General features: G+C 65.3%; 445 protein-coding genes, 16 tRNA genes, 2 pseudogenes and 2 riboswitches (1 of these 465 cut by a window edge). Of the genes and pseudogenes, 191 read left to right on the top strand and 272 right to left on the bottom strand.

Annotated features, from left to right (window positions below; translation table 11 throughout):
* From ACZ5TO_RS08425 to ACZ5TO_RS08405, 5 genes are all read left to right on the top strand, one after another.
* Positions 1-182, top strand: partial view of a cysteine desulfurase gene (locus ACZ5TO_RS08425; RefSeq protein ID WP_464800185.1) — the final stretch only. The gene continues 1057 nt to the left of window position 1, outside the view; the window shows 182 of its 1239 coding nt (coding positions 1058-1239); the start codon falls outside the window, past its left edge; the stop codon is at positions 180-182.
* Between the two features lie 12 nt (positions 183-194).
* The gene (locus ACZ5TO_RS08420) at positions 195-575 is read left to right on the top strand and encodes an SUF system Fe-S cluster assembly protein (RefSeq protein ID WP_184141477.1); all 381 of its coding nucleotides are present in this window, start codon (positions 195-197) and stop codon (positions 573-575) included.
* Between the two features lie 270 nt (positions 576-845).
* Complete coding sequence (gene sufA / locus ACZ5TO_RS08415; protein WP_464800184.1) at positions 846-1235, top strand: Fe-S cluster assembly scaffold SufA; 390 nt, start codon at positions 846-848, stop codon at positions 1233-1235.
* A gap of 105 nt (positions 1236-1340) precedes the next feature.
* Positions 1341-3221, top strand: a complete 1881-nt coding sequence (locus tag ACZ5TO_RS08410) for a sensor histidine kinase (protein WP_464800183.1) — start codon at positions 1341-1343, stop codon at positions 3219-3221.
* Positions 3222-3223: 2 nt separating this feature from the next.
* Entirely contained in the window at positions 3224-3604 is a 381-nt protein-coding gene (locus ACZ5TO_RS08405) for a response regulator (RefSeq protein WP_184141483.1), read from the top strand.
* A 202-nt stretch (positions 3605-3806) separates the two neighbouring features.
* Here ACZ5TO_RS08405 and gcvP read toward each other — a convergent pair whose 3' ends face one another.
* The 4 genes from gcvP to ACZ5TO_RS08385 form a co-directional block, all read right to left on the bottom strand.
* A complete protein-coding gene (gene gcvP, locus ACZ5TO_RS08400; protein ID WP_464800182.1) occupies positions 3807-6668 on the bottom strand; it encodes an aminomethyl-transferring glycine dehydrogenase in 2862 nt (953 codons plus the stop codon).
* On the bottom strand, positions 6668-7030 hold the full coding sequence (gcvH, locus tag ACZ5TO_RS08395; protein ID WP_464800181.1) for a glycine cleavage system protein GcvH: 363 nt from the start codon (positions 7028-7030) through the stop codon (positions 6668-6670). The genes gcvP and gcvH overlap by 1 nt, the downstream gene beginning before the upstream one ends.
* A 174-nt stretch (positions 7031-7204) precedes the next feature.
* Positions 7205-8344, bottom strand: a complete 1140-nt coding sequence (gcvT, locus tag ACZ5TO_RS08390) for a glycine cleavage system aminomethyltransferase GcvT (RefSeq protein WP_464800180.1) — start codon at positions 8342-8344, stop codon at positions 7205-7207.
* A gap of 155 nt (positions 8345-8499) precedes the next feature.
* Positions 8500-8587: riboswitch (glycine riboswitch) on the bottom strand.
* A gap of 141 nt (positions 8588-8728) precedes the next feature.
* On the bottom strand, positions 8729-9016 hold the full coding sequence (locus tag ACZ5TO_RS08385; RefSeq protein WP_184141490.1) for a hypothetical protein: 288 nt from the start codon (positions 9014-9016) through the stop codon (positions 8729-8731).
* A gap of 210 nt (positions 9017-9226) precedes the next feature.
* Between ACZ5TO_RS08385 and ACZ5TO_RS08380 the strand changes: the two genes are divergently transcribed.
* The 6 genes from ACZ5TO_RS08380 (at position 9227) to ACZ5TO_RS08355 (ending at position 13967) form a co-directional block, all read left to right on the top strand.
* Positions 9227-9463 carry an Lrp/AsnC ligand binding domain-containing protein gene (locus tag ACZ5TO_RS08380; protein ID WP_024271053.1) on the top strand — a complete coding sequence of 79 codons (237 nt, stop codon included), beginning with the start codon at positions 9227-9229 and terminating at the stop codon, positions 9461-9463.
* 46 nt (positions 9464-9509) lie between these two features.
* A complete protein-coding gene (locus tag ACZ5TO_RS08375) occupies positions 9510-10496 on the top strand; it encodes an RluA family pseudouridine synthase (RefSeq protein ID WP_464800179.1) in 987 nt (328 codons plus the stop codon).
* Positions 10496-11161: an HAD-IA family hydrolase gene (locus ACZ5TO_RS08370; RefSeq protein ID WP_464800178.1), complete on the top strand. Its 666-nt coding sequence runs from the start codon at positions 10496-10498 to the stop codon at positions 11159-11161. The genes ACZ5TO_RS08375 and ACZ5TO_RS08370 overlap by 1 nt, the downstream gene beginning before the upstream one ends.
* Positions 11154-11942, top strand: coding sequence for an ATP12 family chaperone protein (locus ACZ5TO_RS08365; protein ID WP_464800177.1), 789 nt, complete (start codon positions 11154-11156; stop codon positions 11940-11942). Before ACZ5TO_RS08370 ends, ACZ5TO_RS08365 begins: the two co-directional genes overlap by 8 nt.
* Before the next feature lie 82 nt (positions 11943-12024).
* Positions 12025-13557 carry an acyl-CoA carboxylase subunit beta gene (locus ACZ5TO_RS08360; RefSeq protein WP_184141498.1) on the top strand — a complete coding sequence of 511 codons (1533 nt, stop codon included), beginning with the start codon at positions 12025-12027 and terminating at the stop codon, positions 13555-13557.
* 20 nt (positions 13558-13577) lie between these two features.
* Positions 13578-13967: a DoxX family protein gene (locus ACZ5TO_RS08355; protein WP_464800176.1), complete on the top strand. Its 390-nt coding sequence runs from the start codon at positions 13578-13580 to the stop codon at positions 13965-13967.
* On the opposite strand, the gene sugE is transcribed toward ACZ5TO_RS08355, so the two are convergent.
* The 8 genes from sugE to ACZ5TO_RS08315 all read right to left on the bottom strand — a co-directional run bounded on the left by sugE (position 13964) and on the right by ACZ5TO_RS08315 (position 19072).
* Positions 13964-14278, bottom strand: coding sequence for a quaternary ammonium compound efflux SMR transporter SugE (gene sugE, locus ACZ5TO_RS08350; RefSeq protein WP_184141502.1), 315 nt, complete (start codon positions 14276-14278; stop codon positions 13964-13966). The two genes, ACZ5TO_RS08355 and sugE, sit on opposite strands and share 4 nt — an antisense overlap.
* A gap of 156 nt (positions 14279-14434) precedes the next feature.
* Positions 14435-15268, bottom strand: coding sequence for an S-formylglutathione hydrolase (fghA, locus tag ACZ5TO_RS08345; RefSeq protein ID WP_184141504.1), 834 nt, complete (start codon positions 15266-15268; stop codon positions 14435-14437).
* Between the two features lie 16 nt (positions 15269-15284).
* A complete protein-coding gene (locus tag ACZ5TO_RS08340; protein ID WP_184141506.1) occupies positions 15285-15941 on the bottom strand; it encodes a DUF1345 domain-containing protein in 657 nt (218 codons plus the stop codon).
* Positions 15938-16417: a YaiI/YqxD family protein gene (locus ACZ5TO_RS08335; protein ID WP_464800175.1), complete on the bottom strand. Its 480-nt coding sequence runs from the start codon at positions 16415-16417 to the stop codon at positions 15938-15940. Before ACZ5TO_RS08335 ends, ACZ5TO_RS08340 begins: the two co-directional genes overlap by 4 nt.
* A 28-nt stretch (positions 16418-16445) precedes the next feature.
* Positions 16446-16910 (bottom strand): hypothetical protein, encoded by a 465-nt coding sequence (locus ACZ5TO_RS08330; protein WP_464800174.1) that lies wholly within the window; start codon positions 16908-16910, stop codon positions 16446-16448.
* A 75-nt stretch (positions 16911-16985) separates the two neighbouring features.
* Positions 16986-17423: a GNAT family N-acetyltransferase gene (locus ACZ5TO_RS08325; protein ID WP_464800356.1), complete on the bottom strand. Its 438-nt coding sequence runs from the start codon at positions 17421-17423 to the stop codon at positions 16986-16988.
* 35 nt (positions 17424-17458) lie between these two features.
* A complete protein-coding gene (locus tag ACZ5TO_RS08320) occupies positions 17459-18586 on the bottom strand; it encodes an S-(hydroxymethyl)glutathione dehydrogenase/class III alcohol dehydrogenase (RefSeq protein WP_464800173.1) in 1128 nt (375 codons plus the stop codon).
* An 81-nt stretch (positions 18587-18667) separates the two neighbouring features.
* Positions 18668-19072 (bottom strand): helix-turn-helix domain-containing protein, encoded by a 405-nt coding sequence (locus ACZ5TO_RS08315; RefSeq protein WP_184141514.1) that lies wholly within the window; start codon positions 19070-19072, stop codon positions 18668-18670.
* A gap of 155 nt (positions 19073-19227) precedes the next feature.
* Between ACZ5TO_RS08315 and ACZ5TO_RS08310 the strand changes: the two genes are divergently transcribed.
* The gene (locus ACZ5TO_RS08310; protein ID WP_464800172.1) at positions 19228-20175 is read left to right on the top strand and encodes a DMT family transporter; all 948 of its coding nucleotides are present in this window, start codon (positions 19228-19230) and stop codon (positions 20173-20175) included.
* Between the two features lie 72 nt (positions 20176-20247).
* Positions 20248-22200 carry an acetyl-CoA carboxylase biotin carboxylase subunit gene (locus ACZ5TO_RS08305; RefSeq protein ID WP_464800171.1) on the top strand — a complete coding sequence of 651 codons (1953 nt, stop codon included), beginning with the start codon at positions 20248-20250 and terminating at the stop codon, positions 22198-22200.
* 6 nt (positions 22201-22206) lie between these two features.
* Here the strand turns inward: ACZ5TO_RS08305 and lipB are convergent, their stop codons facing one another.
* On the bottom strand, positions 22207-22941 hold the full coding sequence (gene lipB, locus ACZ5TO_RS08300) for a lipoyl(octanoyl) transferase LipB (protein ID WP_184141518.1): 735 nt from the start codon (positions 22939-22941) through the stop codon (positions 22207-22209).
* A 196-nt stretch (positions 22942-23137) separates the two neighbouring features.
* On the opposite strand from lipB, the gene ACZ5TO_RS08295 reads away from it, so the two are divergent.
* A tRNA-Leu gene (locus ACZ5TO_RS08295) sits at positions 23138-23222 on the top strand.
* Between the two features lie 41 nt (positions 23223-23263).
* Here the strand turns inward: ACZ5TO_RS08295 and ACZ5TO_RS08290 are convergent.
* Positions 23264-23752, bottom strand: coding sequence for a peptide deformylase (locus tag ACZ5TO_RS08290; protein ID WP_464800170.1), 489 nt, complete (start codon positions 23750-23752; stop codon positions 23264-23266).
* Positions 23753-24035: 283 nt separating this feature from the next.
* Between ACZ5TO_RS08290 and mgtE the strand changes: the two genes are divergently transcribed.
* Together mgtE and ACZ5TO_RS08280 are read left to right on the top strand one after the other, a co-directional pair.
* Positions 24036-25466: a magnesium transporter gene (gene mgtE, locus ACZ5TO_RS08285; RefSeq protein ID WP_184141522.1), complete on the top strand. Its 1431-nt coding sequence runs from the start codon at positions 24036-24038 to the stop codon at positions 25464-25466.
* A gap of 64 nt (positions 25467-25530) precedes the next feature.
* A complete protein-coding gene (locus ACZ5TO_RS08280) occupies positions 25531-25917 on the top strand; it encodes a MerR family transcriptional regulator (RefSeq protein WP_464800169.1) in 387 nt (128 codons plus the stop codon).
* Position 25918: 1 nt separating this feature from the next.
* Here the strand turns inward: ACZ5TO_RS08280 and ACZ5TO_RS08275 are convergent, their stop codons facing one another.
* From ACZ5TO_RS08275 to ACZ5TO_RS08265, 3 genes are all read right to left on the bottom strand, one after another.
* Entirely contained in the window at positions 25919-26392 is a 474-nt protein-coding gene (locus tag ACZ5TO_RS08275; RefSeq protein ID WP_464800168.1) for a methyltransferase family protein, read from the bottom strand.
* Positions 26393-26396: 4 nt separating this feature from the next.
* On the bottom strand, positions 26397-27416 hold the full coding sequence (locus ACZ5TO_RS08270) for an acetyltransferase domain-containing protein (protein WP_464800167.1): 1020 nt from the start codon (positions 27414-27416) through the stop codon (positions 26397-26399).
* A 99-nt stretch (positions 27417-27515) separates the two neighbouring features.
* Positions 27516-28205 carry a DUF599 domain-containing protein gene (locus ACZ5TO_RS08265; RefSeq protein ID WP_184141530.1) on the bottom strand — a complete coding sequence of 230 codons (690 nt, stop codon included), beginning with the start codon at positions 28203-28205 and terminating at the stop codon, positions 27516-27518.
* A 562-nt stretch (positions 28206-28767) separates the two neighbouring features.
* Between ACZ5TO_RS08265 and ACZ5TO_RS08260 the strand changes: the two genes are divergently transcribed.
* Both ACZ5TO_RS08260 and ACZ5TO_RS08255 read left to right on the top strand, forming a co-directional pair.
* Positions 28768-30168 (top strand): L-serine ammonia-lyase, encoded by a 1401-nt coding sequence (locus tag ACZ5TO_RS08260; RefSeq protein WP_184141532.1) that lies wholly within the window; start codon positions 28768-28770, stop codon positions 30166-30168.
* A gap of 74 nt (positions 30169-30242) precedes the next feature.
* Positions 30243-30680 carry a DUF1489 family protein gene (locus ACZ5TO_RS08255; RefSeq protein ID WP_184141534.1) on the top strand — a complete coding sequence of 146 codons (438 nt, stop codon included), beginning with the start codon at positions 30243-30245 and terminating at the stop codon, positions 30678-30680.
* An 11-nt stretch (positions 30681-30691) separates the two neighbouring features.
* On the opposite strand, the gene ACZ5TO_RS08250 is transcribed toward ACZ5TO_RS08255, so the two are convergent.
* The 6 genes from ACZ5TO_RS08250 to ACZ5TO_RS08225 all read right to left on the bottom strand — a co-directional run bounded on the left by ACZ5TO_RS08250 (position 30692) and on the right by ACZ5TO_RS08225 (position 36126).
* A complete protein-coding gene (locus ACZ5TO_RS08250) occupies positions 30692-30964 on the bottom strand; it encodes a hypothetical protein (RefSeq protein WP_184141536.1) in 273 nt (90 codons plus the stop codon).
* Between the two features lie 156 nt (positions 30965-31120).
* Positions 31121-32557: an SPOR domain-containing protein gene (locus ACZ5TO_RS08245; RefSeq protein ID WP_464800166.1), complete on the bottom strand. Its 1437-nt coding sequence runs from the start codon at positions 32555-32557 to the stop codon at positions 31121-31123.
* Between the two features lie 105 nt (positions 32558-32662).
* Positions 32663-33424 (bottom strand): hypothetical protein, encoded by a 762-nt coding sequence (locus ACZ5TO_RS08240; RefSeq protein WP_464800165.1) that lies wholly within the window; start codon positions 33422-33424, stop codon positions 32663-32665.
* Positions 33425-33661: 237 nt separating this feature from the next.
* On the bottom strand, positions 33662-34261 hold the full coding sequence (locus ACZ5TO_RS08235) for a transglutaminase-like cysteine peptidase (RefSeq protein ID WP_464800164.1): 600 nt from the start codon (positions 34259-34261) through the stop codon (positions 33662-33664).
* A gap of 475 nt (positions 34262-34736) precedes the next feature.
* On the bottom strand, positions 34737-35348 hold the full coding sequence (locus tag ACZ5TO_RS08230; protein WP_184141544.1) for a PilZ domain-containing protein: 612 nt from the start codon (positions 35346-35348) through the stop codon (positions 34737-34739).
* Between the two features lie 133 nt (positions 35349-35481).
* A complete protein-coding gene (locus ACZ5TO_RS08225; protein ID WP_464800163.1) occupies positions 35482-36126 on the bottom strand; it encodes a PAS domain-containing protein in 645 nt (214 codons plus the stop codon).
* A 293-nt stretch (positions 36127-36419) separates the two neighbouring features.
* On the opposite strand from ACZ5TO_RS08225, the gene ACZ5TO_RS08220 reads away from it, so the two are divergent.
* On the top strand, positions 36420-37160 hold the full coding sequence (locus ACZ5TO_RS08220) for a rhomboid family intramembrane serine protease (RefSeq protein ID WP_464800162.1): 741 nt from the start codon (positions 36420-36422) through the stop codon (positions 37158-37160).
* Between the two features lie 186 nt (positions 37161-37346).
* Complete coding sequence (locus ACZ5TO_RS08215) at positions 37347-37775, top strand: CBS domain-containing protein (RefSeq protein ID WP_184141550.1); 429 nt, start codon at positions 37347-37349, stop codon at positions 37773-37775.
* Between the two features lie 85 nt (positions 37776-37860).
* Here ACZ5TO_RS08215 and ACZ5TO_RS08210 read toward each other — a convergent pair whose 3' ends face one another.
* From ACZ5TO_RS08210 to folE, 3 genes are all read right to left on the bottom strand, one after another.
* Positions 37861-38823: a patatin-like phospholipase family protein gene (locus ACZ5TO_RS08210; RefSeq protein ID WP_184141552.1), complete on the bottom strand. Its 963-nt coding sequence runs from the start codon at positions 38821-38823 to the stop codon at positions 37861-37863.
* 364 nt (positions 38824-39187) lie between these two features.
* Positions 39188-39640 carry a phosphoribosyl-AMP cyclohydrolase gene (gene hisI / locus ACZ5TO_RS08205; protein ID WP_464800161.1) on the bottom strand — a complete coding sequence of 151 codons (453 nt, stop codon included), beginning with the start codon at positions 39638-39640 and terminating at the stop codon, positions 39188-39190.
* A 34-nt stretch (positions 39641-39674) separates the two neighbouring features.
* Positions 39675-40286 carry a GTP cyclohydrolase I FolE gene (gene folE / locus ACZ5TO_RS08200; protein ID WP_184141556.1) on the bottom strand — a complete coding sequence of 204 codons (612 nt, stop codon included), beginning with the start codon at positions 40284-40286 and terminating at the stop codon, positions 39675-39677.
* 332 nt (positions 40287-40618) lie between these two features.
* Between folE and ACZ5TO_RS08195 the strand changes: the two genes are divergently transcribed.
* From ACZ5TO_RS08195 to thrS, 4 genes are all read left to right on the top strand, one after another.
* Positions 40619-41065, top strand: coding sequence for an iron-sulfur cluster assembly scaffold protein (locus tag ACZ5TO_RS08195; protein WP_184141557.1), 447 nt, complete (start codon positions 40619-40621; stop codon positions 41063-41065).
* Positions 41066-41269: 204 nt separating this feature from the next.
* Positions 41270-41641: a membrane protein insertion efficiency factor YidD gene (yidD, locus tag ACZ5TO_RS08190; protein ID WP_464800160.1), complete on the top strand. Its 372-nt coding sequence runs from the start codon at positions 41270-41272 to the stop codon at positions 41639-41641.
* Positions 41642-41727: 86 nt separating this feature from the next.
* Positions 41728-42261 (top strand): GNAT family N-acetyltransferase, encoded by a 534-nt coding sequence (locus ACZ5TO_RS08185; protein ID WP_464800159.1) that lies wholly within the window; start codon positions 41728-41730, stop codon positions 42259-42261.
* A 120-nt stretch (positions 42262-42381) separates the two neighbouring features.
* Positions 42382-44352 (top strand): threonine--tRNA ligase, encoded by a 1971-nt coding sequence (gene thrS, locus ACZ5TO_RS08180; RefSeq protein WP_464800158.1) that lies wholly within the window; start codon positions 42382-42384, stop codon positions 44350-44352.
* Between the two features lie 105 nt (positions 44353-44457).
* Here the strand turns inward: thrS and ACZ5TO_RS08175 are convergent, their stop codons facing one another.
* The gene (locus ACZ5TO_RS08175; protein ID WP_184141567.1) at positions 44458-45450 is read right to left on the bottom strand and encodes a hypothetical protein; all 993 of its coding nucleotides are present in this window, start codon (positions 45448-45450) and stop codon (positions 44458-44460) included.
* A gap of 101 nt (positions 45451-45551) precedes the next feature.
* On the opposite strand from ACZ5TO_RS08175, the gene ACZ5TO_RS08170 reads away from it, so the two are divergent.
* From ACZ5TO_RS08170 to ACZ5TO_RS08160, 3 genes are all read left to right on the top strand, one after another.
* The gene (locus ACZ5TO_RS08170; protein WP_464800157.1) at positions 45552-46136 is read left to right on the top strand and encodes a nitroreductase family protein; all 585 of its coding nucleotides are present in this window, start codon (positions 45552-45554) and stop codon (positions 46134-46136) included.
* 4 nt (positions 46137-46140) lie between these two features.
* Entirely contained in the window at positions 46141-46749 is a 609-nt protein-coding gene (locus ACZ5TO_RS08165; RefSeq protein WP_464800355.1) for a flavin reductase family protein, read from the top strand.
* 109 nt (positions 46750-46858) lie between these two features.
* Positions 46859-47986 carry a DUF2336 domain-containing protein gene (locus tag ACZ5TO_RS08160; protein ID WP_184141571.1) on the top strand — a complete coding sequence of 376 codons (1128 nt, stop codon included), beginning with the start codon at positions 46859-46861 and terminating at the stop codon, positions 47984-47986.
* A gap of 218 nt (positions 47987-48204) precedes the next feature.
* On the opposite strand, the gene ACZ5TO_RS08155 is transcribed toward ACZ5TO_RS08160, so the two are convergent.
* On the bottom strand, positions 48205-48624 hold the full coding sequence (locus ACZ5TO_RS08155) for a hypothetical protein (RefSeq protein WP_464800156.1): 420 nt from the start codon (positions 48622-48624) through the stop codon (positions 48205-48207).
* 70 nt (positions 48625-48694) lie between these two features.
* Positions 48695-50749 carry a DNA topoisomerase IV subunit B gene (gene parE, locus ACZ5TO_RS08150; protein ID WP_184141575.1) on the bottom strand — a complete coding sequence of 685 codons (2055 nt, stop codon included), beginning with the start codon at positions 50747-50749 and terminating at the stop codon, positions 48695-48697.
* 208 nt (positions 50750-50957) lie between these two features.
* On the opposite strand from parE, the gene ACZ5TO_RS08145 reads away from it, so the two are divergent.
* A complete protein-coding gene (locus ACZ5TO_RS08145) occupies positions 50958-51848 on the top strand; it encodes an alpha/beta hydrolase (protein WP_464800155.1) in 891 nt (296 codons plus the stop codon).
* Here ACZ5TO_RS08145 and ACZ5TO_RS08140 read toward each other — a convergent pair whose 3' ends face one another.
* Together ACZ5TO_RS08140 and ACZ5TO_RS08135 are read right to left on the bottom strand one after the other, a co-directional pair.
* Positions 51849-52511, bottom strand: coding sequence for a hypothetical protein (locus tag ACZ5TO_RS08140; protein ID WP_464800154.1), 663 nt, complete (start codon positions 52509-52511; stop codon positions 51849-51851).
* A gap of 20 nt (positions 52512-52531) precedes the next feature.
* Complete coding sequence (locus ACZ5TO_RS08135; protein WP_464800153.1) at positions 52532-54088, bottom strand: caspase family protein; 1557 nt, start codon at positions 54086-54088, stop codon at positions 52532-52534.
* Between the two features lie 157 nt (positions 54089-54245).
* Here ACZ5TO_RS08135 and tpiA point away from each other — a divergent pair, with 157 nt between their 5' ends.
* The 3 genes from tpiA (at position 54246) to ACZ5TO_RS08120 (ending at position 57410) form a co-directional block, all read left to right on the top strand.
* Positions 54246-55016: a triose-phosphate isomerase gene (tpiA, locus tag ACZ5TO_RS08130; protein WP_464800152.1), complete on the top strand. Its 771-nt coding sequence runs from the start codon at positions 54246-54248 to the stop codon at positions 55014-55016.
* 122 nt (positions 55017-55138) lie between these two features.
* Positions 55139-55636, top strand: a complete 498-nt coding sequence (secG, locus tag ACZ5TO_RS08125; protein WP_464800151.1) for a preprotein translocase subunit SecG — start codon at positions 55139-55141, stop codon at positions 55634-55636.
* 145 nt (positions 55637-55781) lie between these two features.
* Positions 55782-57410: a CTP synthase gene (locus ACZ5TO_RS08120; protein ID WP_184141582.1), complete on the top strand. Its 1629-nt coding sequence runs from the start codon at positions 55782-55784 to the stop codon at positions 57408-57410.
* 54 nt (positions 57411-57464) lie between these two features.
* On the opposite strand, the gene ACZ5TO_RS08115 is transcribed toward ACZ5TO_RS08120, so the two are convergent.
* Complete coding sequence (locus ACZ5TO_RS08115; RefSeq protein ID WP_464800354.1) at positions 57465-58082, bottom strand: GntR family transcriptional regulator; 618 nt, start codon at positions 58080-58082, stop codon at positions 57465-57467.
* Between the two features lie 364 nt (positions 58083-58446).
* Between ACZ5TO_RS08115 and ACZ5TO_RS08110 the strand changes: the two genes are divergently transcribed.
* The 8 genes from ACZ5TO_RS08110 to ACZ5TO_RS08075 all read left to right on the top strand — a co-directional run bounded on the left by ACZ5TO_RS08110 (position 58447) and on the right by ACZ5TO_RS08075 (position 69260).
* Entirely contained in the window at positions 58447-59706 is a 1260-nt protein-coding gene (locus tag ACZ5TO_RS08110) for a ferredoxin reductase family protein (protein WP_464800150.1), read from the top strand.
* 94 nt (positions 59707-59800) lie between these two features.
* Positions 59801-63097, top strand: coding sequence for a c-type cytochrome (locus ACZ5TO_RS08105; RefSeq protein ID WP_464800149.1), 3297 nt, complete (start codon positions 59801-59803; stop codon positions 63095-63097).
* A gap of 64 nt (positions 63098-63161) precedes the next feature.
* A complete protein-coding gene (locus ACZ5TO_RS08100; RefSeq protein WP_464800148.1) occupies positions 63162-64058 on the top strand; it encodes an OmpA family protein in 897 nt (298 codons plus the stop codon).
* Positions 64055-65611 (top strand): caspase family protein, encoded by a 1557-nt coding sequence (locus tag ACZ5TO_RS08095; RefSeq protein ID WP_464800147.1) that lies wholly within the window; start codon positions 64055-64057, stop codon positions 65609-65611. The genes ACZ5TO_RS08100 and ACZ5TO_RS08095 overlap by 4 nt, the downstream gene beginning before the upstream one ends.
* Positions 65611-67146, top strand: coding sequence for a caspase family protein (locus tag ACZ5TO_RS08090; protein ID WP_464800146.1), 1536 nt, complete (start codon positions 65611-65613; stop codon positions 67144-67146). The genes ACZ5TO_RS08095 and ACZ5TO_RS08090 overlap by 1 nt, the downstream gene beginning before the upstream one ends.
* A 147-nt stretch (positions 67147-67293) precedes the next feature.
* A tRNA-Lys gene (locus tag ACZ5TO_RS08085) sits at positions 67294-67369 on the top strand.
* Between the two features lie 136 nt (positions 67370-67505).
* Entirely contained in the window at positions 67506-68255 is a 750-nt protein-coding gene (locus tag ACZ5TO_RS08080) for a cytochrome c biogenesis CcdA family protein (RefSeq protein ID WP_464800145.1), read from the top strand.
* Positions 68256-68297: 42 nt separating this feature from the next.
* Entirely contained in the window at positions 68298-69260 is a 963-nt protein-coding gene (locus tag ACZ5TO_RS08075) for an AEC family transporter (RefSeq protein WP_464800144.1), read from the top strand.
* On the opposite strand, the gene ACZ5TO_RS08070 is transcribed toward ACZ5TO_RS08075, so the two are convergent.
* On the bottom strand, positions 69228-70433 hold the full coding sequence (locus ACZ5TO_RS08070) for a UbiH/UbiF family hydroxylase (RefSeq protein WP_464800143.1): 1206 nt from the start codon (positions 70431-70433) through the stop codon (positions 69228-69230). The two genes, ACZ5TO_RS08075 and ACZ5TO_RS08070, sit on opposite strands and share 33 nt — an antisense overlap.
* 246 nt (positions 70434-70679) lie before the next feature.
* Between ACZ5TO_RS08070 and pcsA the strand changes: the two genes are divergently transcribed.
* The 7 genes from pcsA (at position 70680) to ACZ5TO_RS08035 (ending at position 78054) form a co-directional block, all read left to right on the top strand.
* Positions 70680-71408, top strand: a complete 729-nt coding sequence (gene pcsA / locus ACZ5TO_RS08065) for a phosphatidylcholine synthase (protein WP_184141601.1) — start codon at positions 70680-70682, stop codon at positions 71406-71408.
* A gap of 18 nt (positions 71409-71426) precedes the next feature.
* Positions 71427-72398: a quinone oxidoreductase family protein gene (locus tag ACZ5TO_RS08060; RefSeq protein ID WP_464800142.1), complete on the top strand. Its 972-nt coding sequence runs from the start codon at positions 71427-71429 to the stop codon at positions 72396-72398.
* A gap of 52 nt (positions 72399-72450) precedes the next feature.
* Complete coding sequence (locus tag ACZ5TO_RS08055) at positions 72451-74025, top strand: ABC transporter ATP-binding protein (protein ID WP_464800141.1); 1575 nt, start codon at positions 72451-72453, stop codon at positions 74023-74025.
* Positions 74015-75109 carry an ABC transporter permease gene (locus ACZ5TO_RS08050; RefSeq protein ID WP_464800140.1) on the top strand — a complete coding sequence of 365 codons (1095 nt, stop codon included), beginning with the start codon at positions 74015-74017 and terminating at the stop codon, positions 75107-75109. Before ACZ5TO_RS08055 ends, ACZ5TO_RS08050 begins: the two co-directional genes overlap by 11 nt.
* Positions 75109-76029, top strand: coding sequence for an ABC transporter permease (locus ACZ5TO_RS08045; RefSeq protein WP_184141609.1), 921 nt, complete (start codon positions 75109-75111; stop codon positions 76027-76029). Before ACZ5TO_RS08050 ends, ACZ5TO_RS08045 begins: the two co-directional genes overlap by 1 nt.
* A gap of 47 nt (positions 76030-76076) precedes the next feature.
* Complete coding sequence (locus ACZ5TO_RS08040; RefSeq protein ID WP_464800139.1) at positions 76077-77147, top strand: BMP family ABC transporter substrate-binding protein; 1071 nt, start codon at positions 76077-76079, stop codon at positions 77145-77147.
* Between the two features lie 199 nt (positions 77148-77346).
* Complete coding sequence (locus ACZ5TO_RS08035) at positions 77347-78054, top strand: FadR/GntR family transcriptional regulator (RefSeq protein ID WP_184141613.1); 708 nt, start codon at positions 77347-77349, stop codon at positions 78052-78054.
* Positions 78055-78066: 12 nt separating this feature from the next.
* Here ACZ5TO_RS08035 and ACZ5TO_RS08030 read toward each other — a convergent pair whose 3' ends face one another.
* The 4 genes from ACZ5TO_RS08030 to ACZ5TO_RS08015 all read right to left on the bottom strand — a co-directional run bounded on the left by ACZ5TO_RS08030 (position 78067) and on the right by ACZ5TO_RS08015 (position 79671).
* Positions 78067-78414, bottom strand: coding sequence for a hypothetical protein (locus ACZ5TO_RS08030; RefSeq protein WP_464800138.1), 348 nt, complete (start codon positions 78412-78414; stop codon positions 78067-78069).
* A gap of 20 nt (positions 78415-78434) precedes the next feature.
* The gene (locus ACZ5TO_RS08025) at positions 78435-78704 is read right to left on the bottom strand and encodes a hypothetical protein (RefSeq protein WP_184141617.1); all 270 of its coding nucleotides are present in this window, start codon (positions 78702-78704) and stop codon (positions 78435-78437) included.
* Positions 78705-78784: 80 nt separating this feature from the next.
* The gene (locus ACZ5TO_RS08020; protein ID WP_184141619.1) at positions 78785-79309 is read right to left on the bottom strand and encodes a DUF992 domain-containing protein; all 525 of its coding nucleotides are present in this window, start codon (positions 79307-79309) and stop codon (positions 78785-78787) included.
* Between the two features lie 149 nt (positions 79310-79458).
* The gene (locus ACZ5TO_RS08015) at positions 79459-79671 is read right to left on the bottom strand and encodes a hypothetical protein (protein WP_184141620.1); all 213 of its coding nucleotides are present in this window, start codon (positions 79669-79671) and stop codon (positions 79459-79461) included.
* 368 nt (positions 79672-80039) lie between these two features.
* Here ACZ5TO_RS08015 and ACZ5TO_RS08010 point away from each other — a divergent pair.
* Positions 80040-80129, top strand: a tRNA-Ser gene (locus ACZ5TO_RS08010).
* Positions 80130-80173: 44 nt separating this feature from the next.
* Here the strand turns inward: ACZ5TO_RS08010 and ACZ5TO_RS08005 are convergent.
* Positions 80174-80752, bottom strand: coding sequence for a hypothetical protein (locus tag ACZ5TO_RS08005; protein ID WP_464800137.1), 579 nt, complete (start codon positions 80750-80752; stop codon positions 80174-80176).
* Positions 80753-80902: 150 nt separating this feature from the next.
* Between ACZ5TO_RS08005 and ACZ5TO_RS08000 the strand changes: the two genes are divergently transcribed.
* The 10 genes from ACZ5TO_RS08000 to ACZ5TO_RS07955 all read left to right on the top strand — a co-directional run bounded on the left by ACZ5TO_RS08000 (position 80903) and on the right by ACZ5TO_RS07955 (position 89912).
* Positions 80903-81574 carry a permease gene (locus tag ACZ5TO_RS08000; protein ID WP_464800353.1) on the top strand — a complete coding sequence of 224 codons (672 nt, stop codon included), beginning with the start codon at positions 80903-80905 and terminating at the stop codon, positions 81572-81574.
* Positions 81575-81657: 83 nt separating this feature from the next.
* Positions 81658-82047 (top strand): DUF3224 domain-containing protein, encoded by a 390-nt coding sequence (locus ACZ5TO_RS07995; RefSeq protein ID WP_464800136.1) that lies wholly within the window; start codon positions 81658-81660, stop codon positions 82045-82047.
* 108 nt (positions 82048-82155) lie between these two features.
* Positions 82156-82371, top strand: coding sequence for a hypothetical protein (locus ACZ5TO_RS07990; protein WP_184141624.1), 216 nt, complete (start codon positions 82156-82158; stop codon positions 82369-82371).
* Positions 82372-82590: 219 nt separating this feature from the next.
* Complete coding sequence (locus tag ACZ5TO_RS07985) at positions 82591-83601, top strand: septal ring lytic transglycosylase RlpA family protein (RefSeq protein WP_464800135.1); 1011 nt, start codon at positions 82591-82593, stop codon at positions 83599-83601.
* A gap of 70 nt (positions 83602-83671) precedes the next feature.
* Complete coding sequence (locus ACZ5TO_RS07980) at positions 83672-84838, top strand: D-alanyl-D-alanine carboxypeptidase family protein (protein WP_464800134.1); 1167 nt, start codon at positions 83672-83674, stop codon at positions 84836-84838.
* 119 nt (positions 84839-84957) lie between these two features.
* Entirely contained in the window at positions 84958-85641 is a 684-nt protein-coding gene (gene tmk / locus ACZ5TO_RS07975) for a dTMP kinase (RefSeq protein WP_464800133.1), read from the top strand.
* A complete protein-coding gene (locus ACZ5TO_RS07970) occupies positions 85638-86669 on the top strand; it encodes a DNA polymerase III subunit delta' (protein WP_464800132.1) in 1032 nt (343 codons plus the stop codon). The genes tmk and ACZ5TO_RS07970 overlap by 4 nt, the downstream gene beginning before the upstream one ends.
* A gap of 78 nt (positions 86670-86747) precedes the next feature.
* The gene (gene metG, locus ACZ5TO_RS07965) at positions 86748-88298 is read left to right on the top strand and encodes a methionine--tRNA ligase (RefSeq protein WP_464800131.1); all 1551 of its coding nucleotides are present in this window, start codon (positions 86748-86750) and stop codon (positions 88296-88298) included.
* Positions 88299-88302: 4 nt separating this feature from the next.
* The gene (locus tag ACZ5TO_RS07960; protein WP_464800130.1) at positions 88303-89082 is read left to right on the top strand and encodes a TatD family hydrolase; all 780 of its coding nucleotides are present in this window, start codon (positions 88303-88305) and stop codon (positions 89080-89082) included.
* A gap of 2 nt (positions 89083-89084) precedes the next feature.
* Positions 89085-89912 carry an MBL fold metallo-hydrolase gene (locus ACZ5TO_RS07955; protein ID WP_464800129.1) on the top strand — a complete coding sequence of 276 codons (828 nt, stop codon included), beginning with the start codon at positions 89085-89087 and terminating at the stop codon, positions 89910-89912.
* Here the strand turns inward: ACZ5TO_RS07955 and ACZ5TO_RS07950 are convergent.
* A complete protein-coding gene (locus ACZ5TO_RS07950) occupies positions 89900-90844 on the bottom strand; it encodes a phosphoribosylaminoimidazolesuccinocarboxamide synthase (protein WP_464800352.1) in 945 nt (314 codons plus the stop codon). The two genes, ACZ5TO_RS07955 and ACZ5TO_RS07950, sit on opposite strands and share 13 nt — an antisense overlap.
* A 281-nt stretch (positions 90845-91125) precedes the next feature.
* On the opposite strand from ACZ5TO_RS07950, the gene ACZ5TO_RS07945 reads away from it, so the two are divergent.
* Together ACZ5TO_RS07945 and ACZ5TO_RS07940 are read left to right on the top strand one after the other, a co-directional pair.
* On the top strand, positions 91126-91653 hold the full coding sequence (locus ACZ5TO_RS07945; protein ID WP_184141640.1) for a GNAT family N-acetyltransferase: 528 nt from the start codon (positions 91126-91128) through the stop codon (positions 91651-91653).
* Positions 91654-91770: 117 nt separating this feature from the next.
* Positions 91771-92184 carry a DUF4864 domain-containing protein gene (locus tag ACZ5TO_RS07940; protein ID WP_464800128.1) on the top strand — a complete coding sequence of 138 codons (414 nt, stop codon included), beginning with the start codon at positions 91771-91773 and terminating at the stop codon, positions 92182-92184.
* A gap of 9 nt (positions 92185-92193) precedes the next feature.
* On the opposite strand, the gene tgt is transcribed toward ACZ5TO_RS07940, so the two are convergent.
* The 6 genes from tgt to coaD all read right to left on the bottom strand — a co-directional run bounded on the left by tgt (position 92194) and on the right by coaD (position 96608).
* Positions 92194-93324, bottom strand: a complete 1131-nt coding sequence (tgt, locus tag ACZ5TO_RS07935) for a tRNA guanosine(34) transglycosylase Tgt (protein WP_464800127.1) — start codon at positions 93322-93324, stop codon at positions 92194-92196.
* Positions 93321-94382 (bottom strand): tRNA preQ1(34) S-adenosylmethionine ribosyltransferase-isomerase QueA, encoded by a 1062-nt coding sequence (gene queA, locus ACZ5TO_RS07930; RefSeq protein ID WP_464800126.1) that lies wholly within the window; start codon positions 94380-94382, stop codon positions 93321-93323. The genes tgt and queA overlap by 4 nt, the downstream gene beginning before the upstream one ends.
* A 7-nt stretch (positions 94383-94389) precedes the next feature.
* Positions 94390-94839, bottom strand: coding sequence for a DMT family transporter (locus ACZ5TO_RS07925; protein WP_184141648.1), 450 nt, complete (start codon positions 94837-94839; stop codon positions 94390-94392).
* 78 nt (positions 94840-94917) lie between these two features.
* On the bottom strand, positions 94918-95433 hold the full coding sequence (locus ACZ5TO_RS07920; RefSeq protein WP_184141650.1) for a peptidylprolyl isomerase: 516 nt from the start codon (positions 95431-95433) through the stop codon (positions 94918-94920).
* A gap of 80 nt (positions 95434-95513) precedes the next feature.
* Complete coding sequence (locus ACZ5TO_RS07915) at positions 95514-96080, bottom strand: peptidylprolyl isomerase (RefSeq protein ID WP_464800125.1); 567 nt, start codon at positions 96078-96080, stop codon at positions 95514-95516.
* Between the two features lie 33 nt (positions 96081-96113).
* Positions 96114-96608: a pantetheine-phosphate adenylyltransferase gene (gene coaD, locus ACZ5TO_RS07910; RefSeq protein ID WP_184141654.1), complete on the bottom strand. Its 495-nt coding sequence runs from the start codon at positions 96606-96608 to the stop codon at positions 96114-96116.
* 249 nt (positions 96609-96857) lie between these two features.
* On the opposite strand from coaD, the gene ACZ5TO_RS07905 reads away from it, so the two are divergent.
* Positions 96858-96983, top strand: coding sequence for a hypothetical protein (locus ACZ5TO_RS07905; protein WP_281396974.1), 126 nt, complete (start codon positions 96858-96860; stop codon positions 96981-96983).
* Between the two features lie 9 nt (positions 96984-96992).
* Complete coding sequence (locus ACZ5TO_RS07900) at positions 96993-97139, top strand: hypothetical protein (protein ID WP_184141656.1); 147 nt, start codon at positions 96993-96995, stop codon at positions 97137-97139.
* A gap of 118 nt (positions 97140-97257) precedes the next feature.
* Here the strand turns inward: ACZ5TO_RS07900 and gyrA are convergent, their stop codons facing one another.
* On the bottom strand, positions 97258-100047 hold the full coding sequence (gyrA, locus tag ACZ5TO_RS07895) for a DNA gyrase subunit A (RefSeq protein ID WP_464800124.1): 2790 nt from the start codon (positions 100045-100047) through the stop codon (positions 97258-97260).
* A gap of 238 nt (positions 100048-100285) precedes the next feature.
* On the opposite strand from gyrA, the gene ACZ5TO_RS07890 reads away from it, so the two are divergent.
* Positions 100286-100915, top strand: a complete 630-nt coding sequence (locus ACZ5TO_RS07890) for a MarC family protein (protein WP_464800123.1) — start codon at positions 100286-100288, stop codon at positions 100913-100915.
* 16 nt (positions 100916-100931) lie between these two features.
* Here ACZ5TO_RS07890 and ACZ5TO_RS07885 read toward each other — a convergent pair whose 3' ends face one another.
* Both ACZ5TO_RS07885 and ACZ5TO_RS07880 read right to left on the bottom strand, forming a co-directional pair.
* A complete protein-coding gene (locus ACZ5TO_RS07885; protein ID WP_464800122.1) occupies positions 100932-101810 on the bottom strand; it encodes a restriction endonuclease in 879 nt (292 codons plus the stop codon).
* Between the two features lie 87 nt (positions 101811-101897).
* On the bottom strand, positions 101898-102425 hold the full coding sequence (locus ACZ5TO_RS07880) for a single-stranded DNA-binding protein (RefSeq protein ID WP_464800121.1): 528 nt from the start codon (positions 102423-102425) through the stop codon (positions 101898-101900).
* Between the two features lie 287 nt (positions 102426-102712).
* Between ACZ5TO_RS07880 and uvrA the strand changes: the two genes are divergently transcribed.
* Both uvrA and ACZ5TO_RS07870 read left to right on the top strand, forming a co-directional pair.
* Complete coding sequence (gene uvrA, locus ACZ5TO_RS07875; RefSeq protein WP_464800120.1) at positions 102713-105631, top strand: excinuclease ABC subunit UvrA; 2919 nt, start codon at positions 102713-102715, stop codon at positions 105629-105631.
* A gap of 22 nt (positions 105632-105653) precedes the next feature.
* Positions 105654-106463: a DUF72 domain-containing protein gene (locus ACZ5TO_RS07870; protein WP_464800351.1), complete on the top strand. Its 810-nt coding sequence runs from the start codon at positions 105654-105656 to the stop codon at positions 106461-106463.
* 25 nt (positions 106464-106488) lie between these two features.
* Here the strand turns inward: ACZ5TO_RS07870 and ACZ5TO_RS07865 are convergent, their stop codons facing one another.
* Entirely contained in the window at positions 106489-107979 is a 1491-nt protein-coding gene (locus ACZ5TO_RS07865) for an NAD(P)H-hydrate dehydratase (RefSeq protein ID WP_464800119.1), read from the bottom strand.
* A 346-nt stretch (positions 107980-108325) separates the two neighbouring features.
* Here ACZ5TO_RS07865 and ACZ5TO_RS07860 point away from each other — a divergent pair, with 346 nt between their 5' ends.
* Both ACZ5TO_RS07860 and glnA read left to right on the top strand, forming a co-directional pair.
* Positions 108326-108664, top strand: coding sequence for a P-II family nitrogen regulator (locus tag ACZ5TO_RS07860; protein WP_003515720.1), 339 nt, complete (start codon positions 108326-108328; stop codon positions 108662-108664).
* Positions 108665-108720: 56 nt separating this feature from the next.
* Positions 108721-110130 carry a type I glutamate--ammonia ligase gene (glnA, locus tag ACZ5TO_RS07855; RefSeq protein WP_184141670.1) on the top strand — a complete coding sequence of 470 codons (1410 nt, stop codon included), beginning with the start codon at positions 108721-108723 and terminating at the stop codon, positions 110128-110130.
* 246 nt (positions 110131-110376) lie between these two features.
* Here the strand turns inward: glnA and ACZ5TO_RS07850 are convergent, their stop codons facing one another.
* Both ACZ5TO_RS07850 and ACZ5TO_RS07845 read right to left on the bottom strand, forming a co-directional pair.
* The gene (locus ACZ5TO_RS07850; protein ID WP_464800118.1) at positions 110377-111411 is read right to left on the bottom strand and encodes a TAXI family TRAP transporter solute-binding subunit; all 1035 of its coding nucleotides are present in this window, start codon (positions 111409-111411) and stop codon (positions 110377-110379) included.
* A 49-nt stretch (positions 111412-111460) separates the two neighbouring features.
* On the bottom strand, positions 111461-112489 hold the full coding sequence (locus ACZ5TO_RS07845) for a hypothetical protein (protein ID WP_464800117.1): 1029 nt from the start codon (positions 112487-112489) through the stop codon (positions 111461-111463).
* A gap of 154 nt (positions 112490-112643) precedes the next feature.
* Here ACZ5TO_RS07845 and hspQ point away from each other — a divergent pair, with 154 nt between their 5' ends.
* Positions 112644-112976 (top strand): heat shock protein HspQ, encoded by a 333-nt coding sequence (gene hspQ, locus ACZ5TO_RS07840; protein ID WP_184141674.1) that lies wholly within the window; start codon positions 112644-112646, stop codon positions 112974-112976.
* 82 nt (positions 112977-113058) lie between these two features.
* Here hspQ and ACZ5TO_RS07835 read toward each other — a convergent pair whose 3' ends face one another.
* Positions 113059-113685 carry an invasion associated locus B family protein gene (locus ACZ5TO_RS07835; protein ID WP_464800116.1) on the bottom strand — a complete coding sequence of 209 codons (627 nt, stop codon included), beginning with the start codon at positions 113683-113685 and terminating at the stop codon, positions 113059-113061.
* A gap of 289 nt (positions 113686-113974) precedes the next feature.
* Here ACZ5TO_RS07835 and ACZ5TO_RS07830 point away from each other — a divergent pair, with 289 nt between their 5' ends.
* Positions 113975-115774: an extracellular solute-binding protein gene (locus tag ACZ5TO_RS07830; protein ID WP_464800350.1), complete on the top strand. Its 1800-nt coding sequence runs from the start codon at positions 113975-113977 to the stop codon at positions 115772-115774.
* A 104-nt stretch (positions 115775-115878) separates the two neighbouring features.
* Positions 115879-116550 carry a DsbA family oxidoreductase gene (locus tag ACZ5TO_RS07825; RefSeq protein ID WP_464800115.1) on the top strand — a complete coding sequence of 224 codons (672 nt, stop codon included), beginning with the start codon at positions 115879-115881 and terminating at the stop codon, positions 116548-116550.
* A 192-nt stretch (positions 116551-116742) separates the two neighbouring features.
* On the opposite strand, the gene mfd is transcribed toward ACZ5TO_RS07825, so the two are convergent.
* Together mfd and ACZ5TO_RS07815 are read right to left on the bottom strand one after the other, a co-directional pair.
* Positions 116743-120255: a transcription-repair coupling factor gene (gene mfd / locus ACZ5TO_RS07820; RefSeq protein ID WP_464800114.1), complete on the bottom strand. Its 3513-nt coding sequence runs from the start codon at positions 120253-120255 to the stop codon at positions 116743-116745.
* On the bottom strand, positions 120252-120560 hold the full coding sequence (locus ACZ5TO_RS07815; protein WP_464800113.1) for an FAD assembly factor SdhE: 309 nt from the start codon (positions 120558-120560) through the stop codon (positions 120252-120254). Before ACZ5TO_RS07815 ends, mfd begins: the two co-directional genes overlap by 4 nt.
* Before the next feature lie 107 nt (positions 120561-120667).
* Between ACZ5TO_RS07815 and recG the strand changes: the two genes are divergently transcribed.
* Positions 120668-122773, top strand: coding sequence for an ATP-dependent DNA helicase RecG (recG, locus tag ACZ5TO_RS07810; RefSeq protein WP_464800112.1), 2106 nt, complete (start codon positions 120668-120670; stop codon positions 122771-122773).
* Between the two features lie 76 nt (positions 122774-122849).
* Positions 122850-123059, top strand: coding sequence for a hypothetical protein (locus ACZ5TO_RS07805; protein ID WP_464800111.1), 210 nt, complete (start codon positions 122850-122852; stop codon positions 123057-123059).
* Between the two features lie 98 nt (positions 123060-123157).
* On the opposite strand, the gene ACZ5TO_RS07800 is transcribed toward ACZ5TO_RS07805, so the two are convergent.
* The 5 genes from ACZ5TO_RS07800 to ACZ5TO_RS07780 form a co-directional block, all read right to left on the bottom strand.
* Positions 123158-123862 (bottom strand): DUF502 domain-containing protein, encoded by a 705-nt coding sequence (locus ACZ5TO_RS07800; protein WP_464800110.1) that lies wholly within the window; start codon positions 123860-123862, stop codon positions 123158-123160.
* 35 nt (positions 123863-123897) lie between these two features.
* Positions 123898-124392 carry a GNAT family N-acetyltransferase gene (locus ACZ5TO_RS07795; RefSeq protein ID WP_464800109.1) on the bottom strand — a complete coding sequence of 165 codons (495 nt, stop codon included), beginning with the start codon at positions 124390-124392 and terminating at the stop codon, positions 123898-123900.
* Positions 124389-126215 (bottom strand): glutamine--fructose-6-phosphate transaminase (isomerizing), encoded by a 1827-nt coding sequence (gene glmS, locus ACZ5TO_RS07790; protein ID WP_464800108.1) that lies wholly within the window; start codon positions 126213-126215, stop codon positions 124389-124391. The genes ACZ5TO_RS07795 and glmS overlap by 4 nt, the downstream gene beginning before the upstream one ends.
* 125 nt (positions 126216-126340) lie before the next feature.
* Complete coding sequence (gene glmU, locus ACZ5TO_RS07785) at positions 126341-127720, bottom strand: bifunctional UDP-N-acetylglucosamine diphosphorylase/glucosamine-1-phosphate N-acetyltransferase GlmU (protein ID WP_464800107.1); 1380 nt, start codon at positions 127718-127720, stop codon at positions 126341-126343.
* A 78-nt stretch (positions 127721-127798) separates the two neighbouring features.
* The gene (locus ACZ5TO_RS07780) at positions 127799-129448 is read right to left on the bottom strand and encodes a Na/Pi cotransporter family protein (RefSeq protein ID WP_464800106.1); all 1650 of its coding nucleotides are present in this window, start codon (positions 129446-129448) and stop codon (positions 127799-127801) included.
* 281 nt (positions 129449-129729) lie between these two features.
* Here ACZ5TO_RS07780 and ACZ5TO_RS07775 point away from each other — a divergent pair, with 281 nt between their 5' ends.
* The 6 genes from ACZ5TO_RS07775 to lexA all read left to right on the top strand — a co-directional run bounded on the left by ACZ5TO_RS07775 (position 129730) and on the right by lexA (position 136017).
* On the top strand, positions 129730-131616 hold the full coding sequence (locus tag ACZ5TO_RS07775; RefSeq protein ID WP_464800105.1) for a peptidylprolyl isomerase: 1887 nt from the start codon (positions 129730-129732) through the stop codon (positions 131614-131616).
* Positions 131617-131632: 16 nt separating this feature from the next.
* Positions 131633-132655: an anthranilate phosphoribosyltransferase gene (trpD, locus tag ACZ5TO_RS07770; RefSeq protein WP_464800104.1), complete on the top strand. Its 1023-nt coding sequence runs from the start codon at positions 131633-131635 to the stop codon at positions 132653-132655.
* A gap of 8 nt (positions 132656-132663) precedes the next feature.
* Entirely contained in the window at positions 132664-133479 is an 816-nt protein-coding gene (trpC, locus tag ACZ5TO_RS07765; protein WP_184141700.1) for an indole-3-glycerol phosphate synthase TrpC, read from the top strand.
* Positions 133479-133976: a cyclic pyranopterin monophosphate synthase MoaC gene (gene moaC, locus ACZ5TO_RS07760; protein ID WP_464800103.1), complete on the top strand. Its 498-nt coding sequence runs from the start codon at positions 133479-133481 to the stop codon at positions 133974-133976. The genes trpC and moaC overlap by 1 nt, the downstream gene beginning before the upstream one ends.
* Positions 133976-135199, top strand: coding sequence for a molybdopterin molybdotransferase MoeA (locus ACZ5TO_RS07755; protein WP_464800102.1), 1224 nt, complete (start codon positions 133976-133978; stop codon positions 135197-135199). Before moaC ends, ACZ5TO_RS07755 begins: the two co-directional genes overlap by 1 nt.
* A 95-nt stretch (positions 135200-135294) precedes the next feature.
* Positions 135295-136017, top strand: coding sequence for a transcriptional repressor LexA (gene lexA, locus ACZ5TO_RS07750; RefSeq protein WP_464800101.1), 723 nt, complete (start codon positions 135295-135297; stop codon positions 136015-136017).
* On the opposite strand, the gene ACZ5TO_RS07745 is transcribed toward lexA, so the two are convergent.
* Positions 136008-138461 carry a ComEC/Rec2 family competence protein gene (locus tag ACZ5TO_RS07745; protein WP_464800100.1) on the bottom strand — a complete coding sequence of 818 codons (2454 nt, stop codon included), beginning with the start codon at positions 138459-138461 and terminating at the stop codon, positions 136008-136010. The two genes, lexA and ACZ5TO_RS07745, sit on opposite strands and share 10 nt — an antisense overlap.
* A gap of 308 nt (positions 138462-138769) precedes the next feature.
* On the opposite strand from ACZ5TO_RS07745, the gene gltA reads away from it, so the two are divergent.
* A complete protein-coding gene (gltA, locus tag ACZ5TO_RS07740) occupies positions 138770-140059 on the top strand; it encodes a citrate synthase (RefSeq protein ID WP_464800099.1) in 1290 nt (429 codons plus the stop codon).
* Between the two features lie 75 nt (positions 140060-140134).
* Here the strand turns inward: gltA and lipA are convergent, their stop codons facing one another.
* From lipA to ACZ5TO_RS07690, 10 genes are all read right to left on the bottom strand, one after another.
* Complete coding sequence (gene lipA, locus ACZ5TO_RS07735; protein ID WP_464800098.1) at positions 140135-141112, bottom strand: lipoyl synthase; 978 nt, start codon at positions 141110-141112, stop codon at positions 140135-140137.
* 133 nt (positions 141113-141245) lie between these two features.
* On the bottom strand, positions 141246-142691 hold the full coding sequence (gene lpdA, locus ACZ5TO_RS07730) for a dihydrolipoyl dehydrogenase (RefSeq protein WP_464800097.1): 1446 nt from the start codon (positions 142689-142691) through the stop codon (positions 141246-141248).
* A 55-nt stretch (positions 142692-142746) separates the two neighbouring features.
* Positions 142747-143388, bottom strand: coding sequence for an SGNH/GDSL hydrolase family protein (locus tag ACZ5TO_RS07725; RefSeq protein WP_464800096.1), 642 nt, complete (start codon positions 143386-143388; stop codon positions 142747-142749).
* Positions 143389-143403: 15 nt separating this feature from the next.
* Positions 143404-144750: a pyruvate dehydrogenase complex dihydrolipoamide acetyltransferase gene (locus ACZ5TO_RS07720; RefSeq protein ID WP_464800095.1), complete on the bottom strand. Its 1347-nt coding sequence runs from the start codon at positions 144748-144750 to the stop codon at positions 143404-143406.
* A 15-nt stretch (positions 144751-144765) separates the two neighbouring features.
* On the bottom strand, positions 144766-146157 hold the full coding sequence (locus ACZ5TO_RS07715; protein ID WP_464800094.1) for a pyruvate dehydrogenase complex E1 component subunit beta: 1392 nt from the start codon (positions 146155-146157) through the stop codon (positions 144766-144768).
* Between the two features lie 17 nt (positions 146158-146174).
* Positions 146175-147221 (bottom strand): pyruvate dehydrogenase (acetyl-transferring) E1 component subunit alpha, encoded by a 1047-nt coding sequence (pdhA, locus tag ACZ5TO_RS07710; RefSeq protein ID WP_184141721.1) that lies wholly within the window; start codon positions 147219-147221, stop codon positions 146175-146177.
* Between the two features lie 148 nt (positions 147222-147369).
* Positions 147370-147678 carry an FtsB family cell division protein gene (locus ACZ5TO_RS07705; RefSeq protein WP_184141723.1) on the bottom strand — a complete coding sequence of 103 codons (309 nt, stop codon included), beginning with the start codon at positions 147676-147678 and terminating at the stop codon, positions 147370-147372.
* 415 nt (positions 147679-148093) lie between these two features.
* Entirely contained in the window at positions 148094-149368 is a 1275-nt protein-coding gene (eno, locus tag ACZ5TO_RS07700; protein ID WP_464800093.1) for a phosphopyruvate hydratase, read from the bottom strand.
* A 93-nt stretch (positions 149369-149461) separates the two neighbouring features.
* A complete protein-coding gene (kdsA, locus tag ACZ5TO_RS07695) occupies positions 149462-150301 on the bottom strand; it encodes a 3-deoxy-8-phosphooctulonate synthase (RefSeq protein ID WP_464800092.1) in 840 nt (279 codons plus the stop codon).
* Between the two features lie 4 nt (positions 150302-150305).
* The gene (locus ACZ5TO_RS07690; protein ID WP_464800091.1) at positions 150306-151199 is read right to left on the bottom strand and encodes a VOC family protein; all 894 of its coding nucleotides are present in this window, start codon (positions 151197-151199) and stop codon (positions 150306-150308) included.
* A gap of 130 nt (positions 151200-151329) precedes the next feature.
* Between ACZ5TO_RS07690 and ACZ5TO_RS07685 the strand changes: the two genes are divergently transcribed.
* The 3 genes from ACZ5TO_RS07685 (at position 151330) to ACZ5TO_RS07675 (ending at position 154826) form a co-directional block, all read left to right on the top strand.
* On the top strand, positions 151330-152583 hold the full coding sequence (locus ACZ5TO_RS07685; protein WP_464800090.1) for an NAD(P)/FAD-dependent oxidoreductase: 1254 nt from the start codon (positions 151330-151332) through the stop codon (positions 152581-152583).
* Between the two features lie 99 nt (positions 152584-152682).
* Positions 152683-153423 (top strand): metallophosphoesterase family protein, encoded by a 741-nt coding sequence (locus ACZ5TO_RS07680; RefSeq protein ID WP_464800089.1) that lies wholly within the window; start codon positions 152683-152685, stop codon positions 153421-153423.
* The gene (locus tag ACZ5TO_RS07675) at positions 153423-154826 is read left to right on the top strand and encodes a serine/threonine protein kinase (RefSeq protein WP_464800088.1); all 1404 of its coding nucleotides are present in this window, start codon (positions 153423-153425) and stop codon (positions 154824-154826) included. The genes ACZ5TO_RS07680 and ACZ5TO_RS07675 overlap by 1 nt, the downstream gene beginning before the upstream one ends.
* Positions 154827-154829: 3 nt before the next feature.
* On the opposite strand, the gene ACZ5TO_RS07670 is transcribed toward ACZ5TO_RS07675, so the two are convergent.
* Entirely contained in the window at positions 154830-155774 is a 945-nt protein-coding gene (locus ACZ5TO_RS07670; RefSeq protein ID WP_464800087.1) for a GlxA family transcriptional regulator, read from the bottom strand.
* Between the two features lie 101 nt (positions 155775-155875).
* Here ACZ5TO_RS07670 and ACZ5TO_RS07665 point away from each other — a divergent pair, with 101 nt between their 5' ends.
* Together ACZ5TO_RS07665 and ACZ5TO_RS07660 are read left to right on the top strand one after the other, a co-directional pair.
* A complete protein-coding gene (locus ACZ5TO_RS07665) occupies positions 155876-156421 on the top strand; it encodes a cysteine hydrolase family protein (protein ID WP_464800086.1) in 546 nt (181 codons plus the stop codon).
* Positions 156422-156573: 152 nt separating this feature from the next.
* Positions 156574-157725 (top strand): ceramide glucosyltransferase, encoded by a 1152-nt coding sequence (locus ACZ5TO_RS07660; protein WP_464800085.1) that lies wholly within the window; start codon positions 156574-156576, stop codon positions 157723-157725.
* A gap of 60 nt (positions 157726-157785) precedes the next feature.
* Here the strand turns inward: ACZ5TO_RS07660 and ACZ5TO_RS07655 are convergent, their stop codons facing one another.
* The 5 genes from ACZ5TO_RS07655 to cysG form a co-directional block, all read right to left on the bottom strand.
* The gene (locus ACZ5TO_RS07655) at positions 157786-158598 is read right to left on the bottom strand and encodes a ferredoxin--NADP reductase (RefSeq protein WP_184141744.1); all 813 of its coding nucleotides are present in this window, start codon (positions 158596-158598) and stop codon (positions 157786-157788) included.
* A 209-nt stretch (positions 158599-158807) separates the two neighbouring features.
* Complete coding sequence (locus ACZ5TO_RS07650) at positions 158808-159308, bottom strand: DUF934 domain-containing protein (protein WP_464800084.1); 501 nt, start codon at positions 159306-159308, stop codon at positions 158808-158810.
* Positions 159309-159319: 11 nt separating this feature from the next.
* Complete coding sequence (locus tag ACZ5TO_RS07645; RefSeq protein ID WP_464800083.1) at positions 159320-160993, bottom strand: nitrite/sulfite reductase; 1674 nt, start codon at positions 160991-160993, stop codon at positions 159320-159322.
* Between the two features lie 9 nt (positions 160994-161002).
* Positions 161003-161311 carry a DUF2849 domain-containing protein gene (locus ACZ5TO_RS07640; RefSeq protein ID WP_184141750.1) on the bottom strand — a complete coding sequence of 103 codons (309 nt, stop codon included), beginning with the start codon at positions 161309-161311 and terminating at the stop codon, positions 161003-161005.
* 1 nt (position 161312) lies between these two features.
* Positions 161313-162752, bottom strand: a complete 1440-nt coding sequence (cysG, locus tag ACZ5TO_RS07635; RefSeq protein WP_464800082.1) for a siroheme synthase CysG — start codon at positions 162750-162752, stop codon at positions 161313-161315.
* A gap of 232 nt (positions 162753-162984) precedes the next feature.
* Between cysG and mazG the strand changes: the two genes are divergently transcribed.
* Positions 162985-163821, top strand: coding sequence for a nucleoside triphosphate pyrophosphohydrolase (gene mazG, locus ACZ5TO_RS07630; RefSeq protein WP_464800081.1), 837 nt, complete (start codon positions 162985-162987; stop codon positions 163819-163821).
* 27 nt (positions 163822-163848) lie between these two features.
* Here the strand turns inward: mazG and hflX are convergent, their stop codons facing one another.
* The 9 genes from hflX to dusB form a co-directional block, all read right to left on the bottom strand.
* Positions 163849-165177, bottom strand: coding sequence for a GTPase HflX (gene hflX, locus ACZ5TO_RS07625; protein WP_464800080.1), 1329 nt, complete (start codon positions 165175-165177; stop codon positions 163849-163851).
* 77 nt (positions 165178-165254) lie between these two features.
* Complete coding sequence (gene hfq, locus ACZ5TO_RS07620) at positions 165255-165497, bottom strand: RNA chaperone Hfq (protein WP_023514954.1); 243 nt, start codon at positions 165495-165497, stop codon at positions 165255-165257.
* A gap of 97 nt (positions 165498-165594) precedes the next feature.
* Positions 165595-166458: a D-amino-acid transaminase gene (locus tag ACZ5TO_RS07615; protein ID WP_464800079.1), complete on the bottom strand. Its 864-nt coding sequence runs from the start codon at positions 166456-166458 to the stop codon at positions 165595-165597.
* An 8-nt stretch (positions 166459-166466) separates the two neighbouring features.
* Positions 166467-167843: a Trk system potassium transporter TrkA gene (gene trkA, locus ACZ5TO_RS07610; protein WP_184141760.1), complete on the bottom strand. Its 1377-nt coding sequence runs from the start codon at positions 167841-167843 to the stop codon at positions 166467-166469.
* 30 nt (positions 167844-167873) lie between these two features.
* The gene (gene ntrX, locus ACZ5TO_RS07605; RefSeq protein ID WP_464800078.1) at positions 167874-169238 is read right to left on the bottom strand and encodes a nitrogen assimilation response regulator NtrX; all 1365 of its coding nucleotides are present in this window, start codon (positions 169236-169238) and stop codon (positions 167874-167876) included.
* Entirely contained in the window at positions 169228-171507 is a 2280-nt protein-coding gene (locus tag ACZ5TO_RS07600) for a sensor histidine kinase NtrY-like (RefSeq protein WP_184141764.1), read from the bottom strand. Before ACZ5TO_RS07600 ends, ntrX begins: the two co-directional genes overlap by 11 nt.
* Positions 171508-171717: 210 nt before the next feature.
* Positions 171718-173172 (bottom strand): nitrogen regulation protein NR(I), encoded by a 1455-nt coding sequence (gene ntrC / locus ACZ5TO_RS07595; protein WP_464800077.1) that lies wholly within the window; start codon positions 173170-173172, stop codon positions 171718-171720.
* Positions 173172-174311, bottom strand: a complete 1140-nt coding sequence (locus ACZ5TO_RS07590) for a two-component system sensor histidine kinase NtrB (protein WP_464800076.1) — start codon at positions 174309-174311, stop codon at positions 173172-173174. The genes ntrC and ACZ5TO_RS07590 overlap by 1 nt, the downstream gene beginning before the upstream one ends.
* Entirely contained in the window at positions 174308-175333 is a 1026-nt protein-coding gene (dusB, locus tag ACZ5TO_RS07585; RefSeq protein ID WP_464800075.1) for a tRNA dihydrouridine synthase DusB, read from the bottom strand. The genes ACZ5TO_RS07590 and dusB overlap by 4 nt, the downstream gene beginning before the upstream one ends.
* A 145-nt stretch (positions 175334-175478) precedes the next feature.
* On the opposite strand from dusB, the gene ACZ5TO_RS07580 reads away from it, so the two are divergent.
* Both ACZ5TO_RS07580 and ACZ5TO_RS07575 read left to right on the top strand, forming a co-directional pair.
* On the top strand, positions 175479-176690 hold the full coding sequence (locus ACZ5TO_RS07580; protein WP_464800074.1) for a bifunctional 2-C-methyl-D-erythritol 4-phosphate cytidylyltransferase/2-C-methyl-D-erythritol 2,4-cyclodiphosphate synthase: 1212 nt from the start codon (positions 175479-175481) through the stop codon (positions 176688-176690).
* A complete protein-coding gene (locus ACZ5TO_RS07575) occupies positions 176687-177187 on the top strand; it encodes a CinA family protein (protein ID WP_464800073.1) in 501 nt (166 codons plus the stop codon). The genes ACZ5TO_RS07580 and ACZ5TO_RS07575 overlap by 4 nt, the downstream gene beginning before the upstream one ends.
* A 6-nt stretch (positions 177188-177193) precedes the next feature.
* Here ACZ5TO_RS07575 and ACZ5TO_RS07570 read toward each other — a convergent pair whose 3' ends face one another.
* From ACZ5TO_RS07570 to ACZ5TO_RS07500, 15 genes are all read right to left on the bottom strand, one after another.
* Entirely contained in the window at positions 177194-177646 is a 453-nt protein-coding gene (locus ACZ5TO_RS07570) for a type II toxin-antitoxin system RatA family toxin (RefSeq protein ID WP_464800072.1), read from the bottom strand.
* Positions 177647-177752: 106 nt separating this feature from the next.
* Positions 177753-178913 (bottom strand): lipid-A-disaccharide synthase, encoded by a 1161-nt coding sequence (gene lpxB, locus ACZ5TO_RS07565; protein WP_464800071.1) that lies wholly within the window; start codon positions 178911-178913, stop codon positions 177753-177755.
* On the bottom strand, positions 178910-179788 hold the full coding sequence (locus ACZ5TO_RS07560; RefSeq protein WP_464800070.1) for an LpxI family protein: 879 nt from the start codon (positions 179786-179788) through the stop codon (positions 178910-178912). Before ACZ5TO_RS07560 ends, lpxB begins: the two co-directional genes overlap by 4 nt.
* Positions 179789-179793: 5 nt before the next feature.
* Complete coding sequence (gene lpxA / locus ACZ5TO_RS07555) at positions 179794-180612, bottom strand: acyl-ACP--UDP-N-acetylglucosamine O-acyltransferase (RefSeq protein WP_464800349.1); 819 nt, start codon at positions 180610-180612, stop codon at positions 179794-179796.
* Complete coding sequence (gene fabZ / locus ACZ5TO_RS07550) at positions 180609-181076, bottom strand: 3-hydroxyacyl-ACP dehydratase FabZ (RefSeq protein ID WP_184141781.1); 468 nt, start codon at positions 181074-181076, stop codon at positions 180609-180611. The genes lpxA and fabZ overlap by 4 nt, the downstream gene beginning before the upstream one ends.
* Positions 181069-182133: a UDP-3-O-(3-hydroxymyristoyl)glucosamine N-acyltransferase gene (gene lpxD / locus ACZ5TO_RS07545; protein WP_464800069.1), complete on the bottom strand. Its 1065-nt coding sequence runs from the start codon at positions 182131-182133 to the stop codon at positions 181069-181071. The genes fabZ and lpxD overlap by 8 nt, the downstream gene beginning before the upstream one ends.
* Positions 182134-182182: 49 nt before the next feature.
* A complete protein-coding gene (gene bamA / locus ACZ5TO_RS07540) occupies positions 182183-184516 on the bottom strand; it encodes an outer membrane protein assembly factor BamA (protein ID WP_464800068.1) in 2334 nt (777 codons plus the stop codon).
* Between the two features lie 238 nt (positions 184517-184754).
* Positions 184755-185888: an RIP metalloprotease RseP gene (rseP, locus tag ACZ5TO_RS07535; RefSeq protein ID WP_464800067.1), complete on the bottom strand. Its 1134-nt coding sequence runs from the start codon at positions 185886-185888 to the stop codon at positions 184755-184757.
* Between the two features lie 25 nt (positions 185889-185913).
* Positions 185914-186747, bottom strand: coding sequence for a phosphatidate cytidylyltransferase (locus ACZ5TO_RS07530; protein WP_184141789.1), 834 nt, complete (start codon positions 186745-186747; stop codon positions 185914-185916).
* On the bottom strand, positions 186747-187493 hold the full coding sequence (locus ACZ5TO_RS07525) for an isoprenyl transferase (protein WP_464800066.1): 747 nt from the start codon (positions 187491-187493) through the stop codon (positions 186747-186749). The genes ACZ5TO_RS07530 and ACZ5TO_RS07525 overlap by 1 nt, the downstream gene beginning before the upstream one ends.
* Before the next feature lie 42 nt (positions 187494-187535).
* On the bottom strand, positions 187536-188096 hold the full coding sequence (frr, locus tag ACZ5TO_RS07520; protein ID WP_184141793.1) for a ribosome recycling factor: 561 nt from the start codon (positions 188094-188096) through the stop codon (positions 187536-187538).
* Between the two features lie 58 nt (positions 188097-188154).
* Positions 188155-188877 carry a UMP kinase gene (gene pyrH, locus ACZ5TO_RS07515; protein WP_464800065.1) on the bottom strand — a complete coding sequence of 241 codons (723 nt, stop codon included), beginning with the start codon at positions 188875-188877 and terminating at the stop codon, positions 188155-188157.
* Positions 188878-189063: 186 nt separating this feature from the next.
* Positions 189064-189990 carry a translation elongation factor Ts gene (gene tsf, locus ACZ5TO_RS07510; protein ID WP_464800064.1) on the bottom strand — a complete coding sequence of 309 codons (927 nt, stop codon included), beginning with the start codon at positions 189988-189990 and terminating at the stop codon, positions 189064-189066.
* Between the two features lie 142 nt (positions 189991-190132).
* Positions 190133-190894 (bottom strand): 30S ribosomal protein S2, encoded by a 762-nt coding sequence (rpsB, locus tag ACZ5TO_RS07505; protein WP_119259227.1) that lies wholly within the window; start codon positions 190892-190894, stop codon positions 190133-190135.
* Between the two features lie 387 nt (positions 190895-191281).
* Entirely contained in the window at positions 191282-192109 is an 828-nt protein-coding gene (locus ACZ5TO_RS07500; RefSeq protein ID WP_464800063.1) for a cell envelope integrity EipB family protein, read from the bottom strand.
* 144 nt (positions 192110-192253) lie between these two features.
* Between ACZ5TO_RS07500 and ACZ5TO_RS07495 the strand changes: the two genes are divergently transcribed.
* The 4 genes from ACZ5TO_RS07495 to ACZ5TO_RS07480 are packed head-to-tail and all read left to right on the top strand — an operon-like array spanning position 192254 to position 195084.
* Positions 192254-192718, top strand: coding sequence for a RidA family protein (locus ACZ5TO_RS07495; protein WP_464800062.1), 465 nt, complete (start codon positions 192254-192256; stop codon positions 192716-192718).
* A complete protein-coding gene (locus ACZ5TO_RS07490) occupies positions 192718-193443 on the top strand; it encodes a glycerophosphodiester phosphodiesterase (RefSeq protein WP_464800061.1) in 726 nt (241 codons plus the stop codon). Before ACZ5TO_RS07495 ends, ACZ5TO_RS07490 begins: the two co-directional genes overlap by 1 nt.
* Before the next feature lie 2 nt (positions 193444-193445).
* On the top strand, positions 193446-194642 hold the full coding sequence (locus tag ACZ5TO_RS07485) for a GNAT family N-acetyltransferase (protein ID WP_464800348.1): 1197 nt from the start codon (positions 193446-193448) through the stop codon (positions 194640-194642).
* Between the two features lie 19 nt (positions 194643-194661).
* Positions 194662-195084, top strand: coding sequence for an HIT family protein (locus tag ACZ5TO_RS07480; protein ID WP_464800060.1), 423 nt, complete (start codon positions 194662-194664; stop codon positions 195082-195084).
* A 5-nt stretch (positions 195085-195089) separates the two neighbouring features.
* Here the strand turns inward: ACZ5TO_RS07480 and ACZ5TO_RS07475 are convergent, their stop codons facing one another.
* The 15 genes from ACZ5TO_RS07475 to ACZ5TO_RS07405 form a co-directional block, all read right to left on the bottom strand.
* Positions 195090-195434 (bottom strand): AzlD domain-containing protein, encoded by a 345-nt coding sequence (locus ACZ5TO_RS07475; RefSeq protein WP_184141807.1) that lies wholly within the window; start codon positions 195432-195434, stop codon positions 195090-195092.
* On the bottom strand, positions 195431-196165 hold the full coding sequence (locus ACZ5TO_RS07470; RefSeq protein ID WP_464800059.1) for an AzlC family ABC transporter permease: 735 nt from the start codon (positions 196163-196165) through the stop codon (positions 195431-195433). Before ACZ5TO_RS07470 ends, ACZ5TO_RS07475 begins: the two co-directional genes overlap by 4 nt.
* Before the next feature lie 234 nt (positions 196166-196399).
* Positions 196400-198904 carry an ATP-dependent Clp protease ATP-binding subunit ClpA gene (gene clpA / locus ACZ5TO_RS07465; RefSeq protein ID WP_184141811.1) on the bottom strand — a complete coding sequence of 835 codons (2505 nt, stop codon included), beginning with the start codon at positions 198902-198904 and terminating at the stop codon, positions 196400-196402.
* Between the two features lie 9 nt (positions 198905-198913).
* Entirely contained in the window at positions 198914-199264 is a 351-nt protein-coding gene (clpS, locus tag ACZ5TO_RS07460; RefSeq protein WP_306034890.1) for an ATP-dependent Clp protease adapter ClpS, read from the bottom strand.
* Between the two features lie 261 nt (positions 199265-199525).
* Entirely contained in the window at positions 199526-199879 is a 354-nt protein-coding gene (locus ACZ5TO_RS07455; protein WP_184141814.1) for a phasin family protein, read from the bottom strand.
* Positions 199880-200023: 144 nt separating this feature from the next.
* Positions 200024-200845 (bottom strand): inositol monophosphatase family protein, encoded by an 822-nt coding sequence (locus tag ACZ5TO_RS07450; RefSeq protein WP_464800058.1) that lies wholly within the window; start codon positions 200843-200845, stop codon positions 200024-200026.
* On the bottom strand, positions 200842-201702 hold the full coding sequence (gene ttcA / locus ACZ5TO_RS07445; protein WP_184141818.1) for a tRNA 2-thiocytidine(32) synthetase TtcA: 861 nt from the start codon (positions 201700-201702) through the stop codon (positions 200842-200844). The genes ACZ5TO_RS07450 and ttcA overlap by 4 nt, the downstream gene beginning before the upstream one ends.
* A 31-nt stretch (positions 201703-201733) precedes the next feature.
* A complete protein-coding gene (locus ACZ5TO_RS07440) occupies positions 201734-202663 on the bottom strand; it encodes a glutaminase (protein ID WP_464800057.1) in 930 nt (309 codons plus the stop codon).
* Positions 202664-202736: 73 nt separating this feature from the next.
* On the bottom strand, positions 202737-203354 hold the full coding sequence (rpsD, locus tag ACZ5TO_RS07435) for a 30S ribosomal protein S4 (protein ID WP_119258341.1): 618 nt from the start codon (positions 203352-203354) through the stop codon (positions 202737-202739).
* 222 nt (positions 203355-203576) lie between these two features.
* Complete coding sequence (locus tag ACZ5TO_RS07430) at positions 203577-205088, bottom strand: helicase HerA domain-containing protein (RefSeq protein WP_464800056.1); 1512 nt, start codon at positions 205086-205088, stop codon at positions 203577-203579.
* 119 nt (positions 205089-205207) lie between these two features.
* On the bottom strand, positions 205208-205495 hold the full coding sequence (locus ACZ5TO_RS07425; RefSeq protein WP_464800055.1) for a HigA family addiction module antitoxin: 288 nt from the start codon (positions 205493-205495) through the stop codon (positions 205208-205210).
* A gap of 12 nt (positions 205496-205507) precedes the next feature.
* The gene (locus ACZ5TO_RS07420; RefSeq protein WP_464800054.1) at positions 205508-205786 is read right to left on the bottom strand and encodes a type II toxin-antitoxin system RelE/ParE family toxin; all 279 of its coding nucleotides are present in this window, start codon (positions 205784-205786) and stop codon (positions 205508-205510) included.
* A 38-nt stretch (positions 205787-205824) separates the two neighbouring features.
* Positions 205825-206616 (bottom strand): glutamate racemase, encoded by a 792-nt coding sequence (gene murI, locus ACZ5TO_RS07415; RefSeq protein WP_464800053.1) that lies wholly within the window; start codon positions 206614-206616, stop codon positions 205825-205827.
* On the bottom strand, positions 206603-207436 hold the full coding sequence (locus ACZ5TO_RS07410) for an RNA methyltransferase (RefSeq protein ID WP_184141826.1): 834 nt from the start codon (positions 207434-207436) through the stop codon (positions 206603-206605). Before ACZ5TO_RS07410 ends, murI begins: the two co-directional genes overlap by 14 nt.
* Before the next feature lie 66 nt (positions 207437-207502).
* Complete coding sequence (locus ACZ5TO_RS07405; RefSeq protein WP_184141828.1) at positions 207503-208090, bottom strand: hypothetical protein; 588 nt, start codon at positions 208088-208090, stop codon at positions 207503-207505.
* A 216-nt stretch (positions 208091-208306) separates the two neighbouring features.
* On the opposite strand from ACZ5TO_RS07405, the gene ACZ5TO_RS07400 reads away from it, so the two are divergent.
* Positions 208307-209521, top strand: coding sequence for an NADP-dependent isocitrate dehydrogenase (locus ACZ5TO_RS07400; RefSeq protein WP_464800052.1), 1215 nt, complete (start codon positions 208307-208309; stop codon positions 209519-209521).
* A 101-nt stretch (positions 209522-209622) separates the two neighbouring features.
* Here the strand turns inward: ACZ5TO_RS07400 and ACZ5TO_RS07395 are convergent, their stop codons facing one another.
* The 3 genes from ACZ5TO_RS07395 to ACZ5TO_RS07385 form a co-directional block, all read right to left on the bottom strand.
* Positions 209623-209826 carry a DUF3126 family protein gene (locus tag ACZ5TO_RS07395; RefSeq protein ID WP_184141832.1) on the bottom strand — a complete coding sequence of 68 codons (204 nt, stop codon included), beginning with the start codon at positions 209824-209826 and terminating at the stop codon, positions 209623-209625.
* A gap of 94 nt (positions 209827-209920) precedes the next feature.
* Positions 209921-210754 (bottom strand): serine O-acetyltransferase, encoded by an 834-nt coding sequence (cysE, locus tag ACZ5TO_RS07390; RefSeq protein WP_184141834.1) that lies wholly within the window; start codon positions 210752-210754, stop codon positions 209921-209923.
* Positions 210755-210831: 77 nt separating this feature from the next.
* Positions 210832-211617: an alpha/beta fold hydrolase gene (locus ACZ5TO_RS07385; RefSeq protein WP_184141836.1), complete on the bottom strand. Its 786-nt coding sequence runs from the start codon at positions 211615-211617 to the stop codon at positions 210832-210834.
* Between the two features lie 169 nt (positions 211618-211786).
* Here ACZ5TO_RS07385 and ACZ5TO_RS07380 point away from each other — a divergent pair, with 169 nt between their 5' ends.
* Together ACZ5TO_RS07380 and ACZ5TO_RS07375 are read left to right on the top strand one after the other, a co-directional pair.
* Complete coding sequence (locus ACZ5TO_RS07380; RefSeq protein ID WP_184141838.1) at positions 211787-212035, top strand: zinc-finger domain-containing protein; 249 nt, start codon at positions 211787-211789, stop codon at positions 212033-212035.
* A 21-nt stretch (positions 212036-212056) separates the two neighbouring features.
* Positions 212057-213217 (top strand): FAD-dependent monooxygenase, encoded by a 1161-nt coding sequence (locus tag ACZ5TO_RS07375; RefSeq protein WP_464800051.1) that lies wholly within the window; start codon positions 212057-212059, stop codon positions 213215-213217.
* Between the two features lie 164 nt (positions 213218-213381).
* Here ACZ5TO_RS07375 and ACZ5TO_RS07370 read toward each other — a convergent pair whose 3' ends face one another.
* A complete protein-coding gene (locus tag ACZ5TO_RS07370; protein WP_464800050.1) occupies positions 213382-214572 on the bottom strand; it encodes a cystathionine beta-lyase in 1191 nt (396 codons plus the stop codon).
* 368 nt (positions 214573-214940) lie between these two features.
* On the opposite strand from ACZ5TO_RS07370, the gene ACZ5TO_RS07365 reads away from it, so the two are divergent.
* From ACZ5TO_RS07365 to ACZ5TO_RS07350, 4 genes are all read left to right on the top strand, one after another.
* On the top strand, positions 214941-215969 hold the full coding sequence (locus ACZ5TO_RS07365) for an amino acid ABC transporter substrate-binding protein (protein WP_464800049.1): 1029 nt from the start codon (positions 214941-214943) through the stop codon (positions 215967-215969).
* Between the two features lie 94 nt (positions 215970-216063).
* Positions 216064-217272, top strand: a complete 1209-nt coding sequence (locus tag ACZ5TO_RS07360) for an amino acid ABC transporter permease (protein WP_464800048.1) — start codon at positions 216064-216066, stop codon at positions 217270-217272.
* A gap of 1 nt (position 217273) precedes the next feature.
* The gene (locus ACZ5TO_RS07355; protein ID WP_464800047.1) at positions 217274-218425 is read left to right on the top strand and encodes an amino acid ABC transporter permease; all 1152 of its coding nucleotides are present in this window, start codon (positions 217274-217276) and stop codon (positions 218423-218425) included.
* A gap of 16 nt (positions 218426-218441) precedes the next feature.
* Positions 218442-219218 carry an amino acid ABC transporter ATP-binding protein gene (locus tag ACZ5TO_RS07350; RefSeq protein WP_464800046.1) on the top strand — a complete coding sequence of 259 codons (777 nt, stop codon included), beginning with the start codon at positions 218442-218444 and terminating at the stop codon, positions 219216-219218.
* A 47-nt stretch (positions 219219-219265) separates the two neighbouring features.
* Here the strand turns inward: ACZ5TO_RS07350 and ACZ5TO_RS07345 are convergent, their stop codons facing one another.
* Positions 219266-220240 carry a GlxA family transcriptional regulator gene (locus ACZ5TO_RS07345; protein ID WP_184141851.1) on the bottom strand — a complete coding sequence of 325 codons (975 nt, stop codon included), beginning with the start codon at positions 220238-220240 and terminating at the stop codon, positions 219266-219268.
* Positions 220241-220613: 373 nt separating this feature from the next.
* Between ACZ5TO_RS07345 and ACZ5TO_RS07340 the strand changes: the two genes are divergently transcribed.
* Positions 220614-220928 (top strand): BA14K family protein, encoded by a 315-nt coding sequence (locus ACZ5TO_RS07340; RefSeq protein WP_464800347.1) that lies wholly within the window; start codon positions 220614-220616, stop codon positions 220926-220928.
* Positions 220929-220995: 67 nt separating this feature from the next.
* A complete protein-coding gene (locus ACZ5TO_RS07335) occupies positions 220996-221295 on the top strand; it encodes a hypothetical protein (protein WP_464800045.1) in 300 nt (99 codons plus the stop codon).
* 9 nt (positions 221296-221304) lie between these two features.
* On the opposite strand, the gene ACZ5TO_RS07330 is transcribed toward ACZ5TO_RS07335, so the two are convergent.
* From ACZ5TO_RS07330 to ACZ5TO_RS07310, 5 genes are all read right to left on the bottom strand, one after another.
* Positions 221305-221381 (bottom strand) — tRNA-Arg (locus ACZ5TO_RS07330).
* Between the two features lie 9 nt (positions 221382-221390).
* Positions 221391-221696 carry an ETC complex I subunit gene (locus ACZ5TO_RS07325; protein WP_184141857.1) on the bottom strand — a complete coding sequence of 102 codons (306 nt, stop codon included), beginning with the start codon at positions 221694-221696 and terminating at the stop codon, positions 221391-221393.
* A 107-nt stretch (positions 221697-221803) separates the two neighbouring features.
* Positions 221804-221880: transfer RNA gene (locus ACZ5TO_RS07320), tRNA-Pro, on the bottom strand.
* A gap of 87 nt (positions 221881-221967) precedes the next feature.
* Positions 221968-222456, bottom strand: a complete 489-nt coding sequence (locus ACZ5TO_RS07315; RefSeq protein WP_184142247.1) for a DUF192 domain-containing protein — start codon at positions 222454-222456, stop codon at positions 221968-221970.
* 8 nt (positions 222457-222464) lie between these two features.
* A complete protein-coding gene (locus ACZ5TO_RS07310) occupies positions 222465-223043 on the bottom strand; it encodes a cold-shock protein (RefSeq protein WP_464800044.1) in 579 nt (192 codons plus the stop codon).
* 192 nt (positions 223044-223235) lie between these two features.
* Here ACZ5TO_RS07310 and ACZ5TO_RS07305 point away from each other — a divergent pair, with 192 nt between their 5' ends.
* The 5 genes from ACZ5TO_RS07305 (at position 223236) to ACZ5TO_RS07285 (ending at position 225879) form a co-directional block, all read left to right on the top strand.
* A complete protein-coding gene (locus ACZ5TO_RS07305; RefSeq protein WP_464800043.1) occupies positions 223236-223676 on the top strand; it encodes a VOC family protein in 441 nt (146 codons plus the stop codon).
* Positions 223677-224022: 346 nt separating this feature from the next.
* Complete coding sequence (locus tag ACZ5TO_RS07300; RefSeq protein WP_464800042.1) at positions 224023-225252, top strand: YcbK family protein; 1230 nt, start codon at positions 224023-224025, stop codon at positions 225250-225252.
* A gap of 138 nt (positions 225253-225390) precedes the next feature.
* Positions 225391-225465 (top strand) — tRNA-Glu (locus ACZ5TO_RS07295).
* Positions 225466-225598: 133 nt separating this feature from the next.
* A tRNA-Glu gene (locus ACZ5TO_RS07290) sits at positions 225599-225673 on the top strand.
* A 131-nt stretch (positions 225674-225804) separates the two neighbouring features.
* Positions 225805-225879 (top strand) — tRNA-Glu (locus ACZ5TO_RS07285).
* Positions 225880-225912: 33 nt separating this feature from the next.
* On the opposite strand, the gene recJ is transcribed toward ACZ5TO_RS07285, so the two are convergent.
* From recJ to ACZ5TO_RS07260, 5 genes are all read right to left on the bottom strand, one after another.
* Positions 225913-227715, bottom strand: a complete 1803-nt coding sequence (gene recJ, locus ACZ5TO_RS07280; protein WP_464800346.1) for a single-stranded-DNA-specific exonuclease RecJ — start codon at positions 227713-227715, stop codon at positions 225913-225915.
* Positions 227716-227824: 109 nt separating this feature from the next.
* A complete protein-coding gene (locus ACZ5TO_RS07275; protein ID WP_464797952.1) occupies positions 227825-228751 on the bottom strand; it encodes an IS110 family RNA-guided transposase in 927 nt (308 codons plus the stop codon).
* Positions 228752-229025: 274 nt separating this feature from the next.
* Positions 229026-230348, bottom strand: a complete 1323-nt coding sequence (locus ACZ5TO_RS07270; RefSeq protein ID WP_464800041.1) for a homoserine dehydrogenase — start codon at positions 230346-230348, stop codon at positions 229026-229028.
* Between the two features lie 56 nt (positions 230349-230404).
* Positions 230405-231622 (bottom strand): LL-diaminopimelate aminotransferase, encoded by a 1218-nt coding sequence (locus ACZ5TO_RS07265; protein WP_184141869.1) that lies wholly within the window; start codon positions 231620-231622, stop codon positions 230405-230407.
* Between the two features lie 175 nt (positions 231623-231797).
* Positions 231798-232136 carry an SHOCT domain-containing protein gene (locus ACZ5TO_RS07260; RefSeq protein ID WP_464800040.1) on the bottom strand — a complete coding sequence of 113 codons (339 nt, stop codon included), beginning with the start codon at positions 232134-232136 and terminating at the stop codon, positions 231798-231800.
* 125 nt (positions 232137-232261) lie between these two features.
* Here ACZ5TO_RS07260 and ACZ5TO_RS07255 point away from each other — a divergent pair, with 125 nt between their 5' ends.
* The 5 genes from ACZ5TO_RS07255 (at position 232262) to sthA (ending at position 238255) form a co-directional block, all read left to right on the top strand.
* Positions 232262-234118 (top strand): PHA/PHB synthase family protein, encoded by a 1857-nt coding sequence (locus ACZ5TO_RS07255; protein ID WP_464800039.1) that lies wholly within the window; start codon positions 232262-232264, stop codon positions 234116-234118.
* A 194-nt stretch (positions 234119-234312) separates the two neighbouring features.
* Positions 234313-235032 carry a DNA/RNA nuclease SfsA gene (gene sfsA, locus ACZ5TO_RS07250; RefSeq protein ID WP_464800038.1) on the top strand — a complete coding sequence of 240 codons (720 nt, stop codon included), beginning with the start codon at positions 234313-234315 and terminating at the stop codon, positions 235030-235032.
* A gap of 31 nt (positions 235033-235063) precedes the next feature.
* Positions 235064-235891, top strand: a complete 828-nt coding sequence (map, locus tag ACZ5TO_RS07245; RefSeq protein ID WP_464800037.1) for a type I methionyl aminopeptidase — start codon at positions 235064-235066, stop codon at positions 235889-235891.
* Positions 235892-235898: 7 nt separating this feature from the next.
* Entirely contained in the window at positions 235899-236711 is an 813-nt protein-coding gene (gene radC / locus ACZ5TO_RS07240; protein WP_184141879.1) for a RadC family protein, read from the top strand.
* Between the two features lie 137 nt (positions 236712-236848).
* A complete protein-coding gene (sthA, locus tag ACZ5TO_RS07235) occupies positions 236849-238255 on the top strand; it encodes a Si-specific NAD(P)(+) transhydrogenase (protein WP_184141881.1) in 1407 nt (468 codons plus the stop codon).
* A 255-nt stretch (positions 238256-238510) separates the two neighbouring features.
* On the opposite strand, the gene tig is transcribed toward sthA, so the two are convergent.
* The 4 genes from tig to ACZ5TO_RS07215 all read right to left on the bottom strand — a co-directional run bounded on the left by tig (position 238511) and on the right by ACZ5TO_RS07215 (position 242084).
* The gene (gene tig / locus ACZ5TO_RS07230) at positions 238511-239986 is read right to left on the bottom strand and encodes a trigger factor (RefSeq protein ID WP_464800036.1); all 1476 of its coding nucleotides are present in this window, start codon (positions 239984-239986) and stop codon (positions 238511-238513) included.
* Positions 239987-240165: 179 nt separating this feature from the next.
* Positions 240166-240250: transfer RNA gene (locus ACZ5TO_RS07225), tRNA-Leu, on the bottom strand.
* 136 nt (positions 240251-240386) lie between these two features.
* Positions 240387-240977, bottom strand: a complete 591-nt coding sequence (locus tag ACZ5TO_RS07220; protein WP_184141885.1) for a GDYXXLXY domain-containing protein — start codon at positions 240975-240977, stop codon at positions 240387-240389.
* Positions 240978-240980: 3 nt separating this feature from the next.
* Complete coding sequence (locus ACZ5TO_RS07215; protein WP_464800035.1) at positions 240981-242084, bottom strand: DUF2157 domain-containing protein; 1104 nt, start codon at positions 242082-242084, stop codon at positions 240981-240983.
* A 1028-nt stretch (positions 242085-243112) separates the two neighbouring features.
* On the opposite strand from ACZ5TO_RS07215, the gene ACZ5TO_RS07210 reads away from it, so the two are divergent.
* From ACZ5TO_RS07210 to trmFO, 3 genes are all read left to right on the top strand, one after another.
* Entirely contained in the window at positions 243113-243256 is a 144-nt protein-coding gene (locus ACZ5TO_RS07210; protein ID WP_184141889.1) for a DUF1127 domain-containing protein, read from the top strand.
* A gap of 333 nt (positions 243257-243589) precedes the next feature.
* The gene (locus tag ACZ5TO_RS07205; protein ID WP_119258352.1) at positions 243590-243733 is read left to right on the top strand and encodes a DUF1127 domain-containing protein; all 144 of its coding nucleotides are present in this window, start codon (positions 243590-243592) and stop codon (positions 243731-243733) included.
* A 155-nt stretch (positions 243734-243888) separates the two neighbouring features.
* Positions 243889-245298, top strand: coding sequence for a methylenetetrahydrofolate--tRNA-(uracil(54)-C(5))-methyltransferase (FADH(2)-oxidizing) TrmFO (trmFO, locus tag ACZ5TO_RS07200; RefSeq protein ID WP_464800034.1), 1410 nt, complete (start codon positions 243889-243891; stop codon positions 245296-245298).
* A 3-nt stretch (positions 245299-245301) separates the two neighbouring features.
* On the opposite strand, the gene ACZ5TO_RS07195 is transcribed toward trmFO, so the two are convergent.
* The 5 genes from ACZ5TO_RS07195 to yajC all read right to left on the bottom strand — a co-directional run bounded on the left by ACZ5TO_RS07195 (position 245302) and on the right by yajC (position 250078).
* Positions 245302-245754 (bottom strand): hypothetical protein, encoded by a 453-nt coding sequence (locus ACZ5TO_RS07195; protein WP_464800033.1) that lies wholly within the window; start codon positions 245752-245754, stop codon positions 245302-245304.
* Between the two features lie 113 nt (positions 245755-245867).
* A complete protein-coding gene (locus tag ACZ5TO_RS07190; RefSeq protein WP_464800032.1) occupies positions 245868-246722 on the bottom strand; it encodes a phytoene/squalene synthase family protein in 855 nt (284 codons plus the stop codon).
* A 41-nt stretch (positions 246723-246763) separates the two neighbouring features.
* Positions 246764-247150, bottom strand: a complete 387-nt coding sequence (locus ACZ5TO_RS07185) for an Mth938-like domain-containing protein (protein ID WP_464800031.1) — start codon at positions 247148-247150, stop codon at positions 246764-246766.
* Positions 247143-249647, bottom strand: a complete 2505-nt coding sequence (gene secD, locus ACZ5TO_RS07180; protein WP_464800030.1) for a protein translocase subunit SecD — start codon at positions 249645-249647, stop codon at positions 247143-247145. The genes ACZ5TO_RS07185 and secD overlap by 8 nt, the downstream gene beginning before the upstream one ends.
* Positions 249648-249739: 92 nt before the next feature.
* Positions 249740-250078, bottom strand: a complete 339-nt coding sequence (gene yajC, locus ACZ5TO_RS07175; RefSeq protein ID WP_184141900.1) for a preprotein translocase subunit YajC — start codon at positions 250076-250078, stop codon at positions 249740-249742.
* A 168-nt stretch (positions 250079-250246) separates the two neighbouring features.
* Between yajC and ACZ5TO_RS07170 the strand changes: the two genes are divergently transcribed.
* Positions 250247-251131 (top strand): ATP-binding protein, encoded by an 885-nt coding sequence (locus tag ACZ5TO_RS07170; RefSeq protein WP_380778809.1) that lies wholly within the window; start codon positions 250247-250249, stop codon positions 251129-251131.
* 300 nt (positions 251132-251431) lie between these two features.
* Here the strand turns inward: ACZ5TO_RS07170 and ACZ5TO_RS07165 are convergent, their stop codons facing one another.
* The 14 genes from ACZ5TO_RS07165 to ACZ5TO_RS07100 form a co-directional block, all read right to left on the bottom strand.
* A complete protein-coding gene (locus ACZ5TO_RS07165; RefSeq protein WP_464800029.1) occupies positions 251432-252988 on the bottom strand; it encodes a peptidoglycan DD-metalloendopeptidase family protein in 1557 nt (518 codons plus the stop codon).
* Between the two features lie 152 nt (positions 252989-253140).
* A complete protein-coding gene (locus tag ACZ5TO_RS07160) occupies positions 253141-253797 on the bottom strand; it encodes a hypothetical protein (protein ID WP_464800028.1) in 657 nt (218 codons plus the stop codon).
* A gap of 231 nt (positions 253798-254028) precedes the next feature.
* Positions 254029-254685 carry a protein-L-isoaspartate(D-aspartate) O-methyltransferase gene (locus ACZ5TO_RS07155; RefSeq protein ID WP_184141907.1) on the bottom strand — a complete coding sequence of 219 codons (657 nt, stop codon included), beginning with the start codon at positions 254683-254685 and terminating at the stop codon, positions 254029-254031.
* The gene (surE, locus tag ACZ5TO_RS07150; RefSeq protein WP_464800027.1) at positions 254682-255452 is read right to left on the bottom strand and encodes a 5'/3'-nucleotidase SurE; all 771 of its coding nucleotides are present in this window, start codon (positions 255450-255452) and stop codon (positions 254682-254684) included. Before surE ends, ACZ5TO_RS07155 begins: the two co-directional genes overlap by 4 nt.
* Before the next feature lie 13 nt (positions 255453-255465).
* Positions 255466-256749 (bottom strand): serine--tRNA ligase, encoded by a 1284-nt coding sequence (gene serS / locus ACZ5TO_RS07145; RefSeq protein WP_464800026.1) that lies wholly within the window; start codon positions 256747-256749, stop codon positions 255466-255468.
* Positions 256750-256813: 64 nt separating this feature from the next.
* Positions 256814-257644: a twin-arginine translocase subunit TatC gene (tatC, locus tag ACZ5TO_RS07140; protein WP_464800025.1), complete on the bottom strand. Its 831-nt coding sequence runs from the start codon at positions 257642-257644 to the stop codon at positions 256814-256816.
* Positions 257641-258246 (bottom strand): Sec-independent protein translocase protein TatB, encoded by a 606-nt coding sequence (gene tatB, locus ACZ5TO_RS07135; RefSeq protein WP_464800024.1) that lies wholly within the window; start codon positions 258244-258246, stop codon positions 257641-257643. Before tatB ends, tatC begins: the two co-directional genes overlap by 4 nt.
* Before the next feature lie 87 nt (positions 258247-258333).
* Positions 258334-258528 (bottom strand): twin-arginine translocase TatA/TatE family subunit, encoded by a 195-nt coding sequence (locus tag ACZ5TO_RS07130; RefSeq protein WP_184141917.1) that lies wholly within the window; start codon positions 258526-258528, stop codon positions 258334-258336.
* A gap of 136 nt (positions 258529-258664) precedes the next feature.
* Entirely contained in the window at positions 258665-259378 is a 714-nt protein-coding gene (scpB, locus tag ACZ5TO_RS07125) for an SMC-Scp complex subunit ScpB (RefSeq protein ID WP_464800023.1), read from the bottom strand.
* Positions 259371-260186, bottom strand: coding sequence for a segregation and condensation protein A (locus ACZ5TO_RS07120; protein ID WP_464800345.1), 816 nt, complete (start codon positions 260184-260186; stop codon positions 259371-259373). Before ACZ5TO_RS07120 ends, scpB begins: the two co-directional genes overlap by 8 nt.
* Before the next feature lie 75 nt (positions 260187-260261).
* The gene (gene nagZ, locus ACZ5TO_RS07115; RefSeq protein WP_464800022.1) at positions 260262-261281 is read right to left on the bottom strand and encodes a beta-N-acetylhexosaminidase; all 1020 of its coding nucleotides are present in this window, start codon (positions 261279-261281) and stop codon (positions 260262-260264) included.
* A 99-nt stretch (positions 261282-261380) separates the two neighbouring features.
* Positions 261381-264377 carry an SPOR domain-containing protein gene (locus ACZ5TO_RS07110; protein ID WP_464800021.1) on the bottom strand — a complete coding sequence of 999 codons (2997 nt, stop codon included), beginning with the start codon at positions 264375-264377 and terminating at the stop codon, positions 261381-261383.
* Positions 264378-264506: 129 nt separating this feature from the next.
* Positions 264507-266267, bottom strand: coding sequence for an arginine--tRNA ligase (argS, locus tag ACZ5TO_RS07105; protein WP_184141925.1), 1761 nt, complete (start codon positions 266265-266267; stop codon positions 264507-264509).
* A gap of 65 nt (positions 266268-266332) precedes the next feature.
* Entirely contained in the window at positions 266333-267550 is a 1218-nt protein-coding gene (locus tag ACZ5TO_RS07100; protein ID WP_464800020.1) for a deoxyguanosinetriphosphate triphosphohydrolase, read from the bottom strand.
* Positions 267551-267770: 220 nt separating this feature from the next.
* On the opposite strand from ACZ5TO_RS07100, the gene erpA reads away from it, so the two are divergent.
* Together erpA and xth are read left to right on the top strand one after the other, a co-directional pair.
* Entirely contained in the window at positions 267771-268103 is a 333-nt protein-coding gene (erpA, locus tag ACZ5TO_RS07095) for an iron-sulfur cluster insertion protein ErpA (RefSeq protein ID WP_184141929.1), read from the top strand.
* Between the two features lie 33 nt (positions 268104-268136).
* The gene (gene xth / locus ACZ5TO_RS07090; RefSeq protein ID WP_464800344.1) at positions 268137-268931 is read left to right on the top strand and encodes an exodeoxyribonuclease III; all 795 of its coding nucleotides are present in this window, start codon (positions 268137-268139) and stop codon (positions 268929-268931) included.
* Positions 268932-268961: 30 nt separating this feature from the next.
* Here xth and exoR read toward each other — a convergent pair whose 3' ends face one another.
* The 5 genes from exoR to ACZ5TO_RS07065 form a co-directional block, all read right to left on the bottom strand.
* The gene (exoR, locus tag ACZ5TO_RS07085; protein ID WP_184141931.1) at positions 268962-269765 is read right to left on the bottom strand and encodes an exopolysaccharide production regulator ExoR; all 804 of its coding nucleotides are present in this window, start codon (positions 269763-269765) and stop codon (positions 268962-268964) included.
* A 363-nt stretch (positions 269766-270128) separates the two neighbouring features.
* Positions 270129-271301 carry an OmpP1/FadL family transporter gene (locus tag ACZ5TO_RS07080; RefSeq protein WP_464800019.1) on the bottom strand — a complete coding sequence of 391 codons (1173 nt, stop codon included), beginning with the start codon at positions 271299-271301 and terminating at the stop codon, positions 270129-270131.
* Between the two features lie 345 nt (positions 271302-271646).
* On the bottom strand, positions 271647-274574 hold the full coding sequence (locus tag ACZ5TO_RS07075; protein WP_464800018.1) for a valine--tRNA ligase: 2928 nt from the start codon (positions 274572-274574) through the stop codon (positions 271647-271649).
* 140 nt (positions 274575-274714) lie between these two features.
* Positions 274715-275440, bottom strand: coding sequence for a PopZ family protein (locus ACZ5TO_RS07070; protein ID WP_464800017.1), 726 nt, complete (start codon positions 275438-275440; stop codon positions 274715-274717).
* A gap of 223 nt (positions 275441-275663) precedes the next feature.
* Complete coding sequence (locus ACZ5TO_RS07065) at positions 275664-276314, bottom strand: methyltransferase domain-containing protein (protein WP_184142253.1); 651 nt, start codon at positions 276312-276314, stop codon at positions 275664-275666.
* A 257-nt stretch (positions 276315-276571) separates the two neighbouring features.
* Between ACZ5TO_RS07065 and exbB the strand changes: the two genes are divergently transcribed.
* A complete protein-coding gene (gene exbB, locus ACZ5TO_RS07060) occupies positions 276572-277552 on the top strand; it encodes a tonB-system energizer ExbB (protein WP_464800016.1) in 981 nt (326 codons plus the stop codon).
* A 4-nt stretch (positions 277553-277556) separates the two neighbouring features.
* Positions 277557-277988 carry a TonB system transport protein ExbD gene (exbD, locus tag ACZ5TO_RS07055; protein WP_184141947.1) on the top strand — a complete coding sequence of 144 codons (432 nt, stop codon included), beginning with the start codon at positions 277557-277559 and terminating at the stop codon, positions 277986-277988.
* A gap of 192 nt (positions 277989-278180) precedes the next feature.
* On the opposite strand, the gene ACZ5TO_RS07050 is transcribed toward exbD, so the two are convergent.
* Both ACZ5TO_RS07050 and ACZ5TO_RS07045 read right to left on the bottom strand, forming a co-directional pair.
* Entirely contained in the window at positions 278181-279353 is a 1173-nt protein-coding gene (locus tag ACZ5TO_RS07050) for a tyrosine-type recombinase/integrase (protein WP_184141949.1), read from the bottom strand.
* A complete protein-coding gene (locus tag ACZ5TO_RS07045) occupies positions 279353-279955 on the bottom strand; it encodes an Arc family DNA-binding protein (protein WP_184141950.1) in 603 nt (200 codons plus the stop codon). The genes ACZ5TO_RS07050 and ACZ5TO_RS07045 overlap by 1 nt, the downstream gene beginning before the upstream one ends.
* A 102-nt stretch (positions 279956-280057) precedes the next feature.
* On the opposite strand from ACZ5TO_RS07045, the gene ACZ5TO_RS07040 reads away from it, so the two are divergent.
* Genes ACZ5TO_RS07040 through ACZ5TO_RS07005 form a run of 8 tightly spaced genes read left to right on the top strand, consistent with a single transcriptional unit; the run spans position 280058 to position 282402 of the window.
* Positions 280058-280246 carry a DNA-binding protein gene (locus ACZ5TO_RS07040; protein ID WP_464800015.1) on the top strand — a complete coding sequence of 63 codons (189 nt, stop codon included), beginning with the start codon at positions 280058-280060 and terminating at the stop codon, positions 280244-280246.
* Positions 280243-280650, top strand: a complete 408-nt coding sequence (locus tag ACZ5TO_RS07035) for a hypothetical protein (protein WP_464800014.1) — start codon at positions 280243-280245, stop codon at positions 280648-280650. Before ACZ5TO_RS07040 ends, ACZ5TO_RS07035 begins: the two co-directional genes overlap by 4 nt.
* Positions 280647-280850 (top strand): hypothetical protein, encoded by a 204-nt coding sequence (locus tag ACZ5TO_RS07030; protein WP_184141956.1) that lies wholly within the window; start codon positions 280647-280649, stop codon positions 280848-280850. The genes ACZ5TO_RS07035 and ACZ5TO_RS07030 overlap by 4 nt, the downstream gene beginning before the upstream one ends.
* Complete coding sequence (locus ACZ5TO_RS07025; protein ID WP_184141958.1) at positions 280847-281137, top strand: hypothetical protein; 291 nt, start codon at positions 280847-280849, stop codon at positions 281135-281137. The genes ACZ5TO_RS07030 and ACZ5TO_RS07025 overlap by 4 nt, the downstream gene beginning before the upstream one ends.
* A complete protein-coding gene (locus tag ACZ5TO_RS07020) occupies positions 281134-281421 on the top strand; it encodes a hypothetical protein (RefSeq protein WP_184141960.1) in 288 nt (95 codons plus the stop codon). Before ACZ5TO_RS07025 ends, ACZ5TO_RS07020 begins: the two co-directional genes overlap by 4 nt.
* Positions 281418-281615, top strand: coding sequence for a hypothetical protein (locus tag ACZ5TO_RS07015; protein WP_464800013.1), 198 nt, complete (start codon positions 281418-281420; stop codon positions 281613-281615). Before ACZ5TO_RS07020 ends, ACZ5TO_RS07015 begins: the two co-directional genes overlap by 4 nt.
* Entirely contained in the window at positions 281612-282250 is a 639-nt protein-coding gene (locus ACZ5TO_RS07010; protein WP_464800012.1) for a DUF1376 domain-containing protein, read from the top strand. Before ACZ5TO_RS07015 ends, ACZ5TO_RS07010 begins: the two co-directional genes overlap by 4 nt.
* Positions 282247-282402, top strand: coding sequence for a hypothetical protein (locus ACZ5TO_RS07005; RefSeq protein ID WP_464800011.1), 156 nt, complete (start codon positions 282247-282249; stop codon positions 282400-282402). Before ACZ5TO_RS07010 ends, ACZ5TO_RS07005 begins: the two co-directional genes overlap by 4 nt.
* Positions 282403-283018: 616 nt before the next feature.
* Here the strand turns inward: ACZ5TO_RS07005 and ACZ5TO_RS07000 are convergent.
* Both ACZ5TO_RS07000 and ACZ5TO_RS06995 read right to left on the bottom strand, forming a co-directional pair.
* Complete coding sequence (locus ACZ5TO_RS07000; protein ID WP_464800010.1) at positions 283019-283531, bottom strand: hypothetical protein; 513 nt, start codon at positions 283529-283531, stop codon at positions 283019-283021.
* Positions 283532-283586: 55 nt separating this feature from the next.
* Positions 283587-284717, bottom strand: a complete 1131-nt coding sequence (locus ACZ5TO_RS06995) for a hypothetical protein (RefSeq protein ID WP_464800009.1) — start codon at positions 284715-284717, stop codon at positions 283587-283589.
* Between the two features lie 190 nt (positions 284718-284907).
* Here ACZ5TO_RS06995 and ACZ5TO_RS06990 point away from each other — a divergent pair, with 190 nt between their 5' ends.
* The 18 genes from ACZ5TO_RS06990 (at position 284908) to ACZ5TO_RS06905 (ending at position 296783) form a co-directional block, all read left to right on the top strand.
* Positions 284908-285588 (top strand): recombinase family protein, encoded by a 681-nt coding sequence (locus ACZ5TO_RS06990; protein WP_184141972.1) that lies wholly within the window; start codon positions 284908-284910, stop codon positions 285586-285588.
* Between the two features lie 126 nt (positions 285589-285714).
* Positions 285715-286071, top strand: a complete 357-nt coding sequence (locus tag ACZ5TO_RS06985) for a hypothetical protein (protein WP_184141974.1) — start codon at positions 285715-285717, stop codon at positions 286069-286071.
* Positions 286071-287471 (top strand): hypothetical protein, encoded by a 1401-nt coding sequence (locus tag ACZ5TO_RS06980; protein WP_464800008.1) that lies wholly within the window; start codon positions 286071-286073, stop codon positions 287469-287471. Before ACZ5TO_RS06985 ends, ACZ5TO_RS06980 begins: the two co-directional genes overlap by 1 nt.
* Positions 287468-287851: a hypothetical protein gene (locus ACZ5TO_RS06975; RefSeq protein WP_464800007.1), complete on the top strand. Its 384-nt coding sequence runs from the start codon at positions 287468-287470 to the stop codon at positions 287849-287851. Before ACZ5TO_RS06980 ends, ACZ5TO_RS06975 begins: the two co-directional genes overlap by 4 nt.
* Before the next feature lie 75 nt (positions 287852-287926).
* Positions 287927-288367 carry a Panacea domain-containing protein gene (locus tag ACZ5TO_RS06970; protein WP_464800006.1) on the top strand — a complete coding sequence of 147 codons (441 nt, stop codon included), beginning with the start codon at positions 287927-287929 and terminating at the stop codon, positions 288365-288367.
* On the top strand, positions 288364-288720 hold the full coding sequence (locus ACZ5TO_RS06965) for a hypothetical protein (protein WP_464800005.1): 357 nt from the start codon (positions 288364-288366) through the stop codon (positions 288718-288720). The genes ACZ5TO_RS06970 and ACZ5TO_RS06965 overlap by 4 nt, the downstream gene beginning before the upstream one ends.
* 94 nt (positions 288721-288814) lie before the next feature.
* On the top strand, positions 288815-289477 hold the full coding sequence (locus ACZ5TO_RS06960; protein WP_464800004.1) for a hypothetical protein: 663 nt from the start codon (positions 288815-288817) through the stop codon (positions 289475-289477).
* 14 nt (positions 289478-289491) lie between these two features.
* Complete coding sequence (locus tag ACZ5TO_RS06955) at positions 289492-290157, top strand: hypothetical protein (protein ID WP_464800003.1); 666 nt, start codon at positions 289492-289494, stop codon at positions 290155-290157.
* Between the two features lie 93 nt (positions 290158-290250).
* Positions 290251-291057: a DUF2213 domain-containing protein gene (locus tag ACZ5TO_RS06950; RefSeq protein ID WP_464800002.1), complete on the top strand. Its 807-nt coding sequence runs from the start codon at positions 290251-290253 to the stop codon at positions 291055-291057.
* On the top strand, positions 291054-291530 hold the full coding sequence (locus ACZ5TO_RS06945; protein ID WP_464800001.1) for a hypothetical protein: 477 nt from the start codon (positions 291054-291056) through the stop codon (positions 291528-291530). Before ACZ5TO_RS06950 ends, ACZ5TO_RS06945 begins: the two co-directional genes overlap by 4 nt.
* 30 nt (positions 291531-291560) lie before the next feature.
* Positions 291561-291992, top strand: a complete 432-nt coding sequence (locus tag ACZ5TO_RS06940; protein ID WP_464800000.1) for a phage tail assembly chaperone — start codon at positions 291561-291563, stop codon at positions 291990-291992.
* A gap of 47 nt (positions 291993-292039) precedes the next feature.
* Positions 292040-292201: a hypothetical protein gene (locus tag ACZ5TO_RS06935; RefSeq protein WP_464799999.1), complete on the top strand. Its 162-nt coding sequence runs from the start codon at positions 292040-292042 to the stop codon at positions 292199-292201.
* Entirely contained in the window at positions 292201-293919 is a 1719-nt protein-coding gene (locus ACZ5TO_RS06930; protein WP_464799998.1) for a tape measure protein, read from the top strand. The genes ACZ5TO_RS06935 and ACZ5TO_RS06930 overlap by 1 nt, the downstream gene beginning before the upstream one ends.
* On the top strand, positions 293919-294575 hold the full coding sequence (locus tag ACZ5TO_RS06925) for a Gp138 family membrane-puncturing spike protein (RefSeq protein ID WP_464799997.1): 657 nt from the start codon (positions 293919-293921) through the stop codon (positions 294573-294575). Before ACZ5TO_RS06930 ends, ACZ5TO_RS06925 begins: the two co-directional genes overlap by 1 nt.
* 15 nt (positions 294576-294590) lie before the next feature.
* On the top strand, positions 294591-295169 hold the full coding sequence (locus ACZ5TO_RS06920) for a phage baseplate protein (RefSeq protein WP_464799996.1): 579 nt from the start codon (positions 294591-294593) through the stop codon (positions 295167-295169).
* Positions 295166-295660: a hypothetical protein gene (locus ACZ5TO_RS06915; RefSeq protein WP_464799995.1), complete on the top strand. Its 495-nt coding sequence runs from the start codon at positions 295166-295168 to the stop codon at positions 295658-295660. Before ACZ5TO_RS06920 ends, ACZ5TO_RS06915 begins: the two co-directional genes overlap by 4 nt.
* 75 nt (positions 295661-295735) lie before the next feature.
* Positions 295736-296326, top strand: a complete 591-nt coding sequence (locus tag ACZ5TO_RS06910) for a hypothetical protein (RefSeq protein ID WP_464799994.1) — start codon at positions 295736-295738, stop codon at positions 296324-296326.
* A gap of 22 nt (positions 296327-296348) precedes the next feature.
* Complete coding sequence (locus ACZ5TO_RS06905; RefSeq protein WP_464799993.1) at positions 296349-296783, top strand: hypothetical protein; 435 nt, start codon at positions 296349-296351, stop codon at positions 296781-296783.
* A gap of 340 nt (positions 296784-297123) precedes the next feature.
* On the opposite strand, the gene ACZ5TO_RS06900 is transcribed toward ACZ5TO_RS06905, so the two are convergent.
* Positions 297124-297432, bottom strand: coding sequence for a hypothetical protein (locus tag ACZ5TO_RS06900; RefSeq protein ID WP_464799992.1), 309 nt, complete (start codon positions 297430-297432; stop codon positions 297124-297126).
* Positions 297433-297625: 193 nt separating this feature from the next.
* Positions 297626-297699: transfer RNA gene (locus tag ACZ5TO_RS06895), tRNA-Cys, on the bottom strand.
* A 289-nt stretch (positions 297700-297988) separates the two neighbouring features.
* Here ACZ5TO_RS06895 and ACZ5TO_RS06890 point away from each other — a divergent pair.
* Complete coding sequence (locus ACZ5TO_RS06890; protein ID WP_184141999.1) at positions 297989-298309, top strand: RcnB family protein; 321 nt, start codon at positions 297989-297991, stop codon at positions 298307-298309.
* A 44-nt stretch (positions 298310-298353) separates the two neighbouring features.
* Here the strand turns inward: ACZ5TO_RS06890 and ACZ5TO_RS06885 are convergent, their stop codons facing one another.
* Positions 298354-298830: a DUF2938 domain-containing protein gene (locus tag ACZ5TO_RS06885; protein WP_184142001.1), complete on the bottom strand. Its 477-nt coding sequence runs from the start codon at positions 298828-298830 to the stop codon at positions 298354-298356.
* Between the two features lie 69 nt (positions 298831-298899).
* The gene (locus tag ACZ5TO_RS06880) at positions 298900-299178 is read right to left on the bottom strand and encodes a hypothetical protein (RefSeq protein ID WP_184142003.1); all 279 of its coding nucleotides are present in this window, start codon (positions 299176-299178) and stop codon (positions 298900-298902) included.
* 163 nt (positions 299179-299341) lie between these two features.
* On the opposite strand from ACZ5TO_RS06880, the gene ACZ5TO_RS06875 reads away from it, so the two are divergent.
* A tRNA-Asn gene (locus ACZ5TO_RS06875) sits at positions 299342-299416 on the top strand.
* Between the two features lie 262 nt (positions 299417-299678).
* Positions 299679-300053 carry a hypothetical protein gene (locus tag ACZ5TO_RS06870; RefSeq protein ID WP_464799991.1) on the top strand — a complete coding sequence of 125 codons (375 nt, stop codon included), beginning with the start codon at positions 299679-299681 and terminating at the stop codon, positions 300051-300053.
* Positions 300054-300057: 4 nt separating this feature from the next.
* On the opposite strand, the gene ACZ5TO_RS06865 is transcribed toward ACZ5TO_RS06870, so the two are convergent.
* The 4 genes from ACZ5TO_RS06865 to ACZ5TO_RS06850 form a co-directional block, all read right to left on the bottom strand.
* The gene (locus ACZ5TO_RS06865; protein WP_464799990.1) at positions 300058-300234 is read right to left on the bottom strand and encodes a DUF2934 domain-containing protein; all 177 of its coding nucleotides are present in this window, start codon (positions 300232-300234) and stop codon (positions 300058-300060) included.
* Positions 300235-300243: 9 nt separating this feature from the next.
* Entirely contained in the window at positions 300244-300510 is a 267-nt protein-coding gene (locus ACZ5TO_RS06860) for a PepSY domain-containing protein (protein ID WP_184142099.1), read from the bottom strand.
* A 125-nt stretch (positions 300511-300635) separates the two neighbouring features.
* Positions 300636-300830: a hypothetical protein gene (locus ACZ5TO_RS06855; protein WP_464799989.1), complete on the bottom strand. Its 195-nt coding sequence runs from the start codon at positions 300828-300830 to the stop codon at positions 300636-300638.
* A gap of 68 nt (positions 300831-300898) precedes the next feature.
* Positions 300899-301108 carry a hypothetical protein gene (locus tag ACZ5TO_RS06850; RefSeq protein WP_184142103.1) on the bottom strand — a complete coding sequence of 70 codons (210 nt, stop codon included), beginning with the start codon at positions 301106-301108 and terminating at the stop codon, positions 300899-300901.
* Between the two features lie 272 nt (positions 301109-301380).
* Here ACZ5TO_RS06850 and ACZ5TO_RS06845 point away from each other — a divergent pair, with 272 nt between their 5' ends.
* The 5 genes from ACZ5TO_RS06845 (at position 301381) to ACZ5TO_RS06825 (ending at position 305288) form a co-directional block, all read left to right on the top strand.
* A complete protein-coding gene (locus tag ACZ5TO_RS06845; protein WP_184142105.1) occupies positions 301381-302421 on the top strand; it encodes a cysteine synthase A in 1041 nt (346 codons plus the stop codon).
* Positions 302422-302426: 5 nt separating this feature from the next.
* Positions 302427-303170, top strand: a complete 744-nt coding sequence (locus ACZ5TO_RS06840) for an alanyl-tRNA editing protein (protein ID WP_464799988.1) — start codon at positions 302427-302429, stop codon at positions 303168-303170.
* Positions 303171-303182: 12 nt separating this feature from the next.
* On the top strand, positions 303183-304037 hold the full coding sequence (sseA, locus tag ACZ5TO_RS06835) for a 3-mercaptopyruvate sulfurtransferase (protein WP_464799987.1): 855 nt from the start codon (positions 303183-303185) through the stop codon (positions 304035-304037).
* 5 nt (positions 304038-304042) lie between these two features.
* Positions 304043-304633, top strand: a complete 591-nt coding sequence (locus tag ACZ5TO_RS06830) for a GNAT family N-acetyltransferase (protein ID WP_464799986.1) — start codon at positions 304043-304045, stop codon at positions 304631-304633.
* Between the two features lie 91 nt (positions 304634-304724).
* Complete coding sequence (locus ACZ5TO_RS06825) at positions 304725-305288, top strand: OmpA family protein (protein ID WP_464799985.1); 564 nt, start codon at positions 304725-304727, stop codon at positions 305286-305288.
* A 156-nt stretch (positions 305289-305444) separates the two neighbouring features.
* Here ACZ5TO_RS06825 and ACZ5TO_RS06820 read toward each other — a convergent pair whose 3' ends face one another.
* From ACZ5TO_RS06820 to cobT, 3 genes are all read right to left on the bottom strand, one after another.
* Positions 305445-306374 (bottom strand): IS110 family RNA-guided transposase, encoded by a 930-nt coding sequence (locus ACZ5TO_RS06820; RefSeq protein ID WP_464799984.1) that lies wholly within the window; start codon positions 306372-306374, stop codon positions 305445-305447.
* 307 nt (positions 306375-306681) lie between these two features.
* Positions 306682-307059: a diacylglycerol kinase gene (locus ACZ5TO_RS06815; protein ID WP_464799983.1), complete on the bottom strand. Its 378-nt coding sequence runs from the start codon at positions 307057-307059 to the stop codon at positions 306682-306684.
* Between the two features lie 84 nt (positions 307060-307143).
* Positions 307144-308160 carry a nicotinate-nucleotide--dimethylbenzimidazole phosphoribosyltransferase gene (cobT, locus tag ACZ5TO_RS06810; RefSeq protein WP_464799982.1) on the bottom strand — a complete coding sequence of 339 codons (1017 nt, stop codon included), beginning with the start codon at positions 308158-308160 and terminating at the stop codon, positions 307144-307146.
* A gap of 340 nt (positions 308161-308500) precedes the next feature.
* Between cobT and ACZ5TO_RS06805 the strand changes: the two genes are divergently transcribed.
* Genes ACZ5TO_RS06805 through ACZ5TO_RS06795 form a run of 3 tightly spaced genes read left to right on the top strand, consistent with a single transcriptional unit; the run spans position 308501 to position 310236 of the window.
* The gene (locus ACZ5TO_RS06805) at positions 308501-309283 is read left to right on the top strand and encodes an adenosylcobinamide-GDP ribazoletransferase (RefSeq protein WP_464799981.1); all 783 of its coding nucleotides are present in this window, start codon (positions 308501-308503) and stop codon (positions 309281-309283) included.
* Between the two features lie 36 nt (positions 309284-309319).
* The gene (locus ACZ5TO_RS06800; protein ID WP_464799980.1) at positions 309320-309541 is read left to right on the top strand and encodes a DUF1289 domain-containing protein; all 222 of its coding nucleotides are present in this window, start codon (positions 309320-309322) and stop codon (positions 309539-309541) included.
* A complete protein-coding gene (locus tag ACZ5TO_RS06795) occupies positions 309538-310236 on the top strand; it encodes a retropepsin-like aspartic protease family protein (RefSeq protein ID WP_464799979.1) in 699 nt (232 codons plus the stop codon). The genes ACZ5TO_RS06800 and ACZ5TO_RS06795 overlap by 4 nt, the downstream gene beginning before the upstream one ends.
* A gap of 4 nt (positions 310237-310240) precedes the next feature.
* Here the strand turns inward: ACZ5TO_RS06795 and ACZ5TO_RS06790 are convergent, their stop codons facing one another.
* From ACZ5TO_RS06790 to ACZ5TO_RS06775, 4 genes are all read right to left on the bottom strand, one after another.
* Positions 310241-311002, bottom strand: a complete 762-nt coding sequence (locus ACZ5TO_RS06790) for an ABC transporter permease (RefSeq protein ID WP_184139667.1) — start codon at positions 311000-311002, stop codon at positions 310241-310243.
* Positions 310999-311925, bottom strand: a complete 927-nt coding sequence (locus ACZ5TO_RS06785) for an ABC transporter ATP-binding protein (protein ID WP_464799978.1) — start codon at positions 311923-311925, stop codon at positions 310999-311001. The genes ACZ5TO_RS06790 and ACZ5TO_RS06785 overlap by 4 nt, the downstream gene beginning before the upstream one ends.
* A gap of 98 nt (positions 311926-312023) precedes the next feature.
* Complete coding sequence (locus ACZ5TO_RS06780) at positions 312024-313208, bottom strand: extensin-like domain-containing protein (protein ID WP_464800343.1); 1185 nt, start codon at positions 313206-313208, stop codon at positions 312024-312026.
* A gap of 250 nt (positions 313209-313458) precedes the next feature.
* Positions 313459-315279, bottom strand: a complete 1821-nt coding sequence (locus ACZ5TO_RS06775; RefSeq protein WP_184139671.1) for a methyl-accepting chemotaxis protein — start codon at positions 315277-315279, stop codon at positions 313459-313461.
* A gap of 197 nt (positions 315280-315476) precedes the next feature.
* Between ACZ5TO_RS06775 and ACZ5TO_RS06770 the strand changes: the two genes are divergently transcribed.
* On the top strand, positions 315477-315863 hold the full coding sequence (locus ACZ5TO_RS06770) for an acyl-CoA thioesterase (protein ID WP_184139673.1): 387 nt from the start codon (positions 315477-315479) through the stop codon (positions 315861-315863).
* Positions 315864-315871: 8 nt separating this feature from the next.
* Here ACZ5TO_RS06770 and ACZ5TO_RS06765 read toward each other — a convergent pair whose 3' ends face one another.
* Positions 315872-316225, bottom strand: a complete 354-nt coding sequence (locus ACZ5TO_RS06765; RefSeq protein WP_184139675.1) for a DMT family protein — start codon at positions 316223-316225, stop codon at positions 315872-315874.
* A 172-nt stretch (positions 316226-316397) separates the two neighbouring features.
* Between ACZ5TO_RS06765 and ACZ5TO_RS06760 the strand changes: the two genes are divergently transcribed.
* A complete protein-coding gene (locus tag ACZ5TO_RS06760) occupies positions 316398-318395 on the top strand; it encodes a putative bifunctional diguanylate cyclase/phosphodiesterase (RefSeq protein ID WP_464799977.1) in 1998 nt (665 codons plus the stop codon).
* A gap of 3 nt (positions 318396-318398) precedes the next feature.
* On the opposite strand, the pseudogene ACZ5TO_RS06755 reads toward ACZ5TO_RS06760, so the two are convergent.
* A pseudogene (locus ACZ5TO_RS06755) lies at positions 318399-318986 on the bottom strand (NAD(P)H-dependent oxidoreductase).
* An 88-nt stretch (positions 318987-319074) separates the two neighbouring features.
* Here ACZ5TO_RS06755 and ACZ5TO_RS06750 point away from each other — a divergent pair.
* Both ACZ5TO_RS06750 and uvrB read left to right on the top strand, forming a co-directional pair.
* Positions 319075-319980, top strand: a complete 906-nt coding sequence (locus ACZ5TO_RS06750; protein ID WP_464799976.1) for a LysR family transcriptional regulator — start codon at positions 319075-319077, stop codon at positions 319978-319980.
* 80 nt (positions 319981-320060) lie between these two features.
* Positions 320061-323072, top strand: a complete 3012-nt coding sequence (gene uvrB, locus ACZ5TO_RS06745) for an excinuclease ABC subunit UvrB (protein ID WP_464799975.1) — start codon at positions 320061-320063, stop codon at positions 323070-323072.
* Between the two features lie 22 nt (positions 323073-323094).
* On the opposite strand, the gene ACZ5TO_RS06740 is transcribed toward uvrB, so the two are convergent.
* Entirely contained in the window at positions 323095-323715 is a 621-nt protein-coding gene (locus ACZ5TO_RS06740; RefSeq protein WP_464799974.1) for a J domain-containing protein, read from the bottom strand.
* A 78-nt stretch (positions 323716-323793) separates the two neighbouring features.
* Complete coding sequence (gene dusA / locus ACZ5TO_RS06735) at positions 323794-324870, bottom strand: tRNA dihydrouridine(20/20a) synthase DusA (protein WP_464799973.1); 1077 nt, start codon at positions 324868-324870, stop codon at positions 323794-323796.
* A 106-nt stretch (positions 324871-324976) separates the two neighbouring features.
* On the opposite strand from dusA, the gene ACZ5TO_RS06730 reads away from it, so the two are divergent.
* Complete coding sequence (locus ACZ5TO_RS06730) at positions 324977-325507, top strand: gamma carbonic anhydrase family protein (RefSeq protein ID WP_464799972.1); 531 nt, start codon at positions 324977-324979, stop codon at positions 325505-325507.
* Between the two features lie 2 nt (positions 325508-325509).
* Here ACZ5TO_RS06730 and ACZ5TO_RS06725 read toward each other — a convergent pair whose 3' ends face one another.
* From ACZ5TO_RS06725 to ACZ5TO_RS06715, 3 genes and pseudogenes are all read right to left on the bottom strand, one after another.
* A complete protein-coding gene (locus tag ACZ5TO_RS06725) occupies positions 325510-325905 on the bottom strand; it encodes a Fur family transcriptional regulator (RefSeq protein WP_464799971.1) in 396 nt (131 codons plus the stop codon).
* Positions 325902-326732 (bottom strand): metal ABC transporter permease, encoded by an 831-nt coding sequence (locus tag ACZ5TO_RS06720; protein ID WP_464800342.1) that lies wholly within the window; start codon positions 326730-326732, stop codon positions 325902-325904. Before ACZ5TO_RS06720 ends, ACZ5TO_RS06725 begins: the two co-directional genes overlap by 4 nt.
* A gap of 33 nt (positions 326733-326765) precedes the next feature.
* A pseudogene (locus ACZ5TO_RS06715) lies at positions 326766-327659 on the bottom strand (ATP-binding cassette domain-containing protein); the annotation flags it as partial.
* A 100-nt stretch (positions 327660-327759) separates the two neighbouring features.
* Here ACZ5TO_RS06715 and znuA point away from each other — a divergent pair.
* Both znuA and zigA read left to right on the top strand, forming a co-directional pair.
* Positions 327760-328770, top strand: coding sequence for a zinc ABC transporter substrate-binding protein ZnuA (gene znuA, locus ACZ5TO_RS06710; protein ID WP_464799970.1), 1011 nt, complete (start codon positions 327760-327762; stop codon positions 328768-328770).
* Between the two features lie 398 nt (positions 328771-329168).
* Positions 329169-330374, top strand: coding sequence for a zinc metallochaperone GTPase ZigA (gene zigA, locus ACZ5TO_RS06705; RefSeq protein WP_464799969.1), 1206 nt, complete (start codon positions 329169-329171; stop codon positions 330372-330374).
* Here zigA and ACZ5TO_RS06700 read toward each other — a convergent pair whose 3' ends face one another.
* The 9 genes from ACZ5TO_RS06700 to ACZ5TO_RS06660 all read right to left on the bottom strand — a co-directional run bounded on the left by ACZ5TO_RS06700 (position 330375) and on the right by ACZ5TO_RS06660 (position 342113).
* Positions 330375-331985: a glycoside hydrolase family 43 protein gene (locus ACZ5TO_RS06700; RefSeq protein ID WP_464799968.1), complete on the bottom strand. Its 1611-nt coding sequence runs from the start codon at positions 331983-331985 to the stop codon at positions 330375-330377.
* Positions 331986-332068: 83 nt separating this feature from the next.
* Entirely contained in the window at positions 332069-333100 is a 1032-nt protein-coding gene (gene mgrA / locus ACZ5TO_RS06695; RefSeq protein WP_184139739.1) for an L-glyceraldehyde 3-phosphate reductase, read from the bottom strand.
* Between the two features lie 219 nt (positions 333101-333319).
* Complete coding sequence (locus tag ACZ5TO_RS06690; protein ID WP_464799967.1) at positions 333320-334453, bottom strand: Gfo/Idh/MocA family protein; 1134 nt, start codon at positions 334451-334453, stop codon at positions 333320-333322.
* Positions 334454-334465: 12 nt separating this feature from the next.
* Complete coding sequence (locus tag ACZ5TO_RS06685; RefSeq protein WP_464799966.1) at positions 334466-335227, bottom strand: sugar phosphate isomerase/epimerase family protein; 762 nt, start codon at positions 335225-335227, stop codon at positions 334466-334468.
* 15 nt (positions 335228-335242) lie between these two features.
* On the bottom strand, positions 335243-337702 hold the full coding sequence (locus ACZ5TO_RS06680) for a beta-mannosidase (protein ID WP_464799965.1): 2460 nt from the start codon (positions 337700-337702) through the stop codon (positions 335243-335245).
* Positions 337703-337911: 209 nt separating this feature from the next.
* Positions 337912-338997 (bottom strand): ABC transporter ATP-binding protein, encoded by a 1086-nt coding sequence (locus tag ACZ5TO_RS06675; protein WP_464799964.1) that lies wholly within the window; start codon positions 338995-338997, stop codon positions 337912-337914.
* Between the two features lie 3 nt (positions 338998-339000).
* Positions 339001-339909: a carbohydrate ABC transporter permease gene (locus tag ACZ5TO_RS06670; RefSeq protein WP_464799963.1), complete on the bottom strand. Its 909-nt coding sequence runs from the start codon at positions 339907-339909 to the stop codon at positions 339001-339003.
* Positions 339902-340804: a carbohydrate ABC transporter permease gene (locus tag ACZ5TO_RS06665; protein ID WP_184139751.1), complete on the bottom strand. Its 903-nt coding sequence runs from the start codon at positions 340802-340804 to the stop codon at positions 339902-339904. The genes ACZ5TO_RS06670 and ACZ5TO_RS06665 overlap by 8 nt, the downstream gene beginning before the upstream one ends.
* A gap of 73 nt (positions 340805-340877) precedes the next feature.
* On the bottom strand, positions 340878-342113 hold the full coding sequence (locus ACZ5TO_RS06660) for an ABC transporter substrate-binding protein (protein ID WP_184139753.1): 1236 nt from the start codon (positions 342111-342113) through the stop codon (positions 340878-340880).
* A 392-nt stretch (positions 342114-342505) separates the two neighbouring features.
* On the opposite strand from ACZ5TO_RS06660, the gene ACZ5TO_RS06655 reads away from it, so the two are divergent.
* Positions 342506-343546: a LacI family transcriptional regulator gene (locus tag ACZ5TO_RS06655; RefSeq protein ID WP_464799962.1), complete on the top strand. Its 1041-nt coding sequence runs from the start codon at positions 342506-342508 to the stop codon at positions 343544-343546.
* 227 nt (positions 343547-343773) lie between these two features.
* On the opposite strand, the gene gndA is transcribed toward ACZ5TO_RS06655, so the two are convergent.
* The 5 genes from gndA to ccoG form a co-directional block, all read right to left on the bottom strand.
* Positions 343774-345204 carry an NADP-dependent phosphogluconate dehydrogenase gene (gndA, locus tag ACZ5TO_RS06650; RefSeq protein WP_464799961.1) on the bottom strand — a complete coding sequence of 477 codons (1431 nt, stop codon included), beginning with the start codon at positions 345202-345204 and terminating at the stop codon, positions 343774-343776.
* 204 nt (positions 345205-345408) lie between these two features.
* Positions 345409-345564 carry a cbb3-type cytochrome oxidase assembly protein CcoS gene (gene ccoS / locus ACZ5TO_RS06645; protein WP_184139759.1) on the bottom strand — a complete coding sequence of 52 codons (156 nt, stop codon included), beginning with the start codon at positions 345562-345564 and terminating at the stop codon, positions 345409-345411.
* Entirely contained in the window at positions 345561-347855 is a 2295-nt protein-coding gene (locus ACZ5TO_RS06640) for a heavy metal translocating P-type ATPase (RefSeq protein ID WP_464799960.1), read from the bottom strand. Before ACZ5TO_RS06640 ends, ccoS begins: the two co-directional genes overlap by 4 nt.
* Positions 347852-348346 carry a FixH family protein gene (locus tag ACZ5TO_RS06635; protein ID WP_464799959.1) on the bottom strand — a complete coding sequence of 165 codons (495 nt, stop codon included), beginning with the start codon at positions 348344-348346 and terminating at the stop codon, positions 347852-347854. Before ACZ5TO_RS06635 ends, ACZ5TO_RS06640 begins: the two co-directional genes overlap by 4 nt.
* On the bottom strand, positions 348346-349917 hold the full coding sequence (ccoG, locus tag ACZ5TO_RS06630; RefSeq protein WP_464799958.1) for a cytochrome c oxidase accessory protein CcoG: 1572 nt from the start codon (positions 349915-349917) through the stop codon (positions 348346-348348). The genes ACZ5TO_RS06635 and ccoG overlap by 1 nt, the downstream gene beginning before the upstream one ends.
* Positions 349918-350133: 216 nt before the next feature.
* On the opposite strand from ccoG, the gene ACZ5TO_RS06625 reads away from it, so the two are divergent.
* The 4 genes from ACZ5TO_RS06625 to ACZ5TO_RS06610 all read left to right on the top strand — a co-directional run bounded on the left by ACZ5TO_RS06625 (position 350134) and on the right by ACZ5TO_RS06610 (position 352998).
* Entirely contained in the window at positions 350134-350550 is a 417-nt protein-coding gene (locus ACZ5TO_RS06625; protein WP_184139767.1) for an SRPBCC family protein, read from the top strand.
* A complete protein-coding gene (locus ACZ5TO_RS06620) occupies positions 350547-350891 on the top strand; it encodes a VOC family protein (RefSeq protein WP_184139769.1) in 345 nt (114 codons plus the stop codon). The genes ACZ5TO_RS06625 and ACZ5TO_RS06620 overlap by 4 nt, the downstream gene beginning before the upstream one ends.
* A gap of 115 nt (positions 350892-351006) precedes the next feature.
* Positions 351007-351744: a GGDEF domain-containing protein gene (locus ACZ5TO_RS06615; RefSeq protein ID WP_464799957.1), complete on the top strand. Its 738-nt coding sequence runs from the start codon at positions 351007-351009 to the stop codon at positions 351742-351744.
* A gap of 324 nt (positions 351745-352068) precedes the next feature.
* Complete coding sequence (locus tag ACZ5TO_RS06610; RefSeq protein WP_464798847.1) at positions 352069-352998, top strand: IS110 family RNA-guided transposase; 930 nt, start codon at positions 352069-352071, stop codon at positions 352996-352998.
* Between the two features lie 110 nt (positions 352999-353108).
* Here ACZ5TO_RS06610 and ccoP read toward each other — a convergent pair whose 3' ends face one another.
* From ccoP to ccoN, 4 genes are read right to left on the bottom strand one after another with little or no spacing between them, the layout of a single operon-like run.
* Complete coding sequence (gene ccoP, locus ACZ5TO_RS06605; RefSeq protein WP_184139773.1) at positions 353109-353972, bottom strand: cytochrome-c oxidase, cbb3-type subunit III; 864 nt, start codon at positions 353970-353972, stop codon at positions 353109-353111.
* A 2-nt stretch (positions 353973-353974) separates the two neighbouring features.
* Positions 353975-354127 carry a cbb3-type cytochrome c oxidase subunit 3 gene (locus tag ACZ5TO_RS06600; protein WP_184139775.1) on the bottom strand — a complete coding sequence of 51 codons (153 nt, stop codon included), beginning with the start codon at positions 354125-354127 and terminating at the stop codon, positions 353975-353977.
* 10 nt (positions 354128-354137) lie between these two features.
* The gene (ccoO, locus tag ACZ5TO_RS06595) at positions 354138-354869 is read right to left on the bottom strand and encodes a cytochrome-c oxidase, cbb3-type subunit II (protein WP_184139777.1); all 732 of its coding nucleotides are present in this window, start codon (positions 354867-354869) and stop codon (positions 354138-354140) included.
* A gap of 11 nt (positions 354870-354880) precedes the next feature.
* Entirely contained in the window at positions 354881-356500 is a 1620-nt protein-coding gene (gene ccoN / locus ACZ5TO_RS06590; protein WP_184139779.1) for a cytochrome-c oxidase, cbb3-type subunit I, read from the bottom strand.
* A 210-nt stretch (positions 356501-356710) separates the two neighbouring features.
* Between ccoN and ACZ5TO_RS06585 the strand changes: the two genes are divergently transcribed.
* Entirely contained in the window at positions 356711-357193 is a 483-nt protein-coding gene (locus ACZ5TO_RS06585; RefSeq protein WP_184139782.1) for a hemerythrin domain-containing protein, read from the top strand.
* Positions 357194-357264: 71 nt separating this feature from the next.
* Here ACZ5TO_RS06585 and ACZ5TO_RS06580 read toward each other — a convergent pair whose 3' ends face one another.
* The 8 genes from ACZ5TO_RS06580 to hemN all read right to left on the bottom strand — a co-directional run bounded on the left by ACZ5TO_RS06580 (position 357265) and on the right by hemN (position 365047).
* Positions 357265-357894: a PAS domain-containing protein gene (locus ACZ5TO_RS06580; protein ID WP_464799956.1), complete on the bottom strand. Its 630-nt coding sequence runs from the start codon at positions 357892-357894 to the stop codon at positions 357265-357267.
* Positions 357895-358212: 318 nt separating this feature from the next.
* Positions 358213-359142, bottom strand: coding sequence for a lipid A biosynthesis lauroyl acyltransferase (locus ACZ5TO_RS06575; protein WP_464799955.1), 930 nt, complete (start codon positions 359140-359142; stop codon positions 358213-358215).
* Between the two features lie 11 nt (positions 359143-359153).
* Entirely contained in the window at positions 359154-360182 is a 1029-nt protein-coding gene (locus ACZ5TO_RS06570) for a zinc-binding dehydrogenase (RefSeq protein WP_464799954.1), read from the bottom strand.
* A 13-nt stretch (positions 360183-360195) separates the two neighbouring features.
* Positions 360196-361482, bottom strand: coding sequence for a beta-ketoacyl-ACP synthase (locus ACZ5TO_RS06565; protein ID WP_464799953.1), 1287 nt, complete (start codon positions 361480-361482; stop codon positions 360196-360198).
* Between the two features lie 10 nt (positions 361483-361492).
* Positions 361493-362683, bottom strand: a complete 1191-nt coding sequence (locus tag ACZ5TO_RS06560; RefSeq protein WP_464799952.1) for a beta-ketoacyl-ACP synthase — start codon at positions 362681-362683, stop codon at positions 361493-361495.
* 2 nt (positions 362684-362685) lie between these two features.
* Positions 362686-363168 carry a 3-hydroxyacyl-ACP dehydratase FabZ family protein gene (locus tag ACZ5TO_RS06555; protein ID WP_464799951.1) on the bottom strand — a complete coding sequence of 161 codons (483 nt, stop codon included), beginning with the start codon at positions 363166-363168 and terminating at the stop codon, positions 362686-362688.
* 120 nt (positions 363169-363288) lie between these two features.
* On the bottom strand, positions 363289-363573 hold the full coding sequence (locus tag ACZ5TO_RS06550; protein WP_134650064.1) for an acyl carrier protein: 285 nt from the start codon (positions 363571-363573) through the stop codon (positions 363289-363291).
* 124 nt (positions 363574-363697) lie between these two features.
* Complete coding sequence (hemN, locus tag ACZ5TO_RS06545; protein ID WP_464799950.1) at positions 363698-365047, bottom strand: oxygen-independent coproporphyrinogen III oxidase; 1350 nt, start codon at positions 365045-365047, stop codon at positions 363698-363700.
* Between the two features lie 208 nt (positions 365048-365255).
* Here hemN and ACZ5TO_RS06540 point away from each other — a divergent pair, with 208 nt between their 5' ends.
* On the top strand, positions 365256-365981 hold the full coding sequence (locus ACZ5TO_RS06540) for a Crp/Fnr family transcriptional regulator (protein WP_184139798.1): 726 nt from the start codon (positions 365256-365258) through the stop codon (positions 365979-365981).
* A gap of 6 nt (positions 365982-365987) precedes the next feature.
* Here the strand turns inward: ACZ5TO_RS06540 and ACZ5TO_RS06535 are convergent, their stop codons facing one another.
* The 6 genes from ACZ5TO_RS06535 to ACZ5TO_RS06510 all read right to left on the bottom strand — a co-directional run bounded on the left by ACZ5TO_RS06535 (position 365988) and on the right by ACZ5TO_RS06510 (position 371172).
* Positions 365988-366416 (bottom strand): L,D-transpeptidase, encoded by a 429-nt coding sequence (locus ACZ5TO_RS06535; protein ID WP_464799949.1) that lies wholly within the window; start codon positions 366414-366416, stop codon positions 365988-365990.
* A 151-nt stretch (positions 366417-366567) separates the two neighbouring features.
* Positions 366568-367545, bottom strand: a complete 978-nt coding sequence (cbiB, locus tag ACZ5TO_RS06530) for an adenosylcobinamide-phosphate synthase CbiB (RefSeq protein ID WP_464799948.1) — start codon at positions 367543-367545, stop codon at positions 366568-366570.
* A gap of 3 nt (positions 367546-367548) precedes the next feature.
* The gene (gene cobD, locus ACZ5TO_RS06525) at positions 367549-368556 is read right to left on the bottom strand and encodes a threonine-phosphate decarboxylase CobD (protein ID WP_464799947.1); all 1008 of its coding nucleotides are present in this window, start codon (positions 368554-368556) and stop codon (positions 367549-367551) included.
* Positions 368553-369860, bottom strand: coding sequence for a cobyrinate a,c-diamide synthase (locus ACZ5TO_RS06520; protein WP_464799946.1), 1308 nt, complete (start codon positions 369858-369860; stop codon positions 368553-368555). Before ACZ5TO_RS06520 ends, cobD begins: the two co-directional genes overlap by 4 nt.
* Positions 369857-370699 (bottom strand): uroporphyrinogen-III C-methyltransferase, encoded by an 843-nt coding sequence (gene cobA, locus ACZ5TO_RS06515; protein ID WP_464799945.1) that lies wholly within the window; start codon positions 370697-370699, stop codon positions 369857-369859. The genes ACZ5TO_RS06520 and cobA overlap by 4 nt, the downstream gene beginning before the upstream one ends.
* A complete protein-coding gene (locus ACZ5TO_RS06510; RefSeq protein WP_464799944.1) occupies positions 370699-371172 on the bottom strand; it encodes a cobalamin biosynthesis protein in 474 nt (157 codons plus the stop codon). Before ACZ5TO_RS06510 ends, cobA begins: the two co-directional genes overlap by 1 nt.
* Positions 371173-371444: 272 nt before the next feature.
* Here ACZ5TO_RS06510 and ACZ5TO_RS06505 point away from each other — a divergent pair, with 272 nt between their 5' ends.
* A complete protein-coding gene (locus ACZ5TO_RS06505) occupies positions 371445-372230 on the top strand; it encodes a TSUP family transporter (RefSeq protein WP_464799943.1) in 786 nt (261 codons plus the stop codon).
* A 138-nt stretch (positions 372231-372368) separates the two neighbouring features.
* On the opposite strand, the gene cobO is transcribed toward ACZ5TO_RS06505, so the two are convergent.
* The 5 genes from cobO to cobU all read right to left on the bottom strand — a co-directional run bounded on the left by cobO (position 372369) and on the right by cobU (position 379275).
* Positions 372369-373010 (bottom strand): cob(I)yrinic acid a,c-diamide adenosyltransferase, encoded by a 642-nt coding sequence (gene cobO, locus ACZ5TO_RS06500; RefSeq protein WP_464799942.1) that lies wholly within the window; start codon positions 373008-373010, stop codon positions 372369-372371.
* A gap of 1 nt (position 373011) precedes the next feature.
* Positions 373012-373401 carry a GFA family protein gene (locus ACZ5TO_RS06495; protein WP_464799941.1) on the bottom strand — a complete coding sequence of 130 codons (390 nt, stop codon included), beginning with the start codon at positions 373399-373401 and terminating at the stop codon, positions 373012-373014.
* Complete coding sequence (cobN, locus tag ACZ5TO_RS06490) at positions 373398-377462, bottom strand: cobaltochelatase subunit CobN (RefSeq protein WP_464799940.1); 4065 nt, start codon at positions 377460-377462, stop codon at positions 373398-373400. The genes ACZ5TO_RS06495 and cobN overlap by 4 nt, the downstream gene beginning before the upstream one ends.
* Before the next feature lie 235 nt (positions 377463-377697).
* Positions 377698-378747 (bottom strand): cobalamin biosynthesis protein CobW, encoded by a 1050-nt coding sequence (gene cobW, locus ACZ5TO_RS06485; protein WP_464799939.1) that lies wholly within the window; start codon positions 378745-378747, stop codon positions 377698-377700.
* Positions 378748-378750: 3 nt separating this feature from the next.
* The gene (gene cobU, locus ACZ5TO_RS06480; RefSeq protein ID WP_464799938.1) at positions 378751-379275 is read right to left on the bottom strand and encodes a bifunctional adenosylcobinamide kinase/adenosylcobinamide-phosphate guanylyltransferase; all 525 of its coding nucleotides are present in this window, start codon (positions 379273-379275) and stop codon (positions 378751-378753) included.
* A gap of 110 nt (positions 379276-379385) precedes the next feature.
* Positions 379386-379708, bottom strand: a riboswitch (cobalamin riboswitch).
* 401 nt (positions 379709-380109) lie between these two features.
* Between cobU and ACZ5TO_RS06475 the strand changes: the two genes are divergently transcribed.
* The gene (locus tag ACZ5TO_RS06475; RefSeq protein WP_464798050.1) at positions 380110-381039 is read left to right on the top strand and encodes an IS110 family RNA-guided transposase; all 930 of its coding nucleotides are present in this window, start codon (positions 380110-380112) and stop codon (positions 381037-381039) included.
* Between the two features lie 163 nt (positions 381040-381202).
* On the opposite strand, the gene ilvA is transcribed toward ACZ5TO_RS06475, so the two are convergent.
* Positions 381203-382447, bottom strand: coding sequence for a threonine ammonia-lyase (gene ilvA / locus ACZ5TO_RS06470; RefSeq protein ID WP_464799937.1), 1245 nt, complete (start codon positions 382445-382447; stop codon positions 381203-381205).
* A 149-nt stretch (positions 382448-382596) separates the two neighbouring features.
* On the opposite strand from ilvA, the gene ACZ5TO_RS06465 reads away from it, so the two are divergent.
* The 4 genes from ACZ5TO_RS06465 to ACZ5TO_RS06450 all read left to right on the top strand — a co-directional run bounded on the left by ACZ5TO_RS06465 (position 382597) and on the right by ACZ5TO_RS06450 (position 386474).
* A complete protein-coding gene (locus ACZ5TO_RS06465; protein WP_184142125.1) occupies positions 382597-384051 on the top strand; it encodes a TrkH family potassium uptake protein in 1455 nt (484 codons plus the stop codon).
* Between the two features lie 74 nt (positions 384052-384125).
* Positions 384126-384698 (top strand): hypothetical protein, encoded by a 573-nt coding sequence (locus ACZ5TO_RS06460; protein ID WP_464800341.1) that lies wholly within the window; start codon positions 384126-384128, stop codon positions 384696-384698.
* Positions 384699-384822: 124 nt separating this feature from the next.
* Positions 384823-385467 (top strand): DUF47 domain-containing protein, encoded by a 645-nt coding sequence (locus ACZ5TO_RS06455; protein WP_184142127.1) that lies wholly within the window; start codon positions 384823-384825, stop codon positions 385465-385467.
* Entirely contained in the window at positions 385467-386474 is a 1008-nt protein-coding gene (locus ACZ5TO_RS06450) for an inorganic phosphate transporter (protein ID WP_184142130.1), read from the top strand. The genes ACZ5TO_RS06455 and ACZ5TO_RS06450 overlap by 1 nt, the downstream gene beginning before the upstream one ends.
* A 4-nt stretch (positions 386475-386478) precedes the next feature.
* On the opposite strand, the gene ACZ5TO_RS06445 is transcribed toward ACZ5TO_RS06450, so the two are convergent.
* From ACZ5TO_RS06445 to wrbA, 3 genes are all read right to left on the bottom strand, one after another.
* Positions 386479-387165 carry a YoaK family protein gene (locus ACZ5TO_RS06445; RefSeq protein ID WP_184142132.1) on the bottom strand — a complete coding sequence of 229 codons (687 nt, stop codon included), beginning with the start codon at positions 387163-387165 and terminating at the stop codon, positions 386479-386481.
* Between the two features lie 114 nt (positions 387166-387279).
* Positions 387280-387364: transfer RNA gene (locus ACZ5TO_RS06440), tRNA-Leu, on the bottom strand.
* Positions 387365-387485: 121 nt separating this feature from the next.
* Positions 387486-388085, bottom strand: a complete 600-nt coding sequence (wrbA, locus tag ACZ5TO_RS06435) for an NAD(P)H:quinone oxidoreductase (protein WP_464799936.1) — start codon at positions 388083-388085, stop codon at positions 387486-387488.
* Between the two features lie 169 nt (positions 388086-388254).
* Between wrbA and ACZ5TO_RS06430 the strand changes: the two genes are divergently transcribed.
* The 8 genes from ACZ5TO_RS06430 (at position 388255) to ACZ5TO_RS06395 (ending at position 397698) form a co-directional block, all read left to right on the top strand.
* Positions 388255-389013, top strand: coding sequence for a competence/damage-inducible protein A (locus tag ACZ5TO_RS06430; protein ID WP_464799935.1), 759 nt, complete (start codon positions 388255-388257; stop codon positions 389011-389013).
* 64 nt (positions 389014-389077) lie between these two features.
* Entirely contained in the window at positions 389078-389920 is an 843-nt protein-coding gene (locus tag ACZ5TO_RS06425; protein ID WP_464799934.1) for a universal stress protein, read from the top strand.
* A 111-nt stretch (positions 389921-390031) separates the two neighbouring features.
* Complete coding sequence (gene gpt, locus ACZ5TO_RS06420) at positions 390032-390529, top strand: xanthine phosphoribosyltransferase (RefSeq protein ID WP_184142140.1); 498 nt, start codon at positions 390032-390034, stop codon at positions 390527-390529.
* A gap of 779 nt (positions 390530-391308) precedes the next feature.
* Positions 391309-395127 (top strand): vitamin B12-dependent ribonucleotide reductase, encoded by a 3819-nt coding sequence (locus tag ACZ5TO_RS06415; RefSeq protein ID WP_464799933.1) that lies wholly within the window; start codon positions 391309-391311, stop codon positions 395125-395127.
* Positions 395128-395325: 198 nt separating this feature from the next.
* Positions 395326-396318: an endonuclease/exonuclease/phosphatase family protein gene (locus ACZ5TO_RS06410; protein ID WP_464799932.1), complete on the top strand. Its 993-nt coding sequence runs from the start codon at positions 395326-395328 to the stop codon at positions 396316-396318.
* Between the two features lie 58 nt (positions 396319-396376).
* Complete coding sequence (locus tag ACZ5TO_RS06405) at positions 396377-396547, top strand: hypothetical protein (RefSeq protein WP_184142147.1); 171 nt, start codon at positions 396377-396379, stop codon at positions 396545-396547.
* A 37-nt stretch (positions 396548-396584) separates the two neighbouring features.
* Entirely contained in the window at positions 396585-397220 is a 636-nt protein-coding gene (locus tag ACZ5TO_RS06400) for an alpha/beta hydrolase family protein (protein WP_464799931.1), read from the top strand.
* Between the two features lie 157 nt (positions 397221-397377).
* Entirely contained in the window at positions 397378-397698 is a 321-nt protein-coding gene (locus ACZ5TO_RS06395; protein ID WP_184142151.1) for a DUF1883 domain-containing protein, read from the top strand.
* Between the two features lies 1 nt (position 397699).
* On the opposite strand, the gene ACZ5TO_RS06390 is transcribed toward ACZ5TO_RS06395, so the two are convergent.
* Together ACZ5TO_RS06390 and ACZ5TO_RS06385 are read right to left on the bottom strand one after the other, a co-directional pair.
* A complete protein-coding gene (locus ACZ5TO_RS06390) occupies positions 397700-399007 on the bottom strand; it encodes a replication-associated recombination protein A (protein ID WP_184142153.1) in 1308 nt (435 codons plus the stop codon).
* Entirely contained in the window at positions 399004-400407 is a 1404-nt protein-coding gene (locus tag ACZ5TO_RS06385; protein WP_464799930.1) for a DegQ family serine endoprotease, read from the bottom strand. The genes ACZ5TO_RS06390 and ACZ5TO_RS06385 overlap by 4 nt, the downstream gene beginning before the upstream one ends.
* A 197-nt stretch (positions 400408-400604) precedes the next feature.
* Here ACZ5TO_RS06385 and msrP point away from each other — a divergent pair, with 197 nt between their 5' ends.
* The gene (msrP, locus tag ACZ5TO_RS06380; protein ID WP_464799929.1) at positions 400605-401546 is read left to right on the top strand and encodes a protein-methionine-sulfoxide reductase catalytic subunit MsrP; all 942 of its coding nucleotides are present in this window, start codon (positions 400605-400607) and stop codon (positions 401544-401546) included.
* Positions 401546-402190 (top strand): protein-methionine-sulfoxide reductase heme-binding subunit MsrQ, encoded by a 645-nt coding sequence (msrQ, locus tag ACZ5TO_RS06375; protein ID WP_464799928.1) that lies wholly within the window; start codon positions 401546-401548, stop codon positions 402188-402190. The genes msrP and msrQ overlap by 1 nt, the downstream gene beginning before the upstream one ends.
* Before the next feature lie 236 nt (positions 402191-402426).
* On the opposite strand, the gene rplQ is transcribed toward msrQ, so the two are convergent.
* The 31 genes from rplQ to rpsL form a co-directional block, all read right to left on the bottom strand.
* Entirely contained in the window at positions 402427-402849 is a 423-nt protein-coding gene (gene rplQ, locus ACZ5TO_RS06370; protein WP_184142161.1) for a 50S ribosomal protein L17, read from the bottom strand.
* 44 nt (positions 402850-402893) lie between these two features.
* Positions 402894-403904, bottom strand: coding sequence for a DNA-directed RNA polymerase subunit alpha (locus ACZ5TO_RS06365; protein WP_184142163.1), 1011 nt, complete (start codon positions 403902-403904; stop codon positions 402894-402896).
* Between the two features lie 100 nt (positions 403905-404004).
* Positions 404005-404394, bottom strand: coding sequence for a 30S ribosomal protein S11 (rpsK, locus tag ACZ5TO_RS06360; protein ID WP_023513823.1), 390 nt, complete (start codon positions 404392-404394; stop codon positions 404005-404007).
* Positions 404395-404634: 240 nt separating this feature from the next.
* Entirely contained in the window at positions 404635-405003 is a 369-nt protein-coding gene (rpsM, locus tag ACZ5TO_RS06355) for a 30S ribosomal protein S13 (RefSeq protein WP_184142165.1), read from the bottom strand.
* Positions 405004-405232: 229 nt separating this feature from the next.
* Positions 405233-405817: an adenylate kinase gene (locus ACZ5TO_RS06350; RefSeq protein WP_303692468.1), complete on the bottom strand. Its 585-nt coding sequence runs from the start codon at positions 405815-405817 to the stop codon at positions 405233-405235.
* Positions 405814-407154 carry a preprotein translocase subunit SecY gene (secY, locus tag ACZ5TO_RS06345; RefSeq protein ID WP_184142169.1) on the bottom strand — a complete coding sequence of 447 codons (1341 nt, stop codon included), beginning with the start codon at positions 407152-407154 and terminating at the stop codon, positions 405814-405816. Before secY ends, ACZ5TO_RS06350 begins: the two co-directional genes overlap by 4 nt.
* 317 nt (positions 407155-407471) lie before the next feature.
* On the bottom strand, positions 407472-407951 hold the full coding sequence (gene rplO, locus ACZ5TO_RS06340) for a 50S ribosomal protein L15 (RefSeq protein ID WP_464799927.1): 480 nt from the start codon (positions 407949-407951) through the stop codon (positions 407472-407474).
* A 13-nt stretch (positions 407952-407964) separates the two neighbouring features.
* On the bottom strand, positions 407965-408168 hold the full coding sequence (rpmD, locus tag ACZ5TO_RS06335; RefSeq protein WP_411036089.1) for a 50S ribosomal protein L30: 204 nt from the start codon (positions 408166-408168) through the stop codon (positions 407965-407967).
* A gap of 13 nt (positions 408169-408181) precedes the next feature.
* Positions 408182-408748, bottom strand: a complete 567-nt coding sequence (gene rpsE / locus ACZ5TO_RS06330; RefSeq protein WP_184142175.1) for a 30S ribosomal protein S5 — start codon at positions 408746-408748, stop codon at positions 408182-408184.
* A 128-nt stretch (positions 408749-408876) separates the two neighbouring features.
* The gene (gene rplR, locus ACZ5TO_RS06325; protein WP_184142177.1) at positions 408877-409239 is read right to left on the bottom strand and encodes a 50S ribosomal protein L18; all 363 of its coding nucleotides are present in this window, start codon (positions 409237-409239) and stop codon (positions 408877-408879) included.
* Positions 409240-409251: 12 nt separating this feature from the next.
* The gene (rplF, locus tag ACZ5TO_RS06320) at positions 409252-409785 is read right to left on the bottom strand and encodes a 50S ribosomal protein L6 (protein ID WP_184142179.1); all 534 of its coding nucleotides are present in this window, start codon (positions 409783-409785) and stop codon (positions 409252-409254) included.
* A 42-nt stretch (positions 409786-409827) separates the two neighbouring features.
* Positions 409828-410226 (bottom strand): 30S ribosomal protein S8, encoded by a 399-nt coding sequence (gene rpsH, locus ACZ5TO_RS06315; protein WP_184142181.1) that lies wholly within the window; start codon positions 410224-410226, stop codon positions 409828-409830.
* A gap of 12 nt (positions 410227-410238) precedes the next feature.
* On the bottom strand, positions 410239-410544 hold the full coding sequence (rpsN, locus tag ACZ5TO_RS06310) for a 30S ribosomal protein S14 (RefSeq protein WP_184142183.1): 306 nt from the start codon (positions 410542-410544) through the stop codon (positions 410239-410241).
* Between the two features lie 33 nt (positions 410545-410577).
* Entirely contained in the window at positions 410578-411135 is a 558-nt protein-coding gene (gene rplE / locus ACZ5TO_RS06305) for a 50S ribosomal protein L5 (RefSeq protein ID WP_184142185.1), read from the bottom strand.
* Complete coding sequence (gene rplX, locus ACZ5TO_RS06300; protein WP_184142187.1) at positions 411128-411439, bottom strand: 50S ribosomal protein L24; 312 nt, start codon at positions 411437-411439, stop codon at positions 411128-411130. Before rplX ends, rplE begins: the two co-directional genes overlap by 8 nt.
* 12 nt (positions 411440-411451) lie before the next feature.
* Complete coding sequence (gene rplN, locus ACZ5TO_RS06295) at positions 411452-411820, bottom strand: 50S ribosomal protein L14 (protein WP_112684675.1); 369 nt, start codon at positions 411818-411820, stop codon at positions 411452-411454.
* 235 nt (positions 411821-412055) lie between these two features.
* A complete protein-coding gene (gene rpsQ, locus ACZ5TO_RS06290) occupies positions 412056-412292 on the bottom strand; it encodes a 30S ribosomal protein S17 (RefSeq protein ID WP_184142189.1) in 237 nt (78 codons plus the stop codon).
* Positions 412293-412304: 12 nt separating this feature from the next.
* Complete coding sequence (rpmC, locus tag ACZ5TO_RS06285; protein ID WP_024270441.1) at positions 412305-412505, bottom strand: 50S ribosomal protein L29; 201 nt, start codon at positions 412503-412505, stop codon at positions 412305-412307.
* Between the two features lie 12 nt (positions 412506-412517).
* On the bottom strand, positions 412518-412931 hold the full coding sequence (gene rplP, locus ACZ5TO_RS06280) for a 50S ribosomal protein L16 (protein WP_024270440.1): 414 nt from the start codon (positions 412929-412931) through the stop codon (positions 412518-412520).
* 38 nt (positions 412932-412969) lie between these two features.
* Entirely contained in the window at positions 412970-413701 is a 732-nt protein-coding gene (gene rpsC, locus ACZ5TO_RS06275; protein WP_184142191.1) for a 30S ribosomal protein S3, read from the bottom strand.
* Complete coding sequence (rplV, locus tag ACZ5TO_RS06270; RefSeq protein ID WP_134649049.1) at positions 413701-414090, bottom strand: 50S ribosomal protein L22; 390 nt, start codon at positions 414088-414090, stop codon at positions 413701-413703. The genes rpsC and rplV overlap by 1 nt, the downstream gene beginning before the upstream one ends.
* Before the next feature lie 2 nt (positions 414091-414092).
* Positions 414093-414371: a 30S ribosomal protein S19 gene (gene rpsS, locus ACZ5TO_RS06265; RefSeq protein ID WP_023517272.1), complete on the bottom strand. Its 279-nt coding sequence runs from the start codon at positions 414369-414371 to the stop codon at positions 414093-414095.
* 15 nt (positions 414372-414386) lie between these two features.
* Positions 414387-415223: a 50S ribosomal protein L2 gene (gene rplB, locus ACZ5TO_RS06260; RefSeq protein WP_464799926.1), complete on the bottom strand. Its 837-nt coding sequence runs from the start codon at positions 415221-415223 to the stop codon at positions 414387-414389.
* Between the two features lie 31 nt (positions 415224-415254).
* Positions 415255-415548, bottom strand: coding sequence for a 50S ribosomal protein L23 (locus ACZ5TO_RS06255; RefSeq protein WP_184142195.1), 294 nt, complete (start codon positions 415546-415548; stop codon positions 415255-415257).
* The gene (gene rplD, locus ACZ5TO_RS06250; protein WP_184142197.1) at positions 415545-416165 is read right to left on the bottom strand and encodes a 50S ribosomal protein L4; all 621 of its coding nucleotides are present in this window, start codon (positions 416163-416165) and stop codon (positions 415545-415547) included. The genes ACZ5TO_RS06255 and rplD overlap by 4 nt, the downstream gene beginning before the upstream one ends.
* Positions 416166-416177: 12 nt before the next feature.
* Complete coding sequence (rplC, locus tag ACZ5TO_RS06245; RefSeq protein ID WP_184142199.1) at positions 416178-416861, bottom strand: 50S ribosomal protein L3; 684 nt, start codon at positions 416859-416861, stop codon at positions 416178-416180.
* A 159-nt stretch (positions 416862-417020) separates the two neighbouring features.
* Complete coding sequence (gene rpsJ, locus ACZ5TO_RS06240; RefSeq protein WP_003507767.1) at positions 417021-417329, bottom strand: 30S ribosomal protein S10; 309 nt, start codon at positions 417327-417329, stop codon at positions 417021-417023.
* Between the two features lie 189 nt (positions 417330-417518).
* Positions 417519-418694, bottom strand: coding sequence for an elongation factor Tu (gene tuf / locus ACZ5TO_RS06235; RefSeq protein WP_318911422.1), 1176 nt, complete (start codon positions 418692-418694; stop codon positions 417519-417521).
* Between the two features lie 65 nt (positions 418695-418759).
* The gene (gene fusA, locus ACZ5TO_RS06230) at positions 418760-420859 is read right to left on the bottom strand and encodes an elongation factor G (protein WP_184147233.1); all 2100 of its coding nucleotides are present in this window, start codon (positions 420857-420859) and stop codon (positions 418760-418762) included.
* A gap of 32 nt (positions 420860-420891) precedes the next feature.
* Complete coding sequence (gene rpsG, locus ACZ5TO_RS06225) at positions 420892-421362, bottom strand: 30S ribosomal protein S7 (RefSeq protein WP_069059038.1); 471 nt, start codon at positions 421360-421362, stop codon at positions 420892-420894.
* Positions 421363-421417: 55 nt separating this feature from the next.
* Positions 421418-421789 carry a 30S ribosomal protein S12 gene (rpsL, locus tag ACZ5TO_RS06220; RefSeq protein ID WP_022719193.1) on the bottom strand — a complete coding sequence of 124 codons (372 nt, stop codon included), beginning with the start codon at positions 421787-421789 and terminating at the stop codon, positions 421418-421420.
* A gap of 580 nt (positions 421790-422369) precedes the next feature.
* Between rpsL and ACZ5TO_RS06215 the strand changes: the two genes are divergently transcribed.
* Positions 422370-422666 carry a transcriptional regulator gene (locus tag ACZ5TO_RS06215; RefSeq protein ID WP_184147235.1) on the top strand — a complete coding sequence of 99 codons (297 nt, stop codon included), beginning with the start codon at positions 422370-422372 and terminating at the stop codon, positions 422664-422666.
* A gap of 97 nt (positions 422667-422763) precedes the next feature.
* Here the strand turns inward: ACZ5TO_RS06215 and rpoC are convergent, their stop codons facing one another.
* The 12 genes from rpoC to ACZ5TO_RS06155 all read right to left on the bottom strand — a co-directional run bounded on the left by rpoC (position 422764) and on the right by ACZ5TO_RS06155 (position 437202).
* Positions 422764-426975, bottom strand: a complete 4212-nt coding sequence (gene rpoC, locus ACZ5TO_RS06210; protein ID WP_184147237.1) for a DNA-directed RNA polymerase subunit beta' — start codon at positions 426973-426975, stop codon at positions 422764-422766.
* Positions 426976-427127: 152 nt separating this feature from the next.
* Positions 427128-431267, bottom strand: coding sequence for a DNA-directed RNA polymerase subunit beta (gene rpoB, locus ACZ5TO_RS06205; RefSeq protein WP_184147239.1), 4140 nt, complete (start codon positions 431265-431267; stop codon positions 427128-427130).
* A 254-nt stretch (positions 431268-431521) separates the two neighbouring features.
* Positions 431522-431899, bottom strand: a complete 378-nt coding sequence (gene rplL, locus ACZ5TO_RS06200) for a 50S ribosomal protein L7/L12 (RefSeq protein ID WP_064329845.1) — start codon at positions 431897-431899, stop codon at positions 431522-431524.
* Between the two features lie 60 nt (positions 431900-431959).
* Positions 431960-432478 carry a 50S ribosomal protein L10 gene (gene rplJ, locus ACZ5TO_RS06195; RefSeq protein WP_184147241.1) on the bottom strand — a complete coding sequence of 173 codons (519 nt, stop codon included), beginning with the start codon at positions 432476-432478 and terminating at the stop codon, positions 431960-431962.
* 336 nt (positions 432479-432814) lie between these two features.
* A complete protein-coding gene (gene rplA / locus ACZ5TO_RS06190) occupies positions 432815-433510 on the bottom strand; it encodes a 50S ribosomal protein L1 (protein ID WP_184147243.1) in 696 nt (231 codons plus the stop codon).
* Between the two features lie 2 nt (positions 433511-433512).
* Complete coding sequence (gene rplK, locus ACZ5TO_RS06185; RefSeq protein WP_064329842.1) at positions 433513-433944, bottom strand: 50S ribosomal protein L11; 432 nt, start codon at positions 433942-433944, stop codon at positions 433513-433515.
* A 198-nt stretch (positions 433945-434142) separates the two neighbouring features.
* Positions 434143-434673 carry a transcription termination/antitermination protein NusG gene (gene nusG, locus ACZ5TO_RS06180; protein ID WP_119259257.1) on the bottom strand — a complete coding sequence of 177 codons (531 nt, stop codon included), beginning with the start codon at positions 434671-434673 and terminating at the stop codon, positions 434143-434145.
* A gap of 16 nt (positions 434674-434689) precedes the next feature.
* Positions 434690-434890 carry a preprotein translocase subunit SecE gene (secE, locus tag ACZ5TO_RS06175; RefSeq protein WP_184147245.1) on the bottom strand — a complete coding sequence of 67 codons (201 nt, stop codon included), beginning with the start codon at positions 434888-434890 and terminating at the stop codon, positions 434690-434692.
* Between the two features lie 191 nt (positions 434891-435081).
* Positions 435082-435157, bottom strand: a tRNA-Trp gene (locus ACZ5TO_RS06170).
* A gap of 467 nt (positions 435158-435624) precedes the next feature.
* The gene (gene tuf, locus ACZ5TO_RS06165) at positions 435625-436800 is read right to left on the bottom strand and encodes an elongation factor Tu (RefSeq protein WP_318911422.1); all 1176 of its coding nucleotides are present in this window, start codon (positions 436798-436800) and stop codon (positions 435625-435627) included.
* A gap of 218 nt (positions 436801-437018) precedes the next feature.
* A tRNA-Gly gene (locus ACZ5TO_RS06160) sits at positions 437019-437092 on the bottom strand.
* A gap of 25 nt (positions 437093-437117) precedes the next feature.
* Positions 437118-437202 (bottom strand) — tRNA-Tyr (locus ACZ5TO_RS06155).
* Between the two features lie 203 nt (positions 437203-437405).
* Between ACZ5TO_RS06155 and rlmB the strand changes: the two genes are divergently transcribed.
* Positions 437406-438281, top strand: coding sequence for a 23S rRNA (guanosine(2251)-2'-O)-methyltransferase RlmB (rlmB, locus tag ACZ5TO_RS06150; protein WP_464799925.1), 876 nt, complete (start codon positions 437406-437408; stop codon positions 438279-438281).
* Positions 438282-438353: 72 nt separating this feature from the next.
* On the opposite strand, the gene ACZ5TO_RS06145 is transcribed toward rlmB, so the two are convergent.
* Positions 438354-438977, bottom strand: a complete 624-nt coding sequence (locus tag ACZ5TO_RS06145) for an FMN-dependent NADH-azoreductase (protein ID WP_464799924.1) — start codon at positions 438975-438977, stop codon at positions 438354-438356.
* Between the two features lie 128 nt (positions 438978-439105).
* On the opposite strand from ACZ5TO_RS06145, the gene ACZ5TO_RS06140 reads away from it, so the two are divergent.
* Both ACZ5TO_RS06140 and ACZ5TO_RS06135 read left to right on the top strand, forming a co-directional pair.
* Positions 439106-440053 carry a LysR family transcriptional regulator gene (locus ACZ5TO_RS06140; protein ID WP_464799923.1) on the top strand — a complete coding sequence of 316 codons (948 nt, stop codon included), beginning with the start codon at positions 439106-439108 and terminating at the stop codon, positions 440051-440053.
* 56 nt (positions 440054-440109) lie between these two features.
* A tRNA-Thr gene (locus ACZ5TO_RS06135) sits at positions 440110-440185 on the top strand.
* A gap of 79 nt (positions 440186-440264) precedes the next feature.
* Here the strand turns inward: ACZ5TO_RS06135 and ACZ5TO_RS06130 are convergent.
* Complete coding sequence (locus ACZ5TO_RS06130; protein WP_464799922.1) at positions 440265-440549, bottom strand: hypothetical protein; 285 nt, start codon at positions 440547-440549, stop codon at positions 440265-440267.
* 151 nt (positions 440550-440700) lie between these two features.
* Between ACZ5TO_RS06130 and ACZ5TO_RS06125 the strand changes: the two genes are divergently transcribed.
* The 3 genes from ACZ5TO_RS06125 (at position 440701) to ACZ5TO_RS06115 (ending at position 441420) form a co-directional block, all read left to right on the top strand.
* Positions 440701-440868 carry a hypothetical protein gene (locus tag ACZ5TO_RS06125; RefSeq protein WP_464799921.1) on the top strand — a complete coding sequence of 56 codons (168 nt, stop codon included), beginning with the start codon at positions 440701-440703 and terminating at the stop codon, positions 440866-440868.
* A gap of 14 nt (positions 440869-440882) precedes the next feature.
* Positions 440883-441059, top strand: coding sequence for a hypothetical protein (locus ACZ5TO_RS06120; protein ID WP_184145467.1), 177 nt, complete (start codon positions 440883-440885; stop codon positions 441057-441059).
* A gap of 163 nt (positions 441060-441222) precedes the next feature.
* Entirely contained in the window at positions 441223-441420 is a 198-nt protein-coding gene (locus ACZ5TO_RS06115) for a hypothetical protein (RefSeq protein WP_464799920.1), read from the top strand.
* Positions 441421-441444 lie beyond the last annotated feature (24 nt).

Below are 441444 nucleotides of genomic sequence, written 5' to 3'. Positions count from 1 at the left end.
TGTCGATGGTCATCGACCGGCAGGGGGTCGCGGTACGCGCCGGCACCCATTGCGCCCAGCCGCTCTTGAAACGCTTCGGCGTTACCTCCACATGCCGGGCATCGTTCGGCATGTACAACACGCGCGCCGAAGTCGATGCCTTGGCCGATGCGCTCGACCACGCGCGAAAATTCTTTGCCTGAGGAGGTGGACCCATGTCCCTCGACGCAACGGAAGACAAGATCGATGTCCGCGACGGCATCGTCCATTCGGCGATCCCGGCCGACGAACTGGCCCGCCTTTCCGACGATATCATCTCCGCGCTGAAGACGGTCTACGACCCGGAAATCCCCGCGGACATCTTCGAGCTCGGCCTGATCTACAAGATCGACATCGAGGATGACCGCATGGTCAAGATCGACATGACGCTGACGGCCCCCGGCTGCCCCGTCGCCGGCGAGATGCCGGGCTGGGTGGAGAACGCGGTCGGTGCTGTCGAGGGCGTCTCAGGCGTCGAGGTCAGCATGACCTTCGACCCGCCGTGGACCCCGGACCGCATGTCGGAAGAGGCGCAGGTCGCCGTCGGCTGGTATTGAGGGCTGGCTGAGCTGCCCCTCATCCGCCTGCCGGCACCTTCTCCCCGCAAGCGGGGCGAAGGGCGACTGGGGTGACGGTTTCCCAGATGAAGATGCTTCTGGGAAAACGGTGCGGCATATCCCTTCTCCCCGCCTGCGGGGAGAAGGTGGCGGCAGCCGGATGAGGGGCGGACTCCGAGTGCCGTTACTTGATCCGTCAGCCCGCCGACACTAGATTCGGATTCGCAGGCCGCCGGGCCTTGAACCCGGCCGGCGAAGGAGAAACGATCCATGGCCTTTGCAGTCATGACACTCACGAATGCCGCGGCGGACCGCGTCAAGGCGATCGTCGACAATGCGGGCGGCGAGGCCAGGGGCATCCGTGTCGGCATCAAGAAGGGCGGTTGCGCGGGAATGGAATATTCCATCGACCTCGTCACCGAGCCCAATGCCAAGGACGACCTGATCGAGCTCAACGGCGCCCGCGTCTGGGTCGCGCCGGAAGCCGTGCTCTATCTCCTCGGCACGCAGATGGATTTCGAGGTGACGACGCTGCGCTCCGGCTTCACCTTCAACAACCCGAACCAGACGTCTGCCTGCGGCTGCGGCGAATCGGTCGAGCTGAAGCCGGCCGACCTCGCGGCCCTTGCCGCCGCCGGCCAGCCGGTGGTGCGCACCTGAGAGGGGCGGAAAGCCCCTCAACTTGCTCTTCCTTTCGCCGCCGCTTTTGCTAGTCTCCCGCTGCCGGCATGGTGCCGGCGTGATCGCCCGGGAGGGGCGCGAGCGATGACCGGCTTTGCCGCATCCCTTTATCGTGATCTGCCGTTCCCCGTCGTCATCGTGGACGACAAGGCGCATGTCGTCTCGCACAATGCCGCCGCCGCGCGCACCTTCGGCTGGAAGCAGGACGGCGGCGATGCCGTCACCGTCCTGCCGGTGCTCGACGGGGCGGAGGCCGCCGACATCCTCAGCCGCCGCGCCGCAACGGGCCGCGAGAACGCCCATCCCTTCGTCTTCCGCCACGACAACGGCTCGCATTTCGAGGCGACCGCCCATGTCATCCCCGTCGAGGGCGATCATCCCGGCGGCCCGCACTATGCGCTGCTGCTGCGCAGTCTTCTCAGCGGCGGCAGCCATGGCGAGGATATCCTGCTCGGCCAGCGCATCGCCGCCGCGCTCGACACCATGACGGAGGGCTTTGCGATCTTCGACCGGGAGGACCGGCTCGTCATGTTCAACCGCTCGTACAAGGATCGGTGCGGAGAGGCGCGCGATGCCGTGCGGGTCGGGGCGACGCTCGAGGCCATCACCCGCGCCTGCATTTCCGCCGGCCGGTTTCCGGGCATCGGCGAGGGAACGCCGCAGGCCGAGGCGCTGGTGCGCGCACGCCTTGAAAGCCACCGCAACACCGACGGCGACGGGACGGTCTTCGAGTTCGGCAAGGGGCGGTGGATTCGCGGCGAGAGCCGTGTCGCCGAGACGGGCGATATCGTCGCCACGCGCGTCGACATTTCCGAGTTGAAGCGCACGGAGGCGGCGCTGGAGGAGAAGCGGCGCGAATATCTTTCGCTGCTGCAGATCCTGCCCGACATGATCCTGCGCTTCGACAGGCATCTCGCCATCCGCTTCGCGAACGACAAATACGCCAATTTCGTCGGCTCGACGACGGATGAGCTGATCGGGAAATACCTGCCGGACATCGCCTGCGCCCCGGAGCAGACGGCCTCCCTGACCGACATCGCCAACTACACGCGCGAAGCGCCGGTGCGCACGCAGGAGATCTGCATCGACGGGCCGGACGGCGAGGAGATGTGGATGCTGTGGACGGCCGTGGCGATCTTCGACGGGAAGGGCGTCAGCGAGGTCGTCAGCGTCGGCCGCGACGTCACCGAGGCCAAGCGCCAGCAGCGCCAGGTGGAGGCCCAGACGAACGAGCTTCGCCGCAAGAACGAGGCGCTCGACCAGTTCACCGCCACCGTCTCGCACGACCTCAAGGCGCCGCTGAGGCATCTTTCCATGTTCGCCGAGATGATCTCGGAGGACGTGCACCGCGGCGCGTTCGACGAACTGCCGCACTATGCCGACCATGTGCGCAAGAGCGCCGCGCGCATGCGGCGCATCATCGACAGCCTGCTCGAATTCTCGCAGATCGCCTACCGCATCGTCGTGCCGAAGCCCGTTGCGCTGTCCGGCGTGATGCGCGAGGCGCTGACGCTGCTGGAGGGCCAGTTGCAGGAATGCGGCGGCACCGTCGAGGTCGCCCCGCTGCCCGAGATCATGGGCGACCAGGAGCTCCTGAAGCGCCTTGCGCAGAACCTCATCGGCAACGCGCTGAAATATTGCCGCCCCGGCGAGGCGCCGAAGGTCCGGATCTACTGCCGGGAGGACGGGGAGAATATCCAGCTTGTCGTGGAAGACGAGGGGATCGGCATCGACCCGCAATATATCGAGCGGATTTTCGAGGTCTTCCAAAGGCTTCACCGGGACGAGTCGGTTTACCAGGGCACCGGCCTCGGCCTTGCGCTGGCGCGCCGGATCGTCGAGAGCCACAACGGCGCGATCGCGCTTGACACGGCCTATGGTCCGGGCGCACGCTTCGTCGTGACGTTTCCGCAACCCGTGAAGCCGAAAGGGGAGCGATCGTGGGAAGTTCGGTCAGAAGACTGATCGTGGTCGACGACGACCCGGTGGACGTCCGCTTCGTGATGCGGGCCTTCAGCGATGCCGGCAACAAGGTCGAGATCACCCATGTCGCCGATGCCGAGGCTGCCAGCGACCGGCTCGATGCGGAAGCCTTCGACTATATCCTCCTCGACATCAACATGCCCGGCACGAGCGGCGTCGACCTCCTGAAGCGCCTGCGCGGGCGCACGCGCACCGCCGTGACGCCGGTGATCATGCTGTCCTCCTCATCGAACGTCGCCGATGTAAACCGCGCCTACGAGAACGGCGCGAACGCCTATGCGGTCAAGCCCTCGACCCTGAGCGGCTACCGCGCCTTCGCCGAAGGCTTCACCCGCTTCTGGGTGGACGTCGCCGTCGCGCCCTGATCCCATCCCTGCCCGCAACGGAAAACCCCGGCCGATGGTATCGGCCGGGGTGGTTCGATGTCCCACCCGCTTCCTTCTCCGCCGTCATCCTCGGGCTTGACCCGAGGATCCACATTCGCGGCGTGCCGGCGGATGGATGGTCGGGTCAAGCCCGACCATGACGAAGGATAGGCGGCGGGCCTTGGACCCGCCCGGAAACGGCTTACTCGGCCGCTTCCGCGTAGTCCTCCAGCGGCGGGCAGGAGCAGACGAGGTTGCGGTCGCCGTAGACGTTGTCGACGCGGTTGACCGGCGACCAGTACTTGTCCACGCGGAAGGCGCCCGGCGGGTAGCAGGCCTGCTCGCGCGAATAGGGACGATCCCATTCGCCGACGAGGTCTTCCACCGTATGCGGGGCGTTCTTGAGCGGGTTGTTCTCCCGGTCCATCCGGCCTTCCTCGATGGCGCGGGCCTCCTCGCGGATCGCCAGCATCGCCTCGCAGAAGCGGTCGATCTCCGCCTTGGTCTCCGATTCGGTCGGCTCGATCATCAGCGTGCCGGCGACCGGCCAGCTCATGGTCGGCGCGTGGAAGCCGCTGTCGATGAGGCGCTTGGCGACGTCGTCGACGGTGACGCCCGCGCTCGCCGCGAGCGGGCGCGTGTCGATGATGCATTCATGCGCCACGCGGCCCTTGGAGGAGGCATAGAGCACGTCATAGGCGCCCTTGAGGCGGGCGGCGATGTAGTTGGCGTTGAGGATCGCCACCTTCGTCGCCTGCGTCAGGCCTTCGCCGCCCATCATCAGGCAGTAGCTCCAGGAGATCGGCAGGATGGAGGCCGAGCCGAACGGCGCGGCCGAGACCGCGCCGGCCTCCCCGGTCGTCGGGCTCGTCGGCAGGTAGGGCGCAAGATGCGCCTTCACGCCGATCGGCCCCATGCCGGGGCCGCCGCCGCCGTGGGGGATGCAGAAGGTCTTGTGCAGGTTGAGGTGCGAGACATCCGAGCCGATGTCGCCCGGGCGGGCAAGGCCGACCATGGCGTTCATGTTCGCGCCGTCCATGTAGACCTGGCCACCGTGGCGATGCACGATCTCGCAGACCTCGCGCACGTTCTCCTCGAAGACGCCGTGCGTGGAGGGATAGGTGATCATGCAGCAGGAGAGGTTTTCCGCGTGTTGCTCTGCCTTCGCGCGGAAATCGTCCATGTCGATGTCGCCGTTCTCCGAGACCTTCACGACGACGACCTTCATGCCGGCCATCTGCGCGGAGGCGGGGTTGGTGCCATGCGCGGAGGTCGGGATGAGGCAGACGTCGCGATGCGTGTCGCCGTTGGCGAGGTGATAGGCGCGGATCGTCAGGAGGCCGGCATATTCCCCCTGCGCGCCGGAATTCGGCTGCATGGAAATGGCGTCGTAGCCGGTGATGTCGCAGAGCTTGTGCGACAGGTCCTCGATGAGATGCCGGTAGCCCTCGGCCTGGTCGGCCGGCACGAAGGGGTGGATCTCGGAAAATTCCGGCCAGGTGATCGGCAGCATTTCCGCGGTCGCGTTCAGCTTCATCGTGCAGGAGCCGAGCGGGATCATCGCCCGGTCGAGCGCAAGGTCCCGGTCCGAGAGGCGGCGGATGTAGCGCACCATCTCGCTTTCCGCGCGGTTCATGTGGAAGATCGGGTGAGTCAGGTATTCGCTGGTGCGCAGCAGGTCTTCCGGCAGGCGGTAGTCCGGCTCGAACTCGGCGACCTCGAAATTGCCGCCGAAGGCGCGCCAGACGGCCTCCAGCGTGACGGGGCGCGAGCGCTCGTCGAGGCTGATGCCGATGCGGTCGTCGCCGATCTTGCGCAGGTTCACCTCTTCCGCCACGGCCGCTTTCAGGATGATGCCCTGCAGCTTGCCGACATGCACGGTGATCGTGTCGAAGAAGACCTCCGGCTCGACGGTATAGCCGAGCTTTTCGAGGCCCTTGGCAAGGAGCACTGTCTTCTGGTGCACGCTCTGGGCAATGGCCTTCAGGCCCTGAGGCCCGTGGAAGACCGCATACATCGAGGCCATGACGGCGAGCAGCACCTGCGCGGTGCAGATGTTCGACGTCGCCTTCTCGCGGCGGATATGCTGCTCGCGCGTCTGGAGCGAGAGACGATAGGCACGGTTGCCGCGCGCATCGATGGACACGCCCACGAGGCGGCCGGGCATGGAGCGCTTGTAGGCGTCCTTGACCGCCATATAGGCCGCATGCGGGCCGCCGTAGCCGACCGGAACGCCGAAGCGCTGGGTGCAGCCGATGGCGATGTCGGCATCCATCTCGCCGGGCGACTTGAGGAGCGCCAGCGCCAGCGGATCGGCCGCCATGACGGCGATGGCGCCGGTCTGGTGCAGGCGGGCGATGAGGCCCGAGAAATCGCGCACATGGCCGTAGGTGCCGGGATACTGGAAGATCGCGCCGAAGACGTCGACGGGGTCGAGATCGGTGAAGGGATCGCCGACGACGATGCTCCAGCCGAGCGGCTCGGAGCGGGTCTTCAGGAGCGCGATGGTCTGCGGGTGGCAGTTCTCGTCGACGAAGAAGGCGGTCGCCTTGGATTTCGCGACGCGCTGCGCCATCGCCATCGCTTCGGCGGCGGCGGTCGCCTCGTCGAGCAGCGAGGCATTGGCGACGTCGAGGCCGGTGAGGTCGCACACCATGGTCTGATAGTTGATGAGCGCTTCCAGGCGCCCCTGGCTGATCTCCGGCTGGTAGGGCGTATAGGCCGTGTACCAGGCGGGGCTCTCCAGGATGTTGCGCTGGATGACCGGCGGCGTGATCGTGCCGTAGTAGCCCTGGCCGATCAGCGAGACGAGCTTCTTGTTGCGGTTGGCGGTCTCGCGCAGCTTGTCGAGTGCCTCGCGCTCGGTCATCGGCGCGCCCCATTCGAGCGGCCTTTGCTGGCGGATCGATTTCGGTACGGTGTCGTCGATCAGCGCGTCGAGGCTGTCATAGCCGATCACCTTCAGCATCGCCTCCATTTCCTTCGGCGAGGGGCCGATATGGCGGCGGTTGGCGAAATCGTAGGGCTGGTAATCGGTAAAGGCGAAGTCCTTGGGCAGGTTCATCAGCCGACAAGCTCCTTGTAGGCGGCTTCGTCCAGCAGGCCGTCTGCGTCGGCCTTGTTGGCGAGCTTCAGCTTGAAGAACCAGCCGGCGCCCTGCGGGTCGGAATTGACGAGGGAGGGATCGGCGGTGATCGCCTCGTTGACCTCGACGATCTCGCCGTCGAGCGGGCAATAGACGTCGGAGGCCGCCTTGACGCTCTCGACGGTGGCCGCATCGCCGCCCTTCTCGAAGGTGGCGCCGACGTCCGGCAGCTCGACGAAGACGAGGTCGCCGAGCTGTTCGGCCGCGTGGGTCGTGATGCCGACGGTCGCGACATCGCCCTCGATCTTCAGCCACTCGTGTTCTTCGGTGAATTTCAGCATGGTTGTTCCTCTCTCGGAATGGAATGGTTCGGGGTTGCCCCTCATCCGCCTGCCGGCACCTTCTCCCCGCAGGCGGGGCGAAGGAGGCTTGCCGCGCCGCTTCCGCTCCCTCGCCCCGCTTGCGGGGAGAGGGCTGGGGTGAGGGGCGATGGCTCGGCCGGGACGGTCATGGGGTCAGCGCTTGAAGGTATTCTTGACGAAGGGCATGGCCGCTACGGTGACGGGCAGGAATTTTCCGCGCACGCCGGCATAGAGCGGCGTGCCGGGCTCGGCCGAGGCGGTCGCGACGTAGCCCATGGCGACGGGGCCGTCGACATTGGGGCCGAAGCCGCCGGAGGTCACCGTGCCGACGACGTCCTCGCCTTCCGCATCGGTGGCGAGCACCGCGCCGGCGCGCACGGGCGCGCGGCCCTCGGCCCTGAAGCCGACGCGGCGGCGCTCCGTGCCGTTTTCGAGCTGGTCGAGGATGACGGATGCGCCGGGGAAGCCGCCCTCACGCGCACCGCCCCTGCGGCGGGCCTTCTGGATCGCCCATTCGAGGCCGGCTTCCACCGGCGTCGTGCCGGTGTCGATGTCGTTGCCGTAGAGGCAGAGGCCGGCCTCGAGGCGCAGCGAATCGCGGGCGCCGAGGCCGATCGGCAGCACGTCCGGATGGTCGAGCAGGCGGCGACAGACCGTTTCGGCAAGCGCTGCCGGAATGGAGATCTCGAAGCCGTCCTCGCCCGTATAGCCGGAGCGCGAGACGATGCATCCGGCATCGTGCAGGTCGCAGGCGCGCACGTCCATGAAGCGCATGGAGGAGATATCGGCCCACAGTTCGGCCAGCACCGCCTCGGCGCGCGGGCCTTGCAGGGCGACGAGGGCGCGGTCGTCGTGCAGCGTCAGCTCGCAGGCCTCGCCGATCTTCGCCTGCATATGGGCGAAATCGGCCTCCTTGCAGGCGGCGTTGACGACCACGTAGAAATGGTCGCCGCGGTTGGCGATCATCAGGTCGTCGAGGATGCCGCCCTCGTCATTGGTGAAGAGGGCATAGCGCTGGCGGCCTTCGGGAAGGCCGACGATGTCCACCGGCACCAGCGTTTCCAGCGCGCGGGCCGCGTCCGCATTGTCGCCGGAGCGGGCGCGCACGGTCACCTGGCCCATGTGCGACACGTCGAAGAGGCCGGCGGCCGCACGGGTGTGCAGGTGTTCCTTCATCACGCCGGCCGCATATTGCACCGGCATTTCATAGCCGGCGAACGGCACCATGCGGGCGCCGAGCGACAGGTTCAGCGCATGAAGCGGGGTTTTCTTGAGATCAGACGATACGTCCAAAAGGCGCCCTCCAAGTCCTTGGCGCCCTTTCTCCTCGGGCGCCGGCTCACACTTTCGGCGCGAACGCGCCGTTTTGCCTGAGCCCCCTCTGTCCCTTCGCCTGAGATTGTTATCCCTTCGGCGAGCGCTTTCGCGCTTCTCTCCAGAGTTCCGACGGCACCTTGCTGGTCCTTTTGCCTGAGAGTTTCCGGGGCGGTTGCTCCTTCGGCACCGGATTTGCCCGGTTTCTCCCAGCGAGGTCGGCTCCAGATAACGGCCTCGCCCATATTTTGGCAAGAGGCGGCGTCGCTCTCGAACAAATTTTTGTCGTTTGAGAAAAGGGACAAAAGAAAGCCCCCGGAAAGGGGGCTTGCAAAGTTGGAGGACGGCTGTTCTTCGGGAGGATCAGGCGGGTTCGGTTACGGCGGTTCCGCCGTTCTCCTCATAGAGGCGCTGCGCCTCGGCGACCGTTACCTGCGGCGTCTCGTTCGGCGCCGTGATCAGCGCGAGCGCGAGGGCCGGCGGATGGATGACGTTGAGCACGGCAACGACATGCGCGTCGCCCCGGGTCCTGGCATCCTCGCTCCAGGCATGGATGCGCTCCTCGAACAGCGTGCCGGTGCGCGTGTTCGACCGCATGCCCTGGGAGGCGTAGGCGGCTGTGGTCGGCGAGACTGTCACGATCTGGGTCATGGCGCTTCAACGGGTTTGTTTGGTTTATCGAATTTAACAGTTGCGGCTTACCTGGAAATGAAACGCAAGGGTTGCATTTTCATCGAATTTTAACGGTTCTCCGGTGGCGCGGCCGGCCTTGCCTTTGCCCCCTCAATTCCGCCATAAGAGGCGAAGAAAGCCGCCGGAGTCGCGGCCGATCATGATGCCGCCGATGGCGCGGGAGGACCGATGAAGCCGATTTTCGTGCAATTGCAATGCGCTCCGGGCAAGACCTACGAGGTGGCCGATGCGCTTTACGCTACGGAACTGATTTCGGAGCTCTACTCCACCAGCGGCGACTACGATCTCCTCCTGAAGATCTATGTCGACAGCGAGGAGGATATCGGCAAGTTCATCAACGACCATGTCGCCTCCATTCCGGGCATCGTGCGCTCGCTGACGACGCTGACCTTCCGCGCCTTCTAATTCCTTCGTTCTTGCGCTAAGAGCGGCGCAACGAAAGAAGGCGAAGATGGCAGGCATCGAACACAAGCAGGTGGAAGGCGACGAGGCGGGCATGCGCCTCGACCGCTGGTTCAAGGTCCATTACCCGGGCCTCGGCTTCGGCCAGCTCCAGAAATTGCTGCGCTCCGGGCAGGTGCGCATCGACGGCGGGCGCGCCAAGAGCGATACCCGCGTGCAGCCCGGCCAGACGATCCGCATTCCCCCGATGGAGGTGGATGCGAAGAAATCCGGCCCCATCGCCGGCCGCGACCTGAAGCATTCCCCGGACGGCGAGCTCCTCTCCCGCATGCTGCTGCACGAGGACGACAAGGTCTTCGTGCTCAACAAGCCGGCCGGCATCGCCGTGCAGGGCGGCTCGGGCGTCACCCGGCACATCGACAAGATGCTGGAGGCCTGGACGAGCCAGAAGGGCGAGAAGCCGCGCCTCGTGCACCGGCTCGACCGCGACACCTCGGGCGTCCTCGTCATCGCCCGCACGCGCGGCGCGGCGCAGAAGCTCACCGCCGCCTTCCGCGAGCGCGACACCAAGAAGACCTACTGGTCGCTGGTCAAGGGCGTGCCGAAGAAGCGCGAGGACAAGATCTCCACCTGGCTCGTCAAGGAGCAGACGCCGGACGGCGACCGCATGCGCATCGCCAAGCACGGCGAGGACGGGGCGGACCATGCCGTCTCCTTCTACCGCGTCGTCGAGCAGGCCGGGCAGAACTTCGCCTGGCTGGAGATGGAGCCCTATACGGGGCGCACGCACCAGCTTCGCGTCCACGCCGCCCATATCGGCCACCCGATCCTCGGCGATCCGAAATATTTCGACGCGGATACCAACTGGGCGTTTCCGGGCGGCGTGCAGAACCGCCTGCATCTCCATGCCCGCCATATCGACATCCCGCACCCCTCCGGCGGGCGCCTGCGCGTGACCGCACCGCTGCCGCCGCACATGGTGCAGACGTGGAACCTCTTCGGCTTCGACCAGAACGCGGCGGACGAGGAAGACTGATGCGCCTCGTCCTCTTCGATTGCGACGGCACGCTGGTCGACAGCGCGAAGCTGATCCACGAGGTCATGGCGCGCACCTTCGTCGATTTCGGCTATACGCGACCGGACGTTTCCGAGACCAAGGCGATCATCGGCCTGACGCTCGACATCGCCATCGCCCGCATGCAGGGCAAGCCGCATGTCGACGAGGAGGCGCTGGCGATGACGGCGCACTACAAGGCGACCTTCTCCGGCGTGCGCGCCGAACCCGGCTTCCAGGAGCCGCTCTTTCCCGGCATCGACGCCATGATGGCGCGGCTGGAGCGCGAGGACGGCCTGATCCTCGGCGCCGTCACCGGCAAATCCCGCCGCGGCCTCGATCTCATCCGCGCTGCGCACGGCTTCGACAAAACATTCTTCGTCTCGCGCACGGCGGACGATTGCCCCTCCAAACCGCATCCGGCCATGGTCATGGAATGCTGCAGCGAGGCGGGCGTCGATGCGGCCCGCACGGTTGTCATCGGCGATGCGATTTACGATATGCAGATGGCGAAGGCGGCCGGCGCTTCGGCGATCGGCGTTTCCTGGGGCTATGCCTCTGTGCCCGAACTCGTCGAGGCCGGCGCGGACCACATCCTTCGCACGCCCGCCGACCTTCTCGAATGGCTGGAGATTTCCGATGCGTGACATTCTGAGCGACCTTTCCGATGCGATGAGCGATCCCGATCCGGTGCGCCGCGCGCAGATCCAGATGAAGCGGCCGCTGCCGAAGCGCTTCTACAAGGAGGTCTCGACCGACCGGACGGACGAGGGCTACCGCATCCTCATCGACGGGCGCCCGGTGCGCACGCCGGTCAAGAAGCTGCTGGCCGTGCCCTCGCAGGCCATCGCCGACCGGCTGAAGGCCGAATGGAACGGGCAGGGCGAGGAGATCGACCCGGCGACGATGCCGGTGACGCGCCTCGTCAACACCGCCATCGACGGCGTCGCCGGCAATTTCGACGCCGTCTTCGACGAGATCGTGCGCTTCGCCGGCACGGACATGCTCTGCTACCGCGCAGATTCGCCGGCTGGCCTCGTCGAGCGCCAGCGCGAGGGCTGGGACCCGATCCTGCGCTGGGCGGCCGAGGCCAAGGGCGCGCGCTTCATCCTCGTCGAGGGCGTCATGCACCAGGAACAGCCGGCGCGGGCCATCGAGGCTTTCGCCTCCGCGCTTTCCGGCTGGCGCGATCCGCTGGCGCTCGCGTGCCTCCACACGGTCACGACGCTGACCGGCTCGGCGCTGCTGGCGCTGGCGCTTGCCGAGGGCGTGATCGATGCCGAGACCGCCTGGACGCTCGCCCATGTCGACGAGGACTGGCAGATCGAGCAGTGGGGCACGGACGAGGAGGCCTTCCGCCGCCGGGAACTGCGCCGCGCGGAAATGGACGTCGCCGCCGCGGTGCTCGCCGAGGTCCCGCGCGCCTGAGACGATCTATCTAGAACGGTCCTCTTCAAGCCCCCCGTTTCGCATGTTAAGTCATTGTCGAAACGGGAGGAACCGAGGGACCATGAAGGAAATTCTCCACGAACTGGAAGCCCGGCGCGAGCGCGCCCGCATGGGCGGCGGCGCCGCCCGTATCGATGCACAGCACAAGCGCGGCAAGCTGACCGCGCGCGAACGCATCGAGGTGTTCCTGGACGAGGGCTCCTTCGAGGAATTCGACATGTTCGTCGAGCACCGCTCGACGGATTTCGGCATGGAGAAGACGAAGATCGCCGGCGACGGCGTCGTCACCGGCTGGGGCACGGTGAACGGGCGCACCGTCTTCGTCTTCGCCAAGGATTTCACCGTCTTCGGCGGCTCGCTTTCCGAGACCCATGCACAGAAGATCATGAAGGTCCAGGACATGGCGCTGAAGAACCGCGCGCCGATCGTCGGCCTTTACGACGCGGGCGGCGCGCGTATCCAGGAGGGCGTCGCCGCGCTCGGCGGCTATGCCGAGGTCTTCCAGCGCAACGTGCTCGCCTCCGGCGTCATCCCGCAGATATCCGTCATCATGGGGCCGTGCGCGGGCGGCGACGTCTATTCGCCGGCCATGACCGATTTCATCTTCATGGTGCGCGACACGTCCTACATGTTCGTGACGGGCCCGGACGTCGTGAAGACCGTCACCAACGAGACGGTCACCGCGGAAGAACTCGGCGGCGCTTCCGTCCACACGACGAAATCCTCCATCGCCGACGGGGCCTATGACAACGATGTCGACGCGCTGCTGCAGGTGCGCCGCCTCATCGACTTCCTGCCGCAGTCCAACACCTCGCCCGTGCCGGAGATCGAGTGCTTCCAGTCGGTGGAGGAGACGGACGCCTCGCTCGACACGCTCGTGCCGGCGAACGCCAACAAGCCCTACGACATCAAGGAACTGATCGCAAAGACCGTCGACGAAGGCGATTTCTTCGAGATCCAGGAGAGCTTTGCGAAGAACATCGTCTGCGGCTTCGGCCGCATCGAGGGGGCGACGGTCGGCTTCGTCGCCAACCAGCCGATGGTGCTGGCGGGCGTGCTCGATTCGGATGCCAGCCGCAAGGCGGCGCGCTTCGTGCGCTTCTGCGACTGCTTCGGCATTCCCGTCGTCACCTTCGTCGACGTGCCGGGCTTCCTGCCGGGAACGGCGCAGGAATATGGCGGCCTCATCAAGCACGGCGCAAAGCTGCTCTTCGCCTTTGCCGAGGCGACCGTGCCGAAGGTGACGCTGATCACGCGCAAAGCCTATGGCGGGGCCTATGACGTGATGGCGTCGAAACACCTGCGCGGCGACATCAATTATGCCTGGCCGACGGCGCAGATCGCGGTGATGGGCGCCAAGGGGGCGGTCGAGATCATCTTCCGCAAGGACATCGCCGATCCGGAAAAGATCGCCGCGCATACCAAGATGTACGAGGATCGCTTCCTCTCGCCGTTCGTGGCGGCCGAGCGCGGCTATATCGACGAGGTGATCATGCCGCATTCCACGCGCAAGCGCATCGCGCGGGCGCTCAGGCTCCTGCGCAACAAGGATCTCGAAAACCCCTGGAAGAAGCACGACAACATTCCGCTTTGAACCGCAAGGAGGATTTCCCGATGTTCGATCGCCTTTCCGCCTACCGTCCGCAGGCGCTCGCCGCGCTCCGCATCGTGGCGGCGCTGCTCTTCATCGAGCACGGCACGCAGAAATTCATCGATTTCCCGCCGGCCGAGCTGCCCTTCGGCGACCTGATGAACATCCTTGGCGTGGCGGGCGTGCTGGAGGTCGTCGGCGGCGTGCTGATCCTCATCGGTCTCTTCACGCGGCCGGTCGCCTTCGTGCTCTGCGGCTTCATGGCGGTCGCCTATTTCATGGCGCATGCGCCGCAGAGCTTCTTTCCGATCAACAACCGCGGCGATGCCGCGGTCCTCTTCTGCTTCGTCTTCCTGTACCTCACGGCAGCGGGGCCAGGCGCCTTCGCGCTCGACAACGGCCGCCGCAGTTAGGCGACGAACTTCAGGCCGAGGATGCCGGTGACGATGAGCGCGATGCAGCCGAGGCGCATCGCCGTCGCCGGCTCGGCGAAGAGGACTATGCCGAGGATGACGGTGCCGACCGTGCCGATGCCGGTCCAGACCGCATAGGCCGTGCCCATGGGCAGCGTCTTCACGGCAAGGCCGAGAAGCACGATGCTGACCAGCATGGAACCGGCGGTGAGCGCCGTCGGAAGGGGCTTGGTGAAGCCGTCGGTGTATTTGAGGCCGATGGCCCAGCCGATTTCAAAGAGGCCGGCGAGGGTGAGAAGGATCCAGGGCATTCTGCCTACTCCGTTTCAAGGAGCGAGGCCGTCCCCGCGATCGTGACCGGATCGTTCCGGCGGTAGCCGTCTACCGGGGCGGACTATCGTTCATCCGCGCTGTGGTCGCAAGGGCAGGGGCGGCATGCCAGCCATGCGCCCCCGCCATATCCGTTCTCACCCAAGGCGCTCGGCGTGCCATTTCAGGTGATCGTCCATGAAGGTCGAGATGAAGTAGTAGGAATGGTCGTAGCGCTCGTGCATGCGCAGCGTCACGTCGATGCCGGTGCCCTTCACCGCCTCCTCGAAGAGCCAGGGGCGAAGGCCGTTTTCGAGGAAGCCGTCCGCCTTGCCCTGGTCGATCAAAAATTCCGGGAAGCGGGCGCCGTCGGCGACGAGCGCGCAGGCATCGTATTCACGCCATTTCGCCCTGTCCGTGCCGAGGTATTTCTCGAAGGCGGGCACGGACCAGTCGGCGGTCGAGGGCTCGACGATGGGGGCGAAGGCCGAGCAGCTCCTGAAGCGGTCCGGGTTCTTCAGCGCGATGGTCATCGCGCCATGGCCGCCCATCGAATGGCCGAAGATGCCCTGCCGGTCCATGTCCATGCGGAAGTGCTGGCTGACGAAATTCGGCAGCTCCTCCGTGACATAGCTGTACATCTGGTAGTTTTCCGCCCAGGGCTCCTCGGTGGCGTCGAGGTAGAAGCCGGCGCCCTTGCCCATCTGCCAGTTGGTCAATTCGTCGGGCACGTCGTTGCCGCGCGGGCTGGTATCCGGGCAGACGACGATGAGGCCGAGTTCGGCGGCCATGCGGCGGTATTCGCCCTTTTCCATCACATTGGCGTGGGTGCAGGTGAGGCCGGAGAGATACCAGAGCACCGGGCGCGGCTCGCGGATCGCCTGCGGCGGCACGAAGACGGCGAAGGTCATCTCGCATTTGCAGGCTTCGGAGTCATGGGCGAAGACGCCCTGCATGCCGCCGAAGGCCGTGTTCTGGGAAAGCACTTTCATGGAAAACTCCGGTTGTTCAGGATGCGAGCGCCACGGCGGCATTGACCGCGGCCGCCACAAGCACCGTGTTGAAGAAGAAGGAGACGACCGCGTGTACGAGATTGATCTTGCGCATGTCGGTGGCGGTGATCGCGACGTCCGAAGTCTGCGCCGTCATGCCGATCACGAAGGCGAAATAGAGGAAATCGTAGGCGTCCGGCGGGGCCTTGCCGGGAAAGTCGAGGCCGCGGCCGGCATCGGTGCTCGCCTCCGTGCTGCCGGGCCGCCAGTAGATATGGGCGTAGTGGATGGCGGCCATCGTGTGGATCGTCAGCCAGCCGAGGGCGACCGAGGAGAAGGCGAGCGTGAATTCCAGGCCCGTCGCGTTCGGCCGGTTCAGCACCACGAAGAGCGAGCCCATGGAAATGGCGACGGCCGCGAAGGTGACAGTGAAGATGATGGCGGCCGGCTCGTCGGTATCCGTCGCGTAATGTTCGAGATAGGCGGCCGTCAGGTGCGGCAGGCGTACCGCCGTCAGCCCGAGATAGCACAGGAAGAAGGTGTTGGCCGCGATGTCGACGGCGAACAGCGGCTTCAGCCAGAGGGCGACGGCAAGCGCGACCGCGGAGGCGGCGAGGCCGACATAGAAGGGCAGGTGCCGGCCGAAGGTCCTGGGTCCGGGATCGGCCTTCATGGCGCCGACCTGCCGGGCGTCGCCTTCGCGCGGCGGCAAAGGCGATCGAGCGTTTCGAGGAAGGCGGAGCGGTCGCGCGGCGAGAAGGCGGCGTTGTAGCCCTTGCTTTCGCCGGTCTCGCGCAGGTGCGCGCCGAGATCGCGCATGGCGCTCGCCATGCCGATGTTCGCCTTGTCGAAGAGCCGTCCGGTCGGGCCGGTGACATGGGCGCCGGCGGCGACCGTGCGCCCGGCAAGCGGCACGTCGGCGGTCACCACGATGTCGCCCTCGCGCACGTTCTCCGCGATCCAGTCGTCCGCCGCGTCGAAGGCGCCGGAAACGATGACGTTGCGCACCATCGGATCGCGCGACGGCCGCAGGCCGGAATTGGCGACGAACGTCACCGGCAGGCCGTGCCGCTCGGCGACCTTCAGGATTTCCGGCTTCACCGGGCAGGCGTCGGCATCGACATAGATGGTTGGAAGGCTTTCGGTCATCCGCTCCGCTCGTTTTCCTTTTCCGCCGTCACCGCCGCGCGGCGCCCTTGCCGTCGGGCGTCGCGGCGCTGGCGGGCACGTTGGCGGTGCTTCCGGCGGTCGTCGCGGACTTTCTGCCGTCGTTCGGGCGCCAGAGTTCCGTGCCAAGCGCCTTTCCCTTCATGCTGGACCAGACTCCCGACCACGACCCGTCGCCCTGGAGCTCGTAAAGCGCGATGCCGTGGCTCTTGCCGGCGTCGTAGCTGACGGCGAAGATGCGGTCCGAGCCGGCCGCCAGCGTGCCGATGCCGTGCGTCTCGTCCTTCCCGAAGCGCCAGGTGACGGCATAGGTCTCGCCGGTCCTGCGCACCTCGACCATGCCCTTGTAGGGGCTGTGGTCGCCGGGATTGGTGCCGGTCATGGCATAGGTGCCCTCCGGTCCCGCGAGCGCCGGCCACGGCAACAGGACGGCGGCCGCGAAAAGGGTGGCGGCGGCGATGCGTCTGCCCTGCATTCCCGGCTTTCTCGCGATGGTCATGGCTGTCCCCCTTGAATGACCGCTCCGTCTCTCCCGTCCTTTTACACCGGATCAGGCGGTTTGCGGATGCCTTTCGGCAGGGCGCAGCATGTCGATATGGGGAATGCCGTCCTCGACATATTCCTCCGACGTCGGCGCAAAGCCGAGGGCGCGGTAGAAGCCTTCGAGATGGCTCTGCGCGGAAAGCGCGATGGGCGCGCCGGGGAAATGCGCCTCGCAGGCGCCGATCGCCTCGCGCATCAGTACCTCGCCGAGGCCTTTTCCCCGGTAACCGGGCGCGACGACGACCCGGCCGATGCGCGGCGGCTCGCCGTTCGGGCGGAAGAGCCGCGCATAACCGGCCGTATCGCCGCCGACCAGCAGGCGAAGGTGCAGCGCCTCTTCATCCCAGCCGTCCAGCTCGGGATAGGCGCAGGCCTGCTCGACGACGAAGACGTCCACGCGAAGCTTGAGGAGCGCGTAGAGCTCGGCGGCGGAGAACGCGTCCATCCTCCGCACGTCGACGCTGTAGGCGGGTGCCGCGGTCAATAGATCACTACGCTGCGGATGGACTTGCCTTCGTGCATCAGGTCGAAGCCCTTGTTGATGTCCTCGAGCGGCATGGTGTGGGTGATCATCGGATCGATCTCGATCTTGCCCTCCATGTACCAGTCGACGATCTTCGGTACGTCCGTGCGCCCGCGCGCGCCGCCGAAGGCCGTGCCCATCCAGGTGCGGCCGGTGACGAGCTGGAACGGGCGGGTGGAGATTTCCTGCCCCGCGCCGGCAACGCCGATGACGACCGACTTGCCCCAGCCGCGGTGGGACGCTTCGAGCGCCTGGCGCATGACCTTCGTGTTGCCGGTGCAGTCGAAGGTGTAGTCGGCCCCGCCGATCTGGTCGGCGCCGCGCTTCGTCATGTTGACGAGATAGGGCACGATGTCGCCGTCGACTTCCTTCGGGTTGACGAAATGGGTCATGCCGAAGCGTGTCCCCCATTCCTTCTTGTCGTTGTTGAGGTCGACGCCGATGATCATGTCGGCACCGGCAAGGCGAAGGCCCTGGATGACGTTGAGGCCGATGCCGCCGAGGCCGAAGACGATGGCCGTGGCGCCGATCTCCACCTTCGCCGTGTTGATGACGGCGCCGATGCCGGTCGTCACCCCGCAGCCGATGTAGCAGATCTTGTCGAAGGGGGCGTCCGGGTTGACCTTGGCGAGCGCGATCTCCGGCAGCACCGTGTAGTTGGCGAAGGTCGAGCAGCCCATGTAGTGGAAGATCTTGTCCTTGCCGATGGAAAAGCGCGAGGTGCCGTCGGGCATCAGGCCCTGGCCCTGCGTGGCGCGGATGGCGGTGCACAGATTCGTCTTGCGCGACAGGCAAGACGGGCAGGAGCGGCATTCCGGCGTATAGAGCGGGATGACGTGGTCGCCCTTCTTCAGGGAGGTGACGCCCGGGCCGACGTCGACGACGACGCCCGCGCCCTCATGGCCGAGGATGGCGGGGAAGATGCCTTCCGGGTCTGCGCCCGACAGGGTGAATTCGTCGGTATGGCAGATGCCCGTCGCCTTCACCTCGACCAGCACTTCGCCGGCGCGCGGGCCTTCGAGCTGTACGGTCATGATCTCCAGCGGCTTTCCGGCCTGCACGGCAACGGCGGCGCGAACGTCCATCTTTGTCTCCCTTCACGGATTCTCTTGTCGGCCGACCATTGCAGAGCCGGCACGGTGCCTCAAGGGCGGTTGGTGGAAAATTCAGCCTCTGTCCCGGGCGATCAGCCGGGCGATCTCGGCTTCGAGCGCGGCGATCGCCCGGCCCGTCTCATCGTGCAGATGGCGGACCTCGCGCAACTGGCGCAGAAGGGGATGCAGATGCTCGTCGCCGGGCGGGTCGGCGGGCGCCTCGCCGATGCCGGCGATCAGCCAGGAGGGGGAAACCGAAAGCACGCCGGCCAGCATGAAGAGCGCCTTGGTGTCCGGTTCCGCATGGTCGCGCTCCCAGCCGCCCACCGTGTCTTCCGGCAGGCCGATGCGGGCGGCAAGGTCCTCCAGCGACAGGTTCAGCGCGTCGCGCGCGCGCCAGATGCGCCCGCCCAGCGTGTCGCCATCGGCGCGGCCCGAGGGGAAGGGGATGGTGTTGCTCTCTCCGGGGAAGGTCATGGCGGCCTCCGTTCTTCGTCGCGCGAGCTTACAGGCAAGGCGGCGGCGCGGGCTACCTCAAATGCGTCGCTTCGCGCCGCGCGCGGGCGGCAGGATTTCCGGCATTGCCAGCCGGCGGAAAAGAGCTATTGGAGGAGCGAGCGAAGGAGTGACCGATGACCGCCAGCACCACCGAGCCGCAGGACGGCGGCATCATGCAGGGCGTGCTGCTGATGGCGATCGCCATGCTGCTTTTGCCCTGCATGGACGCCATCGCCAAGTACATGGCGAACTTCGCCGGCATGTCGCCGGGGCAGGTGACGTTCTACCGCTTCTTCTTCCAGGTGGTGTGCACCGTGCCGCTGATCTTCACGCCCGGCGGCAGCGCCATGCTGCGGCCGAAGCGACCCTGGCTGAACCTCCTGCGCGGCGTGTTCCACGGTGCGGCGAGCCTCATGTTCTTCGCCGCCGTGAAATACATGCCGCTCGCCGACGTCTTCGCGATCTATTTCGTCGAGCCCTTCATCCTCACCGCCATGTCCGCGGCCTTCCTTGGCGACAAGGTCGGCTGGCGGCGGTGGCTCGCCATCGTCGTCGGCTTCGGCGGCGCGCTCATCGTCATCCAGCCGAGCTTCGTGCTGTTCGGCTGGACGGCGCTGCTGCCGGTCGCCTGCGCCTTCCTCTATTCGATCTACCTCTTCATGAACCGCGCCATCGGCAATGCCGATTCGCCGCTGACCATGCAGACCATCGCCGGTTTCGGCGGCACGCTCTTCATGGGGGCGGCGCTGTTCATCGGCGATTCGGCCGGCATCGCCGATTTTACGCCGTCGCTTCCCGGCTCTGTGCTGGCGCTGGTGCTGCTCCTCGTCCTCGGCGCTCTCTCCGGCTATGCGCACATGCTCGTGGTGCGGGCGTTCCGCATGGCGCCGCTCTCGCTGCTCGCGCCCTTCCAGTATTTCGAGATCATCTCGGCGACCGTGCTCGGCTACGCCATCTTCGGCGATTTCCCGACGCCGTCGAAATGGCTCGGCATCGCCATCATCGTCGGCTCCGGCCTCTTCATCATCTGGCGCGAGCACAAGAGCCGGAAGGCGAAGCCCGACATCGCCGCCTTCGAGTAAGACTATCGGCGCCGTTGAACGGGCGCGGCCTTCTGGCTAAGACTTTGCGCCTGAGACTGCCGGGAGGAAAGCATGTTCAAGAAGATCCTGATTGCCAATCGCGGCGAGATCGCCTGCCGCGTGATCAAGACGGCACGCAGGATGGGGATTGCCACCGTCGCGGTCTATTCCGATGCCGACCGCGATGCGCTGCATGTGGAGATGGCCGACGACGCGGTGCATATCGGCCCGGCCGCCGCCGCCGAAAGCTATCTGGTTGCGGAAAAGATCATCGCCGCCTGCAGGGAAACGGGCGCCGAGGCGGTTCACCCCGGCTACGGCTTCCTTTCCGAGCGGGCGTCGTTCTGCGAGGCGCTGGAGGCGGAGGGCATCGTCTTCATCGGCCCGAAGCCGAAGGCGATCCGCGCCATGGGCGACAAGATCGAATCGAAGAAATTCGCCAATGCCGCCAGGGTCTCGACCGTGCCGGGCTTCCTCGGCGTCATCGAGGATGCCGCCCATGCCGAGCGCATCGCCGGCGAGATCGGCTATCCGGTGATGATCAAGGCTTCGGCCGGCGGCGGCGGCAAGGGCATGCGCATCGCCTGGAGCGAGGGGCAAGTGCGCGACGGCTTCGAGCGCGCCCGCTCGGAGGCGAAAAGCTCCTTCGGCGACGACCGTGTCTTCATCGAGAAATACATCGTCGATCCGCGCCATATCGAGATTCAGGTGCTGGCCGACGCGCATGGCACCGCGCTCTATCTCGGCGAGCGCGAATGCTCCATCCAGCGGCGAAACCAGAAGGTCGTGGAGGAGGCGCCGTCGCCCTTCCTCGACGAGGCGACCCGGCGGGCGATGGGCGAGCAGTCCGTGGCGCTGGCGAAGGCCGTGGACTACCAGAGCGCCGGTACGGTGGAGTTCATCGTCGACCGCGACCGCAATTTCTATTTCCTCGAAATGAACACGCGCCTGCAGGTCGAGCATCCGGTGACCGAACTTGTCACCGGCATCGATCTCGTCGAGCAGATGATTCGCGTGGCGGCCGGCGAGAAGCTGGCGCTAACGCAGGCGGACATCAAGCTGAACGGCTGGGCGGTGGAAAGCCGGCTCTATGCCGAGGATCCCTATCGCAACTTCCTGCCCTCCATCGGCCGGCTCACCCGCTACCGTCCTCCGGCGGAGGGGCGGAACGGCGAAGCGGTCGTGCGCAACGATACCGGCGTCTACGAGGGCGCGGAAATCTCGATGTACTACGACCCGATGGTCGCAAAGCTCTGCACCTTCGCGCCGACGCGCCTTGAGGCCATCGACGCGATGAGCGATGCGCTCGACGGCTTCGTCGTCGACGGGATCGAGCACAACGTGCCGTTCCTCGCCGCGCTGATGCGCCATCCGCGCTGGCGGGAGGGGCGGCTTTCGACCGGCTTCATCGCCGAGGAATATCCGGACGGTTTCGCGCCGATGGCGCCGACGGGCGAGGAGGCGGGTATCCTTTCGCGTGTCGCGCTTGCCGCCCATCTCGTCGATGCGGAGCGCCGCGCCGGCCATCTCGACCGGCTGCGGCCGGCCGGTGCCCAGCGCACTGACTGGGTGGTGAAGCTCGACGATGCCTATCACGCGGTGACGGCGGACGAGAGCGTTAAAAGCGACTGGCGTCCGGGCGAGCCGGTCTGGCGCGGCACGGTCGGCGGGCGTAGTGTGACGGCGCAGATCCGCCCGCTTGCGAACGGCATGCGCATCGACTGGCAGGGGCTTTCCGTGCGCAGCCGCGTCTTCACCCCGCGCCTTGCCGAGCTCGACGCCTTGATGCCGGTGAAACTGCCGCCGGACACCTCGAAGATGCTGCTCTGCCCGATGCCCGGCCTCGTCGTCTCCATCGCCGTCGCCGAAGGGCAGGAGATCAAGGCCGGTGAGACGCTGGCCGTCGTCGAGGCGATGAAGATGGAGAACGTGCTGCGCGCCGAGCGGGACCTCACGGTCGGGGCAATCCGCGCGAAAGCCGGCGAAAGCCTCGCGGTGGATGCCGTGATCATGGAATTCGCCTGAGGCGCCTCAGGCGGCGGGCCGACAGTCCGCCTCCGGGACGGTCGGGCCGAACACCCGCTCGAACGAATCGCGGATACGCACGTCAACGTCGCTCATCATGACGGGCAGGCCGAGGTCGACGAGGCTGGTCACGCCGTAGCCGCGGATGCCGCAGGGCACGATGCCGGAGAAATGTTCGAGGTCCGGATCCACGTTGAGCGAGAAGCCGTGGAAGCTCACCCAGCGGCGCAGGCGGATGCCGATGGCGGCGATCTTGTCCTCGGCGGGCGAGCCGTCCGGCAGCGGCGGGCGCTCGGGCCGGCGCACCCAGACGCCGACGCGGTCCTCCCGCCGCTCGCCGCGCACGTTCATCGAATCCAGCGCGTCGATCACCACCGCTTCGAGCGCTGCCACGAAGGCGCGCACGTCCTGCCGGCGGCGCTTCAGGTCGAGCATGACATAGACGACGCGCTGGCCGGGGCCGTGATAGGTGTATTCGCCGCCGCGGCCTGTGGAAAACACCGGGAAGCGATCCGGTGCAACGAGGTCGGCGGCGTTCGCGCTCGTGCCGGCCGTATAGAGCGGCGGATGCTCGACCAGCCAGACGAGCTCGTCCGCCTCGCCGTTTGCGATGGCCGCAGCCTCCTTTTCCATCGTTTCCACGGCCTCGTCATAGCCGACGAGGCCGGGCGCGACGCGCCAGCGCACCGGCGGAGAGCCGGGAATGGCAAGAAGGGATGCGGAAATGTCCTGACGCTGCATCGGTGGGCCGTCCTTTTGTTCCGTTCTGCCAGATATAGGCGCGATCGTGCAAGGATTTCAGGGGTTTCAGGCCATCTGTGAAGGGCCTGTTGAAATTGTTCGCCTTCCCGTCATTTTTCTTATCGGACGGCCTTGTGCACCCCAAATGCTTTTGCTACATGCACCCCCGTCGCCGCAAGACGACGCCTACCACGATGCGGTCGTGGCGGAATTGGTAGACGCGCAGCGTTGAGGTCGCTGTGGGGCAACCCGTGGAAGTTCGAGTCTTCTCGACCGCACCAAGAACCCGGCTTCGGCCGGGTTTTTTGCTTTCTGGGCTCCCTCAAAGCTTCCTGAATTTCTTGACGACGCGCTCGCGCTTCAGCCGCGACAGGCGGTCGATCCAGAAGATGCCGTCGAGCTGGTCGATCTCGTGCTGGAGGCAGACGGCGAGGAGGCCGTCCGCTTCCTCCGTGCGGGCCTGGCCGGAAAGGTCCCGATAGGCAAGGCGGATGCGGGCAGGGCGCTCGACCTCCTCCGTCACGCCGGGCATGGAGACGCTGCCTTCCGTGTGGCGCTGCAGTTCCGGCGAGAACCATTCGATTTCGGGATTCACATAGACGCGCTGCGAGGCGGGGCCGTCGAGCTCGATCACCGTCAGCCGTTCGAGGATGCCGGCATGGGCGGCGGTGATACCGATGCCGGGCGCGGCGCGCATCGTCTCGGCAAGATCGTCCGTCAGTGCCGCAAGGCGCGCATCGAAAACCTCCACCGGCTTGCAGGGCATGCGAAGGCGGGGATCGGGATAGCGCAGAAGGGGAAGGATCGCCATGAAGGGCTCCGGCCGGTTGGTCCTGCCTCTTCCTATCCTGTTTGCGCCGGTGCGAAAACGCCGGCGGTGCGAATCGTGCGATTTGCATGAAATTGCAACAGCTTGCGAAATTTTTTCCAGTGACGCCCATTTGCCGCTTTCGGCGATGGACCGGCCGGGCGCTTTGCGCTAGCACGGGGGCATGCGGCGCGGAACGAGGCGCCGCACCAACCCTGCAGCAATTCCGTCGTCCCAGCCCCCGCTGACGCCCGGGCCGGGCGACCCCGGCAAGAGGAGCGGCCCGATGGAAGACACCGGCGACGATAGCCGCGTTCTCGAAACCGAGGCAGGGCACAGCACCTTCGACGGCGAGGATATCTATGCCGAGGACGGTTCGATCCGCTCGGACTTCCTCATGCATGTCGGCGCGGCCATTGCCGACGGCGACCTCCTGTTCCTGCGCCGCCATGTCGCGCGGCTGCACGAATCGGAAATGGGCGACCTTCTCGAGGCGATCCAGCCGGAACAGCGACGCCAGCTCGTCTCGCTGCTCGGCGCGGACTTCGACCTTGCCGCGCTGACCGAGGTGGACGAGGCGATCCGCCTCGATATCGTCGAGCACCTGCCGAACGAGCAGATCGCCGCCGCCATCGGCGAGATGGATTCGGACGACGCCGTCTACATCCTGGAGGACCTTAACCAGGAGGATCAGGAAGAGATCCTCTCCAAGCTGCCGTTCACCGAACGGATCCGCCTGCGCCGCTCGCTGGATTATCCCGAGAGCACGGCCGGCCGGCGCATGCAGACCGAGTTCGTCGCCGTGCCGCCGTTCTGGACGGTCGGCCAGACGATCGACTACCTGCGCGAGGACGCCGACCTGCCGGAGAGCTTCTCGCAGGTCTTCGTCATCGACCCGACCTTCCGCCTGCTCGGCGCCGTCGACCTCGACCGCATCCTGCGCACGCCGCGCGGCACGAAGATCGAGGCGATGATGCGCGAGACGAACCATCCCATCCCGGCGGAGATGGACCAGGAAGAGGCCGCGCAGCTCTTCGAGCAGTACGACCTGCTCTCCGCCGCGGTCGTCGACGAGAACGGCCGCCTCGTCGGCGTGCTCACCATCGACGACGTGGTGGACGTGATCCAGGAAGAGGCCGAGGAGGACCTGATGCGCCTCGGCGGCGTCGGCGACGAAGAACTGTCGGACAGCACCATCGAGACGGTGCGCTCGCGTGCGCCCTGGCTGCTGGTCAACCTCCTGACGGCCTTCCTCGCGGCCTCCGTCATCTCGCTGTTCGAGGCGACCATCGAGGATATCGTGGCGCTCGCCGTGCTGATGCCGATCGTGGCGGGCATGGGCGGCAATGCCGGCTCGCAGACGATGACCGTGACGGTGCGCGCGCTCGCCACCCGCGACCTCGACATCCACAATGCCTGGCGCGTCGTGCGGCGCGAGGCGGGCGTCGGTTTGCTGCACGGCCTCGCCTTCGGCCTGATGATCGGCCTCGTCGCCGGCTTCTGGTTCCACGACGGCAATATCGGCCTCGTCATCGCGGCCGCCATGATGATCAACATGTGCGCGGCGGCGCTCGCCGGCATCATGATCCCGATGCTGCTCGACAGGGCCGGCGCGGACCCGGCCGTCTCCTCCAGCGTCTTCGTGACGGCGGTGACGGATATCGTCGGATTCTTCGCGTTTCTCGGGCTTGCGACCTGGTGGTTCGCCATCCGCTGAGCGAAAAAATTGACTTATACGTAAAAGTCAATAAAATGCCTGCCCAGAGAAGATCGGAGCAGGCGTGGACAAGTTTTATACCATAACCGAGCTGACGCGCGAATTCGGGGTTTCCACCCGCACCTTGCGCTTCTACGAGGACGAGGGGCTGATCAATCCCGAGCGGCGCGGCCGCACGCGGCTTTTCCGCCCGGCCGACCGCCGGCTGATCCAGGAAATCCTGCGCGGGCGCCGCATCGGCTTCACCATTGCCGAGATCCGCGAGATCATCAAAGTCTACAAGGACCCGCCGGGCGAGGTGGGCCAGCTCGAAATGCTGATGCAGAAGGTCAGCGAAAAGCGCGAGGACCTGCGCCAGAAGCGGCGTGATATCGAGGAAACGCTCGCCGAGCTCGACAATGTCGAGGAAGCCTGCCTCACGCGCCTTGCCGAGATCGGCGTCGGCACCTGAGCTAGATCCAGCGCGCCGTCCCGTTGCAATAGCGTTCGAAATCGATGCCGAAGCGCGAGAGGAGATGCAGTTCCTCGCGCTTGATGGCGACGATGTTCGTAAGCCCGGCCGCTGCCATCGCCGTCACGATGCACCAGGGATTGAGCATGACGAGGCCGAGGCCTGCGGTCGCCAGCGTATAGCCGAGATAGATGGGATTGCGCGTGAGGCGGTAAGGGCCGCGCGTCACCAGATGGGTGGAGCAGCGGTTCGGCATGATCGCCGTCTGGCAGTCGAGCAGGGTGCGCATCGCCCAGACGTCCAGCACCGCCGCCGCCGCGATCAGCACGCCGCCCGCCGCCCGGGCGATCCAGACCTCCGTCTGCGCCGTCTCGAGAGGACACCACGCCTGGAGCAGGAAGGCTGCCGCTACGGCCGCGGCATAGATCAGCGGCGGCCAGGGAAAGGCGAGTGGCTTCACGCGATAGGCGTTCATGATCCTACTCCTTGAGGTCGGGCCTCGTTTCGGCATTTGCCGTGCATTGCGACGAGATCGCCGAGATGCGCTCGTCCGTGGTGACGTCGATTGCGCCGCTGTTGAGGTCGGCGAAGAGGTTTGCCTGCTGCAGCCTGTCGAGCGTGCAGCCGCAGAAGCTCTCGCAGAAGCCTCCGTCGCGTTCGTTGGTGCAGGCGCGGGTGCAGCTCTTCATGTAGCTTTCGACGGGATCCGGCGCGGGGGCGGGAAAGACCAGCGAGAAGCAATAGACCAGCGCGATCAGGATGGGCTGGTGGACAAGGTAGATGGCGAGACTGTGACGGCCGGCCGTCGCCAGAAAGGTTTTCCACCGCGCCTTTGTCGCAGTCCCCACGCCGGCGAGCCGCTCGGGAAGCGGGCTTGCGAGGAAGACGCGGGCGAGTGCGATGCCGAGGAGCACGGGGGCGATCCAGGGCAGCAGCGGCACATAGTCGTTCGAGCGCGGCAGGTCGACGGAAAGGCCGACCCACCAGAGCGCCGGATGGTCGAAGACGGGCGAACGCAGGTAGAGCGGCGCGGCGACGGCCGCCGCCGCGGCGAGCAGCGTCACGACTACCGGCAGGCGGAGGAAAAGGAGGCCGACGAGGCTCGCCGCCGCGATGGCATGCAGAATGCCGAAGAAGATGAAGGTCTGCGGGAAGAGGAACCAGGTGGCGAGCGTGATCAGCGCCGCCGCAAGGCCGATCTTGCCAAGCCGGATGAGGAACGGCCGCGGGCGAAAACCCTGCGCATGGCCGAGCACGAGGCTGAAGCCGGCGAGCGCCAGGAAGCTGCCGGCGATCAGCCGCGCGAAGATGCGCCAGCTGCCGGTCGTCGCGGTCTCCGGCTCGATATAGCCGAAATAGCCGAGGTCCCAGGTGAAGTGATAGACCGCCATGGCGATCAGCGCGACGGCGCGGGCCTGGTCTATGAGCGGAATGCGCGGCAGGCGGCGCGTTCGCGCGCTGCCGTCCTCCACACTGCCGTCAATCACCGTCGTCGTCATGGTTCGCGGTCGCCGCATTGCCTGGGTCCATGGGAATATGCCACGCCAAACTTGCGCCGGGCGGATGGCGGAAAGGTGGCTGGCCGGGGTTGCTGGGGTTCAGTCGAGGCTTTCGAGCACGGCCGCGCGCGCAGCCGAATAGAATTGCCGGCGCACGAGCACGACGGTGATGCCGGCGGTCGTCGCCATGAAGAGATAGGGGCTGGCGAACCAGCCGAGATAGCCGATCGACAGGAAGATGGCGCGAAGGCCCATGTTGAACTGCTTGGCCGCCAGGATGTTCATGTGGATGACCTTGTCGGCCGCAAGCTCGGCCCCGGCCGGGTCCTTGTGGATGTCGCCGCTCATCGGCATCGCACCGAGCAGGATCGTGCAATAGTTGAAGAGCCGGTAGGACCAGCCGAACTTGAAGAAGGCATAGCCGAAGATGATGGCAAGCCCGCCGACCTTCAGCTCGAAGCCGGCGCGGCTGCCGTGGAAGAAATACGGCAGGTCGTTGAAGATGGCGAAGACCTGCTCGGTGGCGCCCAGAAGCGCGAAGCAACTGCCGAGCGCCAGCAGCGAGGTGGAGGCGAAGAAGGCCGTGCCGTTCTGCAGGCCCGCCATGATCTGCGTGTCGATCATGCGCAGGTCCCGGTGGAGCGCGTTGCGGATCCATATGGTGCGCTGCGAGCTCATCGCCCGCGTGAGGCTCACCCGGTCGAGGAATTTCGCCCGGTCGGTGATCCAGGAATACCCGATCCACAGGGTGATGAAGACGACGAGGGCGGCAAGGTCGGGTGTGCTCATGGTCCTGCCTTGTGCCACGGATCGCGCAATTTGCAAGCGGGCCGCGACGGTCCGATCAAAGCTGTTAAAACATGGGGCGGCAAAGAGGCATGGCCCGCCCGCTGCCGCTACCTGTAACTGTCTGATTTTGCGACAGGTCATGCGCCCGGTGCGTGGCTCCTATGCCATTCGTGCCTTGGTTCTGCCATTTTTGGCGATTGCGGTTTCATCAAATCTTCACTAAACAGGGCCCCGAGCAGCGCCGAAGACGGCTGCTGCGACGACATCTTCCATCGGGGAAATCATGGAAAGTACCGTTCAGAAGTCCTGCTGGGGCATCACCGTCCGCGCAGTTCTCGGTTTTGGCGCCGTTCTCGCCATCGCTCATCTCTTCGGCGGCATCTGAAAATCCCGGGCCACCGACCTTACATAAGCAGCGCGCTCCCTCGGACGCGCTGCTTTTGTTTTGGCGGCATGTCGCGTTGGTAAAACCCGATGTCGGGAGATCGCCGTGGGCGCGGCGCGTGATAACGTAGCTTCAACAGACACAGCATAGCCTGCCGCGGCAAGGAGAAGTCCGGAAATGTTTCTTTCGGTGTTTGACGTCTTCAAGATCGGGATCGGGCCGTCCAGCTCCCACACGATGGGGCCGATGTCGGCGGCGAACCGTTTCCTCGATCTCATTCTCTCCGACGACTGGCCGCGCCCCTCCGGCGCCCATGTCGCCGCGGTCCGCATGAGCCTGCACGGCTCGCTCGCCTATACCGGCATCGGCCACGGCTCGGACCGTGCCGTCATCCTCGGCCTGATGGGCGAGCGGCCCGATTCGGTCGACCCGGACCGGATGGACGCCATCGTCGCCGAAGTCGAGCGCACGGGGCGCATCACGCCGCCCGGCCATCCCGGCTATGCCTTCCAGCCGAAGACCGACCTTATCTTCGACAAGAAGAACCCGCTGCCGGGCCATGCCAACGGCATGACCTTCTCCGCCTACGACCGCGACGACCGGCTGCTCCTGAAGCGCATCTACTATTCCGTCGGCGGCGGCTTCGTCGTCACCGATACGGAACTGGAGCAGATGCGCACCAGCAAGGCGCGCGCCAGCGACAAGAAGGTGCCGTTCCCCTTCGCCTCGGCAAAGCAGATGCTGGAGATGGCCGAGCGCTCCGGCATGACGATCGCGCAGATGAAGCGCGCGAACGAGGAAGCCACCATGTCGCGCGACGAGCTGAATGCCGGCCTCGACCGCATCTGGGAGGCGATGAAGACCTGTATCGACCGGGGCCTTCGCAACGAGGGCATCATGCCGGGCGGCCTGAAGGTGCGCCGCCGCGCCCGCTCGATCCACGACAAGCTGCAGGAGGAGTGGCGCTCCAACAAGGCGAACCCGCTGCTCGCCAACGACTGGCTCTCCGTCTATGCGATGGCCGTCAACGAGGAGAACGCCGCCGGCGGGCGCGTCGTCACCTCGCCGACCAATGGGGCGGCGGGCGTCGTGCCCGCCACGATCCGCTACTACCAGCATTTCCATGAGGATGCCGACCAGGACGGCATCCGCGACTATCTGCTGACGGCCGCGGCCGTCGGCGGCATCATCAAGCACAACGCCTCGATCTCGGGCGCGGAAGTCGGCTGTCAGGGGGAGGTGGGCTCCGCCTCGGCGATGGCCGCCGCCGGCCTTGCCGCCGTCATGGGCGGCACGCCGGAACAGGTGGAGAATGCCGCCGAGATCGCGCTGGAACACCATCTCGGCATGACCTGCGACCCCATTGCCGGCCTCGTGCAGGTGCCCTGCATCGAGCGCAACGCGCTCGGCGCGGTGAAGGCCGTGACGGCCGCCTCGCTCGCCATCAAGGGCGACGGCAAGCATTTCGTGCCGCTTGACGCCTGTATCGAGACGATGCGCCAGACGGGCGTCGACATGAACGAGAAGTACAAGGAAACCTCGACAGGCGGCCTTGCCGTCAACGTGGTGGAGTGCTGAGGCTTTATCTCTTCCTTGTGGAGTGCGACACGGCGGCCTCTTGACCCGGCCGCCGGCAAGGCGTTGAAAGGGGCATGGCCCTTCATCTCATCAAACTCTGTGTCGGCGCGGACTCGATCGAGGACCTGCGCGAATGGGTGTCCGAACGCTCGCTGATCGCGATGGCGGCGGGCATGGAGCCGCATTCCAGCCACATCACGCGGATGATCCCGAAGCGGGACCGGGAGCTGCTCGACGGCGGCTCGCTCTACTGGGTGATCAAGGGGCAGGTGCAGGCCCGCCAGCAGCTTCTCGACATCAAGACCTTCACCGATGCGAACGGCATTTCCCGCTGCGAGCTGGTGCTTGGGCCGGAGGTCGTCGAGACGGAATTCCAGCCGCGCCGCGCCTTCCAGGGCTGGCGCTACCTGACGGAAGACGATGCGCCGCGCGACCTGAAGAACATGGGCGAGGGCGCCGCGGACCTGCCGCTGGAGCTTCGGCGGGAACTCGCCGAGCTCGGTCTTCTCTAAAAGTCTGAAAATCAGCGCAGGCGCAGGCGAACCGGATAACGGTGCTCGCTGATGCCGACATGGAGATGGATCCCGGCGGCCGGCTGGCCCGAGCGCCAGGCTCTTGCGCCGTGGGCGAGCAGCATGCCGACGAGATCCTTCGTCCGGTTGCGGGAACGGCCGAGCCCGATATCGGCGATGCGCATCGCCGCCTCGTGCAGCGGATGAAGCGTGCCTTTCAGCGACTTGCGCTTGGCGTCGCGCGCCGCGGGCTCAACATCGAACAGGTTCTCGTTCATCGCCATGATCTGCCTCGTACGCTATACCCAATCGAGGATGGCAGAGCCGCAAGCGGCCTCCGCCGGCCTTCCCCCGCGGCCTCCGGTACGCAATACCTTCCGGCGGCCGTTGCGGGTGCAAGGCGGAAATCAGGGACCGCGCCGGAGCGCGATCCGGTACTGTTACTGCTGGCTGGCCCAGCAGGCGAAGCCCTTGCGCTTCAGCGCCTTGCAGGCGGAGGCTGCGCGGTCCTGGTCGCCGAAGCCGCCGAAGCGGGCGCGGTAGAGCTGGCCATTGTCGCTGGCGACGGCCACGGTGAACGGGGTTGCGCGGGAGAGCGCCTTGCCGCCCTGGTCCTGTGCCTTGGCGAGAAGCTTTTGCGCCTGGTCGCGGTCCGGCGTCGCGCCGATCTGGATCACCCAGCCGGAAGGGGTGGGGTCGGCCTTGACGGCCGAGGTGGTCAGTTCGTCGACGTCGGCATCGCCTTCGCCGGTGACTTCCTCCTGCGGCACGGCGGCTTCGCGCTGCAGCTTCAGCGTGGCGGCGAGTGCGCGCTTGCCGACGATCTCCGCCTTGCTTTCCGTTGCAGCGTAAGCAGTCTCGATGCGGGCTTCATTGTAGCGGTAGGTCGGGATCGGGCCGCTTTCCGGCAGGTCGACGCTGGCGACGGCGGCTGCGCTGTCGGCGCTCAGCGTCGGGGCGTCCCTGGTTTCGGCGATCAGGTCGCCGCTGCCGCGGCGCGAGGCCTTCGGCATATAGGCGGCAAGGAGCTTGCGCATCTGCTGGTCGCGTGCGGCGCCCGAGCGGCCGCCCATGACGACGCCGACCACGCTGCGGCCATCGGCGACGGCGGAGCTGACGAGATTGTAGCCGGAAGCGCGGGTGTAGCCGGTCTTGATGCCGTCCACGCCCCGCACCGAGCCGAGCAGGCGGTTGTGCCCGCGGATGACCTGCTTGCCGAGGCGGAAGCTCGTCACGGAGAAATAGTGGTAATACTGCGGGAAGTGCTGGCGCAGCGCGATGCCGAGGCGGGCCTGGTCACGCGCGGTCGTCACCTGCGCGGTGTTCGGCAGGCCGTTGGCGTTGCGGTAGACGGTGCGCGTCATGCCGAGCGCGCGGGCCTTCTGCGTCATGATGCGGGTGAAGCGCTCTTCCGAACCGCCGAGCAGTTCGCCGAGGGCCGTCGCGGCATCGTTCGCCGAGCGGGTGATGAGGCCGAGGATCGCCTGTTCCACGGTGATCGACTTGCCTGCGCCGACGCCGAGCTTGGTCGGCGGCTCGCTGGCGGCGTTCTTGGAGAAAGGCACGCGCGAATCGAGGCGGATCTTGCCGGCTTCCAGCGCTTCGAAGGTGAGGTAAAGCGTCATCATCTTCGTCAGCGACGCCGGGTAGCGCAACGCGTCCGCGTCCTCGCTGTAGAGCACCTTGCCCGTCTTGGCATCGACGACGATGCCGGCATATTGCGCTGCTGCCGCCGGCGCGGCGAAGGCAAGGGTGGCGACCATTCCGATCATTGCAAGGCTTTTCGCCGCATTGGCGACTGCCCGGCAGGAGCGGGGGAGGAAGTCGAGGAATACGGAACGGGGCACTACGCTACTCTTCATTCTCGGATTGCACATGTTGTCCGGGCGGGATTTCCCGGGGCGACCGTTGGCAGCACAGTAGCGGCACAGCGTTACCAATCGGTTTATGATGAATCATTGGTTTCTGAGATCGGTGGTGTTTTACGGCTTGAGGGCGGTGGAGACGGAGCGGCCGTTTTCGACGAAGGATCGGCCGAGATAGTCGCGCACGCGCGCCTCCATGGCGCGCCACTGCGGCAAAAGTCTGCTCGAAAAGCGATAAAGCACAGAAAGATCGCGGCCGATGTGGATATCGCGCTGGCAATCCGCGCTGGTCGATTGCGATTCGTTTTCCGGCATCATGCAGCGCACGGCATAGTCCGAGCCGTCCGGCAGGATGCCGGTGAAGAAGACCTCGTCGCCGTAGCCGGAATTCTCCCTGAGCCGCTGCAGGGTGAGGCCGTCGGGGCCGGGCTCCGGCCGGTCGTCGAAGAGATGGCTGTAGATCGGCTCCAGCCTTCCGGACATGTCCCGCGACATGGTGCTTTGCGAAAGGTTGAGGAAAATCAAACCTTCCGGACGTGTGGCATCGTTGAAGCGGGTGCGTTCCCCGTTGCTGTAGCCGTTCATCTCCGGCCAGGTGAGGTAGAGGTCCACATGCTCGGCGCGGCCGGTCAGGCGCTGCTCCTCGAAGCGGATCGTGTTGGCCGGCAGGCGGATCTGGTCCTGGCCGATGACGATGTCGACGGGTTCGGTGCTTTCCGTGTGGCCGGCAAGGGCGATGCGCTCGCCCAGCATACGCCCGCCGACGCTGATCGCCACGGTGAGGCCGGCGAGCATCGCGACGCCGATCGTCAGCCGCGTCAGGAAACGGTTGGAGATCAGCGGGGCATGTTCTTCGTTGCCGGTGGTTACCGCAGCCATCTTCCCCTCGCGGATGCTCGTTCGCCGTTGCGGAACGATTGGGCGAAGCGTCTGCGAACAGGGTTAATTTTTGGTTGAAATGGCATTGCGGCGGATGGCTGAAAAAGGAAGCGGCCGGTTCCGGGACAATAGAACCGGCCGCTGGGCCATGGTCGGGGACGGGGATTGGGGGACTGACCGGGCCCTTTCTTTCGCCCGGCATTGCTGCCGGGCAGTCTCTTCATGCGGCGCCGCAGACTACCGGACGCTACCGACGGCGTCGGCACGACCGTCTTGCAGCTTCACCCACTTGCCGGCATTTGCCGAGGACTGGCGCTTGAGGAAGCGGTATTCCGTCTCCGACCAGAGCAGGACCTTGTTGCGCATGTTGTCGAGCACGAAGTCGCCGCGGTCGGTGCGAACCGTCAGCACGGCATGGCCTTCGCCGTTTGGCTGGAGCACGACGGTGATGAGGAGGTTGGCGGGCGAGATGCCGGCCTGGATCAGCTTCTTGCGCTTGAGGAGCACATAGTCCTCGCAGTCGCCGGCAAGATCCGGATAGGCCCATTCCTCCTCGACGCCGTAGATCTCCATGTCGGTCATCGGCTGGATATCGGTGTTGACCGTGTAGTTGACGTTGAGGATCGTCTTCCAGTTTTCCTGCGTCAGCACGAGCGGGCCGGCATCCCTGCCGTTCGGGCCGCACTCGTCGCTGTAGCGCTTGCAGAATTCGTAATGGCCGATCGGCTGGTTGGTCGCGCCCGCCAGCGGAATGTTCGCCGGAAGGGCCATCGCTGCCTGTGCTGCGGCCAGAGAGAAGAGGAATGCAAACGTCCCTGTCTTGATGGCTTTTGTCATTGTGTCGTCCCCGTTTGATGAGGTCACAATGACAGCTATGTTTTGAGCTTGCGCGAAAAGCCGAAGTATAACTTAGTTCAAATCAAGATCACATAAGTATAAAATAAGAAGAAAATTCGAAATACACTTTATCTGTATTTGAGGCGCTTTTGATTAAATTTTGAACGGTTTTCGCGCCGGCGCGAACGCTGGCGAAATCGGCAAGCGTTTGATTCGGAAGTGATAATCCCTGATTTTCAGGAGCGGTGCTTCAGCCCGTGGCCGCGAAACGGCTGCTTCCCCGGATTCTCTGATAGGGTGGCGAGCGGCAGAATTCCGCTTCCGGGTCGCCGATTCTCTCCGTCCCGGCGCGGACGGCCGATTTTGACGAAAAAAAATTTTCGGGATTCTTGCCGGGGCGATGTGCCGGGCTGAAACAGCAGAAAGGGCCGATGGCCCCTTCCGGACAGTGCCGACAATGAGCTGTGCCGATTCGCTACAGGAACGCGGTCAGGGCTTCCTTCGACTGGACGGAGGAGAACTCGATGGCGACGCCCTCCTGGAAGTGGCGCACCACGCGGCCCTTCATGTGGCCGAGCTGGACCGGCGTGCCGAGCGCCGGGCGCACGTCGATGTCGACCGCCGCGCCCGAGAGCGAGAGGTCGATGATGCGGCAGGGGTAGCGCCGGCCGTCGTCGAGCGTCAGGTCGGTGCTGGTGTTGCGCGGCGTCAGGCGGTTGTGCCGGCGGTCTTCCGGCAGGCCGAGCTCGTGCTTGTTGGCGATCCAGGTGAGCTGGGCGGCCAGCTTTTCCCGCTTGCGGTCCGTCGCGTTGAGCAGGATGGCGAAGCCCGTGTCGTTGACGATGGCGACCGTGCCCTCGATGCGGCCGAGATGGTCGACATAGGCGATGATCCGCTCGCCGATGCGCGGGCGGGCAGCGCACTGGAAGGCGGCATCGCCCGGCGACATGTCGAGGACCGTGCAATCGTATTCGTCGTGGCTTGCCACCATCAGGCGGCCGGGCAGATTCACCGAGACGCGCTGGAAGCTGCGCTGCTCGGGCTGCGGCTTCTTGGCGGCAGGCGATGATTGCTGGAATGAATACATGAGCGCGGGGGCCTGATGATCCTATCTATTTCCAACTCTTAACCTTTCGAGGTTAACAGAAGGTTTGCCGGACGGATGGAATGCCATCTGGCGTTGGCGAAACGACAACTTTCAGGCGTTTCGGGTTGTATCGTCAGCGCTCGCGCGGTTCGCCGGCGTTCCTCCCGCCTTCGAATATCCGCAGATGCATGACCCGGCTGAAGGCCTGGCCGAGGGTGGACGGACGCACGGCCATGACGGAAACCGGCATGGGCACGGCCGGCCGGCTGCCGGCAAGGGTGCGCATGCGCGCCGGATCGATGACCGATACGGACCCAAGCGTCGCATAGCGGAAGGCCGAGAGCGGCTGGCGCTGGCCGGGCAGGGGCGCGAATGCCCCGATGATGCGATCCGCGGTCCTGCCCTTGGAGGCGAGCGGCAGCAGGACGATCTCCGCGTCCGTCGTCTCCAGCGCGCCGTCGACGAGCTGGACGGTCATGATCGCCGGCGTCGCATGGGCCATCACGTTCTCCGTGATGCGCGCGACGCGGCTGCGCAGGTCCGGCGAGAACAGCGCGTCGAAATCCGTCTCCTTCAGCTCGCGGCCGAACTGCGCGCAGAAGCGCGTGCCGGCCAGCCGGAAGCGCGGATTGCGCAGGCGGCTCTGCTCGAGGATGAAGACGTCCGGCAGGATGGCGGCGATGTCGGCAGGCTCGATGGCGGCGCGCAGCGGCACGGGCCGCTCGCCGCGCTGGCGTGTCCAGTAATCGTAAAGAGCCGTCGCGGCCTTCGTCTGCATGCGCATCATCCGATCGATTCCGTGCCGTTCCGGCACATGAGGGAGGCCGGATCGGGCATTTTCCGATGGCGTTGCGAGTTTCGTGCCAGCGCGATGTTAAGGTTAATGTTTGGTTTACGTTGCGTCGGGTGCCCATCCCGTGGAACATCCGGCCATCCCTCCACGAGGGAATGGTTTACTGCACATCAGATTATTGTCCCGGGGATTGGGGGCGCCGGCCGTTCAGCGAAAGCTGCACGGCCTTTCTTTTCTCTGTATAAGCGCGATTCTGTTTCGAGAGCGGATGGATTGTCATGAGTAACGACGGGGTCGAAATCGAGGGCGGGGCGGCGGAGACGCGCAAGCGGGAGCCGGCCTTCAACCTGCCGCAGGGCCTCGTGCTGGCGCTCGCGCTTCTGACGCTGGTCCATCTCGTGCGCACCTATCTGCTTTCGCCGGAGGCCGACAGCTTCGTGCTCCTGCACTTCGCCTTCGTGCCGGGCTGCTATGCCGTCGCCTGCCCGGAGCAGGGCATGGGCTGGCTGTGGAGCCCCGCCACCTATTCGCTGCTGCACGGCAGCTGGGAGCACCTGATCTTCAACGCCTTCTGGATGGTCGCCTTCGGCGCGCCGGTGGTGCGGCGCATCGGCCCGGGCCGCTTCTTCCTCTTCTGGTGCCTTTCGTCCGCGGCGGCCGTCGCCTTCCATACCGCGCTGCACTGGGGCGAGATGATCCTCGTCGTCGGCGCCTCCGGCGTCGTTTCCGGCCTCATGGGGGCGGCGGCGCGCTTCGTCTTCTCGCCGAGCGGGCGCATCAGCCGGCAGTTCGCCCATCTCAACCGGCGCCTGACGATCCCCGAGGCGCTTTCCAACCGCTCGGTCCTGGTCTTCTCCGGCATCTGGTTCCTCACCAACTTCCTGATCGGCTTCGGCCAGATCTTCGGGCCGGTCGCCGGCGGCGCCGTCGCCTGGGAGGCGCATATCGGCGGCTTCCTCTTCGGCTTCCTCTTTTTCCCGGTTTTCGACGTCGTCGTCGCCGAGCCCCGGCGGGATTAACGATAGTCCATTAGCGGTCTTGCAATCGCCTTTTTCGTGGCGCACCATGCATGCGTTCCGGTTCGCACATGCCACCGGAACGGCGCGGCATCCGCAAGGAGGAAGGGATGCCGCCCACGTACTGGCAGGGCATTCCTGCACGGGTTGCCCCGCCTCTCTGCGTCATGATGCACACGGGAGGTACGCATGTATGTAAAGGCAATACTGGACGAAAAAGGCCGCAATGTCGTAACCGGCGGTCCGCAGCTCACCGTCAGGCAGGCTGCCGTCTATCTGCATGAAAACCACATCGGCGCCATCGTCATCGTCGACCGCAACGACCGCATCGCGGGCATTGCGACCGAGCGCGACATCGTGGCCGCCGTTGCCCGCAACGGGGCCGAGTGCCTCGACAAGCCCATTTCCTCCATCATGTGGGGCAATGTCTATCGTTGCGGCGAGAACCAGAGCGTCAACGACCTCATGGAAATGATGAGCAAGCTGCGCGCCCGCCATATCCCGGTGGAAAAGGAAGGGCGGCTCGTCGGCATCGTCTCGATCGGCGACGTGGTGAAATCCCACATCCGCGCGATCCAGCACGAGGCCGAGGCGATCAAGGCCTATATCTCAAGCTGATCCCGGCGCCTTATACGGTTTCGGGCGGAACGATCCCATCGCTCCGCCCGCCGTCTCTCTCCATGATATCCGCCTGCGGCGCGCCTCAGCGCATCAGCACGACCTCCTGCATGCGCTTGATTTCGAAGATCCGGGCCTTGGTTTCCAGGTATCCGCGCTCGATGGATTCGCCGGCGCGGTGGAATTCCGACAGGCCGATATCCGACAGTTTGGGATGCAGCGCGAGGTCCGGCGGATCGCCGGCAAGGCGCGCGCGCGAAATGCGGTCCTGGATGATGTTGAAGGACTGCACCATCACGCCCGTCAGGCCGAGCCGGGCGGCGCTGTCTTCCTGGCGCGGCTCCTCGATCTTCTGCTGGCTGGCGCTGTGCTTGATCACCGCCGAGCGGCCGTAGAGGTCGTAATTAAGGTTGACGGCGACGACCAGCGGTTCCTCGTAGGCGCGGCAGACGGAGACCGGTACCGGATTGACCAGTGCGCCGTCGACCAGCGTGCGGTTGTTGCACTTGATCGGCTCGAAGATGCCGGGCAGCGCATAGGAGGCGCGCAGCGCCGTGATGAGGGAGCCGCCGTTGATCCACACCTCATGGCCGCTGTTGACTTCCGTCGCGACGGCGACGAAGGGGCGGTCGAGATCCTCGATCGAGAGGTTTTCGAGATGCTCCTGCATGCGCTTGGTCAGCCGCATGCCGCCGAAGAGGCCGGAGCCGCGAATGGTGAAATCGAGAAGGCTGGCGATGCGGCGCATGGTGAGCGAGCGGGCGAAGGCCTCCAGCTCGTCGAGCTTGCCGGCGAGATAACAGCCGCCGACGAGCGCGCCGATGGAGGTGCCGGCGATCATGCCCACCTCGATGCCTTCCTCCTCCAGCGCCCTCAAGACGCCGATATGGGCCCAGCCGCGGGCGGCGCCGCCGCCGAGTGCGAGTGCGATCTTGGATTTGCGCGGCAGGGCCGGCTGGGGAATATGGGACATGTCGTTCATGGAAGGTCCGCCCGGATCCGATGCATCCGCCGTTACGAGGCTACGATTGAAACTCCAGTTCAGCATTGCGGACCTCCGTTCCCAAGAGGAATTCGCGGCGATGAAAACAGTTCCGGTTTCCCGGTGCTCACGGCAACACGATAGATGACAGGATAGTCGCAGTCTGTGACGCGAGGAACTTCGGGCGCAAAGCGGCGCTCGAAACGTGTTCCCGGTGCATCCGGTCCAGGCTGAAGGAGAAGGAGTGGCCGCAGGATCGTCTTCCCCGAAGGGGTGGCTTTGGAAACCGGCCGTGACGCACGCGAGCGATGGTGTTCCATGTCCTGATCCACATGGCGGGGATAAAGGCCGCCATGGGAGCGATTAGGCGTCCGCACCCGTTGCCAAAGGATGAATCCGTGCCGGAACGGAGCGGAAAACGCCTGGATGCTTAATTTTTCCTGTACACCGCCGCCGGATCGAACTGCGGCGCGCCGCCGGTGATCGAAAGCGTCGCGCCGTCCGGCCCGTTCGAGACGGTGCGGTAGAAGCAGGAGCGCCGGCCGGTGTGGCAGGTGGCGTCGTGGCCGGCGACGGAGACCTTCAGCCAGACGGCATCCTGGTCGCAGTCGGTGCGCATTTCCACGACGGTCTGGAGGTTGCCGGAGGTCTCGCCCTTCTTCCACAGCGCCTTGCGCGAGCGGCTCCAGTAGTGGGCGATGCCTGTCTCGACGGTGAGCGCCAGCGCCTCGGCGTTCATGTGCGCGACCATCAGCAGTTCGCCGTCCTTCGCGTCCGTCACCACCGCCGTCACGAGGCCGTGCTCGTCGAAACGGGGCGTGAAGGCCGAACCCGTTTCGAGCTCGGCCTTGTCCGCGGAGGGGGCTTTGAAGGTGATCGTCATGGCTCTCGGCTTCCTTGGCGAAGCCGGTCCTCGCCTAGCTCCGGATCATCGTCATGAACCGGACCTGTTCGGCCGGCTCGGTCTTGAACGTACCCGTAAATGTGGTGGTGAGGGTTGTCGAGCCCTGTTTCTGGATGCCGCGCATCGCCATGCACATATGCTCGGCCTCGATCATCACGGCGACGCCGCGCGGGTTCAGCGTCTCGTCGATCGCCTTGGCGATCTGCGCCGTCATGGTCTCCTGCGTCTGCAGGCGGCGGCCGTAGATCTCGACGACGCGGGCGATCTTGGAAAGGCCCAGGACACGGCCGTTCGGGAGGTAGGCGACATGCGCCTTGCCGATGATCGGCACCATATGGTGCTCGCAGTGCGAGAAGAACGGGATGTCCTTCACCAGCACCATGTCGTCATAGCCGGCGACTTCCTCGAAGGTGCGGCCGAGCACGTCCTCGGCGGCAAGGTCGTAGCCGGAGAAGAGCTCGCGATAGGCTTTTGCGACGCGGGCCGGCGTATCGAGCAGGCCTTCGCGTTCCGGGTCGTCGCCGGCCCAGCGGAGCAGGACGCGCACGGCGTCCTCGGCTTCCTTCTGCGTGGGGCGGCCCGACTGTTCGTCGATACGCGGAAAATTGGTGACGATGGCGTCCATGGACCCATTGACCTTTCTGCAGGTTACCTGACGTGTTTATCGGACTCGCCACTGGCCATTCGCCTAACCCTGCAGGCTTGGGTTCCGTTGGCGGGCTCCGGGGCTTTCGGGTCTTCGCTCAGCAGTGCGTCGACCGTCCGGCACGGTTTCCCAAACAACAGGTGATGGCCCCGCATCTTGCAAAACCCTCACCCCAATACGAGTTATCATATAGTATCGATGACGGAGTGCGAAAGAGGCCGAGGGCGACACGCCGTGCTTTTTTCCCGACCGCGCCGGAATAATCTCCCCGAATCCTTGAAGATTCGGCAAAAAAGGCGGAAAACGGGGCCATGATGGACGATATCTACAACAGCCGTATCCTGGAGTTCGCCGGCAACATTCCGCGCATCGGCACGCTCCCCGACGCAGACGCAGAAGCGGGTGCCCATTCCAAGCTCTGCGGCTCTCGCGTGAAGGTCTATCTCAAGCTCGACGGCGACCGTGTCAGCGATTTCGCCCATGAGGTGAAGGCCTGCGCGCTCGGCCAGGCGTCCTCCTCCATCATGGCGCGCCATGTCGTCGGCGCGACGGTGGACGAGATCCGCAAGGCGCGCGAGGACATGCTTGCCATGCTGAAGGCGGACGGCGAGGGCCCCTCCGGCCGCTTCGAGGACATGCGGTTCCTCAAGCCCGTGAAGGACTACAAGGCCCGCCACGCCTCCACCATGCTGACCTTCGACGCCGTGGTGGATGCCATCGGCCAGATCGAGGCGAAGCGGCTGGAAACGGCCGGGTGAGGGTGATGCAGGGCAACTGCCCCTCATCCGCCTGCCGGCACCTTCTCCCCGCAAGCGGGGCGAAGGAGGGTGGGGCACTGTTTGGTATTCTGCAGGATGGCTTCTTTCTCGCGAAACCGTTGCGACACACCCCTTCTCCCCGCTTACGGGGAGAAGGTCGCGGCAGCGGGATGAGGGGCGGCCCCGTCCCGGATCGGCCCGTCGATGTGTAACGCCCCCGACTGCAACCACCCTCCAGAACGCCTCCGCTACCGCGGCCGCAACTGGCGCGGCCCGTTTCGCAAGACGCCGGGGCGGCTTTTCGGCATGGGCTTCATCCGCCTCTACCAGCTCACGCTGTCAGGCTTCATCGGCAATTCCTGCCGCCACCTGCCGACCTGCTCCGAATACGGCTACGAGGCCGTTGCGCGCCATGGCCTCTGGCGTGGCGGCTTCATGGCGCTGTTCCGCTTCGCCCGCTGCGGGCCGGGCGGCACGCATGGTTTCGATCCCGTGCCGGAGGCGCTGGAGCCCCGCCTTGCCTGGTGGGCGCCGTGGCGGTTGTGGCGCGTCTCGAAGGCGGAGCGCGGCTGTTGACGACGAAGAAACTCGGCACCGGCACGCTCCGCAATACCAATACCGTCAACGGCCTTGCCGCAATACCTGGATGATGGGGGATCGAAATGGCCGTTCTGCAGACCATGCGACTGACGCTCACCCCGTGCCGCCCCGGCGACTTGGCCGATTTCATTGCCCTCGAACGTGATCCCGAGGTCATGCTCTTTCTCAACGGCGGGCGCGCCGTCGACAGGGAAGAGGCCGATCCGGATGCGACGTATCTCATGCCACGGGGAACGGAGCCCTATGTCTGGACGGCGCGGCGGACGGACGGCAATGCGTTCGTCGGCTGGTTCTGCCTGTGGCCGGAAAAGGAAGGAGAAGCCGAGCTTGGCTATCGCCTGCGCCGGATGGACTGGGGGCGGGGGCTCGCCTCGGAAGGCGCTTCGGCCCTCATCGACTGGGGGTTCGGCAACGAAGGTTATGACCGGATCGTGGCCTGCACCATGGCGGTGAACCGCGCCTCGCGCCGCGTGATGGAAAAGGTCGGCATGACCCATATCCGCACGGACCATGTCGAGTGGTCCGATCCCATTCCGGGCGCGGAGGAGGGCGAAGTATGGTACGCGATGACGCGTTCTGAGTGGCGCGGTGGCTAGCCGCCTCTTCCAATCCCCCGGTTTTCCCCGTATACCGCGCGACGCAACGCGCCGGAATCCCCGGCTTTTCCCTCGCATACCACCCGCATTCGTTGGCGGGACTGGATAGGAGATTTTTGAATGTCTGCACCTGTTTCCCTGACTTTTCCCGACGGTTCCATCCGCGAATATCCCGCGGGCTCGACGGGCCGTGACGTCGCCGAGGCGATTTCCAAGTCGCTCGCCAAGAAGGCGGTCGCGATTGCGCTCGACGGCGAGCTGCGCGATCTCTCCGATCCCGTTTCCAACGGACGGATCGAGATCGTCACCCGCGACGACGACCGCGCGCTGGAGCTTATCCGCCACGACGCCGCCCATGTGATGGCCGAGGCCGTGCAGGAACTCTGGCCGGGAACGCAGGTGACCATCGGCCCGGTCATCGACAACGGCTTCTACTACGACTTCGCCAAGAACGAGCCCTTCACGCCGGACGATCTGCCGAAGATCGAAAAGCGCATGAAGGAGATCATCCAGCGCAACAAGCCCTTCACCAAGGAAGTCTGGCCGCGCGCCAAGGCCAAGGACGTCTTCGCCGCCAAGGGCGAGAACTACAAGGTCGAGCTGGTCGACGCGATCCCCGAGGGGCAGGACCTCAAGATCTATTACCAGGGCGACTGGTTCGACCTCTGCCGCGGGCCGCACATGGCCTCGACCGGCCAGATCGGCACGGCCTTCAAGCTGATGAAGGTGGCGGGCGCCTACTGGCGCGGGGATTCGAACAATCCGATGCTGACGCGCATCTACGGCACCGCCTGGCGCACGCAGGAGGAGCTCGACACCTATCTCAACATCCTCGCCGAGGCCGAAAAGCGCGACCATCGTCGCCTGGGCCGTGAGATGGACCTCTTCCATTTCCAGGAGGAAGGGCCGGGCGTCGTCTTCTGGCACGGCAAGGGCTGGCGCATGTTCCAGACCCTCGTCGCCTACATGCGCCGCCGCCTTGCCGGCACCTATGAGGAGGTGAACGCCCCGCAGGTGCTCGACAAGTCGCTGTGGGAGACCTCCGGCCACTGGACCTGGTATCGCGACAACATGTTCAAGGTGACTGTCGCGGGTGACGAGACCGACGACGAGCGCGTCTTCGCGCTGAAGCCGATGAACTGCCCGGGCCATGTCCAGATCTTCAAGCACGGATTGAAGTCTTACCGGGAACTGCCTGTCCGCCTTGCGGAATTCGGCAACGTTCATCGCTACGAGCCGTCCGGCGCGCTGCACGGACTGATGCGCGTGCGCGGCTTCACGCAAGACGACGCGCATGTCTTCTGCACCGACGAGCAGATGGCGGCGGAATGCCTGCGCATCAACGACCTCATCCTCTCGGTCTACAAGGATTTCGGCTTCGATGAGGTCACGATCAAGCTCTCGACCCGGCCGGAAAAGCGCGTCGGCTCGGATGAGCTCTGGGACCGTGCGGAAAGCGTGATGAAGGGCGTTCTGGAGACGATCCAGCAGCAGTCGAACAACATCAAGACCGGCATCCTGCCGGGCGAGGGCGCGTTCTACGGGCCGAAGTTCGAATATACGCTGAAGGACGCCATCGGCCGCGAATGGCAGTGCGGCACCACGCAGGTCGACTTCAACCTGCCGGAACGCTTCGGTGCCTTCTACATCGACCAGGCCTCGGAAAAGCGCCAGCCGGTGATGATTCACCGCGCCATCTGCGGCTCGATGGAGCGCTTCCTCGGCATCCTCATCGAGAACTTCGCCGGCCACATGCCGCTGTGGATCGCGCCGCTGCAGGTGGTGGTCGCGACGATCACCTCGGAAGCGGATGACTATGCCCGCGAGGTGGCTGAGAAGCTGCGCGATGCGGGCCTCACCGTCGAGACCGATCTTCGCAACGAGAAGATCAACTACAAGGTCCGCGAGCATTCGGTGACCAAGGTCCCCGTCATCATCGTCTGCGGCAAGCGCGAGGCGGAAGAACGCTCCGTCAACGTCCGCCGCCTCGGTTCGCAGAACCAGACGGCCATGCCGCTCTCCGAAGCCATCGAGGCACTCTCCCTCGAAGCCATGCCGCCGGACCTGAAGCGCAAGCTCGGCAAGGCCTGAGGCGAGGGGTAAGCGCCCCTCATCCCGCTGCCGGCACCTTCTCCCCGCTCGCGGGGAGAAGGTGCCGGCAGGCGGATGAGGGGCTCGACAAAGCCGCCGGGCAGGTTAGTCCACCACGTCCTCGGCGGCGGCCTTCTGCTCGTTGGCCTTCTCGTCGAGCAGCACTTCGACATCGGTGTTGACGCCGGCCTGCACGGAGAAATCGCGCTGGTAGATCTTGTTCTTGTTGCGGGCGACGGCGATGTAGCTGCCTTCCGCAAGCACGAGCGTCGGGAAGGCGCCGACGCTTTCGCTGACGGTGTCGCCCGAGGCGGTGAGGATCGACCAGGCCGTATCGGCGATGGCCTCGCCGCCCGGCTCGGAGACGAGCTTCAGCGTGAGCTTCGCCGCGCGGTGCTGGATCGTCGCGCGGGTGAGCTTGCCGGCTTCCACCTGGATATCGGCGCGGATCACCGCGTTCACCGTGCCGTAGTCGGAAACGACATGGTAGGTGCCGGCGTTGAGGCGCACGACGGAATTCGGCTTTACGTCGTCGACGACGAGGTTGCGTTCGCCGTCCTCGCGCACTTCCGCGGCGTAGATGGCAAAGCTCAGTTCCTTCGGCGGGATGCGCACGTCGGCGCCGGAGACGGCGTTCAGCATGATGCCGCCGGCATCGAGCACCATGACCTGCTTGTCGACGCCGCCGGATTCGGGAACCACCAGCTTCTTCGTCGCGCCGGCGCGCCCGAACGCGACGTTGACGAAATATTCCCCCGGCACGAGCTGGAAGGCGGCCGAACCGCCCTCGGAGGTCGCCAGCAGCGGCAGCTTGCCGTCGGCGGCCGGGATGGGCGAGAAGACGCGCCAGGTCAGGCCATGCTGCATCGGCTGGCCGTCCTTGGTCAGGAGCGCCTCGCAGGTGATGTCCTTGAGGTTCTTGGCCGTCGCCTCGCCGGTGACGATGGGGTTGAACGAGGTGAGCTTGCCGCCCTTCAGCGGCGTCTGGATCTGCGAGAAGCTCTCCAGCGGATCCTGCGCGCGCGCCGGCGCGAACGCTAGGGCGAGGCTCGCCACGGCGAAGCTCACGGCAACGGCGGATCGAATCGGCATGCGCATGGGAACGGTTGACTTCCTGACGGTATGGGGCCACTTGAAGACCCGGCTAATGGCATTTTCAAGGCCGCGTTCGCGCGCCACGATATTGGAACTCCCTCCCGATGAAAACCGAAATCAAGCTGATCGATTATCTTTCGACCCGCCGGTCGATCCCCGCCTTCCAGATGAGCGGGCCCGGCCCGTCGAAGGGCGAGGTCGAGGATATCCTGAAACTCGCCTCGCGCGTGCCGGACCACGGCAAGCTCGCCCCCTGGCGCTTCATCGTCTATCGCGGCGCCGAGCGCCAGCGCATCAGCGAGGCGCTGGCGAAGATCGCCATGGCCGACAGGCCGGAGCTTTCGGACGAGATGGTGAAGGTGGAGAACACCCGGCTCACCCGCGCGCCGGTGGTGGTCGCCGTCGTCAGCCGCGCGGCGCCGCATGTGAAAATCCCCGAATGGGAGCAGCTGATGTCGGCAGGCGCCGTCTGCCTCAACCTCGTCATGGCGGCCAACGCCCATGGCTATGCCTCCAACTGGCTGACGGAATGGTACGCCTACGACAAGCGCGCCTATCCCATCCTCGGCGTGAACGAGGGCGAGCGGATCGCCGGTTTCGTCCATATCGGCACGCCGACCGTGCCGCCGACGGAGCGGCCCCGGCCCGAACTCTCGGAGATCGTCGCATGGGTGGGCGATGATGCCTGACGCCCTGTTCTACGGGACGGCGGAAAACGCCCACGGCCTCAGGCACGATCCCTTCAAGGCGATCGTCGCGCCGCGGCCGATCGGCTGGATCGGCACGAAGGCGGCGGACGGGCGGCTGAACCTTTCGCCCTATTCCTTCTTCAACGCCGTCAGCGACACGCCGAAGCTCGTGATGTTCTCCTCCTCGGGGCACAAGGACAGCGTGACGAACATCGAGGAGACCGGCGTCTTCACCTGCTCGCTGGCAAGCCGCGACCTCGCGGAGAAGATGAATGCGAGCTCGATCGCCGTGCCGCGCGGGGTGGACGAGTTCGCCATCGCGGCGCTGACGCCCATGCCCGGCCGCCTCGTCGACGCGCCCTATGTGGGCGAGGCCCATGCGGCGCTTGAATGCCGGATGACGCAGATCCTGCGGCCGCTCGGCCTCGACGGGCGCGAATCGGACAATTGGGTGGTGTTCGGCGAGGTCGTCGGCATCCATATCGGTACGGAAATCCTTAACGACGGCATGATCGACATGGCCGCCGCCCGCCCGCTGGGCCGCATGGGCTACATGGATTATTGCGACGGCGGCAGCGACGTCTTCGCCATGATGCGGCCGAAGGCCGGGTGAGGAGCCATCGTCCGGCCGATGGACGGTTAACGGACATGGTGAACCAATCTTAAACACTTTGCCGCTAGCCTCGCTCCCATAGTCGTCGTGCAGGCGTTTGGGGCTTCCGTTGATCGTTCATGCATTTCTTCGTTGGGTGGAAACCGCCAGGGCAGCGGACAGGGCCAAGGCGGCGAGCGTGCTGGCGCGGGCCTATGCGCGCTCCCGGATCGCGCCCGACGACCGCCGCGCCGCCGAAATGGCGATGATCTTCCTGCTCGACGATCCCACCCCCAAGGTGCGGCTTGCCCTTGCCGAGGCGCTCGCCGACTGCGAGGATGCGCCGCGCGCCGTCATCCTGCCGCTTGCCGAGGACCAGCCGGAAATCGCCGCCCACATCATCCTGCGCTCGCAGCTCCTGACGGACGGCGACCTCGTCGACCTTGCTGCCAAGGGCAGCGATGTGACGCGCATGCTGATCGCCCACCGCGCCACCGTCTCGCGCCCCGTCTCGGCGGCGCTTGTTGAAGTGGGCGACGTGCCGGACGTGCTGGCGCTCCTCGAAAACGAAGGCGCGGCTTTCTCGCGCCGCAGCCTGTCGCGCATCGCCGACCGTCTCGGCCACGATGCGGAAATCCGCGCGCTGCTCCTCGACCGGGAAGACCTGCCGAGCGATGCGCGCCAGGCGCTGGTCGAGAAGATCGGCACGGCGCTTGCCGGCTTCGGGCTCATCCAGGCCGCCGTCGGCACAGGCCGCGTCGAGCGTATCACGCGGGAAGCCTGCGACGTTGCCACGATCGGCATGGCGGGCGATGTCACGGCGGCGGAAATGCCGGCGCTCGTCGAGCACCTGCGCCTTGCCGGGCGGCTGACGCCGGTCTTCCTGCTGCATGCGCTCTGCACCGGCCGCGTGGAATTCTTCGCCGCGGCGATCACCGATCTTTCCGGACAGGCGGAGCGGCGCGTGCGCTCCATCCTCTCGCATGGCCGCGAGGCGGCCGTGCGCGCGCTCTACGAGACCGCCGGCCTCGGCCGCGATATCAGCGCGCTCTTCGCCGAGGCGACGATGCTCTGGCGCAGCGAAGCGAAGGAGGAGGGCGGCATGCTCTCCGTTTCCGAACGCCTCCTGTCACGCGCCCGCGCGGCGGGCAATGCCTCCTGCCAGTCCATGCTGGAACTCGTCGAACGCCTCGTCATCGCCGAGCAGCGCCAGACGGCGCGCAGCTACGCGCTGATCGCCACGCGGGAAGCGGCGTGAGGATTGCTCTCTTCGGCCATGGATGCCTGCCGGCGTCGATGGATGCTCGGGTCAAGCCCGAGCATGACGGAGGGGAGGAGAGGTTGCCCACACATTCAACGGCGCTGAATGTTTGACGGTGCGGCATACGGCACCGCTGCTTTTGTCCGCTTCTTTCCTACTATCGTCATCCTCGTGCTTGACCCGAGGATCCACCCGGCGAGTGCGGATTTTCCCGGTCAATCGGCGAAGCGCTTCACCACCCAGCTATAACCGTCCTCGGCGTAGCGCACCGGCGTGGTGACGGCTTTCTTGAGGGAAGCGCCGTCGGGGATTGCGCGCTTGACGAAGCCGAGCGTGCGGGCGGCGAGGCTCTGCCGGGCTTCGGCGGTTTCCCGCGGAACGGGCACTTCGGCCTCCGCGGCCTTCGTCTCGGGGGCGGGATCGGCCTCTTGCGCCGTCATGCGGTTGCCGGCCGTCTCGCAGACCGCGACGATCACCGGGTAGTTCTTGTCCTGGTTCTTGTTGATCCAGGTCTCTGCCTGCGCGTCGCAGAGCGCCACGGTCTGCCAGCTCCGGTCGACCGTCTCGATATAGTGGCACTGGGTCGCGCTGTCGTCGCAGCCCATGATCGTCATGACGATGAGCGCAGCTTTCATGGCCGTCCTTTCCGCCTTCGTTGGAGCTGGTTACAGGCCGGCATTGCCGCGAAAATAAGGCGCGAAAACCTCAGATGTCGAGGTTCTCGGCGAAGACCGCGCGGTCCTGGATGAAGCGGAAGCGGGCTTCCGGCTTGGTGCCCATCAGGTCGTCGACCGCCGTGCGGGTGCCCTCGAAGTCGATGTCGTCGATCTCCACCTTGAGGAGCGTGCGCTTGGCGGGGTCCATCGTCGTTTCCTTGAGCTGCGCCGGCAGCATCTCGCCGAGGCCCTTGAAGCGGCCGATCTCCACCTTGCCGCGGCCGTTGAACTCGGTGCGCATCAGCTCCTCGCGGTGCAGGTCGTCGCGCGCATAGAGCGTCTTGCCGCCCTGGCTGATGCGGTAGAGCGGCGGCACGGCGAGGTAGAGATGCCCGCCGCGGATGAGGTCCGGCATCTCCTGGTAGAAGAAGGTGATGAGGAGCGAGGCGATATGCGCGCCGTCGACGTCGGCGTCGGTCATGACGATGACGCGCTCGTAGCGAAGGTCCTCTTCGCGGTATTTCGAGCGCGTGCCGCAGCCGAGCGCCTGCACCAGATCGGAAATCTGCTGGTTGGCGCCGAGCTTTTCACGGCCGGCGCTGGCGACGTTCAGGATTTTCCCACGCAACGGGAGAATGGCCTGGTTGGCGCGGTTGCGGGCCTGCTTGGCCGAGCCGCCGGCCGAATCGCCCTCGACGATGAAGAGCTCGGCGCCCTCGGCGGAATTCTGCGAGCAATCGGCGAGCTTGCCGGGCAGGCGGAGCTTGCGCACGGCGGTCTTGCGGGAAACTTCCTTTTCCTTGCGGCGGCGCAGGCGCTCCTCGGCGCGCTCGATCACCCAGTCGAGCAGCTTGGCCGCTTCCGCCGGATTGTCGGCGAGATAGTGGTCGAACGGGTCGCGCAGCGCGTTCTCGACGATGCGTTGTGCTTCGACGGTCGCGAGCTTGTCCTTGGTCTGGCCGACGAATTCCGGCTCGCGGATGAAGACGGAGAGCATGCCGACCGCCGAGATCATCACGTCGTCGGTGGTGATCGCCGCCGCGCGCTTGTTCTGCGTCAGCTCGGCATAGTTCTTGAGGCCCTTGGTGAGGGCGATCCTGAGGCCCGCCTCATGCGTGCCGCCGTCTGCCGTCGGGATGGTGTTGCAATAGGAATGGATCAGCGAATCGCCGCCGTACCAGGTGACGGCCCATTCCAGCGAGCCGTGACCGCCGGATTTCTCGCTCTTGCCGGCGAAGATCTCGCGGGTGACGGTGTATTCCTTGCCGAGCGTCGCCTGCAGATAGTCCTTCAGGCCGCCGGGGAAATGGAAGACGGCCTTTTCCGGCGTATCGGAGCCTTCCGGCAGGAGGGAGGGATCGCAGCTCCAGCGGATTTCCACGCCGCCGAAGAGATAGGCCTTCGAGCGGGCCATGCGGAAGACGCGGCCGGGATCGAAACGGGCATGGGCACCGAAGATCTCCGGGTCCGGATGGAAGCGCACTTTCGTGCCGCGGCGATTGTGCACGTCGCCGAGCTCTTCCAGTGGGGCGACCGGCTTGCCGCGCGAAAAACGCTGGCGGTAGAGCTTGCGGTTGCGGGCGACCTCGACCTCGAGATGGTCGGAGAGGGCGTTGACGACCGAGACGCCGACGCCGTGCAGGCCGCCGGAAGTCTCGTAGGCCTTGCCGTCGAACTTGCCGCCGGCGTGAAGGACCGTGAGGATGACTTCGAGCGTGGACTTGCCCGGCATCTGCGGGTGGTTCTCCACCGGGATGCCGCGGCCGTTGTCGGTGACGGTGAGGAAGCCTTCGGCGTCGAGGTTCACCTCGATGAAGTTCGCATGGCCCGCGACGGCCTCGTCCATCGAGTTGTCGATGACTTCGGCGAAGAGATGGTGCAGCGCCTTCTCGTCCGTGCCGCCGATGTACATGCCGGGGCGCATGCGCACCGGCTCCAGCCCTTCCAGAACGCGGATCGCCGAGGCGTCGTAGCCGCCGGAGCCTTCGCCGGATGCCGCGGGGGGCGCCGCGCGGGCAGGGACCGGCGCTTCGTCCGGCGCCGGGCGTTCGGCCGCGGGCTGGGAGGGGAGGGTGGCGAAGAGGTCGTTGCTGTCGTCTTGCATGGGCCGTTCAGAGTTTGTTCCGTTTGCCACTTCGTTCCTGCCGGCATGGCGGATCGGGGAGCGGCATGAGGGAGGTCGTCAGCGAATCACCGGCGATCCTGCCAGATTCCGCGGATTTTCGCGATGCCGGCATGGCCGGCCGTTGAGCGAGGATTGCTTTGCGCACGGGCGAATGGCAAGTATCGCCAGCCCAAGGGAGCGCCTGTTCATGCCTCAGTCCACAGTTCATTGCCTTTACCGGCTGGTTTTCGCCGTGTTCCTCGCCGCTTTCTCCGTCCATGACGCCGCGGCGCTGACGCTGAAACCCTGGAAGGACGACCTGTTCGGCTATGGCACCGTGGTGGAGACGGCGGACGACGGGACGCTGCGCGTCGTCGATTACCAGGAGATGCGCGACATCAACGGACGCGACCAGATCCCGGAGCGGCGCGTGAAATCCGCCTATGTCTCGACCGCCGTGAAGAAGGCGCAGAAAAACCTGACGCTCGACACGCCGGCCGGTCCCCTCGACGTCGCCATGACCGGCAAGAGCGAGGGTGCGACCTTCACGGTGATCTTCATCCACGGGCGCGGCGGCGACCGGCGGCTCGGCAACAACGACTGGAATTTCGGCGGCAATTTCAACCGCATCAAGAACCTCGCGGTGCAGAACGGCGGCGTCTACTATGCGCCGAGCGTGCCGTCCTTCGACGAGAAGGGGGCCGCGCGCATTTCGGGCCTCGTCCTGCGCGCCAAGGCGCTCTCGCCGGACGCGCCGGTCATCCTCGCCTGCGCCTCGATGGGTAGCTTCATCTGCGCGCGGGTCGTGCGCGACCCGATTGCGGTAAAGAGCCTTTCCGGCATGGTGCTGATGGGCGGGGCGGCGGATGGCGACTATGCGAAGACGCCGGCCTTCAAGGCGAAGCTGCCGGTCTTCTTCACCCATGGCGACAGCGATCCCGTCTATGCCGCCAACGACCAGATCGCCGTCTTCCACAAGCTGCGCAAGGCGGGCATCCCGACGCGCTTCGTGCTGTTCCAGACCGGCGGCCACGGCACGCCCGTGCGCATGACCGACTGGCGCGAGACGCTCAACTGGCTCTTCGCCCAGAAGGGCTGATCAGGCCGAGCGCAGCAGGACCTTGGTGGAGCCGAGGGCGACGGCGATCCGCCGGTAGTGGCTCGCGCGCCTGTCCGAGTTCTCCGTCGCACGCAGAAGCTGGGTCTCGGCTTCGGCGATGACCTTTACCGCTTCGGCCATCGCCCGCTTCAGGTTCTGGCGCTTGACGGCGCCGTAGGCGTGCGCCGTCTTCAGCCGGGAATTGACGCGCGAGCGCTGGCGCTTGGCCGTGCGGTCGGCATTGTTCGCCTGGATGCGGGCAAGGTTGCCGGAGGCACGCCCGAGAATCTCCCGCACCCGGCCATAGGCGGGGCCCGAGGGGATGCGGACGGTGATGTCGTGCAGGCGCTGGCTGAGACAGTCGATGCGATAGACGGGATCGTAGCCCGCGCATTCGGCGCGCATCGCCTGGATGTTCTTGACGATCGAGTTGGTGACGTAGTCGCTCGGGCCGGAAACGTCCGGGTCGAGGCTGCGGGTGCCGTGCGGCGTGCTGCCGCCGGTCGTCGTTCCCCCGCCGCCGGTCGTGCCGCCGCCTGTTGTGCCGCCACCGCCCGCCGGACCGCCCGCGGCCTGGCTGTAGGCGTCCCGGGCGCCGCCGAGCGCAAGGGTTGCGGCGAGGAGCGCGACGCCCAGCGACCGCGCGACTGTGGATATGGGCATCGTCCTCTCCCTTCGTTCCGTCACTCCGCCCGGCCGAAGGCAAGGCGCATGCTACGCTGCGTGCCGGCGCCGATATCCCCGTCGATGGCGCCGGCGTAGAAATCGTTGCGGCGCAATTCGGCCTGCAGCGCGCGGCGGGTTTCCGGCTTGAACATGGCCGGGCGGCTCGTCAGTTGCTCCAGCACGTCGTCGACGCCGGAGCGCAGCGCCTGGTAGAGGTAGGCCGCGGCGTCTTCGGGCGTCTTGCCCGGCACGAGGCCGTCGTCGATGAGGGCGGCGACGTTGAACATGGCCTGCGGATGGCGAAGGTCGGCCGCCCGCACGAAAAGCTCGACCGCCTTCTTCGGATCGCGCGGCAGGCCCTCGGTGCCCTGGTAGTAGAGGAAGCCGAGATCATTGATGGCGTCGGCAAAACCGAGATCGGCGGCCTGCCGGTAGAGTTTCAGTGCTTCGGCCGTGTCCTGCGCGGTGCCGATGCCCTTCTCGTAGAGCTTGCCGAGCTCGAACATCGCCTCGGCATCGCCCGCATCCGCGGCCTTGCGGAAGAGGTCGAAGGCCTTTTCCGGCCGGTATTTCTGCGAATCGGGCGTCAGCGCCATGTAGCCGAGGCCGAGCATGGCGCGCGTATCGCCTTCGCCCGCAAGCGCCGCGAGCTGGACTTCCTGATCGGGTTTCAAGGCCTGCCATTGCGAGGCCTTGTCGGCGTTCCCGGCCACGGCGGCATCCCCGCCGGCGAGGAAATAGGGCGCGCCCGAGAGCGAGCCGTAGAAATGCGGCTGCTGGCGGTTGGCCGTCAGCGCCATGACACGGTCGCGGACCTGGCGGAAGACGAGGCCGATCTCGACATTCGGGCGGGGCAGGTCCTCGAGGATCGCCGTGGCGAAGGGGCTGTGCTCGCCGTCGCCGTCGAGCGCCACCTTGCCGCTCTCGGCGGCGTAGACGACGAGCATGCCCTGGGACGCATCCGGCGCGGCAAGCCCGCCGCCGGCTGCCGCCGCGCCATCGGCGGCGGCCGCGCTCACCAAGGTGGGGAAGGGGTTGTTGCGGCAGGAATCGAGGATGACGACGCGCAGCTTGCGGGCATGCTCCACGCTGGCGAGGACCGCGGAAAGGCTGATCGCCTGCTGCGGGATCCTCGACGGGTCCTTGACGTCGATATCCACCGGCACGAGGTAGTTTTCGCCCGCCGCCTCCACGCCGTGGCCGGCATAGTAGACAAGGGCGATGTCGGCGGTCTCGGTCCGGCGCGAGAAGGCGGCGACCGTCTCCTGCATCTGCGCGAGCGGAATATCGATGGCGAGGTCGACGGCAAAGCCGAGCCTTTGCAGCATGTCGCCGACGGCGCGGGCATCGGAGGCCGTGTTCTTGAGGGGCGGGATGGACGTATAGGCGGACATGCCGATGACAAGCGCCATGCGCTTTGCCGCAGCGGCGGGCGCCGCCGGCGTATCGCCGGAGACGATCGTCTCGACCCGGGTCTTGATGCCCATCAGGCCGCGCGTCTCCTGCGCCGCCGTGCTGCCGGCGGTCAGCAATGTCGTCAAAATCAGGACGATGCCCAGTCGTGAGGCAAGCATGAGCCTGTTCCAGCCGTCCCCCGGCGCCTTTTGCGTCGATCCTAATACGGGCGAGCGCTCCCGCCTATTCGGATTTACCGGACCGAAGACCGCTTTTCTTGAGCGTTCCGATTTGCTACGCCGCATGCGACCGATGCTTCAGGACCTGGGAGGCCCCATGACACCCGACGTTACCCCGCTCGTCGCCGGAAACTGGAAGATGAACGGCACGCGCGCCTCGCTCGGCGAGATCAAGGCGATGGCCGAGGGCGTGAAGGGGCCGCTGTCGCAGAAGGTGGAGACGCTGATCTGCCCGCCGGCGACGCTCCTCTATGTCGCGACCGCGCTCTGCGACGACAGCCCGCTGCAGATCGGCGCGCAGGACTGCCACGAAAAGGCCTCCGGCGCCCATACCGGCGATATCTCCGCCGAGATGATCGCCGACTGCTTCGGCACCCATGTCATCGTCGGCCATTCCGAGCGCCGCACGGACCATGAGGAAAGCGACGCGCTGGTGCGCGCCAAGGCGGAGATCGCCCACCAGAACGACCTTGTCGCCATCGTCTGCATCGGCGAGACGGGCGACGAGCGCAAGGCCGGCAAGACGCTCGACGTCCTGAAGAGCCAGCTTGCCGCGTCCGTGCCGGACGGCGCGACGGCGCAAAACACCGTCATCGCCTACGAGCCCGTCTGGGCGATCGGCACGGGGCTGACGCCGACGGCGGCGGACGTGGAGGAGGCGCATGCCTTCATGCGCGCCGAGCTTGCCGCACGCTTTGCCGGGGAGGGCCCGAAGATGCGCATCCTCTACGGCGGCTCGGTCAAGCCCGGCAATGCGAAGGAGCTGATGGGCGTTGCGAATGTCGACGGCGCGCTGATCGGCGGCGCGAGCTTGAAATCCGACGACTTCCTTGCCATCTACCGCGCATACGAAGCGCTGACGGCCTGAGCCCGCGCTCCTGCCTCGATTGCCTTTGGCAAAAGGCGGGTAAGGGCTTGGAATGGCGCACGGCTTGGTATATTGAGCCGCAAACATAAAATTTGGGCCGTCTGGCCGGGACCTTTGAAAACATGCAGACCATCTTGCTCGTCATCTATCTCATGGTCGTCGTCGCGCTGATCGGCGTCGTGCTGATCCAGCGGTCCGAAGGCGGCGGCCTCGGCATCGGCGGCGGTTCCGGCTTCATGTCGGCCCGCGGCACGGCCAATGCCCTGACGCGCACGACGGCGATCCTCGCCACGCTGTTCTTCGTCCTGGCGCTCGGCATGGGCATCCTCGCCCGCTACCAGACGAGCCCGATCGACATTCTCGACCGCATTCCGGGCACGACCGGCACGGGCGGCGTTCTCGACGCCATCGGCGGCGGCGACCAGAACAAGGGCACCCAGGAAAACCAGGGCACCCAGAACAACACGACCAGCCAGACGCCTGCCACGACCGGCACCGAGGCCGTTCCGACCGAGGGCAGTGCGGCCACCGGCACGGGCAGCGCGACCACGACGACGGAAAGCGGCGCGGGCGCCGCGACGGGCACGGGCGGCAACGCCGGCGTGCCGAGCGGCCAGTAAGCCGCAAAACCCGAAACAAACCGGCCGGTTGGCGCAAACCAACCGGCCTTCTTCTGTGTAAAACGCCGATTGCGACTTCCGAAATCACGCCCAAGGTGATTTTTCGGTGGCGGAATCGATTTTGAAAAGGTATCCGGTGACTCCCATGGCGCGATATGTATTCATCACTGGCGGCGTGGTTTCTTCCCTCGGAAAAGGCATCGCGGCCGCTGCACTCGGAGCGCTTCTTCAGGCCCGCGGCTATCGCGTGCGCCTCCGGAAGCTGGACCCCTATCTCAACGTCGACCCGGGCACGATGAGCCCGACGCAGCACGGCGAGGTGTTCGTCACCGACGACGGCGCGGAAACCGACCTCGACCTCGGCCACTACGAGCGCTTCACCGGCCGCTCTGCCACCAAGACCGACAACATCACCACCGGCCGCATCTACAAGAACATCATCGACAAGGAACGGCGCGGCGACTATCTCGGCGCGACGGTGCAGGTCATCCCGCACGTCACCAACGAGATCAAGAACTTCGTCACCGAGGGCAATGACGACTACGACTTCGTCATCTGCGAGATCGGCGGCACGGTGGGCGACATCGAGGCCATGCCCTTCATGGAGGCGATCCGCCAGCTCGGCAACGACCTGCCGCGCGGCACGGCCGTCTACGTGCACCTGACGCTGATGCCCTATATCCCGGCGGCCGGCGAGCTCAAGACCAAGCCGACGCAGCATTCCGTCAAGGAATTGCAGGCCCTCGGCATCCATCCCGACATCCTTCTCGTGCGTGCCGACCGGGAAATCCCGGAAGCCGAGCGCAAGAAGCTGTCGCTCTTCTGCAACGTGCGGCCCTCCGCCGTCATCCAGGCGCTCGACGTCTCGTCGATCTACGATGTGCCGCTCGCCTATCACAAGGAAGGCCTCGACGACGAGGTTCTGGCTGCCTTCGGCATCGAGCCGGCGCCCAAGCCCCGCCTTGAAGCCTGGCAGGACGTTTCCGAGCGCATCAAGACGCCGGAAGGCGAGGTGACGATCGCCATCGTCGGCAAGTACACCGGTCTCAAGGACGCCTACAAGTCGCTGATCGAGGCGCTTTACCACGGCGGCATCGCCAACCACGTCAAGGTCAAGCTCGAATGGATCGAGTCGGAGGTCTTCGAGAAGGAAGACCCGGCGCCCTACCTGGAGAAGGTGCACGGCATCCTCGTGCCGGGCGGCTTCGGCGAGCGCGGCTCGGAAGGCAAGATCAACGCGGCGCGCTTCGCCCGCGAGCGCAAGGTGCCCTATTTCGGCATCTGCTTCGGCATGCAGATGGCCGTCGTGGAAGCGGCGCGCAACCTCGCCGGCATCGACAAGGCCTCCTCGACGGAGTTCGGCAAGACCGCCGAGCCGGTCGTCGGCCTCATGACCGAATGGGTCAAGGGCAACGAACTGGAGAAGCGCTCCGCCTCGGGCGACCTCGGCGGCACGATGCGCCTCGGCGCCTACCGCGCGGCGCTGAAGGGCGGCACGAAGATCGCCGACATCTACGGCTCGACCGACATTTCCGAGCGTCACCGCCACCGCTACGAGGTGAATGTCGACTACAAGGACAGGCTGGAAAGCTGCGGCCTCGTCTTCTCCGGCATGTCGCCGGACGGCATTCTGCCCGAGACGGTGGAATATGCCGATCACCCGTGGTTCATCGGCGTGCAGTACCACCCGGAACTCAAGAGCCGCCCGCTCGACCCGCACCCGCTCTTCGCGAGCTTCGTGGAAGCGGCGCTGGAGCAGAGCCGGCTTGTCTGAGGCGTGGCCTCGGGATCGTGAAGGGAAGGGCGGCCATCGGCCGCCTTTTTTCTTTCAGGCGGAGAGATAATCGAGGAGCTCGGTCATGGCCGTTGCGGCGGCCGGGCCGTCGCCATTGCGGATGGCGCGGATGACCTTCACATGCCGCTCGACCGAGCCGTCCATATGCCGGTTGTCGGCGCGGGTGAACCAGAGGCGGCGCGAATGGGTCTGGAGCGGCGCCAACGCCGCCGTCAGGAAGCGGTTGGGGCAGGCCTCCTCCATGATCTCGTCGAAATCCTTGTCGGCGGCAAGAAACCCCTCGACATCGGAGCGGATGGAGCAGGCGGTCATCGTCTGCGCGCAGGCGACGAGCCGCTCGCGGTGACTGTCCTGCGCGTGGCGCGCGACGAGGTCGGCCGCCATCGGCTCCAACTGGCGGCGCGTCGCCATCACCTCGGCATGGTCCTGCGGGCGGATGGCCGTGACCTGCAGGCCGGCGCGCGGGCGCACGGCGATGAGGCCCTGCCATTCGAGCTTCTGGATCGCCTCGCGCACCGGCGTGCGGCCGAGGCCCGCCAGATCGATGAGCTGGCGCTCGGTGACGAGCGCGCCCGGCTTCAGCTTCAGCGTGACGATCAGCCCTTCGAGGGCGAGATAGGCGAGGTGGGCCTGCGAGCCCGCGGTTTCCATCATTCCGTCGTCCCGATTGATATATCACATGGTGGCATGTCGCAAATCGGATGGCAAGCTGCGTGATATATCAGAGGCGGCTTGTGGCGCGGCGCCTTGCTGTAAACCAGCCTGCCCGATCGCCCCCCGCAACGGTTTCCGCCCGGCGGAACGCCGGCAGGAAGGCAAAACCGGCGCTCCTCTTATGTGCTTCGTTCCGTTGTCATATTAGGGATTCGCCGGACTTTTCGGGCCCGTTCCCGAATGCACCCGAATAAAGCCGCCGGCCCGCCCGTCGATAGGAGGATTGCGGTTGACGAATGTCATGGGCCTTGCCAGCATGCCCGCATTCCGGACCGTTGGTTGCACTTGTGGGGGGCATACGTTGACTGCGGGTTCCATTGTCGCGACCATCCTGATCGCCCTTGCCGGCCTGCTGGCCGTGCCGGCCGTCAGTCACACCAATGCCGGCACCACCTTTTCCCTGATGGCTTCGTCCATGGCTTTCGTCGCCATGGGGATCGCGCAGTTCATGGCGACGCGCCCGCCCTTCATCGAAAAGCTCTTCGGCGGGCTCGACCGCATCTACCAGTTCCACCGCAAGATCGGCATCGCGGTGCTCTGTCTTATCCTCGTGCACTACTTCGTGACGCCGGATTTCCAGGGCCTGTCGCTGACCAGCGGCTCCAACAGGCTGGCCAAGACGGCCGGCGAATGGGCCTTCTACGGCTTCGTCTTCCTGCTCATCCTCTCCATCGTAAAGGTCATCCCGAAGACGCGCTTCCAGATTCCCTACCAGTACTGGCGCATCACGCACCGCTTCATCGGCCTGCTCTTCGTTCTCGTCGCCTTCCACCAGATGTTCATCAAGCGCCCCTATGACAGCACGGCGCTGCTGGCGACCTATCTCAACCTCTTCGCGCTCCTCGGCGTCGCCAGCTACGCCTACACGCAGCTTCTGCCCTGGCTGCGCACGCGAAAATACGAGGTGGCGGACGTGGTGCGCCACGACGGCGCGACGATCATCACGGCCAAGCCCACCGGCCGCAAGCTGAAGGCGCTGCCCGGGCAGTTCGGTTTCTTCCGCGTCAACAAGTCCGGCCTTCGCGAGCCGCATCCCTTCACCATCGCCGGCATCGAGGACGACGGCACCGTGCGCTTCGCCATCAAGCCGCTCGGCGACTACACGAAGGCGCTGCGCGAGGGCGTGGCGGTCGGTGATCCGCTGACGCTCGAAGGCGGCTACGGCCATTTCAACCACCGGCGCGGCGGCAACAAGCAGATCTGGCTTGCCGGCGGCATCGGCGTCACGCCGTTCCTCGCCATGGCGAGCCGGCTGAACGGCGACGAGGGGCAGGATATCCATATGGTCTATTGCGTGCGCGACGGCGCCGAGGCCATCGGCCTCGACACGTTCCGCACGCAGGCCGAAAAGCTCGGGAATTTCAGCTTCGTGCTGCACAATTCGGCGACGGACGGCCGCTTCGATGCGAGCAAGCTCGTCTCCGGCACGGCGATGAACCCGGCCGAGGCCGACCTCTGGTTCTGCGGGCCCCCGCCGCTGCGGCTCGCCATCGAGAAGGGATTGAAGGACCTCGGCAAGGCGCCGCGCCGCGTCGAGTTCGAGCGTTTCGAATTTCGGTAGGGCAGGTCCGGCGACGCTTTCGGGCCTGCATGAGGACAATCAGGATTTTCGCGCCGGTGCGCCGGCCTCTTGGAGCGAGGAACAAGCCATGCGCATGTTCAAGACAGCATTTCTCCGCCCCGGCGCCCGCCTTGCCGCGCTGGTGGGCCTTGCCGTGGCGGCGACCTGTCCCGCCGGCGCCTTCGCCCTCGACCAGTTCGCGCCGGATGCCTTCGGCACCTACCAGCCGAACGCGGAAAACGGCAAGGTGATGTTCAACGCCGCCGGCTGCGGCGCCTGTCACGGCTCGGGCGACAATACCGAGCTGCTTTCCGGCGGCATGGAGATGGAGACGGCGATCGGGAAATTCTTCGCGCCGAACATTTCCGCCCATCCGAACGGCATCGGCGGCTGGTCGAACGCGGACTTCCTCAACGCCGTGATGGTCGGCCTCGACCGGGAGGGCGACAACCTCTACCCCGTCATGCCCTATACGTCCTACGGCGGCATGAAGCCGGAGGACGTGCTGGACATCAAGGCCTATATCGAGACGCTGCCGCAGTCGGACGCCGCCTCGAAGGAACACGAGATCGCCTTCCCCTTCAGCCGCCAGACGACCATCACGCTCTGGAAGCGCAGCCATTTCACCGTGCAGGCCTACCAGCCGCGCGAGGAAACGCAGATGGAGCGGGGCCGCTACCTCGTGGAGAATGTCGGCGCCTGCGGCGATTGCCACACGCCGCGCACCACGACCTACGGCCTCGACCAGACACGCGCCTATGAGGGCGAGAAGGGGCTGACCGGCGCCGTCGCGCCGGATATCACCAAGGCGCGCATGGGCGGGCTCGCCTCGCACGAGGTCTTCACCAAGGGGCTGATCGAGGACGGCAAGAAACTCTCCGGCTCGCCGCTCTCCGACCCGGTCATGCGCCGCATCGCGCACGGCCTTGCCGCACTGTCCGACGAGGACCGGCAGGCCATGTACGCCTTCCTCGCCGACCGCGAGGTGAAGGTGACGCCGGTGGAAACGAGCGCGACGCCCGTGTGCAGCGAGGCGACGGCGGAAACCGCGCTCGGCGCGGGCGGCGGCAGCGCGGAGGCCGCCTCGGCGGCCGATGCCTTCATCGGCAAATATTGTCGCAATTGCCATGGCCCGGGCGAGAGCTCGCAGGGCTCCTTCCCCTCGGGCGATCTCGCCTCGATCGCCGCCAATCCGGCCTTCGTGACGCCGGGCGATGCCTCCAAGTCGCTGCTCTACACCAGCGTCACCAACGGCCGCATGCCGCTCGGCAAGCGGCCGAGCGACGCGGAAGTGCAGGGTCTTGCCGCCTGGATCAACTCGCTGAACCAGTCGGCCATCCCGACGGCCGTCTCCGCGACGAAGACCGAGCGCGCGCGCCCCATGCTGCAATATCTCGATTTCGTCGAGCTGGCGCTGCGCGACATCTCGAAGGTGGACGAGCACGACCAGCCGTTCATGCGTTATTTCAGCTATCGCGACCAGTATAACGGCATGATGAGCTGCGAGACGCACGAGACCTTCCTGAAGCGCATGAAGGTGCTCGCCGGCGGCTTCAAGAAGCTGCTCAACTCGCTCTCCTATGGGCCGGAACTGGTGATCCCCGAAGAGGTGGAAGGATCCGACGGCCTCCTCGTGCGCGTCGATATCCGCGACCTCGAATGGAGCCAGGACGACTACGACTTCCTGATCAACGAATATTTCTACGGGGTCGATCCGGACAGCGACGCCTCGCTGCATGCGCTCGCCAAGGCGACGCAGACCCAGCTTCCGATCATGCGCATCGACTGGTTCATGAGCAACGGCGCGCGGCCGAAGGTCTATAACCGCCTCATGAAGCTGCCGACCAACATCATCGGGCTGGAGCAGCGCTTCGGCGTCAATGTCGCGCAGAACATCGAGCGCCGCCGCATCGTGCGCGCCGCCTTCGCCGACGGCTCGTCGGGCGTCTCCGACCACAACCGCATGATCGAGCGCCACGACATGCCCTTCGGCGGCTATTACTGGAAGTCCTACGACTTCGGCGGCGATGTCGGCCGCCAGGTGCTGAAGCGCTTCCCCGCAGGCCCCGACGGCGTCCGCCTGAAGGCCGGGCTGCTGCCCTTCGAGCACGACGGCGGCGAAATGATCTTCTCGCTGCCGAACGGCCTGCAGGGCTACTACCTGTCGACCAACAAGGGCGACCAGCTCGAGGTCGGCCCGACGACGATCGTCTCGTTCCGCAAGCGGCCGATCGGCAAGGGCGTCGAGATCATCAATGCGCGCTCCTGCTTCGACTGCCATTTCGACGGCATCCTGTCGAAGCGCGACCAGTTGCGCGAGCATATCGAGACCTCCACGCTGTTCTCCAAGGACCAGCAGGACGAGCTGCTCGCCATCTACGTGCCGCAGGAGGAGCTGAACGAGGTCTACAAGCGCGACACCGACCGCTTCGTCGCCGCGCTCGACCGCCTCGGCATCACCGAGCCGACCTCCGGCGGCGGCAAGACCAGCCTGAAGGCGCCGGGCGGGGCGGAGATCTTCACCTACTTCGCCGACAAGTACGAGGACGAATTGAACTTCGAGCAGCTTGCCGCCGAGTTCGACATGACGCCGGAAGAGTTCGCCTCCGACATCCGCCGCCTCACCGACGTCAATGCGCTGCGCATCGGGCTCGACTGGGTGGCGACGCTGGAGGCGGGCGCGACGATCCCGCGCGTCGAGGTGGAGGAGCAATATGCCTTCATGCTGGAGCCGCTGCGCCAGCTTCGGCCGCTGCATCGCGGCGCCAACCCGGATGCGGTGGCGCACGATGCCGGCTACAGTCAGCCGGCGGCGGACACCGCCAACTACCAGCAGCCGGCCGACGACAACGGCTACCAGCAGCAGCAGACCGGCCAGGCCGCCGGCGGCGACCAGTATGCCGCGCCGGCCGAGACCGCCTATGCCGTTCCCGCCTACAAGCAGGACGACAAGGCGCAGGCCGACAAGGTGAAGCTCGCGCTCCAGGTGCCTTCGACCTCCGCGAAGGTGGGCGATTACCTGAGCTTCGAGCTCAGCACGAACCATGCCTGCGAGCTTCAGGTGGTCTATGTCGAGGATACCGGCAATGTCGAGATCATCCCGGACGTGATGATCGGCAACACGACGCTCAATCCCGGCGAGAAGCGCCTCATCCCGCAGCCGGGCTCGGGCAACCTCACCTTCGATTCGCCCTCCGCCGGCGAGACGATGATCGCCTTCTGCCGCATCGGCGGGCTCGGCGACCAGAAGCTGACGGCGGAAAAGGCCAGGCAACTGGTGGCGAGCTCCAGGCAGCCGCCGACCCGGGGCCTTGCCGTCAACCTTGCCAGACAGGCCGAGCAGGACAACGGTGCAAGCGGCTTGCAGATGGTGACGTTCGAGATCAGATAGGAAAAGGGCAGGGGCCGGAACGCCCCTGCCGTTCGTTTCGGAAGGACAGGGGGCAGGACCGACAATGCTGATGCGATCTCTAGCGGCGACACTCTTCGTACTGGCCGGAGCCGCGCCTGCGGCCGCCGCCTGCGAGGCCTTCACCGGCGTCATAGAAGCGTTCAACGCCGGCGACGAGCAGAAGGCGCGCGCCGTCGCCGAGACGGCCGGCACGGCCAATTGCAGCGCCAACGAGCGCACGCTGGTCGGCCGCGTCGCAGCGCTCGCCGCCTTCAACCGCATCTCCACCGCCGTCGGCAACGGCGGCAGGCTCGCCGATCACCGGCAGGAGCTGGAAGGCCTGCAGAAGCAGTATGGCGGGCCCTGGCAGGTGTTCGACGCGCTCGGCGACCTCGCCCGCGAGCGCAAGGACTACGAGCAGGCCGCGCGTCTCTACCAGCTCGCGCTCGAGGACGGCTCGAACGAGACGCTGACACCCGACTGGATGGCGCCCGACGAGCAATACATCCTGCGCCTCGACAGGCTGGCGAGCGAGATGCGCCTTGCCGCGCCCCGGCCGGTGCAGCTTTCCATGCGCGGCGGCTGCAAGGTCTCCTTCCGCGGCGTGACGATCAAGAAGAAGTCGACGCCGGTGCGCTACGTCTTCGGCACGGCGGATTTCACGCCCGAGGGCGAGGAGGCGGCGAAGGATCTTGCCGGATGCCTCAAGGCCGTCAAGCCGGCCACGATCAAGCTCATCGGCCATACCGATCCGGTCGGCTCGGCGGAGGCGAACTACAAGCTCTCGCTCGCCCGCGCCGAAACGCTGAAGGCCTATCTCTACCAGGCCGGCTTTGCCGGCACGATCACCACCGAGGGCAAGGGCGAGGACGAGCCCTTCAAGCCGGACGACGCCACGGCCTATGACACGGAAACGCTGCACCAGCTCGACCGGCGCGTGGAAGTGGACGTCGACGGATGAAGACGCTGCCCCGGCTTCTCGCTGCCTGCCTTGCCGCTGCGCTTCCCATGCCTGCGCTCGCGGCGCAGACCTATGCCCTCGTCGTCGGCGTCGATCATTATCCCAACGACGTCAGCCTCGACGGCGCGGTGCAGGATGCCGAGGACGTCTACCGCTCGATGAACGAAGCGGGCTTCAAGGCGATCAAGTTCACCAACGAAGAGGCTCGCAAGGACGATATCCGCAAGGCCTGGACGGACATGGTGACTGAAGCCGCGCCCGGTGACACGATCATCTTCACCTATGCCGGCCACGGCGCGCAGATGCCCGAGCTCATCCCCGGCGACGAGGCGGACGGACTGGACGAATTCCTCCAGCTTCCCGGCTTCGACCGCAACCGCTACGAGGAGACCTCGAAGGAGATCATCGTCGACAACGAGATGAACGCCTGGTTCGCCGAGGCCGAGGGCAAGGGCGTGCATGTGCTCTTCGTCTCCGACAGTTGTTTTTCCGGCGGCATGAGCCGGTCGATCAAGGGCAAGACGCGCCTTGCCCCGGCCGTGAAGGTCAAGCTCGCGCCGCCCTCGCAGGAGGCGATTTCCGGCGCGAACCTCAAGGAGGCGGATTTCAAGCAGGTGACGGTGCTTGCCGCCTCGCTGGAGAGCCAGCCGACGCCGGAGGTCATCATCGACGGCCAGCCGCGCGGCGCGCTGAGCTGGAGCTTTGCCCGCGCGGTGGAAGGCAGTGCCGACCGCAACGGCGACGGCCTCATCACGCGCATCGAGCTGGAGGACTACGTCTTCTCCAACGTGAAGAACCGTTCGGAAGCGCTCCAGGTGCCGAATTTCACGCCGCAGGTGGCGCGCTCGGAAAGCGAGGTCGTCGTCACGCTGACCCGCGGCATCCCGGTCAAGGCGGAGGAGGGCGCCGCCGCGAATACCGATACCGGGCGGACGGTGAAGACGGCGAAGGAGCTCGGCTGGACCGGCACCATCGCTCTTCAGATCGACGGAACGGCCGAGCGGCCGCAGCATGCCGACGGCGCCGGCACGCCCTTCCGCTGGGATGTGGCGAGCGGCGTCTTCTATACGCCGAACGGCGACGTCGCCGCCGAGAATGTCGGGCCGGACCGCATCCAGGCCGTGGTGGACAAGTTCGTGCTCCTCGATTTCCTGAAGGCGATGGCGAGCCAGAACCCCGGCTCCGTTTCCCTGACGCCCGCAAAGGACATCTATGCCGCGGGCGACCGCCTTCGCTTCGATGCGCCGCCCGGCCGCTATCCGAACATGCTGGTCTTCAACCTCGCCAATACGGGCGAGGTGCAGTTCCTCGACATGCAGGCCGCCGGCACGAACAGTTCCGAGTTCAAGCTGACGGATGTCGAGGTCGTCAAACCCTTCGGCGCCGATCATCTCATCACCATCTCGACCGCCGAGCCGGTCGATGCCATCGGCTCGGTGCTCGCCGACCGGAACGTCACGGCCGAAACCCTCCTGCAGGCGCTCGCGACCCGGCTCGACGGCAAGGAGGCCAGCGTCGCCATCCAACCCCTCTATACGCGGGAAACGCTCTGATGATCCGGTATGCCGCCGCCCTTGTCGTCTGCCTGCTCCTCGCCCCCGCTGCCTTTGCTGCCGACCGGGCGCTGGTCATCGGCATCGGCAGCTATGCCAACCTGCCGGAGAAGATGTTCCTCGAAGGGCCGAAGAACGACGTGCCGCTGATCGAAAAGCTCTTGAAGGAAAAGCTCGGCTATCCGGCCGATTCGATCCGCGTGCTGCGCGACCAGGATGCCAGCCGCGCGGCGATCCTCGCCAGCATCGACGAATGGCTCGTCAACGGCACCGAGCCGGGCGACCGCGTCTATTTCTACTTCTCCGGCCACGGCCTGCAGGTGAAGGACCAGAACGGCGACGAGGAGGACGGGCTGGACGAGGCGCTGTCGACCTACGACATCGCGCCCGGCGACAGCGACTGGACGAACGTCATCCTCGACGACGAGATCGACGCCATGCTCGCAAGGCTCAAGGACCGTGCGGTCTCCATCGTCATCGATGCCTGCCATTCCGGCACCATCTCGCGCTCGCTGTCGAGCAATGTGGGCGAGGCGATGGAGAGCGCGCGCTTCCTGCCGCGCCCCCACGCCAAGCCGGCGGATGTGGTGAAGATGCGCGGCCTGCGCGTCGACGTCGCCGTGGTGGACAAGCCGGAGGTCGTCACGGAGAACGGCGTGGAGGCCTGGAGCGCGGCATCCTCCTACCAGGTCGCCTGGGACGATACCCGCCTGCCGCCGGAGGAGCGGCACGGCGTCTTCACGCTCTCCTATGTCAACGGCCACGAGATTTCCGCCGCCGACAGCAACGGCAACGGCATCGTCTCGAATGCCGAACTGCTGGAATATGTGAAGAAGCAGTCGCAGACCTATTGCGCCGCGCAGAGCGAGTGCCAGGGTCTCGACCCGCAGCTCGAGGTCAACTACGCGCTGCTCGGCGCAAGCGCCGTGGTCCCGGCCGCTGCGAGCGGCGGGCAGGTCCAGCAATATCAGGAGCAGCAGACGCCCGACTACGGCAAGGTCGAGGAGGTGAAGGTCGAGAACACGCCGCAGACCGCCTATGTCGCGGCCAACCCGGTGGACGCCGTCAGCGATATCCTCGGCAAGCCGCCGGCCGGCGACGTCACGCTCGCCCTATCCTCCTATACCCTGAAGACGGGCGATGCCTTCCGCATCACGGTGACGAGCAGCATCGGCGGCCAGCTCATCCTCTACGACGTCGACAAGGACGGCAAGGCGACGCAGATCTTCCCGAACGAGGCGGCGCAGAAGATCACGCCGCTCACGGCCGGCGTGCCGCTCACCATCCCCGACGATTATTACGGCTTCGATTTCGAGGCCGACGGGCCGAGCGAGAACGTGCTCGTCGCCATCGTCGTCGCCGACGACGTCGACCTCACCAGGGTCGCCCCCAGCGACTATGGCCTCACCAAGGACCTCGACGCCCGCACCACCATCGCCGACATCGCCGGCGCGCTGAAGCAGACATGGACGCGCGACGTGGAGAACCGCAGCATCAACTGGTCGCTGGGACTGCTGAAATACCAGGTCTACTGAGCAAACCGCCGGCTGCACCGAACCAACGGAGAAATAGCGTCGGCAAGCGGCAGCGAAAGCTGTTTTTCGACGCATTTTCCGGGTTGACCCGGCAGAACCTCCTGCATATGTTCCGCGCACTTCCGCGAGGCGCCACGCCCCGCGCGGGAGCGCGTAGCTCAGCCGGTAGAGCAACTGACTTTTAATCAGTAGGTCCAGGGTTCGAATCCCTGCGCGCTCACCACTTTCCTCCCCGCATGACATATCGCCGCGTTCTCCAAAAGGTGATTGGCAGGGCCGGGGTGGGGCTTGTATCAGAGGGTGCGAACATGGTCGGGTCCTCCTGCCGCGTTTCGCCCTCGATCCTCGCGGAGCCGCCTTTGTCTATTGCCGATATTTCCCTGCTGAGCGCGCTTTTCGCCGGGGCGCTGTCGTTTCTTTCGCCCTGCGTGCTGCCGCTGGTGCCGCCTTATCTTTGCTACATGGCCGGCATTTCCGTCGAGCAGTTCCGGGGCGGGGAGGCGGTGGCGGTGCGGCGCGATACGCGCGGGGCGGTGCTGCTGGCGGCGTTCTTCTTCACGCTCGGCTTTGCCACGGTCTTCGTCGCGCTCGGCGCGGGCGCCTCGACCATCGGCATGGCGCTGCGCCGGCACCTCGATCTTCTCGCCCAGGTCGGCGGCGTCATCATCATCCTGATGGGCCTGCATTTCCTCGGGCTTCTGCGCATCGGGCTCTTTGCCCGCGAGGCGCGGTTCCAGGGCGGCGGCAAGCCGGCGACGGCCTCCGGCGCCTACCTGATGGGCCTTGCCTTCGCCTTCGGCTGGACGCCCTGCATCGGGCCGGTGCTCGGCGCGATCCTCGGCGTTGCTGCGGCGCGCGAGACGGTCGGCGACGGGGCCATGCTGCTTGCCGTCTATTCGCTCGGCCTTGCCGTGCCCTTCTGGATCGCCGCGGGCTTTTCCGGCGCCTTCATGCGGTTCCTCGCGCGCTTCCGCCGCCATCTCGGCAAGGTGGAGAAGGTGATGGGCGTGCTGCTCATCCTCACCGGCCTTGCCTTCATCTTCGGCTATATCAGCACCGTTGCCATCTGGTTCCAGCAAACGTTTCCCATTCTCTCGCAAATCGGCTAGTGCCGGAGTCCTCGTTCGCGATCTCAGAGTGGCATTCGGCCCATGGCAGACATTATCGGACTGGTCCTGCCGTTCTTCGGCATGATTTTCCTCGGCTACGTGGTGGCGAAGATCACCCGCCAGCCGGTGGAAGCCCTCGGCTGGCTCAACACGTTCATCATCTACATCGCGCTGCCGGCGCTGTTCTTCAAGCTGGTCGCCAAGACGCCCATCGAGCAGCTGACGCGCGTCGATTTCATCCTGGCCGATATCGGCGCGACCTACTCCGTCTTCGCCCTCATCTTCGCGGCCGGCCTCTGGCTGCGGCGGGCGAGCATCGGCGAGGCGACCATGCAGGGGCTGGCGGCCGCCTACGGCAATATCGGCTATATGGGGCCGGGCCTTGCGCTGCTCGCCTTCGGGGAGCCGGCGGCCGTGCCGGTCGCGCTCGTCTTCTGCTTCGAGAACATGCTGCATTTCACGGTCGCGCCCGCATTGATGGCACTTGGCGGCGGGGAGAAGCAGCCACCGCTGCGCATCGCCGCCGGCGTGCTCTGGAAGATCGTCACGCATCCCTTCATCATCGCGACGGCCGCCGGTTTCGCCGCGGCCTTCGCCGGCTTCGAGCCGCCCTTGGCGCTGCAGCGGCTGATCGACTACCTCGCGCAGGCAGCTGCGCCGTGCGCACTCTTCGCCATGGGCGTCACGCTGGCGCTGCGGCCCATGAAGCGCGTGCCGGTCGAGATCGGCTATATCGTGCCGGCGAAGCTGCTGCTCCTGCCGGCCGTCATGTATCTCGTGCTCGGCCTTGCGGGGAATTTCGATCCGGTCTGGGTGTTCACGGCCATGCTGCTCGCCGCCCTGCCGACGGCGACGAACGTCTTCGTCATCGGCCAGCAATACGGCGTCTGGCAGGAGCGCGCATCGGCGACCATCCTCATCACGACAGTGCTCTCCGTCGCGACGGTGACGATCCTGCTCTATCTCATCAAGTCAGGCGCGCTTGCGGGCGATCCGTTCCCGTAGGCCCTCGCGAAAGGCTTTCAGCGCGCCGAGCGGCTCGATGCCCTCGCGCATGACGACGGTGCGCAACGGCCCGAGCGCCGACAGAAGGTGAAGGCCCGCCGAGCGCAGGAACTGCACGGGCAGGAAATCGGAGAGCAGCGAGCGGTTGAGAAGGTCGACGCTGAGGGTGCGCGAGCGGATATCGGCCTGCCGCCTGCGGTCGAAACGCTCGCCGAGCGCTGCGTCCTGCGCGTGGTCCTTGAGGAGGTCGCGCAGCGTCATGATATCGCGCAGGCTGAGATTGAGGCCCTGCGCGCCGATGGGCGGAAAGGCGTGCGCCGCCTCGCCGATGAGCACGAAGCGCCCCTTGCCGAAGCGGTCCGCCGTCATGCCGGAGAGCGGGAAGCTCTGTGCGCCGCCTTCGACGGATACCTTGCCGAGCATGGACTGCATGCGCTCTTCCACCGCGCGGGCGAGGTCTTCGGCGGGAAGGTCGCGAAGCCGTGCGGCTTCCTTCGGCGGCAGCACCCAGACGAGGCTGGAGCGCCGGCCGCCGGGCAGGGGAACCTGCGTGAAGGGGCCGCTCTCCGTGTGGAATTCGGTCGAGACATTGCCGTGGGGGCGCTCGTGCGAGAAGTTGAGGACGAGGGCGGATTGCGGATAGGACCAGGTGCGCACGCCAATCCCGGCGCTCTCGCGGATGCGGGATTTGCGCCCGTCCGCACCGACGACGATGCCCGCCGTCACGCGCTCGCCGTCGTCGAGGGTCAGTTCCACGCCGGCTTCGAAGGCGGTCGCGGCCGTCACGCCGCCTTCCAGCCGGACGATCCCCTCGCTGGCGGCGATGCGGGCGTCGAGCACGGCGAGGAGGGGCGCGTTGGGGATGTTGTAGCCGAAGGCGGCAAGGCCGACCTCGCCGGCGCGGAAGGCGACCGGCGGCGCGCGCAGCAGCCGCGTGGTGCCGTCGACGATCTGCATCGTCTCGAGCCCGGCGGCGTGGGGCACGATCGCCTCCCAGAGGCCGAGCGTCTTCAGGAAGGCGATGGACTGGTCCATGAGGGCGGTCGTCCGCCCGTCCGCCGCGCGCGCCGGCGGGGCGATCAGCGCGACGCTGCGGCCCGACTCGGCGAGTGCGAGCGCGGCAAGGCTTCCGGCAAGGCCGGCACCGACGACGGCGATATCGAACTGTCTCATCTCGGACCTCCGGAGCAGAGCGCGTTACCCACAGCTTTGCGATGCTTCTATCGGCCAAAACTAGGCCCGCAAAGAGGCAATTTCCATGGGATGAATCCGCGCAGGGCCTGAGGCCGGCGGGGGACGGGGCGGATTTTCACTGGCGATGGCAGGCAATCAATGCATATTACCGGCAGAGACCGCACAAGAGGGCGCCCGGATGGACCGTGGCCAGCAAAAGCCCCAAGGGATGGACAGCAAGAGGCAATGAAGTTCTTCAATTACAGACGCGTACCCTACGCGGAAATCCGTGCCTTTTCCGTGCATATCCTGACGGCCTCGGGGTCGTTCCTCGCCTTCCTCGGGGTCGTGGCCGCTGCCGAGCACCGCTTCGTCGACATGTTCTGGTGGCTCGGCCTCGCGCTTCTCGTCGACGGCATCGACGGGCCGATCGCGCGCAAGGTCCGGGTCAAGGAAGTGCTGCCGAACTGGTCGGGCGATACGCTCGACAACATCATCGACTACGTCACCTATGTGCTCCTGCCGGCCTTCGCGCTCTACCAGAAGGGCATGATCGGCGAACCGTGGTCCTTCGTGGCCGCCGGCGCCATCGTGGTGTCGAGCGCCATCTACTATGCCGACATGGGCATGAAGACGGAGGAGAATTTCTTCTCCGGCTTCCCCGTGGTGTGGAACATGGTGGTCTTCACGCTCTTCGTGATCGACGCCAGCGAACTGACGGCCTCCGTCGTCGTCTTCGTCTCGGTCCTCCTCACCTTCATGCCGATCAATTTCCTGCATCCGGTGCGGGTGGAAAGGCTGAGACCGCTCAATCTTGCGGTCTTCCTGCTCTGGTCGGTGCTGAGCGGCTGCGCGCTGCTCTGGCATTTCGAGGGTACGCCGGACTGGGTGGTCTGGGGCGTGGTAGCGACGGGCCTCTATCTCTATGTCATCGGCGCCGTGCTGCAGGCCTTGCCCAATCTCGGCCGGCGCTAGGAAAAACGGGAGCATGCCATGACCAAGGCCATCGTCGTCCGCAGCCTCGGCGGCGCGGAAGTCCTCAAGCTCGAAGACGTGCCGCTCGGCCCGCCGGGCCCGGACGAGGTGCAGATCCGGCAGGCCGCCGTCGGGCTCAACTTCATCGACGTCTATTTCCGCACCGGCCTCTACAAGACGGAACTGCCGTTCGTTCCGGGCAAGGAAGGCGCGGGCACGGTCACGGCGCTCGGCGAGGGCGTCAAGGATTTCGCCGTCGGCGACCGCGTCGCCTATGCCTCGGCGGACGGCGCCTATGCGGCCGAGCGCAACATCGCCGTCAAGCATCTCGTCAAGGTGCCGGAGGGCATTTCGCTGGAAACGGCAGCGGCCATGATGCTGAAGGGCATGACGGCGCAATACCTGCTGCTCCAGACCTACAAGGTCGGGCCGGGCAGCGTGATCCTCTTCCACGCGGCCGCCGGCGGCGTCGGCCTCATCGCCGGCCAGTGGGCCAAGGCGCTCGGCGCGACGGTGATCGGCACGGCCGGCTCGAAGGCGAAGATCGACCTCGCGCTGGCGAACGGCTACGACCACGTCATCGACTACGGCAAGGAGGATTTCGCCGCACGGGTGCGCGAATTGACGGACGGGGCGGGCGTCGACGTCGTCTACGATTCGGTCGGCAAGGACACGTTCCCCAAATCCCTCGACTGCCTGAAGCCGCGCGGGCTCTTCGTCAGTTTCGGCAATGCCTCCGGTCCCGTCGAGGCCTTCAACCTCGGCCTCCTCTCGCAGAAGGGTTCGCTCTACGCCACGCGGCCGACGCTCTTTGCCTATATCGCCACGCGCGCGGCCCTCGATGCATGTGCAAACTCGCTCTTTGATGTTGTGCAAAGCAACAAAGTGCGTATCAATATTCATCAGACTTATCCGCTGGCCGATGCGGGACGCGCACACACGGATCTGGAAGCAAGAAGAACGAGCGGAACGACATTGCTCATTCCCTGACAACGACCCGAAGGGGCGCGCGGGAACGGGATCGCAGGAAAGAGGGGACAGAGTGTCAGACGTGGGAGCGTCCGGGGGCAGTCCATTATTGGCTGTCCGCAGCCTGACAAAACTATTCGGTTCGTTTGCCGCCTGCAACGGCATCGACCTCGACATCCAGCCCGGTGAAACCCATGCCCTGCTCGGCGAGAACGGCGCCGGCAAGTCCACTCTGGTGAAGATGCTGTTCGGCGTTCTCGCGCCAACGAGCGGCGAGATCCTCTGGAAGGGCGAGCCGGTGCGCATCGCGAGCCCCGGCGCCGCCCGCCGGCTCGGTATCGGCATGGTCTTCCAGCATTTCTCGCTGTTCGAGGCGCTGACGGTGGCGGAGAACATCGCGCTGTCCCTGCCGCCCGGCATTTCGCTTTCCAGGGTGGCGGACGAGGCGGCGACGCTGTCGCGCGCCTACGGCCTGCCGCTCGATCCGAAGGCGCATGTCGCCGACCTTTCCGTCGGCGAGCGCCAGCGCATCGAGATCGTGCGCGCGCTGCTCCAGAACCCCGAGCTCATCATCCTCGACGAGCCGACCTCGGTGCTGACGCCGCAGGAGGCCGACCGCCTGTTCGAGACGCTGGCCAAGCTGAAGGCGGAAGGGCGCTCCGTCCTCTATATCAGCCACCGGCTGGAAGAGGTGCAGCGCATCTGCGACCGCGCGACCGTGCTGCGCCACGGCAAGGTGACGGGCGCCTGCGATCCGCGGCGGGAAACGCCGGCCTCGCTCGCCCGCATGATGGTCGGCAGCGACGTCGCCGCCGTCAGCGCCGCGGGCACGATGGTCAAGGGCGACGTGCTGCTGGAGGCGAACCATTTGAACGCTGCGGCGCGCACGCCGTTCGCCGTGTCGCTCAAGGATATCTGCCTGAAGGTACGGGCCGGCGAGGTGCTGGCGATTGCCGGCGTTGCCGGCAACGGGCAGGGCGAGCTTTTCGACGCGCTTTCCGGCGAGTTTCCCGTCAGCGATGCGAGGGCGGTCTCCATTCGCGGCAAGGCGGCCGGCAATCTCGGCATCACGGCGCGCCGCCTGATGGGCGCGGGCTTCGTGCCGGAGGAGCGCCACGGCCATGCCGCCGTGCCGGCGCTGCCGCTTTCCGACAATCTGGTCCTTGCGCGCAACCAGTCCGACCGCAAGACCTTCCTTGCCGGCGGCATTCTCGGCATCATTCGCAATGCGGTGGTGCGCATCGCGTCGCGCCGTATTTCCGAGACGATGGACGTGCGCAAGAGCGGCGAGGACCCGGCGGCCGGCTCGCTTTCGGGCGGCAACCTGCAGAAATACATCGTCGGGCGCGAGCTCGACCGCCAGCCGGCGGTGCTCATCGTCAACCAGCCGACCTGGGGCGTGGACGCGGGCGCGGCAAGCCGCATCCGCCAGGCGCTGGTCGATCTTGCCAAGGCGGGGTCCGCGGTGCTGGTCATCAGCCAGGACCTCGACGAGATATTCGAGGTCGCCACCGAGATCGCCGTCATCAGCGACGGGCGGCTGTCCAACGCCTATCCGGCGCAGGACATGACGCGCGAGAAGATCGGCCTCCTGATGGGCGGCATGCACGGCAGCGAGACGAGCCCGGAGGCCGCCCATGCGCATTGAACTGGAAAAGCGGGCCAATCCCTCCACGCTCTTCTCCATCCTCTCGCCGTTCCTCGCGCTGGTTCTGACGGTGATCGCCGGCGGCATCATGTTCGCGCTGATCGGCAAGGACCCGGTCTCGGCGCTCTACAGCTTCTTCGTGGAACCCTTGCTCGATGTCTGGTCGCTGCACGAGATCGCCATCAAGGCCGCGCCGCTCATCCTCATCGGCGCCGGCCTTTCGATCTGCTACCGCTCGAACAACTGGAACATCGGCGCCGAGGGCCAGTTCATCGCCGGGGCGATCGCCGGTTCCATCGTGCCGGTCGTCTTCCACGACTGGCATTCGCCGCTCGTCCTGCCGCTGATGTTGATCTTCGGCATGATCGGCGGCGCGCTCTACGCCGCCGTGCCCGCCTTCCTCAAGGCGCACATGAACACCAACGAGATCCTGACGAGCCTGATGCTGGTCTATATCGCCCAGCTCTTCCTCGACTGGCTGGTGCGCGGTCCCTGGCGCAGCCCCGACGCCTACAACTTCCCCGTCACGCGGGATTTCGCGCCGGAGGCGATCCTGCCGGAACTTGTTTCTTCGGGCCGGGCCAATCTCGGCTTCCTGCTGGCCATCGTCGCCGCCGTCGCGCTGTGGATCATGATGCGCTACACGCTGAAGGGCTTCGAGATCACCGTGCTCGGCCAGTCGGAGCGGGCAGGGCGCTTCGCCGGCTTCTCCTCCAAGCGCATGATCTGGTTCTCGCTCCTGCTGTCCGGCGCGCTCGCCGGGCTTGCCGGCATTTCCGAGGTCAGCGGCGTCATCGGCAAGCTGCAGCCGATCATCTCGCCCGGCTACGGCTTCACCGCGATCATCGTCGCCTTCCTAGGCCGCCTCAGCCCGCTCGGCGTCATCGCCGCAGGCCTCTTCCTCGCGCTCACCTATGTGGGCGGGGAGGCCGTGCAGCTCACGCTCAGCGTCTCCGACAAGGTCACGCGCGTCTTCCAGGGGCTGCTGCTCTTCTTCGTGCTCTCCTGCGACACGCTCATCCAGTACAAGATCCGGCTGGTCTTCTCGCGCCTTACCCGGTCCAGCGAAGGGGGCGCGCAATAATGGGCATGCTCGAAGCGATCCTGCTCACCGTCATCACCGCGGCGACGCCGCTCGTGCTCGCCTCCATCGGCGAGCTCGTGACGGAGCGCACCGGCGTCCTCAACCTCGGCGTCGAGGGCATGATGGTGATGGGCGCGGCGCTCGCCTTCTCCGCCACGCAGCTGACCGGCTCGCCCTATCTCGGCATCCTCGCCGGCATTGCCGGCGGTGCGCTGTTCTCGCTGCTCTTCGGCTTCCTGACGCTGACGCTCGTCGCCAACCAGGTGGCGACCGGCCTTGCGCTGACGATCCTCGGCCTCGGCGTCTCCGGCCAGATCGGCGAGCCCTATGCCGGCATGTCCGGCGCGAAACTCCAGCCGATCGAGATCCCGGTCCTTGCCGAAATCCCCTTCATCGGCCCGCTGCTCTTCCGGCAGGACATTATCTTCTACCTGTCGATCGCCATCGTCGCCGGCGTCAACTGGTTCCTGTTCCGCACACGCGCCGGCCTGAAGGTGCGCGCCATCGGCGACAACCATGCCTCCGCTCATGCGCTCGGCATCCACGTTATCCGCACGCGCTACCTCGCCGTGATGTTCGGCGGCGCCTGCGCGGGCCTTGCCGGCGCGCAGCTCTCGCTGGTCTATACGCCGCAATGGGTGGAGAACATGTCGGCCGGGCGCGGCTGGATCGCGCTCGCGCTCGTCGTCTTCGCCTCGTGGCGGCCGTGGCGGGTGCTGCTCGGCGGCTATCTCTTCGGCGCGGTGTCGATCAGCCAGCTGCACGCCCAGGCGTTCGGCATCGGCATTCCGTCCCAGTTCCTGTCGGCTCTTCCCTATGCCGCCACCGTTGTCGTACTAATCCTGATATCGCACAACCGGCGCACGACGCTGATCAACACGCCTGCCTCGCTCGGCAAGCCGTTCGTGCCGGATCGGTGACGAGAACAAGAAGACGGGAAACAACCACTCCAACCTCAGAGGATAAAATGAAGAAAATCATTCTCGCTCTCGCAACGTCGGCCGCCGTGCTCGGCTTCTCCGTTGCCGCCAGCGCCCAGGACAAGACGAAGATCTGCTTCATCTATGTCGGCTCGAAGACGGACGGCGGCTATTCGGAAGGCCACGACCGCGGCCGCCAGGATCTCGAAAAGGCGCTCGGCGACAAGATCGAGACCGCCTATCTCGAAAACGTTCCGGAAGGCCCGGATGCCGAACGCGCCGTCGAGCGCATGGCACGCTCGGGCTGCGCGCTCGTCTTCACCACGTCCTTCGGCTTCATGGACGCGACGATCAAGGTCGCGCAGAAGTTCCCGGACGTGAAGTTCGAGCACGCGACCGGCTTCAAGAGCGCCGAGAACGTCGCCACCTACAACGCGCGCTTCTATGAAGGCCGCTACATCCAGGGCGTGATCGCCGCCAAGATGTCCAAGACGGGCGTCGCCGGCTACATCGCCTCCTTCCCGATCCCGGAAGTGGTGATGGGCATCAACGCCTTCATGCTCGGCGCGCAGTCGGTCAACCCGGACTTCAAGCTCAAGATCGTCTGGGCCAACACCTGGGCCGACCCGGGCAAGGAAGCCGACGCCGCCAAGGCGCTCGCCGACCAGGGCGTCGACATCCTGACGCAGCACACGGACTCGACCGCGCCGATGCAGGTCGCCGCCGAGCGTGGCATCCACGCCTTCGGCCAGGCCTCCGACATGATCGCCGCCGGCCCGAAGACGCAGCTGACGTCCATCGTCGACACCTGGGGCGCCTATTACATCAAGCGCACGCAGGCGGTTCTCGACGGCACCTGGAAGACCGGCCAGATCTGGGACGGCCTCAAGGACGGCATCCTCACGATGGCGCCCTACACCAACATGCCCGATGACGTGAAGAAGCTGGCCGAAGAGACCGAGGCGAAGATCCGCTCCGGCGAACTGCATCCCTTCACCGGCCCGGTGAAGAAGCAGGACGGCTCGGAATGGCTGGCCGACGGCCAGATCTCCGACGACGGCACGCTGCTCGGCATGAATTTCTACGTCGCCGGCATCGACGACAAGCTGCCGCAGTAAGCCGCCGCTTTCCAAAACATGACGAAGGCGCCCCTTTCGGGGCGCCTTTTTCGTTCGCGACGCGTGACCGGCGCGAACGGGCTTTGCGGAATCGGGCGGGCGCTCTATACCTGCCGGATGGTTGCGGAACGATGGGAGCGTCCGGGGCCGGGGAGGACGATTTTTGCGTAAGGGTTTGCTTGAAACGGTCATCAGCGGGATGAACACGCGCACCAGCCATGCGCAGGTGGTCAACGAACTGGGCCGCGCCATCATCGCGGGCGACTATCCCGTCGGGACGACCCTGCCTGGAGACGTGGAGCTTGCGGCCCGCTTCAAGGTGTCGCGCACCGTGCTGCGCGAGGCGATGAAGACATTGGCCGCCAAGGGCCTCGTCGTGCCGCGGGCGCGCATCGGCACGCGCGTGACGCCGAACACGCAATGGAACCTCTTCGACAGCGACATCCTCACCTGGTATTTCGCCGTCGGCGTCAACGAGGAGTTCCTGCTGCATCTTTCCGAAGTCCGCCTCGGCTTCGAGCCGCATGCGGCCGCGCTTGCCGCACGCCACGCGAGCGAGGCGGATATCAGCCAGATGATGCGGCTCGCCGTTGCCATGGGCGATCCGGATCACTCGGCAGAATCGCTTGCCGTCGCCGACCTCAAATTCCATCTCTCGGTGCTGGAAGCCTCGCGCAATCCCTTCCTGCGCACGCTCGGCAGCCTGATCGAGGCGGCGCTCGTGGGCGCCTTCAAGCTGAGTTCGCCCGCCGCCGACCGCGGCAAGATCAGCGATGTCGCGGCAAGCCATATCCGCATCGTCGAGGAGATCGACAGGCGCGACGAGGACGGCGCCCGCCGCGCCATGGAGAACGTCATCCGGGTCGGCCGCGAGCGCGTCGTCCAGTCGTTGCGGGAAGGCAAGTGATCCCGGGTGGAATCAGCCGTCGTTGCTGGCGTTGAGGTCTTCCGGGCGCGTGCCGTCGTCCGTCGCGTGCGGCGCGATCTGTGCCGCGCCCATCGCCTGGTAGAGGTTGAACAGCGCCTCGCTCGCCCGGGCGGCAAGGCGGAACCACTCGCCGTTGCCGGCAATGGCGGGGTGGTGGAGAAGCTGTTCGTCGACGAGATCGAGCACGATGGAGGCGGTGTGCACGGCCTCGTGGAAGCCGAAGGAACCGGCGGCGTACTGCGCCAGCAGTTCGGGCGGCGTCATCTGGCGTTCCTCGGCCAGAAGGTCCAGTTGCGTCAGCCGTTCGTCTTCCAGTTCGATATCGGTGCTTTCCAGCATGGGGCTCTCCATTGTCCCCGTCATAGATAATCGATTCGGGTGACGCGGTTGACGATAACAAGCGAACGATCCGGCTGGATGCGATAGGTTTCGTCGACCTGCCGCCCGCGGGAATCGTAGAACGTGTGCCCGAAGGTGCTGCCGATGGGCGCCTTCGTCAGCTTCGTGCGCGGCTGGCCGCCATAGGTGATGCTGCCGGGAATGGGCTGGAACGACCCGCCGGTGCCTGTCGCGGTCGTGCAGGCCGTAAGGGACAGGGCGGCGATTGCGGCAAGAACGATCCTGGTCATGAGGGGCTCCTCTCCAGCCGATCCTAGCAGATTGTGCGCCATAGGAAACGGGCGGCTGACAAGCCGCCCGTTTCGATGCATCAGCCCTGCGGCGTCAACGTCACCGAGGTGCCGGTGGCCGCGATGTTGAGGCCGATCTGGCCGCTGACGCTTATCGTCTGCAACTGGATCGAGCCCGACGTGCCGCCGACGAGGATGTTGGTGCCGACGCCGACGCCGACCGTCGCTTCCGCCGTCGCACCCTGGTAGAGGCCGCCGAGCGAGCCCTGATGGTAGCCGGCGGTCGGCGCGAACACGGCCCAGACGATGCGGCCCTGCGTCGTGAAGCCGAGATCCACGCCCATCTTGCGGATCACGCCCGAATAGGTGTCGCGCTCGCCGTTCGTCGCGCTGAAGACGCAATCGACGGATTTCGCCGAGCCGAGCACATAACCGACGCCGCCGCCGACATCGCAGGTCAGCAGTCCGATCTTCACGCCATCGCGCGCGCCGCGGTCGACATAGACCGGCGCATCCTCGCGGATCACCATGTCGGCCGCGCCAGCGGTCACCGTGAAAGCCTGCGCGAGGGCGAGGGCGAGAACGGTTCCAAGCTTCTTGTTCATCTGTGCACTCCTTCTAGCTGGCACGATAATGGCGAATCCGGCGATTTGGTTCCGGGCCGCCGGTCATCTCATGACCAGGATCGTGGCGGAGTAGGGGCATCGGGCCGCCCGCCGACAGGAGAGACGGTTCGCCCGTGGGGCCTTGCCGCTCAATGCTGGTTGATGGTCGGCAGGTGGGAGATGACTTCGTCCAGGCTGCGCTCGTCGAGGGGTGCGATATGCTCGTTCCAGAACGCTTCGGCCGCCGGGGTCTCATGCTCCCATTTGCGCGTGCTGAGCTGGTTATCGTCGATCTTGGCGAGCCGGCCGCCGCCGAGGCGGAGATATTGCGCGGCGAGTCTTGCAGCATGTGTCTGCTCCATGGCGGCCTCCCGTGGTTGACGGGACGGGAACCGGCATGACGGCCCGATTGTTCCGGGCGGGGAAATCCGGGCAATAAAAAAGGCCGGGGCGAAAACGCACCGACCTTCCTCATCATCGCCCTTTTCACCCGTGCCAGTACATCCGTGGTCAAAGGCATCGGGCGATGCGGCCATTGCGAGCGGCAGAAAGGTTCCAGCGCTCATCAGCAAGGCTGATGAGGGGTATATAGGAGGCCATTGTGTTCGAAACAAGGCCCTTGCCGAAGAGATTGGCGACGCCCTGCGTTGACGGCGCGGGCAAAGCTGGTAAAAGCCGCATTGCCCGAAGGATGCATCGACGGCCCGCGCCGGCCGACATCCCGTCTCCAGGAAGAGTGGCCGAGCGGTTTAAGGCACCGGTCTTGAAAACCGGCGTAGGCGAGAGTCTACCGTGGGTTCGAATCCCACCTCTTCCGCCATATCCCGGTCGATTGCGGGCATGGCCGGCAGGCCACGATGAAGCCTAGTTGACCGAGGCGAAGTTGCCGTCCCTGTCGAACCAGCAATTGAAGAAGGATGTCCGGCCGTTTCCGTCCGGATAGTTGCCCTGCACGACATAACCCTTGCCGCTTCGGAACGCCATGTTCGTGGTGATGCGGTTCGGGCGAACGCCGAACCGGGCGGAGGCCTCGCCCCGGCAGAAGGCGGGCATCATGCCGAGGGCAACACCGCTGGAGCGTCGCCGCGGCTGGGGCTCATCGTAGCCGTCGTCGGAGCCGTTATCCTGCATTTCCGCGGCGCGGCCGCCCTTCACCCGGCAGACCCCGTTGGCGCCGCCCGGTCCCGTATAGGAGATATTGGGGTTGCCATCCGGATTGACGCTGATGGAGATCGTCAGCTTGCCGATGCGCGCCTCGTAATAGTTGCGGTTGAAGGTCTTCAGCCGGGCCTGCCTGCCGTTGACGAAGACGGGGCCGCCGGCGTCGGCATGAACGTCCACCCTGCCGGGGCAGGAGGCGTTGAAGAACGGAACCTTCGCCTCCGCACCGCAGACCCAGACGGACGTCACCATGGCGGCCGCCAGTGCGCAGCGCTTGATCATTTCAACATCTCCTTGATCGGATTCATCGGGTTCGGATATTCAAGCGCCAGGCTGCATCGGTGGCAACTATTCAGTTTCGACCACTCGCCCGATATCGGTGCATAGTCAAGTTCGACGGATCATTCGGGAAGGAGTTTCTTCTTGGACTTTATGAAACTGTTGAAGTCTCTCGAAGAGCTCCTGTACGAGCTTGTTTCCTGGTTGATCTTCTATCCCATAACGATGTGGCGCTCCATATCCCGCCCGCTGGAAATGATGCGGTATGCGGACATGGAATTGTCCGACAGGCTGGAAGACCAGTATGACGACACGCTGAGCCCTCCGCTTTTCCTCCTCATCACGCTGCTGATCGCGCAGGGCATCTCGGCCATGTTCCCCTCGATCTACGATCCATCGAAAACGCCCGTTGCGCTGACCTCGACGCCTAACCTGCTGATCGGGCGCGGTGTCGTCTTCAGCGTCTTTCCTCTCATGATGGCCGTCTCGCTGTTGCGTCACCGTGCGATAAAGCTGACACGAAATTCGTTGCGGCCGCCGTTCTTCAGTCAGTGCTACGTGGCCGCGCCATTTGCCCTGATGGTGGGCTTGGCGTTCGACCTCATGCTCATTCCCGGTCGGGGCGAGGTGCTGGCCGGCCTCGCGGTGCTGCTCTTCGCAATTGTCTGGTATGCGGCGATAGAGGTTCGATGGTTTCGCATTGACCTTCAGGTGACGGCAGCAAGAGCGATGCTGTTGTTTGCCAAAGCATTCCTCGCTGCGCTTCTGGTCGTGCTGCTGGTCGCCATTGCGGTCGGTTGGGAATTGGCGCATTGGTCGGTGTAGCCACGGCGCGCCGTCGTTGTTAATCGGGGTCTCGCGTGGCCGGTCGCGCCGGAGATGCAGCGAGCCGGGGAGGTTCTGACGCCATGAGCAAGAGCGAAGCAACGGGAACGTTCGAGGTAAGGCTGACGCCCGTCGAGAGCGGGGACGGCCCCATCGGCACCCTGTCGATAGACAAGACCTTTCACGGCGACCTGCAGGGCACCAGTGTCGGACAGATGCTCGCGTTCCGCACGCCTGTCGAAGGCTCGGCCGGATATGTCGCGATGGAACGGGTGACGGGCACGCTGGCCGGCAGGCACGGGTCCTTCACGCTCCAGCATAATGGCCTGATGGACCGGGGCGCGCCATCGCTTGCGGTGGTCGTCGTGCCCGATTCCGGCACGGACGGCCTGTCGGGCCTGACGGGGACGATGGAGATCATCGTTTCGCCCGGGCGGCACGATTATCGCTTCCATTACGGGCTTCCTGCCTAGCCGGCACTACAATATTTCCCGACTTGTTGCTGACGCATTGTGCTCCTACGATCGCGCCTGCACCCGGAAGCAATATCGCCGGCTGGATGCGAACCAGGGGAGGCCGTAATGGACGTGCTTAAAGACCCCACGCATATCGGCATGTTCGAGCCGCAGGATCTCGATATCCTGCAAGGCGTATTCGCACGATTGTCATCGACCCATACCTTCGGCCTGAACGAGGCCGATGCCCGCTCGCTGGCGCGGTCGATCATCACGCTCTATCGTCACGGGGTGCGCGACCCCGACCAGCTCTTTGGTGCCATGCAGGCGCCGACATCGTAGCATCGCGATCCGACGAAACGCCCGGCGCGCCGTGCAGCGCCCCGGGCGCATTAACCTTGCGGAAACCATAAACCAACGATCCTGGCGTCAGGCTTTCCATTCATTCGCAATTTTGCCACGTTATTGGCATGATTAACGTACTGTTATTTACTGAGTGGCATTGACGGCCGGCTTGCAGGGGCAAGGCAGTTGGCTGGCACCGTCGGGGACAATAGCGGCGTGGGATACAAGAACTTCGACAAGAATGCGGCCCGGTTCGGCACAGGCCTCCGGTTGTTGGTCATTCCACTGGTCTGCGCGGGCCTTGCGGCCTGCGCGACGACGGGCCATGCTCCCAAGAAGAAAGCCCGCAGCAAGGAGTTCTTCTCCGAATCCGAATATGGCGTGAAGGCGAGCCCCCGTGTCGTCGAGGACGGCCAGGCCGTGCCGAAGGGCGGCGGGCGCTACCAGGTGGGCAAGGCCTACCAGGTGCGCGGCAAGTGGTATCAGCCGAAGGAAGAGCCCGGCTACAACAAGACCGGTCTTGCCTCCTGGTACGGTTCCGCCTTCCACGGACGCCGCACGGCGAACGGCGAGGTCTACGACCTCTACCATCTTTCCGCCGCGCATCCGACCTTCCCGCTGCCGAGTTATGCGCGCGTCACCAACCTTGAAAGCGGCACTTCCGTCATCGTGCGCGTCAATGACCGCGGCCCGTTCCACGAGAACCGGCTGATCGACGTTTCCTCCAAGACGGCCGACCTCCTCGACATGAAGCGCACCGGCACGGCCAAGGTGCGCGTGCAGTATGTCGGCAAGGCGCCGCTCGAAGGCAACGACATGCCTTACCTGATGGCCTCCTACATTCCGAAGGGCTCGCGTATCCCGGCGGTCGATCCGGGCGGGCAGATCGCGACCGGCGTGATGGTCGCCTCCGCCGATCACAGCGTCATGCCGGCGCAGGAGGAGAACGTGCTGCGCGTGCCCGAGGAGAGCGCGATGACGGCGCTCGCCAAGACCGCTCCGGCAAGCGAAGCCTTCCAGGCGATGGAAGAGCAGTTCGTGCTGCTTCCGGAGATCGGCCCGCTGCCGCTGGAACGGCCGAATTTCATCCCGCAGCTTCCCTCCGAAAGCTACGCGGCCGCCTATGCGGACGAGCGCGTGCGCGATGCCGCCGGCGCCTTCGACGCCATCCTGACCATCGACGGCACGCTGACGCCGCTTTCCGAACTTGCCGCGAACGCGGGCTGACGGCCCGCGCCCCGCAAAGCCGTTTGCGCAACGCCCGCCGCTGTGGGAGTGTGGCGCAGCCGGAGTCGCCATGCATCGTCACCTCTTCGCCTTCCTTGTCGCTTTCCTCTCCCTCCTGACCCTCGCGCACGCCCAGTCGGCAAGCCCCCAGCCGGCGGGCTTCGACGTGAAGGCGAAGCAGGTCTACATGATCGAAGCGGAGACGGGCACGGTGCTCTTCGCCCGCGCCGAGGACGAGGTGGTGCCCGCTGCCTCGCTCGCCAAGCTGATGACCGTGGCGACGGTCTTCAAGGCGCTCAAGGACGGCACGATCACGCTCGACACGTCATATCCCGTCAGCGAGCATGCCTGGCGCAACGGCGGCGCGCCCTCGCGCACCGCCACCATGTTCGCTGCGCTGAAATCCAGCCCGCGCGTCGAGGACCTGATCCGCGGCGTCACGGTGCAATATGCCAACGATGCCTGCATCGTCCTCGCAGAAGGCATTGCCGGCTCGGAGACCGCCTTCGCGGCCCGCATGACGGAAGAGGCGAGGGCGCTCGGGCTGGAGAAATCCACCTTCGTCAACGCCACCGGCCTGCCCGATCCCGGCAATGTCGTGACGATGCGCGAGATGGTGAAACTCGCCCGCCATGTCGAGACGGCCTATCCGGACCGGATGGGCTATTATCTCGAACCGGAATTCGAGTGGAACAAGATCAAGCAGCGCAACCGCAATCCGCTGCTGGCGCTGAACCTCGGCGTAGTAGGCTTCGTTACCGGCTTTTCGGAGGAGGGCGGTTACTCCATCGTCGCGGCGGTGGAGCGCGACGGCAAGCACCTGCTGCTCGCCATGGGCGGCATGGAGAGCGACAAGGTGCGCATCGAGGAGACACGGCGCATCATCGAATGGGCGCTCTCCTCCTTCGAGCGGCGCACGCTCTTCAAGGAGGGCGAGACAATCGCCGATGCGAGCGTCTATGGGGGCGACGCCTCCCGTGTGCCGCTGGTGGCCGGCGACAAGGTCGATGTCTTCCTGCCGAAGGACAACGCACCGCGCCTCACCGCCCGCGTCGTCTATACCTGGCCGGTGCGCGCGCCGGTAACGCCCGACCAGACGATCGGCACGCTGAGGATATCGAACGACAAGCAGGTCCTGCGCGAGGTGCCGGTGAAGACGGCCGGGACCGTCGGCGTCGGCACATTGCGCTCGCGTGCCCTCGATGCGCTGATCGAGCTGTTCTTCTTCTGGATTTGAAAGGGATGAGCCGGCCGAAAAGCGTTTCGCCGGCCGGAAACATGGGTTAGTAGTGGTCCGACTCGTCCCGGCCCCGCCGGGTATCGCCGCCGCGGCGGCCACGGAAACGGAAGCAGGATTTGTCGGCCGCACCCGGTTTGTTTGTCACGTTCGAAGGCGGCGAGGGCGCCGGGAAGTCGACGCAGATCCGGCTTCTGGCAGCGGCGCTGCGCGAACGCGGCCTGACCGTGCTGATGACGCGCGAGCCCGGCGGCTCGAAGGGCGCCGAAGCCGTGCGCCATGTGCTGCTTTCGGGCGCGGCGGAGGCCTACGGCATCCGCATGGAAGCGATCCTCTTTGCCGCCGCGCGCAGCGACCATGTCGAGCAGGTGATCCGCCCCGCGCTTTCCAAAGGCACCGTGGTGCTCTGCGACCGCTTCATGGATTCCTCCCGCGTCTACCAGGGCATCACCGGCAATCTGGAGCAGTCCTTCATCGAGGCGCTGGAGCGCGTGGCGGTCAACGGCGTCGTGCCGGACTGCACGATCATCTTCGACCTGCCGGCCGCCGTCGGGCTCGAGCGCGCCCGCAAGCGCAGCGCGGGGCCTGAGGAGCAGCCGGACCGTTTCGAGAAGGAAGAGCTGCAGACGCACGAAAAGCGCCGCGAAGCCTTCCTCGACATTGCCGAGCGCGAGCCGCTGCGCTGCCGCGTCGTCGATGCGACGAAGACGCAGGAGGCCATCGCCGCCGAGGTGCTTGCCATCGTCGAGCCGCTGCTGCCGATCAAGACGCATGGCCGTTCGGATGCGGAGCATATCTCGTGAGCGAGGAGCGTCCCGGCATCCTCGACGGCGCGGTCCATCCCGCCGAGCAGACACGGCTCTTCGGCCACGGCGCCGCCGAGGATTTCCTGGCGCGCTCCTACCGCTCCGGCAAGGGGCATCATGCCATCCTCATCGAGGGGCCGGAGGGCATCGGCAAGGCGACGCTCGCCTTCCGCTTCGCCAATCACGTGCTGCACCATCCCGAGCCGGCGGAGGCGCCCGGGACGATCGCCGATCCGTCGCCGGCTTCGTCCATCACCCGCCAGCTTGCCTCCGGCGCCTCGCACAGCCTTCTGCACCTGACGCGGCCCTTCGACGAGAAGACCGGCAAGGCGAAATCGGCGATCACCGTGGACGAGGTGCGCAAGGCCGGAAAGTTCCTCTCGCAGACTTCCGGCACGGGCAACTGGCGCATCGTCATCATCGACCCGGCGGACGACCTCAACCGCAACGCCGCCAACGCCATCCTGAAGATTCTCGAGGAGCCGCCGAAGCGCTCGCTCTTCCTCGTCCTGACCCATGCGCCGGGAAAACTGCTGCCGACCATCCGCTCGCGCTGCCTGCCGCTGCCGCTCTCGCCGCTATTGGAGACGGACCTTGCCGCCGCGCTGGAGAGCCTCGGCGCCGCACCGTCCGGCACACGGGCAGGGGAGGTGCTTTCGGCCGCCCACGGCAGCGTCTCCGAGGCGCTGAAGCTGGTGAATTACGGCGGCTTCGATATCGTGGAGGCCTTCCGCGCCATCGTCTCCGCGTCGGCCGAGCCGCCGCGCCGCGATGTGCACAAGCTTGCCGACGTGCTTTCGGCGCGCGACAGCGACACGGTCTTCTCCTTCTTCTGCCAGCACGCCGGCGATTTCGTGACGGACGCGGCCCGTGCCGCCGCCCTTGCCGGCGACATCGCCCGCGCCGACCGTCTGGCGCACCTCTCCTTTCAGCTCGGCGAGCGCATCGCCATCGCCCAGGGCTACAACCTCGACCGCAAGCAGACGATCATCAGCGTCCTCGACGATATCCGCGCTGCGCTTTAGTCAACTTGCTGTTTCCCTTGCCGCCCGCATGGTCTAATACCTTGCGGCATTGCACAACCGAAGACAGAACGCACCCCGATGACCGACACGTCCCGCTTCTACATCACGACCGCCATTTCCTATCCGAACGGCAAGCCGCACATCGGCCATGCCTACGAACTGATCGCAACGGATGCCATGGCACGCTACCAGCGGCTCGACGGGCGCGACGTGTTCTTCCTGACCGGCACGGACGAGCACGGCCAGAAGATGCAGCAGACCGCGAAGAAGGAAGGCATTTCCCCGCGCGAACTCGCAGACAGGAATTCGGCCGAATTCAAGCAGATGGCCGTTCTTCTTAATGCATCGAACGATGATTTCATACGCACCACCGAGGAGCGCCACTACGAGGCCTGCGCCGAGATCTGGCGTCGCATGGCCGCCAATGGCGACATCTACAAGGACAGCTATGCCGGCTGGTACTCGGTGCGCGACGAGGCCTATTACCAGGAAGGCGAGACGGAAAAGCGCGACGACGGCGTGCGCTACGGCCCGCAGGGCACGCCCGTCGAATGGGTGGAGGAGGAGAGCTACTTCTTCCGCCTTTCCGCCTACCAGGAAAAGCTGCTGAAGCACTACGAGGAGAACCCGGACTTCATCGGCCCGGCCGAACGCCGCAACGAGGTGATCTCCTTCGTCAAGTCGGGCCTCAAGGACCTTTCGGTCTCGCGCACGACCTTCGACTGGGGCATTCCGGTTCCGGGCGACCCCGCGCACGTCATGTATGTCTGGGTCGATGCGCTCACCAACTACATTACCGCGACCGGCTACCTCACCGATCCGGAGGGCCCGCGCGCAAAATACTGGCCGGCGAACATCCATATCATCGGCAAGGACATCATCCGCTTCCACGCCGTCTACTGGCCGGCCTTCCTGATGTCGGCGGGCCTTCCGCTGCCGGAACGCGTCTTCGCCCACGGCTTCCTGCTCAACAAGGGCGAGAAGATGTCGAAGTCGCTCGGCAACGTGGTCGACCCGGTCAACCTCGTCAATCATTTCGGCCTCGACCCGATCCGCTACTTCTTCCTGCGCGAGGTCTCCTTCGGCCAGGACGGCAGCTACAGCGAGGAGGGGATCGCCACGCGCATCAACTCCGACCTTGCCAACGGCATCGGCAACCTTGCCAGCCGCTCGCTGTCGATGATCGTCAAGAACTGCGACGGCAAGGTGCCGGACTGCGGCGAGCTGACGGATGCCGACCGCGCCATGCTCGCCTCCGTCGACGCGCTGCACGCCATCACCCGCGAGGAGATGGGCAAGCAGCAGATCCACAAGGCGCTGGCGGCGATCATCGCCGTCGTCTCGGAGGCCGACCGCTATTTCGCCGGCGAGGCGCCCTGGGCGCTGAAGAAGACCGATCCCGTCCGCATGGGCACCGTGCTCTATGTGACGGCGGAAGTCGTGCGCCAGATCGCGATCCTCCTCCAGCCCTTCATGCCGAAATCCGGCCGCAAGCTGCTCGACCTCGTCGCCGCACCCGTCGAAAAGCGCGACTTCTCGGCGCTGGGCGAGGCGGGCCGCCTCGTCAGCGGCACGCCGCTGGAAGCGCCGACGCCGGTCTTCCCGCGCTACGTCGCCCCCGAAGCGTGATGCCATGCTGATCGACACCCATTGCCATCTGGATTTTCCCGATTTCGCGGCGGAGCGCGACGATATCGTCGCGCGCGCGCATGCGGCCGGGGTGAAGCAGATGATCACCATCTCGACGCGGGTGCGCAAGTTCCCCGAGATCCTGGCCATCGCGGAAAAATACCCGACCGTCTTCTGTTCGGTCGGCACGCATCCGCACAATGCCGACGAGGAGCTGGATATCCCGGTCTCCGAGCTCATCGAGCTGGCGCGGCATCCGCGCGTCGTCGCCATCGGCGAGGCGGGCCTCGATTATTTCTACGACAACGCCCCGCGCGAGGCGCAGGCCATCGGCCTTCGCAACCACATCGCCGCGGCGCGGGAAACCGGGCTGCCGCTCGTCATCCATAGCCGCTCGGCGGACGAGGACATGGCGGCGATCCTGACCGAGGAGACGGGGAAGGGGGCCTTTCCCTTCCTGCTGCATTGCTTCTCCTCCGGCCCGGAGCTTGCCCGGATCGGCGTCGAACTCGGCGGCTATGTCTCCTTCTCCGGCATCCTGACCTTCCCGAAGTCCGAAGAGCTGCGCGAGATCGCAAAAACCGTACCGCTGGAACGCATGCTGGTGGAAACGGACGCGCCCTATCTCGCCCCCAAGCCGTTCCGCGGCAAGCGCAACGAGCCGGCCTATGTGGCGCATACGGCGGCGGTTCTGGCCGAGACGGTCGGCGTCAGCGCGGAAGAGATCGCCCGCATCACCACCGAGAACGCTTTCCGCATCTTCTCCAAGATGCCGCGGGTGTAGCCGTGGCCTATACGCGGCGCTTCACCATTCTCGGCTGCGGCTCCTCGCCCGGCGTGCCGCGCATCACCGGCGACTGGGGCGCCTGCGATCCCGCCAACCCGAAGAACCGCCGCACCCGCGCCGCCTTCCTCGTCGAGCAGTTCGGCCCGGACGGCACGACGACGGTGGTGATCGACACGGGCCCCGATTTCCGCACGCAGATGATCGCCGCCGGTGTCGCCGGCATCGACGCGGTGCTCTATACCCACGCCCATGCCGACCACATCCACGGGATCGACGATATCCGCGGCTTCGTGCTGCAGAACCACAAGCAGGTGCCGATCTGGGCGGATGCCTTCACGATGGAGCGCATCCGCGAGGGCTTCGGCTATTGCCTGAAGACGCCGCCGGGCAGCATGTATCCGCCGATCGTCACGGAAAACCTGATCGAGCCGATGGACCGGCCGGTGACCGTCGAAGGGGCAGGGGGCACCATCACCTTCCAACCCCTTCTCCAAGTGCACGGCTCGATCCATTCGCTGGGCTTCCGCATCGGCGACGTCGCCTATTGCAGCGACATCAGCGATTTTCCGGACGAGACCCTGCCGCGCCTTGCCGGCCTCGACATGCTGGTGATCGACGCGCTGCAATACCGCTACCATTCGAGCCACCTGTCGCTTTCCCAGGCGCTGGAATGGATCGAGCGGCTGAAGCCGGCGCGGGCGATCCTCACGCACATGCATGTGCCGCTCGACTACGAGACCGTGCAAAAGGAAACGCCGGCCCATGTGGAACCGGCGTATGATGGCCTCAGCCTCGAGGTCGCGCTTGGCGACGATCAGGCGAAATAGGGCTTGAGGTTCTTGCGGATCCGATCGAGGACCGTATCGCCGGAAAGGTCGGGAACGAAGGTCTTTCCGGTAATCTGTTCAAAGGCTTGGATGTAAACCTTCGAGGTCTGCTCGATGAGCTCGCGCGGAATTTCCGGGATCGGGTCCTTGTAGGGGTCGCAGCGCTCGGTGACCCAGGCGCGCACGAAATCCTTGTCGAAGCTCGCCGGGCGGCCGCCCTTGGCGAAGCTCTCGGCATAGCTGTCGGCGATCCAGTAGCGGCTCGAATCCGGCGTATGGATCTCGTCGGCGAGTACGATGCGGCCGTCCTTGTCCGTGCCGAATTCGTATTTGGTGTCGACGAGGATGAGCCCGCGTTCGGCGGCACGCGCCTGTCCGCGGGCAAAAAGCGCCAGCGCATAGCGCGACACGGTTTCCCATTGCTCGGCCGTCAGCAGGCCCTGGGCAAGGATCTCGTCGCCGGAGAGCGGTTCGTCATGGCCGCCGTCGAAGGCCTTGCTGGTGGGCGTGATGATCGGCTCGGGCAGCTTCTCGTTGTCCTTCATTCCGTCCGGCAGCGTGATGCCGTACATCTGGCGCTCGCCCTTGCGGTACTTCGTCAGGACGGAGGTGCTGGTGGTGCCGGCGAGATAGCCGCGCACGACGATCTCGACCGGCAGGATATCGAGCCGCGTGCCGATGACGACATTCGGGTCCGGATAGGAAAGGACGTGGTTCGGGCAGATGTCGGCGGTCTCCTCGAACCAATAGCGCGCCGTCTGCGTCAGGACCTGGCCCTTGAAGGGAATGGCGGTCAGGATGACGTCGAAGGCGCTCAGCCGGTCCGTCGCGATGATGATGCGGCTGCCGTCCGGAAGATCGTAGTTCTCGCGGACCTTGCCGTTGTAGCGGTTCGGCAGTTCCGGGATGAAGGCGTCGGAGAGAATGCGCAGATCGCTCATCGGTGCGGGCTTTCGCTGTTGGTTCCGTCTGCGTTCCGCTTAGAACTGCAGGCGGCCAACGGTCAAGGCGCAAACCGGATTTCCAGCACCTTTGGGGCTCATGGCCAGATAGATTGGTTCCATAATCTATCTTATGTGATCTTTGTATGCGCCGCCGGCCGAGCCTCCCTCCCGCCGTATTCCGCTCGTACAACAGGCACGGTGTCGACGTATTCGATCTTTCCGTGTTAGCGTCCCGCTGACGTTCATCCAACCTCCCTGCCAAGAAACCCATGCCGACAGTTCCCGTGCTTGAAACTGACCGCCTCGTCCTGCGCGGCTTTCGTTCCGACGACCTCGACGCCATCACCGAAATGTGGGCCATGCCCGAGATCGTGCGCTATATCGGCGGCGTGCCGATGACGCGCGAACAGTCGTGGACGCGCCTCTTGCGGCAGATCGGCATGTGGAGCGTCATGGGCTTCGGCTTCTGGGTGATCACGGAGAAAGCGACCGGCCGCGTCATCGGCGAAGCCGGCTTCCACGAAATGCGCCGTGCACTCACACCAAGCCTTGAAGGCACGCTGGAAACCGGCTGGGGCCTGCTTCCCGAATTCCAGGGCAAGGGCTATGCCACCGAAGCGTTGAACGCCATGTGGGCGTGGATCGGCGCGAACCGCCCCGACATGCCGATCACCTGCATCATCGATCCGCGCAACGCCGCGTCCATCGGCCTTGCCGAGCGGCACGGCTTCCGGGAATTCGCCCGCTCGCCCTATCAGGGCTCGGAGGTCGTCCTGCTTCGCAGGAATGCGTCGTGACCATCACTATATGGTTTAAGTATAAACGGCAACTCTCTGTTTTATAAAGATATTACAAGGAAGAGAATTCCAAGGGAATCCTGTGCTATCATGGCACCTTCGAAAAGGAGGTGCGCCATGAGGTTGCCTGCCGCCGTTTCCCTTTTTCTGCTTGTCCTCCCGGTTGCCACATGGGCCGGGGAGCCGGTCGACGCCGCGCAGGCCGTCATCCAGGGCCAGATCGCCGCCTTCCTGCATGACGATGCCAAGGCGGCCTATTCCTTCGCCTCGCCCGCCATCCGCGGCAAATTCCCGACGGAGGGCGCCTTCTTCGACATGGTCAGGAAGGGCTATGCGCCGGTCTACCGGCCGGGCAATTTCGCCTTCGGCCGGTCGCGGGTCATCGGCGACACGGTGGTGCAGGAGGTGCTGATCTCCGGGCCGGACGGCAAGGACTGGACGGCGCTCTACCAGCTCGTGAAGCTGCCGGACGGCAGCTACAAGATCAACGGCGTGCACATCGTGCGCGCCGCGCCGGGGCCGGAGATCTGACTTTTGGTTTCAGAGAGGGGCGAGATCGCCCCTCGCCCAGTTTTCCTGCGTTTCCGCCATGAAATCGGCGAAGCGCCCCTCCTCGATCGCCTTGCGGATACCGGCCATCAGGTCCTGATAGTAGGCAAGGTTGTTCCAGGTCAGCAGCATGCCGCCGAGCGACTCGTTGGCGCGGATGAGGTGGTGCAGGTAGGCGCGCGAATAGTCGCGGGCGGCCGGGCAGTTCGACTCCTCGTCCAGCGGGCGCATGTCCTCGGCATGGCGGGCGTTGCGCAGGTTGATGCGGCCGCGCCGCGTGAAGGCAAGGCCGTGGCGGCCGGAGCGGGTCGGCATCACGCAGTCGAACATGTCGATGCCGCGGGCGACGGATTTGAGGATATCGTCCGGCGTGCCGACGCCCATCAGGTAGCGCGGCTTCCCGGCCGGCAGGTGCGGAAGGGTCGTGGAAATCATGTCGAGCATGACCTCCTGCGGCTCACCCACGGCAAGGCCGCCGATGGCATAGCCCTTGAGGTCGAGGCCGGCGAGCGCGGCGGCGGAACGCTCGCGCAGGTGCGGAATGTCGCCGCCCTGCACGATGCCGAACATCGCCTTGCCGGGCTGGTCGCCGAAGGCCGCCTTGCAGCGCTCGGCCCAGCGCAGCGACATTTCCATGGCGCGCTCGATTTCCTTCGGGGATGCCGGCAGCGCCACGCATTCGTCGAGCTGCATCTGGATGTCGCTGTCGAGCAGGCCCTGGATCTCGATGGAGCGCTCCGGCGACATGTGGTGCAGCGCGCCGTCGACATGGCTCTTGAAGGTCACGCCCTTCTCGTCGAGCTTGCGAAGGCCCGAGAGCGACATGACCTGAAAGCCGCCGGAATCGGTGAGGATCGGCCAAGGCCAGCGGATGAGCTCGTGCAGGCCGCCGAGGCGCGCGACGCGCTCCGGGCCGGGCCGCAGCATCAGGTGGTAGGTGTTGCCGAGGATGATGTCGGCGCCGAGTTCGCGCACCTGGTCGAGATACATCGCCTTGACGGTGCCCACCGTGCCGACGGGCATGAAGGCCGGCGTGCGGATGGTGCCGCGCGGCATGGAGACCTCACCGCGGCGGGCCTTGCCGTCGGTGGCGAGGAGCTTGAACTGGAAGGTGTCGGTCATCGGTCGTTCCGGAAAAGCAGGCTGGAGTCGCCGTAGGAATAGAAGCGGTAGCCGGTCGAGACCGCATGGGCATAGGCGCCGCGCATCGTCTCGAGGCCGGAAAAGGCCGAGACGAGCATGAAGAGCGTCGATTTCGGCAGGTGGAAATTGGTCATCAGGATATCGGCGGTGCGGAAGCGGTAGCCGGGCGTGATGAAGATGCCCGTCGCGCCCGACCATGGCCGGATCGTGCCGTCCGCGTCGGCGGCGCTTTCGAGAAGGCGCAGCGACGTCGTGCCGACGGAGACGATGCGCCCGCCCCTCGCCTTCACGGCGTTGAGCGCGGCGGCCGTCGCTTCGGAGACGTAGCCGATCTCCTCGTGCATGACGTGGTCGGTCGTATCATCCGCCTTGACCGGCAGGAAGGTGCCGGCGCCGACATGCAGCGTCACGAAATGCCGTTCGACGCCGAGCGCATCGAGCTTTTCGAAGAGGGCGTCGGTGAAGTGGAGGCCTGCGGTCGGCGCGGCGACGGCACCCTCCTCGCGGGCATAGATCGTCTGGTAGTCGCGCCGGTCCGCCTCGTCCTCGGCACGCTTGGAAGCGATATAGGGCGGTAGCGGGATATGGCCGACGGTGGCGATGGCGCGGTCGAGCTCCGGGCCGGAGGCATCGAAGCGGAGGGTGACTTCGCCGCCCTCGCCCTTCTCCTCGACGGTCGCGGACAGGTCTTCGCCGAAAGCGATGCGATCACCGCGCTTGATGCGTTTTCCCGGCCTGGCGAAGGCCTTCCAGCGGTCGCCGGCAATGCGCATGTGCAGCGTCGCGGAGACCTTCTGGCCGCCCGCGCCTTCGCGGTGGCGGATGCCTTCGAGCTGGGCGGGTATGACGCGCGTGTCGTTGAAGACCAGCGCATCGCCGGGCCTGAGCAGTGACGGCAGGTCGCCGACGGTGCGGTCCTCGTAGGGCGTCTCCGCATCGGCGCGTACGACGAGCAGCTTCGCGGCCTCGCGCGGCGTCACGGGGCGCAGCGCGATGCTTTCTTCCGGCAGGTCGAAATCGAAGAGGTCGACACGCATGGCGGCCTCAGAGGAAGCGGATCATCAGCGCGCCGGCAACGAGCATCACCGCGCCGCCGATACGGCCGACCGTCACCTCGCGCACGGCCATGCCGAGGAAGCCGATGCGGTCGAGCAGGATGCCGGCGAGAAGCTGGCCGGAAACGGCAAACGCCATGAGGGCGGCAGCGCCGATGCGCGGCGTGAGATAGATGGCGGTGGTGACGTAGAAGGCGCCGAGCGCCCCGCCAACCACATAGAGCCATGCGGCCGGCGCGCGCCAGTCCGGCGCCCTGCCCTCGAAGGCCGAGGTGGCCAGGACGACGAGCCCGAGCAGCACGGCGCCCGACAGGAACGACATGCAGGCGGCCGCCACGGGCATGCCGAGCCCGCGTCCGAGCATGGTGTTGATGGGAGCCTGGGTTGCGATGCACGCGCCGGCCGCAATGCCGAGCAGCGCCCAGAGGAATGCAGCCATGGTGCCGGTCCTTGAAAAGCGCACAAAGAAAAACCGCGCCCGCCGTGGCGAGCGCGGTCGAAAACGAACGTTTGTCTATCAGGCCGCCACGTCTGCGGCAACCTTCATCGAGACGATCGAGTCGGGATCGCGCACAGGCTCGCCGCGCTTGATCTTGTCGATGTTCTCCATGCCCTCGATGACCTGGCCCCAGACGGAATACTGCTTGTTGAGCCAGGGCGAATCCGTGAAGCAGATGAAGAACTGCGAGTTGGCCGAGTTCGGCATCTGGCTGCGGGCCATGGAGCAGGTGCCGCGCACATGGCTCATGTTGGAGAATTCGGCCTTGAGGTCCGGCTTGTCGGAGCCGCCCATGCCGGCACGGGCCGGGTTGAACTCGGCGCCGCCCTGCTTGCCGAACTTCACGTCGCCGGTCTGGGCCATGAAGTCCTCGATGACGCGGTGGAAGACGACGCCGTCATAGGCGCCTTCGCGCGCCAGTTCCTTGATGCGCGCCACATGCCCCGGGGCGAGGTCCGGAAGAAGCTGGATGACCACCTTCCCCTTCGTGGTCTCCATGATGATCGTGTTTTCCGGATCCTTGATCTCGGCCATGGTCTTTCTCCTTCTAAAGCCTGCCCGCAAAGGTGTGGTCCAACTTTGCCATTGCAACAGGCGGCAACCAAAAAACGGGATTACTTGCCGACGGTGACCTTGATCATGCGGTCGGGGTCGGTCACGGCGCCGTTGTTCGCATCGTCGCCGCGCTTGATCTTGTCGACGTTCTCCATGCCGGAGACGACCTTGCCGACGACCGTGTACTGGCCGTTCAGGAAGTCGCCGGGGGCGAACATGATGAAGAACTGCGAGTTGGCGGAATTGGGGTCCTGGGCGCGCGCCATGCCGACCGTGCCGCGCTCGAAGGGCACGTCGGAGAACTCGGCCGGAAGGTCCGGCAGGCTGGAGCCGCCCGTGCCGGCCGCCTGCGGCTGGTAGCCGTCTTCCATGTCGCCGTACTGCACGTCGCCGGTCTGCGCCATGAAGCCTTCGATCACGCGGTGGAAGGCGACGTTGTCGTATTCGCCGGCGGCGGCGAGCTGCTTGATGCGCTCGGCGTGTTTGGGCGCCTTGTCGTTCAGCTCGATGACGACCGGGCCGTCCTTGAGCTGGATGGTGATGAAGTCGGCGGCTTTGGCGACGACGGCGCTCGTGGCGGTCGCCAGGAACAGGGTTCCTGCAAAGGCGAGGCGGAGGATGTTCATGATAGCTCCCTAAAGGGGTTCAGGATGATGGGCTCAGCCCTTCTGCCGGGCCTGGAGCGCCTTGAAGACGGGCGCCGGAACGAAGGCACTGACATCGCCGCCCATGGCCGCGATCTGGCGGACCAATGTGGCGGTAATGGGCCGCGAGGCAACGCCTGCAGGCAGGAAGATGGTCTGCACGTCGGGCGCCATCTGGCGGTTCATGCCGGCCATCTGCATTTCGTAGTCGAGGTCCGTGCCGTCGCGCAGGCCGCGGATGAGGAGATGCGCCTTGTGCGCCCGCGCGGCATCGACGACGAGGTTGGAGAAGGAAACGACGCTCACATCCCCTGCCCGCTCCGGCAGCGCCTCGGCGATCGACTGGCGGATGAGCCCGGCGCGCTCCTCGAAGGAGAAGATCGGCGTCTTGCCGGGATGGATGCCGATGGCGACGATGACCTTCGGCGCGACGTTCAGCGCCTGCACGAGCACGTCGATATGGCCGTTGGTGATCGGGTCGAAGGAGCCAGGGTAGAAGGCGACTGTCATCGGCGAGGTTCCGTTTGCCGCCTTGTGTCACGGACCGTCCCTTTCCGCAAGGGTGCGCCCTGCCGCACCCGGAACTGTCCCCCGCGAAGAACATGAACTGCGCATGAATGGACCGTTCAAGACCATTTCAGGTGCCCCATGTCTAGATGGCAGCATCAGGGCCGGGAACAAACATCGATATCGTGCGTTCTACCGGCCGAACACAGTGAAACAAGTATTGCGTTTCCTTAGGCTGGAAGGAACACGAAAATGGCACTCGCTCTTCTCTGCATGACCATGTTCATCGCACTCACCGCCGCAACCATCCATGCGTTGCGCGAAGAAGACCGCCCGGCAGCGACGAAGCTCGCCGGCCGCGGCAAGTGGCTGCGCTGAGGACGGACCATGGCCGCGCTCACCATCTTCTCCATGCTCTTCATCAGCGCCGTCTTCACGGTGGATTTCGCCCGCACGATCATCGAGATCAAGCGTGAGCGCGAAGCCCTGAAGGCGATCCGGCTGAAAACGAAAGCAGGCGGCTTCGGCGTCTAGAACGCCCCTTGCCGCCGTCAACGCGGGTGGCCTTCCCTCCGGGCCGCCCGCGACAAATGAAAAGCCGGACGGTCGTTCCCTGCCCGTCCGGCTTTTTCATGTCTGTGAGAAGCGAGGCTTATGCCTCGCTGCCCGGTGCTTCATCTCCGGCCTCGACGTCACCTTCGGCAACGCCCTCACCATCCGTATCCGCGTCGTCGTCGCCTTCCGGCTCGCTGATGCGCTCGACGGAGACCACCTTCTCGTCCTTGGCGGTGGAGAAGATCGTCACGCCCTTCGTAGCGCGGCTGGCGATGCGGATGCCGTCGACCGGCACGCGGATGAGCTGGCCGCCGTCGGAGACGAGCATGAGCTGATCCTTCTCCTCGACCGGGAAGGCGGCGACCAGTTCGCCGATCTCGCCCGTCTTGGAGGTGTCGGTGGCGCGGATGCCCTTGCCGCCGCGGCCCGAGGTGCGGAAGTCGTAGGAGGACGACCGTTTGCCGTAACCCTTCTGCGAAACCGTCAGCACGAATTGCTCGCGCGCCTTCAGCTCCTGATAGCGCTCTTCGGAAAGATCGCCGACTTCGCCGACCTCCTCGCCGACCAGTGCGATTTCCTCCTCGTCGACGCCGCTGGCGCGGCGCTCGGCGGCGGAGCGTTTCAGATAGGCGGCGCGCTCCCACGGCTCGGCATCGGCATGGTGGACGATCGTCATCGAGATGATGCGGTCGCCGGCGCCCAGCGAGATGCCGCGCACGCCGACCGAGTTGCGGCCGGCGAAGACGCGCACGTCGTCGACCGGGAAGCGGATGCACTGGCCGAGCGCCGTGGTCAGCAGCACGTCGTCGTGCTCCGTGCAGGTCTCGACGTTGAGGATCTCGTCGCCATCCTCCTCGAGCTTCATCGCGATCTTGCCGTTGCGGTTGACCTGGACGAAGTCGGAAAGCTTGTTGCGGCGCACCGTGCCGCGGGTCGTCGAGAACATGACGTCGAGGTTTTCCCACGTCGTCTCGTCCTCGGGCAGCGGCATGATGGTCGTGATGCGCTCGCCAGGTTCCAGCGGCAGCATGTTGATGAGCGCCTTGCCCTTCGACTGCGGCGTGCCGATCGGCAGGCGCCAGACCTTCTCCTTGTAGACGATGCCGCGCGAGGAGAAGAAGAGGACGGGCGTATGCGTGTTGGCGACGAAGAGGCGGGTCGCGAAATCCTCGTCCTTCATGGCCATGCCGGAGCGGCCCTTGCCGCCGCGGCGCTGCGCGCGGTAGGTGGCGAGCGGCACGCGCTTGACGTAGCCGGCATGCGAGACGGTGACGACCATGTCCTCGCGGGCGATGAGGTCCTCGTCGTCCATGTCCGGGCCGCCCTCGGCGATCTCGGTGCGGCGCGGCGTGCCGAATTCGTCGCGGATGGCCCCGAGTTCGTCCTTGACGATGGTCATGATGCGCAGGCGCGAGGAGAGGATGTCGAGGTAGTCCTTGATCTCCTCGCCGATCTTGTTCAGCTCCTCGTCGATCTCGTCGCGGCCGAGGGCCGTCAGGCGGGCGAGGCGCAGTTCGAGGATGGCGCGGGCCTGCTCTTCGGAAAGATTGTAGGTCAGGTCCTCGTTGATGCGGTGGCGCGGGTCGTCGATGAGGCGGATCAGCGCCTCGACGTCCTTGGCCGGCCAGCGGCGCTCCATCAACTGCTCGCGCGCCGTCTGCGGATCGGGCGCGCGGCGGATGAGGTTGATCACCTCGTCGATATTGGCGACGGCGATGGCAAGACCCACCAGGACGTGGGCGCGGTCGCGCGCCTTGCGCAGCAGGTACTTGGTGCGGCGGCTGACGACTTCCTCGCGGAAGGCGACGAAGGCGCGCAGCATGTCGAGCAGCGTCATCTGCTCCGGCTTGCCGCCGTTGAGCGCCACCATGTTGCAGCCGAACGAGGTCTGCAGCGGCGTGTAGCGGTAGAGCTGGTTCAGGATGACGTCGGCGTTCGCGTCGCGCTTCAGCTCGATGACGACGCGGTAGCCGTCGCGGTCGGATTCGTCGCGAAGGTCGGAGATGCCCTCGATGCGCTTGTCGCGCACGAGCTCGGCCATCTTCTCGATCATCGTCGCCTTGTTCACCTGGTAGGGGATCTCGGTGACGATGATCTGCTCGCGGTCGCCGCGCATCGGCTCGATGGTGGCGCGCCCGCGCATGACGACGGAGCCGCGGCCGGTCTCGTAGGCCTGGCGGATGCCGGCGCGGCCGAGGATCAGCGCGCCGGTCGGGAAATCCGGGCCGGGGATGATCTGCATCAGGTCGAGAAGCTCGATCGCCGGATTGTCGATGAGGGCGATACAGCCGTCGATGACTTCGGAAAGGTTGTGCGGCGGGATGTTCGTCGCCATGCCGACGGCGATGCCGCCCGCGCCGTTGACGAGAAGGTTCGGGAATTTCGCGGGGATGACGACCGGCTCGGAGAGCGTGCCGTCATAGTTGTCGCGGAAATTCACCGTTTCCTTGTCGAGGTCGTCGAGCAGCGAATGGGCGGCCTTTTCCAGGCGGCATTCCGTGTAGCGCTGGGCTGCCGGCGGGTCGCCGTCGACGGAGCCGAAATTGCCCTGGCCGTCGATCAGCGGCAGGCGGAGCGACCAGTCCTGCGCCATGCGCGCGAGCGCGTCGTAGATGGCGGCGTCGCCGTGCGGATGGTATTTACCCATCACGTCACCGGTGACGCGGGCCGACTTCACATATTTCTTGTTCCAGTCGACGCCCATCTCGTTCATCGAATAGAGGATGCGCCGGTGCACGGGCTTGAGGCCGTCGCGCACGTCGGGCAGCGCGCGGGACACGATCACGCTCATGGCGTAATCGAGATAGGACCGCTGCATCTCCTCGATGATGGAAATCGGCTCAATGCCGGGAGGGGTCTTGCCGCCGGGTGTCGTTTGTTCTGTCAATTTCGGTCACGATCGTTGTTCAGAATCAGATGCAAATTTATAGCCTACCGCTGCTCCAAGCGCCAATTTCGGCAAGGGGTTTGAGCGGGTTTTCCAAGTAAAATCCGCCAATTTGCGCATTTTCATGGCCGTATCGGCGTGGCGGTCCGGGCGCCCTTCCCTTGGGCGCCGCCCTCGCCTAACAATGGCCGGACAAGGCCGACGAAACGGCCGCTCAACGGCGAGGGGAACGCCCGACATGCTCACCATCGATCCCGTGGTCAATGCGCTCACGACCCTGCTCGTGACGCTCGATCCGCCCGGCCTCGCGCCGATCTTCCTGGGGCTGACCGTCGGCATGACGCGCCCGCAGCGAAAGCAGGTGGCCCTGCGCGGCTCGCTGATCGCCTTCTGCATCCTCGCGGTCTTCGCCCTGACGGGCTCGGGCGTGCTCTCGCTGCTCGGCATCTCCATCGGCGCCTTCCGCATCGCCGGCGGGCTGCTCCTCTTCTGGATCGCCTTCGAGATGATCTTCGAGCGGCGCAACGAGCGCAAGGAAAAGACCAGCGAGGTGGCGATCACCCGCGACCACATCCACAACATCGCCGTCTTCCCGCTTGCCCTGCCGCTGATCGCCGGCCCCGGCGCCATCTCCGCGACGATCCTGTTGTCGGGCGCCTTTCCTTCCGCGCTGGAGCGCAGCGCCCTCATCGGCGTGCTGGCGCTCTGCATCGGCATCCTTTTCCTGTCGCTGGTGATCGCCGAGCGTATCGACCGCTTCCTCGGCAATACCGGCCGGGCGATCCTTACGCGCCTGCTCGGCGTCATCCTCGCCGCGCTCGCGGTGCAGTTCGTGGTGGACGGCGTGAAGTCGGTCTTCCTCGCCTGAGAACGGCCCGCCGCGCTTACCGCGCGGCAAAAGTCTTCTCGAAAAGGCTCGGAATATCGTGCTGCGAGAAGAGCTTGACGCCGGTTACCGCCGCCAGCGCCGTTGCGCTCGGCGTGAAGCTGGCATTGGTGAGGACGCCGACGGCGTCGACCCCGTAATAGACCTTGCCGGCATGGGCCTCCTGCACGGCCTTGTTGCCGACGGGGCCTCCATAGAGCTTGCATTGCAGGCCGACGCGCTTGCCCTTCTTCTCGGCGATCACGTCCAGTCCCTGGTCGCCGGAGCCGCGCGTCACCTCCGCCTTCCAGCCGTACCGCTTGAGGGCATCGGCCACCCAGTGCTCGAATTCGTGCCCGTCAAGCGGGACCGAGCCGGCATCGAAGCCGGCGGCGACCTGCTCGCGCCTGCGGGTGTTCAGCTGCTCGAAAACCAGCGCCTTCGCATCCTCGAAGGAAAACAGCGCCCCGTCCAGCGCGATGCTGGCGAAGAACTCGGCGAGCGCCTCGCCCCTCATGTCCTGCACGACCATGCCGTAATCGTTCGTGCGGACGGCGCGCGCCAGGTTGCGTTCGAGCGCGCCGCGATGCTGGTCCACCGCATCGATCAGCCTTTGCCGCTCGATGAGACGCCGCCGAGGAAGATTTTCCTGATAGTGCTGCTCTTCGGCCATGAGCCGCATCGCCGCCTCTTGCGCCTTCGCCTTCCTGCGCCGGCGCCACAGCCAGGCTGCGGAAAGAAACGGGCTCAGGAAGACGATGACCATGCCAAGAATGCTCCAGGCCGTCAGCCCGGGCGGCTTGCCCGCCAGCGCACCGACGCTGCCGATCATGCCCCCGAGGAGACAAATCGCCAGCGTGAGCAGGACGAAGCGCAATACCCCCTTCAGCAGCGACAAAACGGCGCCCTCCTCTTCCCGAGGGGCGCCGTGAACCGTCAATCAGATTTGCGCCCCTGAAAATCCCCGGGGTCGAGGATAATCCGCTCAGAAGGGGATGTCATCATCCATATCGCGCGAAAGTTGCGAACCGCCCGAACGGCTTGCGCTGCCGCTGCCGCCGCCGGAAGCCGGCCGCGAACCGTAGTCGTCGTAGTTCTGGCCGCCGCCAAAATTGCTGCTGCCGCCGAAATCGCCGCCCCGCCCCGCGCCGCCGCCTTCGCCGCGACCGTCGAGCATGGTCAGCGTCGAGTTGAAGCCCTGCAGCACGACTTCCGTCGAGTAACGGTCGTTGCCGGTCTGGTCCTGCCACTTGCGGGTCTGCAGCGCGCCCTCGATATAGAGCTTGGCGCCTTTCTTGACGTACTGCTCGACGACCTTGCACAGGCCTTCGTTGAAGACGACGACATTGTGCCATTCGGTCTTCTCGCGGCGCTCGCCGCTGTTGCGGTCGCGCCAGGTCTCGGAGGTGGCGATGCGCAGGTTGGCGATCGGCCGACCGTCCTGCGTGCGCCGGATTTCCGGGTCCGCACCGACGTTCCCGATCAAGATCACCTTGTTGACGCTTCCAGCCATACCCGTACTTCCCGTTGTCGCGCCGGACGAAGGGCGCCCGACATCATTTCACTACACGAATGTGGCATCTTATAAGCTGCCGTCGCCGGGCGCCGCCCCGCGCAAGTGGTAATCCACAGATCAATTGCGAAATTTCGTTCTTTTTTTGTTCTAATAATTCCCTACACTCTTGTCAACCGAATCGGAAACGGGCACGGAATCTTCTGACGGCGCATGGACAGGCCTCCATCAATCCCTACATAGGGGCCGATCCCATTTATGCGCAACGACCTTCGACGCTGGACACAATGAGCGAACTCAAGACAATTTCCATTCGCGGCGCGCGCGAGCACAATCTCAAGGGCATCGACCTCGACCTGCCCCGCAACAAGCTGATCGTCATGACCGGGCTTTCGGGCTCCGGAAAATCGTCGCTCGCCTTCGACACGATCTATGCCGAGGGCCAGCGCCGCTATGTCGAGAGCCTCTCGGCCTATGCGCGCCAGTTCCTGGAGATGATGCAGAAGCCGGACGTCGACCAGATCGACGGCCTGTCGCCCGCCATCTCCATCGAGCAGAAGACGACCTCGAAGAACCCGCGCTCGACCGTCGGCACGGTCACCGAGATCTACGACTACATGCGCCTGCTCTTCGCGCGCGTCGGCGTTCCCTATTCGCCGGCGACGGGCCTGCCCATCGAGAGCCAGACGGTCAGCCAGATGGTCGACCGCGTGCTGGATTTCGGCGAAGGCACGCGCCTCTACATTCTTGCACCCGTCGTGCGCGGCCGCAAGGGCGAGTACAAGAAGGAACTCGCCGAGCTGATGAAGAAGGGCTTCCAGCGCGTCAAGGTCGACGGCCAGTTCTACGAGATCGCCGACGTGCCGGCGCTCGACAAGAAGTACAAGCACGACATCGACGTGGTGGTCGACCGCGTCGTCGTGCGTTCGGACCTCGCCTCGCGCCTCGCCGACAGCATCGAGACCTGCCTCAAGCTCGCCGACGGCCTCGCGATTGCGGAATTCGCCGACAAGCCGCTGCCGGTCGAGGAGACGGCGGCCGGCGGCTCGGCCAACAAGTCGCTGAACGAGACGCACGAGCGCGTGATGTTCTCGGAAAAGTTCGCCTGCCCCGTTTCCGGCTTCACCATTCCGGAGATCGAGCCGCGGCTCTTCTCGTTCAACAACCCCTTCGGCGCCTGCCCGACCTGCGACGGCCTCGGCAGCCAGCAGAAGATCGACCCGGACCTGATCGTGCCGGAAAGCGAGCGGACGCTGCGCGACGGGGCCATTGCCCCGTGGGCGAAGTCGTCCTCGCCCTACTATAACCAGACGCTGGAAGCGCTCGGCGCCGCCTACGGCTTCAAGCTCTCCAACCGCTGGTCGGAATTGTCGCAGGAGGCGCAGGACGCCATTCTCCACGGCACCAGGGAGAAGGTGGAGTTCAACTACAAGGACGGCGCGCGCTCCTACAAGACGGTGAAGACCTTCGAGGGCATCGTGCCGAACCTCGAACGCCGCTGGAAGGAGACGGATTCGGCCTGGTCGCGCGAGGAGATCGAGCGCTACATGTCGGCCGCCCCCTGCCCGGCCTGCAACGGTTTTCGCCTCAAGCCCGAGGCGCTGGCGGTCAAGATCAACAGGCTGCATATCGGCGAAGTCACCAATATGTCGATCCGCGTGGCGCGCGACTGGTTCGACGTGCTGCCGGAGAAGCTGAACGCCAAGCAGAACGAGATCGCCGTCCGCATCCTCAAGGAAATCCGCGAGCGCCTGCGCTTCCTCAACGATGTGGGCCTCGAATATCTCTCGCTCTCGCGCAATTCCGGCACGCTGTCGGGCGGCGAGAGCCAGCGCATCCGCCTCGCCTCGCAGATCGGCTCGGGGCTGACGGGCGTGCTCTACGTGCTGGACGAGCCCTCCATCGGCCTTCACCAGCGCGACAATGCGCGCCTCCTCGATACGCTGCGGCACCTGCGCGACATCGGCAACACGGTGATCGTCGTCGAGCATGACGAGGACGCCATCCTGACGGCGGATTACGTGGTCGACATCGGCCCAGCCGCCGGCATCCATGGCGGAGAAGTCATCGCGCAGGGCGCGCCGCAGGAGATCATCGCCAATCCGAAGTCGCTGACCGGCAAGTACCTCTCCGGCGAGCTTGCGGTCGCCGTTCCGGCGGAACGCCGCAAGCCGAAGAAGAAAAAGGAGATCAAGGTCGTCGGCGCGAAGGCCAACAACCTGAAGAACGTCACCGCATCGATCCCGCTCGGCGTCTTCACGGCGGTGACCGGCGTTTCCGGCGGCGGCAAGTCGACCTTCCTCATCGAGACGCTCTACAAGTCCGCCGCCCGCCGCATCATGGGCGCGCGCGAAATCCCGGCCGAGCACGAGCGCATCGACGGCTTCGAATATATCGACAAGGTCATCGACATCGACCAGTCGCCGATCGGCCGCACGCCGCGCTCGAACCCGGCGACCTATACCGGCGCCTTCACGCCGATCCGCGACTGGTTCGCGGGGCTTCCGGAGGCGAAGGCCCGCGGCTACCAGCCCGGCCGCTTCTCCTTCAACGTCAAGGGCGGGCGCTGCGAGGCGTGCCAGGGCGACGGCGTCATCAAGATCGAGATGCACTTCCTGCCGGACGTCTATGTCACCTGCGACGTTTGCCACGGCAAGCGCTACAACCGCGAGACGCTGGACGTCACCTTCAAGGGCAAGTCGATCGCCGACGTGCTCGACATGACGGTGGAGGAAGGCGTCGAGTTCTTCGCGGCCGTCCCCGCCGTGCGCGACAAGCTCACGACGCTGAACCAGGTGGGCCTCGGCTATATCAAGGTCGGCCAGCAGGCCAACACGCTGTCGGGCGGCGAGGCGCAGCGCGTCAAGCTCGCCAAGGAGCTGTCGAAGCGCTCGACCGGCCGCACGCTCTATATCCTCGACGAGCCGACGACGGGCCTCCACTTCCATGACGTGGCGAAGCTCCTCGAAGTGCTGCACGAACTGGTCAACCAGGGCAATTCGGTGGTCGTCATCGAGCACAATCTGGAGGTCATCAAGACCGCCGACTGGATCATCGACTTCGGCCCCGAAGGCGGCGACGGCGGCGGCGAGGTGATCGCGGAAGGCACGCCCGAGGATGTGGTGAAGGTCGAGCGCTCCTATACCGGCCAGTTCCTGAAGGAGCTCCTGGAGCGCCGGCCGATGAAGCGGGTGGCGGCGGAATGACCGTTCATAAGGGAGGACGATGATGAGTGCATCCGGCGCAATCCGTACCGGCATCGGCGGCTGGACCTTCGAGCCCTGGGAAGGCACGTTCTATCCCGAAAAGCTGCCGAAGAAGCGGCAGCTCGAGTTCGCCAGCCGCGAGCTGACGGCCATCGAGGTCAACGGCACCTATTACGGCTCGCAGAAGCCGGAGACCTTCGCCAAATGGGCCTCCGAAGTGCCGGACGGCTTCATCTTCTCGCTGAAGGCGAGCCGCTTCACGACGAACCGCAAGGTTCTGGCCGAAGGCGGCGAGTCCGTCCAGAAATTCCTGACGCAGGGGATTGCCGAGCTTGGCGATCATCTCGGCCCCATCCTCTGGCAGTTCCCGCCGACGAAGAAATTCGAGCCGGAGGATTTCGAGGGATTCCTGAAGCTGCTGCCGGAAAAGCTCGACGGGCTTTCGCTGAAACACGCGCTGGAAGTGCGCAACGAGACCTTCATGACGCCGGAATTCGCGGCGCTCGCCCGCAAGTACAAGGCGGCCGTCGTCTACGCGCAGCACGAGGACTATCCGGAGATCGCCGACGTGACGGCGGATTTCGTCTATGCCCGCCTGCAGAAGGGCTCGGACGACATCAAGACCTGCTATCCGGAAAAGGCCCTCTCCGAATGGGCCGGCCGTTTCAAGGAATGGGCCGGCGGGGGCGAGCCTTCCGACCTGCCGAAGATCGATCCCGAGACGAAGCCGGCGAAGAAGGCCCGCGACGTCTTCGCCTTCTTCATCACCTCCGGCAAGGTGAACGCGCCCAACGGCGCGCGCGAATTGCAGAAGCGCACCCAGCCGCGATAGCCGGGAAGCCAGCCACGGCGAACCGTTATCCGGCTCGGTCGAAACCGCGCAGCGCGCCGACAAGGTCTTCCGCCGTCATCCCCTCGCCGGCCGCCCTGCCCGCTTCGCCATGGCGCCAGACGGCGCTTGCCGCGGCTTCGAAGGCCGGCATGCCCTGTGCGAGATGCGCGCCGGCGATGCCGGCAAGCACATCGCCGGAGCCTGCCGTCGCCAGCCATGGCGGCGCGTTCGCGTTGACGAGGGCGCGGCCGTCCGGTGCGGCGATCACCGTGTCGGCGCCCTTGAGGATCACGGCCGCATGGCTGCGCGCCGCCGCCTTCTGCGCCCGTTCGATCTTGGAAAGGCCGGCATCCTCCGCAAGATCGGGGAAAAGCCGGGCGAATTCCCCGTCATGCGGCGTCAGCACCAGCCGCGGCTCTTTGCCGGCAAAGAGGCGGAAAAGCGCGTCCGGTTCGTCGCGGAAGGCGCTGATGCCGTCCGCGTCGAGGACGAGGCGGCGGCCACGGCCGGCAATCTCGCGCACATAGGCCTTCGCCTTCCCGAAATCTCCGAAGCCGGGGCCGAGGACGAAGGTCTTCAGCCGCTCGTCGTCGAGCAATACGGCGAGATCGTCCGGCCCGCCGACCGGCTTCAGCATGACGGCGGTGAGATGGGCGGCATTGACGGCAAGCGCTTCGGGCGGCGAAAGGACGGTGACGAGGCCGGCGCCGGCACGCAGCCCCGCGCTGGCCGAAAGCCGCGCCGCGCCCGTCGCCGTTGCGGGGCCGGAGAAGACGGCAAGGTGCCCGCGCACATATTTGTGCGTCGCGCCGGTCTCCACCGGCAGCGCGATGCGCCAGACGGCCGGCGTGTTGACCCGCATATGGCCGGCATGGCCGGCGAGGACGCGGGCGGGAATGCCGATGTCGAAGACCTCCACCTCGCCGCAGAGCGTGCGGCCCGGCAGCAGCAGGTGGCCGGGCTTGCGGCACATGAAGGTGACGGTCGCCGCCGCCGCGAAGGCATCCCCCCGCACCGCTCCCGAGCGCCCGTCGATGCCGGAGGGCAGGTCCACCGCCAGAACGGGCAGCACGCTGTCCCGCACCGCCTCGACGATCCGGACCGCCTCCTCCGGCAGATCGCGCGAAAGGCCCGCACCGAACAGGGCATCGATGACGACATCGCCCGGGCGGGGACCATAGGCCGCAAGCGGCGCGACCGTGCCGTCGAACGCCTTGAAGGCCGTCGCGGCATCGCCCTTCAGGCAGCCGGGATCGCCGAGCGCGTGGACTGCGACCGCGGCCCCGGCCTCCCGCAGCGCGCGGGCGGCGACATAGCCGTCGCCGCCATTGTTTCCGGGCCCGCACAGCACGGCAAAGCGCAGCGCGCCGGGAAAGCGGCGGAGCGCGGCGGCGGCGACCGCCTGCCCCGCCCGCTCCATCAGGCCGTAGCCCGACAATCCCGAGGCCGCCGCGGCGCGGTCGATGCGGCCCATCTCCTCGGGCGTGATGATCAGCGTGTCCAGGTCCTTGTGCATGGCCCAGCATGACCGTATCGGCTCGCGGAACACAAGCCCGCCGTTATTCGCCTGTTTTTTATGCACTTGCATATCCTCTATGCTCAAATATGCGGCTCCGCGGCAGGGAAAAGCAACGAGGCTGCGCATGCCGGCGCCGCAGGAGACATTTTTTAGGCAAATACCGCTGGCCCTTTTGCGCGGAAAGCCGCATCATCGCCGGCGTGAGAGACGGGCAGGACCGGCCGGGAAACGGAATTTCCGCGATCTGGCATGCGTCCTGCTTCGACTTGGCATGCTACGTGCATTGAACTGTGCAGCGGGCGTAAACCTCGCGCAAACGGGAGAAGCGGAGAGACATCTTCTCATGAAAAAGATCGAAGCGATCATCAAGCCTTTCAAACTCGATGAGGTGAAGGAGGCTCTTCAGGAAGTCGGCCTGCAGGGCATCACCGTCACCGAAGCGAAGGGTTTCGGCCGCCAGAAGGGCCATACGGAACTTTACCGCGGTGCCGAATACGTCGTCGACTTCCTGCCCAAGGTGAAGGTCGAGGTCGTGCTGGCGGACGAGAACGCGGAGGCCGTTATCGAGGCGATCCGCAATGCCGCCCAGACCGGCCGCATCGGCGACGGCAAGATCTTTGTCTCCAACGTCGAAGAAGTCATCCGCATCCGCACCGGCGAAACCGGCGTCGACGCCATCTGATCCCGCCTGGCCACCGGCCACGGCGTCCACCTCGTCATCTCACACAGGAACATACCATGACGACTGCCAACGATATCCTCAAGCAAATCAAGGAAAACGACGTAAAGTTCGTTGACCTGCGCTTCACCGACCCGAAGGGCAAGATGCACCACCTGACGATGGACGTCGGCTGCGTCGATGAAGACATGTTCGCCGACGGCGTCATGTTCGACGGCTCCTCGATCGGCGGCTGGAAGGCCATCAACGAATCCGACATGGTGCTGATGCCCGACCCGGCGACCGTCCACATGGACCCGTTCTTCGCCCAGTCCACCATGGTCGTCATGTGCGACATCCTCGACCCGGTCTCCGGCGAAGCCTATAACCGCGACCCGCGCGGCACGGCCAAGAAGGCCGAAGCCTACCTCAAGGCCTCGGGCATCGGCGACACCGTCTATGCCGGCCCGGAACCGGAATTCTTCGTCTTCGACGACGTCAAGTACAAGGCTGACCCGTACAACACCGGATTCAAGCTGGATTCCTCGGAGCTTCCCTCCAACGACGACACCGACTACGAGACCGGCAACCTCGGCCATCGCCCGCGCGTCAAGGGCGGCTATTTCCCGGTTCCCCCGGTCGATTCTTGCCAGGACATGCGCTCGGAGATGCTGACGGTCCTCACAGAGATGGGCGTCACGGTCGAAAAGCAGCACCATGAAGTGGCCGCCGCCCAGCACGAACTCGGCGTCAAGTTCGACACGCTGGTGCGCAGCGCCGACAAGGTGCAGATCTACAAGTACGTCGTGCACCAGGTCGCCAACGCCTACGGCAAGACGGCCACCTTCATGCCGAAGCCGATCTTCGGCGACAACGGCTCGGGCATGCACGTCCACCTGTCGATCTGGAAGGATTCCAAGCCCCAGTTCGCCGGCGACGAATATGCCGGCCTTTCGGAAAGCTGCCTCTACTTCATCGGCGGCATCATCAAGCATGCCAAGGCGATCAACGCCTTCACCAACCCGACGACGAACTCCTACAAGCGTCTCGTCCCGGGCTATGAAGCGCCGGTCCTGCTCGCCTATTCGGCCCGCAACCGCTCGGCGTCGTGCCGCATTCCGTTCGGCACGGGTCCGAAGTCCAAGCGCGTCGAGATCCGCTTCCCCGACCCGCTCGGCAACCCCTATCTCGGCTTCGCATCCATGCTGATGGCCGGCCTCGACGGCATCAAGAACAAGATCCATCCCGGCAAGGCCATGGACAAGGACCTCTACGACCTGCCGCCGAAGGAACTGAAGAAGATCCCGACCGTCTGCGGCTCGCTGCGCGAAGCCCTCGAAAGCCTCGACAAGGACCGTAAGTTCCTGACGGCCGGCGGCGTGTTCGACGACGACCAGATCGACAGCTACATCGAGCTGAAGATGGCCGAAGTCATGCGCTTCGAAATGACGCCGCACCCGGTCGAATTCGACATGTACTACTCCGCCTGATCGGCGCAGTGGATTGATGATACGGAAAACCCGGCCATTGGCCGGGTTTTTTGTTGTCGGGATGTCGGTGGCGCGGTGGGTGGCGTGTGGATCCTCGGGTCAAGCCCGAGGATGACGACAGAAGGGAAGCATGACGGCAAAAGCAGCGATGCCGCATGCCACAATGCCTAACGGACAGGCGACTTCTCTTCCTCTCCGTCATCCTCGGGCTTGACCCGAGGATCCACGCGCCACCTTCCACCCGCGCTACTGTTGCAGCCGTTGCTTGAGCAGGTTGAGGTATTCCTCGTTCGAATCGTCCGCGCCGCCGCCGGCCTTTTCGGCGGGCGCCTTGCAGGCGGGCTTGTAGTCGAGGGCCATGCCGGCCTTTACGCAGACGCCGACCTGCCAGCCGGGCGGCAGCGCCGTCAGGTCCACCGTCTTCCATTTCGGATGGCCGGTCGCCTTCAGCTTGTCGAGGCCGGTGAGGATGAGGCTGGAAAAATCCGCGACCGCCTTGCAGCTCTCGCGGTGATAGGCATTGCGCTTGGTGTCGTAGTCGTAGGTCATCATCACGGCCTTGACCGCGATGAGATCGACCGGCTGGTCCTGGAAGGAATAGGTGCCGGCCTCGATGCGTGAGGGCGTATAGGTTGCGAGCAGCGGCGCCTCGGTGATCGGCACCAGATGGAATTTCGTCTTGTCGATGGCATTGCCGGTGAAAAGCGCGGCCGGCGCGCCGGCGACGTAGAAGAAGGCGTCGATCTCGCCGGAAAGCAGCTTCGGCAGCGCCTCGTCCGGGTTGATGTCGATCCGCTCGCCGGCCTTTACCTGCAGGATATCCATGATCAGCGTGGCGGTGAGGAAGGTGCCGCTGTCCTTCTTGCCGACGGCGATCTTCCGGCCGGCAAGGTCCTTCATGCCGGCGATGTCCTTGCGCGCGAGGACATGGATCTCCTCGTTGTAGAGCGGGAACATGATGCGCACGCCCTTCACGGCCTTCTGCACTTCCGGGTCGTTCGCCTCGAAGGTCTTGAGATATTCCAGCACGTCGCTCTGTACGATGCCGAACTGCGTGTTGCGGCGGTTGCGCACGCCGACGAAGTTTTCGAGCGAGCCGGCGCTTTCGACGACGTTGAGCGTCAGGCCGCAATCGGCGCCGAGCGCGGCGATGTCGCGGCCGATCTGGATATAGGTGCCCTGCGGGCCGCCCGTCATGATGTTGCGCTCGAAGCCTTCGGCCGAGGCGCCGCCCACCGAAAGCGCAAGGCCGAGCGCGGCCGCCAGAACAGATCGCTTCATCGTTGTCTCCTTCCCAAATCCGGCGCCGGCGCCGCTGTAGAACGGACCCCTAGCAGTCGCTGTCGAGGTCCCGCATCAGGTTGCGCAGCGCCAGCACGGGCACGCGCTTGAAGACGCCGCCGAGCGCATTGGTCACGCATTCGCCGGAAACCAGCGTCCGCTCCAGCCGGTCGCGCTGCGTGTCGTTCAGCCGGTCGAGCCCGGGTGTATCCTGCATCGCGCGGGCGACCAGGCCCGCATTGCGCGGATTGCGGCCCTCGGACGGCTTTGCCGTGTCGCGCACCGGCTTTTCGGCGCCGTCGACCGGCCGGCTCGGCTGCGCCGCGCGGCTGGCCGCCTCCAGCGCGGCGACCCGCGTTGTCAGCATGCCGTTTTGCGCCTTGAGCGCGGCGATTTCCTTGTCCTTGCGGGCGATTTCGGCGCGAGCGGCCGGCAGGTCGCCGGTCGTCACCTTCTCCGCCGCGGCCTGCGCCTCGGAGAGCTGGCGCCGCAAGGTATCGGCTTCCGCTTCCAGCCGCTCGGTCTCCGCCGTCTGGGCGGCATTCTCGTCGCTGCGGGCGGCATCCAGCGCCTTTTCCAGCCGGGCGATCTGGTCCGCGCCGAGGGAAAGCCGGCGTTCACGATCGCGCACCGCCTCTTCCGCCCGCGCCTTCAGCGCGTCGGCATCGGCGATGCGCTGGCGGGCAAGCTCCAGTTCGTTCTTCAGGCCCGGAATGGTTTCCTGCGTCAGGCGGGCATATTCGGCCTCGGAAACCGCCGCCTGGGGGTTGGACGCCGCGCTGTCGAACGCCTCGACCCGCTGTTTGAGCGCCGCGTTCTCCTTGAGGAGCGCATCGGCCTTCCGCCCGCTTTCGTCGATCTCCTGGACCCGGGCGTCGAGCTCCTTCGCAAGATCGGCGATGCGCCGGTCGCGCTGTTCGATCTCGCCCGAAGGCGCGCTGTCGCCGGTGAAACGGAATGCGGCATAGCCGGCCGCCCCGCCGAGCGCCAGGCAGACGACGGACGCGAACAGGATGCCGCCCGCGCCGCCCCGGCCTGCCGCCGGCCCGCTGCCGTTTCTACCCCATTGGTTGTTCATGCCATCCGATCCGCCCGAGACGTTTCTTTCGAGATACGCCGAAAACGACGGACGGTGCAAGCGCCGCTCCCTTGCAGAATGAACGGGCGATAGGCCGGAACTATTGATGTTTCACGGCAATTACCCAAATATAAGAGGAAAGGTAGGTACGCCCATGAAGATGCGTCATGCAAAATTTGCCATCGGCGACGTGGTCCGCCACCGGATGTTCCCCTTCCGTGGCGTGGTCTTCGACGTCGACCCCGAATTCGCCAACACCGAAGAGTGGTGGAATGCCATTCCGGCAGAAATCCGTCCCTCCAAGGACCAGCCCTTCTACCACCTCTTTGCGGAGAACGAGGAGGCGGAATATGTCGCCTATGTCTCCGAACAGAACCTCGTTGCGGACGAGAGCGGCCAGCCCATCCGCCATCCGCAGGTCCGCGCCCTGATGAACGCCGACCACGGGCATTATCGCTGGAAGGAAGAAAGCGGCATCTTCCACTAACTGCCGCCTCCTCCTCCTCGCAGCCAATAAAAAAACCCGGCCAGAGGCCGGGTTTTTCGTATCCGTTCGGCGAGGCGCCGGCTTACTGGCTCTTGGCGGCCTTCTGGGCGTCTTCGAGCTTCTTGCGGGCTTCCTCGGCCTTCTTCTGCATTTCTTCCTGCAGCAGGCGCTGGCGCTCTTCGAGCTGCGACTGTTCGATCGGCTCGCCGTCGAAGACGCCGGTGAAGCCTTCGAGCGAGATCTTGATCGGGTTCGGCGCGCGCTGGAAGTTGACCGAGGTCAGGACGAGCTCGCCGCCCTTCTTCAGGCTGCCGATCATCTGGTCGGTCAGCGGGACCTCGGCGACGCACTTGTCGGGCATGCAGATGGCGTAGTCGAGCTTCTGGGCCTTGCCGCCGTCGATCTGCATCTGGACGCCGACGGGGATCAGGCGGGCGCTCGGAACCGAGACCTGCATGATCTTGCGGTTGGTCTTGCCGGAGACGGTGATGAGGCCGACGGCGGTGATGAGCTGGCCGCTGCTTGCGGCAAGCAGGTTCTGCACGATGCAGACGTCATTGTCTTCCTGCTTGGTGCAGACCTTGAACCAGCCCTTCGGCGGAGCGGCCTGCTGCTGTGCGAGCGATGCGGACGGAGCGGCCGCCATGGCAACGGAAGCAGCAAAGGCGGAAAGCACGGTCCGCTTGATGAGTTTGGATGTGAAGATCATACGAGTTCGGTCTCCTGAAAATCCGGTGCCGGAGCGACGGTGCCCCTCCTTGGCCCCTCTCGGGCGTCGGTCTGCCGTGCGCTCTCCTGTCGGCGAAATGAGGCATTTGCATGACCCGCTTCGGGGTACACCTGTTACAATGGGCCGCGGCGGATATCCAGCCTTTCCTTGCGAAAATCCTGCGTGCCTTCTATTTCCCGCCCCTGCCACGCTGCCGTCCGCTTTGCGGCGGCTATAATGCACGAGAATCAGCCGGACCCACGAGGAGACCCCGTTGCGCCCCATCCTGATGGCCTTTGCCGCCTGCCTCTTCGGTGCAAGCGCGATGCCGGGCCTTGCCGCGCCCGTGCACGCCATCGCCATGCACGGCGAGCCGGCCCTGCCGCCGGACTACAAGCATTTCGGCTACGTCAATCCGGACGTGAAGAAGGGCGGGCATATCGCCTACGGCGTCGTCGGCACGTTCGACAACCTCAACCCCTTCATCCTGAAGAGCATGCGCACCACGGCGCGCGGCATGTGGGACCCCGAATTCGGCAACCTCGTCTACGAATCTCTGATGCAGCGCTCGCGCGACGAGGCCTTCACCATGTACGGCCTCATTGCCGAGACGGTGGAATGGGACGACGACCGCACCTTCATCCAGTTCAATCTCAACCCGAAGGCCCGCTGGGCGGACGGCGTGCCGATCACCCCGGAAGACGTCATCTTCTCCTTCGAACTTCTGCGCGACAAGGGGCGCACGCCCTTCAACCGGCGGCTCGAAGGCGTCGAGAAGGTGGAAAAGGTCGGCGAACGCAGCGTGCGCTTCACCTTCAACGACAAGGCGGACCGCGAGACGCCGCTTCTGATCGCCGGCTATTCGCCCATCCTGCCGAAGCACGCCATCGATGTGGAGAATTTCGACCGCACGTCCCTTGCCCTGCCGCTCGGCTCCGGTCCCTACAAGGTCAAGGAGGTCAAGCCCGGCGAGAAGATCGTCTTCGCGCGCGATCCGAACTACTGGGGCAAGGACCTTCCCTCCAAGGTCGGCTTCGACAATTACGACGAGATCTCCGTCGAATATTTCCTGCAGGACAATTCGCTCTTCGAGGCCTTCAAGAAGGGCGAGATCGACCTCTACCAGGAAGGCAACCCGACGAAATGGGCGCGCGGCTACGATTTTCCCGCGGCGCTTTCCGGCGACGTCGTGAAGGACGCCATCACGCCGCACACGCCCTCCGGCATGCTCGGCTTCGTGTTCAACACGCGCCGTCCCCTCTTCCAGAACCGCGACCTGCGCAAGGCGCTGACGCTCGTCTTCGATTTTGAATGGGTGAACCGCAGCCTCTTCGAGAACGCCTACAAGCGCACCGAGAGCTACTGGCAGAACTCCGAGCTCAGCTCGATGGGCGTTCCGGCGGACGCGCGCGAGCGCGAGATCGCGGGCGCCGCCATCTCCCGCATCGAGCCGGATATCCTCGCCGGCACGTATCTCCTGCCGAAGACGGACGGTTCGGGCCGCGACCGCAAGGTGCTGCGCGAAGCGCTCGACCTCTTCCACAAGGCCGGCTACGCCATCAGCGACGGGCGCATGACGGACAAGGCAGGCATGCCGCTTTCCTTCGAGATCATGACGCAGAACGCCGACCAGGAGAAGCTGGCGCTCGCCTACCAGCGCTTCCTTGCCGCCCTCGGCGTGCGCGCCACGATCCGCACGGTGGACGATTCGCAGTACCAGAGCCGCAGCCAGACCTTCGACTACGACGTGATCGTCAAGGCCTACCCTGCCTCGCTCTCGCCCGGCATCGACCAGGTCAGCTACTGGGGCTCGATCTCCCGCGACCGGCCGGGCAGCTCCAACTTCGCGGGCGTCGCCGATCCCGACGTCGACCGTATCATCGAGGCCATGCTGACGGCCCGTACGTCGGAGAATTTCCGCTCGGCCGTGCGCCTGCACGACAGGATGCTGCTTTCCAACTATTATGTCGTGCCGCTCTATCATCTCGGCGAGCAATGGGTCGCGCATTCCAGGCACATCGCCCGGCCGGACACGGTTCCGCTCTACGGATTCCAGTTCCCGACCTGGTGGGACGCGCGGGCGCAGTAGGGCGCGGGGCGGGTTACCTCGAGGTAACCTGTTGAAAGCGGCGGCAGGCCGGCCTATCTCGACGGCCTGTCCGGAATATCCCGGAAATGCGAAAGGAAACCCGGATGGAAGCCATTACGATCGATGTCGTCTCGGACGTCGTCTGCCCTTGGTGCTATCTCGGCACCCGCCGGCTGGAGAAGGCGATCGGCAACGTAAAGGACGAGCTTGCCGTCTCGGTGACGTTCCGCCCCTACCAGCTCAACCCCGACATGCCGCCGGACGGCGTGGACCACAAGAAGCACCTTGCCGAAAAGCTCGGCGGGACGGCTGCCGTCGACAGCGCGCATGAGCGGCTTGCAAGCCTCGGCCGCGAGGACGGCATCGATTTCGACTTTTCCGCCGTGAAGATCTCGCCCAACACGCTCGACGCCCACCGCCTGCTGCGCTGGGCGATGATCGAGGGGCCGCACATCCAGGAGCGCGTGGCGCTCGCGCTCTTCAAGGCCTATTTCGAGGAAGGCCGCAATGTCGGCGACCGCGCGGTGCTGCTCGATATCGCGGAGGCGTGCGGCATGGACCGTTCCGTCGTGACGGCCCTCTTTTCCGCCGGCGCGGACGTCGATTCCGTCAAGGAGGAGATCGGCATGGCCCGCGACATGGGCGTCACCGGCGTCCCCTGCTTCATCGTCGACAACAAGTATGCCGTAATGGGCGCACAGTCCGTCGACGTCCTCACCAACGCCTTCCGCGAGATCGCCGCGATGAAGGCGCAGGAGCGTATCGGGAAGAACTGAGACCGCATAGCCGCGCCTCCGGCTACCCTATTCTCAACCAACCCACCTACTTCCGTCATCCTCGGGCCTGACCCGAGGATCCAGACGGACCCGCGGCGTGGATGGTCGGGTCAGGCCCGACCATGATGATGGAGGTGGCTGTCGGGAGGTGCCGATAGCGTCGCTGACAATGGCTCGATAGAAGTGAAAGCCTCAGGCGCCCTGCTTCGCCAGCCCCGCAAGCTGCGTCATCACCTGCGCGGCGCCCGTCAAGCGCCTTTCCGGCGTCGGGTAGTCGCGCGACAGGAACAGGCTCTGGTCGGGCCTGATCTTCGCCAGCGTGCCCTGCTTGGCGATATAGCCGACAAGCGCCGCCGGGTTGGGGAATTCCTTGTGGCGGAACTGCACGACGACGCCCTTCGGGCCGGCATCGAGCTTTTCCACATTCGCCACGCGGCAGAGCGACTTGATGTAGACGATCTTGAGGAGATGCTGCACCTCGACCGGCAGCGGGCCGAAGCGGTCGATCAGCTCCGCGCCGAAGGCGTCGATATCGCCAAGCTCGGTGATCTCGCCGAGGCGGCGGTAGAGGCCGAGGCGCAGGTGCAGGTCCGGCACGTAGTCGTCCGGGATCATCACCGGCGTGCCGACGGAAATCTGCGGCGACCAGCCGCTGTCGGCGATCTCCTCGTCACCCTTGATCTCGGCGACGGCCTCTTCGAGCATCTGCTGGTAAAGCTCGAAGCCGACCTCCTTGATATGGCCTGACTGCTCCTCGCCGAGGAGGTTGCCCGCGCCGCGGATATCGAGGTCGTGGCTGGCGAGCTGAAAGCCGGCGCCGAGCGTGTCGAGCGACTGCAGCACCTTGAGGCGGCGCTCGGCCGTGCCGGTCAGCGTGCGGTTGACCGGCAGCGTCAGCAGCGCGAAGGCGCGCACCTTCGACCGGCCGACGCGGCCGCGCAGCTGGTAGAGCTGGGCGAGGCCGAACATGTCGGCGCGGTGGATGATCATCGTGTTCGCCGTCGGCACGTCGAGGCCGGATTCGACGATGGTGGTCGAGAGCAGCACGTCGTAACGGCCTTCGTAGAAGGCGTTCATGATGTCTTCCAGTTCCGTCGCCGGCATCTGGCCATGCGCGACGGCGACCTTCAGCTCCGGCACGTCCTGGCGCAGGAAATCGTGGATTTCCGAGAGGTCGCTGAGACGTGGGCAGACATAGAAGCTCTGGCCGCCGCGATAATGCTCGCGCATCAGCGTCTCGCGGATGACGAGCGGATCGAAGGGCGAGATGAAGGTGCGCACCGCCATGCGGTCGACCGGCGGCGTGGTGATGAGCGAGAGTTCGCGCACGCCCGTCATGGCGAGCTGGAGGGTGCGGGGAATGGGCGTCGCCGAGAGCGTGAGGACATGCACGTCGCTCTTCAGCTCCTTCAGCCGCTCCTTGTGCTTCACGCCGAAATGCTGCTCCTCGTCGATGATGAGGAGGCCGAGATTGGCGAACTTGATCGACGAGCCGAGCAGCGCATGGGTGCCGACGACGATATCCGTCTTGCCTTCGGAAAGCTCCTTCTTGGTGAGCGCCAGTTCCTTCGAGCCGACGAGGCGGGAAGCCTGCTGCACGCGGATCGGCAGGCCGCGGAAGCGGTCGGAGAAGGTCTTGAAATGTTGACGCGCGAGGAGCGTGGTCGGCACGACGACGGCAACCTGCACGCCGTTCATCGCGGCGATGAAGGCGGCGCGCAGCGCCACCTCGGTCTTGCCGAAGCCGACGTCGCCGCAGACCAGCCGGTCCATCGGCCGGCCGGCGCCGAGGTCCTCGCGCACGGCGTCGATGGCGTTCGCCTGGTCGTCCGTCTCGTCATAGGGGAAACGGGCGGCGAACTCATCGTAGACGCCTTCGGGCGAAGCGAGCACCGGCGCATGGCGCACGAGGCGCGCGGCGGCGATCTGGATGAGGCCGCCCGCCATGTCGAGCAGGCGCTTCTTGAGCTTTGCCTTGCGCGCCTGCCAGGCGACGCCGCCCAGCTTGTCGAGGATCGCATCCGTCCCCTCGCCGCCGTAGCGCGAGAGAAGGTCGATGTTCTCGACCGGCAGGAAAAGCTTCGCGTCGTCCGCATAGAGAAGCTCGAGGCAGGCATGCGGCGCGCCGGCCGCCTCGATGGTGCGAAGGCCGACGAAGCGGCCGATGCCGTGCTCGGCATGGACGACGATGGAGCCCTCGTCGAGACCCGCGACCTCGGTGATGAAGTCCGCGCCGCGCTTGCGCCGCTTGGCGCGGCGCACCATGCGATCGCCGAGAATATCTTGCTCGCCGATGACGACGATGTCGCCCGCCTCGAAGCCGCTTTCGAGGCTGAGGACCGCCGAGCCCGCCTCGCCCGGCTTCAGCTTGCGCAGGTCGGCGAATTTCTCGACCGGCACGACATTGCCGAGCCCGTGTTCGGCGAGCACCTGCAGCAGGCGGTCGAGCGAGCCTTCCGACCAGCCGGTAACGAGCACCTTGGCGCCGGAGGCTCGCTTGTCGGCGATGTGTTTCACTGCCTGGTCGAAGACGTTGACACGCCCGCCGTCGGCATCCTCGCTGCCGGCCGGCCGCGCCCAGCGCATGCCGGGCCGCGCCTCGATGGTCTCGACATGGCGCGCCTCGCCTTCATGCTCGTTGAAGGGCGAGAGGCGGATGGCGTCGAGGGTATCGAGCTCGCGCGCGAAACGCTCGGCGTCGAGATAGAGCCGGCCGGGCGGCACGGGCTTGTAGGGTGTCGCCTGCGCCACCTGCCCCTTGCCGGGCGTGGCGGAGGCAAGGCGCGCATCGTAATAGTCGCGCACAAGACGCGAGCGCTCGACGGCCGCCTCACGTACCGTATGGTCCGTGACGATACGGAAGCCCTCGAGATAGTCGAAGGCGGTTTCCAGCTCGTCGTAGAAGAGCGGCAGCCAGTGCTCCATGCCGGCATAGCGCCGGCCTTCGGAGACGGCCTGATAGAGCGCATCGTCGCGCGTCGCCGCGCCGAAGGAGGAGAGATACTGCGTGCGGAAATGCGAGATCGTCTCCGGCGTCAGCGTCACCTCGCTCATCGGGTTGAGGTCGAGGGAACGCGCCTGACCCGTCGTGCGCTGGCTCGCCGGGTCGAAGGAACGGATGCTCTCCAGCGTGTCGCCGAAGAAATCGAGGCGCAGCGGCTCGAGGCTGCCGGGCACGAAGACGTCGAGGATGCCGCCGCGCACGGCATATTCGCCGACCTCGCGCACCGTCGCCACGCGCTCGAAGCCGTTGCGCTCCAGCCGTGCGGCGATGTCGTCCATGCGGATCTGGTTACCGGGCTTCGCCGAGAAGGCAAGGCTCTCGATGACCGAGCGCGGCGCCGTCTTCTGCAGCATGGCGTTGACGGTGACGAGCACGATGGCCGCATGCGGCTTCTTCCGATGGGCGATCAGCGCGGAGAGCGCCGAGAGCCGGCGGGCGGAAACCTCGGCGCTCGGCGAGACGCGGTCATAGGGCAGGCAGTCCCAGCCGGGCAGCGTCAGGACCGGAATATCGGGCGCGACGAAGCCGAGCATCTGTTCGAGATCGGAGATGCGCTGGCCGTCGGAAAGCACATAGGCGAGCGGGCCGCCCTTGCGGGCGAGCTCGGCGAGGATCAGCGGCTCGACGCCGGAGGGCACGGCGCCGATGGTCATCGGCCGGCCGGCGCCGGCAATGCGTTCGGGAGAAAATCCGGGGATCATGCGCGGTCGTCTTTGAAGAGCGGCGAGAAATCGGGCTTGTAGGCGGCGATGCGCGGGAAGAGGCCGCGCCGGAATTCCTCCGGCACCGGCTTCTCGCCGGTCACCCATTTGACGAGGTCGTTGTCCTCCTCGGCCATGATGCGCTCCAGCTCGTCGAGTTCGGCTTCGCAGAGCGTGGCGATCTCGGCATCGGCGAAGGCGCCGAGCACCAGGTCCATCTCGCGGATGCCGCGGTGCCAGCAGCGGAAGAGGATGCGCTTGCGGCGCGGGTCGATCTCGGCGCTCGAGCGTGTCGTTCCCGTCATGATCGTCCCACCTTCCTGCGGCTTTGCCTGCTTTCGCGCTTCTATAGACCGGCAAAAGCCGCTTGTCAGCCTTGCCAAAGGCATGATCTCCGGCGATTTTGCCCGCCATGAGACCTGCCCTGCTCGATCCGCTCTTCGCCCCCCTCTCCTCGCTTCCCGGCATCGGCCCGAAGCTCGGGGAATTGTTCGCGCGCCTGCTCGGCGAGGAGAGCATCGAGGATTGCCGCGTTATCGATCTCGTCTTCCATTTCCCGCATTCGATCGTCGACCGGCGCAACCAGCCGGGCATCGCCAATGCGCCGCCCGGCGTCATCGTCACCATCACCGGCCGCGTCGACCGCCACCAGCCGCCTCCGCCCGGCAAGTCGAACCAGCCGTACCGCGTCTTCCTGCACGACGAGACCGGAGAGCTGGCGCTGACCTTCTTCCGCGTCAAGGGCAACTGGCTGGAAAAGGCCCTGCCCGTGGACGAGACGGTGGTGGTGAGCGGCAAGGTCGACTGGTTCAACGGCCGCCCCTCCATGGTGCATCCCGATTACATGGTCCGGCTCGGCGAGGCCGACAGCCTGCCCTTGGTCGAGCCGGTGCACGGGCTCACGGCGGGGCTTACATCCCGTGTGCTGCGCAAGGTCGTCGAAGCCGCGGTCGCCCGCGTGCCGCACCTGCCGGAATGGATCGACGAGGCGCTGGTGCAGCGGCAGGGCTTCCCATCCGCCTTCGACGCCTTCCACCGCATGCACGACCCGCGCGACGAGACGGACCTCGACCCGCAGGCACCCGCCCGGCGGCGCCTTGCCTATGACGAATTCCTCGCCGGCCAGATCTCGCTCGCCCTCGTGCGACAGCGCCTGCGCAAGGTGGCAGGCCGGCCGGTGACCGCGACGGGGGCCTTGAGCCGCCCCGTCATCGACGCCTTGCCCTTCTCGCTGACGGGAAGCCAGCAGACGGCCATCGCCGAAGTGCTGAAGGACATGGCGGGCGAACAGCGCATGCTGCGGCTCCTGCAGGGCGACGTCGGCGCCGGCAAGACGGCGGTAGCGCTGATGGCGATGCTGGCGGCCGTCGAAAGCGGCGGGCAGGCCGTGCTGATGGCGCCGACGGAAATCCTCGCGCGCCAGCATTTTTCGACGCTCTCGCGCATGGCCGCCCCCGCCGGCCTCACCATCGACGTGCTGACCGGCCGCACCAAGGGCCGCGAGCGCGATGCCATCCTGGAGCGCATCGCCTCCGGCGAGACGCAGATCGTCATCGGCACCCATGCGCTCTTCCAGGACAATGTCGCCTACAGGGACCTCGTCCTCGCCGTGGTGGACGAGCAGCACCGCTTCGGCGTCCACCAGCGCCTGCGCCTCACGGCCAAGGGCATTTCCCCGCACATGCTGGTGATGACGGCAACCCCCATTCCCCGCACGCTGGTGCTCGCCGCCTTCGGCGACATGGACGTCTCCAAGCTCACGGAAAAGCCGGCCGGCCGCAAGCCGATCCAGACCGTCGTCGTGCCGCAGGAGCGGACAGGCGAGATCGTCGAGCGCCTGCGCACGGCGCTTGCCGAAGGCAAGAAGGCCTACTGGATCTGCCCTCTGGTGGAGGAGTCTGAGGAAAGCGACCTGATGTCCGTCGAGGAGCGGCACGCGACGCTCAGAAGCGTCTTCGGCGACGCCGCCGGCCTCGTGCACGGCCGGATGAGCGGGCCGGAGAAGGACGCCGCCATGCTCGCCTTCAAGAACGGCGAGACACGGCTTCTCGTCGCCACCACCGTCGTGGAGGTCGGCGTCGACGTGCCGGACGCCTCGATCATGGTCATCGAGCACGCCGAGCGCTTCGGCCTCGCCCAGCTCCATCAGCTTCGCGGCCGCGTGGGACGCGGCGAGGAGGCGTCGAGCTGCATCCTTCTCTACAAGGGTCCGCTTTCGGAGAACGGCCGGGCGCGTCTTTCCATCCTGCGTGAGACGGAGGACGGTTTCCGCATCGCCGAGGAGGACCTGAAGCTGCGCGGCGAAGGCGAGCTCCTCGGCACCCGCCAGTCCGGCACGCCGGGCTTCCTCGTGGCGAGCCTCGAAGCCCATGGCGACCTCCTGGAGATCGCCCGCAAGGACGCCGCCTATCTCCTGGAGCGCGATTCGGACCTGACAAGCCCGCGCGGCGAGGCGATCCGCACTCTCCTCTATCTCTATCGTCGCGACGAGGCGATCCGGTTCCTGCGCGCCGGATGACCACGAAATCGTGATTTCGCCGTCAAACCGCGTGAGCGCATACTCCCCGTCGCATCAGCGAAGAAGGAGAAATGCCATGAAGACAGTTCTCGTAGTCGCAGCAATGCTTGCCCTCTCCGCCTCCGCGGCCCTTGCGGACTGCGCCTGGCACAGCGCGAAGGCCAAGGTCGACAGGACGATCACCACGGCCAGCATCACCACCACCGAAAAGCAATCCCGCCTGCCGGCGGATACCGACAAGGTTCTTCAGGACGAGCAGAAGGACGTGACTACGGTGACAGAATAGGATTTTTGCGGGCCGCCTCCGGTCCCTCTATCGTCATCCTCGGGTCAAGCCCGAGGATGACGCTGGAGGGCGGGGAGAGTGAATCCGTCCCCTCTCCCTCAATCCTTCTTCCGCGCTTTCGCCTTCGCCTTGCGCTCTCCGCCCGCAACAAGCGGAACCGCCTCTTCCGGCGGCGTGACAAGACCGACGGAGATGATGAGCTTGGCGGCGTCCTCCGGGCTCATGTCCAGCGGCACGAGCTTTTCGCGCGGCACGTAGACGAGGAAGCCGGCAGTCGGGAACGGTGTCGGCGGCAGGAAGCAGGCGACCATGTCCTTGCCCATCGATGTGAACTTCGTCGCGATCTCGCCGCGCGCATCCGTCGCCACGAAGACGATCGACCAGAGACCGGCGCTCGGATATTCGATCATCGCCGCCTTGTTGAAGGAGGTGCCCTTGTCCTTCAGCACCGTCTCGAAGATCTGCTTGAGGCTCTTGTGCACCGTGCGCACCAGCGGCGTGCGGTTGAAAAGCGAATCGCCGAACTCCACGATGGTGCGGCCGATGAGGTTCTTGCCGAGGAAGCCGATGAGCGTGATGAAGACCAGCGCGATCAGCAGGCCGAAGCCCGGAATGGCGAACTGGAAATAGTTCTCCGGGTTGTAATGTGCCGGGATATAGGGCTTCACCCAGCTATCGGCCCAGTGGATGAAGGTCCAGGTCAGCCATATGGTGATGGCGATCGGCGCGCAAATGACGAGGCCGGTCAGGAAATTGTTGCGCAGCCGCATGGCGAGCGACTGTCTCGGGACGGAATCGGTCATCGGCTATCCAGCGTGGGGCGAGCGTGGGAGGCCGCTCAGCCGTAGAAACCCGGATGATAGGAAACCGTTCCCCCGCCGTAAACCGGAGAAAACGCCACACGCTGGAAATACTCCGGCGGCACGCCCTCCAGCACCAGCTTCGGATCCGCCTCGAAACCGAAGCGGGCATAGTAGGCGGGATCGCCGAGCAATACGCAGCCCGCTGCGCCGAGCGCCTTCAGCCGCTCCAGTCCCTCGCGCACGAGCCGGCTGCCGATCCCCTCGCCCTGCCTTGCCGGATCGACGGAGATCGGGCCGAGGCCGTACCAGCCGGCGCTGCCGTCCGAGATCGTGACAGGCGAGAAGGCGACATGGCCGACGACGACGCCGTCCGTCTCCGCCACCAGCGAGAGCGTCAGCGCGCCGGCCGCGCGCAGGCGGTCGACGATCAGGTGCTCCGTGCCGTCGGCATGCGGCGCGGTGCGGAAGGCCGTTTCCGTCAGGGTGCGGATGGCGTCGATATCGCCTGTCTGTTCCGGCCGGACGATCATTCGACCGTCACGGACTTGGCGAGGTTGCGCGGCTGGTCGACGTCCGTGCCCATGAAGACGGCGGTGTGGTAGGCGAGAAGCTGGATCGGCAGCGAGTAGATCATCGGCGCGATGATTTCGTCGACATTCGGCAGAACGATGGTCGCCATGGTCGGCAGCTTGGAGGCGGCAGCGCCCTTCTCGTCGGTGATGAAGACGATTCGCCCGCCGCGTGCAGCCACTTCCTGCATGTTCGACACGGTCTTCTCGAAGAAGCGGTCGTGCGGGGCGATGACGATGACCGGCATGTTCTCGTCGATCAGCGCGATGGGGCCGTGCTTCAATTCGCCGGCAGCATAGCCTTCGGCGTGGATGTAGGAGATTTCCTTGAGCTTCAGCGCGCCTTCCATGGCGAGCGGATAGCTCGTGCCGCGGCCGAGATAGAGCACGTCCTTGCACTTGGAGAGGTCGCGCGAAAGCTGCTCGATGGCCGGCTGGATCGTGTTGAGCACACCCGCCATGATGCGCGGCATTTCGGCAAGGTGGCGCACCAGCGCTTTTTCCTCGGCTTCGCCCAGCGTGCCGCGCGCCCGGCCCGCGCCGATGGCGAGCGCGGCGAGCACCGTCAGCTGGCAGGTGAAGGCCTTGGTAGAGGCGACACCGATCTCCGGGCCGGCGAGGATCGGGAAGACGGCGTCCGATTCGCGGGCGATGGTCGATTCCTTCGTGTTCACCACCGCGCCGATCTTCAGGCCGTGCTCCTTGCAGTAGCGCAGCGAAGCGAGCGTGTCGGCCGTCTCGCCGGACTGCGAGATGAAGAGCGCGGCGGAGGCCGGGTTCAGCGGGATCTCGCGGTAGCGGAACTCCGAGGCGACGTCGATCTCGACCGGCAGGCGGGCATAGCGCTCGAACCAGTATTTGCCGACGAGACCGGCGAGATAGGCGGTGCCGCAGGCCGAGATGGCAAGGCTGGGCACCTTGGCGAAATCGATGTCGGCCGCGACCGGGCGGACCGTGTGACCAAGGAAATCGACATAGTGGCTGAGCGCGTGCGAGATCGCCTCCGGCTGCTCATGGATTTCCTTTTCCATGAAATGCCGGTGGTTGCCCTTGTCGATGAGATAGGCGGCGGCCGAGGAGACCTGCTTCGGCCGCTCGACGCGGTTGCCGTCGAGGTCGAAGATATGCGCGCCGTCGCGGCCGATCACCGCCCAGTCGCCGTCAACGAGATAGCTGATCTCGTTGGTGAAGGGGGCGAGCGCGATGGCGTCGGAGCCGAGGAACATCTCGCCGCGGCCGTAGCCGATGGCGAGCGGCGGGCCGTTGCGGGCGGCCATGACGGTGGACGGGTCGTCCTCGAAGATCACCGCCAGCGCATAGGCGCCCGTCACGCGGCGCAGCATGGCGTGCATCGCCTCGCGCCGGCCGAGGCCCTCGCGGCGGAAGCGGGCGAGAAGCTGGGCGACGACCTCCGTGTCGGTCTGGGTGATGAAGGTGGCGCCGGCGGCGGAAAGCTCGTCCTTCAGCTCGGAAAAGTTTTCGATGATGCCGTTGTGGACGACGGCGACGCCGTCGACGAAATGCGGATGGGCATTGCCTTCCGTCGGCGCGCCGTGCGTCGCCCAGCGGGTATGGGCGATGCCGATCGTACCGTCGAGCGGCTCGTCGGCAAGGCGCTTCTCCAGGTTGAACAGCTTGCCCTCGGCGCGGCGGCGCTCCAGCCTGCCGTCAACGATGGTGGCGACGCCGGCGGAATCGTAGCCCCGGTATTCAAGGCGCTTCAGGGCATCGACAAGCCGGCCCGCGACCGGCTGGTTTCCGACGATACCGACAATTCCGCACATAGACTGCTCCACTCTTTCGAGACGCTTCGATTTGCGCTCTTTCGTAGAGCTTTTTCATCGCGGCGCAACACGGGCGCGCTCACTTTCGATTGCAAGCGTTAACGTGGGCGCGCCCACCGGCCGGCCTATTCGGCGGCCTTCTTCTTCGCCGCCTTGATCGCCTGGTTGCGCTCGCGGATGAGCACGGCCCGGCCTTCCTTGTTCTCCTGCCGCGCACGGCCGAAGGCGACGGCATCGTCCGGCACGTCCGCCGTGATGACGCTGCCGGAGGCGACATAGGCGCCGTTGCCGACGGAAACGGGCGCGACCAGCGCCGTGTTGGAGCCGATGAAGGCGTTCTCGCCGATGCGCGTCACGAACTTGTTGATGCCGTCGTAATTGCAGGTGATGGTGCCGGCGCCGACATTGGTATGCGCGCCGATGAAGGCATCGCCGATATAGCTGAGATGGTTGACCTTGGCGCCCGCGCCGATCTCCGCCTTCTTCACCTCGGTGAAGTTTCCGACCTTGGCGCCTTCGCCGAGGCGAGCCCCCGGCCGCAGACGCGCATAGGGGCCGACCTCGGCATCCGCCGAAACGTGCGCACCCTCGACATGCGAGAAGGAATGGATTGTCGCGCCGCTCTCGACGGTGACGCCCGGGCCGAAGACGACGTTGGGCTCGATGGTGACGTCGCGGCCGATCTTCGTGTCGTAGGCAAGGAAGACGGTTTCCGGCGCGATCATCGACACACCGTCGAGCATCATTTCGTGCCGGCGGCGCTGCTGCCAGAGCCGTTCGATGACGGCAAGCTCGGCGCGGGTGTTGCAGCCGGTCAGCTCTTCCTCGGGCGCCTCGACGGCGATAGCCCGGCCGCCGGCCGCGCGCGCGACCTCGACGATGTCGGTGAGGTAGTATTCGCCCTTGATATTGGCATTGCCGATCTTTTCGATCAGGTCGAGCGCCTTGCGCCCGTCGATGGCCATCAGGCCGCCGTTGCAATAGGTGATGGCGCGCTCGGCCTCGCTGGCGTCCTTGTGCTCGCGGATCGCCAGAAGCTCGCCCTTGTCGATGACGAGGCGGCCGTAGCCGGTCGGATCGGCCGTCCGGAAGCCGATGACGACGACGTCGGCGCCGGACGCAAGCCCCTCGCGCGCGACGATCAGCGGCGTCTCGGTGATGAGCGGCGTGTCGCCGAAGACGACCAGCACGTCGTCGTAGCCCCTGGCGATGGCCTCGCGGGCGGCGAGCACGGCATGGGCCGTGCCGAGCCGTTCGGTCTGGATATGGACCGAGCTGCGCACGGCGCCGTTGCGGGCCGCCGCCTCGACCTTCTCCGCGTCGCGGCCGAGCACAAGCGCGATATCGGAAATGCCGGCCTTCGCCAGTGCCTCCACCACATGGGCGATCATCGGCTGGCCGGCGACCGGGTGCAGCACCTTGGAGCGCGAGGACTTCATCCGCGTGCTTTCTCCGGCGGCGAGGATCACGGCCAGGCAAGTGCGTTTCGTCCGGTCTGCGGTCATGGGAATCCCTCGTTCACCCGTCATGCGGCCCGTTCCTTAGCAAAAAGCGACGGCAGGACACAAAGGGATTTCGCAGCGTCAGCTCGCGCTGTTGCGCAGGCGGCTTTCGGTGAGAAGCCCGCTTTCGTCGAGGATCGGATAGGCGACGGAGACGAGATGCGCGTTGACGCGCTTGAGGTCGCGCAGCATGTCGAGATGGAGCGAGCTCGTCTGGAGGCTGTCGATCCGCCCGTCGCGCAGCCGCTCCAGGTGCCGTTCGGAGGATTCCTTCTCCATGCGCCGCACGTCCACCTTCACCTCGACGAGCTGGCGCGCCAGTCCCGCGTCGCGCGTCACGAAGATCGTCTGGGCGATGCGCAGGTTCTCGATCGTCAGGTTGAAGAGATTGGCGAGTTCCTTGTAGCCGTCCTCGGAGAATTTCAGCCCGTTGACGATCTTCTTGCGCACCTGCTCCTGAAGGCCCTTCTCGATGATGTCGCCGACATGCTCGAGGTTGATGGCGTAGTCGATGATGACGATAGAGCGGGCCGCCGGTTCGCCCGTCAGGCCCTGCCGGCCAAGGCGCGAAAGATAGATCTTCACCTCCTGCTGGAGCACGTCGACCTGCCGCTCCAGTTCGCCGATGTCGTTCAGCGGCGCGAGATTGTTGTCGTTGAAGGCGCGCATGGTGCGGATCAGCATGGATTCGATGAGATCGCCGACGCGCAGCACCTCGCGCGTCGCGCCGGACAGCGCCACCACCGGCGTCGCGAGCGCGGCGTCGTCGAGATATTTCGGCCCGCCCTCCTCCTTCTTGTCCTCCGGCACGATCCTTTCCATGAGGCTCGACAGCGGGCCGGAAAGCGGCCAGAGCACCAGCGCGACCACGAGGTTGAAGGCAAGGTGCACGTCCACCGGCAGCTTTGCCGCCGGGATCGGCAGCAAGGCGAGAAGATCGGCCACCTGCGCGGCGAAGGGCAGCACGACGAGGCACCCTGCCCCGCGCACGAGAAGATTGCCGAGCGTGACGCGGCGCGCGGAGGCGGCGGCCTTCATCGTGGCGATGACCGGCGGCACGGCCCCGCCGAGATTGGCGCCGAGCACGAGGATGACCGTCAGCGCCGGCGAAAGGATCCCCATGGCCGAAAGCGACAGGATCAGCACGACGACGGCAAGGCTCGACGAGGAGACGATGGCGAGCACCGTGGAGAAGGCGAGCGCGGCCGGCCAGGCATCGCCGAGCAGCGTGAGGAAGGCCGCAAGCGCGGGCGACTGGCGCATCGGCTCGGTGGCAAGGCTGAGGAGGTGCAGCGACAGCAGCATCAGGCCGATGCCGACGAGCGCGGAGCCGAGGCCCTGCCGGGCGGTGGAGCCCGACGATTTATAGAAGACGACGCCGACGAGGATGATGAGCGGCGAGATCGATTCGATGCCCGTCGCCACGAGCCAGGCGGTAACGGCCGTGCCGACATTGGCGCCGAGCAGCACGATCTGCGCCATGCGCGCGCGCATCAGGTTGCGTTCGACGAAGGAGGCGACCATCAGCGCGGTGGCGGTGGAGCTCTGGAGGGCGACCGTCGCGACGAAACCGGCAAGGAAGGAACGCACCGGCCCGCGCGTGCCGAGCGCCAGCCCGGAGCGCAGCTTCACCCCGAAGGCGCGCGTCATGCCGTCCTTCACCTGGGCAAGGCCGAAGAGGAGCAGCGCGACGGCGCCGAAAAGGTTGATCATGACGATCGTGGATTCCAACCGTTTTCCTCCCGTAATGCCCGCCGCTGCCGGACTCATCAGATTGATCGCGTATCCGATCATGGATTTTCAAATTATGACAGTGGCTTTCGGCCAGAATATGCCAGTAAATTCAGAAATATTTCGTTTGCCGGCAAAAGAAATCGGCAGGATCGGGCCGGCATGCCGAAGGGGCGCGCGGTCCTTGCATCGGATGCGCGCTGCACCCTTCAATTCCCGCAAACTTTCCGTTAAGAGACGGTTTCCGGCCGCATGGCCGCCGTCATGAGGAATTTTAGACGATGCTCGAAGCCCTGAGAAGCGCCGCCCAGACCTGGGTGGCAAAAGCCCTGCTGATCATTCTGGTCGGTTCATTCGCTGTCTGGGGCGTTTCGAGTTCCCTCGTCACCGGCACGTCGAATGCCGTCGTCACGGTCGGCGACGTCAAGGTCTCGCCGACGGACTTCCGCCTTGCCTACGAGCGGCAGGTCGCGGCCATGTCGCAGCGCTTCGGCATGCGCCTCAACGCCGAGCAGGCCCGCGCCTTCGGTGTCGAGAACCAGGTCTTCGCCGAGCTCGTCGCGGGCGCCGCGCTCGACCAGCTTTCGCGCGACATGAACCTCGGCCTTTCCGAAGGCCGCCTCGCCCAGCTGATCGCCGACGATCCGGCCTTCCGCGGCGTCAACGGCCAGTTCGACCGCACGGCCTTCTCTGCCATCCTGCGCAATGCGGGGCTGCGCGAGGCCGACTACATCAACAACCGCAGCCAGGTGGCGATCCGCACCCAGGTCGTGGAAGCCGTGTCGGACGGCTACAAGGCGCCCGAAGTGCTGACGGCGGCGCTGCGCCAGTACCGCAACGAGGCCCGCACGATCGACTACCTGCTTCTCAGCAACGCCAATATCGATCCCGTCAAGGCGCCCGGCGACGACGTGCTCGCCCCCTGGTTCGAGAAGAACAAGGCGAAGTACCGCGCACCGGAATACCGCAAGTTCGTCTATGTCTCGCTGGAGCCGAAGGACCTGGCGGACAAGGCCACCGTCACCGACGAGGCGCTGAAGGCCGAATACGAGAAAAACAAGGACCACTACCGCACGCCCGCCACGCGCACGATCGAGCAGCTCACCTTCGCCGACCGCGCGAGCGCGGACGCGGCGGCCGCCAAGCTCGCCTCCGGCACGACCTTCGACGCGCTCGTCGCCGAACAGGGCAAGAAGCCCTCCGACGTCATGCTCGGCGATTTCACCGAGGCGAACGTGCCGGACCAGAAGCTCGCCGCACCGGCTTTCGCCGTCGCCGAAAACGGCGGCACGACGCCGGTCATCGACGGCACCTTCGGCCCGATCATCCTGCGCGTGACGAATATCCACCCGGAGACGGTGAAGAGCTTCGACGAGGTGAAGGAAGACCTACGCACGGAACTCGCGCTTGCGGACGCCGCCGACGGCATCCTCGCCGTGCATGACCGCATCGAGGACGCCCGCGCCGACGGCGCCAGCCTCGAGGAAGCCGCCGCGAAGAACAACCTCAAGGCCGTGACGGTCGATGCCGCCGATGCGCAGGGCAACGACGACAAGGGCGAGGAGATCGACGGCCTGCCCGAGGAGAAGACGCTTCTCGGCGAGGTCTTCAAGACCGATGTCGGCATGGAGACCCAGCCGATCGACGTCGGCCGCGAGGGCTACGCCTGGTACGAAGTGCTCGACGTGATCCCCGAGCGCGACCGTACGCTGGACGAGGTGCGCGACCGCGTCGTCGCCGACTGGACCGCCGAGCAGCAGCGCGAGGCGCTTGCCAGGAAGGCCTCCGAACTGGCCGAGCGCGTGCGCAAGGGCGAGGAGCTCGCCGCCATCGCCGGCGAGCTCGGCATGGCTGTCGAGACCAAGACAGGCCTTCATCGCGGCGCGCAGGATCCGGTGCTGAGCCCCGAGGCCGTCAATGCCGCCTTCTCCGGCCCGCTCGGCGTCGTCGCCAACACGCCCGGCGTCGACGGCGAAGGCCAGATCCTCCTGAAGGTGACCGAGGTGAACGCGGATGCGGCGCCCGACGCGCTCTCCAACGACGAGCAGCAGATCGTCGCCGTCGCCCGCGCCAGCGGCGACGATATCCTCGACCAGATGGTCAGCTCGCTCCAGACGACCTACGGCGTTTCCATCAACCGGACGCTTGCCGAACAAAGCACGCGATGAAGGAGGCGGAAGCCGCATGTCCGACCTGAAATCCTATATCGCCAAGGTCGCCGCCGGAAAGGCGCTCGACCGCGAGGACGCCCGCGGCGCCTTCGAGATCATCATGTCCGGTGCCGCCACGCCCTCGCAGATCGGCGGCTTCCTGATGGCGCTGCGCGTGCGCGGCGAGACCGTGGACGAGATCTACGGCGCCGTCGGCTCGATGCGCGCGCGCATGCTGCCGGTCTCCGTGCCTGCCGATGCCATGGACATCGTCGGCACGGGCGGCGACGGCGCGGGCACCTACAACATCTCGACGCTGGCGGCGATCATCACCGCCGGCGCCGGCGTTCCCGTCGCCAAGCACGGAAACCGGGCCCTGAGCTCCAAGTCCGGCACGGCGGACGCCCTCTCCTGCCTCGGCGTCAAGCTCGACATCGGCCCGGCCGATATCTCGCGCTGCGTGCACGATGCCGGCCTCGGCTTCATGTTCGCGCAGCTCCACCACCCGGCGATGAAGCATGTGGGACCCTCGCGAGTCGAGCTCGGCACGCGCACGATCTTCAACCTGCTGGGCCCCCTCTCCAATCCCGGCGGCGTCAAGCGCCAGCTCCTCGGCGTCTTCTCGCCGCAATGGCTGGTGCCGATCGCCGAGGTGATGCGTGATCTCGGCTCGGAGAGCATCTGGGTCGTGCACGGCGAAGGCCTCGACGAGATCACCACGACCGGCACGACGCAGGTCGCCGCGCTGGAAGACGGCAAGATCCGCACCTTCGAGCTGACCCCCGCCGATTTCGGCCTTCCGCCGGCAACGCTCGACGATCTTCGCGGCGGCGACGGCGCGCACAATGCCGCCGCGCTCCTGTCCGTGCTCGGCGGCGCACACATGCCCTACCGCGACATCTCGCTTGCCAACGCGGCCGCCTCGCTCGTCGTCGCCGGCAAGGCGGAGACGCTGAAGGACGGCATGCGCCTTGCGACCGAGGCGCTGGAGAGCGGGCGCGCCCGCGCCGCGCTGGACCGTCTCGTCACGGTTTCCAACGAAGCCGCCGCGGAGTAGGATTGGCCATGACCGATATCCTCAAGAAGATCGAGGCCTACAAGCTGGAGGAGATCGCCGCCGCCAAGGCCCGCGTCTCTACCGCCGAGCTTCGCGCCCGCATCCGCGACCAGGAGGCCCCGCGCGGCTTCTTCGCAAGCCTCAAGGACCGCAAGGCGGAAGGCCGTTTCGGCCTCATCGCCGAGATCAAGAAGGCCAGCCCCTCCAAGGGTCTCATCCGTCCGGATTTCGATCCGCCGGCGCTGGCAAAGGCCTACGAGGCAGGGGGCGCTGCCTGCCTTTCCGTCCTCACCGACACGCCGAGCTTCCAGGGCGCGCCGGAATTCCTCACCGCCGCCCGTGCGGCCTGCGGCCTGCCGGCCCTGCGCAAGGACTTCATGTTCGACAGCTATCAGGTGCTTGAGGCGCGCGCCTGGGGCGCGGATTGCATCCTCCTCATCATGGCATCCCTTTCCGACGACACCGCGAAGGCGCTGGAAGACGCCGCCTTCTCGCTCGGCATGGATGTGCTGATCGAGGTGCATGACGAGCCCGAGATGGAGCGCGCGCTGAAGCTGAAATCCAGGCTCGTCGGCGTCAACAACCGAAACCTGCGCACCTTCGAGGTGGACCTCGCGGTCTCTGAAAAGCTCGCCGGCATGGTGCCGGACGACCGGCTGCTCGTCGGCGAGAGCGGCATCTTCACGCATGCCGATTGCGTGCGCCTCGGCAAGGTCGGCATTTCCACCTTCCTCGTCGGCGAAAGCCTGATGCGCAAGGACGACGTGACGGCGGCGACGCGCGAACTGCTGACGGGCGATGCCGGCATGCTGGCGGCGGAATGATGGCGGAAGACACCCGCACGCTCACCCATATAGGCGCCTCGGGCGAGGCGCACATGGTCGATGTCGGCGACAAGACGGAGACCGTACGCATCGCCCTTGCCGAAGGCTTCATCCGCATGGCGCCGGCAACGCTCGACCTCATCCTCAAGGGCGACGCCAAGAAGGGCGACGTGATCGGCACGGCGCGCCTTGCCGGCATCATGGCCGCCAAGCAGACGTCGAGCCTCATCCCCCTCTGCCATCCGCTGATGCTGACCAAGGTGACGGTGGAGATCCGCGAGGATCGCGCCCTGCCCGGCCTTCGCGTCGAGGCGATGGCCAAGCTCACCGGCCGCACCGGCGTGGAGATGGAGGCGCTGACAGCCGTCAGCGTCGCATGCCTCACCATCTACGACATGGCCAAGGCCGCCGACCGCGAAATGGAGATCGGCGGCATCCGCCTTCTCGAAAAGTCCGGCGGCCGCTCGGGCGATTACAGGCGCGGGGCGAAGGCCTGATGGCGCTGCTTCCCGTCGCCGATGCGCTGGAGCGCCTGCTTTCCGCCGCAAGGCCGGTGGAGCGGACGGAGACGGTCGCGCTGCACGAGGCCGCCGGCCGCGTGCTCGCCCGCGACGTGGCAGCCCGCCTCACCCAGCCGCCCTTCGACAATTCCGCGATGGACGGCTATGCCGTCCGCCATGCCGATATCGCCGAGCTCGGCTCGGTGCTCAAGGTCGCGGGCACCTCTTCCGCCGGACACGCCTTCGCGGGAACGGCCGGCCCGGGCGAGGCCGTGCGCATCTTCACCGGCGCGCCGCTGCCCGCCTTCGCCGATACCGTCCTTCTCCAGGAGGATGCCGAAGTGCTGGAGGACGGCCGCATCCGCACGACCTTCCTGACGCCGAAAGGCCGCCACATCCGCCCGCGCGGGCAGGATTTCTCCGAAGGCGAGATCGTGCTGAAGGCCGGCGACGTCCTCGATGCCGGCCGCCTGACGGTCGCCGCGGCGATGAACCATCCGGACCTGACGGTCTATGCCCGCCCCCGCGTCGCGCTGCTGGCGACCGGCGACGAGCTCGTGCGCCCCGGCACGCCGCCCGGCGAAAGCCAGATCGTCGCCTCCAACACCTACGGCGTCGCGGCCCTTGCGCGCGAGGCGGGCGCGGAGGTGATCGACCTCGGCATCGTCGCCGACGACAGGGAGGCCATCCTCGCCGCGGTGCGCGAGGCGCTTTCGCGCGACATCGACGTGCTGGTGACGCTCGGCGGCGCTTCGGTCGGCGATTTCGACCTCGTTCGGCCCGTGCTTGGCGAAGCCGGCATGGAACTCGACTTCTGGCGCATTGCCATGCGCCCCGGAAAGCCGCTGATGGTCGGCCGGCTCGGCGATATCCGCGTCGTCGGCCTGCCGGGCAATCCCGTGTCCAGCCTCGTCTGCTCGCTGCTCTTCCTCGAGCCGCTCGTGCGGCGTCTGGCGCATCTTCCCGCCCGCAGCCGCCTGTGCCCCGCCGTCACCGCCGTTCCGCTCGGAGAAAACGACCACCGGCAGGATTATGTCCGCGCGCGTGTCGAGCGCACTGCCTCCGGCGCGCTCTCCGTCACGCCGTTCGACAGGCAGGATTCGTCAATGATGAAGATCTTCGCCGCGGCGGAAGGCCTGCTCGTGCGCCCGCCGGGCGCGCCTGCCGTGCCCGCCGGCAGCCCCTGCGACGTCCTGCTCCTGCGCGATCCCGAGGCCTGAACAGTCATATTATTGTTCAGGAAGCCCTTGCGGAACACATGCGGAACGGATAGTGTCTGTTCTGGATTTGTTTCACGATTCTCAACGGGGATGCCATGCTGACGCGCAAACAACAGGAACTCCTCCTGTTCATCCATGAGCGTATGAAGGAATCGGGCATTCCTCCATCCTTCGACGAGATGAAGGACGCGCTGGACCTGGCGTCGAAATCGGGCATCCACCGCCTCATCACGGCGCTCGAGGAGCGCGGCTTCATCCGCCGCCTTCCCAACCGGGCGCGGGCGCTGGAGGTCATCAAGCTGCCCGAGGCCTATTCGACGAGCCTCCAGCCCCGTCGCGGCTTCTCCCCCTCCGTCATCGAGGGAAGCCGGGGCAAGCAGCAGGCGCCGGCCGCTCCCGCCGCGCGCACGCCGGCCGTGCCGGAGATTTCCACATCCGTTTCGGTGCCCGTCATGGGGCGCATTGCCGCCGGCGTGCCGATCTCGGCCATCCAGAACAACACGCACGACATCACTGTGCCCGCCGAGATGATCGGCAGCGGCGACCATTATGCGCTGGAAGTGCGCGGCGATTCGATGATCGAGGCCGGCATCCTCGACGGCGACACGGTCATCATCCGCAATGGCAGCACCGCCAATCCGGGCGAGATCATCGTGGCGCTTGTCGACGACGAGGAAGCGACGCTGAAGCGCTTCCGCCGCAAGGGCGCCTCCATCGCGCTCGAAGCCGCCAACCCGGCCTACGAGACCCGCATTTTCGGCCCGGACCGCGTGAAGATCCAGGGCAAACTCGTCGGCCTCATCCGCCGTTACAACTGATCCTCCGCCTGCCCGCTTGCCGGAGGCTCGAAGCGGCCGGTGCGCCAATCGTAGGTGCGATGACGCGACCAGGGGCGGTCGACGCTTTCCACCGCCTGCGTGACATGGGCCTGCGCAAGGCTTGATGCTTCCGGCCCGGTCGCTGGCCCGATCTCCAATGCGCCGCTCCGGCGCAGATGCCGCGCCGTCACCAGCCTTGCGCCGGAGCGGCAGGCGTCAAGCCTCAGGGCATAGGGCACGACGACGAGGTCTGCGGCATCGCAGGCCGTGCCGAGGAAGGCCGTGTCCTCCAGCGCGACGATCCGCCAGCCGCTGGGCGAGACCGCGGCGCAGAAGGCTTTCGCCTCGCAGACGAAGGCGTTGCTGCTTCTTGCTGCGGCAAGGGCGGACGCCATTGCCGTTCCTGCCTTTTCGCGGTCGGCCTTTCGGCGCGGCCTTTTGCCGGTGACCTCGGGCTTCGAGGTGTCCTCCACGGCAAGGCCCGCGGTCCTGCGCAGGGCTGGCTTTTGCGGATCGGCGAGTCGCAGCGCCCTTCGCCATTGCGACCAGATGAAATCCGGCGGCCGCGCGCGGTTCGTCGATACGCTTTCCTTTCCCAATATGGCGACGAGCCGGCCGTCCTCCGATACGAGCACTTCAGGCGCCCGCCCATCGGTCCGGAAGGCAAGGACGAGGCCGAGGAGGGCGAGCGCCGTTCCGGCATGGCGAAGCCGCGTGCGCAGGAGGCAGACGAGGCCGCCGCCGAGGGCGATCAGCAGGAAAGCGGCAAGCGGGATGCGGCCGGTGACGATCTCGCCCTTCCAGCCGGCCACCCATGCCGAGAGCGCGATCATCCATTCGATGCCCTTGCCCATGATCGCGAAGGGGATGGCATCGAGCCCGAAGGGCATCAGCAGCACGGCGGCAAGGCCGAAAGGCATGACGATGGCGCTGATGACCGGCATGGCAAGGATGTTGCCGGCAAGCCCGTAGGCCGGGATGCGGTGGAAATGGCCGACCGAATAGATGAGCGTCGAAAAACCGCCGATCAGCGATGAGAGAAGAAGGCCGCCGAGGAAGCGGCCGGCCGCCCCGCCGAGAAGCCGGAGCCGCCCTCCCCGGCTCTCCCTGCGCACCGGCCGCTCGCGCCAGGCGGCATAGCCGGCGATGAGGCCGAGCGTTGCGGCATAGGACATCTGGAAGCCCGGATTGGTGACGGCAGACGGCGTGACGGCGAGGATGAGGATCGCCGAGAGCGCGACATTGCGCAGGCTGATGGCGGACCGGCCGAAGAGCACGGCCACCAGCATGACGCAGATCATGATCCATGAGCGCACCGCCGAGATCGCCCCGCCCGAGACGAGGATATAGAGCGTGACCATGACGAGCGCGCCGGCGGCGGCGAACTTCTTGGCGGGATAGCGCTCGGCAAAGCCGGGGATCAGCGCCATCAGCATGCGCGCGCCGACAAGGAAGGTGCCGGCCGCCAGCACCATGTTGAGCCCGGAAATGGCAAGCACATGGGCAAGGCCCGCCTGCCGCAGCGCCTCGACCGTTTGCGGGCTGATCGCCCGTTCCTCGGCCGTCACCAGCGCGGCGGCGATCGCGCCCGCATCGCCACCGATCCGGCCGCGGATATGCTCGGTGAGGTTGTCGCGCCAGCCGGCGATCATCTGGCGGAACCGCGCTTCGAGGCCGGGTTCGGAGGCGGCCGCCGCCAGCGGCGCGCGGTAGAAATAGCCGACTGCGCCGGTTCCCGCGAAATAGGCGTCGAAGGCGAAATCGTTGAGGCCGGCGAGCGCGGGTCCCGAGGGCGGGCTGAGGCGGGCCCGCCCGGCAATGCCGCTGCCGATGGGGATCGGCTCGTGGCGGCTTCGGGCAAGGACCGTCACGATGCCCGGCTGGCGCTTCAGCACCGGATCCGCCGTGCGCTCCAGCGCGACGCGGTAGCGGATCGCCCCGCGCCCGTCGGCTTCGCGCGACAGCACGCGCCCGGTGATCTGCGTGGTGACCGGCGCATCGAGGAGAACGGTATCGAGCCGGGCGCTTTCGGCCGCGGCAAGCAGCATGCCCACCGGCACGAGGAATGCCGCCCCCGCCGCAAGCGCCGCCCAGTCCTCCCGATGGCGCAGGCGCAGCGCCGGCCAGAGTGCGGCGCAGGCGAAAAGGAGGATCGTCGGGAGCGAGGGATCGGAAGCCGCCGAAAACCAGAGGCCCGCGCCGATGCCGAGGAAGACCGGGACGAAGAGGAAGAAGTGCCCGTGCGCCCTTTCCCGTGCAAAGGCATCCGCCACCGCCTCGCGCCCTGCAAGGCGAAGCGAAAGGTCAAGCAAGGCCCGCCGCAGGAAAGCCGGCACGGTTCGCGCGGGCGCCTGCACAGGCAGCGGGGCGGCGTCGGCTGGCAGGTCCCGCCAGGCGAGCGCCTCGGGCATGTCCCGCCGGTCTGCGATTTTCCCTTCGGCCATGATCCCGGCCTCCACCGTTCACCCCGCCACTGTGCAACCGAAAGGCGGGAACTTCAATCCCGGGTTGGCGCGCCAGATACTAAGCCAGACAGAAAGGATGCCACCTCCGCAATATGGCGGGCACGCGCAAAGGTTGCTTGCAACTTCGCCGAAAGGGTAGATATTGCGTTGCCGGAAAACCCGTTTCCGCATTGCACAATTTGCCTTTCGTCTTGCTTGGCAGGGCATGGCAAATGGGCTAGCAGATTCAACGTGTGCATGACTGCGGCACGATATCGTGCCACCATTCGAAACAACGGAGAAACGTGATGACAGAAACAAAAGCGGACGTATCGATCGGTGGCAAGACAGTCGAACTGCCGACGCGCTCCGGCACGATCGGTCCCGATGTGATCGACATCGGCACGCTCTACAAGAACACCGGCGCCTTCACCTACGACCCGGGCTTCACGTCCACCGCCTCGTGCGAATCGAAGATCACCTATATCGACGGCGACGAGGGCGTGCTCCTTCACCGCGGCTACCCGATCGAGCAGCTTGCCGAGCACGGCGACTTCCTCGAAGTCTGCTACCTTCTGTTGTACGGCGAGCTGCCGACCAAGACGCAGAAGGACGACTTCGACTATCGCGTGACGCACCACACCATGGTGCACGAGCAGATGTCGAAGTTCTTCACCGGCTTCCGCCGCGACGCCCACCCGATGGCCGTCATGTGCGGCGTCGTCGGCGCGCTCTCGGCCTTCTACCACGACTCCACCGACATCACCGACCCGCACCAGCGCATGGTCGCCTCGCTGCGCATGATCGCCAAGATGCCGACCATCGCCGCCATGGCCTACAAGTACCATATCGGCCAGCCCTTCGTTTACCCGAAGAACGACCTCGACTATGCGTCGAACTTCCTGCGCATGTGTTTTGCCGTTCCCTGCGAGGAGTATGTGGCCAATCCGGTGCTCTCGCGCGCCATGGACCGCATCTTCATCCTGCACGCCGACCACGAGCAGAACGCCTCGACCTCGACCGTGCGCCTTGCCGGCTCCTCGGGTGCCAATCCGTTCGCCTGCATCGCGGCCGGCATCGCCTGCCTGTGGGGCCCCGCCCATGGCGGCGCCAACGAGGCTGCGCTCAACATGCTCGCCGAGATCGGCTCGGTGGACCGCATTCCGGAATATATCGCCAAGGCCAAGGACAAGAACGACCCGTTCCGCCTGATGGGCTTCGGCCACCGCGTCTACAAGCACTACGACCCGCGCGCGCGCATCATGCAGAAGACGACGCACGAGGTTCTGAACGAGCTCGGCATCAAGGACGACCCGATGCTGGAAGTCGCGATGGAGCTGGAGCGCATCGCCCTGACGGACGATTACTTCATCGAGAAGAAGCTCTATCCGAACATCGACTTCTATTCCGGCATCACGCTGAAGGCGCTGGGCTTCCCCACCACCATGTTCACCGTGCTCTTCGCCCTCGCCCGCACGGTCGGCTGGATCGCCCAGTGGAACGAGATGATCGAAGACCCGGAACAGCGTATCGGCCGCCCGCGCCAGCTCTATGTCGGTGCCCCGAAGCGCGACTACGTGCCCGTCTCCAAGCGCTGAGAAACCGGCGCGCAAACAAAATCCCCGCCGTCCGAAAGGACGGCGGGGTTTTTCATTGGAAGGACAAAAAGTCGCCTATTCGGCGGCAGCAAGCAGCTTGCGCTCGCGGGCGGCGCGCAGCCGGGCGAAGTCGTCGCCGGCATGGTGCGAGGAGCGCGTCAGCGGGCTCGAGGAGACCATCAGGAAGCCCTTGGTATAGGCAACGGTCTCGTAGGACTTGAACTCTTCCGGCGTCACGAAGCGGTCCACCTTGTGGTGCTTGCGGGTCGGCTGGAGATACTGGCCGATGGTGAGGAAGTCCACGTCGGCGGTCCTGAGGTCGTCCATGAGCTGGAGCACTTCGTTGCGCTCCTCGCCGAGGCCCACCATGATGCCCGACTTGGTGAACATGGTCGGATCCAGTTCCTTCACGCGCTGCAGGAGGCGCAGGGAATGGAAGTAGCGCGCGCCGGGACGCACGGTCAGGTAATTGCCCGGCACGGTCTCCAGATTGTGGTTGAAGACGTCGGGCTTGGCGGCGACGACGCGCTCCAGCGCACCCGGCTTCTTCAGGAAGTCGGGCGTCAGGATTTCAATGGTCGTCGCGGGGGATGCCGCGCGGATCGCCCAGATCACCTTCTCGAAATGTTCGGCACCGCCGTCGTCGAGGTCGTCACGGTCGACGGAGGTGATGACGACGTGGGAAAGGCCCATCTGCTTGACGGCCTTGGCGACGTTCTCCGGCTCTTCCATGTCGAGCGCATTCGGCTTGCCCGTCGCCACATTGCAGAAGGCGCAGGCGCGCGTACAGATCTCGCCCATGATCATGAAGGTCGCGTGCTTCTTGTCCCAGCACTCGCCGATATTCGGGCAGCCCGCCTCCTCGCACACCGTCACCAGCTTGTGGGAGCGCACGAGGTCGCGCGTTTCCTGGTAGCCCTTGGAGACCGGCGCCTTGACGCGGATCCATTCCGGCTTGCGCAGTACTTCCGTATCCGGCCGATGAGCCTTCTCCGGATGGCGCACGCGCTGGGCGTCGGGGGCAAGATTGGTGCGGTCGAGAATGGTGACCATGTCTTTCCACTTTCCTCGCGGGGTTTTTCCGCCGCTTATGGATGGCCGGGCCACGCCCGGCCATGACGAAAGAAAGGTTTGCTGTCTTTTTCAGCAGCAAAGCCCGCCTCATGTGGGGCGGGCTTTAGCATGTTCAAGCGTTCAGCGCACGCCCATAGGCATCGAGAACGCTTTCCTTCATCGTCTCGGAAATCGTCGGATGCGGGAAGATGGTGTGCATCAGCTCTTCCTCGGTCGTCTCCAGGTTCATGGCGACGACGAAGCCCTGGATCATCTCGGTCACTTCCGCGCCCACCATGTGCGCGCCGAGAAGTTCGCCGGTCTTCTTGTCGAAGATCGTCTTGACCATGCCCTGGTCCTCGCCGAGCGCGACAGCCTTGCCGTTGCCGGCAAAGGAGAAGCGGCCGACGCGGATGTCGCGGCCTTCCGCCTTGGCCTTGGCTTCCGTGAGGCCGACGGAGGCGACCTGCGGATGGCAATAGGTGCAGCCCGGGATCTTGGACTTGTCCATCGGGTGGGCGTTCGGCAGGCCGGCGATCTTCTCGATGCAGATGACGGCCTCGTGCTCGGCCTTGTGGGCAAGCATCGGCGGGCCTGCGACATCGCCGATGGCATAGATGCCCTGCACGTTCGTCTTGCCGTAGCCGTCGATGACGATGAAGCCGCGGTCGGTCTTCACGCCCAGCGCCTCAAGGCCGATATTCTCGATGTTCGCCTGAACGCCGACGGCGGAGATCATGCGGTCGGCGGTGATCGTCTGCGACTTGCCGTCCTTGGTCTCGACATGGGCGGTGATGGAATTCGCGCCCTTCTCCACCTTGGTGACCTTGGCGTCGAGCAGGATCTTCATGCCCTGCTTTTCGAACTGCTTCCTGGCGAGGGCCGAGATTTCCGCGTCCTCGACCGGCATCACCTGCGGCATGACCTCGACGACCGTGACCTCGACGCCGAGCGTGCGGTAGAAGGAGGCGAACTCGATGCCGATGGCGCCCGAGCCCATGACGAGCAGCGACTTCGGCATCGCTTCCGGCTTCATCGCGTCGAAATAGGTCCAGATCAGCTTGCCGTCCGGCTCGATGCCCGGAAGCGCGCGCGGGCGGGCGCCGGTGGCGACGACGATGTGCTTGGCCGTGTAGGTGCCTTCGGGAAGGACGTTCTTCGGCAGCGGCGCCTGCGGCTGCTGGATGGCCTTCGTCGTCTTGGAAACGACGATCTCGCCGGGCTTTGTCAGCCTGGCCTCGCCCCAGATGATATCGACCTTGTTCTTCTTCATCAGGAAGCCGACGCCGCCGTTCATGCGCTGGGCGATGCCGCGCGAGCGGGCGACGATGGCTTTCAGGTCCGGCGTCACGGCGCCTTCGATCTTTACGCCGTAGTCGCCCGGGTGCTGCGCGTAGTGGAAGATCTCGGCGGAGCGCAGCAGCGCCTTGGTCGGGATGCAGCCCCAGTTGGAGCAGATGCCGGCAAGGTGCTCGCGCTCGACGATGGCCGTCTTCAGGCCAAGCTGCGCGGCGCGGATCGCCGCGATGTAGCCGCCCGGACCCGAACCGATGATGATGACGTCGTAGGATTGAGCCATTGTCGTTTCCTGCCTTGTTCCTCGCACGGCATGAAGCGCCGCGCTTTTGTTTTGGTTACAGTCCGAGCATCATGCGCGCGACGGGCTCCAGCCCCTTGCCGACAGCCCGCGTGTTCGCCGCGTCGAGGTGCACGCCGTCGAGCGGCGTCGTCTTCGCCACCGAGCCCGCGTCGAAGAAGCCGCAGCCGAGTTCGTCCGCAAGGTCCGCATAGAGCGTCGCCAGCATCGCCGATTGCTCGACGCCGCCGGCGAACATCGCCGCGAAGGCGGTATTCGCCGTCTCGCACAGCGGCGGCGGCGAGACGATCAGGATCTCCGGCCCGTCCCTGTCGCCGAACGACCAGGCGTGGTGGCGCGTAAGCTCCACCAGCCGCTCCATGCCCTGCACCGCGCCGAAGGCCGTCCCGCAGATCGCCGGCTTCATGTCGTTGGCGCCGAGGAACAGGATCACGAGGTCGATCGGATCGTGGCTGTGCAGGATCGTCGGCAGGATGCGCGCGCCGTTGCGGTCGCAATCGGCGAGGTGATCGTCATAGGCGGTGGTGCGGCCGTTGAGGCCCTCCGCGATCACGGTGACGTCCGGCCCGAGCGCCTTGGCGAGCACGCTCGGCCAGCGGTCCGCAAAGGCGTGCCGGTCGAGCGTTTCCGCGTTATAGCCCCAGGTCAGGCTGTCGCCGTAGCAGAGAACCGTCTTCATGGCCGCACTCCGCTATCAGACGAGCATCCCCATCGGGTTCTCGATGTAGCGCTTGAAGGCACCGAGCAGCTCGGCGCCGAGCGCACCGTCGACGCAGCGATGGTCGGTCGAAAGCGTGACCGTCATCGCGTTGACGATCTTGATCTCGCCGCCCTTGACCACCACGCGCTCCTCGCCCGCGCCGACCGCCAGGATCGTCGCATGCGGCGGGTTGACGACGGCCGCGAAGTTCTTCACGCCCATCATGCCCATGTTGGAGACCGCGGTGGTGCCGCCCTGGTACTCTTCCGGCTTCAGCTTGCGTTCCTTGGCCCGCTTGCCGAGGTCCTTCATCTCGTTGGAGATGGTGGAGAGCGTCTTGGTCTCCGCCTTGCGGATGATCGGCGTGATCAGGCCGCCCGGGATGGAGACGGCAACGCCCACATCCGCGTGCTTGTGCTTGACCATGTTGGTGTCGGTCCAGGAGACGTTGGCATCCGGCACGTCGCGCAGCGCCAGCGCCATGGCCTTGATCACCATGTCGTTGACCGAGAGCTTGTAGACCGGCTTGTCTTCCTTGCGCGGCGCGCTGTCGTTGAGCTGGGCGCGCAGCGCCAGAAGCGCATCGAGCTCCACGTCGACGGAGACGTAGAAGTGCGGGATCGTCTGCTTGGATTCCTGCAGGCGCTTGGCGATGGTCTTGCGCATGCCATCATGCGGCACGAGCTCGTAGGAGCCTTCCTCGAAGAGCTTGAGGACGGCGTCTTCCGACATGCCCTTGGGCGCTGCGGCTGGGGCCGCGGAGGCGGCAGCGGCAGCCGGGGCTGCTGCTGCGGGCTTGGCGCCGCCCGAGGCGAGCGCCTTCTCGACGTCGCTCTTGACCACGCGGCCGTGCGGGCCGGAGCCGGAAACCGCCGAGATGTCGATCCCGGCTTCCCTGGCGATGCGGCGGGCGAGCGGCGAGGAGAAGAGGCCGTTGCCGACCCGCGGCGAGCCGGCGGCAGCCTGTGCCGGCGCGGAGGCCGCAGGCGCCGGAGCTGCCGCGGCAGCCGGCTTTTCGGCTTCCTTCGGCGCTTCCGCCTTCGGAGCCTCGGCCTTTGCCGCGCCGCCGGTAGCGGCCGCAGCCGCGGCGACGTCCTCGCCGTCGGCGGCGAGGACGGCGATCAGGGTGTTGACCTTCACGCCCTCCGAACCGGCCGGCACGACGATCCTGGCGACCGTGCCCTCGTCGACGGCTTCGACTTCCATCGTCGCCTTGTCGGTCTCGATCTCGGCGATGACGTCACCGGATTTCACGGTATCGCCTTCCTTGACGAGCCACTTGGAAAGGTTGCCCTCTTCCATGGTGGGCGAAAGGGCGGGCATCGTAATGTTGATCGGCATCTCCCAGCCCTCCCCTTACTTGTAGCAGACGGTTTTGACCGCCTGGACGACTTCGCCGACATTCGGCAGCGCCAGCTTTTCGAGGTTTGCGGCATAGGGCATCGGAACGTCCTTGCCGGCGATCGTCAGGATCGGCGCATCGAGATAGTCGAAGGCCTGCTGCATGACGCGGGTCGCGATCTCGGTGCCGACGGAGGACTGCGGATAGCCTTCCTCGACGGTGACGAGACGGCCGGTCTTCCTGACCGATTCGACGATCGTCGGAATGTCCATCGGACGGATCGTGCGAAGGTCGATCAGCTCGACGTCGATGCCTTCCTTCTCCAGCTCGGCGACCGCCTTGACGGCATAGGTCATGCCGATGCCGAAGGAGACGATCGTCGCGTCGTTGCCCTTCTTGTGGATGCGGGCCTTGCCGATCGGCAGCACGAAATCGCCCATCTTCGGCACTTCGAAGCTCTGGCCGTAGAGGATTTCGTTTTCCAGGAAGATGACCGGGTTCGGATCGCGGATGGCCGCCTTGAGGAGGCCCTTCGCGTCGGCTGCCGTGTAGGGCATGACGACCTTGAGGCCCGGGATCTGGCTGTACCAGGCGGCATAGCACTGCGAATGCTGGGCCGCCACGCGGGCTGCCGCGCCGTTCGGGCCGCGGAAGACCATCGGCGCACCCATCTGGCCGCCGGACATGTAGAGCGTCTTGGCCGCGGAGTTGATGATCTGGTCGATCGCCTGCATGGCGAAGTTGAAGGTCATGAACTCGACGATGGGCTTGAGGCCCGTCATGGCCGCACCGACGCCGACGCCGGCAAAGCCGTGCTCGGTGATCGGCGTGTCGATGACGCGGCGGGCGCCGAATTCCTGCAGGAGGCCCTGCGTGATCTTGTAGGCGCCCTGGTATTCGGCGACTTCCTCGCCCATGACGAAGACGCTCTCGTCGCGACGCATTTCTTCCGCCATGGCATCGCGCAGCGCTTCGCGCACCGTCGTCATGACCATTTCGGTGCCGGCCGGGATATCCGGATCGGCGGCGGCTTCCACCTTCGGGGCGGCCGGAACGGGCGCGGCGGCGGAACCCTGCTGGGTCGGCTTTTCGGCCTCTTCCACCTTGGGCGCCTCGGCGGGCTTTTCGGCGGCCTTGGGCGCTGCCATCGCGTCGGCGCTCTCGCCGTCCTGCAGCAGCACGGCGATCGGCGTGTTGACCTTGACGCCCTCGCTGCCGGCGGGGATCAGGATCTTGCCGATCACGCCTTCATCGACGGCTTCGACTTCCATCGTCGCCTTGTCGGTTTCGATTTCGGCGATCACGTCGCCGGACTTGACGGCGTCGCCCTCGTTCTTGACCCACTTGGAAAGCGTGCCCTCTTCCATGGTCGGAGACAGGGCGGGCATGAGGATTTCGATTGGCATTGGTGTCCCTCCCCGGATTACAGCAGGATGTCGGTGTAGAGCTCGGATGCATCCGGCTCCGGATCGGACTGCGCGAAATCGGCGCTGTCGGCGACGATGTCACGGACTTCCTTGTCGATCTGCTTCAGGTCGTCCTCGCTCGCCCACTTCCGTTCCAGAAGACGCGCGCGCACCTGCTCGATCGGGTCGTGCTCGGAGCGCATCTTCTGCACTTCGTCCTTCGAGCGGTACTTCGCCGGGTCCGACATGGAGTGGCCACGGTAGCGGTAGGTGAGCATTTCGAGGATGATCGGCCCCTTGCCCGAGCGGCAATGCTCGACGGCCTCGTCAGCGGCGGCCTTCACCGCGCGCACGTCCATGCCGTCGACCTGGTAGCCCGGAATGCCGAAGGAGGCGCCGCGCTGCGAGAAGTCGGTCTGGGCGGAGGCGCGCGAAACGGCCGTGCCCATGGCGTAGCGGTTGTTCTCGATGATGTAGACGACCGGCAGCTTCCAGAGCGCGGCCATGTTGAAGCTCTCGTAGACCTGGCCCTGGTTGGCCGCGCCGTCGCCGAAATAGGCGAGCGAGACGTTGTCGTTGCCGCGGTAGCGGTTGGCGAAGGCGAGGCCCGTGCCGAGCGAGACCTGCGCGCCGACGATGCCGTGGCCGCCGTAGAAGTTCTTCTCCTTGGAGAACATGTGCATGGAGCCGCCCTTGCCCTTGGAAAGGCCGCCGCGGCGTCCGGTCAGTTCCGCCATCACCCCGCGCGGGCTCATGCCGCAGGCCAGCATGTGGCCGTGGTCACGATAGCCGGTGATGACCTGGTCGCCGTCCTTCAGCGCAAGCTGCATGCCGACGACGACAGCTTCCTGGCCGATATAGAGGTGACAGAAGCCGCCGATGAAGCCCATGCCGTAGAGCTGGCCGGCCTTCTCCTCGAAACGCCGGATGAGCAGCATCTCGCGATAGGCCTTCAGATCGTCTTCCTTGGAGAAATCGGCGATGATACCGCCGTTGAAGTCTTTCTTTGCAGGCTTTGCCGCCGTTTTGCGGCTGGACGTGGACGCGGTTTTACGCGGAGCCATTCGTACCTCCCTAGGTTTGCCTTTTGAGGAAACCATAGGGGAGAAATCCGGCCACAGCAATGCCATAAATGCATGGCTTATATTCTCGACAAGCCGCTGATTAATAAGTAATAATTACGATTAACCAGATTTCGGTTAATCGGCAATATCAGTGGAAAATGACGATTTCGTCGGCCCGGGACATGTTGAGATAGAAGCGCGCCTTTTCGTCGACCATGTCACGCTCAAGCGAGCCGTCGCTGAGAAGGGCAACCTCCTTTTCCAGGGTCTGGCGCTGGTGCACGAGCACGTCCAGACGCGTCTGGCGCTCCACTCTCTGCCGCTCGAATTCCTCCAATCCGCGCAGGCCGAATTCGCCATGGATGGAATGATAACCGAAGTAGGAAAGGAATGCGACCGTAATTACCGGAAGCGTCAGCCGGCCGAATTTCCGCTTCTTATGATGCTTGGTCCACATGCAGGTGCCCTGATACGCAATACGGATTCCACACTAGCGCCAAGGGGTTAACCGACTATTGACCATGATGGGCGGGGCGAAGAAAAAGACGGCGGCCGCGTGGGGAGCCGGACGGGGGACGTGGCGGGTTTGGCGTGGATCCTCGGGTCAAGCCCGAGGATGACGGAGGAAGAATGGAACGACGACAGAAGGAACGGAGCCTCGTTCCGCGCCGCTGAATAGGCACACCCTCTTCTCCTCCTCTCCGTCATCCTCGGGCTTGACCCGAGGATCCACACCACATGGCACGCGCTGAAAAGGCGCCCCGACGCCACACGCCCAGCGCGCCCGAAGCCCCCTCTCCTAACCCCGCAAAAACACGAAACCCGCACCTTGCGATGCGGGTTTCGCCGTTCTGGAAAAACTGTTTCTCCGCTCAGCCGCGCAGGATCGAGCGTCCGGCGTAGCGGGCCTGTGCGCCAAGCTGCTCCTCGATGCGGATGAGCTGGTTGTACTTGGCGGTGCGGTCGGAGCGGGCGAGCGAGCCGGTCTTGATCTGGCCGCAGTTGGTGGCGACGGCAAGGTCCGCGATGGTGGAGTCTTCCGTCTCGCCCGAGCGGTGCGACATGACGGCGGTGTAGGCTGCCTTGTGCGCGGTCTCGACGGCGTCGAGCGTCTCGGAGAGCGAGCCGATCTGGTTGACCTTGACGAGGATCGAGTTGGCGACGCCCATCTTGATGCCGTCGCGAAGGCGCGCGGAGTTCGTCACGAACAGGTCGTCGCCGACGAGCTGGGTCTTCTTGCCGATCTTGTCGGTCAGCAGCTTCCAGCCGTCCCAGTCGTCTTCAGCCATGCCGTCCTCGATCGAGAAGATCGGGTACCTGGCGGCAAGCTCGGCGAGGTATTCGGCCATGGCGCCCGGCTCCAGCGTGCGGCCTTCGCCTTCGAGAACGTACTTGCCGTCCTTGAAGAACTCGGTCGAGGCGCAGTCGAGGGCGATGTGCATGTCCTCGCCCGGACGGTAGCCGGCCTTCTCGATGGACTTCATGATGAAGTCGAGCGCGGCGGGCGCGGAGGCGAGGCCCGGCGCGAAGCCGCCTTCGTCGCCGACATTGGTGTTGTGGCCGTCGGCGGCGAGCTGCTTCTTCAGCGTGTGGAAGACTTCCGAGCCCATGCGAACGGCATCGCGCACCGTCTCGGCGCCGACCGGCACGATCATGAATTCCTGGAAGTCGATCGGGTTGTCGGCATGGGCGCCGCCGTTGATGATGTTCATCATCGGCACCGGCAGGACGCGGGCGTTCGGGCCGCCGACATAGCGGTAGAGCGGCAGGTTGGCGGCTTCCGCGGCGGCCTTGGCGACGGCGAGCGACACGCCCAGGATGGCGTTGGCGCCAAGGCGCGCCTTGTTCGGCGTGCCGTCGAGCTCGATCATCGTCTGGTCGACCTGGATCTGGTCTTCGGCGTCGAGGCCGCCGATGGCTTCGAAGATCTCGCCGTTGACGGCGGCGACGGCGTTTTCCACGCCCTTGCCGAGGTAGCGCTTGCCGCCGTCGCGCAGTTCGACCGCTTCATGCGCGCCGGTCGAGGCGCCGGACGGAACGGCCGCGCGGCCGAAGCTGCCATCCTCGAGGTGCACGTCCACTTCGACGGTGGGGTTGCCGCGGCTGTCGAGAATCTCGCGGCCGATGATGTCGATGATTGCAGTCATGGATATCGTCCTGTTTCGGGGTTTGTTAATCGATTGAAATGCACTTCTAGTCGACCATGCGGAAATTACAATGGCATGACGGCGTAAGGAGCCTCAGCCCTTGGCGATGTCGTCGAGGGCAATAAGCTTCTCCAGAACACGCGGCATGTCCTTCAGATGCAGCATATTGGGGCCGTCGCAAGGCGCCATATCGGGATCTTCGTGGGTCTCGATGAACACACCGGCGACGCCGACGGCGACGGCGGCGCGAGCAAGGGTCTCGACGAAACGCCGCTCTCCTCCCGAGGTCGCTCCCTGGCCGCCCGGCTGTTGCACCGAATGGGTCGCGTCGAAGATAACGGGCGCGCCGGTTTCGGCCATGATAGGCAGAGAGCGCATGTCCGAGACCAGCGTATTGTAGCCGAAAGACGCGCCCCGCTCGCACAGCATGACATTCGGATTGCCGCTATGCGTGATTTTGTCGAGTACGTTTGTCATATCCCAGGGGGCAAGGAATTGCCCCTTCTTCACGTTGATCGCGCGGCCGGTCTTGGCGGCGGCGACAAGCAGGTCCGTCTGGCGCGACAGGAAAGCCGGAATCTGCAATACGTCCACGACCTCCGCCACGACAGCGCACTGCTGCTCGCTATGGATATCCGTCAGGACCGGAATGCCAAAGGCCTTCTTCAACTCTGCGAAGACGGCGAGACCTTTTTCAAGGCCGATCCCCCGGTCGCTTGACAGCGAGGAGCGGTTCGCCTTGTCGAAGGACGATTTGTAGACGAACCCGATGCCTAAGCGATCGCAGAGTTTCACAAGGGTTTCCGCGATCATGAAGGCATGGTCGCGGCTTTCCATCTGGCAGGGGCCGGCGATCAGCGAGAGGCGTTCTGTCTGCGAGAAGGTGACTTTCTTCGGCCCTTCGCCGACGACGACGGTGGAATTGGTTTTCATCTGCTCATTCTCCAAAGACGAAGAGGACGCCCTGCCCCGGCGCCGGCGGCACTAGGAGCCGGCCGTCCCGCTCCTCGAAGGCGACGCTGCCCGCCGTCATGCGTCGGCGGCATTCGGAAAGGTCGGATACGGTGAAGACGACCGCCTGCCCCTTGAGGCCTCGGTCCGCGCCGGGCGCCGGGGCGATCCCGTAGAAACCCTGAAGGCCGGCGTCGCTCAGCACCGTGATGCGCCCGCGCGGCGTTTCGACCGACATGCCGAAGGAAAGCGCCTCGACCTCCCGCTCGTCGGCAGCCTCCTGCAGGAGATACTGGAAATCCGTCGGGTTCTGTTCCGACAGCACCACCTCGGCAAGCCCGGTCACGCTGTTCTCATGCGCCTCGAGCGCCTTGCGGTCGGCCGGCAGCGGCACGACGCGCTGCGAGGCGAAGAAGAAGAAATCGGGGCTGCGCGCGTCCGCGGCGAAGGCGAGCCGGAAGCTGCCCGTCGCCGACGTGCCGTCCGGCAGCAGCATGTCGCGCGAGAATTCCAGCACCGGGCCGCCGGAAAAGCCGGCCGCCGCATAGCGCTGGTCGTCGCCCCACGCATCGTCCGTCGCCATGGCGACGGCGGAAAAGCCCTCGAGGCCGCGGCGGAAGCGGAAGGCCTGGTCGCGCGCGACGAAGACGTTGCCCGCCCGCGCGGCCTCCTCGCATTCCTCGCGATTGGCGATGCCGAGCGGTTCGAGATAGCTGCCGTCGGCAAGGAAGACGCAACAGTTTTCCGTGCCGAACGGGTGGCGCGCGTCCTTCGCGACGGTGAAGCCGAGCGCGGTCAGCCGTTCGCGCGCAAGCCCGAGTTCGGACACCGGCAGCACCAGATGGTCGATCGGGCGAGGCGTTCTCGAACGTGCGGTCATGGGCGAAATCCGGTCGTGTTTCGGGCGCCTCGTGCTTTGCATGCTTTCGCCCCGCAATGCAAGCACCGGGGGCCTGCACGCCTGGCGCGGGAACTTTTCCGCTTCTGTGCCGTTGCCGGAATCCTTTCGCATGGAGAGCCCCATTCCCACATCCCGCGACATCACCCGCCAGCGCGACCTGCATGAATCCCGCCCGCTGTGGGCCGATTCGCCGCGCATCTCCGTCCGCGCCCGGCCGAAGCCGTCGGCCGGAAGCTACGACGTCGTCATCGTCGGCGCGGGCATCTCGGGCGCGCTCGCCGCCCATGCGCTTGCCGATGGGCGCCGTTCGGTGCTGGTGGTCGACCGCCGCCCGCCGGTGCGCGGCAGCACGCTCGCCAGCACCGCGATGATCCAGCACGAGATCGACGTGCCGCTGCACCGGCTCTCCGCCGTGATCGGCAGGGCCCGGGCCGCCCGGGCCTGGCAGCGCTCGGCCCGCGCCGTCGAGAGGCTGTCCGAGATCGTCGCCGACCTCGATCTTTCCTGCGGCTTCGAGCGCAAGAAGACGCTGTTCCTCGCCGGCAACGCCTATGGCGGCCGCGCCCTGCGCACGGAGACGAAGGCGCGGCACGAGGCCGGCATCGCCGCCGAATTCCTCGATGCGCGCAGCCTTTCCGAGGGCTACGGCATCGCGCGCACCGGCGCGATCCTTTCCGACGTCTCCGCCTCGGCCAACCCCGCGCAGATGGCCGCCGGCATCCTGCGCGCCGCCGCCGCGCACGGGGCGGATCTCGTCAGCCCGCTGGAGATCACCGACATCCGAAGCACCGATAGCGGCGTGTTCCTCGCGACGGCCGACGGCCATATCCTTTCCGCCCGCCACGCGGTCTTCTGCTCGGGCTACGAGTTCCTGGAAGCCGTCGCCGACGCCTCGCACGCCATCGTCTCCACCTGGGCGCTCGCCACGCCGCCCGGCACGACCCTGCCCGACTGGCTGAAGGACTGCATCGTCTGGGAGGGCGCCGATCCCTATCTCTACCTGCGGCGCACCCGCGACGGCAGGCTGATTGCCGGCGGCGAGGACGAGGAGAGCGCGACGGCCTTCGCCTCGGCCGAAAAGATCAAGCGCAAGGCGCGCACCATCCGCCGCAAGGTGGAACGGCTGCTCGGTATCTCCCTCCCCGAGCCTGACCATGCCTGGGCGGCGCCCTTCGGCACGACGCGCACAGGCCTGCCGCTGATCGGCCGCGTCCCCGGCCTCGACAATGTCTTCGCCGTCATGGGCTTCGGCGGCAACGGCATCACCTTCAGCCAGATCGCGGCCGAGATCGTCGCCGCGGAGATCGCCGGCCACGGCGACGGCGATGCCGACCTCTTCGCCTTCCCGCCGCGCAGGTCCTGACGAAGCGCAAGGCGGGTAACGCGATATTCCCCTTCCGTTGAATGGCTGGGGCGGGCAAGGCGCGCTATGGTCTGGGCAACCTTGCGAAGATGAACCGCCATGCTCGTTGCCGTCCTCTCCGATATCCACGCCAACCGCGAAGCCTTCGAGGCGGTGCTCGCCGCCGCCGAGGCGGCCGGCGCGGAGCGCTTCGCGCTGCTCGGCGATATCGTCGGCTACGGCGCGGACCCGGAATGGTGCGCGGAGCGGGCGATGACGCTTGCCGCGCAGGGCGCCATCGTGCTGCGCGGCAACCACGACGAGGCCGTCGGCAATCCGTCCGTCTCGATGAACCCGACCGCCACGCTGGCGCTCGAATGGACCCGCCGCCAGCTCGGCGCCGAGACGCGCGCCTTCCTCGCCGCGCTTCCCCTCGAGGCGCGGGAGGGCGACTGCCTCTTCGTCCATGCCGATGCCAGCGCGCCCGCCGAATGGAACTATGTGCTGGATGCCGACGACGCCGGCCGGCACCTTGCCGCCTGCAGCGCGCGGGTCAGCTTCTGCGGCCATGTGCACAAGCCCGCTCTCTACTGCACGGCGCCCGGCGGCAGGATCACGCCGTTCGTTCCCGTCGCCGCCACGCCCGTGCCGCTCCTGCCGCAGCGCCGGTGGCTCGCCGTCATGGGCGCCGTCGGCCAGCCGCGCGACGGCAACCCGGCCGCCGCCTTCGCGCTCTACGACACGGAAAACGCTGAGCTGTGCTTCCTGCGCGTCGCCTACGACGTGGAGAGGGCGGCGGAGAAAATCCGCGCGGCGGGCCTGCCGGCCTCGCTCGCCGAGCGTCTGGCGCGGGGGCGCTGATGGTCAAGGCGCGGCTGAAACCGGGCGACGTCGTCGACGGCTTCCTCATCGAGGACATCGCCCATAACGGCGGGATGGCGCGCATCTGGACGGTCAGCCGGCCGGACGTCGATTTCCCGATCCTGATGAAGGTGCCGGTCATCGGCGAGGGCGACGATCCGGCCGCCATCGTCGGCTTCGAGATGGAGCAGATGATCCTGCCGCGCCTTTCCGGCCCACACGTGCCGCGCTTCGTCGCCAACGGCGATTTCGCCACGCTCCCCTATATCGTCATGGAGCGCCTGCCCGGCACCTCGCTCTATCCGCTCCTGGAACGCCTGCCGCTGCCGCCGGAGGAGGTCGCTGCCATCGGCGCGAAGGTCGCAGTCGCGCTCGATTCGCTGCACCGCCAGCACGTCGTCCATCTCGACCTGAAACCCTCCAACGTGATGTTCCGCGAGAGCGGCGAGGCCGTGCTCATCGACTACGGCCTTGCCCGCCACATCCACCTGCCGGACCTGATGGACGAGCAGTTCCGCCTGCCCTACGGCACGGCGCCCTACATGGCGCCGGAACAGGTGCTCGGCACGCGCAGCGATTTCCGCAGCGACCTCTTCGCGCTCGGCGTCATGCTCTATTTCTTCTCGACCGGCGAGCGACCGTTCGGCGATCCGCAGCGCCTCAAGGGCCTGAAGCGCCGGCTCTGGCGCGATCCTCTGCCGCCCCGCGCGCGCAACGCGGCCATCCCGCCCGCCTTGCAGGAGGTCATCCTGCGCTGCCTGGAGGTGAACCCCGCCTGGCGCTATCCGAGCGCCGCCCAGCTCGCCCTCGACCTGCAGGACCTTTCCGCCGTCAATCTGACGGCGCGGGCGGAGAAGATGAAGCGCGATCCCTTCTCCGTCGTTGTGCGCCGCCGCTTCAACCCCGTCCCCATCGAGACGGTGAAGCCCCGCGCGGCCGAGACGCAGCTTGCCAACGCCCCCATCGTCGCCGTCGCCGTCGATCTTGCCGCCGGCGCGCCGGACCTTGCCGAGGCCATGCGCAAGACGGTGGCGCGCATCGTCGAGAACACGCCGGACGCCCGCATCGCCTGCATCAACGTCCTGAAGATCAACCGCATCGCCATCGACACCTCGCTCGACGAGGAGGGCCGCAACAAGCATGTGCTGCGCCTCGTCGCGCTGCGCACCTGGTCGACCGGCCTTCCCGCCCCTGGCGGCGGCATCACGTTCCACGTGCTGGAGGCCGTCTCGCCGGCCGATGCGATCCTCGAATATGCCCGCGAGAACCATGTCGACCACATCGTCATGGGCGCGCGGGCCGAATCGGCCATGCGCTCCATGCTCGGCAGCGTCTCCGGCGAGGTTGCCGCGCACGCGCCCTGCACCGTCACCGTGGTGCGGAGCCGGCCGGCGGCGCAATAGGGCTCAGGAGCGGAAACGCTTGCGGTATTCGCCCGGCGTCAGCCCGACGATGCGGGCAAAAACCTTGCGGAACGCGCCGGGGTCGTTGTAGCCGACGTCGAGGGCGACTAGATCGACCGAGCGGGTGGTGAACTGCAGGATCTCCTGCGCCCGGGAGACGCGCAGGCGCTGGCAATAGTCGCTCGTCGTCAGCCCCGTCGCCTTGCGGAAGCGCCGCAGGAAGGTGCGCGGCTCGAGGCCCGCCTGCGCAGCGAGCGTTTCCAGCGCCACGTCCTTCGCCTCGCTCGCCTGCAGCCAGTGCTGCACCTTCAGGATCGCCGCATCGCCATGCAGGAGGCGCGGCGAGAAGGCGCTGTAGTAGCGCTGCTCGCGCCCCGGCGGATCGGCGACGAAGCGGCGGGCGACCTCCAGCATCACGCCCGGCCCGAGGAAGCGGTCGACCAGCATCAGCCCGAGATCGACCCAGGCCATGACGCCGCCGGCCGTCACGATATCGCCGTCGTCGTTGAGGAGCCGGTCGGTATCGACATGGACGTCGGGAAAGCGCCGCTCGAAAATCTCGGCGATCACCCAGTTCGTCGTGATGGTGCGCCCGGCAAGCAGCCCCGTCTCGCCGAGGAGATAGGCGCCCGCGCAGATCGAGGCGAGCCGGACACCCTCGCCGTGGCATTGCCGCAGCCACGCGGCGAAGGGCGCGGCATCCTCGCGGCGGATAGCGTCGCCGAGCGCCGGCGGCAGGACGAGTACCGCCGGCTTGCCGGGCGTATCGACACCGTTCACCCGCACCGGCCGCCCCGCTTCCAGCCCCCAATGGCTGACCGCGAGCGCCGGGGTCTCCGCCCCCTTGCGTGCGGCGAGTGCCGTCGCGGCCTGGAAGAGGTCCGTCATGCCGAGCACGGCGGCCATCTGCACGCCGGGATAGAGCACCAGTCCGATTTCCGCCGCCATGTCACTTTCACCCCGGATTATGTCGATATCGCCAATGGCGAGAGATGGCAGGACCGGGGCAGAATGTCCACGACATCGAACGCCAACGGAAAGGAATTCCCATGAGCAAGTGCGCCGTCGTCATCGTCGACCTCCAGAAGGACTATCTCGGTTCGGGCCGTTTCCCGCTCGTCGGCATCGACGCGGCCGCGGCCAACGCCGCCCGCGTCGTGGAAGCCGCGCGCCGGAAGGGCGACCGGATCGTGCACGTCCACCATGTCGCCAGGGATGCCGCCTCGCCGCTCTTCGCGCCCGGCACGGACGGCATCCAGCCGATCTCGGCGGTCGCACCGCAGGAGGGTGACGCCGTCGTCGTCAAGAACTACCCGAACTCCTTCCGCGACACGACCTTGCGGGAAACCCTTCAGGCGGCCGGCATCGAGGACGTGGTGGTCGTCGGCGCGATGAGCGACGTCTGCATCGACGCCACCGCCCGCGCCGCCGCCGATCTCGGCTACGGCCTCACCGTCGTGCACGACGCCTGCGCCACGCGCGACAAGGCCTTCGGCGATTCGCGCGTGCCGGCCGCGCAGGTTCACGCCACCATCATGGCGGCGCTGGAATTCGGCTACGGCAAGGTCACGACGACCGCCGAATTCCTCGCCTAGGCCTTGGCCTGCCCCGCAAATCCGGCCGCCTCCGCCCCGGTGGGGGCGGCCGCGCTCCGCCCGTCATTCCCGTGTCATGTGACGATGATGTTCCTTGCCGCGTGAATGGACCCGGCGCCCGCGCAAGGCGGCGCCCAGCGGAGTTTGCGTGAATGGACATGGCTCAGGCCTTCGCCCTTGCCTCGGGCGCCCTCGTTGCGACCAACCTTGCCAGCATCGCCATCGCCGGCCTGCGGCTCGACCGTGCTGGCGCGCCGCCGCCGGACCTGCGCAAGACGCCGCCCGTCTCCATCGTCGTTCCCGTGCGCGGCATCGAGAACTTTTCCGGCGAGACGCTGGAGCGCGCCTTCCGCCTTGCCTGGCCGCGCTACGAGCTCCTCTTCTGCGTCGCCCACGCCAGCGACCCGATCGTCCCGCTGATCGAGGCGGCCGCCGCCGCCCACCCACAGGTCGAGGCGCGCATCCTCGTTGGCGACGAGCGCATCGGCGCCAATCCCAAGCTGAACAACTGCGTCAAGGGCTGGCAGGCCGCGCGGCACGACTGGGTGATCCTCGCCGATTCCAACGTGCTGATGCCGCCCGACTACATCCAGCACCTGATGGGCGACTGGCGGCGCGATTCGGGCCTCGTCTGCTCGACGCCGCTCGGCTCGCGGCCGGACGGCTTCTGGGCCGAGGTGGAATGCGCCTTCCTCAATACTCAGCAGGCGCGCTGGCAATATGCCGGCGAAGCGGTCGGCCTCGGCTTCGCGCAGGGCAAGAGCATGCTGTGGTATAAGCCGATGCTGGACGCCAACGGCGGCATCCACGCGCTGAACGCCGAGATCGCCGAGGACGCCGCCTCGACCAAGCTGGTGAACCGCCTCGGCCTCGAGGTCCATCTCGTCTCGGCACCCTTCGAGCAGCCGCTCGGCCGGCGCAAAGGACGGGAGGTCTGGTCGCGCCAGTGCCGCTGGTCGCGCCTTCGCCGCGTCACCTTCCCCGGCTTCTTCGCGCCGGAAATCCTGCTCGGCGTCCTGCCGCCGCTGCTGCTGGCGCTGGCGGCGGTGCTCTTCGGCGACATGCGGCTTCTGCCCGCCGTCCTTTTCGTCCTCGCCGGCATCTACCTGCCGGAGATCGCTCTCGCCTTCGCCAAGGGCTGGCGGCTGTCGCGCTGGTCCGTGCCGGCGATGATCGTGCGCGACGTCATGATGCCCGCCATCTGGCTGCGCGCCTGGCTCGGCGGCGCCATCGACTGGCGCGGCAACACGATGACTATCGGCACGCATGCCTGCGAACTGAAGGAAGCGCCCGCAGGCTCCTGAATACAAAGAAAAAGCCCGGCGATGCCGGGCTTTGTTCTCCTTACGGAAGGATCGCTTCGGTCAATCCACGAAGGCGCGTTCGATGACGAATTCGCCGGGCTTGCTGTTGGCGCCCTCGGTGAGGCCGGCGGCTTCCAGCAGTTCCTTGGTTTCCTTGAGCATTGCGGCCGAGCCGCAGATCATGCCGCGGTCGACGGCCGGATCGAAATGCGGAACGCCGAGGTCGGCGAACATCTTGCCGTTGCGGATGAGGTCGGTGATGCGGCCCTGGAACGGATAGTCCTCGCGGGTGACCGTCGCATAGTGGCGCAGCTTGTTGCCGACGATTTCCGAGAGGAATTCGTGGTTGCGGATTTCGTCCACGAGATCGAAGCCGTATTTCAGCTCGGCAACCTCGCGGCAGGTATGGGTCAGGATGACCTCGTCGAACTTCTCATAGGTCTCCGGATCGCGGATGAGGCTTGCGAACGGCGCGATTCCCGTGCCGGTGGAGAACATGTAGAGCCGCTTGCCGGGCGTCAGCGCGTCGAGCACCAGCGTGCCGGTCGGCTTCTTGCGCATCAGCACGGTATCGCCCGGCTTGATCTGCTGGAGATGCGAGGTCAGCGGGCCGTCCGGCACCTTGATCGAGAAGAATTCCAGTTCCTCGTCCCAGGCGGGGCTTGCGATCGAATAGGCGCGGTAGATCGGCTTCTCGCCGACCATCAGGCCGATCATGGCGAATTCGCCGGAGCGGAAGCGGAAGCTTTCCGGGCGCGTCATGCGGAAGCGGAACAGGCGATCCGTATAGTGCTGCACGCTCGTGACCGTCTCGGCGAAAACGCCGGCGGGGACGGTTGCAACAAAATCTTCGGTCTTGGCGGGTGCGTTCATTTCGGCAGCGATCCTGAATGGGTCGGAGGATTTGACGATAGGCAGATATTACATGTTGAGCGGCAAAGGAAGGTATTGCGTTCCAATGCGCCGATCGGCCGCGCAATATTTGCCGCGCCCCCTGCTTTCGCCCGGGACGCGGCGATCCGCCTTGATCTGGAACAATACTGGCACGCGATTGCGGCCTTTCAAGGAGCAGGCCCGGAAATTCAGGCCCGGCGGCGCCAGCTATAGGAGTTGACGTCCTGCGCGGGACGCGCCGTCGGCTGGTAGTGGACGGGAATGCCCGGCAGGCGGTTTTCCGCAAGCCGTTTCAGGGCCGTCGCATTGCTGACGGCAAAACTGTCGATGCCGCAGCGAAGCATCAGCGGCACCTGGTCGATCAGCACGTCGCCGACCGCCCGCACTTCGCCGGAAAACTTCAGGCGCGAGCGCAGCAGCGAGGCATGGCTGAAGGCGCGCCCGTCGTTGAAGGCCGGGAAGGCGACGGCGACCAGCGCCAGCCGGTCGAGATGGCCTTCCAGCCTGCGCACGTCGTCCGCCGGATTGACCAGCACGCCAAGGCCCGTCTCGTTCGTGCCGGCGGCCTTCTCGAGGAAGGCGTCGAGGCTGAGGATCGCCTTTTCGTCCGGCCCGGCCTTCCTATCTTCGGTCTCGATGATCCACGGATCGCCGGTCACGAAGCCGGATTCGTTCCAGATTTTCGTCATGGCCGTTCTCCTCAGGCTGCCGCGACCGTCTTCTCGCCGTAGAGCGCATCCTTGAAGGGCTGCGGTCCGACGCGGCGATAGGCGGCAAGGAAGGTTTCCGACGGGTCGCGGCGCAGGCCAAGATAGGTATCGACGACCACCTCGACGGCGTCCGTCACCTTCTCCGGCTCGAAGCCGCGGCCGATGATCTCGCCGATCGACGTGTTCTCGTCACCCGAGCCGCCGAGCGTGATCTGGTAGAGCTCCTCGCCCTTCTTCTCCACGCCCAGAAGACCGATATGGCCGACATGGTGGTGGCCGCAGGCGTTGATGCAGCCGGAGATCTTGATCTTCAGTTCGCCGATCTCCGCCTGGCGCTCCGGCGAGCCGAAGCGGTTGGAGATTTCCTGTGCGACCGGGATCGAGCGGGCATTGGCGAGCGCGCAGTAATCGAGCCCCGGGCAGGCGATGATATCCGTGATGAGGCCGGCATTGGCGGTCGCCAGCCCTGCGGCGACGAGGCCGCGATAGACCGGCTCCAGATCGGCCAGCGCCACATGCGGCAGGATGAGGTTCTGCTCGTGGCTGACGCGGATCTCGTCGAAAGCATATTCCTGCGCGATATCGGCAACGGCCTCCATCTGCGCGTCGGAGGCATCGCCCGGAATGCCGCCGATCGGCTTCAGGGAGATCGTCACCATGCCGTAGTCGGGATGCTTGTGCGGCTGCACGTTCTGCTGCACCCAGCGGGCGAATTCCGGATCGGCCTTCTTCCACTGGGCAAGGTTGGCCCAGCCCTCGGCGCGGGGCGCAAGCCGCGGCGGCGCGAAATAGGTGGCGATTGCCGCGATATCGCTTTCCGGCAGCGTCAGCTCGCTGCCGCGCAGTTCGGCGAATTCGGCCTCGACCTGCCGCGCCAGTTCCTCCGCGCCCATCTCGTGCACGAGGATCTTGATGCGCGCCTTGAACTTGTTGTCGCGCCGGCCGTAGAGATTGTAAACGCGCATGATCGCGGTCGTGTAGGTGAGAAGGTCCGCCTCCGGCAGGAAGTCGCGGATCTTCTTGGCGACGAGGGGCGTGCGCCCCTGCCCGCCGCCGACATAGACGGCAAAGCCGATCTCGCCCTGTCCGTTCTTCTTCAGGTGCAGGCCGATATCGTGCACCTGGATCGCCGCGCGGTCACGCTCGGCGCCGGTGACGGCGATCTTGAACTTGCGCGGCAGGAACGAGAATTCCGGATGGACGGAGGACCACTGGCGCAGGATTTCCGCATAGGGCCGCGGATCGGCGACCTCGTCGGCGGCAGCGCCCGCGAAATGATCGGCCGTCACGTTGCGGATGCAGTTGCCGGAGGTCTGCAGCGAATGCATCTCCACCGTGGCAAGGTCGGCCAGCGCATCCGGCAGCTCGGAAAGCTTCGGCCAGTTGTACTGGATGTTCTGGCGCGTGGTGAAATGGCCGTAGCCGCGGTCGTACTTGCGCGCGATATGCGCCAGCATGCGCATCTGGCGGGAACTGAGCGTGCCGTAGGGAACGGCGACGCGCAGCATGTAGGCGTGAAGCTGCAGATAGACGCCGTTCATCAGGCGCAGCGGCTTGAAGGCGTCTTCGGCCAGTTCGCCGGAAAGGCGGCGGGCGACCTGGTCGCGGAACTGCTCCACCCGGCCGGAAACGAAGGCGTGGTCGAATTCGTCGTAACGGTACATGCGATATCCTCAGGCGGCCGTCGCGGCGAGGCCGGAATAGCCGATGGCATAGGCGATGGTCGGGCCTTCCGCGCGGATGCGCTCGCGCATGCGCAGCGGCCGCAGCACACCGTCGACCTCTTCCACGTCGATGACGTTGACGTCGACCACCTGGTTGTCGGCGAAGGCCTGCCGGCCGGTGGCTTCCAGCGCCTCGACGGCCTCCTTGTGGCGGGCGACGAAAGCGGCCTGGAGCCGTTCGTTCCAGTTGCCGGCGGCGTCCAGCCAGACGGAGGTGCCGTCGGAGAGGCGGTTGGCTGTCAGAACCTTGTCGGCCATATCATGCTCCCAATGCTGCTGTGGCATGAACCGGCTCACGGACGGCGAGCGGTTCGGAATGTTCGAAATTGGCGCCGGCGACGGCATCGCCGATGATCACCATGACCGGGCCGGCGAGCTCGTCGCGATGTTCGAGGCCCGGCAGGTCCTTGAGCGTGCCGTGCAGCAGCCGCTTTTCGCGGCGGCTGGCGTTTTCCACCACCGCGACCGTTGTTTCGGCAGGAAGGCCGGCCTCCATGAGCCGTGCGGCGACGGAAGCCGCCACGCTGCGGCCCATGTAGACGGCGACGGTGGCGCCGGAAATGGCAAGGCGCGCCCAGTCCGGCAGCACGGCGCCGGTAAGGTCGTGGCCCGTCGTGAAGACGAGCGAGGAGGCGACGCCGCGCAGCGTCAGCGGCAGCTCGAAATCGGCGGCGGCGGCGAAGGCCGAAGTGATGCCCGGTACGACCTCGTAGGTGACGCCGGCCTGGCGGAGCGCCGCCATTTCCTCGCCGGCGCGGCCGTAGACGAGCGGATCTCCGGATTTCAGGCGAACGACGCGCTTTCCGGCCTTGCCGAGGTCGACGAGGAGATCGTTGATCTCTTCCTGCGACTTGGAATGGCAGCCCTTGCGCTTGCCGACTGACAGGCGCTCGGCATCGCGCCGGCCCATGTCGACGATGGCCTGCGGCACGAGCGCGTCGAAGACGATCACGTCGGCTTCCATCATCACGCGCTGGGCGCGCAGCGTCAGGAGGTCTTCGGCGCCCGGGCCGGCGCCGACGAGCCAGACATGGCCCTCGGCCCTGCCCTGTGCGCCGAGGAGGGAATCGGCGGCGCGACGCGCCGTTTCGATATCGCCGTTGTTGACGGCATCGGCGACGGCGCCCTGGAAGAACCGGCGCCAGAAGACGCGGCGGGTGACGCCGCGCGGCAGGATACGGTCGACGGCCTCGCGGTAGCCGTTGGCAAGGCTTGCGAGCCGGCCGAGCGAGGGCGAAAGGATCTGGTCGACCTGCGCGCGGATCATCTGCGCCAGCACGGGACCTGCCCCTTCCGTGCCGATGGCGACGGCGACGGGCGCACGGTTGACGAGCGCCGGCGTGAAGAAATCGCAGTAATCCGGCTGGTCGACGGCATTGACGGGGATGTGGAGCTCGCGGGCGGCGGTGGCAATGGTGCGGTCGGCCGCAGCCTCACCCGTTGCGGCGAAGACGAGCGTGGCGTCGGCGATCGCTTCCCTGGAAAAGGGCGCGCGCTGGAGGACGAGGCCGTTTTCGGCGATGAAGCGGGCGAAATCGGCTTCCGGCGCTTCGGCCAGCACGACGATGCGCGCATCCGTGTTCGACAGGAGGCGGGCCTTGGCAAAGGCTTCGTCGCCCCCGCCCACGACGACGACCGTCCTGCCGCTGACGCGGAAGAAGGCCGGGAAGGTCGAGAGCTTGTGCTGCGCTGCGGTCATGGTTCGGTCCGGTTGAAGTGTGCGCACTATCGCGAAAATCCGCCAGGAACGAAAGAAACAGAAATTCCAATGGTTCGGGAGGGGGGTATTGTTTTGCTCTGGCACCCGGCATTTTGAGCATAAGTCACCGGCCGCCCTTGCCTGCCCGCCGCACCGACCGCTAAGGATGCGGGCATACCGCCAACGGGGATTATCTTCCCGGCAACGCCATCCCGCTCAACTGAGACCCGCCATGGAACCGAGCCGCGACATAGAACGCCTGATCGAGATCATGGCGGCCCTGCGCCAGCCGGAAACCGGCTGCCCGTGGGACATCGTCCAGACCTTCGAGACGATCAAGCCCTACACGATCGAGGAGGCCTATGAGGTCGCCGACGCCATCGAGCGGAACGACATGGACGACCTCTGCGAGGAGCTGGGCGACCTTCTCCTGCAAGTGGTCTTCCATGCCCGCATGGCCGAGGAGCGCGGCGATTTCGATTTCGGCAGCGTCGTCGATGCGGTGACGCGCAAGATGATCCGCCGCCATCCGCACGTCTTCGCCCGCTCGGATGCCGACACGCCTGAGGCGGTGAAGCTGCAATGGGACGAAATCAAGCAGGCGGAAAAGCGCGAGCGCAAGGAACGCCGCGCCAGACGCGGCCTGCCGGAGGACCCGATGCGCGGCCATCTCGGCCCGGTGCAGCGCTCGTTCCCCGCGCTGGTGGAAGCGCTGAAGCTTCAGGAGCGGGCGGCAAAGGTCGGCTTCGACTGGTCCGAGCCCGCGCCGATCCTCGACAAGATCGAAGAGGAGATCGGCGAACTGCGCGAGGCCCTGCGCGACGGCAACAAGAGCGCCGTTGCCGACGAACTCGGCGACCTGATCTTCGCCCTCGTCAATATCGGCCGCCATGTCGGCGCCGACCCGGAAATGGCCCTGCGCGGCACCAACACCAAGTTCCGCAACCGCTTCTCGCATATCGAGGACAGCCTTGCCGAAAACGGCGAAAGCCTGGAAGAGGCGACGCTGGAGCGGATGGAGGAGCTGTGGCAGGCGGCGAAGCGGATCGAGCGGCAGTTGGGGGAGTAGGGTTGGATCGCCCCTCATCCCGCTGCCTCAGCGCTCCCAGTCCTCGCGCACCGGCTTTGCGCCGATCCCGAGCCGACGGTCGAGTTCGGCGGCTTCGGTCTCCGTCAGGCGGAGTTCCAGCCGCACGTTGCCGTCTTCCATGTCCTCGCGGGCGTCGACGACGGAGTGGTCGTAGATCCACGGCAGGAGCTGCAATTGCGTGAGGGGCACGATGACGTCGCGGTCGACCAGCACGCCGGAAAGGCGGCGGTTGATCTCGTCGAGCAGCGCATCGACGCCCTCGCCGGAGATCGCCGAGACCGCCATGACGTTCGGCTGGCTCTCCGCCTTCTGCACCAGCGCCTCGCGCGCTTCCGGCTCCAGCCGGTCGATCTTGTTCCAGACTTCGAGGATGCGTTCCGCGCCGTCCTTCTCGTCGATGCCGAGATCGGCGAGGATGCGCAGGACGTCCGAGGATTGCGCGCCGTTGTCCGGGTCGGACATGTCGCGCACATGGAGGATGAGGTCGGCCTCCAGCACCTCTTCCAGCGTCGCGCGGAAGGCGGCGACGAGATGGGTCGGCAGGTCGGAGATGAAGCCCACCGTGTCGGAGAGGATGACGGTGCGGCCCTGCGGCAGCTTCATGCGGCGCAGCGTCGGGTCGAGCGTGGCGAAGAGCATGTCCTCGGCCAGCACCCCTGCGCCGGTGATGCGGTTGAACAGCGTCGACTTGCCGGCGTTGGTATAGCCGACGAGGGCGACGATGGGGTGCGGCACCTTCTTGCGCTTGGAACGGTGGAGCTGGCGGGTGCGGCGCACCTGCTCCAGCTCGCGCTCCAGCTTGACGATCTTGTCCTGCAGCAGCCGGCGGTCGGCCTCGATCTGCGTTTCGCCCGGCCCGCCCATGAAGCCTGCACCGCCGCGCTGGCGCTCGAGGTGGGTCCAGCTTCGAACGAGACGGCCGCGCTGGTAGTTGAGATGCGCAAGCTCGACCTGCAGCGTGCCTTCCTTGGTGGAGGCGCGGCGGCCGAAGATTTCGAGGATGAGGCCCGTGCGGTCGATGACCTTGGCGTTCCATTCCTTCTCGAGATTGCGCTGCTGCACCGGCGTCAGCGGATGGTCGACGATGACGAGGCCGGCATCATGCGCATCGAGCGCCGCCTTGATCTCCTCGATCTTGCCGGAGCCGAGCAATGTGCCGGGCTTCGGCTGGGCGACGGGCACGATGGCGGCATGGACGACCGTGAGGTCGATGGCATGGGCAAGGCCGACGGCCTCTTCCAGCCGCGCCTCGTCGGAGCGCGCGGGCGCGGCCGACGGATCGGCCTGCTGGGCGCGGGACGCCTTCAGCACCGGCGCGATGACGACGGCGCGCATGTCGTCCCGGGGCTTTTCGGCGTCCGGGACGATGGAGTCCTTGCGGGGATCGGATTTGCTAATCTTCGTGGGTCCTGTCAGGAGCCGCTTTCCTCGGTCTCGAACATCTGCAAGGGCTGGCCCGGCATGATGGTCGAGATCGCGTGTTTGTAGACGAGCTGCGAGTGACCGTCACGGCGCAGCAGCACGCAGAAATTGTCGAAGGAAGTGACAACCCCGGTCAGCTTGACCCCGTTGATGAGAAAGATCGTCAGAGAAATCTTTTGCTTGCGAACGGTATTGAGAAAAAGATCCTGCAGGTTTTGAGAACGTTCCGCCATCGCGCCGCTTCTTTCTGATTGCCGGCCCTTTCGGCCGGTTGACTGGAATAAATGCCCCCTGGTCCGGCAACATGTTCCCGGACCGCCGATTTTGGTATCAAATCGCGGTCTTCTCCGCAACGGCGAAAAAGGCCTCGCGGATTTTCTGTGTGGTCATGCCGGGATGGCCGTTGGCGATGGTGCGGCCGTCGATGGAAACCACCGGAAGGCAGATCGTCGTCGCGCCGGTGACGAAGACCTCCCGGGCCTCCAGCATCTCGGCCACGGAAAAGCGCCGTTCCTCGACCGCAAGGCCGAGCTTTGCGGCGACGTCCATCAGCGTCGTGCGGGTGATGCCTTTCAGGATATCGTGGCCGGCAGGGCGCGTGACGAGCGTTCCGGCCTTGTCGACGATCCACAGGTTCGTGGCCCCGCCCTCCGTCACGTTGCCCTCGGCATCGACGAAGATCGCCTCCTGCGCGCCCATCTCCTTCGCCTGCTGGCGGGCCAGCACGTTCGGCAGCAGGCCCACGGTCTTGATGTCCACCCGGCCCCAGCGGTTGTCGGGAACGGTGACGCCCTTGATGCCGGCGGCATATTTCGCCGCGTTCACCGCCGGGTCGAGGCTCTTTGCCGTGACGACGAGCGAGGGACGCACATCCGGCGCGGGAAAAACGTGGTCGCGCCGCGCCGTGCCGCGCGTCACCTGGAGATAGACCATGCCGTTGACGACGCGGTTGCGGCGCAGCACCTCGCGCAGGATTGCGGTGAGCGCGGCGCGCGGCATCGGCGGGCGGATGCGGATTTCTCCCAGCGAGCGGTCGAGCCGGTCGAGATGGCGCGTCAGGTCGACGATGAAGCCGGCCTGCACCTGGCAGACCTCGTAGACGGCATCGGCGAAGACGAAGCCGCGGTCCTCGATATGCACCGCCGCATCCGCATGGCGGACGTAGCGGCCGTTGACATAGGCAAAGCGCGGCATGGAAACCCTCAGAAATACTGGATGCTGACGCGGAAGAGCTGCTCGACATGGCGCACGGCCGCGGCGGCGGCGAAAAGCACGACGCGGTCCTTCGCCTTGATCTTCGTGTCGCCGTCCGGGCGGATCACCGCCTGGTCGCGGTAGATCGCGCCGATGCGGATGCCGGGCGGCAGCTCGATCTCGCGCAGCGGTCGGCCGACGAGTGGCGATGTCTCCAGCGCCTCGGCCTCGATCACCTCGGCCGAGCCCTTCTGCACGGCGTAGACCGAGCGGATGCGCCCCTTGCGCACATGCTGGAGGATGCCGGAAATGGTGACGGCGCGCGGGTTGATATGCGCGTCGATGCCGAGCGTCTTGGTGAAATCCTGATAGCTCGGGTCATTGATCAGGACGAGGTTCTGCTTGCAGCCGAGGCGCTTGGCCATCACGCTGCCGAGGATGTTGATCTGGTCGTTGTTGGTCAGCGCCACGATCAGGTCCGCGTCCTGGATATCGGCCTGCAGCAGCATCTTCTGGTCGAGCGCCGAGCCGTTGAGCACGACGGCATTGCGCAGCTTGTCGGCAAGGGCGACGGCGCGCTCGCGGTCGCTCTCGATGATCTTGAGCCGGGTCTTCGGCTGGTAGTCCTCGATGGCCTTGGCGACGAAATAGCCGATATTGCCGCCGCCGGCGATGACGATGCGGGCGGCCTCCTGCTCTTCGTGGCCGAAGAGCGCGAGCGTGCGGCGCACATGGCCCTTGTCGCAGACCACATAGGCAAGGTCGCCGGAATGGAGCTGGTCGGAGGAGTTCGGCACGAAGAGCTTGCCTTGCGAGAAGATGCCCGTGACCGTCGCGTTGAGGTCGGGGAAGAGCTCGCTCAGCTGCTTCAGCGGCGTCTCGACGACCGGGCAATCCTCCATGCATTCGATCGCGACCATGACGATGCGGTCGTCGGCAAAGCGCACCACGTCCGTCGCGCCGGGGAAGGAGATGCGCCGCAGCACCGTCTTGCCCACCTCCACCTCCGGCGAGATGGTGACGTCGATGGGCAGGTTCTCGCGCGAGAAGAGGTCGGAATATTCCGGTGCCAGATAGCTCTGCGCGCGGATGCGGGCAATCTTGGTCGGCACGTTGAACAGCGAATGGGCCACCTGGCAGGCGACCATGTTAATCTCGTCGAACAGCGTGACGGCGATGATCATGTCCGCCTCGTCCGCGCCGGCCTTGGCGAGGATTTCCGGATGCGCGCCGTGGCCGACGATGCCGCTGACGTCCAGCGTCTCGGTGATGCCGGCGATCAGCGAGGGCTGCATGTCGATGACCGACACGTCGTTGCCCTCCTCCGAAAGCCGCTCCGCGATGCCGTAGCCGACGCGTCCGGCGCCGCAGATGATGACCTTCATCTCACAGAATCCCTCAAGCCCCTGAGGGCCTTATACGCCAAGCGACTTCAGTTTGCGATGGAGCGCGGAGCGTTCCATGCCGACGAACTCGGCAGTGCGGGAAATGTTGCCGCCGAAGCGGTTGATCTGCGCGATGAGATAGTCGCGCTCGAACATTTCGCGCGCCTCGCGCAGCGGCAGCGTCATAATGTGCTGGTCGCCCTGTGTCGATATCTTCGGCAGCATGTCGCCCACTTCCGTCGGCAGCATGTCGGCGCTGATCGGCGTATCGGGGCCGTCGCTGCGGGCAAGGATCATCAGGCGCTCGATATTGTTGCGCAACTGGCGGATATTGCCCGGCCAGTCGTGCGCCTGGAGGACGGCGAGCGCGTCGTCGCCGATCTTGCGCGCGCGGATGCCGGCCTGCTCGCTGACCTGGCGCATGAACATGTCGACGAGGAAGGGAATGTCCTCGCGCCGCTCGGCAAGCGGCGGCACGCGCACCGGCACCACGGCAAGGCGGTGATAGAGGTCCTCGCGGAAACCGCCCTCGGCGATCAGGCTTTCGAGATTGTAGGCGGTGGAGGAGATGATGCGCACATCCACCTTCACCCGCTTGGAGCCGCCGACGCGCTCGAATTGTTGATCCACGAGCACGCGAAGAATCTTGTTCTGCGTTTCGCGCGGCATCTCGCCGATCTCGTCGAGATAGAGGATGCCGCCATGGGCCTCCTCCAGCGCGCCGGTCTTGCGCGGCTGGCCGGGCGTTCCTTCCGTGCCGAAAAGCGCGATCTCCATGCGCTCCGGCGTGATCGCCGCGGCATTGAGCACGACGAACGGGCCGTTCGCCCGGCTCGACTTGCGATGGATCATGCGCGCCACCAGCTCCTTGCCGGAACCGGAAGGACCGAGGATCATGATGCGGCTGTTGGTCGGCGAGACCTTCTCGATGGTCTGGCGGAGCTGCGAGACGGCGACGGAGGTGCCGATCAGCTCCGCCGGATCGCCTGAGCGCTTCTTCAGCTCCGTCACCTCGCGGCGGAGCTTCGAATTCTCCAGCGCCCGCTCGGCGATCAGGATCAGCCGGTCGGCCTTGAAGGGTTTTTCGATGAAGTCGTAGGCGCCGCGGCGGATGGCGGAGACGGCCGTCTCGATGTTGCCGTGGCCGGAGATCATCACCACAGGAAGATCAGGATGGCGGCTCTTGATCTCGTCGAGGAGCGCAAGCCCGTCGAGCTTGCTGCCCTGCATCCAGATATCGAGGAAGACGAGGCGCGGCACGCGGTCACTGATGGCCGCGAGCGCGCTATCGCTGTCGAAGGCGGTGCGCGTCTCGTGCCCTTCGTCGGAAAGGATGCCGGAGACGATCTCGCGGATGTCCTCTTCGTCGTCCACTACGAGAATATCAGACGCCATGGCTCATGTCCTTGCTCTTCTTATTATCCGCATCGGCGGCCACCACCGTTTCCTCGTAGGGCAGGATCACGCGGATCATCGCCCCGTGGCCGTGGTCGAAATCCGCAGGGGCATCGTGCAGTTCAAGCTGTCCCCCATGGTCTTCGATGATCTTCTTGACGATGGCGAGGCCGAGGCCCGTGCCCTTCTCGCGCATGGTCATGTAGGGTTCGAGGATGCGGTGCCGGTTCTCCGTCGGCAGGCCCTTGCCGTTGTCGATGACGTCGACGACGAAGCGGCGGCCCGCATCGTCCGCCCGCGCCCGCACGAGAACCTTGTGCCCCCCCCGCTCCGCATCCGGCGGCAGCGCCTCGATCGCTTCCACCGCATTCTTGATGAGGTTGCCGAAGGCCTGGCCGAGCATGCGTGCGTCGAAAAGGCCCGTCAGCGGCAGCTCGCCGAAATCCTTGGCGAAGACGACATGGTTGTTTCCCATCTCGCGCAGGAAAACGGCATCCTTGAGGATACTGCGCAGGTCGGAGCGTTCTTTCGTGGGCTTCGGCATGCGCGCGAAGGCGGAGAACTCGTCGACCATGCGGCCGATATCCTCGACCTGGCGCACGATGGTGTCCGTGCACTGGTCGAAGACGGCGCGGTCCTCCTGGTCGATCTGCTTGCCGTAGCGGCGGCGGATGCGCTCGGCGGAGAGCTGGATCGGCGTCAGCGGGTTCTTGATCTCGTGCGCGATGCGCCGCGCCACGTCCGCCCAGGCGGTCGAGCGCTGGGCGATGACGAGGTCGGTGATGTCGTCGATGGTGACGACGTAGGATTCCTTGGCGTCCTTCGCTTCCTCGCGCGTCACCTGCACGTTCAGCGTGCGCTCCTTGCCGCCGTGCATGATGTTGACCTGCTTGCGGTAATCGTTGCGGTGGCGCACCGATCCTTCTTCCAGCACCGCGGCGATCTCCGGCGCCACCTGGCTGAGCGGCTGGCCGAGGAGGTCGGCCGCATTGCGCCCGAGCAGGATTTCCGCAGAGAGGTTGGCGATGGTCACCCGCCCGTCGCCCTCCACGCCGATGACGGCCGCCGTCACGCCCGACAGGACCGCCTCGATGAAGCGCCGGCGATAATCGACCTCGTCCTTCGCATCGAGGATCTGGCTCTGCTGGGCGCGGATCTCGGCGATCATCTTGTTGAAGGTGCGCGAGAGGTTGCCGACATCGCCGTCGGCCGTGCGCACGGGCACACTCACGTCGAGATTGCCGGAGGCGACGCTGTCGGCGGCGCCGATGAGCTGGCGGATCGGCCGCACGATGCGGTCGGCGACGGCGATGGCCGTCCAGATGGCGGCGAGCAGCACGATCAGCGCGAAGCCGAGATAAAGAACGCCGAAGGCGATCTGCAGCGGCGTGCGGCCGGCCTCCAGCGCCCGGTACTCGGCCGTGTTCTCCTCCATCAGGCGCATCGAGCGCATGACCTCGGGATCGACCGTGCGGATCGTGTAGAGGAAGGCGTCCGGGATGTTCTCCAGCTTGATGATGGCGCCGACGAGGTTCGTGCCGCCGGGGGGGATCAGCGTCGGCTGGCCGGCGGCCGAGGCTTTCAGCGCATCGGCCGGCACCGGCGGCAGCGGGCTTTCCGTCGGGATGCTCGCCTGCAGGATCGCCGAGCCGTCGCCGCGCAGCAGGAAGGCGCCGAGCATGCCGCGCCCGCGCGCCTGCCGCGTCATCAGCTCGATGAAGCCGGTGCGGTCGAGGCTGTAGAGCTGGCGGTTGCGGTCGAGGTCGTTGGCCATGGAGGCCGTCTGGCCCTGGAGGTAGCTGGCATTCTCCAACACATAGGCCTGCGCGACGTTCAGCGAGGAGCTGACGATGGACTGCGTGCGGATGGAGAACCAGCGGTCGAGGCCGACGTCGAGCGTGATGGAGGCGAAGATGGCGACCAGCACCGCCGGCGTGATCGCCACGATGGAGAAGAGCGCGACGATGCGCACATGGAGCCGCGCGGCGGCGCGCCCGCGCCGGCGGGCCTTCAGCAGCCGCGTGATCTCGCGGCCGATGAGGAACATCAGGCCGACGATGAAGATGGCGTTGATCGACGCCGAGGCGATGACGACGTTGGGCTCCGGCTTGATCGGCGTCAGGCCGAGCAGGATGAAGAGCGAGATCGTCGCGGCGACGAGCGCGCCGCCGGCAAGCAGCAGGCCGGGCAAGGCGAAGGACGCGCGCCGGTCCGAGACCACCATCGCGCCGTCCTCACCCTCCGAAAGCAGGCTTACGCCTTCCGCCATCTGCCGCATCGCTCCCCGGCCGTGCATCCCCGCAAGGATACCGGCGCCTTATCCGTCTTTTCCGGGATGGCGCCGGCCGTTCACGGACCGGGCGGCATTCGCACCCCGCATTCCGGACGGCCGGGGCATGCGGACCTATTCGACCGCGAACCCCTCTGTTACCTTCAAGCAACAGAATGTGGCCAAAATGCAACGCTGACTGCCGCCAAGTCAAGCAGAGCGCGAACTTCTGTACACAGATACGCCCAGTTCGCGAATTTTCTTGCGCAGCGTGTTGCGGTTGAGGCCGAGGAGATCGGCGGCCTTGATCTGGTTGCCGCGCGTTGCCGTCAGCGCCGCGAGGATCAGCGGATACTCCACCTCGGCCAGCACCCGCTCGTAGAGGCCGGAGGGCGGCAGGCCGTCGCCGAAGCTTGCGAAATACTGGCGCATGTTCTCTTCCACCGCCTGGGAGATGGAGAGCGAGCCGGTGCGCACCGGCGCCTTGTCGATGGGGCTGTCGGGAATATCGGCGCGCAGCTCCGCCTCGATGATCTCGCGCGTGATGGTGTCCTGCGGGTAGAGGGCCGTGAGGCGCCGCACGACGTTTTCCAGCTCGCGCACATTGCCGGGCCAGGGATGCGCCTTCATCAGTTCCAGCGCCTCGTGGTCGAAGCGCTTGGCGTCGAGCCCCTCCCTTTCGGCCTGCTGCACGAAATGGCGCACGAGGTCTGGAATGTCCTCCGCCCGGTCGCGCAGCGGCGGCAGGCGCAGCGGCACCACGTTGAGGCGGTAGTAGAGGTCTTCGCGGAAGAGGCCCTGGTTGATCGACTGCTTCAAGTCCTTGTTGGTAGCCGCGACGATGCGCACGTCGGTGCGGATGGGCGTGCGCCCGCCGACCGTCGTATATTCGCCCTGCTGGAGCACGCGCAGCAGGCGCGTCTGGGCGTCCATCGGCATGTCGCCGATCTCGTCGAGGAAGAGCGTGCCGCCCTCGGCCTGCTCGAACCTGCCGGTCGAGCGATTCTGCGCCCCGGTGAAGGCGCCTTTCTCGTGGCCGAAGAGTTCCGATTCGATGAGGTCGCGCGGGATGGCCGCCATGTTGATGGCGACGAAGGGGCCGTTGCGGCGCTTGCCGTAGTCGTGCAGCGCGCGGGCGACGAGTTCCTTGCCGGTGCCCGATTCGCCGGTGATCATCAGCGTCAGGTCCGTCTGCATCAGGCGGGCGAGCACGCGGTAGATCTCCTGCATCGCCGCCGAGCGGCCGACGAGCGGCATGCCGTCCTGCGCGTCGTCTTCCATATGCACGGGCTTGCGCTTCGGCTCGGCGAGCGCCCGGCCGATGATGGCGATGAGCTCGGTGAGGTCGAAGGGCTTGGGCAGGTAGTCGTAGGCCCCCTTCTCCGAGGCCTTGATCGCCGTCATGAAGGTGTTCTGGGCGCTCATGACGAGCACCGGCAGCTCCGGCCGGGCCTTCTTGATGCGCGGCAGGAGGTCGAAGGCGTTCTCGTCGGGCATGACGAGGTCGGTGACGACGATGTCGCCCTCGCCCGCGGCGATCCAGCGCCACAAGGTCGCTGCATTGGAGGTGATCCGCACGTCGTATCCCGCGCGGCTCAAGGCCTGGTTGAGAACCGTGCGGATCGCGGCATCGTCATCGGCAACGAGGACTGTGGCGCCTGTCATCAATTATGTCCTTTGGTCTTGGGATAGTCGTCGTCTTCGCTGACGCCGCGGGAGGCCGGCATCAGCACGCGGAAGGTGGTTCGCGAGCCCTGGCTGTCGCATTCGACGATGCCGCCATGGCCGCCGATGATCTTCGCCACCAGCGCAAGGCCAAGGCCGGAACCGTTGGTCTTGGTGGTGATGAAGGGATCGAAGAGGTGCGGCAGCAGATCCGCCGGAACGCCCGGCCCGTTGTCGTGCACGCAGAATTCGAGCGGCAGGGAGATTTTCTCCCGCGTGCCGGCGACCGAAAGGCGGATGCCGGGCCGGTAGGCGGTCGTCAGCTGGATTTCGCCGTCCGGCCGGTCGCCGACCGCCTCGGCGGCGTTCTTGATGAGGTTGAGGAAGACCTGTACGAGCTGGTCGCGGTTGGCGTAGACCGGCGGCAGCGAGGGGTCGTAGAGCTCGGTGATCCGGATATTGCGGGCAAAGCCGGCCCTTGCGACCGCCTTCACATGATCCAGCACCGCATGGATGTTGAGCGGCACGCGGTCGACGGGCCGCTCGTCGGAGAAGACCTCCATGCGGTCGACCAGCGAGACGATGCGGTCTGTCTCCTCGCAGATCAGCCGCGTCAGCGCCCGGTCCTCGTCATTGGCCGAAGTCTCCAGAAGCTGCGCGGCGCCGCGGATGCCGGAAAGCGGGTTCTTGATCTCGTGCGCCAGCATGGAGGCGAGCCCCGTGACGGAGCGCGCCGCCACCCGATGGGTGAGCTGCCGGTCGATCTTGTCGGCCATGGACCGCTCCTGGATGACCACCACGACGGAGCCGGGCTCGGTCGTCGCCGGCGCGACGTAGATGTCCACCAGCTTCTCCGCGCCGAGCCGCGGGGAACTGAGGTCGACGCGGTATTCGCTGACCGGGGCCCTGCGCTCGCGCACCTGCTCGATGAGCGTCAGCAGCGGACTGCCGAACGGAATGAAGGTGGAGACCGTATGCCGGGCAAGATGGCTGGCGCTGGCGCCGAAGAAGGATTCGGCCTCCCAGTTGGCGAAGGCGATGAACCCGCGCTCGTCGACGAGGATCACCGGGTTCTGGATGGCGTTCAGCACCGCGAGCGCGAGGTCCGGCGCCTTGGGGTCCGGGGCCTTCTCCGTCATGCCGCCTCTCCCACGCAGACATCGCCGCCTTCCGCAAGCGCCGCCGCCAGACGGTCGGCAACGAAATCGCTGTCGCGCGCCGTCATGATCTCCGCCTTCCGCGGCCCCGTCATGCCGGGCGCGAAGCGCTCCAGATACCAGCCGACATGTTTGCGGGCATGGCGAAGGCCCGCCTCAACGCCGTAGAAATCCAGCATCATGCGATAGTGCTCGACGGCGATGGCCGCGATCTCTTCGCGGGAAGGATGCGGCGCTGCGCCCGCCAGCACGGCGGGATGCCACGGCCTGCCCTGCGCCGAGCGGCCGACCATGACCGCATCGGCGCCGGAGCGGCGCAGAATTTCGGCGGCATCTTCGGCGGTATCGACATCGCCGTTGGCGACAAGCGGGATGGAAAGGACATCGCGCACGGCGCGGATCGCGTCCCAGTCCGCCCGGCCTTCGTAGAACTGCATGCGCGTGCGGCCGTGGACGGTGATCATCGCCGCGCCCGCCGCCTCGGCGCGGGCGGCGATGTGCGGTGCGTTGAGGCAATCGTGATCCCAGCCGAGCCGCATCTTCACCGTGACCGGCACCTTCACGGCGTTCACCGTCGCCTCGATCAGCCCGAGCGCATGGTCGGGATCGCGCATCAGCGCGGAGCCGGAATAGCCGCCGATCACCTTCTTGGCGGGGCAGCCCATGTTGATGTCGACGATATCGGCGCCCTCGCCTTCCGCGATCCTCGCCGCCTCGGCCATCCAGTGCGCCTCGCGGCCGGCGAGCTGCACCATATGGGGCCGGATGCCGCAATTGCGGATGCGCGCCCAGCTTTCCCGCGCGTTCAGCGCCAGTTCCCGGCTCGCCACCATTTCCGTCACGACGAGCCCCGCGCCAAAACGCCAGGCGAGATCGCGGAACGGCAGGTCCGTCACGCCCGACATCGGCGCAAGGACCACCCGGTTGCGAAGGGTCTGGCCGCCGATCGCGAGCGGCGTGGAGAGGGCTGGAAAGGTCAAATGCTCATCTTTCAAGCAAGTCATGTTGCTGCACTATTTTTAGACATTGTTGCCGGTTTTGCCAAGCCGCAATCATGCCGGCCGGCAATTTTCCGAAGGGCGCTGGAATTGCGGCAACCTTCCGGCTAAACACTCCAAAACGCTTTGAAACGGGAGCTGTCGAACCGCAATGCAGGCGGAACATGCACTATCCTGCGGTGTGGTGATCGTTGCCGCCGGGCGGGGCGAACGGGCCGGCAGCCATGCCGACGGCCCGAAACAGTACCGCCGCATCGGTGGACGGCCGGTCATCGCCCATACGCTCGACCTGTTCATCGGCTGGCCCGAGGCCCGGCACATCGTCGTCGTCATCCACCCCGACGACGAAGCGCTCTTCGCCGCCGCCCGCGCCGAAGCGCTCTCCGCCGATGGCCGCCTCACGGTCGTCCACGGCGGCGCGACGCGCCAGCAATCCGTGCTTGCCGGCCTCGAGGCGCTCTCCGGAAAGGAGATCAGCCACGTCCTCATCCAGGATGCCGTGCGCCCCTTCGTCGAGCCCGCCATCCTCGAGCGCACGCTCACCGCCTTCCAGCACGGCGCGCGGGCCGTCCTGCCGGCGGTCGCCGTCGCCGATACGCTGAAGCGCGCGGATGCCAATGGCAATGTCGCCGAGACGGTGTCCCGCTCCGGTCTCTTCGCCGCGCAGACGCCGCAGTCCTTCCATTTCGAGACCATCCTCGAAGCCCACCGCCGCGCGGCCGCCTCCGGCCGCACGGATTTCACCGACGACGCCTCGATTGCCGAATGGGCCGGCGTGCGCGTGCACCTCGTCGAGGGCGGCGCCGGCAACGTCAAGCTCACCCTGCAGAAGGATATCGCCATGGCCGACCAGCGCCTTTCCCACGGCCTGCCGGATGTGCGCACCGGCAACGGCTATGACGTGCACCAGCTCGTGCCGGGCGTCGGCGTCACGCTCTGCGGCCTGTTCATCCCGCACGACCAGACGCTCTCCGGCCATTCCGACGCCGACGTCGCGCTGCATGCGCTGACGGATGCGCTGCTCGCCACCTGCGGGGCCGGCGATATCGGCGATCATTTCCCGCCGTCGGATCCGCAGTGGAAGGGCGCGGCCTCGCGCATCTTCCTCGAACATGCCGCCGGCCTCGTGCGCGCCCGCGGCGGCACGATCATGAACGCCGACGTCTCGCTCATCGCCGAGGCGCCGAAGGTCGGCCCGCACCGCGAGGCGATGCGCCGGAACCTTGCCGAATTCCTCGGCATTTCCCTCGACCGCTGCTCGGTCAAGGCGACGACGAACGAGAAGATCGGCTTCGTCGGCCGCCGTGAGGGCATCGCCGCCATCGCCACCGCCACCGTGGTCTACAGGGGAGCCGACGCATGAGCTTCTGGCCGAAGGATATCGAGGATGCCGCGCGGGCGATCGTCGAGGATTTTTCCGCGCGCGGCCTGACCGTCGCCACCGCCGAATCCTGCACGGCCGGCCTCATCGCCGGCGCGCTGACGGAGATCGCCGGCTCGTCCGCCGTCTTCGACCGTGGCTTCGTCACCTATTCCAACGAGGCCAAGCAGCAGATGATCGGCGTTTCCGCCGAGACGCTTGCGGCGCACGGCGCCGTCTCCCGCCCGACCGCGCTGGAAATGGCAGAAGGGGCGCTCAGGCAGTCCGGAGCGGCGGTCACCGTCGCCGTCACCGGCATTGCCGGGCCCGGCGGCGGATCGCCGGAAAAGCCGGTCGGCCTCGTCCATCTCGCCGCCGCCCGCAAGGGCCGGGAAACGCTGCACCGGGAGATGCGCTACGGCGACATCGGCCGCAGCGCCGTGCGCCTTGCAACCGTGCGCACCGCGCTGGAAATGCTGGCGGAAATCGGCCGGGACTAAAGACGCTCAGGCCGCCGGATAGATGGCGGCGGCGCGCTTTTCGAAGGCGTCGGTGAACATGCGGAAGGCACGGTCGAACATCGAGCCCATCAGCGCGCCGAGGATGCGGCTCTTGAACTCGTAGTCGATGAAGAAATGCACCGAAGAGCCGCCCTCGGGCAGCGGCTCGAAGCGCCAGCGGTTGTCGAGGTAGCGGAACGGCCCGTCGATATATTTCACGTCGATTGCCCGCTCAGTGCGGTTCAGCAGCACCTGCGTGGTGAAGGTCTCGCGGATCGCCTTGTAGCCGACCGTCATGTCCGCGATGAGCAGTTCCTTGCCGTCGCGCTCCTTGCGCGAGCGCACCGCCAGCCCCTCGCAGAGCGGCAGGAACTCCGGGTAGCGCTCGACATCGGCAACGAGGTCGAACATCTCATCGGCACTGTGGGGAACGGACCTGCGGGTTTCGAACTGGGGCATGCCCGAGAGCTAATGAAGCGCGGCAGGTCTTGCAAGTGTCCGCCCCGTCCTGCCCGACAATTTCAACATGCAAACGGCTGCGTCGCGGCCATCGGCCGCAACGGCGTCACGGTCTTGCCGCGAGGAGATCGAGGATGACGGCGGCGCCGGTCTCGCCCGGGGGGCGCTCCGTCTGCATGCGCTCGTGCACGAGGTCGTAGCCTTCCAGCATCGCGCGGCGCTCGGCAGTCTCGGTGGCAAGCCGCTCGAACCAGCGCGTCAGGGTGCCGGGACGCACCTGCTCGTTGAGGAATTCCGGCACCACGGCATAGTCCGCGACGATATTGGGGATCGCCGCCGACCAGACCTTCACCTTGCGCAGGAAGAGATTGGCGATCCAGTCGAACCGATAGGTGGAGATGACCGGCACGCGGGCAAGCGCAAGCTCCAGGATGACCGTGCCGGAGGCGGCGATCGCCGCATCGGCCTCGGCGAAGGCCTGCCACTTCTCCTCCGTCGTGACGGTGATATGCGGCTTGACCGGCCAGTCTGCCGTAAGCTGCCGCACCAGCGCCTCCTGCCGCGGCACGGTGGGCAGCAGGAAACGGATGCCGGGATTGCGGGCGGAAAGCTCCTTCGCAGCCTCGCCGAAGACGGGCAGCAGGCGGCCGATCTCCGTGCTGCGCGAGCCGGGCAGCAGCAGGCAGGTACGCACATCCCCGTCCGGCCGGGCGAGCCGCGCGGCGCGGATGCGGCCGATATCCGGATCGCCGATCAGCCGGTGGCCGACATAGGTGGTGGCCGGTCCGCCGAGGCGCTGCATGACGGCGGGCTCGAAGGGCAGGAGCGCCAGAACATGGTCGACATAGGCGCGCATGCGGGGTGCGCGCTCCTCCTTCCACGCCCAGACGCTGGGGCAGACGTAATCCACCACCGGCAGGTCCGGCAGCGCCTTGCGCACGCGCCTTGCGACGCGGTGGGTGAAATCGGGGCTGTCGATGATGAGGAGGACATCCGGCCGTGCGGCGACGATGGCGTCCGCCGCCTGGCGGATGCGGCGCAGCAGCAGCGGCAGGCGCTTCAGCACCTGCGAAATACCCATGATCGACAGTTCGGAGAAATCGAACAGCGATTTGAGTCCCTGCCGCTCCAGCGCCTCGCCGCCGACGCCCACCAGTTCCACCCGGCCCGGATAGGCCCTGCGCAGCGCCGCGATGAGGTCGCCGCCGAGAAGGTCGCCGGAAACCTCACCGGCGATCACGCCGATCCTGATCGTCTCGCGTGTCATCGTCCGGCCTCCGTCCGCTCCGGCAGGATCCCCGTCACGAAAAGGCCGCCGGCATCCGCCTCGCAAACGAGTGCGGCGCGTTCCAGCACCAGCGAGCGCCCGGCCTCGACGGCAATGCCGGCAAGGCCCGCCGCCTTCGCCAGCCGCAGCGTCTCCGGCCCGATGGCCGGCAGGTCGGCGCGCAGGTCCTGCCCGGGCTTGCACAGCTTGACGAGGACACCCTTGCGGCGCTGCGAGATGCGGCCGGCGGCGCGCAGTTCGGCCACCCGCTCCAGCATGCCGTCCGTGCCTTCCGCCCCTTCCAGCGCCACGACGCGCCCGCCGACGGCGACGGCGCCCTGCCCCACGTCCAGCCGGCCGAGCGCGAGCGCGGCGGCAGCGGCCGCGGCGATATCGGCCTCGGCGGCCGCATCCGGCGCAAGCCGGCCGAGCGGCCCTTCGGTGCCGAGAAGGTCGGGCACGATCTCATGGGCGCCGACGACGCGCACGCCTTCCGATTCGATGAGCCGGATGACCATTTTCAGGACGGTGTCGTCGCCGCCCCGCAGCAGGGTCCGCACGACCGAGGGAACGGCGAGCAGCGCCTTGAAGGGCGCGTGGATATCGCGCCATTCCGGCCGGCGCCGCACCCAGCCGGTGAGCACCGCACGGCCGATGCCGTGCCGGCGGAAGGCGGCGCCGATGCCGGCATGGTTGCCGATGGAGATCACTTCATGGTCGAAGCCCGACCAGTCGTCGGCCGATTCGTTCGTCAGCGCCAGGATATAGGGGCTTTCGCCGCGGGCTTTCGCGGCCTCGGCGACGTAGCGCGGCAACTGTCCGCCGCCGGCGATGATGGCGAGCCGGTCGCGCGTTCCGGGCCGGCTGTCCGCCATGGCCTTCAGCCCTTGCTGCCCCGGTGGGGCGACGAGAGCGCGCGGTCGCTTTCCGCGCCGATGAAATCGAGGATCTGCATGGCCGGCACGCAATCCGCATAGTCCTCGCGGATGGCGGCTGCATTGGCGCGGACCGAGCCTTCGCCCTCGAAGACCTGCTTGTAGGCACGGCGAACGCGATGGATCGTCGCCTTGTCCATGCCCGCGCGGCTCATGCCGACGACGTTGAGGCCGCCGAGGACGCCCGGATTGCCGTTCAGCATGCCATAGGGGATGACGTCGTAGGAAACGGCCGACAGCCCGCCGATGAAGGCCTGACGGCCGATGCGGGTGAACTGGTGCACGGCCGAGCCGCCGCCGAGGATGACGCGATCCTCGACGATCACATGGCCGGCGAGCATCACGTTGTTCGACATGACGATGTCGTTGCCGAGGATGCAGTCGTGCGCGATGTGCGAATTGGCGAGGAACAGGTTGTTGTTGCCGATGACCGTCTTGCCGCCGCCGCCGGTCGTGCCGGTATTGGCCGTCACACCCTCGCGGAAGGTGCATTTCTCGCCGACCGTCAGCGTGGTCTCGACGCCGTCGTGATGCAGGCTCTGCGGATCGCCGCCGATGACGGCGTTGGGAAAGATGCGGCTGCCGCGGCCGATGACCGTGCGGCCCGTCGCGATCGCATGCGGCAGAAGCTCCACCTCATCGTGGAGAACGACCTTGGGCCCGACATAGCAGAAGGGGCCGACGACCACGTTCTCCCCGATGACCGCCCCGTCTTCGACGACGGCGAGCGGATTGATCTTCGCACTGGCGGCAATCATGATCAGGCATCTTCCTTCTTGACGATCATCGCGCCGATATCAGCTTCGGCGACGAGATGCCCATCAACTTTTGCGTCGCAGTGAAACTTCCAGATATTGCCGCGCTGCTTCTGCTTGACGACGTGGAATTCCACGCGGTCGCCGGGCACGACCGGCTTGCGGAAGCGGGCATTGTCGATCGTCATGAAATAGACGAGGTTCGAGCCGGTCTCGGCCTTGCGCGCGCAGATGGCGCCGGCGGTCTGGGCCATGCCCTCGACCAGGAGGACGCCCGGCATGATCGGGTGATCGGGGAAGTGGCCCATGAAATGGGGCTCGTTCACCGTCACGTTCTTGATGCCGATGGCCGAATTGTCCCCGTCGATCTCGATGATCTTGTCGACCAGCAGGAAAGGATAACGGTGGGGAAGCAGCGTCAGGATTTCGCGCAGGTCGGCCACGCCGAGCGTCGCTTTGGTCTCTTCACTCATCCTTGTGACCCTTCTTCTTTTCACGGGCGCTGGCGCGCATGGCCATCTCCGCCACATCGCGCAGGAAATCGCGCATCGGGCGCGCGGGAATGCCGCCATATCTCTCGCCGGGCGGCACGTCGCTCGCAACGCCGCTCATGGCGGCGATCTGCGCGCCGTCGCCGATGGTGATATGGCCGTTGATGCCGGAGGCGCCGCCGATCATGACGCCGTCGCCGACGCGCGTGCTGCCGGCAATGCCGACGCCGCTGACGATGCCGCAATGGCGGCCGATGCGCACATTGTGGCCGACCTGCACCTGGTTGTCGATCTTGGTGCCCTCGCCGATCACCGTGTCGTCCATCGTGCCGCGGTCGACGGTAGTGTTCGCGCCGATCTCGACATTGTCCTGGATGATGACGCGGCCGACCTGCACGATCTTGATCATGCCCGGTTTCAGGCCCGGCGCATAGCCGAAGCCGTCCTGGCCGATGCGCGCGCCGGGATGGAGGATGACATTGTTGCCGATGAGTGCGCATTGCACCGTCACGCCGGCGGCGATCGTGCAATTGCGGCCGATGCGGACACCCGCGCCGATGACCGCGCCGGGGCCGATATGCGTGCCCTCGCCGATTTCGGCTCCCTTGCCGACAACGGCCATGGGCTCGACGGTGACGTTCGGTTCGAGGCGTGCCTTGGGGTCGATAAAGGCGCCCGGCGAAATTCCTGCGGACGAGGTCATCGCCTCCGGCCGCATCGCGGACGGGTGCAGCAGCTCGCCGGCCATGGCGAAGGCGGTGTGCGGGCGCTTGGAGAGAAGGACGGCGATATGCGCCGGCACGAGCGAAGCCAGCGCCGGGTCGCACAGGATCGCCGTCGCCTCGCTCGTTTCGAGCTCGGCGCGCATCTTGCGGGAAAGGATGTAACAGATGTCGCCTTCTTTCGCCCGGGCGACAGGCGAAACGCTGCGCACGACACGGTCGGCATGCGCGGCATCGGCGAGTTCCGCCCCAAGCGCTTCGGCAAGGTCACCCAGACGAATCCCGTCATGGGGCGGAAAGAACCAGTTATGCTCCATCGGCACGGCTCCAGAACGTCTATGTTCTCGCAGTTCTGGACGAGCTGCTTCAGAACTGGGTAGCGATACCGAACTTGAAGCGCTGGACTTCGTCGAACGATTCCTTCTTGAACGGAACCGCATAGTCGAACCGCAGCGGACCGAACGGCGATGCCCAGATGATCGAGGCGCCGACCGAAGCACGCAGGCTCATGTCGGTGCCCTTGACCTTGTCCGCAGCGACGGTCGCCACGTCGTTGCCGTAGAGCGTACCGGCATCCACGAAGACTGCGCCGCGGAAGCCCGAGTCGCGCGGCAATGCCGGCAGCGGGAACGAGGCTTCGGCCGAAGCCGTGAAGTAGGTCGTGCCGCCGAGGGAATCGCCCGTCCGCGTCGCACGCGGGCCGATGCCGCCCGATTCGAAGCCGCGCAGTTCGGAAGCCGACAGCGTGAACTGGTCGAAGACCTTCGTGTCGTCGCCCGTGCCCCACATATGGCCGCCGCTGACGGCGATGGAGCCGATGACGTCCGCGTCTTCGAGCAGCGTGTGGAAGTAACGCGCCTTGCCCGAAATCTTGTAGTAGTCGGAGTCGCCGCCGACGCCCGCGAATTCCTGCGTGATCTGCGCGAAGATGCCGTCACGCGGCAGCGTGCGGTCGTCGAGCGTATCGAAGGTCAGGCTGTGCGAAATCGACGAACGGACCCACGGGCCGTCGTTCACGACATGCTGGTACGGCGAAGACAGCTTGCTGAGGTCGCTCGAGTCGTAGTCGAGCTTGACGTAGCTGTACTTCAGCGTGGTCGACAGTTCTTCGGTGATCGGCGCGGTCACGCGCAGATTGAAGCCCTTCGAATTGACGCTGTAGTAATCCTCGCTGTCGTCCTCGTCGCTGAAGAGGTCGAAGCCGGCAGCAAGGCGGTAGCCGAGGAAATAGGGCTCGGTGAACGACAGGCTGTAGTTGCGCGAGTCGCCGCCACGGCCGGCAGCAAGGCGGATGTACTGGCCGCGGCCGAGGAAGTTCTTCTCCTCGATGGAGGCTTCGAGCTTGAAGCCGCCGCTCTTGCCCGTCTCGTAACCGGCGCCGATGCCGAACGAGCCGGTCGACTGGTCCTGAACGTCGACGATCAGCACGACGCGGTCGGGCTGGCTGCCCGGGGCGGTGGTGATGTTGACGCTCGAGAAATAGCCGAGTGCGTCGAGGCGGCGCTTGGCACGCGCGATGACTTCCTGGTTGAAGGCGTCGCCTTCACCGATATCGAACTCGCGGCGGATGACGTAGTCGCGCGTGCGGGTGTTGCCGCGGATCTCGATGCGCTCGACATAGGCGCGCTCGCCCTGGTCGACGAGGTAATCGACGGCGATGGTGCCGTTGCCGAGGTCGCGGTTGCCGCGCGGCGTCACGCGGGCGAAGGGATAGCCCTTTGCCGCGACGCGCTGGGAGATCTCGGACATCGTCTTCTGGACGTCCTTGGCGCGGTAGGTCGAGCCCGGATGGGATTCGATCAGGCCCTTCAGCTCGTCGGGATCGATGCCCTGGACCGTCGATTCGACGTTCACGTCACCGAAGTCGTAGCGCTGGCCTTCGTCGACCGTGAAGGTGACGACATATTCGTTGGAGGCTTCGTCGAGCACGGCTTCCGAGGAGATGACGCGGAAGTCGGCATAGCCGCTGTTGAAGTAGAACTGGCGCAGCGCCTCTTCGTCGGCGCGCAGCTTCTCTTCGCTATAGACGTCCTTGCGGGTCAGGAACGAGAGGAAGTTCGACTTCTTGGTCAGGATGACGGACCGCAGGCGGCTGTTGCTGTAGGCCTGGTTGCCGACGAAATTGATCTGCGAGATCTTCGTGCGGTCGCCCTCGTCGACGATGAAGGCGAGGTTCACGCGGCCGTTGCCGAGCGGATAGGTCTGCGTCGTGACGGTGGCGTCGGAACGGCCGATGGCGGCATAGGCGTCGCGGATCGCCTGCTTGTCGGCTTCGATCGTGGTCTCGCTATAGGGACCCATCGAGCGCGAACGCAGGACCGCCTGGAGCTTGTCGTCCTTGATCTTGCGGTTGCCGTTGATGACGACCTCGTTGATCAGCTGGTTCTCGTTGACGACCACGACGAGCGTGCTGCCGGAAACCGAGATCTTGACGTCCGAGAAATAGCCGGTCGCAAAGAGGCGGCGCACAGAAGCGTCGATATCGGCGTTGGAGAAGTTCTCGCCGGGCTTGATCGAGAGATTGGCCTTGACCGTATCGGCGCTGACGCGGTCGGCGCCGCGGACCTGGATGCTGCGGATGACGGCCGCCTCGGCGCCGGTGGCGGAGACGAGCGTGGCGAAAGAGCCGCCCGTGACAACCATACTTGCCGACAACGCAACGGCAGACACGGCGTTCAAGAAGTTTGAACCAGCTTTCATCTTCACAACTTACCTTCGTTTCATCGCCCGGCAGGCGCGCCCGATTCCGGACACGTTTGCCGTTTTAACCGCTTTTGCCATACAAGCAAGGTCACGCGTTAATTTCTATTTACTTCAATTGAAACCGTGGCCTTACGGCCACTACATCGTTTTCATTACGGTAAACAGAGCGTTAGCACCCTCGCCTCGGATCGGCGGTCTCCCCTTCGAATTATGGACCCGGCCGTATCGGCCGGCTTCAGCCGAGCAGCATGGATATGTCGTTCCAGGTCGCGAAGACCATGAGCATCAGAACCAGCGCCATGCCGATGCGGAATGCGATCTCCTGCGCCCCGGGCCCGACAGGTCTGCCCCGGACAGCCTCCACCGCATAGAACATCAGATGGCCGCCATCAAGTACCGGAACCGGCATCAGGTTCAAAAGTCCAATGGAAACAGACAGGACCGCCGCAAGCTGCAGCACGGCGGCAACACCGAGCGTCGCCATCTGGCCGGAAGCCTGCGCAACGCGGATCGGCCCGCCGAGCTGGTCCGCCTTCATGCGGCCGGTCAGGAGGTTGGACAGATAGTCGAACGTGCCGGTCACGATATGCCAGCTCTGCAGCGCGCCCTGCCCCACGGCTTCGAGCGGCCCGTAGTGGACGATGCGGAAATTGCCGGTTTCCTGGTTCGTGACGATGCCGATGAGGCCGAGCTCGACCTTGTTGCCGAACTGGTCGGTGATCTCGGTGCGCTTGGGTACCATCGGCAGGTCGATGTCCTCGCCGGCGCGGCGCACGGTGACGACGATCTTCGTTTCCGGGCGAACGCTGACGTAACGGCGGACATCGTCGAAGGTGTCGACCTTCGAGCCGTCGAGCGCGACGAGAAGGTCGCCGGGGCGAACGCCGGCTTCCTCGGCCGCGCTGCCGGGGCGCACCTCGGCGACGATCGGGTCGGCGATCTGGCGGCCGTAGATGGCGAACATCACGGCGAAGATGGCGATGGCGAGCACGAAATTGGCGATCGGGCCGGCGGCGACCGTCACGGCCCTTTTCCACAGGGCCGCGCCGAGGAAGGTCCTCTTGCGCACCTCTTCCGGCAGGGCCGAGACGGATTCGTAGTCGGGAATGGAGGCCGGGTCGTCGTCGCCGAGGAATTTCACATAGCCGCCGAGCGGGATGGCGGAGAGCTTCCAGCGCGTGCCGCGCCGGTCGGTGAAGCCGACAAGCTCCGGGCCGAAGCCGACGGAGAAGGCGGTGATGCCGATGCCCGACCAGCGGCCGGCAAGGTAGTGGCCCATCTCGTGCACGAAGACGATCAGCGTCAGCACGAGCAGGAAGGGAACGATGTATCCCGTCACCAGACCGACGGAGCCTGCCAGCATGTTCATTCTTACAGTCCCCAGTCTCTTCCGGTCACGGGCCGAAAAGGAACACACCGGCCGGCGTGTTCGCGGTGCCCGACACGAGCGCATCGCCAAGCGCAATGAGGAACGCGGCGAAGCAGGCGAAAACAAGGCCGTCCACCCGGTCCATGACGCCGCCGTGTCCCGGAATGAGGCGGCTGGAATCCTTGACGCCGAAACGCCGCTTGATGAAGGATTCGAAAAGATCGCCCGCCTGGCTGAACACCGAGAGCACCAGCGCGATGGTCGGCACCCACAGGCCGTTCAGCGAGAAGAAGGCCATGTGCACCAGCGTGCCGGCGATGACGGCCGCAATCGCCCCGCCGATCGCCCCCGACCAGGTCTTGCCCGGCGAGATGGGCGGGGCGAGCTTGGGACCGCCGATGGCGCGGCCGACGAAGTAGGCAAGGATATCCGTCGACCAGACGACGGCGAAGATGAACAGCATGGCGGCGAAGCCGTGCGCCGTATCGCCGCGGATCGCCGCCAGCGAGATCACCGTCAGGCCCGAATAGGCGATGCCGCCGGCAAGCCAGCCGCTTCCCTTGAGCGCCAGCGCATAGACAATGCCGACCGCGACGGCGGCCAGCAACAAAGGCAGCGCGAATTCGTCGACGCGGAAGACGACGAGCGCGGCGACGAGCGCGGTCGAGGCCCAGCCGAAGGCATTGCCGCGGAAATCCGTCTCCGGAAGCCGGGTAATGGTCGACCACTCGTAATAGATCAGGAGCGCGATGACGGCGGCAAGCAGCCGGAAGGCGATATCGCCGTACCAGGTCGCGGCAAGCACCACGGCGGCAAGCACGATGCCGGAGAGGATGCGCAGGCGCAGTTCACGTCCCATCACGACCCCACAGCGAGCGTGGCGGCCGGCTGCAGCCCGCCGAAGCGGCGCTCGCGCATGGCATAGCGGGAAAGAGCCGAAAGGAAAGTGTCACGCGAAAAATCCGGCCAGAATTCGGGAACGAACATCAGTTCGGCATAGGCCCCCTGCCAGAGCAGGAAGTTCGACAGCCGCTCCTCCCCGCTCGTGCGGATGATGAGGTCGGGATCGGGAATGTCGGCGGTATCGAGGCCGGCGGCGATGCGCTCCGGCGTGATCTCGCCGGGCGCCAGCCTTCCGGCGGCGACGTCCACGGCAAGCGCACGCATGGCGCGGGCGATCTCGTCGCGCGCGCCGTAGTTGAAGGCGATCACCAGCGTGATGCCGGTATTGGCGCGCGTCGTCTCCTCGGCCTCCAGCAGCAGCGGCAGGATGTCGCCCGAAAGGTTCGTCTTGTCGCCGATGATGCGGATGCGGACATTCTGCTTGTGCAGGACGGCAAGGTCGCGCCGGATGAAGGTCTTGAGCAGGCCCATGAGGTCGGAGACCTCGCTTTGCGGGCGGTTCCAGTTCTCCGAGGAGAAAGCGAAGAGCGTGAGGTAGGAAATGCCGCAGTCGGCGGCCGTCCGCACGGCCTCGCGCACCGCCTCGACCCCCTTGCGGTGCCCCATGGCGCGCGGCAGGCCGCGCGCATTCGCCCAGCGCCCGTTGCCATCCATGATGATGGCGACGTGTGCCGGTACGGTGCTGGGCGATAGCTGGTTCATCGACAATCCGGGAAAGAGGAAGACATACAGGCGGCGAAGGCCTCACACCTGCATGATTTCCTTTTCCTTGTCGGCAAGCAAGCGATCGACGTCCAAAATCGTCTCGTCCGTCATCTTCTGCACCCTTTCGGACTGGCTGCGGGAGAGGTCCTGCCCGATATCGCCGTCCTTTTCGGCTTTCTTGAGATCGTCCATGCCGTCGCGGCGCACATGGCGGATCGCCACCTTCGCCTTCTCGGCGTAGTCATGGGCGACCTTGACGAGCGACTTGCGGCGCTCCTCGTTGAGCTCCGGCAGCGGGATGCGCAGGTTCTGACCGTCGATGATGGGGTTGAGGCCGAGGTTGGATTCGCGGATGCCGCGCTCGACCGCGCCGACCATGCCCTTGTCCCAGACGGAGACCGACAGCATGCGCGGCTCGGGAACGGAGATGTTGGCGACCTGGTTGAGCGGAACGCGCGAACCATAGGCTTCGACCTGCACCGGATCGAGCACGTTGGCCGAGGCGCGGCCGGTGCGCAGCGAGGCGATGTCGTTCTTGAACGCGTTGATCGCGCCGTCCATGCGGCGCTTCAGTTCCTTCAGGTCTATACCTTCACTCATCGGAATACTCCCGTTTTCACAGAGCGGCTGCACGTATGGAGCGTGCGCGCCTCAAGAATCAGTTGTCGGTTACGATGGTCCCGCGTCCGCCGCCGGTCAATATTTCGGCAAATCCGCCCTTTTCATGGATGGAGAAGACGATGATCGGGATGTGGTTCTCGCGGGCGAGCGCCACGGCGGCGACGTCCATGACGGCAAGGCCCTTCTCCAGCACCTCGCCATGCGTGAGGCGGTCGAAGCGGGTGGCGGTCGGGTCCTTCTTCGGGTCGGCGGAATAGATGCCGTCGACCTGCGTGCCCTTGAAGATGGCTTCTGCGCCCATCTCGGCGGCGCGCAGCGCTGCGGCCGAGTCGGTCGTGAAGAAGGGATTGCCGGTGCCGCCGGCGAAGATCACCACGCGGCCGAGCGAGAGGTGGTAGAGCGTCGCGCGCTGCGAGAAGCTCTCGCAGATCTCCGGCATGGCGATGGCCGAGAGGACGACGGTGTCGATGTCGAGCTTGCGCAGCGAGGTCGCGAGCGCCAGCGCGTTGATGACGGTCGCGAGCATGCCCATGTGGTCGCCCGTCACCCGGTCGCCGCCCTTGGAGGCGACGGCAACACCGCGGAAGATGTTGCCCCCGCCGACCACGACACCGACCTCGACGCCGAGCGCGCGGGCTTCCGCGATGTCGGAGGCGATGCGGTCGGCGACCGCGACATCGATGCCGAAGCCCTGCGATCCCATCAGCGCTTCGCCGGAGGCTTTCAGCAGAACACGTTTGTAGATTGGCTTGGCAGTCATTGTCGCTCCTGAACTCGTAAGCCTGCTCGCCCGATCCGGCCGCCGGGCGGGACCGGGGACGGTTCCGCGCAGGGCAGCCTTGGCCGCAGAGAAATTTCGGGGCAGGCATTTCGGGATGCCGGATACACGAAGGGCGCCGCGTTGTCACGCGGCGCCCTCGCCTTTTCCCAAGCGGGATTAATAAAATCAGCCCTTGGCAGCGGCTGCGACTTCGGCGGCGAAGTCCGACTCTTCCTTCTCGACGCCTTCGCCGAGCAGCAGGCGGGCCATGCCGACGACTTCGATCGGCGCGCCGACGGTCTTTTCAGCTTCCTTGACGGCAGCGCCGACCGTGAGGTCGGGGTTCATGACGAAGGCCTGCGACAGCAGGGCGACTTCCTCGAAGAACTTGCGCATGCGGCCTTCGACCATCTTCTCGATGATGTTTTCCGGCTTGCCGGAAGCGCGGGACTGCTCGATGAAGACGTTGCGCTCGCGTTCGGCAACGGCGGCATCGACTTCCTCGGCGCGGATGGCGAGCGGAGCGGTGGCAGCGATGTGCATGGCGACCTGGCGGCCGATGGCGTTCAGGGCTTCCTTGTCGCCGGTCGACTTCAGCGCGACGAGAACGCCGAGCTTGCCGAGGCGGTCGGCGGCAGCGTTGTGGATGTAGGTCGCGACGACGCCGTCCTCGACCGACAGGGCAGCCGAGCGGCGCAGGTTCATGTTTTCGCCGATGGTGGCGACGGCGTCCTTGATCGTGTCGGTGACCGACTTGCCGGTTGCCGGATAGGTGGCGGCGCCAACGGCCTCGACGGTGCCGTCGGTGGAAAGCGCCACGTCGGCGATGCCGCGGACCATGGACTGGAAGGCATCGTTGCGGGCAACGAAGTCGGTTTCGGAGTTGACTTCGACGACGACGGCCTTGGTGCCGGCGCTGGCGACGCCGATCAGGCCTTCGGCGGCGGTGCGGCCCGACTTCTTGTCGGCCTTGGCGATGCCCTTGGCGCGCAGCCAGTCGATTGCCGCTTCGATGTCGCCGTTGTTCTCAGCCAGCGCCTTCTTGCAGTCCATCATGCCTGCGCCGGACTTTTCGCGCAGTTCCTTCACCAGTGCAGCGGTGATTTCAGCCATTGTGAGCCTCTTGTCGGTTTGTTGCGTGCCGCCGGAAAACCTCGGGCGGACAGGGTCTTCAAACGAACCGAGGCCAGGGATCGTCTCTCTGGCCTCGGTTGGATGGAAAAGCGGGAGCGAAAGGTTCGCTCCGACCTCGGCCTTACGCTTCGGCTTCGAGAGCCGGCTCGACCGGAGCTTCGGCGGAGGCGCCGAGGTCGCGGCCCGATGCACCCTGCTGGCGGGCGATGCCGTCGATGGCAGCGCGGGCGATCAGGTCGCAGTAAAGGGCGATGGCGCGCGAGGCGTCGTCGTTGCCGGGGATCGGGAAGTCGATCGGGTCCGGGTCGCAGTTCGAGTCGATGATGGCGACGACCGGGATGCCGAGACGCTTGGCTTCCTGGATGGCGATCGATTCCTTGTTGGTATCGATGATGAACATCAGGTCCGGGGTGCCGCCCATGTCGCGGATACCGCCGAGGGCCTTTTCAAGCTTCTCGCGTTCGCGCTCGAGGGTCAGGCGTTCCTTCTTGGAATAGCCGGAGCCTTCCGAGGACAGGATCTCGTCGAGCTTGCGCAGGCGCTGGATCGAGTTGGAGATCGTCTTCCAGTTCGTCAGCATGCCGCCGAGCCAGCGCGAGTTGACATAGTACTGGGCCGAACGCTTGGCAGCATCGGCGATGATCTCGGATGCCTGGCGCTTGGTGCCGACGAAGAGAACGCGGCCGCCGCCGGCAACCGTGTCGGACACGACCTGAAGCGCGCGCGAAAGCAGCGGAACGGTCTGTGCGAGGTCGATGATGTGGACGTTGTTACGGTCGCCGAAGATGTACGGCTTCATCTTCGGGTTCCAGCGGTGGGTCTGGTGGCCGAAGTGAACACCAGCTTCCAGAAGCTGGCGCATAGAGAAATCGGGCAATGCCATGCCTAGTCATCCTTTTCCGGTTGAACCTCCGCAAGGCGAACAGCACTTCCTTCGGAAATGCCACCGGCGGAACAGCCCGGATTTCTCCCGGACGATCCCATGCCTCACGTGTGGAATGAGCGGCCCTTTAACCGCAGTTTGCCGGCAAATCAAGGGCGGAGGGGCAAAAATGTGCCTGCGGGGCCTCGTCCGCTGCGTTTTGTCCGGCAATCGGAAGCTGTCGTCTCAAGCTTCCTTACCCGCTTACCCATTCACCACCGTCATCCTCGGGCTTGACCCGAGGATCCACCGCCCCACCCGGGGCATGGATGGTCGGGTCAAGCCCGACCATGACGACGGAGAGGATGGAGGAAGATCAGGCGGGCGAATGACTGCCAGCCACCCCCCTTACTTGCACTCCTGCGGCTTGAACAGCTCCAGCTTCGCCAGCTTGCCCGTCAGCACGAACTCGCCGTAGTCCATCGTCAGGTCGCGGGTGATGCCGTTTTCGTAGAGCTTGAAGGACATGCGGTAGACCGGCAGCGCGTCGCCCTCGCTGGTATCGTTGTAATAGGCGATGGAGACCGGCCAGAAGGCCTGCTTGGCGAAGGCGCCGGCCTTGTCGGCATCGGGATCGCCGGCCTTCGGCATCTCCTTCTTGCCGACGACCGAGGTGGTCATCAGCGTCTTGTCGCCCGAATCCGAGCCGTCGTAGATGCGCGATTCGAAGAAGCGCTCGCCCTTCCTGGCGTGGTCGATGACTTCCAGCATGTGCTCGGTCGGAAAGCGGCTCGCGGCAAGCTCCAGCTGCTTTTCGTCCGGCTCGGTGAGGTCGACGCTGACGCCCTTCTTGTCCTCGCGCGCCGAGCCGCGCACTTCCTTGTCCAGCTTCTCGTCGGTGAAGGAGCGGGTGAGGAAGCGGAAGGAGCCGTTCTTCAGGTCCTCGTAGGTCGTCGTCTGCTGGTCGGTAAGGCGGGTTTCGTCGCCGGTATTGACCTGCGTGACGAAGCGGAAGCTCACCGTATAGCCGTCGCACGGGCTGCCGTTGAACTCGTAGACCATGCGGCCGTACATGCCGGCGATGCCGGAGCGCTCGGTGGCGTCCTTGAGCTGGAGGTCGTAGACGGCGCGGTGCGGCGCAAGCCCGCTCGCCGGCGAGGCAAAGGCGGTCGCGGCGCCGCTGCCGGCAAAACATGCCCCGGCCAGAAGGGCCGCGACGAAGGCTGAACGAAACATCCGTTTCCTCCTGTTGAATCCGTCGGCGATGTTATATGAACTCTTCCGGCAAAAGCGAGGCAATATCCACGCCTTGCCACATTCATTTCCAACACTGCGACTTGCCTGCAGCAATGCCCCTCACAGCCGAGAACGGAGACCGGAATGTCCGCTGAAATCGAAAAACGCGTCAAGGAACTGGGTTACGACATCCCCGCGGCGGCAGCGCCCGCGGCCAACTACGTGCCCTTCGTCATCAGCGGCAACGTGTTCCACATTTCCGGCCAGTTGCCGATGCTGGACGGCAAGCTCGCCTATACCGGCCATCTCGGCAAGGATGTGGACGTGGCCGGCGGCCAGAAGGCGGCGGAACTGTGCGCCCTCGGCCTCCTCGCCCAGGCAAAGGCCGCCCTCGGCGACCTTTCGCGCATCAGGCGCGTCATCAAGATCAACGGCTTCGTCGCCTCGGCGCCCGATTTCGTCGAGCAGCACCTCGTCATCAACGGCGCCTCCAACTTCCTCGTCGGCGCGCTCGGCGATGCGGGCAAGCATGCACGCGCCGCGGTCGGCATGGCCGCGCTTCCGCTCAACGCCGCCGTCGAGATCGACGCCATCATGGAAATCGCCTGATGTCCAACCTCAACTGGCTGACCGAACGGCCGATCGCCCATCGCGGCTATCACGACCTCAACCGCGCCGTCTGGGAAAACACGCTGTCCGCCTTTGCGCGCGCCGCCGATGCGGGCTTTTCCATCGAATGCGACCTGCAATATTCGGCCGATGCGATTCCCGTCGTCTTCCATGACGACAACCTGAAGCGCCTGTGCGGCATCGAGGGCGACGTGCGCCAGCGCACCGCCGCCGAGCTGGGCCTCCTGACCATCGGCGGCACGGCCGACAAGGTGCCGACGCTGCGCCAGCTTCTTGACCTGGTGAAGGGCCGCGTGCCGCTGGTCATCGAACTGAAGGGCCGCAAGGGTGACGACGACGGCTTCGCCATGGCCGTCCTCGACGCGCTCGAAGGCTACGACGGCCATGTCGCGCTGATGAGCTTCGACCACTGGCTCCTCCGCGACCTCAAGGAGATCGGCACCAATCGCCCCGTCGGCCTGACGGCGGAAGGCGCGCGGCCGGAGGAATTCGCCGTGCACGAGGAAGCGATGCAGCTCGGCCTCGACTTCATCTCCTATTATTACGGCCACCTGCCGAACGCCTTCATCAGCCGCCAGCGCGAGCTCGGCCGGAAGGTCATCACCTGGACCGTGCGCGACGACGAGGCGCGCACGATCACGGCCGAGAACGCCGACCAGATGACGTTCGAGGGCTTCGACCCGCGCGAGCCCCTGACGGCGTGACCATGGACGGGGAGATGCACATCCGCGTCGAGACGACGTTCGCCGATATTGCGGCGGACGACTGGGGGCGCCTTGCCGGCGCCTCCCGGCAGGATGCGCATCTTCCCTACAATCCCTTTGTCAGCCACGCCTTCCTCTCCTCGCTGGAGGAATCGGGCTGCGCGACCGCCGAGACCGGCTGGCTCGGCCAGCACCTGCTGCTGGAGGACGCGGACGGGACGCTGCTCGGCGCCCTGCCCGCCTACCTCAAGAACCACAGCCAGGGCGAATATGTCTTCGACCACGGCTGGGCCGATGCCTTCGAGCGCGCCGGCGGGCGCTATTACCCGAAGCTGCAGGCCTCCATTCCCTTCACGCCGGCAACGGGCCCCCGCCTTCTCCACCGCATCGGCCAGCCTGTCGCTCCGACGCAGGCGGCGCTTGCCGAGGGCCTCAAGGAACTCACCCGCCGGCACGGCGTCTCCTCCGCGCATGTGACCTTCGTGCCGGAAGAGGAGATGCCCGCCCTGGAGGCGGCGGGTTACCTGCACCGCACCGACCAGCAATTCCACTTCCTCAACGAGGGATACGGCTCGCACGAGGATTTCCTCGAAACCCTCGCCTCGCGCAAGCGCAAGGCGCTGCGGAAGGAACGCCGGGCCGCGCTGGAGAACGGCATTGCAATCGACTGGCTGACGGGCAAGGACCTCACCGAGGCCGTCTGGGACCAGTTCTTCACCTTCTACATGGATACCGGCAGCCGCAAATGGGGCCGGCCCTATCTCAACCGCCGCTTCTACAGCCTGATCGGCGAGCGCATGGCGGACGATATCCTGCTGGTAATGGCCAAACGCGACGGACGCTACATCGCCGGCGCGATCAACTTCATCGGCGGCGACACGCTCTTTGGCCGGCACTGGGGCTGCATCGAGGATCATCCGTTCCTGCATTTCGAGGTCTGCTACCATCAGGCCATCGATTTCGCGATCGCCAAGGGTCTCGGCCGCGTGGAAGCCGGCGCGCAGGGCGAGCACAAGCTGGCGCGCGGCTACCTGCCGGTCACCACCCATTCCGCCCATTACATCGCCCATGCCGGCCTTCGCCGCGCCGTCGCGGACTATCTGGAGCGCGAGCGCCAGGACGTGGAGGCGATGGGCGACTATCTTGCCGAACACGGGCCCTTCCGCCGCGGCGGCGGAGACCAAAACGAGACAGAATGAGCATTACCGGGAGACGAGCATGAGCTACGATAGCAACAACATCTTCGCGAAGATCCTGCGCGGCGAGATCCCCTCGCACCGCGTCTACGAGGACGACGACGCCGTCGCCTTCATGGATGTGATGCCGCAGGCGAACGGGCACACGCTGGTCATTCCGAAGGTCCCTTCGCGCAACATCCTCGATGCCGATCCGACAACGCTCGCCCGCCTCATCCCGGTGGTGCAGAAGGTCGCCATCGCGGCGAAGGAGGCTTTCGAGGCGGACGGCGTCACGGTCATCCAGTTCAACGAGCCGGCCGCCGGCCAGACCGTCTATCACCTGCATTTCCACATCATCCCGCGTGTCGAGGGCGTGCCGCTGAAGCCGCATTCCGGCACGATGGAAGACCAGGGCGTGCTGACGGCGAATGCCGAGAAGCTGCGCAAGGCCCTTGCCGGCTAACCCCGTCAGGGACCGATGATCGCAAGCCCCGCGGCCAGGAAGGCGATGGCCGCGGCAATGCCGGCGATCTGCCGGAAGCGGCCGCCGACGAAGAAGGCGAGCGCGCCGAAGACGACGGCGGCAAGCCGCAGCCAGAGCGGCGAGGTTTCGAGCGCTCCGGTCGGAAAGAAGATCATCTTGGCGATGACGGCCGCCACCAGCGCCGTCGCGACCGCCCGCACCCAGTTGAGCACTTCCGACGTCTCGTCGATGCGGTTGCCGACGAGCACGCCCGCCCAGCGCCAGATATCGGTCGCCAGCCACCCGGCGACGACGATGAAGAGATAGGGCCCGAGGTCGGCAAAGCTCATCGCGCGGCCTCCCGGCGGCGCAGCATGCGCTCGCCCCACCAGGCGAGCGTCCCGCCGAGGACGCCGGCGAGCAGGATATCGTATTGCGGGGCGATGGTCGCAAAGAGCCAGCCGAGCGCAAGGCCGATGCCGAGCGCCCAGTAGACGACCCGGTGGCGCGCGGAAATCCAGAGCGAGGTGAGGAAATAGACGGGCGTCAGGAAGAACAGGCATCCCGAGACGAGCGGCGGAAAGACCGAGACCGCACCGTAGACAAGGCCGACGAGCAGCACGTTGACCGTGGTGAGCGTGGCGCCGAAGCCGGCGAAGAAGGCGACCCGTCCGCCGCGCGGCACCTTGTGCACCCGCTCGATCGCGAAGACCCAGGCGGTGATGGCGATGAAATGGGAGATGGCGAGCAGCAGCCAGGTCGGCGTACGGGCCGTGCGGATCTCCGGCACCAGCGAGGCGACCATCGGCATCAGCCGCACGGAAGAGAGCGTCACCGCAAGGAAGGTGGCCGCGAGCGGCGCCCCCGACAGCATGGAACTGACGAGGATGACCTTCGCCGGCAGCGCCCAGACGATGCCCGTCATGAACATGACCTCGCCGACCGGCACCTTCGCCTCCGCCGTGAAGGCGGCGAAGCCGACGAACGAGAGCATCAGGATGATCGCCGGCAGGCTGAAGAGGCCGCGCATGCCGAAAAGGAACCAGTGCATCTGCGATTGAGGTTCTGGCCCGTCGGACATTCGAATTTCTCTTGCAGTAAAGGAAAGCGGGGCGATGCCCGCCGGCCGACCTCACTCGACAATCCCCTCCTCGCTCACCGTCGTCATCCTCGGCCTTGAGCCGAGGATCCACCGCCGCGGATGAGTCCCGGATGGTCGGGTCGAGCCCGACCATGACGGAGGAGAGGTTTGCGGCGTGTTTCAAGAATATGGGCCGGGCAGTCTCCTGCCCGGCCCATGCGTTTCATAAAGCCGTTATTTCTTGCGCGGCACCTTCGGGACGGCGCCGGACTTGCGTGCCGGTTCGTCCTTCGGTTCCTCGGTCCCGGCTTCCGCCTTCTTCGAAGACTTCGCCTTCGGCGGGGCTGCCTCGGCGGCGACGGTTTCCTTCGCCTTGCGCGGCTTGGCCTTCTTGGCGGCGGCTTCCTCGATTTCGGCCTTCGGCCTGATCGGCGCGGTTTCCGGCACGGCGTCGAGGATCAGGCCCTTCGAGCCGTCTTCCTTCGTGCCGACGGAGACGCGCACGACGCCGCCCTTCTTGAGCTTGCCGAAGAGGATCTCGTCGGCGAGCTTCTTCTTGATGTTCTCCTGGATGACGCGCGCCAGCGGACGGGCGCCCATCTTCTCGTCGTAGCCCTTTTCCGCCAGCCAGGCGATCGCCTCCGGCTGCAGGTCGAAGGTGACGTTGCGCTCGGCAAGCTGGGTTTCCAGCTGCATGACGAACTTCTGCACGACCTGATGGATGACCGGCGTCGGCAACGAGCCGAACGGGATGATCGCATCGAGGCGGTTGCGGAATTCCGGCGTGAACAGGCGGTTGATCGCCTCCATGTCCTCGCCCTCGCGCCTGGACGAGCCGAAGCCGATGGCGGCCTTGGCCATGTCGGAGGCGCCCGCGTTCGTCGTCATGATCAGGATGACGTTGCGGAAGTCGATCTTCTTGCCGTTATGGTCGGTCAGCGAGCCGTGGTCCATGACCTGCAACAGGATGTTGTAGAGGTCGGGATGGGCCTTCTCGATCTCGTCGAGCAGCAGCACGCAGTGCGGATGCTGGTCGACGCCGTCGGTGAGGAGCCCGCCCTGGTCGAAGCCGACATAGCCGGGAGGCGCGCCGAGCAGGCGCGAGACCGTGTGCCGCTCCATGTATTCCGACATGTCGAAGCGCAGGAGCTCGACGCCGAGCGAGGAGGCAAGCTGCTTGGCGACTTCCGTCTTGCCGACGCCCGTGGGGCCGGAGAACAGGTAGCAGCCGATCGGCTTGTTCGGCTCGCGAAGGCCGGCACGCGAGAGCTTGATCGCCGAGGCCAGCGCCTCGATGGCGAGGTCCTGGCCGTAGACGACCGAGCGCAGTTCCTTCTCCAGGTTGGCGAGCACCTGCTCGTCGTCCTTGGAAACCGTCTTCGGCGGAATGCGGGCCATGGTGGCGATGGTGGCCTCGATCTCCTTCTCGGTGATCAGCTTGCGGCGCTTTCCGGCCGGCAGCAGCATCTGGGCCGCGCCGGTCTCGTCGATCACGTCGATCGCCTTGTCCGGCAGCTTGCGGTCGTTGATGTAGCGGGCCGAAAGCTCCACCGCGGTCTTGATCGCCTCGTTGGAGTATTTCAGCTTGTGATACTCCTCGAAGTAGGGCTTGAGGCCCTTCATGATCTCGATCGTGTCGTCGATGGTCGGCTCGTTGACGTCGATCTTCTGGAAACGGCGCACCAGCGCCCGGTCCTTCTCGAAGAACTGGCGGTATTCCTTGTAGGTGGTCGAGCCGATGCAGCGGATCGCCCCGGAGGAGAGCGCCGGCTTCAGGAGGTTGGAGGCATCCATCGCGCCGCCGGAGGTGGCGCCGGCGCCGATCACCGTATGGATCTCGTCGATGAAGAGCACGGCGCCCGGATAGTCTTCCAGTTCCTTGACGACCTGCTTCAGGCGCTCCTCGAAGTCGCCGCGATAGCGGGTGCCGGCAAGGAGCGTGCCCATGTCGAGCGAGAAGATCGTCGCGTCCTGCAGGGCTTCCGGCACCTTGCCCTCGACGATGCGCTTGGCAAGGCCTTCGGCGATGGCCGTCTTGCCGACGCCGGGATCGCCCACGTAGAGCGGGTTGTTCTTGGAGCGGCGGCACAGGACCTGGATCGTCCGGTTGACCTCAGCGTGACGGCCGATCAGCGGGTCGATCTTGCCGTTCTTGGCCTTCTCGTTGAGGTTGACGCAATAGGCGGTCAGGGCGTCCTGCTTCTTGGCGGGCTCTTCCTGCTCGCTGGCGCCGCGGGTCTGCTTCTGCTCGCTTTCGCCGTCGTCGGAGCCACGCACCGGGCGCTGCTCGGAGGCGCCCGGCCGCTTGCCGATGCCGTGCGAGATGAAGTTGACGGCATCGTAGCGCGTCATCTCCTGCTCCTGCAGGAAATAGGCGGCATGGCTCTCGCGCTCGGCGAAGATGGCGACGAGCACGTTGGCGCCGGTCACTTCCTCGCGGCCGGACGACTGGACATGGATCACCGCGCGCTGGATGACGCGCTGGAAGCCGGAGGTCGGCTTGGAATCTTCCTCGTAGCCCGTCACGAGATTGGCGAGGTCATGGTCGACATAGTCGGTGACGGTCTTGCGCAGGACGTCGAGATTGACGTTGCAGGCGCCCATCACGGCGGCCGCATCGCCGTCGTCGATCAGCGCGAGCAGGAGATGTTCGAGCGTTGCATATTCGTGATGGCGCTCGTTCGCGTATGTCAGTGCCTGATGGAGGGCCTTTTCAAGGCTGGCAGAAAATGTTGGCACGTTCGTTCCTCATTTCTTTTCCATGACACATTGCAGCGGGTGCTGGTGCTGGCGGGAGAAATCCATCACCTGTGTCACTTTGGTTTCGGCAACCTCGTAGGTGAACACACCACACTCGCCTACGCCATGATTGTGCACATGAAGCATGATCCTTGTGGCCGCTTCGCGATCCTTCTGGAAAAAACGTTCCAGGATATGGATCACGAACTCCATGGGCGTATAGTCGTCGTTGAGAAGCAGGACGCGGTACAGGCTTGGCTTCTTGGTCTTTGGCTTCGTGCGGGTAATGACGGAGGTGCTGCGACCGGGAGTGTCGCCGCCCTCATCGCCATCCTGCATCCGAACCCGTCTCACATCCATTCGTGTTCATTCCCTTGATTACAGTCGCATGCCTTGGCGCATCGGCCGGGGCTGCCTTGTGGAACTGTTATCTAATGTCTCGGCACACGATTGTAAGACCCTCGCTTCGTGCTGCAATCATAATCGCGGGCCATCCGAAGGAAATAGCGAAATTTGCTGCCGCTACGTCAGCCTCGCGCAATCCCCGCGACGCGAAACGGCCGGCAGCGGTTGCCCGCAGCCGGCCGTTGAACGCAATACGCGCAGGCGAACTATGAAGGATCAGGCGGCGACAGCGGCCTTGGCAGCGGCGGAAGCCTTGGCGACCGGCGCTTCGTAGGTCTTGTAGGCGCCCTTGGCGAGATCGGCATACATTTCGCCGAGCTTGGTGGCTTCGGCGACGAAGCCTTCATAGGACGACTTCACGAAAGCCGTCTGGATTTCGACAGCGGCTTCGACGCTGCGCACGCCCGAGAGCTTCTCGAAATGGGCAAGGCCGTCCTCGAAGGACTTCTTGGAATAGTCGGCCGCCTCGGTGGCGATCGCCTGCATGCCCTTGGCAACGCTCGCGTAGCTCTTGACGAGCGTGTCCACGGCTTCCTTGTTCTTCTTGCTGGCCTCATCGAAATTGAACATCGAAGTCTCCTTTGGATCCCGGTTGTTGACCCGAAATCTATATGCGGCGCACAAAAAAGTCAATGGATATGCTGCAATGCAATATTGCGCAGGCAAAGCAAGGCCTTGCGCAATAGGTATGATCATTGCCGGCGATGGGGACCGTCAGTCGACGAAGACTTCGCGGCGCAGCAGTTCCCAGCTCTCCCGGTCGGGCGCCAGCAGCAGGCCGCCCTCGACATGGTGCGGACGGTAGGGCGAACCGTCGAAGCGGGCGGCATAGGCACCGGCCTCCTGCGATATCAGCGTGCCGGCAAGATGATCCCAGGGCATCAGCTTGTTGTACATGAGGTAGTGCAGGTTGCCGGCGGCGAAGCTGCGGTATTCGTGCGCCGCGCAGCGGTAGTTGGCGACGAAGGCGACCTTGGCGAGGTTCTGCAGCACGCGGGCGCGGCGGCCGCGCTCGAGGAAGCCGGTGGAGGCCATGCCGGTCATGTCTTCCAGCGGCGCGGGGCCGCGCACCTTCAGCTTCACGGCCGGGCGGTGGTCGCCGGTCTGCCAGGCGCCGCCGCCCTTCTCGGCCATCACGAAATCGTCGCCCATCGGATCGTAGATGATGCCGCCGACCGTCTCGCCGCCGGAGACGATGGCCGCCATGACGCCGAAGAGCGGCACGCCGGAGGCGAAGTTGAACGTGCCGTCGATCGGGTCGACGACGATGGCAAGGTCCGCATCGGCAAGCTTCGGCAGCAGCGCCGGGTCGGCCGCGACGGATTCCTCGCCGACGAAGAGCACACCCGGAAACTGGGCCGCGACTTCGCGCTTGATGAAGCGCTCGGCGGCCTCGTCGGCTTCCGTCACCAGGTCGTTGGCGTCCGCCTTGGTGCGGATGTCGCCCTTGCCGAGCGCGCGGAAGCGCGGGCGGATTTCGGCCTCGGCCGCCTGTGCGAGCACGAGGGCGAGCGCGTTGATGTCGATCGTCGTCATTCTTGTCTTACCGTTTCGAGGGAGGAGAAATCGAACAGCGTGGGGTCCAGCAGGTGGGACGGATTGGTGTGGCCGAGCGCCCGCAGCATGGCGTCCTTGCGGCCCGGCATGCGCGTTTCGATATCCGCCAGCATCGCCTTCATCGCGTTGCGCTGGAGCCCGTCCTGCGAGCCGCAGAGGTCGCAGGGGATGATCGGGAAGTGCATGGCGGCGGCGAATTTCGCAAGGTCGTCCTCCGCCGCATAGGCGAGCGGGCGCAGCACCATGAGGTCGCCTTCGTCGTTGAGGAGCTTCGGCGGCATGGCGGCGAGCCGCCCGCCGTGGAAGAAGTTCATGAAGAAGGTTTCGAGGATGTCTTCGCGATGGTGGCCGAGCACCAGCGCATCGCAGCCCTCCTCGCGCGCGATGCGGTAGAGATTGCCGCGTCGCAGGCGCGAGCAGAGCGAGCAATAGGTGCCCCCCGTCGGCACCTTCTCCTTCACGATGGAATAGGTGTCGCGATACTCGATGCGATGCGTAACGCCGATGGATTTCAGGTAATCCGGCAGGATGTGCTTGGGAAAATTCGGCTGGCCCTGGTCGAGGTTGCAGGCGACGAGCTCGACGGGCAGCAGGCCGCGCCACTGGAGGTCCATCAGCAGCGCGAGCAGGCCGTAGCTGTCCTTGCCGCCGGAAAGGCCGACGAGCCAGCGCTTCTGGCCCTTCAGCATGGCAAAGTCGTCCATCGCCTGCCGCACCTGCCGCAGCAGGCGCTTGCGCAGCTTGTTGAAGGAGACGCTGGAGGGGGCATCGGCGAAAAGCGGATGGCGGCCGCCCTCCGGCATGTCGTCTTCGGTTTCGGCAAAAGCGAGGGTCATGGGCCTGCAATGCCCCGAACGGGCCGCACAATCAAGCCCCGAAGACCGACCAGCCGGTGCGCGCCGTCAGCATTTCCAGCGCGAGCGCGCCGAGGAGCGAATTGCCGTTCTCGTTGAGCCCCGGCGACCAGACGGCGATGGAGGCCTTTCCGGGCGCAACGGCGAGAATGCCGCCGCCGACGCCGCTCTTGCCCGGCAAGCCGACGCGGTAGGCGAAATCGCCCGAGCCGTCGTAATGGCCGCAGGTCAGCATCAGCGCATTGATGCGCCGCGCGCGAAGATGCGAGACGACGCGGTGGCCGGTCAGCGGATTGGTGCCGCTGTCGGCGAGGAAGAGCCCGGCCCTTGCGAGCTGGCGGCAGCTCATCGCCAGCGCGCATTGATGGAAATAGACGCCGAGCACCAGTTCGGCGGCATGGTCCAGCTTGCCGTAGGAGCGCATGAAATTGGCGAGCGCGACGTTGCGGAAGCCCGTCGCCTGCTCCGAGCGCGCCACCGCCTGGTCGACGATGATGTCCTCCTCGTCGGCAAGATAGCGCAGGAACCGCACGACCTCGCCGATGGCCTCCTTCGGCGTATGGCCGGCGAGCACCAGGTCGGTGATGGCGATGGCCCCGGCGTTGATGAAGGGGTTGCGCGGAATGCCGCCCTCGTATTCGAGCTGGACGATGGAGTTGAAGGCCGAACCTGATGGCTCCCGCCCGACGCGCTTCCAGATCCCCTCGCCGTGCTTGCCGAGCGCCAGCGTCAGAGTGAAGACCTTGGAGATGCTCTGGATGGAGAAGGCTTCCTCCGCATCGCCCGCAAGGAAGGCCGCCCCATCGGTCGTCACCACCGCAATGCCGAATTTCTGCGGGTCCACATGGGCAAGCTGCGGAATGTAGTCGGCCAAGCGCCCCTCGCCCCGCCGCGGCGAAAGGCTCGCGTGGATTTCATCGACGATCGCCTGCAGGTCCGTCATGCGATTTCCCCCAAAGAAAAAGCCGCCAATCTCTTGGCGGCTTTTCCCGATTGCGCAAGGTGTCGCCCGCGAATTAACGCGAGTAGAATTCGACGACCAGGTGCGGTTCCATGACGACGGCGTAGGGCACGTCGGAGAGAACCGGAACGCGAACGAAGGTCGCGGTCATCTTGTTGTGGTCGGCTTCGATGTAGTCCGGAACGTCGCGTTCAGCCAGGCCGACCGATTCGAGAACCGTGACGAGCTGCTTGGACTTTTCCTTGACCTCGATGACGTCGCCCGGCTTGCAGCGGTAGGAACCGATGTTGACGCGGACGCCGTTGACCTTGACGTGGCCATGGTTGACGAACTGACGGGCAGCGAAGACCGTCGGAACGAACTTGGCGCGGTAGACGATCGCGTCGAGGCGCGATTCGAGCAGGCCGATCAGGTTTTCCGGGGTGTCGCCCTTGCGGCGTTCGGCTTCGGCGAAGATCGCGCGGAACTGCTTCTCGCGGATATCGCCGTAGTAGCCCTTCAGCTTCTGCTTGGCGCGGAGCTGAACGCCGAAGTCCGACAGCTTGGACTTGCGGCGCTGGCCGTGCTGGCCCGGGCCGTATTCGCGGCGGTTGACCGGGGACTTCGGACGGCCCCAGATGTTTTCGCCCATACGGCGGTCGATTTTGTACTTGGATGCAGCGCGCTTGCTCATCGCATTTCCTCTTGGTCTTGTTATGGCCTGCCCGTTGCCGGGCCGGCTCTAAGGAAACACGCCCTCCTCTGAACCTTTTGGGTTCCGACAGGCTTCTCACGATCGCGACCGGAGAATCCACGGGACATGTCAAATGAAACACCGGACATTTCTGCCCGGCGCTGGCGGGGTCATTAGGGGGCTTTCACCGGATTGTCAACGAGCAGAACCCGGAAATTCCGCCTATTCCGCCGCATCGCGGTGGGAATCGGCAAGGTCCGGCCCGTTGGCGTCGCCCGGCAGCGTCTCGCAGGCGAGATCCGGGAAGGCGACGATGCGGTGGCCGGCAAGGTCGCTGTGGATGACGACCAGCCCCTGCTCCTCGAAATAGCCGAGCAGGCGCCGCGCGCGGCGGGCCGAATGCGTGCCGTAGGCCCGCGCGATCCGTGCATCGGAGGGGCAGGCAAGGCCGCGCACCGCCGCCTGCGCGACGAGCAGGAAGACGCCCTGCAGATCCTCCGTGACGCTGCGCGAAAGATCGAGCGCCCTCGCCCATATCTCCGTTGCCGCGGTCTCGGGATCGACGCCGGAGCGGGCGACCGCCATCTTGCGGCGGAAGGCGGGAAGCGACAGCGGCGCGCCGGGAACGCGGCGGATGCGGCAGCGCACGAGGAAATCCTGGAACAGCTCCGCATCGGCGCGGAAGGCCGCGTCGGGATTGGCAAGGATCTCGGCAAGCGCCTGGTCGAGCAGGCTTTCGCGCTCCTCGGCGGAGATTTCCGGCGCAGGCGCCCTCGCCTCGGGCTGCACGGGCTCCGGCCGGGCGCGGGAGAGCTCGGCGAGGATGTCGGTCGTCGGGCGCGGCGCGGGCGGCGCGCGGCGGACGGGCGGGCGCGCGAATTCGTCCGGGTCGGGCGTGAAGATCAGGTCCTCCACGTCCTGCGGGGCGTCCGGCAGCGGCATCAGCTTGGGGCTGGTGGAGCGGGCGGAGGTCTCGACGGCGCCGATCGTCACCGGCAGCGGGCGGCGCGACAGCGCCGGGCCGAGCGCGACGAAGGAGCCGCGCGGCAGGTCGCGGAACATTTCCGCCTGCCGCCGGTCGAGGCCGAGAAGGTCGGCGGCGCGCGCCATGTCGATGTCGAGGAAGGTGCGGCCCATCAGGAAGTTGGAGGCTTCCGCCGCGACGTTCTTGGCGAGCTTGGCGAGGCGCTGCGTGGCGATGACGCCGGCAAGGCCGCGCTTGCGCCCGCGGCACATCAGGTTGGTCATCGCCCCGAGCGAGAGTTTTCGCGCCTCTTCCGACACCTCGCCGCCGGCGGCGGGCGCGAAAAGCTGCGCCTCGTCGACGACGACGAGCACCGGATACCAATAGTCGCGATCCGCATCGAAGAGCGCATTCAAAAAGATACCGGCCGCGCGCATCTGCTCGTCGGCCTCCAGGCCCTCCAGCGAAAGCACGCAGGAGACCCGATGCTGGCGGATCCGGGTGGCGATACCGACGAGCTCGGCTTCCGTCCGCTCGCCGTCGACCACGACATGGCCGAAGCGGTCGGACAGCGTAACGAAATCGCCTTCCGGGTCGATGATGACCTGCTGAACCCATTGTGCGGACTGTTCGAGCAGGCGCCTGAGAAGATGCGACTTGCCCGAGCCCGAATTGCCCTGCACCAGCAGGCGCGTCGCCAGCAGTTCCTCGATATCGAGCCTGGCCGGTGCGCCGCCCTGCACCGTTCCCATGTCGATGCCGACCTTCATCCCGTTCCTCGTTCCTGCAAAATTCCGATTCGCCCGGCCGCCACCGGGCAACCGGCAAGCCCTAGCACGAAATCAGCGCCCGTCACGCCCGGCTTTGGAAAAACCCACAAGGTTCTCGCTCACGCCGCCTTGTCGTCGAGCGGCTGGATCGCGGGCTGGTCGCGCTGCATCGCCTCGGCCAGGTCGAAATTGGCCTGCATGGCAAGCCATGCGCGCGCCGTGCTGACGCCTGCCCGCTCCAGCCGCAACGCAAGGTCGGGACTGATCGCAGCGCGCCCGTTCAGCACCCGGGACAAGGCAACGCGCGACATGCCGAGGCGGCCGGCCGCATCCGTCACCGACAGGCCGAGCGGCTGGAGCACGTCCTCACGGAGCAATTCGCCCGGATGCGGGGGAGCCTTCATCATCGCCATGATCCTTCAATGATAATCCTGATAGTCGACCAGTTCGACGTCCGCCCCGACGAAGCGGAACGTCACCCGCCAGTTGCCGTTCACCCAGACCGACCAATGCCCCTTCATGTCCCCCTTGAGGGAATGGAACTTCAGGCCGGGGAGATTGACGTCGGCCGGCCCGTTCGCCACGTCGAGCAAACCGAGGATCCGCCGCAGCTTGGCGGCATGCAGCGCCTGGACGCCCTTCACGGAATCCGTCCTGTAAAGGAGTTCCAGACCCTTGTGCCGGAAGCTGACGATCATGCCGCAATGTATCGCGTATCGATACGCGATACAAGCCGTCAGACGACCCGCAATCCGAAACCCTGCATCAGGCGGCGGGTGGCGAAGTCGGGGGTTGCGGAGGTGAAGACGGCGATATCCTCGCCGGGGGCGACGGTATCGAGCGGGGGGACGAGGCGTCGGGCCTGGCGGGCGATGGCTTCGGCGGGATCGAGCCAGTCGACCGGCCAGGGGGCGAGCTTGCGGAAGAGGTTCGCCATGAAGGGATAATGCGTGCAGGCGAGGACGACGATGTCCGTCTTGCGGCCCATCTCGTCGATGAAGCAGGGGATGATCTCGGCGCGGACGTCGTCGCTGGAAAGCGCCTCGCCGCGGATATAGGCCTCGGCCATGCGGGCAAGGTTTTCCGAGCCGACGAGGCGCACGTCGCAGCGGCTGGCGAAAGACTGGATGAGGTCGCGCGTATAGGCGCGCTTGACCGTGCCGGGGGTGGCGAGCACCGAGACGAGGCCGGAGCGGGTGCGCTCGGCGGCGGGCTTGATGGCCGGCACCGTGCCGACGAAGGGCATGTGCGGAAAGGCGGCGCGAAGGTCCGCGCCCACCAGCGTGAAGGCCGTGTTGCAGGCGATGACGCAGACTTCCGGCTCGTGCTCGTTCAGCAACCGGCCGAAAAGGTCGACGATATGCGCCTTCAGCGCCGGCTCCTCCCAGCCGCCATAGGGAAAGCCGGCATCGTCCGCGACATAGGTGAAGTGCCGCTCGGGCATCAGCACGCGCGCCTCGCGCAGCACGGTGAGGCCGCCGATGCCGCTGTCGAAGACGAGGACGGGTTTCGCGCTACTGGCTGTCACGGGGCACCTTGGGCCGGCGGTTGCGGGTGCGGTTGGGATTGGTCGCGCCGCGCGGCGATTCGCGCGTGAAGCGATCGAGGCAGGAAACGATACCGCGCAAGACCTGTATCTCCGTGCCGGTGAAGGAAGGACGCGTCAGGATGGCGCGCAGGTTCTCCACCAGTTTGGGCTTTTTTTCGGCGGGCCGGAAATAACCGCGCGCATCGAGCGTCTCTTCCACATGATCGAAGAGGCCCTGCAGCTCCTCCTTCCTGGCCGGGCGCTGCGGCAGGGCGTCGAACGGCGTGTCCTCGACGGAGGCAAGGCCGCTCTTCATCCATTCATAGCTCATGAGGAGCACGGCCTGGGCGAGGTTCAGCGAAGCGAAGGCGGGGTTGACGGGGAAGGTCACCAGCTCGTCGGCAAGGGCGATCTCCTCGTTGGTGAGGCCCGTGCGCTCGCGCCCGAAGAGGATGCCGGTCTTCTCCCCCGCCCTGAAGCGCGCACGCAGATCGTCGGACGCGACGACCGGCGAGCGGACCTCCTTGTAGCCGTAGCGGTCGCGCGCCGTCGTCGCATAGACGAATTCGAGATCGGCGATCGCCGCTTCCAGCGAGGAATAGACCTTCGCCGCCTCGATGACGTGATCGGCCTTGCTGGCGGCGGAGATCGCCTTCTCGCTCGGCCAGCCGTCGCGCGGATTGACGAGGCGCAGTTCCGCCAGCCCGAAATTCGCCATGGCGCGCGCCACCATGCCGATGTTCTCGCCCAGTTGCGGATGAACGAGGATGATCGCCGGTCCTTCGGCGATCAGCGTGCGCTCGCTGTTCGTGCCTGCCATGCCCAAATTCCCTAGAAAGTTCGGGCCTCAGTGGCACAATCGGCCGGAAATGAAAAGCATCGCCGCTCAGTCCGGCGTCTCGCTCGCCGTCCCGCCCCCGCCGTTTGCGCCTTCCTGCGCGATTTCCTCCAGCTCCTTCTTCAAAGAGGCGCCGTCGTCGAAGCTGGTGCGCTCGATGTCGTCGACGACCGCATGGCCGTCTTCCTCGATGAGCTTGAAGACCAGCTTCTCCGGCTGCCAGTCCGCCGTGCGGTCGCCGAAGCAATAGCTGTTGTCGAAGGTCACGGTCACGTCCTCCGCGCCGTTTGCCGGCTGGCCCTCGGTGATCGCCACATCCTTCAGCGCGCAGCCGTCCTGCCCGCCGATGATCGGGTCGTAGTCGAAGGGAGAAGTGCTGTCCTCATAGGCCGGATACTTCGCGGCCTCGCGGTATTTCGCGACGAAATCCTTGCTGTAGAGGCGCTTGAGGAAGTCCTCGGAGAAATAGTCCACATAGGGCGGCGGCGTTTCGGGATCGGCATTGGTGTCGGTGCCGAGGTCCTGCCAGTTCGTGGCGGCGGCGGCCATCAGCTCGGAAACCGGCGCCTTGAAATCGGCGGCCTCGGCGGAAAGCGGAAGCAAGAGGGCAAGCGCAACGAGACCGATACGCGGCATCATATTCTCCATAGGGTGGCGGCAGGCCCGGACGGACCTGCGGACGGACATTCCTGGAACGGAATCTTGGCGAAACTTATTCCGCTCTCCGGCGAAAATAAACCGCCTCATTCCAAGGTCGCCTTTGCCTTCCCCGCGGTGAGTGCTATAGGGCCAAGCGGTTCTTTCAAGTCCACGCTACGGGGCGCCCAGCCCCTACAAAATACGAGGCTCTCCATGGCAAAGATCAAGGTCGCCAATCCTGTCGTCGAACTCGACGGCGACGAGATGACGCGCATCATCTGGCAGCTCATCAAGGACAAACTGATCCATCCCTACCTGGATGTCGACCTCGAATACTACGACCTCGGCATGGAAAACCGCGACGCCACCAACGACCAGGTGACGATCGACGCGGCCAATGCCATCAAGAAGCACGGCGTCGGTGTCAAGTGCGCCACCATCACGCCGGACGAAGCCCGCGTCGAGGAATTCAAGCTGAAGAAGATGTGGAAGTCGCCGAACGGCACGATCCGCAACATCCTCGGCGGCGTCATCTTCCGCGAGCCGATCATCTGCAAGAACGTGCCGCGCCTCGTTCCGGGCTGGACGAAGCCGATCATCGTCGGCCGCCACGCCTTCGGCGACCAGTATCGCGCCACCGACTTCAAGTTCCCTGGCAAGGGCAAGCTGTCGATCAAGTTCGTCGGCGACGACGGCCAGACGATCGAGCACGAGGTCTACGACGCGCCGGGCGCCGGCGTCGCCATGGCCATGTACAACCTCGACGAATCGATCACCGAATTCGCCCGCGCCTCGTTCAACTACGGCCTGCAGCGCAAGGTGCCGGTCTACCTCTCCACCAAGAACACCATCCTGAAGGCCTATGACGGCCGCTTCAAGGACATCTTCCAGAAGGTGTTCGACGAGGAATTCGCCGACAAGTTCAAGGCCGAGAAGCTGACCTACGAACACCGCCTGATCGACGACATGGTCGCCTCGGCGCTGAAGTGGTCCGGCGGCTATGTCTGGGCCTGCAAGAACTACGACGGCGACGTGCAGTCCGACATCGTCGCCCAGGGCTTCGGTTCGCTCGGCCTCATGACCTCGGTGCTGATGACGCCGGACGGCAAGACGGTGGAAGCGGAAGCTGCGCACGGCACGGTGACGCGCCACTACCGCCAGCACCAGAAGGGCGAAGAGACCTCGACCAACTCCATCGCCTCGATCTTCGCCTGGACGCGCGGCCTTGCCCACCGCGCCAAGCTCGACAACAACGCCGAGCTCGCACGCTTCGCCGAGACGCTGGAACGCGTCTGCGTCGATACCGTCGAATCGGGCTTCATGACCAAGGACCTCGCGCTCCTCATCGGTCCCGACCAGCCGTGGCTCTCCACGACCGGCTTCCTCGACAAGATCGACGAGAACCTCAAGAAGGCGATGGCCGCCTGAGACGAACCATGACGGGCCCGGCCTCGCCGCCGGGCCTGCAAAACGAAAGGGCCGGAGCATCCTTGATGCTCCGGCCTTTTTCTTTCAGGGCATGCCGCTTCTCAGAGGTCGATGTCGAGGATCGCCATGGAGAAGTTGTAGGAGAGCTCGCCGTCCTCGTCGTCGCGGAAGATGACGCCCAGGAACTCGTCCGCCAGATAGACCTCGGCCGATTCGTCCTTGCGCGGACGGGCCTTGATGACAATCTCCTTGTTGAGATTGCGTTTGAAGTAGGCCTCGAGCTTCCTGATTTCTTCGGGCTTCACGATATGTCTCCGTAACGGTTGGGTTGCCGCGCTTCTCGCACCTGCTCCGGGGCGTGTAAACCCTCGTTTTCCGAAGAAACGCGACTTTTCCCGATCACAGATCGTAATCGAAAGCGGCCAGAAGCTGGTCCATGGCGCGCGAGGGCTCGTTGCAGCCCGCCTCGCCCACGACCCTTGCCGGAACGCCGGCGACCGTCGATTTCGGCGGCACGGCCTTGAGAACGACCGAGCCCGCGGCGATGCGCGAGCAATGGCCGATATGGATGTTGCCGAGGATTTTCGCGCCCGCGCCGATCATCACGCCGTCGCCGATCTTCGGATGGCGGTCGCCACCCTCCTTGCCGGTGCCGCCGAGCGTGACGTTGTGGAGGATCGAGACATTGTCGCCGATCTCGGCCGTCTCGCCGACGACGAGGCCGGTCGCGTGGTCGAGGAAGAAGCCCTTGCCGATGCGCGCGGCCGGGTTGATGTCGGTCTGGAAGACGCTGGAGGAACGGCTCTGCAGGTAGAGCGCAAGGTCGCGCCGGCCCTTGTCGTAGAGCCAGTGCGCCAGGCGGTGCGTCTGGATCGCGTGGAAGCCCTTGAAATAGAGCACGGCGTCGAGGAAGCGCAGGCACGCGGGGTCGCGGTCGTAGACGGCCTGGATGTCGACGCGCAGGATGTTGCCCCATTCCGGCCAGTCGTCCAGCATCTCGTCGAAGATCTGGTAGAGGAGGTTGGCCTGCAGGTCCGGATGGTCGAGGCGCTCGCAGACGCGGTGGATCACGCTCTCTTCGAGCGAGCGCTGGTTCAGCACCGTGGAATAGAGGAAGGCCGCCAGCAGCGGCTCGGCCTCGGCGGCGCGGCGCGCTTCCTCGCGCAGGCTGTCCCAGATGGGGTCCATCGCCTTCAGCTTGTCGCCGGCCCGCAGTTCATTCGTCGCGACCATCGCCGCACTCCCTACTCGTCATTCCCGCCCAATATAGAGCAAACGGCGCCCGAGCGAAATGGCCGGGCGATCGAAGGTCAGCGGCCGCCGATTTCGGCGTAGAACTCCAGCACGGCGCGCTTGAACACCTTGTCGCCGACGGCGAGCATATGGTCGCGGCCGGGAATGTCGAGCGCGCGGGCGTCCGGCATCAGGTCGGCGAGCGGCTGGGGGGCGCCCGCGATATCGTCCTTCGTGCCGACGGCGATGAGCGCGGGCACGTCGATGCGCCCCACCTCCTCCGGCGTCAGGAGGTCCCGCGAGGTCATGATGCAGGCGGCAAGGGCCTCGCGGTCGGATTTCGTCTGGTCGGCGAAGGCGCGGAACATGCGCCCGCGCGGATGCGTCACGTCGTCGAGCGACGGCGCAAGCAGCGCCTCGGCGATGGGGTCCCAGTCGCCGACGCCGTCCACCATGCCGATGCCGAGGCCGCCGAAGACGACGGAGCGCACCCGGTGCGGATGGCCGAGCGCCATGAAGGCGGTGATGCGCGCGCCCATCGAATAGCCGAAGACATGCGCCTCGGGGATGGCCAGGTGATCGAGCAGAGCGGCGGCGTCATCGGCCATCTGCGGGCAGGTGTAGAGCGCGGGATCGTGCGGCTTGTCGCTTGCGCCATGGCCGCGGTTGTCGATGGCGATGACGCGGTAGCCGGCATCGCCCAGCGTCTTCAGCCAGCCGGGAAACACCCAGTTGACGCTGGCGCTGGAGGCAAAGCCGTGGATCAGCAGCACCGGATCGCCCGACGGATCGCCCTCGTCGAAAAAGGCAAGCTCCAGGCCGTTATGGGTGAAGCGGGAAAAGGGCGGGGGATCGAGGTTCATCGCGGGGCCGTCTTTCGTTTTCGGTCCCCGCTCATAGCGCCGTTTGGCCACGGAGAAAACGTCGCAGCGGCGGAAATCTCCTGCATCTGCGCGGTTTTGCATCTACACATTTCATCGCAAGGCGATTATGGTCCGCGCCGAAGACGACGCATTTCCCACGGAGCATGACATGGCCGGGCACAGCATTCCCCATTTCCAGAACGACGGCGGCCACCGCGTAATCGAGATCGGCGTGAAGGAATTCATGTGCGTCGGCGCATCCGTGCCCTTCGACCACCCGCACATCTTCATCGACATGGGCGACGACAACGAGAAGGTCTGCTCCTACTGCTCGACCCTCTACCGCTACAATCCGAAGCTGAAGGCCAGCCAGACGGAACCGGCGGGCTGCATCTTCACCAACCAGGTCGCGGCGTGACGGCCGGAAGGCCGCACGATCATGTCCCCCGTTAGATCCGCAACCATCGTCGGCGCCGGCATTGCCGGTATGACCGCGGCGCTTTCGCTCGCCCGCAAGGGAATTTCGGTCCACCTTCTGGAAGAGGCGCCGGCGCTCGAGGAAGTCGGCGCCGGCCTGCAAGTCTCCCCCAATGCCACGCGCATCCTTGCCGGTCTCGGCCTGCTCGATGCGCTCGCCGCCCGCTGGAGCGAGCCGGACCATATCCTCCTGTCCTCGGGCGGCACGCTCGCCCCCCTCGCCTCGGTTCCGGCCGGCGCGGCGGCACGCGGCCGCTGGGGTTCGCCCTATGGCGTCCTCCACCGGGCCTCCCTTCAAAGGGTGCTGCTCGATGCCGTGCGCCGCGAGCCGCTCTGCACGCTGACGACCGGCCGGCGCATCGAAACCGCCGAGGACGCCCTCACCGAGAACCCCGCCGACGTGCTGATCGGCGCGGACGGCGTCTGGTCGCCTCTTCGCCGCGCGATGCCCGGCGCCCTTCCCGCCCGCTATTCCGGCAATGTCGCCTGGCGCTTCCTGGTGCCCTACGGCAAGGCGCCGGCCTTCCTCAATCCACGCACGGTGACGGCCTTCCTCGGCCCGAAGGCCCATCTCGTCGCCTATCCGCTCGCCGAGATCGAGGCCTTCAACATCGTCGCCATCCATGCGCAGGCCGAGGCGCCGGCATCCGGCTGGCTGCGGCGGGGCGACACGGCCGCCCATCTCGAACGCACCGCCGCCTTCGCCGGCTGGCATGCGGGCCTGCGGCAGCTTCTGGCAGAGGCGCGCGACCCGCTGGTCTGGCCGCTCTTCGAGTGCCCGGACGGGGCCTGGACGGACGGGCGCAAGACGGTGCTGATCGGCGATGCCGCCCATGCCATGACGCCCTTCGCGGCGCAGGGCGCGGCGATGGCGATCGAGGATGCGGCGCTTCTGGCACAACGGCTCGCGACGGGCGAAGACCTTGCGCAAACCCTCCGCCGCTTCGAGGCGGACCGCCGCGAACGCGTCGCGAAGGTGCGCAGCCGCGGCGCCTTCAACCGCTTCGCCTACCATGCCCGCGGCCCGCTCGCGCTCGGCCGCAACCTCGTGCTGTCGCTCCGCCGGCCGGAAAGCCTCGCCGGCGACCTCGACTGGCTCTACGGCTACCGTACGCCGGATTGAGAAAACCCCTCATCCCGCTGCCGCGACCTTCTCCCCGCAAGCGGGGCGAAGGCTTATGCCGCCACGGTTTCCCACGATCCGAAGGCAAGGCATTGCCGCGATGTCCCTTCGCCTCGCTTGCGGGGAGAAGGTGCCGGCAGGCGGATGAGGGGCCAATCCCTGCCTCAGACCGCCCGTGCAGCCGCAAGGCCGCGCTCGATATCGGCCTTGATGTCCTTCACGTCCTCCAGACCGATCTGGAGCCGGAGCACCGGGCCCTCGTGCGGCACCTTGGCGACGCGGCGGTCGGAGAGGTTGACGTGCACGGCAAGGCACTCGAAGCCGCCCCAGGAGTAGCCGAGGCCGAAGATGCCGAGGGCATCGAGGAAGGCATGCGCCTTGGCCTTGTGGCGCTCCGGCGCACCGCCGTCGAGGACGATGGAGAAGATGCCGCTCGCGCCCTTGAAGTCGCGCTTCCACAGGTCATGGCCGGGGAAGCTCGGCAGCGCGGGATGCAGGACGCGCGCGACATCGTCGACACCCTCCAGCCAGCGCGCCAGCTCCAGCGTGCTTTCCTGATGGCGCTCCAGCCGCACGCCCATGGTGCGAAGGCCGCGCAGCACCTGGTAGGCATCGTCCGGCGAGGCGCAGGTGCCGAGCGTGATCTGCGTGTCGTGCAGGCGCTCCCAGTTGGCCGCATTGGCCGAGACCGTGCCGAAGAGGATGTCCGAATGGCCGGCCGGATACTTCGTCGCCGCATGGATGGAGACGTCGACGCCGAAATCGAGCGGGCGGAAATAGAGCGGCGTCGCCCAGGTATTGTCCATGGTGACGACCGCGCCATGCCTGTGAGCGACGGCGGCGATTGCCGGAATGTCCTGCATTTCGAAGGTGTTGGAGCCTGGCGCCTCGGTATGGACGAGCCGCGTGTTCGGCTTGATCAGCGCCTCGATGCCCGCGCCGGCGGCCGGGTCGTAGTAATCGACGGAAACGCCGAGCCGCTTCAGCATCGTGTCGCAGAAATGGCGGGTGGGATGATAGACCGAATCGACGATGAGCGCATGGTCGCCGGCCGAAAGGAAGGCGAGGAACGGCACGGTGACGGCGGCAAGGCCCGAGGGAACGAGGATCGTGCCGGCGGAGCCCTCCAGCTCGTCAATGGCCGCACACAGCGCATCCGTCGTCGGCGTGCCGCGCGTGCCGTAGGTGTATTTCTGGGCACGGTTCTCCATCGTCGCGGCATTGGGGAACAGGACCGTCGAGGCGTGGACGACGGGCGGATTGACGAAGCCGAAATAGTCCGCCGGATCGTTTCCGGCATGGGCAAGGCGGGTGTTCACGCCGGCGCCGGCGAGGATTTCGTCTCTGTTCTTCATGGGGCCTGTCCGAGGAATGTGAGGGGATTTCAGGAGGTTTTCCGCCCGCCGACTTTTCGCCACGCGGCCCGGCAGGTCAACCCCCATACGAAAGGATGAGAGGCCATCCAAAGCGCTTCAAACGTTAATTATCGGATTTTTCCGACACGCCTGCCGTGGGAGCCCCGGCTTTTCCACGGCCCCGGTCCGGCAAATTCCGACAAATTCGGGGCAGTCGCCGGAAAATGGCCACAGTGTCTTGACCCTGCGTCATTTTGAGCATGAGATAAGCAACCTCGCGCCGGGAGGGTGGCGAGTTCCGTGGGTGTGCCCGTAGGGAAGCGGGGCCGACGGACAAAACAAAGACAACAGAAAAAGGTTGTGAAAAGATGGCAAAAAAAATCGTGACGGCGCTGGTCGGCGCTGCCGTACTGTGGCTTGGCGCAACGGCGGCACAGGCTGACACGCTTTCCGACGTGAAGGCGAAGGGCTTCGTCCAGTGCGGCGTGAACGGCTCCAACCTCGCCGGTTTCGGCGCGCAGGACTCGGCCGGCAACTGGTCCGGCCTCGACGTCGACCTCTGCAAGGCCGTGGCGGCCGCAGTCTTCGGCGACGCCACCAAGGTGAAGTACACGCCGCTGTCGGCCAAGGACCGCTTCCCGGCCCTGCAGTCCGGCGAAATCGACATTCTCGCCCGCAACACCACCTGGAGCATCAGCCGCGATTCGCAGCTCGGCTTCGATTTCCGCGCCGTGAACTACTATGACGGCCAGGGCTTCATGGTGAAGAAGGAGCTCGGCGTGAAGTCGGCGCTCGAACTGTCCGGCGCCTCCATCTGCGTGCAGTCCGGCACGACGACGGAACTGAACCTCGCCGACTACTTCCGTGCCAACAACATGGACTTCAAGCCGGTGGTCTTCGAAGCGCAGGACGAAGCGGATGCCGCCTACAATGCCGGCCGCTGCGACGCCTACACGACCGACGCCTCGGGCCTCTATTCGATCCGCCTGAAGATGGCCAATCCGGACGACCACATGGTCCTGCCGGAGATCATCTCCAAGGAGCCGCTCGGCCCGGCCGTCCGCCAGAACGATTCGAAGTGGTTCGACGTCGTTTCCTGGTCGCACTACGCCATGGTGGCCGCCGAGGAATTCGGCATCACCCAGGCGAACGTCGAGGAAAAGAAGAAGTCCGACAACCCGGACATCAAGCGCTTCCTCGGCGAAGAAGCCGATTCGACCATCGGCGCCGACCTCGGCCTGCCGAAGGACTGGGCCGTGCAGATCATCAAGGCAGTCGGCAACTATGGCGAATCCTTCGAGCGCAACGTCGGTGAAGGCTCGCCGCTGAAGATCGCCCGCGGCCTCAACGCGCTGTGGACGAAGGGCGGCCTGCAGTACGCCCCGCCGATCCGCTAAGCGACGGCCTGATCGCTCCGGGAGGGTGGCCCGCCACCCTCCCCTTTACAAAGAACGCCCGGCAAACAGGGCGAGAACACGTCAGGGGAAATGCATGGCTCTTGCGGATGCCCGAACAGGGTCCGGCGAACCGCCGAAGGTATCTCTTCTCTACAATCCGGCTTTGAGAAGCGCAGTCTATCAGATCGTCACGCTCGTGGTGATCGTCGCCGCCGTCTCGTACGCGTGGCACAACGTCGTCCAGAACCTCGCCCGCGCCAACATGACGGCGGGCTTCGGGTTCCTCAACAGTCGCGCCGGTTTCGACGTCGCCCAGAGTCTCATCGCCTATTCCAGCGATTCGACCTATTTCCGGGCCTTGCAGGTCGGCCTGATCAACACGCTCGTCATCGCCGCCGCCGGCGTCGTGACGGCGACGATCGTCGGCCTCCTCGTCGGCATCGGCCGCCTGTCGCACAACTGGCTGATCGCCAAGCTGTGCACGGTCTATGTGGAAATCTTCCGCAACATCCCGCCGCTGCTCGTCATCTTCTTCTGGTATCTCGGGGTCCTCGCGCTGCTGCCGTCGATCCGCACGATCTTCCAGCATGTGAAGGAGAACCCGGATGCGGCCTTCTTCATCTCCAACCGCGGCATCTACATGCCCGCACCGGTCTTCGGGGAGAACTTCGGCATCGTCCTTGCGGCCTTCGCGCTCGGCGTCGTCGCGGCGATCGCCTTCACGATCTGGGCGAACGCCCGCCAGCGCGCAACGGGCAAGCGCCCGCCGGTGCTGTGGGTCAATCTCGGCCTGATCGTCCTCTTCCCGCTCATCGTCTTCGTCGTGGTGGGCGCGCCCCTCACCCTGGATTATCCGGTGCCGGGCTCGTTCAACATGAAGGGCGGCATGGTGATCGGGCCGGAGTTCCTGGCGCTCTATCTTGCGCTTTCGCTCTATACGGCCTCGTTCATCGCCGAGATCGTGCGCGCCGGCATCCGGGGCGTGTCCAAGGGACAGTCGGAAGCCTCCTATGCGCTGGGGCTTCGCCCCGGCCAGGCGACGCGCCTCGTCGTGCTGCCGCAGGCGCTCCGGATCATCATCCCGCCGCTCACCTCGCAATATCTCAACCTCATCAAGAACTCCTCGCTCGCGGTGGCCGTCGGTTATGCCGACCTCGTCGCGGTCGGCGGCACCATCCTCAACCAGTCCGGCAAGTCCATCGAGATCATCGCGATCTGGATGGTCATCTACGTGTCGATCAGCCTCATCACGTCGCTGTTCATGAACTGGTTCAATGCCAAGATGGCCCTGGTGGAGCGCTGAGATGACGGAAAACATCAGCTATATTCGCGATCACTTCCTCGAGGCGGAAAAGCCGCCGGCGGCCAACTCCTCGGCATTCGCCTGGATCCGCAACAATCTCTTCGCCTCGTGGAAGGACGCCGTCCTGACGATCCTTGCCGTGGCGGCGCTGGTCTACTACGTGCCGAAGGCCGTCAACTGGCTGTTCATCTCGGCGGTATGGACGGGGGCCGACCGCACGGCCTGCCTCACCGTGGACCAGGGCGGACAACTCGAAAGCGGCTGGAACGGGGCCTGCTGGGCCTATGTGAACGACCGCTTCGTGCAGTTCATGTTCGGCTCCTACCCGCGCGACGAACTGTGGCGGCCGCTGCTGGTCGCCGCCATGTTCGTGGCGCTGCTCGTGCCGCTCCTGATCCCGAAGGTGCCGCGCAAGGGCCTCAACGCCCTCCTGCTCCTCGTCGTCTTCCCCATCGTCTCCTTCTTCCTGCTCATCGGCGGCTTCGGCCTCCGGCATGTGGAGACGTCACTGTGGGGCGGCCTGATGGTGACGCTCATCATCTCCTTCGTCGGCATCGTGGTCTCGCTGCCGGCCGGCATCCTGCTGGCGCTCGGCAGGCGATCGAGCATGCCGATCATGAAGACGGCCAGCATCTTCTTCATCGAACTGATCCGCGGCGTGCCGCTGATCACCGTCCTTTTCATGGCGAGCGTGCTGCTGCCGCTGTTCCTGACGCCCGGCAACAACATCGACAAGTTCCTGCGCGCGCTCATCGGCGTGTCGATCTTCGCGTCCGCCTATATGGCGGAGGTTATTCGCGGCGGTCTTCAAGCCATTCCGAAAGGACAATATGAAGCGGCCGATGCCCTTGGTCTAAACTACTTCCACAAAATGACCTTCATCGTGCTTCCGCAGGCCATCAAACTCGTGATCCCCGGCATCGTGAACACCTTCATCGGCATGTTCAAGGATACGTCCCTCGTCACGATCATCTCGATGTACGACCTGCTCGGCATCGTGAAGGCGAGTTTTGGGGATTCGGGCTGGATCACGCCGGTCACGCCGCTGACGGGCCTGATCTTCGCCGGCTTCGTGTTCTGGATTTTCTGCTTCGGCATGTCGCGCTATTCGGCCTTCGTGGAACGCCGGCTCGACACGAGCCACAAGAGATAACTGAGAGGAAACAAGAATGGCCAACCAAGCCCAGGCGCCGCAGATGGCGGTCTCCGCGACGGACGTCGCCGTCGAGATCGTCAACATGAACAAGTGGTACGGCGATTTCCATGTACTGCGCGACATCAACCTCAAGGTCATGAAGGGCGAGCGCATCGTCATCGCCGGCCCGTCGGGCTCCGGCAAGTCGACGATGATCCGCTGCATCAACCGCCTCGAAGAGCACCAGAAGGGCCAGATCGTCGTCGACGGCATCGAGCTGACGAACGACCTGAAGAAGATCGACGAGGTGCGCCGCGAGGTCGGCATGGTGTTCCAGCACTTCAACCTCTTCCCGCACCTGACGATCCTGGAGAACTGCACCCTCGCCCCGATCTGGGTGCGCAAGATGCCGAAGAAGGACGCCGAGGAGATCGCGATGCACTATCTCACGCGCGTCAAGATCCCCGAGCAGGCGAACAAGTATCCCGGCCAGCTCTCCGGCGGCCAGCAGCAGCGCGTGGCGATCGCCCGCTCGCTCTGCATGAAGCCGAAGATCATGCTCTTCGACGAGCCGACCTCCGCGCTCGACCCGGAAATGGTGAAAGAAGTGCTCGACACCATGGTCTCGCTCGCCGAGGAAGGCATGACCATGCTGTGCGTGACGCACGAAATGGGCTTTGCCCGGCAGGTCGCCAACCGCGTGATCTTCATGGACCAGGGCCAGATCGTCGAGCAGAACTCGCCCGCCGAATTCTTCGACAATCCGCAGCACGAGCGCACCAAGCTCTTCCTCAGCCAGATCCTGCACTGAGCGGACCGGCGGCACGACGTAAAAGGCGGGCGACGAGCCCGCCTTTTTCATTTTCCGCGCAGCTCCGCCCGCAGCTTCAGCGGGCTGGCGCCAAAATGGTTGCGGAAGGCGCGGGAGAAGGCGGAGAGGCTGTCGAAGCCGCTGCGCAGCGCCACGTCCTGGATGGAGAGCGAGGTGTCGCGCACGAGCCGCTGCGCCGCCGTCAGCCTGAGCCGCAGGTAATAGGCGCCCGGCCCGATGCCGAGGCCGCTCGCAAAGAGCGTTTCGAGCTTGCGCGTGGAAAAGCCGAGGCGACGGGCGAGCGCGGCGACCGTCAGGGGCCGGTCTATGGTGCGCTCCATCAGGCGGATGGCGGCGGCAAGCTCCGGCTCGCGCTCGCCGAGCCGGCCCAGCGAGACGAGCGGCTGCGCATCCGTCGCCGCATGGGTCTCGTCATAGACGAAGACGCTCGCCACATCGAGCGCCACCGCCGAGCCGAAGCGCGCGCGCACCAGATGCAGCATCATGTCGAAGGTCGGCGAGGCGCCGCCCGAGGTCCAGAGCGGCCCGTCGGTGACGAAGCGGTCGGCACGCACGTTGAGCGCGGGAAAGGCGGCCGCGAAATCCTCCAGCTCCTCCCAGTGCGCCGTCGCGTCGCGCCCGTCGAGAAGGCCGGAGCGCGCCAGCAGCCAGCAGCCCGATTCGATGCCGGCGACGATGCCGAACCGGCGCGCCACCTTCTTGAGCCGGGCAACGAAGGCGCGGTCGGCATGGCGATCCTGGTTGAAGCCGGCGATGAGAAGCAGCGCATCGCCGCTCGTGACGTCCGCGAAGGCGCCGTCCACGCGGATCTCCACCCCGCAGGTCAGTAGCACCGGCCGGCCCTGCGGCGAGAGGATCTTCCAGCGGAAGACCGGCTCCGGCACGACGCGGTTGGCCGCGCGCATGGGATCGAGCACGGAGGCGAGCGACATGATCGACGATTCCGGCAGAAGCACGATGGTGACGTCGAGCGGCCTTTGCCGCGGCTCTTCTTCGCTCATGTGGAAATTGTCAAAAAAGATGCGCCTTATGTCAATCGACAAAACCGCAATCGGGCATGATCGGCCCTACAGGTGATCTGGAGATGCAGCCCGATCAAGGTGAGAACCCCCTGTACCCCGAACGACCCTGATCCGCATTTTGCCGGAACGGGCTGGCGAGCCGAAAGGCGGACCGGCCCGTTTTTTTCGCCGTTCCGCCAGGAAAACCATGCGTTTTCCCGCCAGACGGGAACCGGATACGCGTTTTTGCGTTTCCTTGCAAAACAAGCAGAAAGGTTCTCCCATGTCGAAGCTCAAGACCGGCCTTGCCACAGGCATCCTCTCCGCCGCACTCGCGTTCACCTCCATCGTGCCGGCGCATGCCGTCACCTTCATGCGCGTGCCGGTGCCGTCCGCCTCTTCCGTCGAGCAGGTGGAGTACCGCGACCGCCGCGGCTGGTATCACGGCCATCGCGGCTATCGTCACTCGCGCCCGGGCTATCGCCGCCATTCCGACGGCTGGTGGTATCCGCTGGCCGCCTTCGGCCTCGGCGCGGCGATCGGCGGCGCCATGTCCAACGACCGCCACTATGGCAACCGTCATGTCAACTGGTGCGCCAACCGCTACCGTTCGTACCGGACATCCGACAACACGTTCCAGCCCAATTACGGCCCGCGCAAGCAGTGCGTCTCGCCCTACTCCCGCTAGGCAAACGCAAAAAGGGCAGCCGGACGGCTGCCCTTTTTCAATCGGCAATGGCTGCAGGGAGCGGAAAATGACCGACGGAACCGACGCGATAACCGAAACCGGGATGGAGCAGATCAAGATCGCCTTGAACACTCTGTACCTTTGCATAGACCACGCGGTGAAGCATATCGCGGAGGCGGAGGGCGTCGAAGCGGCCAGGCACTACAAAGCCGGCCTGCTGGCATCCCTCAAGAAGGGCGATATCGACATGGCCCTCCTGGAAGAGAGGAAGACCTTCGACCTCGTCGTCTCCAAGATCGAAGCGCTGACCATACCCGCCGACACGGACGGGCAAGGGTCACACCATCATATAAATCAAACCATTTAGAAGCATGGTTGGCGACCCCTGCAGGACTCGAACCTGCGACCTACTGCTTAGAAGGCAGTTGCTCTATCCAGTTGAGCTAAGGGGCCGGCGGGACCTCAGTGGGTCCACGGCTGCATGCGGTTGAAGCGGAAGTTGTCCGGATAGGCGACGCGCTTGCGGGTCGATTCCTTCGGCTCGATCACACGGTATTCGATGCCGTTGCGCTGCGCATAGGCGACCGCCTCTTCGCAGGTCTCGAAGGTGAGCTTGACCTGCTGGTACATGTCGCCCGAGCTGGTATAGCCCATGATCGGGTCGATCGTCCGCGGCTTTTCGGCATCGAACTCCAGAACCCAGAGATTGGTCTTGGCCTTGCCGGACTGCATGGCGGTCTTTGCGGGACGATAGATCTTCGCGGTCATCGAAGCGGCTCCAGAAGTCTCGAAAACGGGCGCACCGTTCCGCCGGCGCGTCCGCACATCCATAACCCGGATTTCGTAAAGGGGGAATGACCGGGCAGCATCGCCGGTGGTCGGAGTGGAGAGATTCGAACTCCCGACCCTCTGGTCCCAAACCAGATGCGCTACCAGGCTGCGCTACACTCCGTTCCGGCGATGCCGAGATACACGCATCCGGGGCATGCCGCAACAGCAAATGGGTGTTTTCAAGCGCTTGCGGGCGATGGCAAGAAAACTATTGTCCCTTGCGCAGGGATTCCATCAGCGCGTTCTCGACCCGGTTGCCGGCGCGCAGCCGCAGGCGCTTGACCGTGCCGGCATTCAGCTCCAGCACGAAATCGATCGGCCCCTTCGAATCGATGATCGATTCGGAAAGCGGCTCGGCATTTTCCTTGATCGAGCGGACCTTGCCGTCCTTGCCGATGAACAGCATGTCGAGCGGCAGATAGGTGTTCTTCATCCACATGAAGACCTGCCGCGTCTCGCCGAAGGCGAACAGCATGCCGCGGTCGGGCGCCATCTCCCGGCGGAACATCAGCCCTTCCTCGCGCTGGCGCGGCGTCACGGCCAGTTCCACCGTGAAGGCATGGCTCTTGCCGTCGCGGGTGACGATCGAAAGCGGCTGCGTATCGAATTTCTCGGCCGCGAAGGCAGGAAACGACAGGCAGAGAAAAAGCGCCAGAACGGCGCTTCCAAGCTGCGCGATACCGAACGCCCGCGCCAGACGTGCCATCAGTGCGGCCTGTTGCCGGGAACCGGCATGTCCGGATGGATCTCCGCCGCCATCAGGCCCTTCTCGCCGTCGCCGAAGCGCACGAGCACGACCTGGCCGGGGCGAAGCTCCGTCAGGCCGAAGCGGCGCAGCGTCTCCATGTGGATGAAGATGTCTTCCGTGCCCTCGCCGCGCGTGAGGAACCCGAAGCCCTTGGTGCGGTTGAACCACTTGACCAGCACGCGCTCCAGCCCGCTCGAGGGCGTGACCTGCACATGGGTCTTGACCGGCGGCATCTGCGAGGGGTGCACGGCGGTCGACTGGTCCATGGAAAGGATGCGGAAGGCCTGGTAGCCGCGCTCGCGCTTCTGGATCAGCGCGACGACGCGCGTTCCTTCCAGAACCGTCTGGTAGCCGTCGCGGCGCAGGCAGGTGACGTGCAGCAGCACGTCCTGCATGCCGTTGTCCGGCACGATGAAGCCGAAGCCCTTAGCAACGTCGAACCACTTGATGACGCCGGTGATCTCGACCAGATCGACGACGTCGTTGCCCTGGTCATCACGCGCCGTGATTTCCTTTGAAGACACCCTGTCCGCCATGATCTGCCAGCCCCTCGTTTACGCGTCACAAGAGTTACGGTTAACTGATTCTTGATAACCAGAATAACATTGTCCCGATGCGACTGCGCAAGCCCCCTTGAAAGTTTTGCCCGCTCCGTCTTAGCCGCCAAGGCTTGCCTCAGGCTGACAAAACCCTACCCTTCCCGCGATTCCCACCTGGAGGACATTTCCATGCGTTATCTTCACACAATGGTCCGCATCAAGGACATCGACCAGTCGCTGCATTTCTACTGCACCCTCTTCGGTCTTCAGGAAGTGCGCCGTACCGAGAACGAGAAGGGCCGCTTCACGCTGATCTTCCTCGCCGCCCCGGGGGATGCGGAGGCCGCCCGGGCCGATGCGGCGCCCTGCCTCGAGCTCACCTATAACTGGGACAGCGAGGATTATGCCGGCGGACGCAATTTCGGCCACCTCGCCTACGAGGTCGACGACATCTACGCCACCTGCCGGAACCTGATGGACAACGGCGTCACCATCAACCGCCCGCCGCGCGACGGGCACATGGCGTTCGTGCGCTCGCCGGACGGCATTTCCATCGAAATCCTCCAGAAGGGCGGAAGCCTCGCGCCCGCCGAGCCCTGGGCCTCGATGGGCAACACCGGAAGCTGGTAAGCCGGCGCGCACGCAAGCCCCGGGCAAAGCTGGTGCCTTAAGCCGAGGCTGACGAACCATCGTTTCGCCGTATTTGACCGGGACCTTCTTGCCGTTCCGGTCAATTGCCAGCGTGAGGGGCGTTTGGCCGTTCCCGGCCGGATACCTCCCGTTCTGCGTGCAGCGGCCTCATACGCCTCCCCCTTTGACACCATGGGCGGACGCGGTAACATCGCGGCAACCGCAGCTTGGCCGACCGGCTTTCTCGATTGCGGTTGCGACTGTTTGCAGAAATGGCCCCATCGGCGGCAAGACCGAGGGCCCGAACGTCGAAAGCGGGGGAAAGCCTTTGCAGGACATGCAAGGAATGTGGCCGAGCCGGAAGACGCTGCGGTATGGATTGCTGCTGGCTGTTTCGGTCGCCGCGCTCTCGGGCTGCGTTTCCGCAGTCACCACGGATATGCGCGCGGACAATACGGGCGCGCAGGAGAGCGAAGACACCGTCGCCACGGCCGGCGATGCCGCGGATGCGGCCACCGCCACGGCGGACGGCGCTGAAGCGACGGCCGATGCGGCCAATGCCGATACCGGCCAGCAGTCGGCGGGCGCCGACATGGCGGGCCTCGTCATGCAGCCGGCATCGCTCGACGCCGGCAAGGCGAGCATCTATTCGAACGGCGGCGTGGCGCCGACGGGCACCGCCGACATGGCGCAGACCAACGGCATGAACGCCTCCGCCGGCAGCCTTTATGCCAGCGCGGGCGCCGCGGGCGCGGAAAAGACCGGGCGCCTGCCCGTCGAGGACATGCCGCCGGTCGATGCAACCGGCCAGCAGCAACAGGTCCTTGCCGCCATGGACGGCGAAGACGGCCTGCCGGCGAACGTTCCCATCCCCACGACGGCCCGGACCGCGCTCGTCGAGGAAAATGCCGGCGGCAATGCGGCCGGTCTTGCCCTTGCGAGCCGGCAGGACGACGGCATGGCGGCAGGCGGCGCTCGCAAGGATGCCACGCAAGGCTCGCTCTTTGCCGGCACGGCCGAAGCCGCAGGCGACGCGGTCGGCGTGACGCAGAAGCCGCGCCGCGTGCTGAACCGCGACGCGGCGGGCGCCATGCAGGTTGCCTCGCTCGGCGTGCTGCCCGGCGTTTCGAACGCAAACCCGCTCTTTTCCGACGATCATTCCGAGGCCGACGAAGTCGACGACGACACGCCGGAATTCAAGGAGGTCGCCTCGCTTGCGGGCCTTGCCCGCCTTGCGCCGAACGGCCTCTGGCTGCAGACGGAAAAGGTCAAGACCGGCTGTTTCAAGCCGGAGCTCCTGCAGGTGCTGAAGACGGTCGAGAATCATTACGGCAAGCCGATCATCGTCACCTCGGGCCTGCGCTCCATCAAGCCGGGCCGGGCCAAGCAGTCGCTGCACACGCGCTGCGAGGCGGCGGACATCCAGATATCCGGCGTCACGAAATGGGAGCTTGCGGAATATCTGCGCAGCATGCCCGGCCGCGGCGGCGTCGGCACGTACTGCCATACCGAATCCGTGCATATCGATGTTGGCACACAGCGCGACTGGAACTGGCGCTGCCGCCGGAAAAAGTAATCCGGCATCTAACCCATTGCCGTCATGTGCTTTTTCCAGATGGAAGCCGCCCTTTGGGCGGCTTTTCATTTTTTTGTCGCAAGGACCTTTTCCCGCTTGCGGAAGCGCAATCGCCCTTCTATAAGACGCCCACCGCACGCGCCCTTCGTCTATCGGTTAGGACGCCAGATTTTCATTCTGGAAAGAGGGGTTCGACTCCCCTAGGGCGTGCCACGGTTTCCCCCCTCGAAATCGCTGAATCTCCCGCGCTGCGAAGCGCCTGTTTTCGCTGTTGAAAAACTTCCGCGTCCCGCGATTTTCCGTCTTGCGAATCCACGCCGCCCCGACTAGAAGACGCCCACCGCACGCGCCCTTCGTCTATCGGTTAGGACGCCAGATTTTCATTCTGGAAAGAGGGGTTCGACTCCCCTAGGGCGTGCCACCTTCCCCTTTCAGCCTTGGCTTATCCGTTCCCGTTGGCGACGCTCGTTGCCTGCGCGGAAAAAACTGCGATTTCCTCGGTTTAGGGGCTTGCGCAAATCGGAAGGCACGACTAGAAGACGCCCACCGCACGCGCCCTTCGTCTATCGGTTAGGACGCCAGATTTTCATTCTGGAAAGAGGGGTTCGACTCCCCTAGGGCGTGCCATGGCTCTTCCCGAAATTTCCCGGAAACCGCTGCTCAGAACGCCTTTGCCGCGTCGATGATGCGGAACTGGACGCGGCGGTTACCCTGCCAGCTATCGGCCGAAAGCGTGCCGGCGACATGCACGGCCTGTCCGCGCTCCTTCATCAGGAAAAGACCGAGATCGGCTTCCGCCGCGCGGAAGGCCATGGCGTCGAGCCGTCCGCCGTCGGGCCCTTCGAGGCTGACGCGCAGGTGGTTGACGCCGACCGGCCGCACGTCGCGGATGCGGTGCGCCGGCAGGGCGAAGACCGGCTGCGGGTGGCCGGAGCCGTAGGGGCCGGCCTGATCGAGCTGGTCGGCAAGGGCGAGCGTCGCGCCAGAGGCGCTGAGCGCCCCGTCGATCTTCAGCGTCTCCACGGCCACCAGGTCGCGCACCGCCCTTTCGGCGCGCTCGGCGAAGAAGCTGCGCAGGCGGCCGAGATTGGCGCGCTCCACCGTCAGGCCCGCCGCCATGGCATGACCGCCGCCCTTGACGAGGATGCCCTCCTCCACGGCGGCGCGCACCATGCGGCCAAGGTCGAAGCCGCTGATCGAGCGGCCCGAGCCGGTGCCCTTGCCGGAAGGATCGAAGGCGATGGCGAAGGCCGGGCGGCGGAAGCGGTCCTTGAGGCGCGAGGCGAGGAGGCCGACGACGCCGGGATGCCAGCCCTCGCGGGCCGTCAGGATCACCGCGGCGCCCTCGCCCGTGCCGTATTCGGCCTCGGCTTCCGCCTCCGCCTCGGCCAGCATGGCGACTTCCATCGCCTGCCGCTCGCGATTGAGATCGTCGAGCTGCTTTGCGATTCGCTCGGCCTCGCCCGGCTCATCGATGGTGAGCAGCCGGCTGCCGAGCGCGGCATCGCCGATGCGCCCGCCGGCATTGATGCGCGGGCCGACGAGGAAGCCGAGATGGTAGGGCGTCACGGGCCCGCCGATGCCCGCCTGCTTGAGGAGCGCCGTCAGGCCCGCATTGCCGAGATGGCGCGCGGCGACGAGGCCCTTCACCACATAGGCACGGTTGAGGCCCTTCAGCGGAACGACGTCGCAGACCGTGGAGAGCGCCACCAGATCGAGCATGGAAAGAAGGTCGAAGCTCGCGGCCCGCGCATCGCCCCGCGCCTTCAAGAGCCGCTGGAGGGCGACGAGGACGAGGAAGACGACGCCGGCGGCCGACAGATGCCCCTGCCCCGAAAGATCGTCCTCGCGGTTGGGATTGACCAGCGCAAGTGCCGGCGGCAGCGCCTCGCCGACCTGGTGATGGTCGATGACGACGACGTCGATGCCGCGCTCGCGCGCAACGGCGAGCGATTCGTGGCTGGTCGAGCCGCAGTCGACCGTGACGATCAGTTGCGCGCCGCGGTCGATGAGCTGGCCGATGGCGTTGGGGTTCGGGCCGTAGCCCTCGAAGATGCGGTCGGGAATGTAGATTTCCGCCGGCACGCCGAAATGGGCAAGGAAGCGGTAAAGCAGCGCCGAGGAGGCAGCGCCGTCGACGTCGTAGTCGCCGAAGATCGCGACCCGCTCGCCCCGCTCGATGGCGCGTGCCAGCCGCTCCGTCGCCGCCTCGCAGTCCATCAGGCTGTAGGGCTCCGGCATCAGGCGGCGCAGGGTCGGGTCGAGGAATTCCAGCGCCGTCTCGAAGGCGACGCCGCGGCCGGAAAGCACACGGGCGATGAGGTCGGGCAGGCCGTGCGTCTGGCTCATCGCCAGCGCGCGGTTCTCTCCCGCCTGATCGAGCCGCGCCACCCAGCGCTGGCCGGTCGCCGAGCGCTCGACGCCAAGGAAGGCCCGGCTGACGGGATCTGCGTTTTCCAGCATGCTCATGGACGCATGTCTCTCCAGGCTGCTTGCTCCCTCGCCCCCTCTATCGTCATGCTCGGGCTTGACCCGAGCATCCACACCCGTGGGTGCCGATGGCAACTGTGTTTCATCGGAAATGGGTTTTGTCGCGCTGCATGGCATTGAGGATGGTGATGAGCTTTCGCGCGACGGCGATGATGGCGGCCTTAGCGGCGCCCGTTCTGGCCTTGACGGCGAGGTAGAAGGTGCGCAGGCGCGATGAGGCCCTGATGGCGCCGAGGGCGGCCATATAGAGGGCCTTTCGCACCCTTGGTCTTCCCCCCTTGATGCGGCGGCGGCCTGCTCTCTTGCCGGAATCGTCGTTGAAGGGCGCAAGGCCGGCAAGGCTTGCCGCCGCCTTGGGCGAGAGCGTGCCGAGTTCGGGCATATGGGCAAGCAGGGCCAGGGCCGTCACCTTGCCGACGCCGGGAGCCGATGCGAGGCGCCTGGCCCCTTCGGCAAGGTTGCCGCTCTGCATCTGCTCGTCGATCGCGCTCTCGATTGCAGCGATCCTCTCGCCGAGGATGGCGATCATGGCCTCGATGTCGGCGCGCACGGCCGGATCGAAGGCCTCGCCAAGATGTCTGCGCTCGCCCGCACGGGCGTCGACGAGCTGGTCGCGGCGCCGGGCAAGGGCCGCCAGCCGCTCGTGTACCGGGCAAGGCGGCGCATCGGCCGAAAGGCCGAACATGGCCCCCATGTGCGAAAGCGAGCGGGCATCGATGCGGTCGGTCTTGGCCAGCCGCCCGCGCGCCTCGGCAAAGCGCCGCGCCGTCTTCGGATTGACGCGGGCAAAGGCGATGCCGGCCTGTGCAAGGCACAGGCGCACCAGCCGGTCGCAATGGCCCGTCGCCTCCAGGACGACGAGGTCGCCGGCCGGGTCGAGGCGCTTTGCGAAGGCGGACAGTTGCGCCTCGGTGTTGGGGATGCGGCAGAACCTGGCCGTTCGCGGGTCGAAGATATCGACCGCTTCCTTGCCGATGTCGCAGCCGATGAAATTGTGGTGTATCGTCATGGAGCCTGCTCCTGTGTGCGAGGTCTGCGCCAACAGCCTCATGCAACTGTTCAGGTTGATGGGCGAAGCGGGAAGGGACCAGGCCATGCGGCGGCCTGCCGTTACAAACGACGGCCGGGATCCTCTCGGTCTCCTTCCCGCAACCATCCTACACCAACCAAAACACACAGGATCCTCGGGTCAAGCCCGAGGATGACGTCGATGGGTGGGGCGAGGCTCGTCAGCCGACCGATCTTCAGCTTACCGATATCACGCCGCGCCGGAGAAGACAGGCTCAAGCCGCCTTCGGCCGCTCGATACGGATGACCTGCGGTTCGCCGACGAGGTAACCTTCGCTCTTGACGGAGGCGACGGCCTTGCGGACGGAATCCTCCATCGTCGCGTGGGTGACGAGGATGATCGTCTTGGGGTCGCTCGATTCGGCGGTCGGCTGGCCGCGCTGCACGATGGATTCGAGCGAGATGCCGTTTTCCGCCATGTGCCGTGCGATGCTGGCGAAGACGCCGGTGCGGTCCTCCACCGAGAGGCGGATGAAATAGCCGCCGTGGTGCTTCCTGATCTGCGCGCGCTTGTAGGGCGCGAGCGCCGCGGCCGGGCGGCCGAGGACGGGCACCGTCTGCGCGCCCGGGCGGCTTTTCGCGATATCGGCGATGTCGCCGAGCACGGCCGAGGCCGTGGCATTGCCGCCGGCGCCGGGGCCGACCATCAGGAGCTCGCCGAGAATATCGGATTCGATCGCCACGGCGTTCGTCACGCCGTCCACCTGCGCGATGACGCTGTCGAGCGGCACCATGGTGGGGTGCACGCGCTGTTCGACGCCGGTGTCGGTCTTCTGCGCGACGCCGAGCAGCTTGATGCGGTAACCGAGGTCGGCGGCGGCGCGGATATCGTCGATGGAGATGTTGGTGATGCCTTCGAGATAGATGTCGTCGGCCGAAATCCTCGTGCCGAAGGCGAGCGTCGTCAGGATCGACAGCTTGTGCGCCGTGTCGTTGCCCTCGATGTCGAAGGCGGGATCGGCCTCGGCATAGCCGAGCCGCTGGGCTTCCTTGAGGCAGGCCTCGAAGGAAAGCCCCTCCTTCTCCATCTTGGTGAGGATGTAATTGCAGGTGCCGTTCATGATCCCGTAGACACGGGAGATCGTGTTGCCGGTGAGCGATTCCCGCAGCGCCTTGATGACCGGGATGCCGCCGGCGACGGCCGCCTCGTAGTTGAGGAGCGCGCCGTGCTTTTCGGCAAGGGCGGCAAGCTCGACGCCGTGGGCGGCGAGCAGCGCCTTGTTGGCGGTGACGACGTGGACGCCGCGCGACAGCGCGGCCTTGACGGCGGCAAGGGCCGGATCGCCCGCCCCGCCCATCAGCTCCACGAAGACGTCGATCTTCGCCTCGCGTGCGAGCGCGACGGGTTCGTCGAACCATTCGGCACCGGAAAGATCGACGCCGCGGTCGCGGCCCCTGGTGCGCGCGGTCACGGCGACGATGTCGATCGGCCGGCCGCACGTCGTCGTGAGCATATCCCTGCGTTCGACGAGAATCTTCGCGAGCGAGGCACCAACGGTTCCCAAGCCCGCAATGCCGATCTTCAGGGCATCAGCCATGGTCATGTCCTAACGTTTTGGAAGAAGCCCTCCGCAGACACGCGGAGGGCGGATTTTCAGCGATGGGCGTTCAGCGAGATGACGTTGTGCATCGTCTCGTCCGCCGTGGAGAGGAACTTCTTGATGTTGCGCGCGGCCTGGCGGATGCGGTGCTCGTTCTCGACCAGCGCGAGGCGGACGTAGTCGTCGCCGAGTTCCCCGAAGCCGACGCCCGGCGCCACCGCGACGTCCGCCTTCTCGACGAGCAGCTTGGAGAATTCCAGCGAGCCGAGGTGGCGGAACTTTTCCGGGATCTTCGCCCAGGCGAACATGGTGGCGGCCGGCGGGGGAACCTCGAAGCCCGCCTTGCCGAAGCTTTCGACCATGACGTCGCGGCGGCGCTTGTAGACGTTGCGCACCTCGGCGATGTCCGAGCCGTCGCCGTTGAGCGCATGGGTCGCGGCCACCTGGATCGGCGTGAAGGCGCCGTAGTCGAGGTAGGACTTCACGCGCGTCAGCGCGGCGATCAGGCGCTCGTTGCCGACAGCAAAGCCCATGCGCCAGCCGGGCATGGAGAAGGTCTTGGACATGGAGGTGAACTCCACCGTCACGTCCATGGCGCCCGGAACCTCCAGAACGGAGGGCGGCGGCGTGTCGTCGAAGTAGATTTCCGAATAGGCAAGGTCGGAGAGCACGATGATGTCGTGCTTCTTCGCAAAGGCGATGACGTCCTTGTAGAAATCGAGCGTGGCGACCTGCGCCGTCGGGTTCGACGGGTAGTTGAGGATCAGCGCCAGAGGCTTGGGGATCGAGTGGCGCACGGCCCTTTCCAGCGGCGGGAAGAAACTCTCGTCCGGCTCGACGGGAATGGAGCGGATCACACCGCCGGTCATCAGGAAGCCGAAGGCGTGGATCGGATAGGTCGGGTTCGGGCAAAGGATCACGTCGCCCGGCGCGGTGATCGCCTGCGCCATGTTGGCGAAGCCTTCCTTGGAGCCGAGGGTCGCGACGACCTGCGTTTCCGGGTTGAGCTTCACGCCGAAGCGGCGGGCGTAATAGGCGGCCTGCGCGCGGCGAAGGCCGGGAATGCCCTTGGATGAGGAATAGCGGTGCGTGCGCGGGTCCTGCACCACCTCGCACAGCTTGTCGACGATGGCTTTCGGCGTCGGCAGGTCGGGGTTGCCCATGCCAAGGTCGATGATATCGGCACCACCCGCTCGCGCGCTTGCCTTCAAACGGTTGACCTGTTCGAAAACATACGGCGGCAGACGCCTGACCTTGTGAAACTCTTCCATCTTTTACCCCGTTAGGCGCGGAGCCCCTCGGGCGGCTTTGCCAAAGGGCGCGAAACCCCGCGCGAATCAAGTGACCGATTACGGGCGAAAGCGTTCAAAATGAAGGCGCTTCGCCCATGCCGGCGGCCTTGCGGCCACCTTTCGCTTTGCGGCCAAACGGCCGGAAAGGCAAGCGCTATTTCTGGCCTTCGATCTCGGCGAGCGTCGCCTTGCCGTGCCCTTCGCGCAGCGCCTGCAATTCGGCGAGCTGGCGGCGGTATTCCGCGTCCGAGATCGCGCCGGAGCTGCGGCGCTTGGAAAGCGCCGTCAGGCGCGCGCCGTATTCGGCGGCTTCCGCATCGCTCATCTGCTGCGTCTCGGCGGTGACGATGGCGGTGATGTCCGGATAGACCTCGGCCCGGTTGGCGCCGGCATTGATCGAGGGATCGCGCGCGGCCGGGCTGCAGGACACCAGCACCGCCGGCAGGGCGGCCACGAGAAGGGCGGCGGCGACGCGCCTGAATTCGAACGCCATATGGCTGTATGCTCCTGTCGAGACGACGGGTTCCAAGTCTTGCCGGGAAAGGCTGTCAGGCCCTTGTAATCTGTTTCGGAGAGAATGTAAAAATACAAAAGTAACAATAAAATCGGGAGGGAGCGATGGCCGAGGACAGCAAAGCGGGAACACGCGATGCAGCCGGAGCGAAGCCCGGTTTCCAGCCGTTCGATCCCGCCGCGATCGAGCCCTATATCGTCAAGGATCCCGAGGCGCTGACGGTGAACCTTGCGCGCACCGTCGAGCAGCTCGGCAAGGCCGCCTCCGCCTGGCTCGCCCCGCGCGAGAGCGGCGAGAAGGTCGACACCGTCGCCGAGCCGATGGTCGACATGGTCAAGACGCTCTCCAAGGTCTCCGAATACTGGCTGGCGGACCCGCGCCGCACGCTGGAAGCGCAGACCATGCTGCTCGGCAGCTATTTCACCATCTGGTCGCGCACGCTGAACCGCCTCGGCGGGCAGGAAGTCGAGGACGCGCCCGATCCGCACGCCAGGGACAAGCGCTTTGCCGACGAGGACTGGGTGAAGAACCCGTTCTTCGATTTCCTGCGGCAGGCCTATTTCGTGACCTCGGACTGGGCGGAAAAACTCGTATCCGACGCGCAGGGCCTCGACGAGCACACCCGCCACAAGGCCGGCTTCTACGTCAAGCAGATCGCCAGCGCCATCTCGCCGACCAACTTCGTCACGACCAACCCGCAGCTCTACCGCGAGACGGTCGCCTCGAACGGCGCGAACCTCGTGCGCGGCATGAAGATGCTGGCGGAAGACATCGCCGCCGGCCAGGGCGACCTGAAGCTGCGCCAGACGGACACCAGCAAGTTCGCCATCGGCGAGAACATGGCGCTGACGCCCGGCAAGGTGCTGGCGCAGAGCGACGTCTGCCAGGTCATCCAGTACGACGCAACGACGGAAAACGTGCTGAAGCGCCCTCTTCTCATCTGCCCGCCGTGGATCAACAAGTTCTACATCCTCGACCTCAACCCGGCGAAATCCTTCATCAAATGGGCGGTCGACCAGGGCCACACGGTCTTCGTCATCTCCTGGGTGAACCCGGACGAGCGCCATGCGGAGAAGGACTGGGAATCCTATGCCCGCGAGGGCATCGGCTTTGCGCTCGATACGATAAAACAGGCAACGGGTGAGGAAGAGGTCAACGCCATCGGCTATTGCGTCGGCGGCACGCTGCTCGCCGCGACGCTCGCCCTCCACGCCCGCGAGGGCGACAGGCGCATCCGCACCGCGACGCTCTTCACCACCCAGGTCGACTTCACCTTCGCCGGCGACCTGAAGGTCTTCGCCGACGAGGAGCAGATCGACCTCATCGAGCGCGGCATGAAGGCGACGGGCTATCTCGACGGCTCGAAGATGGCGACCGCCTTCAACATGCTGCGCGCCTCGGAGCTGATCTGGCCCTATTTCGTCAACAACTACCTGAAGGGCCAGGACCCGATGCCCTTCGACCTTCTCTACTGGAATTCAGATTCCACACGAATGCCCGCCGCCAACCACTCGTTTTACCTTCGCAATTGTTATTTGAACAACAACCTCACCAAGGGCAAGATGATGCTGGGCGGCGCGCCGGTATCGCTGAAGGACGTCAAGATCCCGATCTACAACCTCGCCACCAAGGAGGATCACATCGCGCCGGCGAAATCGGTCTTCGTCGGCTCGAAGTTCTTCGGCGGCAAGGTCACCTATGTCATGGCCGGCTCCGGCCACATCGCCGGCGTCGTCAACCCGCCGGACAAGAACAAGTACCAGTATTGGACCGGCGGGCCGGTGAAGGGCGAATTCGAGGACTGGGCGGCCAAGGCGAAGGAAACGCCCGGCTCCTGGTGGCCACACTGGCACGAATGGATCAAGGCAGAGGACGACCGCATGGTGCCGGCCCGCAAGACCGGCGGCACGATGAACTCCATCGAGGAAGCCCCGGGGTCCTATGTGCGCGTTCGTGCGTAACGGGCGGGTTGCATGATGGGTGAGCGGAAATACCCCCCTCTGGCCTGCCGGCCATCTCCCCCACAAGGAGGGAGATCGGCAAGCGGCAAGACCCTCGCTCAACTCGCAACGCTAAAGAGGGGCGAAACGGCCCACCAACCAATCTCCCCCCTTGTGGGGGAGATGGCCGGCAGGCCAGAGGGGGGTGAGCGGCAATGATCTTCGATCCGCCGCTCGTTACCGGCACGCTCGTGCAGCGCTACAAGCGTTTTCTCTTCGACGCCGTCCTTGACGACGGGTCGGCGATCACCGGCTCCTGCCCCAATACCGGCTCGATGCGCGGGCTGACGGCGCCCGGCTCGCGCATCTGGATGTCGACGAGCGATAGCCCGACACGCAAGCACCGCCATCGCCTCGAACTGGTGGAGGCGGACGGCACCGTCGTCGGCATCAATACGGGCCTGCCGAACCGCCTTGCCGAGGAAGCGATCCGGGCCGGCCTCGTCGCCGATCTCGCGAGCTATCCGGTGCTGGAGCGTGAGAAGAAATACGGCCGCAATTCGCGCATCGACATCCTGCTCTCCGGCGATGGCCGTCCGCCCGCCTATGTCGAGGTGAAGAACGTCCATTTCCGCCGCACGACCGGCCTTGCCGAATTTCCCGACACGGTGACGGCGCGCGGGGCAAAGCATCTGGAAGAGCTCGGCGACATGGCGGAGGCCGGTTTCCGCGCCGTCATGCTCTATCTCGTCCAGCGCGAGGACTGCGATCTCTTCCGCATCTGCGGCGATCTCGACCCGTTCTATGCGGCCGGCTTCCGGCGGGCGCTTTCGCGCGGCGTCGAAGCCTATGCCGTCAAATGCGCGGTGACGGCGCGGCAAATTCAGCCCGTGGCGTCGATCGCCATGGACGAACCCGGTCCGGCTGTTTTATGAACGGTCTGCAAAGACCAGTGAAAGCTCGACCATGGTAACCTATATCGACGCGACCTCCGCGCCGCTGAAGAACACCGGCGTGATCCGCCTTTACGACGCCGAGGCCTTCGAAGGCATGCGCAAGGCCTGCCAGCTCACGGCGCGCTGCCTCGACGAGCTCTACCCGCTGGTCAAGCCGGGCGTCGCCACGGACGTGATCGACCGCTTCGTCCTCGAATTCGGCATGGACAACGGCGCCCTGCCCGCGACGCTCAACTATCGCGGCTACACGAAATCCACCTGTACCTCGATCAACCACGTCGTCTGCCACGGCATTCCCAACGACAAGCCGCTGCGCGAGGGGGATGTCGTCAATATCGACGTCACCTACATCCTCGACGGCTGGCACGGCGATTCGAGCCGCATGTACCCGGTCGGCGAGATCAAGCGCGCCGCCGAGCGCCTGCTGGAAGTCACCCATGAATGCCTGATGCGCGGCATCGCTGCCGTCCGCCCCGGCGCGCGAACCGGCGCCATCGGCGAGGCGATCCAGACCTATGCGGAGGCCGAGCGCTGCTCGGTCGTGCGCGATTTCTGCGGCCACGGCGTCGGCCGGCTCTTCCACGATGCGCCGAACATCCTGCATTACGGCCGCGCCAACGAAGGCCCGGAAATGAAGGAAGGCATGATCTTCACCATCGAGCCGATGATCAATCTCGGCCGCCCGCATGTGAAGGTGCTGTCCGACGGCTGGACGGCGGTGACGCGCGACCGCTCGCTCTCCGCCCAGTACGAGCATACCGTCGGCGTGACGGCAGACGGCTGCGAGATCTTCACGCTCTCGCCCGGCGGCCTCGACCGCCCGGGCCTTCCGGCATAGGCCGCCCATGACGCGCCCGCGCGCAGGAGACGAGCCGACATCTCCCGCCGATATGGCGGACGACCTCTTCGAGGAGGCCGACGAGCGCGGCCATTTCTTCGAGCGCCCCGCCCGGGCAACGCCCGCCAAGGCCCTTCCCGCAGCGGACGACAAGCACTATCACGGCCACCGCGAGCGCCTGCGCACCCGTTTCCGCGACAACGGCGACACGGCGCTTGCCGATTACGAGATCCTCGAGCTCCTGCTCTTCCGCCTCATTCCCCGCCGCGACACCAAGCCGATAGCCAAGGCCCTGCTCGACCGCTTCGGCACGCTCTCCGGCGTCTTCGGCGCGACGCCCGCGCTGCTGCAGGAGGTGAAAGGCATCGGCGAGGCTGTGGCGCTCGACCTGAAGCTCATCGCCGCGGTCGCCCAGCGCACGCTGAAGAGCGAGATCCGCAACAAGACGGTCCTCTCCTCCTGGTCCTCGCTCATCCAGTATTGCCACGCCGCCATGGCGCACGAACCGCGCGAGCAGTTCCGCATCCTCTTCCTCGACAAGCGCAACACGCTGATCGCCGACGAGGTGCAGGGCCGCGGCACGGTGGACCATACGCCGGTCTATCCGCGCGAGGTGGTGCGCCGGGCGCTGGAACTTTCGGCGACCGCCATTATCCTCGTCCACAATCACCCGTCCGGCGACCCCACCCCGTCGCGGGCAGACATCGACATGACGAAGACAATCGTGGAAACCGCCCGTCCGCTTGGTATTACCGTGCATGACCACATCATCATCGGCAAGGACGGGCATGCCAGCCTCAAGGGGCTGAGACTTATGTAGGATTCCAGAATCGGGTGATCGCTCTTTCATCCGATTGAAACGGTTTGCTGCCACATTCGGTTGACGAACATGATCCGGCGAAGACAATTGCTGCGATGCAATATGATTCTTCCCGTGGAAGACTGAGGCAATCTCATATGCAGGAATACGATCTCGTCGTCGTGGGCAGCGGCCCCGCAGGCCGCCGCGGCGCCATCCAGGCCGCCAAGCTCGGGCGCAAGGTTCTCGTCATCGAACAGGGAAAGCGCGTCGGCGGGGTTTCGGTGCATACCGGCACGATTCCCTCCAAGACGCTGCGCGAGACGGCGCTCAATCTTTCCGGCTGGCGCGAGCGTGGCTTTTACGGCCGCGCCTACCGCGTGAAGCAGGAAATCAGCGCCGACGACCTGCGCCGCCGCCTGCTCATCACGCTCGACCATGAGGTGGAGGTGCTGGAGCACCAGTTCGCCCGCAACCGCGTGCAGCACATGCGCGGCAAGGCCTCGTTCGTGGCGCCCGAAACGCTGGAGATCGTCAAGGACGACGGCGAGACGATCCACGTCACCGCCAAGAGCATCCTGCTTGCCGTCGGCACGAAACCCTACCGTCCCGACAGCATTCCCTTCGACGGCGTCAGCGTACTCGACAGCGACGAACTGCTCGACATCAGGGAACTGCCGCGCTCGATGGCGGTCATCGGCGCCGGCGTCATCGGCATCGAATATGCGACGATCTTCTCGGCGCTCGACACCCAGGTGACGGTCATCGACCCGAAGCCGACGATCCTCGACTTCATCGACCGCGAGATCGTCGAGGAATTCATCCATGACCTGCGCGACCGCAACATGAAGCTGATCCTCGGCCAGAAGGCCGAGAAGGTGGAGAAGCTGGAAAACGGCAAGTGCGAGATCACGCTGGACAACGGCCGTCACGTCACCTGCGACATGGTGCTCTATGCCGCCGGCCGCGTCGGCGCAACGGACAGTCTCAACCTTGCCGCCGCGGGGCTTACGGCCGATTCGCGCGGCCGCCTCAGCGTCAATCCGGAGACCTTCCAGACCGAGGTGCCGCATATCTACGCCGCCGGCGACGTCGTCGGCTTCCCCTCGCTCGCCTCGACCTCCATGGAGCAGGGCCGCATCGCCGCGCGCGTCGCCGTCGGGGCGATTGCCAAGGAGCCGCCGAAATACTTCCCCTACGGCATCTATGCCGTACCGGAAATCTCCACCTGCGGCCTCACCGAGGAAGAGGTCAGGGAGCGCGGCATCCCCTACGAATGCGGCATGGCGCGTTTCCGCGAGACTTCGCGCGGTCACATCATGGGCCTCAATTCCGGTCTCCTGAAGATGATCTTCTCGCTGAAGACCCGGCGCCTGCTCGGCGTGCACATCGTCGGCGAAGGCGCGACCGAGCTCGTCCACATCGGCCAGGCCGTCCTCAACCTCAAGGGCACCGTCGAGTATTTCGTGGAGAACACGTTCAACTACCCGACCCTTGCCGAAGCCTACAAGATCGCCGGCCTCGACGCCTGGAACCGCATGGGCGACCTGTCGCAGGCCGGGTGACCCCGAAGCGGGCGGCGTGCCACGGGGCGTGGATCCTCGGGTCAAGCCCGAGGATGACGGAGAGGAGGAGAAGGAGCGCTTCCCACTCCTTGATGGCGCAGCACGCGGCACGTCCGCTTTTATCGTAACATTTCTTTCCCATCGTCACCTCGGGCCTGACCCGAGGATCCACGCCACAACCTCTGCAACGATGCACCAAACAAAAAGGCCGCCCAAAGGGCGGCCTTTCCGTTTTGCAATGAATTGCAGTTCCGATTATTCGGCGTCGCCTTCGGCGGCCTTCTTCTTGGCCGGGGCCTTCTTCTTCGGAGCGGCTTCCTCGCCTTCGGCGGCTTCGGCCTTGGCGGCGGCCTTCTTCTTCGGGGCGGCCTTCTTGGTTTCCTTTTCGGAACCCTCTTCGTCGTCCGCCATCAGCTCTTCCTTGGAAACGGTCTTGTCCGTCACCTTGATCTCGCCGAGCAGGTGATCGACGACCTTCTCCTCGAAGATCGGCGCGCGCAGCGAAGCGGCGGCGCCCGGGGTCTTCTGGAAGTATTCGAGGATCTGCTTTTCCTGGCCCGGGAACTGGCGGAGCTGCTGGTAGAGCGATTGCTGCATTTCCTCGTCGGTCACCTGGACGCCGGCCTTCTCGCCGATTTCCGAGAGGACGAGGCCGAGGCGGACGCGGCGTTCGGCGAGCTTGCGGTATTCCTCGCGAGCGGCTTCTTCCGTCGTATCCTCGTCGGCGAAGGTCTTGCCGGACTGTGCGAGGTCCGTGTTGATCTGGCGCCAGATGTTTTCGAATTCGGCATCGACCAGGCGTTCCGGCGTGTCGAACTTGTACATCTCGTCGAGCTGGTCGAGGATCTGGCGCTTGACCTTCTGGCGGGTGACCGAGCCGTACTGGCTTTCGATCTGGCCGCGGACGATCTCGCGCAGCTTGTCGGCCGATTCGAGGCCGAGCTTGGAAGCGAGGTCGTCGTTGATCTCGACGGCGGCGGGAGCGGCGACTTCCTTGACGTTGATGTCGAAGGTGGCTTCCTTGCCGGCAAGGTTCTCAGCCGGGTAATCGGCCGGGAAGGTGACGGTGATGACCTTCTCGTCGCCTGCCTTCAGGCCGACGAGCTGTTCCTCGAAGCCCGGGATGAAGCGGTTGGAGCCGAGAACGAGTTCCGCGTCCTCGTCCTTGCCGCCGTCGAAGGCGACGCCGTCGACCTTGCCGAGATAGTCGATGGTGACGCGGTCGCCGTCGGCGGCCTTGCCCTTCTTCGTCTCGTAGGAACGGGCGCTTTCGGCGATCTTGAGAATCTGCTCGTCGACTTCCTTCGGATCGATCTCGACGACTTCGCGCGTGACGGCGATGCCGGAATTGTCCTTGAGGTCGATGGCGGGGATCACTTCGTAGGAGAGCGTGAACTCGAAGTCGGCTTCACCGGCAAGGATCTTCTCCGCCTCGGCCTGGTCCTCGGTCATCGCGATTTCCGGCTGCGTTGCGGACTTCTCGCCGCGCTCGGAGAGAATCGCGGACGGACGGTCGCGGACGATCTCGTTGACGAGCTCGGCCATGACGGACTTGCCGTACATCTTCTTCAGATGCGCGAAGGGCACCTTGCCCGGACGGAAGCCGTTGATGCGGACACGGCCCTTCACGTCCTCAAGACGCTCGTTCATCTGAGCTTCCATGTCCTTGGCCGGGATGACGACCTTGATTTCGCGCTTCAGCCCTTCAGCGAGCGTTTCGATAACCTGCATGTTCAAACCTTCATTTCGAGTTGGCGGTGCTCAAACCGGCCTACCGGTTATGGCGAGCACCCCGCCGGTCCATTTGCCGGCAGTGGCTTTACTGAATTCGGTGGCCTTTTGGCAAGCAAAATGGCGCTATGCGATATACCACACCCCGCGGAAACCTCCATTTCCGCGTTCGGTGGCTCTGGTGCGGGTAGAGAGACTTGAACTCCCACGCCTTGCGGCACCAGAACCTAAATCTGGCGTGTCTACCAATTTCACCATACCCGCGTCTCAGAAACCGCTTTGCCACGGGCGACAAGGCCGCTCCCATGGCGCCTTCCGAGCGCGGCGTCTCTATATCATCCGTTTTCGGCGGATCAAAGGAAAAATGCGGCAAAACCGCCGTTTTCCCGGCCCTTTCCGGTCAATAGAGCGGCTCGTCGTAGACGGGTTTGCCGTCGAGGATCAGCCGGGCGATCTGCGCGGTGCCGTTTCGCCCGACGCGCGCCTCGACCTCGAGCTCTTCGGCATTGCGTGCGCTCTCCAGCGCCCTGCCCTCGCCCTCCGGCACATAGTAGCGCTCGATGCCGTATTCGACGAAAAGCGTATCGGGCACGCCGCCGTCGGGCCCGGCGTAATAATCGAAGGGCAGCGAATGCACGACGACGCTGCCCTCCTCGGCCGGCAGATCGCCGAAGCTTGCCTGCGTGGCCGTCCAGAGCCCCGCCGCGTCGGGCCTGAGGCGCACGGCAAGGCGCGGGCGCGTGCCGGCGGCGGGCGGCTCTCCCGTGACGATCGCCTTCGGGATCGTCGAGACCGGATAGGACAGGGTCACGTAGTCGCCGCGCAGCAGGTCACGCGGGTCGACCGGCAGCGTCTTCAGCCGGATGGCGGCGCCGCTGCGCAGGATCGAGGCGCGGCTTTCCACCATGTAGCCGATGACGCCGGTCTGCAGCGCGGCGACGAGGATGGCGGCAACGAGCGGCGGAAGGCGGAAGGAACGGAACGTCGTCATGGCTCAGGCCTCCGCGCCGGTCGCGTTTCGGGAAAAGCGCCGCTCCAGCGCGATCACCGCCCAGGCGATCATCGCGACGACGAGCCCCGCCACGAGGAAGAAGCCGGAGGTGCCGATGATCGAGCCGATCGTCTCGGAGGCGAGATAGAGCGTCTCGACGGCGAAGGTGGCATAGCCGAGATAGCGCACCGCGCCGTTGTCCCTGCCCGAAAGCGCGATGCCGGCAATGGCCGAGACGAGCGTGACGACGCCGAGGAACAGCCGGTCCGCCATGCCGCCGAATTCGTCGTGCAGGGCGAGAAGCCCGAGCAGCAGCACGAGATAGGAATAGAAGGCGGGCGCCTCGCCGGCGCCGCGGGCGATTGCGGAAAGCGGGGATTGCGGCACGGCGACGGCGAGATAGACGATGCCGCCGAGCGCCGTGAGGGCCATCGCCATTTCCCGCGTCTCGTGCTCGCCGTAAAGGAAGGCGAGCCAGGCGACGAGCAGCAGGTAGGCGAGATGCCGGACGCGATCCGCGCCGGTATAGCGCACGAGCAGGATGACGATGACCGCCATCAGCGGCATCAGCCAGAAGAGGATCGTGGTGTCGGCGTCGAAGGACTGCATCCAGTCCACGCCCGAGACGGCGAAGGCAAGGAAGCCCGCGATGGCCGTCACCGCACCCGAGCGGAAGAGCGCGGCGGCAACGACCGCGCCGGCAAACCAGACGAGCATCGCCTGGAACGTATCGCCGGAGAGGTGGTACATCTGCCCGACGAGCGCGATGGCGCCGCCGAAAGCGAGCGTGCCGACCACGAGAACGGCCGCCGCCAGCCGCTCCGCCCCGCGCAGGATGAGGGCGCCGCCGGCAAGATAGGCGCCCCAGATCAGCCCGACGATGCCGACGAGCCGGGCAAGCCGCGGAATGGCCTCCCAGTTCGCGGCGATGAGCAGGAGGAGCGCGGCGGACAGCAGCAGCGCGGCGATCATCATCAGCACGCGGCCGAGGCTGAAGGCGCTTTCGCGGGAATCGTATTCCTGGAGCAGACGGCCGGCCGTCGGCGCGTCGATCAGGCCAGCGGCCGCCCAGCGTTCGAGGTCGCGTTCCAGCCTGCCTCTGTACATGCGCTTGCGCTCCTTCCGGCTGCCTCTCCTGCGGGAACGATATAGGCTCGCCGGAAATTCGCAATCGATCCCGGAAAACGGCGGCGGCTGCCACGGGCAGGATTAACGAAGGATAAAGAAATGCCTGATAGATTTCAGGAACAGGGTCATCCGGTTTCGGACATGCAGCGGGCGCATATCATCCATGCCCATATTGCAGTGCACAAAATCGACGACCGCAGCTATAGTGCTTTCATCGGATCGGAAATGATCCGGCCCCGGAAATCGAGGCGCCGCGTAACGTAAGGCGACAGAGGAACGGGAGGGCGGACTGGTCGAACGCCCGGCATGATGCCGAAAGACCCGATGCCCCGGAAACGGGGCTCGACAGAAATTCGGAGCGGCGCACTCCTCCTCCCAGCGCCTCTCCGATCCGATTGGCAACCCTCCTCCTCCCAGTTGCCAATCATCCTTAATGACGCCCGCCGGACCTCCTCCCCCGGCGGGCGTTATTGTTTGCGCCGGGCGCATGGCGATGCGCGGCAATCGGCGGCTTCATCCTTAAAATCACCGTCCACAGCTCAGGATTTGCGCATTCCCCCGAGCGCGCCTTTCACCCCATGCGCATCGCGCATGGGTGCCATTCCCAGCCGGCGCTTCAAGCGCGGGCGGGGCCGGCCTATATGAAAGCCATCGGTCGGGCGACGATCTCCTCCTCCCAACGTCCCCGACAGGATTGGCGGCCCCTCCTCCTCCCAGGCCGCCGATCGACATCAGCAAAGCCCGCCGGACCTCCTCCCCCGGCGGGCTTTGTTTTTGCGCCGTACCTAAAGCCTCCGTGCATAGCGCGTTTACCTTTGTGGCCGCGCGCACGGTTTTTCGCCAGAATTTCGCCGAAATTTTTACTTGACATGCGTAAATCGCATAGGTGCCGTGCCATTCCAGCGCTGTTCTTTTTCGCGGCGCAAACCTATATTCGGCTCATCAGATTGGGGCGGCGCCAAGGACGAGCGGCCGCCCGGAACGAAGCCCAAGAAAGGGGTATAGACATGAACCTGGCACGCTCTTTCAACAACTGGCGCAAGTACCGTCAGACCGTCAGCGAACTCGGCCGCATGACCGACCGTGAGCTGCGCGACCTCGGCATCGGCCGCAGCGACATCCCGTTCATCGCCCGCAAGGCCGCACAGTAAGCCGAACGGTCCCCCGGGATTCTTTTCAAACGCCCTCCGGTGCAAACCGGAGGGCGTTTTCGTTTGCGGTCTTTTTGCGCCGCACAATGTCGCAGGCGAGCATTTGCGACACCTCATCCTTCAGGCTGACTTTCAGGTATCTGGCTGGAATAAAGGCATTTTCTCCGATATCGCCTTTCCGAACGGCACCTGCCGCTTTCCTGCGCGGCTTATTGCACAAATGCATAGCAGGTGCATTTTCTTTGCACTGCACATTGACAGAGGCTGCGCGTATATAGGCGTCACGAGCCGGTGGGACAGACCCTCCGGCCAACACCTTCGAGGAGCAGAATCATGAACCCGATCCGCATCGCAAAGAACTGGATTTCCTACCGCCGCACCCTGAACGAACTCGGCAACCTGTCGAACCACACGCTCTCGGACATCGGCCTGACCCGCTACGACATCCGCGACATCGCTTCCCGTTCCTTCCGCTAAGACATAGCCGGTTTCCGCCGCTGCGGCCGGAAACGGCCTGCGCGAGGAACGATCAAACGGCACCACACGGTGCCGTTTTTGATTCCGGGGGCATGACGCCCCTTTCCATTGCTTTTCCTTGGAATTGCGCCGTTGCCCATGGTAACGAACCGCCCATGACCAAGACCTCTTCCCCTACCCCCATCCATGTCGTCGGCGGCGGCCTTGCCGGCTCGGAAGCCGCCTGGCAGATTGCCGAAAGCGGCATCCCCGTCATCCTGCACGAAATGCGCGGCGTGCGCGGCACGGATGCGCACAAGACGGACGGCCTTGCCGAGCTCGTCTGCTCCAATTCCTTCCGCTCGGACGATGCGACCAGCAACGCCGTCGGCGTTCTGCACGCCGAAATGCGCCTTGCCGGCTCGCTGATCATGCGGTCGGCCGATGCCAACCAGGTGCCGGCCGGCGGCGCGCTTGCCGTCGACCGCGAGGGCTTTTCCGCCGCCGTCACGGCCGCGCTCGAGGGCCATCCGCTGATCACCATCGCCCGCGAGGAAGTGACCGGCCTGCCGCCGGAGGACTGGGACCAGGCGATCATCGCCACCGGCCCGCTCACCGCCCCTTCGCTCGCCGAGGCGATCCAGGCGCGCACCGGCGCCGATTCGCTCGCCTTCTTCGACGCCATCGCGCCCATCGTGCACACGGCGAGCATCGACATGGATATCTGCTGGTTCCAGTCGCGCTACGACAAGGTCGGCCCCGGCGGCACGGGCAAGGACTATATCAACTGCCCGATGGACGAAGCGCAATACAACGCCTTCATCGACGCGCTGGTCGCCGGCGACACGACCGGCTTCAAGGAATGGGAAGGCACGCCCTATTTCGACGGCTGCCTGCCCATCGAGGTGATGGCCGAGCGCGGCCGCGAGACGCTGCGCCACGGCCCGATGAAGCCGATGGGGCTCACCAATGCGCATAACCCGACGATAAAGCCCTATGCCGTCGTGCAGCTTCGCCAGGACAACGCGCTCGGCACGCTCTACAACATGGTCGGCTTCCAGACGAAGCTGAAATACGGCGCGCAGGCGGAGATCTTCCGGCTCATTCCGGGCCTCGAGAACGCCGAATTCGCCCGCCTCGGCGGCCTCCACCGCAACACCTACATCAACTCGCCGACGCTGCTCGACGGATCGCTGGCGCTGAAGGGGCGGCCGGGCCTCAGGTTCGCCGGGCAGATCACCGGCTGCGAAGGCTATGTGGAAAGCGCCAGCATCGGCCTTCTCGCCGGCCGGTTCGCCGCCGCCGAACGCCGCGGCGAGACGCCGTCCCTGCCGCCCGAGACGACGGCCTTCGGCGCGCTTCTCGGCCATATCACCGGCGGGCACATCGTCTCCGACGACGAGCCGGGCAAGCGCTCCTTCCAGCCGATGAACGTCAATTTCGGCCTCTTCCCGCCGCTGGAGCCCGGCGCGATCACCAGGCCGGAAGGCATGAAGCGCTTCCGCGGCAAGGATAAGGCGCTCGCCAAGAAGCAGGCGACCGCCGCCCGCGCACTGGAAGATTGCGCCCGCTGGCTCGGGCTTTGAGCCTCAGGTCGGCTGGCCGAGAGCCTTGCCGCCGAGGCCCGCCACGGTCGGCATGAAGCTGCCAAGCAGCCAGAGCGAGACTTCGGCGGCCTGCCGCTCGTCGCGGAACTCGAAGGTGCCGCCCTCGAAGGAGGCATCGGGGAACTGGACGGAAAGGCGCCGCGGGCCGGCGCTGCCGACCCGTACCGCGCCCGGCTCGATCAGGTGGCAGGTATAGTGATGGCCGTGCGCATGCATGCAGCCGGCCTTGCCATCGTGCAGGCGCAGGAAGACCGTGCGCCCGTCCGCCGTGGAGATGATCTCGCGGATCGCTTCGCCGGGAAACGCCCGGCCGAATTCCAGGATGGCAAGGCCCGCGTCCTCGCCCATCCTTTCCGGCTCGTCGTCGCGGCGGAACCGCTGACGGAAGATGAGACCCGCCAGGAACAGGCAGACGATGGTGATGGTCCAGAGCATCGGCTCGACTCCTCCAGCAGAAACGTCCTGCCGCTGTAGCGGACAAGGCTTGCGCCAGTTTTGCGTCCTGTCCGTGAGGACGCGCGAAGGCGCCTGACGGTTCCCTTGCCCTTTCAGAAAGGCCCGCGGCGCAGCGCCCGCCACATCCACCATTGCCGCCGCCACTGGGCGGGCTGGAGCGGACGGTCGAGCACGGCCGCCCCGGCCCGCTCCGCAGCGTCGAGGATCGGCCGCACGAGCGTCACCGTGAGGAAGGCCGCGCGATTCTCCGGTGCGATGCCGCCCGCGGCCCGCGCCTTCGCCAGATGCTCGCGGCCGAGGCCGACGAAGGCTTCGACGGCTCGGGCGGCCGCCTGGCTGTCGCTGCCGTCGATGAGCGCTTCCGGCGAAAGGCCGGTGGCGGCCAGAAGATCGGCCGGCAAATAGACCTGCCCGCGCCGGCGGTGGATCGGCAGCATCAGGAGGCTGCCGGCAACCGTCTGCGCCACGCCGGCATGGCCGGCGGCCACGGCCGACTGCGGCGCCTTCTGCGGGTCCAGCACGAGGCTTGCAAGCTGGATGAGGGCCGAGGCCGTCTCCCCGGCATAGCCTTCCAGCGCCGGGCGGCTTTCCATCGGGTCGTTGTAGAGATCGAAGATGCGCGCCTCGATCATGTCCGTCAGCACGGCGACCGGCAGGCGATGCTCGGCAATGCAGGCAAGCAGCCCCGCGGCAAGCGGATTGGCCGCCGCATCGCCGTCCGGCTTGCCCTCCAGGAGATCGCGCCACCATTGCAGGCGGATCTCGCCGGGCAGCGCCTCGCGCACCACGTCGCGCACGCGGGCGATCTCGGCATAAAAGGCGTAGAGCGCCGCGAGCGCGCCGCGTTTTTCCTCCGGCGCCAGCAGGCAGGCGAGATAGCGGTCGCGGTCCGTGTCGCGGAGTGCGGCAAGGCAATGCGCGTAATTGGCTTCTTTCTTGTCAGTCACGTCGGAAAACCGTCTTCGGGAATGGCTTGCAGCCGGATGCGTCACACGGCGATGAGCGCGGCGGCGACCGCGCGGTTTTCAGCCAGCATGACATTGAACGTGCGCACGGCCGCACCCGTGCTCATCGGGTCGGAAATGATCCGCCGCTCCTTCAGCGCCGCCTTCACCTCCGGCGGAAGGGGACGGATCTCCTTGCCGGTGCCGACGAGCAGCACCTCGATATCGCCCGCCTCATCCAGAACGCGGCTGAGGTCGTCGAGGGTCAGCGAACCGTCTTCCTGCTTCTCCCAGCCATGGATTCCGGAAGGCAGGCACAGGATGGAGCCGCGGTGCGACATGTCGGCAAAGCGGAAGCCGCCATTGCCGTATGCGTCGATCGGCGCGCGGCCCGGAAAATGCGCCTGGCGGATTTCAATGCCTTTAGCCATGGGATTCCAGCTCCGTGGCCGGCCCCTTGCCGCCCTTGCCGGGGCGATAGCGCTCCGGGCGCAGGCGGAACAGGATGAGGACCGGCCCGGCAATGTAGATAGAGGAGATGGTGCCGATGGCCACTCCGAAGAGCAGCGTCAGCGCGAAGGTGCGGATCGCCTCGCCGCCGAAGACGGCGAGCGCGGCAAGCGCGATGAGGGTCGTCGCGGAAGTGAGCACGGTGCGCGAGAGCGTGCGGTTGATCGCATCGTCGATCAGCACCGGCAGCGGCATCATCCGGAAATGCCGGAGATTCTCGCGGATGCGGTCGTAGACCACCATCGTGTCGTTCAGCGAATAGCCGGCGACCGTCAGCAGCGCCGCCACGGCGCTGATGTTGAACTCGATCTTCGCCAGCGCAAGGAAGCCGAGCGTGAAGAAGACGTCGTGCGCCAGCGAGATGATCGCACCGATGGCGAAATGCCACTCGAAGCGGATCCAGATATAGGCGACGAGGGCAAGGAGCCCCGCCACGAAGCCGAGCGTCGCCGTATCGATCAGTTCGCCGGAGATCGCCGGCCCCACCACGTCCACGCGGCGGAAGTCGTAGTCGTCCTCCAGCTCGCCGCGCGCGACGAGCACGGAGGTCTGCTCGGCGTTCTCGCCCTCGCCCTGCGCCGTCAGCCGCACGACGGCGCGGCGCGGGTCGCTGGAATAGTCGACCCGCTGGACGTCGATGCCGGCGCCGGCAAGGCGGGCGGCGATGTCGAAGAGATCGGCCTCACCGGATTTCGCCTGGACCTCGGCCGCCGCGCCGCCGGTGAAATCGATGCCGACGCGCAGCTTGCCGGCGACGAGCAGGCCGGCGACGACCAGCGACAGCACCGCCGTCAGCAGGAAGATGCCGTTGCGCACCGCCATGAAGCGCAGGTTGAGCCTGTCGAACATCCCGGTGCGGACGCCCTTCGGCAGATGCGTCGCGCCGCTGCGGCCGAGCCAGAGGCGCACGAGGCGCTGCGTCACGCCGAACGTGGTGAAGAGCGTCGCAAGCAGGCCGATGCCGACCGCAAGCGCGAAGGCGCGCACCGGCGCAGCAGACAGCAGGAAGAGCACGGCGACGGCGATCAGCATGGTCGCGGAGGCGTCGAGCACCGTCGCGCGGGCACGGCCGAAGCCGGTGCCGACGGCCTCGGCGAGCGGCCGGCCGCTCTTCGTCTCCTCGCGGATGCGCTCGAAGATCAGCACGCTGGCGTCGACCGCGATGCCCACCGTCAGCACGATGCCGGCGATCATGGACAGCGAGATCGGCACGCCGAAGAGCGCGAGCGCGGCGAGCGTCAGCAGCACGTTGAAGAAGAGCGAGGCGGAGGCGGCAAGGCCGAGCACGCCGTAGAAGAAGGTCATGAAGACGACGACCGCAGCGACGGCGACCGCCGGCGCAAGGGCGGCGGCGCCAACCGAGGTGGCGCCGAGAACGGGCTCTATCGAGCGCTCCTCCAGGATCGTCAGCGGCGCCGGCAGGGGGCCGCTTGCGATGACGCGCGCGAGGTTGGCCGCGCCCTCGGCGTCGAAATCGCCGGAAAGCCGGCCGACGCCGTCGGTGATCGCGCCCTTGATCTGCGATGTCGAGATGACCTGTCCGTCGAGCAGGATCGCGATGGTGCGGCCGCTGTTTTCCTGCGTGAAGGCGGCAAGCTTGGCGGCCGCTTCCGGGCGCAGGCGGAATTCGACGAAGGGCTCGCCGTTCGCCGCCGGCTCGGCGGAGGCGACGTCGGCTGCGGTAAAGAGATCGTCCTGCCGGACGAGATAGCCGACCGGCGGCTCGCCGACCGAATAGAGCACTTCGGAACCCGCCGGCGCCCCGTTCTCGATTGCCCTGTCGACCGGCATGCTCTCGTCGACGAGGCGGGCGGAAAGCCGGCCGACCTCGGCCAGCATGTCCTTGACGCGCTGCGGATCGGTGACGCCCGGCATGGCGACGACGATGCGGCCGCGCTCGCCGCGCGTGACGGCGACGGAGGGAATGCCGAGGCTTTCGACCCGGCGGCGCACCGCTTCCACCGCCTCCAGGGAGGCTGCGCCGGCAGCCCCCTCGACCGCGGCGTCCGGCAGGACGAGATGGAACTGGCCGGCCCCCGGCGTTTCGAGCGTGCCGAGGCCGAGGCCTTCGATTGCCTTGCGGGCGGCATCGGCGCGGTCTCCGGCCGTGACGGTCACGTCGACCGTGCTGCCGGCCCCGTTGAGATCGCCATAGGGAATGCGGGCGGCGCGCAGCGTGCTGCCGATCGTCTCCACCGCCGCGCGCAGCCGGTCGGCGGCCATTTCGCTGCGGGAGACTTCGAGGACGAGGCGGGAGCCGCCGGTGAGATCGAGGCCCGGCATGAGGCGGTGCGCCGTCATCCAGCCCGGCAGGCCGGCGGCGGTGCGCGCCGGCAGGAGGCTCGGCAGGACGATAAGAAGGCTCGCCACAAGGAGAAGCCAGAGAAGAAAGGTCTTCCAGCGGGCGGATTGCTGCATCGCGATCTCGACTAATCCGGCGCCGGCGCCGGCTGAAAACCAGTCGGGCCGCCGGCCGGGGCAATTCTAACCCGGCCGCGCGGCAAGCCAAGCTATTCCTTGACGGGTTCGCCCTTGACGCGGACTTCGCTGACGCCGCCGCGCGTGACGCGCACGCGGGTGCCTTCGGCGATCTCGACTTCAAGCTCGTTGTCGTCGACGACCTTGGTGACCTTGCCGACGATGCCGCCGCCCACGACGACCTGGTCGCCGCGGCGGATGTTCTTCAGAAGCTCTTCGCGGCGCTTCATCGATGCGCGCTGCGGGCGGATGATGAGGAAATACATCACCACGAAGATCAGCAGGAACGGCAGGATCGACATGAGAATGTCCGTGCCGCCCGCTGCCCCGCCGGGTGCCGCCGTCTGGGCGAAAGCCTCGGTAATGAACATCAGCTACTCCTTGAAATCTTGAATTTTCACGGCCCGAGCGGCCATTTCGGTTGCCGGAATATAGGCAAGCCGGGTCCTAATGCAACAGACGAGGGCGCGAAGCTCTCGTTTTCCAAGCACTTTCCCTCTTTTCGCGACCAGCCGACGCATGCTACCGGCGGGTAACGCATGAGGAGAGAGACATTGCAGGAAGATCACGTCAAGCTGTTGCTGGCCGAAATCGGCCGCATCAACGCCGCGCTCGAGCGCCTCGCCGGCCCGGCGCCCGCCGTCAACGACTGGAACGCCTCGGACGTCTTCGTCTGGGCGCCGGCCCGCCTTCACGCACAGCCGGTCAAGCGTCCGAACCGCATCGACATCGACCTCATCCGCGGCGTCGACCATGTGCGCGACATCCTCGTCGACAACACCGTGCGCTTCGCCCGCGGCCTGCCGGCCAACAACGTGCTCCTGTGGGGCGCGCGCGGCATGGGCAAGTCCTCGCTGGTCAAATCCGTCCATGCGCTCGCCGCTAAGGAGACGGAGAGCGGGCTGAAGCTGATCGAGGTGCACCGCGAGGACATCGCGACCCTGCCGGCGCTCCTCGACGTGCTGAAGGAAACGCCCTTCCCGGTCATCATCTTCTGCGACGACCTCTCCTTCGACCATGACGATACCTCCTACAAATCGCTGAAGGCGGCGCTCGACGGCGGCGTGGAAGGCCGGCCGGACAACGTGCTGCTCTATGCCACCTCGAACCGGCGGCATCTCCTGCCGCGCACCATGATCGAGAACGAGCAGTCGACGGCGATCAACCCGTCGGAAGCCGTGGAGGAGAAGGTGTCGCTCTCCGACCGCTTCGGCCTCTGGCTCGGCTTCTACAAATGCAGCCAGGCCGAGTACCTGGAGATGATCGACGGCTATGCCGGCCATTTCGATCTCGATCTCCCGAAGGAGCAGCTTCACGCCGAGGCCCTCGAATGGTCGACCACCCGCGGCTCCCGCTCCGGCCGCGTCGCCTGGCAATACGTGCAGGACCTCGCCGGCCGGCTCGGCAAGCCGCTGGCGAAATGAGAATGCCGGTTTGATCGTATCGTAGGGGATCGGCGAGCCTGCCTTCCCCTTTCCATTTCCATTTCCCGCCCTCTTCTCCTTCCCGTCCCTTCTCCTACCCCCTTCTCCGTCGTCATCCTCGGGCTTGACCCGAGGATCCATGCCACAAACTCAACGCGTGCCATGGGGCGTGGATGCTCGGGTCAAGCCCGAGCATGACGGCAGAGGGAGAGGGAGAGAGAGGGAGAAAAGGGAGAGAAAAACGCCGAAAGGCCCAGCATTGCCGGGCCTTGTCTGTTCTATAGCGGGCGGCGAGCCGGCCTATTCGAGATAGGTCATCGGGTTGACCGGGGTGGCGTTCTTGCGCACCTCGAAGTGGAGCTTCGGGCGGGTGGCGTTGCCGCTCATGCCCGAGACGGCGACGGTCTGGCCGCGCTGGATCTTCTGGCCGCGCTGCACGTTCAATTCGCCCGCATGGCCGTAGACCGTGACGGTGCCGTCGTCGTGGCGCACGAGCACGGCATTGCCGAGCTCCTTCAGGCTGCTGCCGGCATAGATGACCACGCCGTTCTCCGCCGCCTTGATGGGCGTGCCTTCCGGAACCGAGATATCGATGCCGTCGTTGCGGTTGCCGTCGACATTGGCGCCATAGGCGGCGATGACGGCGCCGCGCACCGGCCAGCGATACTTGCCGATGCCGGTCGATTCGGGGGCGTCCTCCGTCACGTCGGATTTCGCGGCCGCTTCCGTCACGGAGACGATCTTGACCGGGGCCTTGTAGGCTTCCGGCTTCTTCTCCGCCGTCTCGACCTTCTTGGCGACCGGCAGCGAGGCGGTCACGGTCTTGTCGGTTACGGCTTCCGCGCCGGCCGGGATCACCAGCGTCTGGCCGATGCGGATGGACGCCGTGTCGAGGCCGTTCGCCTTCTTCAGCGCCTCGACGGACACGCCGTTTGTGCGCGCGATCTTGGCGAGCGAATCGCCCGGCTGAACCTGGTAGCCGCCCTTGCCCTTGCCTTCGCCGGCATCGGCGAGGTTGGAGCTCGTCTGCCCGCCTTCGGCCTTCACCTTCTCGCGGGTCGACGTGCCGGGCAGGATGGCGACGTTCTGCTCGCCCTTGCGCTCGGGCGCCGGCAGCTTGCCGTCGACCTTCAGCGTGTGGTCCGTCGAGGCCTTGGCGGCGCTCGCGGTGGTGCTGAAGGTGGGGATGACGATCTTCTGGCCGGGCTCTGCATCGGACGAGCGCTTCAGCCCGTTGGCGGCGAGGATTTCCTTCTCCGGCACGCCGTAGCGCTTGGAAAGCGTCTTCACGCTCTCGCCCTGGCGCAGCATGACGACCGGCGCGTTCTGCGTCGACCAGCCGGCCTTGCTGCGGACGGTGGCGGTGGTGAGCGAATCGGTATCGGCCGGAACGGTCTTCGCCTTGCGCGGAAGCTCCTGCTCGAGCGCGGCGGTGCGCTCGGCCGAACGGCTTGCGCCGGCGGTCGGGTCGGCAAGCTCGCCGCGCTGGACGCTCATCGGCGTCGTTGCGAAGCGCGTGCCGGAACCGGCGGTGGTCGAGGTGTCGATCGGGTCGTAGGATACCGAGCCCTGATCGGGGAACGGCTGGTTCATCGCCTGCTCGCGCGAGCCCATCATCTGGCCGGTGGCGGCATATTGCCCGCCGTTGCCGACGGTGCTGCGCGGAACCGGCTCTCGCCCGAAGAGCGTGCGGCGCGGAACCGAACTGGTCGTGATGTTATCCTGATCGGAGCTGGAGAAGAGACCGCCGAATCGGGAGACATCCGAGCTGCACCCCGTCGCGACGCTTGCCAGCAGGGCGGCCGCTACAAGGCGGGTCGCGGTCCTACCAAAACTCGGCGAAACACTCTTACGCATGAGACTCTACCCAATCGGTACGCTACTTGATGAGGACCGATTAAAGCGCGTTAGAGTTACTGCCCGGTTAAAACCGGACATTCGCCGTGGTTTTTTGATGAATTGATAACCATGGTGCGCCCGCACCGTGGCAAAAATCGGGGTGTCGCGGCTCAGAAGCTCGCCGTGTACATGCTGTCGGCGCGCGAGATGCGGCCGCTGACGCGGGCGGCATTTTCGAAGTCGCCCTGGCTCGGCCGGAAGATCGCCGAGATGGGCGTTGCGCGCCGCACCGTGGCCGCCGCACCGTCGGCGGCATTCTCCAGCGAGGCGTCGGGCGCCGTCATGTCGAGGGCGCTTTCGTTATAGGCGATGGCGCGCAGGGCCGAGACCGCACGCTCGCGCGTGCCGGCATAGCGGGCGCTGCGCTGGTCCTGCGCCGGCATGCTGTCGTAATATTCGACATAGGCGCGCAGATAGGCTTTCCGGTCGCCCTCGTCGAGGAAATGGCCGTAGGCGGCATATTCGCGCTTTTCGAGGTCGTCCGTGTCGAGATTGTTGCGCTCGGCTTCCGTCAGCGCCGGCTGACCGCTCGCCGTCTCTTCCCTGGCGACGCTGAGGACCAGAAGCGCATCGACCGACAGGCCGACATGGGCGGACGGATCGTAGCTGCCGCCGGCAAGCTGCGCGCCGGAAACGGCTTCGGTGCTCTCCTCGGCAGCCTTCCCCGCAGCCTTCGTCGCCAGGTAGGCGAGGCTGTCGCTGGTGGAACTGCTGGGGATGCGGTTCGAGACGTACATTTCCTTCTCCGTCGGAACGGCCGCATCCATTGGAAATGCGGCGTCCTCAGTGGAAATTCCTGCTTCGCTACCGGCCTACGCCCCGAAACTTGCGCGAAGCTTGCGCTGGTTAACAAATGGTTAACGCGCTGTATTTGCATTGCTAATTCACGCGTCGCGTGCGGCGGGACGCCTGGAGGCGCAGCATTTTCCGGACAAAACGCAAGAAAGACTCAGCCCGCGGATGCCCGCTTCGGCGCAAAGCAACCGGAAGAGGAAGGATCAGAGCGCCTGCGCGACCTGCGGGACGATAGGAAGGTAAGGCACCGCGAACAGGTCCTCGCGGTCGAAGCGGCTGCCGGTCTTCGTGAGCTTCAGCATGCGGCATTCCGTTTCGCCGACCATGACGGGGGCAATCAGCATGCCGCCGGAAACGAGCTGTTCGGCAAAGAAGCGCGGCAGGGCGGGAAAGGCGGCGGTGACGAGGATGCGGTCGAAGGTCCCCTCGCCCGGCATGCCGTTGCTGCCGTCGGCCTGCCGCACGATAACATTGCGGATGCCGGCCTTCTCGATCGACTGCTGCGCGTTGGAAACGAGCGTGCGGTAGCGGTCGACGGTCAAAACGCGCTCCGTCATGCGCCCCATCACGGCGGCGGTGAAGCCGCTGCCGGTGCCGACCTCCAGCACGCGCTGGCCGGTCTTGAGGTTCAGCATGTTGAGGAGCCGCACGGCAAGGTCGATGCCCTCGATGAAGGAGCCGCAATCGAGCGGCAGCAGGCGGCTGGAATAGGCGTCGCCCGCAAACTGCGGCGGCACGAAGAGCGTGCGCGGCGTCTGCTCCACCGCGGTGAGGAGGTCGAGATTGTTGATGCCTTCGCCGCGAAGGCGCAGCGCCAGCGCGGCAAAGCCTTCCTTCTCGATCACCCGACCCGTGCTCAATCGCTGCCCTCGCCGGCAAGGGCGCGCTGCACGCGGTCGAGCACCGTATAGTCGGTGAGGTCGAGCTTCAGCGGCGTCACGGAGATCTTGTGGTTCTTCAGCGCATGGATATCCGTGCCGGCGCGGAAATCGCCCTTCCGCTCGCCGAAGCGCAGCCAGTAATAGGGAAAGCCGCGGCCGTCGGTGCGCTCGTCGACCGTCAGGCCGAAATCGAGCTTGCCCTGCGCGGTCACCTCGACGCCCTTGAGGTCGGAAGGCGCGCAGTTGGGGAAATTGAGGTTGAAGAAGGTCCAGTCCGGCAGCTCGACATTCATCAACTGGCGGATGAGCTTCGGCGCGTAGGCCTCGGCCACCTCCCACGGCACGACGCGGCCGCCGGCATGGTTGTAGGCCTGGCTCAGCGCCATGGATTTGATGCCCTGCAGCGTGCCCTCGATGGCGCCGGCGATGGTGCCCGAATAGGTGACGTCGTCGGCCATGTTGGCACCGGCATTGACGCCGGAAAGAACGAGGTCCGGCTTCCCGTCGAGCACTTCGCGCACGCCCATGATCACGCAGTCGGTCGGCGTGCCGCGCAGTGCATAGCGCTTGTCGTCGATCTTCCTGAGGCGCAGCGGTTCGGAAAGCGTCAGCGAATGGGCAAGGCCGCTCTGGTCCGTTTCCGGCGCCACGACCCAGACGTCGTCCGTCAGTTCGCGGGCGATGCGCTCGAGGGCCGCAAGGCCCTCGGCGTGGATGCCGTCGTCATTGGTGAGCAGGATGCGCATACCGTCGTCCGCCTCAGGCCGCTTTCTCGATCTTCTTCAGGCCGCCCATATAGGGCAGCAGCGCGTCCGGCACGGTGATCGAGCCGTCCTCGTTGAGGTAGTTCTCCATGACGGCGATCAGCGCGCGGCCGACGGCGGTGCCCGAGCCGTTCAGCGTGTGCACGAAGCGCGTCGCCTTGTCGTCCTTGCCGCGGTAGCGCGCGTTCATGCGGCGCCCCTGGAAATCGCCGCAGACCGAGCAGGAGGAGATCTCGCGATAAGTGTCCTGCCCCGGCAGCCAGACCTCGATGTCATAGGTCTTGCGCGCGCCAAAACCCATGTCGCCGGTGCACAGCGTCATGACGCGGTAGTGCAGGTCGAGGCGCTTCAGCACCTCCTCCGCGCAGGCCGTCATGCGCTCCAGCTCGTCGATGGAGCTGTCGGCATCGGTGATCGAGACGAGCTCGCATTTGAGGAACTGGTGCTGGCGCAGCATGCCGCGCGTGTCGCGACCGGCCGAGCCCGCTTCCGAGCGGAAGCACGGCGTCAGCGCGGTAAAGCGCAGCGGCAGCTTCTCCTGGTCGAGGATTTCCTCGCGCACGAGATTGGTGAGCGAGACTTCCGCCGTCGGAATCAGCCAGCGGCCGTCCGTGGTGCGGAAGAGGTCTTCGGCGAATTTCGGCAACTGCCCGGTGCCGAACATGGCGTCGTCGCGCACGAGAAGGGGCGCATGGACTTCCGTATAGCCGTGGCTTTCCGTGTGCGTATCGATCATGAACTGGCCGATGGCACGTTCGAGGCGGGCAAGCTGGCCCTTGAGCACGGTGAAGCGCGAGCCGGCAATCTTGGCGGCGGCCTCGAAATCCATCCAGCCGAGCGCTTCGCCGATCTCGTAGTGCTCCAGCGCCTTGTGGTTCCAGCCGGGCTTCGTACCCCAGGCGTGCTTGACCACGTTGCCCGTCTCGTCGCTGCCGACCGGCACGTCGTCGAGCGGGATGTTCGGGATGCGCGAAAGGGCGTCGTTGAGCTCGGCCGTGACCTGGCGCTCCTCCTCCTCGGCGGCGGGGAGCTGGTCCTTGATGGCGGAGACTTCGGCCTTCAGTTTCCCGGCAAGCTCGGCATTCTTGGCGGCCATCGCCGCGCCGATCTCCTTGGAGGCGGCGTTGCGGCGCGACTGCATGTCCTGCGCCGTCTGGATGACGGCGCGGCGCTTCTCGTCGAGGTCGATCAGCGTTCTTGCAAGGGGGCTTGCGCCGCGTTTTGCCAGTGCAGCGTCAAGGGCGTCGGCGTTTTCGCGGATCCATTTGATATCAAGCATCGTCGTTCCAGGCGTTCCGTGGATGGAGCCCATCCCGCCCGGCAGCGACCCCGCCGGCAAGGCCTCAGTCGGCCTCGCCCTGCGTTGCAACCACCTCGTTTTCCGCGCCCTGCGCGTCCGAGGGGTTCGCCCGCTGCCGTTCGATGAGTCGGGCCGTATAGATGGAAATCTCGTAGAGAAGGATGGCCGGCAGTGCAAGACCGATCTGGGAAACCGGATCGGGCGGTGTCAGAACGGCGGCCACCACGAAGGAGATGACGATCGCGTATTTGCGTTTTTTCGCCAGCGCCTTGGCATCGATGAAGCCGGCCCGCACGAGAAGCGAGGAGATGACCGGAAGCTGGAAGACGAGGCCGAAGGCGAAGATCAGCGACATGATGAGGCTGAGATATTCGGAGACCTTCGGCAGGAGCTGGATGGAGACCTGCCCCTCGCCGCCGCCCTGCTCCATGGCCAGGAAGAACCACATGACCATGGGCGTGAAGAAGAAATAGACGAGCGCCGCGCCGATCAGGAACAGGATGGGCGAGGCGATGAGGAACGGCAGGAAGGCCGCGCGCTCGTTCTTGTAAAGGCCGGGCGCGACGAACTTGTAGATCTGCTGGGCGATGACCGGAAAGGCGATGACCAGCGCGCCGAACATGGCGACCTTGATCTGCGTGAAGAAGAATTCCTGCGGCGCCGTGTAGATGAGCTCGACATTGCGGTGCGAAAGCCCCGCCCACTCGACGGCCCACTTGAACGGCAGGACGAGCAGGTTGAAGAGCTGCTTGGCGAAATAGAAGCAGACGAGGAAGGCGACGAAGAACGCGCCCACCGCCCACAGGAGCCGCTGGCGCAGCTCGATCAGGTGCTCGATGAGCGGCTGGGGCTTGTCTTCGATATCGCCGCTCATGCGTCGCCTTTCCTGGTCTTCGTCGTCGCGGCCTTGGTGGAGGCGGCCTTCCTGGCGGCCGGCCTGGCAGCGGCCTTCTTGCCCGTCTCCGCCTTCGTTGCCGCCGCCTTCGTCGCCTTGCCGGCCTTGGCGGCCGTTTCAGCGGGCTTCTTCGCCGCGGCCTTGCGGGTCGGGCCCTTCTTCAGCGGTGCGGCGGCGACCGGCTCGGTGGAGGCCGGCACCTGCGCTTCGGACGGAACGGCGGCGGGCGCCGCAGAAACGCTTTCCGGGGACGCGGATGCGGGCGTCGTCGTGGTCAAGCCCGGCTTGCGCTCCAGGTCGGCCTTGATCTCGTTGCCCATCTGGCGCAGCGGATTGACCGCATCGCGGATCGAGTTCAGCGGATTGAGCTTCTGGGCCTCGCCGAGCGTCTTGCGCACGTCTTCGAGATCGGCCTCGCGCAGCGCCTCGTCGAACTGCTGGCGGAAATCGCTCGCCATGCCGCGCATCTTGGACACCATGCGGCCGAATGTACGCAGCATCTGCGGCAGGTCCTTCGGACCCACCACGATGATCAATACGATGGCGATGACGAGTATTTCGGTCCAGCCGACATCAAGCATTGGGTATCGTCCTCATAGACCGTGAAGCGCCGCCGACGACGGCGCGTCCTTGCGCGTCACGGATGACGCGCGGCGCCGTGCTGCCGGTCACTTGACCTCGTCGGCCTTGTGATCGACGGTCTTGGCCTGCTCGGCGGCAGCGTCCTCGTCGGACATGCCCTTCTTGAAATTCTTGATGCCCTTGGCGACATCGCCCATCAGTTCCGGAATCTTGCCGCGGCCGAACAGCAGCAGCACCACCACCAGAACGATCAGCCAATGCCAGATGCTGAAAGAACCCATTGTCTTGACTCCCTTTCGGACTAACCCCGATGTAAGACGTTCAGCCGTCTTTTTCAAACACTAGTATGCCGCGCTGGTTAGCCGAAAGCGTGACGTAGCGCAATCAGAAGGATGATTGTCGCGACCGCCTCCGGCCCTATTCCTCGTCATGGCCGCCCGGCGCAAGAAGGCCGAGCTCCTCCAGGTCCATCTGCGTGATGGGATCCTCGTCCTCGGCAAGCTCGTCCTCGCCGAGCGGCAGCGGCACCTGGAAATTGGCAGGAATCCGGCCTGAAAGCAGGCCCGCGCCCTTCAATTCGTCCAATCCGGGCAGGTCGCGCAGCTCTTCCAGGCCGAAATGGTCGAGAAAATCGCGCGTGGTGCCGAACGTGACGGGCCGGCCCGGCGAGCGCCGGCGGCCGCGAAACCGCACCCAGCCCGCCTCCATCAGCACGTCGAGCGTGCCCTTGGAGGTCTGTACGCCGCGGATATCCTCGATCTCGGCGCGGGTCACGGGTTGGTGATAAGCGATGATCGACAGCACCTCGAGCGCGGCACGCGACAATTTGCGCACCTCGGTCTCGTCCGTGCGGATGACGAAGGACATGTCCGGCGCCGTGCGGAAGGCCCAGGAATCATCCACCTGCACGAGGTTGACCCCGCGACCGGCATAAAACCCCTTGAGCGCGCGCATGACATGCTGCACGTCCACCCCGCGCGGCAGACGCTCGGCAATATTGGCTTCTGAGACAGGGCCGGCGGAGGCGAAGACCAGCGCCTCGGCAATGCGTCCCGCCTCGTGCAGCCGGCGCGGATCGACGACGGTACCCTCCTCCGCCAGGACCTCGGCCCGCTCCTCCTCTTCAGTCACGCGGAGCGCTCCCTTCCTCGCCGCCCTCGCCGGCCTTCGGGCCGCGGCGCAGGTAGATCGGCTGGAAAACGCCGTCCTGCCGCAGCTCCAGCCGCCCTTCGCGGACGAGTTCGAGCGTCGCTGCGAAGGCGCTGGCAATCGCCGTGGTGCGTTCCGTCGGGTCGCTGAGATAGCGCAGCATGAAATGGTCGAGCGCCGTCCAGTCGTCCTCCACGGTGCCGATGAGCAATTGCAGGAGTTCGCGCGCATCGGCGAGCGACCAGACATTGCGCTTCTCGATGGTGACCTGGGTGATGGCGTGGCGCTGGCGCAGGGAAGCGTAGGCGCTGAGAAGATCGTAGAGCGAGGCCTCGAAGGCCGAGCGGCGCTCGGTGACGATGTGCTCCGGCATGCCCCGGGCAAAAACGTCGCGGCCGAGGCGGTTGCGGTTGATGAGGCGCGTCGCGGCATCGCGCATCGCCTCCAGCCGCTTGAGGCGGAAGGCGAGGCTCGCGGCCATCTCCTCGCCGGACGGGCCGTCGTCCTTCGCCTGCTTCGGGATGAGCAGGCGCGATTTCAGGTAGGCGAGCCAGGCCGCCATGACGAGGTAGTCGGCGGCAAGCTCGATGCGGATCTTTCGCGCCCGGTCGATGAAGGCGAGATATTGCTCGGCAAGCGCCAGCACGGAGATACGGGTGAGGTCCACCTTCTGCGTGCGGGCGAGATGGAGGAGAAGGTCGAGCGGGCCTTCGAAGCCGGCAAGGTCGACGACGAGGCTCTCCTCGGAAAGGCCCCGCCCCTCGGCGCCCTCCTGCCACAGGTCCTCCATCGGCGCATCCGCGCCGCGGGCCTTCTTCTGTGGCTTGCCTTCCGTTGCCTGCACGTTTCTCCCTCTGCCTGCCCGTCAGGCCACCGCGATCATCGCGTTGAACTCCTCGCGCAGCGCATGCTCGTCCGCCCCGTCCGGCGCGCGGAAGCCCGCGCGCACCGCATTGGCGCGCCTGAGGCTCTCGCCGGCAAGCGGCGGAACGTTTTCCGTCACCGCGATCATTTCGTCCATGATGCCATGGCAATGCAACACCATGTCGAGCCCCGCGGCAACGATTCCCCGGGTTCTTTCGGCAATATCGCCCTTGAGGGCGTTCATCGACACGTCGTCGGACATCAGGAGGCCGTCAAAGCCCATATGGCCGCGGATGATCTCGCGCACCACCGTCGGCGAGGTGGTCGCCGGATTGTCGGGGTCGATGGCGGTGTAGACGATATGGGCGGACATCGCCATCAGCTCGTCCTTCATGCGGCGGAAGGGCACGAAGTCGCAGGCCTCCAGCTCTTCCCGGCCCGCATGGACGACCGGCAGGTCATGGTGGGAATCGACCATGGTGCGGCCGTGGCCGGGCATGTGCTTCATGACGGGCAGCAGGCCGCCGGCCTTCAGCCCCTCGGCCGCAGCCTTGCCCATCGCCGAGACGATTTCCGGCTCCTGACCGTAAGCGCGGTTGCCGATGACGTCGTGGACGCCCGGCACGGCGACGTCGAGCACCGGCAGGCAATCGACGTTGATGCCGAGGCGGAGGAGATCGAAGGCATGCAGGCGCGACATCAGCCAGGCGGCGCGCAGGCCCTTTTCCTCGTCCGCGCGGTAGATGGCGCCGAGCGCGGCGGCATTCGGATATTGCTGGACATAGGGCGGCTTGATGCGCTGGACGCGGCCGCCCTCCTGGTCGATCAGCACCGGGATGTCGGCGCCGCCGCCGATGCAATCGCGCATCTCGGCGGTGAGGTCGGCGACCTGCGCCGGCTCGCCGATATTGCGGCCGAAGAGGATGAAGCCCCATGGCCGCTCGCTGCGGAAGAAGGATTTTTCGTCGGCGGTGAGGCTCAGGCCCTTGCAGCCCGAAATGAAGGATTTCGATTCGCTCATGTCCGCAATCTTAGAGGTTCGGAGGGAAAAGATGAACGCTATGCCCGGAATCGAAGAGGCGCGGACCGGCCGCGCCTCTTTCCTGTTCCAGCCCGGTTCTCAGCGGGTGACGAGGCAGCTTCCGCCCGCGCCCCTGTAGCGCTCGCAAAGGGCGATGGCCTCTTCGCGCGAGCCCGCGGGGATACGGACGCGGAAATAGGTGCCCTTGTTGGCGATCTCCGCCTTCTGGATATCGACACCATGGCCGCCCAGCACGGAGGAGAACTTCTTGGAAAGCGCGGCATAGGACTTCTGCGCTTCGGCCTCCGAGGGAAGCGAGGCGATCTGCATGACGTAGCCGCCCGGCGCGACGGCCGCGACCTGCGTCTGCCCGGCCTGCGTTTCCGTGGCCTTCTGGCGGCCCGTTTCCGTCACGGTGCCGACGACGTTGACCGGCTGGTCGATCGGCCGGGTTTCCGGAACCGGCGCGCTGTCGTCCGTCCTGGTCGTGCCGTTGGCGCCGATGGTCGTCGTCTTGACGGTGCGCACGGGCGCGGTGTCTTCCACCTTGGCTTCGGCAGCCTCGGCGAGCGCCGAGCGCGGACGGGCTTCCGCCGATGCCTGCTCGGTGCGCAGCGACGCGTCGGCATCGACCGTCGCGGAGGCCTCGCCCGAGGCCTGGCCGGTCGTCGCGGTGGCCTTGGCGTCGAGGCTGGCGGTTTCCGTTTCCGGCTCGGTGACGGTATCCTCGCGGGCGACGAGCGTGCCGTCCGGCTTGACGATCATCGTCTTGACCTTGCGCGGCGAGATGAGCGGCTTGTTGCCGGCCTCGGCATTTGCCGTCTCCGGCTCGTCGACGCCGGGAAGCAGGCGGCTGTCGTCGTCGGCAAGCCCGGTATCGGCGCTGTCGTCGGGCAGCGCTTCCGGCGTCAGCGTGCGCTGCACGACGTCGACCGGCTCTTCCCGCGTGGTGACGAGCTGTTCCTGCTGGGGCCGCGTGACCTTGTCGCCGGCGACGCGGTCATAGACGGCCTTGTCCTGGTTGGGGACGGTCTTGCCGCCCTTTTCCTCGGGCACGACCTTGACCGGGTCCTTGTCGGCGAGGATGACGCGGGGCTCGCCGGAACCCTCCGCACCGCCCGTCAGCGCGGACCAGGCATAGACCGCACCGCCGCCGACGAGAAGGAGACCGGCGACCGAGGCTGCGATCAGCATGCCGCGGCGCGGGCGTGCCTGCGCGTCGTCATAGCCGTCGCCGCCATAAAGGCCGTTCGCCTGGCCCGGATCGACCGGAATGGCCATGCGCTCCGGCTGGTTCAGCGAGCGGCGGAAATCCTCTTCCAGCGCGCGCTCGAAATCGTCGACGTCGTTGATCTGCGTGACCGGCTGGCTGGCGGCGGCAACGCCTGCCGAAGGGTCCTCGCCATGCACCGGCTTGGCGGCAGGCTCGTTGAAGAGCTGCGCCATTTCGGCGTCGATGTCGAAATCGTAGTCCTGCTGGTAGACCGGCGGCTTTTCCTTCTCGACGACGGGAAGCTGCGGCACGTCCAGTTCGGTGACGGGGGTCACGCCCTCGTCGGTCTCGGCGATCAGCGAGGGATCGAAGGGCAGCGCGCCGTCGGCATCGACGCCAGCCGGCTGCGGGGCCCTATAGGCCGCGACCGGCACGGCGACGGCCGGCTCCCGGCGGACGGGCGTCTCGACCTGGACCGGCTGGACGGGCCTTGCGATCTCGGGCGTTACGATCTCGGCCTTCACCGGCGCGGGCCTTGCCTCTTCCTTCACCGGCTCGTCGTCCAGCGAGAAATCGGAAAGGTCGAGCTCGATGTCGGAAAGGTCGAATTCCATCGTGTCGAAATCGAGATCCGGCTCGCGAACGGCGGGCGTCGGAAGCACGAAGGGCTCGCTGCGCGTCTCGGCGACGGGCGGCTCCACCGCGCGGACCGCCTCCTCGACGGTTGCTACGACCGTCGCCGGCGCCGGCTCGCGGTGGACGACGGGCGTCGCACGGCCGAACAGGGCCGGGATATTGGCCGGCGAATGACGCGGGGTCACCGCGGCAGCGGCCGTAACGGTCTCGGAGAACGGCGAACGGCTTTCCGGCACGGGATAGCGCTCGACCTCGGCAAGCAGATCGTCGTGATCGTAGCTGCCGCCCTTCTCGACCGACTGGACCTGATAGTCCGGCGCGGCCTCGAAGACGGGATCGAGGGCTTCGGCCTGCCATTGCGTCTCGGCCTCGGCGACCGCATGGGCGCGCTCCTCGCGCGTCTCGAACGGCATCTCCGAAACGAATTTCGGCTCCTCGCCGGCATAGGCCGGCTCCACCGCGAAGGCGGCGACATCGGGCGCCGGGGTATCCGACCAGTTGCCGAATTCGGGTTCGGCATGGACGTCCGCGACGGCGGGAAGCGGCTCGGCGAAGGTCGCCTCGGCGGCGGCCTCGTCGGCAAAGCCGTCGCCGATGGACAGTTCCAGCTCGCGCTCCAGGTCGAGGCTCATGTCCTCCTCGTAGAGCGGCTCTTCCGTCACCGGCTGGAGACCGAGGAAGGCCGGCTGCGGCGCATTCTCCTCGACATGCTCCTCGGCGCGGAAATCGGCCGCCGGCTCCTGGCGCGGCGTCTCCTCGAAGCGCGGCTCGAAACGGTCGGCGAACTGCAGGCCGGCATGGGCGACCGGCTCGGCATCGACCGCCGGCACCTCATGGACGGAGGCCTCCAGCTCGTCCGCAAGGAACAGCGACGGATCCTCAGCTTCCACCGGCTCGGAAAGCTCGGTGAAGGACGGTTCTGCGAAAGCCGGCTCGGGGTGCCGGTAGGCGCTTGCGGGGATATCGCGCGTCGGCGTCTCGTCGATGAAGGCGGCCCGGTCTTCGGCGGCCGGCAGCGGCTCCTCGAAAACGGGCTCGACATGACGCGGCATGGCCTCGGCGACGACCGGCTCGGCAACGACGCGCGCCGGCGCATCGTACTGCTCGAAGGCGCGCATCAGCTCGTCTTCGAGGGCGAGAACGGGATTTTCCTGGCGGGACGGCGCCGGGCGAGCGGCAGAGAAAGCCGCATCCGCGCCCTGAACGGGGCGCGGGTCGAAGTTGACGAGACGGGCAAGCTCGCTCAACGGATCATCGTCTGCCAAGAGGTCCGTGTCAGCGGTTCCGCTTCGCGCGAAGTTCTTGTCTGCCATACTGCTTCCCACTCACAAGCTACAAAAACGCGTCTGCCAGCTTATTGTGGGCAAATGGTGACGTCAGCGCATTTCGTCCGGTGCTGCCGTGCCTGTAATGGACAGGCCCGACTTAAGAACAGATGCGACCGCGTGCACCAGCCCAAGTCTGGCGATGCTCAATTCTCTATTTTTATCGTTAACAAACCGTAATTCCGGCTGTTCCTTACCTTTGTTCCAGTGCGCGTGGAAGGCGCTGGCAAGATCATAGAGGTAAAACGCGATACGATGAGGCTCATGCGCCAGTGCAGCGCCTTCGACGACACGGGGATATTCTGCCAGTTTCGCAAGAAGGTGCAACTCGCTCGGATCGGCGATATTGCCGGCAATCGCGCCCGCAAGGTCGAGCGAGGCGATGTCGAGGCCCGGGAAGGCCTCGCCCGCCTGCCGGAACACCGACATGCAGCGCGCATGGGCATACTGCACGTAGAAGACCGGGTTGTCCTTGGACTGCTCGGTCACCTTGGCGAAGTCGAAGTCGAGCGGCTCGCTGTTCTTGCGGTAGAGCATCATGAAGCGCACCGGGTCGCGGCCGACTTCCTCGACCACGTCGCGCAGCGTGACGAAGTCGCCGGAGCGCTTCGACATCTTGACCGGCTCGCCGTCGCGGTAGAGCTTGACGAGCTGGCAGAGCAGCACCGTCAGCTTGGCCTTGCCTTCCGAAACCGCGCGGGCGACGGCTTCCAGGCGCTTGACGTAGCCGCCGTGGTCGGCGCCGAGCACGTAGATCATCTCGTCGAAGCCGCGGTCGAACTTGTCCTTGAAGTAGGCGACGTCGGCGGCGAAATAGGTATAGGAACCGTCCGACTTGATCAGCGGGCGGTCGATGTCGTCGCCCACTTCCGTCGAGCGGAACAGCGTCTGCTCGCGGTCTTCCCAGTCTTCCGGGAGCTGTCCCTTCGGCGGCGGCAGCACGCCCTTGTAGACATGGCCCTTGAAGGTCAGGTCGTTGATGGCGGTGCGTATCGGCGCGCCGTTGCCGGCATGCAGCGAGCGTTCGGAATAGAACACCTCATGCGTGACGTTGAGCGCGGCCAGATCCTCGCGGATCATCGCCATCATCATCTCGATGGCCTTTTCCTTGACGATCGGCATCCACTGGTGCTCGGGCATGGCGCGCAGCGTCGTGCCGTGCTCGGCCGCCAGCGCCTCGCCGACGGGGACGAGATAGTCGCCCGGATAGAGGCCGGCAGGGATATCGCCGATGGTCTCGCCCAGCGCCTCGCGGTAGCGCAGGAAGGCGGAACGGGCGAGCACGTCGATCTGCGCGCCCGCATCGTTGATGTAGTATTCCTTGACGACGTCATAGCCGGCGAAGGCGAGCAGGTTGGCGAGCGCATCGCCCACCACCGCGCCGCGGCAATGGCCGACATGCATCGGCCCGGTCGGGTTGGCCGAGACATATTCGACGTTCACCTTGCGGCCGGCGCCGAGCGTGCCGCGGCCGTAGTCCGTGCCGGCCTCGACAATCGCCGCCAGCAGCTTCTGCCAGTAGGCGACGGAGAGGCGCACGTTGATGAAGCCCGGGCCGGCGACGCCGACCTCGGCCACTTCCGGGTCCTTCTTCAGTTCGGCGACGATCAGATCGGCGAGCGCGCGCGGGTTGAGGCCGAGCGGCTTGGCGAGAACCATCGCCGCGTTGGTCGCGACGTCGCCGTGGCTCGCATCGCGCGGCGGCTCGACGCTGACGCGGGCGAAATCCACCTCGGATCGCTTCTCACGGACGATTTCAAGTCCTTCGAGTACGTTTTTGATTCTGTTGTCGAAGTCTGTAAAAAGGTTCATCTCATCCATCCGCGCGCAGTAGCCATCGGGGCCGTTCCTGCGAAGAAGTTCAGGTGGGCGGCTGACTATCGCAATTCCGGGGTATGGTCAAACAGCCGGCGGTGCGTGTCGATCGCGTAATTGTCGGTCATTCCGGCCAGATAGTCGGCGACATGGCGGGCGCGGGCCGATTCCGGCATGGTGGAAATGCGGTCCACCCAGTAGTGGCCGCGCATGAGCTGCGGATCGTCCATATAGGCGTGGTAGAGGTCCGTCAGGATCGAGGCGGCGTTGGCGCGCACGCGCATGACCTCCGGGTGCCGGTAGATGCGCGAGAAGAGCATCTTCTTGATCTGCCGGTCCGTCACGGCCATTTCCTCGGAGAAGGTGGCGAGGCACCGGCGCGCCTTGCGCACGTCGTCGGCGCTTTCCGGCCGCTCCTGCCGGATCGCCTGCTGGGCATAGCCGATCACGTCCTCCACCATGGCGGTGATCTGACGGCGCATGATCTCGTGGGTGAAACGCGGCTCTTCGAGGCCCGGATAGCGGTCGTGCACCTGCCGCATCAGCCCGGCGAGGAAGGGAACCTCCTCCAGCATCGCGAAATCGAGATAGCCCGAGCGCAGGCCGTCGTCGATGTCATGGGTGTTGTAGGCGATATCGTCGGCAATCGCCGCCACCTGCGCCTCCAGGCTCGCGAAGCTCGACAGCTCCAGGTCGTGTACGGCGCAATAGTCGAGGATCGGCCGCGGCACCTCGCCGTGCGTGCCCTCGCCCGTCGGGCCGATCAGCGGGCCGTTGTGCTTGACGAGGCCTTCCAGGCTCTCCCAGGTGAGGTTCAGCCCGTCGAACTCGGCATAGCGCCGCTCCAGCTTGGTGACGATGCGCAGCGACTGGGCATTGTGGTCGAAGCCGCCGAAGGGCTCCAGCACCTCGTGCAGCGCATCCTCGCCGGTATGGCCGAAGGGCGTATGGCCGAAATCGTGCACCAGCGCCACGCCCTCGGCGAGGTCCTCGTCGAGCTTCAGGGCGCGGGCGAGCGCGCGGGCGATCTGCGCCACCTCGATCGTGTGGGTGAGGCGCGTGCGGTAATGGTCGCCGTCGGCGGCGATGAAGACCTGCGTCTTGTGCTTGAGGCGCCGGAAGGCGGTTGTGTGGACGATGCGGTCGCGGTCGCGCTGGAAATCCGAGCGCGTCGGGCTCTCCGGCTCCGGGAAGAGCCGCCCGCGGGTCGCCCAGGGATCGGAAGCGTAGATGGCGCGCTGCCCGGCGCCGAAACCCAGCGCATGTCTGTCGAATGTCATTCGTCACCTGCATTCACGCCGCCCGTATTGACGCGGCCGCGATGCCTTCATACCTATAGTGTGCATAGCGGCAAGGCCGGCCGCAAGCCGCACCTGAAAAACAAGCCTTCTCAATGGCTTGATTTAAACGGCGGCAAGAGCCGGCTCGATGGAACACCGTTTTCCGGCCGCATGCGGCAAAGCGATTCTCTCCGGATCTTGACCCCGGCAGGAGGCAGACATGACCGACAAGTCCGTAACCATCTCCGACGCCGCCGCACGGCGCATCGCGTCGATCCTCGGCGCAGCGCCGGAAAAGCAGGCGCTGCGCGTCTCCGTCGAGGGCGGGGGCTGCTCCGGCTTTTCCTACAAGTTCGACCTCGTCGAGGACCAGCAGGACGACGACCTGGTGCTCGAGAAGGACAAGGCCCGCGTGCTGATCGACCAGCTTTCCCTCGTCTACATGGACGGATCGGAAATCGATTTCGTCGACAACCTGCTGGGCCAGTCCTTCCAGATCAACAATCCGAATGCGGTGGCAAGCTGCGGCTGCGGCACCAGCTTCTCGATCTGACCATCCCCAACCGAAAACGGAACCCGCATGCCGATCAAGATTGCCACCTGGAACATCAACGGCGTGCGGGCGCGCATCGACAATCTTCTCGCCTGGCTGAAGGAGTCCAACCCGGACATCGTGGCCCTGCAGGAAATCAAGACGGTCGACGAGGGCTTTCCGCGCGGCGAGATCGAGGCGCTCGGCTACCATGTCGAAACGCATGGCCAGAAGGGTTTCAACGGCGTCGCGCTCCTCTCCAGGATCCGGCCCGACGAGGTGAACCGCGGCCTGCCGGGCGGCGACGGCGACGAGCAGGCCCGCTTCATCGAGGGCGTCTACTCCGTGGAAGGCGGCGCAATCCGCGTCTGTTCGCTCTACCTGCCCAACGGCAACCCGGCGGACGATCCCGTCAAGTACCCCTACAAGCTTGCCTGGATGGAGCGGCTTTCCGCCTTCGCCGAAAGCCGCCTCGCGCTCGAGGAGCCGCTGATCCTTGCCGGCGACTACAACGTCATTCCCGAGCCGCACGATTGCTGGGACCCGAAGGTCTGGGCGCGCGACGCGCTCTTCCTGCCGGCCACCCGTCAGGCCTTCCGCCGTCTCGAAAACCTCGGCCTCACCGATGCGGTGCGCGCCACGACGGACACGGTGCCGCTCTATACGTTCTGGGATTACCAGGGGGGCTGCTGGCCGAAGAACTTCGGCATCCGCATCGACCATCTGCTGCTGTCGGCGGAAGCGGCCGACCGCCTCCTCTCGACGGCGGTGGAAAAGCACGTCCGCAACTGGGAGAAACCATCCGACCATGTGCCGGTAGCGGCGGTGCTGGATTACGCGGCACGATAGCAGGGATTGCCCCTCACCTGCCTGCCGGCATCACTCGCCCGAATTGAAGCGGATGTTGTGCGCGAGCTCGACGCCTTTGCGGCGGTCTTCCTCGCTTGCGACGGAGAAGGCCTCCTCCTGCGTCGACTGCAGCCAGCCGCAGTCCTTCGGCTGACAATGCTCGAGCGCGGCGGTCATGAAGGCGAGGCCCCGGGCCGTATCGCCTTCCTGGAAGAGGATATTGCCGAAGAGGCCCATGGCGCCGGCATGGCCGTTGTTGCGGGCGCGGTTCAGCCACTTCTTGGCCTGATGGACGGAGACGGAGCCGCCCTCGCCCGTCAGCATCATGCGGCCGAGCTGGAATTGCGCCTCGGGAATGCCGAAGGCGGAGGCCGCCTGGAAATAGAGCTGGCGGGCCTGCGTGAGGTCGATCTTGACGGGGCTGTTGGGAATGCCGCGGCGGTAGTAGCTGGCAAGCGCGATCAGCGCATTGGCGAAATAGCCGGTATCTTCCGAGCCCGGCTCGACGCCGGCTTGGGCGATCTCGCTGTACATCTTGAAGGCTTCGAGATCGTTCTCCGGCACGCCGTCGCCGTCGGCATACATGTTGGCAAGGGCCCAGCGCGAGCCCGTATGGCCCTTTTCCGCGGCGTAGCGATAGGCCTCGACGGCATCGCTCTTGCGCCCTTCCTTGTAGGAGAAGAAGCCGAACTTGAAGAGGTCGAAGGGCCCGCTCTCCTTGCTGACGCCTGCCTGGGGATCGAATGCGAGGGCCTCGGACGCCGCCCCGCAGGACAGGGAAAGGCATAGGCCCATTACCAGTACTTTCATCGGCAACAACTCGGACTTGGGCATCAGTTCTTCAGTTCCGCGCCTGGCTTTCGTCGCTGCACCGAACCGGAAACGCACGGCTCTCGTGCGGGCTTCCGGCAGTTCCGGCGGCAATGACATCGGCTGGCTCATCGTTTCCCTGGCGCGGTTCCACGCGTCTACATGTCCTCATCGCTGCGCTCCGTTTGTGGCGGGAAATGGACATTTGGACGCTTCCCGGCTGGTGTAGCAAACTCTGGAAAAAAATGTGTTGCGATTCCGTCACATTTTTTCAGACATCGCTGTGACTCCCGCAGCGGGAGCTGAATACAGCAAGAAAACGTTAACCAAACAAAAGGGCCCGACGATGACGCCGGGCCCAATTCATGCGCGATCCCCAAATTCCGGTCAGAACGAGATCTTGTAGGAGCCGGTGATGGCGTAGGCCCAATCACCGTCGGTCGTCGCGTCGAAGGTCGCCTTTTCGGCAACCGACTGGCTGCCGGAGGTCAGGTAGCTGACCGCGCCGCCGAAGCGCAGGTCGCCCGGACCGACCTTGGCCTGAATGCCCGCGCCGAGCGTCCAGGTGTCGGTGTAGATATCGGCGCCGGTGCTGACACCCTTGTCCCAGGTCAGGTTGACCGTGCCGGTCAGCTTGTCATTGAAGACGTGCGCCACACCCGCCTGAACGGTCCAGCCGTCGCTCCAGTTATAGACGTCCTGCAGCGCACCGATGCCGGTGATCGTATAGTTCAGCGCGTCGAGCACGCTCCAGTCGGTCCACTTGACCGAGCCATAGACGAGCCAGCCGGGGGCCACGCCAGTCTGTGCATAGAGCTTCAGCGACTGCGGCAGCGTTCCGTAGCCTTTCGCCGGCAGAAGAGTCGTACCGAGATCACCGAGGTCGAAAGAGCCTTCGTCCGCTTCATGCTTGACCTTGGAACGATAAAGAAGGGAGACGCGGAGCGCATATTCCGGAATCTCGTATGCGGCACCGAAGCGATAGCCGAAAGCCGAGTCATCGTTCAGGCGCAGGGTGCCATACGGTTTACCCGATGCGAGATAGAGAGGGATGGTATCGCCCTCGTTGACGGCGGTATAGCTGAAATCCTGCATGAAAACGCCGCCAAGAAGGTGAATCTTGCCTGCGCCGGCATCGAACTTGACGTCGCAGGTCGCACCGTATTCGTTCGTATCGAAATACTTGTCGCCGTAAGGAGTTCTGCCGTTTGCAAGCTGCGCCATGCGCACGTCCATACCGTAGGTCGCATCGCCGCCAAAGGGCTGCGTGTACGTCAGCGCACAGGCGAAATTCTCGGAAACGCCGATCTTGGCGGCGACGCTCGGGATCCAGTAGCCGTTCGTGTAGACGCCGTCAGTGTTGGCGGTACCGCCGGTCGTCGCGAACTGGCGCCGCGGGGAGACGTAGGTCGCTCCCGACCGGAAGATGAAGTCGCCGCTTTCGAACAGGATGTCCGTGTCCGCCTCGCCGCGGCTGAAACCGCCCGCCTGTGCCGCGCCGGCAAGGGCGGCCAGAGCCACCGCTGCCAGAAGTCCGTTCTTGAAGAGCGTGTTGATCATTCCTATTCCCCCGAAGTCCTGAGGCGGCCTCTCCACCGCCCGATCCGACATGACTATCGGAGAGGAGAGTCGGCTTGGCAAACCCCACTTTTCGCGGATGATTTTCAACTACGCTTCAAAAAATTACGTAAGTTTTTAGTGAAGCCCCTCATCAATCGAAGCGCCTGAAATGGAATTCTCTCCGCCGTGAATTCTACCCGATACAGAGGAATTTTATTTCAGCGCCGGGAGGCCATGTCACATTTCAGACACAGCAGCGATTTTGCAATCGCCGCCCCGAATAGAAAGCCGCGCCGGGGTTGCCGGCGCGGCTTTTAAGGTTCCCGAAGGGGCCTTGGCCCTGAATCAACCCGCTTCGCTGACGCGGGCGAGTGCCACGGCAAGGCTGGCCAGTTGCTGCTCCAGTTCGGCGAAACGCTCGCGCTCGGCCTCGACGACCTCCGGCTTGGCGTTGGCGACGAACTTCTCGTTCGACAGCTTGCCCTGAATGCGGGCGGCCTCGGCCTTCGCCTTTTCGATCGCCTTTTCGAGGCGGGCCTTCTCGGCCGAAAGGTCGATCAGGCTGCCGAGCGGCAGGCAGGCGGTCGCCTCGCCGACGACGATCTGCGCGGCGCCCTTGGGTGCCGACGCCTCCAGGTGGATTTCCGAGACGCGGGCAAGGCGGCGGATGGCCTGGTCGTGCGTGGCAAGACGCGCGCGCGTCAACGGGCTTGCATCCACCATGACGAGCGGAGCCGTCGCGCCCGGCGGCACGTTCATTTCCGCGCGGACCGAGCGGATGCCGGAAACGAGATCGACCAGCCAGTTGATCTCGTCGGCGGCCGCGTCATCCGCATAGGCCGGCGACGGCCATTCGGCATGGCAGACGAGGCTGTCGCGGCTCTTGCCCTCGCCGGCCGTGTGCGCCCAGAGCTCTTCCGTCATGAAAGGCATGAACGGGTGAAGAAGCTTGTAGGTCTCCTCCAGCACATAGGCGGCGCAGGCCTGGGATTCGGCCTTGGCGGCCTCGTCCTCGCCGCCGAAGACCGGCTTCAGCAGCTCCAGATACCAGTCGCAGAACTGGTTCCAGATGAAGCGGTAGAGCGTGCCGGCCGCATCGTTGAAGCGATAGGTCTCGATCGCCTCGGTGACGTCGCGAGCCGTGCGGGCAAGCTCCGTGAGGATCCAGCGGTTGATCGTCAGCGAGGCGGTTTCCGGCACGAATTTCGGATCGCTTTTCACGCCGTTCATCTCGGCAAAGCGCGTGGCGTTCCACAGCTTGGTGCCGAAGTTGCGGTAGCCGGCGATGCGGGCGGGATCGAGCTTCACGTCGCGCCCCTGCGCGGCCATGATGGCCAGCGTGAAGCGCAGCGCATCCGCGCCGTATTCGTCGATCAGTTCCAGGGGATCGATGACGTTGCCCTTCGACTTCGACATCTTCTGCCCGTTCTTGTCGCGCACCAGCGCGTGGACATAGACGGTCTCGAAGGGCTCGACCGGATTGCCGTCCTCGTCCTTCATGAAGTGCAGGCCCATCATCATCATACGGGCGACCCAGAAGAAGATGATGTCGAAGCCGGTGACGAGAACGTTCGTCGGATAGTAGCGCGCAAGCTCCGGCGTCTCTTCCGGCCAGCCGAGCGTGGAGAACGGCCAGAGCGCGGAGGAGAACCAGGTGTCGAGCACGTCTTCGTCGCGCGTCAGGATCTCGCCCGGCGCGAAATTCTCCAGCTTCTCCTCGACCCAGGCCTTCCACGGGCCTTCATGGGCGATGTAGTGCTGGATGGCCGCGTGCAGCGCCTCTTCCTCGGTCTTTTCCACGAAGACCTGCCCGTCCGGCCCGTACCAGGCCGGAATCTGGTGGCCCCACCAGAGCTGGCGCGAGATACACCACGGCTCGATGTTCTCCATCCACTCGAAATAGGTCTTTTCCCAGTTCTTCGGAACGAAGTTGGTACGCCCCTCGCGGACCGAGCGGATTGCCGGCTCGGCCAGCGTCTTGGCGTCGGCGAACCACTGGTCGGTCAGCATCGGCTCGATGACGACGCCGGAGCGATCGCCGAAGGGCTGCATGACCTTCTTGCTCTCGACATAGGGAACGGCGTTGCCCTCGGCATCCTTGACGGTGACCGCAAGGCCCTCGGCGTTGATCGCCTCGACGATGCGCTTGCGGGCCTCGTAGCGGTCGAGGCCGCGATATTCGTCGGGAACGAGGTTGATGTCGTCGACCTCGGCCTCGCTCGGCACCTCGCCGGATTTGGCGATCTCCAGCGCCTGCGCCGCATAGACGGCGTAGGGCTCGCCGTCGGCGCGCATGGCGGCCTGCGTGTCCATCAGGCGGTAGAGCGGGATGTTGTTGCGGCGGGCGACCTGATAGTCGTTGAAGTCGTGCGCGCCGGTGATCTTGACCGCGCCCGAGCCGAAATCCTTCTCCGGATATTCGTCCGTGATGATCGGGATGAGGCGGCGATGCTCCTTCGGGCCGACCGGGATCTCGCAGAGCTTGCCGACGATCGGCGCATAGCGCTCGTCGGTCGGATGGACGGCGACCGCGCCGTCGCCCAGCATCGTCTCGGGACGGGTGGTGGCGATCGAGATGTAGTCGCGCTCTTCCTGGAAGACGACGTTGCCGTCGGCGTCCTTCTCGACATAGGTATAGGTGGCCCCGTCGGCGAGCGGGTACTTGAAGTGCCACATATGGCCGTCGACTTCGCGGTTCTCGACCTCAAGGTCAGAAATCGCCGTCTCGAACTTCGGGTCCCAGTTGACGAGCCGCTTGCCGCGATAGATCAGGCCTTCCTTGTAGAGCGAGACGAAGACCTCGAGGACGGCCTCGGACAGGCCCTCGTCCATGGTGAAGCGCTCGCGCGACCAGTCGCAGGAAGCACCGAGGCGCTTCAACTGGTTGAAGATGAGCCCCCCCGATTCCGCCTTCCATTCCCAGACCTTCTCGACGAAGGCCTCGCGGCCCATCTCGCGCCGGCCGGGCTGCTTTTCGGCGGCGAGCTTGCGCTCGACGACCATCTGCGTGGCAATGCCGGCATGGTCCATGCCGGGCTGCCACAGCACGTCCTTGCCGCGCATGCGCTCGAAGCGGACCATGATGTCCTGCAGCGTGTTGTTGAGCGCATGGCCCATGTGCAGCGAGCCCGTCACGTTCGGCGGCGGGATGACGATGGTGAAGGTCTCGGCGCCGGGCTTTGCGCCCTCGCCCGCGCGGAAGGCGTCGGCGTCTTCCCACGTCTTGGCGATGCGCGGCTCGACCGCTGCGGAATCATAGTTCTTTTCAAGCATTTTCGTGCGTGGCCTGCTGTTTGTCGGTTGGGTTTTGTAAACCGGATGGCCGGCATGGAGTCAACAATAACAGAAGAAAAGCCGCGCCGGGGGTCCGGCGCGGCTCAAACCATCTTTTCGTTAAAGAATGGCGGCGTCGGTCAGCGGCGCGGGCCGCGCGCCACCCGTTCGATTTCCTCGCGCACCAGGCGCTCGACCAGCGTCGGCAGGTTGTCGTCGAGCCATTCCTGCAGCATCGGGCGCAGCATGTCCTCGGCGATCTCGTCGAAGGAACGGCGCGGGCCGGCATCGATTGCCTCGGCCAGCGCGCCGAAGGACTGCGCCACCCGCTCGCCGACGGCGGGGGAGACGAGCGCCGCGAGATCGCGCGCGGGGCTCGTCTCGGGCTCGGCTTCGCGCACCGGCTCGACGGCAGGCGCTGCCGCCTCGATCTTCTCTTCCGCCGGCTCGGCCACCACGCGGCTCGCCGTCGCCGTCATGCGGGCGGTCACCAGCGGGCTGTCCTCGCGCATGGCGGGCTGGACGGGTTCCGGCAGGTCGCGGTTCGCCGCGACGTGGCGCTCGGAGGCGGCGCGCACGCGCGCGGCGACGTCGGCCAGCGAGGTCGCGGGCTGGCCGCCCGGGGCCGGCTCGGCGCGGGCGAGCGGCTCGAGGGCGGAGGAACGGTATTCCTCGGCCTGGAACTGTTCCGCCATGACGGGATGGTCGAGAAGGTTGGCAGGGCTCTCGGTGGTGATGTCGAAGCCCCCTTCGTCATCGGCATCAGCGGCCAGGTCCGGCTGGGCTTCGTTGTTCTCGATGATCTTGCGGATCGACGCCAGGATTTCATCCATGGACGGTTCACGCGCGACATTTGGCTGAGCCATTTCTATCCCCGTTCTCTGCGGCGCCCGCAGCGTGCCGAGACGGCAGGCCGGACATCCCGAAAACCCTAGGCGACTTCGGCGGCGAACTAAATCGCCGCGAATCATGTGTTAACAGTGATGCACAGATTTGTTTGCCCTGCCAAGGCGGGCGCTCGGCCGCCATGCGAAAGGCCCGCCGCGTTTGCGCAGCGGGCCTTTTTAAATGCGAACCGCGGGAACGGTCTCAGAAAACGAATTCCTTCGCCTTGCGGAAGCCCGGCAGCGGCTTGACGGCGGTGTTGAAGACGTAGCGCTCGGAAACGTAGCCGCCGTCCTTGAGGTAGAGGCGGGCCTGCGAGGCGTTGCCGTAGCCTTCCACGACGACCAGCCGGCCGCCGTCGCGAAGCTGCGCGAAAAGCGCTTCCGGCACGAATTCCACCGCACCGCCGACGAAGATCACGTCATAGGGCGCCTCGTCGGCATAGCCGGCTTCGAGATCGCCGGTCACGACGGCGACGTTGTCGTAGCCGAGGCGGGCGAGCGTTTCCGTCGCGGTTGCGGCGAGCGTCGCGTCGCTTTCCAGCGCCACGACCGAACCGGCAAGGCGCGAGAGGATCGCGGCGGCATAGCCCGCGCCGCAGCCGACTTCCAGCACCACGTCGCTGCCCCCGATCTCGGCGAGCTGGACGAGCTTTGCGAGCGGCGACGGCTCCATGAGGTAGCGGCCCGGCGCGACCTGGATGTCGTTGTCGATATAGGCGAGCGGCTTTACGGCCGCCGGCACGAATTCCTCGCGCGGAACGGTCAGGAAGGCGTCGAGCACCTCGTGCGACGTCACGTCCGTCGTACGGATCTGGTTGTCCACCATCTTCGTGCGCGCTGCTTTATAGTCAATCATCTCTAGCCCTTGGGTAAGACGGGAAGGCCCGGCGCAAGCCCCGGCCTTCGCCGGACTGCGCCGTCATCCTCTTAGTGCGGTTTTACGCCGGGTGTCCAGTGGCGGCGGGCGATTGCGCGCAAAAACCGCCGCCGGAAGCCGCGCGGCATTATCATGAATAAATTACTCAACATATTATTGCCTGCCCTGCCCGAAATGTCGTATTGAACGGTCAGGTTTCAGGGGCCGCCCGGCGGGCTGCCGATTATAAAGACATGCAAGAGGACTATGCCGTGCTGAAACGGTCTCGACTGCTACTCCCGCTTCTCCTCCTCACGCTTGCGGCCGCCGGTGCTGCGCCGGCCCAGACGCTGGAGACCCCCTCGGTCCAGACGCAGGCCACCCAGCCGGACGCCGGCACCGCCACGGCACAGGCGCCGGCCGACGAGACCGTCGCGGAGGAAACGACGGATCTCGACGCACTGGACGACAACGCGCCCGAAGAGCGCCAGGCCGGCCTGCCGCACGACCTTTCCCCCTGGGGCATGTTCATGGCGGCCGACATCGTCGTCAAGGGCGTGATGATCGGCCTCGCCTTCGCCTCCGTCGTCACCTGGACGGTGCTGCTCGTCAAGCTCGCCGAGCTCGGCGCGGCGCAGCGCTCGGCCGCCGGCGCCGTGCGCCGGCTCATCGCCGCCCGCGGCCTCGAGGACGGCGAGGAAGCGCTCGGCCGCAATCGCGGCGTGACGGGCCGCATGGTGCGCGCGGCCCGCGAGGAGATGGACGTCTCCGAACCTGTGCTCGACCATGTTTCCGACGGCGGCGTGAAGGAGCGCATCGCCTCCCGCCTCACCCGCATGGAAGCCCATGCCGGCCGCCGCATGGCCAAGGGCACCGGGCTTCTGGCGACGATCGGCTCGACGGCGCCCTTCGTCGGCCTCTTCGGCACCGTCTGGGGCATCATGAACTCGTTCATCGGCATCTCGAAGGCGCAGACCACCAACCTTGCCGTCGTCGCGCCGGGCATCGCCGAAGCGCTGCTCGCCACCGCCATCGGCCTCGTCGCGGCCATTCCGGCCGTGGTGATCTACAATTTCCTCGCCCGCGCCATCACCGGCTACCGCCACACGCTTGCCGACGCCTCTGCGGCCATCGAGCGGCTGGCGAGCCGCGACCTCGACATGCGCCGCGCGGTCCGCCGCCCGGCCCAGCGCGGCGCAGAACGCCCCGCCGGCTCCGTCGTGAAGATCGGATAAGGCCATGGCAAGCAGGATCAGGGAAGGCGGCGGCGACGACCTGGAGGAGAACAGCGAGATCAACGTGACGCCGTTCATCGACGTCATCCTCGTGCTGCTGATCATCTTCATGGTGGCCGCGCCGCTCGCCACCGTCGACATCAATGTCGACCTGCCGTCCTCCGTCGCCCAGCCGACCAAGCGCGAGGACAAGCCGGTCTTCATGACGCTGAAGAAGGACCTGACGGTCTCGATCGGCAACGGCACGATCGCGCGGGACGCTTTCGGCCCGGAACTCGATGCCGTCACGGAAGGCAACAAGGACACGCGCATCCTGCTGCGCGCCGACAAGGCCGTCGACTACGGGTCGGTCATGGACGTCATGAACCTGCTGCGCTCGGCCGGCTACGCCAAGATCGCCCTCGTCGGCCTCGAAGGCGCCCCCGCCGCGCAATAAGCACAAGGCGCGCCCGCGGGCGCGCCGCCTGCCGCAGCGTCAAGCACCCGAGAACAGCGCTGCAACTTTATGATATGCAAGGAAAAGGTGGAGGCCTCGCCCGGAATCGAACCGGGGTGCAAGGATTTGCAGGCTTTGACCGGCCGTTGTTTCCACAAAAGAAAATGGCTCTGTGTCGCGTTCATGTTGCAGTCAGTCGAGCAAACTGTTCGCGGCTTGTGCTAGTTCTGTCCCGTCATCCGACCGTGGGAAGAGGTGACCGTAGGTGTCCATGGTCATCACGATTGAGGCGTGCCCCATGCGCTCCTGAACCATTTTCACCGGCAGACCGAGTCCGCCGTCTTCCTTCCGGTTGATCAGCCAAGACGCGAAGAAATGCCGTAGGGCGTGGAGACCTGTATATTTCGCGGAGACGTTTTCACCGGCGCCGACGGTAACGCCGGCCCGGATCATCGCCGGCTTCAGCCCCTTATTGACGATGTTGGTATGGGAGCGAGGTTCGCCATCGGGATTGGCAAACACGAGATCGACACCATGAGCCTGTTTCAGCTTATGTTCCTTCAGGGCGCTGATGACGACTGGCGGAACGGGGATAGTTCGAACGCCAGCCTCTGATTTTGTCGGCCCGATCTCCCTGAACTGGTCGGCGCGCTGGTGGATGCTGATCTCGCCCTTCTTGAAATCCACGTCCTGCCACCGCAGCCCGCGCAGCTCGGACGATCTCATGCCGGTGAATACGGTTGTGAGGAGCATCGGCTTCCAATGACCGTCCAGGACGCTGACGAGCGCCTTGATCTCCTCACGGGTGGGAATATCCACCCCTACCTCCAGTTTGCCCTTTTGGCGCTTCTCCTGCCGCCTGTCGCGGCCCTTCCGGCTTCCCCTGATATCTCGGACTGGATTGCGGGTCGCAAGGCCACGCTCGCCAGCGTCGGATAGGATCGAGCCGAGGGAGGTCAGCACCTTTTTCACCATTGCCGGTGATCGCCCTTCCTTCCGCATCCGGTCCTCGAAATCGCGGACGGCCGGCACGTTGAGCTTTGATAGAAGCATCTGACCAATCATCGGCACGATATGGTGCTCTAGGTGGCTCTTGCGCTGATTTATCGTCGATCGTTCAAGGCCCGCGCTTTCGCCCGAGACAATCCATAGCTTTCCGGCTTTTTCCACGGTGACGCTGGCCGAGTCGGCGACGTGCGTTCCCTCGCGAACCTCGACCGAAGCCGTTGCGGCGAAGGCATCCGCCTCTTTCTTTAGCCGGAACGTCTTGAGGCGGCGCTGACCGGCCGTGTCGAAGTAATCGACCACCCAGGCGGATTTTGCCTCTCCTTTCGGAGTCTTCCATTCCCGCTTACGGACGGACATCAGAAGGGAATCCCGTCATCATCATCACCATACGGATTTTTGATCGGGCGCTCCGCAAATTTCTCTGTTGTTCCGTTCCGCTCAAGCGATTCGACTTCTTCGAGATCAAGGTCGTCCACAGCGCTTTTCGCGGCTTCATAAGCCTCCCAGTCCTCACGTTCTTTATAATCCTTCCACAGAGCGAGAAGGCGTTTTCGTGCATCCTCTTCGAGGCCGGTAACCCTACCGGATGCTATTCCATCCAGGGTTTCCTCTACGGCAGCGGTAAAATTGTTGATGTGCTCGTCCGAGGCCCCAGTTTTAATAATTCCGAGGAGATCAGCCAAGTATTCGAGCCGTTCCGAAGCAGGCCATTGAACGGGAAACTCACGATTTAGAAGCCGCAATATTTCTTCGTTCGCTGTCCGGTCATTGCGCTCCGCGTACATCTTAATGCGTTCGCGAAGCGCGGTCGGGAGGATCAGCGGCTCCCTGAAAGATTCTTCCAGCCGCTGCACGATTTCCGCAGTCATGCTGCGCGCGTTGCGCTCAGCCTGCTGTTCAATCTGGCGCTTCAAATCCTCGGGGATACGCAGCCGAAAATGTAAATCGTCTCTTGCCATGCCTCACCAATGCCACACGAAGGTATTGACAGCAATGCCGCACGTATGCCACACACTCTCATGCCGCACCAATGACACACGGCTATTAACAGAGGATTACCAATGGATACGGCATCGGAGAAAATCGATCTTGTCTGGGGCGCTGAAGAAATCGCGAAGGTTATCGGTCGATCCGCCCGGGTCACCTTCCATCTGCTCAGCACCGGCAAGCTTCCCGCCAAGAAGGTGGGAAGCCGATGGGTCGTTGAGCGCAGTAAGCTCATCGCGTTCTTCATGGAGGACGTCGCGTGATCATCTCCACCAAAAATGAAAATGGCCCGGCAAGCGTTGGCGCGCTTCCGGACCGTGGTTCCACCAATCCCGAGAAGGATACGGAAATGAACGAGGTAACCAATACCACGGCCGGGCCGGTTGCACCAGACCCGCTCCTCCAAACCATAAGGCTCTATCAGCGTGGGCTTTTGGACTTCAACGCGCTTGCCGTGGGCGATGTCGACTGGAGCAAGATCGCAGACGAAACCTACGGTCCTCATCTGCAAACACTCTCGGAGTGGGACACGCCGGCGGCCACGTTTGAGGGCGCCGTCGAGGCCCTTCGGATATCACTCACTGAAGAGGATGGTGTGTACGGTTGCGATGCTGCTGATCGTATGGTCAGGGCCGCATACGCATTCCTGAAGGAGGCTGCAATATGAGCACCGCTTCCAAGCTTGGCGATATCATCGATTTGCTCGCCACCGTCAGATACCTGAACGAGGCAGTCTTCATGGCCGCCTCCCACCCTGGCCTTACCAAGGATGCCACTAACGCGATCCAAGCGGTGGTCGGCGAGATGGACAGCAAATTGCTGGCCGCCGAAGAACGCGTCGAAGAAGTCATGGAGGCGCTGAAATGATCACCGTCACCAAGGAACTCATTGAAAACACCTACGACGCCGTGACGATCATGCGGCTATTCAGCCAGCGCCTTTCCGAGGGCGAGGTCCACGATAACGAAGCCAGCGAAATGTCATGGCTGCTTGGCAGCGCGAAGAGGCGGCTGGAGCCCGTCCTCTACCTGCTGGAAAAGATCGAGCACGAGCAGGAGCAGCGGACACCGGCCGAACTCGAGATCATCGACGAGTTCAACGACCTGCAAAAACGCTGGGATGCCCTCAAGGCGAAGCTGGAGGGCAAGGCATGAACGAGCCCTACATCCTCGGCCCCGATCCAGAAGGCGACTTCGCTAACCGGACGCGGGTTTCGGACGCCGCCGCTGAAATCGTCGAAGGCCTTCGCAGCTTTCTTGAGCGAGGCAGCGAGACGCTACACGACCTGCTTAAGAACTGCGCCAGCTATGAGCGCGGCTTGACCGGCGGAGAAACCGTCCTCGCGATCCAGATGGCTCTCTCGATCTATCAAATCGAGATGATCCATGAGCTGGCGGGCATGCACTATGAGCCCGACGACGGTGAGGATGACGAATGAGCATCACCACCCCTCCCGAACATCAACACTCCGCCGCGGTCGAGCAGGCCGCCATCTGGCTCGCGGATCTTCGCGAGCCTCCCCACCCTGTCGTGCCGGCGCTGAAAGAGCGGTTCGGCCTCACCGCCATGGAGGCGTGCGAGGCTATCGCGTGGGCCGAGCGCATGCGTATCTATCGAAAGGCCCATGGATGACGCACCTACCCTGGATGCCGGTTTATGTCGGCGATGAACTGGCTGAGACTTCCCATCTCAATGCGGAAGAGTATGGGGCCTATGCGCTGCTCAAGATGCACCTGTGGCAGCATGGCCGGCTTCCGTGCGATGACGAGCGTCTGGCTCGCATAGCGAAATGCGCTGCCGAGCGGTGGGATTTCGTCAAGGAAGCAATCTGGACGCTCTTCGCCGATGACTGGCGGCATCCCCGCCTTGAAGCTCTTCGCGCGCAGTCGGAAGCGACCCACAAGAAGCGTTCGGAAGCTGGCCGACGGGGTGGGCGCCCGCGGGTTTCAGAAAAGCCGGGCTTTAGCCGGGATAAAGCCGGGCCTAAGCATCCACAACCACAACCACAATCAGATTCATATTCAGATCCAGAAGCACAGGCACAACCACATGGCTCTGCTGCTGAGGAAGATAAAAGGGATACGAATACGCGCGAGAGCATGTTCGAAGCCTATCCGGTGCCGTCGTCGCCCGCAGAAGGCAGGGCATTCCTCACGCGGCTTGGCGTTTCCCGCGCGCATATGGACGCCGCCCTAAAGATGCTGCTCGGCGGTAATCTCTCCCCCTACGAGATAGAAGGTATGATCGAAAAGCGAGGTGCGGCATGAAACAGCTTGATCTTCTCGAATGGGCAGAGCGTCGTCCCACTGCCCAAATCATCGACATCATGCCGGTCATCATCAGCAAGATTGCTGCAGAGCCTTGGCCGCCAAAGCCGAAAGACGGCGAGTTGGTGGACCTTCGGAGAAGCGTGGCATGACTACCCGCGCGCCGACCACAATAGAGCTGCATACAAGCGCCACCGCCATGACGGAAAGGTATGGGCATGACGGCCACACCCTTGTCCGGTCCGCTGCACATATGGAGGCCCTTGGCTGGGCCTTCACCCACCGGCCGACACAGGAAGCCTACAGGCGATCGACGGGAGAGGACGTGGCGCCGGCTCTCAATCGGTACCGGAAGTGGGTGGAGGAAAATGTGGTTGGCCCTCGTTAACCGGGGGCGTTGTACTCTCGTATATTCCCTTGCCTGAATTCCTTCGTGACCTCCGCAGAGATGCTGCCGTAATGGAGTAGCACTTTAACGATCTGCCGGCGTTCAACCGCGAGGGAGGTTAGCCAGTATATCGACCCCTTGTAGACCTTCGCGGGAAGAAACTCCCCAGGACTGGTTTCGATGAGACCGCTTGGCACGTCTAAAAGGACGCTGACGATATGAGTACGCGACAACTTGACTCCTCCGCGATGTTCAAACGGGAACTCCTCATTCTGAGGAGTTACGCCCCCGACTCTGAAGTCACGGCAAATGCGCATCACGTTGCCGTGGCGCTTACCGGTCAGATCCGCGATTTCGTGGCAGCGGGCCGACCCCAGGGATCAGCCAGTCATTGGCTCCGTCGGTAAGCCAATCTTCCGTTCAACGATAGGGCGTGCGGCTTGGTAGGCGGCCTCGAACTGAGCGACACTACCTGCGAAATACGGAAGATCTTCCTTCGATTTCGACCGTGCCACCTCGAGCTTCATGTTCGCCAAGGATGTCTGCAGTTCCCGCAGAACCTTTATCTCGTCAGAGCTCAGCCCGATGTTGAAGATGTCAACGCGCTGATGAAGATCGAGGAGCTTCTCATTCATCTGAGCGACCACCTGGCCGTCAGGGGCAGCGCCCGTCGCCAGCGCGGCCGTAAACTTGTCTATTGCCACGAAGAGCTCGCGCTTGGACGCACCAATAGCCTGATACTCAGCCATAAGGCTGTTCTCGAAACGCTCGGTGCGGGCCTGCTGGAGGGCGAAGTAATACGAGACGCCGCCCGTTAAGAGGCCGCTGCTCGTAATAGCCGCAATCAGCGTGGTCCAAATGTGCGTCTTGAAGAAGTCAGTGATGCCAGCCATTCGATTGACCTTCCTCCGGAATGCTCCGGGTGGCGCTCTCATACTTCCCGCATTCCTATTTGTCGAGCACGGTGGCTTTCGTCTTGAGTCCTGTCTGCTCCGATGCTGCCTTCTGGGCAGCACACAACTCATCCCACCATAAATGGGCATTTGTTACCATTTGCATAGTGGTGCGGACATCTTCTTGAAGCTGCATGTCGCAAACCGAAACACGGTCGTTTGCCGAATTTCGGACTTCGACATTTGCCGCGGCCGCAGGATCGACCCCCATAGCGGCAAAGGCCGTCATAGCCGCAATGAAGCCGGCGATCGCGTTATCCCGGATCGGGCGACCGAAAAATCCAGGAGAGTGGACCTCAATCGAAATGTCACCGAACAGCTCGCGGTTGTAGTATTGGCCGACGGCCTTGTGCCAAGGCAGATTGATGAAATTCTCCAGCTCCCCGGCCTTCAGAGCTACGTACATTGCGCCGTAGAGGTTGGTCAGGAACAGGACATCAGTAAGGTCCTTCTGATCGACGACCTCCTCGGTGATTTCCATGTAGCTGCCGGAGACGTCTCCCCATACATAGTCGCCGTAGGCATGCTCGTAAAATTCGTGCCTGTCAGCATCATCGCTCACACGTATGATCGCTTGGCGATTCTGCATTAGCTGAATGGCCCGTCGACCGAACTCGTACTTCGCGTGACCCGTTTGCAGAAATGCTATCCGACGGGCTGGAATGCGCTCGGCAGCATAGCGGGCGGCATCAACCCGGTACGTCGGATCGAATTCCTCCGTTAGCTCCGCCATGAGAACATTGGAGTTGTAGCCTGGGCCTGGGATGATGATGAGATCGCCAGGCTTCGCCTCGGTGTAGAGGGTCTTAACCTCATTCATGAACCGCGGAGCGTCCCGCCCCTCGATCTTCACGGCGTAGGCATCGAGGTCGCGCGAAGGCGCATTCTTTTCGTGGCGCCCACTCTTGTGCCATCCGCCAATAGCGCGGGCCATCCTTAGCCGCTTCCGGGTCTCTTCGTCATCGACATCCGGGGCCGCGTCAAAAGATATACCGGGGATATCCAGGAAGACAGCGCTGTGAGCGATGAAGTCGTTGTAGAAACGCTTTCCATCGCCCGGATGCAGTACGAATATCTGGTGATCCTTTTCGATCACCCGCTGAGCCGGATCCAGAATCAAAGTCATTGTAGTCCCCCGAATAGCCTATTTGCTTGAATGGCATTTTTGCTGTCAACTATGGCGGAAGATGAAAACAGTGAACTCAACTTTCGCTTTCTCCATGAATAAGCGATTTCAATGACTTGTCACTCACAATCAACGTTGACATTTGACACGGCCATGAGAATATCCAGTGGCAACCGCTGGAGAGCAGGCCATGGCCGACAAGCTGCGATATGTCATCTACACCCGCGTCTCGACCGAGGATCAGGGCAAGTCAGGGCTCGGCCTTGAGGCACAGGAGCGAGACATCGCCATCTTCCTCGAGAAGTTCTCCGCGGTCCCGTTCGAGATCATGGGCCGGTACCAGGACGTTCAGAGCGGTGGAGACGACAGCCGGCCCGAACTCGACAAGGCGCTGGCCATCGTCCGAAAGAGCGGTGCCGAGCTCCTGGTCGCAAAGCTCGATCGCCTCAGCCGAAAGGTCTCGTTCATCGCCACGCTCATGGACGACAAGCGGGTACGGCTCCGGGTGGCCTCAATGCCCTTTGCCGATAAGTTTCAACTGCATATCTATGCCGCCCTCGCCGAGCAGGAGCGTACGTTCATCAGCGAGCGGACAAAGGCGGCGCTGAGGATGGCCAAGGAGCGAGGTGTTAAGCTCGGAGGCATGAGGGACGCCACCGGTGCCCGAAACGCCGCTGTACAGGCCCGTGCGAGCCGAGAGGCCTCGAAGCTGATGAAGATTATCGGTCCGCTGCACGATGCCGGGACGTCCCTGCAGAAGATCGCCGCAACTCTCGACGAGCAGGGTATCGGAACGTCCCGGGGCGGCCGATGGACGGCAAAGCAGGTCTCTCGCGTGCTAGACCGGGCGAAATCCTCACTCGATGCATGAACAACGAAGCACAAGCATCTGACATATATTGAAAAACATCCCTGATACGGTGTATTTATAGACCGTGTCGTTTCGGTCGTATTTCGTTTCCCGGCGGCAACCCTTCCAGTCGGAGATGAAAAGCAAATGGGCGACATAGGGCCGTACTCGAATCCAGATGCCATCGCGAAGCTCGACAGACGCACCAAGGAAGCACGCCTGTTGCGAAAGGTGCGTGACGATCTTCACGATCACCTCGGCGGCAACCTCACCGTGACACAGAAAGCCATGGTGGAGCGCGCGGCGATGTTGACCCTGCACATCTCCCTGATGGACGCGAAGGCGCTGGAAGGAGACGGCCTGACGGAGCGTGACAGCCGGCAGTATCTGGCCTGGAACAACGCTCTGATGAAGGTGCTGAAGGCCATGGGCACCGAAAAGCCCAAGGCCAAGCCATCGGCCCCGAGCCTGAGGGACTTCATCGGCGGCGGAGTGGCCGCTTGATGAACATCCTGCAGGCCTGCGAGGAACCGCAGCTCTTCGGTCCTTGGTTCAAGAACCGTGAGAACTACGAGGCATGGTTCGCCTTTCTGGCCGCACTCTTCGGCCTGCCCATGACCGACGAGCAGCTGGCAATCTATCGAAGGCACACAGGCAGGCAGGAGCCGCCCACAGAGGCCTCCAGCGAGGCGTGGCTGATCATCGGTCGTCGAGGCGGGAAATCGTTCGTATCCTCTCTGGTGGCCGTCTATCTGGCCTGCTTCTTCGACTATGAGCAGTATCTGGCGCCGGGCGAGCGCGGCACGGTGATGATCGTGGCTGCTGACAAGAAGCAAGCCCGGGTGATCCTCCGCTATATCGGCGCGATGTTGACGAAGATCCCTATGCTGCAGGCGATGATGCTCAAGCCAGAGGTGACGGCGAACGGCATCGACCTCAGCAACTCGGTCTCGATCGAGGTCGGTACCGCGTCGTTCCGATCGACCCGTGGATACACCTACGTCGCCTTGCTGGCCGACGAGATTGCTTTCTGGCGAACCGACGATGCCGCCGAGCCGGACTTTGAGGTCCTGGACGCCATTCGTCCCGGCATGGCCACCATTCCGAACGCCATGATGCTCTGCATGTCCTCGCCCTATGCCAAGAAGGGAGCGCTCTATGACGCGTTCCGGCGTTACTGGGGCAAGGATGGCGAGCCTCTCGTGTGGAAGGCTGCAACGCGAGAGATGAACCCGACCGTGGCACAGTCGGTTGTTGACCGGGCGATAGCGCGAGATCCTGCCAAGGCGTCGGCAGAGTACGGCGCCGACTTCCGAAACGACATTGAGAGCTTCGTATCGCGCGAGGCGGTTGAAGCGTGTGTTTCGCTGAATGTCAGGGAACGCGCACCGGTCGCCGGCCAGAAGTATTTCGCGTTCGTGGATCCGTCGGGCGGATCGGCAGACAGCATGACCCTCGCCATCGCTCATGCCGAGAAGAGCTCGGCGATGCTGGACGTCGTTCGCGAGGTCAAACCTCCGTTCAGCCCCGAGGCCACGGTGAAGGACTTCGCAGACCTGTTGAAGCAGTATCGGGTATCGAGCCTCCTGGGCGACCGATATGCCGGTGAATGGCCTGTGGAGCAGTTTCACAAGCACGGCATTCGCTATGAGCAGGCTGCAAAGCCGAAATCCGACCTCTATAAGGATCTTCTTCCCCTCATCAATTCGAGCGAGGTCGATTTGCTCGATCACCCTGCCCTCACCAACCAGCTATGCGGCCTGGAAAGGCGGACAGCACGTGGAGGACGTGATTCCATCGACCATGCGCCCGGTGCGCACGATGACGTTGCGAACGCCGTCGCCGGCGTGCTGACACAGGCTCGCACCCGCCGATCGACTTACACCTTGGAGCACATCAGATGAAACAGATGGCCGAGGTGGCATCCAGAGCCTCGCTTCTCGTCGTAGATGACCTGATGCGCGGTCGGGACGAACGGGGTCGTCCGGTGCCGGTGCCGATGCTGCCCTCTGAGGTAATCCGCATCGAGACTGCAATGTATCTCGCCGGCGTATCCGACAAGACGATTCGCGAGTGGGCGCACCGCGACGGCATTGGCAGACAAGCCGAGAAGCATTCACCGCTGCAAATATCGGCGCCGGCGCTTCTGATGAAAATTGATGGTCAGACGCCGACGCTCGAACGATTCAGAAATGGCGAGCGTGACCACCCGTCAGTGGTATTTTATCTGAACCGCGCTGTGATGCTCCTGGAGAAGCTCAGGAAGCCAAAAGGGCGCCGCTGAACGCAGGACTTGAATTGTGTTACTGTTGTCACGAGATATCGTGTAAACAAATTCTGCGATTCATAGGAGGCTGCGATGGCTATATCCGTCCTCTCAGCCGCGAAGCGGTTGGGAAAGAAATCGAATTGGAGCCTCTCCAATCTCGAGATGCAAAAAATCCTTTACCTGGCACATATGTTCTTTATGGGCCGCAACAATGGTGAGCCGCTAATCCGGGGGAACTTCGAGGCGTGGGATTATGGTCCCGTCCACCCTGATCTCTACCACAGGGTCAAGATTTTCGGGTCGGACGACGTTCAGGACATTTTCCCTAACATCGAACCGCCAGCCAAGGGTAGCCGTGAGCGAGAAATCATTGATGAGGCATACGAAAACCTGGGTGACCTCGGCCCCGGGCGATTGGTGAATGCCACCCATCAGCCAAATGGCGCATGGGATCAAAATTACCTCCCAGGTAAGCGACATATCATCATTCCTAACGAAGATATCCTCCGCGAATATCGAGAGCTCGGATGACGGATATCGACGATCAAAGCCAGGCACCCAAGCCTTTTGGGATGCTCGTCAGGGACGAGCCCTCAAAGCAGGATCAGCAAATCGAAGAATTGCAAGAGCAATTAGCCCGCGAGCGCGACGGCAGGAATGAAGACCGCTTCGTCGGCATTGTGTGCATGGTGGCACTTCTCGATGTCGTGTTCTTCACCGTTATGCCAACTTTTGGAGGGCCAATCGCCCTCCTCATTCTTGAACTTCTGATTCTCATTCCGCTTGCCAGACGTATGGGCATGGAAGAGATCGCGACGCTCTTGGGTCGGGTCCTCGACAGAATGGTGTCGAAAGGAAACGATGGCGATGGCAACGCCACGTGATTTTCAGCTGAAAAACTAGCACATACTTCCAAATTCTTCGAATACCGGCGCACTCGCCGCCATGGTTTGATCGGTCTCAACAAAGGAGACCGACATGGCCAACGAAGCCGGGAAAGTCATTTCCCTTCGTGAAGAGATCGGGCAGGCGCGTAGCCTCGATGACCGGATCGCCGACGCATTCGACAGTGAGATGACTGCGGCTGCCCTCGCCGAGCTTCTGCGAGAGGTAGAGGAGACCAGCGAGGCAGCGAAGGCAGAAAGCAAGGCCGCCGGTACGCTTGCACTCGATCCCCGCCTCCGTCCCGCTGACGTCGCCGATGCTCGACAGACGATGCAGGACGCCGATTTCCGAAGCACTCGCCTCGACGTAGCTGCGGAGCAACTGACGACGCTGCACGAGGCCGCCCAGCGTCGTGAGGCTGCAGCGGCTCGAGCCGCTGAATATGTCGCCGCCAAGGCTGAGCGCGATCAGCTCGTAAAGGATCTTGCTGCCTACGAAACCCACGCGGCGGCGATTGTTGATCTACTTGAACGTGTTTCTCGCAACCAATCTCGCCTGAAGAAGGCGAACGCCGCGCGCGATGCTGGAGAATGGATATTCAGCGCCGAGATGATTGCCAGAGGCGCGGAACGAGAGTTCGGCATCACCATCGACACCCGGCTCCCCGATCTTTGCAGGGCAGTGAAGCTACCGCGGTTCAAGAAGGATCCGGATAGCATTCACGGCTACGTGTGGCCGCCGAAGTCCGCTTTGTGATCAGGAGGATCAACATGTTTTTCAATCGCGATAAGTCCACCGAGCCGCGTACCGGGTTGACCGATGCGAAGAAGGCCCAGATCAACGCCGTGGTGAAGTCCTGGGGCCAAGTGAAGGTCGCGGGACGCACTCCGACCTATGACGGCACCGAGCCGCCCGTCCAACTCCTCTCCAAGGAAGAACTGGATTACTTCCTCCAGGCCATGGAGCAAGAGGCGGCCCGCATCGACGCCGAAGCGACTGAACTGAGCAAGCGCCGGCTGGCCGAAATCGCCGAGAAGGATGCACAGATTGCTTCCCTCAATCGGGAGATCGAGGCAACGCGCGAGCGTGTCAATGCACAGGGACTTGAAGTCCAGCGCCGTGCAGATGTTCGCGCCAAGCTCCTCGCGGTGGTTCGGAAGATCGAGCCGAACCTTGATGCGTCCAAGATCACCAAGGACGCCGATATCCGCCGCGAGGTAGTGCGCCGCAGGTTCGGTGACGCCGCAGTCGATGGTCGGTCGGAGGCTTATGTCGACGAGCGCTTTGAATCGCTGGAGGCCCGCGTCAACATCGATCCATTCGCCGCTGTGATGAAGGATCACGGCCGCACGCCAGCGCCCGGCACTCGGGAGGCAGCGGATAAGGCGTGGCAAAACATGGTCGATGACCTCACCAGCTATCACAGGAAACACTGATCCGGATCGGCCCCGGCCGGGCGGCGGCGAGGAATGGGCTCTTCTCCTCCCTCGGGTTCCTCGTCGCCGCTTTACTCACGAAAGGACGCCAGCATGCGCTTGCAGGACAAACTTACAATCGACGGCACGCGCCGCACCCGCGACGGATACATGACTGTGAATGCCCGTGTCGCTCGCGCCGACAATGTGCAGGTCTACGCCGGGTGGGAAGTCGGCAAGCCGGAGATGCAGACGGTGCGCGTGTTCCGGCCGGCCGACGAGGTGTTCAGCACCGATACCATGCAGAGCTTCGCGCATCGCCCTGTCACCCTCGATCATCCTGACGAAGCGGTCAGCGCTTCCAACTGGCGCGACGTCGCCAAGGGCTGGAGCGATGGCGAGGTGGCGCGGGACGGCGAGTTCATCCGCGTCTCGATGCTCCTGGCCGACGCAACTGCGATCGAGGCGGTGGAGAAGGGCCAGCGTGAGCTTTCCATGGGGTACGACTGCACCTTGGACTGGACCGCCGGCAAGTCGCCCTCTGGCGAGGCCTACGACGCCGTGCAGCGCGGCATTCGCTCCAATCATATCGCGATAGTGAAGCAGGCGCGCGGGGGCACCGATCTTCGGATTGGTGACAGTGGCCGCAGGGAGCTTGCCACGATGACCGATGCGGAGCAGCGCGCCATGTACGACAGTGTGAGGGGGATGCCGCTCGCTGACGCCATGGCGCTCCCCATCTTCGACGGCATCAGGGGCTCCATCGTCTCTGGGATGGCGGCCGAACGATACTACGCCATCATCAATGGGGCGGCCGTCGGTGAGCGTCACAAGACCGCCGATGAAATCGCCTGCGATCAGGCATACGCCAAGATGGTGGCGGACATGGCGAACGCTCATCGCAGCGGGAGTGGCACATGATCTCCTATGCCTGGGCCAATGTTGTCCCGTCAGATCGGGCTCTGCCGCCGGGCGAGTGGGCGGGCGTGCGCCCTTCAAGCCGCCGGGAGAAACGCACGATAGGGGCGAAGTGGAACGAGGCGTGCTTCACGTTCCTTTTCCGCGGCTGCCAGCACGTCCTTCGACTGGTCGTATATCAGCCAGGGCATCGCGCTTCGCTGTTCGGCAAGGTCGGTTTCGAAAAGCGCCTCTTGGCAGCCGTCAAGCAGAAGGGGTTTTCCGTCCCACAGCCCTATTCGTCTTCGATCCTCGCCCTGGTGCTTGCACTCGCCCCGTCTGCAATCGTCGAGCTCGATGGCGCGCGGCAGCGTGTGCGGTGCGCCTCGTGCAATTGTTTGCTGAGGGCGGGCGGGCCGATAGACACTGATAGCGAGCAAGGCGCCTTCGCGAGACAGCAGGCTCTCAACAGCGAATTCTTCAAGCGGTGCGCGTAGCGGCCGGAACCTGAGAAAGGATGATTTTCCATGGCAGAGAAGGTTTTCAGCGGCCGCACGTTCAAGGTCGATCCGCCCCTTGCGACAGTAGCGGTTCGCGTCCATGCGCGCACCACGCGCATGCTGGGGCCGTCGTTCAAGAAATACGACGAAATGAGCCTGGAGGCCGCGTCTAGCGGCATGAGCGAAGATAAGTTTTTGCGAATGCTGGCCTACTGCATGATTGACTTCTGCGAACGCCATGAGCCGGAGGAGGTCTCCGCTTACATCAGCGACCTCATCGCCATGGTCAAGATCCAGAGGCCGTCCGGCACCTACGACTTCGCCGATCTGGACGGTGATTTCAGCCAGAACATGCAGGACATCATTCCCGTCTGCCGCTTTGCGCTTGAGGTAATACTCGGCGATTTTTTTACCGGCCACGTTCCGAATGGCGCGCGCGCGAGGAAGGCGACGGGCTGACCGATGCGGAGATCAAGAGAGCGGCACCCACGGTCGATCTTTGGCTCATGCGTCCTGTGATGCATGAGCCGCCGCTTTACACGCTGAAAGACCTCCGTGAGTGGGTGACCATCCAGGATGTCTTTGATGCGGAGGAGATCATGAATCTCGAGGCGGCGCAGGCTGAGAAGTCTGAGCGCATCGCCAAAGCAAACGCCAGGAGACGATGATGGCAGCAATCGAAGAACTCTACGCGCTCCTCGGGTGGAAACTCGAAGGCGAGGGTGACCTGAAGAAATTCAAGTCGGGCATGAAGGGTTTGGAAAAGGATCTGGATGCCTTCGCCAAACGTGCCGCGACATTCGCCATTTCGATCGGCACCATAATGGCCGGCGCGACCGCCGCGTTCGGAAAGTCGGTCATATCGACCTCAGCACAGTTCGAGAGCTATGCCGCCACCCTCGAAACGATCGAGGGCTCATCAGAGAAGGCGAAGGCGTCCCTGGACTGGATTGCCGAGTTCGCGAAGACGACGCCCTATGACGTGGCGCAGGCCACTGAGGCGTTCGTGCGAATGCGCGCCTACGGCCTTGATCCCATGGACGGCTCACTGACCGCCGTTGGCAATGCGGCGAGCGCCATGGGAAAAACCCTCATGGATGGTGTGGAAGCGATTGCTGATGCCACCACGGGCGAAAATGAGCGCCTGAAAGCCTTCGGCATCACGGCGGCCGTTGCGGGCGACAAGATCACCTACACCTGGCGCCAGAACGGCGTTGAGATGTCCAAGACCCTCAAAAAGAGCGGCCTTGAGATTGCGAAGTTCCTCAAGGAGAATTTCGATCAACGTTTCAGCGGCGCCATGCTCCGCCAGTCGAAGACCTGGAACGGCATGCTCGCCAATCTCGGGGACTCGTGGGTGGACTTCCAGCTACGAGTAGGTGAAGGCGGTTTTTTCGATACCGTGAAGGGCCACCTTGGCGACCTTCTCGATTATATCAGCAAGCTCGACAACGACGGCACACTAGACCGCTGGTCGAAGAGCTTGAGCACCGGCCTGACCTCGGCGGTGGAGTTCGGCAAAGGGCAAATCCAGGGTCTCATCAAGGATTTCGAGTTTTTGAAATCGTGGTTCGGTGAAAACCCTGACTGGATCGGGCCGCTAAAGGCTGGCCTCATGACGCTCGCTGCTATCGTGTTTCCGAAGACCGCTGCTCTCGTGGTGCTGCAGGATGTATTTCGGTTCATCCAAGGGCGAGAGTCCACCATCGGTGACCTCGCGAAAGAACTGGAGGCCCTTACCGGGCTAGATGCTGGACCACTCGGCACCGGCCTTGCTACTGTTGCGTTTGCGGGGGCGGGCTTAATGTTCGCCGTTGGGCCGACCAAGGCGCTCGCGGCGGCGGTGAGAGGACTTGCTACAGCTCTTGGTCTTCTCGGCGGCGCGGAGGCGGCGGCCGGTGCGGGAATTCTCACGAAACTTAGCGCGTTCGCTGCATCTGCGGGCGGGTTCCTCGCGCGCGGCCTGAACCTTGGAGCGCTCGCCTCTCTGATCACGTTTAAGGCCCTTGATGATGTTCCTCATGAAGCCATGGCATCGGCAACGAAGGGCAATCCGGACCTCATGCCGAACCTGATGGGCGAAAGGAACCGCTGGCAGGGGGTCCAATTCGAGGGCGGCCGCCATCGCGTCGGCCTGGGAGCCGGGCCAGCGGAAGGCAATCCGATCCGCAACTTCCTTGATCATTCGAACTATCTCCAAGGTGGAGGAGCGGCCCAGGCCGTCGTGAATGACAACAGCGATCGATCTATCCATGTGAAGGCCACCGCAACTGTATCCGTAACAGAGGTCAATCAGGCCGCGGCAGCCGCGGGCCGCGAGACCGAGAGCGCGGTGCGCAACGCTCTTACCAGCAAGCCTCGCCTTCTCAACAAGGGGATGTATTGATGACCGGCTATCTGGGTAAAGTCGCGTACACGGAAGCCGATGTGATCGGCACAAGCTCCCTGAACGAGGTTGGGAGCATCTGGGGGGAGATGCCCGGCCGTATCGTGTCATTCGACCCGGTTACTCAAACGGCGACGGTAAAAGCTCTCTACAGGCCGAACGTGAATGGCGTGGCCGTGGACATTCCCGAGCTGTTGGAGGTGCCGGTGCGCTTCCCGCGCGTTGGCGGGTTCGTCATGACCTATCCAGTGAAGCCGGGCGATAAGGTGAACCTCCGCCCCCAGATGCGAAGCACCGAGTCCTACGAAGGCGATGATGGGTTTGAAAGCAGCGATGCCAGAATGTTCCACATCTCGGACATGCAAGCCTTTCTCGACGGCGGCGAGCCAGTCGGGAACCCCATCCAGAATTTCAATTCCTCGAACATGGAAATACGGTCGGCGGACGGGCAATTCGCTATCGAGATGAGCGAGGACGGGAAGTTCAAGATCCGGGGCAGCGAGGGCAACGTTTACGACCTCCTGGCGCAACTCGCGGAATTGCTTGGGGCTGAGACAACGACGGTTTCAGGCGGTTCGTCATCCGGCGTTTGGCCCCTCACTCACCAGGCTCAGTTCGCCGAAATCGCCGGTAAACTTCGGGCGATGGCTCTCTAGCGTAAAGGACTTATCATGGCATCGTTGGTTGCATTCTCAACTGCTATCGGTCCGGTCCCGCTGGACTGTGTGCTGACCGAAAAGCCAGTCTCCGAACTGGACATCACTGAAATCGCCATCGAAACGGGATCGCGCATAACTGACCATGCGGTGGTCATGCCGAAGAAGGTATCTCTCGACATTGCGACAGGCAACGCGGCGGCAACCCTCGCCGCCCTCATTGCTTTCCAGGAATCGCGCGTGCCGTTCACGCTTGTTACCGGCTTCAAAATATTCCCGAACATGTTGATCAAGGGCATCTATCCAGAGCGAGATGCAACATATTCGACCGTCCTGCGCGGACGGGTGGAGCTTCAAGAAGCTATCATCGTTGCCACCGCCTATGCAGCTGACCCCGGCGGTGACAACAGCGAGCGCGGGAAGCCTGGCGGAAAGAAGAGCACCCGTGCAGCGCCGGCCACCTCAGAGCGGGCCAAGGGTGGATCAACACCGGATCGCGCTTCCCAAACGGAAATGCGCGGCGATGCCGGGGTGCAATCGGCAACCCCAAGCGACCGCACCCTCCTCCAAACCCTGACGGGAAGCGGGAAATGATCAGGATCGGCAAGCGTCATAAGAAATATGGGAAAGGCATCGCAGGCATTGCTTCCCTGCTTCCCGGGCCCAACCAGGTCAAAGTTGGGTTCCCCGCCGGCGAAGCCGACAGCGACGTTATCCAGCGCGCACTCTGGCAGGAGTTCGGCACGCGCGGCGGGGCGTCCGGCGGCGGCTGGGGCAGCCCCGTTCCCGAGCGGCCATTCCTGCGCAATGCCGTTCGAGACGGCCAGAGCTCGAACAAGGCTATGATGAAAACCGAGGCTCGCCGCATCATCGTCAAAGCCATGAAGGGGCAGGATGTGGCCGTGGCGAAGCGCTTGGCTCTTAGGCGTCTCGGCATGAAGGTTCAGGGCGATATCCAGGCCTCCATCATTTCCCTTCAATCACCGCCGAACTCACCGACGACCATCGCGCTTAAGGGTAGCTCGAACCCCCTCATTGATTCCGGCGAGATGCTGGGGGCTGTCACCTTCAAGGTGGACGAGTGAAAATGCTTCCCTCTGTTGTATTTTGAGTCATTCCAAATGAAGCTCAGGATACGGCCCATCTAATCAGGAAGCGCAATGCCTATTGAGAAGTCAGAATTTGTAGGAATGGAACCCGATATGCGCGCCTTTGCGCTCGTGGGGGCCTTCATGGGATACTTTGCGGTTCTTGAGCTTGGTGTTAACGAAGCACTTTCAAAGGTGCTTGGTCTTGAAGTTGCAGCTTCAGTGGTAGTCTCCAGGAATATGTCATTCGATGACAAACTAAAAACGCTGCGCGCTTTGGTTTCACGCTTCACCATTAGCGAGTCCAAAGCCAAGGAGTTTGACGAATTAGTCAAGAGAGCGCGAAAGTGCGGAGAAATTCGAAATACTATTGCCCACAGCCCATTTCGTCGCAGTGAAAAAACTGATGGCGTTGAAGTTTTTGTCGTATCTGCCAATTCATCCCTGAAGTTTATCGAAATGGACTGGTCTGTCGACCGTTTCCTGGGGCAGATTGATGAGATAAACACGATAGATAACGAGCTTCGTGCGATAGAGAAGACAGTGGCTATGCACCGAATTGGGGAGGCTCTTCTGAATCTCGGAGAAAGGGAGAGTGCAGACGGCGAGCAAGTCGGCGGGCTTCTGACGCTTGGGAAGCTCATCATGGAAGGTGAAATTTAGGGCCAATCTCGGAGGCTTAGGAATGATCACGGAAATTGATGTCGATGGCGTTGGCATCATGCGCCACCTCAACAACTGGCAGGTAATGGCAATCCGAAAGATGGCGAACTCGAAGCGACGGTCCATTGCCGAACTGGCCTTCGGTCTCGGCATGACGGTGCGCCAGTTCCAAGACCTGTCCGTTTCCCACCAGAACGCCGTCAGGGAGGCACACAAGCGCCTTTACAGCCCGGAGGCATTCTCACCGCCCAAACCAGAGAACGCGCCTATGCGGCTCCCACGGCCCTATGAGCGGGTGCCGGAAAACAAGATGGCCGCTCTGGGTGCCGAACTCCTACAGGTGAAGCGCAAGCTGCCCCACGGCCATTTCCGTCTATGGGTCGAGGAGAAGAGCGGGATTTCCTACAGCCAGGCGCAGCGGTTCATGCGGATGGCGAAGGAAGCCAAGGCAGCATAATGTGCTTCACGGGCACATTATCGCGCATGACGATTTCAATGCCGGGATTTCCGGCAATGGGTGTCGGTTAAAGCGACACCCCTTCCGCAGATCGTCGTGGGCAATTCCCACTTCGGCTTTTGGCGCGCGAACGTCACTATCGGATAATCCACCAGTGAGTTTCTCCGCTCGTTGATCGATCAAATGGGATCCAGTAGAAACCAAGCGGTTCGTTGAGGCCCTGAGTGTTTTGGAACCCGGAAATTCTGGGGTCCAAACGAAAAAAGGCGGTCGCGGCAAGGGTGGCTCCACCGTTGCTCATTGGAAGATCGGGCTGGCCTTCGACAGCCGGTTAAGGCGTTCACTCAGCCAGCACACCAATAGACTTTGCGGTTGCCCTTGTGATGGTGCAGGTCGAGCTTGATACGGGATCATTCGCGTCGATCTTAAACATCACCAAGTTGTTGATGTAGCCAAGTGCCTCGGGGGTAGTGAGGCCCTTACTGGTGTAGTAGGCGCTGAGAGCTTCGTCATTGACCTTGTAGCCGCACTGCTCGGCTTTGGAGATGATCTCAACCAAGCCGTTCGCCGCTGACAGCGTGTTGATGTCCATGGCCTGGGCCAATGCCGAAGTAGGCAACAAGAGAAGGGCAAGCGCATAGCGGAACATGTGGACCTCCAGTGATGCGAGAATCGTAGGATGGCCCGCGACATGTTGCAATCCATGTCGCACGGATTTGCCGAGCGTGGAGAGAAACCATTGAAAATCAAGGGAAGTGAGTTGCAACACAACGCAACACGAAACCGGCAAGCTTGCCGGTTATATCGTCGTCTATCGTGTTGATATTATTCGGGTATTTGAGTGGAGGCCTCGCCCGGAATCGAACCGGGGTGCAAGGATTTGCAGTCCTCTGCGTAACCACTCCGCCACGAGGCCATCCGTTTGCTTTAAAAGCGAGTGGTGCCGGGCGTTTAGAACGAATTGAGAGAGGGCGCAAGGGGCATGTGAACCGAATGCGGTCCTTTTTTCGAAAGACCACACTTTCCCGGGCATCCGGTGGCGGAAAGCCGGGGTTTCCACTGCGGCCGGGGCGCTGCGATTTGCCGGCGCCGCTTCCGCCTTGGAACTAAACGGCTGTTTTCCTTACCAAAATGTAATGTTGCATTCATTTCCGGTTCATGGGTCCAACCCTAGGTTCCTCTCATCAACAACGAGGAAGCCTCCCATGAAACTCTTCACCCGCACTCTTCTCGCCGCCGTCGCCCTTTCGTTTGCCGCCGCGCCGATGGCGCAGGCCCAGCAGTACGGCCATGACCGCAAGCCCGGCTATTCCTCGTCCTGGCACAAGAAGGAAGTCCGCAAGCAGCGCCACTGGCGCAAGGGCGAGCGCTATTCCGACTGGAAGCGCCGGCCGGCCGTGCGCGACTACAAGCGCCATGGCCTGCGCACGCCCTCCCGCGGCCAGCAGTGGGTGAAGGTCGACAACAACTACCTGCTGCTGAGCATCGCCACCGGCGTCATTCTCGGCGTCGCCGCCGCTCATTGATCCTTCGGGCAAGACGCCGCAGCGATGCGGCGTCTTGCCTTCGCTCAGGAAAGAACGAGCGCCGTTCCGTAAAGCCCCGCCGCAAAGACGGTGTGCGCCACGAGATTGAGGGCGCGGACCGTGCCGGCATCCGGCAGTTTCGACGCCGCAACGCCGATGCCGAGGCCCGGCTGCAAGAGAAACCAGCCGGCGCCCACCGTGACGATGCCGAGAATGAAGGCCGGCAGGAAGGTGGGAGCGGCAAACCAGCCCGGGCCGACGATGACGGCAAGGATTATCCCGTAGAGGATGCCCACCGCATAATGGCCGATCCAGCCGAGCGCGCGTTCATGCGCGTAGGGCTCGGCCTTGCCGATATCGTCGTGGAAGACCGTTCCGTTCTTCAGGTGCCAGAACCAGCGGCCGACGGGCGCCCAGTTCGGCTTCGGCCGGCCGAAGACGGCCGTCAGGACGATCGCCCACAGATCCATGAGGATCGTCGCCCCTACGCCGATCGCGATCGCCTTTACCAGCACGTCCATGCTCATCCCCTGCCCGCAGCCCTTTTCGCGTTTAGAGCAGGTCCGTTCGCCTTGCGCAACGTGGCGGCGTTATCGGTCCGCCTTGCGGCGCCCGGCCCACCAGACGGCAAGCCGCCGGCGCTGGCGGCGGACGAAATGGGAATCGTGCGAGAGGACGAGGAGGCCGAGCGGCACCATCCAGAAGCCGAGCACGGGCAGGAAGCCGAGCAGACCGCCGCAGACGAGAAGGACGCCGATGGTCCTGCGCAGCCAGCGCGATTGCGGCAGCTTCAGGCGGAATTTGCCGAGGACGATCTCCTCCGTGCGAGGATCGATCCCGAAATGCATGTTGGATTTCCGTTCCGCCATTTACCGCTCATTCCGCTGCAAAGCCCGGTTTTCCGGGGTTTAGTCCCCTGCAATTGGAGGCTTCTCCACAATCAATCAAGGCCGGTGCATTTTTTTGTCAAAAAGCGCTTGGCAAATCGATCCAGCATTTGTATTACCCGCTCACTCCGCGGCGAGCGGATGATCCCTGGTAGCTCAGCGGTAGAGCATTCGACTGTTAATCGACAGGTCGCCGGTTCGAATCCGGCCCGGGGAGCCAGTTTAAAAGCAAAGCGCCTGTTATTGTCGAGAAATCCGATAACAGGCGCTTTCTTTTCCACAAATCCTCTCCGCTTCTGAAATTTGCCCTGTCTCCGCTACCGGCGCAACGCCGATGCCTTGGAGCCTGTTCCAGGAAGAATCCGGCTCTACGGCCGGGCGGATAGCACCCAGCCGTCACTCACCACCGGCTCCCTTCCTGCGCGATACTGACAAGTGTCAAAAAACATGTTTCCATCCGAGAAAATCATATGGAGGGGTCCATGCCAGCTATATCTCGCTTCTACTTCATGACGGCGATCTGTTTCCTCACCGCCGGTATCGTGCTCGGCCTGAAAATGGGAAGCACCCACGACTACGCAGCGGTCGGCGCACATGCGCACATAAACCTGCTCGGCTGGGTGACGATGTCGATCTTCGGCATTTATCACGCCCTCAACCCATCCGGCGCCTCTTCCAGGCTCGCGAAGCTGCAGGCATATATCTATGTGCCGGGTGTGCTGGTCATGGCGATAGGGCTTTACCTTCTTCTGACAGGCACACAGGCCGCGGAACCGGTCGTCGCCGTCGCGTCACTTGCCGTCTTCGTCGGCGTGTTGATGTTCGGGGCGATTATTTATCGAACCAGGACCGCATAAACGTCTATGGGAGCGATAGCCCCGTGGTGTCGGCCCGGTCTTCCGGCACCAGCTCGCTTTCATCGTCGACTTCCTTCTCGGCCTGCAGCCAATGGCTGAGGCTCCGCCCGTCCAGAGAGCCTTCCTGCTGCCACAGCTCGAAAGCCCGCTCGCGGATCCGGTCCTCGCGGTCGTCGGTCATGGTCGTCTCCTATTCCTCGCTGACGGGCTGGCCGCTCTTCGAATCGATGTTGATCTCGACCTTCGCCTTGTCGCCGGTGCGGTACTCGATCTCGTAATAGCCCCGGTCGTTCCAGGACATCTCGATCAGGCGCAGGAAATCAGGCCGGCTCTCGATCATGGCCAGGATCTCGGAGGGTTTCTTGCCCTCCTCGGGCTTCGGTTTGGCGTCCTGTGCCGAAGCTGCCGTCATGGAAAGCGCGAGAACGCTGGCTGCAACGACGATTTTCCTGATCATGGTGGCCTCCGTCAAAATGGTGAAGCCCAAACGGAACACGCAGCGACAAGTTCCCTCCCGGAAACAGGAAGGCCGCGCTTAGCAGCGCGGCCTTCCTGTTTCCGGGCTCTCACATCCATTCCGGTTCAGCGCAACGCCGTCGGCAGGCGGCGGATGTTCATCTGGAGTTCGTGGCGGCTGGCGAAGCGGCCGAAGAGAAGGAGGAGCTTGCGTTCCTGCGCCTTGTCGAGGCCGTTCTTGCGGCAATGCTCGGCGACATCGAGAACGTGCCGGGTGGTCTTCCTGGTACTGAACTGGCGATTGTCGATGTGATGGGTCATGGCGGCCTCCTCCGTTGATGAGGGAGAAATCCGCCGAGGTTCCCAATGTTCCCGGCGCGCCGCGCTTTTTAAGGCACCATGCCGGCGCCCGCCTGGCCGGCGGCGCGGACCGTGCCGTAGTCGCGCTCATGGGCGCTGCGGCGGAAGGCCGTGCTGCGCTCGCGCGGGCGGGCGGAGGGGTCGCAGAGCGGCGTGCCGATCATTCCGTCCGCATAGGTGCCGGTGGCGATATCGTCGTCCCGCTCGGCCGGGCCCTGCTGGAAAAATCCGAAAAGCATCTTGGTGTCTCCGTTTGCCGTTCAACGGGCGGCCGGGGTTTCCGTTCCCAGCCGCGCGCCGGATAGACGCAAAATTAACCATGTTTGCTAACAGCCCGTTAAAGGCCGGCCATTTTCCGGCCTCGAACCGGGCGGCTCCTTGCCTTGCCGTCGCGCATTGGAAAAAATCGCTCTCGAAGCCCCCGCTCTCGAAACGACATTCCTTGCAAAGCGGCGCTCACAGGCCGAAAACCCCTTATATTCCCGATACCAACCCGAAAGGCTCGCCTGCCATGTCCATTCTCCCGTCCGTCCTTGACGCAATCGGCAACACGCCGCTGATCCGCCTCAAGGGAGCCTCCGAGGCGACCGGCTGCGAGATCCTCGGCAAGGCGGAGTTCCTCAACCCCGGACAGTCGGTGAAGGACCGCGCGGCGCTCTCGATCATCCGGGCGGCCGAGCGCTCCGGCGCGTTGCGGCCGGGCGGCGTCATCGTGGAAGGCACGGCGGGCAATACCGGCATCGGCCTTGCGCTGGTCGCGCAGGCGCTCGGCTACCGCACCGTCATCGTCATTCCCGAGACGCAGAGCCAGGAAAAGAAGGACGCGCTGCGCCTGCTGGGCGCGGAGCTGGTGGAAGTACCGGCGGTTCCCTACAGGAACCCGAACAACTACGTGAAGCTCTCCGGCCGCCTTGCCGAACAGCTCGCCAGGACCGAGCCGAACGGCGCGATCTGGGCCAACCAGTTCGACAACGTCGCCAACCGCGACGCCCATATCGAGACGACGGCGCCGGAAATCTGGCGCGACACGAACGGCAAGGTGGACGGCTTCGTCTCGGCGGTCGGCTCCGGCGGAACGCTTGCCGGCGTTGCCGCGGGCCTGCGCGCGAAAAACCCGGACATCAAGATCGCCCTTGCCGACCCGCAGGGCGCCGCGCTCTACAACTATTACGCCCATGGCGAACTGAAGGCCGAGGGCAGCTCCATCACCGAGGGCATCGGCCAGGGCCGCATCACGGCCAACCTCGAGGGCTTCACGCCGGACTATTCCTACCAGATCCCGGATTCCGAGGCGATTCCGCTCGTCTTCGACCTCATCGAGGAGGAAGGCATCGCCGTCGGCGGCTCCTCCGGCATCAACATCGCCGGTGCGATCCGCCTCGCCAGGGACCTCGGCCCCGGCCATACGATCGTGACGATCCTCTGCGACTATGCTAACCGCTACCAGTCGAAACTCTTCAACCCGGACTTCCTCGATTCGAAGGGCCTGCCCGTTCCCGGATGGCTGACGGCGAAATCGGGGATCAAGGTCCCCTATCAGCCGGTCGAATAGGTCTCATGTCTCTTCCCACCACCGCCCTCTTTCGCGACGATTTCTATCTTTCGACAAACGAGGCGGTGGTGACGGCGGTGCACGAGGACGGCGGCATCGAGCTGGACCAGACCTGTTTCTACGCGACGTCCGGCGGCCAGCCGGGCGATACCGGCTTTCTGGAGCGCGCCGACGGCGGGCGCATCGCGCTCGGCCCGGCCGTCACCGGCGCCACCAAGGAAATCATCATCCACCGGCCGCTGGAGGGCGAGGCCCTGCCGATCGTCGGCGAAACGGTCGTCGCCCATATCGACTGGGCGCGCCGCTACAGGCTGATGCGCATGCACACGGCCTGCCACCTCCTTTCCGTCGTCTGCCCCTACCCGATCACCGGCGCTGCCGTCGGCGAGGACGACAGCCGCGTCGACTTCGACATGAGCGAGACCATCGACAAGGACGAGGTGACGGAAAAGCTGATGAGGCTCGTTGCGGAGAACCATCCGGTCTTCGTGCAATGGATCACCGACGCGGAGCTGGCCGCCAATCCCGGCATCGTCAAATCGAAGAACGTCCGCCCGCCGATGGGCCTCGGCCGCGTCAGCCTCGTGTGCATCGGCGAGAATTCATCCGTCGACAGCCAGCCCTGCGGCGGCACGCATGTGTCGGAAACGCAGGAAGTCGGCGCCATCCACATCGCCAAGATCGAGAAGAAGGGCAAGGAGAACCGCCGGTTCCGCATCCGCTTCGGTGCGCCGGGTTCCGAGGCCTGAGAGGAGGATCACATGTCCATAGACAAGAGCAGGTTCGTCGTTTCGCCGGATTGGGTGGAAAAGCAGCTTGGCGCCCCGGCCTTCCGCGTGGTCGATGCCTCCTGGTATCTGCCGGCGCAGAACCGCAACGGCGCGGCCGAATATGCGGCCGGCCACATTCCCGGCGCCGTCTTCTTCGACCAGGACGTGATCGCCGACCATGCGAGCGGCCTGCCGCACACCATCCCCTCGCCGGAATTCTTCGCCACCGAAGTCGGCAAGCTCGGCATTTCGGATACGGACACGATCGTCGTCTGCGACGGCCCCGGCATCTTCACCGCGCCGCGCGCCTGGTGGCTGTTCCGCACCATGGGCGCGAAGACCGTCTTTGTCATGGACGGCGGCATCGACGGCTGGAAGAAGGAGGGACGCCCGCTTTCGACCGACCTGCCGGAACCGGCGCCCGCCGTCTTCCACACCAATTTCAATCCCTATGCCGTGACCTCCTTCGAGGAGATGCGCGGCATCGTCACCACCGGGTCGAAGCAGATCGCCGATGCGCGCGGCGCAGGCCGCTTCACCGGCGAGGAGGCCGAGCCGCGCGCCGGCATGCGCTCCGGCCATATGCCGGGGGCGAAAAGCATGCCCTCCGGCACTTTCTCCGAGGGCGGGAAGTTCAAGGATCTCGACAGCCTCCGCCGCCATTTCGAGGCCTCGGGCATCGACCTTTCGAGACCCGTCGTCACGAGCTGCGGCTCGGGCGTCACGGCCGCGATCATCTCGCTGGCGCTCGCCTCGCTCGGCCACGAGGACAACACGCTCTACGACGGTTCCTGGTCCGAATGGGGCGGACGCGACGACACGCCCGTCGTGACCGGGAAAGGCTGATTCCCATGGCCAGGAAGGTCCAGCCTGCGCCGATCGCCGTGCACATCACGGCGCTCGAGATGACCGCGCCGCCGAAACAGAGCCTGCCGATGCCGGTCAACGTGCACACGGCCATCCTCAGCGCGCCGGAAATCCCGCTTGCCTTCTACCGCTTCCTCTACCGGCAGGTCGGCAGTCGCTGGCACTGGGTCGACCGGCTGCGCATGGACGACGAAACGCTGGCCGCGACGCTTTCCGACAAGCGCAACAGCGTGACGGTGCTTTATGTCAACGGTGCGCCGGCCGGCTTCTTCGAGCTGTGGCAGGAGGACGAGGACGTCATCGAGCTCTCCCATTTCGGCCTCTTCGAGCGGGCGCTGGGGCTCGGCATCGGCAAGTGGTTCCTGCTGCAGACGCTCTATGCCGCCTGGTCGTCCGGGCCGAAGCGGGTGCGCGTCACCACCAACAATCTCGACCACCCGCGCGCGCTCCAGCTCTACCAGATGTTCGGTTTCTCGCCGGTCGGCACGCAGGATGCCGAGCTCGTGCCGCTCTCCGACGCCGAGCTGCTGGAACTTGCCAAGCGCGACTGTCTGATGCCGGCCGAGCGCCGTTAAGCATTCTGAACGCAACCTGCAAGGCGGGTTCAGGCTCGCTTCAGGCGGCGCATGGCAACTTCCGGCCGAACAGACAGACAAGGAGTACGCCATGCAACGCCGCGCTTTCCTCACCGCCTTCGCTACCGCCCTTGCCGTTCCGGCCTTCTCCGGCTTCGCGCAGGCGCAGGAAACCCCGTCGGAAGACATGATCCTGCGCCGCCTCGACGCCGCTCCCGCGCGGCGCATGCGCGAGAACGAGCGCGTGACGATCCGCGAGTTCAAGCGTCGGCCGGACCTGCGCGGCGCGGCGCCCTCGATCAACATCCAGTCGATCAACTTCGCCTTCGCTTCCGCGGAAATCCCGCATTCGGAATACCGCAAGGTGCGCCAGATCGCCCGCGCGATGAGCCGCGTCATCGACCGGCGCCACCGCGCCGTCTTCCTCATCGAGGGCCATACGGACGCCGTCGGCTCGGCCTCCTCCAACCAGATCCTCTCCGAACGCCGGGCCGAATCGCTGAAGCGCGTGCTCGTGCAGGAATTCGGCATCCCCTACCGGGCGCTGGAGACTGTCGGCTACGGCGAGGAATACCTGCTGGTGCCGACCCAGAACGAGGAATGGCGCAACCGCCGCGTGACGCTCCGCCGCATCGACGAGTTCGTGCGCGACTAACGTTTCCGTTGGCATATTTTCCAGCGGTTTCGTTCATTCGGCAGGAAACCGATATCCCTCCCCTCCGTCATGCTCGGGCCTGACCCGAGCATCCATCCTCCCTCGTGCCGTATGGGTGGATCCTCGGGTCAAGCCCGAGCAACTGTGTTTGTGGTGTCAAGTACGCACTGGTTTGTTGTCCCTGATAGCGGCATTGAGTGTGACGAGCAGGCGCCTTGCTATTGCGATGAGGACGAGTTTGGCGGGCTTTCCCTTTTCGCGCATGGCCTTGGCGATCGCCTGGAAGGGACCCGAGCGGCAAGCGGCCAGGGCTGCCATGTAGAGAGCGTCGCGAACCCGCTTCCGCCCGCCCCAGATACAGCGCCTGCCCCGCAGGTTGCCTGAATCGCAGGCGATCGGCGCCAGCCCGGCAAGGGCACTGATGGCCCGCCGGTTCCGCTTGCCCAGTTCCGGCATGTGGGCAAGCAGGACCCTTGCCGTGACAGGCCCGATGCCCGGTGCCGAGCGTAGGATGGCCTCCTCCTGCAAAAGGGTGTGCGCCGATGCCAGGAGTGCGTCCATGCGCGCCTGCAGGGCTGCGATCTGGCGGTCGAGCATGTCGATCACCTGCAGGAGGCTTGCCTTCATCCAATCGGCATGGGGCTCGGCCAGACGGATGCGCTCGCTCTTGCGCATCTCCACCAGCTGGTCACGCCGGTCCATGAGCACACGCAGTTCCTGCCGTTCCGGTTCGCACGGTTCCTCGTCCGGCAAGGGCATCGCCGCACCGTAGCGGGCCAGCATCATCGCATCGACCCGGTCCGTCTTGGCCAGGAAGCCGGCAGACCTTGCGAACTGGCGGGCCTTGCGCGGGTTGGCACGGTGGAACCGCTGGCCCACACCATGCAGGTGAAGCCGCAGCGCCCGGTCATAAGGGCCCGTCGCCTCAAGCACGCACAAGCCGCCCTGTCGCTCCAGCAACTCGACAAGCGCCGCATGCCCCTTGGCGTCATTGGCAAGGCGGTACCGTCGTGCCTGCGGATGGATGTAGCAATCCAGCCAGCCCTTGGAAACGTCGATCCCGATGAAACAAGATGCTATCGTCATGATGCCCGGCCTTATCCTGCGGGATCGCCGCGTCTACGGCCTCCCGGTCAACTGTTCGGGTGAAGCATGCAAAACGGCAGCGTACCGTGCTCGGACACGGTCTCTGGCGACCTGGGATGACAAGGTACGCTGCCGCAACGCGAACATACAATATTCTCGCGCAATACACAGATAAGGATGACGGAGGGGTGGAGACGTCACTCGCCTATCGAACAGCGCGGCACGCGGCGCCGTTGCGATCACCGCCATGCTTCTCTTCCGTCGTCATCCTCGGGCTTCACCCGAGGATCCACCGGCGCGGCGCGCCTCAGAGGAACCTGGAGATCACCACGTATCCGGCATAGCCGGCATTGGCGATGATGAGGCAGAAGACGGCGAAGGAGCCGAGGTCCTTGGAGTGCTTGCCCATCTCGGAGATTTCCGGCGACACCCGGTCGACGATCTCCTCGATGGCGGTGTTCAGCGCCTCGAAGGCGACCATCAGCAGGAAGAGGATGGCCATCGCCACATACTGGAAGAACGAGGCGCCCACGGCCACGAAGACGACCATGGCGACGGCGAAGGCGATCAGCTCGTGACGGAATGCGGATTCGCCGAAGAGCCGCCTTGCGCCGCCGGCCGAATAGGTCGCCGCCGCGATAAGGTGGCTGAAGCCCGTCTTCTTGTCGATTGGCGCCTGGCCCATTCCCGCAATCCCGATCCTGTCGCGGCCCCGAGGCGCGCCCGGGGCTCTCAATCCACGCCATTGAGGCTTTTTGCCGGCGTACCGTTACGAGCGGTTGCTGACGCCTGCCTGAGCGAAGGTCGCCATGCCGGAATGGCAGGCGGCCGCCGCCTTGACGATGCCGGCGGCGAGCGCCGCACCCGTGCCCTCGCCGAGCCGCATGCCGAGCGCCAGAAGCGGCGTCTTGCCGAGCTTCTCGATCGACTTCAGGTGCCCGGGCTCCGCCGAGACGTGGCCGATGAGGCAATGGTCGAGCGCCGACGGGTTGGCCGCGCGCAGGACCGCCGCGGCGGCCGTCGCGACATAGCCGTCGATGATGACGGGGATTTTCTGCATGCGCGCGGCGAGGATCGCGCCGGCCATCGCCGCGATCTCGCGCCCGCCGAGGCGGCGCAGCACTTCGAGCGGGTCGGAAAGGTGGGCGCGGTGAAGGTCGACCGCCTTCTTGACGGCCGCAATCTTGCGCTGGAGCACCTCGCCTTCCGAGCCCGTGCCGGGGCCGACCCACTCTTCCGCCGTGCCGCCGTAGAGCGCAAGGTTGATGGCGGCGGCGATCGTCGTGTTGCCGATGCCCATCTCGCCGATGCACAGAAGGTCCGTGCCGCCGGCGACGGCTTCCATGCCGAAGGCCATCGTGGCGGCGCAGTCACGCTCGGAGAGCGCGGCTTCCTCGGTGATGTCGGCGGTCGGATAGTCGAGCGCGAGGTCGAAGACCTTGAGGCCGAGATCGTTCGCCACGCAGATCTGGTTGATCGCCGCCCCGCCGGCCGCGAAGTTCTCGACCATCTGCGCCGTGACGGAGGACGGGAAAGGCGTGATGCCCTGCCTGGTGACGCCGTGGTTGCCCGCGAAGATGGCGACCAGCGGACGCGTGACGGCCGGCGGACGGCCGGTCCAGGCGGCGAGCCAGAAGGCGATCTCTTCCAGGCGCCCGAGCGCCCCCGGCGGTTTCGTCAGCTGCGAATCGCGCTCGCGCGCCGCCACCAGCGCCGCCGAATCGGGACCGGGCAGGTTGCGCAGCAATTCACGAAAATCATCGAACGGCAGGCCGCTGGCACTCATCTTGGGGAATTCCTCGGGTTGGGGCTTTCAAAGGCGGGTGTTTGGTGTCTCCTAATAGAGCGAGGGCGCGAATCCGACAACCGCATTTGCGGCGGCGTTCATGGCCTTTTGCGGCAGGGTGATTTTGAGGGACGTGCCGTGTGGGGTGGATCCTCGGGTCGAGCCCGAGGATGACGGAGTTTGGGGAGATGGCGGAGGACGATGGACGCGTTGCAGAAACCTGCAAGGCGCTCAATTCCCCCGAACCTCCCTTTGGGTCGTCATCCTCGGGCTCGACCCGAGGATTCCACCCCATACGGCACACCATCGCGACACCCCTCCTTCAAGCAGGGGCTCCACAGTGACCATCCAGGACTTCATCGACGACACCGCCCGCTCCGTCGCCTTCCTCTCGCGCGTGCCGGTGCCGCAGCGGCATTTCATCGGCCATGACGGGCGGCTGTCGCGGGCGGTGCGGGCCTTTCCATTGGCCGGCGTGCTGATCGTGCTGCCGGCCGCGGCGCTCGCCGCGATCCTTTCGGCGCTGCACGGCCCGCCGCTCCTCGTCGCCTTCGCCGCGCTCGCCCTCCAGGTGCTCGTCACCGGCGCGCTGCACGAGGACGGGCTTTCCGACAGCGCGGACGGCATCGGCGGCGGGCGCGACCGGGAAAGCGCGCTCGCCATCATGAAGGACAGCCGCGTCGGCTCCTACGGCGCGGTCGCCCTCGTCCTCTCCTTCGGCCTGCGCGCGGCCGCCATCGCCGCGCTCGCCGCCGCCCTCACCCCGTCCGGCCTCGGCATGGTGCTGCTCGCCGTCGCTGCCGCCGCCCGCACGGCGATGGTCTGGCACTGGTCGCTGCTGCCGCCCGCCCGGCGCGACGGCGTCGCCGCCTCGGTCGGCGAACCGGAAAGCGGCGCGACCCGCTTCGCGCTCATAAGCGGCATCGTGATCGCCGCCCTCCTGCTCCTGCCGCACAGCACGGTGCTTTCCGTCCTCGTCGCGCTTGCCGCTGCCATCCTCGCCGTCCTCGCCTTCAACCGCGTGGCGCTGCGCAAGATCGGCGGGCATACGGGCGACACGATCGGCGCGACGGAACAGTTCGCGGAAATGGCCGTGCTCTTCGCCCTTGCCATGACGCTCTGAGCCGCCGATATAAAAGAGGCAACCTCTGGAGCCGCGATGGAATCGCCCTGCATTCTCGTCTGTTCGATCGACATGGTGACCGGCTACTGCTTCGGCTGCGGCCGCACGCAGGCGGAAATCGGCGCCTGGACGCTCTACACCTCCGAGGAGCGCCGCGCGATCATGGCCGAGCTGCCGACGCGCCTTGCCACCGTCGAGCGCAAGCCCCGGCGCGAGACCCGGCGCGCCCGCATGGCGCGGGAGCGCGGCGAGGCATGAGGCTCTATCTCCTCCTCGGCATCATCGCCGCGGGGCTCGCCCTCCTCATCCTCAACCACGACGGCGGCCGCACGCTCGGCATCGCAAACGACGATTTCGGCCGTCTGGTGACGCTCTCGGCCATCGCCACGATGCTGGCGACCGGCTTCCTCGCCAGCCGCCGCCAATGGGGCGAAAGCCTGCGCCATGCCGGCGTGTGGCTGGTCATCATCCTGGCGCTGGCCGCCGGATACATCTATCGCTTCGATCTTGAGGCCATGGGCAACCGCCTCACCGCCGGCCTCATCCCCGGCCGCGCGGTGGTGACGACCGGCGCGGGCGGCGAGCAGATCCTCGTCATCCACAAGGGCGTCTCCGGCCATTTCGAGGCGGACGTCGCCATCGACGACACGCCGCTGCGCATGCTGGTCGATACGGGCGCAAGCTCGATCGTGCTCACCTACGAGGACGCCATGCGCCTCGGCATCGATCCCGGCAACCTCGTCTTCTCCATCGAGGTCGCCACCGCCAACGGGCGGGCGCTCGCCGCGCCCGTGACGCTGCGGGAGGTCACCATCGGCCCCATCCACCGCGGCGCGATCCGCGGCATGGTGACGGAAGAAGGCCGGCTCGACCAGAGCCTGCTCGGCATGAGCTTCCTCGAAACCCTCGGCTCCATCGAGATCACGCGCGACGAATTGCGGCTGAAGGACTGAGCCCTCAGTTCTTCAGCTTGTAGCCGGTCTTGAAGATCCAGGCGGTGATCGACAGGCACACGAGAAGGAAGCAGAGCACCGTCACGAGGCTGACGACGGGGCTGACGTCGGCGATCTCGTAGAAGCTCCAGCGGAAGCCGGAGACGAGGTAGAGCACCGGGTTGAAATGGCTCACCGTCTGCCAGAAGGGCGGCAGCATGTGGATCGAGTAGAAGCTGCCGCCGAGGAAGACGAGCGGCGGCACGATCAGCATCGGGAAGAGGTTGAGCTGCTCGAAATCCTTCGCCCAGATGCCGATCATGAAACCGAACAGCGAGAAGCTCACCGCCGTCAGCACGAAGAACAGCACCATCATGAGCGGGTGCTTGATGGAAATGTCGACGAAGAGCGAGGCCGTCAGGAGGATGATCGTGCCGACGATCAGCCCCTTGGTCGCCGCCGCCCCGACATAGCCGATGACGATCTCGATCATCGAGACGGGCGCGGAGAGGATCTCGTAGATCGTGCCGGTGAATTTCGGGAAGTAGATGCCGAAGGAGCCGTTGCCGATGCACTGGTTGAGCAGCGTCAGCATGATGAGGCCGGGCGCGATGAAGGCGCCGTAGGAGACGCCCTGCACCTCCTGCATGCGCGAGCCGATGGCCGCGCCGAAGACGATGAAATAGAGCGAGGTGGTGATGACGGGCGACACGACGCTCTGCAGCAGCGTGCGGCGCGTCCTCGCCATCTCGAAGAAGTAGATGGACTTGATCGCCTCGAAGTTCATTTGCCTGCCCCCACCAGTTCCACGAAAATGTCTTCCAGCGAACTCTGCTCGGTGGAGATGTCCCTGACCCGCAATCCGCACTGCGAGAGCGCCGAAAGCAGCGACGAGATGCCCGTCCGCTCGCCGGACGAGTCGAATTCATAGACCAGCCGGTGCCCCTCTTCGCCGAGCGTCAGCCCGTAGGGCGACAGCGCGTCGGGGATCGCGGTTATCGGCTCGGCAAGCTCGACGGTCATCTGCTTGCGGCCGAGCTTGGCCATCAGCGCCTTCTTCTCCTCCACCAGCAGAATCTCGCCGTGGTTGATGACGCCGATGCGGTCGGCGATCTCCTCGGCCTCCTCGATATAGTGCGTCGTCAGGATGATGGTGACGCCGGCGGCGCGCAGGCGCTCCACGAGCTGCCACATGTCCTTGCGCAGCGAGACGTCGACGCCCGCCGTCGGTTCGTCGAGGAACAGCACCTTCGGCTCGTAGGAGAGCGCCTTGGCGATCAGCACGCGCCGGCGCATGCCGCCCGACAGGTGGCGCAGCACGGTGTCCTTCTTGTCGTAGAGCGAGAGGTCCTTCAGGATGCGCTCGATCAGCGCCGGGTCCGGCTTGCAGCCGTGCAGGCCGCGCGAGAAGGCGACGGTGTTCCACACCGTCTCGAAGGCGTCGAGCGTCAGTTCCTGCGGCACGAGGCCGATGATGGCGCGCGTCTTGCGGAAATCGGTCAGGATGTCGTTGCCGGCGACCGTGACGGTGCCGCCGGACGGGGTGACGATGCCGCAGACGATGGAGATCATCGTCGTCTTGCCGGCCCCGTTCGGGCCGAGCAGGGCAAGGATCTCACCCTCCTCGATATCGAGGTCGACGCCCTTCAGCGCCGTGAACCCCGATGCGTAGCTCTTGGTGAGATTGCGAATGGAAACGATGGGCGCCATGGGTGGGTCCGGGAAAAGGGGAATTCATGCGGAAGGACACCCTATATGGCGTGTCCTTCGTCAATTTTCACCCGGACCTTGGAAAAAAGTTGCGCCGCCTAAAGGCTGCAATGGCGGTAGCCGGACTTCCTCGCCCGCAGGTCGAAATGGAAGTGATCCTTGTGGAAGCGGTCGCTGCCGGGACCGAGCACGGTGGAGAAATACTTGCAGCTATCGCCGCGCACCGCCTTGAGCAGTCCCTTCTCGCGGAAGGCGAAGAAACCCTTCTTCTCGATGGAGATCGCCTTGCCGTTCTTCAGCACGATCTTGCCGACGTCGATGGCGTTGCCCTTGGCGTGCTCCGACATGGCGGCGCCCTTCTGCGAGTTCATCGTGCGGCAGGAATAGGAGGACATCTGGTGGATCGCCGAAACGCCGGAGAGGTAGCGCATGCGCGTCGAGGGCACGAGCTCGTTCTTCACCCAGCGCGCGAAGGCCTCGCTGATCTGGCAGTTGACCTGCGCGGCCGGCTTGATCTGGATGCCGCCGGAAAGGCCGGACAGCTCGATCGGCCAGTCGATGCCGCAGGAGCGCCCGCGGGAAACGCGCGGCACGTCGCGGAATGTTACGCCCAGCCGTTGCAGCCGCTGCCGGCAGGCCTTCTCCGAGGCGGGCATGCCGCCCATGGTCTCGGGCATCTGCATGGGGTTGGAAAGCCGCGGCAGGAAGGCGACCTGCTCGCCCTCCGCGGCCGCACGCCGGCGCGCCGCCTTGTCCGGCACGCGGAGATAGCCTTCGCTTTCCCCGCCGAGTTCCACCCCGGCTTCCGACATGGGAAGCGCCTCGGGCTGGTTGACCGCGCGGGGATCGTCGGTGCCGATGCCGTCGACGACGACCTGCGTGGCATTGCCCTCGGCGATCTCGTTGGCCTGCGCTTCCGCAAGGCCCTCGACGCGGCCGACGCCGAGCCCGTCGTCCATGCTGACGCCGCCCTCCGGCACGGAGAGCGCGCCGGCGCTCGCCTGCACGGGCTCGGACATGCCCATCGCCTCGTCGCTGTCGATCATCGGCAGGCGCTTCTTCTGCGTGGCGGCGGGCATCGCCTGCATGCTCTCGGAGGAATAATCGGGAAGGTCGCCGCCCGTATCGCCGATCTCCATGGCGACCGGGCGGGAGGGCCGGATCGCGCCGACGTCGGCGCCGTCGATATCGTCGGGCGGCGTCAGGCCGCCGGAACAGGCGGCGAGCATCGCCGGCAGGAGAAGCAGCCCGAGCGGCCTGCGCAGACGAGAAACGAACGCCATACCCATTGTCACTTCCGCCCGGCGCCCGCCCCGCCCGATGCGGGGCCCCGTTGCACCATTCCTGTCCGGTTCATCGTGCGGGCCGCCTTTGTCCGCATTCGGACGGAACGGCAGCGAAAACCGGGCGCAGGCGCGAACGCCTGCTTTTCCCGGATATTTTCCCCCAACAGGGTAAACGAAGCGTTCCCGCCCAACGAAAAACCCCGGCGCTTGCGGCGCCGGGGCTTCAGGACTGCGAAGGCGGGTGAGGTCAGGCCGCGCGGCGGCGCGGATCCGACAGACTTGCCCCGTCCAGCCGGAAATTGCCGAGCAGCGTCTTCAACTGCTCGCTTTCCTGCGTCAGCGTCTGGCCGGCCGCATTGGTCTCCTCGACCATCGCGGCGTTCTGCTGGGTCATCTGGTCCATCTGGTTGACGGCCGTGTTCACCTCGGCAAGGCCGACGGCCTGCTCGCGCGCAGACGTCGCGATCGAGTTCACCTGGTCGTTCACCTTGTTGACGAGCGCCTCGATCTCGTCGAGCGCATCGCCCGTCGAGCGGACGAGCGTCACGCCCGTGCTGACCTCGGCGGCCGAATTGCTGATGAGGCCCTTGATCTCCTTGGCGGCGTTGGCCGAGCGCTGGGCGAGCTCGCGCACTTCCTGCGCCACGACCGCAAAGCCGCGGCCGGCCTCGCCCGCGCGGGCCGCCTCGACGCCGGCGTTGAGCGCGAGCAGGTTCGTCTGGAAGGCGATCTCGTCGATGACGCCGATGATCTGGCCGATGCGGCTCGACGCGTCCTCGATGCGGCTCATCGCGGCGACGGCATCGCGCACGATGGTACCGGAACGGCCGGTCGACTGCTTCGTCTCGGCGACCATCCGGCTCGCCTCGGCGGCGCGGTCGGAAGCGTTGCGCACCGTCGCGGTGATCTCGTCGAGCGCCGCGGCGGTCTCCTCCAGCGAGGCGGCCTGCTGCTCGGTGCGGTGCGACAGGTTGTTTGCGGCCTCGGCAATGCCGGAGGCGCTGCCGTGCACGATGTCGGTCGAGCGGGAGATCGCCGAGATGACGCCGGCCAGCGCGTCGACCGCGCGGTTGAAGTCATCGCGCAGCTTGGCATATTCCGGCGCGATCGTGTCGATGGAGGCGGTGAGGTCGCCGTTGGCGAGCCGTTCCAGCGCCTGGCCGACGGTCTGCATGGCATCCGTCTGGCTCTGGCTGACGGCGCGGTGGCGCCGCTCGCCTTCCGAGCGCTCGGCGTCGAGGCGGGCCTGCTGCTCGCCTTCGCGCTCACGCAGCTCGGCGCGCTCGGCCACCGACTGGCGCAGCACGGAAACGACCTTGGCCATTTCGCCGATCTCGTCCTTGCGGTCCGTCTCCGGCACCTCGCTCGACACGTCCTCCTCGGCGATCGCCTGCATGGAGGCCTTGAGGCGCCCGACCGGGCCGGTGACGCTCTTCACGATGCCCCAGGCAGCAAGGATGATCGCCAGCGCGCCGATCGCCAGGATCGACGCCGTCTCGATCGCGTTGCGGCGGAACATGGCGGCAAGGTCGTCCGCATAGACGCCCGTGCCGACGATCCAGCCCCAGGGCGCAAAGCCCGCGACATGCGAATATTTCAGCACCGGCTCCTCGAAGCCCGGCTTCGGCCAGTAATAGTCGACGAAGGCCTGCCCGGTGGAGCTGCCCTTCACCGCCTTGACGAATTCGGTGAAGATGTGCTTGCCGGTCGGGTCGGCCATGCCGGACTGGTCGGTGCCGTCGAGCGCCGGCTTGATCGGATGCATCACGATCACGGCGTTCATGTCGTTGATCCAGAAGTAGCCGTTGTCCTCGTAGCGCAGCGCCCGCACGGCATCCTTCGCCCGCGTCTGCGCCTCCTCGCGCGTCAGCGTGCCGGCCGCCTCGAGCTCCTGGTAATGCTTGAAGAGCGTGAGCATGTTCTCGTCCATCGCGGCGAGCTTCGACTTGCGCTCGGCGACCATCGCGCCCTGGTAGTGATAGAGCGTATAGACGAGCGCACCCGTGAAGATGGTCAATGCCAGTGCCACCAGCAATGATAGACGTGTGGATATTCTCAGGTTCTTCATCATGCTCTCCTCGATCTTTCCGGGCGCAGTGCGTCTTGTGATCCAAGGTCGAGGAAATCCTTTAAAATCATCTAAAATTGCAGCTATCAGTTTTTAGAAGTTGAAAATACTCGCAAATACGCCGGTTCTTTCGCCGCCGCGGCCCTTTTTCGCCCGACGCTCTTCCGCTAGACCTGAGGAAAAAGGAGAGGACGCGCATGACCGATACCGGAGCCCCCAACGGACAGCTCACCCTTCGCACGCTCGCCATGCCGGGCGACGCCAACGCCGCCGGCGACATCTTCGGCGGCTGGGTCATGGCGCAGATGGACCTTGCCTCGGGCATCCGCGCGGCAGAGCGCGCCCGCGGCCGCGTCGTCACCGCAGCGGTCAAGGAGATGGCCTTCGAGCTTCCAGTGAAGATCGGCGACACGCTCAGCATCTACACGGACATCGCCCGCGTCGGCCGCACCTCGATCACGCTTACCGTCGAGGCCTGGGCGCAGCGCTACCTTACCACCACGCTGGAAAAGGTGACCGCCGCCACCTTCGTCATGGTGGCGCTCGACCGGACGGGGCACCCGACCCCCGTTCCGGTCGAATAGGACGCCGGCTATCCCTTGAAGACGAAGGCCGCGCCGGCGGCGATCAGCATGAAGCCGACGGCATGGTTCCAGGTCAGGCTCTCCTTCAGCCAGAACACGGAAAAGCCCGCGAAGACGAGAAGCGTGATCACTTCCTGGATGGTCTTGAGCTGCGCGGCCGAATAGACCTCGTGGCCGATGCGGTTGGCCGGCACCGCCAGGCAATATTCGAAGAAGGCGATGCCCCAGCTTGCCAGCACCGCCACGAAGAGCGGCGCGGCCTTGAACTTGAGGTGCCCGTACCAGGCGAAGGTCATGAAGACGTTGGAAAGGCAGAGCATGGCGATCGGCCAGACGGCCGCGGGGTTGAGGCTGAAGGGCATCGGCGAATCCTGAAAGTGGAGGAGAACGCCACGGCATAGCCGACCCGTCGGCGCCGTCAAGTCCGCCGCCTAGTGGATTCTGGCGATCCCCCGTTAAGACAATCTTATGCCGCCCGCCACACCATCGCCCGCAAGCCGCGACGGCGACCTTTCCGCAAGGCCGGGAACGAGAATGACGGATGCGACCCGGCTGATGCCGGCGGACGAACAGACACGACGACAGATTCGTTCGGCACAGGCCCTGTCCGTGCTGGACGGCATCGTGCTGTCGCTCGTCGCCAACAGCTTCCTGGCCGCCACCACCGCCGCCATTCTCTGGCTCGATACGCCGAATGCCGGCATCCTCTTCTGGCTGGTCGCCGTCGTCGCGGTCAATCTCGCGCGCTATGTCGGCGTGCGGATCATCCAGCGGATGGACTGCGCGATGGAACGCCCGCAGCGCGCGCTCGACGTCCTGTCGCTCGGCGCGCTGGCCGGCGGCCTCGTCTGGAGCCTCTCGCCCCTCCTCGGCTCGGCGCACGGCGCCAACGGCCTCAATCCCTATCTCATCTTCATCATCGGCGGCATCTGCGCGGGCGCGCTGATGCAGAGCACCGCCTATGCCCGCACGGCGCTGTTCTTCTCGGCCCCGCCGCTCGCCGCCGCCTTCATCTCGCTCCTCGTCTCCGGCACGACGGAAGCCTTCGTCATCGCCGCCGACGCCGTGCTGCTCGCCGTCATGATGCTGCGCGCCAGCCAGCTCAGCGAGGCGAGCTTCATCCGCAGCCAGATCGACCGGCTGAAGGCGGTGGCGCTCGCCTCCTCGCTTTCCGACGCCAATGCCGAGATCCGCCAGTCCTACGACAAGCTGGCGACGCTGGCGAACCGAGACCCGCTGACGGGCCTCGGCAACCGCGCGCTCTTCAACCAGCGCCTGCGCAGCCTGCTCGACACGGACCGCACCGACGCAGGCCCGCTCGCGCTCCTTGCCATCGACCTCGACCGCTTCAAGGCCATCAACGACACGATGGGCCACGGTGCGGGCGATATCGTGCTCACCGAGATCGCCCGCCGCCTTGCCGACCTCACCGATCCGACGGACACCGTCGTGCGGCTCGGCGGCGACGAATTCGCCGTCATCGTGGAAGGCGGCGCGGCCGAGGCGCGCGGCCGCTGGATCGGCGAAGGCATCGTGCGGCTCGCCGGCGATCCCGTCTTCATCGGCGACCGGCCGGTCACCGTCGGCGCCAGTGCCGGCCTTGCCCTTTATCCCCAGCACGGCGAGACGGCCGACGACCTCTTCGCCAGCGCCGACATCGCGCTCTATGCGGCGAAGGAAGGCGGGCGGCGGCGGCTCGGCCTGTTCAATCCGGAGCTGAAGGCACGCATCGAGCGCCAGCGCCTCATCGAGGCGACCCTGACGGAAGCCATCGAGACGCGCGCCCTCCAGGTCTTCTTCCAGCCGCAGGTGGAGCTCGCCACCGGCCGCGTCACGGGTTTCGAGGCGCTGCTGCGCTGGACGCATCCGCAGCTCGGCGCCGTCAGCCCGCCGGACATCGTGCGGGCCGCCCATGCCCTGCATATCTCCACCGAGCTGACCGGCTATGTGGCGACCCGCGCCGCCGAGCTCCTGCGCAGCCTGCCCCGCCTCGGCCTGCCGCAGGCGGCCGTCGCCGTGAACGTCTCGCCGCGGGAGTTCTCCGGCGATACGCTTTCGCGCCTGCTGGTCGCCATCGCCGACAGGCACGGCGTCTCGCCCGGATTGATGGAGATCGAGATAACGGAGGAGGCGACGCTCGACACGCAGGCCGCCGGCGCCGAACTCGCCCGGCTGGGCGCGGCCGGCTTCCGCCTCGCCGTCGACGATTTCGGCATGGGCCATTCCTCCCTCGCCTATCTGGTGAGCCTGCGTATCGACCGGCTGAAGATCGACCGCAGCTTCGTCACCGGCATCGCCACGAGCCGCGAAAACCAGGCGCTGATCTCCGCCCTCATCGGCATCGGCCATGCGCTGTCCATCGACATCGTCGTGGAAGGGGTCGAGACGCGCGAGGAGGCGGAGATCCTGCGCATGCTCGGCTGTCGCCACGCGCAGGGCTATCACTTCGCCCGCCCCATGCCGGCCGCCGATATCCCGAAATGGCTCGAGCGGCACGCCCGCACCGTCAATCCGGCGTCCGACGGCGCCTGACCCCTATCCCCATGCCTCCACGAGGTAGCGCCGCGGGTCCTCCGCCGGCTCGCCCGCCCTGCGCCATTCCTCGAGAAGGGCCGCATAGTCCCGCGCCGCGTCGTGCAGGGCGAGGTCGTCGAGCCTGTCGGCCCGGAAGAGGAGGAACGGCGCCTGCCAGAGCAGGCCGCAGCGTCGGGCGGTCGCCTCCAGCGGGCGCAGCAGCTCGGCCATGGTGAACGCGTTGGCGCCGCCCGGCCCGTAGGCTTCGGGCACGTTGCCGGCCGTCGCGGCGACCAGCAGCGGCCTGCCCTCCAGCAGCCGGCCCTCGGTCTCGTAGGCGAGGTAGTACATGCGCGTCAGCACCGCGTTCTCTCACGCCTTCAGGACCGGCGGGGCCGAGTACCACTGGATCGGGAACTGGAACACGATCCGGTCGGCGGAAAGCAGCCGGGCGACCTCCCGGTCGATATCGATCCGCCCGTCCGGATAGAGCGCGTGGATATCCGCCACCTCGACGCCCGGCAGGCGGGCGGCGGCCGCCGCCAGCGCCGCGTTTGCGCGCGATCGGTTGGGGCCGGAATGGAAGAGAAGGATCAGCGTCTTGCTCATGGCATCGTCTCCTGTGTCGATGCGCACAGGATGCCCGGAGCGACAAAATCATTCCAATCGATGATCGATATATGCAATTATCGATCTCATGAATTTAAGATCGATCGACCTCAACCTCCTCGTCGTGCTGGATGCGCTGCTGGACGAGGCGCATGTCTCGCGCGCCGCCGCCCGGCTGAACCTCTCCCAGCCGGCGACGTCCAGCGCGCTCGACCGCTGCCGCCACCTCTTCGACGATCCCCTGCTGGAGCGCGGCAAGGGCGGCATGCGCCTGACGCCGAAGGCCGAAGCCCTGCGCGATCCGCTGAAGGCCCTGCTCGCCGGCATCGCCGCCGTCGTCGATGCGCCGGAGGAACCCCTTTCCGAAATCCGCCGGACCGTGCGCATCGTCACCGCCGATCATCCCGGCATCGTCATCGCCGGCCCGCTGCACAGGGCGCTCGCCCGCACCGCGCCCGGCATCGACCTGGTCATCCAGCCCTGGCACGGCGCTCCGGCCGCGCTCGAATCCCTCGCCCGTGGCGCCAGCGACATCGTGCTCTCCGTCTTTCCGACGATAGACGAGGCCGCCTTCCACCGCGAAACGCTGCTGGAGGAGCACTACGTCGTCGCCATGCGCAAGGGCCACCCCGCCGTAGAAGGCTTCTGCCTCGACCGCTGGCTCGCCTATCCGCATGTCCTCGTCTCGGGCCGCGGCGACACCCGCTCCGACCTCGACGACCGGCTCGCGGCCCTCGGTCGCACGCGCCGCATCGGCATCGTCGTGCCGAGCTTCCTGATGGTGCCGCCGCTGCTGGAGGACGGTGACCTCATCGCCATGACGCCGAGCCATTGCCTGCCGCCCGATGCCAGCGACCGCTTCGACATCCTCCCGCCGCCCATTCCTGTGCCGGGTTTTCCGCTGCATCTCGCCTGGCACCGCCGGCGCGACAGGGACCGCGCCGTGCAGCATGTGGCGGGAGAGCTGCGGGCGATATTCGCCGGCCTTTCCTAGGACCGGCCGCGTGCAAATTCGTTTCCCTTTTGTACTCCCTCCCCCTTCCCTTTCGCGGTGACTCTCTCCATATTCCCCGCATGGCCAGATCTCCGAAGAAATCCCCCGCCCCGAACCCCGGTTTCGAGGAAGCCCCGCAATCGCCCTTCGAGGGCGAACCGCTCTCGGGCAGCGTCTCCGACTGGGTGAAGCAGCTCGAAGCCGAGGCGGAAGCCGCAAGCGTCGAAAGCCGCCGCGAGGTCGCCTCCAAGGCCGGCAAGCACCGCAAGACGGTGGAGAACGCCGCGCGCCGCCACGCCGAGCAGGTCACGGTCTCGAAAACCTCCCGCGGCGTCTCCATCGGCGGCTCGTCCGACCCGAAGACGCGCGCCGCCGCCGGCCTCAACCCGGTCTCCGGCCTCGACGTCTCGCTGGAGGACGCCGCCGCGCTGGAGAAGGGGTCCGGCGTCACCGCCACCGTGGAGGCCCTGTCGAAGCTCATCGAAAGCGGCAACCCGCTCTTCAAGGACGGCAAGCTCTGGACGCCGCACCGCCCCGCCCGGCCGGAGAAGTCCGAAGGCGGCATCCCGATCCGCATGATCAGCGACTACAAGCCGGCCGGCGACCAGCCGACCGCCATCCGCGACCTCGTCGAAGGCCTCAATTCCGGCGAGCGCAGCCAGGTCCTGCTCGGCGTCACCGGCTCGGGCAAGACCTTCACCATGGCCAAGGTGATCGAGGAGACGCAGCGCCCCGCCGTCATCCTCGCGCCGAACAAGACGCTGGCCGCGCAGCTCTATTCCGAGTTCAAGAACTTCTTCCCGGAGAACGCGGTCGAATATTTCGTCTCCTACTACGACTACTACCAGCCGGAGGCCTACGTCCCGCGCTCGGACACCTATATCGAGAAGGAATCCTCGATCAACGAGCAGATCGACCGCATGCGCCACTCCGCAACGCGCTCGCTGCTGGAGCGCGACGACTGTATCATCGTCGCCTCGGTCTCCTGCATCTACGGTATCGGCTCGGTCGAGACCTACACGGCCATGACCTTCCAGATGGAGGTGGGCGACCGGCTCGACCAGCGCCAGCTCCTCGCCGACCTCGTCGCCCAGCAGTACAAGCGCCGCGAAATGGATTTCCAGCGCGGCTCCTTCCGCGTGCGCGGCGACACCATCGAGATTTTCCCGGCCCACCTTGAGGATGCCGCCTGGCGCATCTCCATGTTCGGCGACGAGATCGACGCCATCACCGAATTCGACCCGCTGACCGGCCAGAAGACCGGCGACCTGAAGTCGGTAAAAATCTACGCCAACAGCCACTACGTCACCCCGCGCCCCACCCTCAACGGCGCCATCAAGGGCATCCGCGAGGAGCTGAAGCACCGCCTCACCGAGCTGGAGAAGGCCGGCCGCCTTCTGGAGGCGCAGCGCCTCGAGCAGCGCACGCGCTACGACCTCGAAATGCTGGAGGCCACCGGCTCCTGCGCCGGCATCGAGAACTATTCGCGCTACCTCACCGGCCGCCGCCCCGGCGAGCCGCCGCCGACCCTTTTCGAATACGTGCCGGACAACGCACTGATCTTCATCGACGAAAGCCACGTCACCATCCCGCAGATCGGCGCCATGTATCGCGGCGACTTCCGCCGCAAGGCGACGCTGGCCGAATACGGCTTCCGCCTGCCCTCCTGCATGGACAACCGCCCGCTGCGCTTCGAGGAATGGGACGCCATGCGCCCGGACACGGTCGCCGTCTCGGCGACGCCCGGCGGCTGGGAACTGGAACAGTCCGGCGGCGTCTTCGCCGAGCAGGTCATCCGCCCGACCGGCCTCATCGACCCGCCGGTCGAGGTGCGCCCGGCGAAAAGCCAGGTGGACGACGTGCTGGGCGAGATCCGCGAGACCGCGCAGGCCGGCTACCGCACCCTCGTCACCGTGCTCACCAAGCGCATGGCCGAGGACCTCACCGAATACCTGCACGAGCAGGGCGTGCGCGTGCGCTACATGCACTCGGACATCGACACGCTGGAGCGCATCGAGATCATCCGGGACCTGCGCCTCGGCGCCTTCGACGTCCTCGTCGGCATCAACCTCTTGCGCGAGGGCCTCGACATTCCCGAATGCGGCTTCGTCGCCATCCTCGACGCCGACAAGGAAGGGTTCCTCCGTTCGGAAACCTCGCTCGTCCAGACCATCGGCCGTGCGGCGCGAAACGTCGACGGCAAGGTCATCCTCTATGCCGACCAGATCACCGGCTCCATGCAGCGCGCCATGGACGAGACGACCCGCCGCCGTGAAAAGCAGGTCGCCTACAACGAGGCGCACGGCATCACCCCGGAATCGGTGAAGGCGAAGATCTCCGACATCCTCGACTCGGTCTACGAGCGCGACCACGTCCGCGCCGACATTTCCGGCGTCTCCGGCAAGGGCTTTGCCGACGCCGGCCACCTCGTCGGCAACAACCTCAAGGCCCATCTCGAGGCGCTCGAAAAGCAGATGCGCGACGCCGCCGCCGACCTCGACTTCGAGGCAGCCGCCCGCATCCGCGACGAGATCAAGCGCCTCAAGGCCGCCGAACTCGCCGTCATGGACGACCCGATGGCGCGCGACGAAGCGCGGGCACAGGAAGGTGGAGGAAAGGGCAAAAGCCCGGCGAAGCCGCAAGGCCAAGCGGCCGCCGCCGGTCGTCCGGCGCCCCGTGCGGAGGCCAGCCCGAAGGGCGGTACGGCCGTGAGCACAGAAGAGAATGGCAAAAGCTATTTTGCCAAACCCTCGCTCGACGACATGGGCCCGGGCACCGACACCGAACGCCCGCTCTTCCGCAAGCCCGACCTTGACGAGATGGGCCGCGACATCGCCACCCCGGCCGGCAAATCCCTCTTCCGCCGAAACACCCTCGACGAAATGACCGTCGGCCGCACCGAAAAACCCGTCACCGGCGCCCTCCCCGACCGCCCGGACGAAACCCTCTCCACCAAGAAACGCACAGCGCCCCTGCCCGATGAACCGAAGCCGGTTCGCCGGGAGAAAATCGGTGTAGGAAGTTACGAAGATCCGGCGGAAGCCAAGCGCAAGGGGCGCACCAAGGGCAAGACAGGGCGCCCGGGACAGTAAACATCCCGGCGGTGCAGGCGGCCTACTCCGCCGCTTCGCCTTTCACCGGCTCCAGCGCGGCGGCCAGTTCGTAGGAATAGCCTTCCAGCATGGCGTAGGCCTGCTCGATGGCCTGAATCTGGCCTTCGGCGTTGCGGATCGCCTCGGTGATCGACTGCGAGCGGGCGCGCAGCATGGAGCCTAGGAAATCCGTGCCGGCCTTGCGGCCGAGGCGGTCGATGTGCTGGCGCACGCGGTTGCGGTGGCGTTCGAGCTCCAGGATGTGGAAGCGGCTCTTGACGATATCGTCGGAGAGCTTGCGGCGCATGGCGGCGAGCGGGTCGAAGCTGCCGGGCTCGCGCTCGTCGAGGATGACGTCGTTGACGAGCGGTTCGAGCAGCATCAGGCCCTTGAGGTCGCGCGGGTCGGCGAGCTGCGGGTCGAAGCCGGTGTCGTCGAAGACCTTGCGACGCACGGGATCGCGCAGCAGGTCGTAGCAGGCCTGCAGGCGGGCGAACTGGTCGGCGTCGCCCCCTGAATCGGGATGCATGCCTTTGGCGGCCTTGCGATAGGCGGTCTTCACCGCGCTGTCGTCGGCATCGCGCTCTATTCCAAGCATGGCGTAGGGATCGATCACGCGGCCACCTGTCTTGTCTTCCTGCATTGCGTCGTCGGTTCTAGCAAACTCTCGGACCCCGAGGGGACGAAATTGTGGTCGCGCCGGGGCGATGCACAGAAAGCGCTATTCCGCCGCCGTGGCCTCGGCCCGTGCAGCGAGCACCGCCGCGAAGGCCGCCACGATAACCTCCGCCCCCGCCCCCGGCTTCGTCGCATCGCCCGACAGAATCTGCCGGTAGCGCCGCGCGCCCGGAAAACCCTGGAAGAGCCCGATCATGTGCCGCGTCACATGCGCCACCCGCCCGCCCCTGGCGACGACGTCCGCCGCATAGGCGACCATCGCCTCCCGCACCGCCTCCCAGCGATCGAACGGGAGGTCCCGCGGGTCGATGGCGGCGCCGGAGGGCTTTCCTTCGGGGGAAAGCGGATGGGGGAAAAGGGCGTCCACGCCCGTCAGGATACCGCTGTCCTGGTAGGCGGCCCGCCCGAGCATGACGCCGTCGAGGCCGTCCATCTCGCGGACGGCATCGCTCAATGTGTGAAGCCCGCCGTTGAGGCCGATGAAAAGAGCGGGGTTCTCCGCCTTCAGCCGACGCACGAGTCCGTAGTCGAGCGGCGGGATGTCGCGGTTCTCCTTCGGCGAAAGCCCCTGCAGCCAGGCTTTGCGCGCGTGGACCCAGACGGCATCCGTGCCGGCGGCCGAAACGCGGGAGACGAGGTCGCGCAGCGCCACCTCCGGGTCCTGGTCGTCGACGCCGATGCGGCATTTCACGGTGACGGGGATGGCGACCGCCGCCTTCATCGCCGCCACGCAATCGGCGACGAGCTGCGGCTCGCGCATCAGGCAGGCGCCGAAGGTGCCGGATTGCACCCGGTCCGAGGGGCAGCCGACATTGAGGCTGATCTCGGCATAGCCGAAGCCCTCGCCGATCCGCGCCGCCTCGGCGAGCTTTTGCGGATCGTTGCCGCCGAGCTGGAGCGCCACCGGCCGTTCCACCGCATCGAAACCGAGCAGCCGGTCGCGGTTGCCGCGCAGGATCGCGTCGGCGACGATCATCTCGGTGAAGAGCAGCGCGTTCTTCGTGAGCTGGCGCGCGAAGACTCGGTAGTGCCGGTCGGACCAGTCGATCATCGGCGCGGTGGCGAAGATCTTCGCCCCCGTCTCCACGGCCTGCCGGTAGAATGTGCCTCTCGTTGTCATGGCCGGCTCATACTCCATGCGCGTCGGAAAAACCACCCTCGGCCTTTCCCCGCCGCCGCGGATGGGTGCTAGAGTGCGGCAAGACTCGAACCGCCGGAGGATGCCGATGCCGCTTTATGCCCTTGACGACCGGGTGCCGACGCTGCCCGCCGAGGACCGCTACTGGGTGGCGCCCGACGCCAATGTCATCGGCAAGGTGATCCTCGGCGAGGATGTCGGCATCTGGTTCGGCGCCACGCTGCGCGGCGACAACGAGCCGATCATCGTCGGCGCGCGCTCGAACATCCAGGAGGGCGTCGTCGTGCACACCGATCCCGGCCGGCCGGTGGTCATCGGCGAGGGCTGCACCATCGGCCACGGCGCCATCGTCCACGGCTGCACCATCGGCGACAATTCATTGGTCGGCATGGGCGCGACGGTGCTGAACGGCGCGGTGATCGGCAAAAACTGCCTCGTCGGCGCCAATGCGCTGGTGACGGAAGGAAGGGTCTTCCCGGACAATTCGCTGATCGTCGGCTCGCCGGCCAAGGCCATCCGCACGCTGGACGATGAGGCCATCGAAGGCCTGAAGCGCTCGGCCGAAAGCTACGTGCGCAACTGGCAGCGCTTCAAGAAGGGGCTGAAGCCTCTCGCCTGAAATCAGGCACAGCCCGCACAGGTGCCCCGGATCTCGATCGTCGTCTTGCCGGTCTTGAAGTTGCGGTCGCGGGCAAAGCCCCTCAGCCGTTCCTCGATCACATGGTCGTGGAACTCCGTCACCTTGCCGCAGGTCTCGCAGATCGTGAAGGCGGTGAGGCCGTGCGCGTGGCAATCCTCTTCCGGATGGGCGCAGGCGACGAAGGCGTTGATGCTTTCAAGCCGGTGCACGAGGCCGAATTCCAGCAGCTTGTCCAGCGCCCGGTAGACCTGCAAGGGCGCGCGGAACCCGCTGTCGCGCAGCTTGTCGAGGATGGAATAGGCGCTGAGCGGGCCGTCGGAATGCGACAGCACGTCGAAGACGAGGCCCTGGTTGCGCGTCAACTGTTGCGTGGTCATGCGGGACCTTTCTGGCTTGCCGCCGGATGCTCCGCCCCGCCCGTCCTCGGCCTGGTCAGCAGGCTCAGGATGAAGAGGCCGAGCGCTGCGACCACGATCGAGGGACCGGAGGGCGTGTCGAATTTCAGGGAACCGAAGAGCCCGCCGATGACGGCGAGCGCCCCGATGAGGGATGCAAGGACGGCCATGACCTCCGGGCTCGTGGAAAAACGCCGGGCCGTCGCGGCCGGGATGATCAGGAGCGAGGTGATCAGGAGGATGCCGACGATCTTCATGGAGATGGCGATGACGAGCGCCATCAACAGCATGAAGGCGAGCCGCGCCCGTTCCGGCTGCAGGCCCTCGGCCTCCGCCAGTTCGGGATTCACGGTGGAGGCGATCAGCGGCCGCCACATCCAGACGATGGCGAAGAGCACGAGGATGCCCCCGCCCCAGACGAGGTCCACGTCGGCGCGCGAGACGGCGAGGATATCGCCGAACAGGAAGCCGACGAGGTCGATCCGCACCCAGGTCATGAAGGAGACGATGACGAGGCCGATGGCGAGCGTCGCATGGGAGAGGATGCCGAGCAGCGCATCGGTGGAGAGCGTGCCGCGCTTCTGGAGCAGCAGCAGCAGGATGGAGACCGTGGCGGCCACGGCAAAGACGCTGATGAGGAGATTGAAGCTCATCAGCAGCGACAGCGCGACGCCGAGCAGCGCCGAATGCGCCATCGTGTCGCCGAAATAGGCCATGCGCCGCCAGACGACGAAGCAGCCGAGCGGGCCGGTGGTGAGCGCAAGGCCGACGCCGGCGACGAGCGCGCGCAGGAAGAAATCGTCAAGCATCGCGCCGCTCCCTTCGCCGGCGGCGGGCGCCGGGCCGTGATCGTGGCCGCAGGCGCAGTTCGGCCCGGGCGTATGGACGATGCGCATCGGCCCCGCCTTGCCGCCGCTCGGCAGGATATCGCCGTGGTGGCCGTCGTCCGGCCGGCAATCGCTGGTGATCGAGCCGTCGGCATGCAGCACGCGGCCGTCCGGCAGGTGCGTATGGTCGTGATGGTGGTTGTAGAAGGCAAGCGTCTGGCCGGCCCGCGCGCCGAAGAGGCGCAGATATTCCGGGCTCTGGCTGACGGTCTCCGGCGTGCCGCGGCAGCACACATGCCCGTTGAGGCAGATGACGGTGTCCGTCTCGGCCATCACGACATGAAGGTCGTGCGAGATCAGCAGGATGCCGCATCCGGTCGTGTTGCGGATGGTCTTGATGAGGTCGTAAAGCGCGATCTCGCCGGAAAAATCGACGCCCTGCACCGGCTCGTCGAGCACGAGAAGGTCGGGCTTGCGGGCGATGGCGCGGGCGAGCAGCGCGCGCTGGAACTCGCCGCCGGAAAGGTGCTGCACCTCCGCGCGGGCAAGATGGCGGATGCCGGTCGCCTCCAGCGCCGCGTCGATCTCCGCCCCCTTCAACGGCGCGGTCAGCGTCATCAGCCGGTCGACGGTGAGCGGCATGGTCCAGTCGACGGCAAGCTTCTGCGGCACGTAGCCGACCTTGAGGCCCGCCTTGCGCTCCACCCGGCCTTCGTCCGCCTTGAGAACGCCGATCGCCGCCTTGGCGGTGGTCGACTTGCCGGAGCCGTTGGGGCCGATCAGCGTGACGATCTCGCCGGGGGCGATGGAGAATTCCACGCCGCGCACGAGCCAGCGGCCCTGGCGGCGCACGCCGACGCCCGCAAGCGAGACGAGCGGCGAAATGGTCTTGGTCGGGGTCTGCAGCATCATTTTTTCCGAAAGCCTGTTGCCACCAGCTATGGCACACGTTATAGCATAACGCAATTGATGTAATAACATTACATTCATATTCAAGACGGAGATCCCCATGCAGAACACCGTACGCGCCCTCCTCCTTTCCACCGCGCTCCTTGCCGCCGGCACCGTCGTCGCCCGGGCCGAGGTGCCGGACGTGGTCGTCTCGATCAAGCCCATCCATTCGCTGGTGGCCGCGATCATGCAGGGGGTCGGCGAGCCGAAGCTCATCGTGGAAGGCGCCGCCTCGCCGCATACCTATTCGCTGAAGCCGTCCAATGCGGCGGCCTTGCAGGATGCGGACGTCGTCTTCTGGGTCGGCCACGGGCTGGAGGCGTTTTTGGAAAAGCCGCTGGAAACGCTCGGCGGCAAGGCGACGGTCGTGGAACTCGACGACACGCCGGGCCTCGAAAAGCTGCCCTTCCGCGAGGGCGGCCCCTTCGAGCCGCATGTGCATGAGGGCGAGGAAGGCCACGACCATGCCCACGAGGAGCGCGCCCATGACGAGGACGGCCACGATCACGCCGCGAAGGCGGAGGAAGACCACGATCACGAGCACGGCGAATACGACATGCATCTGTGGCTGAGCGCCGACAATGCGCGCGCCATCGCCGCCGAGGTCGCCAAGGTGCTTGCGGAAAAGGACCCGGGCAATGCCGAGGCCTACAACAAGAACCTTGCCGGCCTCAACGACCGCCTCGCCGCACTCGACACGGAGATCGCGGAGACCGTCGCGCCGGTGAAGGACAAGCCTTTCATCGTCTTCCACGACGCCTACCAGTATTTCGAGCACCGCTACGGCGTGCACGCCGCCGGCTCCATCACCGTCAGCCCGGAGACGCTGCCCGGCGCCGCGCGTCTGACGCAGATCCATGACAAGGTGAAGGCCCTTGGCGCCACCTGCGTCTTCGCCGAGCCGCAGTTCGAGCCGAAGCTTGTCAACGTGGTGATCGAGGGAACGTCCGCCAAATCCGGCACGCTCGACCCCGAAGCCGCCACGCTCGACCCCGGCCCGGACCTCTACTTCACCCTGATGAAGGGCATCGCCACGTCGCTGCGCGATTGCCTCGGCGGGGCTGGCTGAGGCGTGAGGGGAGGTCGGAGTGGAATGACAGGTCAACCAACCATCCTCCACCTCGCCGACAGGCACCTCTCCGCTATCGCTTGCTCCTACCTCTCTTTCGTCATGCTCGGGCTTGACCCGAGCATCCACAGCCCCGGGTGCGGCATGGATCCTCGGGTCAAGCCCGAGGATGACGAAGGAGGAGGGGCACGGCGTAAGACAAGATACGACACAAGAAGAGTCACTGTACAAGGCGCGGCGCAGCACAAGGCGAGCGGCACAAGACGAGGCGCAGCGCGAGACAAAGCGAGAAGCCGCCTGACGGCGGAAATTTGCCAATCCCATAGGACAAAGGCGGGAACCATCCCGCTTTCTTCAGCCCCATCAATGAAATGATATAACATTAAAGGCCAGCCAACATGGACAACCGCCTCCCCGTCACCGTCCTTTCCGGCTTTCTCGGCGCCGGCAAGACGACGGTGCTGAACCATGTGCTCACCAACCGCAGCGGCCTGCGCGTCGCCGTCATCGTCAACGACATGAGCGAGGTGAACATCGACGCCGCGCTCATCCGCGAGGGCGGGGCGGACCTGTCGCGCACCGGCGAGCAGCTCGTGGAGATGACGAACGGCTGCATCTGCTGCACGCTGCGCGACGATCTCCTCACCGAGGTGCGCCGCCTCGCCGAGATGGACCGCTTCGACTACCTGCTGATCGAATCGAGCGGCATTTCCGAGCCGCTGCCCGTTGCCGCCACCTTCGACTTCCGCGACGAGGACGGCCGCAGCCTGTCGGATGTCGCCCGCCTCGACACGATGGTGACGGTGGTGGACGCGGCGAACCTCCTCAGGGACTACGGCTCGCAGGATTTCCTCGCCGAGCGCGGTGAGACGACCGGCGAAGGCGACACGCGCACGCTGGTGGAACTGCTGGTCGAGCAGATCGAGTTTGCCGACGTGGTGGTGCTCAACAAGGCGGGCGCGGCCAGTCCCGCCGATCTTCTTGCCGCCCGGCAGATCGTCGCCGGCCTCAACGCCGCCGCCCGCGTGATCGAGACGGACTACGGCTGTATCGAGCTTGCCGATATCCTCGGCACCGGCCGCTTCGATTTTGAGAAGGCGAGCGAGCATCCGCTCTGGTTCAAGGAACTGCACGGTTTCAGGGACCATGTGCCGGAGACCGAGGAATACGGCATCCGCTCCTTCGTCTACCGCGCGCGAAAACCGTTTCACCCCGCCCGCTTCAAGGCCTTTCTCGACGAGAGCTGGCCGGGCGTCATCCGCGCCAAGGGCTTCTTCTGGCTGGCGACCCGCCCGCACCATGTCGGCGAGGTGAGCCAGGCGGGCGCGCTCGTCAGAAGCGGGCGGCTCGGCCTCTGGTGGGCCGCCGTGCCCGAGCGGCACTGGCCTGAGGACGAGGCGGCGCGCGAGGCCATCGCCCGCAGTTGCGATCCGGTCTGGGGCGACCGGCGGCAGGAGCTCGTCTTCATCGGCACGGACCCGATGGAGGAGGCCGACATCCGCCGCCGGCTCGATGCCTGCCTCGTCGAGGACGAGGCCTTCGAGCCGGCCCGCTGGGCGAACCTGCCGGACCCCTTCCCGCTGTGGATCCGCCAGGCCGGCTGATCAGGAAAGCGCGGTATAGGCGAAGCGCGCAAAATCCGCAGGAGCCGCGCGCCCGGTGATATCGAAGGCGAACATGCCGACGAAGGCGCCGGTGAAGGAGCCGTGCTCGCCCCGCCCGCCCTCGTCGGAGACGACGCCGGCATCCAGCACCGGGCCGATCGCCTGCCAGTCACTGGCTCCGGCCGGGCGCCAGAAGAAGCGGAGATCGTTGCCGCGCACCTCCGCCGCCAGCTCCAGCGGCCCCTCGCCTACGGCAACGCCGCTGCCGACGGGGAACGTCAGGCTGCCGTCCGGGTAGTCGCCGGGGCAGGAGAGGATCGTCAGCACGCGGCCGAGCGTCTCGTGCATGGTGAGGCCGAGCGCATGGAACTTGTAGCGGTTGTAGTAATGGGTGAGCCCGGCGACCTGCTGGTAGACCTCCGGCGCCGCCTCGACCGTCGTTTCGGCACGAAAATCGTGATGCTCCTGCCGGCGCGCCACCAGCGCCTGCTCGAACCAGCTTCCGATGCTCTCGCGCCCGAAGAGCCTCAGATGTCCCGGCCGGGCCGAAAGCGAGAAGATGCGCTCCGGCTCCGGCGTGCGCAGCCACTGGAAATCGGCCGGCAAGCTCCCTTCGGAGAAAGCGCAGGAAACGCTTTGCGGCTTTTCGGCCGTCGCTGCACCGTCCGGCGCGGGAACCTCTACTTCCGGCACGGGCGAGCCGTGCTCCAGATAGAGCCAGCCGTCGTCGCGCCAGACACATTTCTGCAACGCCGTCTCGCGGCCCAGCGTGCAGCGGCGCTGCGGCGGCAGCGGGCGGCCGCAAAGATGGGTGTGATAGGCCTCGCCCGCCGGCGTCTCGACATATTGCCCGTGCCCCGCCCGCTGGAGCAGCGCTTCCGGATGATCCTTCGCCGTGATGAGGTGGATGTCCGGATGCATCTCGTAGGGACCGTCGATGGTGCGGGAGCGCGCCATGGTCACGACATGGTCGTAGCCCGTGCCGCCCTCGGCCGTGGTGAGATAGTACCAGCCATTGCGGCGGAAGAGATGCGGCCCCTCCACCAGCCCCTGCCGGCTGCCGGCGAAGATATTCTTCACCGGGCCGACGAGGCGTTTTTCCTTCGCATCCCATTCCTGAAGCAGGATGCCGTCGAAGGCATTGTGCGCGGCGCCCGTATGGTTCTCCGGCCGGTGGTTCCACTGCATGTTGAGGAACCATTTGCGGCCGTCCTCGTCATGGAAGAGCGAGGGGTCGAAGCCGGAGGAATTGACATAGACCGGATCGGACCACTCGCCGTCCACGGCGGAGGCCGTGACGATGTAGTTGTGCGCGTCCTTGAAATTGCCGTCGAAGCGCTTGACGTCCGTATAGACTAGCCAGAACTGCCCGTCGGCATAGGAGAGGCACGGCGCCCAGACGCCGCAGCTGTCCGGATTGCCGCGCATGTCGAGCTGGCTCTTTCGCTCCAGCGGCCGCTTGACCAGCCGCCAGTTCACGAGGTCGCGCGAATGGTGGATCTGCACGCCCGGATACCATTCGAAGGTGGAGGTGGCGATGTAGTAGTCCTCGCCCACCCGGCAGATCGAGGGGTCCGGGTTGAAGCCCGGCAGGATCGGGTTGCGGATCATCGGTTCCTCCCAAGAATGATGCACGTACGTCAGATGCGTATCGAAAAAAGCCGCCCGAACCTTTCGCCCGGGCGGCCCTGAAATTAATCGAGCTCGGCGGAGCGCTTCCACAGGTTGATGTCCGCGCCCTCGCTGTAGCGGTCGATCTCGGCCAGCTCTTCCGCCGTGAAGTCCCGCTTCTCCAGCGCCTTGACGCAATCGACGATCTGCGCCGAGCGGCTGGCGCCGATCAGGGCGGAGGTGATGCGCCCGCCGCGCAGCACCCAGGAGATGGCCATCTGCGCCAGCGTCTGGCCGCGCTTCTCGGCGATCCCGTTGAGCTTGCGGATATTGTCGATGATCTCCGGACGGATGAAGTCCTTCTTGAGGAAGTGGTTCAGCGCCGCGCGGCTATCACCCGGAATGCCGCCGAGATATTTTGCCGTCAGCATGCCCTGCGCCAGCGGCGAGAAGACTATGGAGCCGATGCCGAGCTCTTCCAGCGTGTCGACGAGGCCGTCCGTCTCGATCCAGCGGTTGAGCATGGAATAGCTCGGCTGGTGGATGAGGCAGGGCGTGCCGAGGTCCTTCAGGATCGCCGCGGCCTCACGGGTGCGCTGCGAATTGTAGGAGGAGATGCCGACATAGAGCGCCCGGCCGGAGCGCACGATATGGTCGAGCGCGGCGCAGGTCTCTTCCAGCGGCGTGTCCGGGTCGAAGCGGTGCGAATAGAAGATGTCGACATAGTCGAGGCCCATGCGCTTGAGGCTCTGGTCGCAGGAGGCGATCAGGTACTTGCGGCTGCCCCATTCGCCATAGGGCCCCTGCCACATGTTGTAGCCGGCCTTGGAGGAGATGATCAGCTCGTCGCGCAGGTCCCGGAAATCGGTGCGCAGGATCTCCCCGAAGGCGATCTCGGCCGAGCCGGGCGGCGGGCCGTAGTTGTTGGCGAGGTCGAAATGGGTGATGCCGAGGTCGAAGGCCGTGCGGCACATGTCGACCTTGCGCTCGTGCGGCGTGTCGTCGCCGAAATTGTGCCACAGCCCCAGCGAGATCGCCGGCAGCTTCAGGCCGGAGCGCCCCACGCGGTTATAGGTCATCGTATCGTAACGGTTTTCCGCCGGCTGCCAGGCCATGGTGTCTTCCTTTGCTGTACTCGGGTTGCGCCTGCATAGCGCTCTCATGCTGGTATTCACAAGGGGGAATTGCCCCTCACCCTAACCCTCTCCCCGCAAGCGGGGAGAGGGGACTCGCCCCACGCGATGTTCGAGATTCGGGAAACCGGCACGGCATATCCCTTCGCCCCGCTTGCGGGGAGAAGGTCGCGGCAGCGGGATGAGGGGCTTTCCCTTCCCCTACCGAAGCAGCGCCCGCGCCTCCTCGATGCCGAGCGCCGCCGGCTGGGTGCAGGTGGTCACGATATCCACGGCCCTGCCCTCCTCCGCCGAGCGCAGGATCGCCGTCAGGACGTCGATCGTGTGCAGCGAGCGGTCGAGCGAGCAGCGGTAGTCGCGGCCGGTGGTCACGGCCTCCATCATGTCGGCAAGGCCGATGCCGCGGTAGTTGGCCTGCGTGCCCCAGTCGAACTCGTAGTTCCGCGCCGTCAGCGGATGGTCCCAGACCTCGACTTCCTTCGGCTCCCGGTCGTTGCCGGCGACCTCGACCGTGCCGCCGAAGAAATTCGGATCCGGCACGAAGACGGCGCCCTCGGTGCCGTAAAGCTCCATGTTCTGGTGGCGGTGCGCCCAGACGTCCCAGCTCGCCATCAGCGCCACCTGCGCGCCGCTGACAAATTCGAGAATGGCGTGGATGTTCGTCGCGACGCTCACCGGCACCGCCTCGCCCTGGCGCGGGCCGTTGCCGATCACCCGCGCCTCGCGCGCCTTGTTGGCGAGCGCCACGACGCGCTTCACCGGGCCGACGAGGTTGACGAGGTTGTTGACGTAGTAGGGGCCCATGTCGAGGATCGGCCCGCCGCCGGGCGCGAAGAAGAAGTCCGGGTTCGGATGCCAGCTCTCCATGCCCGGCCCCAGCACATGGGCCGTGCCCGACATGATCTTGCCGACCCTGCCGCTGTCGATGAGGTGGCGCACGAACTGGTGCGCGCCGCCGAGATAGGTATCCGGCGCAGAGCCGACCTTCAGGCCCCTCGCGTCGGCGATGCGGCGCAGGTCCTCGCCCTGCTCCAGCGAGAGCACGAAGGGCTTTTCCGAATAGACGTGCTTGCCGGCTTCGAGCGCCTTCTTCGAGACCGGGTAATGCGCCTCCGGCACCGTCAGGTTGACCACCACGTCGACCGCCGGGTTGGCGAGCAGCTCATCGATCTCCTCGGCCGGGACGCCGAACTCCTCGGATCGCGCCTTGGAAGCCGCGGGATTGATATCGGCGCAGGCGACGAGCTTCAGATTCCTGAACATCGGGATCAGCTTGAAGTAAGCGCCCGAAATATTGCCGCAGCCGATGATGCCGACTCCGTATTCCTTGCTCATGACGGTCCGTCCTCAGAATGCCTTGATGGTTGCGATCGAGCGGGTGGCAAGCCGGGTGATGTCCTTCGGATTGTCGTGCTCGACGATGAAATGCCTGACGGGCGAGCCGGCGAGCGCCTTGGCGAGGTCGGCCCACGGCACGGTGCCGTGGCCGACATCGGCCCAGCCGTCCTCGTCGGCATTCTCGCCCTTCGGCGCGATGTCCTTGACATGGACCGCGGTGATGCGGTTGCCGTATTTCGCGATCCACGCGAAGGGATCGGCCCCGCCGCGGATGATCCAGGCGATATCCGCCTCCCAGGCAAGGTCCGGCCCGCCGGCAAAAAGATGGTCGAGCGGCACCGTGCCGTCCGGCAGGGTGAAGAACTCGAAATCGTGGTTGTGCCAGCCGAAGGTGAGGCCCGCCGCGCGGATCGGCGCACCGGCCTTCTGGAGCCGCGCGCCGAAGGCATGCCAGCCGGCACCGTCCGTCGGCCGGTCCTCCGGCATCAGATAGGGGCAATAGACGGCCTCGATGCCGAGCGTGCGGCAGATGGCGATCACCCGCTCCGGCTCGCCCTCCAGCATGTCGAGGCCGAAATGGGCGGTGGGCATGGCAAGGCCGTTGCGGTCGAGATCGGCCTTCACGTCCGCGATGGCCGCGTCGTCGAGCGAGGCGTAGAGCGCGCCGTAGCCTTCCACCTGCTTGTAGCCGGCATCGGCGAGGATGCGGAATATGCCGGAAAAGGGCTGGAAACTGCGGGCGCTGTAGAGCTGGAAGCTGACTGTCTGCATGGATGTCTCCTCGTGCTATTCGGTGTCGGTCTGGCAGGAATGAAGGTCGAGCCAGCGGAATTTCGGAGCCGCCCCGCCTTGCGCGGGCGTGAAGGTGACGGTGCGGCGCGCGCCGGCCGTCAGGTCGAAAGCGTTGTCGGACCAGCGGCCGGGAACGTCCGCCTCCAGCATGACATGCAGCGCAAGGCCGCTCGCCAAGGCCGTGACGGCGAAGGCGCCGTCGCCGCGCGGCGAAACGTCGAGCGCCAGGCCGGAGGGCTCGAGGTCGAGCGCCTTGTAGTTGACCGAGACGTGGTGCCCCTCGCCCGTCATGCCGTTCGAGGCCTCGAAAGACCAGAAGAGCAGCGTGTCCTCCGGCAGGTCGGCCGCAAAGACGGAGATCAGCATCTCCGCCCTGTCCGGCCCGCAGACGCCCTCGGCGCTGCGATAGGGCCGGCGCTCGCCGGAAAGCGAGACGAGCCAGGTGTCGAGCCTGACGCTGACGGGCTCGGCCGTGTCGTTGACGACGGAAAAGCCGATGGTCTCGCCGTCCTTCGAGGGGATGGCCGCGACGGCGACGGGCTGGAAGAAGCGGCGCACCATATAGTGCATGGCCTTCCAGCTTCCGCCGTAGTCGAGGCTCGACCAGGAGGCGACGGGCCAGGTGTCGTTGAGCTGCCAGTAGAGCGTGCCCATGCAATGAGGCTTCAGCGAGCGCCAGTATTCGACGGCCGTGCGGATGGCGAGGCCCTGCTGGATCTGGCTGAGATAGACGAAGCTCGGAAAATCCTTCGGGAAGCGGAAGTAGCGGAACATGGTGCCGGCGATGCGCTCGTTGCCGCCGGCATTCTTCTGGTGGCTCTCCATGACGGGAGACGCGATGTTCATGTCCTTCCGTTCGGCGAAGGTCTCCATCACCGGCATGGAGGTATAGGACTGGAAGCCGAATTCCGAGCAGAAGCGCGGGCGCACGGTGCGGTAGTTGTCGAAGGACTTGTTCTCGTGCCAGACGGACCAGTAGTGCATGTCGCCGGACCCGTCCGCATGCCAGGCGTCGCCGAAGTCGAGATAGCCGGAAGCGGGGCTGGAAGGCCACCAGATCGCGCCGGGCGCCGCCTTCTTCATCGCCACCTCGATGGTGCGGTTGAGGCGGTCGTAGGAGACGAGGTAGCGGTCGCGGTTCTCGCGGCTGACGTCGAACCAGGTCAGCGCGCCGACCAGCTCGTTGTCGCCGCACCACAGTACGATGGACGGGTGCGAGGCGAGCCGCCTCACCTGATAGTCGACCTCGGCGGCGACATTGTCGAGGAAATCGACGGTCGAGGGATAGAGGTTGCAGGCGAACATGAAGTCCTGCCAGACCATCAGGCCGAGTTCGTCGCAGATATCGTAGAACCAGTCCGGCTCGTAGAAGCCGCCGCCCCACACGCGGATCATGTTCATGTTGGCGGCGGCGGCCGATTGCAAGAGGTCACGCACGCCGGCGGGCGTGATGCGCGAAGGGAGCGCGTCGGCGGGAATCCAGTTGGCGCCGCGGCAGAAGATTTCCCGGCCGTTGACCTTGAGCGCGAAGCGGCTGCCGGCCTCGTCCCTGTCGGTAATGAGTTCCACCTGCCTGAGGCCGACGCGGCGCACCACCGTCTCCGTCGGCGTCTCGACGCGCACGGCATAGATCGCCTGCTCGCCGTGCCCCGCCGGCCACCAGAGCGCCGGCTTTTCGATGTGGAACATGTGGGTGAGGTGCGTTTCACCCGCATTGACGCCGACGTCGAGCCGCACCCGCTCCTCGCCGAGCGCGAAATGCACCGGCAGGATGCCCGGCTCACCGGCATGGAAGGTGGCAGTGACATAGAGGTCGACCGCGCCGTCGGCATGGTGGAACTGCCGGGTCGTCACATGCTCGATGCGGGCGACCTCCAGCTTGCGCAGCACGATCCCGCCATAGATGCCGAACGGGGCGATGGCGATGTTCCAGTCCCAGCCGAAATGGCATTGCGGCTTTCGCAGCATGTTGCCGTTCGGGATCGGCGAGTTGCCGGTGGACCAGGGGATGAAGAAGGGCTGCTCGGCCTGCCGCGCCGCGCCCGCCGCGATGGCGGAATGGATGACGACCTTCACCGTGTTCTCGCCGGCCCTCAGCGCATCGGTGACGTCCGGCCGGTAGCGGCGGAAGCAATTGTCCATGTCCTCGACGAGGACGCCGTTCACATAGACCGAGGCGACGGTGTCGATGCTGCTTATATCGAGATACCAGCCGCCCTCCAGCATTTCCGGCGCGAGGTCGAACGTGCGCTCGATCGCCCAGTCCTTCCCGGCCACCCATTGCACGTCCCGCTCGTTGCGGCCGGCATAGGGATCGGGAATGAGGCCGGCGGCGATGAGCGCGCTGTGCACATCGCCCGGCACCGGCATGGGCGCGGTATGGGCGCCGTCCGTGCTGGTCAGCGTCCAGGTGCCGGAAAGGTCGATGGCGGTGGTGACGGAGATCTGGGTCATGACGATATCTCTAAGGCGTATATTGGGGCGCCACCCCCTCTGCCCTGCCGGGCATCTCCCCCACAAGGGGGGAGATTGGCAAGATGAAAGGACGGCGTACAAACTGCGACGTCCACGATGGACGGGGCGCTGCTCCATCCGATCTCCCCCCTTGTGGGGGAGATGCCCGGCAGGGCAGAGGGGGGTGTCACCGCAACGGCAGCGCGCCCCTAGATCCGCTCCTCCGTCCCCGCATCGAACAGCGAGGCCAGTCCCATGTCGAAGGAGAGCCGCACCGCCGTGCCGGGGGCGAAGCGCCGTGCGCCGCCGACGCGGACGGACATGCTGTGGCCGGCATGTTTCAGCCAGAGGAGGTTGTCCGCCCCCATCGGCTCCTCGATGTCGACGGTCGCCTGATGAACCTCTTCGGCCCCGTCCTCGTCGACCTTCACATGCTCCGGCCTGACGCCGAGCACGACCTTGCGGCCCGGCTGGAGCGCCTCGCCGGCCGCATAGCCGTCGAGCGAGAAATCGACCCCGTTCGTGGCAAAGGCCGGCCTGCCGCCCCGCTCGACGATTTCGCCGTGCAGGAAATTCATCGACGGCGAGCCGATGAAGCCGGCGACGAACATGTTCCTCGGCATGTTGTAGATCGTGTTCGGATCGGCAAGCTGCTGGATGACGCCGCTCTTCATGATGGCGATGCGGTCGGCGAGCGTCAGCGCCTCGATCTGGTCGTGGGTGACGTAGATCATCGTGTTCTTCAGCGACTGGTGCAGCCGCTTGATTTCCACGCGCAGTTCCGAGCGGAGTTTCGCGTCGAGGTTGGAGAGCGGCTCGTCGAAGAGGAAGACGTCGACGTCGCGCACCAGCGCCCGGCCGATGGCGACGCGCTGGCGCTGGCCGCCGGAAAGGGCCGACGGCTTGCGTTTCAGAAGCGGGCCGATCTGCAGGATCTCGGCGGCGCGGGCGACGCGCTTGTCGATCTCGGCCTTCGCCATCCCTGCGACCTTGAGGCCGAAGGAAAGGTTCTTCTCCACCGTCATCTGCGGATAGAGCGCGTAGGACTGGAACACCATGCCGATGCCGCGGTCCTTGGGCTCCTCCCAGGTGACGTTCCGGTCCTTGATGAAGATCTGACCGCCGGTCGGCTCCAGAAGCCCGGCGATGCAGTTGAGCAGGGTCGACTTGCCGCAGCCGGACGAGCCGAGAAGGACGAGGAATTCGCCCTCGCCGATATCGAGGTTGAGGTCCTTGAGCACGCTCACCGAGCCGAAGCTCAAGGAAAGGTCCCTGATGGATACGGAATGCTGCATGGCTTAACCCTTGACTGCGCCGGCGGCGATGCCGCGGACGAAGAGCCGTCCCGACACGAAGTAGACGATGAGCGGGACCGCGCCTGTCAGAAGCGTCGCGGCCATGTTGACGTTGTATTCCTTCACCCCCTGGACGGAGTTGACGATGTTGTTGAGCTGCACCGTCATCGGGTAGGTATCCGGCCGGGTGAAGACGACGCCGAAGAGGAAGTCGTTCCAGATGCCGGTGATCTGCAGGATCATCGCCACGACGAAGATCGGCATCGACATGGGCAGCATGATGCGGCCGTAGATCTGCCAGAACCCGGCGCCGTCGATGCGCGCGGCCTTGAACAGCTCCTCCGGCAGGGAGGCGAAATAGTTGCGGAAGAGCAGCGTCAGGATCGGCATGCCGAAGATCGTGTGCACGATGACGAGGCCGGTGAGCGTGCCGTAGATGCCCATTTCCCGAAGCACGATGACGATGGGGTAGATCATCACCTGGTAGGGAATGAAGGCGCCGACGATGAGGATGGTGAAGAACACCTCCGCGCCCTTGAACCTCCAGTTGGCGAGCGCATAGCCGTTGACCGAGGCGACGAGGATCGAGATCAGCGTCGAGGGCACGGTGATGCGCACCGAATTCCAGAAGCCGCGCGAAAGCCCGTCGCAGTTGAGGCCGGTGCAGGCGGTCGCCCAGGCCTTCGCCCAAGGCTCGAAGGTGATTTCCACCGGCGGCGAGAAGATGTTGCCGAGGCGGATTTCCGGCATGCCCTTCAGCGACGTGACGATCATCACGTAGAGCGGCAGCAGGTAATAGAGCGCGGCGACGAGCAGCGTGCCGTAGAGCACGATGTTGCGGCGGGAAAGGGCCCGGCGGGGCTTTGCGCCCCAGGGCTCGGCCCCCGGCTTGAGGACGACGGGATCAGGCACGCTTGCGTCCTCCGAATTCGAGATAGGCCCACGGGACGATGATGATGGCGACGGTGACGAGCATCATGGTCGAGGCGGCAAAGCCCTGGCCGAGATTCTGCGCGAGGAACATGTAGTCGTAGACATATTTCGCCGGCACTTCGGACGAGATGCCCGGCCCGCCGCTAGTCTGCGCCACCACGAGGTCGTAGACCTTGACGATGCCGCTCGCGATGATGACGAGCGTGGTGATGAAGACGGGGCGCATCATGGGAATGACGATGAAGAGATAGGTCCGCCACATCGGGATGCCGTCGACGCGCGCGGCCTTCCAGATATCCTCGTCGATGCCGCGCAGGCCTGCCAGCAGCAGGCACATGACGAGCCCGGTACCCTGCCAGAGCCCGGCGATCAGCACGCCGTAGATGACGATCTTGGAATTGTAGAGCGGGTCGAAGGCAAAGCTCTCCCAGCCGAGCGCGCGCACGACGGACTGCACGCCGAATTCCGGGTTCAGGATCCATTGCCAGACGAGGCCGGTGACGATGAAGGAAAGCGCGAAAGGATAGAGGAAGATCGTGCGGAACGTGTTCTCGAAGCGGATCTTCTGGTCCATCAGCGCCGCCAGCACGAAGCCGATCACCAGGCTGAACACCAGCGTGAAGAGGCCGTAGATGGCGAGATTCTCGATCGAGACGATCCAGCGCGGCGCGGCCCACAGCCGCTCGTACTGGTCGAAACCGACGAACTTCGCCCGCGGCAGCAGCTTGGAATTGGTGAACGAATAGACGACCGTCCAGATCGTGCCGCCAAGGAAGATGACGACGGCGGTCAGGATCATGGGGATCGAGGCAATCTTGGCATTGAGATTGCGCAGCAATTGGCTGGGGCGCCCGGCATGTGGCTGGCCCGTCATGGGTCACTCCTTCCTGGTCTCGAGCGGAAGCACCGGCGCCCTCCTACGGGCGCCGGTGCCGGCCGATGGCCGATCAGTCCGCCGAGGCGATGATCTCGGCGAAGCGCTTCTGCGCGTCTTCCGGCGTCAGCGAAGGATTGGCGAAGAACTCGGAGAAGAGGTCTTCCTTCTGCTTCTGGGTGTCGGCCGAAAGCAGCTGGTCGGTCCACTCGATCACATTGCCCTTGGCAAGGATGTCGAGGCCCTTCTTCATGCAGTCGTTGGCGGCGGCAAGGTCGACGTCGCCGCGCACGGGCAGCGAGCCCTTCTTCAGGTTGAAGGCGACCTGCGTGGCCGGGGCGAGCAGCGTGGAGGCGAGCACCTCCTGCGCCTTCGACTTCTCCTCGTCCTTGAGCAGCGGGAAGTAAAAGGCGTCGCCCCCGGTGGCGATCACGTCGGTCACGCCGAGGCCCGGAAGGCAGCTGTAGTCCTTGCCGGCGACCTGGCCGGCGAGCGCGAATTCGCCCTGCGCCCAGTCACCCATGATCTGGCCGCCGGCCTTGCCGGTGATGACCATGTTGGTGGCCTGGTTCCAGTCCTGCACGTTGGTGCCCTTGGACATGCGGCGCGCATCGTCCGCCGCCTTGAAGACCTTGGCCATTTCCGGGCCTGCGGCCATGTCCGCATCCTTGTCCTTGAACACCTTGTAGAAGGTGTCCTTGCCGGCAAGGGCGAGCATCAGCACGTCGAAGGCGCCCGAAGCCTGCCAGGCCTGCCCGCCGACGGCGAGCGGAACGATGCCGGCCTTTTCCAGCGCGGGCGCGGCGGCGACGAACTCGTCCCAGTTCTTCGGAACCGCGACGCCGGCCTTCTCGAAGGCCGCGTTGGACAGCCACAGCCACTGCCAGGAGTGGATGTTGACCGGGGCGCAATAGATCTTGCCGTCGATCGTGCAGCTATCGAGCAGGCTGGCCGGCTTGATGACGTCCTTCCAGTGCTCGCGGGTCGCCACATCGGTGAGGTCGCGCATCAGGCCCGCCTCCACCAGCTCCTCGGCCTGGCGGCCGTGGTTGAACTGCGTGGCGCCCATCGGGTCGCCCCCGGTGATGCGGCTGATCATGATCGGACGGGCGGTGCCGCCCGATCCGGCGATCGCGCCGTCGACCCACTTGTTGCCGGTGGCGTCGAAGGCCTTGGCAAGTTCGGCGACCGCCGCGGCTTCCCCGCCGGACGTCCACCAATGGGTTACTTCGAGATCGGTCGCGTTGGCCGCGCCGAGCGGCAGCAGGACGCTGGCGGCAAGAACAGCAGCCATCGAACGGATTTTCATGAGTCTCCTCCCTCACTGAAACGTTACCGTAAAAACTTAGTCCAATCGATTTAATCGCGCAACCGCCCTTCCCGGCCAAAAGCGTGTTTTCCCGGAAATCGGCGTTTCCTGCGCCCTCCCATAGCCTCCAAATCCACAACGCGAAGCAGAATAAATATGTGATTTTTCTTAATATAATTGATTTCCGCCCATCCATGTGAGCGCACCTGCAATATTTACCGATTTGCGGTGCAACACCGCCCTCTCGGCATGAAAACCGGCCCTTTCCGGAAAATTCGGCTCGACAAAGCGACTGTATCGTTACAGATTTGGAGCCAACTCCGCGAGGGAGTGGCAGCGGGTGGCAAACCATGTATAACCTGCCGCTAATGGGATGAGGTGACGGGCAGGGAATGGACAGGACGACGCGCGACAGTCAGGCGGCACCTCCGCCCAGCAGCGAACGGCCGACGCTGAAGACGATCGCCTTCATGACCGGCCTCGGCATCACCACCGTGTCGCGCGCCCTCAAGGACGCGCCGGACATCGGCGCGGAGACGAAGGAGCGCGTGCGCCTCGTCGCCCGCCAGATCGGCTACCAGCCGAACCGCGCGGGCGTGCGCCTTCGCACCGGCAAGACGAACGTGATCAGCCTCATCCTCAGCCTGGAAGAGGAAATCATGGGCCTGACGAGCCCCATGGTGATCGGCATTTCCGAGGTTCTTGCGGCAACGCAGTACCATCTCGTCGTCACGCCCTACCGCACGCAGGGCAATGCGCTCGATCCGGTACGCTACGTGCTGGAGACGGGCGCCGCCGACGGCGTCATCATCTCGCGCACCGAGCCGAAGGACCCGCGCGTCGCGCTGATGATGGAGCGCAACTTCCCCTTCGTCACGCACGGTCGCACGGAAATGGGGCTCTCCCATCCCTATCACGACTTCGACAACGAGCGCTTCGCCTACGAGGCGGTGCGCAAGCTCGTCGAGCGCGGCCGCAGGCGGCTTGCGCTGTTCCAGCCGCCGCAATACCTGACCTTCTACCTGCACATGCGGGCCGGGTTCGAGAAGGGCATCCGCGACTTCGGCGCGACGGCCGTGCCCTTCAACGAGGTGAACCTCGACAACAACCTCATCGAGGTCCGCAACGCCGCCGAGACGCTCTTCGGCGGCGAGGGCGCACCGGACGGCATCGTCTCGGGCAGCGGCGCGGGCGCGGTCGCCCTCATCGCCGCGCTGGAGGCGAAAGGCCGCAAGCTCGGCGCCGATATCGACATGGTCTCCAAGGAACCGCAGATGTTCCTGCAATGGCTGCGGCCCGAGGTCGTGACCATGCGCGAGGACATCCGCCTCGCCGGCCGCGAACTGGCAAAGGCCGTCCTCGCCCGCATCGACGGCATTCCGGCGGAGGAGTTGCAGACGCTGAGCGAGCCGCTTCCGGTGGGGAATGCATAAGACCCCTCACCTGCCTGCCGGCATCCTCTCCCCACAAGGGGGAGAGGAACGCAAGCCGAAAGGTTTTCCTCCTTGAGAGGCCAAGAAGGAAAGAGGCCGGTGCCCCATTCGTCCTCTCCCCCCTGTGGGGAGAGGATGCCGGCAGGCAGGTGAGGGGTTTGCGCCCTCGCCAAAGCAAAACGGCCCGGTCTTGCAACCGGGCCGCTCCGTATCAAGCTCTGAAAACCTCAGCCGTTCAGCCCCGAGCCCCATGGGCCGTGGTGGCTGTCGGCGCCGTCGACGCGGTCGAAGCCGTGGGCGCCGAAGAAGTCGCGCTGGGCCTGGACGATGTTGGCGGTGCCGCGGGCGCGGCGGTAGCTGTCGAAATAGCCGAGCGCCGAGGCGAGCGCGGGAACCGGCAGGCCGTGCAGGGCGGCGGCGGAGACGACGCGGCGCAGCGCCCCGTCGGTTTCCTTCACCACGGGCGCGAAGGCCGGGGTGACGATGAGGTTCGCCGCATCCGGCGCCTTGGTGAAGGCGCTGGTGATCTCGTCGAGGAACTGCGAGCGGATGATGCAGCCGGCACGCCAGATCTTGGCGATGGTCGGCATCGGCAGGTTCCAGCCGTATTCCTTCGAGGCGGCGGCCATGACGGCGAAGCCCTGCGCATAGGCGCCGATCTTGCCGGCGAGCAGCGCGCTTTCGAGGTCCTTGAGGAAGGCGGCCCTGTCGGCGACCTGAAGGGCCGGCACGTCGGGCAGGCCGAGGATCTTCTCAGCCGCCTCGCGCTCGCCCTTGAAGGAGGAGATGGAGCGGGCGGCGACGGCCGCCTCGATGCCGGTCGCCGGCACGCCCATGTTCTGCGCCTCGATGGCAGACCACTTGCCGGTGCCCTTCTGGCCCGCCTTGTCGAGGATCATGTCCACCATCGGGCCGCCGCCGATCGGGTCCTTGGCGGCCAGCACCTTCTCGGTGATCTCAATGAGGTAGGATTCAAGGCGCCCCTTGTTCCATTCGCCGAAGACGGCGCCGATCTCTTCCGCGCTCATCTTCAGGCCGTCGCGCAGGATGCCGTAGATCTCGGCGATCATCTGCATGTCGGCATATTCGATGCCGTTGTGGATGGTCTTGACGAAGTGGCCGGCGCCGTTCTCGCCGAGCCAGGCGACGCAGGGCTCGTCCTTGTACGTCGCGGCAATCGAGGTCAGCACCTTCTCGACGCGCTTCCAGGAATCCTCCGTGCCGCCGACCATGATCGAGGGGCCATGGCGCGCGCCCTCTTCACCGCCGGAAACGCCCATGCCGATGAAGGTGAGGCCCGAATCCTTCAGCACATCGAAGCGGCGCATCGTGTCGCGGAAGTTCGCGTTGCCGGCATCGATCATGATGTCGTTCTTTTCGAGATAGGGGCGCAGCAGCTCCATCTGCTGGTCGACCGCAGCGCCGGCCTGGATCATGATGATGATCGGCCGCGGCGGGCGGATGGCGGCGACGAATTCCTCGATGGTCTCGCAGGGAACGATCTGGTCCTTCAGGGCGCCGGCTTCCTCGTAGAATTCCTTCGTGCGGGCCGCCGTGCGGTTGAAGACCGCGATCCTGTTGCCCTTCTCGGCAATGTTGAGCGCAAGGTTCGACCCCATTACGCCAAGGCCGATAAGCCCGATTTCCGCCTGTGCCACGATAATAACCTCCTAAGGATGGCGCGGCGGGGATGATTTCCGGAGCATGCCGGAAACGCCGCGCGAAAGAGAGTGGGAGCCGAGCTCCAGCGCTCGTGTTTTGGCATTCAAATCGATTTACGACAAGGGATTGTTTGGTTCCGGCGGGAATTTGGCCACGACCTGCATGCTTTGTATGGCCCCATACGGGCCCGCCCGGGACGGCTATTTCCCGGGCTTGTCGTCGCCGTCGTCGAGGACGCGCCAGGCCGCGCCGTCGACATCGTCGTACTGGCCGCTTTTCAACGACCAGAGGAAGGCCCCGAGCCCGAGCGCGCCGAGGAAGAGGGCAATGGGGATGAGGAAGATGAGCGTGTTCATGCCGCCTGCACCAGAGAACCGGCGGGACCGGCCGTATCGGCCTCCCGCCTTGCGAAGGCCGGCATTCCGCCGCGCAGCCGGAGCGAATTCACCACCACGATGATCGAGGAGGTGGACATGGCGATGGCGGCGATCAGCGGCGTCGCATGGCCGAGGATCGCAACCGGTACGGCGACGGCGTTGTAGCCGATGGCGAGCGCGAAATTCTGCCGGATGAGCCGCCCGGCGCGGCGCGCCGTCTCGTAGGCGAAGGGCACGGCCTCCAGGCTCTCGTGCAGGAAGACGAAATCCGCCGCCTGCCGGCCGACATCCGCCGCCGTCGCCGGCGCGATGGAGACATGCGCGGCGGCGAGCGCCGGCGCATCGTTGATGCCGTCGCCGACCATCAGCACGCGGTGGCCGCGCCCCGAACGCTCGGCGACCGCCTCGGTCTTCTGGCGCGGCGACAGCGCGGCGCGCCAGCGCCTGATGCCGAGCTGGTCCGCGATGCGGGAGACGGCCGGGGCACGGTCGCCGGAAAGGATGGCGGTGTCGATGCCGTCCTGCTTCAGTGCCTTGACGGCCGCGTCGGCGCCGGCACGCAGCGTATCCTCGAAGCGGAAGGTTTCGAGCTCCGTCCCGTCGCGCGACAGGACGACCTCGGAGAGCCCATGCGCCTCCTCCTCGCCCGACGCCGCCCCGCAGGCGAAGGCCCGGTTGCCGAGGCGCAGCACGCCCTGCGGCGTGACGGCCTCAAGGCCTCCGCCGGCGACTTCCGTGACCGCATCGACGACCGGCACCGGCCCGGCATTCGCCGCGGCCAGCGCCAGCGAAAGCGGATGGCGCGAATGGGCGGCGAGCGCCGCCGCAAGGGCAAGATGCGCGCGGTTCGCCTTCTCGCGGCCGACGAGCTGCGGCTTGCCGAGCGTCAGCGTGCCGGTCTTGTCGAAGAGCGCGGTATCGATCTCGGCAAGGCGCTCCATGGCCGAGCCGTCCTTCACCATCACGCCGCCGGCAAAGAGCCGCCCGGCCGCAACGACCTGCACCACCGGCACGGCAAGGCCGAGCGCGCAGGGGCAGGTGATGATCAGCACGGCGATGGCGACGAGCATGGCATGCTTCCAGTCGCCGTCGTAAAGGCCCCAGCCGAGGAACGAGGCGAGCGCCAGCAGATGCACGGCCGGCGAATAGATCTGCGCCGCGCGGTCGGCGATGCGCCGGTAGCGGGCCCTTCCCCCCTCGGCGGCCTCCATCAGGCCGATGACCTCGGAGAGGAACGAATCGCGCGCGGTGGCGACGGCCTCGACCAAAAGCGAGCCGGTAAGGTTCATCGCGCCGGCCTCGATCTGCATGCCGGGGCCTGCGGCAAGCGGATCGCTCTCGCCGTTGACGATGGAGCGGTCGATATCGCTCGTGCCCGACAGCACGCGGCAATCGACGGGAATGCGCTCGCCCGCGGCAATCGAAAGCCGCGCGCCGACGGCGATCTCCTCGACCGGGCGGTAGTCGCGCGCGCCGTCCGCGCCCACGACCATGGCGCCGCGCGGCGAAAGGCGCGCAAGGCCGGTAATGGCCGAGCGGGCGCGGTCGCGCATGATATGGTCGAGCGTGCGGCCGATCAGGAGGAAGAACAGGAGGCTCACCGTCGCATCGAACCAGGCATGCTCGCCGCCATGCATCGTCTCCCAGACGGAGACCAGATAGGAAAGCGTGATGGCGAGCGCGATGGGCACGTCCATGTTGGTGCGGCCGTGGCGGATGGCGTTCCAGGCGGAGCGGTAGAAGAAGCGGCCGGCATAGATCAGCGTCGGCCCGGCGATAAGGGCGGAAATCCAGTGGAAGAGGTCGCGCGTCGCCGCTTCCGCCCCCGACCAGACGGAGACGGAGAGCAGCATGATGTTCATCGCAGCAAAGCCGGAGACGGCGACGGCGCGGATGAGCTGGTTGCGCAGCGCATCGTCCCCCTCGGCGGCGAGCGCGAAGAGATGCGCCTCGTAGCCGGTGGCGGCGATGGCGGCGGGAATGGCCTGCGGATCGGTCGTTCGGCCGTCGACCGCCTCCCTCCAGACCACGGAGACGCGGCGGGTGGAGAGGTTGACGCGCGCGCGCTCGACTTCCGGCAGGGCCTTCAGCGCGCCCTCGACGGTGGTGATGCAGGCGCCGCAATGGACGCCCGGCACGGAAAGGTCGACCTGCCGCAGCCCCTCACCCACCGGGCGGCTCGCCAGCGTCAGTTCCTGCGAGGACGGCAGCGCATGGCGCGCCCGTTCCACCTCGACCGCCCCTTCCGTGCCGGGTGCGCAGCAACTCATTTCATGCCTCCTGCGACGATCCGGACGGTCTGGTGGAACACCTTCGCCCCGTCCCGCGTCGTGCTGATATCGACGACCCACTGGCCGCCGGCGATGGCCCGCTCGGCGGCAAAGAGCCCCTGCCCGGCCGGCTCCAGCGCGAGGATGAAGTCCTCGCGCTCGTCCACCGGGCGCTTGAAGGTGGCCATGACCTCGTCGGCGACGACCGGCGCCCCCTTGGCGTCGACGACCCGGTAGGCGATGCGCCTGCCCTCGACCGTCAGGCTGCCCTCGATGCCGCTCGCGGCAAGGCGCTTGGCCTCGGCCACCTTGCCGTTGAACTGCTGGCTGGCGACATAGGTGTTGGGCACCACGAGGCCGCTCCAGCTATGCGAGGCGTTCCACGCCATGATCAGGTTCACGGATATGATCGTTCCGAAAAACAGCACCATCACGAGAACCATGTGCCAGCCGGTGAAGACGAAACCCTGTTCCCTGCGCTCGCTGGCCATCACTTCACTCCCGGCGTGTTGAACTTGGCGGAATAGCTATCGCGCTCGTGGCCCTGCCGGTCCTCGGCGATAATGTGGAAGCCTTCGGCCGCTTCGGCAAGGCTGTTCTTGGGTAGGGTGACGAAAACACGCAGGGCCGTCACCCGGTCCGGATCGACCGGCACCGCGACGCTGCGCCCGTCCGCGCTGTCATGGCCCGCGACCTTCATGGTGGCGCCCGGCATGCCCTCGATAGAGACAGTGATCACGCGCGGCTCGGGGATCATGTTGAGCAGCTTCACGGCATAGCCGTTGCGGACCGAGCCGTCCGATTCGACGACGAACTGCGGATTGCGGTCGTGGATGACGTTGAGGTCCAGCCGCTCGCGCGACAGGAGCGCGAAGACGAGCGCCAGCCCCGCCGCCGACCAGACGCCGAAATAGAGCAGCGTGCGCGGGCGGAAGATGATGCGCCAGTCGAAATGCTTGACCTTGTCGCTGAAGCCGCCATTGGCATCGCGCACCCGCTTCGGATCGACCGGCTGCGTGCCGCCGTCCGTCGCAAGCGCCATGTTGGCCGAATAGTCCGACAGGGTCGCATAGGCGATGAGGCCACGTTCCTTGCCGAGCTTGTCCATGACGTTGTCGCAGGCATCGATGCAGAGCGCGCAGGTGATGCACTCCATCTGCTGGCCGTCGCGGATGTCGATGCCCATGGGACAGACGACGACGCAGGCGTTGCAGTCCACGCAATCGCCGACGCTTTCGCCGGCCGCGATGGCCTTCTTGGCGTGGCGGGTGCGCGGCTCGCCGCGCCAGTCGTTGTAGGTCACGACCAGCGAGCTCTCGTCCAGCATCGCCGCCTGGATGCGCGGCCAGGGACACATGTATGTGCAGACCTGCTCGCGCATCAGCCCGCCGAGCACATAGGTCGTCGCCGTGAGGATGGCGACGGTGATGTAGGCGACGGCGGGCGCGCGCAGCATCACGAAATCGGCAAGCAGCGTCGGCGCATCGGCGAAATAGAAGATCCACGCGCCGCCCGTCGCGACGGCGATAACCAGCCATGTGGCATGCTTGACCACACGCTTGCGCACCTTCTCGAAGGTCCACGGCCCGGCATCGAGCTTCATGCGCGCGTTACGGTCGCCCTCGACCGCCCGCTCCACGACGAGGAAGAGATCGACCCACACGGTCTGCGGACAGGCATAGCCGCACCAGGCGCGCCCCACCGCCGAGGTGACGAGGAAGAGCCCGAAGCCCGCCATGACGAGGAGGCCGGCGACGAAGAAGAATTCCTGCGGCCATATCTCGATGAAGAAGAAATAGAAGCGCCGGCCGGCAAGGTCCACCAGCACGGCCTGGTCCGGCGCATGCGGGCCGCGATCCCAGCGAATCCACGGCGTCAGGTAGTAGATGCCGAGCGTGATGAGCATCACCAGCCACTTGAACTGCCGGAACCGGCCTTCGGCGCGCTTGGGGAAGATCTTCTTGCGTTTCTCGTAGAGCGGCTTGCGCACCTTGGCCGAATTGACGGCTTCGGCCTCGTGGCGCTCGATGGACGTGTCGATTGTCGTGGAATTCTGTTGCATGGGGCCGGTCGCATGTGTCGTTGTTCCGGCACAATGACGCCAACGGTCCAGACCATCGTTGATCTACGTCAATTTCCGGACGCCGCAGGGCGTGGCGGGTTGCCGCATCGCGGACTTGTGGAGATAAGCCTTGCAGGTGTTTACGGAAAACCGTTCACTTTTTGTTCGACATCCGGACGGCTTTCCCGCTATCCTGCGGGAAAAGGGAGACACGAGATGACCACCATGCCCGCCCGCATCGTCCACCGCGCCATCCGGCGCGACTGGCGCGCCGTCTATGCCTTCGCGGCAAAACCGGAGAACATGCCGCTCTGGGCCTCGGGCCTTGCGTCCGGCCTTGTGCGCGACGGCGAGGACTGGATCGCCGACGGCGGGCCGATCGGCAAGGTGCGCGTGCGCTTCGCCCCGCAGAACGATTTCGGCGTGATCGACCATACGGTGACGCTGCCGGACGGGCTCGTCGTGGAGAACGCGCTGCGCGTCGTGCCGAACGGCGACGGGGCGGAGGTGATGTTCACGCTGCTGAGGCCGCCGGGCATGGACGACGCGGCCTTCGAGGCGGACGCCGCGCATGTCGCCCGCGACCTCGATACGCTGGCACGGCTGATGGAAGAACGGGAGACGGCACGATGAGAGACCGCAAGATCGACTATATCGAGTTCAACGTGGCGGACATCGCCAGGAGCAAGGCCTTCTACGGCGGCGCCTTCGGCTGGACCTTCACCGATTACGGCCCGGACTATTGCGAGTTCCGCGACGGGCGCCTCACCGGCGGCTTCACGACGCTCGCGCCGGTTTCCGCCAAAGGCGGCCCGCTCGTCATCCTCTTCGCCGACGATCTGGAAGACGCGCTTTCCCGCGTGGAAAAGGCGGGCGGCGGCATCGTCAGGCCGATCTTTTCCTTCCCCGGCGGCCGGCGCTTCCACTTCGCCGATCCCGACGGATACGAGCTTGCGGTCTGGTCCGACCGATAGAAGCCTTCCCTTACGTGAATTTCGACGCTCGAACCACTTTTAGCGAGGAAATTCAGGCTTCTTCAACCAGACGCTCCTAGTGAGGGCCTGCATTCAACAGCAGGCAGGCCCTTCGATGTACGGTATCCTCGGCAAGACCCTGGCGGTCGCGGTTCTCTCCGTGCTGGCATCGCTCGCCATCAGCTTCGCCTTCGTGCCCATGCTGGGCGGCAGGGTGGCCGGCGCCGGCCTCGTCATGACCATCGCCTGCCCCATCGCCATCTCGATCCCCGCCTCGTTCCTGCACTTCTACCAGTCGGAGAAGCTGCATCTCGCGCATGCCGCCCTCGGCCGCACCACCCGGGAACTGGCCGACGCCTATGCCCGCCTTCAGGAACAGGCGCGCCGGGACGCGCTCACCGGCGTCCTCAACCGCGCGGCCTTCATGGCCGAGCTCGATGCGGAGGCCCGGGCCGGCACCCATGGCGGGCTGCTCTTCCTCGACATCGACCATTTCAAGGCCATCAATGACCGCTTCGGCCATGCCGCGGGCGATGCCGCGCTCGCCCGCGTCGGCGCGCTCCTCTCCAGCCTTTCGCGGGACGCCGACCTCGTCGGCCGGCTCGGCGGGGAGGAATTCGGCCTCTTCCTGCGCGAGGCCTCGCCCGAACGGATGCTCGACCATTCGCAGGCGATCCGAGAGGCGGTCGAAGCGATCGACCTGCGCGCGCCGGACGGCACGCCCGTTGCGCTCGGCATCAGCATCGGCGCCTTCCACTGTCCGCCCCGCTTCGCCCCCGCCGAAGCCCTCGCCGCCGCCGACCGCAACCTCTACCGCGCGAAGGCCATGGGCCGGAACACGGTGGTCGCGTAGCGGGCGGCTCGCCTTGAGGGTGTGCCGCGTGGGTGGATCCTCGGGTCAAGCCCGAGGATGACGATAGAAGAGAAGGTTGGCGGCAGAAGCGACGGACCGCATGCCGCACTGTTCGGCAAGCGGGCGACCTTTCCTCCCCTCCGTCATCCTTATCTGTGTATTGCGCGAGAATATTGTATGTTCGCGTTGCGGCAGCGTACCTTGTCATCCCAGGTCGCCAGAGACCGTGTCCGAGCACGGTACGCTGCCGTTTTGCATGCTTCACCCGAACAGTTGACCGGGAGGCCGTAGACGCGGCGATCCCGCAGGATAAGGCCGGGCATCATGACGATAGCATCTTGTTTCATCGGGATCGACGTTTCCAAGGGCTGGCTGGATTGCTACATCCATCCGCAGGCACGACGGTACCGCCTTGCCAATGACGCCAAGGGGCATGCGGCGCTTGTCGAGTTGCTGGAGCGACAGGGCGGCTTGTGCGTGCTTGAGGCGACGGGCCCTTATGACCGGGCGCTGCGGCTTCACCTGCATGGTGCGGGCCAGCGGTTCCACCGTGCCAACCCGCGCAAGGCCCGCCAGTTCGCAAGGTCTGCCGGCTTCCTGGCCAAGACGGACCGGGTCGATGCGATGATGCTGGCCCGCTACGGTGCGGCGATGCCCTTGCCGGACGAGGAACCGTGCGAACCGGAACGGCAGGAACTGCGTGTGCTCATGGACCGGCGTGACCAGCTGGTGGAGATGCGCAAGAGCGAGCGCATCCGTCTGGCCGAGCCCCATGCCGATTGGATGAAGGCAAGCCTCCTGCAGGTGATCGACATGCTCGACCGCCAGATCGCAGCCCTGCAGGCGCGCATGGACGCACTCCTGGCATCGGCGCACACCCTTTTGCAGGAGGAGGCCATCCTACGCTCGGCACCGGGCATCGGGCCTGTCACGGCAAGGGTCCTGCTTGCCCACATGCCGGAACTGGGCAAGCGGAACCGGCGGGCCATCAGTGCCCTTGCCGGGCTGGCGCCGATCGCCTGCGATTCAGGCAACCTGCGGGGCAGGCGCTGTATCTGGGGCGGGCGGAAGCGGGTTCGCGACGCTCTCTACATGGCAGCCCTGGCCGCTTGCCGCTCGGGTCCCTTCCAGGCGATCGCCAAGGCCATGCGCGAAAAGGGAAAGCCCGCCAAACTCGTCCTCATCGCAATAGCAAGGCGCCTGCTCGTCACACTCAATGCCGCTATCAGGGACAACAAACCAGTGCGTACTTGACACCACAAACACAGTTGCTCGGGCTTGACCCGAGGATCCACCCACGCGGCACGACGCAAAAAGGCCGCGGAGAACCGCCGCCTTTTCTTCTTGATAGATAACCCTTGAGGCTATTCGCCGCCGCCCAGCGAGTGGACGAAGACGGCGAGCTGCTTGACGGCCGGATCGCCGAGGCGGGGGAGCCAGGCGGGCATGACGCCGTGCTTGGGCGAGCGGACCTGCGCGGCGACGGCGGCCTCGCCCTCGCCCTTCAGCCAGATGGCGTCGGCAAGGTTCGGGGCGCCCATCTCGCGGTTGCCCCTGGCGTCCTCGCCATGGCAGGCGGCGCAGTTGTCGGCAAAGACCTGGCTGCCCGGCTCGACGAGGCTTGCGTCGGACGGCGTGCCCGTCAGGCTGACGACATAGGCGGCGACTTGCTTGATCTGGTCCGGTTCGAGGATTTCGCCGAAGGCCGGCATTTCCGAGACGCGGGTCTCGTCATCGCCCGGATGGCGGATGCCGTGGGCGATGGTCTGGTAGATATCCTCCACCGTGCCGCCCCAGACCCAGTCGTCGTCGTTGAGGTTCGGGAAGCCCGGCCCGCCGGCCGCGCCCGAGCCGTGGCACTGGGCGCAGTTGACCTTGAAGGCCGAGGCGCCGCCCGAGATCGCGAACTGCGAGAGTTGCGGATCGGCCAGGATCTCCTCCAGCGAGGCCTTGGAGATGCGATCGACGAAGCCGGCCTGCGCTTCCTTGGCGCTGGCAAGCTCGGCGGCGATATTGGCCCGGCTCGACCAGCCGAGCATGCCCCTGGTCGTGTCGGAGATCAGCGGCCAGGCCGGAAAGGCGACGGTGTAGGCGATGGCCCAGAGGATCGTGGCGTAGAACGTCCAGACCCACCAGCGCGGCATGGGGTTGTTCAGTTCCCGGATGCCGTCCCATTCGTGGCCGGTGGTTTCGACGCCCGAGATTTCGTCAATGTGTTTCCCGGCCATGATCAGTCCTCCTTGAGGGGGATTTCGGCGGCCCGTTCGGCGGCCTTGCGGCCGCCCGGGCGAAGGGTGAAGAGAACGACGGCCAGGAAGAACAGCGTCATGGCGGCAAGGCCCCAGCTATCGGCGAAGTGGCGCATGGCGGTATAGGTTTCCATGGGCCTCTCCTCAGCGATAACCGCTGGCATCGTCGTAGGTGGAGAAATCCACCAGCGTGCCGAGCATCTGCAGGTAGGCGACGAGCGCGTCCATTTCGGTGAGCTTCGTCGGATCGCCGTCGAAATCGCCGAGCTTGGCCTTCGGATAGCGGGCCTCGATGCCGGACGTGTCGGCATTGGGATCGGCCTGCGCCTTCAGGTCTGCCTCGGCGTTTTCCAGCATCTCGTCCGTATAGGGCACGCCGACGGCACGGTTGGCCGAAAGGTGCATCGAGACGGTCTTCACCTCCAGCGGCGTCTCCTTGAGGAAGGCGTAGCTCGGCATCACCGATTCCGGCACCACCGAGCGCGGCTCGGTCAGGTGCTGGACGTGCCATTCGTTCGAATAGCGGTCGCCGACGCGGGCAAGGTCGGGCCCGGTCCGCTTGGAGCCCCACTGGAACGGATGGTCGTACATCGATTCCGCCGCCAGCGAATAATGCCCGTAGCGCTCGACCTCGTCGCGGAAGGGCCGGATCATCTGGCTGTGACAGAGATAGCAGCCCTCGCGCACGTAGATGTCGCGCCCGGCGAGCTCCAGCGGCGAATAGGGCCGCACGCCTTCCACCTTCTCGATGGTGTTTTCCAGGTAGAAGAGCGGAGCGATCTCGACGATGCCGCCGATGGAGACGACGAGGAGCGAGCCGACGAGGAGGAGCGTCGCATTGCGCTCGAGGATGGCGTGTTTATCAAGAATGGACATGGATCCCCCTCCTATTCGGCCGGCTGCAGGGCGGGCGCGGCACCCGGGATCGGGGCCTCGTCACGCTGGTAGCCGCGGATTGTCATGGTCACGTTGTAGGCCATGATGAGCGCCCCGGTGAGGTAGAGGCCGCCGCCCACGGCACGCAGCACGTAGTAGGGGAACATGGCCGCGACCGTTTCGGCGAACGAGTAGACCAGGAAGCCCTGCTCGTCGTATTCGCGCCACATCAGGCCCTGCTGGATGCCGGCCACCCACATGACGGCGGCGTAGATCACGATGCCGAGCGTGGCGAGCCAGAAGTGCCAGTTGACCATGCGGATCGAGTAGAGCCGCTCGCGCTTCCACAGCTTCGGCACGAGGAAGTAGATCGCGCCGAAGGTGATGAGGCCGTTCCAGCCGAGCGCACCCGAATGGACGTGGCCGATGGTCCAGTCCGTGTAGTGGCTGAGCGAGTTGACCGACTTGATCGACATCATCGGCCCTTCGAAGGTCGCCATGCCGTAGAACGCGATGGCCATGACCATCATGCGCACGATCGGGTCGGTGCGGATCTTGTCCCAGGCGCCCTGGAGCGTCATCAGGCCGTTGATCATGCCGCCCCAGGAGGGCATCCACAGCATGATCGAGAAGACCATGCCGAGCGTCTGCGCCCAGTCCGGCAGCGCCGTGTAGTGCAGGTGATGGGGACCGGCCCAGATATACATGAAGATCAGGGCCCAGAAGTGGATGATCGACAGGCGGTAGGAATAGACCGGTCGGTTCACCTGCTTGGGCACGAAATAGTACATCATGCCGAGGAAGCCGGCCGTCAGGAAGAAGCCGACGGCATTATGGCCGTACCACCATTGCGTCAGCGCATCCTGCACGCCGGAGAAGGCCGAATAGCTCTTGGCGCCGAGGAAGGAGGCCGGCACCGCCAGGTTGTTGACGATGTGCAGCATGGCGATGGTGACGATGAAGCCCAGATAGAACCAGTTCGCCACGTAGATATGCGGTTCCTTGCGGGTCATGATCGTGCCGAGGAAGGCGACGAGATAGGCGACCCAGACGATGGTGAGCCAGATGTCGACATACCATTCCGGCTCGGCATATTCCCGGCTCTGCGTGATGCCGAGGAGGTAGCCGGTGGCCGCCATGACGATGAAGAGGTTGTAGCCCCAGAAGACGAACCAGCCGAGATTGCCGCCGAAAAGACGGGCGCGGGAGGTGCGCTGCACGACGTAGAAGGACGTCGCGATCAGCCCGTTGCCGCCGAAGGCGAAGATGACCGCGGAGGTGTGCAGCGGGCGCACGCGGCCGAAGTTCAGCCAGGGCTCGATATTGAGGTCTGGAAAGGCGAGCTGCGCGGCGATGAAGACGCCGACGAGGAAGCCGACGACGCCCCAGAACACCGTGGCGATGACGCCGTACTTGATGACCTCGTCGAAATAGCCGTCGTCCGCGGCGGACGGGGCGGCGGCGGCCGGCGCGAAGGAGACGCGCCGCACCATGACCAGCGTGCCGGCAAGCAGCACGAAGAAGAGAACCCACATGTGGGCCTCGAAGAGCCTGTCCTTGGCGAAGGCGACGCCGAGCAGCGCCAGAAACGCCCCCACCGCCAGGACGATTGTTTCCGTTAGATATTTCATCGTTGGCATCCCCCAACTCGTGACTGTCCCGCAATGGCCCTCTTCCCTCGCGGAATCGGCCCATTGCGCTCGAGTGAGCCTTGGCAGATGCGCCCGCCGGCATCCTTGACATGGATCAAGGCATGGCGGCGGAGCCGGCGGCATCTAGAGACAGGTTGACGCAGCCGCGCCGGGACGCCGCGGCTCTTCCCCGAAGAGGAAGCACGACACATGACGGACTACACTGGCATCGCCCGGCTGCTTTCGGATCGCCCGACGGACGCCGTTTCCCTGGACTGGCTGAAAAAGGCCCATGACGCGCAGCTCACGCTCTGCGAGGCGCTGGAGGAGATCGCCGACAGCCTGCCGGCGAACATCAACCGGCAGAAATGCATCTATGCGGCAAAATCGCTGGTGCCGCTGGTCAACGGCATCCACCGCTACGAGGAGGAGGCGCTGTTTCCGCTGCTCGAACGCCTGCAGGCAGGCGACCGCCAGCTCGTAGACGCCATCGCCCGGCTGAAATTCGAGCATGTCGAGGACGAATGCTTCGCCGAGGAGCTGACCGACACGCTGACGCGGCTCGGCAGCGGCGACCGCTCCGTGAACGCGGAAGCCGCGGGCTACATGCTCCGCGGCTTCTTCGAATCGATCCGGCGCCACATCGCCTTCGAGCAGCAGTTCGTGCTGCGCGGCCCGGGCCTCGCCTCCTAAGGCGGAGATTCGAGTTCGGGCGGAGCGAAAGACGCCGCCAGGAGGCCCGCGCGGGCGGACGGCGCTCCCCTTCAGGCCGCCATCGGGTCGCGCGTCTCCAGCACGTCCTGCAGGACGAGAATGGCGCCGAGCACGTTTCCGGCGGCCGACAGGCATGGCGTCATGCGGCAGCGGATCGTGGCATTGCCGCGGCGCGGCGAAACATAGTCGTATTCGATCACCTCTCCGGCAAAGCAGCGGTCGAGATGCCGCTTGACGCGGCCCTCGAAGCGCTGCGCCCCGATAAATTCGGCGATGTGGCGCCCCACGAGGTCGATGGGCTTTTCAGCGAGCCGCTCCGCATTCAGCGGGTTCGAATAAAGATAGCGGTAATCCGTCGTGACGACGGCGACCCGGTCCGGCAGGCTGTCGAGGATCGCCTCGTTGAGAAGGCCGTCCTCGACGACGCGCGGCGCCGGCACGGGGCGCGCGGCCTCCGCCATCGGACCGATGCCGAAGGGCGCGGCGGTCTCGTCGGTGCCGAAATAGCGGTCGAGCAGCAGCTTGAGATTGTGCGCCTGCCGGAGCACGCAGGTGCGGTCGTCCGCTTCCTCGCGCAGAAGGTCGACCACGAACCGGAATTGTGAGCGGAGTTCGGAGGTGTCGCACGCCTCCTTTTGCATTACGGCCACCAGGGCCGGCTCGATTTCCCTGTCCAGCATGGAAACCAGCTTTTCATTTCCTGTCTTCACGGCATGCTGAAGTTGCGAATATTTAAACCAGAACAACTCTATAAGAGCTTTCAACTGATGCTCCCTGAATTGCTGAAAACTACAGCAATCGTATTGCCACACTATCTAATCTGTACAGAAACAGGAAATCGCTTTGACTCACCTCCCGAATTCATCATCCAAAGCGCTTACATTAGCAAAATGGTAACAGCGACACGGGGGATGTCAAACGCAAATTGGCACCGTGCCGCGCAATTTGAAGTGCGCAGCCTGCCGGCAATCAGTCGTGAAGGATGAAAGAGCGGCCGATCAAGTATTGAGGCTGTGCTTGATGTTCCAGCGGTCGTGATACCACAGCCATTGGCCGGGATATTCGCACACCCATTGCTCGACCTTGTCGTTGAGCTTTTGCGCGGTCGCCTCCACGTCCACCGCGCCGTTCTCCTTGCGGGGAATCGCCATCGCCGGCTCCAGCTCCAGCCGGTAGCGGTTGCCCGGCAGGCGGATGCAGCGGGCGGGATAGACCTCGCAGTCGAACTGGCGCACGAGCTTTGCGACCAGCGGGTTCGTCTGCACGTCACGGCCGAAGAATTTCGTGTGCAGGCCGCGGGTGAACTTCTGGTCGACAAGCACGCCGACCGGCCCGCCCGCCTCCAGCTTGCGCGCCAGCGTGAAGGAGGAGCCGGCATGGGACGGCACGAGCTGGCCCATGCGGGCGCGGCGGAACTCGAACACCTTGTCGGCGACATATGGATTGTTCGGCGGGCGGAACAGCACCGTCACGTCCAGCCCGAAGGCGGCGGCAGCCACCGGCAGCAGCTCGAAATTGCCGGTATGGGCGGTGAAGACGATGAAGGGCCGCGGATTGTCGCGCAGGTCCACGAAAAGCGGGATGCCGGAGACCTCGATACGGCCCGGCGCCGTTTTTTCGGGATCGAAATCGAACAGCTTGTCGAGGAAGACATATTCGGCGGCGAGCCGGCCCATATTGCCCCAGGCATCGAGCGCGATCGCCTCGATCTCCGCCTCGGACTTCTCCGGGAAGGCATTGCGCAGGTTCGTCAGCGTCAGCCTGTGGCGCTTCGTCTTCGGGCCGATCCAGCGCGCGACGCGGTCGGCGAAATCGATCGCGCCGTCCGCCGGCAGCACCTTCAGGATGTTGAGCAGGCCGAAGGCGAACTGCGCGACAAGCCAGTCCTTGGAATTGCGGAGCGCCAGGACGAGGCGTGTGATCAGCATCCGCAACGGCGTCAATCCAGCTTCAGGACGATCTTGCCGAAGATCTGGCGCGATTCCATGCGCTCCAGCGCGGTGGCGATGCCGTCGAAGGTTACTTCCGTATCGATGACCGGATGGACGATGCCGCGCGCCATCTTCTGCATGGCGTTCGCCATGTTCTCCATGCGGCAGCCGAAGGAGCCGAAGAGCTTCAACTGCTGCTGGAACAGCATCATCAGGTTCATGTCGGTGGAGACGCCCGAGGTGGAGCCGCAGGTGACGAGACGCCCGCCGCGCTTGAGGCAGAGCATGGAGCCCGCCCAGGTGTCCTTGCCGACATGCTCGAAGACGACGTCGACGCCCTTCTTCTTCGTCAGCTTGCGCACGACGCCCTCGAAGCGGTCCTCGCGGTAGTTGATGACATGGTCGGCGCCGAGCGCCTTCGCCTTCTCGATCTTGTCGTTCGAGCCGACGGTGGTGATGACGGTGCAGCCGATCTTCTTGGCAAGCTGGATCGCCGCCGTGCCGATGCCCGAGCCGCCGGCATGGACGAGGATCGTCTCGCCGGATTCGAGCCTGGCGTTGTCGAACAGCATGTGCTCGACCGTGCCGAAGGTGACCGGCGCCAGCGCCGCGCCGACGGCGTCGACGCCGGGCGGTGCGGGGACCAGCAGGCGCTCGGGAAGGTTCACCTTCTCCTGCGCGAAGCCGTCGAGATGGAAGCCGTGAACGCCGCCGACATGTTCGCAGAGATTGTCACGGCCTTCGCGGCAGGGCTTGCACAGGCCGCAGGTACGTGCGCCGTAGATGGAGACGAGCTGGCCGGGCAGCACGTTGGCAACGCCGGGGCCCAGCGTCTCGACGACGCCGGCGGCTTCCGCGCCGATGACCAGCGGCATCTTGCGCTTGGCGAAGGCCATGCCGCGCCAGCCCCAGACGTCGATATGGTTGAGCGCGACGGCCTTGACGCGCAGCGTCACCTCGCCGGGGCCGGGTGCGTCCGGTTCCGGAATGTCAGTCAGTTCGAGCTTGCGGTCGTCGAGAAGCTGCAGGGCACGCATGGTAATATTCCTATCAGGCCGGTTCGGCCGTCATCACGAGGCTGGCGTTCTGGCCGCCGAAGCCGAAGGAGTTCGACAGGACGGCACTCACCTTACTGTCGCGCTTCACGTTCGGCACGACGTCGAGCTCGATGGCCGGGTCGGGGTTCTGGTAGTTGATGGTCGGCGGCAGGGTGCCGGTCAGCATGGTCTGGATCGAGAACACCGCCTCCACCGCGCCGGCCGCCGTCAGCGTGTGGCCGATCATCGACTTGTTGGAGGAGACCGGAATGCCCGCCAGCCTGTCGCCGAAGACGGTCGACATGGAAAGGTATTCCATCTTGTCGTTCTCCGGCGTCGAGGTGCCGTGGGCATTGATGTAGCCGATGCCGCCCTCGTCCATGCCGGCGTCTTCCAGCGCGGCGCGGATCGTCGCGATGGCGGGGCCGCCGTCCGGCGAGGAGCGCGTGCGGTGGAAATGATCGGCCTTCTCCCCGCAGCCCTTGAGGATGCCGAGCACCTTCGCGCCGCGGGCGATGGCCGCCTCCAGCGATTCCAGCACGAGCGTCGCCGCGCCTTCGGCGATGACGAAGCCGTCGCGGTCCTTGCTGAAGGGCTTGGAGGCCCTGGTCGGCGGGTCGTTCTGCGTGGAGAGCGCGGAAAGGAGCGCGAAGCGGATCAGCGCCTCGGCGGTCACCGAGCCGTCGGTGCCGACGGTGAGCGCCCGGTCGGTGCGGCCCTGGCGGATCGCCTCGACGCCGAGCTGGATCGCCGTCGCGCCCGAGGCGCAGGCGGTCGACAGCGTCACCGGCAGGCCGCGCGTGCCGTAGCGGTCGGAAAGGCGCTCGGAGATCGAGCCGAAGGCCCAGGCCTCGTGCAGGGTCGGGTCGGGCTTCTCGCGCAGCACGGAGAGGAAGCGGTCATAGGCGTCGCCCGGGCGCTGCGAGGCCGGCGCGCGGTCGGCAAGCGCGAAGCGGTCGCGCCAGTCGGGCTCGATCGGCGGGGCGGCGAGGAAGAGCGGGCCGCCGAACTCGCCGGAAAGGCCGGCCTGCGCCAGCGCCTCGTCCGTCGTCTCGCGGGCATAGGCATAGGAACGCTCGACCGGGTTCTCGACGGGAACCGAGATGAAATCCACCGTGCCGGAAATGCGGGTGTTGAGCCCGTCGACCGGGAAGCGCGTGATGCCGTGGATGCCCGAGACGCCGCCGGTGAGCGCGGCCCAGTTGTCCTTGAGCCCCTGCCCCAGCGAGGTGACGACGCCCATACCGGTGACGGCGACGATGGGACGGCCGAGATGATCCCTGTAAGCGGCTTTCGTCATGGCCGGACCCTCACTTCTCTGCGGAAAGGATTGCGACGCCTTCGCCGCGCGCATGGCCGACCGTCGTGACGACGGCGCTCGCGGCAGGTGCGCTCATGGCGGTTTCGGCGGCGGTATCGAACGGGGCGACCTTGACGCCGGACCCGAGCGTCAGCGCGGCAAGCGCAAGGCCGAGCGGGAACTGCGCCTCGAGCGCCTGGCCCGTCACGGCGCTGTAGCCGCGCACGGCGCTGCCGGAAAAGCGCTTGCCAAGCCAGGCCTTTTCGCGGGCCGTGATGTCATGCGCGCCGGATGCGCCGGAGAAAATGACCGAGGGTTCGAATCCCTCCCTCTCCGCCAGGCGGTCGAGGCGCGCTTCCAGCCGGCCTTCGTCGCGCGCACCGCGGTCGCCGCCGATGGCGTCGATGGTCGCGTAGATGCGCGCGCCGCGGGCTTCGGCATGTTCGCGCGATTCGAGGATGAGGAAGGCGGCCGCCGAGCCGGTGACGATGCCGCCGCCGGCCTTCTCGTCGCGCGACCAGAGCGGCGTCCAGCCGCCCGTCGCGTGGGCGCCGAGGGCTTCGTAAAGCAGGATGACGTCCTGCCGCTCGGCGACGAGCGCGCTGCCGACGAGCGTATGCGTCGACTGTCCGGCGCGGATGCGGTGGAAGGCCGTCTCCACGGCGCTGATGCCGGCCGCTTCCTCACCCATGAAGGTGCGGGACGAGCCCGTGACCTTGTGCACGATGGAGATGTTGCCGGCGAGCAGGTTGGAAAGCTGGGCGAGGAAGAGCGTCGGGCGCAGCTCCGTCGTCAACTTCTCGTTGAGCAGGCGTTCGCGGTCGTTGCGCTTCAGCCCCTCGTCGACGATCAGCGAATCGACGTTGATATCGCGCTCGCCGCCGCCGGCCGCCACGATCATGTCCATCGTGCCGCAGGCTTCCGCGTCGTCCTTGAAGCCGGCATCGTCGAGCGCGAGGCCCGCGGCGAAGACGCCGAGGCGCTGCCAGTTCTCCATCTGGCGCTGGTCGCCGCGCTTGGGGATCTGCTGGTTCCAGTCGATCTCCGGCATCGGATGCACCGGATACGGCGCGAAGCGCTCCGTGTCGATCCTGAGGTCCGGCGCCTTCGCGCCGCCGAGGATCGCCACATGCGCCTCGGCCCCGACACCCTGACAGGTGACGATGCCGACGCCGGTGATCACCACATCGTTGTTCGCCATGTTCACTTCCCTTCCGCGGACGCCGCAAGCGCCTCGAACAGACCCACTTCGCCGGCGCGCTTGCGCACGATATCGGCAAGCGGCACCTCGGCGAACGGCATGGTGCGCAGCTTGAGCTGCGCGTCGCACACCTTCTTGCCGGCCGACGTGATCTTCGTCTTGGTCACGGCATAGCCCGATCCGTCATGCTCCAGCACGGCCTCGATGTCGAGTACCGCGTCGGGCTCGACGAAGGTGCGCATCTTGGCCCCGTCGACGCTCATCAGGAAGGGCATGGCGGCAAAATCGGACGCCGCCAGCACGAGGAAGCCGGAGGCCTGCGCCATCGTCTCGATGAGCAGCACGCCCGGAACGAGCGGCATGCCGGGGAAATGGCCTTCGAAGACCGGGCTTTTGGACGGTACGACCGAGCGGGCAGAAAGCACGCGGCGCGCGCCGTCGACGGCCTCGACCCGGTCGATCATCTGGAAATATTCAAGCAGCATCGGGTTCATGCCTCCGGCGGGTTCCGGAAAATCGAAAGGCCTGCCGTAACGGCAGGCCGAAAGCCGCGCGCACCGGGATCGTCCGGACGGGCCGCCGGGCGGCGGCCGGGGCGCCGCGTGTCAGGCCTTGGCAGCCCGCAGTTCGTCGATCTTGGCGCAAAGGTTCTTCAGGACGAAATACTCTTCCGTCGCGACCTTGCCTTCGTTGACTTCCTGCGTCCACTGTTCCAGCGGGATCTTGATGCCGAATTCCTTGTCGATCGCGAAGACGATGTCGAGGAAATCGAGGCTGTCGATGCCGAGATCATCGATCGTGTGGCTTTCCGGCGTGATCGTCTCGCGATCGATCTCGCTGGTTTCAGCAATGATGTCGGCAACCTTGTCGAATGTAGCAGTCACGCCCATACCTCATGAATCTATAGTCGGGCGATCCTATATGGAAAACCGACGCGATTGCCAATGGGGTTGATGAGGGACCTGCATTGTCGGCGCGGCTGTGTTGCGTGCGCAACAGGACCGCAACCGCCGGTCAGACCGCCACCGAATGCCGCCCGCGCCCGCTCGCAAGATGCGCGTCGAAGACCGCCGCCACCGTGCGGGCGAAGGGCCGGCCCGCCGGCGTAAGGCAGAAACGCTCGCCTTCGATATGCGCAAGGCCGTCCCTGTCACCCGCGACGAAAGCGCGGGCCTCCGCCCGGACCGGGCCGGCAAAGGCAGGATGGCGCGCGGCAAGGTCGGCGAAGGAGAAGCCGAAATCGCACATGATGCGCTCGATGACGAAGGCGCGCGCCCGGTCCTCCTCCGTCAGCGCGTAGCCGCGCACCACCGCAAGCCCGCCCTCCTCCACCCGGCGCAGGTACTCGCCCGTCGCCGGCATGTTCTGGAGGTAGCCCTGCGGCAACTGGCCGATGGCCGAGGCGCCGAGCCCGATCAGCGCATCGGCCCGGTCGTCCGTATAGCCCTGGAAGTTGCGGCGCAGCGTGCCGTTCCGCGCGGCGACGGCCAGCTTGTCGGCCGGCAGCGCGAAATGGTCGATGCCGATCGCCTCGTAGCCGGCGGCGACCAGCATCTCGCCGGCCATCGTCATCTGGGCGAAGCGCTCGACGATGCCGGGCAGCACCTTCTCGTCGATCATCGTCTGGTGCTTCTTCATCCACGGCACATGGGCATAGCCGAAGAGCGCGATGCGGTCCGGCCGCAGCGAGAGCACGGCGCGCACGGTCTCGGCCAGCGTCTCCGCCGTCTGGTGCGGCAGGCCGTAGAGGACGTCGCAATTGACCGAGCGCACGCCTCTTTCCCGCGCCGCCTCCACCACGCCGCGCGTCTGCTCGAAGGTCTGGATGCGGTTGATCGCTTTCTGCACCGTCGGGTCGAAATCCTGGATGCCGAGGCTGGCGCGCGTCATGCCGATGGCGGCGAGCGCGTCGTGCCGCGCCTCGTCGAGGTCGTTCGGGTCCATCTCCACCGAAATCTCGGCATCGGGCGAGAACGCGAAGTTATGGTCGAGACAGCTCTTGAGCAGCCGCATGTCGTTCGGCCGCACGAGCGTCGGCGAGCCGCCGCCGAAATGCAGCGCCGTCACGGGCGCCGCCTGCGAGACGCGCGCGCCGACGGCGGCGATCTCGGCATGAAGCCCCTTCAGATAGGCCTCCACCGGCTCGTAGCGCAGCGTATGCTTGGTGTGGCAGGCGCAGAACCAGCAGAGCCGGTCGCAATAGGGGATATGGGCATAGAGCGACAGGCGGTTGCGCGGGCCCAGGGCGGAAAGCCACCCGGCATAGGCGTCCGGCCCTATCCCTTCGTCGAAGTGCGGCGCGGTCGGATAGCTGGTATAGCGCGGCACCGGCGACGAAAGGCGTTCCACGAGTGCGTCCTGCATGGTCGATCTCCTTGTTCGCAAGCGAAATAAACCACCGGATGCGTCCGCCATTTGATTTTGATCAAGTGAAAGCCGCAAGAGCTGCGTTAGGATTTGACAATAGTCAGGAAGCGCTATTTTGCCGCGAGGCGACCCGCTTTAAGTTCTTGTCAGCGTGCGGTAGCACGGCGTCATGTGTCGCCGTCCTCCGGGCGAAAGGAAAAACGAGATGGAAGTTCGCCGCCAGGATATCCACAATTCCGAGATTCCGCTCGTCTGCCGTGCCTGCGAGGCCCGGCACGGCGGCGTGTGCGGTGCGCTGACGGCCGAGCAGCTCGTCGAGCTCAACAGGCATTCCTCCCGCCATCGCCTGGAAACCGGCGCCGAGGTGATCGGCCAGGGCGAGACGGTGGTGAACTATTCCAACATCATGCGCGGCGTCGTGAAGCTGACGAAGGTGATGGCGGACGGCCGCCAGCAGATCGTCGGCCTGCAGTTCGCGCCCGATTTCCTCGGGCGGCCGTTCCTCGAAGAAAGCGCCATCACCGCCGAGGCGGCGACCGACAGCGAGGTCTGCAACTTCCCGCGCCATGTGCTCGACCGGCTGGTCAAGAGGACACCGGAGCTGGAGCACAAGCTGCACCGCCAGGCGCTCAAGGAGCTGGACGAGGCGCGCGACTGGATGCTGACCCTCGGCCGCAAGACGGCGCAGGAGAAGGTCGCAAGCTTCCTCTACCTCATCGCCACCCATATCGACCCGGAAAGCGTCGACCAGTCCTCCTTCGACCTGCCGCTCTCGCGCGCCGATATCGCCGATTTCCTCGGGCTGACGATCGAGACCGTCAGCCGGCAGTTCACCAAGCTGCGCAAGGAGAACGTCATCCGCATCGAGAACAACCGCCATGTCAGCGTTCCCGACATGGACCGGCTGATGCGCTACGCCAGCACCGACTAGGACCGGTCAGCGGGAGATGACGACCTTCGTGTTCGACAGCCCGTAGCGGTTCGCCATCTGGAAGAAGGTGGCGGCGTTCTCCGGATGCAGGCGCACGCAGCCGTGCGAGGCCGGACGGCCGAGACGGCGCGTGTCGAAGGTCGCGTGCACCGCATAGCCGCCGTTGAAGAAGATGGCATAGGGCATCGGCGCGTTGTCGTATTTGCGCGAACGGTGGTTGCGCGAGGCCCATTTCGCCTTCCAGCTCCCCGTCGGCGTGCCGTAGCCCTTGCGGCCCGTCGAAACGTGCCAGCGGTATTTCACGATGCCGTTCTCCTTCACCACCATGGTCTGCGAAGAAAGACTGACCTGGGCGACAAGGCTGGCGGCCGATGCCGTTTCCGCCTGGAACGCGCCAAGAAGCAATGCGGCTGCCGCCGCAATCAACACACGCATGACTTCCCCTCTACTTCGTTCGGGCACGGCTTGAGCGCCGTGTCCCAGTGCGAGACAGAGTATAGACGTTTCAACCTTCCGCAATATTGACGGCCCGGCGAAAAGAAAACGAAGTTAAGCGTAAAATTTTAAGGGTTGCTCCCGCCGCGGCTCAAAGGACGGCAAGGAGCGCCAGTATCAGCACCGCCCCGGCAAGGAACGCGCAGGCGCCGGAGAAGACCTTCAGCGAAAGGTCGATATCGGCGACCGTCGCCACGGTGCGCCCGCTCGCGTTCATCATCGGCTCGTCGACGCGCGCGCCGCCATAGATGCGCGGGCCCGCAAGGCCGATGCCGAGCGCGCCGGCCATCGCCGCCTCCGGCCAGCCGGAATTGGGCGAGCGGTGGAGCCCCGCATCGCGCAGCGCCGTGCCGACGGCCGCCCGCGCCGCCGCCCGGCCCTTCGCGGCCCGGGCGCCGGCGGCGATGAAGGGGATGGAAAGGCGTGCGGCCGGCCAGTTGGCAAGGTCGTCGAGGCGCGCGGAAGCCCAGCCGAAATCGAGATATTTCTCGTTCTTGTGGCCGACCATGGAATCGGCCGTGTTGAGCATCTTGTAGGCAAAAAGGCCCGGCAGGCCGAGGAGCGCATACCAGAGGGCCGGCGCGACGACGCCGTCGGAAAAGTTCTCCGCAAGGCTCTCGATGCCGGCGCGGCAGACGGCGGGCTCGTCGAGCGTCGCGGGGTCGCGCCCGACGATCATCGACACGGCCTGCCGCCCGCCCTCGATGCCGCCCTGCTTGAGGCCATCGGAAACGGCGCGCACATGGTCGTGCAGGCTCTTCTGGGCCAGGAAGACGGCGACGATAACCGCTTCGAGGAGGGCACCGGCAAGGCCGAGCGAGGCGAGCAGCCGGTGGGCGAGGAAACCGACGAAGAGGCTTGCGGCGAGCAGCACGGCGATGGCCGCCGCACCGTTGAAGCGCCGGCTCTCGGCTGAAAGGCGCCGGTCGTTGAAGAGCCGGTCCATGAGGCCGATGGCGCGGCCGAACAGCACCACCGGATGCGGCACGCGCCGCCAGAGCGCATCCGGGTCGCCGACGACGCGGTCCAGCACGAGTGCGAGGAAGAGGATGAAGAACGCTTCCGCCATGGTTCAGCCCGTCGCCCCGGCCAGCGCCGCCGAGAGCCGTGCATCGCCCGCCTCGTCCGGCGCAAGGCCGAAGCGCAGCCAGCGCCGGTTATAGTCGAAGGGCCTGACGAGGATGTGGCGGCGGCAGAGCGATTCGTGGAGCACTGCCGCGTCTTCATGCTCGACCAGCGAGAAGAGGCCCGTGCCGCCGGCAATCCTCAGGCCCGCCGCCGAAAGAGCGGCATCGAGTCCCGCCTTGCGCGCCTCGATCGCGCGGCGGATGGCATCGGTATCGGAGGCCATCAGCCCGGTCGCGACGGCCAGCGCCGGCCCGGAGACGGCCCAGGGGCCCAGCCAGTCCTCAAGGCGCTCCAGCACACCGGCAGGGCCGATGGCGAAACCGAGGCGCAGGCCCGCAAGGCCGAAGAACTTGCCGAAGGAACGGAAGACGAGAAGCCCCGGCATGACCTTCCCCGCCAGCGGCGCGATGCACGCCTCCGGCCGCATGTCGCCGAAGGCCTCGTCGACGAGGAGAAGCCCGCCACTCGCCGCCATGCGGGCATGGAGATCGATGAGGGTTTCGCGCGAGAAAAGCCGGCCGTCCGGGTTGTTGGGATTGACGACGACGGCAAGGCCGTGGGCGTCGGTCACGTCATCGAGGCTTGCCACGCAATCCACCAGCACGCCGGCATTGCCGAGCACCCGGGCATATTCGCCGTAGGTCGGCGAGAGCACGGCGACGCGCCGGCCCGCCGGAACGAGGCGCGGCAGGAGCTGGATGACGGACTGCGTGCCGGGCACCGGCAGCGGCAGGGCCTGTGGCGTGCCGTAGTAGCGGGCAGCGGCGGCGCGGGTCTCGTCCTGCCGGTGCCGGTCCGGCAGGCGATGCCAGGCGGCAGCGTCGATTTCGGGAAGCGCGGCCGGATTGGGATTGATGCCCGTGGAAAGGTCCAGCCAGTCCTCCGGCCGGCCGCCGAAGCGCGCGGCGGCGGCGGCGATGCCCCCGCCATGGGCGATGCGCGGCGCGCTCATGCCCCCTCCGGCGCAAGGTCGATGAGATGCATGTAGGACCCGCCGACCGTGCCGCGGCGAAGGCCGGCCTCGCCGAGGTTCTCGCCCGTTGCATCCGTGACGGAGAAGAGCCGTTCGGCCGCCCCCTCCTCCACGACGGTGGAATAGTGGAACTCGTGCGCCGTCATGGCCCCGGAGAAACCGGAGCCGGCGAGCGGCGTGACGCAGCGATAGCCGAGATGGCGGCGGCGCTCGGCAAAGCTGGTGACGAGCGGCAGGAGGCCGAGCATTTCGTAGCGGGAACCGTCCGCGGCGACCAACGCTTCCCCCAGAGTCATGTAGCCCCCGCATTCGCCGTAGATGCGCGCCCCCCGGCCCGCCGCTTCCCGCATGCCTTGGCGGAAACGGCCGGCATTGGCAAGGGCGGGCCCGTGCAGCTCGGGATAGCCGCCGGGCAGATAGACCGCATCGGCATCGGCCGCGGGCGCCTCGTCGGCAAGCGGCGAGAAGAAGGAAAGGCTCGCCCCCGCCCCTTGCCAGCCCGCAAGCAGGTGCTCGTAGAGGAAGGCGAAGGCCCGGTCCCGCGCAATCGCGATGCGCTGGCCGAGCGGCGGCAGGCGCGAGACGGAAGGCGCCGCGGGCAGCATCCGGTGCATGGCGGCGACGTCGGTGAGCCGCGCAAGGTCGCAGCAGCGCGTGACGACATCGGCCGCATGGGCGATGAAGGTTTCGAGCGCGGCATGCTCGCCGGCCTGCACGAGGCCGAGGTGGCGCTCCGGCAAGGCGAGCGCCGGATCGCTGCGCAGCACGCCGAAGATGGTGATGCCCGCCGCCTCCAGCGCGCCGCGCAGCATGGCCTCGTGCCGGGCGCTGCCGACCTTGTTGAGGATGACGCCCGCCACATGGATATCGCGGCGGAAATCCCGGTAGCCCTGCGCGAGCGCGGCGACGGACTGCGACATGCGCGAGCAATCGACCACCATCACCACCGGAAGGCCGAGCAGCGCGGCAAGGTCTGCCGGCGCACCGGTGCCGTCGGCGGCCGCATCGAAGAGGCCCATCATCGCCTCGACCAGCAGGAAATCGCCCGCCTCCGCCTGCATCGCGGCATTGGCGCGGATGAGCTCCGGCCGCATCGCCCAGGGATCGTAATTGAGGCAGGCCCCGCGGCTTGCAGCCGCGTGAAAGGCGGGATCGATATAATCCGGCCCGGCCTTGCCGGAAACGAGGCGGAGGCCCGCATTGGCAAGCGCGCGCGCCAGCCCGAGCGTCACCGTCGTCTTGCCGGAGCCGGACGCGGGCGCGGCGATGAGCAATCCGCTCATGCCGGGTCCTTCATCTCGCGCGCGCCGAACGGGTCGGGCGAGAGCCTGCGACCCTCCTTCAAGGCGCCGATCCAGTCGAGCGAGGCGCGAAGGCGCACCACCTCGCCGACGACCACGATGGCCGGCGGCTCGATGCCGGCGGCTTCGACATCCGCCTCGGCGCGCGAAAGCGTCGTCTCCAGCACCTGCTGGCCGGCCGTCGCCGCATTGCAGACGAAGGCGACGGGCTCGTCCGGCGAGCGGCCGCCGGCAATGAGGTTCGCGGCGATCTGGCCGATATGCTTCATCGCCATGTACATGACGATGACCGGCGAGCCCCTGGCGATGCCCTCCCAGTCGATGCGGTCCGGCACCAGGCCGGAGGAATCGTGGCCGGTGAGGAAGGTCACGGCATGGTTGACCTCGCGGTGCGTCACCGGAATGCCGGCATAGGCAAGCCCGCCGATGCCGGCCGTGATGCCCGGCACGATGCGGAAGGGAACGCCGTGCTCGATCAGCGTCAGCGCCTCCTCCCCGCCCCGCCCGAAGACGAAGGGATCGCCGCCCTTGAGGCGCAGCACCCGGTGCCCGGCGCGCGCCAGCTCGACAAGCCGCAGCGAGATGTCGCGCTGCTTGTGCGAGGGCTTTCCGCCGCGCTTTCCCGCAAATTCGAGGAGGGCGCCGGGACGGGCGAGCGACAGGCACTCGGCATTGACCAGCGCGTCATGCACGACGACGTCGGCCTGCTGGAGGGCGTTGGCGGCATGCAGCGTCAGGAGGCCCGGATCGCCCGGCCCCGCGCCGACCAGCCAGACGCTGCCCTTTTCCATGGGCGGAAGAGCGGAAAACAGGCCCTGCATCAGGCGCCTCCCCGGCTTGAATCGATGAATGAGGAAGGCGAATCGCTTTCCAAGGAAAGAGGCGCAAGCCCCTGAAAGGATTCCGCAATCGCCACGGTGGCGCGGGCGGATTTCGTCTTTTCCACGACAAGGCGCGCATGCGCCCCGGCCTTGGCGAGCGCCGCCGCCTCGGCGACCCCGTGACAGCCGGCATGGGCGAAGACGACGGCGGAGGGATTGGCAAGCCGCGGCGTCTCGGCCTCGAGGCGGTCGGCCGGGAAGGTCACCAGCGGCACGGCGAAATGGCGGGCAACGGCATGCATCGCCGGCTCGTCGGCCCGCACGTCGAGCGTCGCGACGAAGGCGACGTCCTCGGGGCGATCGACGACGGAGCGGGCGAGATCGACAAGCTCGGCGGGCGGCGTTCCCCGCTCGCAGCCGAGGCCGACGACGAGGAAGCGTCGGGCATCCATGGGGGTGGCTTCAGCGTGCATGGCCGTCTTTCCGCAAAATTCCCGCGAAGGGCCCATGCCTTTCCGACAGTTCCGGATATGGCCCCTCTGGGTCGGCCGCACCGGACACCGCTCGGCCCGCTCGGGGCACCGTCGCTTTCCTCTTAGTACCGGAGCGGCGAAGGCCGGTCAAACCGGATTGCGGCATGAAGCGCGCGGGATGCGGCAGGGCCATGGGATACGGGCGGCTTTGCATTTCCCTGCGCAGTCTGACAGAACGCAGGCGACCGTCCTCGTTTTCCCCGAGTCCCGCCTTGGCCGACATCGCCCTTCACGTCCTCGTCTTCCTGTTCCTTGCCGCCTTCCTTGCCGGCTTCATCGATTCCATCGCCGGCGGCGGGGGGATGATCACCATTCCCGCCATGCTGCTCGCCGGCATTCCGCCGCTGGAGACGCTGGGCACGAACAAGCTGCAGTCCCTCTTCGGCTCCAGTTCGGCGACGATCGCCTATGCCCGCGCCGGCCATGTACGCCTTGCCGAGCAATTGCCGATGGCCGCGCTTTCCGCGCTCGGCGGGGCTTTCGGCGCGCTCCTGGCGACCGTGGTGCCGGGCGACGTGCTGAAGGCGATCCTGCCGTTCCTGCTCGTCGCCATCGCGCTCTATTTCGGGCTGAAGCCGAATATCGGCGACATCGACAAGCACCGGCGGCTGAGCGTCTTCCTCTTCACCGTCACGGTCGTGCCGCTGATCGGCTTCTACGACGGCGTGTTCGGCCCGGGCACCGGCTCGTTCTTCATGCTGGCCTTCGTGACGCTCGCCGGCTTCGGCGTGCTGAAGGCGACGGCGCACACCAAGCTCCTCAATTTCGGCTCCAATGTCGGCGCCTTCGCCGTGTTCCTGTCCTACGGCGTCATCCTGTGGAAGGTCGGCCTCGTCATGGGCGCGGGCCAGTTCCTCGGCGCGCAGGCCGGCTCGCGCGTGGCGATGCGAAGCGGCGCGAAGATCATCAAGCCGCTGCTGGTCGTCACCTCCATCGCCCTCGCCATCCGCCTGATGGCCGACCCGAGCCATCCGCTGCGGGTGTGGCTGGGGTGGTGAGAGGCGGAAGTTGCCCCTCACCTGCCTGCCGGCATCCTCTCCCCGCAAGCGGGGCGAGGAACGATGGGCGCACCGTTTTCCTCCTTCTCCCCGTTTACGGGGAGAAGGTCCCGGCAGGGGGATGAGGGGCAAATTCCCTCAATACTCCACGCCCTGCTGCGCCTTGATCCCCGAGCGGAACGGATGCTTCAGCAGTTCCATCTCGGTCGCAAGGTCGGCGATCTCGATCAGCTCTTCCTTGGCGTTGCGGCCCGTCAGCACGACATGGGTCATCGCCGGCTTCTCGGTCTTCAGGAAGTCGATGACCGCGTTCACGTCGAGATAGTCGTAGCGCAGCGCGATGTTGATCTCGTCGAGCAGCACCATGGAGTTGCGGGGGTCGCGGATCAGTTCCTTCGCCTTCTCCCAGGCTTTTTCCGCCATCGCGACGTCGCGGGCGCGGTCCTGCGTTTCCCAGGTAAAACCCTCGCCGAGCGTGTAGAACTGGCAGATGTCGGAGAAATGCGCCTCGATCAGCTCGCGCTCGCCCGTCACCATCGCACCCTTGATGAACTGCACGACGGCGCAGGGCATCTTGTGGGCGATGTGGCGGAAGATCATGCCGAAGCCGGCGGTCGACTTGCCCTTGCCCTTGCCGGTGTGGACGATGATCAGGCCCTTCTCGTCCGTCTTCGTCGCCATGATCTTTTCGCGGGCGTTCTTCTTCTTCGCCATCTTCTCGGCATGGCGGGCAAGCTCGGCTTCGCTCATGCCGACGGTCTCGTCGTGGTGGTCTGTCATGTCAACCTTCCCGTTTCGGCAGGTCGTCCTCGCAATGCAGCCAGGAGACCCGCTCGTTCCAAAATCCGTGCTGGGTGATCGTTATGCCCGACGCGTCGTCGAGCGTGGCGACGTAGAGATCGACGATGCCGGGCCGCTTGTCGGTCTCGTAGCTCATCGGCGAGCCGCAATTGCCGCAGAAGCCGCGCCGCACGCCCGGCGACGACGCGTAGTGCCGCAGCGTCCCGCCCGTAAACGCCAGGTCGCTCGCGGCCACGCAGAAGAAGGTGGTGACCGGCGAGGACGTGGCGCGCCGGCAGCTCTCGCAATGGCAATGGCCCGTGCTGATGACGGCGCCGGAGACGGTGTATGTCAGCGCGCGGCAGAGGCAGCGCCCGGTAAGGTTCGTCACGATGCCCTCCTCCTGCCCAGCAGGTCGAGCTCGAAGCGCGCGGAGTTGGAGCGCGGCGTCCAGAGACCCCGGTCGATCGCCTCGGAAAAGCGCGCCGCCATCTCGGCGAGCGCCGCCGGGTTCTTGTCCATCAGGAAATCGCGCACGCGCTCGTCGAGCACGTAGGCCTGATAGGCGGCCTCGAAATGATGGTCCTTCACGGCGCCGGTCGTCGCGGCGAAGGCGAACATGAAGTCGACCGTCGCGGCGATCTCGAAGGCGCCCTTGTAGCCGTGGCGCATGACGCCGTCGATCCATTTCGGGTTGACGACGCGGGCGCGCACCACGCGGCCGATCTCGTCCTCCAGCGTGCGCACCACCGGCCGTTCCGGCCGGGAGAGGTCGTTGTGGTAGACGGTCGGCTGCTTGCCGGAGAGATGCTCGACGGCCGCCGCCATGCCCCCCTCGAACTGGTAGTATTCGTCGCTGTCGAGCAGGTCGTGCTCGCGGCTGTCCTGGTTCTGCACGACGGCCTGAAGGCTCTTCATGCGCGCCTCCAGCCGCTCGCGCATCGGCACGCCGTCGCCTGTCCCGTCATAGGCATGCGCGCCCCAGGCGAGCCATGCCTCGGCAATATCGCCCCGGTCAGTCCACAGGCCCTCGTCCATCATGGTCTGGAGGCCTGCGCCGTAACCACCGGATTGCGCGCCGAAGATGCGGAAGCCCGCCTGCCGCGCGGCCTCGTCGTCGGACGCGCCCTTTTGCATCAGCGCGGCCGCCTCGGCCCGCATGCGCGCGGCGATGGGATTGTCCGCATCGTCCTCCTCCAGCGCGCCGACGGCCCTGACGGCGCGGTCGAAGAGCGCGATCTGCTCGGGGAAGGCATCGCGGAAGAAGCCGGAAATGCGCAGGGTCACGTCCACGCGCGGATGGCGCAGCATCGCCGCCGGGATGATCTCGAAGCCGGTGACGCGGCGCGACGCCATGTCCCAGGTCGGCTTGACGCCGATCAGCGCCATGGCCTGCGCAATGTCGTCGCCGCCCGTGCGCATGTTGGAGGTGCCCCAGGCGGTGATGCCGAACGAGGTCGGCCATTCGCCGTGGTCCTGCGCGTAGCGGGTGACGAGCAGCTCGGCCGATTTGCGCCCGAGCTCCCAGGCGGCCGGCGTCGGCACGGCGCGGCTGTCGACGGAATAGAAGTTGCGGCCGGTCGGCAGCACGTCCGGCCGCCCGCGCGTCGGCGCGCCGGAGGGGCCGGGCTCGACGAAGCGGCCGTCGAGACCCGTCATCAGCGCCGTAATCTCCGCGGGGCCGCAGGCGGCGATGGCCGGGCGGATCGTCGTCTCGATCGCGTCGAGCACCGCGCGGGTGGCATGCCACTCGTCCGGGCACGCGACCGTTCTCTCCACCAGCCCGGCGGCCAGAAGCTCGATGCGCTCCACGGTGTCGCCCTTGCTGCGCCAGGGGGCGTCGGACTGCTCCGCGAGGATCTGCGGGCGCGGGCCGTTCCACGGGTCGGAGGGGATGCAATCGAGGGGGTCGAAGGCAGCGGGCGGGATACCCCCCTCTGCCCTGCCGGGCATCTCCCCCTCAGGGGGGGAGATTGGCTGGAAGCCCGCTCCTTTTTCCGCAGCGACGCTTGAGTTCGGGGAAGCCATCTCTCCATCGATCTCCCCCCTTGAGGGGGAGATGGCCGGCAGGCCAGAGGGGGGTGTTTCCGCACCAAACGCATCCGCCGCAATCGCCCGCTGCAGGCTCGCCTCGCCGCCCTCGCCGAGCCCGCGCGGCACGCGGGCGAGCGCCACGGTGAGGTCGGTCAAAAGCCGCCCCTCGGGCGAGACGCCGAAGACGTGCAGGCCGTCGCGGATCTGCATTTCCTTGAGGTCGCAGAGATAGGCGTCGAGCTTCTGCAGTGCCGTCTCCTCGCCGTCCGAGGTCGCGATGCCGGCGTCGCGGTCGAGGCCGATGTCGCGCACGAGGTCGAGGATCTGCCTCGTCAGCAGCTTGATGCGCCGCGGATCACCGCCCGAGGCGTCATAATATTCATCGACGAGGGCTTCGAGGTCCTTGAGCGGGCCATAAGTCTCCGCGCGCGTGAGCGGCGGTGTCAGATGGTCGATGATGACGGCGGCCGAGCGGCGCTTCGCTTGGGTGCCCTCGCCCGGATCGTTGACAATGAAGGGATAGAGATGCGGCACCGGGCCGAGCACGGCTTCCGGATAACAGGCTTCCGACAGCGCCAGCGCCTTGCCCGGCAGCCATTCGAGATTGCCGTGCTTGCCCATATGCACGATGGCGTGCGCGCCGTAGCTCTGCCGGAGGAAAGCGTAGAAGGCGAGATAGCCGTGCGGCGGCACGAGGTCCGGCGAATGATACGTCTCCTTCGGATCGATATTGTAGCCGCGCGCCGGCTGGATGCCGACCAGCGTTTCGCCGAAGCGGGCGAGCGGCAGCGCGAAGACGTCGCCGATGACGAAGGGATCGGCCTCCGGCGCACCCCAGCGGGCCGTCATCCCGGATTGAATCGATTCCGGAAGCGCGGCGAAGAAGGCCTTGTAATCCTTGAGCGAAAGCGTCTCGCGGATCTCGCGCCCGTCATTCGCCGCATTGGTCGGGCCCGCCATGAGGTGGGCGATCAGCGCGTCGCCGTCCGCCGGCAGGTCCGAGACTGCGTAGCCTGCCGCCGCCATGGCGCGCAGCACCTCCAGCGTGCCGACGGGCGTATCGAGGCCGACGCCGTTGCCGAGCCGGCCGTCGCGGTTCGGATAGTTGGCCATGACGAGGGCGACGCGGCGCTCCGCGGGCGTCGCGCGCCGGAGCCGCGCCCAGCCGGCGGCAAGGCGCGCGGTAAAGCGGATGCGGTCCTCGACGGGATCGAGGCTGACGATATTGGCCTCGACGCCATCGTCGTAGCGCGCGGCGGCCTTGAAGGAGACGGCACGGGAAAGCACCCGGCCGTCGACCTCCGGAAGCGACACGTTCATGCCGAGGTCGCGTGCCGTCAGCCCCTGCCCCGAGGCCTCCCAGGCCGCGCGCGAGGAGCCGGAGAAAACGACCTGCAGCACCGGCGCGCCGGTCTCGTCCAGCACGGTCGGCTTGCGGTCCGCGCCGGGGGCGGAGACGGCGAAGCTCGTGGCGTTCAGCACCACCTCCGGCCGTATTTCGGTAAAGGCGGCGCGCACCGTCTCGACGGAGACGGGCTCCTTGAGGCTGGAGACGAAGAGCGGCAGCGCACGCACGCCCTCGGCGGCCAGCGCCTCGATCAGCATTTCGACGGGGCGCGTCTCACCGCTCTGGACATAGGCGCGGTAGAAGCAGATGGCGGCGGCGGGGGCGTTACCCCCCTCTGGCCTGCCGGCCATCTCCCCCTCAAGGGGGGAGATTGGCTGGGAGCCTGCGCTTCCTATCTCAGTGACGTCTGAGTTCGGGGAAACCATCCCTCCATCGATCTCCCCCCTTGAGGGGGAGATGGCCGGCAGGCCAGAGGGGGGTATGCCACCCGCCAACGCCCGCCACGTCGCGGCATCCACCACGCCCCGTCCCGGCCACCAGATGCCGGCCTTGTCCAGCGGGGTCGCGGGCTCCGGCTTCTCGCCGCCGGAAACCAACGCGTCGGCATAGGCGAGGAAGCGGCCGGCATTGTCCGCGCCGCCCTCGGTGAGATAGGCCCAGAGGTTCGCGCGGTCTGCCTCGTCGATCCGGTTGAAGGGGATGAGCCCCTCGTCCGGCCGGTCGTCGCCGGGCAGCGCCACGAGCCGGATGCCGTTCGCCACGGCCGTCGCCAGCAGCGCCTCCAGCACGTAGCGGAAATAGCTCGCGCCGCCGAGGGCGCGGATGACGATGAGCTTTGCGTGCCGCGCCGTGCGCTCGACATAGGTATCGACCGACATGGGATGCGAGAGCGTGGCAAGGCTTGCAAGGCGAAGGCGCGTGTTTCCGCCCCGCGCGCGGTGCGCGGCGGCAACCGAGGCCAGCTCCGTGTCGGCGGCGGAAAGGAAGAGGACGTCGCCGGGCGTCTGGCCGAGGTCGATCGCCTCCCTGCCGTCGGCGATGGTGCCCTTCTGCGCTAGGAGGAGATGCATGCGGCGCCTCCTTCCTGCGGGTGTGCCGTGGGGGTGGATCCTCGGGTCGAGCCCGAGGATGACGGAGAGGAGGAGAAGTGACGGAACCTATCGACCGATGCGGCATGCAAAACCGACGCTTCTGCCGGCAACCAGCCCTCCCCGCCGTCATCCTCGGGCTTGACCCGAGGATCCACCGGCGCGGCACGCCGCGCCTGAAACACCGGAGAGGGAGACCGCCGCATGCTCACCTCGATCACACCGCCGCGGCGATGGCGGCGCGCACGGCCTGTTCGTCCATGTCGTGCAGGCCGATGACGACGAGGCGGGTGCCGCGGGTCTCGGCGGGCGCCCAGGCGCGCTCGAAATAGTGGTCGATGCGGCTGCCGACGGCCTGGATGAGCAGGCGCAGCGGCTTGCCGGGCACATCGGCGAAGCCCTTGAGACGCAGCACGTCGTGCTCGGCGATCACGCCCTTGAGGCGCTCGACGAAGGCGGCCGGATCGGCGACGGCCGGCAGGTCGACGACGAAGCTGTCGAACTCGTCGTGGTCGTGCTCCTCGCCGTTCTCGTGCTCCAGCTCGTGGTGCGACTTGCGGTTGGCGATGTCGTCCTCCGAGCCGACGCCGAGGCCGAGCAGGATGGCGGCGGCGACCTCGCCGTTCCTCGCCTCGATCATCGAGGGCTTGCGGGCGATGCGGGAGGCGACCTCCTCACGAACCGTCCTCACCCCCTCGGCATCGAGAAGGTCCGTCTTGTTGAGCACGATGAGGTCGGCGGCGGTGAGCTGGTCCTCGAAAAGCTCCTCCAGCGGGCTTTCGTGGTCGAGGTTCTCGTCCTCGACGCGCAGCGCATCGACCTTGTCGTGGTCGTCGGCGAAGCGGCCGGCGGCGACGGCGGCGCTGTCGACCACCGTGATGACGCCGTCCACCGTCACCTGCGTCTTGATCTCCGGCCAGTTGAAGGCGGCGACGAGCGGCTGCGGCAGGGCAAGGCCCGACGTCTCGATGACGATGTGGTCCGGACGGTTCTCGCGCTCAAGGAGCTTCGCCATGGTGGGGATGAAATCGTCGGCGACGGTGCAGCAGATGCAGCCGTTGGTGAGCTCGATGATGTCGTCCTCGGTGCAGGCCTCCGCGCCGCAGCCCTTCAGCACGTCGCCGTCGACGCCGAGGTCGCCGAACTCGTTGATGATGAGCGCGATGCGTTTTCCGCCGGCATTCTGCAGGAGGTTGCGGATCATCGTCGTCTTGCCCGCGCCGAGGAAGCCGGTGATGACGGTGGCGGGGATCTTCTGTTGCAGCATGGCTCAACCCTTCATTTTCAGCGGCAGTCCGGCCGCGACAAGATAGACTTCGGATGCGATGGCGGCCACCTGCTGGTGCAGCCGCCCGGCATGGTCGCGGAATTCGCGCGCCATGCGGTTTTCCGGCACGATGCCGAGGCCGACCTCGTTCGAGACGAGGACGAGGCGGCCGGGCGCGGCGTTAATGGCGGCAAGGAGGCCGGTGAATTCGGCGGCGATGTCCCGCTCCTCCAGCATGAGGTTGGTGAGCCAGAGCGTGAGGCAGTCGACGAGCACGGCCCTGTCCGCGCGCGCGACGGCGGCGATGCGGTCGGCGAGCGCGACAGGCTCCTCATGGGTGACCCAGCCGAGGCCGCGGTCCTCCCGGTGGCGGGCGATGCGCTCGCGCATCTCCTCGTCCCACGCCCGGCCGGTCGCGATGTAATGGCGCTCGAGGCCGCTCTCGCCGACCAGCCGTTCGGAAAAGGAGGACTTGCCGGAGCGCGCGCCGCCCAGGACGAGCACGGCGGAAGACGGGGAATGGGCCATTGCGGCCAGCTCAGGCAGGCATGGCGCGCGCTATGCGGCCGGAAAAGAATCTCGGTATCGCCATGACAACCTCCGTGCTGGCAACGGGGAATCCTCCCCAGGTCGGGCGACATGCCCTTTGCCGGATGGCAGGTCTCCTGGCTCGCAGCGTCGGGTGCAAGGCACCGGCGGAACGGTCTCGCCTTCCCGGAGGCAATTGCGAAGGGTGGACGATTCGTAGAAAAAGAGGCGTCCGGCCCCGGCTCATCGCATTGCCGTCCAGTGGCTTTTCCGAAGGCCGGACATGCGCCCGGCTTCCGGATGATCGTCCCTCGCCACTCTACAGTCGCGGGGTCGGCCGTGATTGCGGCGCCCGGCTTGGGTCCACCGTGTCACGTTCCCATTTATTCCCGAACCGGCTGCCGGCCCGGGAACCATCCTATTGCCGGATGATTATGCGCCCCGCCCGGCCAAGTCAATCGACCGGGAGCGCCATCGGCTGTGCCGTCGCCGCCCCGTCAGGCGGGCGCTCGCAGATGGAGTTCGGTGAGTGCCACCTGCCCCTTCTCCCCGGCGGGGAGAAGGTCGCGGCAGCGGGATGAGGGGGAGCCGCAGGCGAATACAGCACGCTTGCCCCCTCATCCGACCCTTCGGGCCACCTTTGTAACTTGTAACTTCCCTTTGCCCGGGATTGGCGTTGTACTGCCGATTGCGGTGGCGGATGAGAGACCGCAGCACCTTTGGGACACCAAGCCCGTGGGAGAGCCTGGGTCTTCATCCGCCGTTCCATCGAACCCGAACAGTCGCCAGGGCCGCTCGCGCATGCGAAGCCCGCTTAGGCAAGGATGGGACAGGATGGACGTGATCGTTGGCATTGATGTTTCGAAGGACCGGCTGGATGTGCATGTTCTTCCGGCCGGTGACAGTTTCCTTGTCGGCAACGACCATGCCGGCGTGGATGGACTGATCACCCGGCTGCGAGAGGCAAAGGCCGATGTCGTGGCGCTGGAAGCGACCGGCGGTTACGAGATGCTTGCGGCTGCGGGCCTGTCATCGGCCGGCCTTGCCGTTGTCGTGGTCAATCCGGCGCAGGTTCGTTCCTATGCCAATGCGCTGGGCAAACGTGCCAAGACCGACCCGATCGACGCGGCGGTGATCGCAGCCTTCGTGGCGGCGACGAAACCGGATATCCGGCCGTTGCGCGATGAGGAGAGTGAAGCCTTCTCGGCCATCGTGTCGCGCCGCCGCCAGATCGTGCAGATGATCACGGCGGAAGAGAACCGGGCGCGGATGGCGCAGACGAAGGAGACACAGAAGAGCATCAAGCGCCTGCTTGCCGCGCTCCGGCACGAACTTGCAAGCCTGGACGACGAGCTCGACGGCCGTATTCGCAAGTCGCCCTTGTGGCGGGTGCGCGAGGCGCTTCTGACGTCTGTGCCGGGTGTCGGGCCGACCACCGCCCGCACGCTGATTGCCGAGATGCCCGAGCTCGGCACGCTCGATCGGCGCCAGATCGCCTCACTGGCGGGGATCGCGCCGTTCACGCGGCAATCGGGCAAATGGCGAGGCAGGAGCTTCATCGGCGGCGGTCGCGGCAAGGTGCGCGCCGTGCTCTTCATGGCCGCCCTCGTGGCGTCCCGTCACAACCCGGTCCTCAAGGCTTTCCGCGACAGGCTCGTGGCTGCCGGCAAGCCGAAGATCGTCGCCATCGTCGCGACAATGCGAAAACTCCTCACCATCCTCAACGCAATCATTCGCGACGGTAAACCATGGAAAAACGCTTGACCACAAAGACAGTCGCTCTCCCCGCAAGCGGGGCGAAGGGAGATGTGGCAAGGCCCTCATTTTCATCAGCGCTGTTGGATGTAGCGGAAAACGAAGCGTCCTGCCTCCTTCGCCCCGCTTGCGGGGAGAAGGTCGCGGCAGCGGGATGAGGGGCAGCCTCCCCCTAGATAATCAGATTCGCCAGAATCTCGTTCTCCGTGATGTCCTGGTAGCGCATCCCAGCCGCATCGAAGGCCTTCTTCAAGGCCGCGAAATTCTCCGGTGCCTTCGTTTCGATGCCGATCAGGATGGAGCCGAAGTTGCGGGCGGATTTCTTCAGGTATTCGAAGCGGGCGATGTCGTCGTCCGGGCCGAGCATGTTGAGGAAGTCCTTCAGCGCGCCGGGGCGCTGGGCAAGGCGCAGGATGAAGTATTTCTTCAGCCCCGCATGGCGCATCGCCCGCTCCTTGACGTCCGGCAGGCGCTCGAAGTCGAAATTGCCGCCGGAGACGACGGCGACCACCGTCTTGCCCTCCAGCCCCTCGCGGCCGAGCGCTTCCAGCGCCGTCAGCGACAGCGCGCCGGCCGGCTCCAGCACCACGCCCTCGACATTCAGCATCTCGACCATGGTCACGCAGATCGCGTTTTCCGACAGCAGCATCACCTGGTCGGCGGAAAAGCGGCTGAGGGCGGCAAAATTCAGCGCGCCGATCTCGCCGACCGCCGCGCCGTCGACGAAATTGTCGACCTGGTCGAGCGTCACCACGGCACCGCTCTCAAGGCTCCGCTTGAGGCTCGGCGCGCCGGCGGGCTCGCAGAAGAGGAAGCTCGACGGGCCGACCATGCCGTCGAGATAGCCGGTGACGCCGGAGGCGAGCCCCCCGCCCCCGACCGGCAGGACGACGAGATCCGGCAGCCTGCCGTCAAGCTGGGCGACGATCTCCGCCGCCACCGTCGCCTGCCCCTCAATGATATCCGCATGGTCGAAGGGCGGCACCATCAGCGCGCCGGTCTCCGCCGCATGGTCGCGGGCGGCCTTGTAGCACTGGTCGAAGAAGTCGCCGACGAGCCTGATCGTCACGAACTCGCCGCCGAAGATGCGCGTCTTGTCGATCTTCTGCTGCGGCGTCGTCACCGGCATGAAGACGACGCCCGGCACGCCGAAATGGCGGCAGACGAAGGCAAAGCCCTGCGCATGGTTACCGGCCGAGGCGCAGACGAAGCTGCGCGCGCCGTCGTCCCTCGCCAGCACCTTGCGGAAGAAATTGAAGGCGCCCCGGATCTTGTAGGAGCGCACCGGCGAAAGGTCTTCGCGCTTCAGGTAGATATCCGCGCCGTAGCGGGCGGAAAGATGCTCGTTGAGCTGGAGCGGTGTTTCGGGAAAGAGCCCGCGCAGGGCCTCGCAGGCCGCGTCTACGTCCGGTTTCATGCCGTTCGTGCCATCCTTGAGTTTGATCGATGCAAAGGCTATAGCATCGAGCCGGGACGTGGGCAGCGGTTTTCGGCAAAATCGATGCGAAAAACAACAGGCTGCCTATCGCTGAGACGGACACCAGCCGCCATTGAGGACGACCTTCCTTGAACGCGACGATCTTCCGCTCCGCCATCAACATCGCCGCCATCGCGGGCATCTATCTTTCGCTGGCCATGCTCGTCCCGGCGTTCATCGACGTCTACTACGGGCATCCGGATTCGGAGATCTTCTTCCTCTCGGCCTTCGTGACGGGCGGGCTCTCGCTTGCGACGGCCGCCGCCACGCGCGCCGGCCCGCCGCCGTTCAACAAGCGGATGGGCTTCCTCGTCGTCAACATGCTGTGGCTTTCCGCCTGCGTCATCGGCGCCATTCCGCTGTGGCTCTCCTCGCTGAAGCTCACCTTCGCGCAGGCCTTCTTCGAATCGGTCTCGGCGATCAGCACCACGGGCTCCACGGTGATCGTCGGCCTCGACCAGGCGCCGCCCGGCGTCCTGATGTGGCGCTCGCTGCTCCACTGGCTCGGCGGCGTCGGGATCCTTGCGCTCGGCCTCTTCATCATGCCGTATCTGCGCGTCGGCGGCATGTCGTTCTTCAAGCTGGAATCCTCCGATACCGCCGACAAGCCGTTCGCCCGCATCGCCAGCTATACGCGCGCCTTCCTCGCCATCTACGTGGCGATCACCCTTCTTTGCGCCGTCGTCTACGCCATGCTCGGCATGAGCCGCTTCGATGCGCTGAACCATGCCATGTCGACGGTCGCCACCGGCGGGCTTTCCACGCACGACGCCTCCTTCGGCTATTACAAGAGCCTGCCGCTGCTGTGGGCAGGCACGTTCTTCATGACGCTCAGCAGCCTGCCCTTCTCGGTCTTGATCCTCTTCGTCGTCCGCCGCCGGCTCGATGCCTGGCGCGACCCGCAGATCCGCGTCTTCCTCGGCTATCTCGTGCTCTTCTCCGTCGCGGCAAGCGTGTTCATGCGCCTGCACAACGGCGTCGATTTCCACCAGGCGCTGGCCCATTCCTTCTTCACCGTCTCCTCCATCCTCTCCACGACCGGCTTTGCCAGCGACGACTATACCCAATGGGGCCATTTCATCGTGGCGCTCGCCTTCGTCGCCACCTTCATGGGCGGCTGCTCGGGCTCGACGGCGGGCGGCCTGAAAGCCTACCGCCTCATCATTCTCTTCAACTTCATCCGCACGGGCCTCTACCGCCTCATCTATCCCGACGGCATCCATGCGGTGCGCTACGGGCCGATGACGGTGGATGCCGATCTCCAGCGCAGCGTCTTCCTCTTCTTCATCACCTATGTCGCCATCTCGGCCATGGGCGCCATCCTGCTCGGCCTGATGGGCTACGACGTGCTGACGGCCTTCTCCGCGGCCGCCACCTCGCTTTCCAACGTCGGGCCCGGCGTCACCGACACGATCGGCCCGGCCGGCACCTTCGCGGGTTTCCACGATGCGGCGCTCTATCTCCTCTCCTTCCTGATGCTGCTCGGCCGTCTCGAAATCCTCACCGTCCTCGTCATCCTGACGCCGCTCTTCTGGAAGGGCTGACCCGACCGTCCTTGACTGTTGTCACGCTTCTTCGCATCCTGCCGCCCATCCGGCTGGAGGAAGACTGAATGTTGGTGCCGAAGTTCCTGTTGCGCTTGACCTTTATCGCCGCGCTCACGCCGGCGTTCGCGCTTGCCGGCCCGCTCGCCGATGCGGCGAAGAAGGCGGAGGAACAGGCGGCGGCGGGCGATACGGTCGGCGCGCACGACACGATCCGCGATGCCTACGGCGCCTTCGCCGCCACGCTCCCCTTCTCCATCGGCAAGTCCGTCTTCGTTTCCGCGCCGCCGCAGGGCTACGGCATGTATGCGGCGCGGCCGGATGCGACCTTCAAGCCGGGCGAGGCGCTGATCTCCTATGTCGAGCCGGTGGGCCTCACCTGGCGGCCGGCCGATGGCGGACTGCTGGAATCCCACTTCACCGTCGACCTCGAACTCATGGATGCCAAGGGCACCAGGCTTGCCGAGCAGAAGGCCTTCGGCTCCTTCGACTTCAAGGGCAGCGTGCGCAACCAGGAGGTCTTCGCCAAGCTGACGCTGAACCTGACGAGCCCGCCGGCCGGCGACTACGTGCTGCGCTACCGTTTCCGCGACAGCGCGAGCGGCGCCGTCGCCATCAGCGAGCAGCCCTTCAAGATCGCGCCCTGATCCCTCCCCGGCCCGTTTACCGCGTGCCAAGAGAATTGTGACAAGCCGAAAATCAAGGCTTTTCACCGGCGGGACGCTCAATTATGACAGCCGCATGACAAGCCCAGCCGCAGAGGGGCCATCCATGCTTTCGCTGTTTCGTAAACTCATGCCGCGTGAAGACCGCTTCTTCGATCTCTTCGCGCAGCATTCCCGCACCGTCGTCGGCGCCGCCGAGGCCCTGAAATCAGCCCTTGCCGGCGGCCCCGACATGGCCGCCCATTGCGACCGCATCGTCGCGCTGGAGGACGAGGCCGACGAGATCACCCGCGAGGTGCTGCTGGCCGTGCGCCGCAGCTTCATCACGCCCTTCGACCGCGGCGACATCAAGGACCTGATCCAGTCGATGGACGACGCCATCGACATGATGCACAAGACGGTCAAGACCATCCGCCTCTACGAGCAGACGAGCTTCCAGCCCGGCATGCAGGAAATGGGCGAGGCCATCGTCAAGGCCGCCCATCTCGTCGCCGAGGCCGTTCCGCTGCTCGACAAGATCGGCGTCCATGCCGGCCGGCTCAGCGCCATCGCCGAGGAAGTCACCCGCGTGGAAGGCCGCTCGGACGAGCTGCACGACCAGGGCCTCAAGAACCTCTTCCGCGATTTCGGCAAGTCCGACCCGATGGCCTATATCATCGGCAGCGAGATCTACGGGCAGCTGGAGAAGGTCGTCGACCGCTTCGAGGACGTCGCCGACGAAATCAGCGGCATCGTGATCGAGAACGTCTGATGGAGGCCACGCTCGCCCTTCCGCTGCTGATCGGCCTCGTCGGCGTCGCGCTGGTGTTCGACTTCCTGAACGGGCTGCACGATGCGGCCAATTCGATCGCCACGATCGTCTCCACGCGCGTGCTGCGTCCGCAATATGCGGTGTTCTGGGCAGCCTTCTTCAATTTCATCGCCTTCCTGTTCTTCGGCCTGCATGTCGCCGAAACGCTCGGCAAGGGCATCATCGATCCGGCCATCGTCAGCCCGCTCGTCATCTTCGCGGCCCTGATGGGGGCGATCGTGTGGAACGTCGTCACCTGGGTCTTCGGCATCCCGTCGAGTTCCTCGCACGCGCTCATCGGCGGCCTCGTCGGCGCGGGCCTTGCCAAGTCCGGCTTCGACGCGGTCGTCTGGAGCGGCCTCATCAAGACGGCGAGCGCCATCGTGCTCTCGCCGGCCTTCGGCTTCTTCCTGGCGCTGGTGCTCGTGCTGATCGTTTCCTGGTTCTTCGTGCGCCAGACGCCCTTTGCCGTCGACCGCACCTTCCGCATCCTGCAGTTCGTCTCGGCCTCGCTCTATTCGCTCGGCCACGGCGGCAACGACGCGCAGAAGACGATGGGCATCATCGCTGTGCTGCTCTATTCGCAGGGGTATGGCGGCGGGGAGTTCCACGTTCCCTTCTGGGTCGTCATCTCCTGCCAGACGGCGATGGCGCTCGGCACCCTGATGGGCGGCTGGCGCATCGTCCACACGATGGGCTCCAAGATCACCCGCCTCAACCCCATGCAGGGTTTCTGCGCGGAAACCGGCGGGGCCATCACGCTCTTCGGCGCCACCTGGCTCGGCATTCCCGTCTCCACGACGCACACGATCACCGGCGCCATCATCGGCGTCGGCGCGGCCCGGCGCGTCTCGGCGGTGCGCTGGGGCATTGCCGGCAACATCGTCGTCGCCTGGGTGATCACGCTGCCGTCCGCAGCCGTGATCTCCGCCCTCTTCTACTACGCCTCCGCCGCGCTGACGGGCTGAGCCGTCAGGCCATGTAGCGGGCGCTGAGGCCGAACAGGAAAAGCGCCATCAGGCAGAACACCCCGCCGCCCAGCGCCTGGAACCCCAGGACGCCGAGGACGCCGCCGAGCGCGAAGGAAACGATCGTGACGAGGTGCAGCCACAGCCGCTGCACGATCTCGGGCCGGCCGGCGGCGGGATCGGCGCCGGCAAGGATCGCAAGGCCGATGCCGATGTCGGTCGCGATGCCCGACACATGGGTCGTGCGCACGCGGCTGCCCGAGATGCGCGTCGACGCCGCGTTCTGGAGGCCCATCGCCAGGCTGAGGAGGCCGACGACGAGGATGCCGCTGGAGGCGAACATCCGCATGCCGAGCGCAACGCCGATCAGGAGCAGGAGGGCGGCCTCCGCGGCAAGGGTCAGCGCATAGACGTTGCGAAGCTGCCGGCGCTTGCCCGCCTGGATGAAGAGCGAGGCGATGAAGGCGCCGAGGATGAACATCGCGATGATGACGAGGAAGGCGAGCGCCGCATTGGTGTGCCAGACTGAGAGCATGTCCGACAGCATCGAGACATTGCCCGTCATGTTCGCCGAGAAATAGCCGTAGGCGAGGAAACCCGCGCTGTTCACCGCGCCCGCGACGAGGGTCAGCGTCGCCGCCAGCAGGATATCGATGGACGCCGTTCTGGTGTCGCCTTCCCGAATGAGCATGTCACAGGCCGTCCTTTCCAAACGATACGCCATATCGCGACGATTCACGCGGATTGGCAATGGCCGTCACGGCAGGGCGACAAGACATCGCGGGAAGGAGGCGTCCGGAAAGTCTGGTGCGGGCGGCGGGGGTCGAACCCGCACAGCCAAGGCCGAGGGATTTTAAGTCCCTTGCGTCTACCAGTTTCGCCACGCCCGCTTGGCTTGCTTTTCGATTTCCCGGAGCAAAACGTCAAGGACGTTTTCAGGGCGGCAAACAAAAAGGGTGCGGCCCCTGACGCTGGCCGCACCCTCTTTTTCAGCGACGTCTCAGGAAAACGTCAGGCCGAAAGCTTGCCGGCGATCTTGGCGACATGGGCGCCCTGGTAGCGGGCGGCGTCCAGTTCGACCTCGGAAGGCTGGCGCGAGCCGTCGCCGCCGGTGATGGTGGAGGCGCCGTAGGGCGAGCCGCCCTTGACTTCCTCGACGCCCATCTGGCCCTGGAAGGCATAGGGAAGGCCGACGACGACGAGGCCGTGGTGCAGGAGCGTGGGAATGAAGCCGAGGATGGTCGATTCCTGGCCGCCGTGCTGCGTGGCCGTGGAGGTGAAGACGGAGCCGACCTTGCCGACCAGCTTGCCCTGCGCCCACAGGCCGCCCGTCTGATCCCAGAAATTGCGCATCTGCGAGGCGACCGTGCCGTAGCGCGTGCCGGCGCCGACGATGATGGCGTCGTAGTTTTCGAGTTCGGCAACGGTGGCGATCTCGGCCTTCTGGTCCATCTTGTAGTAGGAGGCCCTGGCGACGTCGTCCGGCACCAGCTCGGGTACGCGCTTGACCGTCACCTCGGCACCGGCCGATTTCGCGCCTTCCGCCACGGCATAGGCCATGGTCTCGATGTGACCATAGGCCGAATAGTAAAGAACCAGAACTTTCGCCATCGTCGTCTCCTGTCTGCAAAGGTCTTTCCGCTTGATCGCGGCGTCGGCTTGGATGTAGCACTTTGAAGACCCATCGACCCAGAAGCCCTAAGGTCGACAGACTGTTCACCCGCCATTGACAATGCCGCCCGTTCCGGCCGGCATTCCTGCACGAACATCAGAGAACGCCATGAGCTCCAGCACCATCGCCACCGCCGCCATGCTCGCCATCGGCGACGAGCTTCTTTCCGGGCGCACCAAGGACAAGAATATCGGCCAGCTCGCCGACATGCTCTTCCTCGCCGGCATCGACCTCAAGGAGGTGCGCATCGTCGGCGACGAGGAGGACGCCATCGTCGAGGCGCTGAATGCGCTGCGGGCGCGCTACACCTATGTCTTCACCTCCGGCGGCATCGGCCCGACCCATGACGACATCACGGCGGATGCCGTCTCGAAGGCCTTCGGCGTGCCCTGCCTGCACGATCCGCTGGCGATGGAACTGCTCGGCGCCATGTATGCGCGGCGCGGCGTGGAGTTCAACGAGGCGCGCAAGCGCATGGCCCGCATGCCCGAAGGCGCCACCCATATCGAAAACGCCGTCTCGACGGCACCGGGCTTCCAGATCGGCAATGTCTACATCATGGCCGGCGTGCCGCAGGTCTTCACCGCCATGCTCGGCACCGTGGTGCCGAGGCTCGAAGGCGGCAGGCCCATGCTCTCGCGCTCCGTCGCCTCCCCCTTCGGCGAGGGCGATATCGGCAGCGCGCTCGCGCAGATTCAGAAGGACCATCCCGAGACGAGCATCGGTTCCTATCCGCGTTTCTCGGAAAACCGCTTCTCGACCGAAATCGTCATCCGCAGCCGCGAGGAAGCACCGGCGGAAGCCGCCGAACGTGATATACTCGCGATGATTGCCGACATCGCCGCGGCCAAGGCCGCCTCTTCTTGATCCGGATCAAGGTTTTGGCGGTGCGGCAGGCGCAGGTTTCGTTTGAACCACACAGGAGGCAGACATGACCTACAAGACCATCGTGGCGGTGCTCAGCGCCGCGGAGGATGCCGGCAAGGTGACGGACCATGCGCTGGCGCTCGCGCGCAGCACGGGCGGCCATGTCATCGGCATCCATGCCGAAGCCCCGGTCGTGGTGACGCTGATCGCGCCCATGGAATATCCCGATCCGAACGCCGTGCTCGACCTGCAGGAGCGCGCCCAGCGCCAGTCGCGCGAGGTGGAGGCCGCCTTCCGCTCGCGCTGCGAGCGCGACGACATCTCCTATGAATGGCGCCTCTTCACCGGCGCCGCCGGCTATGCCTCGGCGGGCGTCATCGAGAGCGCCCGCGGCGCCGACCTCGTCATCGCCGGCCAGTTCGACCCGGATTTCGACGGCCCGGCGCGCGAGGACATCGAGGACCTGCTCTATGAGAGCGGGCGCCCGGTCTACCTCATCTCCAACGCGCCGGCCGGGCCGGAGCCGATCCGCAAGGTGCTGCTCACCTGGAACGGCTCGCGCGAATCGGCACGCGCCGCCTTCGACGCCCTGCCCTTCCTGACGGCGGCCGAGAGCGTCGAGATCTTCACCGTCGATCCGCCGGACGATTCCACCCAGTCGCACGATTTCTGCGGCGCCGAACTTGCCGCGTCCCTCGCGCGCCATGGCGTGACCGTCACCGTCGCCTCCGGCGCCTCGCACGGCCATTCGGTGGCCGAGGCGCTGAACCGGCGCGCGACCGAGATCGACGCCAGCCTCATCGTCATGGGCGCCTACAGCCATTCGCGGCTGCGCCAGCGCCTCTTCGGCGGCGTGACGAGCGCGATGATGCGCAGCGCCCGCGTGCCCACGCTGATGTCGCGCTAGGGCCAATGGCCTGTGGATCGCCGGGCCTCGATGGCCGGGCAGCGATTTCCTTGGCGGGCAAACTGCATTAGAGAGGGGGAATCTTCATTTTCCGCCTATCAGGAGCCCGTCATGTCGCTGCCCGACAAAGCCTTCCCCGTATCCTGGGACCAGTTCCACCGCGACGCCCGCGCGCTTGCCTGGCGGCTGGCGGACGGCGGACGGGAATGGCGGGCCATCGTCTGCATCACCCGCGGCGGCCTCGTGCCGGCCGCCATCGTCTCGCGCGAACTGAATATCCGCCTCATCGAGACGGTCTGCGTCGCCTCCTACCACGACTATGTCTCGCAGGGCGAAATGCATGTGCTGAAGGGCATCGCGCCAGAGCTGACGCAGGAAGGCGGCGAAGGCATTCTCATCGTCGACGACCTGACGGACACCGGCAAGACGGCCGCCGAGGTGCGCGCCATGCTACCCAAGGCGCATTTCGCCGCCGTCTACGCCAAGCCGAAGGGCCGCCCGCTGGTCGACACCTTCATCACCGAGGTCAGCCAGGACACCTGGATCTACTTCCCCTGGGACATGGGCTTCACCTACCAGGAGCCGATCGCCAAGGGCACGCGCGGCTAAGCGCCTCCCCCAATTTCGCAAGACGTGATTCGAGCCGGCGGATGGCCTCGTCCGCCGGCTTCGCCTTTCCGCGTTTCCCGCTGCAGCCTGCCCGCGGCACGGTGCGTTCCGCCGCCGTCGGCGGCAATCGCGGCGCTTCGGCGCAGCATCGGGAGAATCACTTTATCCACGGATCACAACTCGCCGCGGATGGCTATTCCCGGAAGTCGGGGGGTGGAAAAACCCTCTCTTTTCACCCGTGATTTTTTTCGCTTTTCCACAGCCGCCTGCCACGCGGACCCGTCTTTCGGCACGAAGCTGCTGATTTTTCAGGGCTTGGACGATGTCCCCATTTTCCACAGCCCGAAGGCACAAGATATAGGGTTCAAACTTCAGTCACAAACCAGCCCTTGACGGGAATCGGCCACATGAGGTTAATGAAAATCTAGTTGCGGCGGCGACTGGACCGTGTTGTTACGAGGTCGGTTCTCATCACGAATTCGCGTTCCCATGCGCATGTGGCCGGGTGGATGATCCGCTCGCCGCACGGGTGCTTTCGCGCCCGGCTTCCGGATGTGCCGCAGCGACTGCCGGGTCTGGAAAAAAGAACCTGTTGATACTATATTTAGTATTTGCAGCCAAACTCAGCGCAAGATACAGCAAGATACAGGATGCTCGAGATCGATCGGGCTTCCCGCAAGGACTGGACGATTTGGGCTGGCTGCAAGAGGATTGCGGCCGGACGGGGATAATTGCGCCCTGCTTTCGGAGCAGGATGCGGCAGCAGAGGACAACGGAAGATGCGCATAGAACGTCGTTTCACCAAACCCGGCCAGTCGGCCTATGCGGAGATCGAATTCCGCAAGGCCGTCAGCGAGATCAAGAACCCGGACGGTTCCATCGTATTCCGGCTTGCCGATATCGATGTGCCCGCACAGTTCTCCCAGGTCGCCGCCGACATCCTCGCGCAGAAATATTTCCGCAAGGCCGGCGTGCCCGCGCGCCTGAAGAAGGTGGAGGAGAACGACGTTCCCTCCTTCCTGTGGCGCTCCCTGCCCGATACCGAAGCCCTCAAGGCGCTCCCCGAGGGTGAGCGCTACGGCTCGGAAACCGACGCCCGCCAGGTCTTCGACCGTCTCGCCGGCACCTGGACCTACTGGGGCTGGAAGGGCAAGTATTTCGCTTCCGAGGAAGACGCTGCCGCCTTCAAGGACGAACTTGCCTACATGCTCGCCACGCAGCGCGTTGCCCCGAACTCGCCGCAGTGGTTCAACACGGGCCTGCATTGGGCCTACGGCATCGACGGCCCAGGCCAGGGCCATTTCTATGTCGATCCCTTCACCGGCAAGCTGACCAAGTCCAAGTCCGCCTACGAGCATCCCCAGCCGCACGCCTGCTTCATCCAGTCCGTCGAGGACGACCTCGTCAACGAGAACGGCATCATGGACCTGTGGGTGCGTGAAGCGCGCCTCTTCAAGTACGGTTCCGGCACCGGCTCCAACTTCTCGCACCTTCGCGGCGAAGGCGAAAAGCTTTCGGGCGGCGGCCGCTCCTCCGGCCTCATGAGCTTCCTGAAGATCGGCGACCGCGCCGCTGGCGCCATCAAGTCGGGCGGCACGACGCGCCGCGCCGCCAAGATGGTCGTGGTCGACATCGACCATCCGGACATCGAGGAATACATCAACTGGAAGGTCAAGGAAGAGCAGAAGGTGGCGGCCCTCGTCACCGGCTCCAAGATCGTCGCCGGCCACCTCAAGGCCATCATGAAGGCCTGCGTCAATTGCTCGGCCGAAGGCGACCGCTGCTACGACCCCACCGAGAACCCGGCCCTCAAGCGCGAAATCCGCGCCGCCAAGAAGAACCAGGTTCCGGAAAGCTACATCAAGCGCGTCATCCAGTTCGCCAGGCAGGGCTACAAGGACATCGAGTTCAAGACCTACGACACGGACTGGGATTCGGAAGCCTACCTCACCGTCTCCGGCCAGAACTCCAACAACTCCGTCTCGCTCAAGGACGATTTTTTGCGCGCGGTGGAAAATGATGGGGAATGGCACCTCACCGCCCGCAAGGACGGCAAGGTGATGAAGACGCTGAAGGCGCGGGACCTGTGGGAATCGATCTCCTACGCCGCCTGGGCCTCGGCCGATCCGGGCCTGCACTTCAACACGACGATGAACGACTGGCACACCTGCCCGGCTGCAGGTCCCATCCGCGCATCCAACCCGTGCTCGGAATACATGTTCCTCGACGACACGGCCTGCAACCTCGCCTCGCTGAATCTCCTCCAGTTCAAGGACGCGGCGACCAAGAAGATCAACATCGCCGACTACGAACACGCCGTTCGCCTGTGGACCATCGTGCTCGAAGTCTCCGTGATGATGGCACAGTTCCCCTCGCGCCAGATCGCCGAGCTCTCCTACGAATACCGCACGCTCGGCCTCGGCTATGCCAACATCGGCGGCCTCCTGATGTCCTCGGGCATCCCGTACGATTCGGCCGAAGGCCGCGCCATTGCCGGCGCCCTGACCGCCATCATGACGGGCGTCGCCTATGCGACCTCGGCCGAGATGGCCGGCGAACTCGGCCCCTTCCCGAACTTCGCGCCGAACCGCGACAACATGCTGCGCGTCATGCGCAACCACCGCCGCGCCGCCTACGGCGAGGCTGCCGGCTATGAAGGCCTTTCGGTCAACCCGGTTGCCCTCGTCCATGCCGATTGCTCGGATGAAGCGCTCGTCGCCCATGCCGTCGCCGCCTGGGACAAGGCCGTGGAACTCGGAGAGAAGCACGGCTACCGCAACGCCCAGACGACCGTGATCGCGCCGACCGGCACGATCGGCCTCGTCATGGACTGCGACACGACCGGCATCGAGCCCGACTTCGCCCTCGTCAAGTTCAAGAAGCTCGCCGGCGGTGGCTACTTCAAGATCATCAACCGCGCCGTGCCGGAGGCGCTCCGCACGCTCGGCTATTCGGAAAGCCAGATCGCCGAGATCGAGGCCTATGCCGTCGGCCACGGCAACATGAACCAGGCGCCCGGCGTCAATCCCGGCTCGCTGAAGGCCAGGGGCTTCACCGACGAGAAGATCGAGGCCGTCAATGCCGGCCTGAAATCCGCCTTCGACATCAAGTTCGCCTTCAACCAGTGGACGCTCGGCGCCGACTTCCTGAAGGACGTGCTGAAGGTCACCGACGAGCAGCTTTCCGACATGTCCTTCAACCTCCTGGAGCATGTCGGCTTCTCGAAGAAGGAGATCGAGGCCGCCAACATCCACGTCTGCGGCGCGATGACGCTGGAAGGCGCGCCCTTCCTCAAGGCCGAGCACCTGCCGGTCTTCGATTGCGCCAATCCGTGCGGCAAGATCGGCAAGCGCTACCTCTCGGTCGAAAGCCACATCCGCATGATGGCGGCCGCCCAGCCGTTCATCTCGGGCGCCATCTCCAAGACGATCAACATGCCGAACGAGGCGACCGTCGAGGACTGCAAGAACGCCTACATGCTCTCCTGGAAGCTCGCGCTGAAGGCGAACGCCCTCTACCGCGACGGCTCCAAGCTCTCCCAGCCGCTCAATTCCGCGCTGATCGAGGACGAGGACGACGAGGACGATGCCGTCGAGGCGCTGGTCGCAGCCCCCGCTGCCGCCCAGGCCGTGCAGGTTACGGAAAAGATCGTCGAGAAGATCGTCGAGCGCTTCGTCCGCGACCGTGAGAAGCTGCCGAACCGCCGCCAGGGCTACACCCAGAAGGCCGTCATCGGCGGGCACAAGGTGTACCTGCGCACCGGCGAATTCGGCGATGGCCGCCTCGGCGAGATCTTCATCGACATGCACAAGGAAGGCGCCGCCTTCCGCGCAATGATGAACAACTTCGCCATCGCCATCTCGCTCGGCCTCCAGTACGGCGTGCCGCTCGAGGAATATGTGGAGGCCTTCACCTTCACCAAGTTCGAGCCGGCCGGCATGGTGCAGGGCAACGACGCGATCAAGAACGCGACGTCGATCCTCGACTACGTCTTCCGGGAACTGGCGATCTCCTATCTCGGCCGCCACGACCTTGCCCATATCGACACCTCCGACTTCTCCAACACGGCGATCGGCAAGGGCATCAAGGAAGGCAAGACGAACCTGATCTCGACCGGCTGGACGCGCGGCCACAAGCCGACGCTCATCCAGGGCGGCCAGGCCGGCGAGCGCCAGCTTTCCGAGCCGAAGGGTTCGGCCACCGCCGCTCCCGCCAAGGCTTCGTCCGCAGGCAACGTCACCACCTTCGCCGGCAGCGCCGCGCGCAAGCTGGAGCCGGCAATCGCCGCCGCCAGCTCCGAGATCGTCGCCTTCAAGCGCGACTACGAGGAGCGCGCCGCCGACCTTGCGGAAGAGATCGCCGACGACAGCGCCGAGGAAGCTACCGAAGGCGTGACCGCCCTCTTCTCCGACAAGGCCGCCGCCGATGCCGCATCGGCCAAGGCCGAGGCCAAGAAGCTGGAAAACGAACGCCGCATGCGCTCCATCGCGCAGGGCTACACCGGCAACATGTGCTCGGAGTGCCAGAACTTCACGATGGTCCGCAACGGCACCTGCGAGAAGTGCGACACCTGCGGCGCCACGAGCGGCTGCAGCTGATCGACCCTGCCTGATGAGATAGACCGAAACCCGGGGAGCGATCCCCGGGTTTTTTCGTCTCGGCGCGCCGGTTCGAACCGGGATCCCGGCCGTCTCTTCCGGACAAGCGTTGCAGCACCGGCGAGCGCGGGGTACATGCAAGCCTCCCGTTACGGGAATCGCGCAGAACCGAATCCCGTGATGCGGAAGGAACCGTTTATGCCGATAGAACCGCGCCGGGGTCTTGTCACCCTTGCCTATCGCGCCCTCGTCCTGCCGGGCGCCATCGCCTATCTCTTCGCCGTCGGTATCGTGGTGCTGGCCGCCGATCGGTTCTGGCTCGTCGACCTCATCACCTTCGCCTGGCCCTATGTCGTAGCCGCCGGAATTTTCCTGCTCGTCGCGGCCTGCCTGACGCGGCGGGTGAAGGCCATCGTGCTTGCTGTCGCCGGCCTTGCGGTGGCGGCCGTTCCGGCGATGGATATCCAGGCCGCCCACATGTCGGCGGCCGGCAGCGGGCTGAAGGTGCTGACGGCCAACCTCTATGTCGACAACGTGCGGCCGCCGGCCGGCTTCATCGCCCTCCTCAAGGCGGAAAAACCCGACATCGTCGTGCTGGAGGAAACCACGCCGGCCTGGGAGCGGGCAATTTCCGCGGCGGGCCTCTTTCCCTATGAGAGCGACCATGCCGTGGTCATGCGCGACGCCATCAAGGTCTATTCGACGCTGCCGATCCGCGCCGAGACGGCGCTGAAGCGCGCCTTCACGGAGGAGAAGGCCTACAAGCAGCCCTTGCGGCTGGAGCTCGACCTCAGGGGCAAGCCGCTCTTCCTCTATGCCCTCCATCCCGAAACGCCGCGCAAGCTCTGGCAATGGCGGGACCGCAACGCCTATCTCTCCTCCGTCGCCGAGGCCGTGAAGGGCGATCTCGAAAAGGCGCCCGTCATCGTCGCCGGCGACTGGAACACGCCGAGCTGGTCGCCGTTCTTCCGCGCCTTCCTCAGGCAGGCGGGGCTCGTCTCCACCGCCGGCGGCTGGCTGCAGCCGGTGACGCGCTTCAGCATGAAGCTCGACCGGCTCGCCTATATCGGCGCCTCCATCGACCATGTCGCCGTCTCGCCGGACATTTCGCTGCGTGCCCGGCGCGTCGGCCCGGCCTTCGGCTCCAACCACCTGCCGGTGATCGCCGAACTGGCCCTGCCGGAAAGCTGACCCTCGACCCGGCCGAAAAACACTCTATCCTTAGGGTTCACCAGACAAGGAGGCGACGATGCCGAAAGACAAGGACAGCCCGAAGGCTTCGCTGGAGAAGGAGCAGGCCGAGCAGCGCGAGAAATCGGCCGAAGCCGAGCAGGACGACTACCTGGAGGAAGCGCTGGAGGAGACCTTCCCGGCAAGCGACCCCATCGCCCCCGGCGAGGTGAAGGATCATTCGAAGTGAGGCGCAGCGCCGCCCCATTGCACTCGCCGACGGCGCGATGAGCGTCCCCTTCCTCTTCACCGGCCCGCAAGATGCGCCCTTCACCCTGCTCCTCGCCCATGGCAGCGGCGCGCCGATGGATTCGCCCGCGATGAATGCCGCAGCCTCCGCGCTTGCGGCGGAAGGCTTGCGCATCGCCCGCTTCGAGTTCGCCTATATGGCGGCGCGGCGTTCGGAAGGCAGCCGCAGGCCGCCGCCGAAGGCCGAGACGCTGATTCCCGAGTTCGAGGCGGCCGTTGCCGCGCTCGGCGCAAAGGGACCGCTCGTCATCGGCGGCAAGTCGATGGGCGGGCGCGTCGCCAGCATGGCGGCGGACCGGCTGCATGGGAAGGGGCGCGCCGCCGGCCTCCTCTGCCTCGGCTACCCGTTCCACCCGCCGGAAAAACCGGCGCAACTGCGCACGGCCCACCTGATGATGCTGGAGACGCCGACGCTCATCTGCCAGGGCACGCGCGATCCGTTCGGAACGGTGGACGAGGTGCCCGGCTACGGCCTGCCGGAGCGCATCGAAATCCTCTGGCTCGAGGACGGCGACCACGACCTGAAGCCGCGCAAGAGCATTTCCGGCTTTTCCGCCGCCGACCATCTCGCCACCATGGCGAAGGCCGTGAAGGCCTGGACCGGAACGCTCTGAGCATCTTCCCACGTTGAATCAACGCCTTGCCGGCCCGATTCCGGTTCCATCAATAAGCAACTGAAAGAAAACGCTCTTTCCCTCTCCGGCGGAAGGGAACGTTAACCCGGACGTGGGAATATTAGCGTGAAACGACATACGTCCGGACAGGCAGGCAATGGCCCACAGTTTTTCCTATACGCATTACGATCTCGAACGCCAGCGCGGCGGAACCGTCGTCGAGATCACGCTTTCGGCGATCGCCAATGTGCGGCTGATGACGAATACGAATTTCGACCTCTTCAAGAACGCCCGCCAGCACAAATTCCTCGGCGGCGTCGCCAAGCAATCGCCGATCCGGCTGAAAATCCCCGAAAACGGCCATTGGCATGTGGTGGTCGACATGGAAGGCCATCCGGGCAAGGCGCAGTCCTCGATCAAGGTGCTGCCGGTCGCCCCGCAGAAGCCGGCGCAGAATTTCAGCGCCGCCTCCCGATAGGCTATTCCCGCTCCCGCCGCAGCTTCGCCCACCAGTCGAGCCGCTTGCGCAGCTCGCGCTCGAAGCCGCGCTCCGGCGGATCGTAGAAGGTCCGCCGGCCCATCTTCTCCGGGAAATAATCCTGCCCGGAAAAGGCGTCCGGCTCGTCGTGGTCGTAGCGGTAGCCTTCGCCGTAGCCCTCGCCCTTCATCAGCTTCGTCGGCGCATTGAGGATGTGCTTGGGAGGCAGCAGGGAGCCGTTCTCCTTCGCCGCGCGCATCGCCGACTTGTAGGCGGTGTAGACGGCGTTGGATTTGGGCGCCGTCGCGAGATAGACGCAGGCCTGCGCCAGCGCCAGCTCGCCCTCCGGCGAGCCGAGGAAGTCGTAGGCGTCCTTGGCCGCATTGCAGACGACGAGCGCCTGCGGATCGGCAAGGCCGATATCCTCCACCGCCATGCGCACCATGCGCCGGCAGAGGAACAGCGGGTCCTCGCCGGCATCCAGCATGCGGGTGAGGTAGTAGAGCGCCGCGTCGGGATCGGAGCCGCGCACGGCCTTGTGCAGGGCGGAGATGAGATTGTAATGCCCGTCCTGCGACTTGTCGTAGACCGGCGCGCGGCGCTGGACGATGCGGAAGAGGTCGTCCTGCCCGAAAGTCTCGCCGGCGCGCGCGGCGCGCCAGACTTCCTCCGCCAGCGTCAGCACCGCCCGCCCGTCGCCGTCGGCCATGCGCAGAAGCGAGGCGCGCGCCTCCTCGTCGAGCGGCAGGGGCTTTTCCTCGATCGCCTCGGCGCGCTTCAAGAGCTCTTCGAGACTGGCTTCGTCATGCGGCTTGAAGGTGAGGACGCGGGCGCGGGAAAGGAGAGCGGCGTTGAGCTCGAAGGACGGGTTCTCCGTCGTCGCGCCGACGAGCACGATCGTCCCGTCTTCCATGACCGGCAGGAAACTGTCCTGCTGGGCGCGGTTGAAGCGATGGATCTCGTCGACGAAAAGCAGCGTCTGGCGTCCGCCCATGCGGCGCGCGCGAGCCGCCTCGAAGACCTTCTTGAGGTCCGCGACGCCGGAGAAGATCGCCGAGATTTGCTCGAAAGCGAGGCCCGTCTCGCCCGAAAGGAGGCGCGCCACGGTCGTCTTGCCGGTTCCGGGCGGCCCCCAGAAGATCATCGAGCCGAGCGAGCCCGCCTCGATCATGCGCGAGAGCACGCCGTCAGGCCCGGTCAGGTGCTCCTGGCCGGACACCTCGCCCAGCGTGCGGGGGCGCAGGCGGTCGGCCAGGGGCCGCTTTGCCGCCATCTCCTCCGGTTCATGCGGGGCGAAGAGGTCGCTCATCGGAAGAACTGACGGATGCGCTGGCCGTCGCGCTCGATCTCGACGCGCCAGAAGGACGGGTTCTCGCCGACCAGCGAGGCCAGCGTCTCGGTGGTCGAGACCGCGGTGCCGTTCAGTTCGACGATGATGTCACGCGGCTGGAGGCCGATGCGGGCGGCCGGCGAGCCGCGGTTGACCTCGGTGACGACGACGCCGGTCGCCGCCTGGCTCGGCGGCATGCGCAGCTCCTCGGAAACGCGCGGGGAAAGGTTGGCGACGACCGCGCCGGCAAAGGGATTGCGCCCCTCGATCAGCCGCTCGTCGCGCGGCGTCGTCTCCGGCGCGCGGTCGAGCGAGAGCGTCAGATCCTCCTCTTTGCCGTTGTCGATGACCGTGATGCGCGCCGTGCCGCCGATGCCGACGGTGGTGAGGCGGTAGCCGAGCGCATCGGGATGCTCGACGGGAATGCCGTTGACGGCGGTGACGACCTCGCCCGGCTTCATGCCGGCCTTTTCCGCCGGACTGCCGGCCTGCACCCGCGAGACGAGCGCGCCGCGCGTCTTGTCGAGGCCGAGCGCCTCGGCCACTTCCGACGTTACCGGATCGAAGGTGGCACCGACATAGGGCCGGTCGAACGTGGCGCTGCCGTTCTCGGCGCTGGCGACGAAGGTCTTCACGAGATTGGCCGGAATGGCGAAGCCGACGCCGTTCGATCCGCCGCCGCGCGAGAAGATCGCGGTGTTGATGCCGATCAGCTCGCCGTTCATGTTGATGAGGCCGCCGCCGGAATTGCCGGGATTGATCGCCGCGTCCGTCTGGATGAAGAAGCCGAAATCGCCGGAGCGCACCTGGTTGCGCGCGAGCGCCGAGACGATGCCGCTCGTCACCGTCTGGCCGACGCCGAACGGGTTGCCGATGGCAAGCACGAGGTCGCCGACCTGGACGGCGTCGCTGTCGCCGAGCGGCAGGGCCGCGAATTCGGTATCCGACTTGATCTTCAGGACGGCAAGGTCGACGCGCTCGTCCTTCAGCACCACCGTGCTTTCGTATTCCCGGCCGTCCGCCAGCGCCACCTTGATATCGCTCGCGCCCTCGATGACGTGGTTGTTCGTCACCACATAGCCCTTGGTGCCGACGATGACGCCGGAGCCGAGCGAGGATTGCTTCTCGGTGCGATTCGGCATCTGCTGGCCGAAGAACTCCTCGAAGAAGGGATCGCCGTCGAACAGCGAGCGGCGCTCGACGACGCGCTCGGCATAGACATTGACGACGGAATTCTCGACCTGCTTGACGAGCGGCGCGAAGGAAAGCTGCATTTCCGTGCGCGATTGCGGCACGGTGCGCTCCTCGGCGCCAGCGGGTGTTGCGAGCGCCAGCGCGAAGAGGATCGGGGCGGCAAGCAGGATGCGGGCATTCGGCATGGACGAGTCTCCTTCGTTTCCGCACCACGATCAGATAGGATTTCGCAGGAAAAAAGGCAAACCCGGCGGGCATCCCCCGCACGGTTCACACGCCACGCACGAAAAAGTGCCCGCAAGAAAAAACATCCGCCGTTGAAACAACACGGCGTCCGTTTACGTAGGGGTCAGGGAAACAATCGAACGGATCGAGCCTCGCCATGCCTGTCTATCGCCCTCCCCGCATCCCCACCCGCGACATCACGCCGGAACACCTGTTCTTCAATCGCCGCAGCTTTCTCGCGACCGCAGCCGGCGGCATGCTGGCGGCCGCCGGCACGCCCGCTCTTGCGGAGGCCCTGAAGGCGACGGAAAGCCGCTACACGGTCGACGAGAAGCTGACGCCCGAAAAGGACGTGACCTCCTACAACAATTTCTACGAATTCGGCCTCGGCAAGGGCGACCCGGCTGCGAACTCGGAGAAATTCAAGCCGACGCCCTGGACGGTGAAGGTGGACGGCCTCGTCGGCAAGCCGAAGGAATTCGGCCTCGAGGAGCTGCTCGCCATGCCGCTGGAGGACCGCGTCTACCGCATGCGCTGCGTGGAGGCCTGGTCCATGGTGATCCCGTGGGTCGGCTTTCCGCTTTCCGCTCTCCTCGACAAGGTCGAGCCGCTGGGCGATGCGAAATACGTCGCCTTCGAGACGATCGTGCGGCCGGAAGAGATGCCCGGCCAGTCCGGCTATTTCCAGTCCCTGCCCTGGCCCTATGTCGAGGGCCTGCGGCTCGACGAGGCGCGCCATCCGCTGACGATCCTCTCCGTCGGCGTCTACGGGAAGACGCTGCCGAACCAGAACGGCGCACCCATCCGCCTCGTCGTGCCGTGGAAATACGGCTTCAAGGGCATCAAGTCGATCGTCAGGATCACACTCACCGACAAGCAGCCGCCTTCCACCTGGAACATTTCCGCGCCGCAGGAATACGGCTTCTACGCCAACGTCAATCCGGAGGTCGACCACCCGCGCTGGAGCCAGGCGAGCGAGAACCGCATCGGCGAAGGCGGCTTCTTCGGCGCGAACCGCCGGCCGACGCTGCCCTTCAACGGCTACGGCGAGGAGGTCGCAAGCCTTTACGCCGGCATGGACCTTCGGGCGAACTATTGATGACGCTCCTGCCCGCCCTGCCCCGGAAATATCATGCGGCTTCGATCTGGCTCCTCTATGCGGCGGGCCTCGTGCCGGCCGCCTGGGGCTTCTGGCTCGGCGCGACGGGGCGGCTCCCCGGCAATCCGGTCAAGGAGTTCGAGCACCTCCTGGGCCTGTGGGCACTGCGTTTCCTCGTCGCGACGCTCGCGATCACGCCGATCCGCGATCTTTTCGGCCTCAACTGGGTCCGCTACCGCCGCGCGCTCGGGCTGCTGGCCTTCTGGTACGTGCTGATGCACTTCCTCACCTATATGGTGCTCGACCAGTACCTGAATTTCATGGCGATCCTCATCGATATCGCCAAGCGCCCCTTCATCACCATCGGCATGGCCGCCTTCGTGCTGCTCATCCCGCTGGCGCTGACCTCGAACAACTGGTCGATCCGCCGGCTCGGGCCACGCTGGACGAAACTGCACCGCCTCGTCTACATCATCGCCGCCGCGGGAGCGCTCCATTTCGCCATGTCCGTGAAGGTCGTTGGCCTGGAGCCGTGGACTTATATCGCGCTGGTGGCCGTACTGCTGGCATGGCGCCCGGTGCGGCCGTATTTCAACAAGTGGAAGCGTGGGCCGGGCGGGCGCGTGCAACTCAAGAGAGCGTAGAAATAAACCACCCCTCTCCTCCGTCATGCTCGGGCTTGACCCGAGCATCCACGCCCCGGGTGCCGCTCTGGATCCTCGGGTCAAGCCCGAGGATGACGTCTGAGATGAGGTGCGGGCGTGCAGAATGCGCGATGAGCACGGGCAGGCCTTCCTCGAAGGACGTAGACGACCTCACAAAACAAAAAGGCCGGGAGATCGCTCTCCCGGCCTTTTTCAATTATCCGATCCCGAAGGACTTATGCGGCTTCAGCTTCGGCTTCGGCAGCGACGCGGGCCTTGTCGGCGGCGCCCTTGGCGTCGACGTCGCGGTCAACGAACTCGATGACGGCGAGCGGGGCGTTGTCGCCGTGGCGGAAGCCGGCCTTCATGATGCGCAGGTAGCCGCCGTTGCGGTTGGCGTAGCGGCTTGCGATCGCGTCGAACAGCTTGGCGACGACGGCAACGTCGCGGATCTGCGAGATCGCCTGACGGCGAGCGTGCAGGTCGCCACGCTTGCCGAGGGTGACGAGCTTCTCGACGATCGGGCGGATTTCCTTCGCCTTCGGAAGCGTCGTTACGATCTGCTCATGCTGGATGAGCGAGGCAGCCATGTTGGCGAACATCGCCTTGCGGTGGCTGGCGGTACGGTTGAGTTTGCGACCGGAATTCTGGTGGCGCATCTCGGTTCTCCTTCACATGCAGGCTACGGCCTGCCGTTTGACGGTTAATATTGGTCTTCGTAGCGCTTGGCGAGGTCTTCGATGTTCTCGGGCGGCCAGGCCGGCACTTCCATGCCGAGGTGCAGGCCCATGGAAGCGAGAACTTCCTTGATCTCGTTGAGCGACTTGCGACCAAAATTCGGAGTGCGAAGCATTTCGGCTTCGGTCTTCTGAATGAGATCGCCGATGTAGACGATGTTGTCGTTCTTCAGGCAGTTCGCCGAACGGACGGAAAGTTCCAGTTCGTCGACCTTCTTGAGGAGCGCCGGGTTGAACGCCAGTTCCGTGACCGATTCTTCCTCGGTTTCCTTCTGCGGCTCGTCGAAGTTGACGAAGACCGAGAGCTGGTCCTGGAGAATGCGGGCAGCGAACGCGATCGCATCTTCGCCGGTGACGGAACCGTCGGTCTCGATGGTCATCGTCAGCTTGTCGTAGTCGAGAACCTGGCCTTCACGGGTGTTTTCCACCTTGTAGGACACTTTCTTGACCGGCGAGTACAGGCTGTCGACCGGGATGAGGCCGATCGGCGCGTCTTCGGAGCGGTTACGGTCGGCCGGCACGTAGCCCTTGCCGTTGTTGACCGTGAACTCCATGCGGATCTCCGCGCCCTCGTCGAGGGTGCAGATGACATGGTCGGGATTCAGGATCTCGATGTCGCCGACGGTCTGGATGTCACCAGCCGTAACGACGCCCGGGCCCTGCTTGCGCACGACCATGCGCTTGCTGTCGTCGCCATCCATCTTGATGGCGATTTCCTTGATGTTGAGCACGATGTCCGTCACGTCTTCCCGGACACCCGGGATCGAGGAGAACTCGTGCAGGACGCCGTCGATCTGCACGGCGGTGACAGCCGCACCGCGCAGCGACGACAGGAGCACGCGGCGCAGCGCGTTGCCGAGCGTCAGGCCGAAGCCACGCTCCAGCGGCTCGGCAACAAGGCTTGCCTTGGTGCGGCCGGAGGAGGTGAACTCCACCTTGTTCGGCTTGATCAGTTCCTGCCAGTTTTTCTGGATCATGTGTTTTGCCTTCCGTTCGCCGCCACCATCCAATCGTGGCGGCCGAGCCCTGAAGTATCGCGGAAGCCGGACGGCCTCCGCGATTGTTCGAATGCGATGATCAGACGCGGCGCTTCTTGCGCGGACGGCACCCGTTGTGCGGGATCGGCGTCACGTCGCGGATGGACGTGATCATGAAGCCGGCAGCCTGGAGGGCGCGCAGAGCCGATTCACGGCCGGAACCCGGACCGCAGACTTCGACTTCCAGCGACTTCATGCCGTGTTCCTGGGCCTTCTTGGCGCAGTCTTCGGCGGCGATCTGTGCGGCGAACGGTGTCGACTTGCGCGAACCCTTGAAGCCCTTCGCACCGGCCGACGACCAGGCAATGGCGTTGCCCTGTGCGTCGGTGATGGTAATCATCGTGTTGTTGAACGAAGAATTGACGTGAGCAACACCCGAGGTGATGTTCTTGCGTTCGCGACGGCGGACGCGTGCGGCTTCCTTGGCCATGGATAGTCCTTTCGTTGATCTCGACACCGCCGTAATGCCAGCGGCTCCACCGGGCCGGGACGAACCCCTGCCCTGAACAGTATTTGCAGACCGTCCCGAAGGCGCCTGTCTGCGGCGATATCGTCACTGCCGTAGTGCCAGCAGCTCCACCGACCGGGATTTGATGAAACACAAACCCCGCTCGAAACTCAAAAGAGGCCGGCGCGGCGCGCCAGCCTCCCGTTCCCCGTTTCCGGGAAATTACTTCTTCTTGCCTGCGATGGCCTTGGCCGGACCCTTGCGGGTGCGGGCGTTCGTGTGCGTGCGCTGGCCGCGGACCGGAAGGCCGCGACGGTGACGCAGGCCACGGTAGCAACCGAGGTCCATGAGACGCTTGATGTTCATCGAGGTCTCGCGACGCAGGTCGCCTTCGACCTGGTAGTCGCGGTCGATGGTTTCGCGGATCTGCAGGATTTCTGCGTCCGTGAGCTGATGCACGCGGCGATCGGCCGGAATACCGACCTTCTCGATGATTTCCTGTGCAAACTTCGGGCCGATCCCGTGAATGTAACGGAGCGCGATTACGACGCGCTTCGCGGTCGGGATGTTGACGCCAGCGATACGTGCCACGCCTGTTCTCCTTGCTTCCAGTTGCCGTCCGGCAAGTGGTCTTCTTCATTCGATACGGCCGGAAAGCCGCGTTTCTCATTGAGGTTCGGGACACGTCGAAAACGACCGCACCCGGACTTCGTTCTTCTGAAATCCGCGCCGATCGCAATTGTATGTCGCGAGTTGGCGCTGTCTTAAGGGGAATCGGCCGAAAAAGTCAACTCCCCGGCCGGTCCTTTTTAACCTGAACTCAGGCGTTCTCCAGGATTCCGGCGATCTCGGCCGTAACAGTGCCGACATTCGCCATGCCGTCCACCGTCTGGAGCTTGCCGGTCGAGGCATAGTAGCTCGACAGCGGCGCGGTCTTCTCGCGGTATTCCGCAAGACGCCGCTTGAAGGCTTCAGGGTTGTCGTCGGAGCGGACGGTGCCGCCGGCGGCAACCGTTTCGGCCACGCGGTTCTCCATGCGCTTGACCAGCGCGACCTCGTCGACCTTCAGCTCGATCACGGCGTCGAGCGCAAGGCCCTTGCCGGCGAGGATCCTGTCGAGGGCCTCGGCCTGCGGAACCGTGCGCGGATAGCCGTCGAGGATGAACCCCTTCGCACAGTCCGCCGAATCGATGCGGTCGGAAACGATCTCGTTGACGATCGCGTCGGAAACGAGCTGGCCGGCGTCCATGACGGCCTTGGCGCGCTTGCCGACATCCGTGCCGGCGGCGACGGCCGCCCGCAGCATGTCACCCGTGGAAAGCTGCGGAATGCCGTACTTTTCCGTCAGGAGCTTGGCTTGGGTCCCCTTGCCGGCGCCCGGCGGTCCCAGAAAAATCAGTCTCATCGTCCCCTCTTTCCTCCACGCAGCTTCGACTTCTTGATCAGCCCCTCGTACTGCTGGGCAATCAGATGGCCCTGTATCTGTGCTACAGTATCGAGGGTCACGCTGACAACAATCAAAAGCGACGTACCACCAAGGTAGAATGGCACGCCCGTCTCGGCGATGAGGATTTCCGGAAGGACGCAGACGAACATCAGGTAGAGGGCGCCGGTGGCCGTGATGCGCGTCAGGACGTAGTCGATATATTCGGCGGTGCGCTCGCCCGGGCGGATGCCGGGGATGAAGCCGCCGTGCTTCTTCAGGTTGTCGGCCGTGTCCTTCGGATTGAAGACGATGGCCGTGTAGAAGAAGGCGAAGAAGGCGATCATGAACGCGTAGAGCGTCATGTAGAGCGGCTTGCCGTGGCCGAGCGCCGTCAGGACCGTCGTCGCCCAGGTCGGCAGGTTGGACGTATCCGAGAAGCCTGCGAGCGTTGCCGGCAGCAGGAGCAGCGAAGACGCGAAGATCGCCGGGATGACGCCCGAGGTGTTGAGCTTGAGCGGCAGGTGCGAGGTGTCGCCCTGGAACATGCGGTTGCCGACCTGGCGCTTCGGATACTGGATCAGAAGGCGGCGCTGGGCGCGTTCCACGAAGACGATGAGCGCGATGACCGCGACGGCGACCACGACGACGGCAAGAACGATGCCGATCGAGAGCTGGCCCGTCCGGCCGAGCTCGAGCGTGTTGCCGAGCGCCCGCGGCAGGGCCGCGACGATGCCGGCGAAGATGATCAGCGAAACGCCGTTGCCGATGCCGCGCGAGGTGATCTGCTCGCCGAGCCACATCAGGAACATCGTGCCGCCGAGGAGGGAGATGACCGTCGAGATCCGGAAGAACCAGCCGGGATCGGAGACCACGCCGGCCGAGCTCTCGAGGCCCACTGCAATGCCATAGGCCTGCAGCATGCCGAGCAGCACCGTGCCGTAGCGGGTGTACTGGTTGATGATCTTGCGGCCCTGCTCGCCTTCCTTCTTGAGCTGCTCCAGCGAGGGAACGACCGAGGTCATGAGCTGCACGATGATCGAGGCGGAGATGTACGGCATGATGCCGAGCGCGAAGATCGCCATGCGTTCCACGGCGCCGCCGGCGAACATGTTGAAGAGGCTGAGAACGCCCTGCTGATGCCGCGTGAAGGCCTGCCCGAAGGCGGCGGGGTCGATACCCGGCAACGGAATGTAGGTGCCGAGACGATAGACGAGCAGCGCGCCCAGGGTGAACCAGAGGCGCTTCTTCAGGTCTTCCGCCTTGGCGAAAGTCGAGAAGTTGAGATTAGAGGCAAGTTGTTCCGCTGCCGAAGCCATGCATTTCTCCGCGTAGCCGATCCGGCGGCGGTGAAGCCCGGCCAGGTCCGGAATGGCTGATCCGTTGGCACCTGCGACCGGCCCTCCCCGGACCGAAAACGCCGATGCTGAAATTGGTCGTGCCCTTCTGCCGTTGCGGCAAAGCGGGCGGATGGAGCCTAAACCGTTTGAAACGCGGATTGTCAAGCAATCCCGGCCTCACCCTGGTTTTTCTTCCGGATAACGGCGCTGGGACGAATCCCGGCCATCGCTGTGAGGCTCACATATGGGAGTAAAATCGCCCGGTGTGAAGCACACCGGGCGATTATTTCGTCGAATTATTCGGCGGCTTCTGCGGCTGCCACCAGCAGCTTGATCGAGCCGCCGGCCTTTTCGATCTTCTCGATCGCGGGCTTGGAGGCACCGGCGACTTCGAAGGCAACCTTGGCGTTCAGTTCACCGTCGGCGAGGATGCGAACGCCATCCTTCTCGCGGCGGATGACGCCGGCTGCCTTGAGGGCCGCCGCATCGACGGTCGCCTTGGCATCGAGCTTGCCGGCATCGATCGCCTTCTGGACGCGGTCCAGGGAAACGATGACGAAGTCGGAAGCGAAGATGTTGGTGAAGCCGCGCTTCGGCAGGCGACGGTAGATGGGCATCTGACCGCCTTCGAAGCCGTTGATGGCGACGCCCGAACGAGCCTTCTGACCCTTTACACCGCGGCCGCCGGTCTTGCCGGAGCCCGAACCGATACCGCGACCTACGCGCTTACGGTTCTTGGTAGAGCCTTCGTTGTCCTTGATTTCATTGAGCTTCATGATCTTGTCTCCCTCACTTCTCGTCGACGACGCGGACGAGGTGCTGGACGGCCCGGATCATGCCGCGAACAGACGGGGTGTCTTCCAGCGTGCGAACCCGGTGCATCTTGTTGAGGCCCAGGCCGATCAGCGTCTGACGCTGGATGGCCGGACGGCGGATGGGGCTGCCGATCTGCTCGACAGTCACCGTCTTCTTGGCGGTTTCTTTCTTGGCCATGGATCAGTGCTCCTTATTCTTCAGCAGCAACGCCGGCCGACTGACGACGAGCCTGCAGCGTGGCGTACTTCATGCCGCGCTGAGCTGCGATGTCCTTCGGGTGCATCTGGCTCTTGAGAGCGTCGAACGTCGCACGGATCATGTTGTACGGGTTCGAGGAGCCGGTCGACTTGGCGACGACGTCATGAACGCCGAGGGTTTCGAAGACGGCGCGCATCGGGCCGCCCGCGATGATACCCGTACCGGGCTTGGCCGAGCGAAGCAGGACCTTGCCGGCGCCGTGACGGCCGTGCACGTCGTGGTGCAGCGTGCGGCCCGAGCGCAGCGGAACGAAGATGAGGTCGCGCTTGGCGGCTTCCGTGGCCTTCCGGATGGCTTCCGGAACTTCACGAGCCTTGCCGTGGCCGAAGCCGACGCGGCCCTTCTGGTCGCCGACGACGACGAGAGCTGCGAAACCGAAACGACGGCCGCCCTTGACGACCTTCGCGACGCGGTTGATCGCGACGAGCTTGTCGACAAACTCGCTGTCGCGCTCTTCGCGGTTCTGGCGGTCATCGCGACCGCGCTTTTCCTGTGCCATTGTCCTTTTCCTTTTTCTTTTCCGGGTGCAATCGGCAGATTGACGAAAGTCGCCTCCATTTTGAAAACGGAAGCGACCAGTACCCTACTGAGCTGGCCGGCGGGCGCGCGAGGCGCCCGGCCGATCGATCAGAAGTGCAGACCACCTTCACGGGCAGCTTCGGCGAGAGCCTTGATGCGGCCGTGATAGATGAAGGCGCCACGGTCGAAAACGACCTCCTTGACGCCGGCCTTGACGGCACGCTCTGCAATGAGCTTGCCGACGGCAGCGGCTGCTGCCGTGTCGGCGCCCGTCTTCAGCGACGAGCGCAGATCGGTGTCGAGCGTGGAGGCGGACGCAAGCGTCTTGCCGGCCACGTCGTCGATGACCTGTACGTAGATGTTCTTCGACGAGCGATGAACCGACAGGCGCGGACGGCCGTTGGCGACCGCCTTGATGGAACGGCGCACGCGGTTGGCGCGGCGCACGAGAGCTTCTTTCCTGCTAGCCATTTCGCGTGATCCTTACTTCTTCTTGCCTTCTTTGCGGACAATCCGCTCTTCGGCATACTTGACGCCCTTGCCCTTGTAGGGCTCGGGGCCACGGTATTCACGGATTTCCGCTGCGACCTGGCCGACCTGCTGCTTGCTGATGCCGGTGACGATGATTTCGGTCGGCTTGGGAACAGCAATCGTGATGCCTTCCGGCGTCTGGTAGACGACGTCGTGGCTGAAACCGAGCGCGAGCTGCAGGTTCTTGCCCTGCATGGACGCACGGTAACCGACGCCGTTGATTTCGAGCTTGCGCTCGTAACCGTCCTTGACGCCCTTGAAGATGTTCTCGACCATCGTGCGGGACATGCCCCACTTGGACCGGGCATCCTTGCTATCGTTGACCGGCTGGACGACAACGGCGTTGTCTTCGAGCTTGACCGAAACTTCGTCGTTCGCGACGAAGAACAGTTCGCCCTTCGGGCCCTTCGCGGTGACCTTCTGACCGTCGACGGTCGCGGTGACACCAGCGGGAACCGGAACGGGCTTCTTACCGATACGAGACATTGTTTTATCCTGTCTGTTCGTTATGGAGATCCTTGCCCGGCCTTAGAAGACCGAGCAAAGAACCTCGCCACCAACGTTCTGTTCGCGTGCCTGGTGATCGGCCATCACGCCCTTCGGGGTCGAAAGGATGGTGATGCCGAGGCCGTTCGCGACCTGCGGAATGGACTTAACCGAGACATAGACCCGGCGGCCCGGCTTGGAGACGCGGTCGATCTTGCGGATCACGGACGCGCCTTCATAGTACTTGAGCTCGATGTTCAGTTCGGCCTTGCCGTTGTCGAACTCGACCTCGGAGTATCCGCGGATGTAACCTTCGGCCTGGAGAACGTCCAGGACGCGGGCGCGCAGCTTGGAAGCCGGCGTGGAAACGCTCGACTTGCGGCGTGCGGCGCCGTTGCGGATACGGGTGAGCATATCGCCCAGGGGATCAGTCATTGCCATGTACCCGTCTCCTTACCAGCTCGACTTGACGATGCCCGGCACCTTGCCGAGATTGCCCAGTTCGCGAAGCGCAATACGCGACATCTTGAGTTTGCGATAAAAGGCGCGCGGACGCCCCGTGACTTCGCACCGGTTGCGGATGCGGGTCTTGGAGCCGTTGCGCGGCATTTCGGCAAGCTTCAGGGTCGCCTTGAAGCGCTCCTCGATCGGGAGAGCCTGGTTCTGGATGATCGCCTTGAGGGCGGCGCGCTTGGCAGCCTGGCTGGCGACCAGACGGCGGCGGCGGTTATTCTTCTCGACTGCGCTGGTTTTAGCCATAACAGTTATCCTTCTTTACGCTTGTCGTTACGGTCAGGCGCGGAACGGGAAGTTGAACTCTTTCAGAAGAGCCCGTGCTTCGTCGTCCGTCGGTGCCGTCGTGCAAACGATGATGTCCATGCCCCACATCTGATCAACCTTGTCGTAGTTGATCTCAGGGAACACAATGTGCTCCTTGATGCCCATGGCGAAGTTGCCACGGCCATCGAAGGACTTCGGGTTCAGACCACGGAAGTCGCGTACGCGGGGCAGCGCGATGTTCACGAGGCGATCCAGAAATTCGTACATGCGGGCGCCGCGCAGGGTGACCTTCGCGCCGATCGGCATGCCTTCACGGACCTTGAAGCCCGCGATGGAGTTGCGGGCGCGCGTGATGACCGGCTTCTGGCCGGAGATCGCTGCGAGGTCGGCTGCGGCAACGGTCGGCTTCTTGGAGTCGCCCGTGGCTTCGCCCACGCCCATGTTGATGACGATCTTATCGAGCTTCGGGATCTGCATCTCGTTAGCGTAGGAGAACTGCTCCTTCAGCGCCGCGCGGATGCGCTCGACATATTCCTTCTTGAGCCGGGGCTCATACTTGGTGTCAGCCATCGATCGACACTCCCGAACGCTTTGCTACACGAACCTTCTTGTCGCCTTCGACCTTGAAACCGACGCGGGTCGGCTTGCCGTCCTTGGGGTCGGCGATCGCGATGTTCGACAGGTGGATCGGAGCTTCCTTGGTGATGATGCCGGCTTCCTGGGTCTGGGTCTGGCGCTGGTGACGCTTCACCAGGTTGATACCCTTGACGACCGCACGGTCTTCCTTCGGCATGACCTGAACGACCTCGCCGGTGCGGCCCTTGTCCTTGCCGGTGAGTACGACGACCTTGTCGCCTTTACGGATCTTCTGCATAGCCATCGCTCCTTAGAGTACTTCGGGAGCCAGCGAGATGATCTTCATGTGGTTCTTGGCGCGAAGTTCGCGCGGAACCGGTCCGAAGATACGGGTGCCGATCGGCTCTTTCTTGTTGTCGATCAGGACAGCGGCGTTGCTGTCGAAACGAATGACGCTGCCGTCGGGGCGGCGGATGTCCTTGGCGGTGCGCACGACAACCGCCTTCATCACGTCACCCTTCTTCACGCGGCCGCGCGGGATGGCTTCCTTGATCGAGACGACGATAATGTCGCCGACCGAAGCGTACTTGCGCTTGGAGCCGCCCAGCACCTTGATGCACATGACACGACGTGCGCCGGAATTATCCGCGACGTCGAGGTTAGTCTGCATCTGAATCATGTCAGGTCGCCTTCTTGTTTTACCGGACCGGTTGGGTGTTAGCCCCCTGTTCCAGCTTATGGAAATTCATGTTTTCGCGCGGGATGGTGTGTTGCCAAGGTGGTTTCCACTTCGGCGAGCCGATGGACCTTCCGTGCGCTCAAAGCAAAAGAACGCTCGCGATTCCGAGCGTCCTTGCGCTGCTTCATACAGATTTTCGCGCCGGAAGCAAGAGCCCGGCGCGAAATCCGATGATTTAAGCCTGGGCCGAGACGACGGTCCAGCGCTTGTCCTTGGAGATCGGGGCGCATTCCTGGATGGAAACGACGTCGCCGACCTTGTACTGGTTGGCTTCGTCATGCGCCTTGTACTTCTTCGACCGGCGAACGGTCTTCTGAAGCAGGGGATGGGCAAAACGGCGTTCGACGCGCACGACAACGGTCTTGTCGTTCTTGTCGCTGACAACAGTGCCCTGCAGAATGCGTTTCGGCATATTTTTTGGTCCTTAGGCCTTGGCTTCTGCCGCCTTCTGGCGGGCAATGGTCTTGACGCGCGCGATGTCCTTGCGGACTTCGTTGATGCGCGAGGTCTTCTCGAGCTGGCCGGTGGCCTTCTGGAAGCGCAGGTTGAACTGCTCCTTCTTCAGCTTGGCAAGCTCCTCGTTGAGCTGGTCGGCGCTCAGCGCCTTGACGTCTGCGGCTTTCATGGCGCTCGCTCCTTACTCTGCAATGCGCTGTACGAAGCGCGTCTTGACCGAGAGCTTGGCCGAGCCGAGACGAAGCGCCTCGCGGGCGATCTCCTCGGAGACACCGTCGATCTCGAACATCATACGACCGGGCTTGACCTTGGCCGCCCAGTATTCGACCGAACCCTTACCCTTACCCATACGGACTTCCGTGGGCTTGGCGGTGACCGGGACGTCGGGGAACACGCGGATCCACACACGGCCGGCACGCTTCATGTAACGGGTGATCGCGCGGCGGGCCGCTTCGATCTCGCGAGCGTTCACGCGGTTCGGTTCCTGAGCCTTCAAGCCGAACTCGCCGAAGGCGAGCTCGGAGCCGCCCTTGGCGACGCCCTTGATGCGGCCCTTGAACTGCTTGCGGTACTTGGTACGCTTTGGCTGCAACATTTTTTTACTTCTCCGATATTGGCTGCCAAACGCGACTGTTACGCGTTTTCACGACGACGGTCGCCGCGGTCGCCGCGTTCACGGCTGGCGGGACCCTGGCTGTCACTTTCGCTGGCGCGACGCTCAGAGGCCATCGGATCGTGCTCAAGGATTTCGCCCTTGAAGATCCAGACCTTGATGCCGCAGATGCCGAACGCGGTTTCGGCTTCGGCCGTACCGTAGTCGATATCCGCGCGCAGCGTGTGAAGCGGAACGCGACCTTCACGGTACCATTCCGTACGGGCGATTTCCGCACCGCCGAGACGGCCGGCGCAGGTGATCTTGATGCCTTCGGCGCCAAGACGCATGGCCGACTGGACAGCGCGCTTCATCGCACGGCGGAAGGCCACGCGGCGTTCGAGCTGCTGGGCGATCGACTGGGCAACGAGCGTTGCGTCGACTTCGGGCTTGCGCACTTCGACGATGTTGAGGTGCGTTTCCGAATTCGTCATCTCGGAAAGCTTCTTGCGAAGCTTCTCGATGTCCGCGCCCTTCTTGCCGATGATCAGACCCGGGCGAGCCGAGTGGATCGTGACGCGGCACTTCTTGTGCGGACGCTCGATGACGACCTTGGCGATACCGGCCTGCTTCAGCTCGTCCATGACGAACTTGCGGATCTTCAGGTCTTCGTGGAGCAGCTTGCCGTATTCGGCATTGTCGGCGAACCAACGGCTGTCCCAGGTACGGTTGATGCCGAGGCGGAAACCGATCGGATTAATCTTCTGGCCCATTATGCGGCCTCCCCTTTGGCTTCGACTTCACGGACGACGATCGTCAGATGCGAGAAGGGCTTCTCGATCCGCGATGCGCGGCCGCGGCCACGGGCGTGGAAACGCTTCATGACGATCGACTTGCCGACATAGGCCTCAGCGACGACGAGGCTGTCGACGTCGAGGTCGTGGTTGTTTTCTGCGTTGGCGATCGCGGATTCAAGCGTCTTCTTGACGGTCTCGGCGCTACGCTTGCGCGAGAATTCAAGCTCGGCGAGAGCGCGGTCGACCTTCTTGCCGCGGATGAGCGCAGCAAGCAGGTTGAGCTTCTGGGGGCTGACGCGGATCGTGCGCGCAACAGCCTGCGCCTCGTTATCCTTCAGCCGGCGTTCGGCTTTAGCCTTACCCATCGTTACTTCCTCTTCGCCTTCTTGTCCGCACCGTGACCGTAGTAGGTCCGGGTGGGAGCGAATTCACCAAACTTGTGGCCGACCATGTCTTCGTTGACGGCCACCGGGATGTGCTTGCTGCCGTTGTAGACGCCGAAGGTGAGACCTACGAACTGCGGCAGGATCGTGGAGCGACGGCTCCAGATCTTGATTACTTCGCTGCGACCGCCTTCACGAACCTTCTCAGCCTTCTTGAGAAGATAGCCGTCAACAAACGGGCCTTTCCATACTGAACGAGCCATTCCTGACTACCTCTCTTACTTCTTCTTCAAGTGGCGCGAGCGCATGATGAACTTGTCCGTGGACTTGTTCGAACGGGTGCGCTTGCCCTTGGTCGGCTTGCCCCACGGGGATACCGGATGACGGCCGCCCGAGGTGCGGCCTTCACCACCGCCGTGCGGATGGTCGACCGGGTTCATGACGACGCCGCGGTTGTGCGGGGTCTTGCCGCGCCAGCGGGTGCGACCGGCCTTGCCGTCGTTGGTGTTGCCGTGGTCCGGGTTGGACACGGCGCCGACCGTTGCGAGGCAGGACGCGTGAACCAGGCGCTGCTCGCCCGAGTTCAGGCGAAGGATCGCCATGCCCTGGTCGCGGCCGACGAGCTGGACGAAGGTGCCGGCGGAGCGGGCGATCTGGCCGCCCTTGCCCGGCTTCATCTCGACGTTGTGAACGATCGAGCCGACCGGGATGTACTGCAGCGGCATGGTGTTGCCGGGCTTGACGTCGACGGCCTTGTCCGAGGCGATGACCTTGTCGCCGGCAGCAAGGCGCTGCGGAGCGAGGATATAGGCCTGTTCGCCGTCGGCATAGTTCACCAGAGCGATGAACGCCGTGCGGTTCGGGTCGTATTCCAGACGCTCGACCGTGCCTTCGACGTCGAACTTGCGACGCTTGAAGTCGACGAGACGGTAGGTGCGCTTGTGACCGCCGCCGATGAAGCGGGCGGTGATGCGGCCGAGGTTGTTACGGCCGCCGCTCTTGGAGAGACCCTCGGTCAGAGCCTTTACGGGCTTGCCCTTGTAAAGGCCCGACCGGTCGACGATGACCAGCTGACGCTGGCTCGGGGTGGTCGGATTGAAGTGTTTCAATGCCATTTTTCTGTTTCCCTTTTAGCCGACTGCCCGATTAGAGCCCGGTGGAGACGTCGATGGACTGACCGTCAGCGAGCGTGACGATAGCCTTCTTGACATCTCCCTGCCGGCCGGAGAAGCCGCGGAAACGCTTTACCTTGCCCTTGCGGACGAGCGTGTTCACAGCCGTGACCTTGACGCCGAAGAGAGCTTCTACGGCAGCCTTGATCTCAGGCTTGGAAGCGCGCTTGGCAACGTTGAAGACGACCTGGTTGTTTTCGGATACCAGCGTCGACTTTTCGGTGATCGAAGGAGATACGATCACATCGTAGTGGCGAAGATCCGTCATTTGAACCGCTCCTCGAGGGCTTCTACAGCAGCCTTGGAGAGCACGAGCTTGCCGCGGCGCAGGATATCGTAAACATTGATGCCCTGGATCGGCAGAACATCCACGTTCGGGATGTTGCGTGCTGCGAGCTTGAAGTTGCCGTCAAGTTCTGCGCCGCCGATGAAGAGCGCGTTGGTGAGGCCGAGCGAAGCGAATGCGCCGGCCAGAGCCTTCGTCTTTGCTTCCTTGGCGACGAGGTCGTCGACGATGATGACGTCGTCAGCCTTGATCTTGGCCGAGAGGGCGTGACGCAAGCCGAGCGCGCGAACCTGCTTGGGCAGGTCGTGGCCGTGGTCGCGGGAGACCGGGCCGTGAGCCTTGGCACCGCCGCGGAACTGCGGAGCGCGAGCCGAATGGTGGCGGGCGCGGCCCGTACCCTTCTGCTTGTACATCTTGGCGCCGGTGCGGGAGACTTCACCGCGGGTCAGCGACTGATGCGTGCCCTGCTGCTTCTTGGCGAGCTGCCAGCGGACGACGCGGGCAATGATGTCTTCGCGCGGCTCGAGGCCGAAGATCGCGTCAGAGAGGGAGACCTTGCCGGCGTCCTTCCCCTCGAGGGTCGTGACTTTGAGATCCATGATCAGGTTCCCTTACTTGGCTGCGGCGCGCACGGCGGCCGGACGCGGAGCGTCGGACGGGGTGCCGGACTTGACGGCGTCACGAACGACGATCCAGGCGCCCTTGGAGCCCGGGACTGCGCCCTTGACGAGGATGAGACCGCGCTCTTCGTCCGTGGAGACGACTTCGAGGTTCTGGGTGGTGACGCGCGTCTGGCCCATGTGGCCGGCCATGCGCTTGCCCTTCCAGACCTTGCCCGGGTCCTGGTTGTTACCCGTCGAACCGTGCGAACGGTGCGAAACGGAAACGCCGTGCGTTGCACGAAGGCCGCCGAAGTTGTGGCGCTTCATGGCACCGGCAAAGCCCTTACCGATCGTGGTGCCGGTGACGTCGACGAGCTGGCCTGCGACGAAATGACTGGCGGTCAGCTCCGCGCCGATCTCGATGAGGTTGTCTTCCGACACGCGGAATTCGACGAGCTTGGCCTTCGGCTCGACGCTTGCGGCAGCGAACTGGCCGCGCAGCGCCTTTGCTGTGTTCTTCACCTTGGAAGAGCCGGCGCCGAGCTGGACGGCCGTGTAGCCGTTCTTCTCCTGCGTGCGCTGGGCAACGACCTGGACGTTGTCCAGTCGCAGTACTGTTACCGGGATGTGCTCACCGGCGTCGTTATAGACGCGAGTCATCCCTACTTTCTGTGCAATCACACCTGAACGCATGGTTCAATCCTCTTAGAAGTCCTGGCGGGATCGTGACGTCCCGTCATGCCTCTTGGTTTAAGGATTCCACTTAGGCCGAAAGGCCGTCGGGTTTCCCGTTTTCAGAAGACGTCGGCCTAAAGCCACGTACCTTCCTTGTTATTCGGCTTGCGCCAGGACTTAGAGCTTGATCTCTACGTCCACACCGGCCGCAAGGTCGAGCTTCATGAGAGCATCGACCGTCTGCGGCGTCGGATCTACGATGTCGAGCAGGCGCTTGTGGGTGCGCATCTCGAACTGTTCACGGCTCTTCTTGTCCACGTGGGGCGAACGGTTGACGGTGAACTTTTCAATACGGGTCGGGAGCGGAACGGGACCGCGGACGCTTGCGCCGGTGCGCTTGGCCGTCGACACGATTTCACGCGTGGAGGCATCGAGGATCCGGTGGTCAAACGCCTTGAGGCGGATGCGGATGTTCTGGCCGTTCATACGACTTTTCCTTAGTTCGTTATCCGCGCGATTCTCTTGGGAAAGCGCGTTTTTTGATTCTGGCGGTTCCATAACGGAACGCACACGAAAACACAATGCCGAAAGGCCAGTCCGCTAAATTATCAAAGACCGGAGGGGCAGGGTTGACCCCTGCCCTTCCTATTTCAGCGGCCTTGTGGCCTGAAAGCCTTACTCGACGATGCTTGCGACGATGCCGGCGCCGACGGTGCGGCCGCCTTCGCGGATGGCGAAGCGCAGCTTTTCTTCCATCGCGATCGGAACGATCAGCTCGACGTCAACCGTCACGTTGTCGCCCGGCATCACCATTTCCGTGCCTTCCGGAAGCGTCACGATGCCAGTCACGTCCGTCGTGCGGAAGTAGAACTGCGGACGGTAGTTCGTGAAGAACGGCGTATGACGGCCGCCTTCTTCCTTCGTCAGGATGTAGGCTTCGGCCTTGAACTTCTTGTGCGGCTTGACCGAACCCGGCTTGCACAGAATCTGGCCGCGCTCCACGCCGTCACGGTTCACACCGCGCAGCAGCGCACCGATGTTGTCGCCGGCCTGGCCCTGGTCGAGCAGCTTGCGGAACATCTCGACGCCCGTGCAGGTCGTCTTCGTCGTCGGGCGGATGCCGACGATCTCGATTTCCTCACCGACCTTGACGATGCCGCGCTCGACGCGACCCGTCACGACCGTGCCGCGGCCCGAGATCGAGAACACGTCTTCGATCGGCATCAGGAAGGGCTGGTCGATCGGGCGTTCCGGCGTCGGGATGTAGTCGTCGACGGCGGCCATCAGCGCGCGGATCGCGTCTTCGCCGATTTCCTTGTTGGAATCTTCCAGAGCGGCAAGAGCCGAGCCCTTGACGATCGGAATGTCGTCGCCCGGGAATTCGTAGGACGACAGCAGTTCGCGCACTTCAAGCTCGACAAGCTCGAGGAGCTCGGCGTCGTCGACCTGGTCGACCTTGTTGAGGAACACGACGATTGCCGGAACGCCGACCTGGCGGGCGAGCAGGATGTGTTCGCGCGTCTGCGGCATCGGGCCGTCGGCAGCCGAAACGACGAGGATCGCGCCGTCCATCTGGGCAGCGCCGGTGATCATGTTCTTGACGTAGTCGGCGTGGCCGGGGCAGTCGACGTGCGCGTAGTGACGGTTGGCCGTCTCGTACTCGACGTGCGCCGTCGAGATGGTGATGCCGCGGGCCTTTTCTTCCGGGGCGGCGTCGATCTGGTCGTACGCCTTGAACTCGCCGAAATACTTCGTGATCGCTGCAGTCGTCGACGTCTTGCCATGGTCAACGTGGCCGATCGTGCCGATGTTTACGTGAGGCTTGTTGCGCTCAAACTTACCTTTTGCCATTTCCGGCTCTCCGTTCCTGATCCCGCGAGGGGAAATTCATTCAAAACTGGTGGGGTGCACCCCGGTCACTTCTGACCGGAGTACTTTGCCTGGATTTCCTGTGCGACGTTCGACGGAACCGGCGCGTAATGGTCGAAGACCATCGAGTACTGGGCGCGGCCCTGCGACATGGAGCGCAGGTTGTCGACGTACTTGAACATGTTCGCCAGCGGCACGTTGGCGGAGATCACGACGGCGACGCCGCGCGATTCCTGGCCCTGGATCTGGCCACGACGGGAGTTCAGGTCGCCGATAACGTCGCCGACATAGTCTTCCGGCGTCACGACTTCGACCTTCATCATCGGCTCCAGAAGCTGGGCGCCGGCTTCGCGGGAGGCTTCACGGAAGCAGGCACGCGATGCGATTTCGAAGGCGAGGACCGAGGAGTCGACGTCGTGGAAGGCACCGTCGATGAGCGTCGCCTTGACGCCGAGCATCGGGAAGCCTGCGAGCGGACCCGAGGACAGGACGCTTTCGATGCCCTTCTGGACGCCCGGGATGTATTCCTTCGGAACAGCACCGCCGACGATCTTGGATTCGAAGACGAAATCTTCGCCGTCCGGGTTCGGTTCGAACACGAGCTTCACGCGGGCGAACTGGCCGGTACCGCCGGTCTGCTTCTTGTGCGTGTAGTCCTTCTCGGTCTTGCGCGTGATCGTCTCGCGGTAGGCGACCTGCGGGGCGCCGACATTGGCTTCGACCTTGAACTCGCGACGCATGCGGTCGACGATGATGTCGAGGTGAAGTTCGCCCATGCCTGCGATGATCGTCTGGCCGGATTCCTCGTCGGTCTTGACGCGGAAGGACGGGTCTTCGGCAGCGAGACGGTTAAGCGCGAGGCCCATCTTCTCCTGGTCGTTCTTCGTCTTCGGCTCGATGGCGATCTGGATGACCGGCTCGGGGAATTCCATGCGCTCGAGGATGACCGGCTTCAGCGGATCGCAGAGCGTGTCGCCCGTGGTCGTGTCCTTGAGGCCGGCGAGAGCGACGATGTCGCCTGCGAAGGCTTCTTCGATGTCTTCACGCGAGTTGGAGTGCATCTGCAGCATGCGGCCGACGCGCTCGCGCTTTTCCTTGACCGTGTTCATGACCGACGTGCCCTTTTCGAGCTTGCCGGAATAGATGCGGGCGAAGGTGAGCGAACCGACGAAGGGGTCGTTCATGATCTTGAAGGCGAGCATGGAGAGCGGCTCGCTGTCGTCGGCATGACGCTCGATCTCGGCTTCCGTCTTCACGTCGATGCCCTTGATCGCCGGGATGTCCGCCGGGGACGGCAGGTAGTCGACGACGGCGTCGAGGAGCGGCTGGACGCCCTTGTTCTTGAACGCGGTACCGCAGAACATCGGGTGGAACTTCACCTCGATGGTGCCGCGGCGAACGAGTTCGCGGATCTTGTCGTTGTCCGGGTAGTTGCCTTCGAGATAGGCTTCCATCGCGGCTTCGTCGATTTCGACGACGGTCTCGATGAGCTTCTCGCGGTATTCTTCGGCCTGGGCCTTCATGTCTTCCGGAATCTCGACGACGTCCCACTGGGCGCCGAGCGATTCGTCGCGCCAGACGAGAGCGTTCATCTCGATCAGGTCGACGACGCCCTTGAAGTCGCTTTCAGCGCCGATCGGCAGCTGCATGACGACGGCGGTCGCACCGAGACGCGACTTGATCATGGACACCGAGCGGTAGAAGTCGGCGCCCGTCTTGTCCATCTTGTTGCAGAAGATCATGCGCGGAACGTTGTACTTCTCGGCCTGACGCCAGACGGTTTCCGTCTGCGGCTCCACGCCGGCATTGGCGTCGAGAAGGGCGATAGCACCGTCGAGCACGCGCAGCGAACGCTCGACTTCGATGGTGAAGTCGACGTGGCCGGGGGTGTCGATGATGTTGAAGCGGCGGGTCTTGCCGTCACGGCCCTTCCAGAAGGTCGTGGTGGCGGCCGACGTGATCGTGATGCCGCGTTCCTGCTCCTGCTCCATCCAGTCCATCGTGGCGGCGCCGTCATGGACTTCGCCGATCTTGTGGGACTTGCCGGTGTAGTAGAGGATGCGTTCGGTCGTCGTCGTCTTGCCGGCGTCGATATGCGCCATGATACCGAAATTTCGGTAGTCTTCGATTTTATATTCGCGAGCCATTAACGGACTCCTTTCGAGACGTCTAGTTTCGGTTACCAGCGGTAATGCGAGAACGCACGGTTGGCGTCGGCCATCTTGTGCGTGTCTTCGCGCTTCTTGACGGCGCTGCCGCGGTTGTTCGCTGCGTCCATGAGTTCGCCGGAAAGGCGCTCGACCATGGTCGTTTCGTTACGCTTGCGGGCAGCGGCGATCAGCCAGCGGATGGCCAGAGCCTGACGACGCTCCGGACGGACATCGACCGGAACCTGGTACGTCGCACCACCGACGCGGCGCGAACGCACTTCGACGTGCGGGGCGACGTTGTCGAGGGCAGAATGGAACACGGTCACCGGATCCTGCTTGGCCTTGCCCTGGACGACATCGAAGGCGCCGTAAACGATCGTTTCGGCGACGGACTTCTTGCCGTCAAGCATGATGGCGTTCATGAACTTGGTGACGACGAGGTCGCCGAACTTCGGGTCCGGGTTGATCTCGCGCTTTTCTGCTCTATGGCGACGGGACATATTTTTCGTCTTTCTTCAAAAGGTTCCGACCAGCGAAATGGCGCCGGTTACTGTATTATTTCGGACGCTTCGCGCCGTACTTGGAGCGGCGCTGCTTGCGGTTCTTGACGCCCTGGGTGTCGAGAACGCCGCGGATGATGTGGTAGCGCACGCCCGGAAGGTCCTTCACGCGGCCGCCACGGATCATGACGACGGAGTGTTCCTGCAGGTTGTGGCCTTCGCCCGGGATATAGCCGATGACTTCGAAGCCATTGGTCAGGCGGATCTTGGCGACCTTACGCAGAGCCGAGTTCGGCTTCTTCGGGGTCGTCGTGTAGACGCGGGTGCAAACGCCGCGCTTCTGGGGGTTTTCCTGCAGGGCAGGAACCTTGTTGCGCTTTACCGACGCCTGGCGCGGCTTGCGGATCAACTGGTTTACGGTAGGCATAGAACCATCCCTTGCAAATCTAGTCTCGTTACCCTTGCGGGCGGATCGTCGTCACCCTTGCGGGCGAGTACATGGCCACACGCGTGTTCATGCGCAATAAGAGGCCATTCCGCTTTTACGGATGGCCTCGTTAGGCAGAGGACGCGCTATAACCGCGTCATGCGTGCAGCATTCATGTTCTCAACGTGCGTCGAGCCCTGTTTGAGGCGAACTTCAGAACGAGTCATTCCGAACCAGCCAGCCTCACATAGGCTCTGATGGCGTGCGGAATACTGACTAAAGGGTCAAAGGTCAAGGGGCGGGGCGAAAGAATCCCGGCCGCGAAGGGCTGATACGCCTGAAAAGCAGGGCTTCGAGCCCCTCTCCTCTCCGCTTTAGCCAGCCTTCGACGCGCAAAAGCCATCGCCCGGGAACATTAAGAAAGCATGAAGACGGAATCAACAGGAAAGCATTGCCGCACCGGCCGCCCGCCCACCGATTCCCTCTTCCGGCTTTTTGCGAGGCCGGCGATTTTACGTTTGGGTCCGGCCGTCCTACCCTTTATAGAACGAACACAACCCGATCCCGAAAGGAGACCGCCATGGCGTCCAGTGCCGACAACGACAACAACACGCTCGACGACCCGATGGTCTTCATCATCATCGGCAAGGCCTACGAGCGCGAGGGCGACGAGGGCATCGACATCCACGTCATGCTCAGCGCGCCGGACGACGACACGGCCGTGCGCGAGGCGTTGAACGCCCTTTCGGAGGAAGGCTTCCTCGAAGCCGACCTCGACCAGATCGGCACGCTCACCGGCGCACCGGAAGACGAGCCGCACGCCTCCGCCTACAAGGGCGCGCTCGAAGGCGAAGTGGCGATCATCCGCTTCGCATAAGCGCAAATCCCTAAAATGCAGAAAGCCGCCCGGATGCCGGGCGGCTTTTTTGTTTGCGGCAAGAGGAAGGGCGGCGGACCGCCCTTCCCTTCGAGCCTTATTCGGCAGGCGTCGTCTCGCCGCCGGCGAGGTCCGCGAGCATCGGGGTGGCAACGCCGGCGCCGGTCGACTTGCGGCGCTCGTCGAGGATCATCTCGTCGCGCGCCGTCGCGATGCGGCGGATCTGCGTCATGGTGCCGCCCGTACCGGCCGGGATGAGGCGGCCGACGATGACGTTCTCCTTGAGGCCCTGTAGGCCGTCGGTCTTGCCGGCGATCGCCGCTTCCGTGAGGACCTTGGTGGTCTCTTGGAACGAGGCGGCCGAGATGAACGACGGGGTCTGCAGCGAGGCCTTGGTGATGCCGAGAAGGACCGGCTCACCCGAAGCCGGCTTCTTGCCTTCCTCGATCAGGGCGTCGTTGACGTCTTCCAGCTCGATACGGTCGACATTGTCGCCGACGATATAGGTGCTGTCGCCGGCATCCGTGATCTCGACCTTCTGCAGCATCTGGCGAACGATCACCTCGATGTGCTTGTCGTTGATCACCACGCCCTGCAGTCGGTAGACTTCCTGGATTTCGTTCACGAGGTAGGAAGCGAGTGCTTCCACGCCCTTGATCGCCAGGATGTCGTGCGGCGCGGGGTTGCCGTCGAGGATGTAGTCACCCTTTTCGATGTAGTCGCCGTCCTGAAGGTGGAAGGGCTTGCCCTTCGGGATCAGGTACTCGACCGGCTCGACACCGTCTTCCGCCGGCTCGATCGTCACGCGACGCTTGTTCTTGTAGTCGCGGCCGAAGCGAACCGTACCATCGATCTCCGCGATGATGGCGTGGTCCTTCGGACGACGGGCTTCGAACAGTTCGGCAACGCGCGGCAGACCGCCGGTGATGTCCTTGGTCTTGGCGCTTTCCAGCGGCGAGCGGGCAAGAACGTCACCCTGGGAGACCTTCTGGCCCGGCTCGACGGAAAGGATCGCGTCGACCGAGAGCAGGAAGCGGGCTTCGCCACCGCGGGACAGCTTGGCGACGGCGCCGTTCTTGTCCTTGATGACGATGGCCGGCTTCAGGTCCGTACCGCGCGGCGTCGAGCGCCAGTCGATGACCGAACGCTTGGTGATGCCGGTGGATTCGTCGGTCGTTTCGAGAACCGAGATGCCGTCGACGACGTCTTCGAAGTGAACGGTGCCTTCCACTTCCGTCATCATCGGACGGGTGTAGGGGTCCCACTCGGCGAGACGCTGGCCGCGCTTCACCTTGTCGCCGTCGTCCACGAAGATCTTCGAGCCGTAGGCGACGCGCTGCGCGGAACGCTCCACGCCACGCTCGTCGAGGATCGTGATCGCCATGTTGCGGCCCATCGCGACGAGGTTACCGTCGGAGTTGCGCAGCATGTTGCGGTTCTTGATCTGCACCGTGCCTTCATACGACGCTTCCAGGAACGACTGGTCGACCACGGTCGCCGTGCCGCCAAGGTGGAAGGTACGCATGGTGAGCTGGGTGCCCGGTTCGCCGATCGACTGCGCCGCGATGACGCCGACGGCCTCGCCCATGTTGACGGGCGTGCCGCGTGCAAGGTCGCGACCGTAGCAGACGCCGCAGACGCCGGTCTGGATCTCGCAGGTCAGCGCCGAACGGATACGGATCGACTGGATGCCGGCCTTCTCGATTTCGACGACGTCGGCTTCGAGGATCATCTTGCCGGCATCGACGATGCGCTCGCCGGTGATCGGGTGATCGATGTCGTCGAGGGCCGTGCGGCCGAGAACGCGGGTGCCGATGGAGGCCACGACCTGGCCGGCATCGACGATCGCCGTCATCGTGAGGCCCTTGTCGGTGCCGCAGTCGACATGCGTGACGATGCAATCCTGCGCGACGTCGACGAGACGGCGGGTCAGGTAACCGGAGTTCGCGGTCTTCAGGGCGGTGTCGGCCAGACCCTTGCGGGCGCCGTGCGTCGAGTTGAAGTACTCGTTCACGGTCAGGCCTTCCTTGAAGTTCGAGATGATCGGCGTTTCGATGATCTCGCCCGACGGCTTTGCCATGAGGCCGCGCATGCCGCCCAGCTGGCGCATCTGGTTCGGAGAACCGCGGGCACCCGAATGGGACATCATGTAGATCGCGTTCATCGGCTTCTGGCGGCCGGTCTCGGGGTCGAACTCGACGGCCTTGATGCGGGCCATCATGTCTTCCGCGACCTTTTCCGTGGCCTTGCCCCAGGCGTCGACGACCTTGTTGTACTTCTCGCCCTGGGTGATCAGGCCGTCGTTGTACTGCTGCTCGTATTCCTTGACGAGGTTTTCCGTGTCACCGACGATCTTCGCCTTGGTATCCGGGATGACCATGTCGTCCTTGCCGAACGAGATGCCGGCGCGGCAGGCATGGCCGAAGCCGAGCTGCATGATGCGGTCGCAGAAGATGACCGTGTCCTTCTGGCCGCAGTGACGGTAGACCGTGTCGATCATCTTGGAGATGTTCTTCTTGGTCATTTCCTGGTTGCAGATGTCGAACGGGATGTTGCCGTTCTTCGGCAGCAGCTCGCCGATGATCATGCGGCCGGGCGTCGTCTCGTAGATCTTCGTGTAAGGCTTGCCGTCGGCATCGACCGACTTGTAGCGACCACGGATCTTCGCGTGCAGCGTGACGACCTTGTTTTCGAGCGCATGGTGCAGTTCGCCCATGTCGGAGAAGGCCATGCCTTCGCCCGGCTCGTTCTGGTTCTGGATCGACAGATAGTAGAGGCCGAGAACCATGTCCTGCGAGGGAACGATGATCGGTGCGCCGTTCGCCGGATGCAGGATGTTGTTCGTCGACATCATCAGCACGCGCGCTTCAAGCTGGGCTTCCAGCGAGAGCGGGACGTGGACGGCCATCTGGTCGCCGTCGAAGTCGGCGTTGAAGGCCGTGCAGACGAGCGGGTGCAGCTGGATCGCCTTGCCTTCGACCAGGATCGGTTCGAAGGCCTGGATGCCCAGGCGGTGCAGCGTCGGCGCACGGTTGAGGAGCACCGGATGCTCGCGGATGACCTCGTCGAGGATATCCCAGACTTCCGGCTTCTCTTTTTCAACGAGCTTCTTGGCCTGCTTGACGGTCGAGGAGAAACCCTTGGCGTCGAGGCGGGCGTAGATGAACGGCTTGAAGAGCTCGAGCGCCATCTTCTTCGGCAGGCCGCACTGGTGCAGCTTCAGTTCCGGGCCGGTCACGATGACCGAACGGCCGGAATAGTCGACGCGCTTGCCGAGCAGGTTCTGGCGGAAGCGGCCCTGCTTGCCCTTGAGCATGTCGGACAGCGACTTCAGCGGACGCTTGTTGGCGCCGGTGATGACGCGGCCGCGGCGGCCGTTGTCGAACAGGGCGTCAACCGATTCCTGAAGCATGCGCTTCTCGTTGCGGATGATGATGCCCGGTGCGCGCAGCTCGATGAGACGCTTCAGACGGTTGTTGCGGTTGATGACGCGGCGATAGAGATCGTTGAGGTCGGACGTCGCGAAACGGCCGCCGTCCAGCGGGACGAGCGGGCGCAAGTCCGGCGGGATCACCGGAACGACCTTCATGATCATCCATTCCGGACGATTGCCGCTCTCCATGAAGTTCTCGACGATCTTCAGGCGCTTCATCAGCTTCTTCTGCTTCAGGTCCGACGTGGTCTCGGCCAGGTCGGAGCGCAGATCGCCGGCGATCTTCTCGAGGTTCATCGAGGCGAGCATCTCGTAGATGGCCTCGGCGCCGATCATCGCCGTGAACTGGTCTTCACCATATTCGTCGACGGCGATCATGTACTCTTCTTCGGAAAGAAGCTGGTTTTCCTTGAGCGCGGTCAGGCCCGGCTCCGTCACGATGTAGTTCTCGAAATAGAGAACGCGCTCGACATCCTTCAGCGTCATGTCCAGCAGCGTGGCGATGCGCGAGGGAAGCGACTTCAGGAACCAGATATGGGCGACGGGCGCGGCGAGCTCGATATGGCCCATGCGCTCGCGGCGAACGCGCGACAGCGTGACTTCGACGCCGCACTTTTCGCAGATGATGCCCTTGTACTTCATGCGCTTGTACTTGCCGCACAGGCACTCGTAGTCCTTGATGGGGCCAAAGATGCGCGCGCAGAAAAGGCCGTCGCGTTCCGGCTTGAACGTACGGTAGTTGATCGTTTCCGGCTTCTTGATCTCGCCGTACGACCAGGAAAGGATCTTTTCCGGAGACGCGATCGAGATCCGGATGGAATCGAACGTCTGCGCAGGCACCTGCGGGTTGAAAAGGTTCATGACCTCTTGGTTCATGCCTATCTCCTTAGTGGGCCAGTGGCCCTCTGCTTAGCAGCCGATTGCGGCGATACCCGGGTGCCGCAGGCTGCTTGAAACGGATGAGCCGCCCCCGCCTTGCGGCAGGAGCGGAGATGGTGCGCGCCTTTGCGGCGCGCACCCGATCAGGCTTATTCCGCCGCGTCCGGAAGCTGGCCGGCTTCCGCGTTCGGATCGACCTTGGAGTTCTCGAGCTCCACCGACAGGCCGAGCGAGCGCATTTCCTTGACGAGAACGTTGAAGCTCTCCGGAATGCCCGCCTCGAACGTGTCGTCGCCGCGCACGATCGCCTCGTACACCTTGGTGCGGCCGGCCACGTCGTCCGACTTCACGGTCAGCATTTCCTGCAGCGTGTAGGCGGCGCCGTAGGCTTCGAGCGCCCAGACTTCCATTTCCCCGAAGCGCTGGCCGCCGAACTGCGCCTTGCCGCCCAGCGGCTGCTGGGTAACGAGCGAGTACGGACCGATCGAACGGGCATGGATCTTGTCGTCCACGAGGTGGTTCAGCTTGATCATGTACATGTAGCCGACGGTCACCTTGCGGTCGAAAGCCTCACCCGTACGGCCGTCGTAAAGAACCGACTGGCCGGAAGAGTCGAGGCCCGCACGCTTGAGCATGCCGGCAACGTCGGGCTCATGCGCACCGTCGAAGACCGGCGTTGCGATGGAGACGCCCTTGCGGGACTGCTCGGCGAGCTTGACCAGGGCGTCGTCGTCGAAATGGGCGACTTCGTCCTTGGCTTCGCTCTCGTAGACTTCCGTCAGCTCGCGCTTCAGGTCGGCGATGTCCATGGTCTTGCGATACTCGTCGAGCAGGTCGCCGATCTTCTTGCCCATGCCGGCGCAGGCCCAGGCAAGGTGAGTTTCGAGGATCTGGCCGACGTTCATGCGCGAAGGCACGCCCAGCGGGTTGAGGCAGATGTCGACATGCGTGCCGTCTTCGAGGAACGGCATGTCCTCGATCGGCAGGATGCGCGAGACGACACCCTTGTTGCCGTGACGGCCGGCCATCTTGTCGCCCGGCTGGATCTTGCGCTTCACGGCGACGAAGACCTTGACCATCTTCATGACGCCCGGGGGCATCTCGTCGCCGCGCTGGACCTTCTCGACCTTGTCCATGAAGCGCTGTTCGAGGCGCGACTTGGATTCGTCGTACTGGCCGCGGAGCGCTTCGATCTCGCCCTGGACCTTCTCGTCCTCGACGGCGAACATCCACCACTGCGAGCGGGGATATTCGGAGATGACGGCGTTCGACAGCTCGGTGCCCTTCTTGAAGGCCTTCGGGCCGGCGACGGCGACGTGGCCGCGCAGCATGTCGATCAGACGGCCGTAGACGTTACGGTCGAGGATCGCCTGCTCGTCGTCACGGTCCTTGGCCAGACGCTCGATCTCTTCACGCTCGATCGCCATCGCGCGTTCGTCCTTCTCCACGCCGTGGCGGTTGAAGACGCGAACTTCGACGACCGTGCCGAAAGTGCCGGGCGGCATGCGCATGGAGGTGTCGCGAACGTCGGAGGCCTTTTCACCGAAGATGGCGCGCAGGAGCTTTTCTTCCGGCGTCATCGGGCTTTCGCCCTTCGGGGTGATCTTGCCGACCAGGATGTCGCCCGGCTGAACCTCTGCACCGATATAGACGATACCGGCTTCGTCGAGGTTCTTCAGCGCTTCTTCCGAGACGTTCGGAATGTCGCGCGTGATTTCTTCCGGACCGAGCTTGGTGTCGCGGGCCATGACTTCGAATTCCTCGATGTGGATCGAGGTGAACACGTCGTCGGAGACGATGCGTTCGGACATCAGGATCGAGTCTTCGTAGTTGTAGCCGTTCCACGGCATGAACGCGACGAGCGCGTTGCGGCCGAGTGCCAGGTCGCCGAGGTCGGTCGACGGACCGTCCGCGATGATGTCGCCCTTGTTCAGAACGTCGCCGACGGTCACCAGCGGGCGCTGGTTGACGCAGGTGTTCTGGTTGGAGCGCTGGAACTTCTGCAGGCGGTAGATATCGACGCCCGACTTCGACGGATCGAGGTCTTCGGTGGCGCGGATAACGATACGGGTCGCGTCGACCTGGTCGACGACGCCGCCGCGGCGGGCCGCGATGGCAGCGCCCGAGTCACGGGCGACGACCGGTTCCATGCCGGTGCCGACGAACGGGGCTTCCGCCCTGAGGAGCGGCACGGCCTGACGCTGCATGTTCGAGCCCATGAGCGCGCGGTTCGCGTCGTCGTTCTCGAGGAACGGGATGAGCGCGGCCGCGACCGAAACGAGCTGCTTCGGCGAAACGTCCATGAGGTTGATCTGGTCGCGCGGGGCGAGCATGACTTCGCCGGCGTGACGGCAGACGACGAACTCTTCCGTGAAGGAGTTGTCGTCGTTCAGCACCGAGTTGGCCTGGGCGACGTGATACTTGGCCTCTTCCATGGCGGAGAGGTAGACCACGTCGTTCGTGACCTTGCCGTCGACGATCTTGCGGTACGGGCTTTCGATGAAGCCGTACTTGTTGACGCGGGCGAAGGTCGCGAGCGAGTTGATCAGACCGATGTTCGGGCCTTCCGGCGTCTCGATCGGGCAGATACGGCCGTAGTGGGTCGGATGAACGTCGCGGACTTCGAAGCCGGCGCGCTCACGGGTCAGACCACCCGGGCCAAGGGCCGAAAGACGGCGCTTGTGGGTGATTTCCGAAAGCGGGTTCACCTGGTCCATGAACTGGGAGAGCTGCGAGGAACCGAAGAACTCGCGAACGGCGGCGGCCGCCGGCTTCGCGTTGATCAGGTCCTGCGGCATGACCGTGTCGATCTCGATCGAGGACATGCGTTCCTTGATCGCGCGCTCCATGCGGAGCAGGCCGAGACGATACTGGTTCTCCATCAGCTCGCCGACCGAGCGGACGCGGCGGTTGCCGAGGTTGTCGATGTCGTCGATCTCGCCCTTGCCGTCGCGCAGCTCGACCAGCATCTTGACCACGGCAAGGATGTCTTCCTTGCGCAGGATGCGGACCGTGTCCTCGACGTCGAGGTCGAGGCGCATGTTCATCTTCACGCGGCCGACGGCGGAGAGGTCGTAACGCTCCGCATCGAAGAACAGCGTGTTGAACATGGCTTCGGCCGATTCCATCGTCGGCGGCTCGCCCGGGCGCATGACGCGGTAGATGTCGAACAGGGCGTCCTGGCGGTTCTCGTTCTTGTCGGCGGCGAGCGTGTTGCGGATGTAGGCGCCGACATTGATGTGGTCGATGTCGAGGACCGGGATCTCGTCGAAGCCCGCCGACAGGATGACCGGCAGGGTCTTCTCGTCGATTTCGTCGCCGGCTTCGAGATAGATCTCACCCGTCTCGTAGTTGACGACGTCTTCGGCGAGGTAGTTGCCGTAAAGGTCCTCGTCGGTCGCCTTGAGGGCCTTGAGGCCCTTTTCGGAAAGCTGCTTGAGCAGACGCGGCGTCAGCTTCTTGCCGATCTCCACGACGACTTCGCCGGTGTCGGCGTCGATCATATCCGAAACGGCCTTCTGGCCCTTCAGCGCGTCCGGATTAAAGGGAATGCGCCAGCCTTCGCCGTCGCGCTGGTAGAGCGACTTCGTGTAGAAGGTCGACAGGATCTCTTCGCCGTCCATGCCCAGCGCCATGAGGAGCGAGGTGACGGGGATCTTGCGGCGGCGGTCGATGCGCGCATGGACGATGTCCTTGGCGTCGAACTCGATGTCGAGCCAGGAACCGCGATACGGGATGACGCGGGCGGCAAAGAGCAGCTTGCCGGAAGAATGGCTCTTGCCCTTGTCGTGGTCGAAGAACACGCCCGGCGAACGGTGCATCTGGGAGACGATGACGCGCTCGGTGCCGTTGACGATGAACGTGCCGTTGTCGGTCATGAGCGGCATGTCGCCCATGTAGACGTTCTGTTCCTTGATGTCCTTGATGGACTTGGCGCCCGTATCCTCGTCGATATCGAACACGATGAGGCGCAGCGTCACCTTGAGCGGCGCTGCATAGGTCAGGTCACGCTGGCGGCATTCCTCGACGTCGAACTTCGGCTGCTCGAATTCGTAGGAGACGAATTCGAGCATGGAAGCGCCGGAGAAGTCCGTGATCGGGAAAACCGACTTGAAAACGGCCTGAAGGCCCTCGTCCGGACGACCGCCGGCGGGCTCTTCAACCATCAGGAATTGATCGTAAGACGCCTTCTGAACCTCGATGAGGTTCGGCATTTCAGCGACTTCGGGGATTTTTCCAAAAAACTTGCGTACGCGCCTGCGACCGTTAAACGAAAGGGTCTGAGCCATCGTCGCTCCTTCAAATTAAGCATCCGGGCCTGCAACGGACGGGGTTCGCTGGCCAGTCGATCCCGTCGATCATGGGTTGGATCAATCTCGTCTTCTCTGCCGGGTTACGGGCCGGATTGCCCTATAGCCTGGCGGAAGACCATCCTCTTGAAGAACCCATTACCCAAAAGCCGGTTTTCGCGGCTTTTGGGTAATCAGTCCGGAGGAATCGTCAATGGGAGAGGGTCGAAACCCTCTCCCACCGCATTCCGGTATTACTTGACGTCGACCTTGGCGCCGGCGTCCTCAAGCTTCTTCTTGAGGTCGGCAGCTTCAGCCTTGGAAACGGCTTCCTTGACCGGCTTCGGAGCGCCTTCGACGAGGTCCTTGGCTTCCTTGAGGCCGAGGCCGGTGATGCCGCGGACTTCCTTGATGACGTTGATCTTGTTGGCGCCAGCGTCAACGAGGATAACGTCGAACTCGGTCTTTTCTTCTTCGGCAGCAGCCGGAGCAGCACCGCCGCCGACGGCAGCGACAGCCACGGGAGCAGCAGCCGAAACGCCCCACTTCTCTTCGAGCAGCTTGGAAAGCTCAGCAGCTTCCAGGACGGTCAGCGAGGAGAGGTCTTCAACGATCTTTGCGAGATCAGCCATTTTCGTATTTCCTTTTGTTCGGTTCGAACTGGTGTGTTTGATTTACAGCGAAAAACCGCCTTACGCGGCTTCGTCCTTCTTGGCGTAGGCTGCGAACACGCGGGCAAGCTGGCTTGCCGGTGCTGCAACGACCGTGGCGACGCGCGTTGCCGGGGCTGCAATGAGGCCCAGGAGCTTTGCACGCAGCTCGTCGAGCGAAGGCAGGGTCGCAAGCGACTTGACTGCTTCTGCGTCGAGCGTGGTCGCACCCATGGCGCCACCGAGAACAACGAGCTTGTCGTTGGTCTTGGCGAAATCCATGGCTACCTTCGGAGCGGTCATCGGATCATTTGCATATGCAATGAGCGTCTGACCCTGGAAGAGATCGGTGATCCCTTCCGATTCCGTACCCTGAAGGGCAATTTTGGCCAGGCGGTTCTTCGCGACTTTGACGGTACCGCCAGCTGCACGCATCTTCGTACGAAGATCGTTCATCTGTGCAACGGTGATGCCGGCATAGCGGGCCACGACAACCGAACCGGAAGCCTTGAAGACTTCATTCAGCTCCGTGACGAATTCGCGTTTTTCCGCTCTTTCCACTGCCTATCTCCAGTTGACAGGACCGTGACTTCTCACGGGGGCCTGCCGGGTTTGCCTTTGCCGCCAGGGATCCCTTTTCAAAGATCCCGAGCGACGCTCGAGGATCCTGTCCCCCCGCGCTCGGCCCAAAAAGCCGCGGCACAGGCAAGGTAGGTTCGAACCGAATTCCGCGTCATCCGACGCTGAGTGAAATTCAGGTCTCACCCGTCTCATGCAGGCAACGTGATTAAGGTCTAACCACCTGCAATCTCGGACAGGAGTTCCGGGTTGCCCCGGAAATTCCCGGCCAGACAAGGCCGGGAATTCTTTCGGGAGCCGGCCGGAGCCGGATCCGAATTATGCGTTGACGCTGGACGGGTCGACCTTGACGCCCGGGCCCATCGTCGACGAGATGGCAACGCGCTTGACGTAGTTGCCCTTGGCGCCGGCCGGCTTCGCCTTGATGACGGCGTCGGCGAAAGCCTTGATGTTCTCTTCCAGGGCCTTGGCGTCGAAGGAAGCCTTGCCGATGCCGGCATGGATGATACCGGCCTTCTCGACGCGGAACTCGACAGCACCGCCCTTGGATGCCTTGACGGCGCCTGCAACGTCCATGGTGACGGTGCCGACCTTCGGGTTCGGCATCATGCCGCGCGGGCCGAGGACCTTACCGAGACGGCCGACGAGCGGCATCATGTCCGGGGTCGCGATGCAGCGATCGAAGTCGATCTTGCCGCCCTGGACGATCTCGACGAGATCTTCGGCACCGACGACGTCCGCACCGGCTGCCTTGGCTTCGTCAGCCTTGGCGCCACGGGCGAAGACGGCGACGCGAACGTCGCGGCCGGTGCCGTTCGGCAGGTTGACCACGCCGCGGACCATCTGGTCGGCATGGCGCGGGTCGACGCCGAGGTTCATGGCGATCTCGACGGTTTCGTCGAACTTGGCCGTCGCACGCTCCTTGACGAGAGCGATGGCGTCCGAAAGGGCGACGAGCTTGGTCGGGTCGATGCCTTCACGGATCTTCTGGAGACGCTTTGCTACCTTGGCCATGATCAACCTACCACTTCCAGGCCCATGGCGCGGGCGGAGCCCTCGACCATTGCCATCGCGCCTTCGATATCGGCGGCGTTGAGATCCTTCATCTTGGCTTCGGCGATCGACTTGATCTGAGCCTTGGTGAGCTTGCCGACCGAACCGCCCTTGCCGGGGGTCTTCGAGCCGGACTGGATCTTGGCTTCCTTCTTGAGGAAGTAGGTCACCGGCGGCTGCTTCATCACGAAGGTGAAGGACTTGTCCTGGTAGTAGGTGATGACGACCGGGATCGGCATACCCTTTTCCATTTCCTGCGTCGCTGCGTTGAACGACTTGCAGAATTCCATGATGTTAATGCCACGCTGACCAAGCGCCGGGCCGATCGGCGGGGACGGGTTTGCCGATCCTGCCTTGACCTGAAGCTTGAGCTGGCCTGCAACTTTCTTAGCCATTTCTCTCTGCCTTTCAGAATGCGGCCGGTTGCCCGGCCCTCGATGCCGGCCCGAAGACCGGCGGCTGCGGTTGCGTGGTGCGGTGCGGGCGCCCGGCTACAGGCCGCCTTCCCTTCCACGCGATCGGCGGAAACCTCCGCCACCAACCCTCGATGAAGATTGGATTTCAAAGAGCAGCGCCGGAAGGCGCCGCCGAAATCAGATTTTCTCGACCTGGGCGTATTCCAGCTCGACCGGGGTGGCGCGGCCGAAGATCGACACTTCCACCTTGAGGCGCGAACGCTCCTCGTCGACGTCCTGGACGATGCCGTTGAACGAGGCGAACGGACCGTCGGAAACGCGAACCTGCTCGCCGATCTCGAAGGAGACCGAAGGCTTCGGACGGTCGACACCGTCCTGGACCTGCGAGAGGATCCGCTCGGCTTCGCTGTCCGGGATCGGAACCGGCTTGTTGTCGGAACCGAGGAAGCCCGTGACCTTCGGCGTGTTCTTGATGAGGTGATACGCCTCGTCCGTCAGGTTCGCCCGCACCAGCACGTAGCCGGGGAAGAACTTGCGTTCGGAATCGACCTTGCGGCCGCGACGCACCTCGACAACCTTCTCGGTCGGCACGAGGATCTTTTCGAAGAGGTGATCGAGACCCTTCTGGCGGGCCTTGTTCTCGATATCCTCGGCGACCTTCTTCTCGAAATTCGAATAGGCGTGGACGATGTACCAACGCGAAGCCATGTTCATCTCCAACCGATCAAGCGCCGACGCCAAGGACGAGGCCGACCAGAAAACCCATCAGGTGGTCCGCTGCAAAGAAGAACAGCGCAGTCAGGAAGACCATGACGAAGACCATGACCGTCGAGATCATCGTCTCGCGCCGCGAGGGCCAAGTCACTTTCGCCGTCTCGGAGCGTACCTGCTGCAGAAACGCAATCGGATTCGTTTTCGATGCCATTGAATGTCCACGCCATTACGGCGCGTAAAGCTGAACTCTCAGCCCCACGCACCGCGTGTCTGTTTTGCCCTACATAAAGCCCGATTCCCTTTTTCACAAGAGGCAACCGGACTTTTAACGAATTTAGGCGGCCCGTGCCGCCATGCCATTGCCCACCGTCGCTGCAAGTGGTCCGCGCTGTCCGGCGAAAATGGCAGGGGCAGAGGGGCTCGAACCCCCGACCTGCGGTTTTGGAGACCGCCGCTCTACCAACTGAGCTATACCCCTTCTCGCCCGCCGCATCCCGGACGAAGCGTCCGTACCGGCAAGGCATGGCGTCTTTACGGCGCGCGGACGCGCTTGGCAAGTGCGAAAAGTGTATTTCTTACAACAAATCAGTGCGCATCCACCTGCGCCGCGCACGCCGCCCGGATCCTCGGGTCAAGCCCGAGGATGACGACGGAAGAGAAGCGAGAGAGACACCAAGAACGGATCGGAAGCCGCGCCGCCCGACTGTTCCTCCAGTACGTCCCTCCCCTCCGTCATCCTCGGGCTTGACCCGAGGATCCACACCCCACGGCACATTCTTCCCAACGAAAAAGCCCCGCGGTCTCCCGCGGGGCTCTCTTCAGGTCGGAAGACCCGAAATTACTCGACGATCGAGGCAACGATGCCGGCGCCGGGAGCAAATCGCGCTTGCGCGCCATTTGCACACCTTGATTCCGTCGGCAAGCTTACGGCATCACTTCCGATCGTTATTCAACGATCGAAGCGACGATGCCGGCGCCGACGGTGCGGCCGCCTTCGCGGATGGCGAAGCGCAGCTTTTCTTCCATCGCGATCGGAACGATCAGCTCGACGTCAACCGTAACGTTGTCGCCCGGCATCACCATTTCCGTGCCTTCCGGAAGCGTCACGATGCCAGTCACGTCCGTCGTGCGGAAGTAGAACTGCGGACGGTAGTTCGTGAAGAACGGCGTATGACGGCCGCCTTCTTCCTTCGTCAGGATGTAGGCTTCGGCCTTGAACTTCTTGTGCGGCTTGACCGAACCCGGCTTGCACAGAATCTGGCCGCGCTCCACGCCGTCACGGTTCACACCGCGCAGCAGCGCACCGATGTTGTCGCCGGCCTGGCCCTGGTCGAGCAGCTTGCGGAACATCTCGACGCCCGTGCAGGTCGTCTTCGTCGTCGGGCGGATGCCGACGATCTCGATTTCCTCACCGACCTTGACGATGCCGCGCTCGACGCGACCCGTCACGACCGTGCCGCGGCCCGAGATCGAGAACACGTCTTCGATCGGCATCAGGAAGGGCTGGTCGATCGGGCGTTCCGGCGTCGGGATGTAGTCGTCGACGGCGGCCATCAGCGCGCGGATCGCGTCTTCGCCGATTTCCTTGTTGGAATCTTCCAGAGCGGCAAGAGCCGAGCCCTTGACGATCGGAATGTCGTCGCCCGGGAATTCGTAGGACGACAGCAGTTCGCGCACTTCAAGCTCGACGAGCTCGAGGAGCTCGGCGTCGTCGACCTGGTCGACCTTGTTGAGGAACACGACGATTGCCGGAACGCCGACCTGGCGGGCGAGCAGGATGTGTTCGCGCGTCTGCGGCATCGGGCCGTCGGCAGCCGAAACGACGAGGATCGCGCCGTCCATCTGGGCAGCGCCGGTGATCATGTTCTTGACGTAGTCGGCGTGGCCGGGGCAGTCGACGTGCGCGTAGTGACGGTTGGCCGTCTCGTACTCGACGTGCGCCGTCGAGATGGTGATGCCGCGGGCCTTTTCTTCCGGGGCGGCGTCGATCTGGTCGTACGCCTTGAACTCGCCGAAATACTTCGTGATCGCTGCAGTCGTCGACGTCTTGCCATGGTCAACGTGGCCGATCGTGCCGATGTTTACGTGAGGCTTGTTGCGCTCAAACTTACCTTTTGCCATGTCTTTTTTCCTACTGAACGAAAGTTGGGCTAACCGGCCCGTCCGGTTTGGCAGGCGTTTAAGGCTTTCGCAACGAATGCGCAAGCCTTAAATGCACGGGAAAACATGCCGGAAACGGGCTGGGGCGAGCCGGATGATCAACAGATCGTAACGCCGAATCGCTTTTTCAAGGCAGCACCTTAGGGCGACGCGCTGATTCTTTTCATGAGGCGATGAAGTGGAGCGGGTAGCGGGAATCGAACCCGCGTATTCAGCTTGGAAGGCTGCTGCTCTACCATTGAGCTATACCCGCGGGGGTCTCGATCCGCCTGACAGAATGGTGGAGGGAGTTGGATTTGAACCAACGTAGGCTGAGCCAACGGATTTACAGTCCGTCCCCTTTAACCACTCGGGCATCCCTCCATATTCCGTCGGGATCGAGCGACCAGTATCGACCGTTCGGCAGCGCCATCGGGCGGCGCCTTCGATCTGGCGCGGTATATGACGGGCACAATTCGTCCTGTCAACACGACGTCACGGAAAAAATTGCGAAAAACGGCGTCGTCCCCGGTCAGTCCGGCGGCGGAGCCGTTTGCGCCGCGCCCGCGCTCAGCCTATAAGGCCGCATGAGCAAAGACGATACCGGCGGCAAGTCCGCGAAAGACACCCATTACGCCAAGCTGCGCCGGGCGCACCGCGACCAGAAACGCGAGCGCGGCGAGATCCCGACACCGAAGGACGACCGCCGCCGCAGGCAGGCGGAAAGCTGGAAGCCGCCAGCGCTTGCGCCCGACCAGGTCTATCTCTACGGCCTGCACACGGTGCGCGCGGCGCTCGACAATCCCGAGCGGCAGATCATAAAGCTGTCCGTCAGCCAGAACGCCGCCCAGCGGCTGGAGCTGCCGGATCTTGCCACCCTGCCCTATCCGGTCGAGACCGTGCTTCCCTCCGACCTCGACAAGGTGCTCGGCCCCGAGGCGATCCACCAGGGCGTGATGCTGGAAACGCGGCCGCTGCCGGTGCGCCGGCTGGAGGCGCTGAAGGACAGCCCCCTCCTCCTCGTGCTCGACCAGGTGACGGACCCGCACAATGTCGGCGCCATCATGCGCTCGGCCGTCGCCTTCAATGCCGGCGCGGTCATCACCACGCAGCGCCATTCGCCGACCGAATCGGGCGTGCTGGCGAAAACCGCCTCCGGCGCGCTGGAGCTCATTCCCTATATCCAGGTGACCAACCTCGCCGATGCGCTGGAAGAGCTGCACAAGCTCGGCTTCCTGACCATTGGCCTCGATTCGGAAGGCCCCGAGCCGCTGGAAGGCACGCTTGCCGGCAACCGCGTCGCGCTCGTCATGGGCTCGGAGGGCAAGGGCCTGCGCCAGAAGACGCGCGCCACCTGCAAGGCCCTCGCCCGCCTCGACATGCCGGGCGCGATCAAGTCGCTGAACGTGTCGAACGCGGCCGCCATCGCCCTTTACGCCACGCAGCGCCATCTCCTCGGCTGATCCGGCGACCACACAAACGCAAAGGCCCGCCGGCTTTCCACCGGCGGGCCTTTGCGTTTGAGGAAACGGTTCCTAGCTGGCGAGCTTCAGGCTGGCGCGGTCGGAAATGACGCGCTCGGCCTCGGAAATGGCCTCGACCTTCGAATCGGCGCTGAGGTTCAGGCCCTCGGCGCGGACGATCTCGATATCCGTGATGCCGAGGAAGCCGAGCACGGAGCGCAGGTAGCTTTCCTGATGATCCATCACGGCGGCGGGGCCGGCGCTGTAGTGGCCGCCGCGCGTGGAGACGATGATCACCTTCTTGCCCTTGGCAAGGCCTTCCGGGCCTTCGGCGGTATAGCGGAACGTCTTGCCGGCGACGGCGATGCGGTCGATCCACGCCTTGAGCTGGCTCGGCAGGGAGAAATTGTACATGGGCACGCCGAGGACGACCGTATCGGCGGCAAGGAATTCCTCCAGCACGGCCCTGCTTTCCTCGACCTCGGCGGCGATCTGGGCGTCGACGTCTTCCGGCTTGGCGTTGGCGGCCATCAGGTGCGCGCCGGAAAGATGCGGCAGCGGGTTGGCGACAAGGTCGCGATAGGTGACGGCGGCGCCCGGCTGTTCGGCCTTGATCTGGGCGGCGACGGCCGCGGTCAGGCGGCGGGAAACGGAATGATCTCCGAGAATGCCGGAGTCGATATGGAGAACGTTCATGGGTCAGCACCTTTGCTTCGTTTGGTGCAAACCATATGCTGCGAAAACAATCGCATGATTAGACGGCAAAAATCCAATTGACCGTTTCCCATGAGAAACAATAAATCAGGGGAACGACGGAGACGACCATGCAGGACCTGAACGATCTGGCGCTTTACGCCGCGGTGGTGCGGCACAAGGGCTTCACCGCGGCGGCCAAGGCGCTCTCGGTGCCGAAATCGAAGATCAGCAAGCGTATCGCCGCGCTGGAGGAGCAGCTCGGCGTGCGGCTGATCGAGCGCTCCACGCGCAAGCTGGCCGTCACCGATATCGGCCAGTCCTTCTACGAGCGCTGCGAGGCGGTGCTTTCGGGCGTCGAGGCGGCCGAGGCGGTCGTCGCCGTCGCCAAGGCCGAGCCGGCGGGCACGGTGCGCCTCTCGATGCCGCCCGGCTTTGCGCCCATGGTGGCCGACATCCTGCCCGGCTTCATGAAGCGCTATCCGCTGGTGCGCCTGTCGATCCTGACCACCGGACGGCCGGTCGACCTCATCGAGGAGCGGATCGACGTGGCGCTGCGCGTGCGCGACAGCTACGACACCGACCAGTCGCTCATCGTGCGCCGCTTCGGCGGCACGCGGCGCTACCTCGCCGCCAGCCCGCGTTTCCTGGAGCGCCACGGCCCGATCGATTTCGACACGATCGGCCAAATCCCCACCCTCTCCATGCAGGAGAACGCGCCGCGCGCCATCTGGACGCTCTATAACGAGGCCGGCGAAGTGCGCGACGTCTCCCATTCGCCCGTCCTTGCCTGTTCGGATTTCACGGTGCTGGAGCGGGCGGCCATCGAGGGCATCGGCCTCGGCCTCCTGCCGGACATGATCGTCGAGCGCGGCTTCCGCAACGGCGTGCTGACACCGGTGCTTGCCGACTGGTCGAGCGCGGAATCGGCCGTGCACGCCGTCTTCACCTCCCGCCACGGCATGCTGCCGGCCGTGCGCGCCCTCATCGACCATCTTGCGGAGAACCTGCCCCGCTCGATGCAGCGCTGCCAGGAGATCGTGCCCAAGGCCGCCTCCGACAGCACCTGGTCCATCTGACCAGGCCCGTTTTCACTTTACAGCGGCGGAGAATGTGCTAACTCCCTCGCAAGAGTGCCCTTATAGCTCAGTTGGTAGAGCACCTGATTTGTAATCAGGGGGTCGCGAGTTCGAGTCTTGCTGGGGGCACCATTTTCCAACATTTCCTGCGCGAAAAAGGCAGGCGCCCGTCGGCGCCCGCCCTTGTTTGCAGACTGCTTGTTTTCTGGTCTTACTGGTCGGTTTCAGCGCCCTGGTAGTAGTCGCCGTTGGCGGGGCTGATCTCGCCGCTGGTCGGGTCGGCGCCTTCGTCGGGCTTGTCGATGCTTTGCGTGCTGAAGAGGTCCAGGTTTTTACGCGGCATCGACGCATTGGCGTTCATGTCGTCATCCATGGTCGAGTTGCGGGTCGCCCCCACGTAGTAGTCGCCGTCGCTGGCCGCGAAGGCCTGGGAGCCGGCGAAAACGGAGGCAGCCATGAGGGCGGATGCGAAAACGACGTTGATGGGCTTACTCATTGTCTTTCCTTTCCACGGGTTGGTTCCAAAGCCTGAACGCCCTTTCCCGCGGCAGGTTTCATTGCCCCTCTCCTTTCACGGCATCGTGATTCCCCTCGCTTGACGTTCCCACCGAAACAGAACATAAAGAGAACAAATGGAGGGTATGCCGATGCAGAACGATGCCCTGGAACGCGGAAAGGCGATCCTCGATGCCTGCCGGTCGCTGCGTGAGCGGCAGATGGAAAATCGTCTCGAACTCCAGTGCAAGGCGGCGGCCTCGGCCCGCCCGCTCTATGTGCTGAAGAGCAAGCGGCAGCTGGAGCTGCGCCTGCAATGATCCCGGCGCCCCGCATGCAGCAGCCCTGCTCCGACGAAGCGACCGAAATCCTGGCGTTGCACGGCGGCGATGCGCTGGAAGCCCTGCGCACCCTTATCGCCGAGCGCGATGCGGTCGAGGAACGCCTCGCGATCGCCGCCATCGCCATGGGCCTCGGCGGCCCGCATCCCCGCCCGGCATGTGGCCGGTAGTCCTCAAGCCCTCCCGGCGATCGACTGTTGCTTCCGGCAGCGGATTGCCGTGCGGAGGTGAGTGTCCTATAGGCGTTGCTGGTTCAATCGGCGCCTGTGGCGCCTGCCCCCACGCCCGGCCACGGCCCGCGTGCGACAGGGGCGATCGTGCGGAGGAACGGACGTGGCGACAGACAAGGAAAAACCGGCTTCGAAGGTCACGGTGCAGAAAGACCGCAAGGGACAGTATTTCTTCGCCCTCACCTTCCGCGGCGTCACCTATCCGGTGAAAGGCCCCTTCGCCAACCCGATGCAGGCCGCCGCCGCCGGCCAGGCGGTGCTCAAGGGCCTCGAGGCGCAGGCGGAGAAGAGCTCGCACTGAAGGTACGGCTCCCGCAACCCTGTC

It is taken from the genome of Shinella sp. Sh6, assembly GCF_055392685.1.
This window is presented reverse-complemented; position numbering and strand designations above follow the sequence as displayed.

Excerpts from the sequence above, each read along its gene's own strand:
- ACZ5TO_RS08420 (WP_184141477.1), top strand. The coding sequence starts at position 195 with ATGTCCCTCGACGCAACGGAAGACAAGATCGATGTCCGCGACGGCATC.
- sufA (WP_464800184.1), top strand. The coding sequence starts at position 846 with ATGGCCTTTGCAGTCATGACACTCACGAATGCCGCGGCGGACCGCGTC.
- ACZ5TO_RS08410 (WP_464800183.1), top strand. The coding sequence starts at position 1,341 with ATGACCGGCTTTGCCGCATCCCTTTATCGTGATCTGCCGTTCCCCGTC.
- gcvP (WP_464800182.1), bottom strand. The coding sequence starts at position 6,668 with ATGAACCTGCCCAAGGACTTCGCCTTTACCGATTACCAGCCCTACGAT.
- gcvH (WP_464800181.1), bottom strand. The coding sequence starts at position 7,030 with ATGCTGAAATTCACCGAAGAACACGAGTGGCTGAAGATCGAGGGCGAT.
- ACZ5TO_RS08385 (WP_184141490.1), bottom strand. The coding sequence starts at position 9,016 with ATGACCCAGATCGTGACAGTCTCGCCGACCACAGCCGCCTACGCCTCC.
- ACZ5TO_RS08380 (WP_024271053.1), top strand. The coding sequence starts at position 9,227 with ATGAAGCCGATTTTCGTGCAATTGCAATGCGCTCCGGGCAAGACCTAC.
- ACZ5TO_RS08375 (WP_464800179.1), top strand. The coding sequence starts at position 9,510 with ATGGCAGGCATCGAACACAAGCAGGTGGAAGGCGACGAGGCGGGCATG.
- ACZ5TO_RS08370 (WP_464800178.1), top strand. The coding sequence starts at position 10,496 with ATGCGCCTCGTCCTCTTCGATTGCGACGGCACGCTGGTCGACAGCGCG.
- ACZ5TO_RS08365 (WP_464800177.1), top strand. The coding sequence starts at position 11,154 with ATGCGTGACATTCTGAGCGACCTTTCCGATGCGATGAGCGATCCCGAT.
- ACZ5TO_RS08360 (WP_184141498.1), top strand. The coding sequence starts at position 12,025 with ATGAAGGAAATTCTCCACGAACTGGAAGCCCGGCGCGAGCGCGCCCGC.
- ACZ5TO_RS08355 (WP_464800176.1), top strand. The coding sequence starts at position 13,578 with ATGTTCGATCGCCTTTCCGCCTACCGTCCGCAGGCGCTCGCCGCGCTC.
- sugE (WP_184141502.1), bottom strand. The coding sequence starts at position 14,278 with ATGCCCTGGATCCTTCTCACCCTCGCCGGCCTCTTTGAAATCGGCTGG.
- fghA (WP_184141504.1), bottom strand. The coding sequence starts at position 15,268 with ATGAAAGTGCTTTCCCAGAACACGGCCTTCGGCGGCATGCAGGGCGTC.
- ACZ5TO_RS08340 (WP_184141506.1), bottom strand. The coding sequence starts at position 15,941 with ATGAAGGCCGATCCCGGACCCAGGACCTTCGGCCGGCACCTGCCCTTC.
- ACZ5TO_RS08335 (WP_464800175.1), bottom strand. The coding sequence starts at position 16,417 with ATGACCGAAAGCCTTCCAACCATCTATGTCGATGCCGACGCCTGCCCG.
- ACZ5TO_RS08330 (WP_464800174.1), bottom strand. The coding sequence starts at position 16,910 with ATGCAGGGCAGACGCATCGCCGCCGCCACCCTTTTCGCGGCCGCCGTC.
- ACZ5TO_RS08325 (WP_464800356.1), bottom strand. The coding sequence starts at position 17,423 with ATGGACGCGTTCTCCGCCGCCGAGCTCTACGCGCTCCTCAAGCTTCGC.
- ACZ5TO_RS08320 (WP_464800173.1), bottom strand. The coding sequence starts at position 18,586 with ATGGACGTTCGCGCCGCCGTTGCCGTGCAGGCCGGAAAGCCGCTGGAG.
- ACZ5TO_RS08315 (WP_184141514.1), bottom strand. The coding sequence starts at position 19,072 with ATGACCTTCCCCGGAGAGAGCAACACCATCCCCTTCCCCTCGGGCCGC.
- ACZ5TO_RS08310 (WP_464800172.1), top strand. The coding sequence starts at position 19,228 with ATGACCGCCAGCACCACCGAGCCGCAGGACGGCGGCATCATGCAGGGC.
- ACZ5TO_RS08305 (WP_464800171.1), top strand. The coding sequence starts at position 20,248 with ATGTTCAAGAAGATCCTGATTGCCAATCGCGGCGAGATCGCCTGCCGC.
- lipB (WP_184141518.1), bottom strand. The coding sequence starts at position 22,941 with ATGCAGCGTCAGGACATTTCCGCATCCCTTCTTGCCATTCCCGGCTCT.
- ACZ5TO_RS08290 (WP_464800170.1), bottom strand. The coding sequence starts at position 23,752 with ATGGCGATCCTTCCCCTTCTGCGCTATCCCGATCCCCGCCTTCGCATG.
- mgtE (WP_184141522.1), top strand. The coding sequence starts at position 24,036 with ATGGAAGACACCGGCGACGATAGCCGCGTTCTCGAAACCGAGGCAGGG.
- ACZ5TO_RS08275 (WP_464800168.1), bottom strand. The coding sequence starts at position 26,392 with ATGAACGCCTATCGCGTGAAGCCACTCGCCTTTCCCTGGCCGCCGCTG.
- ACZ5TO_RS08270 (WP_464800167.1), bottom strand. The coding sequence starts at position 27,416 with ATGACGACGACGGTGATTGACGGCAGTGTGGAGGACGGCAGCGCGCGA.
- ACZ5TO_RS08265 (WP_184141530.1), bottom strand. The coding sequence starts at position 28,205 with ATGAGCACACCCGACCTTGCCGCCCTCGTCGTCTTCATCACCCTGTGG.
- ACZ5TO_RS08260 (WP_184141532.1), top strand. The coding sequence starts at position 28,768 with ATGTTTCTTTCGGTGTTTGACGTCTTCAAGATCGGGATCGGGCCGTCC.
- ACZ5TO_RS08255 (WP_184141534.1), top strand. The coding sequence starts at position 30,243 with ATGGCCCTTCATCTCATCAAACTCTGTGTCGGCGCGGACTCGATCGAG.
- ACZ5TO_RS08250 (WP_184141536.1), bottom strand. The coding sequence starts at position 30,964 with ATGGCGATGAACGAGAACCTGTTCGATGTTGAGCCCGCGGCGCGCGAC.
- ACZ5TO_RS08245 (WP_464800166.1), bottom strand. The coding sequence starts at position 32,557 with ATGTGCAATCCGAGAATGAAGAGTAGCGTAGTGCCCCGTTCCGTATTC.
- ACZ5TO_RS08240 (WP_464800165.1), bottom strand. The coding sequence starts at position 33,424 with ATGGCTGCGGTAACCACCGGCAACGAAGAACATGCCCCGCTGATCTCC.
- ACZ5TO_RS08235 (WP_464800164.1), bottom strand. The coding sequence starts at position 34,261 with ATGACAAAAGCCATCAAGACAGGGACGTTTGCATTCCTCTTCTCTCTG.
- ACZ5TO_RS08230 (WP_184141544.1), bottom strand. The coding sequence starts at position 35,348 with ATGTATTCATTCCAGCAATCATCGCCTGCCGCCAAGAAGCCGCAGCCC.
- ACZ5TO_RS08225 (WP_464800163.1), bottom strand. The coding sequence starts at position 36,126 with ATGCAGACGAAGGCCGCGACGGCTCTTTACGATTACTGGACACGCCAG.
- ACZ5TO_RS08220 (WP_464800162.1), top strand. The coding sequence starts at position 36,420 with ATGAGTAACGACGGGGTCGAAATCGAGGGCGGGGCGGCGGAGACGCGC.
- ACZ5TO_RS08215 (WP_184141550.1), top strand. The coding sequence starts at position 37,347 with ATGTATGTAAAGGCAATACTGGACGAAAAAGGCCGCAATGTCGTAACC.
- ACZ5TO_RS08210 (WP_184141552.1), bottom strand. The coding sequence starts at position 38,823 with ATGCTGAACTGGAGTTTCAATCGTAGCCTCGTAACGGCGGATGCATCG.
- hisI (WP_464800161.1), bottom strand. The coding sequence starts at position 39,640 with ATGACGATCACCTTCAAAGCCCCCTCCGCGGACAAGGCCGAGCTCGAA.
- folE (WP_184141556.1), bottom strand. The coding sequence starts at position 40,286 with ATGGACGCCATCGTCACCAATTTTCCGCGTATCGACGAACAGTCGGGC.
- ACZ5TO_RS08195 (WP_184141557.1), top strand. The coding sequence starts at position 40,619 with ATGATGGACGATATCTACAACAGCCGTATCCTGGAGTTCGCCGGCAAC.
- yidD (WP_464800160.1), top strand. The coding sequence starts at position 41,270 with ATGTGTAACGCCCCCGACTGCAACCACCCTCCAGAACGCCTCCGCTAC.
- ACZ5TO_RS08185 (WP_464800159.1), top strand. The coding sequence starts at position 41,728 with ATGGCCGTTCTGCAGACCATGCGACTGACGCTCACCCCGTGCCGCCCC.
- thrS (WP_464800158.1), top strand. The coding sequence starts at position 42,382 with ATGTCTGCACCTGTTTCCCTGACTTTTCCCGACGGTTCCATCCGCGAA.
- ACZ5TO_RS08175 (WP_184141567.1), bottom strand. The coding sequence starts at position 45,450 with ATGCGCATGCCGATTCGATCCGCCGTTGCCGTGAGCTTCGCCGTGGCG.
- ACZ5TO_RS08170 (WP_464800157.1), top strand. The coding sequence starts at position 45,552 with ATGAAAACCGAAATCAAGCTGATCGATTATCTTTCGACCCGCCGGTCG.
- ACZ5TO_RS08155 (WP_464800156.1), bottom strand. The coding sequence starts at position 48,624 with ATGAAAGCTGCGCTCATCGTCATGACGATCATGGGCTGCGACGACAGC.
- parE (WP_184141575.1), bottom strand. The coding sequence starts at position 50,749 with ATGCAAGACGACAGCAACGACCTCTTCGCCACCCTCCCCTCCCAGCCC.
- ACZ5TO_RS08145 (WP_464800155.1), top strand. The coding sequence starts at position 50,958 with ATGCCTCAGTCCACAGTTCATTGCCTTTACCGGCTGGTTTTCGCCGTG.
- ACZ5TO_RS08140 (WP_464800154.1), bottom strand. The coding sequence starts at position 52,511 with ATGCCCATATCCACAGTCGCGCGGTCGCTGGGCGTCGCGCTCCTCGCC.
- ACZ5TO_RS08135 (WP_464800153.1), bottom strand. The coding sequence starts at position 54,088 with ATGCTTGCCTCACGACTGGGCATCGTCCTGATTTTGACGACATTGCTG.
- tpiA (WP_464800152.1), top strand. The coding sequence starts at position 54,246 with ATGACACCCGACGTTACCCCGCTCGTCGCCGGAAACTGGAAGATGAAC.
- secG (WP_464800151.1), top strand. The coding sequence starts at position 55,139 with ATGCAGACCATCTTGCTCGTCATCTATCTCATGGTCGTCGTCGCGCTG.
- ACZ5TO_RS08120 (WP_184141582.1), top strand. The coding sequence starts at position 55,782 with ATGGCGCGATATGTATTCATCACTGGCGGCGTGGTTTCTTCCCTCGGA.
- ACZ5TO_RS08115 (WP_464800354.1), bottom strand. The coding sequence starts at position 58,082 with ATGGAAACCGCGGGCTCGCAGGCCCACCTCGCCTATCTCGCCCTCGAA.
- ACZ5TO_RS08105 (WP_464800149.1), top strand. The coding sequence starts at position 59,801 with ATGTTCAAGACAGCATTTCTCCGCCCCGGCGCCCGCCTTGCCGCGCTG.
- ACZ5TO_RS08100 (WP_464800148.1), top strand. The coding sequence starts at position 63,162 with ATGCTGATGCGATCTCTAGCGGCGACACTCTTCGTACTGGCCGGAGCC.
- ACZ5TO_RS08095 (WP_464800147.1), top strand. The coding sequence starts at position 64,055 with ATGAAGACGCTGCCCCGGCTTCTCGCTGCCTGCCTTGCCGCTGCGCTT.
- ACZ5TO_RS08090 (WP_464800146.1), top strand. The coding sequence starts at position 65,611 with ATGATCCGGTATGCCGCCGCCCTTGTCGTCTGCCTGCTCCTCGCCCCC.
- ACZ5TO_RS08075 (WP_464800144.1), top strand. The coding sequence starts at position 68,298 with ATGGCAGACATTATCGGACTGGTCCTGCCGTTCTTCGGCATGATTTTC.
- ACZ5TO_RS08070 (WP_464800143.1), bottom strand. The coding sequence starts at position 70,433 with ATGAGACAGTTCGATATCGCCGTCGTCGGTGCCGGCCTTGCCGGAAGC.
- pcsA (WP_184141601.1), top strand. The coding sequence starts at position 70,680 with ATGAAGTTCTTCAATTACAGACGCGTACCCTACGCGGAAATCCGTGCC.
- ACZ5TO_RS08060 (WP_464800142.1), top strand. The coding sequence starts at position 71,427 with ATGACCAAGGCCATCGTCGTCCGCAGCCTCGGCGGCGCGGAAGTCCTC.
- ACZ5TO_RS08050 (WP_464800140.1), top strand. The coding sequence starts at position 74,015 with ATGCGCATTGAACTGGAAAAGCGGGCCAATCCCTCCACGCTCTTCTCC.
- ACZ5TO_RS08045 (WP_184141609.1), top strand. The coding sequence starts at position 75,109 with ATGGGCATGCTCGAAGCGATCCTGCTCACCGTCATCACCGCGGCGACG.
- ACZ5TO_RS08040 (WP_464800139.1), top strand. The coding sequence starts at position 76,077 with ATGAAGAAAATCATTCTCGCTCTCGCAACGTCGGCCGCCGTGCTCGGC.
- ACZ5TO_RS08035 (WP_184141613.1), top strand. The coding sequence starts at position 77,347 with ATGAACACGCGCACCAGCCATGCGCAGGTGGTCAACGAACTGGGCCGC.
- ACZ5TO_RS08030 (WP_464800138.1), bottom strand. The coding sequence starts at position 78,414 with ATGCTGGAAAGCACCGATATCGAACTGGAAGACGAACGGCTGACGCAA.
- ACZ5TO_RS08025 (WP_184141617.1), bottom strand. The coding sequence starts at position 78,704 with ATGACCAGGATCGTTCTTGCCGCAATCGCCGCCCTGTCCCTTACGGCC.
- ACZ5TO_RS08020 (WP_184141619.1), bottom strand. The coding sequence starts at position 79,309 with ATGAACAAGAAGCTTGGAACCGTTCTCGCCCTCGCCCTCGCGCAGGCT.
- ACZ5TO_RS08015 (WP_184141620.1), bottom strand. The coding sequence starts at position 79,671 with ATGGAGCAGACACATGCTGCAAGACTCGCCGCGCAATATCTCCGCCTC.
- ACZ5TO_RS08005 (WP_464800137.1), bottom strand. The coding sequence starts at position 80,752 with ATGATCAAGCGCTGCGCACTGGCGGCCGCCATGGTGACGTCCGTCTGG.
- ACZ5TO_RS08000 (WP_464800353.1), top strand. The coding sequence starts at position 80,903 with ATGAAACTGTTGAAGTCTCTCGAAGAGCTCCTGTACGAGCTTGTTTCC.
- ACZ5TO_RS07995 (WP_464800136.1), top strand. The coding sequence starts at position 81,658 with ATGAGCAAGAGCGAAGCAACGGGAACGTTCGAGGTAAGGCTGACGCCC.
- ACZ5TO_RS07990 (WP_184141624.1), top strand. The coding sequence starts at position 82,156 with ATGGACGTGCTTAAAGACCCCACGCATATCGGCATGTTCGAGCCGCAG.
- ACZ5TO_RS07980 (WP_464800134.1), top strand. The coding sequence starts at position 83,672 with ATGCATCGTCACCTCTTCGCCTTCCTTGTCGCTTTCCTCTCCCTCCTG.
- metG (WP_464800131.1), top strand. The coding sequence starts at position 86,748 with ATGACCGACACGTCCCGCTTCTACATCACGACCGCCATTTCCTATCCG.
- ACZ5TO_RS07960 (WP_464800130.1), top strand. The coding sequence starts at position 88,303 with ATGCTGATCGACACCCATTGCCATCTGGATTTTCCCGATTTCGCGGCG.
- ACZ5TO_RS07945 (WP_184141640.1), top strand. The coding sequence starts at position 91,126 with ATGCCGACAGTTCCCGTGCTTGAAACTGACCGCCTCGTCCTGCGCGGC.
- ACZ5TO_RS07940 (WP_464800128.1), top strand. The coding sequence starts at position 91,771 with ATGAGGTTGCCTGCCGCCGTTTCCCTTTTTCTGCTTGTCCTCCCGGTT.
- tgt (WP_464800127.1), bottom strand. The coding sequence starts at position 93,324 with ATGACCGACACCTTCCAGTTCAAGCTCCTCGCCACCGACGGCAAGGCC.
- queA (WP_464800126.1), bottom strand. The coding sequence starts at position 94,382 with ATGCGTGTCGACCTCTTCGATTTCGACCTGCCGGAAGAAAGCATCGCG.
- ACZ5TO_RS07925 (WP_184141648.1), bottom strand. The coding sequence starts at position 94,839 with ATGGCTGCATTCCTCTGGGCGCTGCTCGGCATTGCGGCCGGCGCGTGC.
- ACZ5TO_RS07920 (WP_184141650.1), bottom strand. The coding sequence starts at position 95,433 with ATGGCCGAGATCAAGGATCCGGAAAACACGATCATCATGGAGACCACG.
- ACZ5TO_RS07915 (WP_464800125.1), bottom strand. The coding sequence starts at position 96,080 with ATGAACATCCTCCGCCTCGCCTTTGCAGGAACCCTGTTCCTGGCGACC.
- coaD (WP_184141654.1), bottom strand. The coding sequence starts at position 96,608 with ATGACAGTCGCCTTCTACCCTGGCTCCTTCGACCCGATCACCAACGGC.
- ACZ5TO_RS07905 (WP_281396974.1), top strand. The coding sequence starts at position 96,858 with ATGGCACTCGCTCTTCTCTGCATGACCATGTTCATCGCACTCACCGCC.
- ACZ5TO_RS07900 (WP_184141656.1), top strand. The coding sequence starts at position 96,993 with ATGGCCGCGCTCACCATCTTCTCCATGCTCTTCATCAGCGCCGTCTTC.
- ACZ5TO_RS07890 (WP_464800123.1), top strand. The coding sequence starts at position 100,286 with ATGCTCACCATCGATCCCGTGGTCAATGCGCTCACGACCCTGCTCGTG.
- ACZ5TO_RS07880 (WP_464800121.1), bottom strand. The coding sequence starts at position 102,425 with ATGGCTGGAAGCGTCAACAAGGTGATCTTGATCGGGAACGTCGGTGCG.
- uvrA (WP_464800120.1), top strand. The coding sequence starts at position 102,713 with ATGAGCGAACTCAAGACAATTTCCATTCGCGGCGCGCGCGAGCACAAT.
- ACZ5TO_RS07870 (WP_464800351.1), top strand. The coding sequence starts at position 105,654 with ATGAGTGCATCCGGCGCAATCCGTACCGGCATCGGCGGCTGGACCTTC.
- ACZ5TO_RS07865 (WP_464800119.1), bottom strand. The coding sequence starts at position 107,979 with ATGCACAAGGACCTGGACACGCTGATCATCACGCCCGAGGAGATGGGC.
- ACZ5TO_RS07860 (WP_003515720.1), top strand. The coding sequence starts at position 108,326 with ATGAAAAAGATCGAAGCGATCATCAAGCCTTTCAAACTCGATGAGGTG.
- glnA (WP_184141670.1), top strand. The coding sequence starts at position 108,721 with ATGACGACTGCCAACGATATCCTCAAGCAAATCAAGGAAAACGACGTA.
- ACZ5TO_RS07850 (WP_464800118.1), bottom strand. The coding sequence starts at position 111,411 with ATGAAGCGATCTGTTCTGGCGGCCGCGCTCGGCCTTGCGCTTTCGGTG.
- ACZ5TO_RS07845 (WP_464800117.1), bottom strand. The coding sequence starts at position 112,489 with ATGAACAACCAATGGGGTAGAAACGGCAGCGGGCCGGCGGCAGGCCGG.
- hspQ (WP_184141674.1), top strand. The coding sequence starts at position 112,644 with ATGAAGATGCGTCATGCAAAATTTGCCATCGGCGACGTGGTCCGCCAC.
- ACZ5TO_RS07835 (WP_464800116.1), bottom strand. The coding sequence starts at position 113,685 with ATGATCTTCACATCCAAACTCATCAAGCGGACCGTGCTTTCCGCCTTT.
- ACZ5TO_RS07830 (WP_464800350.1), top strand. The coding sequence starts at position 113,975 with ATGGCCTTTGCCGCCTGCCTCTTCGGTGCAAGCGCGATGCCGGGCCTT.
- ACZ5TO_RS07825 (WP_464800115.1), top strand. The coding sequence starts at position 115,879 with ATGGAAGCCATTACGATCGATGTCGTCTCGGACGTCGTCTGCCCTTGG.
- mfd (WP_464800114.1), bottom strand. The coding sequence starts at position 120,255 with ATGATCCCCGGATTTTCTCCCGAACGCATTGCCGGCGCCGGCCGGCCG.
- ACZ5TO_RS07815 (WP_464800113.1), bottom strand. The coding sequence starts at position 120,560 with ATGACGGGAACGACACGCTCGAGCGCCGAGATCGACCCGCGCCGCAAG.
- recG (WP_464800112.1), top strand. The coding sequence starts at position 120,668 with ATGAGACCTGCCCTGCTCGATCCGCTCTTCGCCCCCCTCTCCTCGCTT.
- ACZ5TO_RS07805 (WP_464800111.1), top strand. The coding sequence starts at position 122,850 with ATGAAGACAGTTCTCGTAGTCGCAGCAATGCTTGCCCTCTCCGCCTCC.
- ACZ5TO_RS07800 (WP_464800110.1), bottom strand. The coding sequence starts at position 123,862 with ATGACCGATTCCGTCCCGAGACAGTCGCTCGCCATGCGGCTGCGCAAC.
- ACZ5TO_RS07795 (WP_464800109.1), bottom strand. The coding sequence starts at position 124,392 with ATGATCGTCCGGCCGGAACAGACAGGCGATATCGACGCCATCCGCACC.
- glmS (WP_464800108.1), bottom strand. The coding sequence starts at position 126,215 with ATGTGCGGAATTGTCGGTATCGTCGGAAACCAGCCGGTCGCGGGCCGG.
- glmU (WP_464800107.1), bottom strand. The coding sequence starts at position 127,720 with ATGACCGCAGACCGGACGAAACGCACTTGCCTGGCCGTGATCCTCGCC.
- ACZ5TO_RS07775 (WP_464800105.1), top strand. The coding sequence starts at position 129,730 with ATGCTCGAAGCCCTGAGAAGCGCCGCCCAGACCTGGGTGGCAAAAGCC.
- trpD (WP_464800104.1), top strand. The coding sequence starts at position 131,633 with ATGTCCGACCTGAAATCCTATATCGCCAAGGTCGCCGCCGGAAAGGCG.
- trpC (WP_184141700.1), top strand. The coding sequence starts at position 132,664 with ATGACCGATATCCTCAAGAAGATCGAGGCCTACAAGCTGGAGGAGATC.
- moaC (WP_464800103.1), top strand. The coding sequence starts at position 133,479 with ATGGCGGAAGACACCCGCACGCTCACCCATATAGGCGCCTCGGGCGAG.
- ACZ5TO_RS07755 (WP_464800102.1), top strand. The coding sequence starts at position 133,976 with ATGGCGCTGCTTCCCGTCGCCGATGCGCTGGAGCGCCTGCTTTCCGCC.
- lexA (WP_464800101.1), top strand. The coding sequence starts at position 135,295 with ATGCTGACGCGCAAACAACAGGAACTCCTCCTGTTCATCCATGAGCGT.
- ACZ5TO_RS07745 (WP_464800100.1), bottom strand. The coding sequence starts at position 138,461 with ATGGCCGAAGGGAAAATCGCAGACCGGCGGGACATGCCCGAGGCGCTC.
- gltA (WP_464800099.1), top strand. The coding sequence starts at position 138,770 with ATGACAGAAACAAAAGCGGACGTATCGATCGGTGGCAAGACAGTCGAA.
- lipA (WP_464800098.1), bottom strand. The coding sequence starts at position 141,112 with ATGGTCACCATTCTCGACCGCACCAATCTTGCCCCCGACGCCCAGCGC.
- lpdA (WP_464800097.1), bottom strand. The coding sequence starts at position 142,691 with ATGGCTCAATCCTACGACGTCATCATCATCGGTTCGGGTCCGGGCGGC.
- ACZ5TO_RS07725 (WP_464800096.1), bottom strand. The coding sequence starts at position 143,388 with ATGAAGACGGTTCTCTGCTACGGCGACAGCCTGACCTGGGGCTATAAC.
- ACZ5TO_RS07720 (WP_464800095.1), bottom strand. The coding sequence starts at position 144,750 with ATGCCGATCAACATTACGATGCCCGCCCTTTCGCCCACCATGGAAGAG.
- ACZ5TO_RS07715 (WP_464800094.1), bottom strand. The coding sequence starts at position 146,157 with ATGCCAATCGAAATCCTCATGCCCGCCCTGTCTCCGACCATGGAAGAG.
- pdhA (WP_184141721.1), bottom strand. The coding sequence starts at position 147,221 with ATGGCTCCGCGTAAAACCGCGTCCACGTCCAGCCGCAAAACGGCGGCA.
- ACZ5TO_RS07705 (WP_184141723.1), bottom strand. The coding sequence starts at position 147,678 with ATGTGGACCAAGCATCATAAGAAGCGGAAATTCGGCCGGCTGACGCTT.
- eno (WP_464800093.1), bottom strand. The coding sequence starts at position 149,368 with ATGACTGCAATCATCGACATCATCGGCCGCGAGATTCTCGACAGCCGC.
- kdsA (WP_464800092.1), bottom strand. The coding sequence starts at position 150,301 with ATGAAAACCAATTCCACCGTCGTCGTCGGCGAAGGGCCGAAGAAAGTC.
- ACZ5TO_RS07690 (WP_464800091.1), bottom strand. The coding sequence starts at position 151,199 with ATGACCGCACGTTCGAGAACGCCTCGCCCGATCGACCATCTGGTGCTG.
- ACZ5TO_RS07685 (WP_464800090.1), top strand. The coding sequence starts at position 151,330 with ATGGAGAGCCCCATTCCCACATCCCGCGACATCACCCGCCAGCGCGAC.
- ACZ5TO_RS07680 (WP_464800089.1), top strand. The coding sequence starts at position 152,683 with ATGCTCGTTGCCGTCCTCTCCGATATCCACGCCAACCGCGAAGCCTTC.
- ACZ5TO_RS07675 (WP_464800088.1), top strand. The coding sequence starts at position 153,423 with ATGGTCAAGGCGCGGCTGAAACCGGGCGACGTCGTCGACGGCTTCCTC.
- ACZ5TO_RS07670 (WP_464800087.1), bottom strand. The coding sequence starts at position 155,774 with ATGGCGGCGGAAATCGGACTGGTGCTCTATCCCGGCGTGCAGATGGCC.
- ACZ5TO_RS07665 (WP_464800086.1), top strand. The coding sequence starts at position 155,876 with ATGAGCAAGTGCGCCGTCGTCATCGTCGACCTCCAGAAGGACTATCTC.
- ACZ5TO_RS07660 (WP_464800085.1), top strand. The coding sequence starts at position 156,574 with ATGGACATGGCTCAGGCCTTCGCCCTTGCCTCGGGCGCCCTCGTTGCG.
- ACZ5TO_RS07655 (WP_184141744.1), bottom strand. The coding sequence starts at position 158,598 with ATGAACGCACCCGCCAAGACCGAAGATTTTGTTGCAACCGTCCCCGCC.
- ACZ5TO_RS07650 (WP_464800084.1), bottom strand. The coding sequence starts at position 159,308 with ATGACGAAAATCTGGAACGAATCCGGCTTCGTGACCGGCGATCCGTGG.
- ACZ5TO_RS07645 (WP_464800083.1), bottom strand. The coding sequence starts at position 160,993 with ATGTACCGTTACGACGAATTCGACCACGCCTTCGTTTCCGGCCGGGTG.
- ACZ5TO_RS07640 (WP_184141750.1), bottom strand. The coding sequence starts at position 161,311 with ATGGCCGACAAGGTTCTGACAGCCAACCGCCTCTCCGACGGCACCTCC.
- cysG (WP_464800082.1), bottom strand. The coding sequence starts at position 162,752 with ATGACCGCAGCGCAGCACAAGCTCTCGACCTTCCCGGCCTTCTTCCGC.
- mazG (WP_464800081.1), top strand. The coding sequence starts at position 162,985 with ATGGAACCGAGCCGCGACATAGAACGCCTGATCGAGATCATGGCGGCC.
- hflX (WP_464800080.1), bottom strand. The coding sequence starts at position 165,177 with ATGCGCGCCGTCGTCATCGCGCCGGTGCTGAAGGCGTCCCGCGCCCAG.
- hfq (WP_023514954.1), bottom strand. The coding sequence starts at position 165,497 with ATGGCGGAACGTTCTCAAAACCTGCAGGATCTTTTTCTCAATACCGTT.
- ACZ5TO_RS07615 (WP_464800079.1), bottom strand. The coding sequence starts at position 166,458 with ATGCCGCGCTTTGCCTATGTCAACGGCCGCTACGTCCGCCATGCGGAT.
- trkA (WP_184141760.1), bottom strand. The coding sequence starts at position 167,843 with ATGAAGGTCATCATCTGCGGCGCCGGACGCGTCGGCTACGGCATCGCG.
- ntrX (WP_464800078.1), bottom strand. The coding sequence starts at position 169,238 with ATGGCGTCTGATATTCTCGTAGTGGACGACGAAGAGGACATCCGCGAG.
- ACZ5TO_RS07600 (WP_184141764.1), bottom strand. The coding sequence starts at position 171,507 with ATGGCGGAAGGCGTAAGCCTGCTTTCGGAGGGTGAGGACGGCGCGATG.
- ntrC (WP_464800077.1), bottom strand. The coding sequence starts at position 173,172 with ATGACAGGCGCCACAGTCCTCGTTGCCGATGACGATGCCGCGATCCGC.
- ACZ5TO_RS07590 (WP_464800076.1), bottom strand. The coding sequence starts at position 174,311 with ATGACGGAGAAGGCCCCGGACCCCAAGGCGCCGGACCTCGCGCTCGCG.
- dusB (WP_464800075.1), bottom strand. The coding sequence starts at position 175,333 with ATGACTTGCTTGAAAGATGAGCATTTGACCTTTCCAGCCCTCTCCACG.
- ACZ5TO_RS07580 (WP_464800074.1), top strand. The coding sequence starts at position 175,479 with ATGCAGGCGGAACATGCACTATCCTGCGGTGTGGTGATCGTTGCCGCC.
- ACZ5TO_RS07575 (WP_464800073.1), top strand. The coding sequence starts at position 176,687 with ATGAGCTTCTGGCCGAAGGATATCGAGGATGCCGCGCGGGCGATCGTC.
- ACZ5TO_RS07570 (WP_464800072.1), bottom strand. The coding sequence starts at position 177,646 with ATGCCCCAGTTCGAAACCCGCAGGTCCGTTCCCCACAGTGCCGATGAG.
- lpxB (WP_464800071.1), bottom strand. The coding sequence starts at position 178,913 with ATGACACGCGAGACGATCAGGATCGGCGTGATCGCCGGTGAGGTTTCC.
- ACZ5TO_RS07560 (WP_464800070.1), bottom strand. The coding sequence starts at position 179,788 with ATGGCGGACAGCCGGCCCGGAACGCGCGACCGGCTCGCCATCATCGCC.
- fabZ (WP_184141781.1), bottom strand. The coding sequence starts at position 181,076 with ATGAGTGAAGAGACCAAAGCGACGCTCGGCGTGGCCGACCTGCGCGAA.
- lpxD (WP_464800069.1), bottom strand. The coding sequence starts at position 182,133 with ATGGAGCATAACTGGTTCTTTCCGCCCCATGACGGGATTCGTCTGGGT.
- bamA (WP_464800068.1), bottom strand. The coding sequence starts at position 184,516 with ATGAAAGCTGGTTCAAACTTCTTGAACGCCGTGTCTGCCGTTGCGTTG.
- rseP (WP_464800067.1), bottom strand. The coding sequence starts at position 185,888 with ATGAACATGCTGGCAGGCTCCGTCGGTCTGGTGACGGGATACATCGTT.
- ACZ5TO_RS07530 (WP_184141789.1), bottom strand. The coding sequence starts at position 186,747 with ATGGGACGTGAACTGCGCCTGCGCATCCTCTCCGGCATCGTGCTTGCC.
- ACZ5TO_RS07525 (WP_464800066.1), bottom strand. The coding sequence starts at position 187,493 with ATGAACCAGCTATCGCCCAGCACCGTACCGGCACACGTCGCCATCATC.
- frr (WP_184141793.1), bottom strand. The coding sequence starts at position 188,096 with ATGAGTGAAGGTATAGACCTGAAGGAACTGAAGCGCCGCATGGACGGC.
- pyrH (WP_464800065.1), bottom strand. The coding sequence starts at position 188,877 with ATGACTGCCAAGCCAATCTACAAACGTGTTCTGCTGAAAGCCTCCGGC.
- tsf (WP_464800064.1), bottom strand. The coding sequence starts at position 189,990 with ATGGCTGAAATCACCGCTGCACTGGTGAAGGAACTGCGCGAAAAGTCC.
- rpsB (WP_119259227.1), bottom strand. The coding sequence starts at position 190,894 with ATGGCATTGCCCGATTTCTCTATGCGCCAGCTTCTGGAAGCTGGTGTT.
- ACZ5TO_RS07500 (WP_464800063.1), bottom strand. The coding sequence starts at position 192,109 with ATGTTTCGTTCAGCCTTCGTCGCGGCCCTTCTGGCCGGGGCATGTTTT.
- ACZ5TO_RS07495 (WP_464800062.1), top strand. The coding sequence starts at position 192,254 with ATGTCCGCTGAAATCGAAAAACGCGTCAAGGAACTGGGTTACGACATC.
- ACZ5TO_RS07490 (WP_464800061.1), top strand. The coding sequence starts at position 192,718 with ATGTCCAACCTCAACTGGCTGACCGAACGGCCGATCGCCCATCGCGGC.
- ACZ5TO_RS07485 (WP_464800348.1), top strand. The coding sequence starts at position 193,446 with ATGGACGGGGAGATGCACATCCGCGTCGAGACGACGTTCGCCGATATT.
- ACZ5TO_RS07480 (WP_464800060.1), top strand. The coding sequence starts at position 194,662 with ATGAGCTACGATAGCAACAACATCTTCGCGAAGATCCTGCGCGGCGAG.
- ACZ5TO_RS07475 (WP_184141807.1), bottom strand. The coding sequence starts at position 195,434 with ATGAGCTTTGCCGACCTCGGGCCCTATCTCTTCATCGTCGTCGCCGGG.
- ACZ5TO_RS07470 (WP_464800059.1), bottom strand. The coding sequence starts at position 196,165 with ATGTCCGACGGGCCAGAACCTCAATCGCAGATGCACTGGTTCCTTTTC.
- clpS (WP_306034890.1), bottom strand. The coding sequence starts at position 199,264 with ATGGATGTGAGACGGGTTCGGATGCAGGATGGCGATGAGGGCGGCGAC.
- ACZ5TO_RS07455 (WP_184141814.1), bottom strand. The coding sequence starts at position 199,879 with ATGTTCAATTTCGATGAGGCCAGCAAGAAGAACAAGGAAGCCGTGGAC.
- ACZ5TO_RS07450 (WP_464800058.1), bottom strand. The coding sequence starts at position 200,845 with ATGACGACGATCGACATCAACGCGCTCGCCCTCGTGCTCGCACAGGCG.
- ttcA (WP_184141818.1), bottom strand. The coding sequence starts at position 201,702 with ATGACCCTCGCTTTTGCCGAAACCGAAGACGACATGCCGGAGGGCGGC.
- ACZ5TO_RS07440 (WP_464800057.1), bottom strand. The coding sequence starts at position 202,663 with ATGACGGACCTGCAGGCGATCGTCGATGAAATCCACGCGAGCCTTTCG.
- rpsD (WP_119258341.1), bottom strand. The coding sequence starts at position 203,354 with ATGAGCAAGCGCGCTGCATCCAAGTACAAAATCGACCGCCGTATGGGC.
- ACZ5TO_RS07430 (WP_464800056.1), bottom strand. The coding sequence starts at position 205,088 with ATGAAGGTCGGCATCGACATGGGAACGGTGCAGGGCGGCGCACCGGCC.
- ACZ5TO_RS07425 (WP_464800055.1), bottom strand. The coding sequence starts at position 205,495 with ATGATGAAGGCTCCCCCGCATCCGGGCGAATTGCTCCGTGAGGACGTG.
- ACZ5TO_RS07420 (WP_464800054.1), bottom strand. The coding sequence starts at position 205,786 with ATGATCGTCAGCTTCCGGCACAAGGGTCTGGAACTCCTTTACAGGACG.
- ACZ5TO_RS07410 (WP_184141826.1), bottom strand. The coding sequence starts at position 207,436 with ATGGCAGGCACGAACAGCGAGCGCACGCTGATCGCCGAAGGACCGGCG.
- ACZ5TO_RS07405 (WP_184141828.1), bottom strand. The coding sequence starts at position 208,090 with ATGCCGCGTATCGGTCTCGTTGCGCTTGCCCTCTTGCTTCCGCTTTCC.
- ACZ5TO_RS07400 (WP_464800052.1), top strand. The coding sequence starts at position 208,307 with ATGGCAAAGATCAAGGTCGCCAATCCTGTCGTCGAACTCGACGGCGAC.
- cysE (WP_184141834.1), bottom strand. The coding sequence starts at position 210,754 with ATGGTCGCGACGAATGAACTGCGGGCCGGCGACAAGCTGAAGGCGATG.
- ACZ5TO_RS07385 (WP_184141836.1), bottom strand. The coding sequence starts at position 211,617 with ATGAACCTCGATCCCCCGCCCTTTTCCCGCTTCACCCATAACGGCCTG.
- ACZ5TO_RS07380 (WP_184141838.1), top strand. The coding sequence starts at position 211,787 with ATGGCCGGGCACAGCATTCCCCATTTCCAGAACGACGGCGGCCACCGC.
- ACZ5TO_RS07375 (WP_464800051.1), top strand. The coding sequence starts at position 212,057 with ATGTCCCCCGTTAGATCCGCAACCATCGTCGGCGCCGGCATTGCCGGT.
- ACZ5TO_RS07370 (WP_464800050.1), bottom strand. The coding sequence starts at position 214,572 with ATGAAGAACAGAGACGAAATCCTCGCCGGCGCCGGCGTGAACACCCGC.
- ACZ5TO_RS07365 (WP_464800049.1), top strand. The coding sequence starts at position 214,941 with ATGGCAAAAAAAATCGTGACGGCGCTGGTCGGCGCTGCCGTACTGTGG.
- ACZ5TO_RS07360 (WP_464800048.1), top strand. The coding sequence starts at position 216,064 with ATGGCTCTTGCGGATGCCCGAACAGGGTCCGGCGAACCGCCGAAGGTA.
- ACZ5TO_RS07355 (WP_464800047.1), top strand. The coding sequence starts at position 217,274 with ATGACGGAAAACATCAGCTATATTCGCGATCACTTCCTCGAGGCGGAA.
- ACZ5TO_RS07350 (WP_464800046.1), top strand. The coding sequence starts at position 218,442 with ATGGCCAACCAAGCCCAGGCGCCGCAGATGGCGGTCTCCGCGACGGAC.
- ACZ5TO_RS07345 (WP_184141851.1), bottom strand. The coding sequence starts at position 220,240 with ATGAGCGAAGAAGAGCCGCGGCAAAGGCCGCTCGACGTCACCATCGTG.
- ACZ5TO_RS07340 (WP_464800347.1), top strand. The coding sequence starts at position 220,614 with ATGCGCGTGCCGGTGCCGTCCGCCTCTTCCGTCGAGCAGGTGGAGTAC.
- ACZ5TO_RS07335 (WP_464800045.1), top strand. The coding sequence starts at position 220,996 with ATGACCGACGGAACCGACGCGATAACCGAAACCGGGATGGAGCAGATC.
- ACZ5TO_RS07325 (WP_184141857.1), bottom strand. The coding sequence starts at position 221,696 with ATGACCGCGAAGATCTATCGTCCCGCAAAGACCGCCATGCAGTCCGGC.
- ACZ5TO_RS07310 (WP_464800044.1), bottom strand. The coding sequence starts at position 223,043 with ATGGCGGACAGGGTGTCTTCAAAGGAAATCACGGCGCGTGATGACCAG.
- ACZ5TO_RS07305 (WP_464800043.1), top strand. The coding sequence starts at position 223,236 with ATGCGTTATCTTCACACAATGGTCCGCATCAAGGACATCGACCAGTCG.
- ACZ5TO_RS07300 (WP_464800042.1), top strand. The coding sequence starts at position 224,023 with ATGTGGCCGAGCCGGAAGACGCTGCGGTATGGATTGCTGCTGGCTGTT.
- recJ (WP_464800346.1), bottom strand. The coding sequence starts at position 227,715 with ATGCTGGAAAACGCAGATCCCGTCAGCCGGGCCTTCCTTGGCGTCGAG.
- ACZ5TO_RS07275 (WP_464797952.1), bottom strand. The coding sequence starts at position 228,751 with ATGACGATACACCACAATTTCATCGGCTGCGACATCGGCAAGGAAGCG.
- ACZ5TO_RS07270 (WP_464800041.1), bottom strand. The coding sequence starts at position 230,348 with ATGGCTGATGCCCTGAAGATCGGCATTGCGGGCTTGGGAACCGTTGGT.
- ACZ5TO_RS07265 (WP_184141869.1), bottom strand. The coding sequence starts at position 231,622 with ATGGAAGAGTTTCACAAGGTCAGGCGTCTGCCGCCGTATGTTTTCGAA.
- ACZ5TO_RS07260 (WP_464800040.1), bottom strand. The coding sequence starts at position 232,136 with ATGGCGTTCGAATTCAGGCGCGTCGCCGCCGCCCTTCTCGTGGCCGCC.
- ACZ5TO_RS07255 (WP_464800039.1), top strand. The coding sequence starts at position 232,262 with ATGGCCGAGGACAGCAAAGCGGGAACACGCGATGCAGCCGGAGCGAAG.
- sfsA (WP_464800038.1), top strand. The coding sequence starts at position 234,313 with ATGATCTTCGATCCGCCGCTCGTTACCGGCACGCTCGTGCAGCGCTAC.
- map (WP_464800037.1), top strand. The coding sequence starts at position 235,064 with ATGGTAACCTATATCGACGCGACCTCCGCGCCGCTGAAGAACACCGGC.
- radC (WP_184141879.1), top strand. The coding sequence starts at position 235,899 with ATGACGCGCCCGCGCGCAGGAGACGAGCCGACATCTCCCGCCGATATG.
- sthA (WP_184141881.1), top strand. The coding sequence starts at position 236,849 with ATGCAGGAATACGATCTCGTCGTCGTGGGCAGCGGCCCCGCAGGCCGC.
- tig (WP_464800036.1), bottom strand. The coding sequence starts at position 239,986 with ATGCAGGTTATCGAAACGCTCGCTGAAGGGCTGAAGCGCGAAATCAAG.
- ACZ5TO_RS07220 (WP_184141885.1), bottom strand. The coding sequence starts at position 240,977 with ATGACGACGTTCCGTTCCTTCCGCCTTCCGCCGCTCGTTGCCGCCATC.
- ACZ5TO_RS07215 (WP_464800035.1), bottom strand. The coding sequence starts at position 242,084 with ATGTACAGAGGCAGGCTGGAACGCGACCTCGAACGCTGGGCGGCCGCT.
- ACZ5TO_RS07210 (WP_184141889.1), top strand. The coding sequence starts at position 243,113 with ATGAACCTGGCACGCTCTTTCAACAACTGGCGCAAGTACCGTCAGACC.
- ACZ5TO_RS07205 (WP_119258352.1), top strand. The coding sequence starts at position 243,590 with ATGAACCCGATCCGCATCGCAAAGAACTGGATTTCCTACCGCCGCACC.
- trmFO (WP_464800034.1), top strand. The coding sequence starts at position 243,889 with ATGACCAAGACCTCTTCCCCTACCCCCATCCATGTCGTCGGCGGCGGC.
- ACZ5TO_RS07195 (WP_464800033.1), bottom strand. The coding sequence starts at position 245,754 with ATGCTCTGGACCATCACCATCGTCTGCCTGTTCCTGGCGGGTCTCATC.
- ACZ5TO_RS07185 (WP_464800031.1), bottom strand. The coding sequence starts at position 247,150 with ATGGCTAAAGGCATTGAAATCCGCCAGGCGCATTTTCCGGGCCGCGCG.
- secD (WP_464800030.1), bottom strand. The coding sequence starts at position 249,647 with ATGCAGCAATCCGCCCGCTGGAAGACCTTTCTTCTCTGGCTTCTCCTT.
- yajC (WP_184141900.1), bottom strand. The coding sequence starts at position 250,078 with ATGTTCATTACCGAGGCTTTCGCCCAGACGGCGGCACCCGGCGGGGCA.
- ACZ5TO_RS07170 (WP_380778809.1), top strand. The coding sequence starts at position 250,247 with ATGAGGAGAGAGACATTGCAGGAAGATCACGTCAAGCTGTTGCTGGCC.
- ACZ5TO_RS07165 (WP_464800029.1), bottom strand. The coding sequence starts at position 252,988 with ATGCGTAAGAGTGTTTCGCCGAGTTTTGGTAGGACCGCGACCCGCCTT.
- ACZ5TO_RS07160 (WP_464800028.1), bottom strand. The coding sequence starts at position 253,797 with ATGGATGCGGCCGTTCCGACGGAGAAGGAAATGTACGTCTCGAACCGC.
- surE (WP_464800027.1), bottom strand. The coding sequence starts at position 255,452 with ATGCGCATCCTGCTCACCAATGACGACGGCATCCACGCCGAGGGCCTT.
- serS (WP_464800026.1), bottom strand. The coding sequence starts at position 256,749 with ATGCTTGATATCAAATGGATCCGCGAAAACGCCGACGCCCTTGACGCT.
- tatC (WP_464800025.1), bottom strand. The coding sequence starts at position 257,644 with ATGAGCGGCGATATCGAAGACAAGCCCCAGCCGCTCATCGAGCACCTG.
- tatB (WP_464800024.1), bottom strand. The coding sequence starts at position 258,246 with ATGCTTGATGTCGGCTGGACCGAAATACTCGTCATCGCCATCGTATTG.
- ACZ5TO_RS07130 (WP_184141917.1), bottom strand. The coding sequence starts at position 258,528 with ATGGGTTCTTTCAGCATCTGGCATTGGCTGATCGTTCTGGTGGTGGTG.
- ACZ5TO_RS07120 (WP_464800345.1), bottom strand. The coding sequence starts at position 260,186 with ATGGAGGACCTGTGGCAGGAGGGCGCCGAGGGGCGGGGCCTTTCCGAG.
- nagZ (WP_464800022.1), bottom strand. The coding sequence starts at position 261,281 with ATGAGCGAATCGAAATCCTTCATTTCGGGCTGCAAGGGCCTGAGCCTC.
- argS (WP_184141925.1), bottom strand. The coding sequence starts at position 266,267 with ATGAACCTTTTTACAGACTTCGACAACAGAATCAAAAACGTACTCGAA.
- ACZ5TO_RS07100 (WP_464800020.1), bottom strand. The coding sequence starts at position 267,550 with ATGACATTCGACAGACATGCGCTGGGTTTCGGCGCCGGGCAGCGCGCC.
- erpA (WP_184141929.1), top strand. The coding sequence starts at position 267,771 with ATGACCGACAAGTCCGTAACCATCTCCGACGCCGCCGCACGGCGCATC.
- exoR (WP_184141931.1), bottom strand. The coding sequence starts at position 269,765 with ATGCCCAAGTCCGAGTTGTTGCCGATGAAAGTACTGGTAATGGGCCTA.
- ACZ5TO_RS07080 (WP_464800019.1), bottom strand. The coding sequence starts at position 271,301 with ATGATCAACACGCTCTTCAAGAACGGACTTCTGGCAGCGGTGGCTCTG.
- ACZ5TO_RS07075 (WP_464800018.1), bottom strand. The coding sequence starts at position 274,574 with ATGCTTGAAAAGAACTATGATTCCGCAGCGGTCGAGCCGCGCATCGCC.
- ACZ5TO_RS07070 (WP_464800017.1), bottom strand. The coding sequence starts at position 275,440 with ATGGCTCAGCCAAATGTCGCGCGTGAACCGTCCATGGATGAAATCCTG.
- exbB (WP_464800016.1), top strand. The coding sequence starts at position 276,572 with ATGCAAGAGGACTATGCCGTGCTGAAACGGTCTCGACTGCTACTCCCG.
- exbD (WP_184141947.1), top strand. The coding sequence starts at position 277,557 with ATGGCAAGCAGGATCAGGGAAGGCGGCGGCGACGACCTGGAGGAGAAC.
- ACZ5TO_RS07050 (WP_184141949.1), bottom strand. The coding sequence starts at position 279,353 with ATGTCCGTCCGTAAGCGGGAATGGAAGACTCCGAAAGGAGAGGCAAAA.
- ACZ5TO_RS07045 (WP_184141950.1), bottom strand. The coding sequence starts at position 279,955 with ATGGCAAGAGACGATTTACATTTTCGGCTGCGTATCCCCGAGGATTTG.
- ACZ5TO_RS07040 (WP_464800015.1), top strand. The coding sequence starts at position 280,058 with ATGGATACGGCATCGGAGAAAATCGATCTTGTCTGGGGCGCTGAAGAA.
- ACZ5TO_RS07030 (WP_184141956.1), top strand. The coding sequence starts at position 280,647 with ATGAGCACCGCTTCCAAGCTTGGCGATATCATCGATTTGCTCGCCACC.
- ACZ5TO_RS07025 (WP_184141958.1), top strand. The coding sequence starts at position 280,847 with ATGATCACCGTCACCAAGGAACTCATTGAAAACACCTACGACGCCGTG.
- ACZ5TO_RS07020 (WP_184141960.1), top strand. The coding sequence starts at position 281,134 with ATGAACGAGCCCTACATCCTCGGCCCCGATCCAGAAGGCGACTTCGCT.
- ACZ5TO_RS07015 (WP_464800013.1), top strand. The coding sequence starts at position 281,418 with ATGAGCATCACCACCCCTCCCGAACATCAACACTCCGCCGCGGTCGAG.
- ACZ5TO_RS07010 (WP_464800012.1), top strand. The coding sequence starts at position 281,612 with ATGACGCACCTACCCTGGATGCCGGTTTATGTCGGCGATGAACTGGCT.
- ACZ5TO_RS07005 (WP_464800011.1), top strand. The coding sequence starts at position 282,247 with ATGAAACAGCTTGATCTTCTCGAATGGGCAGAGCGTCGTCCCACTGCC.
- ACZ5TO_RS07000 (WP_464800010.1), bottom strand. The coding sequence starts at position 283,531 with ATGGCTGGCATCACTGACTTCTTCAAGACGCACATTTGGACCACGCTG.
- ACZ5TO_RS06995 (WP_464800009.1), bottom strand. The coding sequence starts at position 284,717 with ATGACTTTGATTCTGGATCCGGCTCAGCGGGTGATCGAAAAGGATCAC.
- ACZ5TO_RS06990 (WP_184141972.1), top strand. The coding sequence starts at position 284,908 with ATGGCCGACAAGCTGCGATATGTCATCTACACCCGCGTCTCGACCGAG.
- ACZ5TO_RS06985 (WP_184141974.1), top strand. The coding sequence starts at position 285,715 with ATGGGCGACATAGGGCCGTACTCGAATCCAGATGCCATCGCGAAGCTC.
- ACZ5TO_RS06980 (WP_464800008.1), top strand. The coding sequence starts at position 286,071 with ATGAACATCCTGCAGGCCTGCGAGGAACCGCAGCTCTTCGGTCCTTGG.
- ACZ5TO_RS06975 (WP_464800007.1), top strand. The coding sequence starts at position 287,468 with ATGAAACAGATGGCCGAGGTGGCATCCAGAGCCTCGCTTCTCGTCGTA.
- ACZ5TO_RS06970 (WP_464800006.1), top strand. The coding sequence starts at position 287,927 with ATGGCTATATCCGTCCTCTCAGCCGCGAAGCGGTTGGGAAAGAAATCG.
- ACZ5TO_RS06965 (WP_464800005.1), top strand. The coding sequence starts at position 288,364 with ATGACGGATATCGACGATCAAAGCCAGGCACCCAAGCCTTTTGGGATG.
- ACZ5TO_RS06960 (WP_464800004.1), top strand. The coding sequence starts at position 288,815 with ATGGCCAACGAAGCCGGGAAAGTCATTTCCCTTCGTGAAGAGATCGGG.
- ACZ5TO_RS06955 (WP_464800003.1), top strand. The coding sequence starts at position 289,492 with ATGTTTTTCAATCGCGATAAGTCCACCGAGCCGCGTACCGGGTTGACC.
- ACZ5TO_RS06950 (WP_464800002.1), top strand. The coding sequence starts at position 290,251 with ATGCGCTTGCAGGACAAACTTACAATCGACGGCACGCGCCGCACCCGC.
- ACZ5TO_RS06945 (WP_464800001.1), top strand. The coding sequence starts at position 291,054 with ATGATCTCCTATGCCTGGGCCAATGTTGTCCCGTCAGATCGGGCTCTG.
- ACZ5TO_RS06940 (WP_464800000.1), top strand. The coding sequence starts at position 291,561 with ATGGCAGAGAAGGTTTTCAGCGGCCGCACGTTCAAGGTCGATCCGCCC.
- ACZ5TO_RS06935 (WP_464799999.1), top strand. The coding sequence starts at position 292,040 with ATGCGTCCTGTGATGCATGAGCCGCCGCTTTACACGCTGAAAGACCTC.
- ACZ5TO_RS06930 (WP_464799998.1), top strand. The coding sequence starts at position 292,201 with ATGGCAGCAATCGAAGAACTCTACGCGCTCCTCGGGTGGAAACTCGAA.
- ACZ5TO_RS06925 (WP_464799997.1), top strand. The coding sequence starts at position 293,919 with ATGACCGGCTATCTGGGTAAAGTCGCGTACACGGAAGCCGATGTGATC.
- ACZ5TO_RS06920 (WP_464799996.1), top strand. The coding sequence starts at position 294,591 with ATGGCATCGTTGGTTGCATTCTCAACTGCTATCGGTCCGGTCCCGCTG.
- ACZ5TO_RS06915 (WP_464799995.1), top strand. The coding sequence starts at position 295,166 with ATGATCAGGATCGGCAAGCGTCATAAGAAATATGGGAAAGGCATCGCA.
- ACZ5TO_RS06910 (WP_464799994.1), top strand. The coding sequence starts at position 295,736 with ATGCCTATTGAGAAGTCAGAATTTGTAGGAATGGAACCCGATATGCGC.
- ACZ5TO_RS06905 (WP_464799993.1), top strand. The coding sequence starts at position 296,349 with ATGATCACGGAAATTGATGTCGATGGCGTTGGCATCATGCGCCACCTC.
- ACZ5TO_RS06900 (WP_464799992.1), bottom strand. The coding sequence starts at position 297,432 with ATGTTCCGCTATGCGCTTGCCCTTCTCTTGTTGCCTACTTCGGCATTG.
- ACZ5TO_RS06890 (WP_184141999.1), top strand. The coding sequence starts at position 297,989 with ATGAAACTCTTCACCCGCACTCTTCTCGCCGCCGTCGCCCTTTCGTTT.
- ACZ5TO_RS06885 (WP_184142001.1), bottom strand. The coding sequence starts at position 298,830 with ATGGACGTGCTGGTAAAGGCGATCGCGATCGGCGTAGGGGCGACGATC.
- ACZ5TO_RS06880 (WP_184142003.1), bottom strand. The coding sequence starts at position 299,178 with ATGGCGGAACGGAAATCCAACATGCATTTCGGGATCGATCCTCGCACG.
- ACZ5TO_RS06870 (WP_464799991.1), top strand. The coding sequence starts at position 299,679 with ATGCCAGCTATATCTCGCTTCTACTTCATGACGGCGATCTGTTTCCTC.
- ACZ5TO_RS06865 (WP_464799990.1), bottom strand. The coding sequence starts at position 300,234 with ATGACCGACGACCGCGAGGACCGGATCCGCGAGCGGGCTTTCGAGCTG.
- ACZ5TO_RS06860 (WP_184142099.1), bottom strand. The coding sequence starts at position 300,510 with ATGATCAGGAAAATCGTCGTTGCAGCCAGCGTTCTCGCGCTTTCCATG.
- ACZ5TO_RS06855 (WP_464799989.1), bottom strand. The coding sequence starts at position 300,830 with ATGACCCATCACATCGACAATCGCCAGTTCAGTACCAGGAAGACCACC.
- ACZ5TO_RS06850 (WP_184142103.1), bottom strand. The coding sequence starts at position 301,108 with ATGCTTTTCGGATTTTTCCAGCAGGGCCCGGCCGAGCGGGACGACGAT.
- ACZ5TO_RS06845 (WP_184142105.1), top strand. The coding sequence starts at position 301,381 with ATGTCCATTCTCCCGTCCGTCCTTGACGCAATCGGCAACACGCCGCTG.
- ACZ5TO_RS06840 (WP_464799988.1), top strand. The coding sequence starts at position 302,427 with ATGTCTCTTCCCACCACCGCCCTCTTTCGCGACGATTTCTATCTTTCG.
- sseA (WP_464799987.1), top strand. The coding sequence starts at position 303,183 with ATGTCCATAGACAAGAGCAGGTTCGTCGTTTCGCCGGATTGGGTGGAA.
- ACZ5TO_RS06830 (WP_464799986.1), top strand. The coding sequence starts at position 304,043 with ATGGCCAGGAAGGTCCAGCCTGCGCCGATCGCCGTGCACATCACGGCG.
- ACZ5TO_RS06825 (WP_464799985.1), top strand. The coding sequence starts at position 304,725 with ATGCAACGCCGCGCTTTCCTCACCGCCTTCGCTACCGCCCTTGCCGTT.
- ACZ5TO_RS06820 (WP_464799984.1), bottom strand. The coding sequence starts at position 306,374 with ATGACGATAGCATCTTGTTTCATCGGGATCGACGTTTCCAAGGGCTGG.
- ACZ5TO_RS06815 (WP_464799983.1), bottom strand. The coding sequence starts at position 307,059 with ATGGGCCAGGCGCCAATCGACAAGAAGACGGGCTTCAGCCACCTTATC.
- cobT (WP_464799982.1), bottom strand. The coding sequence starts at position 308,160 with ATGAGTGCCAGCGGCCTGCCGTTCGATGATTTTCGTGAATTGCTGCGC.
- ACZ5TO_RS06800 (WP_464799980.1), top strand. The coding sequence starts at position 309,320 with ATGGAATCGCCCTGCATTCTCGTCTGTTCGATCGACATGGTGACCGGC.
- ACZ5TO_RS06795 (WP_464799979.1), top strand. The coding sequence starts at position 309,538 with ATGAGGCTCTATCTCCTCCTCGGCATCATCGCCGCGGGGCTCGCCCTC.
- ACZ5TO_RS06790 (WP_184139667.1), bottom strand. The coding sequence starts at position 311,002 with ATGAACTTCGAGGCGATCAAGTCCATCTACTTCTTCGAGATGGCGAGG.
- ACZ5TO_RS06785 (WP_464799978.1), bottom strand. The coding sequence starts at position 311,925 with ATGGCGCCCATCGTTTCCATTCGCAATCTCACCAAGAGCTACGCATCG.
- ACZ5TO_RS06780 (WP_464800343.1), bottom strand. The coding sequence starts at position 313,208 with ATGGCGTTCGTTTCTCGTCTGCGCAGGCCGCTCGGGCTGCTTCTCCTG.
- ACZ5TO_RS06775 (WP_184139671.1), bottom strand. The coding sequence starts at position 315,279 with ATGAAGAACCTGAGAATATCCACACGTCTATCATTGCTGGTGGCACTG.
- ACZ5TO_RS06770 (WP_184139673.1), top strand. The coding sequence starts at position 315,477 with ATGACCGATACCGGAGCCCCCAACGGACAGCTCACCCTTCGCACGCTC.
- ACZ5TO_RS06765 (WP_184139675.1), bottom strand. The coding sequence starts at position 316,225 with ATGCCCTTCAGCCTCAACCCCGCGGCCGTCTGGCCGATCGCCATGCTC.
- ACZ5TO_RS06760 (WP_464799977.1), top strand. The coding sequence starts at position 316,398 with ATGACGGATGCGACCCGGCTGATGCCGGCGGACGAACAGACACGACGA.
- ACZ5TO_RS06750 (WP_464799976.1), top strand. The coding sequence starts at position 319,075 with ATGAATTTAAGATCGATCGACCTCAACCTCCTCGTCGTGCTGGATGCG.
- uvrB (WP_464799975.1), top strand. The coding sequence starts at position 320,061 with ATGGCCAGATCTCCGAAGAAATCCCCCGCCCCGAACCCCGGTTTCGAG.
- ACZ5TO_RS06740 (WP_464799974.1), bottom strand. The coding sequence starts at position 323,715 with ATGCAGGAAGACAAGACAGGTGGCCGCGTGATCGATCCCTACGCCATG.
- dusA (WP_464799973.1), bottom strand. The coding sequence starts at position 324,870 with ATGACAACGAGAGGCACATTCTACCGGCAGGCCGTGGAGACGGGGGCG.
- ACZ5TO_RS06730 (WP_464799972.1), top strand. The coding sequence starts at position 324,977 with ATGCCGCTTTATGCCCTTGACGACCGGGTGCCGACGCTGCCCGCCGAG.
- ACZ5TO_RS06725 (WP_464799971.1), bottom strand. The coding sequence starts at position 325,905 with ATGACCACGCAACAGTTGACGCGCAACCAGGGCCTCGTCTTCGACGTG.
- ACZ5TO_RS06720 (WP_464800342.1), bottom strand. The coding sequence starts at position 326,732 with ATGCTTGACGATTTCTTCCTGCGCGCGCTCGTCGCCGGCGTCGGCCTT.
- znuA (WP_464799970.1), top strand. The coding sequence starts at position 327,760 with ATGCAGAACACCGTACGCGCCCTCCTCCTTTCCACCGCGCTCCTTGCC.
- zigA (WP_464799969.1), top strand. The coding sequence starts at position 329,169 with ATGGACAACCGCCTCCCCGTCACCGTCCTTTCCGGCTTTCTCGGCGCC.
- ACZ5TO_RS06700 (WP_464799968.1), bottom strand. The coding sequence starts at position 331,985 with ATGATCCGCAACCCGATCCTGCCGGGCTTCAACCCGGACCCCTCGATC.
- mgrA (WP_184139739.1), bottom strand. The coding sequence starts at position 333,100 with ATGGCCTGGCAGCCGGCGGAAAACCGTTACGATACGATGACCTATAAC.
- ACZ5TO_RS06690 (WP_464799967.1), bottom strand. The coding sequence starts at position 334,453 with ATGAGCAAGGAATACGGAGTCGGCATCATCGGCTGCGGCAATATTTCG.
- ACZ5TO_RS06685 (WP_464799966.1), bottom strand. The coding sequence starts at position 335,227 with ATGCAGACAGTCAGCTTCCAGCTCTACAGCGCCCGCAGTTTCCAGCCC.
- ACZ5TO_RS06680 (WP_464799965.1), bottom strand. The coding sequence starts at position 337,702 with ATGACCCAGATCTCCGTCACCACCGCCATCGACCTTTCCGGCACCTGG.
- ACZ5TO_RS06675 (WP_464799964.1), bottom strand. The coding sequence starts at position 338,997 with ATGCAGCATTCCGTATCCATCAGGGACCTTTCCTTGAGCTTCGGCTCG.
- ACZ5TO_RS06665 (WP_184139751.1), bottom strand. The coding sequence starts at position 340,804 with ATGACGGGCCAGCCACATGCCGGGCGCCCCAGCCAATTGCTGCGCAAT.
- ACZ5TO_RS06660 (WP_184139753.1), bottom strand. The coding sequence starts at position 342,113 with ATGAAAATCCGTTCGATGGCTGCTGTTCTTGCCGCCAGCGTCCTGCTG.
- ACZ5TO_RS06655 (WP_464799962.1), top strand. The coding sequence starts at position 342,506 with ATGGACAGGACGACGCGCGACAGTCAGGCGGCACCTCCGCCCAGCAGC.
- ccoS (WP_184139759.1), bottom strand. The coding sequence starts at position 345,564 with ATGAACACGCTCATCTTCCTCATCCCCATTGCCCTCTTCCTCGGCGCG.
- ACZ5TO_RS06640 (WP_464799960.1), bottom strand. The coding sequence starts at position 347,855 with ATGAGTTGCTGCGCACCCGGCACGGAAGGGGCGGTCGAGGTGGAACGG.
- ACZ5TO_RS06635 (WP_464799959.1), bottom strand. The coding sequence starts at position 348,346 with ATGGCCAGCGAGCGCAGGGAACAGGGTTTCGTCTTCACCGGCTGGCAC.
- ccoG (WP_464799958.1), bottom strand. The coding sequence starts at position 349,917 with ATGCAACAGAATTCCACGACAATCGACACGTCCATCGAGCGCCACGAG.
- ACZ5TO_RS06625 (WP_184139767.1), top strand. The coding sequence starts at position 350,134 with ATGACCACCATGCCCGCCCGCATCGTCCACCGCGCCATCCGGCGCGAC.
- ACZ5TO_RS06620 (WP_184139769.1), top strand. The coding sequence starts at position 350,547 with ATGAGAGACCGCAAGATCGACTATATCGAGTTCAACGTGGCGGACATC.
- ACZ5TO_RS06615 (WP_464799957.1), top strand. The coding sequence starts at position 351,007 with ATGTACGGTATCCTCGGCAAGACCCTGGCGGTCGCGGTTCTCTCCGTG.
- ACZ5TO_RS06610 (WP_464798847.1), top strand. The coding sequence starts at position 352,069 with ATGACGATAGCATCTTGTTTCATCGGGATCGACGTTTCCAAGGGCTGG.
- ccoP (WP_184139773.1), bottom strand. The coding sequence starts at position 353,972 with ATGGCCGGGAAACACATTGACGAAATCTCGGGCGTCGAAACCACCGGC.
- ACZ5TO_RS06600 (WP_184139775.1), bottom strand. The coding sequence starts at position 354,127 with ATGGAAACCTATACCGCCATGCGCCACTTCGCCGATAGCTGGGGCCTT.
- ccoO (WP_184139777.1), bottom strand. The coding sequence starts at position 354,869 with ATGTCCATTCTTGATAAACACGCCATCCTCGAGCGCAATGCGACGCTC.
- ccoN (WP_184139779.1), bottom strand. The coding sequence starts at position 356,500 with ATGAAATATCTAACGGAAACAATCGTCCTGGCGGTGGGGGCGTTTCTG.
- ACZ5TO_RS06585 (WP_184139782.1), top strand. The coding sequence starts at position 356,711 with ATGACGGACTACACTGGCATCGCCCGGCTGCTTTCGGATCGCCCGACG.
- ACZ5TO_RS06580 (WP_464799956.1), bottom strand. The coding sequence starts at position 357,894 with ATGCTGGACAGGGAAATCGAGCCGGCCCTGGTGGCCGTAATGCAAAAG.
- ACZ5TO_RS06575 (WP_464799955.1), bottom strand. The coding sequence starts at position 359,142 with ATGCTGATCACACGCCTCGTCCTGGCGCTCCGCAATTCCAAGGACTGG.
- ACZ5TO_RS06570 (WP_464799954.1), bottom strand. The coding sequence starts at position 360,182 with ATGCGTGCCCTGCAGCTTCTCGACGACCGCAAGCTCGAACTGACTGAC.
- ACZ5TO_RS06565 (WP_464799953.1), bottom strand. The coding sequence starts at position 361,482 with ATGACGAAAGCCGCTTACAGGGATCATCTCGGCCGTCCCATCGTCGCC.
- ACZ5TO_RS06560 (WP_464799952.1), bottom strand. The coding sequence starts at position 362,683 with ATGGCGAACAACGATGTGGTGATCACCGGCGTCGGCATCGTCACCTGT.
- ACZ5TO_RS06555 (WP_464799951.1), bottom strand. The coding sequence starts at position 363,168 with ATGCTGCTTGAATATTTCCAGATGATCGACCGGGTCGAGGCCGTCGAC.
- ACZ5TO_RS06550 (WP_134650064.1), bottom strand. The coding sequence starts at position 363,573 with ATGGGCGTGACTGCTACATTCGACAAGGTTGCCGACATCATTGCTGAA.
- hemN (WP_464799950.1), bottom strand. The coding sequence starts at position 365,047 with ATGCAGGACGCACTCGTGGAACGCCTTTCGTCGCCGGTGCCGCGCTAT.
- ACZ5TO_RS06540 (WP_184139798.1), top strand. The coding sequence starts at position 365,256 with ATGGAAGTTCGCCGCCAGGATATCCACAATTCCGAGATTCCGCTCGTC.
- ACZ5TO_RS06535 (WP_464799949.1), bottom strand. The coding sequence starts at position 366,416 with ATGCGTGTGTTGATTGCGGCGGCAGCCGCATTGCTTCTTGGCGCGTTC.
- cbiB (WP_464799948.1), bottom strand. The coding sequence starts at position 367,545 with ATGGCGGAAGCGTTCTTCATCCTCTTCCTCGCACTCGTGCTGGACCGC.
- cobD (WP_464799947.1), bottom strand. The coding sequence starts at position 368,556 with ATGAGCGCGCCGCGCATCGCCCATGGCGGGGGCATCGCCGCCGCCGCC.
- ACZ5TO_RS06520 (WP_464799946.1), bottom strand. The coding sequence starts at position 369,860 with ATGAGCGGATTGCTCATCGCCGCGCCCGCGTCCGGCTCCGGCAAGACG.
- cobA (WP_464799945.1), bottom strand. The coding sequence starts at position 370,699 with ATGCAGGGCCTGTTTTCCGCTCTTCCGCCCATGGAAAAGGGCAGCGTC.
- ACZ5TO_RS06510 (WP_464799944.1), bottom strand. The coding sequence starts at position 371,172 with ATGCACGCTGAAGCCACCCCCATGGATGCCCGACGCTTCCTCGTCGTC.
- cobO (WP_464799942.1), bottom strand. The coding sequence starts at position 373,010 with ATGACAGACCACCACGACGAGACCGTCGGCATGAGCGAAGCCGAGCTT.
- cobN (WP_464799940.1), bottom strand. The coding sequence starts at position 377,462 with ATGCATCTCCTCCTAGCGCAGAAGGGCACCATCGCCGACGGCAGGGAG.
- cobW (WP_464799939.1), bottom strand. The coding sequence starts at position 378,747 with ATGCTGCAACAGAAGATCCCCGCCACCGTCATCACCGGCTTCCTCGGC.
- cobU (WP_464799938.1), bottom strand. The coding sequence starts at position 379,275 with ATGGCCCATTCCCCGTCTTCCGCCGTGCTCGTCCTGGGCGGCGCGCGC.
- ACZ5TO_RS06475 (WP_464798050.1), top strand. The coding sequence starts at position 380,110 with ATGGACGTGATCGTTGGCATTGATGTTTCGAAGGACCGGCTGGATGTG.
- ilvA (WP_464799937.1), bottom strand. The coding sequence starts at position 382,447 with ATGAAACCGGACGTAGACGCGGCCTGCGAGGCCCTGCGCGGGCTCTTT.
- ACZ5TO_RS06455 (WP_184142127.1), top strand. The coding sequence starts at position 384,823 with ATGCTTTCGCTGTTTCGTAAACTCATGCCGCGTGAAGACCGCTTCTTC.
- ACZ5TO_RS06450 (WP_184142130.1), top strand. The coding sequence starts at position 385,467 with ATGGAGGCCACGCTCGCCCTTCCGCTGCTGATCGGCCTCGTCGGCGTC.
- ACZ5TO_RS06445 (WP_184142132.1), bottom strand. The coding sequence starts at position 387,165 with ATGCTCATTCGGGAAGGCGACACCAGAACGGCGTCCATCGATATCCTG.
- wrbA (WP_464799936.1), bottom strand. The coding sequence starts at position 388,085 with ATGGCGAAAGTTCTGGTTCTTTACTATTCGGCCTATGGTCACATCGAG.
- ACZ5TO_RS06430 (WP_464799935.1), top strand. The coding sequence starts at position 388,255 with ATGAGCTCCAGCACCATCGCCACCGCCGCCATGCTCGCCATCGGCGAC.
- ACZ5TO_RS06425 (WP_464799934.1), top strand. The coding sequence starts at position 389,078 with ATGACCTACAAGACCATCGTGGCGGTGCTCAGCGCCGCGGAGGATGCC.
- gpt (WP_184142140.1), top strand. The coding sequence starts at position 390,032 with ATGTCGCTGCCCGACAAAGCCTTCCCCGTATCCTGGGACCAGTTCCAC.
- ACZ5TO_RS06415 (WP_464799933.1), top strand. The coding sequence starts at position 391,309 with ATGCGCATAGAACGTCGTTTCACCAAACCCGGCCAGTCGGCCTATGCG.
- ACZ5TO_RS06410 (WP_464799932.1), top strand. The coding sequence starts at position 395,326 with ATGCCGATAGAACCGCGCCGGGGTCTTGTCACCCTTGCCTATCGCGCC.
- ACZ5TO_RS06405 (WP_184142147.1), top strand. The coding sequence starts at position 396,377 with ATGCCGAAAGACAAGGACAGCCCGAAGGCTTCGCTGGAGAAGGAGCAG.
- ACZ5TO_RS06400 (WP_464799931.1), top strand. The coding sequence starts at position 396,585 with ATGAGCGTCCCCTTCCTCTTCACCGGCCCGCAAGATGCGCCCTTCACC.
- ACZ5TO_RS06395 (WP_184142151.1), top strand. The coding sequence starts at position 397,378 with ATGGCCCACAGTTTTTCCTATACGCATTACGATCTCGAACGCCAGCGC.
- ACZ5TO_RS06390 (WP_184142153.1), bottom strand. The coding sequence starts at position 399,007 with ATGAGCGACCTCTTCGCCCCGCATGAACCGGAGGAGATGGCGGCAAAG.
- ACZ5TO_RS06385 (WP_464799930.1), bottom strand. The coding sequence starts at position 400,407 with ATGCCGAATGCCCGCATCCTGCTTGCCGCCCCGATCCTCTTCGCGCTG.
- msrP (WP_464799929.1), top strand. The coding sequence starts at position 400,605 with ATGCCTGTCTATCGCCCTCCCCGCATCCCCACCCGCGACATCACGCCG.
- msrQ (WP_464799928.1), top strand. The coding sequence starts at position 401,546 with ATGACGCTCCTGCCCGCCCTGCCCCGGAAATATCATGCGGCTTCGATC.
- rplQ (WP_184142161.1), bottom strand. The coding sequence starts at position 402,849 with ATGCGCCACCAGAATTCCGGTCGCAAACTCAACCGTACCGCCAGCCAC.
- ACZ5TO_RS06365 (WP_184142163.1), bottom strand. The coding sequence starts at position 403,904 with ATGATCCAGAAAAACTGGCAGGAACTGATCAAGCCGAACAAGGTGGAG.
- rpsK (WP_023513823.1), bottom strand. The coding sequence starts at position 404,394 with ATGGCCAAGGAAGCCGCACGCGTCCGCCGTCGCGAACGCAAGAACATC.
- ACZ5TO_RS06350 (WP_303692468.1), bottom strand. The coding sequence starts at position 405,817 with ATGAGACTGATTTTTCTGGGACCGCCGGGCGCCGGCAAGGGGACCCAA.
- secY (WP_184142169.1), bottom strand. The coding sequence starts at position 407,154 with ATGGCTTCGGCAGCGGAACAACTTGCCTCTAATCTCAACTTCTCGACT.
- rplO (WP_464799927.1), bottom strand. The coding sequence starts at position 407,951 with ATGAAGCTCAATGAAATCAAGGACAACGAAGGCTCTACCAAGAACCGT.
- rpmD (WP_411036089.1), bottom strand. The coding sequence starts at position 408,168 with ATGGCCAAGAAAGAAACCGCCAAGAAGACGGTGACTGTCGAGCAGATC.
- rpsE (WP_184142175.1), bottom strand. The coding sequence starts at position 408,748 with ATGGCACAGGAAAAGCGCGGTCGCGATGACCGCCAGAACCGCGAAGAG.
- rplR (WP_184142177.1), bottom strand. The coding sequence starts at position 409,239 with ATGGCTAGCAGGAAAGAAGCTCTCGTGCGCCGCGCCAACCGCGTGCGC.
- rplF (WP_184142179.1), bottom strand. The coding sequence starts at position 409,785 with ATGTCTCGTATCGGTAAGAAGCCCGTTCCGGTTCCCGCTGGTGTCACC.
- rpsH (WP_184142181.1), bottom strand. The coding sequence starts at position 410,226 with ATGGCAATGACTGATCCCCTGGGCGATATGCTCACCCGTATCCGCAAC.
- rpsN (WP_184142183.1), bottom strand. The coding sequence starts at position 410,544 with ATGGCTAAAACCAGCGCAGTCGAGAAGAATAACCGCCGCCGCCGTCTG.
- rplE (WP_184142185.1), bottom strand. The coding sequence starts at position 411,135 with ATGGCTGACACCAAGTATGAGCCCCGGCTCAAGAAGGAATATGTCGAG.
- rplX (WP_184142187.1), bottom strand. The coding sequence starts at position 411,439 with ATGCAGAAGATCCGTAAAGGCGACAAGGTCGTCGTACTCACCGGCAAG.
- rplN (WP_112684675.1), bottom strand. The coding sequence starts at position 411,820 with ATGATTCAGATGCAGACTAACCTCGACGTCGCGGATAATTCCGGCGCA.
- rpsQ (WP_184142189.1), bottom strand. The coding sequence starts at position 412,292 with ATGCCGAAACGCATTCTGCAGGGCACTGTTGTCAGCGACAAGAACGAC.
- rpmC (WP_024270441.1), bottom strand. The coding sequence starts at position 412,505 with ATGAAAGCCGCAGACGTCAAGGCGCTGAGCGCCGACCAGCTCAACGAG.
- rplP (WP_024270440.1), bottom strand. The coding sequence starts at position 412,931 with ATGTTGCAGCCAAAGCGTACCAAGTACCGCAAGCAGTTCAAGGGCCGC.
- rpsC (WP_184142191.1), bottom strand. The coding sequence starts at position 413,701 with ATGGGCCAGAAGATTAATCCGATCGGTTTCCGCCTCGGCATCAACCGT.
- rplV (WP_134649049.1), bottom strand. The coding sequence starts at position 414,090 with ATGGGTAAGGCTAAAGCCGAACGCCGGCTGAAGGATAACGAGGCGCAG.
- rpsS (WP_023517272.1), bottom strand. The coding sequence starts at position 414,371 with ATGGCTCGTTCAGTATGGAAAGGCCCGTTTGTTGACGGCTATCTTCTC.
- rplB (WP_464799926.1), bottom strand. The coding sequence starts at position 415,223 with ATGGCATTGAAACACTTCAATCCGACCACCCCGAGCCAGCGTCAGCTG.
- ACZ5TO_RS06255 (WP_184142195.1), bottom strand. The coding sequence starts at position 415,548 with ATGACGGATCTTCGCCACTACGATGTGATCGTATCTCCTTCGATCACC.
- rplD (WP_184142197.1), bottom strand. The coding sequence starts at position 416,165 with ATGGATCTCAAAGTCACGACCCTCGAGGGGAAGGACGCCGGCAAGGTC.
- rplC (WP_184142199.1), bottom strand. The coding sequence starts at position 416,861 with ATGCGTTCAGGTGTGATTGCACAGAAAGTAGGGATGACTCGCGTCTAT.
- rpsJ (WP_003507767.1), bottom strand. The coding sequence starts at position 417,329 with ATGAACGGCCAGAACATCCGCATCCGCCTCAAGGCGTTTGACCACCGG.
- tuf (WP_318911422.1), bottom strand. The coding sequence starts at position 418,694 with ATGGCAAAAGGTAAGTTTGAGCGCAACAAGCCTCACGTAAACATCGGC.
- fusA (WP_184147233.1), bottom strand. The coding sequence starts at position 420,859 with ATGGCTCGCGAATATAAAATCGAAGACTACCGAAATTTCGGTATCATG.
- rpsG (WP_069059038.1), bottom strand. The coding sequence starts at position 421,362 with ATGTCCCGTCGCCATAGAGCAGAAAAGCGCGAGATCAACCCGGACCCG.
- rpsL (WP_022719193.1), bottom strand. The coding sequence starts at position 421,789 with ATGCCTACCGTAAACCAGTTGATCCGCAAGCCGCGCCAGGCGTCGGTA.
- ACZ5TO_RS06215 (WP_184147235.1), top strand. The coding sequence starts at position 422,370 with ATGGCGTCCAGTGCCGACAACGACAACAACACGCTCGACGACCCGATG.
- rpoC (WP_184147237.1), bottom strand. The coding sequence starts at position 426,975 with ATGAACCAAGAGGTCATGAACCTTTTCAACCCGCAGGTGCCTGCGCAG.
- rpoB (WP_184147239.1), bottom strand. The coding sequence starts at position 431,267 with ATGGCTCAGACCCTTTCGTTTAACGGTCGCAGGCGCGTACGCAAGTTT.
- rplL (WP_064329845.1), bottom strand. The coding sequence starts at position 431,899 with ATGGCTGATCTCGCAAAGATCGTTGAAGACCTCTCCTCGCTGACCGTC.
- rplA (WP_184147243.1), bottom strand. The coding sequence starts at position 433,510 with ATGGCCAAGGTAGCAAAGCGTCTCCAGAAGATCCGTGAAGGCATCGAC.
- rplK (WP_064329842.1), bottom strand. The coding sequence starts at position 433,944 with ATGGCTAAGAAAGTTGCAGGCCAGCTCAAGCTTCAGGTCAAGGCAGGA.
- nusG (WP_119259257.1), bottom strand. The coding sequence starts at position 434,673 with ATGGCTTCGCGTTGGTACATCGTCCACGCCTATTCGAATTTCGAGAAG.
- secE (WP_184147245.1), bottom strand. The coding sequence starts at position 434,890 with ATGGCATCGAAAACGAATCCGATTGCGTTTCTGCAGCAGGTACGCTCC.
- tuf (WP_318911422.1), bottom strand. The coding sequence starts at position 436,800 with ATGGCAAAAGGTAAGTTTGAGCGCAACAAGCCTCACGTAAACATCGGC.
- rlmB (WP_464799925.1), top strand. The coding sequence starts at position 437,406 with ATGAGCAAAGACGATACCGGCGGCAAGTCCGCGAAAGACACCCATTAC.
- ACZ5TO_RS06145 (WP_464799924.1), bottom strand. The coding sequence starts at position 438,977 with ATGAACGTTCTCCATATCGACTCCGGCATTCTCGGAGATCATTCCGTT.
- ACZ5TO_RS06140 (WP_464799923.1), top strand. The coding sequence starts at position 439,106 with ATGCAGGACCTGAACGATCTGGCGCTTTACGCCGCGGTGGTGCGGCAC.
- ACZ5TO_RS06130 (WP_464799922.1), bottom strand. The coding sequence starts at position 440,549 with ATGAGTAAGCCCATCAACGTCGTTTTCGCATCCGCCCTCATGGCTGCC.
- ACZ5TO_RS06125 (WP_464799921.1), top strand. The coding sequence starts at position 440,701 with ATGCAGAACGATGCCCTGGAACGCGGAAAGGCGATCCTCGATGCCTGC.
- ACZ5TO_RS06120 (WP_184145467.1), top strand. The coding sequence starts at position 440,883 with ATGCAGCAGCCCTGCTCCGACGAAGCGACCGAAATCCTGGCGTTGCAC.